Origin of the sequence: Rhizobium terricola (assembly GCF_012927355.1) — a bacterium.
GTDB lineage: Bacteria > Pseudomonadota > Alphaproteobacteria > Rhizobiales > Rhizobiaceae > Allorhizobium > Allorhizobium terricola.
The window spans coordinates 1,482,692-1,934,382 of the sequence record NZ_JABBGK010000001.1 but is presented as its reverse complement, the minus strand read 5'-3'; the positions used below and the strand labels follow the sequence as shown (position 1 = coordinate 1,934,382).

At 62.8% G+C, this 451,691-nt stretch carries 431 protein-coding genes, 9 tRNA genes, 8 pseudogenes and 1 riboswitch (2 of these 449 running past the window's edge); of the genes and pseudogenes, 254 read left to right on the top strand and 194 right to left on the bottom strand.

What is annotated here, in order from left to right:
• Positions 1–53 carry the 3' end of a diacylglycerol/lipid kinase family protein gene (locus tag HHL25_RS09270; protein ID WP_169589334.1) on the top strand. 868 nt of this gene lie to the left of the window's left edge, so only the last 53 of its 921 coding nucleotides appear in the window; its start codon lies off the left edge, out of view; the stop codon is at positions 51–53.
• A 10-nt stretch (positions 54–63) separates the two neighbouring features.
• On the opposite strand, the gene HHL25_RS09265 is transcribed toward HHL25_RS09270, so the two are convergent.
• A complete protein-coding gene (locus HHL25_RS09265) occupies positions 64–498 on the bottom strand; it encodes an RbsD/FucU family protein (RefSeq protein WP_169589332.1) in 435 nt (144 codons plus the stop codon).
• Positions 482–1,726, bottom strand: coding sequence for an ROK family transcriptional regulator (locus tag HHL25_RS09260; RefSeq protein WP_169589330.1), 1,245 nt, complete (start codon positions 1,724–1,726; stop codon positions 482–484). The genes HHL25_RS09265 and HHL25_RS09260 overlap by 17 nt, the downstream gene beginning before the upstream one ends.
• 237 nt (positions 1,727–1,963) lie before the next feature.
• Here HHL25_RS09260 and HHL25_RS09255 point away from each other — a divergent pair, with 237 nt between their 5' ends.
• The 4 genes from HHL25_RS09255 to HHL25_RS09240 all read left to right on the top strand — a co-directional run bounded on the left by HHL25_RS09255 (position 1,964) and on the right by HHL25_RS09240 (position 5,658).
• The gene (locus HHL25_RS09255) at positions 1,964–2,989 is read left to right on the top strand and encodes a sugar ABC transporter substrate-binding protein (protein WP_169589328.1); all 1,026 of its coding nucleotides are present in this window, start codon (positions 1,964–1,966) and stop codon (positions 2,987–2,989) included.
• Positions 2,990–3,155: 166 nt separating this feature from the next.
• Complete coding sequence (locus tag HHL25_RS09250) at positions 3,156–4,238, top strand: ABC transporter permease (protein ID WP_169589326.1); 1,083 nt, start codon at positions 3,156–3,158, stop codon at positions 4,236–4,238.
• Complete coding sequence (locus HHL25_RS09245) at positions 4,238–5,035, top strand: ATP-binding cassette domain-containing protein (RefSeq protein ID WP_169589324.1); 798 nt, start codon at positions 4,238–4,240, stop codon at positions 5,033–5,035. The genes HHL25_RS09250 and HHL25_RS09245 overlap by 1 nt, the downstream gene beginning before the upstream one ends.
• Positions 5,032–5,658 (top strand): nucleoside triphosphate hydrolase, encoded by a 627-nt coding sequence (locus HHL25_RS09240; RefSeq protein ID WP_169589322.1) that lies wholly within the window; start codon positions 5,032–5,034, stop codon positions 5,656–5,658. Before HHL25_RS09245 ends, HHL25_RS09240 begins: the two co-directional genes overlap by 4 nt.
• A 75-nt stretch (positions 5,659–5,733) precedes the next feature.
• On the opposite strand, the gene HHL25_RS09235 is transcribed toward HHL25_RS09240, so the two are convergent.
• On the bottom strand, positions 5,734–7,092 hold the full coding sequence (locus tag HHL25_RS09235) for a glutamine synthetase family protein (RefSeq protein ID WP_169589320.1): 1,359 nt from the start codon (positions 7,090–7,092) through the stop codon (positions 5,734–5,736).
• Positions 7,093–7,301: 209 nt separating this feature from the next.
• On the opposite strand from HHL25_RS09235, the gene HHL25_RS09230 reads away from it, so the two are divergent.
• A complete protein-coding gene (locus HHL25_RS09230) occupies positions 7,302–8,672 on the top strand; it encodes an aspartate aminotransferase family protein (protein ID WP_169589318.1) in 1,371 nt (456 codons plus the stop codon).
• A 273-nt stretch (positions 8,673–8,945) separates the two neighbouring features.
• Here the strand turns inward: HHL25_RS09230 and HHL25_RS09225 are convergent, their stop codons facing one another.
• From HHL25_RS09225 to HHL25_RS09215, 3 genes are all read right to left on the bottom strand, one after another.
• A complete protein-coding gene (locus tag HHL25_RS09225; RefSeq protein ID WP_169589316.1) occupies positions 8,946–9,722 on the bottom strand; it encodes an SDR family NAD(P)-dependent oxidoreductase in 777 nt (258 codons plus the stop codon).
• Positions 9,723–9,865: 143 nt separating this feature from the next.
• A complete protein-coding gene (locus tag HHL25_RS09220; protein ID WP_169589314.1) occupies positions 9,866–10,153 on the bottom strand; it encodes a DUF2218 domain-containing protein in 288 nt (95 codons plus the stop codon).
• 2 nt (positions 10,154–10,155) lie between these two features.
• Positions 10,156–10,608, bottom strand: coding sequence for a PadR family transcriptional regulator (locus tag HHL25_RS09215; protein ID WP_315853043.1), 453 nt, complete (start codon positions 10,606–10,608; stop codon positions 10,156–10,158).
• 298 nt (positions 10,609–10,906) lie between these two features.
• Here HHL25_RS09215 and HHL25_RS09210 point away from each other — a divergent pair, with 298 nt between their 5' ends.
• Positions 10,907–11,380, top strand: a complete 474-nt coding sequence (locus HHL25_RS09210; protein ID WP_169589310.1) for an OsmC family protein — start codon at positions 10,907–10,909, stop codon at positions 11,378–11,380.
• A 15-nt stretch (positions 11,381–11,395) separates the two neighbouring features.
• On the opposite strand, the gene HHL25_RS09205 is transcribed toward HHL25_RS09210, so the two are convergent.
• The 3 genes from HHL25_RS09205 to HHL25_RS09195 form a co-directional block, all read right to left on the bottom strand.
• On the bottom strand, positions 11,396–11,836 hold the full coding sequence (locus HHL25_RS09205; RefSeq protein WP_169589308.1) for a hypothetical protein: 441 nt from the start codon (positions 11,834–11,836) through the stop codon (positions 11,396–11,398).
• Between the two features lie 133 nt (positions 11,837–11,969).
• The gene (locus tag HHL25_RS09200) at positions 11,970–12,896 is read right to left on the bottom strand and encodes a glycosyltransferase family 39 protein (protein WP_169589306.1); all 927 of its coding nucleotides are present in this window, start codon (positions 12,894–12,896) and stop codon (positions 11,970–11,972) included.
• Position 12,897: 1 nt separating this feature from the next.
• Complete coding sequence (locus HHL25_RS09195; RefSeq protein ID WP_261345110.1) at positions 12,898–13,902, bottom strand: glycosyltransferase family 2 protein; 1,005 nt, start codon at positions 13,900–13,902, stop codon at positions 12,898–12,900.
• An 88-nt stretch (positions 13,903–13,990) separates the two neighbouring features.
• Here HHL25_RS09195 and HHL25_RS09190 point away from each other — a divergent pair, with 88 nt between their 5' ends.
• Positions 13,991–14,968, top strand: coding sequence for a lysylphosphatidylglycerol synthase domain-containing protein (locus HHL25_RS09190; protein ID WP_169589689.1), 978 nt, complete (start codon positions 13,991–13,993; stop codon positions 14,966–14,968).
• A gap of 21 nt (positions 14,969–14,989) precedes the next feature.
• Here the strand turns inward: HHL25_RS09190 and HHL25_RS09185 are convergent, their stop codons facing one another.
• The 3 genes from HHL25_RS09185 to HHL25_RS09175 form a co-directional block, all read right to left on the bottom strand.
• Complete coding sequence (locus HHL25_RS09185; protein ID WP_169589304.1) at positions 14,990–16,492, bottom strand: AMP nucleosidase; 1,503 nt, start codon at positions 16,490–16,492, stop codon at positions 14,990–14,992.
• 120 nt (positions 16,493–16,612) lie between these two features.
• Positions 16,613–16,789: a hypothetical protein gene (locus HHL25_RS09180; protein ID WP_169589302.1), complete on the bottom strand. Its 177-nt coding sequence runs from the start codon at positions 16,787–16,789 to the stop codon at positions 16,613–16,615.
• Between the two features lie 22 nt (positions 16,790–16,811).
• Positions 16,812–16,985: a hypothetical protein gene (locus HHL25_RS09175; RefSeq protein ID WP_169589300.1), complete on the bottom strand. Its 174-nt coding sequence runs from the start codon at positions 16,983–16,985 to the stop codon at positions 16,812–16,814.
• 226 nt (positions 16,986–17,211) lie between these two features.
• Here HHL25_RS09175 and HHL25_RS23700 point away from each other — a divergent pair, with 226 nt between their 5' ends.
• Both HHL25_RS23700 and HHL25_RS09165 read left to right on the top strand, forming a co-directional pair.
• Positions 17,212–17,754: an acyloxyacyl hydrolase gene (locus HHL25_RS23700; RefSeq protein ID WP_169589298.1), complete on the top strand. Its 543-nt coding sequence runs from the start codon at positions 17,212–17,214 to the stop codon at positions 17,752–17,754.
• Between the two features lie 141 nt (positions 17,755–17,895).
• Positions 17,896–18,588, top strand: a complete 693-nt coding sequence (locus tag HHL25_RS09165; RefSeq protein ID WP_169589296.1) for a glutathione S-transferase family protein — start codon at positions 17,896–17,898, stop codon at positions 18,586–18,588.
• A gap of 84 nt (positions 18,589–18,672) precedes the next feature.
• Here the strand turns inward: HHL25_RS09165 and HHL25_RS09160 are convergent, their stop codons facing one another.
• Positions 18,673–19,566: a LysR family transcriptional regulator gene (locus HHL25_RS09160; RefSeq protein ID WP_169589294.1), complete on the bottom strand. Its 894-nt coding sequence runs from the start codon at positions 19,564–19,566 to the stop codon at positions 18,673–18,675.
• A gap of 101 nt (positions 19,567–19,667) precedes the next feature.
• Here HHL25_RS09160 and HHL25_RS09155 point away from each other — a divergent pair, with 101 nt between their 5' ends.
• Both HHL25_RS09155 and HHL25_RS09150 read left to right on the top strand, forming a co-directional pair.
• Positions 19,668–20,408, top strand: a complete 741-nt coding sequence (locus tag HHL25_RS09155) for an SDR family oxidoreductase (protein WP_205927741.1) — start codon at positions 19,668–19,670, stop codon at positions 20,406–20,408.
• Between the two features lie 47 nt (positions 20,409–20,455).
• Positions 20,456–20,674: a tautomerase family protein gene (locus HHL25_RS09150; protein WP_169589290.1), complete on the top strand. Its 219-nt coding sequence runs from the start codon at positions 20,456–20,458 to the stop codon at positions 20,672–20,674.
• A gap of 88 nt (positions 20,675–20,762) precedes the next feature.
• Here HHL25_RS09150 and HHL25_RS09145 read toward each other — a convergent pair whose 3' ends face one another.
• Positions 20,763–21,104: a DUF2147 domain-containing protein gene (locus HHL25_RS09145; protein WP_169589288.1), complete on the bottom strand. Its 342-nt coding sequence runs from the start codon at positions 21,102–21,104 to the stop codon at positions 20,763–20,765.
• Positions 21,105–21,642: 538 nt separating this feature from the next.
• On the opposite strand from HHL25_RS09145, the gene HHL25_RS09140 reads away from it, so the two are divergent.
• On the top strand, positions 21,643–21,909 hold the full coding sequence (locus tag HHL25_RS09140) for an SEL1-like repeat protein (RefSeq protein ID WP_169589286.1): 267 nt from the start codon (positions 21,643–21,645) through the stop codon (positions 21,907–21,909).
• Between the two features lie 180 nt (positions 21,910–22,089).
• On the opposite strand, the gene HHL25_RS09135 is transcribed toward HHL25_RS09140, so the two are convergent.
• On the bottom strand, positions 22,090–23,199 hold the full coding sequence (locus HHL25_RS09135; RefSeq protein WP_169589284.1) for a pyridoxal phosphate-dependent aminotransferase: 1,110 nt from the start codon (positions 23,197–23,199) through the stop codon (positions 22,090–22,092).
• 120 nt (positions 23,200–23,319) lie between these two features.
• On the bottom strand, positions 23,320–23,703 hold the full coding sequence (locus HHL25_RS09130) for a PilZ domain-containing protein (RefSeq protein ID WP_169589282.1): 384 nt from the start codon (positions 23,701–23,703) through the stop codon (positions 23,320–23,322).
• A gap of 363 nt (positions 23,704–24,066) precedes the next feature.
• On the opposite strand from HHL25_RS09130, the gene HHL25_RS09125 reads away from it, so the two are divergent.
• Positions 24,067–24,519 (top strand): baeRF12 domain-containing protein, encoded by a 453-nt coding sequence (locus HHL25_RS09125; RefSeq protein ID WP_169589280.1) that lies wholly within the window; start codon positions 24,067–24,069, stop codon positions 24,517–24,519.
• A gap of 88 nt (positions 24,520–24,607) precedes the next feature.
• Here the strand turns inward: HHL25_RS09125 and HHL25_RS09120 are convergent, their stop codons facing one another.
• Entirely contained in the window at positions 24,608–24,955 is a 348-nt protein-coding gene (locus HHL25_RS09120; RefSeq protein WP_169589279.1) for a hypothetical protein, read from the bottom strand.
• A 322-nt stretch (positions 24,956–25,277) separates the two neighbouring features.
• Here HHL25_RS09120 and HHL25_RS09115 point away from each other — a divergent pair, with 322 nt between their 5' ends.
• Both HHL25_RS09115 and HHL25_RS09110 read left to right on the top strand, forming a co-directional pair.
• Positions 25,278–25,718 (top strand): glyoxalase superfamily protein, encoded by a 441-nt coding sequence (locus HHL25_RS09115; protein ID WP_169589277.1) that lies wholly within the window; start codon positions 25,278–25,280, stop codon positions 25,716–25,718.
• A 179-nt stretch (positions 25,719–25,897) separates the two neighbouring features.
• Positions 25,898–27,115, top strand: a complete 1,218-nt coding sequence (locus HHL25_RS09110; RefSeq protein ID WP_169589275.1) for an NAD(P)/FAD-dependent oxidoreductase — start codon at positions 25,898–25,900, stop codon at positions 27,113–27,115.
• Positions 27,116–27,341: 226 nt separating this feature from the next.
• Here HHL25_RS09110 and HHL25_RS09105 read toward each other — a convergent pair whose 3' ends face one another.
• Both HHL25_RS09105 and HHL25_RS09100 read right to left on the bottom strand, forming a co-directional pair.
• Positions 27,342–28,253 (bottom strand): tyrosine-type recombinase/integrase, encoded by a 912-nt coding sequence (locus HHL25_RS09105; protein WP_169589687.1) that lies wholly within the window; start codon positions 28,251–28,253, stop codon positions 27,342–27,344.
• 301 nt (positions 28,254–28,554) lie between these two features.
• Positions 28,555–29,550 (bottom strand): porin, encoded by a 996-nt coding sequence (locus HHL25_RS09100; RefSeq protein ID WP_169589273.1) that lies wholly within the window; start codon positions 29,548–29,550, stop codon positions 28,555–28,557.
• Between the two features lie 643 nt (positions 29,551–30,193).
• Here HHL25_RS09100 and HHL25_RS09095 point away from each other — a divergent pair.
• Positions 30,194–30,284: transfer RNA gene (locus HHL25_RS09095), tRNA-Ser, on the top strand.
• A 222-nt stretch (positions 30,285–30,506) separates the two neighbouring features.
• On the top strand, positions 30,507–31,520 hold the full coding sequence (locus tag HHL25_RS09090; RefSeq protein WP_169589271.1) for a porin: 1,014 nt from the start codon (positions 30,507–30,509) through the stop codon (positions 31,518–31,520).
• Positions 31,521–31,668: 148 nt separating this feature from the next.
• On the opposite strand, the gene HHL25_RS09085 is transcribed toward HHL25_RS09090, so the two are convergent.
• Together HHL25_RS09085 and HHL25_RS09080 are read right to left on the bottom strand one after the other, a co-directional pair.
• On the bottom strand, positions 31,669–32,556 hold the full coding sequence (locus HHL25_RS09085) for an alpha/beta fold hydrolase (protein WP_169589269.1): 888 nt from the start codon (positions 32,554–32,556) through the stop codon (positions 31,669–31,671).
• A gap of 64 nt (positions 32,557–32,620) precedes the next feature.
• Positions 32,621–34,690, bottom strand: a complete 2,070-nt coding sequence (locus tag HHL25_RS09080; protein WP_169589267.1) for a lytic transglycosylase domain-containing protein — start codon at positions 34,688–34,690, stop codon at positions 32,621–32,623.
• Between the two features lie 221 nt (positions 34,691–34,911).
• On the opposite strand from HHL25_RS09080, the gene dapA reads away from it, so the two are divergent.
• The 3 genes from dapA (at position 34,912) to HHL25_RS09065 (ending at position 36,839) form a co-directional block, all read left to right on the top strand.
• On the top strand, positions 34,912–35,796 hold the full coding sequence (dapA, locus tag HHL25_RS09075; RefSeq protein ID WP_169589265.1) for a 4-hydroxy-tetrahydrodipicolinate synthase: 885 nt from the start codon (positions 34,912–34,914) through the stop codon (positions 35,794–35,796).
• 142 nt (positions 35,797–35,938) lie between these two features.
• Positions 35,939–36,418 carry an SsrA-binding protein SmpB gene (smpB, locus tag HHL25_RS09070; RefSeq protein WP_169589263.1) on the top strand — a complete coding sequence of 160 codons (480 nt, stop codon included), beginning with the start codon at positions 35,939–35,941 and terminating at the stop codon, positions 36,416–36,418.
• 4 nt (positions 36,419–36,422) lie between these two features.
• Positions 36,423–36,839: a DUF3830 family protein gene (locus HHL25_RS09065; protein WP_390624504.1), complete on the top strand. Its 417-nt coding sequence runs from the start codon at positions 36,423–36,425 to the stop codon at positions 36,837–36,839.
• A gap of 81 nt (positions 36,840–36,920) precedes the next feature.
• Here HHL25_RS09065 and HHL25_RS09060 read toward each other — a convergent pair whose 3' ends face one another.
• Positions 36,921–38,435, bottom strand: a complete 1,515-nt coding sequence (locus HHL25_RS09060; RefSeq protein WP_169589261.1) for a globin-coupled sensor protein — start codon at positions 38,433–38,435, stop codon at positions 36,921–36,923.
• Positions 38,436–38,809: 374 nt separating this feature from the next.
• Positions 38,810–39,391, bottom strand: a complete 582-nt coding sequence (locus HHL25_RS09055) for a LabA-like NYN domain-containing protein (protein ID WP_169589259.1) — start codon at positions 39,389–39,391, stop codon at positions 38,810–38,812.
• A gap of 299 nt (positions 39,392–39,690) precedes the next feature.
• Between HHL25_RS09055 and rpoZ the strand changes: the two genes are divergently transcribed.
• The 9 genes from rpoZ to era all read left to right on the top strand — a co-directional run bounded on the left by rpoZ (position 39,691) and on the right by era (position 47,136).
• A complete protein-coding gene (gene rpoZ / locus HHL25_RS09050; RefSeq protein ID WP_169589257.1) occupies positions 39,691–40,092 on the top strand; it encodes a DNA-directed RNA polymerase subunit omega in 402 nt (133 codons plus the stop codon).
• Between the two features lie 94 nt (positions 40,093–40,186).
• A complete protein-coding gene (locus tag HHL25_RS09045; protein WP_169589255.1) occupies positions 40,187–42,409 on the top strand; it encodes a RelA/SpoT family protein in 2,223 nt (740 codons plus the stop codon).
• A gap of 97 nt (positions 42,410–42,506) precedes the next feature.
• Entirely contained in the window at positions 42,507–43,088 is a 582-nt protein-coding gene (locus HHL25_RS09040) for a hypothetical protein (protein WP_169589253.1), read from the top strand.
• A gap of 243 nt (positions 43,089–43,331) precedes the next feature.
• Positions 43,332–43,484: a DUF3563 family protein gene (locus tag HHL25_RS09035; RefSeq protein WP_169589251.1), complete on the top strand. Its 153-nt coding sequence runs from the start codon at positions 43,332–43,334 to the stop codon at positions 43,482–43,484.
• A 120-nt stretch (positions 43,485–43,604) separates the two neighbouring features.
• Entirely contained in the window at positions 43,605–44,186 is a 582-nt protein-coding gene (locus tag HHL25_RS09030) for a DUF2062 domain-containing protein (RefSeq protein ID WP_169589249.1), read from the top strand.
• Between the two features lie 30 nt (positions 44,187–44,216).
• Positions 44,217–44,621: a holo-ACP synthase gene (acpS, locus tag HHL25_RS09025; RefSeq protein ID WP_169589247.1), complete on the top strand. Its 405-nt coding sequence runs from the start codon at positions 44,217–44,219 to the stop codon at positions 44,619–44,621.
• A 98-nt stretch (positions 44,622–44,719) separates the two neighbouring features.
• On the top strand, positions 44,720–45,463 hold the full coding sequence (gene lepB, locus HHL25_RS09020; protein ID WP_169589245.1) for a signal peptidase I: 744 nt from the start codon (positions 44,720–44,722) through the stop codon (positions 45,461–45,463).
• On the top strand, positions 45,460–46,182 hold the full coding sequence (gene rnc / locus HHL25_RS09015; RefSeq protein WP_169589243.1) for a ribonuclease III: 723 nt from the start codon (positions 45,460–45,462) through the stop codon (positions 46,180–46,182). The genes lepB and rnc overlap by 4 nt, the downstream gene beginning before the upstream one ends.
• 9 nt (positions 46,183–46,191) lie before the next feature.
• Positions 46,192–47,136 (top strand): GTPase Era, encoded by a 945-nt coding sequence (gene era / locus HHL25_RS09010; RefSeq protein WP_169589241.1) that lies wholly within the window; start codon positions 46,192–46,194, stop codon positions 47,134–47,136.
• A gap of 6 nt (positions 47,137–47,142) precedes the next feature.
• On the opposite strand, the gene HHL25_RS09005 is transcribed toward era, so the two are convergent.
• Positions 47,143–48,243 carry an AbrB family transcriptional regulator gene (locus HHL25_RS09005; RefSeq protein WP_169589239.1) on the bottom strand — a complete coding sequence of 367 codons (1,101 nt, stop codon included), beginning with the start codon at positions 48,241–48,243 and terminating at the stop codon, positions 47,143–47,145.
• Positions 48,244–48,424: 181 nt separating this feature from the next.
• Between HHL25_RS09005 and recO the strand changes: the two genes are divergently transcribed.
• Positions 48,425–49,198, top strand: a complete 774-nt coding sequence (recO, locus tag HHL25_RS09000; RefSeq protein ID WP_169589237.1) for a DNA repair protein RecO — start codon at positions 48,425–48,427, stop codon at positions 49,196–49,198.
• On the opposite strand, the gene HHL25_RS08995 is transcribed toward recO, so the two are convergent.
• From HHL25_RS08995 to HHL25_RS08965, 7 genes and pseudogenes are all read right to left on the bottom strand, one after another.
• Positions 49,126–49,377, bottom strand: a complete 252-nt coding sequence (locus HHL25_RS08995) for a hypothetical protein (RefSeq protein WP_169589235.1) — start codon at positions 49,375–49,377, stop codon at positions 49,126–49,128. The two genes, recO and HHL25_RS08995, sit on opposite strands and share 73 nt — an antisense overlap.
• 402 nt (positions 49,378–49,779) lie before the next feature.
• Positions 49,780–51,000, bottom strand: coding sequence for an MFS transporter (locus tag HHL25_RS08990; RefSeq protein WP_169589233.1), 1,221 nt, complete (start codon positions 50,998–51,000; stop codon positions 49,780–49,782).
• 155 nt (positions 51,001–51,155) lie between these two features.
• Positions 51,156–51,263 (bottom strand): annotated as a pseudogene (locus HHL25_RS23740) (flagellin); the annotation flags it as partial.
• A gap of 473 nt (positions 51,264–51,736) precedes the next feature.
• Positions 51,737–52,588 (bottom strand): MOSC domain-containing protein, encoded by an 852-nt coding sequence (locus HHL25_RS08980; RefSeq protein WP_169589229.1) that lies wholly within the window; start codon positions 52,586–52,588, stop codon positions 51,737–51,739.
• Positions 52,589–52,596: 8 nt separating this feature from the next.
• Positions 52,597–53,250, bottom strand: coding sequence for an HD domain-containing protein (locus tag HHL25_RS08975; RefSeq protein WP_169589226.1), 654 nt, complete (start codon positions 53,248–53,250; stop codon positions 52,597–52,599).
• Between the two features lie 68 nt (positions 53,251–53,318).
• The gene (locus tag HHL25_RS08970; protein WP_169589224.1) at positions 53,319–56,111 is read right to left on the bottom strand and encodes a DUF2339 domain-containing protein; all 2,793 of its coding nucleotides are present in this window, start codon (positions 56,109–56,111) and stop codon (positions 53,319–53,321) included.
• Between the two features lie 70 nt (positions 56,112–56,181).
• Positions 56,182–56,349, bottom strand: coding sequence for a hypothetical protein (locus HHL25_RS08965; protein ID WP_169589222.1), 168 nt, complete (start codon positions 56,347–56,349; stop codon positions 56,182–56,184).
• On the opposite strand from HHL25_RS08965, the gene nadA reads away from it, so the two are divergent.
• From nadA to HHL25_RS08945, 4 genes are all read left to right on the top strand, one after another.
• A complete protein-coding gene (gene nadA, locus HHL25_RS08960; protein WP_169589220.1) occupies positions 56,341–57,423 on the top strand; it encodes a quinolinate synthase NadA in 1,083 nt (360 codons plus the stop codon). The two genes, HHL25_RS08965 and nadA, sit on opposite strands and share 9 nt — an antisense overlap.
• A 34-nt stretch (positions 57,424–57,457) precedes the next feature.
• Entirely contained in the window at positions 57,458–59,050 is a 1,593-nt protein-coding gene (locus HHL25_RS08955; protein ID WP_169589218.1) for an L-aspartate oxidase, read from the top strand.
• Positions 59,051–59,071: 21 nt separating this feature from the next.
• Positions 59,072–59,977: a carboxylating nicotinate-nucleotide diphosphorylase gene (gene nadC, locus HHL25_RS08950; RefSeq protein ID WP_169589216.1), complete on the top strand. Its 906-nt coding sequence runs from the start codon at positions 59,072–59,074 to the stop codon at positions 59,975–59,977.
• Positions 59,978–60,221: 244 nt separating this feature from the next.
• A complete protein-coding gene (locus HHL25_RS08945; protein WP_169589214.1) occupies positions 60,222–60,659 on the top strand; it encodes a hypothetical protein in 438 nt (145 codons plus the stop codon).
• Between the two features lie 93 nt (positions 60,660–60,752).
• On the opposite strand, the gene HHL25_RS08940 is transcribed toward HHL25_RS08945, so the two are convergent.
• From HHL25_RS08940 to HHL25_RS08905, 8 genes are all read right to left on the bottom strand, one after another.
• Positions 60,753–61,715, bottom strand: a complete 963-nt coding sequence (locus HHL25_RS08940; protein ID WP_169589212.1) for an NUDIX hydrolase — start codon at positions 61,713–61,715, stop codon at positions 60,753–60,755.
• A complete protein-coding gene (locus HHL25_RS08935) occupies positions 61,712–62,245 on the bottom strand; it encodes a tyrosine phosphatase family protein (protein WP_169589210.1) in 534 nt (177 codons plus the stop codon). Before HHL25_RS08935 ends, HHL25_RS08940 begins: the two co-directional genes overlap by 4 nt.
• Positions 62,242–62,829 (bottom strand): YfbR-like 5'-deoxynucleotidase, encoded by a 588-nt coding sequence (locus HHL25_RS08930; RefSeq protein ID WP_169589683.1) that lies wholly within the window; start codon positions 62,827–62,829, stop codon positions 62,242–62,244. Before HHL25_RS08930 ends, HHL25_RS08935 begins: the two co-directional genes overlap by 4 nt.
• Positions 62,830–62,874: 45 nt before the next feature.
• Complete coding sequence (ygfZ, locus tag HHL25_RS08925; RefSeq protein WP_169589208.1) at positions 62,875–63,714, bottom strand: CAF17-like 4Fe-4S cluster assembly/insertion protein YgfZ; 840 nt, start codon at positions 63,712–63,714, stop codon at positions 62,875–62,877.
• A gap of 112 nt (positions 63,715–63,826) precedes the next feature.
• The gene (locus HHL25_RS08920) at positions 63,827–64,600 is read right to left on the bottom strand and encodes a hypothetical protein (protein ID WP_246701715.1); all 774 of its coding nucleotides are present in this window, start codon (positions 64,598–64,600) and stop codon (positions 63,827–63,829) included.
• A gap of 20 nt (positions 64,601–64,620) precedes the next feature.
• The gene (locus HHL25_RS08915; RefSeq protein WP_169589206.1) at positions 64,621–64,878 is read right to left on the bottom strand and encodes a hypothetical protein; all 258 of its coding nucleotides are present in this window, start codon (positions 64,876–64,878) and stop codon (positions 64,621–64,623) included.
• A gap of 100 nt (positions 64,879–64,978) precedes the next feature.
• A complete protein-coding gene (locus HHL25_RS08910; RefSeq protein ID WP_169589205.1) occupies positions 64,979–65,410 on the bottom strand; it encodes a TIGR02301 family protein in 432 nt (143 codons plus the stop codon).
• A 65-nt stretch (positions 65,411–65,475) separates the two neighbouring features.
• Entirely contained in the window at positions 65,476–65,895 is a 420-nt protein-coding gene (locus HHL25_RS08905) for an NUDIX hydrolase (RefSeq protein WP_169589203.1), read from the bottom strand.
• A gap of 165 nt (positions 65,896–66,060) precedes the next feature.
• On the opposite strand from HHL25_RS08905, the gene HHL25_RS08900 reads away from it, so the two are divergent.
• Positions 66,061–66,825, top strand: coding sequence for an SOS response-associated peptidase (locus tag HHL25_RS08900; protein ID WP_169589201.1), 765 nt, complete (start codon positions 66,061–66,063; stop codon positions 66,823–66,825).
• Between the two features lie 7 nt (positions 66,826–66,832).
• On the opposite strand, the gene HHL25_RS23620 is transcribed toward HHL25_RS08900, so the two are convergent.
• The 3 genes from HHL25_RS23620 to HHL25_RS08890 all read right to left on the bottom strand — a co-directional run bounded on the left by HHL25_RS23620 (position 66,833) and on the right by HHL25_RS08890 (position 68,724).
• A complete protein-coding gene (locus tag HHL25_RS23620; RefSeq protein WP_261345109.1) occupies positions 66,833–66,967 on the bottom strand; it encodes a hypothetical protein in 135 nt (44 codons plus the stop codon).
• Between the two features lie 184 nt (positions 66,968–67,151).
• Positions 67,152–68,003, bottom strand: coding sequence for a CDP-alcohol phosphatidyltransferase family protein (locus tag HHL25_RS08895; RefSeq protein ID WP_169589199.1), 852 nt, complete (start codon positions 68,001–68,003; stop codon positions 67,152–67,154).
• Positions 68,004–68,025: 22 nt separating this feature from the next.
• Positions 68,026–68,724 (bottom strand): phosphatidylserine decarboxylase, encoded by a 699-nt coding sequence (locus tag HHL25_RS08890; protein WP_169589197.1) that lies wholly within the window; start codon positions 68,722–68,724, stop codon positions 68,026–68,028.
• A 225-nt stretch (positions 68,725–68,949) separates the two neighbouring features.
• Between HHL25_RS08890 and HHL25_RS08885 the strand changes: the two genes are divergently transcribed.
• Positions 68,950–70,251: a GGDEF domain-containing protein gene (locus tag HHL25_RS08885; protein ID WP_169589195.1), complete on the top strand. Its 1,302-nt coding sequence runs from the start codon at positions 68,950–68,952 to the stop codon at positions 70,249–70,251.
• A gap of 40 nt (positions 70,252–70,291) precedes the next feature.
• Here the strand turns inward: HHL25_RS08885 and HHL25_RS08880 are convergent, their stop codons facing one another.
• Positions 70,292–72,178, bottom strand: coding sequence for an ABCB family ABC transporter ATP-binding protein/permease (locus HHL25_RS08880; RefSeq protein ID WP_169589193.1), 1,887 nt, complete (start codon positions 72,176–72,178; stop codon positions 70,292–70,294).
• Between the two features lie 123 nt (positions 72,179–72,301).
• Complete coding sequence (locus HHL25_RS08875) at positions 72,302–74,308, bottom strand: LysM peptidoglycan-binding domain-containing protein (protein WP_169589190.1); 2,007 nt, start codon at positions 74,306–74,308, stop codon at positions 72,302–72,304.
• A 155-nt stretch (positions 74,309–74,463) separates the two neighbouring features.
• Between HHL25_RS08875 and HHL25_RS08870 the strand changes: the two genes are divergently transcribed.
• Positions 74,464–75,084: an LOG family protein gene (locus HHL25_RS08870; protein ID WP_169589188.1), complete on the top strand. Its 621-nt coding sequence runs from the start codon at positions 74,464–74,466 to the stop codon at positions 75,082–75,084.
• Between the two features lie 14 nt (positions 75,085–75,098).
• Here the strand turns inward: HHL25_RS08870 and rarD are convergent, their stop codons facing one another.
• Positions 75,099–76,010 (bottom strand): EamA family transporter RarD, encoded by a 912-nt coding sequence (gene rarD / locus HHL25_RS08865; protein WP_169589186.1) that lies wholly within the window; start codon positions 76,008–76,010, stop codon positions 75,099–75,101.
• Between the two features lie 151 nt (positions 76,011–76,161).
• Here rarD and HHL25_RS08860 point away from each other — a divergent pair, with 151 nt between their 5' ends.
• Complete coding sequence (locus HHL25_RS08860) at positions 76,162–77,043, top strand: protein-L-isoaspartate O-methyltransferase family protein (protein WP_169589184.1); 882 nt, start codon at positions 76,162–76,164, stop codon at positions 77,041–77,043.
• Positions 77,044–77,078: 35 nt separating this feature from the next.
• On the opposite strand, the gene cimA is transcribed toward HHL25_RS08860, so the two are convergent.
• From cimA to HHL25_RS08830, 6 genes are all read right to left on the bottom strand, one after another.
• Positions 77,079–78,695 carry a citramalate synthase gene (gene cimA / locus HHL25_RS08855; RefSeq protein WP_169589182.1) on the bottom strand — a complete coding sequence of 539 codons (1,617 nt, stop codon included), beginning with the start codon at positions 78,693–78,695 and terminating at the stop codon, positions 77,079–77,081.
• A 249-nt stretch (positions 78,696–78,944) separates the two neighbouring features.
• A complete protein-coding gene (gene pip, locus HHL25_RS08850; protein WP_169589179.1) occupies positions 78,945–79,904 on the bottom strand; it encodes a prolyl aminopeptidase in 960 nt (319 codons plus the stop codon).
• A 2-nt stretch (positions 79,905–79,906) separates the two neighbouring features.
• Positions 79,907–80,371, bottom strand: coding sequence for a GFA family protein (locus HHL25_RS08845; RefSeq protein ID WP_169589177.1), 465 nt, complete (start codon positions 80,369–80,371; stop codon positions 79,907–79,909).
• Between the two features lie 126 nt (positions 80,372–80,497).
• On the bottom strand, positions 80,498–80,983 hold the full coding sequence (locus tag HHL25_RS08840) for a GFA family protein (RefSeq protein ID WP_169589174.1): 486 nt from the start codon (positions 80,981–80,983) through the stop codon (positions 80,498–80,500).
• 42 nt (positions 80,984–81,025) lie between these two features.
• The gene (cysS, locus tag HHL25_RS08835) at positions 81,026–82,510 is read right to left on the bottom strand and encodes a cysteine--tRNA ligase (RefSeq protein ID WP_169589172.1); all 1,485 of its coding nucleotides are present in this window, start codon (positions 82,508–82,510) and stop codon (positions 81,026–81,028) included.
• A gap of 217 nt (positions 82,511–82,727) precedes the next feature.
• The gene (locus HHL25_RS08830; protein ID WP_169589170.1) at positions 82,728–83,132 is read right to left on the bottom strand and encodes a hypothetical protein; all 405 of its coding nucleotides are present in this window, start codon (positions 83,130–83,132) and stop codon (positions 82,728–82,730) included.
• A 296-nt stretch (positions 83,133–83,428) separates the two neighbouring features.
• Here HHL25_RS08830 and HHL25_RS08825 point away from each other — a divergent pair, with 296 nt between their 5' ends.
• Positions 83,429–84,685, top strand: coding sequence for a GGDEF domain-containing protein (locus tag HHL25_RS08825; RefSeq protein WP_169589168.1), 1,257 nt, complete (start codon positions 83,429–83,431; stop codon positions 84,683–84,685).
• Positions 84,686–84,777: 92 nt separating this feature from the next.
• A complete protein-coding gene (locus tag HHL25_RS08820) occupies positions 84,778–85,524 on the top strand; it encodes a glycoside hydrolase family 25 protein (RefSeq protein WP_390624503.1) in 747 nt (248 codons plus the stop codon).
• A 105-nt stretch (positions 85,525–85,629) separates the two neighbouring features.
• Here HHL25_RS08820 and HHL25_RS08815 read toward each other — a convergent pair whose 3' ends face one another.
• From HHL25_RS08815 to alr, 5 genes are all read right to left on the bottom strand, one after another.
• Positions 85,630–86,370 (bottom strand): SDR family NAD(P)-dependent oxidoreductase, encoded by a 741-nt coding sequence (locus tag HHL25_RS08815; protein ID WP_169589166.1) that lies wholly within the window; start codon positions 86,368–86,370, stop codon positions 85,630–85,632.
• A gap of 18 nt (positions 86,371–86,388) precedes the next feature.
• Positions 86,389–87,879 (bottom strand): amidophosphoribosyltransferase, encoded by a 1,491-nt coding sequence (gene purF, locus HHL25_RS08810; protein WP_169589164.1) that lies wholly within the window; start codon positions 87,877–87,879, stop codon positions 86,389–86,391.
• Between the two features lie 127 nt (positions 87,880–88,006).
• Positions 88,007–88,618 (bottom strand): CvpA family protein, encoded by a 612-nt coding sequence (locus HHL25_RS08805; RefSeq protein ID WP_169589162.1) that lies wholly within the window; start codon positions 88,616–88,618, stop codon positions 88,007–88,009.
• A gap of 91 nt (positions 88,619–88,709) precedes the next feature.
• Positions 88,710–90,113: a DNA repair protein RadA gene (gene radA / locus HHL25_RS08800; protein ID WP_169589160.1), complete on the bottom strand. Its 1,404-nt coding sequence runs from the start codon at positions 90,111–90,113 to the stop codon at positions 88,710–88,712.
• A gap of 100 nt (positions 90,114–90,213) precedes the next feature.
• Positions 90,214–91,377: an alanine racemase gene (gene alr / locus HHL25_RS08795; RefSeq protein WP_169589158.1), complete on the bottom strand. Its 1,164-nt coding sequence runs from the start codon at positions 91,375–91,377 to the stop codon at positions 90,214–90,216.
• Positions 91,378–91,473: 96 nt separating this feature from the next.
• On the opposite strand from alr, the gene HHL25_RS08790 reads away from it, so the two are divergent.
• The 3 genes from HHL25_RS08790 to HHL25_RS08780 all read left to right on the top strand — a co-directional run bounded on the left by HHL25_RS08790 (position 91,474) and on the right by HHL25_RS08780 (position 93,409).
• Positions 91,474–92,331 carry an AraC family transcriptional regulator gene (locus HHL25_RS08790; protein ID WP_169589156.1) on the top strand — a complete coding sequence of 286 codons (858 nt, stop codon included), beginning with the start codon at positions 91,474–91,476 and terminating at the stop codon, positions 92,329–92,331.
• Positions 92,332–92,405: 74 nt separating this feature from the next.
• Complete coding sequence (locus tag HHL25_RS08785; RefSeq protein WP_169589677.1) at positions 92,406–93,110, top strand: AzlC family ABC transporter permease; 705 nt, start codon at positions 92,406–92,408, stop codon at positions 93,108–93,110.
• Positions 93,107–93,409, top strand: a complete 303-nt coding sequence (locus tag HHL25_RS08780) for an AzlD family protein (RefSeq protein ID WP_169589154.1) — start codon at positions 93,107–93,109, stop codon at positions 93,407–93,409. Before HHL25_RS08785 ends, HHL25_RS08780 begins: the two co-directional genes overlap by 4 nt.
• Positions 93,410–93,415: 6 nt before the next feature.
• On the opposite strand, the gene HHL25_RS08775 is transcribed toward HHL25_RS08780, so the two are convergent.
• Positions 93,416–94,912 (bottom strand): replicative DNA helicase, encoded by a 1,497-nt coding sequence (locus HHL25_RS08775; protein WP_169589152.1) that lies wholly within the window; start codon positions 94,910–94,912, stop codon positions 93,416–93,418.
• Between the two features lie 396 nt (positions 94,913–95,308).
• Between HHL25_RS08775 and HHL25_RS08770 the strand changes: the two genes are divergently transcribed.
• On the top strand, positions 95,309–95,728 hold the full coding sequence (locus tag HHL25_RS08770; protein WP_246701714.1) for a MarR family winged helix-turn-helix transcriptional regulator: 420 nt from the start codon (positions 95,309–95,311) through the stop codon (positions 95,726–95,728).
• A 99-nt stretch (positions 95,729–95,827) separates the two neighbouring features.
• On the opposite strand, the gene rplI is transcribed toward HHL25_RS08770, so the two are convergent.
• The 6 genes from rplI to HHL25_RS08740 all read right to left on the bottom strand — a co-directional run bounded on the left by rplI (position 95,828) and on the right by HHL25_RS08740 (position 100,158).
• Positions 95,828–96,403, bottom strand: coding sequence for a 50S ribosomal protein L9 (rplI, locus tag HHL25_RS08765; protein ID WP_169589148.1), 576 nt, complete (start codon positions 96,401–96,403; stop codon positions 95,828–95,830).
• Between the two features lie 23 nt (positions 96,404–96,426).
• A complete protein-coding gene (locus tag HHL25_RS08760; RefSeq protein WP_169589146.1) occupies positions 96,427–97,398 on the bottom strand; it encodes a DUF2232 domain-containing protein in 972 nt (323 codons plus the stop codon).
• A 194-nt stretch (positions 97,399–97,592) separates the two neighbouring features.
• Positions 97,593–97,841 carry a 30S ribosomal protein S18 gene (gene rpsR, locus HHL25_RS08755; RefSeq protein WP_028736123.1) on the bottom strand — a complete coding sequence of 83 codons (249 nt, stop codon included), beginning with the start codon at positions 97,839–97,841 and terminating at the stop codon, positions 97,593–97,595.
• Positions 97,842–97,865: 24 nt separating this feature from the next.
• The gene (gene rpsF, locus HHL25_RS08750) at positions 97,866–98,321 is read right to left on the bottom strand and encodes a 30S ribosomal protein S6 (RefSeq protein WP_169589144.1); all 456 of its coding nucleotides are present in this window, start codon (positions 98,319–98,321) and stop codon (positions 97,866–97,868) included.
• Between the two features lie 272 nt (positions 98,322–98,593).
• Positions 98,594–99,106, bottom strand: a complete 513-nt coding sequence (locus tag HHL25_RS08745; protein ID WP_169589143.1) for a ClbS/DfsB family four-helix bundle protein — start codon at positions 99,104–99,106, stop codon at positions 98,594–98,596.
• Positions 99,107–99,114: 8 nt separating this feature from the next.
• A complete protein-coding gene (locus tag HHL25_RS08740) occupies positions 99,115–100,158 on the bottom strand; it encodes an aldo/keto reductase (RefSeq protein WP_169589142.1) in 1,044 nt (347 codons plus the stop codon).
• A gap of 206 nt (positions 100,159–100,364) precedes the next feature.
• Between HHL25_RS08740 and fabD the strand changes: the two genes are divergently transcribed.
• The 8 genes from fabD to HHL25_RS08700 all read left to right on the top strand — a co-directional run bounded on the left by fabD (position 100,365) and on the right by HHL25_RS08700 (position 109,190).
• Positions 100,365–101,309: an ACP S-malonyltransferase gene (gene fabD, locus HHL25_RS08735; RefSeq protein WP_169589140.1), complete on the top strand. Its 945-nt coding sequence runs from the start codon at positions 100,365–100,367 to the stop codon at positions 101,307–101,309.
• 34 nt (positions 101,310–101,343) lie between these two features.
• Positions 101,344–102,081 (top strand): 3-oxoacyl-[acyl-carrier-protein] reductase, encoded by a 738-nt coding sequence (gene fabG, locus HHL25_RS08730; RefSeq protein WP_169589137.1) that lies wholly within the window; start codon positions 101,344–101,346, stop codon positions 102,079–102,081.
• A gap of 281 nt (positions 102,082–102,362) precedes the next feature.
• The gene (locus HHL25_RS08725; protein ID WP_099059947.1) at positions 102,363–102,599 is read left to right on the top strand and encodes an acyl carrier protein; all 237 of its coding nucleotides are present in this window, start codon (positions 102,363–102,365) and stop codon (positions 102,597–102,599) included.
• Positions 102,600–102,717: 118 nt separating this feature from the next.
• The gene (gene fabF, locus HHL25_RS08720; protein WP_169589134.1) at positions 102,718–103,977 is read left to right on the top strand and encodes a beta-ketoacyl-ACP synthase II; all 1,260 of its coding nucleotides are present in this window, start codon (positions 102,718–102,720) and stop codon (positions 103,975–103,977) included.
• Positions 103,978–104,092: 115 nt separating this feature from the next.
• On the top strand, positions 104,093–105,310 hold the full coding sequence (mltG, locus tag HHL25_RS08715; RefSeq protein WP_169589132.1) for an endolytic transglycosylase MltG: 1,218 nt from the start codon (positions 104,093–104,095) through the stop codon (positions 105,308–105,310).
• A 21-nt stretch (positions 105,311–105,331) separates the two neighbouring features.
• A complete protein-coding gene (locus HHL25_RS08710) occupies positions 105,332–106,222 on the top strand; it encodes a YicC/YloC family endoribonuclease (RefSeq protein WP_169589130.1) in 891 nt (296 codons plus the stop codon).
• A gap of 4 nt (positions 106,223–106,226) precedes the next feature.
• Positions 106,227–106,874: a guanylate kinase gene (gmk, locus tag HHL25_RS08705; protein WP_169589127.1), complete on the top strand. Its 648-nt coding sequence runs from the start codon at positions 106,227–106,229 to the stop codon at positions 106,872–106,874.
• Positions 106,875–107,006: 132 nt separating this feature from the next.
• Positions 107,007–109,190, top strand: a complete 2,184-nt coding sequence (locus HHL25_RS08700; protein WP_169589125.1) for a methyl-accepting chemotaxis protein — start codon at positions 107,007–107,009, stop codon at positions 109,188–109,190.
• 10 nt (positions 109,191–109,200) lie between these two features.
• On the opposite strand, the gene rsmA is transcribed toward HHL25_RS08700, so the two are convergent.
• From rsmA to HHL25_RS08665, 7 genes are all read right to left on the bottom strand, one after another.
• A complete protein-coding gene (gene rsmA, locus HHL25_RS08695; RefSeq protein WP_169589104.1) occupies positions 109,201–110,028 on the bottom strand; it encodes a 16S rRNA (adenine(1518)-N(6)/adenine(1519)-N(6))-dimethyltransferase RsmA in 828 nt (275 codons plus the stop codon).
• Positions 110,028–111,053 carry a 4-hydroxythreonine-4-phosphate dehydrogenase PdxA gene (gene pdxA, locus HHL25_RS08690; protein ID WP_169589102.1) on the bottom strand — a complete coding sequence of 342 codons (1,026 nt, stop codon included), beginning with the start codon at positions 111,051–111,053 and terminating at the stop codon, positions 110,028–110,030. The genes rsmA and pdxA overlap by 1 nt, the downstream gene beginning before the upstream one ends.
• Before the next feature lie 10 nt (positions 111,054–111,063).
• On the bottom strand, positions 111,064–112,002 hold the full coding sequence (locus HHL25_RS08685; RefSeq protein ID WP_169589100.1) for a SurA N-terminal domain-containing protein: 939 nt from the start codon (positions 112,000–112,002) through the stop codon (positions 111,064–111,066).
• Between the two features lie 159 nt (positions 112,003–112,161).
• On the bottom strand, positions 112,162–114,507 hold the full coding sequence (locus HHL25_RS08680) for an LPS-assembly protein LptD (protein WP_390624502.1): 2,346 nt from the start codon (positions 114,505–114,507) through the stop codon (positions 112,162–112,164).
• On the bottom strand, positions 114,507–115,592 hold the full coding sequence (gene lptG / locus HHL25_RS08675; RefSeq protein WP_169589098.1) for an LPS export ABC transporter permease LptG: 1,086 nt from the start codon (positions 115,590–115,592) through the stop codon (positions 114,507–114,509). The genes HHL25_RS08680 and lptG overlap by 1 nt, the downstream gene beginning before the upstream one ends.
• The gene (locus HHL25_RS08670; protein ID WP_169589096.1) at positions 115,589–116,764 is read right to left on the bottom strand and encodes an LptF/LptG family permease; all 1,176 of its coding nucleotides are present in this window, start codon (positions 116,762–116,764) and stop codon (positions 115,589–115,591) included. The genes lptG and HHL25_RS08670 overlap by 4 nt, the downstream gene beginning before the upstream one ends.
• A 109-nt stretch (positions 116,765–116,873) precedes the next feature.
• Positions 116,874–117,650 carry a phosphatase PAP2 family protein gene (locus HHL25_RS08665; RefSeq protein ID WP_169589094.1) on the bottom strand — a complete coding sequence of 259 codons (777 nt, stop codon included), beginning with the start codon at positions 117,648–117,650 and terminating at the stop codon, positions 116,874–116,876.
• Positions 117,651–117,867: 217 nt separating this feature from the next.
• Here HHL25_RS08665 and HHL25_RS08660 point away from each other — a divergent pair, with 217 nt between their 5' ends.
• Positions 117,868–119,367, top strand: a complete 1,500-nt coding sequence (locus HHL25_RS08660) for a leucyl aminopeptidase (protein ID WP_169589092.1) — start codon at positions 117,868–117,870, stop codon at positions 119,365–119,367.
• Positions 119,368–119,387: 20 nt separating this feature from the next.
• Positions 119,388–119,837 (top strand): DNA polymerase III subunit chi, encoded by a 450-nt coding sequence (locus HHL25_RS08655; protein WP_169589090.1) that lies wholly within the window; start codon positions 119,388–119,390, stop codon positions 119,835–119,837.
• Positions 119,838–119,896: 59 nt separating this feature from the next.
• Here the strand turns inward: HHL25_RS08655 and HHL25_RS08650 are convergent, their stop codons facing one another.
• From HHL25_RS08650 to HHL25_RS08640, 3 genes are read right to left on the bottom strand one after another with little or no spacing between them, the layout of a single operon-like run.
• Positions 119,897–120,457: a TadE/TadG family type IV pilus assembly protein gene (locus tag HHL25_RS08650; RefSeq protein ID WP_169589088.1), complete on the bottom strand. Its 561-nt coding sequence runs from the start codon at positions 120,455–120,457 to the stop codon at positions 119,897–119,899.
• 38 nt (positions 120,458–120,495) lie between these two features.
• On the bottom strand, positions 120,496–121,005 hold the full coding sequence (locus HHL25_RS08645) for a TadE/TadG family type IV pilus assembly protein (RefSeq protein ID WP_169589086.1): 510 nt from the start codon (positions 121,003–121,005) through the stop codon (positions 120,496–120,498).
• A gap of 10 nt (positions 121,006–121,015) precedes the next feature.
• The gene (locus tag HHL25_RS08640; protein WP_169589084.1) at positions 121,016–122,353 is read right to left on the bottom strand and encodes a TadE/TadG family type IV pilus assembly protein; all 1,338 of its coding nucleotides are present in this window, start codon (positions 122,351–122,353) and stop codon (positions 121,016–121,018) included.
• Positions 122,354–122,607: 254 nt separating this feature from the next.
• Between HHL25_RS08640 and HHL25_RS08635 the strand changes: the two genes are divergently transcribed.
• Complete coding sequence (locus tag HHL25_RS08635) at positions 122,608–123,936, top strand: HdeD family acid-resistance protein (protein ID WP_169589082.1); 1,329 nt, start codon at positions 122,608–122,610, stop codon at positions 123,934–123,936.
• On the top strand, positions 123,933–125,087 hold the full coding sequence (locus tag HHL25_RS08630) for an MFS transporter (RefSeq protein WP_169589080.1): 1,155 nt from the start codon (positions 123,933–123,935) through the stop codon (positions 125,085–125,087). The genes HHL25_RS08635 and HHL25_RS08630 overlap by 4 nt, the downstream gene beginning before the upstream one ends.
• A gap of 28 nt (positions 125,088–125,115) precedes the next feature.
• On the opposite strand, the gene HHL25_RS08625 is transcribed toward HHL25_RS08630, so the two are convergent.
• Together HHL25_RS08625 and HHL25_RS08620 are read right to left on the bottom strand one after the other, a co-directional pair.
• A complete protein-coding gene (locus tag HHL25_RS08625; RefSeq protein WP_169589078.1) occupies positions 125,116–127,005 on the bottom strand; it encodes an ABC-F family ATP-binding cassette domain-containing protein in 1,890 nt (629 codons plus the stop codon).
• 117 nt (positions 127,006–127,122) lie between these two features.
• Positions 127,123–128,289 carry a GGDEF domain-containing protein gene (locus HHL25_RS08620; RefSeq protein ID WP_315853040.1) on the bottom strand — a complete coding sequence of 389 codons (1,167 nt, stop codon included), beginning with the start codon at positions 128,287–128,289 and terminating at the stop codon, positions 127,123–127,125.
• Between the two features lie 261 nt (positions 128,290–128,550).
• Between HHL25_RS08620 and HHL25_RS08615 the strand changes: the two genes are divergently transcribed.
• Complete coding sequence (locus tag HHL25_RS08615) at positions 128,551–128,850, top strand: hypothetical protein (protein WP_169589076.1); 300 nt, start codon at positions 128,551–128,553, stop codon at positions 128,848–128,850.
• A 1-nt stretch (position 128,851) separates the two neighbouring features.
• Positions 128,852–130,447 (top strand): methyl-accepting chemotaxis protein, encoded by a 1,596-nt coding sequence (locus HHL25_RS08610; RefSeq protein ID WP_246701713.1) that lies wholly within the window; start codon positions 128,852–128,854, stop codon positions 130,445–130,447.
• 82 nt (positions 130,448–130,529) lie between these two features.
• On the opposite strand, the pseudogene HHL25_RS08605 reads toward HHL25_RS08610, so the two are convergent.
• Positions 130,530–130,655: pseudogene (locus tag HHL25_RS08605) on the bottom strand (DinB family protein); the annotation flags it as partial.
• A gap of 234 nt (positions 130,656–130,889) precedes the next feature.
• A pseudogene (locus tag HHL25_RS23490) lies at positions 130,890–131,171 on the bottom strand (integrase); the annotation flags it as partial.
• A 224-nt stretch (positions 131,172–131,395) separates the two neighbouring features.
• On the opposite strand from HHL25_RS23490, the gene HHL25_RS08600 reads away from it, so the two are divergent.
• From HHL25_RS08600 to HHL25_RS08590, 3 genes are read left to right on the top strand one after another with little or no spacing between them, the layout of a single operon-like run.
• Positions 131,396–138,205, top strand: coding sequence for a two-partner secretion domain-containing protein (locus HHL25_RS08600; RefSeq protein WP_169589072.1), 6,810 nt, complete (start codon positions 131,396–131,398; stop codon positions 138,203–138,205).
• A gap of 14 nt (positions 138,206–138,219) precedes the next feature.
• Entirely contained in the window at positions 138,220–139,989 is a 1,770-nt protein-coding gene (locus HHL25_RS08595; RefSeq protein WP_169589070.1) for a ShlB/FhaC/HecB family hemolysin secretion/activation protein, read from the top strand.
• 37 nt (positions 139,990–140,026) lie between these two features.
• Positions 140,027–140,563, top strand: a complete 537-nt coding sequence (locus tag HHL25_RS08590; RefSeq protein WP_169589068.1) for an invasion associated locus B family protein — start codon at positions 140,027–140,029, stop codon at positions 140,561–140,563.
• A 10-nt stretch (positions 140,564–140,573) separates the two neighbouring features.
• Here HHL25_RS08590 and HHL25_RS08585 read toward each other — a convergent pair.
• A pseudogene (locus HHL25_RS08585) lies at positions 140,574–141,161 on the bottom strand (site-specific integrase); the annotation flags it as partial.
• On the opposite strand from HHL25_RS08585, the gene HHL25_RS08580 reads away from it, so the two are divergent.
• The gene (locus HHL25_RS08580) at positions 141,160–141,417 is read left to right on the top strand and encodes a hypothetical protein (RefSeq protein ID WP_246701712.1); all 258 of its coding nucleotides are present in this window, start codon (positions 141,160–141,162) and stop codon (positions 141,415–141,417) included. The pseudogene HHL25_RS08585 and the gene HHL25_RS08580 sit on opposite strands and share 2 nt — an antisense overlap.
• Positions 141,418–141,934: 517 nt before the next feature.
• Here HHL25_RS08580 and HHL25_RS08575 read toward each other — a convergent pair.
• The 6 genes and pseudogenes from HHL25_RS08575 to HHL25_RS23485 form a co-directional block, all read right to left on the bottom strand.
• Positions 141,935–142,423, bottom strand: a complete 489-nt coding sequence (locus tag HHL25_RS08575; protein WP_246701711.1) for a hypothetical protein — start codon at positions 142,421–142,423, stop codon at positions 141,935–141,937.
• A gap of 181 nt (positions 142,424–142,604) precedes the next feature.
• Positions 142,605–145,730 carry an autotransporter outer membrane beta-barrel domain-containing protein gene (locus HHL25_RS08570; protein ID WP_169589066.1) on the bottom strand — a complete coding sequence of 1,042 codons (3,126 nt, stop codon included), beginning with the start codon at positions 145,728–145,730 and terminating at the stop codon, positions 142,605–142,607.
• A gap of 626 nt (positions 145,731–146,356) precedes the next feature.
• Positions 146,357–148,159, bottom strand: a complete 1,803-nt coding sequence (locus tag HHL25_RS08565; RefSeq protein ID WP_169589064.1) for an NAD(P)/FAD-dependent oxidoreductase — start codon at positions 148,157–148,159, stop codon at positions 146,357–146,359.
• A gap of 119 nt (positions 148,160–148,278) precedes the next feature.
• The gene (locus tag HHL25_RS08560) at positions 148,279–149,352 is read right to left on the bottom strand and encodes a 2,3-butanediol dehydrogenase (RefSeq protein ID WP_169589062.1); all 1,074 of its coding nucleotides are present in this window, start codon (positions 149,350–149,352) and stop codon (positions 148,279–148,281) included.
• Between the two features lie 162 nt (positions 149,353–149,514).
• Positions 149,515–151,401 carry a sigma-54-dependent Fis family transcriptional regulator gene (locus tag HHL25_RS08555; RefSeq protein WP_169589060.1) on the bottom strand — a complete coding sequence of 629 codons (1,887 nt, stop codon included), beginning with the start codon at positions 151,399–151,401 and terminating at the stop codon, positions 149,515–149,517.
• 468 nt (positions 151,402–151,869) lie between these two features.
• Positions 151,870–152,091 (bottom strand): annotated as a pseudogene (locus HHL25_RS23485) (transposase); the annotation flags it as partial.
• Between HHL25_RS23485 and HHL25_RS23695 the strand changes: the two are divergent.
• The 7 genes from HHL25_RS23695 to HHL25_RS08520 are packed head-to-tail and all read left to right on the top strand — an operon-like array spanning position 151,981 to position 160,163.
• A complete protein-coding gene (locus HHL25_RS23695) occupies positions 151,981–152,331 on the top strand; it encodes a hypothetical protein (RefSeq protein ID WP_315853053.1) in 351 nt (116 codons plus the stop codon). The pseudogene HHL25_RS23485 and the gene HHL25_RS23695 overlap by 111 nt on opposite strands.
• Complete coding sequence (gene kdpF / locus HHL25_RS08545; RefSeq protein WP_205927738.1) at positions 152,328–152,429, top strand: K(+)-transporting ATPase subunit F; 102 nt, start codon at positions 152,328–152,330, stop codon at positions 152,427–152,429. The genes HHL25_RS23695 and kdpF overlap by 4 nt, the downstream gene beginning before the upstream one ends.
• Before the next feature lie 18 nt (positions 152,430–152,447).
• The gene (kdpA, locus tag HHL25_RS08540; protein ID WP_169589058.1) at positions 152,448–154,157 is read left to right on the top strand and encodes a potassium-transporting ATPase subunit KdpA; all 1,710 of its coding nucleotides are present in this window, start codon (positions 152,448–152,450) and stop codon (positions 154,155–154,157) included.
• Between the two features lie 11 nt (positions 154,158–154,168).
• A complete protein-coding gene (kdpB, locus tag HHL25_RS08535; protein WP_169589056.1) occupies positions 154,169–156,205 on the top strand; it encodes a potassium-transporting ATPase subunit KdpB in 2,037 nt (678 codons plus the stop codon).
• A gap of 3 nt (positions 156,206–156,208) precedes the next feature.
• On the top strand, positions 156,209–156,778 hold the full coding sequence (gene kdpC, locus HHL25_RS08530; protein ID WP_169589054.1) for a potassium-transporting ATPase subunit KdpC: 570 nt from the start codon (positions 156,209–156,211) through the stop codon (positions 156,776–156,778).
• Between the two features lie 8 nt (positions 156,779–156,786).
• Positions 156,787–159,477: a sensor histidine kinase gene (locus tag HHL25_RS08525; RefSeq protein WP_169589052.1), complete on the top strand. Its 2,691-nt coding sequence runs from the start codon at positions 156,787–156,789 to the stop codon at positions 159,475–159,477.
• Positions 159,474–160,163 carry a response regulator gene (locus HHL25_RS08520; RefSeq protein ID WP_169589050.1) on the top strand — a complete coding sequence of 230 codons (690 nt, stop codon included), beginning with the start codon at positions 159,474–159,476 and terminating at the stop codon, positions 160,161–160,163. Before HHL25_RS08525 ends, HHL25_RS08520 begins: the two co-directional genes overlap by 4 nt.
• A gap of 920 nt (positions 160,164–161,083) precedes the next feature.
• On the opposite strand, the gene HHL25_RS08515 is transcribed toward HHL25_RS08520, so the two are convergent.
• Positions 161,084–162,052, bottom strand: a complete 969-nt coding sequence (locus HHL25_RS08515; RefSeq protein ID WP_169589048.1) for an AraC family transcriptional regulator — start codon at positions 162,050–162,052, stop codon at positions 161,084–161,086.
• A 242-nt stretch (positions 162,053–162,294) separates the two neighbouring features.
• Here HHL25_RS08515 and capB point away from each other — a divergent pair, with 242 nt between their 5' ends.
• From capB to HHL25_RS23690, 4 genes and pseudogenes are all read left to right on the top strand, one after another.
• The gene (gene capB / locus HHL25_RS08510) at positions 162,295–164,055 is read left to right on the top strand and encodes a caprolactamase subunit beta (protein ID WP_169589046.1); all 1,761 of its coding nucleotides are present in this window, start codon (positions 162,295–162,297) and stop codon (positions 164,053–164,055) included.
• A 12-nt stretch (positions 164,056–164,067) separates the two neighbouring features.
• Positions 164,068–166,149, top strand: a complete 2,082-nt coding sequence (gene capA, locus HHL25_RS08505; RefSeq protein WP_169589044.1) for a caprolactamase subunit alpha — start codon at positions 164,068–164,070, stop codon at positions 166,147–166,149.
• Positions 166,150–166,204: 55 nt separating this feature from the next.
• Positions 166,205–167,560 (top strand): purine-cytosine permease family protein, encoded by a 1,356-nt coding sequence (locus HHL25_RS08500; protein ID WP_169589042.1) that lies wholly within the window; start codon positions 166,205–166,207, stop codon positions 167,558–167,560.
• 51 nt (positions 167,561–167,611) lie between these two features.
• A pseudogene (locus HHL25_RS23690) lies at positions 167,612–167,889 on the top strand (aromatic ring-hydroxylating dioxygenase subunit alpha); the annotation flags it as partial.
• Between the two features lie 180 nt (positions 167,890–168,069).
• Here HHL25_RS23690 and HHL25_RS08495 read toward each other — a convergent pair.
• Entirely contained in the window at positions 168,070–169,035 is a 966-nt protein-coding gene (locus HHL25_RS08495) for a LysR family transcriptional regulator (RefSeq protein WP_169589040.1), read from the bottom strand.
• A 180-nt stretch (positions 169,036–169,215) separates the two neighbouring features.
• On the opposite strand from HHL25_RS08495, the gene HHL25_RS08490 reads away from it, so the two are divergent.
• From HHL25_RS08490 to HHL25_RS23800, 7 genes and pseudogenes are all read left to right on the top strand, one after another.
• Entirely contained in the window at positions 169,216–170,079 is an 864-nt protein-coding gene (locus HHL25_RS08490) for a D-amino-acid transaminase (protein WP_169589039.1), read from the top strand.
• 49 nt (positions 170,080–170,128) lie between these two features.
• Entirely contained in the window at positions 170,129–170,974 is an 846-nt protein-coding gene (locus tag HHL25_RS08485; protein ID WP_169589037.1) for an ABC transporter substrate-binding protein, read from the top strand.
• 4 nt (positions 170,975–170,978) lie between these two features.
• Positions 170,979–172,094 carry an amino acid ABC transporter permease gene (locus HHL25_RS08480; RefSeq protein WP_169589035.1) on the top strand — a complete coding sequence of 372 codons (1,116 nt, stop codon included), beginning with the start codon at positions 170,979–170,981 and terminating at the stop codon, positions 172,092–172,094.
• 4 nt (positions 172,095–172,098) lie between these two features.
• Entirely contained in the window at positions 172,099–172,842 is a 744-nt protein-coding gene (locus HHL25_RS08475) for an amino acid ABC transporter ATP-binding protein (RefSeq protein WP_169589033.1), read from the top strand.
• 17 nt (positions 172,843–172,859) lie between these two features.
• Positions 172,860–173,897: a DmpA family aminopeptidase gene (locus tag HHL25_RS08470; RefSeq protein WP_169589031.1), complete on the top strand. Its 1,038-nt coding sequence runs from the start codon at positions 172,860–172,862 to the stop codon at positions 173,895–173,897.
• Positions 173,894–174,694, top strand: coding sequence for a M55 family metallopeptidase (locus HHL25_RS08465; protein ID WP_169589028.1), 801 nt, complete (start codon positions 173,894–173,896; stop codon positions 174,692–174,694). Before HHL25_RS08470 ends, HHL25_RS08465 begins: the two co-directional genes overlap by 4 nt.
• A gap of 711 nt (positions 174,695–175,405) precedes the next feature.
• Positions 175,406–175,525 (top strand): annotated as a pseudogene (locus tag HHL25_RS23800) (HPP family protein); the annotation flags it as partial.
• A 190-nt stretch (positions 175,526–175,715) separates the two neighbouring features.
• Here HHL25_RS23800 and HHL25_RS08460 read toward each other — a convergent pair.
• Positions 175,716–175,976 (bottom strand): hypothetical protein, encoded by a 261-nt coding sequence (locus tag HHL25_RS08460; RefSeq protein WP_169589026.1) that lies wholly within the window; start codon positions 175,974–175,976, stop codon positions 175,716–175,718.
• Between the two features lie 213 nt (positions 175,977–176,189).
• Here HHL25_RS08460 and HHL25_RS08455 point away from each other — a divergent pair, with 213 nt between their 5' ends.
• Positions 176,190–176,978 carry an IclR family transcriptional regulator gene (locus HHL25_RS08455; RefSeq protein ID WP_169589024.1) on the top strand — a complete coding sequence of 263 codons (789 nt, stop codon included), beginning with the start codon at positions 176,190–176,192 and terminating at the stop codon, positions 176,976–176,978.
• A gap of 183 nt (positions 176,979–177,161) precedes the next feature.
• Here the strand turns inward: HHL25_RS08455 and HHL25_RS08450 are convergent, their stop codons facing one another.
• Positions 177,162–178,559, bottom strand: coding sequence for an FAD-binding oxidoreductase (locus HHL25_RS08450; protein ID WP_169589022.1), 1,398 nt, complete (start codon positions 178,557–178,559; stop codon positions 177,162–177,164).
• Positions 178,560–178,772: 213 nt separating this feature from the next.
• Between HHL25_RS08450 and HHL25_RS08445 the strand changes: the two genes are divergently transcribed.
• The 6 genes from HHL25_RS08445 to HHL25_RS08420 all read left to right on the top strand — a co-directional run bounded on the left by HHL25_RS08445 (position 178,773) and on the right by HHL25_RS08420 (position 185,055).
• The gene (locus tag HHL25_RS08445; protein ID WP_169589020.1) at positions 178,773–179,780 is read left to right on the top strand and encodes a TRAP transporter substrate-binding protein; all 1,008 of its coding nucleotides are present in this window, start codon (positions 178,773–178,775) and stop codon (positions 179,778–179,780) included.
• A 125-nt stretch (positions 179,781–179,905) separates the two neighbouring features.
• Positions 179,906–180,388 (top strand): TRAP transporter small permease, encoded by a 483-nt coding sequence (locus tag HHL25_RS08440; protein ID WP_169589018.1) that lies wholly within the window; start codon positions 179,906–179,908, stop codon positions 180,386–180,388.
• Positions 180,385–181,668, top strand: a complete 1,284-nt coding sequence (locus HHL25_RS08435; RefSeq protein WP_169589016.1) for a TRAP transporter large permease — start codon at positions 180,385–180,387, stop codon at positions 181,666–181,668. The genes HHL25_RS08440 and HHL25_RS08435 overlap by 4 nt, the downstream gene beginning before the upstream one ends.
• A 17-nt stretch (positions 181,669–181,685) precedes the next feature.
• Positions 181,686–182,597, top strand: coding sequence for an acetaldehyde dehydrogenase (acetylating) (locus tag HHL25_RS08430; RefSeq protein WP_169589014.1), 912 nt, complete (start codon positions 181,686–181,688; stop codon positions 182,595–182,597).
• 10 nt (positions 182,598–182,607) lie between these two features.
• Positions 182,608–183,633 carry a 4-hydroxy-2-oxovalerate aldolase gene (gene dmpG / locus HHL25_RS08425; protein ID WP_169589013.1) on the top strand — a complete coding sequence of 342 codons (1,026 nt, stop codon included), beginning with the start codon at positions 182,608–182,610 and terminating at the stop codon, positions 183,631–183,633.
• Positions 183,634–183,798: 165 nt separating this feature from the next.
• Entirely contained in the window at positions 183,799–185,055 is a 1,257-nt protein-coding gene (locus tag HHL25_RS08420) for a putative Na+/H+ antiporter (RefSeq protein WP_169589012.1), read from the top strand.
• A gap of 479 nt (positions 185,056–185,534) precedes the next feature.
• Here the strand turns inward: HHL25_RS08420 and HHL25_RS08415 are convergent, their stop codons facing one another.
• The gene (locus HHL25_RS08415; protein WP_169589671.1) at positions 185,535–186,044 is read right to left on the bottom strand and encodes a DinB family protein; all 510 of its coding nucleotides are present in this window, start codon (positions 186,042–186,044) and stop codon (positions 185,535–185,537) included.
• A 166-nt stretch (positions 186,045–186,210) separates the two neighbouring features.
• Here HHL25_RS08415 and HHL25_RS08410 point away from each other — a divergent pair, with 166 nt between their 5' ends.
• Positions 186,211–186,894 (top strand): glutathione S-transferase family protein, encoded by a 684-nt coding sequence (locus HHL25_RS08410; protein ID WP_169589011.1) that lies wholly within the window; start codon positions 186,211–186,213, stop codon positions 186,892–186,894.
• A gap of 21 nt (positions 186,895–186,915) precedes the next feature.
• Here the strand turns inward: HHL25_RS08410 and HHL25_RS08405 are convergent, their stop codons facing one another.
• Entirely contained in the window at positions 186,916–187,464 is a 549-nt protein-coding gene (locus tag HHL25_RS08405; protein ID WP_169589010.1) for a YbhB/YbcL family Raf kinase inhibitor-like protein, read from the bottom strand.
• A 42-nt stretch (positions 187,465–187,506) separates the two neighbouring features.
• The gene (locus HHL25_RS08400; protein WP_169589009.1) at positions 187,507–188,367 is read right to left on the bottom strand and encodes an AraC family transcriptional regulator; all 861 of its coding nucleotides are present in this window, start codon (positions 188,365–188,367) and stop codon (positions 187,507–187,509) included.
• A 171-nt stretch (positions 188,368–188,538) separates the two neighbouring features.
• Here HHL25_RS08400 and ndk point away from each other — a divergent pair, with 171 nt between their 5' ends.
• On the top strand, positions 188,539–188,961 hold the full coding sequence (gene ndk / locus HHL25_RS08395) for a nucleoside-diphosphate kinase (protein ID WP_169589008.1): 423 nt from the start codon (positions 188,539–188,541) through the stop codon (positions 188,959–188,961).
• A gap of 73 nt (positions 188,962–189,034) precedes the next feature.
• Here ndk and HHL25_RS08390 read toward each other — a convergent pair whose 3' ends face one another.
• Both HHL25_RS08390 and HHL25_RS08385 read right to left on the bottom strand, forming a co-directional pair.
• The gene (locus HHL25_RS08390; protein ID WP_169589006.1) at positions 189,035–189,544 is read right to left on the bottom strand and encodes a hypothetical protein; all 510 of its coding nucleotides are present in this window, start codon (positions 189,542–189,544) and stop codon (positions 189,035–189,037) included.
• Positions 189,541–190,092, bottom strand: coding sequence for a CGNR zinc finger domain-containing protein (locus HHL25_RS08385; RefSeq protein ID WP_169589004.1), 552 nt, complete (start codon positions 190,090–190,092; stop codon positions 189,541–189,543). The genes HHL25_RS08390 and HHL25_RS08385 overlap by 4 nt, the downstream gene beginning before the upstream one ends.
• Positions 190,093–190,152: 60 nt before the next feature.
• Here HHL25_RS08385 and HHL25_RS08380 point away from each other — a divergent pair, with 60 nt between their 5' ends.
• Both HHL25_RS08380 and HHL25_RS08375 read left to right on the top strand, forming a co-directional pair.
• Entirely contained in the window at positions 190,153–191,046 is an 894-nt protein-coding gene (locus tag HHL25_RS08380) for a branched-chain amino acid ABC transporter permease (RefSeq protein ID WP_169589002.1), read from the top strand.
• 151 nt (positions 191,047–191,197) lie between these two features.
• The gene (locus HHL25_RS08375) at positions 191,198–191,947 is read left to right on the top strand and encodes a class I SAM-dependent methyltransferase (protein WP_169589000.1); all 750 of its coding nucleotides are present in this window, start codon (positions 191,198–191,200) and stop codon (positions 191,945–191,947) included.
• Positions 191,948–191,953: 6 nt separating this feature from the next.
• Here HHL25_RS08375 and HHL25_RS08370 read toward each other — a convergent pair whose 3' ends face one another.
• The 5 genes from HHL25_RS08370 to HHL25_RS08350 all read right to left on the bottom strand — a co-directional run bounded on the left by HHL25_RS08370 (position 191,954) and on the right by HHL25_RS08350 (position 196,249).
• On the bottom strand, positions 191,954–192,415 hold the full coding sequence (locus HHL25_RS08370; protein WP_169588998.1) for a molybdenum cofactor biosynthesis protein MoaE: 462 nt from the start codon (positions 192,413–192,415) through the stop codon (positions 191,954–191,956).
• Positions 192,416–192,502: 87 nt separating this feature from the next.
• Positions 192,503–192,757: a molybdopterin converting factor subunit 1 gene (gene moaD, locus HHL25_RS08365; RefSeq protein ID WP_169588996.1), complete on the bottom strand. Its 255-nt coding sequence runs from the start codon at positions 192,755–192,757 to the stop codon at positions 192,503–192,505.
• A gap of 1 nt (position 192,758) precedes the next feature.
• On the bottom strand, positions 192,759–193,340 hold the full coding sequence (gene pgsA, locus HHL25_RS08360) for a CDP-diacylglycerol--glycerol-3-phosphate 3-phosphatidyltransferase (RefSeq protein ID WP_169588994.1): 582 nt from the start codon (positions 193,338–193,340) through the stop codon (positions 192,759–192,761).
• 117 nt (positions 193,341–193,457) lie between these two features.
• Positions 193,458–195,485: an excinuclease ABC subunit UvrC gene (gene uvrC, locus HHL25_RS08355; RefSeq protein WP_169588992.1), complete on the bottom strand. Its 2,028-nt coding sequence runs from the start codon at positions 195,483–195,485 to the stop codon at positions 193,458–193,460.
• Positions 195,482–196,249 (bottom strand): SDR family oxidoreductase, encoded by a 768-nt coding sequence (locus HHL25_RS08350; RefSeq protein WP_169588990.1) that lies wholly within the window; start codon positions 196,247–196,249, stop codon positions 195,482–195,484. Before HHL25_RS08350 ends, uvrC begins: the two co-directional genes overlap by 4 nt.
• Positions 196,250–196,613: 364 nt before the next feature.
• On the opposite strand from HHL25_RS08350, the gene HHL25_RS08345 reads away from it, so the two are divergent.
• Positions 196,614–197,258, top strand: a complete 645-nt coding sequence (locus tag HHL25_RS08345) for an outer membrane protein (RefSeq protein ID WP_169588988.1) — start codon at positions 196,614–196,616, stop codon at positions 197,256–197,258.
• A 77-nt stretch (positions 197,259–197,335) separates the two neighbouring features.
• On the opposite strand, the gene HHL25_RS08340 is transcribed toward HHL25_RS08345, so the two are convergent.
• The 4 genes from HHL25_RS08340 to HHL25_RS08325 form a co-directional block, all read right to left on the bottom strand.
• On the bottom strand, positions 197,336–197,932 hold the full coding sequence (locus tag HHL25_RS08340) for a glutathione S-transferase (RefSeq protein ID WP_169588986.1): 597 nt from the start codon (positions 197,930–197,932) through the stop codon (positions 197,336–197,338).
• A 35-nt stretch (positions 197,933–197,967) separates the two neighbouring features.
• Positions 197,968–198,738, bottom strand: coding sequence for a ribonuclease T2 family protein (locus HHL25_RS08335; protein WP_169588983.1), 771 nt, complete (start codon positions 198,736–198,738; stop codon positions 197,968–197,970).
• A 15-nt stretch (positions 198,739–198,753) separates the two neighbouring features.
• Complete coding sequence (locus HHL25_RS08330; RefSeq protein WP_169588981.1) at positions 198,754–199,158, bottom strand: hypothetical protein; 405 nt, start codon at positions 199,156–199,158, stop codon at positions 198,754–198,756.
• Between the two features lie 102 nt (positions 199,159–199,260).
• Complete coding sequence (locus HHL25_RS08325; protein WP_169588980.1) at positions 199,261–200,112, bottom strand: 23S rRNA (adenine(2030)-N(6))-methyltransferase RlmJ; 852 nt, start codon at positions 200,110–200,112, stop codon at positions 199,261–199,263.
• A 57-nt stretch (positions 200,113–200,169) separates the two neighbouring features.
• Between HHL25_RS08325 and HHL25_RS08320 the strand changes: the two genes are divergently transcribed.
• Positions 200,170–202,302: a molybdopterin-containing oxidoreductase family protein gene (locus HHL25_RS08320; protein WP_169588979.1), complete on the top strand. Its 2,133-nt coding sequence runs from the start codon at positions 200,170–200,172 to the stop codon at positions 202,300–202,302.
• Positions 202,299–202,892: an NUDIX domain-containing protein gene (locus HHL25_RS08315; RefSeq protein ID WP_169588978.1), complete on the top strand. Its 594-nt coding sequence runs from the start codon at positions 202,299–202,301 to the stop codon at positions 202,890–202,892. The genes HHL25_RS08320 and HHL25_RS08315 overlap by 4 nt, the downstream gene beginning before the upstream one ends.
• A gap of 88 nt (positions 202,893–202,980) precedes the next feature.
• On the opposite strand, the gene HHL25_RS08310 is transcribed toward HHL25_RS08315, so the two are convergent.
• The 3 genes from HHL25_RS08310 to purM form a co-directional block, all read right to left on the bottom strand.
• Positions 202,981–203,928, bottom strand: a complete 948-nt coding sequence (locus HHL25_RS08310) for an omptin family outer membrane protease (protein ID WP_169588977.1) — start codon at positions 203,926–203,928, stop codon at positions 202,981–202,983.
• Between the two features lie 149 nt (positions 203,929–204,077).
• The gene (purN, locus tag HHL25_RS08305; protein ID WP_169588976.1) at positions 204,078–204,734 is read right to left on the bottom strand and encodes a phosphoribosylglycinamide formyltransferase; all 657 of its coding nucleotides are present in this window, start codon (positions 204,732–204,734) and stop codon (positions 204,078–204,080) included.
• On the bottom strand, positions 204,731–205,804 hold the full coding sequence (purM, locus tag HHL25_RS08300; RefSeq protein WP_169588975.1) for a phosphoribosylformylglycinamidine cyclo-ligase: 1,074 nt from the start codon (positions 205,802–205,804) through the stop codon (positions 204,731–204,733). The genes purN and purM overlap by 4 nt, the downstream gene beginning before the upstream one ends.
• Positions 205,805–206,036: 232 nt before the next feature.
• Between purM and HHL25_RS08295 the strand changes: the two genes are divergently transcribed.
• From HHL25_RS08295 to HHL25_RS08275, 5 genes are all read left to right on the top strand, one after another.
• Complete coding sequence (locus HHL25_RS08295; protein WP_169588974.1) at positions 206,037–207,161, top strand: AI-2E family transporter; 1,125 nt, start codon at positions 206,037–206,039, stop codon at positions 207,159–207,161.
• Positions 207,162–207,875 carry a DnaA regulatory inactivator HdaA gene (hdaA, locus tag HHL25_RS08290; protein WP_169588972.1) on the top strand — a complete coding sequence of 238 codons (714 nt, stop codon included), beginning with the start codon at positions 207,162–207,164 and terminating at the stop codon, positions 207,873–207,875. It begins immediately after the preceding gene.
• 63 nt (positions 207,876–207,938) lie between these two features.
• On the top strand, positions 207,939–210,131 hold the full coding sequence (locus HHL25_RS08285) for an RNA degradosome polyphosphate kinase (RefSeq protein WP_169588970.1): 2,193 nt from the start codon (positions 207,939–207,941) through the stop codon (positions 210,129–210,131).
• Positions 210,132–210,143: 12 nt separating this feature from the next.
• A complete protein-coding gene (gene ppx, locus HHL25_RS08280; protein ID WP_169588968.1) occupies positions 210,144–211,664 on the top strand; it encodes an exopolyphosphatase in 1,521 nt (506 codons plus the stop codon).
• A 187-nt stretch (positions 211,665–211,851) separates the two neighbouring features.
• Positions 211,852–212,157 (top strand): hypothetical protein, encoded by a 306-nt coding sequence (locus HHL25_RS08275; RefSeq protein ID WP_169588966.1) that lies wholly within the window; start codon positions 211,852–211,854, stop codon positions 212,155–212,157.
• A 43-nt stretch (positions 212,158–212,200) separates the two neighbouring features.
• On the opposite strand, the gene HHL25_RS08270 is transcribed toward HHL25_RS08275, so the two are convergent.
• The 9 genes from HHL25_RS08270 to HHL25_RS08230 all read right to left on the bottom strand — a co-directional run bounded on the left by HHL25_RS08270 (position 212,201) and on the right by HHL25_RS08230 (position 221,481).
• On the bottom strand, positions 212,201–213,556 hold the full coding sequence (locus HHL25_RS08270) for an esterase-like activity of phytase family protein (protein WP_169588964.1): 1,356 nt from the start codon (positions 213,554–213,556) through the stop codon (positions 212,201–212,203).
• A gap of 174 nt (positions 213,557–213,730) precedes the next feature.
• On the bottom strand, positions 213,731–214,723 hold the full coding sequence (locus HHL25_RS08265; RefSeq protein WP_169588962.1) for a small ribosomal subunit Rsm22 family protein: 993 nt from the start codon (positions 214,721–214,723) through the stop codon (positions 213,731–213,733).
• A gap of 10 nt (positions 214,724–214,733) precedes the next feature.
• Complete coding sequence (locus HHL25_RS08260; RefSeq protein WP_169588960.1) at positions 214,734–215,228, bottom strand: GNAT family N-acetyltransferase; 495 nt, start codon at positions 215,226–215,228, stop codon at positions 214,734–214,736.
• 4 nt (positions 215,229–215,232) lie between these two features.
• Positions 215,233–216,378, bottom strand: a complete 1,146-nt coding sequence (rnd, locus tag HHL25_RS08255) for a ribonuclease D (protein ID WP_169588958.1) — start codon at positions 216,376–216,378, stop codon at positions 215,233–215,235.
• A gap of 126 nt (positions 216,379–216,504) precedes the next feature.
• Positions 216,505–217,404, bottom strand: a complete 900-nt coding sequence (locus HHL25_RS08250; RefSeq protein ID WP_315853039.1) for an MBL fold metallo-hydrolase — start codon at positions 217,402–217,404, stop codon at positions 216,505–216,507.
• Positions 217,405–217,484: 80 nt separating this feature from the next.
• Positions 217,485–218,888 (bottom strand): multicopper oxidase family protein, encoded by a 1,404-nt coding sequence (locus HHL25_RS08245; protein ID WP_169588956.1) that lies wholly within the window; start codon positions 218,886–218,888, stop codon positions 217,485–217,487.
• 95 nt (positions 218,889–218,983) lie between these two features.
• Positions 218,984–220,216: an MFS transporter gene (locus tag HHL25_RS08240; protein ID WP_169588954.1), complete on the bottom strand. Its 1,233-nt coding sequence runs from the start codon at positions 220,214–220,216 to the stop codon at positions 218,984–218,986.
• A 195-nt stretch (positions 220,217–220,411) separates the two neighbouring features.
• Positions 220,412–220,867 carry a cupin domain-containing protein gene (locus HHL25_RS08235; protein ID WP_169588951.1) on the bottom strand — a complete coding sequence of 152 codons (456 nt, stop codon included), beginning with the start codon at positions 220,865–220,867 and terminating at the stop codon, positions 220,412–220,414.
• Positions 220,868–220,884: 17 nt separating this feature from the next.
• Positions 220,885–221,481 (bottom strand): TetR/AcrR family transcriptional regulator, encoded by a 597-nt coding sequence (locus HHL25_RS08230; RefSeq protein ID WP_246701710.1) that lies wholly within the window; start codon positions 221,479–221,481, stop codon positions 220,885–220,887.
• Positions 221,482–221,841: 360 nt separating this feature from the next.
• Between HHL25_RS08230 and aspS the strand changes: the two genes are divergently transcribed.
• Positions 221,842–223,632 carry an aspartate--tRNA ligase gene (aspS, locus tag HHL25_RS08225; protein WP_169588949.1) on the top strand — a complete coding sequence of 597 codons (1,791 nt, stop codon included), beginning with the start codon at positions 221,842–221,844 and terminating at the stop codon, positions 223,630–223,632.
• A gap of 129 nt (positions 223,633–223,761) precedes the next feature.
• On the opposite strand, the gene HHL25_RS08220 is transcribed toward aspS, so the two are convergent.
• Positions 223,762–224,958 carry a hypothetical protein gene (locus HHL25_RS08220; RefSeq protein ID WP_169588947.1) on the bottom strand — a complete coding sequence of 399 codons (1,197 nt, stop codon included), beginning with the start codon at positions 224,956–224,958 and terminating at the stop codon, positions 223,762–223,764.
• A gap of 209 nt (positions 224,959–225,167) precedes the next feature.
• Between HHL25_RS08220 and parC the strand changes: the two genes are divergently transcribed.
• A complete protein-coding gene (gene parC, locus HHL25_RS08215) occupies positions 225,168–227,444 on the top strand; it encodes a DNA topoisomerase IV subunit A (protein ID WP_169588945.1) in 2,277 nt (758 codons plus the stop codon).
• Between the two features lie 53 nt (positions 227,445–227,497).
• On the opposite strand, the gene HHL25_RS08210 is transcribed toward parC, so the two are convergent.
• The 5 genes from HHL25_RS08210 to hemB form a co-directional block, all read right to left on the bottom strand.
• Complete coding sequence (locus tag HHL25_RS08210; protein WP_169588943.1) at positions 227,498–228,640, bottom strand: cyclic nucleotide-binding domain-containing protein; 1,143 nt, start codon at positions 228,638–228,640, stop codon at positions 227,498–227,500.
• A 102-nt stretch (positions 228,641–228,742) separates the two neighbouring features.
• Entirely contained in the window at positions 228,743–229,618 is an 876-nt protein-coding gene (locus HHL25_RS08205; protein WP_169588941.1) for a DMT family transporter, read from the bottom strand.
• Entirely contained in the window at positions 229,608–230,393 is a 786-nt protein-coding gene (locus tag HHL25_RS08200) for an arginyltransferase (RefSeq protein ID WP_169588938.1), read from the bottom strand. Before HHL25_RS08200 ends, HHL25_RS08205 begins: the two co-directional genes overlap by 11 nt.
• A 154-nt stretch (positions 230,394–230,547) precedes the next feature.
• Positions 230,548–231,006, bottom strand: a complete 459-nt coding sequence (locus tag HHL25_RS08195; protein ID WP_169588936.1) for an RDD family protein — start codon at positions 231,004–231,006, stop codon at positions 230,548–230,550.
• 74 nt (positions 231,007–231,080) lie between these two features.
• Positions 231,081–232,097, bottom strand: a complete 1,017-nt coding sequence (hemB, locus tag HHL25_RS08190; RefSeq protein ID WP_169588934.1) for a porphobilinogen synthase — start codon at positions 232,095–232,097, stop codon at positions 231,081–231,083.
• A 132-nt stretch (positions 232,098–232,229) separates the two neighbouring features.
• Here hemB and HHL25_RS08185 point away from each other — a divergent pair, with 132 nt between their 5' ends.
• A complete protein-coding gene (locus HHL25_RS08185; RefSeq protein ID WP_169588931.1) occupies positions 232,230–232,667 on the top strand; it encodes a DUF6163 family protein in 438 nt (145 codons plus the stop codon).
• Positions 232,668–232,797: 130 nt separating this feature from the next.
• Entirely contained in the window at positions 232,798–233,307 is a 510-nt protein-coding gene (gene ldtR / locus HHL25_RS08180) for a transcriptional regulator LdtR (RefSeq protein WP_169588929.1), read from the top strand.
• 60 nt (positions 233,308–233,367) lie between these two features.
• Here ldtR and HHL25_RS08175 read toward each other — a convergent pair whose 3' ends face one another.
• On the bottom strand, positions 233,368–234,114 hold the full coding sequence (locus HHL25_RS08175) for a PhoP regulatory network YrbL family protein (RefSeq protein ID WP_261345114.1): 747 nt from the start codon (positions 234,112–234,114) through the stop codon (positions 233,368–233,370).
• Between the two features lie 243 nt (positions 234,115–234,357).
• On the opposite strand from HHL25_RS08175, the gene HHL25_RS08170 reads away from it, so the two are divergent.
• The 10 genes from HHL25_RS08170 (at position 234,358) to HHL25_RS08125 (ending at position 247,445) form a co-directional block, all read left to right on the top strand.
• Positions 234,358–235,686, top strand: coding sequence for a L,D-transpeptidase family protein (locus HHL25_RS08170; RefSeq protein ID WP_169588925.1), 1,329 nt, complete (start codon positions 234,358–234,360; stop codon positions 235,684–235,686).
• 230 nt (positions 235,687–235,916) lie between these two features.
• Complete coding sequence (locus HHL25_RS08165; RefSeq protein ID WP_169588923.1) at positions 235,917–237,275, top strand: aminotransferase class I/II-fold pyridoxal phosphate-dependent enzyme; 1,359 nt, start codon at positions 235,917–235,919, stop codon at positions 237,273–237,275.
• A gap of 147 nt (positions 237,276–237,422) precedes the next feature.
• Positions 237,423–239,477: a putative bifunctional diguanylate cyclase/phosphodiesterase gene (locus HHL25_RS08160; protein WP_169588921.1), complete on the top strand. Its 2,055-nt coding sequence runs from the start codon at positions 237,423–237,425 to the stop codon at positions 239,475–239,477.
• A 238-nt stretch (positions 239,478–239,715) separates the two neighbouring features.
• Complete coding sequence (gene glyA / locus HHL25_RS08155) at positions 239,716–241,005, top strand: serine hydroxymethyltransferase (protein ID WP_169588919.1); 1,290 nt, start codon at positions 239,716–239,718, stop codon at positions 241,003–241,005.
• A 9-nt stretch (positions 241,006–241,014) separates the two neighbouring features.
• Positions 241,015–241,488 (top strand): transcriptional regulator NrdR, encoded by a 474-nt coding sequence (gene nrdR / locus HHL25_RS08150; RefSeq protein ID WP_169588917.1) that lies wholly within the window; start codon positions 241,015–241,017, stop codon positions 241,486–241,488.
• Between the two features lie 3 nt (positions 241,489–241,491).
• Positions 241,492–242,580: a bifunctional diaminohydroxyphosphoribosylaminopyrimidine deaminase/5-amino-6-(5-phosphoribosylamino)uracil reductase RibD gene (ribD, locus tag HHL25_RS08145; RefSeq protein WP_169588915.1), complete on the top strand. Its 1,089-nt coding sequence runs from the start codon at positions 241,492–241,494 to the stop codon at positions 242,578–242,580.
• 386 nt (positions 242,581–242,966) lie between these two features.
• Positions 242,967–243,425 carry a 6,7-dimethyl-8-ribityllumazine synthase gene (gene ribH / locus HHL25_RS08140; RefSeq protein ID WP_169588913.1) on the top strand — a complete coding sequence of 153 codons (459 nt, stop codon included), beginning with the start codon at positions 242,967–242,969 and terminating at the stop codon, positions 243,423–243,425.
• A gap of 6 nt (positions 243,426–243,431) precedes the next feature.
• Positions 243,432–243,911 carry a transcription antitermination factor NusB gene (gene nusB / locus HHL25_RS08135; protein ID WP_169588911.1) on the top strand — a complete coding sequence of 160 codons (480 nt, stop codon included), beginning with the start codon at positions 243,432–243,434 and terminating at the stop codon, positions 243,909–243,911.
• Positions 243,912–243,927: 16 nt separating this feature from the next.
• Positions 243,928–245,157: an MFS transporter gene (locus HHL25_RS08130; protein WP_169588909.1), complete on the top strand. Its 1,230-nt coding sequence runs from the start codon at positions 243,928–243,930 to the stop codon at positions 245,155–245,157.
• 149 nt (positions 245,158–245,306) lie between these two features.
• A complete protein-coding gene (locus tag HHL25_RS08125) occupies positions 245,307–247,445 on the top strand; it encodes a sodium-translocating pyrophosphatase (RefSeq protein ID WP_169588907.1) in 2,139 nt (712 codons plus the stop codon).
• Positions 247,446–247,528: 83 nt separating this feature from the next.
• Here the strand turns inward: HHL25_RS08125 and HHL25_RS08120 are convergent, their stop codons facing one another.
• On the bottom strand, positions 247,529–248,026 hold the full coding sequence (locus tag HHL25_RS08120) for an outer membrane protein assembly factor BamE (protein ID WP_169588905.1): 498 nt from the start codon (positions 248,024–248,026) through the stop codon (positions 247,529–247,531).
• Positions 248,027–248,296: 270 nt separating this feature from the next.
• Here HHL25_RS08120 and HHL25_RS08115 point away from each other — a divergent pair, with 270 nt between their 5' ends.
• The 8 genes from HHL25_RS08115 to HHL25_RS08080 all read left to right on the top strand — a co-directional run bounded on the left by HHL25_RS08115 (position 248,297) and on the right by HHL25_RS08080 (position 254,058).
• The gene (locus tag HHL25_RS08115) at positions 248,297–248,842 is read left to right on the top strand and encodes a ubiquinol-cytochrome C chaperone family protein (protein WP_169588903.1); all 546 of its coding nucleotides are present in this window, start codon (positions 248,297–248,299) and stop codon (positions 248,840–248,842) included.
• 1 nt (position 248,843) lies between these two features.
• Entirely contained in the window at positions 248,844–249,407 is a 564-nt protein-coding gene (locus HHL25_RS08110) for a YceD family protein (RefSeq protein WP_169588901.1), read from the top strand.
• 99 nt (positions 249,408–249,506) lie between these two features.
• Positions 249,507–250,553 carry a phosphate acyltransferase PlsX gene (gene plsX / locus HHL25_RS08105; protein ID WP_169588899.1) on the top strand — a complete coding sequence of 349 codons (1,047 nt, stop codon included), beginning with the start codon at positions 249,507–249,509 and terminating at the stop codon, positions 250,551–250,553.
• Positions 250,554–250,575: 22 nt separating this feature from the next.
• Positions 250,576–251,547, top strand: coding sequence for a beta-ketoacyl-ACP synthase III (locus HHL25_RS08100; RefSeq protein WP_169588897.1), 972 nt, complete (start codon positions 250,576–250,578; stop codon positions 251,545–251,547).
• Between the two features lie 107 nt (positions 251,548–251,654).
• Positions 251,655–251,993 carry an integration host factor subunit alpha gene (locus tag HHL25_RS08095; protein ID WP_169588895.1) on the top strand — a complete coding sequence of 113 codons (339 nt, stop codon included), beginning with the start codon at positions 251,655–251,657 and terminating at the stop codon, positions 251,991–251,993.
• A gap of 127 nt (positions 251,994–252,120) precedes the next feature.
• Entirely contained in the window at positions 252,121–252,660 is a 540-nt protein-coding gene (locus HHL25_RS08090; RefSeq protein WP_169589666.1) for a MerR family transcriptional regulator, read from the top strand.
• Positions 252,661–252,752: 92 nt separating this feature from the next.
• Positions 252,753–252,829, top strand: a tRNA-Pro gene (locus HHL25_RS08085).
• Between the two features lie 212 nt (positions 252,830–253,041).
• Positions 253,042–254,058: an extracellular catalytic domain type 1 short-chain-length polyhydroxyalkanoate depolymerase gene (locus HHL25_RS08080; RefSeq protein WP_169588893.1), complete on the top strand. Its 1,017-nt coding sequence runs from the start codon at positions 253,042–253,044 to the stop codon at positions 254,056–254,058.
• 96 nt (positions 254,059–254,154) lie between these two features.
• Here the strand turns inward: HHL25_RS08080 and HHL25_RS08075 are convergent, their stop codons facing one another.
• The 5 genes from HHL25_RS08075 to HHL25_RS08055 all read right to left on the bottom strand — a co-directional run bounded on the left by HHL25_RS08075 (position 254,155) and on the right by HHL25_RS08055 (position 258,668).
• Entirely contained in the window at positions 254,155–254,304 is a 150-nt protein-coding gene (locus HHL25_RS08075) for a hypothetical protein (RefSeq protein ID WP_169588891.1), read from the bottom strand.
• 71 nt (positions 254,305–254,375) lie between these two features.
• The gene (locus tag HHL25_RS08070; RefSeq protein ID WP_169588889.1) at positions 254,376–254,672 is read right to left on the bottom strand and encodes a DNA-binding protein; all 297 of its coding nucleotides are present in this window, start codon (positions 254,670–254,672) and stop codon (positions 254,376–254,378) included.
• Positions 254,673–254,723: 51 nt separating this feature from the next.
• Positions 254,724–255,869, bottom strand: a complete 1,146-nt coding sequence (locus HHL25_RS08065; protein ID WP_169588887.1) for a glycosyltransferase family 4 protein — start codon at positions 255,867–255,869, stop codon at positions 254,724–254,726.
• A 4-nt stretch (positions 255,870–255,873) separates the two neighbouring features.
• Positions 255,874–257,121 carry an O-antigen ligase family protein gene (locus tag HHL25_RS08060; RefSeq protein WP_246701708.1) on the bottom strand — a complete coding sequence of 416 codons (1,248 nt, stop codon included), beginning with the start codon at positions 257,119–257,121 and terminating at the stop codon, positions 255,874–255,876.
• Positions 257,118–258,668, bottom strand: coding sequence for an undecaprenyl-phosphate glucose phosphotransferase (locus HHL25_RS08055; protein ID WP_169588886.1), 1,551 nt, complete (start codon positions 258,666–258,668; stop codon positions 257,118–257,120). Before HHL25_RS08055 ends, HHL25_RS08060 begins: the two co-directional genes overlap by 4 nt.
• Before the next feature lie 225 nt (positions 258,669–258,893).
• Here HHL25_RS08055 and ftsH point away from each other — a divergent pair, with 225 nt between their 5' ends.
• Complete coding sequence (gene ftsH, locus HHL25_RS08050; RefSeq protein ID WP_169588884.1) at positions 258,894–260,720, top strand: ATP-dependent zinc metalloprotease FtsH; 1,827 nt, start codon at positions 258,894–258,896, stop codon at positions 260,718–260,720.
• A gap of 15 nt (positions 260,721–260,735) precedes the next feature.
• Here the strand turns inward: ftsH and HHL25_RS08045 are convergent, their stop codons facing one another.
• A complete protein-coding gene (locus HHL25_RS08045) occupies positions 260,736–261,878 on the bottom strand; it encodes a glycosyltransferase family 4 protein (RefSeq protein ID WP_169588881.1) in 1,143 nt (380 codons plus the stop codon).
• Between the two features lie 3 nt (positions 261,879–261,881).
• The gene (locus HHL25_RS08040) at positions 261,882–262,457 is read right to left on the bottom strand and encodes a polysaccharide biosynthesis/export family protein (protein WP_169588878.1); all 576 of its coding nucleotides are present in this window, start codon (positions 262,455–262,457) and stop codon (positions 261,882–261,884) included.
• A 203-nt stretch (positions 262,458–262,660) separates the two neighbouring features.
• On the opposite strand from HHL25_RS08040, the gene HHL25_RS08035 reads away from it, so the two are divergent.
• Complete coding sequence (locus HHL25_RS08035) at positions 262,661–264,880, top strand: GumC family protein (RefSeq protein ID WP_169588876.1); 2,220 nt, start codon at positions 262,661–262,663, stop codon at positions 264,878–264,880.
• On the opposite strand, the gene HHL25_RS08030 is transcribed toward HHL25_RS08035, so the two are convergent.
• Both HHL25_RS08030 and HHL25_RS08025 read right to left on the bottom strand, forming a co-directional pair.
• A complete protein-coding gene (locus HHL25_RS08030) occupies positions 264,881–266,152 on the bottom strand; it encodes a GNAT family N-acetyltransferase (protein ID WP_315853038.1) in 1,272 nt (423 codons plus the stop codon).
• Between the two features lie 144 nt (positions 266,153–266,296).
• Positions 266,297–266,506 (bottom strand): DUF2842 domain-containing protein, encoded by a 210-nt coding sequence (locus tag HHL25_RS08025; RefSeq protein WP_169588874.1) that lies wholly within the window; start codon positions 266,504–266,506, stop codon positions 266,297–266,299.
• On the opposite strand from HHL25_RS08025, the gene HHL25_RS08020 reads away from it, so the two are divergent.
• Both HHL25_RS08020 and HHL25_RS08015 read left to right on the top strand, forming a co-directional pair.
• Positions 266,481–266,621, top strand: coding sequence for a hypothetical protein (locus HHL25_RS08020; RefSeq protein ID WP_169588871.1), 141 nt, complete (start codon positions 266,481–266,483; stop codon positions 266,619–266,621). The two genes, HHL25_RS08025 and HHL25_RS08020, sit on opposite strands and share 26 nt — an antisense overlap.
• A 3-nt stretch (positions 266,622–266,624) precedes the next feature.
• Positions 266,625–267,728 (top strand): COX15/CtaA family protein, encoded by a 1,104-nt coding sequence (locus tag HHL25_RS08015; RefSeq protein WP_169588869.1) that lies wholly within the window; start codon positions 266,625–266,627, stop codon positions 267,726–267,728.
• 9 nt (positions 267,729–267,737) lie between these two features.
• On the opposite strand, the gene HHL25_RS08010 is transcribed toward HHL25_RS08015, so the two are convergent.
• From HHL25_RS08010 to HHL25_RS07980, 7 genes are all read right to left on the bottom strand, one after another.
• Positions 267,738–268,565, bottom strand: a complete 828-nt coding sequence (locus HHL25_RS08010; RefSeq protein WP_169588868.1) for a DODA-type extradiol aromatic ring-opening family dioxygenase — start codon at positions 268,563–268,565, stop codon at positions 267,738–267,740.
• Between the two features lie 149 nt (positions 268,566–268,714).
• Positions 268,715–269,104: a VOC family protein gene (locus HHL25_RS08005; RefSeq protein ID WP_169588866.1), complete on the bottom strand. Its 390-nt coding sequence runs from the start codon at positions 269,102–269,104 to the stop codon at positions 268,715–268,717.
• 42 nt (positions 269,105–269,146) lie between these two features.
• Positions 269,147–270,079: an N-acetyl-gamma-glutamyl-phosphate reductase gene (gene argC / locus HHL25_RS08000; RefSeq protein WP_169588865.1), complete on the bottom strand. Its 933-nt coding sequence runs from the start codon at positions 270,077–270,079 to the stop codon at positions 269,147–269,149.
• 69 nt (positions 270,080–270,148) lie between these two features.
• Positions 270,149–271,102 (bottom strand): agmatinase, encoded by a 954-nt coding sequence (speB, locus tag HHL25_RS07995; protein WP_169588864.1) that lies wholly within the window; start codon positions 271,100–271,102, stop codon positions 270,149–270,151.
• A gap of 444 nt (positions 271,103–271,546) precedes the next feature.
• Positions 271,547–272,014 (bottom strand): 30S ribosomal protein S9, encoded by a 468-nt coding sequence (gene rpsI, locus HHL25_RS07990; RefSeq protein WP_169588863.1) that lies wholly within the window; start codon positions 272,012–272,014, stop codon positions 271,547–271,549.
• 2 nt (positions 272,015–272,016) lie between these two features.
• Positions 272,017–272,481, bottom strand: a complete 465-nt coding sequence (rplM, locus tag HHL25_RS07985) for a 50S ribosomal protein L13 (RefSeq protein ID WP_169588862.1) — start codon at positions 272,479–272,481, stop codon at positions 272,017–272,019.
• A gap of 294 nt (positions 272,482–272,775) precedes the next feature.
• The gene (locus HHL25_RS07980) at positions 272,776–273,201 is read right to left on the bottom strand and encodes a PaaI family thioesterase (RefSeq protein ID WP_169588861.1); all 426 of its coding nucleotides are present in this window, start codon (positions 273,199–273,201) and stop codon (positions 272,776–272,778) included.
• Between the two features lie 88 nt (positions 273,202–273,289).
• Here HHL25_RS07980 and HHL25_RS07975 point away from each other — a divergent pair, with 88 nt between their 5' ends.
• The 3 genes from HHL25_RS07975 (at position 273,290) to HHL25_RS07965 (ending at position 275,368) form a co-directional block, all read left to right on the top strand.
• Entirely contained in the window at positions 273,290–274,120 is an 831-nt protein-coding gene (locus tag HHL25_RS07975) for an enoyl-CoA hydratase (RefSeq protein ID WP_169588860.1), read from the top strand.
• 206 nt (positions 274,121–274,326) lie between these two features.
• Positions 274,327–274,758: a VOC family protein gene (locus HHL25_RS07970; RefSeq protein WP_169588859.1), complete on the top strand. Its 432-nt coding sequence runs from the start codon at positions 274,327–274,329 to the stop codon at positions 274,756–274,758.
• Between the two features lie 142 nt (positions 274,759–274,900).
• Positions 274,901–275,368: a CoA-binding protein gene (locus HHL25_RS07965; RefSeq protein WP_169588858.1), complete on the top strand. Its 468-nt coding sequence runs from the start codon at positions 274,901–274,903 to the stop codon at positions 275,366–275,368.
• Between the two features lie 20 nt (positions 275,369–275,388).
• Here HHL25_RS07965 and HHL25_RS07960 read toward each other — a convergent pair whose 3' ends face one another.
• Positions 275,389–275,718 (bottom strand): hypothetical protein, encoded by a 330-nt coding sequence (locus tag HHL25_RS07960; protein ID WP_169588857.1) that lies wholly within the window; start codon positions 275,716–275,718, stop codon positions 275,389–275,391.
• A 196-nt stretch (positions 275,719–275,914) separates the two neighbouring features.
• Here HHL25_RS07960 and HHL25_RS07955 point away from each other — a divergent pair, with 196 nt between their 5' ends.
• Positions 275,915–276,343 (top strand): CoA-binding protein, encoded by a 429-nt coding sequence (locus HHL25_RS07955; RefSeq protein WP_169589660.1) that lies wholly within the window; start codon positions 275,915–275,917, stop codon positions 276,341–276,343.
• Between the two features lie 21 nt (positions 276,344–276,364).
• Here the strand turns inward: HHL25_RS07955 and HHL25_RS07950 are convergent, their stop codons facing one another.
• Positions 276,365–276,793, bottom strand: coding sequence for a DUF6455 family protein (locus HHL25_RS07950; protein ID WP_169588856.1), 429 nt, complete (start codon positions 276,791–276,793; stop codon positions 276,365–276,367).
• A 168-nt stretch (positions 276,794–276,961) separates the two neighbouring features.
• Here HHL25_RS07950 and HHL25_RS07945 point away from each other — a divergent pair, with 168 nt between their 5' ends.
• From HHL25_RS07945 to HHL25_RS07935, 3 genes are all read left to right on the top strand, one after another.
• Positions 276,962–278,245, top strand: a complete 1,284-nt coding sequence (locus HHL25_RS07945; protein ID WP_169588855.1) for an O-acetylhomoserine aminocarboxypropyltransferase — start codon at positions 276,962–276,964, stop codon at positions 278,243–278,245.
• A 40-nt stretch (positions 278,246–278,285) separates the two neighbouring features.
• Positions 278,286–278,630 (top strand): cupin domain-containing protein, encoded by a 345-nt coding sequence (locus HHL25_RS07940; RefSeq protein ID WP_169588854.1) that lies wholly within the window; start codon positions 278,286–278,288, stop codon positions 278,628–278,630.
• A 134-nt stretch (positions 278,631–278,764) separates the two neighbouring features.
• Positions 278,765–279,004 carry a hypothetical protein gene (locus tag HHL25_RS07935; RefSeq protein WP_169588853.1) on the top strand — a complete coding sequence of 80 codons (240 nt, stop codon included), beginning with the start codon at positions 278,765–278,767 and terminating at the stop codon, positions 279,002–279,004.
• A gap of 33 nt (positions 279,005–279,037) precedes the next feature.
• On the opposite strand, the gene HHL25_RS07930 is transcribed toward HHL25_RS07935, so the two are convergent.
• Positions 279,038–279,508, bottom strand: a complete 471-nt coding sequence (locus tag HHL25_RS07930; protein WP_169588852.1) for a MarR family winged helix-turn-helix transcriptional regulator — start codon at positions 279,506–279,508, stop codon at positions 279,038–279,040.
• A gap of 156 nt (positions 279,509–279,664) precedes the next feature.
• Here HHL25_RS07930 and HHL25_RS07925 point away from each other — a divergent pair, with 156 nt between their 5' ends.
• From HHL25_RS07925 to HHL25_RS07915, 3 genes are all read left to right on the top strand, one after another.
• Positions 279,665–280,483: an SDR family NAD(P)-dependent oxidoreductase gene (locus tag HHL25_RS07925; RefSeq protein ID WP_169588850.1), complete on the top strand. Its 819-nt coding sequence runs from the start codon at positions 279,665–279,667 to the stop codon at positions 280,481–280,483.
• 29 nt (positions 280,484–280,512) lie between these two features.
• Positions 280,513–280,938, top strand: a complete 426-nt coding sequence (locus HHL25_RS07920; protein ID WP_246701706.1) for a MarR family winged helix-turn-helix transcriptional regulator — start codon at positions 280,513–280,515, stop codon at positions 280,936–280,938.
• Between the two features lie 66 nt (positions 280,939–281,004).
• Positions 281,005–282,300 carry an MFS transporter gene (locus HHL25_RS07915; RefSeq protein ID WP_169588848.1) on the top strand — a complete coding sequence of 432 codons (1,296 nt, stop codon included), beginning with the start codon at positions 281,005–281,007 and terminating at the stop codon, positions 282,298–282,300.
• A gap of 10 nt (positions 282,301–282,310) precedes the next feature.
• Here the strand turns inward: HHL25_RS07915 and HHL25_RS07910 are convergent, their stop codons facing one another.
• The gene (locus HHL25_RS07910) at positions 282,311–283,555 is read right to left on the bottom strand and encodes a cytochrome P450 (protein WP_169588846.1); all 1,245 of its coding nucleotides are present in this window, start codon (positions 283,553–283,555) and stop codon (positions 282,311–282,313) included.
• Between the two features lie 41 nt (positions 283,556–283,596).
• Positions 283,597–284,859: a GGDEF domain-containing protein gene (locus HHL25_RS23685; RefSeq protein WP_169588844.1), complete on the bottom strand. Its 1,263-nt coding sequence runs from the start codon at positions 284,857–284,859 to the stop codon at positions 283,597–283,599.
• Between the two features lie 347 nt (positions 284,860–285,206).
• Here HHL25_RS23685 and clpP point away from each other — a divergent pair, with 347 nt between their 5' ends.
• The 6 genes from clpP to HHL25_RS07875 all read left to right on the top strand — a co-directional run bounded on the left by clpP (position 285,207) and on the right by HHL25_RS07875 (position 294,365).
• A complete protein-coding gene (gene clpP / locus HHL25_RS07900) occupies positions 285,207–285,839 on the top strand; it encodes an ATP-dependent Clp endopeptidase proteolytic subunit ClpP (RefSeq protein ID WP_169588842.1) in 633 nt (210 codons plus the stop codon).
• Positions 285,840–286,135: 296 nt separating this feature from the next.
• Positions 286,136–287,413, top strand: coding sequence for an ATP-dependent Clp protease ATP-binding subunit ClpX (gene clpX / locus HHL25_RS07895; RefSeq protein WP_169588840.1), 1,278 nt, complete (start codon positions 286,136–286,138; stop codon positions 287,411–287,413).
• Between the two features lie 387 nt (positions 287,414–287,800).
• A complete protein-coding gene (lon, locus tag HHL25_RS07890) occupies positions 287,801–290,218 on the top strand; it encodes an endopeptidase La (protein ID WP_169588838.1) in 2,418 nt (805 codons plus the stop codon).
• Between the two features lie 205 nt (positions 290,219–290,423).
• A complete protein-coding gene (hupB, locus tag HHL25_RS07885) occupies positions 290,424–290,699 on the top strand; it encodes a DNA-binding protein HupB (RefSeq protein ID WP_099057464.1) in 276 nt (91 codons plus the stop codon).
• 140 nt (positions 290,700–290,839) lie between these two features.
• Positions 290,840–290,991, top strand: a riboswitch (FMN riboswitch).
• Between the two features lie 173 nt (positions 290,992–291,164).
• Positions 291,165–292,064 carry a DMT family transporter gene (locus HHL25_RS07880; protein WP_169588836.1) on the top strand — a complete coding sequence of 300 codons (900 nt, stop codon included), beginning with the start codon at positions 291,165–291,167 and terminating at the stop codon, positions 292,062–292,064.
• Positions 292,065–292,166: 102 nt separating this feature from the next.
• Positions 292,167–294,365: an esterase-like activity of phytase family protein gene (locus HHL25_RS07875; protein ID WP_169588834.1), complete on the top strand. Its 2,199-nt coding sequence runs from the start codon at positions 292,167–292,169 to the stop codon at positions 294,363–294,365.
• An 83-nt stretch (positions 294,366–294,448) separates the two neighbouring features.
• Here HHL25_RS07875 and HHL25_RS07870 read toward each other — a convergent pair whose 3' ends face one another.
• Positions 294,449–295,435, bottom strand: a complete 987-nt coding sequence (locus HHL25_RS07870) for an aldo/keto reductase (RefSeq protein ID WP_169588832.1) — start codon at positions 295,433–295,435, stop codon at positions 294,449–294,451.
• A gap of 189 nt (positions 295,436–295,624) precedes the next feature.
• On the opposite strand from HHL25_RS07870, the gene HHL25_RS07865 reads away from it, so the two are divergent.
• Both HHL25_RS07865 and HHL25_RS07860 read left to right on the top strand, forming a co-directional pair.
• Positions 295,625–296,737 carry a hypothetical protein gene (locus tag HHL25_RS07865; protein ID WP_169588830.1) on the top strand — a complete coding sequence of 371 codons (1,113 nt, stop codon included), beginning with the start codon at positions 295,625–295,627 and terminating at the stop codon, positions 296,735–296,737.
• A gap of 140 nt (positions 296,738–296,877) precedes the next feature.
• Entirely contained in the window at positions 296,878–298,209 is a 1,332-nt protein-coding gene (locus tag HHL25_RS07860) for an MFS transporter (protein ID WP_169588828.1), read from the top strand.
• Positions 298,210–298,244: 35 nt separating this feature from the next.
• Here HHL25_RS07860 and HHL25_RS07855 read toward each other — a convergent pair.
• A tRNA-Val gene (locus HHL25_RS07855) sits at positions 298,245–298,320 on the bottom strand.
• A gap of 337 nt (positions 298,321–298,657) precedes the next feature.
• Between HHL25_RS07855 and HHL25_RS07850 the strand changes: the two genes are divergently transcribed.
• The 26 genes from HHL25_RS07850 to dnaE all read left to right on the top strand — a co-directional run bounded on the left by HHL25_RS07850 (position 298,658) and on the right by dnaE (position 326,423).
• Positions 298,658–298,734 (top strand) — tRNA-Asp (locus HHL25_RS07850).
• Positions 298,735–298,814: 80 nt separating this feature from the next.
• Positions 298,815–298,891: transfer RNA gene (locus tag HHL25_RS07845), tRNA-Asp, on the top strand.
• A 237-nt stretch (positions 298,892–299,128) separates the two neighbouring features.
• Positions 299,129–299,494 carry an NADH-quinone oxidoreductase subunit A gene (locus HHL25_RS07840; RefSeq protein ID WP_169588826.1) on the top strand — a complete coding sequence of 122 codons (366 nt, stop codon included), beginning with the start codon at positions 299,129–299,131 and terminating at the stop codon, positions 299,492–299,494.
• A complete protein-coding gene (locus HHL25_RS07835; protein WP_169588824.1) occupies positions 299,485–300,066 on the top strand; it encodes a NuoB/complex I 20 kDa subunit family protein in 582 nt (193 codons plus the stop codon). The genes HHL25_RS07840 and HHL25_RS07835 overlap by 10 nt, the downstream gene beginning before the upstream one ends.
• A gap of 18 nt (positions 300,067–300,084) precedes the next feature.
• On the top strand, positions 300,085–300,687 hold the full coding sequence (locus HHL25_RS07830; RefSeq protein ID WP_169588822.1) for an NADH-quinone oxidoreductase subunit C: 603 nt from the start codon (positions 300,085–300,087) through the stop codon (positions 300,685–300,687).
• Positions 300,688–300,705: 18 nt separating this feature from the next.
• Positions 300,706–301,896: an NADH-quinone oxidoreductase subunit D gene (locus HHL25_RS07825; RefSeq protein WP_169588820.1), complete on the top strand. Its 1,191-nt coding sequence runs from the start codon at positions 300,706–300,708 to the stop codon at positions 301,894–301,896.
• The gene (locus HHL25_RS07820) at positions 301,896–302,147 is read left to right on the top strand and encodes a hypothetical protein (RefSeq protein WP_205927734.1); all 252 of its coding nucleotides are present in this window, start codon (positions 301,896–301,898) and stop codon (positions 302,145–302,147) included. Before HHL25_RS07825 ends, HHL25_RS07820 begins: the two co-directional genes overlap by 1 nt.
• A gap of 18 nt (positions 302,148–302,165) precedes the next feature.
• Positions 302,166–303,338: an NADH-quinone oxidoreductase subunit E gene (locus tag HHL25_RS07815; protein ID WP_169588818.1), complete on the top strand. Its 1,173-nt coding sequence runs from the start codon at positions 302,166–302,168 to the stop codon at positions 303,336–303,338.
• A gap of 11 nt (positions 303,339–303,349) precedes the next feature.
• Positions 303,350–304,654, top strand: a complete 1,305-nt coding sequence (gene nuoF / locus HHL25_RS07810) for an NADH-quinone oxidoreductase subunit NuoF (protein ID WP_169588816.1) — start codon at positions 303,350–303,352, stop codon at positions 304,652–304,654.
• A 13-nt stretch (positions 304,655–304,667) separates the two neighbouring features.
• Positions 304,668–305,384, top strand: coding sequence for a helix-hairpin-helix domain-containing protein (locus tag HHL25_RS07805; protein ID WP_246701705.1), 717 nt, complete (start codon positions 304,668–304,670; stop codon positions 305,382–305,384).
• A gap of 183 nt (positions 305,385–305,567) precedes the next feature.
• Positions 305,568–307,649, top strand: a complete 2,082-nt coding sequence (nuoG, locus tag HHL25_RS07800; RefSeq protein ID WP_169588813.1) for an NADH-quinone oxidoreductase subunit NuoG — start codon at positions 305,568–305,570, stop codon at positions 307,647–307,649.
• Between the two features lie 12 nt (positions 307,650–307,661).
• Entirely contained in the window at positions 307,662–308,705 is a 1,044-nt protein-coding gene (gene nuoH / locus HHL25_RS07795; RefSeq protein ID WP_169588811.1) for an NADH-quinone oxidoreductase subunit NuoH, read from the top strand.
• A gap of 39 nt (positions 308,706–308,744) precedes the next feature.
• Positions 308,745–309,236 (top strand): NADH-quinone oxidoreductase subunit NuoI, encoded by a 492-nt coding sequence (gene nuoI / locus HHL25_RS07790; protein WP_169588809.1) that lies wholly within the window; start codon positions 308,745–308,747, stop codon positions 309,234–309,236.
• Between the two features lie 153 nt (positions 309,237–309,389).
• On the top strand, positions 309,390–310,004 hold the full coding sequence (locus HHL25_RS07785; protein ID WP_169588807.1) for an NADH-quinone oxidoreductase subunit J: 615 nt from the start codon (positions 309,390–309,392) through the stop codon (positions 310,002–310,004).
• Between the two features lie 28 nt (positions 310,005–310,032).
• On the top strand, positions 310,033–310,341 hold the full coding sequence (gene nuoK / locus HHL25_RS07780; protein WP_169588805.1) for an NADH-quinone oxidoreductase subunit NuoK: 309 nt from the start codon (positions 310,033–310,035) through the stop codon (positions 310,339–310,341).
• A gap of 7 nt (positions 310,342–310,348) precedes the next feature.
• Positions 310,349–312,349, top strand: a complete 2,001-nt coding sequence (nuoL, locus tag HHL25_RS07775) for an NADH-quinone oxidoreductase subunit L (RefSeq protein ID WP_169588803.1) — start codon at positions 310,349–310,351, stop codon at positions 312,347–312,349.
• Positions 312,349–313,860 (top strand): NADH-quinone oxidoreductase subunit M, encoded by a 1,512-nt coding sequence (locus tag HHL25_RS07770; protein ID WP_169588801.1) that lies wholly within the window; start codon positions 312,349–312,351, stop codon positions 313,858–313,860. The genes nuoL and HHL25_RS07770 overlap by 1 nt, the downstream gene beginning before the upstream one ends.
• Before the next feature lie 18 nt (positions 313,861–313,878).
• Complete coding sequence (gene nuoN / locus HHL25_RS07765; RefSeq protein WP_169588799.1) at positions 313,879–315,324, top strand: NADH-quinone oxidoreductase subunit NuoN; 1,446 nt, start codon at positions 313,879–313,881, stop codon at positions 315,322–315,324.
• Entirely contained in the window at positions 315,321–316,088 is a 768-nt protein-coding gene (locus tag HHL25_RS07760; RefSeq protein ID WP_246701704.1) for a biotin--[acetyl-CoA-carboxylase] ligase, read from the top strand. The genes nuoN and HHL25_RS07760 overlap by 4 nt, the downstream gene beginning before the upstream one ends.
• 17 nt (positions 316,089–316,105) lie before the next feature.
• The gene (locus tag HHL25_RS07755) at positions 316,106–317,773 is read left to right on the top strand and encodes a ribonuclease J (RefSeq protein WP_169588795.1); all 1,668 of its coding nucleotides are present in this window, start codon (positions 316,106–316,108) and stop codon (positions 317,771–317,773) included.
• A 61-nt stretch (positions 317,774–317,834) separates the two neighbouring features.
• The gene (gene mce / locus HHL25_RS07750) at positions 317,835–318,239 is read left to right on the top strand and encodes a methylmalonyl-CoA epimerase (RefSeq protein ID WP_169588793.1); all 405 of its coding nucleotides are present in this window, start codon (positions 317,835–317,837) and stop codon (positions 318,237–318,239) included.
• 96 nt (positions 318,240–318,335) lie between these two features.
• Entirely contained in the window at positions 318,336–318,605 is a 270-nt protein-coding gene (locus HHL25_RS07745) for a DUF1467 family protein (RefSeq protein WP_169588791.1), read from the top strand.
• A 587-nt stretch (positions 318,606–319,192) separates the two neighbouring features.
• Positions 319,193–320,515, top strand: coding sequence for a proline--tRNA ligase (gene proS, locus HHL25_RS07740; protein ID WP_169588789.1), 1,323 nt, complete (start codon positions 319,193–319,195; stop codon positions 320,513–320,515).
• A gap of 21 nt (positions 320,516–320,536) precedes the next feature.
• Positions 320,537–321,844 (top strand): lipoprotein-releasing ABC transporter permease subunit, encoded by a 1,308-nt coding sequence (locus HHL25_RS07735; RefSeq protein ID WP_169588787.1) that lies wholly within the window; start codon positions 320,537–320,539, stop codon positions 321,842–321,844.
• A gap of 13 nt (positions 321,845–321,857) precedes the next feature.
• Positions 321,858–322,547 (top strand): ABC transporter ATP-binding protein, encoded by a 690-nt coding sequence (locus HHL25_RS07730; RefSeq protein WP_169588785.1) that lies wholly within the window; start codon positions 321,858–321,860, stop codon positions 322,545–322,547.
• Positions 322,548–322,928: 381 nt separating this feature from the next.
• Positions 322,929–326,423 carry a DNA polymerase III subunit alpha gene (gene dnaE, locus HHL25_RS07725; protein WP_169588783.1) on the top strand — a complete coding sequence of 1,165 codons (3,495 nt, stop codon included), beginning with the start codon at positions 322,929–322,931 and terminating at the stop codon, positions 326,421–326,423.
• A gap of 17 nt (positions 326,424–326,440) precedes the next feature.
• On the opposite strand, the gene HHL25_RS07720 is transcribed toward dnaE, so the two are convergent.
• A complete protein-coding gene (locus HHL25_RS07720; protein WP_169588781.1) occupies positions 326,441–327,688 on the bottom strand; it encodes a L,D-transpeptidase family protein in 1,248 nt (415 codons plus the stop codon).
• 149 nt (positions 327,689–327,837) lie between these two features.
• Between HHL25_RS07720 and HHL25_RS07715 the strand changes: the two genes are divergently transcribed.
• Entirely contained in the window at positions 327,838–329,562 is a 1,725-nt protein-coding gene (locus HHL25_RS07715; RefSeq protein ID WP_169588779.1) for a GNAT family N-acetyltransferase, read from the top strand.
• A 3-nt stretch (positions 329,563–329,565) separates the two neighbouring features.
• Here HHL25_RS07715 and HHL25_RS07710 read toward each other — a convergent pair whose 3' ends face one another.
• The 3 genes from HHL25_RS07710 to HHL25_RS07700 all read right to left on the bottom strand — a co-directional run bounded on the left by HHL25_RS07710 (position 329,566) and on the right by HHL25_RS07700 (position 331,895).
• Positions 329,566–330,849, bottom strand: a complete 1,284-nt coding sequence (locus tag HHL25_RS07710) for a DNA polymerase IV (RefSeq protein WP_169589654.1) — start codon at positions 330,847–330,849, stop codon at positions 329,566–329,568.
• A gap of 116 nt (positions 330,850–330,965) precedes the next feature.
• Entirely contained in the window at positions 330,966–331,601 is a 636-nt protein-coding gene (locus tag HHL25_RS07705; RefSeq protein WP_169588777.1) for a hypothetical protein, read from the bottom strand.
• The gene (locus tag HHL25_RS07700) at positions 331,602–331,895 is read right to left on the bottom strand and encodes a DUF3572 domain-containing protein (RefSeq protein ID WP_169588775.1); all 294 of its coding nucleotides are present in this window, start codon (positions 331,893–331,895) and stop codon (positions 331,602–331,604) included. It lies immediately after the preceding gene.
• Positions 331,896–332,031: 136 nt separating this feature from the next.
• Between HHL25_RS07700 and HHL25_RS07695 the strand changes: the two genes are divergently transcribed.
• Both HHL25_RS07695 and HHL25_RS07690 read left to right on the top strand, forming a co-directional pair.
• The gene (locus HHL25_RS07695; RefSeq protein WP_169588773.1) at positions 332,032–332,403 is read left to right on the top strand and encodes a response regulator; all 372 of its coding nucleotides are present in this window, start codon (positions 332,032–332,034) and stop codon (positions 332,401–332,403) included.
• Positions 332,404–332,416: 13 nt separating this feature from the next.
• Complete coding sequence (locus HHL25_RS07690; protein WP_169588771.1) at positions 332,417–333,790, top strand: PleD family two-component system response regulator; 1,374 nt, start codon at positions 332,417–332,419, stop codon at positions 333,788–333,790.
• An 858-nt stretch (positions 333,791–334,648) separates the two neighbouring features.
• On the opposite strand, the gene rpmG is transcribed toward HHL25_RS07690, so the two are convergent.
• The 6 genes from rpmG to topA all read right to left on the bottom strand — a co-directional run bounded on the left by rpmG (position 334,649) and on the right by topA (position 342,309).
• A complete protein-coding gene (gene rpmG, locus HHL25_RS07685; protein WP_169588769.1) occupies positions 334,649–334,816 on the bottom strand; it encodes a 50S ribosomal protein L33 in 168 nt (55 codons plus the stop codon).
• A gap of 90 nt (positions 334,817–334,906) precedes the next feature.
• Entirely contained in the window at positions 334,907–336,091 is a 1,185-nt protein-coding gene (locus HHL25_RS07680) for an MFS transporter (protein WP_169588767.1), read from the bottom strand.
• A 10-nt stretch (positions 336,092–336,101) separates the two neighbouring features.
• Positions 336,102–336,806: an NUDIX hydrolase gene (locus HHL25_RS07675; protein WP_169588765.1), complete on the bottom strand. Its 705-nt coding sequence runs from the start codon at positions 336,804–336,806 to the stop codon at positions 336,102–336,104.
• The gene (locus HHL25_RS07670; protein WP_169588763.1) at positions 336,803–337,255 is read right to left on the bottom strand and encodes a DUF983 domain-containing protein; all 453 of its coding nucleotides are present in this window, start codon (positions 337,253–337,255) and stop codon (positions 336,803–336,805) included. The genes HHL25_RS07675 and HHL25_RS07670 overlap by 4 nt, the downstream gene beginning before the upstream one ends.
• A 24-nt stretch (positions 337,256–337,279) precedes the next feature.
• On the bottom strand, positions 337,280–339,562 hold the full coding sequence (rnr, locus tag HHL25_RS07665; protein ID WP_315853037.1) for a ribonuclease R: 2,283 nt from the start codon (positions 339,560–339,562) through the stop codon (positions 337,280–337,282).
• 77 nt (positions 339,563–339,639) lie between these two features.
• Positions 339,640–342,309, bottom strand: coding sequence for a type I DNA topoisomerase (topA, locus tag HHL25_RS07660; protein ID WP_169588759.1), 2,670 nt, complete (start codon positions 342,307–342,309; stop codon positions 339,640–339,642).
• A 242-nt stretch (positions 342,310–342,551) separates the two neighbouring features.
• Here topA and HHL25_RS07655 point away from each other — a divergent pair, with 242 nt between their 5' ends.
• Positions 342,552–342,785, top strand: coding sequence for a hypothetical protein (locus HHL25_RS07655; protein WP_169588757.1), 234 nt, complete (start codon positions 342,552–342,554; stop codon positions 342,783–342,785).
• Here HHL25_RS07655 and dprA read toward each other — a convergent pair.
• Genes dprA through HHL25_RS07635 form a run of 4 tightly spaced genes read right to left on the bottom strand, consistent with a single transcriptional unit; the run spans position 342,738 to position 346,776 of the window.
• Positions 342,738–343,886, bottom strand: a complete 1,149-nt coding sequence (gene dprA / locus HHL25_RS07650) for a DNA-processing protein DprA (protein ID WP_169588755.1) — start codon at positions 343,884–343,886, stop codon at positions 342,738–342,740. The two genes, HHL25_RS07655 and dprA, sit on opposite strands and share 48 nt — an antisense overlap.
• A 5-nt stretch (positions 343,887–343,891) precedes the next feature.
• Entirely contained in the window at positions 343,892–344,509 is a 618-nt protein-coding gene (gene plsY / locus HHL25_RS07645; protein WP_169588753.1) for a glycerol-3-phosphate 1-O-acyltransferase PlsY, read from the bottom strand.
• Between the two features lie 21 nt (positions 344,510–344,530).
• Positions 344,531–345,823 carry a dihydroorotase gene (locus HHL25_RS07640; RefSeq protein ID WP_169588751.1) on the bottom strand — a complete coding sequence of 431 codons (1,293 nt, stop codon included), beginning with the start codon at positions 345,821–345,823 and terminating at the stop codon, positions 344,531–344,533.
• Positions 345,820–346,776, bottom strand: coding sequence for an aspartate carbamoyltransferase catalytic subunit (locus HHL25_RS07635; protein ID WP_169588749.1), 957 nt, complete (start codon positions 346,774–346,776; stop codon positions 345,820–345,822). Before HHL25_RS07635 ends, HHL25_RS07640 begins: the two co-directional genes overlap by 4 nt.
• Positions 346,777–346,898: 122 nt before the next feature.
• On the opposite strand from HHL25_RS07635, the gene HHL25_RS07630 reads away from it, so the two are divergent.
• Complete coding sequence (locus HHL25_RS07630) at positions 346,899–348,551, top strand: acyl-CoA dehydrogenase family protein (RefSeq protein ID WP_169588747.1); 1,653 nt, start codon at positions 346,899–346,901, stop codon at positions 348,549–348,551.
• On the opposite strand, the gene HHL25_RS07625 is transcribed toward HHL25_RS07630, so the two are convergent.
• Complete coding sequence (locus HHL25_RS07625) at positions 348,533–349,468, bottom strand: AEC family transporter (RefSeq protein ID WP_169588745.1); 936 nt, start codon at positions 349,466–349,468, stop codon at positions 348,533–348,535. The genes HHL25_RS07630 and HHL25_RS07625 overlap by 19 nt on opposite strands.
• A gap of 248 nt (positions 349,469–349,716) precedes the next feature.
• Between HHL25_RS07625 and HHL25_RS07620 the strand changes: the two genes are divergently transcribed.
• Positions 349,717–349,896, top strand: coding sequence for a hypothetical protein (locus HHL25_RS07620; RefSeq protein WP_390624500.1), 180 nt, complete (start codon positions 349,717–349,719; stop codon positions 349,894–349,896).
• On the top strand, positions 349,893–350,228 hold the full coding sequence (locus tag HHL25_RS07615; protein ID WP_169588740.1) for a DUF6105 family protein: 336 nt from the start codon (positions 349,893–349,895) through the stop codon (positions 350,226–350,228). Before HHL25_RS07620 ends, HHL25_RS07615 begins: the two co-directional genes overlap by 4 nt.
• Here the strand turns inward: HHL25_RS07615 and ruvX are convergent.
• Together ruvX and HHL25_RS07605 are read right to left on the bottom strand one after the other, a co-directional pair.
• Entirely contained in the window at positions 350,162–350,659 is a 498-nt protein-coding gene (ruvX, locus tag HHL25_RS07610) for a Holliday junction resolvase RuvX (protein ID WP_169588738.1), read from the bottom strand. The genes HHL25_RS07615 and ruvX overlap by 67 nt on opposite strands.
• Before the next feature lie 17 nt (positions 350,660–350,676).
• Positions 350,677–350,976, bottom strand: a complete 300-nt coding sequence (locus HHL25_RS07605; RefSeq protein ID WP_169588736.1) for an alkylphosphonate utilization protein — start codon at positions 350,974–350,976, stop codon at positions 350,677–350,679.
• 204 nt (positions 350,977–351,180) lie between these two features.
• Here HHL25_RS07605 and HHL25_RS07600 point away from each other — a divergent pair, with 204 nt between their 5' ends.
• The 3 genes from HHL25_RS07600 to gatA all read left to right on the top strand — a co-directional run bounded on the left by HHL25_RS07600 (position 351,181) and on the right by gatA (position 353,815).
• Positions 351,181–351,885 (top strand): metal-dependent hydrolase, encoded by a 705-nt coding sequence (locus HHL25_RS07600; RefSeq protein WP_169588734.1) that lies wholly within the window; start codon positions 351,181–351,183, stop codon positions 351,883–351,885.
• 69 nt (positions 351,886–351,954) lie between these two features.
• Positions 351,955–352,242, top strand: coding sequence for an Asp-tRNA(Asn)/Glu-tRNA(Gln) amidotransferase subunit GatC (gatC, locus tag HHL25_RS07595; RefSeq protein WP_169588732.1), 288 nt, complete (start codon positions 351,955–351,957; stop codon positions 352,240–352,242).
• A 91-nt stretch (positions 352,243–352,333) separates the two neighbouring features.
• On the top strand, positions 352,334–353,815 hold the full coding sequence (gene gatA / locus HHL25_RS07590; protein WP_169588730.1) for an Asp-tRNA(Asn)/Glu-tRNA(Gln) amidotransferase subunit GatA: 1,482 nt from the start codon (positions 352,334–352,336) through the stop codon (positions 353,813–353,815).
• 57 nt (positions 353,816–353,872) lie between these two features.
• On the opposite strand, the gene HHL25_RS07585 is transcribed toward gatA, so the two are convergent.
• Entirely contained in the window at positions 353,873–354,130 is a 258-nt protein-coding gene (locus tag HHL25_RS07585; protein ID WP_169588728.1) for a YjhX family toxin, read from the bottom strand.
• Between the two features lie 431 nt (positions 354,131–354,561).
• On the opposite strand from HHL25_RS07585, the gene HHL25_RS07580 reads away from it, so the two are divergent.
• Positions 354,562–355,071, top strand: coding sequence for a GNAT family N-acetyltransferase (locus HHL25_RS07580; protein WP_169588726.1), 510 nt, complete (start codon positions 354,562–354,564; stop codon positions 355,069–355,071).
• On the opposite strand, the gene HHL25_RS07575 is transcribed toward HHL25_RS07580, so the two are convergent.
• Positions 355,068–355,481 (bottom strand): DUF1294 domain-containing protein, encoded by a 414-nt coding sequence (locus HHL25_RS07575; RefSeq protein ID WP_246701703.1) that lies wholly within the window; start codon positions 355,479–355,481, stop codon positions 355,068–355,070. The genes HHL25_RS07580 and HHL25_RS07575 overlap by 4 nt on opposite strands.
• A 68-nt stretch (positions 355,482–355,549) precedes the next feature.
• Here HHL25_RS07575 and gatB point away from each other — a divergent pair, with 68 nt between their 5' ends.
• Positions 355,550–357,055 (top strand): Asp-tRNA(Asn)/Glu-tRNA(Gln) amidotransferase subunit GatB, encoded by a 1,506-nt coding sequence (gatB, locus tag HHL25_RS07570; RefSeq protein WP_169588724.1) that lies wholly within the window; start codon positions 355,550–355,552, stop codon positions 357,053–357,055.
• Between the two features lie 3 nt (positions 357,056–357,058).
• Positions 357,059–357,556 (top strand): GNAT family N-acetyltransferase, encoded by a 498-nt coding sequence (locus tag HHL25_RS07565; RefSeq protein ID WP_169588722.1) that lies wholly within the window; start codon positions 357,059–357,061, stop codon positions 357,554–357,556.
• A gap of 24 nt (positions 357,557–357,580) precedes the next feature.
• On the opposite strand, the gene HHL25_RS07560 is transcribed toward HHL25_RS07565, so the two are convergent.
• Entirely contained in the window at positions 357,581–358,018 is a 438-nt protein-coding gene (locus HHL25_RS07560) for a hypothetical protein (protein ID WP_169588720.1), read from the bottom strand.
• Positions 358,019–358,077: 59 nt separating this feature from the next.
• Here HHL25_RS07560 and HHL25_RS07555 point away from each other — a divergent pair, with 59 nt between their 5' ends.
• From HHL25_RS07555 to HHL25_RS07535, 5 genes are all read left to right on the top strand, one after another.
• Positions 358,078–358,545 carry a GNAT family N-acetyltransferase gene (locus HHL25_RS07555; RefSeq protein ID WP_169588718.1) on the top strand — a complete coding sequence of 156 codons (468 nt, stop codon included), beginning with the start codon at positions 358,078–358,080 and terminating at the stop codon, positions 358,543–358,545.
• 104 nt (positions 358,546–358,649) lie between these two features.
• The gene (locus HHL25_RS07550; protein ID WP_169588716.1) at positions 358,650–359,048 is read left to right on the top strand and encodes an NADH:ubiquinone oxidoreductase subunit NDUFA12; all 399 of its coding nucleotides are present in this window, start codon (positions 358,650–358,652) and stop codon (positions 359,046–359,048) included.
• An 85-nt stretch (positions 359,049–359,133) separates the two neighbouring features.
• Positions 359,134–359,973: a DUF2155 domain-containing protein gene (locus HHL25_RS23475; RefSeq protein WP_246701702.1), complete on the top strand. Its 840-nt coding sequence runs from the start codon at positions 359,134–359,136 to the stop codon at positions 359,971–359,973.
• A gap of 184 nt (positions 359,974–360,157) precedes the next feature.
• Complete coding sequence (locus HHL25_RS07540) at positions 360,158–360,397, top strand: hypothetical protein (protein ID WP_169588714.1); 240 nt, start codon at positions 360,158–360,160, stop codon at positions 360,395–360,397.
• Between the two features lie 482 nt (positions 360,398–360,879).
• Positions 360,880–361,359: a VOC family protein gene (locus HHL25_RS07535; RefSeq protein ID WP_169588712.1), complete on the top strand. Its 480-nt coding sequence runs from the start codon at positions 360,880–360,882 to the stop codon at positions 361,357–361,359.
• 55 nt (positions 361,360–361,414) lie between these two features.
• On the opposite strand, the pseudogene HHL25_RS07530 reads toward HHL25_RS07535, so the two are convergent.
• The 7 genes and pseudogenes from HHL25_RS07530 to HHL25_RS07500 all read right to left on the bottom strand — a co-directional run.
• Positions 361,415–361,891: pseudogene (locus HHL25_RS07530) on the bottom strand (TOPRIM nucleotidyl transferase/hydrolase domain-containing protein); the annotation flags it as partial.
• A 15-nt stretch (positions 361,892–361,906) separates the two neighbouring features.
• The gene (locus tag HHL25_RS07525; protein ID WP_169588708.1) at positions 361,907–363,268 is read right to left on the bottom strand and encodes an AAA family ATPase; all 1,362 of its coding nucleotides are present in this window, start codon (positions 363,266–363,268) and stop codon (positions 361,907–361,909) included.
• Positions 363,269–363,457: 189 nt separating this feature from the next.
• Positions 363,458–364,072, bottom strand: coding sequence for a leucyl/phenylalanyl-tRNA--protein transferase (gene aat, locus HHL25_RS07520; protein WP_169588706.1), 615 nt, complete (start codon positions 364,070–364,072; stop codon positions 363,458–363,460).
• A gap of 12 nt (positions 364,073–364,084) precedes the next feature.
• Positions 364,085–365,434, bottom strand: coding sequence for an acetyl-CoA carboxylase biotin carboxylase subunit (accC, locus tag HHL25_RS07515; RefSeq protein WP_169588704.1), 1,350 nt, complete (start codon positions 365,432–365,434; stop codon positions 364,085–364,087).
• Between the two features lie 4 nt (positions 365,435–365,438).
• Positions 365,439–365,906 (bottom strand): acetyl-CoA carboxylase biotin carboxyl carrier protein, encoded by a 468-nt coding sequence (gene accB / locus HHL25_RS07510; RefSeq protein ID WP_169588702.1) that lies wholly within the window; start codon positions 365,904–365,906, stop codon positions 365,439–365,441.
• A 22-nt stretch (positions 365,907–365,928) separates the two neighbouring features.
• On the bottom strand, positions 365,929–366,366 hold the full coding sequence (gene aroQ, locus HHL25_RS07505; RefSeq protein WP_169588700.1) for a type II 3-dehydroquinate dehydratase: 438 nt from the start codon (positions 366,364–366,366) through the stop codon (positions 365,929–365,931).
• 130 nt (positions 366,367–366,496) lie between these two features.
• Positions 366,497–367,258 carry a DsbA family protein gene (locus HHL25_RS07500; RefSeq protein ID WP_169588698.1) on the bottom strand — a complete coding sequence of 254 codons (762 nt, stop codon included), beginning with the start codon at positions 367,256–367,258 and terminating at the stop codon, positions 366,497–366,499.
• Between the two features lie 207 nt (positions 367,259–367,465).
• Between HHL25_RS07500 and HHL25_RS07495 the strand changes: the two genes are divergently transcribed.
• Positions 367,466–368,623 (top strand): pyridoxal phosphate-dependent aminotransferase, encoded by a 1,158-nt coding sequence (locus HHL25_RS07495; protein ID WP_169589650.1) that lies wholly within the window; start codon positions 367,466–367,468, stop codon positions 368,621–368,623.
• Positions 368,624–368,848: 225 nt separating this feature from the next.
• Here the strand turns inward: HHL25_RS07495 and HHL25_RS07490 are convergent, their stop codons facing one another.
• Positions 368,849–371,713 carry an Rne/Rng family ribonuclease gene (locus tag HHL25_RS07490; protein WP_169588696.1) on the bottom strand — a complete coding sequence of 955 codons (2,865 nt, stop codon included), beginning with the start codon at positions 371,711–371,713 and terminating at the stop codon, positions 368,849–368,851.
• Between the two features lie 682 nt (positions 371,714–372,395).
• Here HHL25_RS07490 and HHL25_RS07485 point away from each other — a divergent pair.
• The 3 genes from HHL25_RS07485 (at position 372,396) to prfB (ending at position 377,558) form a co-directional block, all read left to right on the top strand.
• Entirely contained in the window at positions 372,396–373,655 is a 1,260-nt protein-coding gene (locus HHL25_RS07485; RefSeq protein WP_169588694.1) for an N-acetylmuramoyl-L-alanine amidase, read from the top strand.
• A gap of 227 nt (positions 373,656–373,882) precedes the next feature.
• Positions 373,883–376,330, top strand: coding sequence for a penicillin-binding protein 1A (locus tag HHL25_RS07480; protein WP_169588692.1), 2,448 nt, complete (start codon positions 373,883–373,885; stop codon positions 376,328–376,330).
• A gap of 99 nt (positions 376,331–376,429) precedes the next feature.
• A protein-coding gene (prfB, locus tag HHL25_RS07475) for a peptide chain release factor 2 (protein WP_169588690.1) occupies positions 376,430–377,558 on the top strand; the annotation gives its coding sequence in 2 pieces (ribosomal slippage) (positions 376,430–376,498 and positions 376,500–377,558; 1,128 coding nt in all).
• A gap of 64 nt (positions 377,559–377,622) precedes the next feature.
• Here prfB and HHL25_RS07470 read toward each other — a convergent pair.
• On the bottom strand, positions 377,623–378,846 hold the full coding sequence (locus HHL25_RS07470) for a multidrug effflux MFS transporter (RefSeq protein WP_169588688.1): 1,224 nt from the start codon (positions 378,844–378,846) through the stop codon (positions 377,623–377,625).
• A gap of 165 nt (positions 378,847–379,011) precedes the next feature.
• Between HHL25_RS07470 and HHL25_RS07465 the strand changes: the two genes are divergently transcribed.
• Positions 379,012–379,665, top strand: a complete 654-nt coding sequence (locus HHL25_RS07465; protein ID WP_169588686.1) for a TetR/AcrR family transcriptional regulator — start codon at positions 379,012–379,014, stop codon at positions 379,663–379,665.
• Between the two features lie 25 nt (positions 379,666–379,690).
• On the opposite strand, the gene HHL25_RS07460 is transcribed toward HHL25_RS07465, so the two are convergent.
• Positions 379,691–380,206 carry a hypothetical protein gene (locus tag HHL25_RS07460; RefSeq protein ID WP_169588684.1) on the bottom strand — a complete coding sequence of 172 codons (516 nt, stop codon included), beginning with the start codon at positions 380,204–380,206 and terminating at the stop codon, positions 379,691–379,693.
• Between the two features lie 12 nt (positions 380,207–380,218).
• Positions 380,219–380,992 (bottom strand): NAD kinase, encoded by a 774-nt coding sequence (locus HHL25_RS07455; RefSeq protein ID WP_169588682.1) that lies wholly within the window; start codon positions 380,990–380,992, stop codon positions 380,219–380,221.
• 166 nt (positions 380,993–381,158) lie between these two features.
• On the opposite strand from HHL25_RS07455, the gene HHL25_RS07450 reads away from it, so the two are divergent.
• Positions 381,159–381,234: transfer RNA gene (locus tag HHL25_RS07450), tRNA-Thr, on the top strand.
• A gap of 131 nt (positions 381,235–381,365) precedes the next feature.
• Here the strand turns inward: HHL25_RS07450 and HHL25_RS07445 are convergent.
• A complete protein-coding gene (locus HHL25_RS07445) occupies positions 381,366–381,560 on the bottom strand; it encodes a hypothetical protein (protein WP_169588680.1) in 195 nt (64 codons plus the stop codon).
• A gap of 279 nt (positions 381,561–381,839) precedes the next feature.
• On the opposite strand from HHL25_RS07445, the gene HHL25_RS07440 reads away from it, so the two are divergent.
• Positions 381,840–382,823 carry an MliC family protein gene (locus HHL25_RS07440; RefSeq protein ID WP_169588678.1) on the top strand — a complete coding sequence of 328 codons (984 nt, stop codon included), beginning with the start codon at positions 381,840–381,842 and terminating at the stop codon, positions 382,821–382,823.
• A gap of 86 nt (positions 382,824–382,909) precedes the next feature.
• Positions 382,910–383,395, top strand: a complete 486-nt coding sequence (locus tag HHL25_RS07435; RefSeq protein ID WP_169588676.1) for a hypothetical protein — start codon at positions 382,910–382,912, stop codon at positions 383,393–383,395.
• A gap of 150 nt (positions 383,396–383,545) precedes the next feature.
• Here the strand turns inward: HHL25_RS07435 and rlmB are convergent, their stop codons facing one another.
• Complete coding sequence (gene rlmB / locus HHL25_RS07430; protein ID WP_169588674.1) at positions 383,546–384,430, bottom strand: 23S rRNA (guanosine(2251)-2'-O)-methyltransferase RlmB; 885 nt, start codon at positions 384,428–384,430, stop codon at positions 383,546–383,548.
• Positions 384,431–384,637: 207 nt separating this feature from the next.
• Here rlmB and HHL25_RS07425 point away from each other — a divergent pair.
• From HHL25_RS07425 to HHL25_RS07355, 15 genes are all read left to right on the top strand, one after another.
• Positions 384,638–384,722, top strand: a tRNA-Tyr gene (locus HHL25_RS07425).
• Between the two features lie 21 nt (positions 384,723–384,743).
• Positions 384,744–384,817: transfer RNA gene (locus HHL25_RS07420), tRNA-Gly, on the top strand.
• A 187-nt stretch (positions 384,818–385,004) separates the two neighbouring features.
• Positions 385,005–386,078, top strand: coding sequence for an NAD(P)-dependent alcohol dehydrogenase (locus HHL25_RS07415; RefSeq protein WP_169589648.1), 1,074 nt, complete (start codon positions 385,005–385,007; stop codon positions 386,076–386,078).
• Positions 386,079–386,285: 207 nt separating this feature from the next.
• Positions 386,286–387,461 carry an elongation factor Tu gene (tuf, locus tag HHL25_RS07410; RefSeq protein WP_169588649.1) on the top strand — a complete coding sequence of 392 codons (1,176 nt, stop codon included), beginning with the start codon at positions 386,286–386,288 and terminating at the stop codon, positions 387,459–387,461.
• 172 nt (positions 387,462–387,633) lie between these two features.
• Positions 387,634–388,527 carry an NAD-dependent epimerase/dehydratase family protein gene (locus tag HHL25_RS07405; protein WP_169588672.1) on the top strand — a complete coding sequence of 298 codons (894 nt, stop codon included), beginning with the start codon at positions 387,634–387,636 and terminating at the stop codon, positions 388,525–388,527.
• Positions 388,528–388,659: 132 nt separating this feature from the next.
• Positions 388,660–388,735: transfer RNA gene (locus tag HHL25_RS07400), tRNA-Trp, on the top strand.
• Between the two features lie 193 nt (positions 388,736–388,928).
• Entirely contained in the window at positions 388,929–389,129 is a 201-nt protein-coding gene (secE, locus tag HHL25_RS07395; RefSeq protein WP_169588670.1) for a preprotein translocase subunit SecE, read from the top strand.
• Positions 389,130–389,145: 16 nt separating this feature from the next.
• Positions 389,146–389,676, top strand: coding sequence for a transcription termination/antitermination protein NusG (gene nusG, locus HHL25_RS07390; protein WP_169588669.1), 531 nt, complete (start codon positions 389,146–389,148; stop codon positions 389,674–389,676).
• A gap of 149 nt (positions 389,677–389,825) precedes the next feature.
• Positions 389,826–390,257: a 50S ribosomal protein L11 gene (rplK, locus tag HHL25_RS07385; protein WP_076395897.1), complete on the top strand. Its 432-nt coding sequence runs from the start codon at positions 389,826–389,828 to the stop codon at positions 390,255–390,257.
• A 2-nt stretch (positions 390,258–390,259) separates the two neighbouring features.
• The gene (rplA, locus tag HHL25_RS07380; protein ID WP_169588667.1) at positions 390,260–390,955 is read left to right on the top strand and encodes a 50S ribosomal protein L1; all 696 of its coding nucleotides are present in this window, start codon (positions 390,260–390,262) and stop codon (positions 390,953–390,955) included.
• 341 nt (positions 390,956–391,296) lie between these two features.
• On the top strand, positions 391,297–391,815 hold the full coding sequence (gene rplJ, locus HHL25_RS07375; RefSeq protein ID WP_169588665.1) for a 50S ribosomal protein L10: 519 nt from the start codon (positions 391,297–391,299) through the stop codon (positions 391,813–391,815).
• Between the two features lie 69 nt (positions 391,816–391,884).
• A complete protein-coding gene (rplL, locus tag HHL25_RS07370) occupies positions 391,885–392,262 on the top strand; it encodes a 50S ribosomal protein L7/L12 (RefSeq protein ID WP_169588663.1) in 378 nt (125 codons plus the stop codon).
• A gap of 254 nt (positions 392,263–392,516) precedes the next feature.
• Complete coding sequence (rpoB, locus tag HHL25_RS07365; protein ID WP_169588661.1) at positions 392,517–396,653, top strand: DNA-directed RNA polymerase subunit beta; 4,137 nt, start codon at positions 392,517–392,519, stop codon at positions 396,651–396,653.
• A gap of 198 nt (positions 396,654–396,851) precedes the next feature.
• Positions 396,852–401,063, top strand: coding sequence for a DNA-directed RNA polymerase subunit beta' (gene rpoC, locus HHL25_RS07360; RefSeq protein ID WP_169588659.1), 4,212 nt, complete (start codon positions 396,852–396,854; stop codon positions 401,061–401,063).
• A gap of 183 nt (positions 401,064–401,246) precedes the next feature.
• Positions 401,247–402,302, top strand: a complete 1,056-nt coding sequence (locus HHL25_RS07355; protein WP_169588657.1) for a cytochrome-c peroxidase — start codon at positions 401,247–401,249, stop codon at positions 402,300–402,302.
• 90 nt (positions 402,303–402,392) lie between these two features.
• Here HHL25_RS07355 and HHL25_RS07350 read toward each other — a convergent pair whose 3' ends face one another.
• Positions 402,393–402,686 carry a transcriptional regulator gene (locus tag HHL25_RS07350; protein WP_169588655.1) on the bottom strand — a complete coding sequence of 98 codons (294 nt, stop codon included), beginning with the start codon at positions 402,684–402,686 and terminating at the stop codon, positions 402,393–402,395.
• 506 nt (positions 402,687–403,192) lie between these two features.
• Between HHL25_RS07350 and rpsL the strand changes: the two genes are divergently transcribed.
• From rpsL to rplQ, 31 genes are all read left to right on the top strand, one after another.
• Positions 403,193–403,564 carry a 30S ribosomal protein S12 gene (gene rpsL / locus HHL25_RS07345; RefSeq protein ID WP_003507760.1) on the top strand — a complete coding sequence of 124 codons (372 nt, stop codon included), beginning with the start codon at positions 403,193–403,195 and terminating at the stop codon, positions 403,562–403,564.
• Positions 403,565–403,645: 81 nt separating this feature from the next.
• The gene (rpsG, locus tag HHL25_RS07340; RefSeq protein WP_169588653.1) at positions 403,646–404,116 is read left to right on the top strand and encodes a 30S ribosomal protein S7; all 471 of its coding nucleotides are present in this window, start codon (positions 403,646–403,648) and stop codon (positions 404,114–404,116) included.
• Between the two features lie 34 nt (positions 404,117–404,150).
• Entirely contained in the window at positions 404,151–406,250 is a 2,100-nt protein-coding gene (fusA, locus tag HHL25_RS07335; protein ID WP_169588651.1) for an elongation factor G, read from the top strand.
• Between the two features lie 73 nt (positions 406,251–406,323).
• Positions 406,324–407,499, top strand: coding sequence for an elongation factor Tu (tuf, locus tag HHL25_RS07330; RefSeq protein ID WP_169588649.1), 1,176 nt, complete (start codon positions 406,324–406,326; stop codon positions 407,497–407,499).
• Between the two features lie 300 nt (positions 407,500–407,799).
• Positions 407,800–408,108 (top strand): 30S ribosomal protein S10, encoded by a 309-nt coding sequence (rpsJ, locus tag HHL25_RS07325; RefSeq protein WP_006728688.1) that lies wholly within the window; start codon positions 407,800–407,802, stop codon positions 408,106–408,108.
• 172 nt (positions 408,109–408,280) lie between these two features.
• Positions 408,281–408,922, top strand: coding sequence for a 50S ribosomal protein L3 (rplC, locus tag HHL25_RS07320; protein WP_169588647.1), 642 nt, complete (start codon positions 408,281–408,283; stop codon positions 408,920–408,922).
• A gap of 13 nt (positions 408,923–408,935) precedes the next feature.
• Positions 408,936–409,556 (top strand): 50S ribosomal protein L4, encoded by a 621-nt coding sequence (rplD, locus tag HHL25_RS07315; RefSeq protein WP_169588646.1) that lies wholly within the window; start codon positions 408,936–408,938, stop codon positions 409,554–409,556.
• The gene (locus HHL25_RS07310; protein WP_169588644.1) at positions 409,553–409,846 is read left to right on the top strand and encodes a 50S ribosomal protein L23; all 294 of its coding nucleotides are present in this window, start codon (positions 409,553–409,555) and stop codon (positions 409,844–409,846) included. The genes rplD and HHL25_RS07310 overlap by 4 nt, the downstream gene beginning before the upstream one ends.
• A 17-nt stretch (positions 409,847–409,863) precedes the next feature.
• Positions 409,864–410,700, top strand: a complete 837-nt coding sequence (rplB, locus tag HHL25_RS07305) for a 50S ribosomal protein L2 (RefSeq protein WP_169588642.1) — start codon at positions 409,864–409,866, stop codon at positions 410,698–410,700.
• 16 nt (positions 410,701–410,716) lie between these two features.
• Positions 410,717–410,995 (top strand): 30S ribosomal protein S19, encoded by a 279-nt coding sequence (gene rpsS / locus HHL25_RS07300; RefSeq protein WP_028735901.1) that lies wholly within the window; start codon positions 410,717–410,719, stop codon positions 410,993–410,995.
• 2 nt (positions 410,996–410,997) lie between these two features.
• Positions 410,998–411,387, top strand: coding sequence for a 50S ribosomal protein L22 (rplV, locus tag HHL25_RS07295; protein ID WP_113462302.1), 390 nt, complete (start codon positions 410,998–411,000; stop codon positions 411,385–411,387).
• Complete coding sequence (rpsC, locus tag HHL25_RS07290; protein ID WP_169588640.1) at positions 411,387–412,109, top strand: 30S ribosomal protein S3; 723 nt, start codon at positions 411,387–411,389, stop codon at positions 412,107–412,109. Before rplV ends, rpsC begins: the two co-directional genes overlap by 1 nt.
• Before the next feature lie 37 nt (positions 412,110–412,146).
• Positions 412,147–412,560: a 50S ribosomal protein L16 gene (gene rplP, locus HHL25_RS07285; protein WP_015915745.1), complete on the top strand. Its 414-nt coding sequence runs from the start codon at positions 412,147–412,149 to the stop codon at positions 412,558–412,560.
• 11 nt (positions 412,561–412,571) lie between these two features.
• A complete protein-coding gene (gene rpmC, locus HHL25_RS07280) occupies positions 412,572–412,772 on the top strand; it encodes a 50S ribosomal protein L29 (protein WP_028735898.1) in 201 nt (66 codons plus the stop codon).
• 13 nt (positions 412,773–412,785) lie between these two features.
• Positions 412,786–413,022: a 30S ribosomal protein S17 gene (rpsQ, locus tag HHL25_RS07275; protein ID WP_169588639.1), complete on the top strand. Its 237-nt coding sequence runs from the start codon at positions 412,786–412,788 to the stop codon at positions 413,020–413,022.
• Positions 413,023–413,257: 235 nt separating this feature from the next.
• Complete coding sequence (rplN, locus tag HHL25_RS07270) at positions 413,258–413,626, top strand: 50S ribosomal protein L14 (protein WP_018328276.1); 369 nt, start codon at positions 413,258–413,260, stop codon at positions 413,624–413,626.
• Positions 413,627–413,641: 15 nt separating this feature from the next.
• Complete coding sequence (gene rplX / locus HHL25_RS07265; RefSeq protein ID WP_169588637.1) at positions 413,642–413,950, top strand: 50S ribosomal protein L24; 309 nt, start codon at positions 413,642–413,644, stop codon at positions 413,948–413,950.
• Positions 413,943–414,500 (top strand): 50S ribosomal protein L5, encoded by a 558-nt coding sequence (rplE, locus tag HHL25_RS07260; protein WP_169588635.1) that lies wholly within the window; start codon positions 413,943–413,945, stop codon positions 414,498–414,500. The genes rplX and rplE overlap by 8 nt, the downstream gene beginning before the upstream one ends.
• Positions 414,501–414,533: 33 nt before the next feature.
• Complete coding sequence (gene rpsN / locus HHL25_RS07255; RefSeq protein WP_169588633.1) at positions 414,534–414,839, top strand: 30S ribosomal protein S14; 306 nt, start codon at positions 414,534–414,536, stop codon at positions 414,837–414,839.
• 12 nt (positions 414,840–414,851) lie between these two features.
• On the top strand, positions 414,852–415,250 hold the full coding sequence (rpsH, locus tag HHL25_RS07250) for a 30S ribosomal protein S8 (protein ID WP_169588631.1): 399 nt from the start codon (positions 414,852–414,854) through the stop codon (positions 415,248–415,250).
• A gap of 41 nt (positions 415,251–415,291) precedes the next feature.
• Positions 415,292–415,825: a 50S ribosomal protein L6 gene (gene rplF / locus HHL25_RS07245; protein WP_169588629.1), complete on the top strand. Its 534-nt coding sequence runs from the start codon at positions 415,292–415,294 to the stop codon at positions 415,823–415,825.
• Between the two features lie 12 nt (positions 415,826–415,837).
• Entirely contained in the window at positions 415,838–416,200 is a 363-nt protein-coding gene (gene rplR, locus HHL25_RS07240; protein WP_169588627.1) for a 50S ribosomal protein L18, read from the top strand.
• Positions 416,201–416,339: 139 nt separating this feature from the next.
• The gene (gene rpsE, locus HHL25_RS07235; protein ID WP_099057569.1) at positions 416,340–416,909 is read left to right on the top strand and encodes a 30S ribosomal protein S5; all 570 of its coding nucleotides are present in this window, start codon (positions 416,340–416,342) and stop codon (positions 416,907–416,909) included.
• Positions 416,910–416,923: 14 nt separating this feature from the next.
• Entirely contained in the window at positions 416,924–417,133 is a 210-nt protein-coding gene (rpmD, locus tag HHL25_RS07230; RefSeq protein ID WP_169588625.1) for a 50S ribosomal protein L30, read from the top strand.
• 16 nt (positions 417,134–417,149) lie between these two features.
• Positions 417,150–417,629, top strand: coding sequence for a 50S ribosomal protein L15 (gene rplO, locus HHL25_RS07225; protein WP_169588623.1), 480 nt, complete (start codon positions 417,150–417,152; stop codon positions 417,627–417,629).
• Between the two features lie 235 nt (positions 417,630–417,864).
• Complete coding sequence (secY, locus tag HHL25_RS07220) at positions 417,865–419,205, top strand: preprotein translocase subunit SecY (protein WP_169588621.1); 1,341 nt, start codon at positions 417,865–417,867, stop codon at positions 419,203–419,205.
• The gene (locus HHL25_RS07215) at positions 419,202–419,852 is read left to right on the top strand and encodes an adenylate kinase (protein WP_169588619.1); all 651 of its coding nucleotides are present in this window, start codon (positions 419,202–419,204) and stop codon (positions 419,850–419,852) included. Before secY ends, HHL25_RS07215 begins: the two co-directional genes overlap by 4 nt.
• A gap of 228 nt (positions 419,853–420,080) precedes the next feature.
• Positions 420,081–420,449, top strand: coding sequence for a 30S ribosomal protein S13 (rpsM, locus tag HHL25_RS07210; protein WP_169588617.1), 369 nt, complete (start codon positions 420,081–420,083; stop codon positions 420,447–420,449).
• 133 nt (positions 420,450–420,582) lie between these two features.
• Entirely contained in the window at positions 420,583–420,972 is a 390-nt protein-coding gene (rpsK, locus tag HHL25_RS07205; RefSeq protein ID WP_015915761.1) for a 30S ribosomal protein S11, read from the top strand.
• Between the two features lie 96 nt (positions 420,973–421,068).
• Entirely contained in the window at positions 421,069–422,079 is a 1,011-nt protein-coding gene (locus tag HHL25_RS07200) for a DNA-directed RNA polymerase subunit alpha (protein WP_028735883.1), read from the top strand.
• Between the two features lie 116 nt (positions 422,080–422,195).
• Positions 422,196–422,621, top strand: coding sequence for a 50S ribosomal protein L17 (gene rplQ, locus HHL25_RS07195; protein WP_169588615.1), 426 nt, complete (start codon positions 422,196–422,198; stop codon positions 422,619–422,621).
• A gap of 71 nt (positions 422,622–422,692) precedes the next feature.
• Here the strand turns inward: rplQ and HHL25_RS07190 are convergent, their stop codons facing one another.
• On the bottom strand, positions 422,693–423,091 hold the full coding sequence (locus HHL25_RS07190; RefSeq protein WP_169588613.1) for a ribosomal maturation YjgA family protein: 399 nt from the start codon (positions 423,089–423,091) through the stop codon (positions 422,693–422,695).
• Positions 423,092–423,167: 76 nt separating this feature from the next.
• Between HHL25_RS07190 and HHL25_RS07185 the strand changes: the two genes are divergently transcribed.
• On the top strand, positions 423,168–424,025 hold the full coding sequence (locus HHL25_RS07185) for a DUF817 domain-containing protein (RefSeq protein ID WP_246701701.1): 858 nt from the start codon (positions 423,168–423,170) through the stop codon (positions 424,023–424,025).
• Between the two features lie 25 nt (positions 424,026–424,050).
• Here the strand turns inward: HHL25_RS07185 and HHL25_RS07180 are convergent, their stop codons facing one another.
• From HHL25_RS07180 to HHL25_RS07170, 3 genes are read right to left on the bottom strand one after another with little or no spacing between them, the layout of a single operon-like run.
• Positions 424,051–425,316, bottom strand: coding sequence for an RNA polymerase sigma factor (locus HHL25_RS07180; protein WP_169588609.1), 1,266 nt, complete (start codon positions 425,314–425,316; stop codon positions 424,051–424,053).
• A gap of 49 nt (positions 425,317–425,365) precedes the next feature.
• Positions 425,366–425,788 (bottom strand): VOC family protein, encoded by a 423-nt coding sequence (locus HHL25_RS07175; protein ID WP_169588607.1) that lies wholly within the window; start codon positions 425,786–425,788, stop codon positions 425,366–425,368.
• A 16-nt stretch (positions 425,789–425,804) separates the two neighbouring features.
• Positions 425,805–426,242 (bottom strand): YciI family protein, encoded by a 438-nt coding sequence (locus tag HHL25_RS07170; RefSeq protein ID WP_169588605.1) that lies wholly within the window; start codon positions 426,240–426,242, stop codon positions 425,805–425,807.
• Between the two features lie 247 nt (positions 426,243–426,489).
• On the opposite strand from HHL25_RS07170, the gene lhpI reads away from it, so the two are divergent.
• Positions 426,490–428,229, top strand: a complete 1,740-nt coding sequence (lhpI, locus tag HHL25_RS07165; RefSeq protein ID WP_169588604.1) for a cis-3-hydroxy-L-proline dehydratase — start codon at positions 426,490–426,492, stop codon at positions 428,227–428,229.
• Here lhpI and msrQ read toward each other — a convergent pair.
• Together msrQ and msrP are read right to left on the bottom strand one after the other, a co-directional pair.
• A complete protein-coding gene (gene msrQ / locus HHL25_RS07160; protein WP_169588602.1) occupies positions 428,226–428,879 on the bottom strand; it encodes a protein-methionine-sulfoxide reductase heme-binding subunit MsrQ in 654 nt (217 codons plus the stop codon). The genes lhpI and msrQ overlap by 4 nt on opposite strands.
• Position 428,880: 1 nt before the next feature.
• A complete protein-coding gene (gene msrP / locus HHL25_RS07155; RefSeq protein WP_169588600.1) occupies positions 428,881–429,828 on the bottom strand; it encodes a protein-methionine-sulfoxide reductase catalytic subunit MsrP in 948 nt (315 codons plus the stop codon).
• Positions 429,829–430,075: 247 nt separating this feature from the next.
• Between msrP and HHL25_RS07150 the strand changes: the two genes are divergently transcribed.
• From HHL25_RS07150 to HHL25_RS07140, 3 genes are all read left to right on the top strand, one after another.
• Positions 430,076–430,279, top strand: coding sequence for a DUF1059 domain-containing protein (locus tag HHL25_RS07150; protein ID WP_169588598.1), 204 nt, complete (start codon positions 430,076–430,078; stop codon positions 430,277–430,279).
• 310 nt (positions 430,280–430,589) lie between these two features.
• On the top strand, positions 430,590–432,425 hold the full coding sequence (gene ilvD / locus HHL25_RS07145) for a dihydroxy-acid dehydratase (protein WP_169588596.1): 1,836 nt from the start codon (positions 430,590–430,592) through the stop codon (positions 432,423–432,425).
• Between the two features lie 224 nt (positions 432,426–432,649).
• Positions 432,650–433,003, top strand: a complete 354-nt coding sequence (locus HHL25_RS07140; protein WP_169588594.1) for a hypothetical protein — start codon at positions 432,650–432,652, stop codon at positions 433,001–433,003.
• 58 nt (positions 433,004–433,061) lie between these two features.
• Here the strand turns inward: HHL25_RS07140 and HHL25_RS07135 are convergent, their stop codons facing one another.
• Positions 433,062–433,427 (bottom strand): lysozyme inhibitor LprI family protein, encoded by a 366-nt coding sequence (locus tag HHL25_RS07135; RefSeq protein WP_390624499.1) that lies wholly within the window; start codon positions 433,425–433,427, stop codon positions 433,062–433,064.
• 167 nt (positions 433,428–433,594) lie between these two features.
• Between HHL25_RS07135 and HHL25_RS07130 the strand changes: the two genes are divergently transcribed.
• Both HHL25_RS07130 and HHL25_RS07125 read left to right on the top strand, forming a co-directional pair.
• Positions 433,595–434,998 (top strand): DegQ family serine endoprotease, encoded by a 1,404-nt coding sequence (locus HHL25_RS07130; protein ID WP_169588590.1) that lies wholly within the window; start codon positions 433,595–433,597, stop codon positions 434,996–434,998.
• Positions 434,995–436,305: a replication-associated recombination protein A gene (locus HHL25_RS07125; protein ID WP_169588588.1), complete on the top strand. Its 1,311-nt coding sequence runs from the start codon at positions 434,995–434,997 to the stop codon at positions 436,303–436,305. Before HHL25_RS07130 ends, HHL25_RS07125 begins: the two co-directional genes overlap by 4 nt.
• A gap of 106 nt (positions 436,306–436,411) precedes the next feature.
• On the opposite strand, the gene HHL25_RS07120 is transcribed toward HHL25_RS07125, so the two are convergent.
• Positions 436,412–436,723, bottom strand: a complete 312-nt coding sequence (locus HHL25_RS07120; RefSeq protein WP_169588586.1) for a DUF1883 domain-containing protein — start codon at positions 436,721–436,723, stop codon at positions 436,412–436,414.
• A gap of 168 nt (positions 436,724–436,891) precedes the next feature.
• Between HHL25_RS07120 and HHL25_RS07115 the strand changes: the two genes are divergently transcribed.
• The 3 genes from HHL25_RS07115 to HHL25_RS07105 all read left to right on the top strand — a co-directional run bounded on the left by HHL25_RS07115 (position 436,892) and on the right by HHL25_RS07105 (position 440,235).
• Positions 436,892–437,131, top strand: coding sequence for a hypothetical protein (locus HHL25_RS07115; protein ID WP_169588584.1), 240 nt, complete (start codon positions 436,892–436,894; stop codon positions 437,129–437,131).
• Positions 437,132–437,360: 229 nt separating this feature from the next.
• Positions 437,361–438,854, top strand: coding sequence for a diguanylate cyclase domain-containing protein (locus HHL25_RS07110; RefSeq protein ID WP_169588582.1), 1,494 nt, complete (start codon positions 437,361–437,363; stop codon positions 438,852–438,854).
• A complete protein-coding gene (locus HHL25_RS07105) occupies positions 438,844–440,235 on the top strand; it encodes a flavin monoamine oxidase family protein (RefSeq protein WP_169588580.1) in 1,392 nt (463 codons plus the stop codon). Before HHL25_RS07110 ends, HHL25_RS07105 begins: the two co-directional genes overlap by 11 nt.
• Before the next feature lie 98 nt (positions 440,236–440,333).
• Here HHL25_RS07105 and HHL25_RS07100 read toward each other — a convergent pair whose 3' ends face one another.
• From HHL25_RS07100 to HHL25_RS07080, 5 genes are all read right to left on the bottom strand, one after another.
• Complete coding sequence (locus HHL25_RS07100) at positions 440,334–441,122, bottom strand: NYN domain-containing protein (protein WP_169588578.1); 789 nt, start codon at positions 441,120–441,122, stop codon at positions 440,334–440,336.
• Between the two features lie 359 nt (positions 441,123–441,481).
• Complete coding sequence (locus tag HHL25_RS07095) at positions 441,482–445,297, bottom strand: vitamin B12-dependent ribonucleotide reductase (RefSeq protein WP_169588576.1); 3,816 nt, start codon at positions 445,295–445,297, stop codon at positions 441,482–441,484.
• A gap of 805 nt (positions 445,298–446,102) precedes the next feature.
• Entirely contained in the window at positions 446,103–446,600 is a 498-nt protein-coding gene (gpt, locus tag HHL25_RS07090) for a xanthine phosphoribosyltransferase (RefSeq protein ID WP_169588574.1), read from the bottom strand.
• Between the two features lie 216 nt (positions 446,601–446,816).
• A complete protein-coding gene (locus HHL25_RS07085) occupies positions 446,817–447,659 on the bottom strand; it encodes a universal stress protein (protein WP_169588572.1) in 843 nt (280 codons plus the stop codon).
• Between the two features lie 113 nt (positions 447,660–447,772).
• Positions 447,773–448,561, bottom strand: a complete 789-nt coding sequence (locus HHL25_RS07080) for a competence/damage-inducible protein A (RefSeq protein ID WP_169588570.1) — start codon at positions 448,559–448,561, stop codon at positions 447,773–447,775.
• Between the two features lie 236 nt (positions 448,562–448,797).
• Between HHL25_RS07080 and wrbA the strand changes: the two genes are divergently transcribed.
• Complete coding sequence (gene wrbA, locus HHL25_RS07075; RefSeq protein ID WP_169588568.1) at positions 448,798–449,394, top strand: NAD(P)H:quinone oxidoreductase type IV; 597 nt, start codon at positions 448,798–448,800, stop codon at positions 449,392–449,394.
• 144 nt (positions 449,395–449,538) lie between these two features.
• Positions 449,539–449,790, top strand: coding sequence for a PilZ domain-containing protein (locus HHL25_RS07070; protein ID WP_169588566.1), 252 nt, complete (start codon positions 449,539–449,541; stop codon positions 449,788–449,790).
• A 35-nt stretch (positions 449,791–449,825) separates the two neighbouring features.
• Here HHL25_RS07070 and HHL25_RS07065 read toward each other — a convergent pair whose 3' ends face one another.
• Both HHL25_RS07065 and HHL25_RS07060 read right to left on the bottom strand, forming a co-directional pair.
• A complete protein-coding gene (locus tag HHL25_RS07065) occupies positions 449,826–450,863 on the bottom strand; it encodes an ABC transporter ATP-binding protein (protein ID WP_169588564.1) in 1,038 nt (345 codons plus the stop codon).
• Positions 450,860–451,691, bottom strand: partial view of an ABC transporter permease gene (locus HHL25_RS07060; RefSeq protein WP_169588562.1) — the 3' portion only. 80 nt of this gene lie beyond the right edge of the window; only the last 832 of its 912 coding nucleotides appear in the window; the start codon falls outside the window, past its right edge; it ends in the stop codon at positions 450,860–450,862. Before HHL25_RS07060 ends, HHL25_RS07065 begins: the two co-directional genes overlap by 4 nt.

Genomic DNA, 451,691 nt, shown 5'->3' with positions numbered 1-451,691 from the left:
ATCCGCGAGAACTCAAGGTTCTCGTTCCGGCCGGCACGGTCGCCGCCGCCTGAACCGTGGCCCTCAGGCGACGGGGTAGATGACGCCCTTGCGGAGGATCATGTTGGCGTAGAGTTTCGGTTCGCTGGTCTGCACGACCGCATGGGCGCGCTTTACCCGCCCGTAGAAGTCCTCACCGACCAGAGGCACGACCTTGCGCTCCGGTTCATGGCGCGCGCAGCAGGCGATCATCTGCTGGTGGATCGGGTCGAGCCGCCCGGCATCCGCGCCGACGGTCGAGCGGAAGATAGCCTCCGGCACGAAATCGTCGATCGGCATGACGCTGAGGATAGCGTCGATCACCGCAACGATCCCGTGGCCGTCGAGCCGGATCAGCCGTCGCGCATGCTCCAGCGCCGGATAGTTGCCGTCGACGACGGCGATCTCGTCGCCATGGCCCATGGCGCGAAGCGCCGCGAGCAGGTCCGGGCTCAGAAGCGGATTAATTCCCTTCAGCATTGTCGATTTCCTTGAACAAGACGGTCTGGTCTATGAGGTAGCGGGCAAAGATCGGTAGGCTTGCGCCGCCGATGGCGCGGGCCTGCGCGCCGACCGCGCCCTCGATGATGTCGGGAAAGACGATACCCTGCAGGTCGAGCTTGCCGATCTCCTCGATCGTCGCAGCCACGAGGCGCGCGCGGACCCAGTCAGGAAATCCGCCGTCGATGATGGCGGCGGAAAAGTCGACGATCGAGCTTGCGGCGACAATGGCCTGGGCAAGCGCGCCGGCACAGTCTCGGATCCAGATCTCCAGCGGCTCGCCGAAGTCGATCCATTGCTCCGCTGCATACCAGAGCGGTTGCGGATCGATCCCGCGCTCGCGCAGCAGCCGTTCGAGCACAAAGATCGAGGCGATCTCGAGCAACTGCTTGGTCTCGCCGTGCTTGTTGCGAACGGGCAGGGGGCCAATTGCGCCGGCCGTACCGGTCCTGCCGACGAACACCGAGGAATTGAGGACAATGCCGCCGCCGATGAAGGAGCCGACATAGAAATAGACGAAGTCCGGGTAACGTTGCCCGACGCCGAACACAAGTTCTGCCCCGCAGGCGCTGGTGGCGTCGTTCTGCAGGTAGACGGGGTAGGAGAGCCGATTTGCGACCTCGGCCTGAAGGTCGAACCCGCGCCAGGCATCCATGGCGCCGTCCGGGGCGCCGACCTCGCGCGCCCAGTTCCACAATTCGAAGGGTGCCGCGATCCCGACACCGGCAATGGCGCCGCGCTGTTCCGTGCTCAGCTGGCCCTCCAGTTCCGCAATGCCGTCGACCAGGAAGTCGAGGATCTCCCGTGGATTGGGATAGCGATAGGTCAGGTGCCGGTTTAGCCGGATCGTGCCGACGAAATCCATCAGCACGAGATCCGCGCTGCGCCTGCCGATCTTGACCCCGAAGGAATAGACGGCGTCCGGATTGAGAGACATCGGCACCGAGGGCTGGCCGACCCTGCCGCGCAGAGGTTCACCGCGGATCAGCAGGCCGTCTTTTTCCAGCGCGCGCATGATGACGGAGACGGTCTGGGCCGAAAGGCCGGTGAGGCGGGCAATCTCCGCCTTGGAGACGCCGCTCTGGCGGCGCACGAGCGAAAGCACCAGGCGCTCGTTATACGCCCTGACCCTGATCTGGTTCGCACCGCCGGATGTCGCCGGCGGCAGCACGTCCGTCGTGCCGGCTGGATGATCCGACAAAGACATGGCTGCTCCTCCTCCGACGATACGTGAAAGTCCGTATACGTCGCCCCACGCAGAATGTCACAGCGAATTAATAATTCAACTGGATTTATTTATTGACAATGAGAAATCTCTGATGTTCTTAATGGGGTGTGGAGGAATGGCGCCTCGTTGAGGATGCCGACCCGGCGTGGGAGCGCTCGGGACCACGCTCGCGGTCCGGCACGAGCCGGATTGAACGTTATCTTCGGGAGGAAGCACATGAAGAAGTCTCTCTTTGCCGCATCGCTGGCAGCACTCGCAATCGGCACCGTTTTTTCGGCCCCGGCCAGCGCAGCCGACGTATCGGCCTGCCTGATCACCAAGACCGACACCAACCCCTTCTTCGTCAAGATGAAGGAAGGCGCGACCGCCAAGGCCGCCGAACTTGGCGTCACGCTGAAGTCCTATGCCGGCAAGATCGATGGCGACTCGGAAAGCCAGGTCGCCGCCATCGAGACCTGCATCGCTGACGGCGCGAAGGGTATCCTGCTCACCGCTTCCGACACCAAGGGCATCGTTCCGGCGGTCAAGAAGGCCCGTGACGCCGGCATTCTCGTCATCGCTCTCGACACCCCGCTCGAGCCGGTCGATTCCGCCGACATGACGTTTGCCACCGACAACCTGCTCGCCGGCAAGCTGATCGGCCAGTGGGCCGCCGCCACCCTCGGTGACAAGGCCAAGGACGCCAAGGTTGCCTTCCTCGACCTGACGCCGTCGCAGCCGACGGTCGACGTCCTGCGCGACCAGGGCTTCATGATCGGTTTCGGCATCGACCCCAAGGACCCGAACAAGATCGGCGACGAGGATGATGCCCGCATCGTCGGCCACGACGTGACCAACGGCAACGAGGAAGGCGGCCGCACCGCCATGGAAAACCTCCTGCAGAAGGATCCCTCGATCAACGTCGTCCACACCATCAACGAACCGGCTGCCGCCGGCGCCTATGAAGCGCTGAAGGCCGTTGGCAAGGAGAAGGACGTCCTGATCGTTTCCGTCGACGGCGGTTGCCCGGGCGTGCAGAACGTCATCGACGGCGTGATCGGCGCCACGTCGCAGCAGTATCCGCTGCTGATGGCATCGCTCGGCATCGAGGCGATCAAGAAGTTCGCCGACACCGGCGAGAAGCCGAAGGCCACCGAAGGCAAGGACTTCTTCGACACCGGCGTCGCCCTCGTCACCGACAAGCCGGCTGCCGGCGTCGAGTCGATCGACACCAAGGCCGGCAAGGACAAGTGCTGGGGTTGATCCGACCTTAAGCCCGTGATCGCGTCGCTATGCGGCCTCTGAGGAACGTCAGGTCCCTCAAGGTCGAGCGGTCGCGGGCATTTGCGACCGGCCTCTCAGGCGGAGGGCCGGTCGCTCCTTAACCGTCACGCAGAAACACGCGCGAATATCCAGGGAGGACGGAGCGATGCAGTCTGCAAATCCGATTTCGCAGCCGAGCCAGGAGTTCGAGAAGGTCCTCGTCGACAGTTCGACGCAGGTCGCTTCCTTCGATACCCATGACAAGACGCCCTTGCAGAAGTTCCAGCACTTCCTGCATTCGAGCCCGGCAGCGGTGCCGCTGATCGTGCTCGTGATGTCGGTCATCGTCTTCGGCAGCATTCTCGGCGGGAAGTTCTTCTCTGCCTTCACGCTCACCCTGATCCTCCAGCAGGTCGCGATCGTCGGCATCGTCGGCGCTGCCCAGACGCTGGTGATCCTGACGGCCGGCATCGACCTGTCGGTCGGCGCCATCATGGTCCTGTCCTCGGTGGTAATGGGCCAGTTCACCTTCCGCTACGGTCTTCCCCCGACAGTTGCCGTAATCTGCGGCCTCGCCGTCGGCGCGGCCTGCGGCTGGATCAACGGCCAGCTGGTCGCCCGCATGAAGCTGCCGCCCTTCATCGTCACGCTCGGCATGTGGCAGATCGTGCTCGCGTCGAACTTCCTCTATTCGGCCAACGAAACCATCCGCAGCCAGGACATTTCCGCCAATGCGCCGCTGCTGCAGCTCTTCGGCCAGAACCTTCGCATCGGCAGCGCCGTCTTCACTTACGGCGTCATTGCCATGGTGCTGCTCGTTGCGCTTCTCTGGTACGTGCTGAACCGCACCGCCTGGGGCCGCCATGTCTATGCGGTCGGCGACGACCCGGATGCGGCGGAACTTGCCGGCGTCAACGTCAAGCGCATGCTCGTCACCGTCTACACGCTGTCCGGCCTCATCTGCGCGCTTGCCGGCTGGGCGCTTATCGGTCGCATCGGCTCGGTATCGCCGACCGCCGGCCAGTTCGCCAACATCGAATCCATCACCGCCGTGGTGATCGGCGGTATCTCGCTCTTCGGCGGCCGTGGCTCCATCCTCGGCATGCTGTTCGGGGCGCTGATCGTCGGCGTCTTCTCGCTCGGCCTGCGCCTCATCGGCACCGATCCGCAATGGACCTACCTGCTGATCGGCGTCCTCATCATCACCGCAGTGGCAATCGACCAGTGGATCAGAAAGGTAGCAGGCTGATGGCTCAGGAACCCGTTCTCAACGCCCCCATTCTCACTGCCAGGGGTCTCGTCAAACGCTACGGTCGCGTCACCGCCCTCGACAATGCCGATTTCGACCTCTACCCGGGCGAAATCCTCGCCGTCATCGGCGACAACGGTGCCGGCAAGTCCTCGATGATCAAGGCGATCTCCGGCGCCATCACGCCGGACGAGGGGGAGATCCACCTCGAAGGGCAGCCGGTGCAGTTCCGCTCGCCGATCGAGGCCCGCAAGGCCGGCATCGAGACCGTCTACCAGAACCTCGCGCTCTCACCCGCGCTGTCGATCGCCGACAACATGTTTCTCGGCCGCGAACTCCGCAAGCCGGGCATTATGGGCAGCGTGTTCCGCAAGCTCGACCGCACCGCGATGGAGAAATTCTCCCGCGACAAGCTGTCCGAACTCGGCCTGATGACCATCCAGAACATCAACCAGGCGGTGGAAACGCTCTCGGGCGGCCAGCGCCAGGGTGTGGCTGTGGCCCGTGCCGCAGCCTTCGGCTCCAAGGTCATCATCCTCGACGAGCCGACGGCAGCGCTTGGCGTCAAGGAAAGCCGTCGCGTTCTGGAGCTGATCCAGGACGTGCGCCGCCGCGGCATTCCGATCGTCTTGATCAGCCACAACATGCCGCATGTCTTCGAGGTGGCCGACCGGATCCACATCCATCGTCTCGGACGACGCCTGTGCGTCATCAATCCGAAGGACTACACGATGTCGGACGCGGTCGCCTTCATGACCGGCGCCAAGGAAGCACCGGGTGAGGCGCTGGCGGCATGACCATGACGGCGAAGGAAATCGCCGAGACGATCCTCTGGCGCGCCGGCTCGGCGCGCCGTTTTCTCGTGGCGATCGCCGGCCCGCCGGGAGCCGGAAAATCGACGCTTGCCGACACGCTGCGGGATCTTCTGATTGCCGACGGCGAGACTGCGGTCGTCCTGCCGATGGACGGCTTCCACATGGACAACGGCATCCTCGAGGCGCGGGGGCTTCTGCCCCGCAAAGGAGCTCCGCAGACCTTCGACGTGCGTGGCTTCGCCGACATCCTGCGTGCGGTGAGGGTAGGGGAGGAAGAGGTGCTGGTGCCGGTCTTCGATCGGGATCGCGAGATCGCCATCGCCTCGGCCCGCCCGATTTCCCCGGCTGACCGCATCGTGCTGGTCGAGGGCAACTATCTGCTGTTGGACGAAGAGCCATGGTCGTCGCTCGCCCCGCTCTTCGACCTCACCATCTTCGTCGCGCCCTCCTTCGAGGAACTCGAACGCCGGCTGACCGCGCGCTGGGAGGGCTACAACCTCGACGCCGCCGGGATCGACTGGAAGCTCAACGGCAACGATCTGCCGAACGGCCGGCTGGTGCTGGAAAAGAGCCGAAAGGCCGACATCCGGATCGACGATTTCTGAGCGACGCGTTCGTTCCTTCTCCCCGTTCACGGGGAGAAGGTGCCCGAAGGGCGGATGAGGGGGCGACCCCTGCCGTCAGATCCGCGGCAGATAGGTCTGGTAGTCGAAACTCGACACGGTCCTGAGATAAGTGATCGCTTCCTTGCGCTTGGTGTCGCCATAGATCCGCTGGTACTCGGCGCCGAAGATGTCTGCGATGAAGGCCGACTTGCGCAAACGATCGACCGCGGTCAGGAAGTCGTAGGTCAGCATGTCGGGATTTTCCGGCGCGCTGTCGGGGGTGGTGACCGGACCCGGATCGAGATCCTCGTCGAGACCGAGCAGGATGCCGCCGAGAATGGCCGCGAGCAGAAGATGCGGGTTCGCATCCGCGCCGGCGACGCGGTGCTCGACGCGGGCGGCCGGGCCCTCGCTGTCCGGGATGCGCACGGCCGTGCCGCGGTTGCCGAAGCCCCAGTCGACCTTGTCCGGCGCGAACGAGCCCGGCTGGAAGCGCCGATAGGAATTGGCAAACGGCGCGAAGATCAGCTGTGCGTCCTGCATGGTCTTCAGCATGCCGGCCGTGATCGACTTCAGCTTGACCGGATCACCGCCCTTGGCGTCGAGAATGTTGTTGCCCTGGCGGTCGATGATGCTGGCGTGGACGTGGAGGCCGGAACCGGCATGGTCGGCATAGGGCTTGGCCATGCAGGTGGCCCTGAGGCCGTGGCGGCGGGCGGCGAAGTCGACCACGCGCTTCAGGTAGATACAGTCGTCTGCCGCCGCTATGGCGTTCGGCTTGTGCAGGAGGTTGACTTCGAACTGGCCGGGGCCGAATTCGGCAGTCGTTGCGTCCGCCGGCAGGCCCATCTCGTCGGCGAAACGCCGGACGGTGCCTAGGAAGTCTTCCATCGCCGCGGTTGCGCGCATGTCGTAGAGCTGGAAGCCCTCGACCTCGCCATTCATGACCAGCGACTTCGGCGGCATCGGCTTGCCGGTCTCGCGGAAGTCCGGTTCGACCACGTAGAACTCGAGCTCGGTCGCAACGACCGGCGTCAGGCCGCGTTCCTCGAAACGCTTCAGCACGTTGGCGAGGATGGCGCGCGGGCAGATATAGTGCGGGTTGCCGTCCAGCGTGTGCATGGTGGCGAGCACCTGCTTCGAGCCGGCAGGCCCCCAGGGCAGGGTGGTGAGCGAGGTTTTGTCGGCGACGCAGATGCCGTCCGGATCGCCGAGCGTCAGCGAGATTTTGGTGATGTCGTCGTTGTCGTCGCCCCAGATGTCGAGCGACTGGGTGGAGGCCGGCAGGCGCACCGTGTTCTTCCAGACCTTGTCCTCGGCCTTTATTGGGATCATCTTGCCGCGCAGGTCGCCGTTCATGCCGACGAGCAGGACTTCGATACGCGCGGAGGGGTCTGCAGCGCTAAAATTGGCGTCTTGGGACAATTCGGTCATGAAAAATGCTTCTCTTTGGCGATTTGAGGGGCAATTTGGCCGCAGGAAGTACGACTTCGACACCCTTGCCAAACGCTTTTTGGAAGGTCATGTTCGTAGCCGATAACGTTCCGCCTTTCAATCATGCAAGGGAAGCAGGACGCCGCGGACAGGCTTTTCGGCCTGTGCGTGCACCGGACTGCGGGTTTCTTGCGCAAGGATATATTGTCATGACGAAGACCGCCGCCGCCCTGTCCAATCTCGGTGCCATCGACGCCGCCCACCATTTCCACCCCTTCTCCGACATGAAGAAGCTGAATGCCGACGGCACGAAGATCATCAATCGGGCCGACGGCGTGCACATCTGGGATTCGAACGGCAAGCAGTATCTCGACGCGTTTGCGGGCCTGTGGTGCGTCAATGTCGGCTATGGCCGCCAGTCGATCGCGGATGCGGCTTATGCGCAGATGCAGGAACTGCCCTACTACAACACCTTCTTCGGCACGACGACCCCGCCGACCACGCTGCTCGCCCAGAAGATCGCCAGCCACACCGGCGGCAAGCTCAACCACGTCTTCTTCACCAATTCCGGTTCGGAAGCGTCCGACACCTGGTTCCGCATGGCGCGCGTCTACTGGAAGGCGCTCGGCCACGAGACCAAGACCCAGGTGATCGCCCGCCGCAACGCCTATCACGGCTCCACTGTCGCCGGCGCCTCGCTCGGTGGCATGAAGTGGATGCACGAACAGGGCAACCTGCCGATCCCCGGCATCCACCACATCGGCCAGCCCTACTGGTACGGCGAGGGCGGCGACCTGACCCCTGAAGCCTTCGGCCTGAAGGTTGCCCAGGAACTCGAGGCGAAGATCCTCGAACTCGGCGAGGAGAATGTCGCGGCCTTCGTTGCCGAGCCGATCCAGGGCGCCGGTGGCGTCATCGTTCCGCCCTCGACCTACTGGCCGGAAATCAAGCGCATCGCCGCCAAGTACAAGATCCTGCTGGTCGCCGACGAAGTCATCTGCGGCTTCGGTCGCCTCGGCACCTGGTTCGGCCATCAGTATTACGATTTCGAGCCGGATCTCGCACCGATCGCCAAGGGCCTTTCCTCCGGCTACCTGCCGATCGGCGGCGTTCTGATGTCCGAGCGCGTGGCCAAGGTCATGATCGAGGAACTCGGCGACTTCTATCACGGCTACACCTATTCCGGTCACCCGGTCGCAGCCGCCGCCGCCATCGAAAACCTACGGATCATCGAGGAGGAGGGGCTCGTCGAGCGTGTCCGTGACGACATCGGTCCTTACCTCGCCAAGGCGCTCGCCTCGCTCGCCGACCACGACCTGGTCGGCGAAGCCGTCAGCGTCGGCCTGATGGGCGCCGTGCAGATCGCCGCCGACAAGGCGACGCGCCGCCGCTTCGCCAAGCCGGACGAAGTCGGTACGCTGGTGCGCAACCAGTGCGTCGGAAACGGCGTCATCCTGCGCGCCACCGGCGACCGCATGCTCTTCTCGCCGCCGATGATCATCTCGCATGCCGAGGTCGACCAGGCCGTCGACACCCTGCGCAAGGGCCTCGACTGGCTGAAGGAAAATCACAAGGAATAGGCGGCCGGTCCATCAGCCTGAGCAAGCGTCCTTGCCCCTCACCCTGACACGACCGGGGGTCGAGCCGCTTGTCTCGACCCGTCCTTCGGACCCCCGCAAGCGGGGCGAGGGGACGCAGGATGTGCCGAAGGTGCAAATCGCAACGTTTGGGACAGGCGAAGATGGTGCGACTCGTCCCTTCTCCCCGTTTACGGGGAGAAGGTGCCGCCCTTCGACCGGCTCACGGGGCGGATGAGGGGCACGAAACTGGTCCTGTGAAAGTCTGTCGAGACCTCACGGCATCAACTGCCCGCCGTTGACGTCGATGGTCTGGCCGGTGATGTATCCCGACAGCATGTCGGAGGCGAGGAAGAGATAGGCGCCGACACAATCCTCGGGCGTGCCGGTGCGCTTGAGCGGCACACTGGCCGAAATCTGGTCGAGTTGGCCCGGCAAGGCATAGCGGTCCTGGAAGGGTGTCGTGATCACGCCCGGTGCCACGGCATTCACCCGGATGCCGTATTTTCCGAATTCGAGCGCCATGCCCTTGGTGACGGCCGCGACGAAGGCTTTCGACGAGCCGTAGAGCCCCGATCCGGCCGTACCGCCGGTGCGTGCGGCGACCGACGTCGTGTTGATGATGAAGCCCCCGCGCTCTTTCAGATGGGGAAGGGCGGCGCGACCGGCTGCGACCACGGACCGGCCGTTGACGTCCATGACCTTGTCGTAGTGTTCGTCCGTCATGTCCTCGTAGAGCACGCGGGCGATCATGCTCCCGGCATTGTTGACGAGGCCGTCGAGGCGTCCGAAGGTTGACGCGACCGTGTCGACGGCCACTTTGAGAGCGGTCGAGTCTGCCGCATCCGCCTGGACGGTCACGACCTTTCCCCCGGCTTCGGTGATCTCGCGCGCGATCGAGGCGGCGGCTTCGACCCCGGAATTGTAGTGAAGCCCGACAAGGGCGCCCTGCGCGGCAAAGGCGCGAGCGAGTGCAGCACCGATCCCGCTCGATGCGCCGGTAATCAGCACGGCCTTGCCGGCGAGATCGGGAATAATCAGGGTGTTCGCCATGCGTGTCCTCCTTCACTGCGGGCTGCACAATTGACGCCGATCGGGAGGACTTTTCAAGCGCCGATCAAGGGCGCCGAAATGAGGCCGCCGGCCCGAGATCTTTGCGGGCCGGCCAGCGTTGTTGTCTGCCTAGTCGCGCCGGGTCATGCAGCGTCCCACGCGAAAGGCAGCGGCGCCTCGCGGAAGGCAAAGCGGTCGAGATGGCTCGCAACCACGCCCTTCATCCGTTCCAGCACTTCGTCCGAGACCGCATCGATCTCCACGGTCAGCGCCTTGTTGTCGGCGCTCATCGTTGCCATCGCCTCGGCAAAGCGCACCGTGCCGGTGTGATCTCCGAGTTCCACCTCCAGCTTGTGGCTCCAGTGCTTGCAGAGCTGCTGCAGGTATTTCCATCCGTTTTCGGTCGGCACCACCGCGATCGTCTTCGCCATGGTCAGAGCCTCTCGATCCGGCTGGCAGCCTCGTCGATGATCCGGGCGACCTCCAGCTGCACGTCGCGGGTCACGCCGTCTGCGGAGAGCCGATCCTGAAGTGCAGCCTTGAGGTTCTGCATCGCACGGCGAACCGGTGCGGCGTCGGTGCGTTCGCTGACCTTGGCAAGAGCCGACAGGCGCGCCATCGCGGTTTCGACCTCCCCTGCGCGTTCAGCGAGGTGAGCGCGTCCGGCGTCGGTGATGGCGAGCAGCTTGCGCGGGCCTTCGCTCGTCTCTTCTTCTGCAAGCCCCATGTCGAGAAGCAGGGTCATGGTCGGATAGACGACGCCCGGGCTCGGCGCATAGGCACCGCCGGAGCGGTTCTCGATCTCGCGGATGAGGTCGTAACCGTGGCGAGGTTGTTCCTCGATCAGCTTGAGCAGCACGAGCCGCAGCTCGCCCGACTCAAACATTCGCCGGCGCTCGCCGCCGCGGCCACGTCCGCCTTCTGGGCGTCCGCCGAAGAAGCCGTGCCGCATAGCGTGCCAGTCTCGCCCGTGTTCATGGTGTCCGAAATGAAAGTGTCTCATGGATCGTCCTTTTTGATATGTTGAAACTGTATCTAAGATATATCGTAAAAATATCTCTTCAAGGGCTACCCCGATTTTTTGCCGCTGGGGTCGGAAGGTACCTTCTGTACGCTCCTGCCTTGGATGAATGCGGATCTTGGCCTATCGTCAGGCCCGAAGCAGCAGTGGGAGATTTCAAGGCATGTCCGGCAAGCAGCACGAATACGCGGTCACCGTCACCTGGACCGGCAATCGCGGCACAGGTACGTCCGGTTATCGGGAATACGACCGAGACCATGTGATATCGGCGAACGGCAAGTCGGATATTCAGGGATCATCCGATCCGGCTTTCCGCGGAGACGCCGCACGCTGGAACCCGGAGGAGCTTCTGGTCACCGCGCTTTCCGCCTGTCACAAGCTGTGGTACCTGCATTTCTGCGCCGTCTCAGGTGTGGTGGTGACCGCCTATGAGGACCATGCCGAAGGGCTGATGGTGATGGACGAGGAAGGCTCCGGCCGTTTCACCGACGTCGTTCTCAAGCCTCGTGTGACGATCAAGTCCGGCAGCGATCCGGCGGTCGCGGAGGAACTGCACGATGACGCCCACGAAAAGTGTTTCATCGCCAATTCGGTCAATTTTCCCGTCCGCTGCGAACCGGTGATCATCACCGGCTGAGCGGGCCATGCCCGCCTAGTTTGTCTTCGGATAGATGTAGCTGTAGGCGAAGTGATAGAGGTCGCCGTCACGCCCGAAGAGATAGGGCAGGGCGACGGTCCTGATCTCTTCGACCTTCAGCCCCCCGTGGGCGGAAAGCCAGTCTGCCATTGGGCCGGGAAGCGGAAGATCTGCGCCACCGCGGGCGCGCCATACCACGAGCAGCGGACGGTTGGCGTCGAGCGAAAGCGGTGTCTCGAACGCCTCGTAGCCGGGAATCATGACCGGCATGTCGGTGGCCTGCAGGCGGAGATTGCCGGCCATCTGCTGGTCACTGGCAAGGATCATCGCCGGCCGGTTCGCATCCGCCGAGAGGATTTTGCCGACGGCCTCCTGGTAGGGCACGTTGATCTTCTCGTAGTGGCCGGTCATTCCGTGGATCGGGATGCGGACGAGCAGGACGAGCGGGATCAGCACCAGCGCCGCAACGCCGATCGGCAGAAAGCGCGGCAGCGATCGATCCGTGGCAAGGCCTGCCGCCTCGAGCTTGAGGCAGAGATAGAGTGGCAGGACGAAATAGAGCGGCGTCAGCCAGCGGTCCTTGATGTTGCTAGCGCCCCCCGAAGACGACGAGCAGGATCAGCCCGAACAGCGAGATCAGCATGATGTTGCCGATCAGCCGGCTCCACGGGCTCGATGCACGCAACGCCTGCACGAGATCGCGTTTGTAGGCGACAAGAAAGAGGATCACCGTGATTGCCGCAAAGCCGATGATGGCCAGCACCAGGGAGCCGAGTCCAGCCGAGACCTGGCTAAGTCGGCTGACGCTTTCCTCGGAGGTCAGCTTGCCGATGGTGCGGCCGGTGGCGAGTTCGAAGTGCTCAAGGAACCAAAGGCCATGCGGCAGCGCCACGAGGCCTGCGACGGCGATTGTCACGAGGAGGCGCCAGTCGAACAGGCGGCGGCGGAACTCCGGCTCGATCAGCATGGCGATGAGGGCGGCCGTCGGAAGCAGGACGAAGTTGTACTTGGCGACGAAGCCGATCCCGATCGCAAGGCCCGTCAGCCCGTAGGTCACGATGCTCGGCGAACGGATCGCGCTGGTGAGCGCATAGAGGAAGAGGCAGGCGGCGAAGATGACGGCGACCGTGTGCGTCAGGTCGCGCTGGGGCTCGAAGCTCAGCTGCGGCATGGTGAGCAGACCGAGTGTCGCGACGATGGCGAGATCGCGGGAGCGCAGGACGCCGAAGGCTGTCAGTCCGAACAGCAGGTAGGAACAGAAGAGCAGGAGGTTCTTCAGGAGCGACAGCGACAGGAGCGTCGGGCCGAAGACCTGCTCCGCACCGTATTGCAGCCAGTTGTAGAACGGCGGCTGGCTGTCATAACCGAAGGCGAGCCACTGGGCGAGGAACAGCTGCTGTCCCTCGTCGAGCTCCAGCGAATGGGGCACGACGAGGCGGACGACGACGTTCACGGCGAAATAGGCGCCGAACAACGCGAAAAGCAGCCAGGGCCTCTGGCGCAGGGCTGCAACCACGTCATGCTTCCTTTTGATAGGTCTTCCGCACGATGTAGTTCTTCGCCGTGTCGTCGGAGCGCGTCAGCATTTCGGCGAGAATGCCGGTGGTGATCATCTGGATCGAGGTGAGGAACAGCATCACGCCGACCAGCAGCAGCGGCCGCGTGCCGATGTCTTCGCCGAGCCCGAACTTGACCCAGGCGAGATAAAGCAGGATCAGCGAGCTCACTGCCCCGATGAAAAGGCCGATGGTGCCGAAGAAATGGCCCGGGCGCTGGCGGAAGCGCATGAAGAAAAGGACCGAAAGCAGGTCGAGGAACACGCGGATCGTACGCGAGATGCCGTACTTGGACTCGCCGAACTGGCGAGCGTGATGGGTGACCACCACTTCGCCGATCCGCGAGCTCGGAACCACCGAGGCGACCCAGGCGGGAATGAAGCGGTGCATGCCGCCCAGAATGCGGACTTGCTTGATGACCGCCGAGCGGTAGAGCTTGAGGCCGCAGCCGTTGTCGTGGATCTTCACGCCGGTCGCCGAGCCGATCAGGTAGTTGGCGCACCAGGACGGGATCTTGCGCAGCACCAGCGCGTCCTGCCGGGCCTTGCGCCAGCCGCAGAGCAGATCAAGATCACGGGCATCGAGTTCGGCGACCATCGAAGGGATGTCGTAAGGGTCGTTCTGCAGGTCGCCGTCCAGCGTGGCGATCAGGCGACCGCGCGCCGCGTCGAAACCGGCCTGAAGGCCGGCGGCCTTGCCGAAATTGCGCTGGAACTCGATGATGCGCAGATCAAGCCCTTCGCGGCCGAGATATTCCCGTGCATAGGCGAGCGTCCGGTCCGTCGAGCCGTCGTCGATCAGGATCAGCTCCCAGCTCTTGTCGAAACCCTTCATCGCCTCGATCACCCGATCGATCATCGGCCGGAGGCTTTCCTCCTCGTTCATCACCGGAATGACGAGCGAGAGTTCGACCTCGTAGACGGCGGTGCCGTCCTGGGTGGGAGAAGAAAGGCGCTCGAAGGACAAGGGGGATACTCCGGAAATGGCTGGCTTTTGCTGTGCCGGTTGTTATAGGAACACCGCAGTGAGCGCAATTCGGAACTTCCACGGGGCCATGCAGACAGACGAGGAAAACCGCCGGCCTTCGGCCCTTGTGCGCCATCGCCTGTCCCTGATCGCCGCAGCCGCCATCCTGGCCTATGCCGCCTTTGTGCATTACCTGTGGGGCTGGGGCTCGATCGTCGCGGAATGGAAATCCATCGGCTACGGGACCGTCGCGCTGGCGATCGGCCTCCTGGTCGCGACCTATTTCGTCCGTGCCTGGCGGCTCTATGACTACTTCCCCCGCGAAACCTCGGGCCGGTTCATCGAGCTTTTTCATCTCGCGCAGGTCCACAATCTCCTCAACATCATGTTGCCCTTCCGCAGCGGCGAGACGAGCTTTCCGCTTCTGATGCGCTCCGAGTTTTCGGTGCCGCTGCTGCACGGCACGTCGGCGCTGCTGGTGATGCGACTGCTCGATCTACACGCCTTGCTGGCCGCCGGCGGTCTCGGGCTGGTCGTGGCGGCCGAACAGAAGATGCTCGCCGGTCTGCTCTGGCTTGCCTTCCTGCTGGCCCCGATCCCTGCCTTCCTCGTCAAGGAACCGCTGCTTCGCGCCTTGCGCCCGCGCCTGAAGGGAAAGCTCGCGCGTATCCTGGACGGGATCGTGGAAGGGCTTCCGGCCACGCTCGCAGCCCTGCTGCGGGCCTGGTTCGCGACCGTCTTGAACTGGGGCGTCAAGGTGCTGGTCTTTGCCTGGGCGCTGGGGCTGATGGGCGTCGGACCGCTGACGGCGACCTTCGGCGGCGCGATCGGCGGCGAGCTGTCGTCGGTCCTGCCGTTCCACGCGCCGGCCGGAGTCGGGACCTATTCGGCCGGCATCGTGGCCGGTGCGCTTTCCCTCGGGGCGTCGACCGCGCGGGACGCAATGGACGTCCTGGCGCGGGCCAGCATCAACATGCACCTGATGATCATGCTGTCCGCGCTGATCGGTACCGTGCTTTCGCTCGCGCTCAACGAACTGCGCCGCCTCCGCGCCGCAGTTCGTTGATGGACAGAGCGGCCCCCGCCCTTACTGGAAGGCAGTCTCGAAGAAGCTTCTGAGCTTGCGGGAATGCAGCTTTTCCTTCGGCATGGCGCCGAGCTTCTGAAGCGCCCGGATGCCGATCTGCAGATGCTGGCTGACCTGCGTCTTGTAGAAGGCCGTCGCCATGCCGGGCAGCTTCAGCTCGCCGTGCAGCGGCTTGTCGGAAACGCAAAGCAGCGTGCCGTAGGGCACCCGGAACCGGAAGCCATTGGCGGCGATCGTCGCCGATTCCATGTCTAGCGCGATGGCCCGCGACTGCGACAGCCGCTTGACCGGTCCGCGCTGGTCGCGGAGCTCCCAGTTGCGGTTGTCGATGGTCGCGACCGTCCCCGTTCGCATGATGCGCTTGAGTTCGAAGCCCTCGTAGCCGGTGATTTCCTCGACCGCATCCTCGAGCGCCAGCTGCACCTCGGCGAGCGCCGGGATCGGCACCCAGACCGGCAGGTCGTCGTCGAGCACGTGGTCCTCGCGCACATAGGCATGCGCCAGAACATAGTCGCCGAGCCGCTGGCTGTTCCTGAGGCCGGCGCAGTGGCCGAGCATCAGCCAGGCATGCGGGCGCAAGACCGCGATATGGTCGGTGATGGTCTTGGCGTTGGATGGGCCGACGCCGATATTGACCATGGTGATCCCGGCATGCCCCTTCATCTTCAGGTGATAGGCCGGCATCTGCGGAAGCCGGCCAAGGGCCACACCCTCGCTCGGCTCGCTCTGGCCGGGCAGCGTGACGAGGTTGCCCGGCTCGACGAATGCGGTGTAGCCGCCGCCGCCTTCCGCCATCAGCTTGCGGGCATAGGCGCAGAATTCGTCCATGTAGAACTGGTAGTTGGTGAAGAGGACGAAATTCTGGAAATGGTTCGCCCCGGTTGCCGTGTAGTGCGACAGGCGGGCGAGCGAGTAGTCGATACGCTGGGCGGTAAACGGAGCCAGCGGCTGTGGTTCGCCCGGCCGCGGATCGTATTCGCCATTGGCGATCTCGTCGTCGGTGACGGTCAGGTCCGGCGTGTCGAACAGGTCGCGCAACGGCATGTCGACGAGCCCGCTCGCGGCCGCCTCGACATGGGCGCCTTCGCCGAAGGCAAAATGCAGCGGGATCGGGGTCGTCGATTCCGACACGACCACCGGAACCTGGTGGTTGCGGATCAGCAGGTTGAGCTGTTCCTGCAGATAATGCCGGAAGAGATGCGGGCGCGTCACGGTGGTCGTGTAGACGCCCGGCGCCGTCACATGGCCGTAGGCGAGGCGCGTGTCGATATGGCCAAAGCTCGTCGTCTCGATGGCGACCTGCGGGTAGAAGGCGCGATAGCGGCCGGAGATCGGCGCGCCCTTGGCGAGGGCCGAAAATCCGTCAATCAGGAATCGGGTGTTGCGCTCGTAGAGGGCGGTCAGCGCTTCGACGGCCTCTGTCGCGTTCGTGAATGCCTGGGGCTCGAACGGTTCGGGGCTGATGAAGTTGATGGGGGAGTGAAAATGGATTCGCTTGCTCATGACGCATTATAGTGAAGACTCCTTGACAAGCAAACGACGGTGCAAGGCTCTCATTCACAGGAAAATCGTCGCTGCGCTGCGGCGAATACGGCGGCGGCCGGCGGTTCTGCCGCGCGGGCGTCAGCTCAACGACTGGCGCTGAAGGCTGACGAAAAGCACGAGGCCGGCTCCGTTCTTGGCGATCTTGATCTCTTCCGAGCGTGCGATGCCGACGGCGACCAGCGGGCCGAGAAAGAGGCTCGACACCAGCAGGCCGCGCAGGCAGAGGGCAGCGATATGGCGAGCGGTGGCGGGCATATCGAACTCCTTCGGCGGCGGTTCAAAGGGCTGCGACGCAGAGCGGATTGGCCGTTGCCGAGCAGACAGCCGTGCCGCCGACGAGCGCGCGTCGCGAGGTCCCATTGTTGGTGGCGGTCACCAGTTCGGCGACGAACAGCGCAAAGACAGCCATGGACAGTGTGAAGATGGTCATGCGTCTTGCGAGTTTTTCCATTGCTTCGATCCCTGCTCGTTCTGCGATGATGGCGTTATGAACGGGGTGGACTGAACCGAGCCTGAGAAGACGGTTCATCCGGGGTTCAGAATGTAGCCCAGGATTGCGGCGAGAATGGCCTCTCCACTCTGGACATGCTTTCGGCCGGCGGGATAAGCTCTGTTTGCGCTTTGGGCCCGAACGGGTCCGTATCGATGATGCATGACGTTGTGGATATGTGCGGCGGGTGATCGTCGCCGATGGGGGCGGCATGGACGGACGGCTTGCGGCATTGTTCTGGCTGATGAGCCTCCCGTCCGGTGAGGCGGACGGCAACCGCTTCGAAATGCATCGGCCCGACGAGGGAGACCGTCTCGCACTTTCCAGTGGCGTCATTATGCATCAGGAGGAGGCCAGAGGCTGGGAGACCCGGCTCACCTACATTTACGGTGACCAGCTCTTCGAACGGCTCCATCCGATGATTGACCTGTCTGTGACCAGCAGGGGCGGTGCCTGGATCGGCGTTGGGTTCTACCAGCAGATCGATTTCAGCATTGACGACCTGGATCTCTTTGCCGGTTTCTCGTTTGCCCCGGGCATCTACATGCAGGGAGACGAAGTCGAGCTCGGTCATCCGGTGGAGTTTCGCTCAGGCGTCGAACTGGGCTGGAAGGCGCCGAACGACTGGCAGTTCTCTCTTCTCTACGACCATCGCTCGAACGCTAGTCTGGGTGAAGACAATCCGGGCATGGAAACCATCCAGTTCCGGGTGTCCAAGCCGATCCGCTAGTAGTCGTCTCTCCACAGCAAACTTGCAGGTGCTGCGCTTGAATATTGCTTGGCAATATCCACTTTCTCTGGGCGTCGGTTTCCGGTGGCAGGTTCCGTGCCGCGTCCGATGTTGCTCAAAGCCTTGAAAAGGGAAATTTCGATGACCAAGCCGATCGAACTCTATTACTGGCCGACGCCGAACGGATGGAAGATCTCCATCATGCTCGAGGAACTCGGCATTCCTTATGAAGTGAAATACGTCAACATCGGCAAGGGCGAGCAGTTCGAGCCGGACTTCCTCAAGATTGCCCCGAACAACCGCATGCCGGCGATCATCGATCCCGACGGTCCGGACGGCAAGCCGATCTCCCTCTTCGAGTCCGGCGCCATCCTGCAATATCTCGGCCGCAAATACGGTAAGCTCTATCCTTCCGACGAGCGCGCGCGCGCCGAGGTCGATCAGTGGCTCTTCTGGCAGATGGGCGGTCTCGGACCGATGGCCGGCCAGGCCCATCACTTCCGCCAATATGCGCCGGAGAAGATCGAATACGGCATCAATCGCTACACCAACGAGGTCAATCGCCTCTACGGCGTGATGAACCGCCGTCTCGCCGACCGCGACTATCTGGCGGGCGAGTACTCGATCGCAGATATCGCCTGCATCGGCTGGATCGTACCGCACAAGAACCAGGGCCAGAACCTCGACGACTTCCCCAATCTCAAGGCCTGGTTCGAGCGCATGATGGCGCGCCCGGCCGTCGAACGCGGCATTGCCGTAGGTCAGGAAAAGCGCAGCAACATCGCCCAGGACGACGAGGCCAAGAAGGTCCTCTTCGGCCAGACGGCCCGGTAAGCCGTCCGGACATCCGACTGCAAAGAACATCAAGGCCCCGGGCGGATAGCTTCGGGGCCTTTGTCATGTCCGCTCGCGCCAAGATCACAGTTTTGCGCCCGCAAACACGTCCGCTGCCCAGTCCAGGAAGACCCTTACGCGCGACGCGAGCTGTCGGTTCTGAGGATAGAGCGCCGAGAGCGGCGTCGGCGGCGGCGGATACTGGGGCAGTATCTCGACCAGTGCTCCGGATTCGAAATCGGCCGCCAGACGATAGCGCGGGGCCTGGATGAGCCCGAACCCCAGTCTCGCCAGATCGGCCATGGTATCGGAATTGTTGACCGTCAGCCGGCTCGGCAGATGGACGAAACGGGTCTGTCCCTCGATAAGGAATTCCAGCGGCATGGCTTCGCCTGTTCGCGACGAGACGAATCCCACGCAGACATGGCCTTTCAGATCCTCGATCGATGACGGCATGCCATGCTTCTCGACATAGGCGGGACTGGCGCAGGTCACCTCCTGGATGGTGGCGAGCCGCCGCATGATCATGCCGCTATCCGTCAGGTCTCCGGCCCGGATCACGCAGTCGATGCCTTCGCGCACCAGATCGACCAGCCGGTCCCCCTGGCCGATATAGAGCTCCAGCAGGGGATACCGGTTGAGAAACTCCGGCAGCCGGGGCAGCAGGAAGGTTCGCGTCAGCAAGCCATGCGCATCGATGCGCAAAGTGCCTTGTGGCTGGGCGTTGCGAAACACGCTGTTGGCATCCTCCACCTCCGACAGGATCGACAGGCAGCGCTGGTAATAGGCCTGGCCGTCGAGCGTCGGCGTCACATGCCGCGTCGTGCGCTCCAGGAGCCGCGCCCCGACATCGGCTTCCAGAAGCTTGATCGCCTCGGTTGCCGTCGATCGCGCCAGGCCGACATCCGCCGCCGCGGCGGTGAAGCTGCGCCGTTCCACGACACGAACGAAAAGCTGCATGCGATCGAGACGGTCCATGATTTTGTTCACCACAGACGAATTCTGATGTCAATTCGCGTGTGATTGTTTCCGCTTGGCGACAGGCATATTTCTCCGGCACCAACCCAAGGAGAGATGTGATGACAGAAACACTCGAACGGACAGCCATCGTCACCGGCGCTTCCAAAGGCATCGGCGCCGCCATCGCCAAACGCCTTGCGTCGGATGGATTGGCGGTTGTCGTGAACTATTCGAGAGACGAGCAGCCCGCGCTCGACGTCGTGGCCGCGATCAAGGCGGATGGCGGGCGTGCCATCGCGGTCAAGGCCGATATCGGTGCCGCGTCCGGCGCGGCGGCTCTGTTCGATGCTGCCGAACAGGCCTTCGGCGGCGTCGATGTCCTCGTCAACAATGCCGGCATCATGGCGCTCGCACAGATCGCGACGGTAGAGGATGCGGATTTCGAGCGGCAGGTGGCCGTCAATCTCGGCGGCACGTTCCGGGGCATGCGCGAAGCCGCCCGGCGTCTGCGCGACGGCGGCCGGATCATCAACTTTTCCTCCAGCGTCGTCGGCTTCTACCAGCCGGCCTACGGCGTCTATGCCGCCACCAAGGCGGCGGTCGAAGCCTTGACCCATATCCTCGCCAAGGAGCTGGGTCCCCGCGAGATCACCGTCAATGCCGTGGCGCCCGGCCCGGTGGAAACGGAGCTTTTCATGGCCGGCAAGTCCGAGGAGATGTTGAAGACGATCATCGGCCTCAATCCGCGCAAGCGCCTCGGCCAGCCGGGTGACATCGCTTCGGTGGTGTCCTTCCTGGCCGGTCCCGACAGCGGCTGGGTCAGCGGCCAGATTATCCGCGCCAATGGCGGCGCCATCTGACCGGGCAATCCGCCGACAAGTTCAATCTCAACAACAGGAGAAGCAACATGCCATTCGTCAACATCAAGACGCCGGAAGGGGCGCTGTCCCTGGCGCAGAAGGAAGAGATCGTCCATCGCACCACCGATATGCTGGTCGAGTATTTTTCGGAAGCCGCGCGGCCCCATACCATGGTCCTGATCGAGGAGGTCAAGGACGGCGGTTATGCCCGCGCCGATGAGGTCTTCATCCTCCCGGACGCCTATCGGGCCAAAGCGGGGAGTTGAATCAAAAGCCCGGCCGATGGGAACATCGGCCGGGCTTGATTCCGTCTCTGGCCCGGCAATCGGCGCCGGACGCGACGACCTTGCCCTTTTACAGGCGCGACCAGGTCTGCGACTTGCACAGAACGGCCAGCACGCAGCCCTTCATCTTGAGCGAATTGCCCGAGACGCTGCCCGAGCCAGAATAGGTCTTGTCGGTTTCCGGATCGGTGATGTTGCCCTTGTAGTCGCCGCCGGTGCCGGCCATCTTTCCGATCTGCTTGCCGGCGTGCTTGCCGGTCTTCAGCGTCACGCAGAAGCTGCCGCCGCAGGGGGCGATCTGAGCGGTTGCACCGCTTGCCGTCTTCCAGTTGCCTTCGATCGGTTCGGCAGCCTGTACGGAAGCCGTCGAGAATGCCAGGGCGGCTGCCGCGGCGACGATGAACATGCGCATTGTGTAACTCTCCTCCCGAAATGAGCCCGTGTGCTGATGAACCGGTCCTCTAAAGCCGGCCTGCCCGTAACCCATAGTAGGCACTCGAGCGATCAGCACGGGGAAATTATCTTACGCGGACGTAAAGGTAAATAGCTGTTTTGGCCCAAGCCCAATCGAGCGAACGACCGGTTTTTCGGGCATTTCTAACTGGCACCAGAATCCCAAGTGTTTTTCGTGGTTATTGTTCGGTTTAAATCCAACCCTGAAACTTTCGTAAATTTTGAACGGAAATCCTTGAGTTGCAGGCATCTCGATGCTTAACGAAAACCCAAGTTTACCAAGCATTTGTACTTTGTTTTCGGCAAATTAATCATGCATTTTAAGCGCCTGTTGAAAGCGGTTTGGCATAGTGAACCCATCAAACGAGCAGGGAAAAACCCGCCGGACCGGAAGGATCGACAAGCGCCGCGACAGACGGCCGGGATCCGGAAGGAGCGCCCGAAAGGGAGCAAAACAGGGACAGTTTAAACCGTTAGGCTAGACAGGGACAAAACCGATGGCACGCTTTGAAATGCACAATTCCGAAATGGCCACGATGGGTGGCGAAACTCGCGCCGATGTCTTCTGCGACATGGGACTGATGTATGCGACGGGCCGTGGCTGCCCGGTCGACCTCGTCTCGGCGCACAAGTGGTTGAACATCGCCGCGATCAAGGGCTGCGAACGCGCTGCGGAACTGCGCGCCGACCTGGCCTCGACGATGAGCAAGACCGAGCTGGCCGAAGCACTCCGCTCCGCCCGCGAATGGATGACCATGCACTGAGGCTTGAAGCCTGGACGAATTCCCCCGGCGTCACGCCGGGGGCTCAAGACAACAACAACCTCTTGAAGAGGGGGAACGTGGCGGGGGACCTTTGGACGGGGACCGGGCCAACACATCCGAACCGCGACCGGCAGGGACAAGGCCGGCGCGGTTCTTTTATTTGTGCCTGGCCGCTTCGTTTCAGAGCGACTGGAGCACCGTCGGCAGCGCTTCCTCGAAGAGATCGAGATCGGCGGGCAGGCCGGTGGAAACGCGGATGCAGCGGTTGAGCGGCGCGACACCCGGCATGCGGATGAAGACGCCATGCTGCATCAACCCATCGACGATGGCGCGGGCATGGACGCCGTCGCGGCCGCAGTCGATCGCGACGAAATTGGTAGCGGAGGCGAGCGGCGCGAGGCCGTTGGCGGTCGCGATCGTCGAAATCCGGTCGCGTGCCGCGACGATCCGGGAAACCACGTCCTTGAGATAGGCCTGGTCGGCCAGTGCCGCGAGCGCTGCTTCCGTGGAAAGCCGGGGCATCCCAAAATGGTTGCGGATCTTGTCGAACGCGATCACCGTCTCCGGCGCGCCGAAGGCATAGCCGACGCGTGCCCCGGCAAGGCCATAGGCCTTGGAGAAGGTGCGGGTGCGAAGAACGTTCGGCAGGTCGATCAGCGCAGCGGTCGAAGGCGTGGACCCGGCCGGCGCCGTCTCGCAATAGGCTTCGTCCAGCACCAGGAGCGTCGTTTCCGGAAGGGCGCGGGCAAAGGCGACGACGCTGTCCGCGTCCCACCAGCTACCCATCGGGTTGTCGGGATTGGCGAGATAGACGAGCGGCGCGTTCTCGCGCCGGACGGCGGCGAGCAGGCCATCGAGATCTTCGCGGTCATTGATGTAAGGAGTTGTCACCAGGCGGCCGCCGAAGCCGCTGACGTGGAAATTGAAGGTCGGGTAGCCACCGAAAGAGGTGACGACCGGCATGCCCGGTTCGATCACCAGTCGCACGACGAGGCCAAGCAGGTCATCCACGCCTTCGCCGACGACCAGATTGGCCGGCGCGAGCCCGAGATGCGTCGCCAGGGCCGCCTTGAGCGCGAAGTTTTCCGGATCGTTGTACTTCCAGATCTCGCCCGCCGTCGCCCGGATCGCCGCCAGCACGGAAGGGGCCGGCCCGAATCCGCTTTCATTGGCGCCGATACGCGCACGCACGGGCAGGCCACGCTGGCGCTCGATGGCTTCGGGCCCGACGAAAGGCACGGTTGCGGGAAGGGCGCTGATCAGTGGCGTGAAGCGCGAAAAACCGGACATTGTTTTGCTGGAATCCTGGAAAGTTTCAAAAACGGCCCCACAATAGGTCCAATCGCGCCTCGTGCAAGAGTGCGCCGTTTCTGAATTTCCGGCTTTGCAGGCATTTCCTTCCAGCAGTTGTCAACGCATCGCGCGCGGACCTGGCTTCACCTTCTCACCCATCATGAAGTCGGCGCGCACGATGGAGTGCAGCACGTGTTCGGGAATGGGACAGATGAACTTCACGCCGACGCGGCTGCCGTTGCGATAGACCTCCGCACAACCGATGCGGTCCGCAAGGCCGATGACCTGCAGATAGTAGTGGGAGGAAAGGCCGATCGTCGTGGTGATCTCGAGAGCCGCGCCGCCCTGCGAGATGTCGACCACCTCGCAACTGCGCATGGTGATGCCGCTGAGGCCGGGGCTGACGGCCATGATACGAGCCGGGCGGCGGACGTAGAACCGTTCCCATTTGCGTTCGTACATTTCCGAACTCACTGCCGCCAGATGTGTCGCATCCTGCATGGCATTCCCCTTTGTTCGCCTGTCGGCGTTGTTTAAGGTGAAGCTGAAGCAAAACCCTTTTATTCAGGTCAATGCGGCCGTTAAACTTTTAGCCAGCGGCGCTTTTCCAGAGAAAAGGCGAAAACGCCGCGCGTCCGGTCCCGGCTGTCGCTCCGGGGTGAGCGGCTGGAGGCCGGGATGCGGCGGTGACGCCGGCGGGATCTCAGGCGGCATTGCGCGGCGGTGCGGCGAGGTGTTGGCCGGCGTGCTGCCTTCTGCCGCATGCCCGGCAGGCGCCACCCGGCTTGTCTCCTTGAATAGGCTCCCGCGCAGGCCTAGAATTGTAAATGGAGCTGGGAGCTCCGAACCAAAAGGAGAAAAGACATGACTCGCTTCGATATCGGTCGCAAATCCTGGGTAATCTTGAGCGATGGCGCCAAGGCGCTGTTCCTGCGTAACGAAGGCGATGCCGATCTCGTCAATCTGGCGGTCGTCGATCATATGTCCCAGCCCGACGAAGCGAGCCGTGACATCGGTTCCGACCGCCCCGGACGCGTGCACCAGTCGCAGGGCGACGGCCGCAGCGCCATGGAAGACACCGACTGGCATGTCCAGGCGGAGGCGGATTTCCTGAAGGGCGTGGCCGACAAGGTGACCCAGATGGTGAATGCCCATGAAATCAAGTCGATGATGCTGGTCGCCCCGCCGAAGGCTCTCGGCATCCTCAGGGCCGAACTGGCCTCGTTGCCCGATGGCGTGATCCATGCCGAGGTGGACAAGGATCTGGTCAAGTTGACGGTCCCTGAAATCGAGAAGCATCTGGCGGCACTTCACTGAACGGGGCGGTTGCCGCTCCGGCCGACGAGAAAAGGCCCCCGACGTTATGCCGGAGGCCTCTTCCAACGCGTGATTGCGATGATCAGTGTCAGAGTTCGAAGGAGAGCCTGACGACGTGGTGCAGGAACTCCGGATCGATCAGCATGTTGAAACCGACCGTCACCCGTTCAGCTTCGCGGCGGATCAGGGTGCAGCCGATCTCGTCCCGGATACCGAGGATCTCGAGGAAGAAGTTCGCCGGCACCGGAACATGCGGGCTGACCTCGACTTCCGCGCCATAGAGGGAAATGGTGCGGATCAGGCAGCGCAGGTTGTTCTTCGTGCTCAGGTGATGGCCGACGAAGATGATCTTGCCGGGCCGATCGATCGTGAACTTCTCGTAGATCTGATCCTGCGGTATGTTCTGTTTGACGTCCGGTAGAACCTGCAAGGGCATGACACCCTCCCCAAAATTGTTTTTTAGGGTCCCAATTTAGCGCAACTTCCCTGACGCTTCCTGAACGCCGTCGATAAATCTTGAGCGATCCGCGCGGATCGGTCGCGGACGCAACCGTTCGATCACGGGGGATGACCGGCCTTGACAGAACGGGCCTGTCTTTCCATATGTGCCTTCGGTTGAGGCGCCGGCCGCCCGCGGGGGTATCCCCTTGGTGAAGTCCTCTTGAAACATGGAATGAAACCCTTGTCTGCGCATGCGCGGTAAGGGCAATGCGGGCCCCCTTCGATATGCTTGCATGCCACGAGAGAAGAGGTTTGCCATGTCCATGGCCACATTGACTATTGATGAATTGAAATCCCAGGCCCGGCGTCTGCGTGACGCAATGGCCGGAAGCGGGACGCCTGTCACCCACAGCGCGGCCCTTGAACTCGTTGCGAAGAGCCACGGCCTGCGCGACTGGAACACGCTTTCGGCGCTGGCTGCCCGAAGCGACAATGCCGAAATCGCGCCTGTCGCCGTCGGCGCGGTCGTGACCGGCGAATATCTCGGCCAGCGGTTCCAGGGCAGGGTGCTTTCCCTGACGCGGCTGTCGCAGAGCAGCTACTACGAGATCACGCTTCACTTCGACGAACCGGTCGATGTGGTGACGTTCGACAGCTTCTCGGCCTTTCGCCAGCGCGTGAACGCCACCATCGACGGCAAGGGCGTTTCGCCCCGCCACACTTCCAACGGTCGGCCTCATCTGGTCCTCGACCTTTGAGGCCGGCCTGCGGCCCGGCCCTCCTTTCAGCGGGGAGGGGCGGGCCCTGGGGCGGCCGTGCAATCGCCGGTACGATTGCTTGACGGGCAGGGGCAGGCGCGCTACCCCTTTGGCCAATCTTTTCGCGCGGCCCATCCGGCTTGAAGCGCGGTTTCCCAGATCGATAATCGGAGCGTCACGTGGCAGGCAGACTGGTCATCATCGGTGCAGGGCAGGCGGCCTTTGCGCTGGCTGCGAAACTGCGGGGCCTCAAGGACATGAGGCCGATCACCATTCTCGGCGCCGAGGACTGCCTTCCTTATCAGCGCCCGCCGCTCTCGAAAAAATACCTGCTCGGCGAGATGAGTTTCGACCGCCTGCTGTTCCGCCCGGAAGCCTGGTACGCCGAGAATAGTGTCGAGATCCGTCTTTCGACGCCGGTCGAGGAGATCGACCGTGCCGCGAAAGAGGTTGTACTCTTCGACGGCAGCCGGCTCGGCTACGAGACCTTGGCGATCGCAACCGGCGCGACGCCACGCTGCCTGCCCGATGCAATTGGTGGCGGTCTTGAAGGTGTCTATACGGTGCGAAACAAGGCCGATGCGGATCGTCTCGCCACGGAAATGGCGCCGGGGCGCAGGCTGCTGATTGTCGGCGGCGGCTATATCGGCCTCGAGGCGGCAGCCGTTGCGCGTCATCTAGGCCTGGAAGTCACCGTCATCGAAATGGCGGATCGCATTCTTGCCCGCGTCGCGGCGAAGGAGACGGCCGATGCCATGCGCGAGATCCACGCCGCCCATGGCGTGGTCATCCGGGAGAAGACCGGGCTTGCAGCTCTGATCGGTGACAATGGTCGTGTCGTCGCCGCCGAACTCTGCGACGGAACGCGGATGGATGTCGACATCGTGATCGCCGGCATCGGCGTTGTTGCGAATGACGGGATTGCCGCCCGTGCCGGGATCGAGACGGCGAACGGAATTCTCGTCAATGCGATGGCCCGCACCTCCGATCCGGCGATCTTCGCCATGGGGGATTGCGCCGTATTCGAATGGAAGGGACAGAGGATCCGGCTGGAATCGGTGCAGAACGCCGTTGACCAGGCGGAAGCGGCCGCCGCCGTGATGGTCGGCGGCGACCAGCCTTACCGTCCGAAGCCGTGGTTCTGGTCCGACCAGTATGACGTGAAGCTGCAGATTGCCGGCTTCAACCTCGGTTATGACGAAACGGTCCTGCGTCCGGGCGGTCGGGAAAACAGCCTTTCCACCTGGTATTACAGCAAGGGCGAGTTCATCGCCGTCGATGCCATCAATGACGCAAAGGCTTATGTCACCGGAAAGAAGCTTCTGGAACTCGGCCGGAACGCGCCGCGGGACGTGATCGCCGACCCGGGGTCGGACCTGAAGGCGCTTCTGACATAAGCGCGGCTCCGAGCCGGGTTCCTACATTTCAACGTCTGTCAGGCTCGGAATGAACGGAAACTACCATTAGCCCATCGATAGAAAAGGCCACCGCTTCGGCCGAAGCGGTGGCCTTTTCCTTGGTCGACTCGTCCCGATTCCTGCCCGGATCAGGCTGGTCACGCGAGGTCACGAACCGATCACGAAAGTGTTAGCGCTAACAAATGCCGCCCAAAAAAAGGCGGCATCAGCGTGCGGAAGCGCGCTCCAGTACGGGTACGCACATATCGAGATCGTGTGAGGCAAGATGCGCGTAACGCATGGTCATCGAAAGCGTCTGGTGCCCGAGCCACATCTGCACGCGGCGAATGTCGATGCCGCCCTGGACGAGGCGCGAGGCGCAGGTATGGCGAAGCACATGCGGAACGACATCCTTGTCGTCGGCAAGCCCGATCGATTCCTTGGCAATGTGCCAGGCCTGGCGGAAACGCTGCTGGTCGATCTCGGTAAAGGGACCTGGATAGCGGCGGTCGGAGGCTGCGATTGCAGCTGCAGCCCGCTGCGTCAGCGGCACCGAGCGGCTGCGGCCCGACTTGGTGACCCAGAAGGTGACCCTGTGTGCGCTGACGTCGCCCCAGCGCATGTCGATGCCTTCGCTGAGGCGTGCGCCGGTGTCCACGAGGAACAGGCAGTAGCGATAATAGAGGTCGGAATGCGCGCGCATCTCGCTGAAAAGCGCGTTTTCCTCATCCTTGTCGAGAAAACGGATTCGCCCGGCCTTTTCCTTTTGCCGTTTGAATTCCGGTAAGCTGAACACGTCTCCCATCTTGTACGCCTTTCGCAGCAGTTTGCTTAAGGCCGCCATCTTTCGGTTGATGGTGGCGTTGCTGTTACCGCGCTTGCGCAATTTGCCAATCAATTCGTCGAGCATCTCCTGGGAAAAGGTGGAGAAGCTCGGAATATCCAGGAGGTCGTGCAGCTCGCCGATGAAATTGGTGACGTTGTATTTGTGGCTGCCGTTGAGCCAGAGAATGTCACCATATTTCTCGAAAAGCTGTCGAAGCGATGTTTCCCGTACCTCGGTGAACTTGTTTCCCGAATTGTACTGGTAGTGAACCGAATAAAGCGGGACGTCGGCGTTTGCGCCGAAGGTCTGCATCGTATCCGCTACAATCTGGTTCACGCGTATGCCTCGATATCGATCGGGCCGGCCTGTCCGTCCCGTCGCACTCCAAACTAGTTATGGATTATAAAAAATATAGACCATAAAGATGCGCAGCGTCGTAAAATGCATCATTCAGAATAAACAGATGCAAGCCGGCAACACTCCCATTAGGACGTTCCCAGCGCTCGAATGCACTTCGTAATGTTTCTTTCTCTCGCCAGATCAGCGGCTTAGCCAGCCTGGCAAGAGGTCCGACCCGAAGGCCGGACCTCCCGTTCATCCGATTTGGGTCGGATTAGAACGAGCGCTGCAGGCGGACGAATGCGTCCCACTGGCCGTCGACGCCGACTTCTTCCGAGTCGCCGTACTGGACGTCAGCCTTCAGAGCGAGGCCTTCAGCCAGAGCGTAGTCGAGGGTCAGGCCGACTTCCCAAGCGTCGACGCCGTCAACGTGGTCAACATCCCAGTAGTACTGGGCGCCGGGGGTCAGGGTCAGCTTGTCGGTCAGCTTGGCAGCGTACGAAGCAGCAACAGTCCACTGAGCAGCGTCGTAGTAGCTGTTGAAGCCGCTCGAGTAGATGCCGGCAACGCCGAGGGTGCCCGGGCCAACTTCAGCTTCGACGATCAGGCGAGCAGCGCCTTCTTCGCTTGCGAAGTCGTAGGAGCCGAGAAGAGCAGCCGTGACCGGACCGAAGGTGCCGGAGACGAGAGCTTCAACACCAACGCCGTCGTTCAGTTCGCCGAGCGAGTCGTTGAGCTCGTCGATGAACAGGCCGACCTTGAAGGCGTCGGAGCTGTACTCGTAACCAGCCGAGTTCAGGAGGTTCGAGCCGAGGTTGTCGACTTCGCCAGCCAGACCGGTATCCCAGTAGTTGTAGAGGTAACCGACCTTGAAGCCGCCGACGGTGATGTAGGCTTCGTCGAGGTAGAAGTCGGAGCCAACAGCGTTGTCTTCGTTGCCTTCAGCCTGGAAAGCGATGAAGGAGCCGATGGTGCCGAGTTCGGAGTCGTTCTTGGCCGAAACTTCGACGCGACCGCGGGTCCAAGCGTCCCAGACGTATTCGTCTGCTACGTCATCGTGTTCGATGTCGATCTGAGCGCGAACATAACCGCCGATCTTGAGGCAGGTTTCGGTGCCCGGGATGTAGAAGTAGCCGGTGCCGAAAGCGTCGCAAACGCGAACGTATTCCATCGGCTCGGGTTCAGCTGCAACGATAGCGTCGGCAGCCTGTGCGCCGGAAACCACTGCGAGAGCAGCGGCGGAGCCGAGAAGAAGGCTCTTGATGTTCATATTGACCTCCAGTCAAGTTTCGTATGGGTCTGGGTTCTTTGGCTGAAGGACAGCATTCCCTGCCCCATCCCCGTCGGTTTCAGAAGACGGACGATCCACCGCCTCGCTTCCGAGGTTGAAAATACAAGACGCGGTCCGTCATGCAATCACCAAACGGTCGAAAGGGAGGAAAGCCGTAACCCTTCCCATGGCTCTGTTGCTGAAAGGACACAAAGCGGCCACGGGACCGCCCCTTCCGTTTACCTATTGTTAAGAAAGGCCTTACGAAAAAGGGACTTAGCAGCCTGTTTCCGGGAATCGCCAAGCCCTGATCGAGGCTGCGAATCCTGATTTGGAACACATTCCAGGCCAATCTGCACCCGCATGGCGTCAGCGAAGAGGCAAAACAATCGCTTCGGTTGGCCCGTGGTTTGAGCGTTTGAGATGCGCTTTGGCTCGTTCGCTGAGCGAATCTGCGAAATCGGTGGCCACGATTCGACGCGATTCCGCCACGTCGGACCTGGCGAGGTAGCTGACAGCCAGGCTTGGAACTTGCTCCTTATATATAGGAGGGAGTTGGCGGGCAGAATCCTGTCACGGAAATTACATCGGCCGCCGAAAAGCCCTTGCATTCGGTCGGCCAAGCAAATAATCAGGCCGGACCGGAGAGGTGGCCGAGTGGTCGAAGGCGCTCCCCTGCTAAGGGAGTATACGTCAAAAGCGTATCGAGGGTTCGAATCCCTTCCTCTCCGCCACTCCCCTGAAAGATCCAGTTCATTTGTTCGATGTGCCGACGCAGCTCCTGCGCCTGGACCTCGTATGCCTCTATCCAGAGACAGCGCTGCGCGCTCAAAAGATCACCGACTTGATTTTTCTCACGCTGTCTTTTTGACGGACGCTCTCACTACGACATTGAAATAACGTGATTAATTCAAGGACGATTGACGATCCTCAGTTCAACTTGACTGGAGGTCAATATGAACATCAAGAGCCTTCTTCTCGGCTCCGCCGCTGCTCTCGCAGTGGTTTCCGGCGCACAGGCTGCCGACGCTATCGTTGCAGCTGAACCCGAGCCGATGGAATACGTTCGCGTTTGCGACGCTTTCGGCACCGGCTACTTCTACATCCCGGGCACCGAAACCTGCCTCAAGATCGGCGGCGAAGTTCGTGCAACCGTGTATTTCCAGGATGAAGCATACGACACCGCAGACGGTGAAGGTGACGACTGGGATTCCGAAGTTCGTACCCGTCTGACCGTATCCGCCAAGAACGACTCTGAACTCGGTACCATCGGTTCCTTCATCCAGTTCCAGTCGAACGACGCTGAATCGGGCTTCTATGCTCGTCAGGCCTACATCACTGTTGGCGGCTTCAAGGTTGGTCACGCTGCCACCTTCATCGACGACTTCGACGGCCCGGGTGAATCCGACCTGTTCTACACGACGACGCGTTTCCACACCGCTTCGTACACCTACTCGTCTGACGCCTTCACCGTCGGTCTCGGCGTTGACGACCTGAGCGGTTTCTACATCGACAACGAAGTTGGTATCGAAGCTACCGCTTCGGGCACCTTCGGCGCCGTTACTGCAACGGCATGGGCTGCCTACGACATCGAAGCTGAAGAAGTTGCCCTCGCCGGCGTTCTGGCTGCTGAAGTCGGCCCGGGCACTGCTTACCTGATGGGCGCTTACTCGTCGGGCAACAACGCTTACACCGAAACCGATGGCGTGGGTGTCGATACGGCTGAATGGGGCGTTGGCGCAGCTTACTCCTACAAGGCCACCGAAAAGCTGACCATCACTGGCCAGGCTCTGTACTACGGTGACGTCAACTTCGTTGACGACCTGGACGCTTGGGCTGCCGACGTTCTCGTCGAGTACCAGCTCGCAGAAGGCCTCAAGGCTTCGGCTGACGTCATGTACCTCGACAGCGACGCTGCTGGCGACGACGGCACCTGGGGCGGCTACATCCGCCTGACCCGTTCGTTCTAATAGGATCTCCGGATCTTATAGGGAAAGCCCGGCTGCAAAGCCGGGCTTTTTCCGTTTGGGCCATTGTTGGAAACGGCGACTGCCAAAGATCGGCGTCCGTCGTTCAGGACGCGTAACGAATGGAGCGGCGTCGGGCCGTCCGACTCGGTTATCTCACGCGGCGATCGAGGAAGCCGGCAAGGCGGGCCGGAATATCGCCGACATGCAGGATCGGGGCGTGACCCTGGCCCGGGACGGTCAAGGCCTCCATGTCCGGCGCCCGCTGCGTCATCTCTTTAAGCGTTTCGGCCGACAGAAGCCGCGAGGTCGCCCCGCGGACGGTCATCAGCGGAACCTGCTTCAGGGTCTCGAACAGCGGCCACAGATCCGGCACCGGCTGGCTGAGATCGAGGGCGCGGACCTGGTCGGCGATGGCCGGATCGAAGTCGGCGACAATCCTTCCGTCCCTTTCGCGATAGATCGCATCCGCCATGTCGCGCCAGTCCCCTTCGCCAAGCGCCGGGAAAGAAGGCCCGTGGATCTCTTTCAGGATCGTCGTGGCCTCCGAGACGTCATCAGGACGCCGGTCGCGGCCGAGATAGGCCTGGATCTGCCGCAGTCCTTCGAGCTCGATGACCGGGCCGATGTCGTTGAGGACCGCTCCGGCAATCCGGTCCGCGTGACTTGCGGCGAGAAGATGTAGGATCAGCCCGCCGCGCGAGGTTCCGATGAAGCCCGCGCGGTCGATCTGTAACGCATCGAGGACGGAGACGACGTCACCAGCCTCGACCGGCAGCGTATAGCGGCTCTTGTCCTCGTCCCAGTCGGAACGGCCGCGTCCGCGCGAATCGATGGTGATCACGCGCCGCGGACGGGTGGCTGCCGTCGAAAGAACAATCGCGAGTTGGTGGAAATCGCGCGAGTTTCGCGTGAGGCCGGGCAGGCAGACGACGGGGAGACCGCCAAGGCCGGCGCCGTAGATACGGGTATAGAGAGTGAGACCGTCTGCTGTAGCGACCCTTTGCTCCACAAAACCCTGGTCGTAGCCCGCCGTCATCCGATCCTCCCGCGATGGTCCGGATCAAGATGTAGCCCAGTTTCACCGATCCGCCAAAGGCGGTTCAGCGGCCGTAGCGCAGGTCGTGGACGATGTCGGCCTTCTGGCCGAGGCGGCTCTTGTAGATCTGGTAGTTTTCCATGACTCTCTGCACATAATTGCGGGTCTCGGGGAAGGGGATCCGCTCGATCCAGTCCACCACCTCGTCGATCGGCTTGCCGCGCGGATCGCCGTAACGCGCGATCCATTCCGGCGCGCGTTTCGGCCCTGCATTGTAGGCGACGAAGGTCAGGATATAGGAACCATCGAAGGCGTCGATCTGCTCGCCGAGATAATGGGCGCCGAGCGTGGCATTATAGCCGGCATCGCTGGTGAGCTTTTCCTTGGAGAAGGCGAGGCCATGACGGACCGCGACATTCTTGGCGGTGCCTGGCATCAACTGCAGGAGCCCGCGCGCATCGGCGGGTGAAACCGCGGCCGGGTTGAACGCACTTTCCTGTCGCGCGATCGCATAGGCGAGCGCCTTGCCGGAGCCCGCAATGTTGGCGCCTGCCGGAATGACGCCGATCGGGAAGGCGAGAGCCGGCACGTTGATGCCGCGCGCATAGGCCGTCTTGCCGATTTGCAGCGAAAGCTGATGATTGCCGTTGTTCTCGGCTTTTGCCGTGAGGAGCGCGAGTTCACCGGGATTGTCGAGCTGCTGGGCAAGGGCCCGGTAGAGGCTGTCGCCGCGCCAGCCATGCCCTGCGGCCTCATAGCGGGCAATCGCCTGGACGGCTTCGCGCGTGGCGAAACGCTCCCGCTCTTCCGCTGTCGGCTGGGGATAGGGAATGGCAAGCCTCTCGCCCTTGATCCGGGCCTGGGCGAGTTGACCGTAGAAAGTGCTCGGGAAGCGTGCTGCCTTGGCGAAATATTCCGCCGATTTCCCGTCTCCGGTCAGTTCGGACGACCGGCCGAGCCAGTACCAGGCCCGTGAAGCGGAAAGCGGCCGGTCGGAGACCTGCAGGATTTTGCGGAAATGCGCCGCCGCCGTCTCCCCGTCCTTGAGGCCGCGCAGCGCATACCATCCGGCGTGGAATTCCGCGTCGGCCACGTCGACGGCGTCCGTCGCGGTGTGGCGTGCCGCCAGCTGGTAGGCCGCCTTGAATTTGCCGTCGTCGGCAAGGCCACGCGCCACGATGCGCTGTTCGTTCCACCACTCGCCGGTATTGATGAGCTTTGCCGGATCGCGCGGCGCGTTGGCCAGAAGTTTTGCCGCGTCCTCATACTTGTCCTGCCGGCGCAACAGTTCGATGCGGGCGAAGAGATAAGCCGGGTCATTGTGCCAGCGCGGGTCCACCGCCTTCAGCAATGCGCCGGCCTTGGGAGATTTCGCCAGCACGGCCGTCCAGGCATTATAAAGAGACTGCGCCTCTCCGAGCGTCGAAAAGCGCTTTGCCTGAGTGGTGCGGCCGCGATAGAGCAGGTAGTCCATCCGCGCCTTGTGGTCGCCGACGCCGAGAATGCCGGAAAACTCCTTGAGGATGCGGCTTTCAAGCGCCGTGTCGAGCGCCTCGCCATGCCAGAACTTGCGGAGGACCTCGGCCGCATTCGCCTTGTCGCCGGATGCAAGATAGGCGCGCGCGAGGATGATGCCGCCTTCCGCGGTTTCCGGCAACGTCGTGCCGAAGGCCGACAGCACGTCGGCGGGCGCAGGGTTCTCGCGATAGAGGGCCCGTTCCGAATTGGCGCGAAAGGCCGAAAGCCCCGGCCAGCCCTTCAACTCGCGTTGCGCGTTGGCAATCTCTGCGGATGGAATGTCGGAAAGCCCGGACATGGCGATCGACCATGTCAGCATGTGCCGGTCGAGGCCTTCTGGAAGCTGGTTGCGAATGGTGATTGCCCGCGCCCCGTCCTTGTCCGACAGGGCGTCGAGCCCGGTCTTCAGCAGCGGATTGGCGATATTCATCCGGGCCGTGCGCGGAATGGCCCCCGTGACCTCCAGCGAGGGGGGCGACGCCGTCGCGGCGGAGGGGAGTGCGGGTTTCGGCGAGGGGATAGGCACGCCGGTGTTGCACACCGCATCGCCGGCCACGCCGAAGCCGGCGGCGACCATGGCACCGAAGACAGTTGCCAGAATATCCGATCTTCTCATTGGGTTACCCGCCGGAGAATGCGCATATGCTCCATTAGTCACCGGCCAGATTAACGAAATCTTACCCGGAAGGCAAAAATACGGCCTTTGATGCGGCCGAAAACTGACATAAAAGCCCGGCCAGTCGGCTTGTCGCGCTCCTGTCGGCAAAGTAATGTGCGCGCGTTGTAACCAAGGAATACGGCCGAAGCGTGGATGCCGGCCTTGAGGAGTTTTGTTGCATGTTCCAGGGATCGATTCCCGCACTCGTCACGCCCTTCACCGAAACCGGTGCAGTGGACGAGAAAGCCTTTGCCGCCCATGTGGAATGGCAGATCGCCGAGGGTTCGACGGGCCTCGTGCCGGTCGGCACCACGGGTGAATCGCCGACGCTTTCCCATGACGAGCACAAACGGGTCGTGGAACTCTGCATCGACGTCGCTGCCAAACGCGTTCCGGTGATCGCCGGCGCCGGCTCGAACAACACGAAGGAAGCGATCGAACTCGCCCAGCACGCCGAAAAGGTCGGTGCCGATGCGTTGCTCGTCGTCACGCCCTATTACAACAAGCCGACGCAGAAGGGCCTCTTCGCCCACTATGCGGCGATCGCCGAAGCCGTGAAGCTGCCGATCTTCATCTACAACATCCCGGGCCGCTCGGTCGTCGACATGACGCCGGAGACCATGGGATCGCTGGCGAAGGCTTACAAGAATATTGTCGGCGTCAAGGATGCGACCGGCAAGCTGGAACGCGTGTCCGACCAGCGCATCACCTGCGGCAAGGATTTCATCCAGCTCTCGGGCGAGGATGCGACCGCACTCGGCTTCAACGCCCATGGTGGTCTCGGCTGCATCTCTGTCACGGCCAATGCCGCACCGAAGCTCTGTGCCGAGTTCCAGGCGGCAACGCTCGCCGGCGACTACAAGAAGGCGCTCGAATACCAGGATCGCCTGATGCCGCTGCACAAGGCGATCTTCATGGAGCCCGGCCTCTGCGGCGTGAAATACGCCCTGTCGAAGCTTGGCCGCATGAGCCGCACGGTGCGCCTGCCGCTGCTTCCGACGCTCGAAGCCTCGACCGAGGCCGCAATCGACGCAGCGCTCAAGCATGCCAGCCTGATCGGCTGAACCTGATTGCCGGGGTGGGCTGCGGCCTTGTTCCGGCTTCTTCCCTTCCGGCGGTTGCTATACTACATAAGAGCGACAAGAGCCGGACGGATGCCCGCCGACCGGCAACAACAAGCATGTCGGGCGGAACGGAATTTCACCCATGGCACCCAGAGGCAGCCAGCGCACGGTCAACAAGGTTGTCGCGGAAAACCGCAAGGCCCGCTTCAACTACGAGATCATCGACACCTACGAGGCCGGTCTTCAGTTGACCGGCACCGAGGTCAAGTCGTTGCGTGAAGGCAAGGCGAACATCGCCGAATCCTACGCCTCCGACGAGGGTGACGAGATCTGGCTGATCAATTCCCATCTGCCGGAATATCTCCAGGCCAACCGCTTCAACCACGAGCCGCGCCGCCGTCGCAAGCTGCTGCTCAACAAGCGCGAGATCAGCAGGCTGCGCGCTGCCATCAATCGCGAAGGCATGACGCTCGTTCCGCTGAAGATCTATTTCAACGAGAAGGGCAGGGCCAAGCTCGAACTGGCGCTCGCCAAGGGCAAGAAGCTGCACGACAAGCGCGAGACGGAGAAGGAGCGCGACTGGAACCGCCAGAAGACCCGTCTTCTGAAGACCGGCGGTTGAGCGCATGGGCGACATGCTGAAGGTTGCTGTCGGCCCGTTCCAGTTCACGGCCCGTTTCGAAAGCGAAAAGGCGCCCGAAACCTGCCGGATCTTCAAGACCTTCCTGCCGTTCCGCAACCAGACGATTCATTCCCGCTGGAGCGGCGAGGCCGTGTGGGTTCCGCTCGGGGATTTTCAGTTCGGCGCGGGATTTGAGAACCACACCTGCCATCCGTCGCGCGGCGATATCCTGCTTTATCCCGGCGGCTACAGCGAGACGGAGCTTCTCTTTGCTTATGGCAGCTCGCATTTCGCCAGCAAGATGGGTGCGCTTGCGGGCAATCATGTCCTGACGATCGTCGAGGGACGGGACAATCTCGAAGCCATGGGCAAAATGGTGCTCTGGCAGGGCGCCCAGCCCATCAGCTTCGAGGCGCTTTAGGCGTTCCAGGCAATTGGCCAGTTGCATTTTTGAGACGTGTCAGCGCGGCCGACCTGGGCCGACCGCGCCGGATTCGGCGCCTTACGCGGCGTAGCGCTGGCGATATTCCTGCGACTGCCGTGGCATCGACATTTCCTTCGAGACCGTGAAGCGCGAGACCAGTCTCGTCAGATGATGAGAAACGTCGAGCAGCGTGTGGGTGGAGGCGTTGGTTTCCTCGACCATGGCGGCATTCTGCTGGGTCATCTGGTCCATGCTGTTGATGGCGGCGTTGATTTCGCTGATCCCGGCCGACTGCTCCTGCGACGAGGTGGTGATCGCCGCGATGTGGCCGTTGATCGCGTGGACCTGCTCGCCGATCGTCGTCAGTGCCTCGCCGGTCTTGTGAACCAGCGACACGCCGCGCGCGACGTCCTGCGAGGCGCGGTCGATCAACGTCTTGATCTCCTTGGCCGCCGCTGCCGAACGCTGGGCAAGTTCACGCACTTCCTGTGCCACGACCGCGAAGCCCCGGCCGCTTTCGCCGGCGCGCGCCGCCTCGACACCGGCATTGAGCGCCAGAAGATTGGTCTGGAACGAAATCTCGTCGATCACGCTGATGATGTGGGTGATCTTCCTCGAGGATGCCTCGATGTCGCCCATCGCTTCGACGGCCTGCTCCACGACCTTGCCGGATCGCACGGCTTCGTCGGCGGAAGCTGTCACGGCTTCCCGGGCTTCCTGGGTGCGCAGCGCAGTCTGCTTGGCGACGGTGGTGATCTGTTCGAGCGCTGCAGCCGTCTCCTCGAGGGCGGCCGCCTGCTGCTCCGTCCGCTTTGCCATCTCGTCAGTTGCCGATGTCAGCTCGCGCGAATTGGATGCGGTTCGCGACGCCTCGGTGTAGATCTCGGCAAAGGCCGAGCCTAGCGCATTGACCGCCTGGTTGAAGTTGGTGCGCAGATTGTCGAACTTGGGGGACAGTTCCCGGTCGATCGTTGCGGTCAGATCCCCGTTGCTCAAGCGGTCGAGCGCCGTATCAATTGCCGCGAGCGCAACTTCCTGCTCCTGTTCGAGCCTGTGGCGCTCTTCCTCGACCCGCGAGCGCTCTTCGGCCAGTGCATCCAGGTAGACCGAGATCGAATAGTCCATGTCCAGCATGGCGGCCTTCATGATCGTGGTCAGGTTCTCTGTGAGCCGCTTGGCCTTGCGACCCTGCATGAATCCGCGAAGCTCCTCGGCGATCACCCCCTCCATGATCCCTTCGAGCACCAGCGCATAGCCGCCGATATACCAGCGCGGTTCCAGGCCTAGCCGAGCGTGGGTACGGCCGATTGTCGAGACCGCCTCGACATACTGAGCGTCGAGCTTGCCCGAGCTGATCAGCGACCAATGCGCCTCCTGCTTCTGCTTGGCGTGTGCGATGTGCGCGTCGCTTGCAAAGAAGCGTGCGGTTTCCGGATGCGACTTGGCGCGTGCGTAAAATTCGTCGAGCGCAGGTCCGATCGTAGCCTTGATCTGCGGCTGCAGGCTGGCAAGGCGCTGACGCTCCTCGACGTCGAGGCCGAGAAAGCTAAGGCGATCTTTGAGGTGGGAAGCGGAGCTGTTGTTACCGGACATTTCTGAAGTGACCTATAAATATATGGGGGCTGAATGGCCGTGCAGATAGGTTGCCCCCGGAGGAGAGTAAACCGCGGTCGCGGCGCTCTTTGCGTTCGCGATTAACGAAGAATGAAGTGTTAGACGTAATTTGATGAAGAGAATGATAATAATCAAATATTGGACGGCGAAGCGACGCGGAAAGTCGACCGCGTCAGGCGCGGAAGGGTGCCTCGATTGAACCGGAAAATGAACGCTCCGCCGAAGAAAAGCGATAATCTTCAGATGGTTAGGTGTGCCGTGCGTCAGATCCCGCCTTGGCGCATTCCTGAGTCGCGCCGCGTATTCCCCCTCAAATATGAGGGGTTCGGGGCAATTCTCCTGTCCGCGGGCTATTACTCGCCCATATCGTTCGTGGCAACGGGCTCTACGACGCGCGGCGGACGTTCGCTCGGATCGCGGCCGATTTCGGCCTTGAGCGAGATGAGGTCGATGAAGTGGTCCGACTGGCGGCGCAGATCGTCGGCGATCATCGGCGGCTGGGTTGCCATCGTCGACACGACGGAGACCTTGCGGCCCTTGCGCTGCAGCGCTTCGACGAGCGTGGTGAAGTCGCCGTCGCCGGAGAAGATCACCAGGTGATCGACCGTCTCGGATTGCTCCATGGCATCGATGGCGAGCTCGATATCCATATTGCCCTTGACCTTGCGGCGGCCCATCGAGTCGGTGAACTCCTTGGCCGGTTTGGTGATGACCTTGTAGCCGTTATAGTCCAGCCAGTCGATCAGCGGGCGAATGGAGGAATATTCCTGGTCTTCGATCAGGGCGGTGTAGTAATACGCGCGAAGAAGGTATCCGCGCTTCTGAAAGGCCTTGAGAAGTTTGCGGTAATCGATGTCAAAGCCGAGGCTTTTGGAGGCGGCATAGAGGTTAGCGCCATCGATGAACAGTGCTATCTTTTCCCGGGGATCGAACATCGCGTAAATATCCTTTGTTCGGAATAGGAGTCAGTGGCAAAAGACAATCAAAACAAAACCTTGCCGTATTGCTCATGAATATTCCACTTAAATTATGAAATATTCATATACGGAATCATTTAGGGCAGGCGAAGCGATATTCCAAGCACGCATAAGTTGAATTAAGCGCTTTGAGACGGCATTTTTCGCGGCGTTCGCCCGTCAGCCCCCGGTTGAGGCTGACGAAAAACTTGAATTTGCCTTCCATTGATTGTATCGGGCTGCTAAATCCTTAAATTCCCCAGCGCAAAGGACAGGCAATGGCCCGTGTCACCGTTGAAGACTGCATCGACAAAGTAGATAACCGCTTCGAGCTCGTGCTGCTCGCCAGCCATCGTGCGCGCCAGATCTCGCAGGGTGCTCCGATCACGGTCGACCGCGACAAGGACAAGAACCCGGTCGTCGCCCTGCGCGAAATTGCCGACGAGACGCTCTCGCCGGACGATCTCAAGGAAGACCTCATCCACTCGCTGCAGAAGCACGTCGAAGTCGACGAGCCGGAGCAGGACGCCGGTTCGCTGATCGCCGCTTCCGCCGTATCGGCCAAGGGCGACGAAGAGGACGACCTGCCGGAAACCCTGACCTTCGACCAGATGTCCGAAGAAGACCTGCTGGCCGGCATCGAAGGCCTGGTTCCGCCGGAAAAGAGCGACGATTACTAATCGTCAAGTAATCGGGCTTTAAAGTTTCGGAAGTTCGGTCTCGTGCGCCAATCCGCGTTGATTGGCGCGCTTTTCGTTTATGGAGCAGCCTCGGATGATGCGGCAATACGAGCTCGTAGAGCGGGTTCAGAAATACAAGCCCGATGCCAACGAAGCTCTCCTGAACAAGGCATATGTCTATGCCATGCAGAAGCACGGCAAGCAGACACGCGCCAGCGGCGATCCCTATATCTCGCATCCGCTCGAAGTTGCCGCCATCCTCACCGAAATGCGCCTCGACGAGTCGACGATCGCGGTTGCCCTGCTGCACGACACGATCGAGGATACGACGGCGACCCGCGCCGAGATCGACGAGCTGTTCGGCGAGGATATCGGCCGCCTGGTCGAGGGCCTGACCAAGCTGAAGAAACTCGATCTCGTCTCGAAGAAGGCCAAGCAGGCGGAAAATCTCCGCAAGCTGCTGCTGGCGATCTCCGACGACGTCCGCGTTCTGCTCGTCAAGCTGGCCGACCGCCTGCACAACATGCGCACCCTCGAGCACATGCGCGACGACAAGCGCGCCCGCATCTCCGAGGAGACGATGGAAATCTATGCGCCGCTTGCCGGCCGCATGGGTATGCAGGACATGCGCGACGAGCTGGAGGACCTGTCCTTCCGCTATATCAATCCAGAAGCCTACGAGACGGTCACCCAGCGTCTCGCCGAACTCTCGCAGCGCAATGAGGGCCTGATCAAGAAGATCGAGGACGAACTGCGCGAACTGCTGGTCGCCAACGGCCTGCTCAACGCCTCGGTGAAGGGGCGCCAGAAGCAGCCCTATTCCGTCTTCCGCAAGATGCAGTCGAAGTCGCTGTCCTTCGAGCAGCTTTCCGACGTCTACGGCTTCCGCCTCATCGTCGACGACGTTCCGGCCTGCTATCGCGCGCTCGGCATCGTTCACACCCGCTGGCGCGTCGTGCCGGGCCGCTTCAAGGATTACATCTCGACCCCGAAGCAGAACGACTACCGTTCGATCCACACGACCATCGTCGGCCCGTCGCGCCAGCGTATCGAGCTGCAGATCCGCACCCGGCGCATGCACGAGATCGCCGAATACGGCATCGCGGCGCACGCCCTCTACAAGGACGGCGAGGGCGGTGGCGACGGCGAACTGCTGTCTCGTGAAAGCAATGCCTATTCGTGGCTGCGCCACACCATCGAGGCCTTGGCCGAGGGTGACAGCCCCGAGGAATTCCTCGAGCACACCAAGCTCGAACTGTTCCAGGATCAGGTCTTCTGCTTCACCCCCAAGGGCAAGCTGATCGCCCTGCCGCGCGGCGCGACCCCGATCGACTTCGCCTATGCGGTGCACACCAATATCGGCGACACCACGGTCGGCGCCAAGATCAACGGTTCGATCATGCCGCTCGTCACCCGCCTGTCGAACGGCGACGAGGTCGAGATCATCCGCTCAGGCGTGCAGGTGCCCCCTGCTGCCTGGGAGGAGATCGTAGTGACCGGCAAGGCGCGCGCCGCCATTCGCCGTGCGACCCGTATGGCGATCCGCAAGCAGTATGCCGGTCTCGGCCACCGTATTCTGGAACGCACCTTCGAGCGTGCCGGCAAGATCTTTTCGCGAGACACGCTGCGTCCGGTGCTGCACCGGCTCGGCCAGCGCGATGTGGAGGACGCGATCGCTGCCGTCGGCCGTGGCGAGATGTCGTCGATCGACGTGCTGCGCGCCGTCTACCCGGATTACCAGGACGAACGCGTGACGGTGAAGCCCTCGACCGACGAGGGCTGGTTCGCGATGAACAGCGCCAATGGCATGGTCTTCAAGATCCCCGGCAAACCGCGCGGCAAGGACGAAGGCGGGGCGGACGCCCAGGATCGGTTGCCGATCCGCGGTCTCGGAAACAATGCCGAGGTGCATTTCTCGCCGGCCGGTGCCGTGCCCGGCGACCGCATCGTCGGCATCATGGAAGACGGCAAGGGCATCACCATCTATCCGATCCAGGCCTCGACGCTCCAGAAGTTCGACGACGAGCCCGAACGCTGGATCGACGTGCGCTGGGATCTCGACGAGGCAAACAAGTCCCGCTTCATGGCTCGCATCCTGATCAATGCGATCAACGAGCCGGGAACCCTTGCGACCGTCGCCCAGACCGTCGCGCGCCTCGACATCAATATTCGCACGCTCTCCATGGTGCGCGTCGCTGCCGATTTCACCGAGATGGCGATTGACGTCGAGGTCTGGGACCTGCGCCAGCTGAACCAGTTGATTGTCGAGATGAAGGAGCTCGACTGCATCTCGACCGTCAAGCGCGTCTACGACTGAGCCAAGCCTGCGGCGTCTCTATCTCGGGGCGTCGTGGTCTTGATACCCGGTGAGGCCTCGTGCACTGTGTGGCGACGAGACGAGGGGATTTCTGACGATGCGGATGGGGCGTGGCCGACTGCTGCTCTTGTTGTGGGCAGGCTTGCTGCCTTGCGCGGTTCAGGCCGGCGAAGGGGAACAGAAATTCCTCTATGGCCGTGCGCTGAAGGTCGGCGAGCTTGGCTGGGCCTGTTTCACCCGTCACTACGACCAGCCGCATCTCGACGCTCATCCCCGTCAGAACGTGACGGCCATGACCGTGCTTGCCTATCGTCCCGACGGCGAAGGTTACGACGAGAGCATCGTCAATCTCGAATTCGGTTTTCGTGGCGTGAGCGATCCGGTTCAGTTGTCGGGCGGCTGTTGTCCCGAGCCCGACGGGCAGGGCGTTCTTTCCTGCGCGATCGAATGCGACGGCGGCGAGTTCACCTTGCGCCGCCGGGGCGACCGGTCCGTGCTGCTCGACATCACCCGCGACATCGAGATGTGCGAGGACGGTGACAGCCTGCCCGGGGGCGGGCTCGGCTCCGACGACAGGCGGTTCCGTCTCGACCGCACCGGCATAGAGGCTTGCCTGACCCTTATCTGGGACGAGGAGATCCGCGGAAAGCTCATCGAGGCGGCCAGGTCGGCGAACTAGAGCAATTCCAGGAAAAGTGTGAAGCGGTTTTCCGTCCGGAATTGCGTGGAAACAAAGAGAGAGCTTTTCCATGATCCGGACAAAGTTGGAACCGCTCAGGCGGTTAACACGGTTTCCCGATCGTTAAGCCTTCCTTAGCTCGCCATGCAGCGCTTGCATGCCAGTGCATCTTTATCTGAACTGGTAAATTGTGCGCCGCACAATTATCTTTGGCTCAAGTACAGAGACAAAGAGGATAGAGAAATGTTCAAGCCGCTTCGCAATATCGCCCGTGCCCTTCGCGTTCCCACCGCTGCCGAACGCGAGATGGCCTATCTCAACGGTGCCCGCGACATGGTCGACCTCGAATTCCGCCAGCGCGAAATCGAGCGCGGCATGTTCCGCAAGGGCTTCTGAGCCAGTTTGCCGAATGGATCGGGCGCGCTTTCCGCGCGCCTTTGAATGACGGACGGGGCATGGCAAATTGGCCGGCACCCGCTCTTGTCTGCATGGGGGATGATCCCCTACATGTGACCTATGTTGTTCAGCCGCCGCAGACCCGCCGGATTGCTTGAGAAGATGCGCGGCCTCGTCTGGCCGGCCAAGGGTTTTTCGCGACCTTTCCACTATTACCGGATGCGCATCCTGCGCCTCAGCGCGTCGCCGCATGCGGTTGCGGCCGGCATTGCTTCCGGCATGATGGCGGCGTGGACACCGTTTCTCGGGTTTCACATCGTCCTGTCTGTCGTTCTCGCCTGGATCGTCGCCGGCGACGTGATCGCCGCAGCCCTCGCGACCGCCTTTGCCAATCCGCTCACCTTTCCCTTCATCTGGGCCGCGACCTGGAAGATAGGCACCTGGATGCTGGGTGGCGACCTCGCCGCCGGCCATCATCATCTCGACCTGCATCATCTGCTCGGCAGCGTCGGCTGGGCCGATCTCTGGCGTCCGGTGATCGAGCCGATGCTGATCGGCGCGATCCCGCCGGCGCTCGTCAGCGGTCTGTTCGCCTATGGCCTGACCTTCCTTCTCGTGCGGCGCTATCGCGACCGGCGCCGCCTGCGCCTTGCCGAAGGCGCGCGGCTGCGCGCCGGTGCGGCCATCCATCCCGCCCCCTGACCAGACGATCCAACCAGACCGGAAAGCCCCATGATCCTTGGCATCGGCAGCGACCTCATCGACATCCGCCGCATCGAGCAGTCGCTCGAACGTCATGGCGAGCGCTTCACCCAGCGCTGTTTCACTGAGGTCGAGCGCCGCAAGGCGGATGGCCGCAAGAACCGCGCCGCGACCTATGCCAAGCGGTTTGCCGCCAAGGAAGCGATGGCCAAGGCGCTCGGAACCGGAATTGCCCAGGGCGTGTTCTGGCGGGATCTCGGCGTGGTCAATGCGCCGAGCGGCAAGCCCACCATGCAGCTGACCGGCGGCGCCGCCGAGTTTTTGAAGAAAATGCTGCCGCCCCGCCATGAAGCGGTCATTCATCTGACCATTACTGACGACTATCCCCTGGCGCAGGCCTTCGTGATCATCGAGGCCCGACCGGTGGAGGCCTGAACGGCCCACTTGCAAGGGGAATTCCGTGCCTCTGCCGTTGCCGCAGGGGCGCGAACCGACTAGACAGGGCAGGAATTGCCAGAAGAGGAAGTGAAAGCGTGGTCGAACAAGCCGAAAAGAAGCACAGTGCTCTGTGGGAGAACATCAAGGTCGTTATCCAGGCCTTGCTGCTGGCCATGGTGATCCGCACGGTGCTGTTCCAGCCCTTCACCATTCCGTCGGGCTCGATGATGCCGACCCTTCTCGTCGGCGACTACATCTTCGTCAACAAGTTCTCCTACGGTTACTCCAAGTATTCGCTGCCCTTCTCGCCGGACCTCTTCGAGGGCCGCATCTTCGGCAGCCAGCCCGAGCGCGGCGACATCGTCGTCTTCCGCTTCCCGCCGAACCCGAAGGTCGACTACATCAAGCGTCTCGTCGGCCTGCCGGGCGACCGCATCCAGGTCATCAACGGCGTGCTCAACATCAACGGCAAGCCGGTCCCGCGCGCCGAGGACGGCCGCTTCACCTCGGATTACAGCCTCGACCCGGGCACCGACGTGCCGGTCTTCCGCGAAACCATGGACAACGGCGTCAGCTACGACACACTCGACCAGGCGCTCGACACCCGAGGCGACAACACCCGCGAGTTCATCGTGCCGGAAGGCCATTACTTCATGATGGGCGACAACCGCGACAACTCGCTCGACAGCCGCTTCGACGTCGGCTTCGTGCCGGAGGAGAACCTGATCGGCCGCGCATCGGTGATCTTCTTCTCGCTCGGCAACGACACGTCTTTCCGCGAAATCTGGAAATGGCCGTCCAACATGCGTTGGGATCGCTTGTTCAAGGTGGTTGAATGAAGAGAACGAAAGGGCTCGGCGAAGAGGATCGGGCGCGGATCGAAGCCGCGATCGGTCATAGCTTTGCCGAGCGGGACCGGCTTGATCGCGCGCTCACCCATTCGAGCGCGACGCCGACGTCCAAGGGCAGCGACTACGAGCGCCTGGAGTTTCTCGGCGATCGCGTCCTCGGCCTGTGCGTCGCCGAACTGCTGTTCACCACCTTCCGCAAGGCCACCGAAGGCGAGCTTTCGGTCCGCTTCAACCAACTGGTCAGCGCGGAAACCTGCGCGGTAATCGCCGATGAACTGGAGCTGCATCGCTTCATCCGCACCGGCGCGGACGTGAAGAAGCTGACCGGCAAGGCCATGCTGAACGTCCGGGCGGATGTGGTGGAGAGCCTGATCGCCGCGATCTATCTGGATGCGGGGCTGGAGGCGGCACGTGGCTTCATCCTGAAGTTCTGGGGAGAGCGTGCGAGCCGCGCCGACGGCGCCCGGCGCGACGCCAAGACGGAATTGCAGGAATGGGCGCATGCGAAATACGCAAAGACCCCGGCCTACCGGATTGCCGAACGCTCCGGACCGGATCATGATCCCCGTTTCACGGTGATCGTCGAAATTCCCGGCATTGCGCCGGAAAGTGGAACCGATCGTTCCAAGCGCGCTGCCGAGCAGGTGGCCGCCACGAAAATTCTCGAACGCGAAGGCGTCTGGTCGAAGTCCCCGGACGCAGGCTGATTGGAAAAGATGAGCGAAACTGAAAACCCCTCCGTCGAAGGCGCCGCTGCCGGCGACAAGCCCACGCATTCCGGCTTCGTGGCCCTGATCGGACCGACCAATGCCGGTAAGTCGACGCTGCTCAACCGTCTCGTCGGTGCCAAGGTGTCGATCGTCAGCCACAAGGTGCAGACGACGCGCGCCATCGTGCGCGGCATTGCGATCCATGACAACGCGCAGATCGTCTTCATGGACACCCCCGGCATCTTCAAGCCCCGCCGCAGGCTCGACCGCGCAATGGTGACCTCGGCATGGGGCGGCGCCAAGGATGCCGACCTTATCCTGCTTCTGATCGACAGCGAGCGTGGCCTGCGCGGCGATGCCGAGGCGATCCTCGAAGGGCTGAAGGATGTGCACCAGCCGAAGATCCTCGTCTTGAACAAGATCGACCGCGTGCGTCCGGAAGACCTGCTGAAGCTCGCCGCCAAGGCGAACGAGGCGATTGCCTTCGAACAGACCTTCATGGTGTCGGCGACCACCGGCTCCGGCTGCGAAGACCTGATGGACTTCCTCGCAAAGCGCCTGCCCGAAGGCCCCTGGTACTACCCGGAAGACCAGATCTCCGATCTGCCGATGCGCCAGCTCGCCGCCGAGATCACCCGTGAAAAGCTCTTCCTGCGCCTGCACCAGGAGCTTCCCTATTCCTCGCATGTCGAGACCGAGAAGTGGGAAGAGCGAAAGGACGGCTCGGTGCGCATCGAGCAGGTCATCTATGTCGAGCGTGACAGCCAGAAGAAGATCGTGCTCGGCAAGAACGGGGATGCGATCAAGTCGATTTCGACCGCCTCGCGCAAGGAACTGTCCGAGATCCTCGAACAGCCGGTTCACCTCTTCCTCTTCGTCAAGGTCCGCGAGAACTGGGGCGACGACCCGGAACGTTTCCGCGAGATGGGGCTCGAGTTCCCGAGGAACTGAGCGCGCTCAGCGCTCTATGCGGCGGGCGACGAACTTCGAGATCGGCCCGCCGAGCAGCAGCACGAGGAAGAGCCTTGCGGTCTGCAGCGCCATGACGAAGGACAGGTCAACGGGCGACGACGCGGCGATGATCGCGACCGAATCGAGCCCGCCTGGGCTCGTCGCGAGATAGGCTGTCAGCGGATCGATCCCGAGCGTGATGGTGAGCAGCGCCGCGAGCCCGCCGCAAAACACGATCAGCACGACGATCGACGCGACGATCTGCGGCAGGGCGTGGGCTGCGTGCCTGAGGATGCGGCGCGTGAAGCTGAGGCCGATCTTCCAACCCAGAACCCCGTAGCCGACGGCCAGCAGCCATGGCGGCAGGTCGATCGTGATGTAACCCGCGGCGTGAAGGCCGGCGGTCGCGATCAGCGGCAGCAGCATGGTGCCGGCCGGCATCTTCAATCGCGCACCGACCATGCTGGCGATGAAGGAGACGGCGAGCGTCTTGGCGAGTTCGATCGGGTCGAATGCCGGGAACCACACGGTTTCGGGCACCGGTCCGCCGCTCGCATGAAAGAAGAAGGCCGCGACCAGCGACGCTGCCGTCGCCACGCAGACCACCCTGAGATACTGCATGAAGGCGACGAGCCTCACGTCTCCGCCATGCGCTTCGGCCATTAGCATCATGGCGGAGGCGGCACCCGCCGACGTGCCCCAGACGGCGGTTGTCCCAGGCAGGCTGCCGCTCCTTGCCATGAAATAGCCCATGATGCTGCTGGATGCGATGACCGCCAGCACGATCGACAGGAAGAGAGGCCAGTCGGCAGCGAAGGTCCGGACGATTTCCGCGTCGAGCGAACGGGCGATCACGCAGCCGATCAGCGAATGGGCCGCGACATATGGCAGTTTGTGAACGGAGAGCCGAGCACCGTTGGTGGCCACGACAATCGCCGCGACCATCGGGCCGAGCAGCAGCGAGCCCGGCAGGTGGATGAGCTGCAGGACCGCGGAAAACAAGGCCGAGATGACGAGAAGAATGAGCCAGCGCACCAGGAGCGGCAATCGGGTGAGCAAACCCGGATCGGGCGTCGGGTCCGGAGAGCCGGTGGTGATGACGGGCATGGGCGATAGGCTCTCGTACTGACAGGACGCAGGTGGGTTATGTCACGACTATACCGATTCGTGTGACGCAGGGTCGACGAGTTGTGAAACATCACATTTCGTATGCGTCCCATCGCCGGATGCGCTGGCGGTGCTTCAGTTCAGGCTGTGCCGAAAGGGGAAAATGCGATAGAACCGAACCATGCAATGGACCGATGAAGCGATATTCCTGGGGGCTCGCCGTCACGGCGAGACGAGCGTCATTGGCGAGGTGATGACACGCGATCGCGGGCGCCATCTCGGCATGATCCGTGGTGGTCGTTCGCGGACGATGCAGCCTGTGCTGCAGCCCGGAAACCGCGTGGAAGTCACGTGGCGGGCGCGGCTTGATGAACATCTCGGTGAGTTTCGCGTCGAGCCGGTCAGGTTGCGCGCCTCCCGATTGATGGAAAGCGCGACGGCGGTCTACGGTGTGCAGGCGCTCGCCGCCCTGCTGCGCCTACTGCCGGAGCGCGAGCCGCATCCGCATCTCTTCGAGGCGCTCGACGTCATCCTCGACCATCTGGATGAACCGGCTGCCGCCGGCGAACTGTTCATCCGCTTCGAACTGGCGGTGCTCAACGATCTCGGCTTCGGCCTGGATCTCGACCAGTGTGCGGCTACGGGCCGGCGCGAGGATCTGGCATTCGTGTCGCCGAAGACGGGAAGGGCGATTTCGAGGGACGCAGGCGCCCCTTGGGCCGATCGCATGCTGGCGCTTCCGGGGTTTCTTGGCGCAGGCGCGTCGAGCGCCGCCGACGAGGAGAGCCTGGCGGCCGCTTTCCGACTGACGGGCTTCTTCCTCAATCGTCACGTCTACGAGCCGCGCGGGCTCGAAGCCGGCGCGGCCCGGGAAGGCTTCTGTCAGGCGGCGTTGAAGACCCTGCGGGCAGCCGCACCGCCGGCGCCGTTGGCCGCGACGCGAAACATGCCCTGATCGTCTTCCGAGTTCTGCAGGTGCTGATGGATCGCGCGCTGCAGTTCGCCGACGCTGCGATAGGTGCCGCCATCCAGTTCGATGACCGGATACTTGACGGCGATGAACTTCAGCCTGTCGCCATCGGGAATGGTGATCCCGACGGGAATGCCGGCATATTCGATAACTTGCTTTTCCATAACGGTTTCCCCGCCCGCGCCAGTGCGCAGACTTAAATATGATGCGTCGATTGTTGAATTCAGTGCTTGCGCAGCGTCACATTCGACAGGTGCATTTTCGGCGATTGAGCGTCGCCACACCGAGGGGGGATTTATGCCAAGGGCGGACGGCATGATGGAAAACAATATTCATTTTCGCAGACCTCCTTTTTTGGCAAGGGCTTCCGTCGTGAAAGCCTCGTTGGTTTAATGCTTCGGTTTTCGACCGGGCAGGACAAAGGTAGGTGCCCGACATTCTCCCGTCAACAGGTATGGAAAGAAAAATAAAATAAAATTCTTTCATGCTCCTGAATGGGGCGGATTGCGGCAAAAATCGATCGCCGTTGCCGCAATCATTAAAAAAGCGATCCTGGAGCGTGCGCGTCAGGCAGCGGCCGGCAGGCCGCGTTCCACCGGTCGTTCGGCGATCGGCCAATGCACGACCGCGGCGAACAGGCCGAGTGCGACCCCGAGCCACCAGACGCTGTCATACGAACCGAAGCGGTCGTAGAGATAGCCGCCCATCCACACGCCGAGGAACGAGCCGATCTGGTGCGACAGGAAGACCAGCCCGCCAAGAAGGCCGAGATGGCGCGTTCCGAACATGATCGCCACCAGCGCATTGGTCGGCGGGACCGTCGACAGCCAGAGCAGGCCCATCACCGCCGCGAACAGGATGACCGACGTCGGCGTCTGCGGCAGAAGCAGGAAGGCCGTCACGGCGATCGAGCGGCCGATATAGATCAGGGCCAGGAAATACGGCTTCGAATAGCGCTGGCCGATCGCACCGGATGCAAGCGAGCCGATGATGTTGAAGAAACCGATCAGGGCCATTGCGATCACCGCATAGCGGGCCTCGATACCGATATCGCCGAGATAGGCCGGGAAATGCGCCGTGATGAACGCCACCTGGAAGCCGCAGACGAAGAAGCCGGTGGTCAGCAGTAGGTAGCTCTTGTGTCCGAGCGCCTCCCGCAAGGCTTCGCCGACCGATTGCTGGAACTGGTTCTGTGACTGGCTGCCCGAGCTCGCGTTGCCGCGCAAAGGGAAGGCGAGCAGGGGGACGATCAGCATCATGACGGACATCACGACCAGCCCGTCCGACCAGCCGACATTGCTGATGAGGGCCTGGCTGAGTGGCGCGAACAGGAACATGCCCGCCGAACCCGCCGCGGTGCCGATGCCGAACGCCATCGAGCGCTGCTCGGGCGTGACGTGCCGAGCGAAGGCCGAGAGGATGACGCTGAAGGAACCGGCGCCGATCGCCATGCCGACCAGGACGCCGCCGCCGATATGCAGCCAGATCGGGGCATTGGCATGGGCCATCAGCAGCAGCCCGATGGCATAGAGAATACCCGAGACGGTCAGGACGCGGCCGGTGCCGTACTTGTCGGCGAGTGCACCAAAGAACGGTTGGCTCATGCCCCAGAACAGGTTCTGCAGCGCCATGGCGAGACCAAAGGTCGAACGATCCCAGCCGGTATCGGCGAGCATCGGCAGCTGGAAGAAACCCATGGCGGACCGTGGCCCGAAGGTCAGCATTGCGATGAGCGAGCCGCTGGTAATCAGCAGCCAGGGCATGGGTGTGCGGGCAGTCGAGGCCATGAATCGTCTCCTTTAGGAGACTGAAAGATAGAGTGAGGCCGCGCCACAGCCAAACGCATTCTCGTGAAGCTTCGATCAACCAAATTGATTGAAGCCAAGTCATTGCGCAGCAAAATTGAATGATCGAGCCGCAGATCCGTCCGCCGCGCCGCCGTTTACTGGAACAGCCTCAGGATGGCGCGTGCGTCGGCATTGGCGATGGACAGCGACTGAATGCCGAGTTGCTGGCTTGCGAGCAAGGCCTTGAGACGAATGGAGGCCTCTCCGACTTCCGGCTCGAGACCTTCATAGGACAGGTGATCTTCTTCGATCGGCAGTTCGTCTTCGAGCGCATCGCTCCACGCCGTCCATGATTCGGGCCGGGTGCCCGGCAGGTCTATCGTCCATTGCTGGCCGGAGTTCTCGCGGGAGACGGGATCGGCAACGCGACGAGGCCCGGCTTCCGGATCGGAGCCGATCAGTCTCAACGTGTCAAAAATGCCGGCATAGTTGCTGACGGAGGGGAACGAAGTCATGGGGTCTGCCCTGGAACGCTTGGGAAAATCGCGAGCCGGGAGAAACCCGTCGCCCAGTCATGGCGCATCGTTTCGCTGACATAGGTCTAGCGATATTTAGTAAAACAAAAATTAAGACTGCAACAAATCGTCTGGTATTTATAGTTGTCTGTCGTAATCATTTCGGAAACGGTCTGCAACGGCGGTTTGCCCCGGCTGCCGTCCCGCGTGTCAATCCTGCTTCAGCCGCGTTTCTTGATCGCCCAGCCGTCCGGCCTTTTCTCCGTGATCCGCACCGTGTCGCCGATTTTGAGCACGCCTTCGCCGCGCGGAACGGCATTCCATCCGAACAGCGGACCGGGCACACGACGGTCGGCCGACATGCGGATGCGCCCCATGGCGGGCATCGGATTGGCACCCTCGCGGGAACCGGTTTGCTGGTGCTGGGTGGTCATGATGCAGCGCGCGCAGGGCTTGACCAGGTCGAAGGGAATCCCACCGATCTCGATGCTTGCCCAGCTGTCCTCGGCCCAGGCTTCGTCGCAGTCGACCACGATGTTCGGCCGGAAGCGTTCCATACCGACGGATCCTTCCCCGTGCGCGGCCATGTCGGCGTTGAGCGCCTTCAGCGAGCCGGTGGTGGTGACGAGCACCTGATAGCCGTCGGCAAAGCTGACGGGACTGTCCGGACCGGCCCATTCGGCGTTTGCCTTGCGGGATGCCGCGCCGTCGAAAAAGACCAGCTTGACCGGGCGGCCGAACCATTCGGACAGGCGCTCGTTGACGCTGTCTTCGGCGACCGCCGCGCTGACCACCGATTTCCACACCGCCACGTCGATGCGACGGTCGGGATGCGGCGGCGCGACCATCATGTCGCGGCCGTCGGAGAGTGTCAGCTGGAGGTGGGTCGCCTGGGGCAGTGCGGTCAGCCGTGCCAGTTCCGGCAATTCCCGCTGCGTGATGAAATGCCCCGACGGGTCGGTGAGCATCATGCGCCGGTCGCCGGAGATACCCAGCGCGTCGAGGCGGGCCGACGGTAAGGCGATGCCGCGGGCGCTCTTGAGTGGGTAGACGTGGAGTTCGGTGATATGCATGGCGGACCTCAGATCTCGTCGATGAACTGCGCCAGGACGGTCTTCAGCCTGTCATGGCGCTCGCGGGCAAGGAGGCTCCCTGCCTTGGTCTGGAAATTATCGGAAAGCTTGAAGAGCTTCGCCGCGAAGTGATCGATCGCAAACGCGCGATCGTCGATTTCCCGGGCTTGCGCCAGCGGGTCGGCGGGATCGTAGAGGGCCGATCCCATGCGGCCGGCGGTATAGAAGCAGCGCGCGGCGCCGACCATCCCGATCGCGTCGAGCCGGTCGGCATCCTGCAATATCTTCGCCTCGAGCGTTTCGGGCGTGATGTTGGCGGTGAAGCTGTGGGCCGTGATAGCATGTGCGACCGCCTCGACATCACTGGGCGGCCAGCCGCGGGCGGCGAGTACGGCACTCGCCTTTTCCGCAGCCAGTCGTGAAGCCTGCGAACGCAAGGGCGAGCTCTTCTCGACCGCGACGCAATCATGCAGCAGGACGGCTGCCGCGAGGATGCGCCCGTCGCCGCCTTCGCTGGCATGGATCCGCATGGCGTTGCGGAACACCCGATGGATATGGGCGAGATCGTGCGAGCCGTCATCGCCCTGGATGGCATGGGGAAGCAGGTCGCGGGCCAGGGCCTCGTGCGGTGCGAAGCTTGTTTCGTCGAGGCCGTTCGTCATGGCGGATCCGGATGCGGGAACTCAGGGAGCACCATCTAGGGGAGGCGCCCCCGTGATGGCAACCGCTGTCAGGCGTTTTCCTTCGGTGCGTTCCCTTCGTCGGGCGTCGGCTGTTCCACCTTTCGACCGGTCAGGATCTTCTGGTAGAACAGCCCGATGCCGATCAGCACGCCGCCGAGGCCGATGAAGGACAGGGCCCTCAGCACGCCTTCGAGATGGCTCATGTCGATCAGGAAGGCCTTGCCCACCGAGATCAGCACCAGCACCGCCGAAGAAAGCCTGAGGCTCTTCGCATCGAACCGCGAGCCCAGCACGAGCAGTCCGACGCCGATCGCCAACCACGCCACCGAATAGCTGTAGGTCTCTGCCTGCTCGAAACCCTTCCAGTCCGCGATGAACTCGCCATGCCAGAAGCGCCGGACCGACAGCGTCACCCAGGCGAAGCCGAGGATGGCGCCGCTCACCGCCAGCGCGCTGACATAGGGCAGGGGGCGCTTGTCGCGCGCATAATAGGCAAGGCCGGCATAGGCGAGGCCCGGCAGGAGATAGCCGATCGCCAGCAGGTTGATGAGTGGCCAGGAGCCGGTGCTCTCGCCGGTGAAATAGGGGTTGATACCGCCCAGATGAAGCAGCAGCACATTGGCCATCGAGACGACGCCCGCCACCATCGAGCCATAGCGGAAGACGGGGCTCGGCGACTTGAGGTCGAGTGTCATCAGGATGCCGGAAAGACCGGTCACCAGCAGGGTGTAGATCGACTGCTCGCCAAGCGTCGGCACGCTGTCGTCCAGCACGCCGTGATTCATCGCGTGGCGCACGAGGACGGCGACGGCCAGCAGCCCGAGAAGTGCGGCGAGCCCCTGCAGGGCGTTGCGCACCCGCACGCCCGGCCAGGCGCGCAGTTCGAAGGCCGACAGAAGGGCGAGGATCGCCGGAATGCCGTAACCGGGCAGCAGGGCGTTGAAGACCGGCGTGCGGCCAAGCTGGTCGGGGCCGACCAGGGTCGGATCGAGGGCGATGCGCACGAGCACCACCACCAGGGCGGCGACCATCATCCAGGGCAGGCCGCTCCAGCCCCGCAGGCGTGTCGCCATCAGATAGGCGAAGCCGATGAGGGCGGTCAGGATCGTGGTGGTGATCCCGTCGGTCAGCATGTGCAGGCTGAAGACGAGAGCGGCAAACGAGCCGGCGAGCAGCAGGTCGAGCCCGCGCCTCAGCGTGCCGGCCAGGCCGGCACGGGCGAAGAACTCGGTCGCCCCGATCAGCCCGAGCCCGACCGCAAGGCCGTAAAGCCCGTGCGTCCAGTCCCTGTCATAGATGCCGTACTGCACGAAGCTGATGGTTGCGGCCGTTGTCGGCAGGGCGGCCGCGATACCGGCCCACAGCGTCGACAGCGCCGGATCGGCTGTGCCGCGCCGGCGGATGAAGGCAGGGCCGCAAATGAGGAAGATGGCGCCGAGGCCGAGCGTAAGGGCGATCGACTGTCCGTCCGTTCCCGCAAGCGGCATGTCGCCCCCGAGGCCGGTATCGAAGTCCTGCAGGAGATCGGAGGTGAGGGCCGCGTAAAGTGTAAGAGCAAAGACCGCGCCGACGGCGGAGATCACGCTCGGCCATGCGGAACCTCGGCCGGCAGAGCCCGCCGCAGCCAGTGCCGCGATTACGGCGCTCGTGGCGAACAGCGGGTGTATGTCACCTGCCGGATCGGGCAGCAGCATCGCAAGGGCGGGCAGCAGCGCGGCGAGCGCGACCGAGAGCCACAGTTCCACCGGCGGACGGATGAAAGCGAGGCCGAGCGTGTCCCAGCTGAGACCGTCCCCCGGGATGTCCGTGTCGAATTCCCTTGCCGGCCAGACGATGAGCGCGCTGGCGATCATGGCAATCAGGGCGAGGGTGACCGGCACAAGGTCGGGGGATCCGCTCAGCAGGATATAGGCGAGCGCCCAGAGACCGAGCCCGCCATTGGCGAGCGCCGGCACGATGCGCCAGCGCCTCAGCCGCGATGCGGCAGCCGTTGCGACGAGGGAGAGGGTGAGAAAGCCGAACAGCGTCCACGGGCTCGGCGCCGTGCTCGACACCAGCGCGGGCGTCGCCAGCGAAGCGAGAAGTCCCAGCCCCGCCAGCGCCTGGCCGTGAAGAAGCGAAAGCCCCAGCGTCGCGAAGGCGACGAGCGCCAGCAGCAGGAAGGCCGGCGTCGGGCCGAAGAAACCGTAGATCCCGTGCGCTGCGTAGATCGCGCCGAAGAGCGACAGCGCGCCAGCCGCCGTCAGGATGCCGGGGATCATCGCATTGTCGTAAAGGGCCGCCGCCTGCGGCAGCGCCTTGCGCCGGATGATCTCCCCGCCGGCGAGAAGGAGCAGCCCGAAAAGAGCGGCCAGCGAAAGCCGCACGCCCGGTCCGAGCAACCCGCTCTCGATCGAGTAGCGCACCAGGAACAGCCCTCCGAGCGCAAGGGCAAGCCCGCCTGCCCAGACTGCCCAGCGGGCACCGAGATAGTCTTCCAGGCTTTCCTTCGACTTGGCCGGCCCGGGGTTCGTTGCAGTCTGCGCAGAGGGAGCGTCTTCCGCTGTCACTGCCTCAGCCGGTGCCTGCACCTCGGCCGCGACCGACGCCGCGGTCAATGCCGGAACCGCCTCGCTCTCGGGCTCGGCAATGGTGGACTGGGCCTCCGGGGTCCCGGCGTGTTCGATGAGCGCGTGGTCCGCCGGCGTTTCCGGCGTCGCCACACCCGCGCCGGCGGTCAGGCGTACGAACTCCTCGGACAGTCTGCCGAGATCCTTCTCCAGCGTGTCGATGCGCTTGAAGGCTGTCCTGTTGTTGACAAACAGGATCACGACCAGGATCAGCAGAAAGAGTTCGAGCATGGGATTCCCCGGCGTTTGCCATATGTCGGGCAACACTACCTTTTTTCCACGATCCGGGAAGAGAGCATGGTCACTGAATAGGCAGGTCGCCTTGACCTTGTGCGGAAACAGCCTTGCAATCTGTCACAAAACTTTCTAAATCAGCGTCACCGGCAGCTGCCGGTTTTCTTTGATCCTGTTTTTGCTCAAATTGAGCATAAGTAGGAAGCCAACTGGCGAGGACATCGGTATGGCACATCTCCCGGACCCCTCCATCACGACCACCGGCGCGCGCCTCGAGGCGTCCGCCGCCGAGCGTTTCGGCGTCCTCGAAAGACCCGACCTTTCCTTCACGCCGGCCGTTGCCAAGGAAACCGAGCATCTCTACCAGCGGGTGAAGGACTTCATTCCGGCCATCGAATGGCCGGTCTTCGCGCCCTACATCCACGCGATCAACCGGATCAAGAAGGAACGCGGCGCCGTCATCCTCGCCCACAACTACCAGACGCCGGAGATCTTCCACTGCGTCGCCGACATCAAGGGCGATTCACTCCAGCTCGCCCGCGATGCCACCCGGGTCGATGCCGAGATCATCGTCCAGTGCGGCGTGCATTTCATGGCCGAGACCTCGAAACTGCTCAACCCGAAGAAGACGGTGCTTATCCCCGACAGCCGGGCCGGTTGCTCGCTGTCGGAATCGATCACGGGCGCCGACGTCCGGGCCCTGAAGGCGCGTTATCCCGGCGTTCCGGTGGTGACCTATGTGAACACCTCGGCCGACGTGAAGGCGGAGACGGATATCTGCTGCACCTCGTCGAATGCGGTCGCGGTCGTCGACAGCCTCGAATCCGATACGGTCCTGTGCATCCCGGACGAGTTCCTGGCGCTCAACGTTGCGGCAAAGACAAAGAAGAAGATCCTCACCTGGCAGGGCCACTGCGAGGTGCACGAGCGCTTCACCGCCGAGGAACTCTTGGAATACAAGGCAAGCGATCCGTCGATCGAGATCGTCGCCCACCCCGAATGCCATCCGAGCGTGCTTGCAGTCTCCGACTATGCCGGCTCGACCTCCGGCATGATCGACTATGTCAAGACGAAGCGTCCCGGCCGCGTCCTGCTGGTGACCGAATGCTCGATGGCCTCGAACATCCAGGCCGAAGTTCCCGACGTCAACTTCGTCAAGCCGTGCAATCTCTGTCCGCACATGAAGCGCATCACGCTGCCGAAGATCCTCGACAGCCTGCTTTTCATGACGGACGAGGTCACCGTCGATCCGGCGATCGCCGGTCGCGCCCGCCTTGCCGTCGAGCGCATGATCAATCTGAAGAACTGACGAGACCCGGCTCCTGCCGGCGGAGAATGCCCGAATGGCCACGAATACCGAATCCATGCGCCCCCAATCCTGGCAGGGCATCGATGACATCGTCATCATCGGGGGAGGCCTGGCGGGCCTGTTCTGCGCCCTGAAGCTCAGCCCCCGTCCCGTGACCGTGCTTGCCGCGGCACCGATCGGCCATGGCGCGTCCTCGGCCTGGGCGCAGGGCGGCATTGCCGCCGCGATGAGCCCGGGCGACACCTTCGACAAGCATCTGGCCGACACGCTCGCCGCCGGTGCGGGCATCGTCGACGAGAAGATGGCCAGGCTGATGATTTCCGAGGGCCCGGATCGCATCCGCGACCTGCTCGCCTATGGCGTGCCGTTCGACCGCGACCTCGAAGGCCATCTTCTCCTGTCGCGCGAGGCCGCCCATTCCGAACGCCGCATCGTGCGCGTCAAGGGAGACCAGGCCGGCCGTGCGATCATGGAAGCCTTGATCGCGACCGTGCGCAAGACGCCGTCGATCCGCATCATGGAAGGTTATGTCGTCGAGGAACTGGTGACGGAGGGCAAGTTCATCTCCGGCGTCGTCGCCCGGCCGGATGCCGGCCAGTCGAAGACCCGCGTCGCCTTCCCGGCCCGGGCAGTGGTTCTCTGCTCCGGCGGTATCGGGCATCTCTACCAGGTCACCACCAATCCGGCCGAGGCGCGCGGCGCCGGCGTCGGCATGGCCGCCAAGGCAGGCGCGATGATCGCCGATCCCGAATTCGTCCAGTTTCACCCGACAGCGATCGACATCGGCCATGATCCGGCACCGCTTGCGACAGAGGCCCTGCGCGGCGACGGCGCGATCCTCGTCAACCGCGCCGGCCACCGTTTCATGACGGACCTGCATCCCGATGCCGAGCTTGCCCCGCGCGACATCGTCGCCCGTGGCGTCTTTGCCGAGGTGAAGGCTGGCCGCGGCGCCTTCCTCGATTGCACCCGGGCAGTCGGCGCCCATTTCCCCGACCTGTTCCCGACCGTTTACGCGTCCTGCAGGTCGGCCGGCATCGACCCGGTCCACGACCCGATCCCGGTCGTGCCGGCGGTGCACTATCACATGGGTGGCGTGCTGGTGGATGCGGACGGCAAGACCTCGATCGACGGGCTCTGGGCAGCGGGCGAGGTGACTTCGACGGGCGTACACGGCGCCAATCGTCTTGCCTCCAATTCGCTGCTCGAGGCGGTCGTGTTCGCCGCGCGCATTGCTGAAAGCATCAAGGGCATGCTGCCCGAGTCCACCCTTTATGAATGGCCGAAGAATGCCGGTGAGAACGACGACCTCGTCACGCTGGAAGACAGCCCCGACCTGACCCGGCTCCGGCGCGAGATGTCGGCCCATGCCGGCGTCATCCGCGATGCCGATGGACTGAAGGGACTGATCCGCCATATCGTCAAGCTTGAGCGTGGTACGAAGCGGGTGCGCCTCTCCACGATGGCGGCAACCGCGAAGCTTATCGCCACAGCGGCGCTGCTGCGCGAGGAGAGCCGCGGCGGCCACTATCGCTCCGATTGCCCGGAGCCGGTGGAGGCGTTCCGCCACCGCACCTACATGACGCTCAAGGATGCCGATCGCATCGCGGCCGAGATCGCCGGCTGACCCGAGACGGAGGAACCACCGATGACCGAACCATTCCGTCCCGTTCTGCTTCCGCTGATGGCCGAGGAACAGGTAAGGGCGTCCCTTCTCGAGGATCTCGGGCGGGCCGGCGACATCACCACCTATGCGACGATCGGGCCGGAAAAGCGGGCGCGCGCTGCGCTTAACAGCCGTGAGGACGGCGTGATCGCTGGCATCGAGCTGGCGCGCGCCGCTTTTCGCCTAGTCGATCCTTCGGTCGTCTTCGACGCCAGGGTCGGCGACGGTGATCGGGTGAGAGCGGGCGACGCGCTAATCCGCGTGGAGGGGCCGGCCCGTTCCATCCTCTCCGCCGAACGCGTCGCGCTCAATTACCTGATGCATCTCTCCGGCGTCGCGACCTACACGGCCCGCTTCGCCGCCGAGATCGCCCACACCCGTGCCCGCGTCACCTGCACCCGCAAGACCTTGCCGGGGCTCCGGGCTGTCGAGAAGTTCGCGGTACGCCTCGGCGGCGGGTCGAACCATCGCTTCGGCCTCGATGACGCAATCCTCATCAAGGACAACCACATCGCCGTAGCCGGTGGCGTGGCGGCCGCGATCGACGCTGCCCGTGCCTATGCCGGCCATCTGGTCAAGATCGAGGTGGAAGTCGACAATCTGGACCAGATGCGCGAGGCGCTCGCCGCGCGTCCCGATGCCATCCTGCTCGACAATATGGGACCGGACCTGCTGGCCGAAGCGGTCGGCATCAATCGTGCCCATCACGGGCTTTCGGAGGCGGATTATGTCGCCACCGCGGGCCGTGTCGTGCTCGAGGCATCCGGCAACGTCAATCTTCAGACGGTGCGGGCAATCGCCGAGACCGGCGTTGATTTCATCTCCACGTCGAAGATCACCATGGCCGCAACGACGCTCGATATCGGCCTGGATGTGGATATCGACTGACGAAAGTTAACTATTTCGTATCGGGTGTAACTGCCGATCTGCGTGTCGTCCGTCACAACGGGTGACGGAATTCCTATGTCTTTCAAAGTATTGGAATATGTTAGAAGATACGCAAGCTACTTATCGTAGATAATTATTGGTTTTTGACCGGTTTTCGAGAATCTCCTAGCCCGGAGAGACCCGTTGTTCATGGTATTGCGTACTGCGGATACAGACATTTGAGCCGATATTTGCGGAGGTTTGTATGACCAGTGTATCTTCGTCGCTCAGCGGCAACGCTTTGTATTCGACTTCGCTTGCCGGGCTGGACACCAACGGGGACGGTATCGTCTCCGCCGAGGAGCGGGCGGCCGCCGAACAGTCGGCGGCGCGCAAGCGCACGCAGGACCCGACCGTCGAGAACGAAAACGCGGCGAGCGGCGTTTCTGGCCAGATTGCCGGCGACATGATCGCCATGCTGCTTGCTCATGCCGGAGACGAAACCCAGTCCGAAGACCGGCCCCACGACGATGAGGTCGGACCTGTCGACCGCGTCGCCGCAGACAATGACGGCGACGACGACACCGTCAGCATTTTCGACGTGCTTGACGAAATGAGTCAGGTGATTGCCGCCTATTCCGCCTATGGAACTGCCGAAAGCGGTGACGCCGAGGTTGTCGAGAAGGCCGACATCACGCTTTGATCTGGCGCCGTCCGCAACCGGGCTGGTCGGCAAAGGCGTCCGCTGCGTCCCTTTTTTGCGCGCCGTGGCGATGCAACCGGCCAACGACTCGATTTAGCGACCGCCGACCTTCAGCCCGGGCGCCGGGCGCTCCTCGAGAATCTGGCGGCGGAAATGGAAGAGCGCCGCCGGCCGGCCACCGGTCGCGAGTGTTCCCCCGGTCGGCTCGACCAGTTCTGCACCCTCGACGAGCCGGCGGAAGTTCTGCTTGTGCAAGTGACGGCCGGAAATTGCCTCGACCGTGGTCTGCAGTTCGGTGAGGGTGAACTCCTCGGCCATCAGCTCGAACACCACCGGCCGATATTTGATCTTGCCGCGCAGTCGGGCAAGCGCGGTCGCCGCGATGCGCCGGTGATCGAAGCGCATGGCGATCCCGAGCGGCACCGAAACCCGCCGGCGGGCCGCCCGTCCGTCGATAACCGCTTCCTCCACCAATCCCGCCTCGTAAAGCAGTTCGTAGCGTTCGAGCACGCGCTCCTCGTCGAAGGGAAAATCGTCGAGGCCGAAGGCAAGCTTCAGCCGCGACCGCCGCGACGGACGCATCTCGGCCTTGTCCTCGGCCGGGTTTTCCTCGGCCCATTCGGCAAGCGCCGGAAGGATCACCTGGTCGATCACCGGCGGACGCCCATGACGCCAGTCCTCCCACGGCAGGTAGCTGTACCAGTCGCGCCAGTGCACCCCGGCTGCGTCGAGGCTTGCCTCGCCGGCAGCGTCCATCCGGGTCAGCGCCAGATAGCCGACCGAAACGACATGGGGACCCACGTCTCCCGCCATCTTGTAGCGGCCCCGGTCACCGAAAGTGTAGAGCTGCTCGATATAGCCCATGTGCAGCGCCGTGCGGGCCGTGACCGTGGTGCGCAACGACATTTCCATGGTGCGGTGACGAACCGGATCGAAGGGGCCGAAGGGCAGGCCGTCCATGCGGCTTGCAGGGTCATCGACCACCAGGATGCGCGGATTTCCGCCGGTGACGGAGACGATCGCGGCATTGAGGCCGATTTCGACCGACGTGCTCATGGCGCGCCGCCCGTTTCGGGCAAGGAGAGCGTGAAGGGCGCGTTGCCGTCGGCATCCGCGCCCCGTCCGATCCCCTTCACCGCCGCGACGAGGCGACCGCCGCGCGACAACAGGCTGTCGCCGATCTCGACGAGGCGGGAATTGGGCGTCGCATAGGGCGAGGCGGCGCGGAGCCTCTGCGCCAATGCCTCGTCGTCATCCTCGGGGGCGACGGCAAGACTGGCGATCAGGGCCGCTGCCGGCGACCGTGAGACGCCCATCCAGCAATGGATCAGCAAGGGGGCCGAACGATCCCAGCTACGGGCGAAATCGATGATTTCCAGGACGTGCCGCTCCTGCGGCGCGATCAGGTCGCCGGTTCCGGCAAAGGTGATGTCGTTGACGCCGAGCTTGAGATGGCGCCCGGCCGAAATCACCGCGGGACGATGAAAATCCTGCTTCTCGGCGATCAGGCTGATCATCTCCCGCGCCTTGTGGCGGACGGCGAGTTCGGCGATGCGCGAGAGTGGAGAAACGACGATCAGGCTCATGGCGCCACCTTCTTCCCATTGCCGCGCAGGCGCTCGATCGCTTCGAAACGCTCCGTGAACAGGGCCTGGGCCTGGAAGGCCGGCAGCGGTTCGATCGGTAGCATGTCCCGCGTGATCCCGCGCGGCTGGCCGAAGAACTTGCGGGCCTCGGCCTCGGAGAAGCCGGCAAGTTCGATCGCCTCGAAATAGGCCGAAACCTTGTCTGCCTTCTTGATCTGGTCTTTGAGCGTCCGCGTCGGGTGTGCCGGCAGGCCGAACCGCAGGTGGATCGCGGCCTCGAGCCGCCGTTCCACCAGTTTGTAGCCTCCGCCGACCACCGCCTTGAAAGGTGAGATCATGTCGCCGATCACGTATTCGGGGCCGTCGTGAAGCAGCGCCATCTGCAGTTCGTCGGGTGTCGCCTTCGGATTGTGGCGTTGGAAGATCGCTTCGACGATGATGCTGTGCTGGGCAACCGAAAAGGCGTGGTCGCCGAAGGTCTGGCCGTTCCAGCGCGCGACGCGGGCAAGGCCATGGGCGATATCCGAGATCTCGACGTCGAGCGGCGAGGGATCGAGCAGGTCGAGCCGGCGGCCGGACAGCATGCGCTGCCAGGCCCGGGCCGAAGGGATCGCCGCCTCGCTCACGCGTCAGCCCTCCTCGGTGGACGTGGCGGGAAAGGCAAGTCCCGACCATGCCGGAAGGGCGACACTGACCACGGTTTCACCGGCGAGGATCGGCGTGCCGTTTGCGAGCGCCTCTCCGACCCGGTCAATCCGCAGGATGGCGAGGGCCCGTGCGCCGGCAACGGTCCCGAGCGTGCCGACAGGTTTTCCCTCGGCCGTAAGCTCGGTGCCGGGGGAGGGCAGCGTTGTATCTGCACTCACCAGCACGATACGACGACGCGCCGTTCCCCGGTGCTGCATCCGGGAGACGACCTCCTGGCCGACATAGCACCCCTTCTTGAAGGATACGCCGCCCATCAGGTCGAAGAGGACGTCATGCGGGAAAGCGTCCTGGAGCGCGAAGTCCCGCCCGGATTCGGCAATGCCGGCAAGGACGCGCAGCGCATCATAGCCCTGGAGGTTGGCAGGCGCAGCTCCGCCCGGACGGCGGGTCACGCGGATCCCGGCGACGGCGAAGCGATGATCCACGAGGCCTTCCTCGTCGATATCCTCGCCCCAACCCACCGAGACACCGTGCTCTTCGCGCGCAGCAATGACGACCGCTGCCCGCAGCTTGTACATGCTGAGCCTCTTGATCAGTGCCTCGCTCTGCTCGCGGGCCGTATCGATCAGGAAGCCTTCGCTATCGCGCGAAATCAGGAAGTCTAAGAGGATCTTGCCCTGTGGTGTCAGCAACGCGCCGGGCCACGCCTCGCCCTGTGGCAGGCCGGCAATGTCGGTGGTCACGAGATTGTGCAGGAAATGCTCGGCATCGGCGCCGGAAACCTGGATCAGCGCGCGGTCGGGCAAGAGGGTAGAGGGCATTGTCGCTCCCATCCGGTTGGTCGTTGTCCGAGAGTTAGAACATCGCGCCACAAAAGGGAATCGATTCGATTGGTTGACCGCAATTGATTTGCGGAACGGAGGCTGTCGCGGCTCAGTCGCCGGCGGCAAAGAACTTCCATTGCCCATCCGGCGAAATGCCGAGACGGAAGAAGTTGTAGTTGCCGAGTTCCTCCATTTCCGCGAAGTCGCCGGCGGTGACGATGCGCAGCAGTTCGACCTTTTCCGGCGGTGTGAGAAGCGACAGCGGCTTTTCGGCGAAATAGGGCCAGACATAAGCCTCGTCCCGCGTGCCGGCGTCGACGCGCACGAAACCGGTCGACAGGATATCGATCAGGATGGCGAGGATCTCGACGCCGTCCGGGTCGCCGGACAACGACTTGAGCTTGGCGACCGGGTCGTCCTCGTCGGTGCCGAGCTGGATCTGGGTCTGGTTCGGGCCAGGGTTCATCAGGGCCCTCAGGCGCTCGATATCGCCGGAGGCGGCCGCCTCGATCATCAGTTCGCGCATGCGGCGCACCGGCTCGGGCGCCTTCGATATGTCGTAGATCACCTCCGGCGGCGGCTTCTGCGGCTCGGCGGTGTCGGCATCGGTCTGATCTTCGCCCGGTTTGTTGATCAGAGGATCGGGATCCGGAATACCGGTGAGACCGGGATCTGCGGCATCATCGTCCGATTTCTCGTCCTCGGTCGGCTCCGGTGCCGTCGAACTGTCAGGCTCTTCCGGCTGCTGCTGTCCGGGGATCTGTGGAATGTCGGAAAGCGCCCAGGCGGCCGGCGGACAGCCAGCCAACGACGTGACGATCGTTGCAACGGCGGAAAGGCCCACGAGGCTGTGATGCCACAAGGGCGCCGGCCTGCTCAGCATTGTCCTGCCTCTGGATCTCGTTACTGGAAACGCCGCTCGGGAGAAAACTCGCCGGCCAGCATGCGGCTGCGCAGCGATTCGAGGATGGCCTCGGCACCGTCTTCGCCATGAATCCGGATCGTTTCCCGCATGGCCAGCGCGAAGGCTGCATCCGCGATGATCTCCGGTTCAATCCCGTCCGCGATGCCGTCGGCCCAGGCTTCGTTCTGGTACTCCAGCGCAGCCTGCGTCTTCTCGTGTACGATCATCTCGTCGATCTCGTTGCGGCGCGGTTCCATCGTCATTCCTCAGAGCGTAAGTCCTTACTCACCTGTTAACAACATTATCAGCCTTTTGCCAAAACGACACGGCCTCAGACTAAAACAGGTGAATTATTCGTTAATTTCCAAAGCGGGCGGCAATTTCGACAGCCAGTGTTGCCCCTTCGTTACGGTAAAGCTGCTCGGCTGCGACCGCGGAGGCCGTGCAGGTCGTGTAAACGGAGGCAAAGGAACGGTAGCCGCGATTGTAGGCGGAGATCATCTGCGCCTTGCGCTTCGGCTCGGTGCCGGTTTCTGCGTCGATCAGCTGTTGCATGGCCTGGCGCCATTCCGGCTCGCCGTCCTTGTTGCACAGATTGCGCAGGTAGTGGACCGCGCCCATCACTTCGGAAAGGCGGGCGAGCTTGGCGTCGTAGGGAGCCGGTTTTTCCGTCGGCTCTGTCGCGACCGGCGGGACGTCCTGCACCTCCTGGGCAACGCTGGCCGAGGGGGCGAGGGGCAAGACAAGCGATGCGACGGCGAGGAGAACCCTGCCGGAAAGTCTGGTCATGCGCATCCCGTCTGCCCTGTTGCCGCTACCCGTGTCGCCATGGATGCCGAAGCACCTACCGATCATTAGCCCGCTTCGCCGATGCTGACCAGCCTTTCGACGCATGCCCGAACGCTCTCTGGTACCGGCAGGAGGGCGATCTCCTCCGGCAGGTACCAGCCGGCCTCCAGCGCGTCGTCATCGGCGACAGCCTCGGTTTCGGCTGAGGCTTCGACCCGGAAGACGGAAAGCAGGAAATGGCTTTCCGGCCGCCCGTCCTCCGGCAGGAGTTCGACGGTCTCGAACAGGCGTGGCTCGCGTCCCAAAAGTCCGGTTTCTTCGAAAAGCTCGCGGATCGCAGTCTCCTCCGGCGTTTCGCCGGGCTCGGCGCGCCCGCCCGGAAAGGCATAGAGATCGGCGGCCGGCGGATTGCGGCGTCTCACCAGTAGGAAGCGTCCTTCGCGTTCGACGATCGCCGAGGAGGCGAGGCGTGGGCGGGGCTGCATCGGGGACGGGTCTCCTGTCGATGGGTTTGGAAATGCGGGGGAGAGGCGGCACGCGAAGCACCGTCGGAGGTTCGACTATCACCAGTTTTGCAAGGCGTCGCAAGGCTTGTTCGTCCCCTTTGCCCCCGCCTTGACCCGTCCGGTCGCTGGTGCCATGGATTGACCATGTGCGGACGCTTCTCACTGACGGCGACACCTGAAGAGGTGCAGGAATTCCTCAATCTTCTGGATCTCGAGGGCTTTCCGGCGCGCTACAACATTGCCCCGACCCAGCCCATCCTCGTTGTGATCGCTTCCGATCGGCAGGATCCGGGAAGCAACCTGCCGCAGAGGAAGGCGCTCCTTGTGCGCTGGGGGCTGATCCCCGGCTGGGTCAAGGATCCCAAGGATTTTCCGCTGCTGATCAACGCCCGATCGGAAACGGCGATCGGCAAGGCTTCTTTTCGGGCAGCCATGCGTCATCGCCGCGTGCTGGTGCCGGCGTCGGGCTTCTATGAATGGCATCGGCCGCCCAAGGAAAGCGGAGAAAAGCCGCAGGCCTATTGGATCAAGCCGCGCACCGGCAAGATCCTCGCCTTTGCCGGCCTGATGGAAACCTGGTCGTCGGCAGACGGCTCGGAGGTGGATACCGGCGCGATCCTGACGGTCGGGGCCAATCGCACGATCGGCCGCATCCACGACCGCATGCCGGTGGTGATAAAGCCCGAGGATTTCGAGCGCTGGCTGGACTGTAAGTCCGGCGAGCCGCGTCATGTCGAGGATCTTCTGGTCCCGGCCGAGGAAGATTTCTTCGAGGCCGTGCCCGTGTCCGACCTCGTCAACAAGGTCGCGAATACCGGACCGGAGGTTCAGGCCCCGGTCGGGGAGAGCCTGGAGATTGCCAGGCCGGAAAAGAAGGCGTCCGGCAACGGCCAGATGAGCCTCTTTTGAAGGTCGCTCAGGCGACCTTGGCAGCGGGCTTTCGCTTCAACATCAATGCTGCGGCGATCACAGCCTTGAGGCCGAGCGGACGGTAATTCGCCGCCAGCTGCTCGTTCTTCGGCTTAGCCTCGGCGGGGGCCTTGGTGGTCATGTCATGCTCCTGAAGTGTTTCCGGTCGTTTCTTGTGATTTGTTTTTTTTGCTCTGTCTGAGCAGAACATGACAAAAGCGTGACGCTCACCATCACGCAAATCAAATTTGAAGAGAATCGACCATAATTTGCGAAATTTGGCCGATTTCGCTTCGAATCGGCCGTGGTTTTCGGCTCTTGGGAGCTCAGAGGCCCCGATCGATCTCAGAAAGCCCGCTTTCCGCACTTTCTTCGCCGATCGTCAGCGTGCCGTAGCGACGGTGCCAGGAGCGGGCGCCGAAGGGCAGCGACAGGAGATAGGCAAGCACCGTCAGCGACAGCACCTCCCAGGTGAAGCTCATCAGCAGTGCGACATAGAGCACGACGCTGAGAATCATCGGCAGGACGAGGTCGCGGCGGATGCGGCTCTTTCCGGACTTGCCGGACCAGACCGGAAGGCGGCTGACGAGCAGATAGGCGATCAGCACCGTGTAGGTGGCGCCGGCATAGGCGACGGGCGCGCTCGGCGGAACGCCGAGGAAGCCGAGATAGACCGGCAGGAGCACCAGCATGGCGCCGGCCGGCGCCGGCACGCCGACGAAGTATTCGGACTGCCACGGAACCTTGGTCTCGCGGTCTTCCATGACGTTGAAGCGTGCCAGGCGAAGGCCGGCCGCGATCGCATAGATCAGGGCGGCGATCCATCCGAAGGAGCGGGCCTGGTCGAGAATGAAGACGTAAAGCACGAGGGCAGGGGCGACGCCGAAATTGACGATGTCGGCGAGCGAATCCATCTGCGCGCCGAACTTCGATGTCGCCTTCATCATGCGGGCGATCCGCCCGTCGATGCCGTCGAGGAAGGCCGCCGCCAGCACCATGCCGACGGCAAGCTCATAGCGATTCTCGAAGGCGAGCCGCACGCCGGTCAGGCCGGCGCAGATCGCGAGCACCGTGATGAGGTTCGGAACGACCAGACGGAGCGGGATTTCGCGCAGGCGCGGTCCGCGCCCCTTGTCGTTCTCGTCGGTTTCACCGTTCTGCGGCTTCGGCCTCAGCATGATCGTTCTTCCTGTGCTGCGTTCAGCTGCGGCGGCTGACCACCGGGCCCTTCGAGGAGCCGAACTCGGCGATGACCGTCTCACCGGCAATGGCCGTCTGGCCCAGCGCGACGCGCGGTTCGGCGCCGACGGGCAGGAAGACGTCGAGGCGCGAGCCGAAGCGGATCAGGCCGAAGCGCTCACCAGCGGCCAGCGGGTCGCTGGGATTGGCCCAGCAGACGATGCGGCGGGCGACGAGGCCGGCGATCTGGACCACGCCGATTTCACCATGCGTCGTCTCGATGACGAGGCCGTTGCGTTCGTTTTCCTGGCTGGCCTTGTCGAGTTCGGCGTTGAGGAAGCGTCCTTCACGATAGACGATGTTGGTGATGCGGCCGCGCACCGGCGAGCGGTTCACATGGCAGTTGAAGACGTTCATGAAGATCGAGATGCGCAGCATCGGCTCGGAGCCGAGATGCAACTCCTCCGGCGGCACGGCCATCTGGATCGCGGAGACCCGCCCGTCCGCCGGGCTGACGATGAGGTCGTCGTCCTGCGGCGTCACGCGTTCCGGATCGCGGAAGAAATAGGCACACCAGAGCGTCAGGATCATGCCGATCCAGAACAGCGGTTCGAAGATCCAGCCGAGAATGATCGACGCCACGAAGAAGGCGGCGACGAAGGGATAGCCTTCCTTGTGCACCGGCACGATAGCCTTACGGATGCTTTCGAACAAATCCATGAAAACCTCGTTTCGTTGCTAGGGATCGACGTGGGTGACTACTCCGAAAGCGCGCCGGGGGCAATGCTTGCGACACGGAAAGCCGAAAGGCGCGGCAAAACGCGCCCGCCCCGGATAATCTCGTCAACCTGTGTCGGTGTCCACTTTCCGTCAATACTTTGATCCTAAAAATGCCGGGTACGATTTTGCAGGGCTCGGGCCGGGAGATGATCTCCAGCGCCCAACATGATGGATGAAGCTTTGTCCGGTGTCGAAACAAGTGCGCTGAAGCCCAGGCTTGTGCGGGAAGACGACGACGTCTTCTGGGTCGGTGGGGAAGCCCAGCCGATCCCGTCACTGTTGGCCGAAGCAGGTGTGCACGTCAATTTCACCGGCCTTGCCTTCAAGCGCCCCGCCGTCTGTTTCGTCCCCGTTTCCGCTGATCGCCTGGGCACCACCGTCCGGGAGCTTCGCCAGGCGCTTGGCGAGCATGTCTACCTCGTGATCGTCACCCCGGGGCTGAGCGCAGCCTGGATCGAGCGCGTCATCGGACTGGGTGCCGACGACGTCGTCGATGCAACCCTGCCGGAGGGCGTGACTGCTTGTGTCGCCCGCGCCCGGCGCGCGCTCGAGCGAGCCCGCGCTACGGCTGCGGAACGGGCTCACTTGTCGATCGAGCGCGACTACCTCCAGGCCTGCATCGACCACCTGCCGACACCGATCTTCTTCAAGAACGCCGATGGTGTCTATGTCGGCTGCAACCCTGCCTTTGCAGCCTTCATCGGCCGCCCCCTCGACGGCGTCGTCGGACGATCCGTCTTCGAGGTCGCGCCGCAATCGCTCGCGGCCCGTTACCAGGCGGCAGACGACGATCTTCTGGTCCGAGGCGGAACGCAGGTTTACGAAAGCGAAGTGCATCATTCCGGTGGCCGGCGCCGTCACGTCGTCTTCCACAAGGCGGCGATGCAGGGTGGCGACGGGAGTGTACGCGGGATCGCGGGGGCTATCCTCGACATTACCGAACGCAAGATGCTCGAGGCGCAGTTGATCGAAGCCGCCGAACGCGATCCGCTGACCAATGCCTACAACCGGCGCAAGTTCTTCGAACTCGCCCAGGCGATGACCGCCGAGGCAGCGGCCTTCGGGCGGCCCGTCTCGGTAGCCGTCATCGACGTCGATCAGTTCAAGCTGATCAACGACCGGCTCGGCCATGCCGAGGGTGACAACACCCTGCGCATGATTTCCGCTGTGCTGGAGGAGACGATCGGCGATGCCAATGTTGTCGCCCGCGCCGGCGGGGAGGAGTTCTACGCCTTCTTCCCGTATGTCACCGCCGTCGAAGTTGCGCCCGTGGTCGACCGGATGCGCATCGCCGTTCAGCGCAATTGCAGCCAGGCCGCGCTCTCCGACGTTGCCGGCACGATCAGCATCGGTCTCGCCGACTTCGATCCGCGGACCGAAAGCCTCGACGATGCCCTGAAGCGCGCCGACTACGCGCTCTACGTTGCCAAGGACAGCGGCCGGAACCGAGTCTGCATCGCCGACTGAACGCGCGGCATGCCGCGCATTTCGCCGTTGGCCGCCAGCGTCAGGTGGCGGGAGCCTTTCGCACGACAACGCCCAGTTCGTCGCTTTCTCGGACCTGTCGCAGATGTTCCTCTGCCTGCGTCGCCTCGCGCTGGCGGTTCCACATCGAGGCGTAGAGCCCGCCCTTGGCCAGCAGTTCGGAATGCGTGCCGCGCTCGCTGATCTCGCCGCCCTTGAGAACGATGATCTCGTCGGCGTCGACCACGGTCGAGAGGCGGTGCGCGATGACCAGCGTTGTGCGGTTCTTCGATACGACGTCGAGCGCTGCCTGGATTTCCTGTTCCGTGGTCGTGTCGAGTGCGGAAGTCGCCTCGTCAAGAATGAGGATCGGCGGTGCCTTGAGCACGGTGCGGGCAATCGCCACGCGCTGCTTTTCGCCGCCGGAGAGCTTGAGGCCGCGTTCGCCCACCTTGGTCTGGAACCCGTCGGGCAGCTCGGTGATAAAGCGGCCAATCTGCGCCACCTCGGCCGCCTGTTCGATTTCGGCATCGCTCGCGGCGGGGCGGCCGTAACGGATGTTGTAGGCGATGGTATCGTTGAACAGCACGGTGTCCTGCGGCACCATGCCGATCGCCGAGCGCAGGCTCTTCTGCGTCACGTTGCGGACATCCTGGCCGTCGATCGTGATCGAACCCTGCTGGATGTCGTAGAAGCGGTAGAGAAGGCGCGAAATCGTCGACTTGCCGGCCCCCGACGGACCGACCACCGCAACCGTCTTGCCGGCAGGGACCTCGAACGAGATCCCCTTGAGGATCGGACGCTGCGGGTCGTAGGAAAAGTGGACATCCTTGAAGGCGATGGCGCCCTGGCCGATTGCAAGCGTGACCGCATCCGGCTTGTCGAGAACCTCCGCCTCGACTTCCAGCAGCTCGAACATCTGCTCGATGTCGGTTAGTCCCTGGCGGATTTCGCGGTAGACGAAGCCGATGAAGTTGAGCGGGAAGGAGAGCTGCATCAGCATCGCGTTGACGAAGACGAAGTCACCGATCGTCTGCTCGCCGCGCTGCACCGCGAGTGCAGACATGACCATGACGACGGCGGTGCCGATACCGAAGATCACGCCCTGGCCGAAGTTCAGCCAGCCGAGCGAGGTCCACACCTCGGTCGCCGATTTCTCGTAACGTGCCATGGACTGGTCGAAGCGGCGGGCCTCCATCTCCTCGTTGCCGAAATACTTGACGGTCTCGAAGTTCAGGAGCGAGTCGATCGCCTTAGTGTTGGCGTCGGTATCACTGTCGTTCATCGCGCGGCGGATGCCGATGCGCCAGTCGCTGGCGCGGATGGTGAACCAGATATAGGCCCAGACCGTGAAGGCGGTAACGGCGAGGTAGGAGAAACCATAGCTCCACCAGAAGATGCCGGCCGTCAGCAGGAATTCGATCAGCGTCGGCACGGAGTTGAGGATCGTGAAGCGTACGATCGTCTCGATTCCCTTGGTGCCGCGCTCGATGATGCGCGAAAGGCCGCCGGTCTTGCGCTCCAGATGGAAGCGCAGCGACAGCTGGTGCATATGCACGAAGGTGCGGTAGGCGAGCTGGCGGACGGCATACTGGCCGACGCTGGCAAAAAGCGCGTCACGCAGCTGGTTGAGGCCGACCTGGGCGATGCGGGTGAAATTGTAGAGGATGACCAGTGCGACGGCGCCGAGCAGAAAGGCCGGCAGGAGGCCCGCCATGTCGAGCTTGCCGTTTAGCGCATCCGTCGCCCATTTGAAGAAATAGGGGACCAGGATCAGGATGAACTTGGACAGGATCAGGAAGACCGTGGCCCAGACCACGCGCATCTTCAGGTCGAGCCGGTCGCTTGGCCACATGTAGGGCCACAGGTTGGCGAGCGTGCCGAGCGGATTGCTGTCGTCCGCCGAGACTTTCTTCTTCTTGTCCGCCATGGTGCGCCCCACTTTCGCTCACGGTCCATAAAAAGCGGCGGCCCTGTTCGAGCCGCCGCCAATCGCCAGATAGGTTCTGGAACCTTGAATTGCAATGGGGACTTGCCCCATTGCACTCCTCTGTCAGTTCAGCTTTTCGCCATGCATGCGCTTGCGGTGAAGCTCTTCCGCATTCGGCAGCGCTTCGCTCGGCACTTCGAAGATCTGGCCGGGCTCGATCTTGTCCGGGTTGGCGATGGCCTTGGCATTGGCGAGGTAGATCGTCGTGTAGCGGACGCCCTGGCCGTAGACGCGGCGGGAGATCTGCCACAGCGTGTCGCCGCGGCGGATGATGACGCTGCTGGCGCTTTCCTTGAGCGGAGCCTGCTCGATGGTCTTCGGCTCCGCGCCGGCTGTGTCGGTTGAGGTTGCAGGGGCAGCCTCCGGGGCCGCAGCCGAGGGAGCCGCCGCATCCAGCGCAACGGCCGGGGCGGCAGGCGAAAGCACGGCGTCGATCAGCGCGGCAATCTTCGGCAGCGCTGCGCCGACGGCATCGATGTCCTTCGGCAGGGCCTGAAGCGCGGCAAGCGCCTCGCGTGCCTTGGCAGCGGTCGAGGTGACGAACTCTCCGACGGCAGGTGCTGTGGCTGCAGCCGGGCGGAAGTCCGCGATCGACGACAGGCCGATTTCGGTTGCCGAACGGGCGGCGGCAAGCTCTTCCAGGGCCGGCTTCTTGCCTTCGGCGTAGAGACCCTTGAGCAGGGCGAAGGCCTGACCGAGCGAGCCGCGAAGCTTTTCGAATGTCGCCTGGTCGACCGAAACCATGGCGCCGCCCTGGCCGGATGCGGTTGAGCTGTTCTGGGCGACGACGGAAACCTGTTCGCCTTCGGGGCGGTTGAACGGCACCGAAGCGCGAACAACGACCTGGCCGGCTGCATCGAGCAGTTCGGCGCGGATCACATGGGCGCCGACCGAAAGCGTGATTTTGCCCTCGACCACGAAGTTGCCGCTGGCATCGGCCGTTGCGTTGCCGACCAGCGTTTCATCGGCGAAGCCACGCACATTGCTGCCGACCGGTGCCTTGCCGGCGATGAAGATACGGTCGCCCTCGATTTCGACGGCGCTCACCTGGATTTCAGCATTGGTCGGAGCCGCGGCGGGCTGTTCGCCTGCCGGAGCCGTCGTTCCTGCCGTTTCCGGCGCCGTCGCAGCACCGGCTGCGTCCGACGCGGCCACGCGTTCCTGCTTGGTCTCGGAGTTGACGCTTTCCGGCAGGGTGATCAGGCGGCTCGCTTCGCCAGGCTTGGAGACCATGGCGAGCAGCTTGCCGTTGGGATCTGAGGGAACCGAGATGGTTGCCACTTCATCCGAGATCACGGTCTTGCCGTCCTTGTCGGTGGACTTCAGCTGAAGGCTGTGGTCGCCCGGTGCGAGCGGCTGGTCGAGCACGGCGGCGAAGTCGCCGCTCGGGTCGACGTCGAGCGAAGAAATGACCTTGTCGCCGGCGACGATTTCGAGCTTCGAGCCCGGGACGGCATTGCCCGCGATGACGGTGGAGCCGTCCGGTTCGACGCGCAGCACGTCGAAACGTGGCTTGGACGGGTCCTCGGCCGGAGCCGCCTCCGTCGCTGCCGGGGCGGCGGGAGTCGGTGCACCGGTCAGTGCGCTTTCGATGGCCGCAATCAGGCTTGCAGCCTTGGCCGGATCGTCGGGTAGGGACTGGATGAGGCTCAGTGCCTTGGCGGCGTCTTCACGCGCCTTGGTCATGGCGGCGCTGAGCGTCGCGTCGAGCCCGGCCGGAATGTCGAGGGCTGCCAGTGCGGAGATTGCCGTCTGTGCGACGGCCTTGGCGGCCGCGAAGGCCTCCGGCGCCGGCGTCTTGCCGTCGGCGAACAGGGCCTTCATCCCGGAGAGCGCGGTGGTGGCATCGGCCTTCAGGCGGTCCATCTTTTCGCTGGCCGTCTTCTTAGCCTCCTCGACGGCAGCTTCGGCCTTGGCGGCGGCATCCTTGGCCGTGTCCGCAGCCGTGGTGACGGCGTCCGATACTGTCTTCTTGTCCGCGGAAATGCGCGGCAACACGAAAAATACCATGAGCAGGGTCGCGACACCCAGCACGATCAAGGCCACCCAACCGGCGCGGTTTTTCATCATAGTCGGTCTCCGGGCGGAAAACCCGCCATATTCTTTAAAAATTGCTAGCTCTATCTGGCCGGTTTAACAAGCGTTCTCAATGTATTCGGGGATGCGGCAAACAAGATTCCGTCAAATTTGTTGACCTTGCCGCCGGCCCATAGTCATTTTCGGACATGACTGAAAAAACATCTTCGATTCGATCCGTCTGCGTTTACTGTGGCTCGCAGCCCGGACGCGACCCCGCATACATGGCCGCCGGCCGTGCTCTGGGGCGTTCCATCGCCGCAAACGGCATGCGTCTGGTCTATGGCGGCGGCACCAAGGGTATCATGGGTGCGGTGGCCAGCGGCGTGCTATCCAACGGCGGTCAGGTGACCGGGATCATCCCCGAATTCCTGATGGACATGGAGGCGACCCGCCATTCGCTCGGCCAGCTGAGCGAACTGATCGTCACGAAGGACATGCATGAGCGCAAGCATGCGATGTTCGAGCGGGCCGACGCCTTCGTCACTTTGCCGGGTGGCATCGGCACGCTGGAGGAGATCGTCGAGATCATGACCTGGGCCCAGCTTGGCCGGCACGGGAAGCCGATGGTTTTCGCCAACGTCAACGGCTTCTGGGACCCGATGCTCGAACTCGTGAAGCACATGCGCGATCAGGGTTTCATCCATACGGCCCACCTTGTGCAGCCGATGGTGATTGCCGAGATCGACGACATCGTGCCGGCGATCCTCGACAAGCTTGAAACCGCCGGCAACCTCGACGGTGCCGAAGAGGTCATTTCCAGGCTCTGAATTGCCTGGTTAACTCAGCGCTGGAAGCGGTTCCGGATCATCGGCCAGGAATAGACGGCAAGCCCTGCCCAGATGAAGACGAAGGCGATAAGCTTCGTCTGGCCGAACGGCTCGTGGAAGACGAATACCGCGGTGATGAAGACCATGGTCGGCGCGATATACTGCATCATCCCGATCGTCGACATGCGCAGCAGCTTCACCCCGTTGGCATAGACCATCAGAGGGATCGCGGTCGCAAAGCCGCTGAAGACGAGCAGCCCCATGTCGCTTGCGCCGGCGCCGTGGAAGAAGTGGCCGCTGCCGTTGAACTCGGTGTAGAGGATGTATAGCACAGCCGGAACCGACAGGATCAGCACTTCGAGGAAGAACCCCTGGTTGGGCCCGACCGGCAGCGTCTTGCGGAAGAAGGCATAAAAACCCCAGCTGAAGGCGAGCGCCAGAGAGATCCACGGAAGCCCGCCCGCATCCCATGTGAGGATGGCGACCGCGACCGCCGCGAGCGAGATCGCGATTTTCTGCGGCATCAGCAGCTGTTCCTTGAGAAGGATCGCGCCGATCAGCACCGAAATCAACGGGTTGATGTAGTAGCCGAGCGCACCCTGAAGGGCCTGACCGGAGGTGATGGCATAGACATAGACGAGCCAGTTGACGCTCACGAGGCTCGCCGTCACGAAGGCCATCACGAGCATCGACGGCGTGCGAAGCGCCTTCATCACGTCGTCGCCGCGCTTCAGGAACAGAAGGATCGCCGCCGAGATCGGCAGGGACCAGACTACACGATGGGCCACCACCTCGAGAGCCGGGATATGGGCGACGAGCTTGAGGTAGAGGGGCAGGAAGCCCCACATGAAGTAGGCGGCAAAGGCAAAGGCAAAGCCGCGCGGGGTGTCCTCGTTCTGCATAGCAGAAATGGTCTGGTCAGCCATGGTATTTCCACCCGGAATGTTATGGTTTTGTGCCGCCCGGTTACCTCAATGCGTGTGAATGGACAAATGCATTCCCGTGAACAGTGCCTGATTGCTTTTGATCCTTCTGAGCGGCACACTGGCACGCGGGGGCTTTTGCATGGAGTAGATCATGCAGGCCAGTGTCATCGGTGAGCAGCGAAACCTCTTTGCGGCACGCATGCTGGCAAAGGCGGGCGTGCCGTCCGGCGGCCGCCTGCTCGAGGCATTTTCACGGATCCGTCGGGAGGACTTCCTCGGTCCGCCGCCCTGGCTGATCGCCAGCCACGGCGGCTATCGCAACGCGCTTTCCAATGACGCCGAGTGCCTTTACGACGATGTGCTCGTGGCGCTTGATGCGACCCGCGGCATCAACAACGGCAGTCCCTCGTTGCATGCCCTCGGTATCCATGCCCTCGACCCGACGCCGGGCGAAACGGTCGTCCATCTCGGTGCCGGAACCGGCTACTATACCGCGATCCTCTCCGAACTGGTTGGCGCAAGGGGCCATGTGATTGCCGTCGAATACGATACGGCGCTCGCGGAGCGCGCCCGCCTGTGCCTTTCAGCCTTCGCCAATGTCGAAGTGGTCTGCGGCAACGGGCTGGAATGGCCGAGGAAGGACGCGGACGTCATCTACGTCAACTTCGCCGTCGACCGTCCGGCGGTTCCCTGGATAACGCACCTGAAGCCCGGTGGCCGGCTGCTCTTTCCGCTCGGCGTGCCTGTTTTCGAGGGAAAGCGCCCGGGGCCGGAATACACCGCCATGGCAGGCTATCTGCTGGTGCGCCGGCACACTGACGGCTATGCGGCCCGCTTCATCGAAAGCGTTTCCTTTATCTGGGGCGAGGGCGTGGTCTTGGCCGACTGGGCGAGCCATGCACGCCTGAGGGCGGCCTTCGCCGACAACTGGCGCGCCGTCCGCAGTCTGCGCTGGGGCGGAACACCGGCCGACGACGAATGGTATTCGGAGCCGGACTGGGGTCTGTCGATCCATCCGGCGGGCACGACATAGTCAAACTCCGCTGCCGCAGCCGGAACGCCCGCGCGTCACTCGGCGGCGATCTTGCCCGCCAGCTGCCGGTTCTTCATCAGCTTGTAGACGACCGAGTCCATCAGCGCCTGGAACGACGCGTCGATGATGTTTTCAGACACGCCGACCGTCCACCAGCGCACGCCGGTATTGTCGGTCGACTCGATCAGGACGCGCGTGATGGCTTCCGTGCCGCCGTTGAGGATACGCACCTTGAAGTCGACCAGTTCGAGATCGTCGATCTCGGTCTGATACTTGCCGAGGTCCTTGCGCAGCGCGAGGTCGAGGGCGTTGACCGGGCCGTCGCCCTCCGCCACCGACATGATGCGGGCGCCGTCGATCGAGAGCTTCACCACCGCCTCGGACACCGTCTTGAGGTGTCCGTTGGCATCGAAGCGGCGCTCGACCATGACGCGGAAGCCGTCGATCGCGAAGAAGTCGGGGACCGAACCCAGCGTGCGGCGGGCCAGAAGCTCGAAGCTCGCATCGGCGCCCTCGTAGGCGTAACCGGTCGCCTCGCGCTCCTTGACGATGGCGATCAGTTTGTCGAGCCGGGGATCCTGCTTGTCGACCTCGATGCCGCGCCGTTTCAGCGCATTGATGAAATTGGCCTTGCCGCCCTGGTCGGAGACCATGACCTTGCGGAAATTGCCGACGCTGTCGGGCACCACATGTTCGTAGGTCTTCGGGTCCTTGAGCAGTGCGGAGGCATGGATGCCGGCCTTGGTGGCGAAGGCCGACGCGCCGACATAGGGTGCCTGATGGTCGGGCGACCGGTTGAGCAGTTCGTCGAAGGCGTGCGACAGCCGTGTCAGCTCCACCAGCTTCTCCGTGTCGATCGAAGTCTCGAAACGGGCTGAGTAAGCCTCCTTCAGACAGAGCGTCGGGATGATGGTGACCAGATTGGCATTGCCGCAGCGCTCGCCGATGCCGTTGAGCGTGCCCTGGATCTGGCGCACGCCGGCTTCCACGGCGGCCAGCGAATTGGCCACCGCCTGCCCGGTGTCGTTGTGGGCGTGGATGCCGAGCGAGGAGCCTGGAACGCCTGCGGCGATCACGGCCTGGACGATGTCCCGGATCTCCGGCGGCTGGGTGCCGCCATTGGTGTCGCAGAGCACCACCCAGCGCGCGCCGGCCTCGTAGGCGGTTTTCGCGCAGGCGATGGCATATTCGGGATTGGCCTTGTAGCCGTCGAAGAAATGCTCGCAGTCGACCATCGGCAGCTTGCCGGCCGCGGCGACCGCCTCGACGCTCTCGCGTATGCTGTCGAGGTTTTCGTCGTTGGTGCAGCCGAGCGCGACCTTCACATGATAGTCCCAGGTCTTGGCGACCAGGCAGACCGCATCGCTTTCTGCCTGCAGGAGCTGGGAAAGTCCCGGATCGTTGGAGGCCGACACGCCCGCGCGCTTGGTCATGCCGAAGGCGACGAAGGCGGCGCGGCTGGTGCGCTTCTTGGCAAAGAAGGCCGTGTCCGTCGGGTTCGCCCCCGGATAGCCGCCCTCGACATAGTCGAGGCCGAACTCATCCAGCATGGCCGCAATCGCAATCTTGTCCTCGACCGAAAAATCGATGCCCGGCGTCTGCTGGCCGTCGCGGAGCGTCGTGTCGAAGAGGTAGATCTTTTCGCGTGTCATGTGTGTGCCTCCCCAGGCATTACCATATTCGTCTGTGCAAGCTCACCCCCCTCTGTCGCTTCGCGACATCTCCCCCTCAAGGGGGGAGATTGGCGGTCTCCGCCTGTGATCGCACGCCCGATAGTTCTCTCAAACCTCTCAGCAGACTGCGAGGCAGGATATGGCCGGGGCAGTGCCCCTCGCTGATCTCCCCCCTTGAGGGGGAGATGCCCGGCAGGGCAGAGGGGGGTGGCCAGATCCAGTGTCATCTCATTTCTTGCCCGCGAACCGGTCAGTCGCGCGGATCAGCTGGTCGAGGATGCCGGGCTCCAGATAGGCGTGTCCCGCCCCCTCGATGAGGTGGAAGTCGGCCTTCGGCCAGGCCTTGTGCAGCTGCCAGGCATACTTGGCCGGGCAGGGCATGTCGTAGCGGCCGTGGATGATGACGCCGGGAATGTCCTTGAGCTTCACCGCGTCGCGCAGCAACTGCCCTTCTTCCAGCCAGCCGGCATGGACGAAGAAATGGTTCTCGATGCGGGCAAAGGCGATCGCATAGTCGTCCTCGCCAAAATGGGCGGAATAGTCCGGGTTCGGCAGCAACGTGATCGTCTCGCCTTCCCAGGTGCTCCAGGCGATGGCGCATTCGAGCTGCTTCTTCCTGTCCGTGCCCGTCAGGTAGCGGCGATAGGCGGCCATCATTTCGTGGCGCTCTTCCGGCGGGATCGGCGCCTGGAAGCGCTCCCACTTGTCGGGGAACATCTCGGACACGCCGAACTGGTAGTACCAGTCGAGTTCAGCCCTGGTGAGGGTATAGATGCCGCGCAGAACGAGTTCTGACACATGTTCGGGATGGGTTTCCGCATAGGCAAGCGCCAGCGTCGAGCCCCACGAACCGCCGAAGACCAGCCACTTGTCGACGCCCATCAGGGCACGCAGCCGCTCGATGTCGGCGACAAGGTGCCAGGTGGTGTTGGCGTCCAGACCGGCATGCGGGGTGGATTTGCCGCAACCGCGCTGGTCGAAGAGGATCACGTCGTAGAGCGCCGGGTCGAACAGGCGGCGCTGCGTCGGGCTCGTACCGCCGCCGGGACCGCCATGCAGGAAGACGGCGGGCTTGGCGCCTTTGGTGCCGATGCGTTCCCAATAGATGGTGTGGCCGTCGCCGACATCGAGAAAGCCCGTCTCGAACGGCTCGATCTCCGGGTAGAATCCGCGCAATTCAGTGGTCATGATCAATCCTCTTCCGGCGGCCAGACCGCCGTATCATGGTCGGGATGCTGATTGGAAACGACCGAGGCGAAGAAGGCCTCCATCTCGGGTGACGTCGCTGGCGGCTTTTCGAACAGATGATCGATCCACGGCAGCCGCTGATCGTGATTGACCTGCACCTGCGGCTCGATAAGCTCTGGATGGTCGAAGGCGCCGATCGCCAGCTCGATATTCTCGCCGACATGATAGGTGAGCGGTGTCCCGCACTTGTTGCAGAAGCCGCGCTTGACCTTGGCCGACGAGCGAAACAGCGAAGGCTGGCCCCGTGTCCAGGTCAGATGCGCGTGGTCGGCCGTCACCAGGGCGCCGAAGAAGGAACCGAACGCCTTCTGGCACATCCGGCAGTGGCAGATCGACGGCCGGCCGAGCTTTTCCGCCCGGAACCGGACCGCGCCGCATTGGCAGCCGCCTGTGAAGATGCCTTCCATCTTGGTCCTCCTACCGCAGGGTCACGTAAGCCACGACGCCGATGGTGATCACGGCGACCAGAATGCCCTTGCCGATCAGGCCGTAGAGCAGCCACTTCGGCATCTGGGTGTTGGGGTTCTTGTCCGTCATGCCTTGTCCTCCTTCGGCCAGCTGCCGTCGGTGTCGTGGTCGGGATGCTGGTAGGAAACGATCTCGAGCACGAAGGGTGCCTCTGCGGCGTCCTCTTCCGTTCGATGACCGGGAAGCTCGTGCAGGTGATCGACGAAATCGATCTTGCCCTCGGTGCCGAACTGCACCGTCGGTGGCAGAAGCGACGGGTCGTCGAAGGCGCCCGCTGCCACCGCCACGCCGTCCGGCGCCTCATAGGTCAGCGGCGTGCCGCAATTGTCGCAGAAACCGCGCCAGGCAAAGTTGGACGATCGAAATCTCTTCGGCGCGCCGCGCGTCCATTCAAGCTGTGCCCCGCGGGTCGAGACGAGCGGCGCATAATAGGCGCCGAACGCCTTCTGGCACATGCGGCAATGGCAGATCGACGAGTCCTTCAGGACGCCCTCGACCCGGAACCGGACCGCGCCGCACTGGCAGCCGCCGGTGTAGATGGGATCGGTCATGTTGGGTCTCCCGTGGTATCGCCAATCGCCAGCGCCAGCATCCTACCGCTTGACCTCCCAGGTGGTGACCCGCTCACCGGTCTCCTTGTCCTTGCCGTCCTTGAGCTGGATGCCCTTGGCCGCCAGGTCGTCGCGGATCTTGTCGGCTTCGGCGAAGTTCTTCGCCTTCAGCATTTCGAGACGCATCGCGACAAGGGCCTCGACGGCAGCCGTGAGATCGTCGCTGAGTTCCGCCTTCTTCGGCTGTACGCCGAGAAGGGCGGCGCTGGCCGCAAACACCGCGAGCTTCGACGGATCGGCATTGGCGGCCTGGGCCAGTGCATGCACGCTCTGGATGGCGGCAACCGTGTTGAGATCGTCGCCGAGCGCCTCGATGACCGCAGCGTCGGGCGCGGCGTCACCGGCCTCGGCCACCGGCCACTTGGCGAGCAGCCGCTCCGCCTCTTCCAGCCGCTTCACCGAAAAGTCGATCGGTTCGCGGTAATGCGTCATCAACATGGCGAGACGCAGCACCTCGCCCGGCCACGTGCGGCCGCCGAGTTTCTCCGTCGCCAGGAGCTCGTTGATGGTGACGAAATTGCCCTCGGACTTCGACATCTTGCGGCCTTCGACCTGCAGGAAGCCGTTGTGCATCCAGACATTGGCCATGACGTCGGTGTCGAAGGCGCAGCAGGACTGGGCGATCTCGTTTTCGTGGTGCGGGAAGATCAAGTCTAGGCCCCCGCCGTGAATGTCGAACTGATGGGGACGCGCCTTTGCTTTCGGCGACAATCGGTCCTTGATCTCTTCCCAGAGATAGCGGTCCGACATGGCAGAGCATTCGATGTGCCAGCCGGGGCGACCGTAGATCGAGACCTGGCGGCCCTCGAAGGAGAATTCGGCCTTCCAGCCCGGCTCGGTGTCGGCCGACTGCTTCCACAGCACGAAGTCGGCCGGGTTCATCTTGTGGGATTCCACCGCGATGCGGGCGCCGGCCTGCTGGTCCTCGAGTTTGCGTTTCGACAGCATGCCGTAGTCGGCCATCGAGGCGGTCGAGAACAGCACCTCATGGCCCTCGGAGCCGCTGGCCACATAGGCATGGCCCTGATCGAGCAGGCGCTGGATGATCTCGATCATCTGGCCGATATTGTCCGTCGCCCGCGGTTCGACCGTCGGCTTCAGGCAGCCGAGCGCTGCCACATCCTGATGGAACTGGCTTTCCGTCTTTCCGGTCACGCCGCGGATCGCCTCGTTCAGCGTCATCGAGCCGTCGGCGATCTGGGCGCCGAAGTCGCGCAGCGCCCGGGCGTTGATCTTGTCGTCCACGTCGGTGATGTTGCGGACATAGGTGACCTTCTCCGCGCCGTAGACATGACGCAGAAGGCGGTAGAGCACGTCGAAGACGATGACGGGCCGGGCATTGCCGATATGGGCGAAATCGTAGACGGTCGGGCCGCAGACATACATGCGCACATGGTCCGGGTCGATCGGCTGGAAATCGACCTTCTCTCGTGTGAGCGTGTTGTAAAGCTTGAGGCCGCTGGCCATGTCAGTCTCCCAGAACGAATTCCGCCCGGCTGGACCGGGTCGTTTGTCATCTGGGGTTTTCAGGAGACGAAAACGGCCGGGCCAGCGCTGGGCGCTAGCGAATAATGATCCCGCAAATAATGCAGATGGTCGTCTTCATGGGCGCCGTTATGGCGCGCCCGTCCGAATTGGTCAAGGGGGCGGCTGAGCCGCCCCTCGTGCCCGAAGGCCCGGTCGATCAGGGGTAGACGTAGGTGTAGAGGGCGCACATTTCGTCATTGCTCGACGGCACGTCCTGCGTCTCGAATACGGCGACCATGGTGACGTCGTCGTCGGCCCAGCTGGCGAGATAGGTGACGGGCGAGGTACCGCAAAGACGGTTTCCGTTGAGCAGGACGGGGTTGCCGGGGCCCTTCACGCTGTAGACCGATGCCGGAACATCCTTGCCGTCGACGACGAAGTGGTCGCCGACCAGTTCGTCGAATTCGATTTTCTCGCCATTGGAGAAGACCATTTCGAAATCGTCGAAGCTGATGTCGCCGGTAATGGCGGTTGCGGTATTGCTGAGAGCGACCAGATCGTCGGCAAGAACGGGGCTCGCGGTCAGGAAAAGGGCGGCGGCAGCGTATTTCAGGGCGTTCATCGTCAGCTGGATCCTCTTGGCGGGGTGCGCGGACACTATCGCGGCGACGCGGCAAAAGGAACTGCTGCGCGCTGGCGCGGATCCGTCACAAGCACCGGATCACCGACTAATTTTGGGAGTGTCCGTTGCCCGGTTGCCGTAGGGCAAGGCCGGCTCAACCGCGGGCGGTGGACGGTCTAGACGGCGCACTTTCCGGAGGGAGTTTCTTCTCGACGCTCGGCGACGTGTAAGGGTTTCTCAACGGGCACGCCTGTAGTGTTCCACCACTCTCATTCTTTGCGGACCCTTTTCTCGTCATGGACCAGCTGCTGCATCTGCCGACGATCATGGTGATTCACGCGTTGTCCACGCTGATCTCCGCCGTCCTGATCGGTCATCGCTGGCGTCAAAGGCCACAAAGCCGTTTGCTTGGCGTGCTGACCTTCGCAGCCGGTATCGCCTTTCTCGGCACGGTGCTGCATGCGATGCGCGGTGTGATGCCCTTCTGGGTGTCGACCGGCCTCGGCCTCGGTGCGGCGACCGTAGCGCTCGGGCTCTATTGGCAGGCGATCGTCATTTTCGATGGCCGGCGACCGAACTATGCCCAAGCGCTGGCCGGCGCCGCGATCTGGTGGGGGCAATGCCTGACGCCGATCTTCCAGACATCCATCACGTTTCGAACGGTGACCCTTGCGCTGATCCTTGGGATCTACTCGGTCCTCAGTGGACGCGAGGTCGCGCGCGGTGGGCAGCGTGAGCCTCTTCCGTCGCGCCGGCTGGCCGCGCTTGTGCACTATGCCCGCGGCGGCGTGTGGTTCTTCGTTCTGTTCGCGACGCTGGTGTTCGAACCGGCCTATGGCGGCGCGTCGCAATTCGCCTCCTGGTTCGTGCTGGCGTCGCTCGTCCAGACCATGCTGATGATCCTGTCGATCATCACGCTCCTGATGCTTGCGCTGGAGCGCGACGAGCGCGAAAGCCGCCTCGTCTCCGAGCGGGACCCGCTCACCAATCTGCGCAACCGCCGCTCCTTCGTCGAACGCGCAGAGGCGGTGCTGGCGGGCGAGGGGCGTTCGGCCGCACTCCTTCTGTTCGACATCGACCATTTCAAGCAGATCAACGACACCAGTGGCCATGCGGCAGGAGACCAGGTGCTGACCGCCTTTGCGGCATCCCTCGATGCATCGATGAAGGAGGGCTGGCTGCTGGCGCGCATCGGCGGCGAGGAATTCGCCTGCCTGATTCCGGGCGTCGGCGGCGTCGAAGCGGTTGCGATTGCGGAGACCCTGCGCCGCAGGATCGAGGCGCTCGAGGTCGTGGTCGCGGATCGCAACGTTCCCGTGACGGTCAGCATCGGGGTCGCGACCACCGAAGACGTCTCCGCGAGCCTCGATCCGCTTCTGGCCGCCGCCGATGGTGCGCTCTATCGCGCCAAGGGAGACGGCAGGAACTGCGTCCGCACCATCGATCCGGTGGTCGCATTGAGACGCATGCTCGAGGGAAGTTTGGAACGCCCCCAGCCCCTCGGCGGGAAGAACACCGTTGCCAGGGGTGCAATGGGCAGCCGTCGACGCTGACGCAAGGCAGAGACGGGTCCGCGACTGCCGCGCTCTGCCGTCTTTAGGGCGCAAAGGCGCGTCAGACAGGATCTGTTTCAGGTGAGGTCAATGTGAATAGGGCAGCGAAAATCGGCATCGCCGGCATCGGACTTCTCGCGGCTGCCGCAGTCCTCTTTTTCGCCTATGATCGCGGCATGATCCGCTTCAACCATCCGTCTCTCGAAGACTATCCGATCCAGGGCATCGACGTCAGCCACCACCAGGGCGACATCGATTGGCAGCGATTGGCTGCCCAGCCGAAGGTGCGCTTCGCGATCATCAAGGCCACAGAAGGGGGCGACTTCCGGGATCGGAAGTTCGCGGAAAACTGGCGGCGCGCGGCGGAGGCCGGCATCGTCCGCGGCGCCTATCACTTCTTCACCTTCTGCCGGCCAGGCCGGGATCAGGCGCAGAATGTGCTGGCGACCGTTCCGAGAGAGCCGGGCACCTTGCCGGTCGCCGTCGACATCGAGTTCCACGGCAATTGCGACAAGGTGCCGACCGTGGAGGAACTGGCGAACGAGATCAACGCCTTCATGGATGAGCTGAAGACCGTCTTCCCGGAAAAACCGATCTTCTACGTCACGCAACCGTTCTACGAGCAGTATTTCAAAGGCCGCGAGGGGCTTTACCCGGACCACCATCTCTGGCTCCGCAGCATTGCGGAGGAGCCGGTCGAGGAGGCATGCCGGCCCTGGACGATCTGGCAGTTCGCCGACAACGGCATGCTGGACGGGATCGAGGGGCCTGTCGACCTCAATGTGCTCTGCCGGTCAGATACGGCCTTTTCCGATCTGTTTTCAATCGCGGTGCGATAGCGCCGGCATTGGGACGGTCGGGCCGGGGCGAGGGGCTTCTAGTTGCCGACGGCCTAAACCGTCGGCGCCTTCACGACGGGGCGTGCGACGCACCCGCACGCGGCCTCATTCCGGCATGCGGTAGTCGACGAGCTTGTTCTCACGCACGACGAAGAGCTTGCCGGTCTCGGTCAGGTCCGGTCCGCAGAGCGGCAGGAGCTTGGCGGCAACTTCGGAAGGATGCGGCACGGTGCTCGGATCCTCGCCCGGCACCGCCTGGGCGCGCATGGCGGTGCGGGTCGCGCCCGGATCGATCGACACGATGCGGAGCGGCAGGCGCTGGGTTTCGCCGGCCCAGGTGCGGGCAAGCGCCTCGACGGCGGCCTTGGAGACCGAGTAGACGCCCCAGAAGGGACGGCACTTGTGCGCGGCAGCAGAAGACAGGATCAGCGCGCGGCCCTGGTCCGACTTGACGAGCAGCGGCTCGACCGAGCGGATCAGGCGCCAGGTGGCGGTGACGTTGATCGTCATCACCTTTTCGAACACCTTCGCCTCGATATGGCCGATCGGCGAGATCACGCCGAGCACGCCGGCATTGGCGACGAGGATGTCGAGCTTGCCCCAGCGCTCGTTGATCGAGGCGCCAAGGGCGTCGATCGCGTTCATGTCCGCAAGATCGAAGGGAACGAGCGTTGCTGAGCCGCCGACGGCCTTGATCGCGTCATCGAGTTCCTCGAGGCCGCCGACCGTGCGGGCGCAGGCGATCACGTGGGCGCCCGCCTTGGCGAGTTCGAGTGCGGTGAAAAAGCCGATGCCGCGCGATGCGCCGGTGACGAGCGCGATACGGCCCTTCAGGTCAACTGTCATGATCTTCGTCCTTGGTGCTCAGCCGTTGTTGGCCAGCATGGAAACCTTGCGGCCGACCTTCTCGCCTTCCTTGTCGAGAAGGCGGGTCGGGTAGTCGCCGGTGAAATAGTGGTCGGTGAACTGCGGGGCGGCCGGGTCGCGCGGCTTGCCGCCGACCGCCTTGTAGAGGCCGTCGATCGACAGGAAGGCCAGCGAATCCGCGCCGATATACTTCGCCATCGCCTTTTCATCGACATACTGGTTGGCGAGCAGCTTGTCGCGGTCCGGGGTGTCGATGCCGTAGAAATCGGGATGGAAGATCATCGGCGAGGCGACGCGGATATGCACTTCCTTGGCGCCGGCGTCGCGGATCATCTGCACGATCTTCAGCGAGGTGGTGCCGCGCACGATCGAATCGTCGACGAGGACGACGCGCTTGCCCTCAATCATCGCCCGGTTGGCGGAATGCTTGAGCTTCACGCCGAAGGCACGGATCTGCTGGGTCGGTTCGATGAAGGTGCGGCCGACATAGTGGTTGCGGATGATGCCGTATTCGAACGGGATGCCGCTCGCCTGGGCATAGCCGAGTGCCGCTGGCGTGCCGCCGTCGGGCACCGGCACCACGACGTCGCCCTCGCAGGGGCACTCGTTGGCAAGGTTGATGCCCATGTTCTTGCGGGTGACGTAGACGCTACGGCCGCTGACGACCGAATCCGGCCGGGCGAAATAGACGTATTCGAACAGGCAGGGTCGTTCCGGCTGCGGCTTGGCCGGCTTGCGGGCCTCGATGCTGATCGAGCCGTCCGGCTGGACTTCGCAGATGATGACTTCGCCGTTCTCCACGTCACGCACGAACTTCGCGCCGATGATGTCGAGTGCACAGGTTTCCGAGCAGAAGATCGGCATGCCGTCGAGGTCGCCCATCACCAGCGGGCGGATGCCGATCGGGTCGCGAGCGGCGATCAGCTTGGTGCGCGTCATCGCGACCATGGCATAGCCGCCTTCCATCTGGCGGATGGCGTCGATGAAACGGTCGGTGGTCGAGGAGTGGCGCGAGCGTGCGATGAGGTGCAGCACCACTTCGGTGTCCGAGGTCGACTGACAGATGGCACCGGTGGCGATGATCTGGCGGCGCAGCGTCAGGCCGTTGGTGAAGTTGCCGTTGTGGGCAATGGCGATGCCGCCTTCCTCGAGTTCGGCGAACAGCGGCTGCACGTTGCGCAGCGCCACTTCACCGGTTGTCGAGTAGCGGGTATGGCCGATGGCCGAGGAACCCGGCAGCTTGGCGAGCGTCGCGGGATTGGTGTAGTGGTCGCCGACGAGCCCCATGTGCTTTTCGGTGTGGAACTGCCGCCCGTCGAAGGAAACGATGCCTGCGGCTTCCTGGCCGCGGTGCTGGAGCGCATGCAGGCCAAGCGCGGTCAGCGTCGCCGCATCGGGGTGACCCAGAATGCCGAACACCCCGCATTCCTCATGGAGCGTGTCGTCTTCGAGACTCCATTCGAAACCGGAAAAATCAGACTGAGACATGAAAGCAGGCCTTTGCTCGATCGGACAGATGTGCCGGGACGGCTTTAACACGGAAGCCGCCGGTCTGTCCTGATCCGGCGGCGTCCGCTCGTGAAGTTTGGGGGCGCGGCCGAAGGCCGCAGCCCGGTCAGTTGTTGGCGGCCGGGGCGTCCTCGGCCGGAGCCTGCTCCGCAGGCGCCTGGTCGGTCGGTGCTTCGGCGGCCGGTGCATCGGCTGCCGGCTCTTCCTTGCCGAGGATGCGGGCCCGGATCTGCGGTTCGATGTCTTCCGGCAGCACGGCCTCGAGCTTCATCACCAGCGTGTCGAGGAACGGCTTCGACTTGGCCTGATTGACCCAGTCCGGGCGATGCTTGGCGTCGATCAGCCAGTTCCAGAAGGCGACGGCGACGACGAGAAGCAGGATACCGCGAGCGGCCCCGAACAGGAAGCCGAGTGTCCGGTCGAGCGCGCCGATGCGGCTGTCGATGATGAAGTCGGCGATGCGGCTCGTGATGAATGAGATGACGATCAGCGCGATCAGGAAGATCGCCCCGGCCGAGCCGGCCATGGCGATGCGGTCGTCGCTCGTGTAGTTCTTCACGTAGGGGACAAGCATCGGATAGAGATAGTAGGCGGCGGCAACCGCGCCCGCCCAGCTTGCGATCGAAAGCACTTCGCGCGAAAACCCGCGCACCATGGCGAGCACGGCGGAAAACAGCACGACGCCGATGACAATACCGTCAAAAATCGTAATGGGCATAAATACCAACTCCAAGACTTGCCGGCCATCGCCCGCATGATTGTCACCGCGACCGCTGCCGCCCTGCGCCGGCCGGGTCCGCCGGACTGGGTCAGTCGCCGGCCTGTTCCGAGCGCGCCTTCAACCGGGAACCGGCGATCCGCGCCACGAGATCGGGCAGGCTTTCGACTTCATTCCACTTCCCCGTCGAGCCTTTCGGCAATTCCGACGAGGCGGCCGGCAGGACTGCGGAGGAAAAGCCGAGCTTCTCAGCCTCCTTCAGCCGTTGGGCCGTGTGTGCAACCGGACGGACGGCACCGGACAGGCTGACTTCGCCGAAATAGACGCAATCGGCAGGAAGGGCAAGACCGGCAAGCGACGAAACGAGGGCCGAGGCGATCGCCATGTCGGCTGCAGGCTCAGAGATGCGGTATCCGCCGGCGATATTCAAGTAGACGTCGTGTTGTCCGAGCCTCACCCCGCAATGCGCCTCGAGCACGGCGAGGATCATGGCGAGCCGGGAGGAGTCCCAGCCGACGACGGCCCGCCGAGGCGTGCCGAGTGTGGTCGGCGCGACCAGCGCCTGCACCTCGACCAGCACCGGACGAGTTCCTTCCATGCCGGCGAAGACGGCGGCCCCCGGTGCCTTCTCGTTGCGTTCGCCGAGAAAGAGTTCCGACGGATTGGCCACTTCCCTGAGGCCGCGGTCGGACATTTCGAACACGCCGATCTCGTCGGTCGGGCCGAAGCGGTTCTTGACGGTGCGGAGAATGCGGTAGTGATGCCCGCGGTCACCTTCGAAATAGAGAACGGCATCGACCATGTGCTCGACGACGCGCGGCCCGGCGATCTGGCCGTCCTTCGTAACGTGACCGACGAGAACCATGGTGGCGCCCGTCTGCTTGGCGAAGCGGATCATTGCCTGCACGCCGGTTCTGACCTGCGTCACGGTGCCGGGAGCGGATTCGGCCGTGTCGCTCCACAGCGTCTGGATCGAATCGATGATGACGAGGTCCGGGCGCTTGCCTTCGGAAATGGTGGCGAGAATGTCCTCGACATTCGTCTCGGCGGCGAGAAGCACATCGGTCTGGGCAGCATCGAGACGCTGCGCGCGAAGCCTGACCTGCGCCACCGCCTCTTCGCCGGACACGTAGATGACACGGTGCCCTTTGCGGGAAAGGGCGGCCGCGGCCTGCATCAGCAGCGTCGACTTGCCGATGCCCGGGTCGCCGCCGATCAGGACCGCCGAGCCGCGCACGAAGCCGCCGCCGGTCGCCCGGTCGAGCTCTCCCATGCCGGTCGCAATGCGCGGCGCTTCCTCGATCTCGCCCGAAAGCGAGGTGAGGGTGACCGGACGACCCTTCTTCGGCACCTTGCCAGGGCCGGAGCCGATCCCGCCCATCGGGTCTTCCTCGACGATGGTGTTCCACTCGCCGCAACCGTCGCATTTCCCCGCCCACCGTGTGTGCACGGTGCCGCAGTTCTGGCAGATGAATTGGGTCTTGGCCTTCGCCATCGTCACGCCTTCCCGGTTCCGGACGTTGCGGAACAAAAAGTGAATATCGATCTCTCAACTAGGAGAAAATGCGGGAATGCGCAAGTCGGCCGAAGTGCTTCTAGAGCGCTTCGACATAATGCCGTTCGTGGCGGAGCCCGAGCCCGGTCAGCAGCTCGTAGCCGATCGTTCCGGCTGCCCGGGCCACATCGTCCACGGGAAGGTTGTTGCCGAACAGTTCGACATAGTCGCCGGCCGCGATCGCGTTGCGCGGCAGGTCGGTCACGTCGAAGATCGTCAGGTCCATCGTGATCCGGCCGATCACCGGTATCCTGTGACCGGCGATGAAGCCGTAGCCGCCGGCGATCCCCGTATCGCGCAAGGGAACGCCCCGGCCGGAAAGCGAGCGCAGATAGCCGTCCGCATAACCGACCGAAGCGATCGCAAGCCGGCTGTCTCGGGTGAGCCGCGACACGGCCCCATAGCCCACCGCCTCATCGACCCTGGCGTCGCGAACCTGCAGGACGCGCGCTTCGGCGGTGGCGACGGGGCGCATCGGGTTCTTCATTCCGTTGACCGCCTCGCCGCCGTAAAGCGCGATGCCGGGCCGGGTCAGGTCGAAGTGGTATTCCGGACCGAGGAAGGTTCCGGCAGACGCCGAGAGGCTTGAATCAATGCCTTCGAAGGCGGTGCTAACCCTGCGGAATGATTCCAGTTGCAGCCTGTTCATCGGCGATGACGGGTCGTCGCCGCAGGCGAGGTGGCTGAGCACCAGCACGGGCGAGAAGCTTGCGGGCCGCGATACGTCGTCGGCGAGCGCGAGCGCATCGTCGAGCGGCAGGCCGAGACGATTGAAGCCGGTGTCCACCTGCAGCGCGCACGGATAGTCGCCGCGCTCGGCAAGGATCGACATCCAGAAGGTAAGTTGTTCTTCGGAGGCGATGACAGGAACGAGGTCGTTCTCGAAGAACATTTCTTCCATTCCGGGCCAGATGCCCGAGAGGACGAAGATCCGCGCTTCCGGCGCATAGGGCCTGAGCGTCGCGCCCTCCGAGGGCACGGCGACGAAGAAGTCGCGGGCACCGGCGCGATAGAGTGTCTGTCCGACGTCCTCGATCCCGAGGCCATAGGCATCCGCCTTGACGACCGCGGCAGTCCTTGCCTTGCCGGAGCGTCGGGCCATGTCGCGCCAGTTGTCGGCCAGCGCGCCGAGATCGATGGTCAGACGGAGCGGTGCTGCTAGGAATTCGGCGGAGGCGTCGGTGAGATCGAAGGCGGTAGACATCTGGGATTTGCGACCACGGCTTGGGGAAGAAGGGCTCAGGCCGACCCTAGCACTTTTCTTCAAGACTGGAATGCGAACGGCCTCTATAATCTCGCAATGCACAATGTTTCGCAGATGGATGCCGCCAGCGACATGCCGCTGACGCCGGTAGAGAGCACCCGCTTCTGGCGCGACGGGCGGTTCGGCGGCATGGAATGCCTGTCGGCGACCTTCCAGACCCATGCCTATGCGCCACATGCCCACGAGACCTTCTCGATCGGCGCCATCGAGAGCGGCAGCCAGATCGCCCGCATTCGCGGAGCGCGTGAAGAGACCGGGCCGGGCTGCCTCTATCTGATCAATCCCGAGGTTGTGCACGACGGCGCGCCGGGGCCGGACGGCTACCGCTACAGGATGATCTATCCGGGCGAAGCGCTTTATCGCGACGTGCTCGAGGATGTGACGGGCAAGCCCTGCCGCGGCACGCCGGCCTTCACGCGCGAACTGCCGCAGGATGCCGAACTGGCCCAGGCCTTTCACCGTGCCCACCGGGCGCTCGAAGACAATGTCGGCGCACTTGAGGCCGAAGAGGGCATGTACAGCGTGCTCGCCGCCCTCTTCATGCGCCATGGCAGCGAGGTGCGTGCACCCATCGAAACGCGGGAGCGCACCGCGGTGTGCCGCGCCAGGGACTACCTGTCGGAGAACTTCGCCCAGGATGTCGGGCTGGAAGAACTGGCCGCCATTGCGGGCCTGTCGCGCGCCCATCTGATCCGCGCCTTCCGCAAGGAGTTCCACATCACGCCGCATGCCTACCTGACGGATGTCCGTATCCGGCGGGCGCGGGCATTGCTCTGCCTTGGCCGAAGCCCGGCCGACGTCGCCTTTGCCTGCGGTTTCGCCGACCAGGCGCATTTCACCCGCCACTTCAAGGCTCGCGTCGGCATCACGCCGGGCCAGTTCCGCAAGAGCTGATCACTTTCGTTCAAGACCAGCTCCGGCCTTCCCCATAAAAGGCCCCGACGACGGCCATGGAGTGGGAAATGTTGATGCAGGCGGAACGGACGTACAGGCAGGACTTCGTTGCCGGCGTGAGGCGCATGGCGCCGCTGATCGTCGCCGTCGTCCCGGTCGGCATCGTCTTCGGCGCGGTCGCCGCGACGAAGGGGCTGTCGGCGCTGGAGATCACCCTGATGAGTGCGCTGGTCTTTGCCGGAGGTTCCCAGTTCGTCGCCATGGACATCTGGACCCATCCCGCGAGCTGGACGGCGGTCGGTTTCGCCGCCTTGCTGGTCAACCTGCGCCATGTGCTGATGGGAACCTCGATCGCCGGCAAGATGCCTGCCTTCGGCCGAACGCAGAAGATCCTCTCCTTGCTGTTTCTGGCGGACGAAATCTGGGCGATCGCCGAGTTCCGCGCCCGTGAGGCGCGGCTGACGCCGGCCTGGTATACCGGCATCGTCGTGCCGTTTTATCTCGCCTGGGTGGTTGCTACCCTGCTCGGCGCGGTCCTTGGCGGCTTCGTTGGCGATCCGGCGCTGATTGGGCTCGATTTTGCCTTTCCCGCGGTCTTCATCGTGCTGGTGACCGGCTTCTGGAAGGGACGGGAGACCGGGTTGGTATTGATTGCCAGCGCCCTCAGCGCGCTCGCGGTCCATCATCTGGTTTCCGGCGTCTGGTATATCGCCGCTGGTGCCGCAGGTGGCTTGCTGGTCGCCGCGATGAGCGGCCGCCGGACGGAGGCGGGCGAATGACCCTCGATCTGGCGACCCTTGCCGCGATCCTCGCAATGGCATCCATGACCATGCTTACCCGACTGGCCGGGCTGGCGGTGTTGAGATTTGCGACCCTGTCGACCAGCGCACGCCGCATCCTGGATGCGATCCCGCCCGCAGTCATGGCCGCCGTCGTGACACCGACGGCGCTCGCGACCGGTCCGGCCGAGAGTATCGCCTGCGCGGTGACGGCATTGGCGGCATTGCGCCTGCCCATGCTGGCCGCAGCAGCCGCGGGGGTCGCGACCGTCGCGGTCCTGCGGGCGGTAGGACTCTGAAGAGCCTTACGGTTCCTGATACTCGATGAAACTCGGATCGGCCAGGTCGGCGAAGCGGGTGAATTCCGACTGGAAGGCGAGCTTGACAGTGCCCGTCGGTCCGTGGCGCTGCTTGGCGATGATGACGTCTGCCGTGCCCTTGACCTTGTCCATGTGCGCTTCCCATTCGGTATATTTGGGATCGGCCGGATCGCGGGGTTCCATGTTCTTCACATAGTATTCTTCGCGGAACACGAAGAGCACCACGTCGGCGTCCTGTTCGATCGAGCCCGATTCACGAAGGTCGGAGAGCTGTGGGCGCTTGTCTTCGCGGCTTTCAACGCCACGCGACAGCTGGGAAAGCGCGATGATCGGAACGTTGAGTTCCTTGCCGAGCGCCTTGAGGCCGGTGGTGATCTGCGTGATTTCCTGTACGCGGTTCTCGCCCGCCTTGCCGTGGCCGGTCATCAGCTGGATGTAGTCGACCACCAGGCAGTCGAGGCCGCGCTGGCGCTTCAGGCGGCGGGCGCGCGCCGAAAGCTGCGCGATCGAGATACCACCGGTCTGGTCGATGAAGAGCGGCACTTTCTGCATCATCTGGCTGCAGGCGACGAGCTTTTCGAAATCGGCCTCGGTGATGTCACCGCGGCGGATCTTCGAGGACGACACCTCGGTCTGCTCGGAGATGATACGGGTGGCGAGCTGTTCGGACGACATTTCGAGCGAATAGAAGCCGACCACGCCGCCGTTCTTCGCCTTGAAGGATCCGTCGGGCATGACTTCCGGTTCGTAGGCCGCCGCGATGTTGTAGGCGATGTTGGTGGCGAGCGAGGTCTTGCCCATACCCGGACGACCGGCAAGCACGATCAAGTCGGAGCGCTGCAACCCGCCCATCTTGGCATCGAGAGACATGATCCCGGTGGAAATGCCGGAAAGGTGACCGTCGCGCTCGAAGGCGGCGCCTGCCATGTCGATCGCCAGCGCCACCGCGTCGTTGAACGACTGGAAGCCACCGTCGTAGCGGCCGTTTTCGGCAAGCGCGAAAAGACGGCGTTCCGTGTCCTCGATCTGCGCCTGCGGCGGCATGTCGAGCGGTGCGTCATAGGCGATGTTGACGATGTCCTCGCCGATGGTGATCAGCGACCGGCGCAGCGCCAGATCGTAGATCGCGCGGCCGTAGTCCTCGGCATTGATGATGGTGACCGCTTCGGACGCGAGGCGGGCGAGATACTGCGCCACCGTCAGGTCGCCGACCCTCTGCTCCGCCGGCAGGAAGGTCTTGATGGTGACCGGGTTCGCGGTCTTGCCCATGCGGATGATTTCCGCGGCCACCTCGAAGATCTTGCGGTGTAGCGGCTCGTACAGGTGATCCGGCTTCAGGAAGTCGGAGACGCGGTAGTAGGCGTCGTTGTTGACCAGGATTGCGCCCAGCAGAGCCTGTTCGGCCTCGATATTGTTCGGCGCTTCCCGGTAATGGGGCTCGGCCGGTTGGAGGGGAGCGATCTTGCGCGCAGCATCGTTCATTGCGGCTACCGTCTTCTTTTCGAATGGTCGTTCAACAAAAAAACCGGTTTGTATTCTGGCTCTCCGAGAGTCAACGACATCGCCGCAACACACGACCGCAATCGGCCGGCTTGCGGCGCGCGGACGGCTCACGGGCGGCTTGTCCCTAATATCCACAGGCCTCCGGCCAAACGCGTCGATTCCACCGATTTTCCTTGCGGAGGTTCGGCGAGGCGAATCGGTCAGACACCGCCTATCTCCGTGGCATGAAGGCGTGCCCTTTTTGCGGCAGGGATGGAGACGCTTGCCGCTGGCGTCTTGGACGGAAATTCGGTAGCCTGATAATGGTTATGAAGCGAATATATATAGGTCGACGTCATGTCCCGCTCAGAAACACAACGTTTGCTGATGTACGAAATGGCGGCCCTCAGCAGGAAGCTGAGAGCGCATTTCGATTCCGTCGTTCGCGAGAAGGGATTGACGCTGCCGCGTGCCCGCGTGCTGTTCGCGCTCGCGGAAAAGGAGGGCGCCACCCAGAGCGAATTGGCGGGCCTTCTCGACATCGAGACGCCGACGCTGGTGCGCCTGCTCGATTCCATGGCGCAAGCCGGCCTGATCGAGCGCCGTGCGGCCGAGGGCGATCGTCGTGTCCGCCGGATCTTCATGACCGGGGAGGGCCGCACCGCCTCGCTCGAGGTGCATGCCATCGCCGACGATTTTCGCAATGTGCTGATGACGGACATGGAACTCGCCGAACTGGAGACGGCGCTGGCCGTGACGCAGAAGCTCCTCGCAAACCTCCTTGCGATGAAGGGCGGCAGCGACCCTGAGGCCTGACGATCGTCCGCGGTTGCTGAAGTCGTATTCATTGTCCTGAAAACGAAAACGCCCGGATCGTGTGATCCGGGCGTTCCTTCATGCCGTTGCGGCTGAAGCTTATTCTTCGTCGCCGTCGCGGTCTGCCTCCGGATCGAAGAAGTCTTCCGGACGAAGAGCGTCTTCGTCGACGCCGTAGATGGCGTCAGCGGAGGTCAGGCTTTCGCCCTTGGCCTGGCGCTCGGCTTCTTCAGCCGAACGGGCGACGTTCAGCTCGATGGCGATTTCGACTTCGGAATGCAGGTGCAGCGTTACGCTGTGCAGGCCGATGGTCTTGATCGGGGTGTTGAGCTCGACCTGGTTGCGGCCGACGTTGAAGCCTTCAGCAGCGAGGATATCGGCAACGTCACGGGCTGCGACCGAACCGTAGAGCTGACCGGTTTCGCCAGCCGAACGGACAACCACGAAGCTCTTGCCGCCGAGAGCGTCGGCAACCTTCTGGGCTTCCGACTTACGCTCGAGGTTGCGGGCTTCGAGCGTTGAGCGCTCGGCTTCGAAACGGGCCTTGTTGGCAGCGTTGGCGCGCAGGGCCTTGCCGAGCGGCAGGAGGTAGTTGCGTGCGAAGCCGTCGCGAACCTTTACGGTTTCGCCCATCTGGCCGAGCTTGGAGATGCGTTCAAGAAGGATGACTTCCATTTCTCTGTTCCTTTCGATTGAGTTCAAGATTTCGGGTTGTCGGGGGTGGTCTTGCGGACCGGTGTCAGCGCCACGGTCCGCCGGGTGTCGGCAAGTCCGAGGACGAGGATGAAGAAGGCCGGCAGCACCATCGGCGCCGAGAGATAGGCCAGGACGAGAACCGGCAGGCGCCAGTCCTTGCCGCGGGTTCTCAGATGCAGCGAGGCAAAGCCGGCCATCAGGAAGCCCGCGCCGAAGGTTCCGCACAGCGTTGCGCCGATGAGCGCCGGCGTGCCGCCGACGAAGCAGGCGACGATGCCAGCGAGAAAGACGAAGACCGCATTGCGGTTCATGCGCAGCGAGGAGGGCAGGTCCTCGCGCGGGCGAAGCGCCCGGCCGGACGTGCTGACCACGCGCATGGCGATGTAGTAGGCGGCAAACAGCATCAGCACCCACATGCCGCCCTGGATGATCGGGGCGGTCAGGAGCATCAGGCGCTTGATCTGCTCGATGCTTGCCGGATCCATTGCCATCAGCGGATCTCGATCGTTGACCGAGGCAGCCAGCAGGTCGACCATCTGGCCGATCAGTTCCGGACCGTAGCCGATCATGATCCCGAGGAAGATCATCGCGAGGGTGACCAGGGCGCAGAGATGCAGCAGGATGTCCGACAGCGGATACCAGGCCATCAGGTCGTCGGGACCGCCGATTTCGGCAGCGGGCCGCGCCAGATTGGCGAGGTGGCTGAGCCAGCCAGCCGGCAGCAGCGTGAAGATCGCCATCGCAATGGCGAAGAGCGGCGAGACGGCGATGGCGCCGAGAAGGGCCGCAGTCAGAACCGCGGCGATTGCCGCGACATTGCCCCAGCCGAGGCCGACGATCAGGACGGGAAGCGCCGAAGCGGCGTAAAGGAAGGACGAAAAGGACGGCTGTGCGTTCGCGCCCAGCACCAGCAGGGCGGCGGTAATACCGGCGATCACGCCGATCAACAGCAATTGTCCATTCACCTGTGTCACGTTCGCTGTCCTGCTGGTTCAAGCAGTTAGGGGAAAAGCCGGATTCAGATCCTGAAGTCCGTCCCCAACATGGGATTTCACCTGAAGTCGTTGATGCTCCGCGTGAAGCAGCTCGCTTCCAGGCCTTGGTTCCGATCCGCGCCCAACGCGGAAGGGATGAAGCCCGCCGGTTGCCCGGCAGGCTTCGAAGTCAATTACGCTACGACGTACGGCAGCAGGCCGAGGAAGCGGGCGCGCTTGATGGCCTGGGCCAGTTCGCGCTGCTTCTTCTGGGAAACTGCGGTGATACGCGAAGGAACGATCTTGCCGCGCTCGGAAATGTAGCGCTGCAGGAGACGAACGTCCTTGTAGTCGATCTTCGGTGCGTTCGCGCCCGAGAAGGGGCAGGTCTTGCGACGACGATGGAACGGGCGGCGTGCCGGAGCAGAGGATGCATCAGCCATTGTGTTTTCTCCTTGTGCTCGAAATTACGCGCGGTCTTCGCGCGGACGACGCTCGAAGCCACCTTCACGGGGGCCACGGTCCGGACGCGGACCACGGTCGCCGAAGTCGCGGCGCGGACCACGGTCGTCGCCGTCACGACGCGGACGGTCGTCACGGTCGCGCTTCTGCATCATGGCAGACGGGCCTTCTTCGTGGGCTTCGACAGCGATGGTCATGTAACGAAGAACGTCTTCGTTGATGCGCATCTGGCGTTCCATTTCGTGGATCGCTGCACCCGGAGCTTCGATGTCCATGAGTGCGTAGTGAGCCTTGCGGTTCTTCTTGATGCGGTAGGTGAGGGACTTGAGGCCCCAGTTTTCTACGCGCCCGACCTTGCCGCCGTTAGCTTCGATGACACCCTTGTACTGTTCGACGAGGGCATCAACCTGCTGAGCGGACATATCCTGCCGGGCAAGGAATACATGTTCGTAAAGAGCCATGACAGCTTTGCCTTTCTTGCGGTTGTCGTCACCCGGGATCCGGCGCTAAGCCTCAACGACTGCTCCTGTTTGGGAAACCCAAGGCAAGAAAAGCTGTTGTATCGAGACGGTCGAGAGCGGAGACACGGGAGGCCGGAACCCTAGTGGTTCCTGCGGTCCCATCGCTGGAACCGGCCCTCCGTTCAGCCACCAGCCATGAGACCGGGTGTTGTGAACAGCGCGCTTATACGCATTTTTGCCGTGATGGCAAGGCTCGTTCGGCAAAAAGCCGCTCAGGATGCGGAACGCGTCTTCTTCCACTTGCGGATCCGTGCCCGCGCATTAGCATAGGGCGAAGCCGTATTGAACTGGATCATCCGCCCGAGCGTCCACTTTTCATACCACCCGCGCCCGTAGAGCGCGGCGTCGTCCAGGCTGGAAACCAGCGCCACGAGTTGCCCATGCGTGGCACGGAGCCGCTCGACGCGCGTCGGGAAGTCGAGGCCGGACTGGTCCCGATAGAATTTCTGGGCAAGCTGGCCGAGTTGGTTCCACTTGAAGCCGGTCTCGGGAAAGTCCGGCTCCAGGCCCTCGTCCCGCAGCCTGACCCATTTCAGCACCAGCTGGCCCCACCCGGTAAGATAGGCCAGAAGGTCGTTGACGCTCATGGCGGTTCCGCGCGCGTGTCCCTCCATGTCGGGAGATGTCGCGTCCTCGGGCCGGATGGACGCAAGCTCCGCCTCGAGTCTGGCAAAGGCAGTCGTCATCGCCTCCAGAAGTTCGGCCTTGCTTGTCGGAACCGCCATGGCCGGTCTCAGATCGGTGCCGGATAGACCCGGTGCACCTTGCTGATCTCCTTCAGGATCTCGTCGGTGAGCGTGACGTCGGCCGCGCCGATGTCGGTCTTCAGCTGTTCCATCGTCGTCGCACCGATGATGACGGAGGCGACGAAGGGCCGGGTCAGGCAGAAGGCGAGCGCGAGCTGAGCCGGATCGAGCCCGTGCTTTCGGGCCATGTCGACATAGGCCCGCACGGCCGGTTCCTGGAGCGGCTGCAGCCGTCCGCCGAGGTCGCCGTTGATCGAAGCGCGTGATCCGCCGGGCTTCGAGCCGTCGAGATACTTGCCGGTCAGGAGGCCTGCCGCGAGGGGAGAATAGGCGAGCAGCCCGACATCTTCATGATGGGAGAGTTCCGCCATGTCGAGGTCGAAGTGCCGGTAGAGAAGGTTGTATTCGTTCTGGACGGTGGCGACGCGTGGCAGGCCGCGCGCCTCGGCAAGCGCGATGAAGCGCTGCGTGCCCCAGGTCGTCTCGTTTGAGAGGCCGATGGCGCGGATCTTGCCGGCCTTGACGCAGGCGTCGAGGGCCTCGAGCTTCTCGTTCATGTCCGAAAGCGTGCGCTCGCGGTCCTGCTTGTAGGGATTGTAGGTCCATGCCTGGCGGAAATGGAAATGCCCGCGGTTCGGCCAGTGGATCTGATAGAGGTCGATATAGTCGGTCTGCAGGCGCTTGAGGCTCTGATCGACCGCGTCTCGGATGGCGGCACCCGTGATCGGTTTGCCCTCGCGGATATAGGGGCGCCCAGAGCCGGCAACCTTGGTGGCGAGCACGACGTCCTTGCGTCGGCCCGTTTTCGCGAACCAGTTGCCGATGATCGTTTCCGTCAGGGCATAGGTGTCGGCCGAGAGCGGCGTGGTCGGGTATAGTTCGGCCGTGTCGAAGAAGTTCACGCCCTTTTCGAGCGCATAGTCCATCTGCTCGAAGGCTTCCGCCTCGGTGTTTTGCGAGCCCCAGGTCATGGTGCCGAGGCAGATTTCGGATACGGAAATGCCCGTACGGCCCAGTTTATTGTACTTCATGGAAAAGGTCCCGGTATGGAAGGTCTTGGGGAGGGAAATGACGAGGCGAATTTAGGCGCCATTTGGCCGTTCGCAAGAGCAAACTGTCGGGGAAACTGTTGTTGGGCAAAGTCCCCGGCCGCTGCACGTGGTCTTGACTCACTGGAAAAACACGTCAATGGGAAAGGCAAAACGAGGGAAGACATCGTCCCGAGAAGGAATATCCCATGAGCATTGCATTCACATTTCCGGGCCAGGGCAGTCAGGCCGTCGGTATGGGCAAGGAACTGGCGGAAGCCTTTCCGGAAGCCCGCGCGGTCTTCGCCGAAGTCGACGAGGCGCTCGGCCAGAAGCTCTCCGCCACCATGTTCGAGGGACCCGAGGAGACCCTGACCCTCACCGCCAATGCACAGCCGGCATTGATGGCCGTGTCGATGGCCGTGATCCGCGTGCTTGAAGCCCGAGGGCTCGATCTGAAGTCGAAGGTCGCCTATGTCGCCGGCCATTCGCTCGGCGAATATTCCGCGCTCTGTGCTGCCGGTACCTTCTCGCTTGCCGATACCGCGCGCCTCCTGCGCATCCGCGGCAACGCCATGCAGGCGGCCGTTCCGGTCGGCGAAGGCGCCATGGCCGCGATCATCGGCCTCGAACACGGTGATGTCGAGGCCGTCTGCCGCGAGGCTTCGGCTGCCGGCGCCTGCCAGATCGCCAATGACAACGGCGGCGGCCAGCTGGTCATCTCGGGCGCCAAGGCCGCCGTCGAGAAGGCCGCGGCGCTTGCCACGGAGAAGGGTGCCAAGCGCGCCATCATGCTTCCGGTGTCCGCCCCCTTCCATTCGGCCCTGATGGGCCCGGCCGCCGACGCCATGCGCGAGGCGCTTGCCACTGTCGAGAAGAAGGACCCGGTCGTTCCGCTGATCGCCAACGTGCGGGCGGCCCCGGTCACCGACGCGAACGAGATCGCGGCCCTTCTGGTCGAGCAGGTGACCGGACAGGTCCGCTGGCGCGAGACCGTCGAATGGTTCGGCGCCAACGGCGCCACCACTCTTTATGAAATTGGCTCCGGCAAGGTGCTGACGGGGCTTGCCCGTCGCATCGACAAGAATGTCACCGGTATTGCCGTCAATTCTGCGGCCGACATCGACGCGGCGCTTGCCGCGCTCGCCGGCTGATCGTCTGGATGATCTGGAACAAGGAACGAGCAACATGTTTGACCTGACCGGCCGCAAGGCCCTTGTAACCGGCGCGACCGGCGGCATCGGCGAGGAAATCGCCCGCCAGCTTCATGCCCGCGGCGCCCTCGTCGGCCTGCACGGCACCCGCGTCGAGAAGCTCGAGGCGCTCGCCGCCGAACTCGGCGAACGCGTCAAGATCTTCCCGGCGAACCTTTCCGACCGCGACGAAGTCAAGGCACTCGGCGAGAAGGCCGAGGCCGAACTGGAAGGCGTCGACATCCTCGTCAACAACGCCGGCATCACCAAGGATGGCCTGTTCGTTCGCATGAGCGACGCCGACTGGGACGCGGTGCTCGAGGTCAACCTGACCGCCGTCTTCCGCCTGACCCGCGAACTGACCCATCCGATGATGCGCCGCCGCTTCGGCCGCATCATCAACATCACCTCCGTCGTCGGCGTTACCGGCAATCCGGGCCAGGCCAACTACTGCGCCTCGAAGGCTGGCATGATCGGCTTCTCGAAGTCGCTCGCCCAGGAGATTGCCAGCCGCAACGTGACGGTCAACTGCGTCGCCCCCGGCTTCATCGAGAGCGCCATGACCGGCAAGCTCAACGACAAGCAGAAGGAAGCGATCATGGGGGCGATCCCGATGAAGCGCATGGGCACCGGCGCGGAAGTCGCCTCCGCCGTCGTCTACCTCGCTTCGAACGAGGCCAGCTACATGACCGGACAGACCTTGCACGTCAACGGCGGCATGGCGATGATCTGATGCTTCTCCGCCCGCGGCGCCATGGCTTCTCAATTGCATGTTGACCACTGGGTGCGGGCGAATTTCTGGCTTTGCGGCGGGGCTAAACCGTGTTAAGCGGGCCATGACTGTGAACAGTCGTTCCGCCTTTCGAGGTGACAACTATGCGCTTGATTGCATGGTTTGTTCGCGAAGGGCGGGGCCGAACGGGTTTGCCGGTGCATGAAATTTGTGGCCGGCGGAATACAGGGTAGGGAAGTCATTACGACGGCCCTGAATTTAAGAAGGTCGAGGAAACCGACATGAGCGATATCGCAGAACGCGTGAAGAAAATTGTTGTTGATCATCTCGGCGTTGACGCTGAAAAGGTTGTTGAAGGCGCCAGCTTCATCGACGATCTTGGTGCGGATTCGCTCGACACGGTCGAACTGGTTATGGCCTTCGAAGAAGAGTTCGGCGTTGAAATTCCGGACGACGCTGCCGACTCGATCCTGACCGTCGGCGACGCCGTCAAGTTCATCGAAAAGGCCCAGTCCTGATCGATTTCAAGCATAGCGGGAGGGCGGTTTCTATCGCCCGTCTCGCAAAGGCCCGCGATCTGCGGGCCTTGCTGTTTTCAAATGACATCGGCTGCAAGAGTGGGGTGGATTACGGGCGATGAGACGTGTCGTTATCACCGGTACCGGCATGGTATCTCCGCTGGGGTGTGGGACTGAACTGACCTGGTCGAGACTTCTCGCCAGCGAAAGTGGCGCCCGCCTCGTTACCGAATTCGAGGTCGAAGACCTTCCGGCCAAGATTGCTTGCCGTATTCCGACCGGCGATGCCGAGGGCGCCTTCAATCCGGACGACTGGATGGAGCTCAAGGAGCAACGCAAGGTCGATCTCTTCATCATCTACGCGATCGCTGCCGCCGACATGGCGTTGAAGGATGCCGGCTGGGAGCCGCAGACCTATGACGACCAGTGCGCCACTGGCGTTCTGATCGGCTCCGGCATTGGTGGCATCGAGGGTATCGTCGAGGCGGGTCACATCCTGCGCGACAAGGGCCCGCGCCGCCTTTCGCCGTTCTTCATTCCCGGCCGCCTGATCAACCTCGCCTCGGGCCAGGTTTCGATCCGCCACAAGCTGCGCGGCCCCAACCATTCGGTCGTCACGGCCTGCTCGACCGGCGCGCATGCGATCGGCGATGCTGCACGCCTGATCGCGCTCGGCGATGCCGAGGTGATGGTCGCCGGCGGTACGGAATCGCCGATCAGCCGCATCTCGCTTGCGGGCTTTGCCGCCTGCAAGGCGCTTTCGACGGCCCGCAACGACGACCCGACGGCGGCATCGCGCCCCTACGACAGGGACCGTGACGGCTTCGTCATGGGCGAGGGCGCCGGCATCGTCGTTCTCGAGGAACTCGAGCATGCCAAGGCGCGCGGCGCCAAGATCTACGCGGAAGTGGTCGGCTACGGCCTTTCCGGCGACGCCTTCCACATCACCGCGCCGTCCGAAGACGGCGACGGCGCGTTCCGTTGCATGACGATGGCGCTGAAGCGCGCCGGCCTGACCGCCGGCGACATCGACTACATCAATGCGCACGGCACCTCGACCATGGCTGACACCATCGAGCTTGGCGCCGTTGAACGCCTGGTCGGCGAGCATGCCTCGAAGATCTCCATGTCCTCGACCAAGTCCGCAATCGGCCACCTTCTCGGTGCGGCTGGTGCCGTCGAGGCGATCTTCTCCGCGCTCGCCATCCGGGACAACATTGCACCGCCGACCCTCAACCTCGACAACCCCTCCGTCGAGACGGCGATCGATCTTGTGCCGCACAAGGCGCGCAAGCGCGAGATCAACGTTGCGCTGTCCAACTCCTTCGGATTTGGTGGCACCAACGCCTCACTGGTGCTGCGCCGCTACCAGGACTGACGGCCGCGAAGAGAACAGGCTTGGGCGGATGCCGCGTGCACAGCGCGGCATTCACCTGCTTTTTGCCGTATTGCTCGACCAGACAGCAGCGATACCGATTTGAAGAGGATTGCCGGTGACCGACAACAGCCAGAACAGCGGGAGTTCCTTCGGCCGGGATGCAGAAAGCGCCGCCAAGGGGCCGATCATCCCGAAGTCGCCGACCGAGGCGCTCCGTCCCGAACGGGTGCCCCAGCCACCGCGCCGTTCGCGCAAGGCCCGCAGCCAGCTCGTGATCTTCCTGAACTTCCTGATGACGATGGCGGTCGCGGTCTGCGTCGCGGCGGTCGCCGGCTTCTTCTACGTTATGTCGGTCTACCAGAACCCGGGCCCGCTCGCGACCAACACCAATTTCGTCGTGCGCAACGGGGCAGGTCTGTCCGAAATCGCCAGCGGCCTCGAGCGTAACGGCATTATCGCCGACGCCCGCATCTTCCGTCACGTGACCTCGACCTATCTCGAAGAGGGCGAGACGCTGAAGGCCGGCGAATACGAGATCAAGGCCGGCGCGACGATGAAGGAGATCATGGATCTCCTGAAGTCGGGTAAGTCGATCCTCTATGCTATCTCGTTTCCGGAAGGCCTGACCGTCAGGCAGATGTTCAAGAAGCTTGCCGAAGACACGGTTCTCGAGGGCGAACTGCCTGCCCAGCTGCCTGTGGAAGGGTCCCTGCGTCCCGACACCTACAAGTATTCGCGCGGCACGAAGCGCGCGGAGATCGTCAGCCAGATGGCGGCTGCCCAGCAGAAGCTGGTCGACCAGATCTGGGAGAAGCGCGATCCCGACCTGCCGCTGAAGACGAAGGAGGAATTCGTCGTCCTCGCTTCGATCGTCGAACGGGAAACCGGCAAGGACGACGAACGCGCCCATGTCGCTTCCGTCTTCATCAACCGCCTGACCAAGGGGATGCGGTTGCAGTCCGACCCGACCATCGTCTATGGCCTCTTCGGCGGCGACGGCAAGCCGGCCGACCGGCCGATCTACCAGTCGGACCTGAAGAAGGAAACGCCCTACAACACCTATGTGATCAAGGGACTTCCGCCGGGACCGATCGCCAATCCGGGCCGTGCCGCTCTCGAGGCGGTCGCACAACCCTGGAAGACGAAGGATCTCTATTTCGTCGCCGACGGCACGGGCGGCCATGTCTTCGCCGCGACGCTCGACGAGCACAACGCGAACGTCAAGCGTTGGCGCAAGATCGAGGCCGAACGCGGTGAGGACCCGGGTGCGGCGGTGGATGCGGCGCCCGAGGCCGATCCGGATGCGGCCACGACCAAGAAGAAAAAGAACTAGTCTCCAACCGAGGACAGGGCGATGGCACTGCAATCCATGACCGGTTTCGCCCGCAGCGAAGGCACCAGCGGCCGGCACCGCTGGGCCTGGGAACTGCGCTCGGTCAACGGCAAGGGCCTCGACATCCGGATCCGCCTGCCGCAGGGCATGGAGCACTTCGAGGCGGATGTCCGGCGCTCGCTCGGCCAATATGTCACCCGCGGCAATCTGCAGGTCGCGCTCACGGTCCAGACGAGCGAGAACCGCGTCGAGGCGGTATTGAACCGCGATGCGCTCGACGCCGTGCTGAAGCTGCGCGACGAATTGGGTGGCGATCTCGTCGATCCCGCTCCTCTGCGTCTCGATGCCCTGCTGTCGATCCGCGGCCTCGTCGAGTTCAAGGAAGCTGTCGACGACAGCGAGGCGGTCGCCCGGCGCGATGCAGATATCGTTTCCGGCCTGGAAACGGCCGTGCATGCATTGTGCGACATGCGCCGCATCGAAGGCGATGCGCTCTTCCGCCTGCTTTCGGATCAGATCACCCGCATCGAGGAACTGGCGCTGCAGGTCGAAGCCGATCCCTCCCGCCAGCCAGAAGAGATCGCCCGCAAGCTTGAAGGCCAGATCGCTGTTCTGCTCGAAGGTTCCGCCAAGCTCGATCGTGACAGGCTGCATGCCGAAGTTGCTTTGCTCGCCACCCGGGCCGATCTGCGCGAGGAAATCGATCGCCTGAAGGCGCATGTCGCCGCGGCGCGTGATCTTCTGACGCTTGGTGGCCCGATCGGCCGGAAACTCGATTTCATTGCGCAGGAATTCAATCGCGAATCGAATACCATCTGTTCGAAATCGAATGCCGTCGCCGTCACCTCGGCCGGCATCGAGCTCAAAGTGGTGATCGACCAGTTCCGCGAACAGGTCCAGAATTTGGAGTGAGCTGATGGCTGAGGGCAGGGGAAACAAGGTGGAGATCGCGCGTCGTGGGCTGATGCTGGTCATCTCGTCGCCGTCCGGCGCGGGCAAGTCGACCATCTCCCGCACGCTAATGACCAATGACGGTCAGATCGGCATGTCGGTCAGCGTTACCACGCGCCAGCGCCGCCAGAGCGAGATAGAAGGGGTGCACTACCACTTCGTCTCGCAACGTGAATTCGAGCGCATGCGGGATTCCGATTCCCTGCTGGAATGGGCCGAGGTCCACGGCAATTTCTACGGAACGCCGCGTGGGCCTGTCGAACTCGCCATGTCCGAGGGCCGCGACATGCTTTTCGATATCGATTGGCAGGGTGCGCAGCAGTTGCAGGAGAAGATGAAGGCCGATGTCGTGTCGATCTTCATCCTTCCGCCGACAATGGCCGAGCTGCAATCGCGCCTGCACCGGCGCGCCGAGGATACCGAGGAAGTCATCCAGACGCGGCTCGCCAATTCCCGTGCCGAGATCGCCCACTGGCGCGAATACGACTACGTGATCGTCAATGATGACCTGCAGTCCGCCTTCGACGCCGTGCAGTCGATCGTCAAGGCCGAGCGCCTTCGCCGTGACCGTCGTCACGGCATCTTCGATTTCGTGGAAACCTTGGTCAAGTAAGCCCCCGAAATGTAGGGGTATATTCAAGTGTCGGATAATATTTGTTTATCGCTATAGTATAATTTAACTAAAACTAAATCGAAGCGCATTCAAATCTCGCGGTCAGGTTGTCGGGCCGTAAGGAGATGTGCAATGCGGTTGATTGATGTTTCGGTGAAGTGGCGTTTGGCTGCTGCATTGGCGGTGCCGGTGGTGGCGATGGTTGTGCTTTCCGCACTGCAGGTCCGAGCGACGCTTGAGAACTATCAGGCTGCCAGGCATCTCGTCGATGTCGGCGACGACATGCGGATGATCGGCGACTTCGTTCATGCGCTGCAGGCCGAGCGCGGAATGACCGCCGGTTTCATCGGGTCGAAGGGGCAGCAGCGCAGTGAGGAGCTTGCCGCGGCACGCACCCACACCGATCCGCTCCGACACGGCATGTCCAGGGTGCATGCGGACATCGTGGCGGAGGCCGATCCGAACCTTACCCGGCATGCCGACGCAATAGCTGAAGAGATTGCCGGACTGGAGGATATGCGTGGCCGGGTCGACCGGCTGGAGGTCAACGGCGCGGAGGCCTTTGCCTTTTACACGGGGGCAATCGGCCACCTGATGAACATGTCCCGCGAGTTCTCCCTCGCCGCCACCTCCAAGGGGATCACCAGCAAGCTGGTGGCCTACAACCTGCTGATGAACGCCAAGGAGGTGGCGGGACAGGAGCGGGGTATGGGCAATGGTTTCCTCCTCGCCGGCAGCTTTGATCGCGAGCGCTACATGACGTTCCTGGGAATGTACGGTGCGCAGAATGCGCTGCTCGGCCAGTATCTCGAGCTGCTGCCGGAAGATCTGCGCAACCAGTTCAAGGGGTCGCTGGAAACGCCGGACGCAGCCCGAATGCAGGACTTCCGCACCAAAATGCTGGCGGGCGGTACGACACAGGATCTCACCGTGCTCGACGCCAAGGAGTGGTTTGCCGCCGCGACGGCACGTATCGAGCAGCTCAAGGAGGCGGAGAATCAGACGCTGGCCGGTATCATCGCCGACGCGCTCACCATCGCCAACGCGGAACAGCGTCAGTTGATCGTGGTTGTCGCGATCGGGGCCGGAGCCCTGCTGCTCGCCATCGTGCTCGCCGGTTCGATCGCCTTCACAGTTCTGCGGCCCCTGACCATGTTGACCGGTGCGGTCCAGAAGCTCGCCGACGGTGAGATCGACGTTCACCTCATCCACTCGGAGGGGAAGGACGAGATCGGCTCCATGGGGCAGGCCATTCGCCGCTGCATCGCCAACTCCCAGGAGGAGGCGGCGCGCAAGCATGCGGAGGAAATGCGGTCACTGGAAGCCAGGAACGCCCGGGAACAGCAGGCCGAACGCGAACGGGCCCAACGCGCCGCCGAGATCGCCTTTGCGGTCGAACAACTGGCCGTCGGGCTCGATGCGCTCGCGGCGGGGGATCTGGGCCATCGGGTCGAGAATCCTTTTTCTGCAGATCTCGATCGCCTGCGAACCAACTTCAACAGCTCGATGGACAGATTGCTTGCCGTAATGTCGACGATTGGGGTCAGCACGGGCACCATCCACAGCGGCGCGGTCGAACTGCAGCGGGCGGCGGACAACCTCGCACAGCGCACCGAGCGCCAGGCTGCGGCGCTGGAGGAGGCATCGGCCTCATTGGGCGAGGTGACGAACACCCTGGCGGTTTCGGCGAGGCGCGCAGAGGAAGTCGGTATGTTGGTCGGCCGAGCAACGGTCGATGCCAAGCGTTCGGAAGACGTCGTCGTGAATGCCGTTGATGCGATCAACCGGATCGAACAGTCGTCCGTGCAGATCAGCCAGATCATCGGTGTGATCGATCAGATTGCCTTCCAGACAAACCTGCTTGCCCTCAACGCGGGCGTGGAGGCCGCGCGGGCGGGCGAGGCGGGCAAGGGCTTTGCCGTGGTGGCGCAGGAAGTGCGGGAGTTGGCGCAGCGATCGGCAGATGCCGCGCGCGAGATCAAGCAGTTGATCGAGCGTTCGGCGCTGGAGGTCAAGGCCGGTGTCACCCTGGTCGGCGAAACCGGAAATGCACTGAGGGGCATCGAGGGGCATGTCTCGCTGATCAACGAGGAGGTCGCCGCCATCGTCCGTGCCGCGCATGAGCAGTCCGCGTCTCTCAGGGAAATCACGGCCGCGATCAATCAGATGGACCAGGTGACCCAGCAGAATGCGGCGATGGTCGAGGAAACCAATGCATCGACGCACGGATTGGCGACGGAAGCAGACCGCCTGAATGGCCAGGTGGGCCTGTTCAACCTCACCACGCGCGGTCAGAGGTCGGCGCGCGCGGCATGATGCTATAAGGTCAGAGATTGTTGGCCAACGCCACGAATTCGGCGACGGAGAGTGTCTCGGCCCGCCGTGCCGGATCGATGCCGGCCTTTGCGAGCAGTGCCTCGCCACCGAGCGGCTTGAGGCTTTGCCGAAGCATCTTGCGCCGCTGACCGAAGGCGGCAAGGGTTACGCGTTCGAGTTTGCCAACATCGCAGGGCAGAGGTTCCGCGCGCGGGATCAGGTGAACCACCGATGAGGTGACCTTCGGCGGTGGCGTAAACGCCTGCGGCGGCACGTCAAAGGCCATGTGCGCCTGCGTCCGCCAGCCGCAGAGGACGCCCAGGCGACCGTAGTGGTCGTCATCCTCGCGAGCGACGATGCGCAGGCCAACTTCCTTCTGGAACATCAGCGTCAGCGACTCCCAGAACGGAGGCCAGGTCTTCGGCAGAAGCCAGTTGATCAGCAACTGCGTGCCGACATTGTAGGGCAGGTTGGCGATGATCTTGACGGGACCTTCCGGTGCCATGGCCTCGAAATCGGTCTTCAGGGCATCGCCTTCGATCACCTCGAGCCGGCCGGGATAGTGATCGGCGATCTCCGCCAGCGCGGGCAGACAGCGGGCGTCCCGTTCGACGGCAATCACCTTCTTCGCGCCGAGCGACAGGATCGCCCTTGTCAGGCCGCCTGGGCCCGGGCCGACCTCGAACACGGTCACGCCCTCCAGCGGACCCGCCGTGCGGGCGATCTTCTGGGTGAGGTTCAGGTCGAGCAGGAAGTTCTGGCCGAGCGCCTTGCGCGCGTCGAGCCCATGGCGGGCAATCACATCGCGCAGCGGCGGTAGTCCGTCGATCGCGGCCATCAGGACTTCGCTTCGGTTTTCCGGCTGATCTCGTCGGCAAGCTTCAGCGCCGCCACGAGGCTGTCCGCCCGGGCGATTCCCTTGCCGGCGATGCCGAAGGCGGTGCCGTGATCCGGCGACGTGCGGATGAAGGGCAGGCCGAGCGTGACATTGACGGAATCGTCGAAGCCGAGCGCCTTGACCGGAATGAGGGCCTGATCGTGATACATGCAGACCGCAACGTCGTAGCGACGGCGCGCATCGTCATGGAACATCGTGTCCGCGGGCAGGGGGCCGAATGCGTCGATGCCCTCGTCACGGAGCTTCATGATGGCCGGATGGATGACATCCTCGTCCTCATGACCGATTGCGCCGGATTCACCGGCATGCGGGTTGAGGCCGGCCACGGCGAGCCGCGGATGGGCAAGGCCGAAGCGTGCCTTGAGATCGCCTGCGATGATTCGGCAGGTCTCGATGATCGCCTCTTCCGTGAGCGCCGCGGGCACATCCTTGATCGGGATGTGGATCGTCACCGGCACCGCCCGTACTTTCGGGCCGGCCAGCATCATCACCGGACGATAGGTTTCGCCGGTGTGACGTCGCGCGAGCTCGGCGAGAAACTCCGTATGGCCAGGGAAACCGAAACCCGCCTCGTAAAGCACCGACTTGGCGATCGGATTGGTGACCATCGCCCGCGCCTTTCCGGCAAAGCAAAGGTCGACCGCGGTCTCGATGGCGGCGATGGTGCCCTTGGCGTTCGCCACATGCGGTTCCCCTGCAACAACGTCGACGCCGAGGGAGACTGGCAGGACCGGCATCGCCGAGCCGAACGCAGAGACAGCACCTTCGGCATCGGTTTCCTTGAGTGGAACCTCGAGGTCGAGTTCGCGCGCCCGAACCTTCAGAACGGCCGGATCGCCGACGAAGATGAAGGGGGGCAGCTGAAGCTCCACCCGGTTTGACCAGGCGGTCAGCGCGATGTCTGGCCCGATACCCGCCGGGTCGCCCTGGCTGAGTGCAAGCGGAAGGTTATCGGAAAATGTCATTCGTTACGGCTCAATTGTAGATGATCTGGGCCTTGGAGCGCAGATCTTCGAGATACTTCGTGGCGTTCGGGTTGTCTTCCTTCTTGTCCTTGCCGAGATCCTCGGCGCGGAAGACGACCTCTGCCGCGACGTCGTCGGAGACCTCGCGCTCGTTGCAGATCGCGAGATATTCGACGCCACGCTCGGTGACGCGCGTTCCGGTGGTGCCGTTCTTCGCCTTTTCGATCAGCGGCTTCCAATCGGCCGGCAGTTCGGGCTCGAGAACGCGACCGAGATTGCGGATCGAGACGTCGAGATAGTTCTTCGCGAACTCCATCGCACCGTCGCAACCGGGGAAATCGGCGCGCGACCGTTCGGCTTCCGCCTTGCGCTTGCCGATACTGCCCTTCTTCGATGCGGGCACGACGAAAATGACCTGCTTGAGGAAGTATTCGGTCGTGACCGGCTTCTGCTTGTTTTCCAGGAGGCGCGTGACGAGCTCCTGGTTGGAGAGTTTGCCCTTCGAGCCGTAGCGGGCGTTGACCAGTCGCGGCCAGCTCATCGAGACGGCGATATAGGCCTTGAAGTGGTCGGCGCCGACACCGGCCTGTCCGAGGATGCCGGTCAACTGCTGAGGCGTCATCTTGTTGGAGGATGCAAAGCGCGCGAAGGCGGCATCGACATCGGCGGTGCTCACCGACATGCCGACGCGGGCGATCTCCTGGCGCTTCAGGACTTCGTCGACCAGCTCTTCTTTGGCGATCTTGGCAATGTTGCCCTTGCGGCGCTGCAGGCGGAGGAACGCGGTGCGGCGAGCAACGTCACCATTCGTGATCGCAGTCTTGTTCACGACGGCGACAACCTGGCTTGCGGCCTGAGCCACTGGGGCGACCGACAGGTCTCCTGCCACCAGCGCCAGCGCGACCGCACAGGCGAGCACCATCTGCTTTCCCTTGTTTGCAATGGCCATCGGTCTTCCTTTCCCGCGGGGCGCCGCACAACGGCACGCGCCCGCATACGCATAGTCGAGTAAAAGTATATCGTGCCGGACCCATTGCACAATTCCTGCGGCGAAACAATGACGCCGCAGCCATGTGCAGAAGATGCCTCGACCGCCCGGCTCAGGCCGTCAAAGCTGATCCGTGCCGAGATTGATGTCGCCAAGCGTGCGGAAGGTCAGGCGAGCCCCGATCGACCAGTCGCTCGCAGTCTCGTTTTCCGGGTCGAACTCGTCTGTATAGGCAAACGTGAAGACCATGCATTCGTCAGCATAGGATATACCGACGCTTCTGCTGTTGAGCGCGCTCTCATCGAGGTCCCAGGCAAGCGAGCCGAAGGCAGTCCAGTACTCGCTGACCTTGATCGAGCTTGACGTGCTGAGCTCGTCATTAGCTTCGGTGAACCCGTATTCGGGCTGGGCAGCGATCTGCGAATAGATGAGCGATGTCTGAAAGCGGTCGTTGGAATACGACATGCTTGCGTCGGTCCGCTGCAGATCCCAAGATTCTTCGTCAAGCCGAACATTGGTCGCCAAAGATATACCGTTCGGCAGGTCGATGCCGGCCATGCCGACATAATCCGAGACATCGGTTTCGAGGCCCGAATTCGCGCCCGCGTTGACGAGGTCGTCGGTCGCGAAGGAATTCAGACCGGCAAGGTGGTAGGACTGGCCGAAGATGCCGCGCAGGCCGATGCCGTTGTCGAAGCTGCCGGTGTAGCGGATGCCGACATTAGCGCGGGTGCCGCCTTCAACGCGGTCATATCCCGAGAACTTGTCGCGCTCGAACAGGTTTGTCGCATCGAAGACAAAGCTCTGGGCGTCTTCGTTCGGGAGCATGCCTGCCAGCTGTTCATCATTGCGCGCATAGATCTGCGCGATCGGTTCGACGATGTGGCTGCTGTTGGTCGTCGAGAACAGGATGGGATAGCGGGCTTCAAGCCCGGCCGTCATCATGTGGCGCGTCTCGAAGGACTCGGACGTATAGTCGCCCGCATAGCCGGTCGGCGAATCCATGTCGAGGCCGTAGGCGTCGCCGCGCGCAGCAAGGAGCGGCGTCAGCTGCAAGCCCCCTGGCACGCTGAAGGTTCTCTTCCATTCGAGTTCGCCGCTGAGGCGTGTCGAAGCGCCTTCAAGGCCACGATAACGGACGAGGTCGGTGACGCCGTCGCCATTCGTGTCGACATCCACGAAGTCGGACTTGAAGCGGGCCAGCGACGTGAAGTTCATATTGCCAGACAGCTGTCCGCCGGCGATCGGCTCGGGCGCATAATAGGCATAATCGACCGTAGGAATGACAGTCGGCTGTTTCTTCTCGGCGGTGTTTTCGGTGTCGGCGTCCTGAACGTCGAAATAGTAACCGCGCATGTCGAACGAGTTACGCTTGCCGCGACCGGTCAGGTAGACCTGATTGGTATGCGTGTCCTCGCCGAAGCCTTCCAGCTTGTAGGTCTTGGCGAAATTGTTGTCGCTCTGGAACATCACGTCCCAGCCGAACGACCAGCGCGGATTGATCTGGAAGGCTCCCTTCGAGCCGACCATTCCGCGCAGGTCGCGATTCGAGTCGCTCGTGCCTGCCGAGAACTTGTCGCTGTTCATCTGGTCGATGCCGGCGAAGTGCAGCGATGCCTGGCCCTTTTCGAAACGTTGACGGATTTCGGCCTCAATCAGCACGCCCTGACTGGTGAAGCCGGTCGCCTTCACCGTGGCGTCGCGCTGGTTCGAGATCGCGAAATAGTAGGGAACGGTAAGGCCGAAGCCGAGGTTCTCCGAGAACCGCATCTGCGGAAACAGGAAACCCGACTTCCGTTTCACCGTATGGTCCGGGACTTCAATGAACGGCAGCACGGCGAGCGTATGCCCGAAGAGCTCGAACCGGGCCTTCTCGAGGCGAACCGTATGCTTCTTGCCGTTCTGGATGACGCGTTCCGCCTTGACCTGCCAGAGCGGCGGACGGTCCGGATTGTCCGCGCAGGGCAGGCAGGCCGTGTAGACGCCCTTGTGGAGAATCATGTCAGTGTCGTTCACCCGTTCGCCGCTTTCCGCGGCAAGACGCGTGTTGTCGCTCGTCTCGATTCTCAGCGTCTTGACGAAGCCCTCGGCGAAATTGTCGGTGACGTCCAGCGTATCCGCATAGATACGGTTTCCAGTCGGCTCGACCAACTCGATGTTGCCCGATGCGGTCACGCGACCGGTTGCCTGGTCGTAGACGACCTGCTGGGCCACCATCTGGTAGCCGCCGTAATTGATCTGCACTGCGCCGGTCGCAGTGATGCGTTGCGAATCCTTGTCGTAGACAAGTTCGTTCGCTGCCAGAAGGAGCTTTGTTTCTGCGGGAAGATTGGGCTCGAGGGAACGCAACTGAGTGTCCTCCTGCGCGTGGACGACCACGGCTGAAGACATCAACGCACACACGGCGGCACCCGTCAGCAGGGCTATTGCTAGCCTTCTGATATTCTTGCGGTCACTTACCGCCACTAACCATCCTCCTGATGAAGCAGAATTGTCGCTCCCACCGCCAAAGCCACGACGACTGGGACCCAGGCCGCAACGAACGGAGGCACGACACCGCTGCTTCCGAATGCCTTAACAAGCACGGTTACTACATAAAGCACGAAGCCTGACAGGATTCCACCCAGAATCGCCGAACGCGATTGGTTGAACCTGCTGAATTTGAGCGAAACGGTTGCGGCGATCAACGTCATTGCGACCAGAAGGAAGGGTAGCGAAAGCAGTGAATGGAACTGCGTTTCGAGTGCCTTTGTCGATACGCCGAAGGATTTTGCCACTGCGATTTTTTCCGAAAGGTCATAAAAAGCAACGGTCTCCGGTTGTGCGAGGCGCTCCTGGACGAATTCCTGTTTCAGATTGGTACTGACTTTGGCTGTGGCGAGCCTTGTGGGTATTTCGCCGGGCCGCGTTTCCGTAACCTCGGTAAGCAACCAGTAACCATGTTCCAACTTTGCCGACTGGGCATCCTGTCTCAGAATGATGCGGCCGTCGCTGTCGAAATGAATGAGGGTCGCGTCGACGAGGAAGGTTCCGTCCTCGAGAACGGTCTGGGCACCGATCACCACGTCGGTATTGCCGCTGATCTGCCTGAGCCACGGCACGGCATTCGCGGATTTCGGGCTGTCGCTGTCGCGGGAACTCGCCTCGATGAACAGGGCCTGCCTCTGTCCCCAGGCCGCGAGTGGATTGACCAGGAGGGTGGTGGCGAGTCCGACCAGCAGGGCGCCGAAAAGGAAGGGCGTCATGAACTGCCAGACCGATATGCCGGCGGCGCGCGCCACGACCAGTTCCGACTTTCGGTTGAGTGCAATCAGCGTCGTCATCCCGACGAAAAGCGTGATGAAGGGGATCGTCTGCTGCAGGATGAGGGGCAGGCGAAGCGCCGTCAGCCAGAGAAGGCCCCAGACCGAAAAGAATCCGCGCCCGGCCAGCCGGCCGGAATTCTCGCTGAAGTCGATGAGGAAGATGATCGCGACCACCCCGGTCAGAAACCAGAGCATCGTCAGTGCATAGCGCCTGAAGAAGTAGCGGCCGAGCGTCGTAATCATCACGCCGAGCCCTTAGTGGAGGATCGGCGGTTTAGGAACGGTGCGGTCGCAATACTCCACAGTCGCGTGAAAACTGCATTGAGCCAGCGCGGCATCCGCAACGACTTGCCCCGATAGAGCAGGTAGGCGGCATATCCGCCGGTGGCGATCGGAACGGCATAGACCAGCGGCACGAAATTGGCCGACCCTTCGACCAGCTTCACGGTGTAGTTCGAGATCCAGTAGATGGCGAGCGACAGCGTCAGCGCCGTTGCCATGGGGTGCACGCGCGCCTCGCGATGCGAGCGCGCATTGCCGCAGAGAACGAGCGAAATCAGGGCGAACACGAGCGGCAACATCCAGTTGCTCATGCGGCGGTGCAGTTCACTGCGATAATCGCCGATCTTCCGGGCAACTTCGGGATCGCTAATGTCGGGATTGAGCAGGAAGGAGAGGTCGCGGTCGATGGCGTTGAGTCGCGCCTGCCCGCGCGTCTGGGACAGGTCCGAAAGGTCGAAGGAATAGGAATCGAAGCGCACCACCGAGACTTCGCCGGTCAGTGACTTCCGGTGCACTTCGCCGTCTTTCATGATCAGCGCCGTGCCGTTGGTGTCGACGGCGCCTTCGCGCGCATAGTAGATGAGCGAATAGGCCGGGTCGCGCGAATCGGCGACGAACAGGCCGCGCAGGATGCGGCCCGAAAGGCGCTCCGAGATCTGCACGTAAAGTCCGTCCTCGATCTTGCGGAAATTCTTCTCCTCGATGACGGTCGACAGGAGGTCCGCATAGGCCGCCGCGATCATCTGGCGTGCGCCAACCCGCAGCTTCGGCTCGGCGAAGTTCGCCATCAGGAAAGAGAACACGCTGAGCACGATTGCGAAGATGACGAGCGGGCGGTTGATGATGCTGCGCGGCGCACCGGCCGCGTCGATCACGGCCAGTTCCGAATCGTTGTTCATTGCCGTCAGCGTCTGAGTGATGCCGATCACCACCGCGAAAGGCAGCACGGCCGGAACGAGGGTCGGCAGGATGAGGGTCGCAAGCTTCATGAACGAACCGACCGATTGTCCGCTGTCCGTCACCAGGTTGATTCGCGCCAACACCTGCGTTGTCCAGATGATCGCCAGCACCGGCAGGAGCGCGGTGAGGAACATCTGGCCGACACGCCGCAGGATGTAGAGTTCGAGAAGCTTCATACGGTTCCCTGAAGACTGCGTTTCCGACGCATGTCCGAGAATAAGGACAGGCTCTCTCTACGACGCTTGAGGCAATTTGGCGACAGGCCGTGACGGGATTTCACCATCGTCAGAGGGTGTTTTTTCGGACACGCGCTATTTCGAACACGGCCAGCAGCGCCGCGAAGACGGCGGGTGATGAAAGCCAGCCGAGCACGACATCGGAAAGATAGTGACCGCCGAAGGACACGCGGAACGCCGGTGTCACCAGCGATACCGCGATCAAGGCGGGACCAAAGACCGGGCGCATCTTTTCCGACAGGAGGGGGATGAGGCAGATCAGCCATCCGGCACCCGCTGCCTCCCCGGAGATGAAGGAGCAGTTGTTCTCGCAGCCGCCCGCAAAGGACCCGGCGGGCATGAAGGGCAGTTCTCCGCCGAAGATGTCGGTCTGATGCGGCCGTGGCCGTCCGGAAAAGCTCTTGAGCAGGAGATTTACCACCACATAGGGGCCGATGAAGAGCGTGAGCAACGAAATTGCATAGTCGCGCACCTTCCGCGGCTGATAGGTCGCGCCATGGTGCTGCAAAGCCCGGACCAGGGCTATGATGACGACCACCGCTGCAAGGGAGGGCATATAGAAGAGCATCTGCCGCAGGAACACGAACAAAGTGTCGCGCTGATAGGGAAAGTCTCCACAGACGATGCCGTCCGCCGTTCCTTCCGCGCAAGCCGTCGCCTCGAAGAAGGCGGCGCTCATTGCAACATCGAGTGCAGGCAGGAAATGGAATGCGGCCAGCAGGAGCAGCCACACGGAAAGAAGCACGAGCGCCAGGATCACCGCCCGCCGGGCATCCCGGTCTCGATGGACCGCCTCGATGAGGGTGGTGTGTGTCTGCTTCGGCAAGGGCTTTCCCGTTTGCAAGTGTGGAATGCGTGGGCCCACCGGGCTGAGGGCGGCCGGAAACTACCCGCACATCGCTTGACCTGACAAGAGGCCCGCGATCACTGCCGCGTGAGGCGGGGATTGTCGAACCTATCGCCGTGGTTTTCCTTGCCTTCCGGTCGGAAAAGGACATGATCGCGGTCCATTCCTGTTATTTCCTTTGCCCTATGGAGTAGCCATGTCCAGCAAGATCGAAATCGCCTTTTCCAAGTCCCAGCGTATCACCGGCGGCCTCGCTGTGCTGCTGAAGACCGCAGAGGCCGAGGCGCCGTCTGGTGCTGCCGAAGCTGATCCGGCGGGCGTGTTTACCCGGGCGGCGAAGATCGGCGGTTTCACCGGCAAGTCCATGTCCACCCTCGACATCGTTGCTCCGCACGGCTCGGAAGCTGACCGCATCCTGGCAATCGGCCTCGGCAAGACGGCCGCCGTCTCCGGCCACGACTGGCTGAAGGCGGGCGGCAAGGCTGCCGCCGCGCTGAAGGGTGTGGAAAGGGCGACGATCTTCCTCGATGTCCAGGGTTTGGACGTGTCTCCGAAGGCGGCTGCGGATTTTGCGCTCGGCCTCTTGCTGCGCTCCTACAAGTTCGACACCTACAAGACCAAGAAGAATGGCGAGGACGACGACGCCAAATCAAACGACAAGGCCATAAAGGTCACGATCGTGACGGCCGAAGCCGCGGCAGCCAAGAAGGCCTTCGCCGATGCCGAGGCGGTGGCCGACGGTGTCATCCTCGCCCGCAATCTGGTCAACGAGCCGGCAAACGTGCTCGGGCCGGAAGAGTTCGCAGCGACCGCGAAAAAGCTCGAATCCCTTGGCGTCGAGGTCGATGTCCTGACGGAAAAGGAAATGAAGAAGCTCGGCATGGGCGCTCTTCTCGGCGTCGCCCAGGGCTCGGTTCGCCCCCCGCGCCTCGTCGTCATGCAGTGGAAGGGCGGCAAGGCCAAGGAGAAGCCGGTCGCCTTCGTCGGCAAGGGCGTCGTCTTCGATACCGGCGGCATCTCGATCAAGCCGGCCGCCGGCATGGAGGAGATGAAGGGCGACATGGGCGGAGCAGCCGCCGTGACCGGCCTGATGCATGCGCTGGCCGCCCGCAAGGCGAAGGCCAATGTCGTGGGTATCATCGGACTGGTGGAGAACATGCCGGACGGCAACGCCCAGCGTCCGGGTGACATCGTCACCTCGATGTCCGGCCAAACGATCGAGGTCATCAACACCGATGCCGAAGGCCGCCTCGTGCTGGCCGATGCGCTCTGGTACTGCAACGACCGTTTCAAGCCGGCTTTCATGGTCAATCTCGCGACGCTCACCGGGGCGATCCTGGTGGCGCTCGGCAATCTGCATGCCGGCCTCTTCGCGAACGACGATACGCTGGCCGACAAGCTGTTGGCGGCAGGGCTCGTCACCAATGAACGCCTGTGGCGGATGCCGATGGGCAAGGACTACGACAAGATGATCGACTCCAAGTTCGCCGACATGAAGAACTCGAGCGGCCGTCACGCGGGTTCGATCACCGCCGCACAGTTCCTCAAGCGTTTCGTCAAGGATACCCCGTGGGCTCATCTCGACATCGCCGGCACTGCGATGGATTCGCGCGCGGACGAGATCAACCAGTCCTGGGGATCGGGCTACGGCGTCCGGCTCCTCGATGAGCTGGTTCGCACCAACTACGAAGCGTGACGGCAGGCAGGGCAGGGACTTTGGCCGAGATCCTCTTTTATCATCTGACGGAATCGAAGCTTGAGGATGCCTTGCCTCCGCTCCTGGAAAAGAGCGTCGAACGTGGCTGGAGGGTGGTGGTGCAAACGCCCGAAACCAGCCGCCGCGACGCGCTCGACGCCCATCTGTGGACCTTCCGGGAAGAGAGCTTCCTGCCGCACGGCACCGATGCGTCGGAAGGGGCTGAGAGCCAGCCTGTTCTTCTGACCACCGGACCGGACAATCTGAACGGCGCGAGCGTCCGCTTCCTCGTCGACGGTGCCGAGCCGCCGGAAACACTGGACTACGATCGCGTCGTCTTCGTCTTCGATGGCCACGACCAGCCGCAGCTCGAAAGCGCACGCGGTCACTGGAAGACGTTGAAGGCGGCTGGACACAAGCTCACCTATTGGCAGCAGAACAACGAGGGCCGCTGGGAAAAGAAGGCCTGACCGACGCTGCTCCTCAGATGGCGAAGTCCGAAGCGCCGACCCTGCGCAGATGTGGCACCCTAGAGAAGTTCGACGGCGTTTCCGACGCGCGGTCGGGACAGCGCCGTGCTGCCGAGATGGTAACTTTCGAGCCCGGTGACCTTGGAAAGCAAGGACGTGAACACGGTGGTGAGGTTGTAGTCGACAACGGTCACGACCATCTGCACGCCGCTCTCCGCGATCGTCGCGGGAATGGCGACGGGCGAGGCCGCACCCTTGGCGAGCGCGGCGGTGTGGTAGCCATAGGACCACGCGACCGTTGCGGTGCCGGTCGAGCTCACATTGAGGACAGAGACCTGAACCTTGAGGGCCGTCGCGTCGAAGGGAGTGAGCATGCTTGATGTGCCCTCGACCAGTGTCTGGATCGATGACGCAGTCCAGGTCGGTTCCTGCGATGTGATATCGCTTGTCGTCGTGGCGATCTGATTGAGGCGACGGTTGACCATCAGGGCTTCACCGAGGTCGAGCGTTGCTGCGAAGAGCGCGATGATCAGCGGCAGAAGAAGTGCGAATTCCAGACCGGAGATGCCACTTCGGTCGGACATCAACTGACCGAGCAGAGAGAGTTTCCGGGTCGTCATTCTCCGCTGGCAGTCTGGAACGTGGGGATGATCGGACATCAGAAGGGCTCGTTTCGGAAGAGGGCGGCGGCGGCCAGCACGTAGCGTCCGTCCTGCAGCGTGTGGGCCTTGATCCCCGCGAAGGCGAGGGTGCTGTCCCAGGGCAGGTAGGCCTGTATCAGCACATAGTCCCCCGATCCGCCGGGGGAAAAACTCTCCTGAACGCTGAGCACGCCATTCTGCACGCCGGATTTGTAGCTGCGCGAAGAGAAATCGCTCATGACCTGCGTACTGACGAGCAGGGTATCGGAGCAGCCGAACGAGAAGGTCATGTTCTCGCAGACGCGCGCCTTGAATTTCTGCAGGTCCCAGCTGTTGGACGCTGCCGCCCCAGTCCTGACCTCGCGGGCCGTTCGTTGCAGGGCCGAATCGAGGCCGCTGTCGATGAAGAACATCAGCGATACTTCGAGGATGGCGAAGACAAGCATCAGAAAGGGCATCGCCAGCAGCGCGAACTCGATCGCGGCCGCGCCCTTTTCGTCGCGCAAAAGTCTCCGGTGAAGCCGCATGTCCGCTCTCCTAGTTGGTCAGCCGGACCTTGGCGACATATTGCTGGAAGAGCTTGGAAAGCCCGGCTTCGATCTCGGACGAGGAGTCCGCCTGGATGAACAGATCGCTGCTGGAAGCGCACTCTTCGAGCGCCACCGGGATGTATTCCTGCCGCGGCTTGCTCTTGTAGGCCGACTTGATCGTGCCTCCCCAGACCGACGCGAACACGCTGGTCGACATCTTCTCGCCGACAGTGACGTTGTAACCCCAGTCGTAGGTCATCGGCAGGTATTCGGTATAGAGGACGCCGAAGCTGGCATCGAGGTTCTTGACGTCGTCACACCAGAGCGGATTGAGCGGCGTCGTCGCCTTGCGCAGGCTGTCGACCGCAGTTGGGAAGCGGATGCCGCTCGACGTCTGGTGGACCCAGTTGCGCTCGGATTGCACCCCGTCCGTCAGCATCAGGACGAGCTTCAGCGGAGCGCTTGCCGTCCGGCCGTCGCCGGCCGTGCCGACCATCTTCTTGAGGGCCGTCAGGGAGTAGTCGAAATAGGTGGCCGCAGCCGATGTCGCGCTGTTCAGTCCGGCGGAGTTGTCACTCAGCTTCTTGCGCGCATCGGTGGTCGAGAAGGTCGGGGGGAGCACTTCCGTTGCCGTCTGGCCGACCGAATAGAGACCGATCTTGATGCGGTTGTGCGAGCTGTCATAGCGGTCGATCATGTCGAGCACTTCCTCGACCGCGTCGAGGGCAACATCGGTGCGCAGTTGTACGCCCATCGCCTTCGCCAGCGCGTAGTTGGTCGAGTAGGTCTTGCCTTTATAGGTGTGGGAGCCCTCGGACACGTGGCAAGCAAAGGCGCAGCCGGCGGTATTGAGCATCGCCGTCTGTCCGGCACTGGTCGCAGCCAGCATCATCGAGGCTGACTTGTCGAGCACGATATAGACGTTGAGGAAGGATTCCCCCGGTCCGGCGACGGTCGAACTGACGCTGACGTCGACCTGCTTGATGTCGGCGATCTTGAGGAGCGTGGTCGGCACCGCGACCCGCGCCATCGCACTGATCTTCTGGCCGCTGGTGTCGATATCGATATCATCGAGCAGGTAGCCGCTGTCGGTGAGGTCGGTCTGGGCCGCAAACCAGTCCTTCACACGCTTCTCGATGGCTGCGTCATTCAGCGTTCCGACGCTCCGCACCGCCGCCAGCAGCGCGGTGTCCAGGTCGGCCTGCATCTTGGTTCTGACGTTGTAGGCGCGGACATAGTCGAGGCTCATCCCCACCGCGGTGATCACCGGAACGAGCAGCAGGGCGAAGGTGATGGCGATGTTGCCGCCGCGATGGGCGAGAAGTTTCCGCAACTGACGTGTCATACGCAATACCGACTGTGAAGCGCTCGATGCGCGGAGAGATATATCGGGGCGGATGATAGTGCGGCGCCGTTACACTTGAGTTAATCGCCCGGTTGAAGCCGTTTCTGGACCGAAATGAGAAAGCGAGAGCCAGAGCTCATAGGCCAATTTTGGGCTTGATCGAGTTTGAAGTGTCCAAGGTAAAGCGCGGTTATTATTTGAGCCGCTAATCCCGTTGAACGAGCGGGCGTTTCTATATTTGCGACATCTTCAATATGATCAAATTGGCATTCTTGTTGATTGGGGGCAGGGCTTTCCGTGAGGATTGGTGGGAGCCCGCTGTAGCGGGCCTGCTGACCATTGCACTTGGCTTTGCTGTCATCGCCGACGTTTCTGACGGTTTGACCACGCTGACGACGCAGCTGTTTGGTCTGCTTTTCCTCATCCAGGGCTTCATGGCGCTTTTCGGAATGGCGTTTCGCACGACAAATGCCGGCCGCAATGCCGAGGGCGTGAAGGCGGGCGTGATGCTGGTGCTGGGTGCCATGATCCTCGACCCGTCCATGCGCAGCGAACCGATCCTCAATTGGCTCTTTGCTGCCGGCCTTGTCATCGACGGTCTGTCACGCCTTGCAACCGTCGCGCTCGTGCGGTTTCGCCGGTGGGGCCATGCCCTGATCGCCTGCAGTTTCGAAGTCTTGTTGGCCGTATTAATTGTGAGTGAGTGGCCGCTATCGTCGCGGCTCAACATTCCGCTCTGCGTCAGCCTGCTGCTGGTGCTGTCGGGCATCACGATGGTGCGCCTGGCATTTACGTTGAGGCGGCACAACGTGGAGGAGCCGCTCTACGCCCATCCGATGTTTTGCGTCCGCGGCTGGAACGACAATGTTCGCCATCTTCCCGACGATCCGGTCCGCACCAGTCGATATCGAACCATGCGTGTGCTCGTTTGGACACCAGCCGGTGCCGTCGAGATGCGACCGCGTCGACCGATCATCGATCGTTATCTTGCGGCCCTCGACAAGCATGGCGAGCTGTCCATCGGGCATGCGGCGATCGAGATGGGCCCGGACTTCTATCTTAGTCACTGGCCGGCGAACGAGATCGATCCGGGCGAATGCGAGGTCACCGCAGTTCTCTATGCCGGGGCTGACAACGACGTACCGGGCCTGTTCCAGCCGTCCTACGAGCACGAATGCAAGATCTGGACGCCGGCCGATGAGGAGATCGTGTTCAACCGCCTCGATCCGGCGCACCTCGAGGGCTTCATCCGCGGCTATTGCGAGCATTCCACCTACAATGTCACCAACCGGAACTGCTCGATCGCGGTTGCCGGCGCGCTCGAGGCCGGCCTCGAAGCAAGCCTGGAATGCCGCTCGCCCTGGCTCAGATTGTGCCGGCTCATGCTGACGCCGTCGCTGTGGGAGGCGGCCTATATCCGATCCCGCGCCGCCCATCTTTGCTGGACCCCGGGATTGGTGCTCGACTATGCGCGAGCCCTTCATCGCCTCGTCGAGCCCTCCCATGTTCCCTGGCCTCTGCGCCTGTTTCAGAGCCTGAGGCTTCGCGCCATCGGCGTGTTCGGCCGGGAGATCGCCCGATGAGCCCGATCTCCGAACCCGCGCAGGGCTCCTCCGATATCGTGTCGCGTGCCGCTGTCATCGCAACGGCGGCCATGTTCGGTCTGACCTACTCGCTGAGCGCTCCGCTGATCGCGATGGACATGGCGCGTCAGGGCGCCGGCGAGACGATGATCGGGGTGAACGCAGCGATGCATGCCGTCGGCGTGTTGATCACCGCGCTGTTTCTTCCCCGGCTCGTCGCCCATCTCGGCCCGCGCCGTCTCATCCTTGTGTCGCTGGTCGCTTCGGCCTGTGTGCTTGTGGCCTTCGGGTTGGTCCAGAATATCTGGCTTTGGTTCCCGCTGCGCCTGCTGCTCGGAATGGCCGCCGAAGCGCTGTTCGTCGTTTCCGAAACCTGGATCAACGCCCTGAGCACGGAGAACACCAGGGCAAGAGCGATGGCCGCCTATACGGCCGCCCTGGCCCTCGGCCTGGCGCTCGGGCCGCTCATCCTGTCGCTGGTCGGGGCCGGGGGGCTGCTGCCGTTCATGATCGGAGCCGTCATATCCCTTTGCGCGGCAGGGCTCGTTCTTGCTCCGGCGGTGCGCGCGCCGCCCTTCGAGAAGCCGAGTTCGGGCAATTCGTTGCGGTTTCTCGGGATCGCGCCCGTTGCGATCGGTGCGATCACCCTCAATGCGGCCGTCGAGTCCGCCGGTCTGTCCTTTCTGGCACTCTACGCGATAGGGCTGGGCTGGCAGGCGGAGGACGCGGCCCGGCTGATGTTCGTCATGATGTTCGGCGCGATCGTCCTTCAGCTTCCGATCGGCTGGCTGGGTGACATGGTCGACCGCGGCAAGCTGATCGTCGGCTGTGCGGTTCTTGCCTCCCTCGGTGCGGCGCTCTGGCCCTGGGTGCTCCATTCGGAGCTTGCCACCTACGCGCTGCTTTTCGTCTGGGGCGGCGTGTTTGTCGGGATCTATACCCTGACGCTGACGGTGGTCGGCAGCCGCTTTTCGGGCGGCGATCTCGTCGGCATCTATGCCCTGATGGGATTGACCTGGGGCGCGGGCGCACTGGTGGGGCCGCTTCTCGCGGGTTTCTCCATGCAGGCAGGCACGCATGGCCTTGCGGTCTTCGCGGCCGTTGCCTGCGGTCTCTTCGCAGTGACCGCCATTTTCCGCCGCGACGGCTGACAGGACGATTTGGGCACGAGGCGGGAGATTATCCCGCCATCGCCTCTTCGTATTCCGTGGAGAGTTCGAGCCACTGTTCCTCGGCGGCCGCGAGCTTTGCGGCTGCCTCGCCGCGCTGTTTTGCCTTGTCGGCGGCCTTCGCCGGCGACTTTTCGTAGAGCACCGGGTCTGCAAGTTCCGCATCAAGAGCCTGAATCAATGTCTCCAGTTTCTTGGTCAGGGACTCGATTTCATTGATCTTTTTCTTCAGCGGTGCGAGCGAGGCGCGCCGGTCGGCCGCCGCCTTCCGCTGGTCGGCCTTGTTGACCTGCTCCTGCGTGCTGTCGGCCTTGTCCTTCTCGTCCTTCTTCTTCCCGGACGACACGATGAGGCTGCGATACTCCTCCATGTCGCCGTCGAAGTTCGTGACCGTGCCGTTGTTGACGAGCCACAGCCGGTCGACCGTCGCCTCGATCAGGTGCCGGTCGTGGCTGATCAGGATGACCGCGCCGTCATAGTCGTTGAGCGCGGCGATCAGTGCCCGGCGGCTGTCAATGTCGAGATGGTTGGTCGGTTCGTCGAGGATCAGCAGGTTCGGCGCGTGGAAGGCGGCGAGCCCCATCAGCAGCCGCGCCTTCTCCCCGCCGGAAAGATCCTTGGCGGCAGTCGCCATCTTCTCGGTAGCAAGGCCCATCTGCGCGACACGGGCGCGAACCTTCGCTTCCGGTTCGAGCGGCATCAGGCGGCGCACATGGTCGACCGGTGTCTCGTTCGGGATCAGGTCGTCGAGCTGGTGCTGGGCGAAGAAGCCGACCGACAGGCTCGGCGGCTGCTTCATCTCGCCGCCCTGCAATTGAAGCCGTCCGGCAATCAGCTTGGCGAAGGTCGACTTGCCGTTGCCGTTCGAGCCGAGAAGCGCGATGCGGTCGTCGTTATCGATCCTGAGGTTGATGTTCTTGAGGATGGGCTTGCCCGGCTCGTAACCGACCGCGCCGCCATTGATGGCGACGATCGGCGATGCCGGCTGCTTTTCCGGCTTGGGGAAGCTGATCGGCTGGACATGGTCCTCGACCACCGCCGCGACAGTCCCCATGCGCTCCAGCGCCTTGACGCGGGACTGCGCCTGCTTGGCTTTCGAGGCCTTGGCCTTGAACCGGTCGATGAAGCTCTGCAGATGTTTGCGCGCCGCGTCGTTCTTGGCCTTGGCCTTCATCTGCAGCTCGTCGGCCTCGGCCTTCTGCCGCTCGAACTGGTCATAGCCACCGCGATAGAAGGTGAGCTTCTTCTGGTCGAGATGCACGATCGAGTTGACCGCATTGTTCAGCATGTCGCGGTCGTGGCTGATCACGATCACGGTGTGCGGATAGCGCCGGACATAGTCCTCCAGCCACATCGTGCCTTCCAGGTCGAGATAGTTGGTCGGCTCGTCGAGCAGCAGCAGGTCCGGTTCGGCAAACAGCACGGCTGCCAGTGCCACGCGCATGCGCCAGCCGCCGGAAAAGGACGATGCCGGGCGCAACTGCGCTTCATGGTCGAAGCCGAGACCGGAAAGGATGGTGGCAGCGCGCGCTTCCGCCGAATGGGCGCCGATGTCGGAAAGCCGCGTCTGGATCTCGGCGATCCGGTGCGGATCGCTCGCAGTCTCGGCCTCGGCGATGAGGGCGGCGCGTTCCTTGTCGGCAGCCAGAACGATCTCGATCAACGGCTGCTCGGTGCCGGGGGCTTCCTGCGCGACCTGGCCGATGCGGGCGTTCTTCGGGATGGAGATCGATCCCGACTCAGGCGACAGATCGCCGGTGATGATCCTGAACAGGGTCGATTTGCCCGCGCCGTTGCGACCCACGAGGCCGGCCTTGGTGCCGGAAGGCAGAGACACGGTTGCGTGGTCGATCAGCAGGCGCCCGGCAATGCGGGCCGTAATGTCGTTGATGGTAATCATGGCCTTGGCTTTTCGCCGAACTGGCGGGCAAAGGCAAGCGGGGTGGGTAGGCTCCGGCGGGTGTGTCGCCAGAGCAGGTGGTCAGGTTGCTCAGGCGCAACAGCGGGAGGGGTTGCGTCAGGCCACGTGGCGCCCGATGTGGCGGCCGTGCCGTTCGAGCGGATACCCGCAGATCGGCTGGCGCGGATTGGCGCGCGCGCCATTGAGCGCGGCTTCCGCATGGGCAAAAAGCTGCATCGGCTGATCCGCGTCGTTGCAGAGGGCAAAGCCGATGGACAGGCCGAGCCCGCCATGGGTCGAGCCGTGCTCGGTCGCGAAGACGAGATTGTTCTCCACGGCCGCATGCAGGCGTTCGGCGATGGTGAAGGCGTCCTCGCTCGAAACCCCGCTCAAGAGGAAGGCGAAGTCGTCACCGTCGACGCGGGCGACGAAATCATGCTTCTTGATCGTCTTGCGGAAGATCGTCGCCAACCGCTGCAGGAGACGGTTGCCCGCGTCTTCGCCGAACTGGTGGTTGATAGAGCGAAAATCATCGATGTCGACGATCAGAAGGGCGCAATCCGCAGGGGGCACATCCTGATTGTAGAGCGCATCGAGCCGGTTCATGAACGCGATGCGGTTCGGCAGGCCGGTCAGTCGGTCCTTCTCGGTGGCGGTTCGCGCGGCTTCGACCGCACGGCTCGCGCCCTCGATCTGCTGAAGACCGGCCTTGAGCTTGAGCCCGAGTTCCGTCTCGGCATGGAGAAGGTCGCCGGTCGCCGCGTTGAGGAAGTCGAGTTCGGCGATGAGTTCCGCGATGCCGCGGTTTTCGTCCTCGCGGATCGAGCCGAGGATCGTTTCGAGCGCCCGTGCGAAGGTCTGCTTGTGCAGGACGCCGAGGGACACCTGCTCCGCGATCTTCTCGAGCACGCTCGAGGTCTCCGACTGGAGCTTTTCTTCGGCAAGCCCGCAATGGCTGACGAGGCGATGCTTGAGGCCGATCTGGTCAAGGTCATGCTGGCTCGGCCGCTGGCCGAGCGACGCGAAGTCGCGGGCAAGCCCCGGGTGGCGGCCGCTCAGGGCCTCGTGCACCAGCTCGTAGTTGCGCGGCAGCCCGCCGATCATGTGCTTGGCCATGTAGCCGGCCACTTTCTGCAGCAGGTCATGTCCTGCCGCAGCGCGCTGCGCTGCGTGGTGCTGCTGTGCTGCGCTCGCATCGTTCTGCATGGCAATTCCCTCATCCTGCGCCGGATTGGTCCGGTCTGTTTTCGGATGCCCGATCAGGGCCTTGCGGGCGAATGTCACCGGCATTTCTCAGAAATCGGTTAAATCCGCCGGTCGATGTCGAGGCAGGGTTAACGGTCGTTGAATGCCGGGTCCGGGCGTTTCCCGCCTGGCGTTCATTCCTTTGGACACTCAACCGCTTCTATCCAATTTAATGAAATCTTAGTTAGCGCCCGCTAGTCTGATCTTGCAGCGCGACATCTGGGGACTGGAGGGTTCCTTCGTCGCGAAGTGACGCCACTGAATGAGGAGCGGTGGGCGGAAGCACAAGGAGCAGCGACTATGGCTATCCAGAAGTCGATCGTCCTGGCCAATTTCGCATTTTTTCTGCTGCTCGTCGTAGCGGTCTGGGTGCGTCCGGCCGGGCCTTTCGTCCTGGTCGTGACGGACCCGCAAGCAGATGCGAGCGGGAACATGCAGGTGATCGGAGAAGCGGGCGGTCGTCTCGTCTGGTCCGGACGGTATGCATGGGTTTCGGTTGCCTATTCCGATGCAAATGATTTTGCCGGCCGGCTCATGCGCGCTGGCGCTCTTCTTGTCTTGAACCATGATTTGGCAGTTGGCTGCCTCGAAGGAAATTGACATGAATGCTCTGAACGCTCTGCGCCATAAGGCTTCGACGGGGATCGTCGCGCTCCTGTGGCTGAACCTTGCATTGATCGCGCTCCGCAACGGATTGCGGGCCGACGGCTTTGATGTCTTCGCCCTCGTCGCCTCGCTTCTGATCGTCGGGTCCGCGACCGCGACCTGGATGAAGGATCGCACCGGCCCCACCACTCGTGTCGTCACGTCCATGGCCCATGCCGCGACGGTTGCGATTCTGGTCTACAGCTTTGCCGGCTCGCCGCTGCAGATCGACATCCACATGTACTTCTTCGCCTCTCTGGCGATCTGTGCGGTCTGGATCGACTGGCGCGCCATCGTCGGTTACGCGGCGCTGGTCGCCGTTCACCACATCCTGCTCTTCTTCGTCATGCCTGTCGCGATCTTTCCGGGCGACTCGGATTTCTCCCGCGTCGTGCTGCACGCCGTCGTCCTGATCCTGCAGAGCGGCGTCCTGATCGCACTCACCCACTCGGTCGTCAGCGCCTTCATGGCGTCGGAAACCGCAGTCGAGACCGCGACGAGTGCGGAGCGCAAGGCCACCACCATGGCCGAACAGGCCCGCCAGGCCGACCGTCATGCCGAAGAGATGCGGGCGATGCGCGAAGAGGAAAAGGCACGCGAAGCCGAAGCCGTCCGTTTCGTGGTCGACAAGCTCGACGAGGCGCTGACCCAGCTTGCGGCGGGCAATGTCTCTCACCGTATCTCCGACACCTTCGCCGGTGAACTGGACAAGCTGCGTGTTTCCTTCAACACCTCTGTCGAGGGGCTTGAATCGGTCATCGGCCAGGTCAGCCACGTCGTTCGCATCATCCGCGACGGCACCGGCCAGATCAGCCATGCCAACCATGACCTTTCCTCGCGCACCGAGCGTCAAGCCGCTTCGATCGAGGAAACCGCAAGCGCGCTCAGCAATGTGACCGACACCGTCAAGCAGACGGCCAGCGTCGCCGACCATGTCGGCCGCATGGTCGAACACGCCCGCACCGGTGCCGAGCGTTCGGGTTCGATCGTCACCAACGCCGTCGAGGCGATGAGCAAGATCGAGACCTCCTCGCGCGAGATCGGCAACATCATCTCGGTCATCGACGAGATCGCTTTCCAGACCAACCTCTTGGCACTCAATGCAGGCGTCGAAGCCGCTCGCGCCGGTGACGCCGGCAAGGGTTTTGCCGTCGTCGCCCAGGAAGTCCGTGAACTCGCCCAGCGGTCGGCAAACGCGGCGAAGGAGATCAAGGCCCTGATCAACACGTCGAGCGAACAGGTGCGCAACGGCGTCTCGCTCGTCGACGAGACCGGCAAGGCCCTGCACGCGATCGCCAACGAGGTCAACTCGATCAGTCAGGAAGTCGAAAAGATCGTCCGCAGCGCACGCGAACAGTCGACGGGTCTCACCGAAATCGACTCGGCCATCGGCCATATCGACCGCAATACCCAGCAGAATGCGGCAATGGTCGAGGAATCGTCTGCCGCCATCCAGTCGCTCGCCAACGAGGCATCCTCGCTGGAGCAGCTGATGGTCCGCTTCCAGATCTCAGCCGGCGACAACCACGCAAGGCGCCAGCGCGCCGCCTGACCGGCAACCCGGATTGCAGAGACAAGAAGTCGGCGGAGCGATCCGCCGGCTTCTTCGCATTGAAGGGTATCGTGGCGGCGGCCTAAAGCCATTCCTGCCCCTGCTGACGCAGGAAGAAGAGGAGATCGAGCGCCAGCGACGTCCTGCCAAGTGCCGTCAGTGTCATGTGGCACTGGCCGCGGTGGTGGGGCTGGTGGTTGACGTGATGCTGCTCTGCCAAGTCATGGGGCGAATTGGTCTATCGGAAACCCCTGATATGCGCAGGATGGCAGTGAATCGCATCAAGTTGCGTGCCATGCGTGTCTCGTTGCGTTAGAGCGAGACACGCGGCTCGCTGGCCGGTGTGCCTTTTCTAGGCGCGGTTCGCGCCGTGGGTTCCCTCAGGCGTTCAAGTCCGAGCGTGAAATTTGGCAACGACGTCAAACCCGGCCTTAGTTCTTGGATTTGCCGTCTCGGTTAGATAGTCGGAGCGAAGACCGTGGGCCGAGAACTCCCTTGGGTCGAGGCCTGCCAGCTCTGCTCTCAGCTTCACGATGTCGTTTACGGCCTTCGGATCCGGCACCCGAAGCAAGACAATGCCCGACCGATCGATGGCTCGAAACACACTGCCCGTTTCGATCTTCGCTGCCGTCAGCCACGCGATCAGCGCGTCAACGGACCGGCCCGTGAAATGGACCGACTCGCCGCTTTCGGCACTGCTGGTTTTGGTTCGGCCGAGATGGATGGGAGCGAGGGCTGCGTCAGAACGCCGGCACAAGTATTGCAAAAGTTGTTGAGCCCTGACGTTCAGCGCAATCTGCGTCAAACCTGCCCAGATATCGCCCTTGACAGGAAAGGGGGCGCTTCATAATCGTCGCTCAAGCCATTTCCTCGGTAGTGCGTTGTTTGTTTTGCGCTATTTGGATTTTACACTTGATTTGAGCCATTCAGGGAGAATGCATTGTGGGCATGGGGATGCGTTGCCGGGGGCTTCGGCATTATACGGCGGTTCTCCTCGCCACTGTTTCGCTTCCGCTTCCCGCCTTTTCGCAGCAGGTCCTGCCGACGGGCGGTAGTTTCTCCGCAGGCTCCGGCGATATCCAGACGGCCCCGACCGGCCTCCTGATCAACCAGACCAGCGCCACCGGCATTGTCGAATGGCAGGATTTCTCGATCGGTTCGGGCGCATCAGTGCATTTCGACAACGGCGCGGGCGCGACGCTCAATCGCGTGACGGGCAATCTCGGCTCGCAGATCGACGGATCGCTGACGGCGACGGGATCGCTCTATCTCGTCAACCGCGCCGGCATCGTCGTCGGCAAGGATGGCGTCATCTCGACCGGCGGCGATTTCTTCGCCTCCACCCATGACGTCACCGACCAGCAATTCCTCGCCGGCGGCGAGATGACCTTTGCCGGCAGCTCGAAAGCCGCCGTCGTCAATCTCGGCACCATCAGCTCGGCCTCCGGCAATGTGGCGCTGATTGCCCGCGCGGTCGACAATTCCGGCAGCATCACCGCGGAAAACGGCACCGTCGGCCTGCTCGCCGGCTACGAGATCCTGGCCAAGGACACCGCCGATGCGGACGGCCTCTTTGCCGTCGTGGTCGGCGGTTCGGACACCGAGGCCAGCAATTCCGGCGCGATCGCCGCGGCAAACGCCGAGCTGCGCGCCAATGGCGGCAATGTCTATGCGCTCGCCGGCAATACCGGCGGGGTCGTCAAGGCGACCGGCGTCACCAGCAAGGACGGCCGCATCTTCTTGACCGCAGGCGAGGGCGGCAAGGTGGAAGTCACCGGCAAGCTCAGCGCCACCCGTCCGCAAACCGAATCGACAAGCCTGCCGACCCGCGTTCCGATTCCGCAGGCGCGACCGGACAGCGGCGGCGACATTCGCATTTCCGGCAGCGAGGTCAGGGTCAACGGGGCAATCGAGGCAACCGGCACCACTGGTTCTGGCGGTACCGTCGTCGTCACCGGCGACAGGATCGCGCTCGGCTCGGCAGCAACGGTCGATGCCTCCGGCGCGACCGGCGGCATCGTGCTGATCGGTGGCGATTACCAGGGTGGCACCAATGCCGCGACGAAATTTCTCGCAGAAGATGTGGCGACGGCCGACAAGGTGGCGGTCGCCGCAGGTGCCGCGATCCGCGTCGACGGCACCGACGGTGCAGGCGGACGAGCGGTCGTATGGTCGGACGATACGACGGTTTTCGACGGCACGATTACCGCGACCGGCGCAGGTGCGGCCGCCGGCGGTATTGTCGAGACCTCGGGACATAACCTGCTGCTGGGCGACAACGTCGCCATTTCCACCCGCTCCGAGCGGGGAGCCACCGGCACCTGGCTGATCGACCCCTATAGCGTGACCATTTCGTCGTCGGGTAGCAGCAATGTCCAGGCCTTTGTTGGGGGCGACCCGTGGAACGTAGCGCCCACTGGCAGCGGGGCGAACATCAACAACGGCACACTCAGTGCCTACCTCAATAACAGCAACGTTGCGATCACCACCAATGGCGCGGGATCGGAAGCCGGCAACATCACCGTCAACGCTGCTGTGTCGTGGAACGCCGCGACCACCTTGTCGTTGCTCGCGGATTCCAGCACGGGCGGCATCTTCATCAACGCCGCCATCACGGGAGCGAATTCCGCCAGCGGGCTGGTGCTCAGCGCCGGCTCCGGCGGTATCAGTCAGGCGGCGGCCATCAGTGCCGGCACACTGACCGCCACGACTGCCAATGGCGGTTCGGTGGCGCTGACGAACAGCGGCAACCTGGTGGGCTCGCTCGGAACATCGAGCGTTGACGGTTCCTTCTCCCTGACGAACGGCCAGGCCCTCACCGTCAGCGGCAACGTCACCACCAATGGTCCGCTGTCCTTGGCCACGACCTCCGGCAACCTTACCGTCAACGGCTTGCTCACCGACGGCAACGCGAATTCGAGCCTGACCCTGACGGCGGCCGGCAATCTCTTGATCGGCAAAGATATCAGCCGGACAGGAAGCGGCGCGGCCGTCAACCTCAATTACGGTGGCAGCTACAGCCTCATCAACGGCGCGCGGATCTCGCTGCCCAGCAGCAGCGCGACGCTGACGATCAATAGCCAGGCCTATACCCTGATCCACGATCTGGCGTCGCTGCAGGCGATCGGCAGCTCGGGCTATTATGCGCTGGCTGGTGATATCGATGCGTCGGCGACATCTGGCTGGAACAGCAACACGGGCTTCAACCCCATAAGCGGCTTCACCGGTACGTTTTCCGGTCTCGGCCATGTCATCGACAGCCTGACCATCAACCGGTCATCAGTCACCCGGCAAGGGCTGTTCGGCGATACCAACGGTGCGACCCTGCGGGACGTTACACTGTCCAATATCTCTGTCACTGGCTCGGCTCGTGTCGGCGGCCTGGTAGGCGAGGCGAATAACTCGGTCTTCGATAATATTCACGTCACGGGCAGCATCAACGGGTATCAGGAAGCCGGTGGCATCGCGGGTTGGTTCGTGGATTCCACTCTGTCCAATTCCTCCTCTGCCGCATCCGTTAGGGTTTCGGCCAATAGTGCCGGTGGCCTTGTGGGCCACGCCTTATACACGGTCACCATATCCGACTCTTACGCCACCGGATCGGTTACAGCAGCCGTGCGCGCCGGTGGCCTCGTCGGTGATCTCGTGGGAGGACCGCTCGCCCTCAACAACGTCTACGCCAGCGGCAAAGTCACTGCGACGACTATAGCCGGCGGCCTCATCGGCGCTGACAGTTCCTCCTCCATCAGCCTGACGAATGCCTATTGGGATGGGAACTCGACCGGCCAATCGGCTACCATTGGCTTGGCGTTCCTGAGTTTGATTACCGGCACGGCCATCGACGTCTCCAGCGCCCCGCGCAGCCAATCCACCTATTCCGGCTTCGACTTCACCGATACCTGGGTGATGGTCGACGGCGACACGCGGCCGATGCTGCGCAGCGAATACTCGACCGTGATCTACACCCCAGCGGCGCTACAACTCATGTCGCTCGATCTGTCCGCCAGCTACAAGCTCGGCGCGGATATCGACCTCACGGGGGCATTCACCGCGGTCGGCGGATATTATGGCGGCTTGTGGGGTTCGTCGGGCTTCGTTTCCATCGGTAGCACCGCTTCGAACTTCACCGGCAGCTTCAACGGCCAGGGACATACGATCACCGGCCTGACGATCAACCGGGCAGGCACCAATTACGTCGGCTTGTTCGGCTTGACGAGCGGCGCCACGATCAGCAACGTCGCGCTCTCGGGCGGCAGCATCACCGGCAATGACGACGTCGGCGCGCTCATCGGCTACATGATCGGCGGTTCCGTCTCGTCGGCATCGGCGAGCGCGACGGTTTCGGGCGTGAGCACCGGAGAGGCCAATACCGGCGGCCTCATCGGGGTGGTCGACGGCGGCACGGTCAGCAATTCCTGGGCGAGCGGCAATGTCACCGGCGCCGGCTATCAGATCGGGGGACTGGTTGGTTATCTGACCAATGGCGGCAGTATCACCCGGTCCTATGCCACCGGCAATGTCACCGGCACCGGAGGTTATGGCTATATCGGCGGACTGGTCGGTGCCAACGGCTATAGCGGCATTGGCGGAACGATTTCCCAGTCCTACGCTACCGGTACGGTTACCGGCAGTGGAGGCCCGATCGGCGGCTTTGTCGGACATAACAATGGAACGATCACCGACTCCTACGCCATGGGCCGCGTGAACGGTCTGGGCACGGCGACCAATGTCGGCGGTTTCGTCGGCGTGAACTTCACCAGCGGCACCATTTCCAACGCCTATTCGACCGGCTATGTCACCGGCGCTGCCCAAGTCGGCGGTTTCGCCGGCTACAACAACAACCTCGCATCGGCAATCACCAACGCCTACTGGAACGTTCAGACCAGCGGACAGTCGGTCGGCATCGCCGGCGGTTCCGGCAGCGCCACGGCACGCACGACGGCACAGCTCCAGGGCAGCGTTCCGGCCGGCTTCTCATCGTCGATCTGGGGAACCGGGACGAACCTCTATTCCTATTTCCTCTGGCAGCATTCCATAACGCCGACGGCCGTTTCGGGCACGGCTTATAGCGACGCCGGCACGACCGTGCTGGCGGGCGCCAACGTGACGGCCGTGTCCGGTGGCAGCGCGATGGGCAGCGCCGCCACCGGCGCCAACGGCTATTATTACGTCCTGCTCGCGCCGGGCACCTCGCCCGCTTCGGCCGGCGTGCTGACCTACCTTGACGGCGGATCGACACAAGGCGCTGCCTTCTCGGACATCGCCGGCACCAACGGCGTCCAGAACATCTCCATCTATGGCACGGCGGCGCACCTGATCACCGGCAAGGCATCGCTTTCGGCAACCCGGACAGCCTATCTGGCAACGCTCGGCAGCTACAGCGACACCGATCTCGGCTTTCTTTCCTCGTCCTCCTTTGCTTCGCTCACGACGACGAGCGGTCATGGCGTCTACCTGAACGCCTCCGGCAACTACACGCTCGATACCAATCTCGGTTCGGCGGGCGTTCTATCGCTCGACAGCGGCGGTAGCGTCGGCGTCAGCGGCACTGTCGGGCTGACGGCCGGGGGCAATCTCACCGTCGCGGACGCCGTTTCCTGGTCGGACGCGTCCAGCCTGACGCTCACCACGAGTTCCGGCGGCAACATCACGCTTGGTGGCGCCGTCACCGCCGCCAACGGCACGCTCGCCATCTCCGCAGCCGGCACCGCGACAAGCTCGAGCGCCATCGATCTTGGCCTCTTCTCGCTCACCGGCGGCACATGGAGACAGGTCGCCGCCACACTTGCTGCCTTCGACGCCACCGATTTCCGCCTTGGCAGCGGCGCCACCTTCCTGCGCGCCACCGGCGGCGACGGTTCGGCGGCGACGCCCTACCAGATCGCTGACGTTTACGGCCTGCAGGGCATGGGCTCGGCCAGCCTGCTTTCGGATGACTTCGTGCTTGCGGCGGATATCGACGCCAGCGGCACGGCAAGCTGGAACTCGGGTGCGGGTTTTGTTGCCATCGGTGACTTTGCGACCGGCTTTGCCGGCAGCCTCGACGGCGCCGGCCACAGCATAAGCGGCCTGCTCGTCAACCGGCCGGCCGGCCTTGGCGGGCTGTTCGGCCGTATCGACGGCACGGTCTCCGACCTGACCCTGGCGGGCTCCGTCACGGGCTCCACAGTCGGCCTGCTGGCGGGCTACAACTTCGGCACGGTCAGCAATGTCTCGGTATCGGGCACAGCCTCAGCCGGCAACAGCCATTATGTCGGCGGCCTGATCGGCCTCAATGCCGGCACGATCACCGGCAGCCACGCGGCCGTGACGGTCACGGCGGGCGACTATGCCTATGCGGGCGGCCTCGTGGCGTACAACACCGCCGCCACATCCGGCAGCGTCGTCACCAGCACCGGTACGATCACCGGCAGCTCGGCCACCGGCACCGTCGACGTCGGCGCGAACAGTGCTGCAGGCGGCCTCGCCGGCGCGAGCGCCACCGTCATCTCGGCGAGCTATGCCACAGGCGCCGTGACCGGCGGCACCAATAGCCATGTGGGCGGCCTTGTCGGCGACAACACCGTGAACAGTTCAGCCGGCACCACCGGCTCCATCGCCACCTCGTTCGCCACCGGCGCGGTGACCGCAGGCGGCGGCGCCACCGCAACGGCGGGCGGGCTCGTCGGCGCCAATGCCGGCGACATAGCCGACGCCTACGCAACCGGCAATGTAACCGGCGGCAATGTTTCCGGCGGTCTGGTCGGGACCAACAGCGGCACGGTGGCAAACACCTACGCGACCGGCACGGTTCCGTCTTCGGCGGCATATTACGGCGGCCTGATCGGCAGCAATTCCGGCACGGCCACGGCCAGTTTCTGGAACACGACGACCTCCGGCACCAGCCTCGGCGTCGGCAACGGTTCGCCGATCGGCGTCACCGGCCGCACCACCGCGCAGCTCGCCTCGCTCTCGACCTTAACCGCCGCCGGCTGGACCATCGACGGCGATGGCGGCACGGGCACGACCTGGCGGATCTACGACGGCCAGACAGGACCGCTGCTGCGCAGCTTCATGACCGCGCTGACGGTGACCGGCGGCAGCAGCACCAAGGTCTATGACGCCTCGAACTCAAGCGCCAATGTCGGTACGCTGACCTACGGTACGCCGGGTTATGACAGCTCGCTGATATCCGGAACCGCCGGCTATACCAGCAGCAGCGCCAATGTCGGTGGCTATTCGGGCAGTTCCCTTGCCCTAAGCGGGCTCTATTCCGGCCAGTTCGGCTATGACATCACCTTCGTTTCGGGCTCGCTGACGATCACGCAGCGCGCCCTGACGGTCACCGCCGACAACCAGTCCATGACCGCGGGCACTGCCGTTCCGGCGCTGACCTACACCGTCGGCGGCCTCGGCCTTGTCGGTGGCGACAGCCTGACGGGCGCGCTCTCGACGTCCGCCTCGTCCACCTCCGTCTCAGGCAGCTATGCCATCACGCAAGGCACGCTTGCGGCATCCGCCAACTATGCGCTGACCTATACGGGTGGCACGCTGACGGTCACGGCTGGCTCCACGGTGACGACGCCGACGGCCTTCCCCCCATCGACCGTCTTCGAATTGCCCTCAGGGATCACGCTCGAGCAACCCGGTGGCGGCACCATCGCAAGCGAAGAGCAGAGCTCGTGCCCGGCAGGCGCGGTGATGGGCGCCGAATGCGCGGCCGTCCCCCACCCGGCCAACCGGTCGCTCGGCCAGTACATCATCATCGGATCGCTCTAATGAATACGTGTCGATTGACCATTCTCGAACGTATGCGCACGAGCGTTTTCGACGGGCCTGCAACACTTGCGATCCTGATGACGCTTGCCGCCGCCGGCCAGGCCTCCGCACAGTCTGCCGTCGAGCGCAACCCGCCGCCGGCCGTGACCGGCAAGGCTCCCACGATCACGCTTCCCGAGGAGGCCGCGGTCGAGGCCGACAAACGTCCGCTCGGCGCCGAGCTTGCCGCCATTCGCCTGATCGGCGCGAAAGAGGAACCGAGCGCCGGCCGCGCCGCCGGTGTCGTCGTCGGCGATATCGGTCCGGGCCGCGACCTCGAGCCTGAGCTTTCCGGCGTTCTCAAGCCCTTCATCGGAAAGCCGCTGTCGCTGTCGCTGATTGCCGATGCGCAGGCCGCCATTGCCGGTGTCTATCGCCGCGCCGGCTATCCCTTCGTGTCGGTCACCATTCCGCCGCAGGAAATCACCGGCGGCGTGCTCAATCTCCGGGTCATGGAATTCGGCTTCGGCACGGTGACCGCGCGCGGCATCGAGGGCGAACGCGCGCGTTCCCTCGCAGCTCAGGTCAACGCTCCGGCCGGCGGTCGCATTGCGTCTGCCGGCGTCAACGAGGACCTTGCCTGGCTGAACCGCTCGCCCTTCCGTCGGGTGCAGGGCCTGTTTTCTCCGGGTTCGGAAGTCGGCCGTTCCGACCTTGCGCTGGAGGTGACCCGGGGCAAGCCGTGGCAGGTCTATGCCGGCTATTCCAACACCGGTGCCACATCCGGCGACCGCGACCGCTTCAATATCGGCGCGGGCTTCGCGATCCCAGGCATCGACGGGGCCTTCGGTTCCTACCAGCTGACTGCTTCGCGGGATCTCTTCGAAGATCTTGGCGGCATCTTCCCCGGTCACGACGACCACCGGGCGCGCTATGTCAGCCATTCCGGTACCTTCGTCGTGCCGATCGAGGGCAGGCAGGCGATCGATTTCAGCCCGGCCTTCATCGCCACGCGGCAGGAAAACGATCTCTTCACCTTCGACACCTCGATCGTCGAACTGCCGCTCTATTATCGCAGTGCGCTCTCCAACATCCTGCCGGGCATCTATGGCGGCGAGGTCTATGCCGGCATCGAATACAAGCACCTGTCGCGCGATACCTTCTTCGCGGATATCCCCGTCGGCAATGCCAATGCGGAACTGTTCCAGTTCGGCCTCGGCATCGCCAGGTCGTTCACCGACGATTTCGGCTCCACCCGGCTCGACCTGCATGTAAAGGCCAATCCCGGCGGCATCTTCTCCGACAATTCGGACAGCGCCTGGGACAGCTTTTCGAACGGCGCGGTGACCGATGCCTCCTACGCCTATCTCGGCGGCAGCCTTTCCCGGCAGACCGAGCTCGGCCACGATTTCCAGCTCGACAGCGACGTGCTGTTCCAGCTCGCGGGGCAGGCGCTGCCCGATACCGAGCGGCTGGCACTCGGCGGTCTCGACGGCGTGCGCGGCTACGATCTCGGTGACGCGGTCGCCGATACCGGCGTCATCATCCGCAACGAGCTGCGCTCTCCCGTCGTTTCGCCGACCGGCCAGGACCGGCTGTCGCCGTTTGCCTTCCTCGACCTCGGCTTCGGCCGCGACAAGGCGGCGGAGGAGGGGCTTTTGCTCGCCAGCACCGGCGCCGGCATTGACTACGATATCGCCAGCAATTTCAGCCTGAACATGACCGCGGCCATCGCGCTCGTCGACGAGGGTGGCCGCGAAGCGGGCGACATGGATTTCAAGATCAGGCTTTCCGCGCGCTACTGACGCGCCACCTGCAATCGCCAAAGGAAGAGTACCAAGCATGCACAAGTTCACCACCGCGGCCCTGTCCCTGCTGCCGCTGCTTACCGCAGCCCCCGTCTTCGCGCAGGATGCAGCCCCGGCGACATTGCCCGGCGGCGCGAGCTCCCTGCAGGAGACCTATCAGGACTGGCGCGTCACCTGCGGCGTCGTTCAGAACGGCAAGATCTGCTCCATGGCGCAGGTCCAGCAGCAGCAGGACGGCCAGCGCGTTCTTGCCATCGAGCTGCAGCCGGCCAAGGATGGCGGCGTGGCCGGCGTTCTGGCGTTGCCCTTCGGCCTCAAGCTCGATGCCGGCGCCACGCTGAAGATCGACAGCAATCCGCCGCTCCCGGCGCTGACATTCTCCACCTGCCTGCCGACCGGCTGCATCCTGCCCGTGACGTTTACCACCGAGAACGTCGCCGCTCTTTCGGCCGCCGCCGCCCTCAACGTCACCGCCACCTCGATCCAGCCCAACCAGCCGGTCAACCTTGCCATTTCCCTGAAGGGCTTCAAGGCCGCTCTCGACCGCCTGACCGAGCTTTCAAAGAGCTGATAGCGCCCGGTCAGTCCAGGAGGCGGGCTGCCCGGCCGACCCGCCGGTTTGCGGGGTTGTAGTAGCTCGACGCCTGTTGCACCGAACGATGCCGTGACTGTTCCATGGCCTCGGGCAGCGGGATGCCGCGATTGGCGGCTTCGGTGAGGTAGCCGGATCTCAGGCCATGGGCGGAATAGTCGGCCGGATCGAGCCCCGCCAGTTTGGCGCGGCTCTTGACGATATCGTTGATAGCCTTGGGATCGAGCGGTCTGCGGGAAACATTGCCCCAACGATCGATCGCTCGAAACACACTGCCCGCTTCGATCTTCGCCGCCGTCAGCCACGCGTTCAGCGCGTCAACGGGCCGGCCCGTCAGATAGACCCGCTCGCCGCTTTCGGCACTGCTGGTCTTGGTCCGGCCGAGATGGATTGAGAGCGAGGGGAGCGCAGGACCGTCCTCGATCCGGACGGGATCTTCCGGCTGCAACTGTTCTTTCCTCAGGTCCGCGATTTCGCTGCGCCGCCGTCCGCCGGAGGCGAAGGCCACCATCAGGATCGCCCGGTCCCTGACATCACGCAGGTCTTCGGTCCTGCAGGTCGCAAGGAGGCTTGCCATGAAAATTGGCGGTCGCGATGTGCTCGACACGATCCAGCTGAAGCATTGGACGACACTGGTGCCCGAAACCCGATCTTCCCAGCGCATCCCTGTTCGCGACCTTGCCCAAATGGCGGAGAGGATTGTGAGCGAGGCTGACAGCCTTGTTGCAGAGTTGGCTGCCGAGGGGGTCAGGCATCCTGTCCTGAGTGCAATTTGCAAGGTTATCTCAAGTCGGGCCGGTTCGCTGCAGAAGGTCACGGAGCAGGTGTCTTGAGCAGCTGAATGGTCTCGAGCATCCAATGCCCTGTCCCTTGAACAAGGGGCCGCGGGTTCGAATCCCGTCAGGACGTGATGCTCACCTGCCGCCAATCTCCGTTCGAAACCGCAATCGAGATCGACAATGGTGGCTCTGCACTTTCAAAACGGTCGTTCACGCAGACCGGAAATTTCCCCCAAAGCAGCCTTGCACGTGTTTGGGCTCAATGTCGTGGGTGGGTGGTTAGCAGCCGGTCAGCTTCAGTGTCTCAACGGGCAAAAGGCGACGTTGCGTGTGCCAGCCAAGCCGCGATGCGCTAGGTTCCCGAGAATAACGATGGAGGGCTAGTGCGTCACCGTTGGTCAAGATCAACATGGCTCTTGTAGACGGCACCTTCCCGATATCTCATCGGAAGTTCGGCCGCGGGCAGATCGTGCGCCTCGAACGGTTTCCCGCTGGACCAGGGGAGCGCGTTCAACGCTACGCCGAACCCCGTGCTTAAAAGCCACGGCGTGAGCTTCGCAAGGGGCTTCTTCTACGCGATTGCAAGAACGCCGAGAGGCAACTTCACGACCATGAATAGGATGAAGACGAATGGCGCGACGAAGAGGCTCAGCACCATCGGAATCGCCGTTTCCAACATGGGATCTCCGCCGTATCGCAAGCGAAGTTGTGGGTTCCGTGTGGCCGCAAGCGGAATCAGTTCTTCCATGAAGCGAACATAGTCGGCGGACCGATCGACGTGCGTTTCTCCGAGCAAATCGAGTGAGGAGATTTCCCTTGACACGAAGAGCGTCCTTAGACGCGCGCTGTAGACCGGAAAGCCAGTGGTGCCGACCCCACTCGTGACGTGGAGGTGCAGGAATCGAAGCGACGTCCACGGGACGAGGCCGACGGACCGCCCCCGCGTCACCGAGAGGCCTCGGTCCTTGATGACGTAGGCCATCTCGACCTTTTGCGGGGTATCGCGATACCTAGGGATCTTCGTGGTGAAGCGGTAGTTGGGAAGGTCGTCCGTCTGCAATCGCGCCCTCCACTACGGTCCGCTGGTCGAAATGCTGCCTATCCCGCGATAGGATTCGGTATCCGATTTACGGGCAACTTGTTCTGCTGAGAATGACCGCTTGCGGCGGATCAGAGATCGGCCGTTGCCTTCGCCTTCGGTCCCGGCCAGCAGCTCATTGCCGACCGGGATTTTTCTTGTCTTAAAACTTCACGCGAAACTGGGCATTGAGGCCATTTTCGCTGGCGTTCTTGCCGAACTGGCCGGCATAGCCGATGCCAATCGTGGCGCTGTCGTCGAGCTTGAGGTCGAGGCCGGCTTCGACGAGGGCTGCGTTGCGGTCGAGCGGCGTGCTGGAGACCGTAAAGGCGTCGCCGGTCGCAAAGCGTGCGGTCGAGGTTGGGCTGACGTCGCCGAAGGCATGCAGCCAGCCGAGCGTGCCGCGGGCAATCGCGATGACGCCGCCCAGATCGAAATCATGCGAGGCGCGCATGCCGAGCGTCGTATAGGCCGTGTCCATCGTCGAGCCGTCGACGGTGAGCGCCGAAAGGCCTCCGGTTTCCGTGAAGCCGTCGGTCTTCAGGTGGCTATAGGCGAGCGCCGCAAAGGGCTCGAGCGCGGTTTCGCCGAGATCCACCCGGTAGCCCAATTCACCGAAGGCGTTGAAGCCCGCTGCATCGTAAGCGCCATCCAGCGTTTCGCCGAGCGCTGCGACGGAACGGCTGGTATCGACATCATACCAGGTGTAGCTCAGGCCCGAGCGGAAGGAGATACGGCCGATCTCGGTGCCGGCATAGGCGCCCAGGTGATAGTTGCTGCTGTCGCCGGTGCTCTCGTCGGTGTTGAAGTCGCTGTCGCTGTGCCCGGCGGACAGGCCGACCCGCCAGTGCTCGGAAACCATGCCGTCCGCACCGAGAAGGAAACCGCCGATCGAGCTGTCGGTGCCGGAGGCGCCGTCGATGCCCTCCCCGGTCGCGCGGGAGCCGAAACCCGAACCCCACACGGCAAAGCGATCGGGATCGGCGACGCGCGCGGTCTTCTTCGTTTCGTAGGCGGCGAAGGGGCCGTTCGGGTCGGCTGGCTTCTCCTCGGCATAGCCGAGGGCCGGCACGCCGGAGGCGCGGCCCGGGCCGGCGCTTTCGAACGCCGAACGTATGCGGTTGTTGATGGCGGTATTGAACGCGGCAGATCCCTGAGACATCGCTGCCTGCTGGCCTGCATAGCTGGCGCCCGACATCTGGTCATAAGCCTCACGCGCCTCGTCGGCGGTCATCACCAGCAGGGTGTTGTAGAGGGAAAGCGAATCCCCCGTCTGATCGAGCGTGTCGAGTGCGCCGGCGACCGCATGCTGGTTCGCGCTATTGGCGGCGCTGGTGAAGACACCGCCACCCGACGAGTTCGCGGCCACGGTCAGATAGGCATTGTCGTCATGATAGGTCGTCGACAGTTCAAGGAAGGCCGAGCTGGCCAGGCTGCCGCTGATCGCGTTGGCGAAGGTCCCCGTCAGATCCGTGGCGGCCGACACGATCGTATAGGTCTGACCCATCCTGTAGCTCGTTGCCGAATCGAGAGACGACACGGAGAGGGTGGCACCGGCGAGGGTCGCGGTCCCCGTCACGTCGACCAGGTCGGACGATCCGCCGGCGAGATTGACGGCATAGGTCGATCCTGCGGAAAAGGTCAGGTCGCCATCGACGCTGAGCGTGCCGATCTGCCCCGAAAGGCCGGGCGTGATGGTGCCACCGGAGGCGACCGTCGTTGTCCCGACCGTGCCGGTGCCGCCGAGCGTGCCGTCATCATTGACGCTGAGCGAACCGCCGAGCGCACGGGTGACCAGCACCGTGCCGCCATGGATGGTGGTTGCTCCGCCGAAACCGGAGCTGTCGGCCGAAAGCGTCGTGGTCCCGGAATAGAAATCGATGTCGCCGATACCGGACAGGGCGGCGCCGAAGTTATAGCCCGTGTCGGTATGGTTGAAGACGAGAGCGCCGTCGCCGGCGCCGAAGGAGACGGACCCGGCTCCGAGCGTGCCGGCGGCAACGGCCGTTTCTCCCGCCGCGGCCCCGATGTTGACCGTGCCCGTCGATCCCGACAATTGCCCGATCTGCAGGATTCCGGACCCGTTGCCCACCCTCATGGTGCCGCCTTCGGCAACGGTCAACGTGCCGGTGCTGCCGCTGGCATAACCAACGGAAACGGTTCCAGTCGAGGAAACAGATCCACCCTCTGTCACCAGCATCGTGCCGTCGCCATTCCAGCCGATGTTCAGTTCACCAGCGGAGAGCGATGATCCGGTGCCACGGATTTCGGCATAACCCGAACTGCCGCTGAAATTGCCGAGATACGTCTTGCTCGTGCCGGTCGTGGAGACCGAACCGCCGTCGAGCACATAGAGGGATGCGTCGCCGCTCAGACCGACATAGAGCCGGTCCGAAGTCAGGCGCGAGCCGTCCCCGGTCACGGTCAGCGTGCTCGTGCTGGGACCGCCATTGGCGATGATGACATCCGTCCGGATCGTCGCGGAGCCGCCATCGGCAATGGTCATGGTGCCATTGCCGTTCCAGCCGTCGACCAGAAGATCGGCGGTGAGAGTGGAGCCGGTCCCGCTGATGTTGAGTTCGCCGACGCTGCCGGCGGTCCAGCCCAGATAGGCCCTGCTGGTGCCGGTCACGGTATAGGACCCGCCGTTCAGAATGTTGAGAATGCCGGTGCCGTTTTCACCCATGTAGAGACGATCGGACCTGACCGAGGAACCTGCCCCCGTAATCGTCAGGGTGCCCGTCGTGTAGCCGTTCTTTCCGAGCGTGACGTCCTGCTGGATGGTCGCGGTGGCACGGTTGGAAAAGGTCGCCGTACCATTGCCGGTCCAGCCGATATTGAGGTCGTAAGCCGTCAGCCTCGTGTTGGCATCCGAGAGGGTGAGCGTACCGGTGGAATTGCCGAAATAGCCGACATAGACCTTCTTGTCGGCGCCGGTGGCGGTCAGCAAGGCGCCATTGGTCAGCGTGACCGCGCCGGTGCCTGAAAGACCGATGTAATAGCGGTTGGCCGTGAGACGGCCGCCGTTGACGATCAGCGTGCCGTCGCTGCCGGCCTGGCTGCCGACAATGATATCGACATCGGTTGTCAGCGAGCCGCTGCCCGTGACGGTGAGGGTCGCGGTGCCGGTGTCGCCGATGATGTAATTGCCGAGCGTGTCCGCCGTGTCTGCGTTGTTGATGACCGCGGAGCCGCTGTCGTAGACGGTATCAGCCGCGAAAACCGGGCTTGTGGCGACAAAGGGAATGCACAGAGCGGTTGAGGCCAAAAAGACGTTCTTCAGATGCATGTATGCAATTCCATATTTCGCCCGCGAATCAGCGGATAAAGACTTTGTTAAACAAATCAGGTCTGTAGCATTTCGAAGGCGTCGACGAGCGCCTGTGTGGGACCATTTTTGGGTCTTTCTCTTCAGGTCGCGGAATCGTCGTCAACACAGGGTTCTGCTCGCCGCAGAAAACTCCGCGGAACACGGCCAAGGCCGGAGGTTCGAGCAGGATCTGCGGTGGCCGGGCGTCAGGAGTTCGGGGATAGGTCCGGAGTGCGCGCTATGCTGCCTTCGCCTGTCTGGAGGCGCCAGCTCCCCCTGAGGATCGACCGGATCTGGAACGAGGGGACGGCGTTCCGTTCAATGATCCGATTTTGAAGGCCCGACACTTCCTGCTCGTCGCGTGCGCGCGCGTGGAGCCGGACACGAAGGCGCAAAATAGCGCATTTTTCGGAATTTGGTTGTGCAGTTTGTGTAATTGTTTCAAGGCGAACAGGATCGTTCGCGGCTCCGTTGTGCGCATTCCAAAAAGCAGATGGCTGGTATTCCAAGCGGTTTTGGCACGGCGATGCCGTTGAAGATCGCTTCACAATAGGCCGCCGATGAAGCAAAAAGGGCGCCGTCTTGGCCGGCGCCCTTGATGAGGGTCAAGACAGGTGGTGCGACTTGGTCAGGCCGTAGACAGGTGTGTCGATGCCGACCTGGCGGGCTTTCAACTGAAGCGACAGATATTGCGAATAGTGGCGCGACTGGTGCAGGTTGCCGCCGTGGAACCACAGCGCTTCCTGCTGCGTCGGTTTCCACATGTTGCGCTGCTCGCCTTCCCAGGGACCGGGGTCCTTGGTCGTATTGGAGCCGAGGCCCCAGCATTTTCCGACCTTGTCGGCCACTTCGCGTGAGATGAGATCGGCCGCCCAGCCGTTCATCGAGCCGTAGCCGGTGGCGTAGACCACGAGGTCGGCGGGCAGTTCCGTGCCGTCCTTGAGCACCACGGCGTTCTCCGTTAGGTGGGACACGTCGACGCCGGACTTCAGCTTGATCGAGCCGTCGATGACCAGATCGCAGGCACCGACATCGATGTAATAGCCCGATCCACGGCGCAGATACTTCATGAAGAGACCGGAATCGTCGTCGCCGAAATCGAGCATGAAGCCGGCCTTTTCGAGTGCGGCATAGAAGTCCGCGTCCTTTTCTCGGATCTTGTCGTAAATCGGGATCTGGAACTCATGCATGATCCTGTAGGGCAGGGAGGCGAAGATGAGATCGGCCTTGCGCGTCGTCATGCCGCCCTGGACCGCCCGCTCGGAATAGAGATCGCCGAGGCCGATCTCCATCAGCGAGTCGGACTTGACGATATGGGTGGACGAGCGCTGCAGCATGGTGACATCGGCGCCGGCCTCCCAGAGTGCTGCGCAGATATCGTGGGCGGAGTTGTTGGAGCCGATGACGACAACCTTTTTGCCGGCATAGGCATCCGGGCCGGGATGCTGCGAGGAATGCTGCTGCTCGCCCTTGAAGATGTCCTGGCCTTCGAACTTCGGAACATTGGCCTTGCCGGACATGCCCGTCGCCAGCACCAGTTGCTTCGGCTTGAGCACCACTTCCTTGCCGTCCCGCTCGACGATGACCGTCCATTCGCCGGTCGCTTCGTCATACTGCGCCGACTTGGCCGTGGTGGAGCCCCAGTAGTTCAGCTCCATGACCCTGGTGTACATTTCCAGCCAGTCGCCCACCTTGTCCTTGGGCGTGAAGACCGGCCAGTTCTCCGGGAAAGGGATGTAGGGCAGGTGATCGTACCAGACGGGATCGTGCAGGCAGAGCGACTTGTAGCGTTTGCGCCAGCTGTCGCCGGGCCGTTCGTTCTTCTCGATGATGATCGTCGGCACGCCGAGCTGGCGAAGGCGCGCGCCGAGCGCGATGCCGCCCTGACCGCCGCCGATGATGACGACCTCGGGCTGGACCGAATAGCCGAGTTCGGCGGCCTCGATCTCGCGCTTTTCCTTCCAGGTCTTGCGATCCCGGTCATGCCCGTGTTCGGCCCCCATCGGACGGCGAAAACCCTTGGGCTCCTCATGGCCCTTCAGCTCCGTCATGGTGGTGAGCAGGGTCCAGATCAGGCCGTCCTTGATGCGGATATGGCCATAGCCGCGGGCGACGCCGGTCTCGAATTCGAACCAGCCGTCGGTGACGCCGCCGGCCTCGGAAGCCGCCTCTTTCGTGTCCTGTGTGAAGTTCGAGGGCTTGGCGGCGGCAAGCTGGCTGGTCAGCATGTCGCGGATCTGCTCATGGCCTTCGAGCGTCTTCAGGTTCCAGGTGAATGTCACCAGGTCGCGCCAGTAGCAATCGGCCTGAAACAGGTTGACGGCGGCGTCGATGTCGCCGCTTTCCAGCGCCTGCCCGAGCTTTGAAAGCATCGTGTCGATCTTGGTTCCGGGGCTGATATCAAGCATTTTTTCTCCTCCATGGATGCTTGGGGGTGGTCATGGAACGTCCGGATGGGGCGTTCCGGAAAGCGTCAAAGCCTCCGCCGGCCGGGCTCCTCTCCCGGAACAGGCGTCGGCAGAGATGCTTATTTCGAAAGATCGATCAGGATCTTCAGATGGGTTCCGGCCGGATCGAGCAGGACGTCGAAGCCCTCCTTCACCGCCGTGCCGAGCGTGATGCGCTTGGTGACGATTTTGGTCGCCGGCAGCAGGCCCGAGGCGATCAGGCGGATCACGCGTGGCCAGTAATGCGTCGGATAGGCCCAGGAGCCCTTGACCTCGAGGTCGCGGAACGTGACCTGGAACCAGTCAATCGGGTTTTCGTGCGGGTGCAATCCGGTCTGGACGACCACGCCCTGTTTGCGTACTGCATCGACGCAGGCCTTGAGCGCATGTTCGTTGCCCACGCATTCGATCGCCACGTCGCAGCCGACCTGTCCCTCTGTCTGCGCGCGAACGACATCGCCGACATTGTCGCGCTTCGGGTTGATCGTGATGACGTCGGGCAGCACGCTTCTGGCCAGCTCCAGCCGGGCATCGTTGAGATCGGAGACGAAGAGCTGGGCGGCGCCGGCCGCGCGGGCGGCGAGCAGGGTCAGCATGCCGATCGGCCCGGCGCCGGTGACGAGAACGCTGTTGCCGGCGGTCACGCCGCCGCGGTCGCAGGCATAGACGGCAACCGCCGTCGGTTCGACCAGAGCGGCCTCCTCGTCGGTCATCTCGTCCGGGATCTTCTGGACATTGTACTCGTTGACCATGGCGGCTTCCGCCATGCCGCCGCCATCCCAGCTCAGTCCCACCAGCGCCAGCTGCGTGCTCAGATGGAAAAGACCGCGATCGGCGAAGTAGTCGCCGGAGCGCGGCATGACGAGCGGCTGGATCGAGACGCGGTCGCCGACGGCGACAGACGTCACGCCTTCGCCAACGGCCTCGACGACGCCGCCGAATTCATGGCCGAGGACCTGCGGGCCACAGGCTCCGGTGAAGGGATGCGGCTCCTTGGGAATGAAGATCGGGCCGTAGCTGTATTCGTGAAGATCCGTTCCGCAGATGCCGACGAAGCGGTTGCGCACGAGAACCTGTCCCGGCCCCGGTTGCTTCGGCTCGGAGATGTCGTCGAGCCGCAAGTCCTTGGCTGCGTGAAATCTGAGTGCGCGCATGTTTCCTCCATTGGCTGCCTTTGACAGCAGGAGAGGAGCAATGCCCATGCCAGTGGCGCACGTCGGGCGAAGGACTGAAATGCTTCGGCTTTTGGCGCCGGCACCGCCGTTACATGCCACAGCTGTGGCGCAACGGGTGTGGCAAATGCCACAGTGGGGTGCCTAATGCCGGCGGTCTATGCCGAGCCGTCTGATGCGGCGATGCAAGGTCGTGCGATCGATGCCGAGCCGGCGCGCGGCTTCGGATACGTTGCCCTTGCAGGCCGTAAGCACTGCCCTCACGTCGGCTTGATGGCTGTCGTCGCGGAGGATCGACGGCATGCCCGACAACTGGTCCGGCAGGTCCGCCACCTCGACCAGACCGTCGTCACACAGCGCTGCGGCAAAGGCGATCGCATTGTCCAGCTCGCGGATATTGCCCGGCCAGGGATAATTGAGGACCAGCAGTCTGGCGGCGCTCGAGAGCCTGAGAGGCCGGCCCTCCGTGCCATGCTTTTCGAGCAGCCGTTCGATGAGCCAGGGCAGGTCCTCGCGCTCGCAAAGCGGCGGAAGCGAAAGCACCGCGGCATTCAGCCGATAATACAGGTCTTCGCGGAACGTGCCGGCCGCGACCATGTCGTTAAGCGACCGATGCGACGCCGAAAGCACGCGGAAATCGACCCTGCGCGGAACCGAACCGCCCACGGGCAGGACTTCTCCCTCGGCCAGAACACGGAGCAACCGGCTTTGCGCGGCGTAGGGCATATCGCCGATTTCGTCGAGGAACAGGGTTCCGCCCTGCGCCTCCTCCACCAGCCCTTTGCGTCCCTTGGCGAGCGCGCCGGTAAAGGCTCCGGGCGCATGGCCAAACAACTCGCTCTCGATCAGTTGTTCGGGGATCGCTGCGCAATTGACCGCAACGAAGCGGCCGGAAAGCCCGCTCACGGTGTGGACGATGCGGGCCAGATATTCCTTGCCGGTCCCGGTCTCGCCCTGGATGAGGATCGGCAAGCGGCTCGGTGCGAGTTTCGTCACCTTGCGCCGCAGTTCGTCGACGGCCGGAACGTTGCCACCCAGACTGCTCATTGCCGCCGGTTGGCGGGACGCACGTGCAACCGGCACGCTCACCGTGCGCTGCTGCGGCTCGATGGCATGGGCAAACAGGGTCGACCCGTCGCGCACGGCGATCCGCCGGTCCTGCGGCAGGCTGGCGCGGGTAAGCGATGCGAGTTCGTCGAGCCCCGCTTCAAAAAAGTCGGTGACCGGTTGTGCGATCAGAAGCTCGGTCCTGCGCCAGTCGAGCCCGCGCGAGGCCGCAAGAAGCCGCGCGCCGCCATGGGTCATGCCGGTGATGCGGCCCGTGCCATCGACGGAAATCGCCGCTTCCGGATCGACGTCGAGGAATTCCGGGGCGCCGGCAAAACGCAGCACCAGATCGTGGCGGCTGTTGGCCATGAGGTTGGCGAGCTCGATGCGCCGCACCGTGGAAGAGACGAGATGGCGCGCCATGTTCTGGCTCGCCTTCAGGATCGGCGAACTCAGGAGCGAAATGTCCAGCACGGCGGCGAGAGCCCCTTGCGTGTCGTAGATCGGCGCGGCGGTGCAGGAGAGCGGCGTATGGGTGATGTCGAAATGGTCGGTCTGGTGGATGGTCAGCGCCTCACCGGTGGCGATGCAGGCGCCGACGGCGCAGGTGCCGGCGCGGGGCTCGGCCCATTCGGAGCCGAGATAGAGGCCTGCCTTGCGCAGGTTGTTGTTGAAGGAGGGATCGCCGAGGAATTCGACGGTGACGCCCTGACGGTCGGAGAGCAGCAGCACATAGTTCTGCTCGGCAACCTGGCGGTAGAGCCGCTCCAGACCGGAGCGGGCGATGTGCACGAGGTCTTCCGCCTGCTGGCGATGTTCGCGCAGCCGCGTCTGCGAGACGATGACCGCCTCGCGCGCCTTTGCCGGATCGAGCTGGTAGGTGTCGAGGCAACGCCGCCAGGATTCCACGACGATGGCGTCGCGACCGGTGTTGTTTCCTTGGCCGACCCGCTCGATCTCCTTTACGTGATCCGCAAAACCCATCAAATCACCGGCTCTTGTGGCCGCCTCCCGTGATATTGCAGGAGATCATAGCCGCAATTGCGCGGGCTGCCTAATCCTTCGGGGGATTTCGACCTTCATCCGGGAACACAGGCCGAGCGCAAGACGGAAGGAGCGAGTGCCGCGGGGGCTATTCACTTGCTTGTCCGGAAAGATGCCTCCAAATTCCGCCGGCGCGGTCACAAGAACGCCCGGCCGGAGGCGGTCGGTCCCGCCTCCCTCTGCGGGGCGCTATGCTGATGCTCCTGCGGTTACTCTTTTTGCCGGTCCTAGGCTTGTCGAGAATTGCCGCTTTCCCGCGCTGCGGTCGGCGCTATACTGAAAGCTCCGATGCTCTTCATTGTCTGCCCGGATCTCGCGCAGGTGTGGTTTTGATCCGGCCCGACTGTGAAGGGGCGTCGCCCCTCGCGCAGACAAGGGGCCGTCTCTTGAGGCTCCGTGGAAGCTTGTGCGCCCACCTGTGACGCGAGCCAGTTCTCGCTTGAGCCGTCCGATCTCCTCGGTCTCATCGCTGCACTTGCCGTTCGATGTGTGGAACTTCTTCTTCCACTCGTCTAGCGAATGCTGGCTGACACCGAGCCGTTGCGAAACCTCCGCGACCGGATAGCCTCGCTCGGTGATCTGACGCACCGCGTCGCGTTTGAACTCTTCCGTGAAATTGCCTTTGCCCATGTAGGCCTACTTGCCTCAGTCTTAGGAAAGAAGGCGTCCACAAATCTAGGGGCTATTCAGTCCTTATCTTTTCCTTATGTCTGCCTTCGCTCTTCCCCATCGAAGCCTGACCCGAAGCGCCTTTATCCTGTCTGTGTATCAACAGGAGAAACGGACATGTCCGACCTCATCTTCCTCGCGCTCGGCGCCGGCACGCTTTTCGTGCTCGCGCTCTATGCCCGCGCGCTCGACCGGCTGTGACGGAGGCGAGAATGCTTGAACCGCTCTTTGGCCTCGTCGTCGCGATCGCGCTCGGCGTTTATCTCGTGGTCACGCTTCTGCGGCCCGAACGCTTCTGATTTTCGAGGAGTAATCCCATGACCATTGTCGGGTGGCTGCAAATCAGCCTCCTCTTTCTCGCCGTGCTCGTCGCCATCAAGCCGCTTGGGCTTTACATGGCACGGGTCTTTTCCGGTGAGCGCACCATTCTTTCCCCCGTACTCGCGCCCGTGGAAAAGGGCCTTTATCGGCTCTCTGGCATCCGCGAGGACAAGGAGCAGGGCTGGCTCGCCTACACGCTCGCCATGCTCGCCTTCTCGATCGCCGGCTTCCTTGCCCTCTACGCGATCCTCAGGCTTCAGGCCTATCTGCCGCTTAACCCGCAGGGCTTTGCCGGCATGGCTCCCGATCTCGCCTTCAACACGGCGGTCTCCTTCGTGACCAATACCAACTGGCAGAACTATGGCGGTGAAACCACGCTCAGCCATTTCTCCCAGATGGCGGGGCTCACGGTGCAGAACTTCCTGTCCGCGGCAACCGGCATGGCGCTCGCCATCGCCTTCACCCGGGCGCTTGCCCGCTCAAGGGTCTCGACGCTCGGCAACTTCTGGGTAGACATGACCCGCGCCACGCTCTACGTGCTCCTGCCGATCGCCTTTGTCGTGGCCCTTGCCTTCGTCGCCATGGGTCTGCCCCAGACGCTCGACGGATCGGTGACGGCCACCACGCTCGAAGGCGCCAACCAGGTGATTTCGCTCGGGCCCGTCGCCTCCCAGGAAGCGATCAAGCAGCTCGGCACCAACGGTGGCGGTTTCTTCAACGTCAATGCCGCCCATCCCTTCGAAAATCCGACGGCCTGGTCCAACTATCTCAACATCTTCGCCATGCTGTCGATCTCGGCGGCGCTGGTCTATTCCTTCGGCCAGATGGTCGGAAACCGCCGCCAGGGCTGGGCGCTGATCTCCGCGATGACCGTCCTGCTGATCGCCGGCGTCGCGATCACCTATTGGGCCGAAGCCCAGGGCAATCCGATCCTGACCGCGCTCGGCGTCGATCCTGCGCTCGGCAACATGGAGGGCAAGGAAGTCCGCTTCGGCCAGGCCATGACGGCACTCTATGCGGCCGTTACCACCGGCCTGTCGGATGGCGGCGTCAACGGCATGCATGGCTCGTTCACCGGGCTCGGCGGTCTCGTTCCGATGTTCCTCATGCAGCTCGGCGAAGTTCTGCCTGGCGGCGTCGGCTCCGGCCTTTACGGAATGCTCGTCTTCGCACTGCTCTCCGTCTTCGTTGCCGGTCTGATGGTCGGCCGCACGCCGGAATTCCTCGGCAAGAAGATCGAGGGCCGCGAAATGAAGTTCGCCATGCTGGCGGTCCTCATCCTGCCGCTCGTCATCCTCGGCTTCACCGCGGTCTCGGCAATCCTGCCCTTCGCCGTGGCAAGCGTCGGCACCGCCGGTCCGCATGGCCTGTCGGAAATCCTCTATGCCTACACCTCGTCCGCCGGCAACAACGGCTCCGCCTTCGGCGGGCTCACCGGCAACACGCCTTGGTACAACACGACGCTCGGCCTCGCGATGCTGCTCGGCCGCTTCGCCTATGTCGTGCCGGTCATGGCGATTGCCGGATCGCTCGCCGCCAAGGTCAAGGCACCGGCCTCCGCCGGCACCTTCCCCACAGACGGGCCTCTGTTCGTCGGGCTGCTGATCGGCATCATCCTCATTCTCGGCGGGCTGCAATTCTTCCCGGCACTCGCCCTCGGCCCCATCGTCGAACATTTCGCGATGCTCGCCGGCCAGACCTTCTGAAGGAAACCTCCATGTCAAAAGACCGCAAGACCCCTGGTCTTCTCGACCCCGGCATCCTCTTCCCGGCGATGCGCGATGCCGTGCTGAAGCTTGATCCCCGGCAATTGCTGCGCAATCCGGTGATCTTCGTGACGGAAGTCGTCGCTGCCGTCGTGACGCTGATCTTCCTGCGCGACCTGACGAGCGGAGGAGCCGGCGCCGGCTTCTCCGGCCAGATCGCCGCCTGGCTGTGGTTCACCGTTCTCTTCGCCACCTTCGCCGAAGCCGTGGCGGAGGGCCGCGGGCGCGCCCAGGCCGACAGCCTGAAGAAGACCAAGTCCGAACTCGTCGCCCGCAAACTCGGTGGCAACGGCAGAACCGAAACGATCCCGGCCTCCAGCCTCAAGGTCGGCGACGTCGTGCTCGTCGCCGCCGGGGAACTCATCCCCGGTGACGGCGAGGTGATCGAAGGCGTCGCCTCGGTCAACGAAAGCGCGATCACCGGCGAGTCCGCCCCCGTGATCCGCGAGTCCGGCGGCGACCGTTCGGCCGTCACCGGCGGCACCCAGGTTCTCTCCGACGAGATCAAGATCAAGATCACGGTGGCCCCGGGTTCCTCCTTCGTCGATCGCATGATCGCGCTCATCGAAGGCGCCCAGCGCCAGAAGACGCCGAACGAGATCGCGTTGTCGATCCTGCTTTCCGGCCTGACGCTGATCTTCCTCTTCGTCTGCGTGGCGATCTGGGGGCTTGCGGGCTATTCCGGCACCGTCATCTCGGTCACCGTTCTTGCCGCGTTGCTCGTCACCCTCATTCCGACGACGATCGGCGGTCTTCTCTCGGCAATCGGCATTGCCGGCATGGACCGCCTGGTGCGCTTCAACGTGATCGCGACGTCGGGCCGTGCCGTCGAGGCCGCCGGCGACGTCGACACGCTACTGCTCGACAAGACCGGCACGATCACCTACGGCAACCGCATGGCAAGCGATTTCCTGCCCGTCCCCGGTGTAAGTGCCGCAGAACTGGCGGGGGCTGCCCTTCTCGCCAGTCTTTCCGACGAGACCCCGGAAGGCCGCTCGATCGTGGCCCTTGCCACCGGGGAACACGGCATCGCCACCCCTGAAGCCCGCGCCGACGCCTTCGTCGCCTTCACCGCCGAAACCCGCCTCTCCGGGGTCGATCTCGGCACCCGCCGCCTGCGCAAGGGCGCAGTCGACGCCGTCCTGAAGTTCGCCGGCCTCACCGACGAGGACGCCCCGGCCGAATTCCGCCGTGCCGTTGACATGGTGGCCCGCAGCGGCGGCACCCCTCTTGCCGTTACCGACGGCGACCGGCTGCTCGGCGTGATCCATCTGAAGGACGTGGTGAAACCCGGTATCAAGGAACGGTTCGCGGCACTGCGCGCCATGGGCATCCGCACCGTCATGGTGACGGGCGACAATCCGGTCACGGCGGCGGCGATCGCCTCGGAGGCCGGCGTGGACGACTATCTCGCCCAGGCGACTCCGGAGGACAAACTTGCCTACATCCGCCGCGAACAGCAGGGCGGCCGGCTGATCGCCATGTGCGGCGACGGCACCAATGACGCACCGGCGCTTGCCCAGGCCGATGTCGGCGTCGCCATGCAGACCGGAACCCAGGCCGCCCGCGAGGCCGCGAACATGGTCGACCTCGATTCGAGCCCGACCAAGCTGATCGAGATCGTCGAGATCGGCAAGCAGCTCCTGATGACCCGCGGATCGCTGACCACCTTCTCGATTGCCAACGACGTGGCGAAATACTTCGCGATCATCCCGGCTCTGTTCGTCGCCACCTATCCGGCGCTCGGTGCCCTGAACGTGATGGGGCTTTCCTCGCCGCAATCCGCCATCCTCTCGGCGGTCATCTTCAACGCGCTGATCATCGTCGCGCTGATCCCGCTCGCGCTCAGAGGTGTCGCCTACCGCCCCTCGGGTGCTGCCTCGCTCCTGCGCCGCAATCTCCTGGTCTACGGCCTCGGCGGCATTCTTCTCCCCTTCGCCGGCATCAAGGTCATCGACCTTGCGGTCAGCGCCCTTCATCTGGTGTGACCCATGCTAAACCATCTTCGCCCCGCAATCACCCTGGTCGTCGCGATGACCGCGCTCACAGGCCTCGCCTTTCCGCTCGCGGTCACCGGCATCGCCCAGTCGGCCCTGCCATCGCAAGCCAACGGCAGCCTGATCGAGAAGGACGGCGTCGTTATCGGCTCCGCCCTGATCGGCCAGAACTTCACCTCCGACCGCTATTTCTGGCCGCGTCCGTCCGCGACTGGTCCCGATCCCTACAACGCCGCCGCCTCGTCCGGCTCGAACCTCGGCACGACCTCCGTCAAATTGCGCGACCGCGTGGCGTCGGATGCCGAGCGCCTTTCGGCCACCGGGATCGCTGCGCCGCTGCCCGGTGATGCGGCGACGACCTCCGGGTCGGGGGTCGATCCGCATATCTCTCCGGAATTTGCGCGCGCACAGCTTGCCCGCGTGGCAAAAGCGCGTTCCATTACGGAGCAGACGCTGGCGGATCTCGTCACCCAACATGTCGAGACGCGATTTCTCGGTGTCGTGGGCGAACCGCGCGTCAACGTATTGCTGCTCAACCGGGCACTCGACGACCTGAAGACGTGAGGGACTGAATGGCGGACGACAACCGCGATCACAGCCGCCGGCCGGATCCGGATGCACTGCTTGCCCTGGCGGACAAGGACCGCCGGGGCAAGTTGACCGTTTTTCTCGGCGCCGCCCCCGGGGTCGGGAAAACCTATTCCATGCTGTCCCGTGCCCAGCGCCTCAAGGCCGATGGGCTGGATGTCGTCGTCGGGCTGGTGGAAACGCACGGGCGCGGTGAGACCGCCTCATTGCTCAGCGGTCTCGAAGTTCTCCCCCGTCTGCGTGTCGCCCATCGCGGGCGCATGCTGGAGGAGTTCGATATCGACGCAGCGCTCGCCCGCAAGCCGAGGATCGTCATCGTTGACGAGCTTGCTCATTCCAATCCCGACGGAAGCCGCCATCCCAAGCGATACCAGGACATCGAGGAACTGATCGCCGCCGGTATCGACGTCTGGACGGCGCTCAACATCCAGCACCTAGAAAGCCTGGCCGATCTCGTGGCGCAGATCACCGGCGTGATGGTTCGCGAACGCGTTCCGGATCTCGTCCTGAAACGCGCCGACGAAGTGCTGCTGGTCGACCTGCCGCCGTCGGAATTGATCGAGCGCCTGAAGGAAGGCAAGGTTTACCTGCCCGAAAGCGCCAGCCGAGCGGTCGACCGCTTCTTCCGTGTCGGCAACCTGACCGCTCTTCGTGAACTTGCTTTGCGCCGCACCGCCGACCGCGTCGACGACCAGATGGTCGACTACCTGAAGCAGAACGCGATCGACGGGCCGTGGGCAACGGGCGAACGGCTGATCGTCTGCATCGGCTCCGACGCCCTGTCCGAGAAGGTCCTGCGCGTCGCAAGCCGCCTTGCTTCCGGGCTGAACGCGCCCTGGATCGTCGTTTCCGTCGAGCGCTCCGACCGGGAGGTCGTCTCGACCGAGCATCTGCGTAAGGTGGAAACCCTCTTCCGCCTCGCCGAACAACTCGGCGCGGAGACGCGTCACATCATCGGCAACGACTTCGTCGACGAGATCCTGAAGCTCGCCCGCCGTGAACACGCGACGCAGATCGTCATCGGCTCGCCCCGGCGACATGGGATAGAACGTTTTTCGTCCCGTTCGCTGCCGCAGATGCTGTCGCGCAAGGCCGCCGGCATCGGTGTCCACCTGGTGACCCCGGAAAAGGGTGCCGTTTCGGTCGCAGCCCCGAAAGCGCCAGCCTTGAACCTGGCCATGGTGCAGCGGTCGTCGATCATCGCCATCGGGTTCGTGGCCGTCATCACCGCGGTCGGCAAGGCGATCGACCTGTTCATCGACCTGCCGAACATCTCGATCCTCTTTCTGCTGGCCGTGCTCGGCGCATCGGTCGCCGGCGGTTACCTGTCGGCCTTTCTGGCCGCGGCCCTGTCCACGCTCGCCTACAATTTCTTCTTCATCGAACCGCTGCACACCTTCACCATCGCCGCCCCGCACGAGGTCTTCGCGCTGTTCGTCTTTCTCGCCGTCGCCGTCGTCGCCGGTGGTTTCGCCTCGCGGATCCGCGAGCAGGCAGGTGTCGCACGGGTCCGCGCGACCGCGCTGCAGTCGCTCTACGATTTCTCCCGCAAGCTCGCAGGCACCGCGCAAACCGAAGATGCCATCTGGCTGGCCGTCTCGCATTTGCAGACGAGCCTCAGGCGCAAGATCGTCTTGCTCCTTGCCCGCAATGGAGAACTGGGCGTCGCCGCAGCCTGGCCGCCGGATACCGATCTCGACGTCACCGACCTTGCGGCCGCGCGCTGGACACACGAGAAGCGCGAGGCGGCGGGTCGCGGCACCGGGACGCTCCCCAACAGTCGCTTCGAGTTTCGCCCCCTGCTCGGGCCGCACGGCATTGTCGGCGTCTGCGGCATCGAGCATTCGACCGAGAGACTGGACCTCAACGAAGAGCGCTCGCTCGCGGCAATCCTCGACCAGACCGCGATCGCGCTCGACCGCGCCCGCCTTGCGGAAGAGACCGTGGCCCAGGCCGCCCGGCTCGAGGGCGAGCGCTATCGCGAGGCATTGCTGTCGTCGATCTCCCACGATCTTCGCACACCGCTCGCCACCATCACCGGCGCCGTGACCAGCCTTCGCCAGCTCGGCCCCCGCATGACCGCCGAAAACCGCGACGACCTCCTGCAGTCGATCGAGGAGGAAAGCGGCCGGATGAGCCGCTTCGTCGCCAACCTGCTCGACATGACCCGGATCGAGGCCGGCACCCTGAAGCCGAAGCGCGACTGGATCGACGTGACCGACGTCGTGCAGTCCGCCGTCGACCGGACCCGCAAATATGCGCCCGGTCGTGTGATCGAAACCGGCATCGCCACCGACCTGCCGCTGATCGAGGGGGACGGCGTGCTGCTGGGCCAGGTGCTGTTCAACCTGCTCGACAATGCGGTGAAATATGGCGGCGAGGATGCGATCAGCGTCTACGCCCGCCGTGACGGAGGGGATGTGCTGATCTCGGTCACCGACCTCGGCAAGGGCATTCCGACGGAGGATCTGGACCGCGTCTTCGAAAAATTCTATCGCAGGGGCAAGCCCGACGGACGCTCGCCCGGGACGGGTCTCGGCCTCTCCATCGCCCGGGGTTTCGTCGAGGCGATGGGCGGCCGGATCCATGCCGAAAGCCCGGCCGTGAAAAAGAGAGGCACGCGCATCGTGATGCGCTTCCCGGCAGCCGACAGATCGAGGACGGAACCCAGATGACTTTGCCCCGCATCCTCGTCGTGGATGACGAACCCCAGATCCAGCGCTTCCTGAAGCCGTCGCTGACGGCGGCCGGATACGAGGTGATCGAGGCCCTGACCGGAGCGGAGGCGCTGAAGGCTGTTGCGACCCGGGCACCGGATCTCGTCATCCTCGATCTCGGCCTGCCCGACATGGACGGCAAGGAGGTCATCGCCGGCCTGCGCGGCTGGAGCGACATCCCGATCGTCATCCTGTCCGCGCGCGACCGGGAAAGCGAAAAGATCGCCGCGCTCGATCTGGGCGCCGACGACTATGTCGAAAAACCCTTCGGCATCGGCGAACTGACGGCCCGCATCCGCACGGCACTTCGCCATCGCGGACGGAGCGAGGCCATTCCCTCCGTCATCGAGGTCGACGGCCTTACCATCGACCCGATCAGGCGGCTGGTGACGCGCGGCGACGAGACGGTGCACCTGACACCGAAGGAATACGACCTGCTGCTGCATCTCGCCCGCCATGCCGGCCGCGTCGTGACCCATCGGGCCTTGCTGGGATCCGTCTGGGGACCGGCCCACGGCGACGACCTGCACTACCTGCGTGTCTTCATCGGCCAGCTCCGCCAGAAGATCGAACGTGATCCAACGCAGCCGCGCATTGTGCGAACGGAACCGGGAGTCGGATATCGGATGGCAGATCAGGAGTGAAATTGAACTTCAACGACCTGTGTCGGGTGGTACTCCGAAGGCATATCGATATCCCCGATTGGCGATGGCTCTCTTCATCCGTGTTCTCAAAGTAAAAGACCCGCTTTCGATTTGCTGAAGCCGGTGAGCGAGGCATCGGTTAAGTCCGCAGTATGCCTTCCTCCATTGGCCAATGGTGACCCGCGGAGAACTTCAGTTCGAGATCACGACTGACGTGAGGGCGAGTTTCTGCTTGGGCATGCCAAGATCGAAAACACCGGTAGGATACCTTGGTGTCGACATGGAAGACGCGTCAGAGCTTGCGGAGCGCACTGAGATTTGACGCAGTACGGCCGGCGGTGTCGGGCACCGTTATTGCTACTTGAATAGAAATCTCCGCTTCGAAGGTCCACTCGATAGGAGCGGACTGTCCGCCTCCGGCCCCATGCCGGTCATTCGCGCTGGGCTAACTGGTTGCTCCAGGCGATTCGTTTGCTTGCGGTTACGCGAAGAATCGAATCGGTCGCCGGTTCAATTCACTTCAAGGCGAGACGATATGTGCAGATCCAGGCCAGCGAAACCACTTGGCCCCATCACGTTCTTGACGTCAGATGAGGCATCACCACGGCGGCATCGACCAATAGCGGTCAAATCAAGCGGGCTTATTCTTTGGGGGGATGGAAGTGGCCAAAGCGGGTTTCGGCCGAAGCTCTTGATATCGCACCTTATCAGCTGGGCCGCATGGCCTGCCGCGCCTGCTGGAACTCTGGGAGAACACTGATGGGCCACTGTCTGAGCGGCTCTACCAGTTCGAGGAGAGAACCGTCCAAAGGGGTGATGCCATATTCAAAGGTAACAGGCACGGTCGGATAGGCCCTGCGGTGATGAGGCCGTTTGGCCTGCCGCTGATGGTTGAAGCACCTCAGTGCGTTTGGAGCTGTTCATCTCGTCCCGCCTGCAGATCCACGAGCCTTCTCCCGGAACTCCCCTGGCGGAACGCCGAAATGGGCTTTGAAAACCCGGGAGAACTGTGTCTGGTCGCCGAAGCCCCAGCGGTAGGCGATCTCCGCTGCGGTTTGGTTGTTGTTCGGGTCGGCGAGCGCTTCGCGGCAGGCGGTCAGCCGCTGGTCGCGAATCCAGTCTCTTACCGTCTGATCGGTGTCTCTGAACAACTCATGCAGATAACGGGTGGAGATGCCGCAGGCTTGTGCGATGCGCTCGGGCCGAAGACCGAACTCGTGAAGGTTGGTGCGGATATAAGCCTCAATACGAGCGAGATGGGCGGCGCGAACGGTCGAGTTGCCTGAAGTGAGCACGCGTTCGTCGGCTTTGACCGCCAGCACGAGCAGATCGACCAATTGGCGGCCGACCGTCGACCTTGCCTCCTGCGTCATCCCGTCGAAACGGGCGGGCAGAAGTTGCAGCATGTCGTTGAAGAGGCCGCCTGCACCATTGTTTGCCTCGAACTGCAACGTGCAGAAGCGGTCCGGCGCTCGCAACCGGCCGGTCAACGCGTCCGCGTCGACCTTCAGCACCCACATGTCGGCCGGTTCGGCGTGGCTGAACTGGTAAGGCTCGCTGCTGCGCTCCAGAATGAAGCCGCCGGGTCTGCATTTGACCTCCCGACCGCACTGGGAAAAGAACACCTCCGCCCTTGCCGGCACCGTCACGAGGAACTCCTCCTCCCGCGCGCCGCGGAAATGGTGCGGCAGGCGCAGATATTGAAGCGCATCGCAAGTGAGGCGGGAGATCGACACGTCGCCGAACCGCCAGGTGGTCAGGTCGCCGGAAAACCGGTCGGCATCGCGGAAGCGAAGGTCGAGCGGAAAATAGGCCGAGGCGATGGCCTCGTGCCAGTGGCGGCTGCGGTCGGGCGGGCGCGTCGCGCTCGTGGTGATGCTCGTCTTCATGCGGGCTCGTCCTCTTGGGATCGAAGGTACGCACAGGATTTCTGCCAGGCAATGAAAATGGCAGCTTATGCGTCGGCGCGCAAATCGTTGTTCCCTGCCTGCAAAGACGGAGGCGGAAAACTCTGCCTAGATTGAAGCCGGCTTCAACGGTGCGACAGATACCGGCTGCCAGGGAACAGACATATCAGCTAGACGACCGGTTTCCAGGCCGTCGGTTCTCGCCCTCAACCAGCGTGAACACGATGCTTCATACCCAGACTTCAAAAGTAGACCCGATCACGCTCTCGGTCGTGCGGGGCATGCTCGAGACGACCCAGCGCGAAATGACGCTTGCGCTTGAAAAGACGGCGCGCTCGTCGGTCTTCAACCTGGCGCACGACTATTCGACGGCGCTCTTCAACGCCCGGCCCGAGATGATCCTGCAAGGCCAGGACATCCCGATCCATCTCGGCTCGCTCATCCCCGCGATGAAAGCGGTTGCGGCCTTCTTCGGCGACGACATTCATGAAGGCGACCTCTTCCTTCACAACGACCCCGCCTTCGGCGGCAGCCATGCCATCGACACCTGCATGTACAAACCGGTCTTCTACAAGGGCGAACTGGTCTACTGGACCGTCTGCAAGGGACATCTGACCGATATCGGCGGGCCGGTGCCGGCCGGGTACAACCCGAACGCCACGGAAATCTACGCCGAGTGCCTGCGCATCCCGCCGGTCAAGATCTGGGACCGCGGCAAGCCGCGCCATGACGTACTCAACATGATCCTCACCAACATGCGTGCCCGGCGCGACCAGGAGGGTGACTTTCGTGCGCTCATCGGCGCCTGCCAGGTGGGCGAGCGCAACCTCATAGCCATGCTCGACAAGTACGGCAAGGCCGAGGTGGATGCCTGCGTCGACACGCTGCTCGACATGGCCGACCGCCACATGCGCGCGCTGATCGCCACGGTGCCGGACGGCACCTATGAAGGCTCCGCCATCCTGGAGGATGCCGGGCACGGTTTCGGCGACTTCGAGATCAAGGCGACGGTGACGATCACCGGCGACAGCTGCCATATCGCGATCGATAGCCCGCCGCAGGTGCCCTATTTCATCAACTCCTATGAAGGCAATTCCCATTCCGGCGTCTATCTCGGCCTGATGATGTTCGCGGCCCTGCCGCCACCCTACAACGAAGGGCTCTATCGCTGCGTCAGCCTCGACTTCGGGCCGAAGGGCACGCTCTGCAACGCGCAGGAGCCGGCCCCGCACATGAACTGCACGACGACGCCCATGGAAACCCTGACGGACGCCGTGCGCCTGGCCTTCGAAAAGGCGATGCCCTCCAAGGTCTCGGCCTCCTGGGGCCATGCCAACGGCCTCAACATCGCCGGCCGTGACGCACGCAACAACGAGGAGTTCGTGACCATGGTGCTCGCCACCATCATCTCCGGTGGCGGGGCGACGCCCAAGCAGGATGGTTGGCACGCGGTTGGCCCGGAATGCTGCTTCGGGGCGCTCACATCGGGCGATGTCGAGCTGCTCGAATATTCCTATCCCATCGTCATCCACCGCTATGCGCTGATGACCGACTCGGGCGGCGCCGGCAAGTTCCGCGGTGGCTCGGGCACGGCCTGGGAGGTCGAGCCGCTCAATGGTGACATCCTGTGCATCGGCTTCGGCGAGGGCCGGCGCATCCCGGCCATGGGCGCGGCCGGAGCCAAGTCTGCGATGGTCGACACCAAGGTCGGCCGTGTCGAACTGCGCCGCGACGGCAAGGTCGAGGTCGAGCGCAAGAACATCATAGAGACCATCAGGCCGGGCCAGACGATCACCAACCTCAATCCGGGCGGCGGCGGCTACGGCAATCCGTTCGAACGGCCGGTCGAGAAGGTGGTCTGGGACGTGCGCAACGGCCTCGTCTCCATCGAAGGTGCCCGTCTCGACTATGGCGTCGTGATCGCGAACCCGCAGACCCTCGAGGTCGACACGGCCGCAACCGAACGGCTCAGAGCCACCGCGTAAGGAAAACCAGACATGACCATGCATTCGTACCGCCTCGGCATCGATGCCGGCGGCACCTTTACCGACTTCGTCATCGCCGATCGCGCGACGGGGGAAGTCAAGCTCTTCAAGGCGCTCTCCACGCCCTCCGATCCCACGAAGGCCATCGAGAACGGACTGGGGCTGATCGCCGCCGACCTAGGCAAGCCGATCGAGGACATCATCGCGAACTGCGACCTCTGCATCAACGGAACCACGGTCGGCCTCAACGCCCTCATCACGCATCGCGGTGGCAAGACGGGCCTGATCTGCACGGCGGGGCACGAGGATTCCATTGAGATCCGCAACGGTCACAAGGAGGACGGCTTCCGCTACGATCCGGAATATCCGGCGGCGACCATGCTGGTGCCGCGCTACCTCAGGCGCGGCGTGCGCGAGCGCGTTCTGTCGGACGGTTCGGTGCGCACCCCGCTCCATGAGGAGGATGTGCGCGAGGCCTGCAGGCTCTTCCTCAGGGAAGGCGTCGAGACCGTCGCCATCTCTTTCGTCTGGTCGGTGCTCGATCCGAGCCACGAGCGGCGCGCGGCCGAGATCGTGCGCGAGATGATGCCGGAGGCCATTCTCACGGTCGGCGGCGAACTCTACCCGCAGGTGCGCGAATATACCCGCACCTCCACCGCGGTGACGAACGCCTATCTCGCCCCTGTCATGCGCCGCTACGTGATGGCGGTCGACGCCTATTTCCGCAAACTCGGCGCTAAGCAGCCGGTGCGCTACTTCCAGTCGAACGGTGGGCTTGCCGTGGGCCAGGTCATGACCGACCGCTCGGTCTACGCCATCAATTCCGGTCCGGCGTCGGCGCCGCAGGCGGGCCTTTATGCCGGCGCGCCCTTCGACCACACGAACGTCATCACCGTCGATATGGGCGGCACGTCCTTCGACATCACGCTCACCCGGAACGGACAGACCAACCTCAACAAGAACATCGACTTCCTGCGCTACCGCATCGGCGTGCCGATGATCCAGGTCGAGACGCTGGGCGCAGGCGGCGGCTCGATCGGCTGGATCGATCCGCTCGGCCTCCTGCAGGTCGGCCCGCAGTCCGCCGGTTCCGAGCCGGGTCCCGCCTGCTACGGACGCGGCGGTACCGAGCCGACGACGTCGGATGCGAACCTCGTTCTCGGTTACCTCAACCCCGAGGGTCTCCTCGGCGGCAAGCTGCCGCTCGACATCGAGAAGGCGCGCGCGGCGGTGGCGAGGGTCGCAGGACCGCTCGGCATCTCCGTGGAGCAGGCGGCCTACGGCATGTTCGCCATCGTCAACAACTCGATGGTCAACGGCATCCGCCGCGTTTCGGTCGAGCGAGGCTACGATCCGCGCGATTTCGTGCTGGTGGGGGCAGGGGGCGCAACAGCAGCGCATATCACGGCGCTGGCGCGGGAGATGGGCATCGACACCATTATCCTGCCCAAGCTCGCTTCAGGCCTTTGCGCCTTCGGCCAGATCATCTCCGACGTGAAGTACAACTATATGGCGCCCGCGCCCGTGCGCCTCGACAATGCAGCGGCCTATGAGCGCATCGACAGCCTGTTCAAGGAGATCGAAGCGAAGGGCGTTGCCCATCTGGAGGCGGACGGCTTTGCCCCTGATGTCATCGACATCAAGCGCTCGATTGACATGCGCTATGTCGGCCAGGTGCACGAGTGCACGGTGGACATTGGAACCTTCCCGATCGACGAGGCCACGATCGAGAAGGTCAAGGATGCCTTCCATGCCCGCCACGAGGAGCTCTACACCTATGCCGAGCGCCACAGCGCGGTCGAGGTGGTGAACCTGGAATCCACCATCTACGGCCGTATCGAGAAGGTCCGCCCGCCGAAGCTCTTGGCAGGTGCCGACGCTCGTGAGGCGCTGAAGGGCCATCGCGACGCGATCTTCGACCAGTCGGGCAAGCCGGTCTCAACGCCGATCTACGACGGCGCGAAGCTCGGCGCGGGCGCCCGCATCACGGGGCCGGCCGTCATCGAGGAGGTGACGACGACCATCGTCATCGAGCCCGGCTGGACGAGCGTTCTGCATGAAAGCGGCAGTTATCTGCTGACACGGGAAGACTGACGGTTTTGCCCCGCATTCGGGCGGGGCGGCCACCTGCAACGAAGAGGGGACAACAATGGCAGGCAACCTATCGGCCGTGGAGGCCGAGACTTCTGACTTTTCCAACGTGGCGGTGCCGCCACAGGCGCGCATGCCCCGTGGGGCGTTGACGATGGCGTGGTGGGCGGTGTGCAGCGCCGTCTTCTACATCGTGGTCGGAGCGGCGATGGCGCTCAATTTCGGTACGCGCAATGCCATTATCGGCATGGTGCTCTCGGTGGTCGTCTACGGCCTCGTCAATGCGGTGCTCAGCCGCTTCGCCATCCGCACCGGGCTTTCCGTCGCCCTGTTCTCGCGCGTGCTGTTCGGTAATGTCGGGGCAGGGCTGGCGACCCTCATCTTCTGCGCCACGGCGATCTACTACGCCGTCTTTGAGGGCTCGGTGATCGCCGTCGGCATCACCACGATCCTGCCGTCGATCTCATATCCGTTCGCGGCGCTGATCGTGGTTCTCTACAGCGTGCCGCTGATCTTCGGCAGCATCCAGACCTGGCTCGACAAGTTCAACGGCGTCTTGTTGCCGTTCTACATCCTCGGCCTCGTCGTCGCGGTCTTCCTCGCCGTCGGCGAATATGGCTACAGCGACAAGTGGCTGAACCTCGGGCCGGAAGGCGGCGCTCCGGCCGGTGGCTGGTGGTCGTGCTTCGTCTACTACATGGGCGTCTGGGTGCTGATGATGTTCACCTTCGACTATGCCCGCTTCGGCCGCGAGGAGGATGCGGGCTATCACGCCTGGTTCAACTTCGGCATGCCCTTCTATGCCATGGCCTTCCTGGTGAGCGGCCTCTTCGGCATGTTCATGATCGGCACGGTGCCGGACCTCGGCGCCCTCTCGGAGGTCAGCGTGCTGCTGGCGCTGCTGAAGCTCATGGGGATCTGGGGGCTGCTGTTCGTCTGGGTTACGCAGACCCGCATCAACACTGCCAATTACTATCTCGCCGCGGTCAATATGGAAGCGCTCGTGCAGCTCTTCGGTAGACTGCCCTTCGGGCGGATCGGCTGGGCAATGGCGGTCGGCGCGATCGTCTATGTGCTGATGCTCGCGGATGTCTTCGCTTATCTGCTGTCGGCGCTCGCCTATCAGGGCATCTTCGTCGTTGCTTGGGTGGCGGTCGCCATGGCGCACATCCTGATCGACCGGTATAGCGTTCTGGTGGGCGGTGCCATCGAGTACCGCGCCAGCCATGTGCCGGCCTTCAACCCCCTTGGCATCGGCGCCTGGTTCGTCGCCGCGGCCATTGGCATCTCGCTCCATGTCTGGGGCGGCGCCTTTGCGGAGTTCTCAGCACCGGCAACCGCCGTCATCGCCTTCTGCATCTATGCTGCGGGCCTGACGCAGGCGCGCCGCTCCTGGTTTTTGGCGGCCGGCTGATCACGCGGCCCGTGCCCCGCAGAGGGGCACGGGCCAGGTTCACGACTCGTCCTCGGCCACACGCCTCATATGGGCCAGGACCCTGACAAGAGCTGCAAGAGCTTGAAGTCGGTCAGCGTCAAGTCGATCGGCGGGCTGATCTATGTCTGTCTTTCCGACAATCCCCTGTCGATGTTTTCCATCTCAAGCAGGCGACGACGCCCCGTCTGGCGCTCTATAACACTACCAATGCCAAGATTGCCCATCAGGTCGATGAGATCGAAGAGGGTAGCTGGAAGCTGATAATCGAGAACAACCGGGGGTGCTGCCCCTGTTGTGCCAACCATCCCGTCTATTGAGATTGACTGGCCTCCTGCAAGACTGTTCGCGCGGCGATCAAACGGCTTCTCGTCGTCATTTTAGTGAATCTGTGTCTTCCGATTTCTTAAGGCTGTACGGCGGACGGTCGCCGGGCAGTTTTGGAATGGACTGCAACGAGCCTCGCGCCAAACCGCACTTGCGATTGCACCTCATCCGGTGCTGATCGCGGTGGGCATGGTCGTCTCCGTTCGCAGCAGGGTCTCGGTGCACTTCCAGACGTTCTCCACCAGCTTGCTCTGGCTGCCAAGGTGGCGGTAGAGGCGGATTTCGAGGTCGAGTGCCCATTCGGGATTGGTCGAGGCTTCGACGAGGAGGCCGGACTGAAGTTCGCCCTGGATCAGGCTGAGCGGCAGCCAGCAGAGGCCCGCGCCGGTGAGCGCCACCGTCTTCAAGCCGGCGCTGATGGCGTTCTCGTGCACCTGGCGGCGGAGAAGCGGTGGCCGCTCGGCAAAGAGACGGCCGAGTGCCACGCCGAAGAATGAGCTGAACCCGTAGCTCAGATAGGGAAGGGTGATGCCGTCGCGCACTGCGGTGTCGAGAAGGTCTTTGCCGGGCACCCAGCGCTCGCGTTGCAGCTTCACTTGGGGAGCGGCCACCGGAACCAGGCGATCACGACCGATCGAAAGGTGGTCGAAGCGCTCCCGGTCGAGATGGAAGGGCACGCGCGGATGGGCATAGGTGAGGAAAAAGTCTGCCTCGCCATCGACCAGCGACGCCAGATTGGCCTCGATACCGCCGCGGTCGGGAATGAGGCTGATGCGGATATCCGGCATCTGCTGTTCCAGCCGCTGGAGCCATGCCGGCACGAAAGTGACGGTGAGGGTGTGAAGGGCGGCAAAACGCGCCATGCCTGACTCCGAGGTCGGCCGCAGCGCTTCCTGCGCCGCATAAAGGGCGCGTATCGTGTCCTGCGCCAGCGGCAGGAAACTGCGCCCGGCCGGCGTCAACTCTGCCGGCATCGTTCCCCGGTTGATGAGCGCAGCGCCGAGCCAGACTTCCAGTTGCTTGATTCGCCGGCTGAAGGCCGGTTGCGTGACGTTCCTGAGTTCCGCCGAACGCGAGAAGCTGGAGGTTTCGGCGAGCGTCACGAAATCCTCAAGCCATTTCAATTCCATCTTTTCAACACTCCGGTTTTATCCGGGAGATTTTTGGCCCCGGATTTAGCAACTAAGGTTTTGATTTTTCGCAATTATGCATTTTTTGCATGATCTTCTGTTTAAACCGAATTGGTCAAGTCCGCCCGCGCCCCTCACAGTCGCCGCCAACAACAGATTTGCCGGACCGGAGTGAAGGAAATGGGCAGGATTGTGTATTGCGCGGGTCAGTTCGTCCCGGAGGAAAAGGCACATGTCGGCCTGTTCGACCGGGGCTTCCTCTTCGGCGACGGCGTCTACGAAGTGACCGCGGTGATCGGCGGCCGGCTGATCGACAACGACCTCCACCTTGCCCGCTTCAAGCGATCGCTGGCGGAACTGGCGATCCCGCTGCCGGCCTCGCTCGAGGCGATCGAGGAGGTGCAGCAGACGCTGATCGCGCGCAACGGTCTTGTCGAGGGCACGGTCTACCTGCAGGCGACGCGGGGAGAGGCGGACCGCGATTTTCTTTATCCGGAAGGGCTTGTGCCGACATTCGTCGCCTTTACCCAGGCGCGCCAGCTCGTCGCCACCAAGGCGCAGAAGGAGGGGATCGCGGTTGCCCTTGCTCCCGACCCGCGCTGGGCGCGCCGTGACATCAAGACGGTGATGCTTCTCGGTCAGGTTCTGGCAAAGCGAGAGGCCAAGGCTTCAGGCTTTGCCGATGTCTGGCTTACCCAGGAAGGCCAGATCACCGAAGGTGCATCCTCCACCGCCTACATCGTCACCTCCGACGGCAAGATCCTGACGCGCGGCAATTCTCCGGTGATTCTGCCGGGCTGCACGCGCCAGGCGCTCCTGAAGCTGTGCGAGCGCCACGGCCTGATGATCGAGGAACGCTCGTTCAGCCCCGCGGAGGCCGAAGCTGCCGCCGAAGCCTTCCAGACATCGGCCTCCAGTCTTGTCACGCCGGTCGTTCGTATCGGCGAAACCGTCATCGGCAACGGCAAGCCGGGACTTCTCACCCGCGCGTTGCAGTCCTACTACCTCGAAGCCGCAGGAGTCATCGAAGCCACGTCTCACTAGAAGCCAAACGACAAAAAGCAGAAGCAAAATCAACAGAGGAATGAACGAAATGATCCATCAATCCAAACTTCTCGGCCTGGCGCTCGGAACCGTCATGCTCTTCTCCGCTCCGGCGCTTGCCAGCGAAGGCTATGGCGATTGCAAGCTCTTCGGCAAGCAGGGCACCGAGAAGGCCGAGACGGCCGTTCCTGGCCAGTTCACCGTCATCGTCAACCTGCCGGCTGTCGGCGAGTTCAATGGCGACACGCCGGAAACGATCACCACCGGTCGCGAATTTTGTATGGCGGTCAACATCGCCTACCGGCTCGGCATCGACAAGGTTGTTCTGAAGAATGCTTCCTTCGATTCCATCGTCGCCGGCCAGAACAAGGACTTCGACATCGCGCTTGCGCTGATTTCCGTCACCGAGCCGCGCAAGAAGGTCGTCGACTTTTCCACGCCCTATGCCAGCGGCGCCTTCGGCCTTGCCACGCGTGCGGATTCCACGCTCGACGAGGCTAGCATCAAGACGGCCAAGCTCGGTACCCAGGCTGGCACGATCATGGTCCAGTGGGCGCAGGAAAGCCTGCCCGAGACGTCGCTCTCCGTCTTTGACGATACCGGGGCCATGTTTACCGCGCTCGCAGCCGGCAATGTCGATGTCGTCATGACCGACATCTCCGTCATTCTCGGCCAGGTCGCCAATTCCGGTGGCAAGTTGAAGGTGGTGGGCCAGTATCCGAGCGGGCGTGACACCGCCGGCATCTATCCCAAGGGTTATGCCCAGAAGCCGGTGATCGACAAGATTATCGCCGACATGGCCGCCGACGGCACGCTGAAGTCGCTGGAGAGCGAGTATCTCGCACCGGCCTGGGGCGGCGTAACCCCCGCCGACGTTCCGGTCTGGAAAAACTGAGCCGATGACGAAGTCTCTCCTGTCTGAGACCGGCAGCGAGACCGGGCATGCCACGCGGCGTGCCCGGAGCGCTGCGCGGACCCATCGCACCCGGTCCGCCCTTGCCGTCGCGGCCGCATTTGCGACCTTTGTCCTCGTTGCGGTTTCGGCTCAGCACCTGGGAAGCTTCGCGGTATCGCAGGGCGTTTCGACGATCGCAGCCTCCGTGCCCGGTTTGCTGGCCTCGGCCGCTGCTGCTTTCGTGCTTCTGACTGCCGCGCGTGCCTTTGCCAGATCGCTCAGGGCCTCGAAAAGTACGGATCTTCACGTCGCCCGTGCCCTCGGCGACGAAGCCTCGCTCGGATCATGGAGGGCCCTGTCGTGGACGGGCGCGCTGCTGATCCTCACGGCGCTTGCCTCGTTCATGGCCGTCAACAACGCTGCCGTCAGCCGGACCTTCTTCGATCTGGCCCTCATCCAGAGTTCTGCCTGGAAGGTGATCCAGGCCTTCGGCACCAATCTCACCATCTTTGCCGTTTCGGCGGTGCTGATCCTGATCTGGTCTCTGCTGATCGCCATCGCGCGAACCCTGCCGGGTCCGGCCGGGCGCCCCTTGCGCTTCCTTGCCATCGCCTATGGTGACCTGTTCCGTGGGCTTCCGGCGATCATCACCATTTATCTGATCGGCTTCGGCCTGCCGCTCACCGATCTGCCTTTCATCTCCGATCTGTCCTCGACTTCCTATGCGATCATCGCGCTGACGCTCACCTACGGCGCCTATACGTCCGAGGTCTATCGCGCCGGCATCGAAGGCGTTCACCACAGCCAGATCGCGGCTGCCCGCTCGCTCGGACTCAGCCACGCCAAGACCATGCGTTATGTCGTCGTGCCGCTGGCTGTGCGGAACATCGTGCCGCCGCTGATGAACAACTGCATCAGCCTGCAGAAGGACACGGCGCTGGTGGCGATCATCGGCACGATCGACGCCTTTAACCAGTCTAAGATCATCGCAGCGAACAACTTCAACCTGTCGGCCGTGACGACCGTTGCGATCCTCTTCATCGTTATCACCATTCCGCAGGCCCGCCTGGTCGACAAGCTGATCGACCGCGACCGCCGCCGCATGCGGGCAGGGGGCTGAAACCATGGCAATTCTGGAAATCGATCACATCACCAAGCGCTACGGTACACTTGAGGTCATCTCGGACCTGTCGCTGAGCGTGGACGAGCACGAGGTGATCTGCCTGATCGGCCCCTCCGGCTGCGGCAAGTCTACGCTCCTGCGCTGCATCAACCGGCTCGAGGAGATCGCGTCGGGTGAGATCCGCATCCATGGCGACCGCATCACCGGGCCCGGTGTCGATCTCGACCGGCTGCGGCGCGACATTGGTATCGTGTTTCAGGGCTATAATCTCTTCCCTCACATGACGGTGCTGGAAAACACCATGCTGGCGCCGACCAAGGTGCTGGGCATGCCGAAGCGCGAGGCAGAGGAAAAGGCGATGGCTTTCCTTGAGCGGATCGGGCTTAGCCACAAGGCCGGGGATTATCCGGACCGGTTGTCCGGCGGGCAGCAGCAGCGGGTGGCGATCGTTCGGGCGCTGATGATGAACCCGATGGTGCTTCTTCTCGATGAAATCACCTCGGCGCTCGATCCGGAACTGGTGTCGGAGGTGCTCGATATCGTAAGAGACCTTGCGCAAGGCGGCATGACCATGCTGCTGGCGACACATGAGATGGGCTTTGCGCGCGAGGTGGCCAATCGCGTCTGCTTCCTGCAGGCCGGCAAGGTCTATGAGCAGGGGCCACCGGCCCAGATCTTCGGCGATCCGCAAGGCGAGCGCACACAGGCTTTCCTGCGCAGCCTCAAGAAGGCCGGGCGGTTGTAAGTAAAGGAGTACGGCGGATGGTGACAGCGCGTGAGCTGGGACTATGGGCGGATGGCAAGAACAGCCTCAACCCCGGAAAACACAATGCGATTACCGACGTGCCGGGCGTACGCGTCGGGCATCGCACGCTCTCGGGCGACGGGTTGGCGACCGGGGTGACGGCAGTGATCCCGCATGCCGGGGATCTCTTCCGTGAGAAGGTGCGGGCCGCTGCCGAAGTGATCAACGGTTTCGGCAAGTCGGCAGGCCTGGTGCAGGTCGCCGAACTCGGCACCATCGAAACGCCGATCCTGCTGACCAACACATTTGGTGTTGCCGCCTGCAGCGAAGCTCTGATCCGCCGGGCGATTGCCGACAATCCGGCCATCGGTCGGGAAACCTCCACGGTCAATCCGGTCGTCTGCGAATGCAATGACGGCCAGATCAACGATATCCAGGCACTGTCCGTTCAGCCTGAAGACGCACTCGCGGCTCTTTCCGTGGCGCATGACGGCCCCGTTGAGCAGGGGGCGATCGGGGCCGGGCGGGGCATGACGGCGTTCGGCTTCAAGGCTGGCATCGGCAGCGCGTCCCGGCTCATGCATGTGGCCGCGCGGGACTTCACGCTCGGGACGCTGGTGCTCGCCAACTTCGGTCGGGCAGGCGATCTCGTGCTACCGGACGGGCGGCGTCCCGATCCGCGGCAGGTAAGCCGGGAGGAGAAGGGGTCCGTCATCGTTGTCCTGGCGACCGACCTGCCGCTCTCCGATCGGCAATTGCAGCGCGTCGCCCGGCGCGCCGGTGCCGGTCTGGCCCGGCTTGGCGCCTTCTGGGGGCACGGTTCGGGCGACATCGTCCTCGCCTTCACCACCGCCGATACGGTCGCCCATGACGGTCCGGCCTTGCGCTCGATCACGGCGATCGACGACAATCTGATCGATCTGCCCTTTAGGGCAGCGGCAGAGGCGACTCAGGAGGCGGTGCTGAACGCGCTCTGTGCCGCACCGACAGAGATCGGACGCACGGGAAAACGCTATCCGTCGCTGGCGGATTGGGCGAGGGAGAACGCATCGTGAAGGTATTTCTGTCAGCCGACATCGAAGGAACGGCTGGTATCGCCGATTGGGACGAGGCCGAGCGCACCCACGCCGATTATGCCGATTTCCGCCGCCTGATGACCAATGAGGTTCTGGCCGCCTGCGAGGGCGCACGGTCGGCCGGGGCGTCCGAGGTCGTGATCAAGGACGCGCATGACAGCGGCCGCAACATCATCGTCGAACGCCTGCCCGACTATGTGCGCATCATGCGCGGTTGGTCCGGTCACCCGGACGGGATGATGTTCGGCCTCGGTCCGGAATTCGCGGCCGCGCTCTATACCGGCTACCACGCCAAGGCCGGATCGGAGGCCAATCCCCTGGCGCATACGACGACGCTGCGCATTTCACGGCTTCTGCTGAATGGCGAGGTTGCCTCCGAGTTCACTGTCAACGCCCTCGTTGCGCGGCGCCATGGGGTGCCTTCAGTGTTCCTGTCTGGTGATACAGAAATCTGCGCCGACGCCCGCCGTCTCGTCCCGGGCATCGCCACGGTGGAGACCCTGGAGGGCTTCGGCCGGGCGGCGCTGTCGATCGCGCCCAGCCGCGCCTGCGAGGCGATCCGCGAAGGGGTCGCCGCCGCATTGTCGTCACTTCCCTCGGGAGCCGTTGCGCCGCCCCAGGGGGCCTTCGAGGTGATGATCGAGTTCACCAATCCGACCGATGCCTGGCGCGCATCGTGGTATCCGGGCGCCGAGATTTCCGGCCCGAGAACCGTCGCCTACCGTTCGGCGGATTTCTTCGAGATCCAGCGGGCGTTGCGGTTTCTCACCGCCTGAGCAAGGGCAGACGCCTTTGGTGCCGAGCTCATGACCTGGGAAATGGCTAAACAGCCGGTTGGCGTTCTTGGTCAGCCGGTCGGACCCTCCGGCATCGGCGTCAATCCCCAAAGGTTTCCGACCCGGACGGCCTCTGCGGCCTTTGCGGAACAGGATCTGGCGAGAGGCGGGATATTCGTCGGCCCGCACAGCGGTAGCCTGAGCTGCGCGCTGGTGTTGAGCGCGCACACGCAATGGCATCGGCTTTGCCGGCCTCGTATCGGTGGGTGCGCAAACCGATAACAAGATCGTCGAAATCCGCCTGGCCCCCCCCGGTGACCCACAGATCACTCGAGACAGGCCGTTCATCGAATCGCCTCCTCATGCGGACACGTTGCGCGACTTGGCAATCGAGGTGTCTGAGTGCCCGGTAACCATCTTCAGCCGAGGCGTTACAAGCAGACGATTGCGTCGATCTCAACGAGTGCCCTTGGGCAGGGCGGCAGCCTTGAACGTGGTCCGTGCCGATATGTAGAAGCAGAGTTTCGCGATGTACTCGCGTCTCATCAGTCCTGCGTTCTTCGACGACCGGAGCGACGCTTGCGCCGTTGAGCGCGTCGGCAAACTCCTCCTCAATGATCTAGACGGCGCGGGGTGGTTCGTGCTGCGTCTTCTCCGGGAGATGTTCGAGGCTCGACTTTATGAACCATCGATAAGCGAAAGGGGCGGACAGTCGACGATGACGGTCGCGTCAGTGGCATCATCTCGCAGACCGATCTACTCGCGACACTCGCACAAAGCCTCTCCAATTCAGCCGCCGGCATCATGACCGGCGAAGGGCAGGGGACCTGAGTGCAGGTTTGCGTCGAAAGAGCTGCGGGAAAATCGATGGGTGCGAGAGCATAGATGCAGCACCAACAGAGCGAAGGCAAAAGGTGTAGAGGATCTTGGTCGGGCGATGGCCGTTAGCCTGCGCACAGGATAGGTTTGGCCGCTGTCATTCGAGCGTTCAACTCTTTGCAGGGGTGTTTCAATGATAATATTATGAAGACAGATCGCTTTGCAGTCTGGAACGCCCATCGCAATTGCGGTTCTGTTCCGTGTTGGCCACGTTCAAGCCCCGAAAGCGCGACGCCGAACAGGCGGATGCCCCTGTGGCACGGCAAGGGCGGCGCAAGCAGAAGGTCCAGCGTTCGCCGGGCGCGGTCATCACGGGGAAAGGCGCTGGAGCGGCTTTGCCGCGGCTGATCTGGTTGACGTCCGCAAATTTGACCTTCAGGGTGATGGTCTCCGCGACGATCACGCTTGTCTCGCAATATCCCCACATCTTTTGGGATGAGCGCCCCGAGTCCTACGCTGACTCAGCGGATCGCATAGAAGTCATTTGCGAATGTGTCTTCGGTACCAACCGACTTGCGGACCCTGTTCGATTTGACCGACGATCGCCGACCTGACGAGTTCCTCTGGAACCTTTCCTCGTCGCCGTTTAGAAGGGTGAGGATTCGAGGGGCTTAAGATGGCGGAAAAGATCGATGTGTTTGACGAGGAGAAGGAGCAGAAGGCTCCCCGCAGCCAAACCCTGCTGCGCGGGCTCGATATTCTCGATGCGGTGGCCGACAAGCCCCGCACGATCCAGGAAATCGCCGCCATCACCGGACTGACCTACAGTACCGTACATCGTATCGTCTCGGTGCTTCTGGAGCGACGCTTCCTCAAGGCGGACAACGCGCGGGAGTTCGGGCTCGGGCCGCGCCTTATCGAGCTCGGCTTTTCCGCCTATTCCCGGATCGATCTGGTTCAGGTGGCGCGGCCGTTCCTGGAGGAGTTGTCGCGGCTCACGCGCGATACCGTCCACCTTGCACAGCGCGAGGGCTTGGAAGTGGCCTATCTCGACAAGTTGCGCGGCTCGCGCCCTGTCGAGATCAGTTCGCGCATCGGTGGCCGAAAACCGGTGATTTCGACCGGTGTCGGCAAGGCGCTGATGCTGGATCAGCCGGAAACGGTCCTGTGCGAGCTATACAGGCGCGATCATCAGCTTTTGCCCGGAAACATGACGGAGGCAGACTGGCTCGTGCAGATGTCGAACTACCGGTCCGGTGGCTACGCCTACGATCTCGGCGAGGACCAGCCGTCGATTCGCTGTGTCGCCGCTCCTTTGCGTGATGCGACCGGCCGGGTGGTCGCCGCGATCTCCGTCTCCTCCACGCTCGAATTCATGCCGCCGTCCCGCATGCGAGACCTGGTACCCGAGGTCCAGCGTGTGGCGCGTGCCATTTCTTCCGAACTTGGTGCGCGAACAGGCTGAGGCCGACCTATAGTTGCATGTCATGCGCCCTCTAGCCCAGAGTTTCATGAAAACAAAAGGTTAGGAGACGAAGACGATGCTGTCTTCGCCGGTGACCGGGGCAATTCCTGCCGAAAACAACTCCTGTCCGGACAAGATTGCGCCCCGGTATCAGCCGCAGCGAAATTGTCTGGCGGTCTTGGTTCAGAGCACCTTGCCGGGGTTGAGAATACCCTTCGGATCGAGGCTTGCCTTCATCTGTCGCAGCATGGCGAGTTCGTTTTCCGAGCGGCTGTAGGCGAGCCACGGCTTCTTGTGCAGGCCGATACCGTGCTCGGCCGAGACGGAGCCGCCATAGGTGCGAATGATCTCGTAGACCGTTTTCTCGATACGGTGGCCGGTCGGGTCGATCTCCGAAATCGGGCCGGCTACGAGGTGGATATTGCTGTCGCCGGCATGGCCGAAGAAGATCACCTGCAGGGCAGGGAAGGCCGCCGCCAGCGCGGCGCGGATTTCTTCCACGCAGTCTCCTATGCGCGAGAGCGGAACCGAAACATCGAAATTGATGGTGGGCGCGCGGCGGGACAGGATCTCGGCGATGCCGTCGCGCAAAGACCAGAAGGTCTCCACCTCGCGCTGCGACTGGGCAACCGCAGCATCTGATATCAGCCCGGCCTCGAATGCGGATTCGAGCATGCCTTCGAAGACCGGTCGGTCGCCGTCCGGATCGGCACCCTGCATCTCGACCAGCGCATAGATGGGATGATCCCGCGTAACCGGCGCCCGTTGTCCTGTCTCGGCCAGAACCGCCTGATAGTAATCGTTCCACATCAATTCGAATGCGGTGGTGCGGCCTGAAAGCGTGCGCTGGGCATGACGGAGAAGGCCTGCCGCCGCCTGGAAATCGGGCACGGCCACCAGCGCCGCATTCGCCCCGCCCACGCCCGGATGCAGTTTCAGTACCGCCCCGGTGATGACGCCGAGCGTGCCTTCCGAACCGATGAAGAGATGCTTCAGGTCAAGCGCCGCATTGTTCTTCGGCATGCGGTTCATCATGGAGAGGATCGTGCCGTCCGCCAGCACGACCTCGAGGCCGAGGACGAGATCGCGCGTCATGCCGTAGCGGATGACGCGGTTGCCGCCGGCATTGGTGGCGATATTGCCGCCGATCTGGCAGGAACCGCGCGCGCCGAGATCGAGAGGAAAGAAGAAGCCTGCCTCATGTGCCGCTTCCTGGATTCGCTGGAGAACACAGCCGGCGCCGACCACCATCAGACCGGAGCCCGTGTCGATTTCCTCGATGCTGTCGAGACCGGCCAGCGACAGTAGAACCGCGCCCTCGCTTGGCACAGCACCACCGGCAAGACCCGACCGACCGCCCTGTGGCACGACGGGCGTCGAGAACTCGTGACAGAGCTTCAGCACAGCGGCAACAGCCGCGGTATCGCGCGGCGTCGCCAGCGCCAAGGGCACGCCGCCCTGCTCGTCGCTCCAGTCGCGAAGTGCCGCTTCCGGTACGTCTCCGCCGACTTTCAGGTTGCTAGCGCCGACGGCCTTCTGAAGGGCGGCAATGAGTGCTGCTTTCGGGTTTTCGGATTGCATCGTGTCCTCCCAGTCCGCTTTTCGCGATTTACTGGCGAAAATTCTCACATATTGCAAACTGATTTTACTATTTGACAAAAAAATCTGTGTCTGTTTATTTCGTGGCGCTGGGGAGGAGCGGAGGCATTGGCCTTGCGTCCAGCTTCACTTTTGAAGTGCCCGGCTGAAAAACCGGAAACCGATCGGGTTTTCCGCACCATTGGGAGGACAGACATGTCACTTATGAATGCCGCGCAGGTTCTGCGCGCAGGTTTTGTTGCCGCCTTTACCGTGGCCGTTTCGTATGGCACCGCCGCACAGGCCGAGCCTGAAATCGTCTTCCGCGCCGCCCACGCCTCGGCGCCGAGCTCGACGGGCCATAAGGCCTTTGAATTCCTCGACAAGGAACTGCGCGAAAAGTCCGGCGGCCGCATCGGCCTCGAGATCTTCCCGAACTCGCAGCTTGGCGGCGAACGGGAACTGACCGAAAACATCCAGTTCGGAAATGTCGATCTGACCTTCGTCTCCTCGGCTCCGGTCGCCTCGTTCGCCCCGCAGTTCTTCGCCTTCGACGTTCCCTTCCTGTTCAAGAACCGTGAGCAGGCTTACAAGGTGCTGGACGGCGAAGTCGGCCAGGAGATCCTGAAGTCGCTCGACGACAAGGGCATGGTTGGCCTCGCCTATTGGGAGAATGGTTTCCGCCAGCTGACCAACAACAAGAAGGAAATCCGTTCCCCGGATGACCTCGCTGGCCTGAAGATGCGCACCATGGAAAACGAGGTGCATATCGCGGCATGGCGCGCCGAAGGCGCAAACCCCGCTCCGCTCGCCTTCAACGAGTTGTTCACCGCGCTCCAGCAGGGCACCTTCGATGCGCAGGAAGGTCCGATCAATCTCTTCTACGACATGAAGTTCAACGAGGTGCAGAAATACATCTCGAAGACCAACCATATCTACTCGCCGTGGCCGCTGCTCGCCAATCCGGACAAGCTCGCCAGCCTGAGCGCCGAGGATCGCGCGATCTTCGACCAGGCCGTCAAGGATGCCACCGCCTACCAGCGCGGCCTCGCCAAAGAAGCCGACGACAAGGCTGAAGCAGCCATGACCGAGGTCAAGTTCACGACTCTGACCCCGGAAGAACTGAAGGCCTTCTCTGATAAGGCCGCCCCGATCGTCGAACTGGTGAAGCAGAAGGCCGGCGCCGACTTGGTGGACCGCCTGCTGGCTGCGGCAGCGCAGTAAAGCGCCCGGAAATGAAATGCCCGGCGAGCAATGATCGCCGGGCAATCCCATTCGAACAACAGCACTGACCGTCAATGCGTCAGGCAGCGCCCGGGGCCGGTCCCCGCGTGGCGCGGGAGAGACTCATGCTCAAACTCATCGATGAGCATTTCGAGGAGGCGATCGTCGTAGCCCTGATGGCTCTGATGTCGATCCTGATCGGAGTGCAGATCTTCATGCGCTACGTGATGGGCGCTTCGCTTTCCTGGTCGGAAGAGCTGTCACGCTACTTCTTCATCTGGGCGACCTATGTCGGCGTCGCCTATGCAGTTCGCAAGGACGCCCATATCCGCGTCACCATGGGCACCGATCTCCTGTCGCGCACCGGCCAGATCTATGTCCGGGTACTGACGCATCTGGTCTTCGGCGCCTTTGCGCTGTTCGTCATGTATCAGGGCTGGTTTATGGTCGAGAAGACCTTCCGCTTTGGCCAGAAGTCCGCCTCCCTCGGCATTCCGATGGGCATCATCTATCTGGCGCCCTTCACCGGTTTCCTGCTGGTGGTCCTTCGTCTGCTGCAGGCCGTAGTGCTCGACCTGCGCAGCTCCCGGGAAGGAGCGACCCAATGATCTCGCTCATTCTCTTCGGTCTCCTCGCTGTCCTCCTGCTGTTTTCCGTTCCGATCGCCATCTCGCTGGGTATCGCCTCGACGCTGGCGCTTATCGTGTCGGGGAAGGTTTCCGGCTCCTATGTTCCTCAGGGTCTCGTGACCTCGATTGACAGCTTTCCGCTGATGGCCGTCCCGTTCTTCATTCTCGCCGGCGATCTCATGGGGCAGGGCGGCTTGTCGCAGCGTCTCATCAATGTCGGGCGCATGTTCTTCGGCCGCTACACGGGCGGCATGGCCATCATCGCGGTCGTCACCTGCATCTTCTTCGCTGCAATTTCCGGTTCCGGCCCGGCGACGGTTGCCGCCGTGGGCACCATCCTGCTGCCAGCCATGGCCAAGGACGGCTACAAGCCGGGTTTCTCCTCCGGCCTCATTTCCTGCTCGGGTTCGCTCGGCGTCATCATCCCGCCGTCGATCCCGATGGTCATCTACGCCACTTCCGCCAATGTCTCGGTTTCCAAGATGTTCATGGGCGGCGTGGTGCCCGGCCTGCTGATCGGCTTCGCCCTCATCGCCTATGCCTGGTGGCAGTCAAGGCGCGATGGCCAGAAGCCGGGCGACTACCGCCCTTCGGGCCGCGAGATGCTGGCCGTCCTCAATGATGCCAAGTGGGCGCTCATGGTGCCGGTCATCATTCTCGGGGGCATCTATGGCGGCATCTTCACCCCCACGGAAGCTGCAGCCGTCGGCGTGATCTACGGCTTCGTGGTCGGCACCTTCGTCTACAAGGAACTGAGCCTCAAGGATCTCTACAAGATCTTCGCCGGCTCCGGCCTGACCTCGGCCACCATCATGTTGATCGTCGGCACTGCCACCATCTTCGGCCGTGCGCTCGCCATCGAAGGCGTGCCGGTGATGCTGGCAAACGCCATCACTTCGGCGGTGGATCAGGCATGGCTGCTGCTGCTCGCCATTAACGTGATCCTGCTGATCGTCGGTACCTTCATGGAGACCATTGCCGCGATCATCATCCTGACCCCAATCCTGCTTCCGCTGGTGACGGCTCTCGGGGTGAGCGCGGAACATTTCGGCATCGTCATGATCGTCAATCTGGCGATCGGCATGGTGACCCCGCCCGTCGGCGTCAACCTGTTCGTCGCCTCGCGCGTCTCCGGCCTCTCGCTCGAGACGGTGGTGAAGGGCGCGATCACGCCGATGATCGTGATGATCGCCGTGCTGATGGTCATTACCTACGTGCCCGCACTTTCGCTGGCGCTGCCGGCCCTCTTCGGAATGTAATGTAAAGGATACGCAAGATGAGCAAGAAACTCAGGGCGATCATCATCGGGCCGGGCAATATCGGCACCGACCTTTTGATGAAGATGCAACGCTCGCAATGGGTGGAGCCGGTCTGGATGGTCGGCATCGACCCGGCTTCGGAAGGCCTGAAGCGAGCGGCCGAATTGGGCATCAAGACCTGTGCGACCGGTGTTGACGGCGTGCTGGATCACGTCATCGCCGACGACATCCGCGTCGCCTTCGATGCAACGTCCGCCTATGCCCATGCGGAAAACTCCCGCAAGCTCAACGAGCTTGGCGTCATCATGGTGGATCTGACACCCGCGGCAATCGGCCCCTTCTGTATTCCGCCGGTTAACCTCGCCGATCATGCCAAGCGTCTTGAGATGAACGTCAACATGGTCACCTGCGGTGGCCAGGCTACCATTCCGATGGTGGCTGCGGTCTCCCGCGTGCAGCCGGTGGAATATGGCGAGATCATCGCGGCCGTTTCCTCCCGTTCGGTCGGTCCGGGCACCCGCAAGAACATCGACGAGTTCACCCGCACCACGGCGCATGCCATCGAGAAGGCCGGCGGCGCAAAGCGCGGCAAGGCGATCATCATTGTCAATCCGGCAGAACCGCCGCTCCTCATGCGCGACACCGTGCATGTGCTCACCGAAGGTGAACCCGACCAGGCCGCAATCATCGAAAGCGTGAAGGCCATGGCCGCTGAAGTGCAGAAGTACGTGCCCGGCTACAAGGTGGTGAACGGCCCGGTCTTCGACGGCAAGCGCGTGTCGATCTACCTCGAGGTCGAAGGTCTTGGTGACTTCCTGCCGAAATATGCCGGCAACCTCGACATCATGACGGCGGCAGCCCTGCGCACCGCCGAACTTTTCGCGGAAGAAGCCGGCAACGGCGTCTTCACCCTGCCGGCACGCGGCTGAGGAGATTGAAATGAGCATCGAAGGACGCAAGATCACCCTTCACGAAATGAGCCTGCGCGACGGCATGCATGCCAAGCGCCACCAGATCTCCATCGAGCAGATGGTCGAGATCGCCAAGGCCGCCGACGAGGCTGGCATGCCCTGGATCGAGGTGACCCATGGCGACGGGCTGGGCGGCGCTTCCGTGAACTACGGCTTCTCGGCGGCAACCGACGAGGAATACCTCTCGGCCGTCATCCCGCACATGAAGAAGGCCAAGGTTTCGGCGCTTCTCCTGCCCGGCATCGGCACCGTGGACACCCTGAAGCGCGCCATGGATTGCGGCATCTCCGGCGTGCGCGTCGCGACCCACTGCACCGAGGCCGATTGCGCCGAACAGCACATCACCTACGCCGCCAAGACCGGCCTCGATACCGTCGGCTTCCTGATGATGTCGCATCGTGCCGGCCCCGAAAAGCTGGTCGAGCAGGCACTTCTGATGGAAAGCTATGGCGCGAACTGCGTCTATTGCACGGACTCGGCCGGCCACATGCTGCCCGATGACGTAACCGCTCGCATTACCGCCATTCGCGCAGCGCTCAAGCCGGAGACGGAACTCGGCTTCCACGGTCACCACAACCTCGGCATGGGCATCGCCAACTCGGTAGCAGCCGTGGCCGCGGGCGCAAACCGCATCGACGGCGCGATCGCAGGCCTTGGCGCCGGCGCCGGCAATGCCGCGACCGAACTGCTGGTCGCGGTGTTCGAGCGTATGGGCGCCATCACCGGCGTCGACCTCTTCAAGATCATGGACGCCGCCGAGGATCTGGTCGTGCCGATGATGGACCGTCCGATCCGCGTCGACCGCGGCTCGCTGGTTCTCGGCTATGCCGGCGTCTACTCGTCGTTCCTGCTGTTCGCCGAGCGCGCCGAGAAGCGTTACGGCGTTCCTGCCCGCGATCTGCTCCTGGAACTCGGCCGCCGCGGCATGGTCGGCGGTCAGGAAGACATGATCGAGGACCTGGCGCTGACGATGTCGCGCGCTGCAAAGGCCTGACCCCCGGGCCATCTGGATAAACCCGGATATCACACTTCGCAGCGGTGATGCCGTTGCGAAGTGTCGATCGAGGAATTAAGCGTTCCGTCTGCCGCATCCGCCGGCAATGCAAGAAGGCTCGAGAATATCGAGGGGCTTTCGACCTCAGGGAAATGGAGCTGGATATTGAACCCGACCACGATCCAGTTGATCGCTGCAGCGTTGTTTGCGGTCGCGATCCTGCACACATTCTCGGTCAAGCTGTTCGAAAGGCTGGCCCATAGCGATCCCCGGCATGGGGGTGTCTGGCACCTCCTGGCCGAGGTCGAGGTCGTCTTTGGCTTCTGGGCGATGGTGATGATGCTCTTCATGTTCGCCATCGATGGTTCTGAAACCGCCACCCACTATCTCGACGGGCGAAACTTCGCCGAACCCATGTTCGTCTTCGCCATCATGGTGATCGCAGCGACGCGGCCAGTGCTGCAGTTCAGCCAGGCGGTGGTCAAGGCCATCGCCTCGATCTTGCCGGTGCGCCCGCAGATCGCCTCCTTCTTCACCGTGCTGTTCGTCGTGCCGCTTCTCGGCTCCTTCATCACCGAGCCGGCCGCGATGACCGTCGGCGCGATGATCCTTTCCGCCGGCACGTTTTCGCGCGGCATCTCGCCTCGGCTGAAATATGCGGCCCTTGCCGTCCTTTTCGTCAACGTTTCGATCGGCGGCACGCTGACGCCCTTTGCCGCTCCGCCGATCCTGATGGTCGCCGGCAAATGGAACTGGGACATGCCGTTCATGCTGGAAACCTTCGGTTGGCGTTCGGCGCTAGCGACGGCGTTCAATGCCGGACTTCTCGCCTTCCTTTTCCGCAAGGAGCTTGCGGCCCTGCCGTCCGGCTCGGAAACGGTGGCCAACCGGGTGCCGGTGCCGCTGATCGCGGTGCATCTCGCCTTCCTCGCGCTGGTGGTGGCCTTCTCCCATCATCCGGCGGTGTTCCTCGCGCTCTTCCTGTTTTTCCTCGGCGTCACCCAGGCATACCGTGCCCATCAGGACCGTCTGATGCTGCGTGAGGGACTGCTCGTCGCGTTTTTTCTCGCCGGGCTGGTGGTGCTTGGTGGACAGCAGCAATGGTGGCTGCAGCCGCTGTTGATGAGCATGAATTCCGACGCGATCTATTTCGGTGCGACGGCGCTGACTGCAGTCACCGACAATGCGGCGCTTACCTATCTTGGCTCGCTGGTGGAGGGGCTGACGGATGAGTTCAAGTACGCGCTTGTTGCCGGTGCTGTAACTGGTGGAGGTTTGACCGTTATCGCGAATGCACCCAACCCTGCCGGACTTTCGATCCTGAAAAATCACTTCGAGGACGACACGGTCAACCCGTTCGGCCTGCTGGCAGCCGCGACACCGCCAACGCTGATGGCCATTGTCGTCTTCTGGCTTCTCTGAAACGGGATGCCGTCTGCATTGCATTGGTATTGAAAATCGGGGTGCCCGTCTAAGAACCGCCGGAGCGAGCGCAAGACTGGATAAGAGTTGGGGCAAGGTCCCCCGGTAGAGGGAAGCCATCAAAATCATCACGAGAATTGCTCTTGCCGCTGTCTTGGCGGTCTGCGTGCCCGCTTCGGCATTTGCCCACGGAGGTGGTCGCCGCATGAGCTCACCGCCCAGGTAGTGCTGCCACATGGACAACAGCGCGGGGTGAGTTCACTGCCACTGATCGGCTACCCTCCCATAGTCTTTCTGGGACACTGGTAGTGCGCGCGCCCTATACATGCCATTGCATTTTCATAGCGGCAGGCAAGACAACGCCCGAGTTTTTGCAGACTTTCGAGGCGCTATTCAACCTTAGGAAAGCCGTTGATGTTCTCGACAGGCTGGTTTTGTTTTGCCGTGTAGCGTTACAAGACTGCGCCAGTGGCGAGTAGCTAGAGCCAAACTTTGCCAGCGGTGCGAAGGAAATAGATCATATCAAGGCTTATACTTGGCTTACCCAAAGCCGTTAGGCCCATGTGCGCCTGGCCGCGGTGGTGGGTCTGGTGGTTGAAGAAATGGGAAAGTGCCGGCGAAAGCCGGTGGCTTATTGGAACGGGATTACTCACCGGAACATAGGAAAACGTCGCGTTCAGCTTCTCGTCGGTCAGCGTGTCGATCCAGCCGGCGATCCGCTCGTCTTCCGCGGCGCGGGCGGTGGCAAGATCCGCCAGGGTGTCGTAGGGCCGGACGTTGAGTGCGGAGTAGGTCGGGCCTTCGCCGGTGAACCGCCGCATCCAGATCCGGTCGGCGACGAGGATGTGGCTCATCGTCCCGAACAGCGAACCGAAGAAGCCGCCCGCGTCGCGGTGCAGTTCGTCCTCGTCGAGTTGGCCGGCCGCTTCGTAGAGCAGGCTGTTGGCCCAACGGTTATAGGCGGCGAACATCTGGAAATGCGGACGCATCATGTTGTCTCCGAAAAGGGGGCTGCCGGCATGCTAGCCGGAAATATGGCAAGTGGGGGTGATATCACCCATGAAATTTCCTGATTTGATTGTTGCCAAATTCTCGCCTCGAATGCACGCGCTTCAGGCTGCCGTCGGCGGCGGCCGTCTTCACGAGGAATGATCGATGCCCAGAACACTTTACAGCCTTTGCGGTGCGGACAGCGCACGCCCGTTTTCGCCCCATTGCTGGAAGGCCGTCATGTCACTGCGCCACAAGGGGCTCGATTTCTCCGAAGTTCCGCTGCCCTTCACCGAGATCCCGAAGGTCGAAAATGGCGCAACCAGGCTCGTGCCGCTGCTGCGTGACGGCGAGCATAGGGTCGCCGACAGTTTTGCGATTGCTCTCTACCTCGAAGAGACCTATCCGGATCGCCCGTCGCTCTTCCGCGGCGAGGGCGGCAAGGCCCTTTCGCGCTTTGTCGAGGGGTACTCGCAGATGGTCCTCCATACGGCGATCACCCGCATTGCGCTTCTCGACATCCACGGCATGCTGGCACCGGCCGACCAGGCTTATTTCCGCACCAACCGCGAAGGACGGTTCGGCAAGCCGCTCGAGGAAGTGGCACCGGATCGTGCGGCCGAGATCGCGGCCTTTCCCGCCAAGCTCGAGCCCTTGCGGCACATGCTGAAATTCCAGCCCTTCATCGGTGGCGACAGCCCGCTTTTTGCCGACTACATCCCGTTCGGTGCGCTTCAATGGCTGCGCATCACCACCGGATCGGTACATCTTGCCGAGGACGATCCGGCGCGCCTCTGGTTCGAACGCTGCCTCGACCTCTATGAGGGGCGGGCCAGGGCGGTCGCCTGAGAAACGCCGGACCGGGTCGGCTTAGCGGCCGTAGGTGACGGTGATCGACGCCTTGGCGAGCGCGTTTGCGTTCGTCATGAAACCGATGAGAGCGCCGCTTGCGTTCTGGTCGAGTTCCAGCTTGTCGACCGACAGCGCCGTGACGGTGAAGACGTAGCGGTGGGACTGGCCCGGGGGCGGGCAGGCGCCGAGATAGCTGGCGAAGCCGGCATCGGCCCGGCTCTGAACCGCTCCTTTCGGCGCGCCGCTGTCGGGCGTGATGCCCGCCGCAAGTCCGGCGGTGTCTGCCGGGATGTTGAACATCACCCAATGCCAGAAGCCGGAACCGGTCGGCGCATCGGGATCATAGGCGCTGACGGCGAAGCTCCTGGTGCCGGCCGGCGCATTCTGCCACGTAAGCGCCGGCGACACGTTCTTGCCTGCGCAGCCGAACGCGTTGGCGACCTGTGCCTCGCCGAGCCTGCCGCCGTCGGTGATGTCGGGGCTTGCAAGCGTGAAGTCGGCCGCGAACACAGGGACGCTGCAGAGTGTGGTCAGTCCCGCGACCGCAATGAAGGTTTTGAATGACATGCTGGGCTCCTTTCGATCTGGAGCCCGAGACTAGTCCCAGGATCACTCCGCCGCGGCTCTGGGACGCTCGAAGTCTGCTCCGGAGCGCTCATCCCCCGGGACGCGGATATCGCGGGGCGAGAGGCCGAACCGGGCCCGGAACCTGGCCGCGAACTTCGAGGCGGATTCATAACCGACATCGAGGGCGATCCGGTTGATCGGCAGTTCCGTCGCCTGCAGCAGCCCGAGGGCTGCGCTCATCCGCACATCCGCTATGATGTCGGTGAGGTTCGTTCCGAGGAGCGCAAGCTTGCGCCGCAGCGTCGGCTCGCTCATGCCGACCGCATGGGCAACCTTGCCTGCCGGCCAGTCTGCTGCGAGATCGGTGCGCACCAGTTCCCGGATGCGCAGTGCGAGGCTCTCGCGGCTGTCGGGCAGAAGGCCGATGCCGACCGCCTGCAGCCGGATGACCAGTTCGCCGAGAACATGGCGATGCACTGAGGTGTCCGTCTTCGCCCCTTGCGCGATCGTCTGGCCCGCGCGGTCGAGTGCGCCCAGCAGCCCCTGATCCGGTTCGAGCAAGGTCGGCTCGCCGGTCGGCTTGAGGCTCGGATCGGCATAAAGCGCCACGAGCCCCGACGCGAGCGCATAGGCGTCGGAATGATAGGCGCCGGTTTCGCCGGTTCCGTTGATCACCGTGCATTCCAGGCCCTGCGGCAGGAAGATCGCCTCGCCGGGGCGTGCCGTCACTTCTGCCTGCTCAGTCAGGACCCGCTTCCATCCATGGCGAACAAGGATGATGGCCGGCTGGTCGATCAGAAACTGCCGGAACTGGCCCGTTGATGCCTGCAGGATCGAGCAATGAACGGCGAGCTCGGGCAATGCGCGCAAGGAGCGCTGCGCACTCTCGGAAAACCTCTGCATGGACTGCTCCCGTTGGCTGGCCTGTCGTAATTGCCGTCGTTCGGCCGGCATTGCCGCCGGATGGCGGCGAATAGTATGACGCTGGCGTGAAATTCGTCCACACCCCTTGTTTTCAGGGCTTGAGGCGGGTAGAAACCGCCCACTTTCCCATAAGACAAAAGGACTACACCGATGGCGATTGAACGCACCTTTTCGATGATCAAGCCGGACGCAACGAAGCGCAACCTGACGGGCGCCATCACCAAGGTTTTCGAGGACAACGGCCTGCGCGTCGTCGCCTCCAAGCGCGTCTGGATGAGCAAGCGCGAAGCTGAAGGCTTCTACGCCGTTCACAAGGAACGTCCCTTCTTCGGCGAACTGGTTGAAGGAATGACCTCGGGCCCGACCATCGTTCAGGTCCTCGAAGGCGAAAACGCCATCCTCAAGAACCGCGAGATCATGGGCGCCACCAACCCGGCCCAGGCCGCCGAAGGCACGATCCGCAAGCAGTTCGCCCTGTCGATCGGCGAGAACTCGGTTCACGGTTCGGACGCCCCGGAAACCGCTGCCCAGGAAATCAAGTACTGGTTCGCGGACACCGAAATCGTCGGCTGAATCAGGCTTTGAGCGGGGCCTCTCAAGGCCTTGCGAATATTGAAAGAACCGGGGTCGAGAGGCCCCGGTTTTTTCATTTCGGGCAGGCGGTGTCCTGAGCGTAATCGACGCTGCCATCGACTTTGAAAACCTCCGGGTTCTTGGTGTAGACCGGCCCGATCACCAGCGGTTTCGTCGGTAGGATGGATTGGTCGAGGCTTGAGACGACGGTCGTGTCGATAGCCTGCAACTGCCGTCCGCCGCCGTCGACGATCCGGATCGACACCGCGTAAGGGTGGTCCTTGCGCACGCAGCGCATCGGCGGACTTTCGAGCGTGACCTTCTTCCAGAAGGGGAAGATCCTCGACTTCGTCACATGGGGTGCGCCGCCCGCCGGATTCTCGAACGTCGTCTCCACATAGCTGTCGTCAGGCAGCGTGCCGTTACGTGCCAGCGTGATCACGGCCGTTGCCTGGGCCACGCGGTAGTTGAAGATGAACACCTTGCCGGAGACGACCAGCGGCTTTTCCGCATCCTCGCGCTGACAGCCCGAAAGCACCAGGAGAACAAGGACGAGCGACAGCATGTTCCGGCCCTTCGTCATTGCGTGCCCTCCTTGCGGCTGCGCTGATAGTGGCGGTGCGCCTTCATGCGGTTGCCGCACACCGCCATGTCGCACCAGGTGCGGCTCCGGTTACGGCTCTTGTCGAGAAACAGCCATCCGCAATTGCCGCAGATCTTCAGGCGATCCTCCTCCGGCATCGAGATGAGCCGGAGGGCGGAATGGGCGACGGCCGCCTCCAGTGCGGTTTCCGATCCTGCAGCCCGCAGCATGGCGGCGGTCGCATCGAGCAGGTCGGCGAGGCTAGTTCGGTCATCCAGTCCGGCCACCTTGGCGCGAAAATGCCGGTCGATCGCTTCGCGCAGGCGGATGAAACCCTCGGTGTTCTCCTCGGTGACAGGTTCCAGTCGGCCGAAGAGCGCCCGTTCGGCGGAGAACGCCTCGGCCGCGGCGGGAAACGCCCGCAGTTGTTCGCGCTCGGAGAAACGGTCGATGCGTCGCGTATCGTCGAAGCGCAGGATCACGCTGTTGGCGACATCGAGCGCAAGCGCGCCCCCGGCGAAACGATGGGGTGTCCATGAAAAGGTCATGATGAAATTATAACTGGCAAAACGGTTTTTACCAGTTATAAAATGCGCGCGGAGGCGATGATGATCTATCTTGCGCAGCAACTCGTGAATGCCGTGCCGATCGCCGCGCTTTATGGGGCGCTGGCCTTCGGCTATGCGCTGATCTTCGGCATGACGCGCCGCCCCGATATCACCTACGGCGCGCTCTTCGCCTTTTCCGGTCAGGTCTTCCTGCTGTTTGCCCAGTTCGCCTGGGATCGCCTGCTTCTCATCCTGCCGGCGGCGCTCGCACTCGCGGCCGCCCTGTCCCTGCTTTACACGCTGGTGACCGCAGCCGGCATCGCGCGATACGTGATGCGGCCCTTGCACAGGCATTCGCCCAACGCGGTCATCGTCGCGTCGCTCGCCCTGCTGATCCTGCTCTCCGAGACCATGCGCCTGGCCATGGACAGCCGCGAACTCTGGTTGTCGCCCTTCCTCAACGCCCGGATCATCTTCCTTCGGCAGGGCGCTTTCGAGGTGGGGCTGACCGTGATCCAGATCGGCAATGCGGCAATCATGGCCTGCCTCGTCGTCATCGGCCATCTTCTGCTGGAGAGCACACGGGCCGGGCGAGTGTGGCGTGCTGTGGCCGACGATCCGGATGCGGCCCGGCTCACGGGCATCGACTCCGATGCCGTGTTCACCTTGTCCTACCTCTCGGCCGCACTCGTCGCGACGGTGTGCGGCGTGCTCGCCACCTCCTACTACGGCACGATGGATTTTTCGTCCGGCATGATGTTCGGCCTGAAGGTCGTACTGGTCGCCGCAATCGGCGGCTATGCGGTGCCGCTGCGATCGGCTCTGGGGGCCGCGTGCTACGGGGCCGCGGAAACCTTCTGGAGCTCCTATCTTCCCCTGGTCTGGCGCGACGTCGCGCTCTTCTCGGTACTGATCCTGCTGGCCGTCCTCTTCCGCCGCGAGGCTCGGATCTGAGGTCAGACGCCGGATTGTAGGCAGGCGTGGCGCATTCCCGTGGAGAGTGGAGGGGGATGCGATTGACGGCGGCAGTGCCGCGCGCTTTATGTCGGAGAAGAACCGGTCGAGCCGGTCCGTGACCAGACACCATCAAAGCGCAACGGACGCCATGAACAGCATTCGCCGGCAGTTGTTTCCCTGGCTGAAGGTGGCCCTGTCGCAAGGGTTGGTCCTAGCGCTCGTGCTCTATCTTCGGCCATATCTTCCCGTTGCCGGGCCGCTTCTGCTGGTTGCCCAGGGCCTTGCCGCGGCGCTGCTGGGCAGGCTTCTCGGCCTGTCGGCCTTCTGGATCCCGATCCAGATCCTTCTTCCGCTCGCCGTCGCCTTCAACGCCGTCGTCCCGGCCTGGGCCTATCTCGCGGCCTTCGCGGTCTGTGCGCTGATCTACTGGAACAGCGCCTCCGAACAGGTGCCGCTCTATCTCACCAACCGCAAGACCTGGCGTTCCTTGAGCGGGATCGTCGCCGACCACGGCGCAAAGTCCTTCGTCGACCTCGGCAGCGGCATGGGTGGAGTCGTGACCTTCCTGGCCCGCACCCATCCGAAGCTGCGTGTCCGGGGCGTCGAAACCGCGCCTCTCGTCTACCTGGCTTCCAAGCTGAGGTTGAGATTTCAGAATCTACCGAACGCCGAATTCGTCTATCGCAACATATGGGACGAGAACCTTTCGGCTCACGACGTCGTCTACTGCTTCCTGTCGCCGGTGCCGATGCCGAAGATGTTCGCCAAGGCCAAGGCCGAGATGCGACCGGGCACGCTCTTCGTCAGCAACAGTTTCGCGGTACCGGACCAGCCGCCCTATGCGATGGTCGACGTCAACGACGGCCGCAAGACGCGGCTTTACATCTATCGAATGTAGCCGGGCTCAGTCCATCCAGCGGTCGCGCGCGCGGTCGTCGGCATCCTTGGCCGAGACCCAGTCGCCGCTGGAGCCATCCTTTCGGTGCTCCTTCTTCCAGAAGGGTGCCGAGGTCTTCAGGTAGTCCATCATGAAGTTGGCGCCGTCAAAGGCCGCCTGACGATGAGGTGCCGTGGCGATGACCAGCACGATCTGCTCGCCCGGCGCTATTTTGCCGTGGCGGTGGATGGCGGTCAGGCCAAGGAGGCCGAAACGGGAGATGGCGGTCTCGCCGATACGGCGGATCTCGGCTTCCGCCATGCCGGGATAGTGCTCGAGTTCAAGGGCGGAGAGTGAGCCCGCCTCGTCGCGGCAAAGGCCGACGAAAGAGACCACGGCACCGACATCGGCGCGCCCTTCGGTCAGTGTCCGGCTTTCTCCGGAAAGGTCGAAATCCTCTGACTGGACGCGAACGGTGAGCGGGGTCATCTCTGAAATCCTCCGGTCTTGTCGCGTCGCAGTGCAACCGGCGTGCTACCACGAACCGGAACAGACGGGCTTTCCGGCCGCATCCGTTCAGCCGCCCGTCATCGGCGGGAAAAGGCCGATCTCGCGGGCGCCTGCAATCGGCTCGTCATGCTCGACATGTTCCTGGTTGATCGCAACCCGGATCGCCTTCGGAAACTGCAGCGCGTTCTCGTATTCCTCGCCCAGTGTGGCGAGATGGGCGATCAGGTCGCCCGCAGTCTTCACCTCCGGCGGAAGCTCAAGTTCTTCCTCGCCCTTGCCGATCCGCTCGCGCACCCAGGCGAAATAGACGAGCTTCACCATCTCAGTCCACCATGTGCTTCAGGCCGGCGCGGAAGTAGTCATAGCCGGTGTAGATGGTCAGGAGGGCGGCGATCCACAACAGCGAGATGCCGATTTCGGTGGTGTAGGGCAGCACCTTGTCACCGGCAGGCCCCGCCAACAGGAAGGCGAGTGCAAACATCTGCGCGGTCGTCTTCCACTTGGCGATGCGGGTGACCGGAACGGGAACCTTGAGGGCGGCGAGATATTCACGCAGGCCCGAGACGAGGATCTCGCGGCACAGGATGGTGATCGCGGCCCACAGCGACCAGCCGGCAATCGTCCCGTCGGCGGCCATCAGCAGCAGCACGGAGGCGACCAGCAGCTTGTCGGCGATCGGGTCGAGCATCTTGCCGATATTGGACGTCTGGTTCCAGATACGGGCGAGATAGCCGTCGAGATAGTCGGTGATCGAGGCGATGATGAACAGCCACAAACCGGTCCAGCGGGCAAAATCCGAGCTCTCGAGCTTCCCCTCGATAAAGAAGCACACGACGATCAGCGGCACGGCGACGATGCGGGCATAGGTGAGGAGATTGGGAATGTTGTAAGCGCGCGAAGCCATGATGCCCTGTCTGTCAAATGATTTGGACTGTAGATGACGGTTTCCCGTCGCGACCGTCAACACAACTTTTCTTAATTGTCTTTAAGGTTTCCCGCCGGGAAGTCGCCCTTCCTTACGTCAATCTGCGGCGTTTTCGTGAAAGTGGTTGTAAATCAGCTTGGCGACCGCCTCGGATATGCCTTCGACCGCGGTCAGGTCGGAAACTGCGGCCCGCGAGACGGCCTTCGCCGTGCCGAAATGCTGGAGGAGCGCACGCTTGCGCGTCGGCCCGATGCCGGAGATCTCGTCGAGCGGGTTCTTGACCATCTCCTTCTTGCGGCGTGCGCGATGCGAACCGATGGCGAAGCGATGGGCCTCGTCGCGCAGGCGCTGGATGAAGTAGAGCACCGGATCGCGCGGCGGCAGGGTGAAATCCGGCTTGCCGAGCGCGAAGAACCGCTCGCGCCCGGCGTCGCGGTCGACGCCCTTGGCGACACCGATGGCGCTCACGCAGTCGGAAATCCCGAGTTCGTCGAGAATGGCCCTGACGGCCGTCATCTGCCCCTGGCCACCGTCGATCAGGATGACATCGGGCCAGGCCGGAAAGGCCGCTTCGGCCGAATCGTCGGGCGCGACGCTGCGGTCAGGCTTGCCTTCCTCCTTGAGGAGACGCGAGAACCGCCGCGTCATCACCTCGCGCATCATGCCGAAGTCGTCCCCGGGGGTGATGTCGGTCGAGCGGATGTTGAACTTGCGGTACTGACCCTTGACGAAGCCTTCGGGTCCCGCGACCACCATGCCGCCGACGGCGTTGGTGCCCATGATGTGCGAGTTGTCGTAGATCTCGATGCGCCGCGGCACATAGCCAAGACCGAAGGTTTCGGCGAAACCCTGCAGCAGCCGGGACTGCGAGGCCGTTTCGGCCAGCTTGCGCCCATGGGCCTCGCGCGCGTTGCCGGCCACGTGGTCGACCACGTCCTTCTTGTCGCCGCGCTGGGGCACCAGGATCTGCACCTTGTAGCCGGCCCGTTCGGTCAGCGCCGTTGCAAGCAGGTCCTGTTCCTCGATCGTTTCGGAAAGCAGGATCTGCCGCGGGCAGGGCTTGTCGTCGTAGAATTGCGCCAGGAAGGCATTGAGTACCTCGGCGCTGGTCATCTGTGGGTCGGCCTTGGGGAAATAGGCCTGGTTGCCCCAGTTCTGCCCGGCGCGGAAGAAGAAGACCTGGATGCAGGTCAGGCCGCCCTCGTGATGGATGGCGAAGACGTCCGCCTCCTCGACGCTGGCCGGATTGATCCCCTGGTGGCTCTGCACGTGGCTGAGGGCCGCGAGGCGGTCGCGATAGACGGCGGCGCGCTCGAAATCGAGATCTTCGGCAGCCTCGTTCATCGCCGACGCGATCGCCGCCTTGACGTTCTGGCTCTTGCCCGAGAGGAAGTCCTTGGCCTCCCGTACGAGTTCGGCGTAGCCGCTGTCAGGGATTTCATGCGTGCACGGCGCGGAACAGCGCTTGATCTGGAACAGCAGGCAGGGCCGGGTTCGGCTTTCGAAGACGCTGTCGGTGCAGGTCCTGAGCAGGAAGGCGCGCTGCAGCGAGTTGATCGTCCGGCCGACCGCCGTCGCCGAGGCGAAGGGGCCGAAATACTCGCCCTTCCGGCTGCGGGCGCCCCGGTGCTTGTAGATCGCCGGTGCCCGGCTGTCGCCGGTGATGAGGATGTAGGGAAAGCTCTTGTCGTCGCGCAGCAGAACGTTAAAGCGCGGCCGCAAGCGCTTGATCAGATTCGCTTCGAGCAGCAGCGCCTCGACCTCGGTGCGGGTCGTGACGAATTCCATGTTGGCCGTCTCGCGCACCATGCGCGTCAGGCGATTGGAATGCAGGCGTCCCTGGGCATAGTTGCTCACGCGCTTCTTCAGGCTGCGCGCCTTGCCGACATAAAGCACGTCGCCGGCCGCATTCAGCATGCGATAGACGCCGGGACTGTTGGGCAGCTGCTTGACGAATTCGCCGATCAGGTCGGCGCCAGTCAGGCCGGTCTCGTTGAGGTTCGTGACGCTCCAGTCGACCGCCGCAGCAGGGCGCGGAGAATCGCCTTCGGAAACGACGTCCTCGTCGTCTTCCTCTGTGCCGTCATAGAGAATGCCGCCGTCCGGCAGCTTTCCTCCCGTCATTCATTGATCTCCATTGCGCCCGGCGCGCGCCAGGCGAGATGCTGTCCGCCGTCGAGTGCAATCATTTGGCCGGTGATCGACGGCGTGTCAAAAAGAAAGCGGATCGTCTGCCCGAATTCCCGAAGTTCCGGGCCGCGCTCCATGGGCAATGCGTCGATCTGGGCCTGGAAGTCCGCCTCCGTCTGGCGCGCGCTGCGAAGCGTCGGTCCCGGACCGATGCCGTTGACGCGGACCCGCGGTGCGAAGGCCTGGGCCATTGTATAGGTCGCGGCATGAAGGGTGGCCTTCGACAGTCCATAGGAGAAGAAGCGCGGCGAGGGGTTGAGCACCCTCTGGTCGATGATGTTAACGATCAGCCCGTTGCTGTCGGCCGGCAGCTGCCGCAACAGCTCCGCCGAGAGGATCGCCGGCGCCCGGACATGGAGGTCGAAATGCCGGTCGAACGTCTCCGCTTCGAAGGTCTCCGCGCTGTCCTCGATGAAGGCCGATGCGCTGTTGACGAGCAGGTCGACCGGACCGAGCGCCGCGTTCGCCCTCGCCATCAGCGAGGCCGTGGCCTGGCCATCCCTGAGATCGGCCTGAAGCGCGACGGCCCGCCCGCCTTCATTGCGGATCGAGGCCGCAAACGCTTCCGCCTCGTCGATCGAATGGTTTGCGTGCACTGCAATGGCAAAACCGTGACGAGACAGATCCTCGGCGATCGCACGGCCAAGTCTTTTGGCAGAGCCGGTCACGAGAGCGGTCCTAAGTATGCTTCCTGTCATGGGTGTCAGCCTGATCTCTTGTTGCGTCGCTGCGCATATATGGCTTGAAACCTTGCTGTGAATAGCCGCTTCAAAATTCTTTTCTCAGGTTAATGCGGTGAAAGTCTTCGCTTAACTTAAGTTTAACTTTCAAGAAGCTGAGTAAAAAGCACTAGCCTCCATGATATGGTTAATTGTTTATTTGTTGCCTTTAAGCAACATCCAAATTTCGTCATCGCTGTGCCACAATGAATTCACAATTCGGCTCTTTCATTTCCTCAATTGGAAACCATGTTAGCCCTCGGAACGGGCAGGGATTTACATCAATCGTTCGAGCCGCCGTTGGTTAGATTTAAGAGCGGCTCTGAACTGAAAGGAGACAAGTATGCGTACCCTCACTATGATTCTTCTGGCTTCCGCTACGAGCCTGATGGCTCTCCAGGCTGCACAGGCTGCCGACGCTGTCGACCAGATTCCGGAGGCTCCGGCTGCAACCGAAACCTATGCAGCACCGGCAGGCAACTGGTCCGGCGCATATGTTGGTGGTGCGGTGACCTATGACTTCGGCCGCTTCACCGGCAGCGACGACCGCGATGCGAAGGCACTCGGCGGCTCGGTCTACGGTGGCTACAACATGCAGAACGGCCAGATCGTTTACGGTGCTGAAGCCGACCTCGGCTACAACGGCGAAGACGGCAATGCCGGCGCCGGTTACACTGGTACCCAGGGCGTCAATGGTTCTATCCGTGGCCGCGTCGGCTACGACATGAACCCCTTCCTGATCTACGGTACGGCCGGTGTTGCTGCCGCCAACCACAAGCTGGAAAGCGCAACCGACAACGACGAGCGCCTTGCCGCTGGTTACACCGTCGGTGCGGGTGTTGAAGCCATGGTGACCGACAACATCACCGCTCGCGTCGAATACCGCTACAGCGACTACCAGAAGCGCGACTTCGACCTCGACGGCGCGACCGTCACGAAGGGCTTCGACGACCACAGCGTCAAGGTCGGTATGGGCGTCAAGTTCTGATCCTTCCTGGATCGGTACCACGAAAAAGCCGGGCGAGAGCCCGGCTTTTTTGTTGTCTTTAACGTCGCGCCTCCTGTTCAGGCGCGCGGCTTCATCTCGTGATACGGCTCGAAGCGTTCGGCAAACTTGCTCGGCCAGGCGGCAAGCCGCGTGCGTCCGTTTTCCCATTCCCCGGGGAAGCGCAGCATCAGGTAGCCGATGAGGGCGCCGAGGGAAAAATGTCCGCCGTGGAGCGCCTTGCCGAACTTGGGCATGTTCGCGTTCAGATGATCAAGGCCGCGGACGACCTTGCTCCACTGCCGGTCGATCGAGGGCTGGCTGATCAGTTCCGGCGGGCGGAAGCGCCGCTCATAGACGATCTCGAGCAGGCAGTCGGCAATGCCGTCGCAGAGCGCTTCCAGCACTTCCGCCTCTGTACGCTTGGATTTCTTCTTCGGATAGAGCGGCTTGTCGGCGATCCGGTCGAAATAATGCATGATCGTCCGGCTGTCGAAGATCGCCTGCCCCTCTTCGGTGACCAGCGTCGGGATCTTGCCGAGCGGGTTCGCGTCGATCAGCGCGGCCGGGTCGTCCCGGGTGTTGACGTTGATTTCCTCGATCTCGATGCCGAGGTGGCGTGCCGCCATTCGGACCTTGGAGGAATAGGGGGAGGAGGGCGCGCAAAGGAGCTTCATCGGCATGTCCTGGCTGAGGTTGGTGTGGGGGGAACCTATCGTGTCTCGGGGATAGGTGGAATGGATATCGATCGCTGGCGGCAGCCGTTCCCTTCGATTTCCGGGCAGGTGCGGAAGGCAAGGTCGCGGGTCAGGCAGATTTGCACTTCCTCGAGCTTGCCCCCTTCGCAGGTCACCGCCATGCCGCGCCCCGTGAGACCGGGATTGGCCGCGGTGAACTGCTGCTCGAGCGCCTCGGGCGCGACCCGGGTTTCCTTTCGCGCCGATTTCAGCGAGGCCGGCAGCGCGATGCGTTCGAAGGCTGCCCTGGTTACGGAAAAATAGTCCTGCTGGCTGAGGCTGGAACAGGTGCCATGCTTGCGCCATTCATGGCCGATCAGCCCCATGGAGGGCATGATGTCGAACATCTGCCGGCCAAGGCTTTGTGAAACACGCTCCGGCTCGTCCGTCGGACATTCCTCGGGATAGCCGCGCTCGTATTGCGGCCAGAGGCCATGCACGATCATTCCGTGACGCCGCGATGGGCCGCATTGGTCCCGGTTGCCCGCACCGTCCGGCGACTGGCAGAAGGTCGGCGACCATGACAGGGCCAGGACATAGAAATCGAAGCCGGTGCCCTGCGGGATCGCCTGGATGGGCTTCGGTGTTTCCGGGCTGGAGGCGGGCCGTGGTGCAGCCGGTTTTGCCGCTTCCGTCACCTTGGGCGACGGAGCGCCTTCTTGCTCCGTGCGGTCGGTCAGGAACTGGTAGGCCAGCGCGCCCGCCACGACGAGGAAAAGGGCGATGAACCCCAGATAGCGTTGCATGATGAGGAATCGCGTTCAGCGCAGGGATTTGCAGTGTGCGCCGTAGACGTGCCACGGATCGAGGCCGCTGGTGCAGAACTCGACGGAATGCCCGACGCCGGCAAAGCCCCAGGTGCCCTCGACCAGGAACCAGAGCTGACGCCGGGCGCCGTCGCTGGTCGTGACCGTCGAATGGCAGTAGCGGCGCTCCACCCGGTGGGTCTCGTCGGTCAGCTCCAGCCGGTTCTCGGTGATCGGTCCGAATTCCGCGATCGAAAGATCCGTCTGCAGGTAGCTGCGCATGTTCGGGGCGAAGCGGCCGTTGACGGCTGCAGCGGCCTGTTCGCAGGACGGCGTCGCCGCGCTTGCCTCGGCCGCGAGCATCAGGGGCAGGATTGCGGTGAGCGAAAGCGCGGTGCTGATGATCGATCTGGCGAACATGGAGGCTCTCCCTTTTGTCGCCAGAATGTTGTCAAAGCCCGTCGAGGTCAAGGGATCAGATAGCCGCCGCGGTGGTCTGCCGGGCTTCGTGAGAACCTGGATTCACTCCTCGCCGCGCAACCAGAAACAGCGGTGCGAGGCATAGCGGTCCTGGGCCATCACCCGCTTCAGTTCCGGCAGGATGGCGTGCAGCTCGTCCTTCAGCGTGAACGGCGGATTGACGATAATGAGCCCGGTGCCGGAAAGGCCGGTCTGATCGCGGTCGCTCTTCACCGAAAGCTCGGCGCAGAGCATCTTCGGGATCTCGAGTGCCTTCAGCGCCTCGTGGAAGGCGGCGATCGGCGCGCCCTTCTTGATCGGGTACCAGAGGCAGTAGACGCCGGAAGAAAAGCGCCGATAGGCCTTCGCCAGCCCGTCGGCCAGCCGCTCGTATTCGCCGTCCAGTTCGAACGGTGGATCGACCAGCACGATACCGCGCTTCTCCTTCGGGGGAAGATGGGCGCCGAGCGCCAGCCAACCATCGAGCTCTGTCACGCGAACCTGAAAGTCGCCCTCGAACAGGCGGGCGAGCCGGCGGCAGTCGTCGGGATGCAACTCCATCGCCGACAGGCGGTCCTGCGGACGGAACAGCATACGGGCGAGCTTTGGCGAGCCGGGATAGAGGGTGATGTCACCCTCCGGATTGAGGCTGCGGACGGCGTCGAGATAAGGCGCCAGGATGCTGGCGGCCGGCTCCGGCAATTCCGCCTCGAGGAGTTTGCCGATGCCGTCCCGCCATTCGCCCGTCTTCTGCGCCTCTTCCGACGAAAGGTCGTAGAGCCCGATCCCCGCATGGGTGTCGAGCAGGCGGAAAGCCTTGTCCTTCTGCTGCAGATAGACGATCAGCCGGGCCAGAACCGCATGCTTCAGCACGTCTGCGAAATTGCCCGCATGGTAGATGTGGCGATAGTTCATCTGTCGTCCTGATGGGTTCGATGATTTGTCGGAATGGGGCTTTTGAGCCGTCAGCCCATGCAATATACAAACGTCATGAATATCGCGAGCCCTATCCGGACCACCGGTCATACGGTCTGTCCGCACGACTGTCCATCCGCCTGCGCACTGAACGTCGATCTCGGCCCCGACGGGCGTATCGGCAGGGTGCGCGGCTCGGCCGACAACACCTATACGGCCGGCGTCATCTGCGCCAAGGTCGCCCGTTATGCCGAGCGTCTCTATCATCCCGACCGCCTGGTGACACCGAAGCGCCGCAAGGGTGCAAAGGGCGAAGGCGTCTGGCAGGAAATTTCCTGGGACGACGCGCTGGACGAAATCGCCGACGCTTTCGTCAAGGCCGAGGCCCGCCACGGATCCGAGGCGATCTGGCCCTATTTCTACGCCGGCACGATGGGGCAGGTGCAGCGCGATTCCATCGAGCGCCTGCGCCACGCCAAGCGCTATTCGGGTTTCTTCGGTTCGATCTGCACCAACATGGCCTGGACCGGCTATGTGCTCGGTACCGGTGCGCTACGCGGGCCCGATCCGCGCGAGATCGCCAAGGCGGATTGTGTGGTGATCTGGGGCACCAATGCGGTCGCGACCCAGGTCAACGTGATGACCCACGCGATGAAGGCCCGCAAAGAAAGGGGCGCGAAGATCGTCGTGGTGGACATCTACGACAACCCGACGATGAAGCAGGCCGATATGGGCCTGATCGTCCGGCCGGGCACCGATGCGGCGCTCGCCTGCGCGGTCATGCACATCGCCTTCCGTGACGGTTATGCCGACCGCGCCTACATGGAAAAATATGCCGACGATCCGACCGGTCTCGAAGCGCATCTGAAGTCGCGCACGCCGGAATGGGCCGCCGGGATCACCGGCCTGACCGTCGAGGAGATCGAAGCCTTCGCCCGCCTGATCGGCACGACCAAGAAGACCTTCTTCCGCCTCGGCTACGGTTTTGCTCGCCAGCGCAACGGTTCCGTCGCCATGCATGCGGCGCTCTCCATCGCAACCGTGCTGGGCTCCTGGCAGTACGAAGGTGGCGGGGCATTCCACAACAATGGCGACATCTTCCGCCTCAACAAGTCGGAACTGATGGGCACCGCCTATGCCGATCCGGACATCCGCATGCTCGACCAGTCGCAGATCGGCCGTGTGCTGACCGGCGATGCAGAAGCGTTGCGTCATCGGGGTCCGGTGACGGCCCTGCTAATCCAGAACACCAACCCCGTCAATGTCGCGCCCGAGCAGCGGCTCGTGAAGCAGGGCTTCCTGCGGGGCGACCTGTTCGTCGCCGTGCACGAGCATTTCATGACCGAGACGGCCGACGTCGCCGATATCGTCATGCCGGCCACCATGTTCGTCGAGCATGACGACGTCTACCGGGGCGGCGGCCACAGCCACATCCTGCTCGGACCGAAGATCGTCGAGCCGCCGGAAACCGTTCGCACCAACCTCTTCGTCATCGAGGAACTGGCCAAGCGGCTCGGCGTCGCCGATCGCCCAGGCTTCGGCCTCTCCGAATACGAGCACATCGATCACATGCTGAAGGCCAGCGGCTGGGCGGGATACGACACGCTGAAGGAAGAGCGCTGGTTCGACTGTCAGCCGGAATTCAGGGCTGCCCATTATCTCGACGGGTTCGGCCATGCGGACGGAAAATTCCGTTTCCGCCCGGACTGGGAGAACGGCAGGGCGCCGAACAAGCCGCCGGCGTCCGTCGGCAACCTCGGACCCGTCGCGGCCCTTCCGGTGTTCCCTGACCAGGTGGACTTGATCGAGGTTGCGGATGCCGAACATCCGTTCCGGCTTGCGACCTCTCCCGCCCGCAATTTCCTGAACTCCACCTTTGCCGAGACGACGACGTCGCGCGAGAAGGAGGGGCGACCGCAGGTGATGGTCAATCCGGCCGACGCCGCACGCCTTTCGATCGCCGACGGCGACGTCGTCCGCATCGGCAACGGGCGCGGAACGCTGCGTATCCATGCGAGCGTTACCGAGGCGGTGAAGCCGGGCGTGCTGGTGGCGGAAGGCCTGTGGCCCAACAAGGCGCATCTCGACGGCGAGGGCATCAACGTGCTGACCGGGGCCGATGCCACGGCCCCGCATGGCGGCGCGGCCTTCCACGACAACAAGGTCTGGCTGGAAAAGGCCGTCGGATGAGCCGCTTCGATCGCGTCAGGATCGCCATCCGCAAGGATGAGCTTCTGTGGAAGGGCTGGAGCGAGTTCCGCCGCATCGTCTTCGACTATATCCGCCCGGACGATACCGCGGTCGAACTGCAGTGGGAGGTCTTCGACCGCGGCGAGGCCGTGGTCGTTCTTCTCTATGACCCGGATCGCGACATGGTGGTGTTGGTTCGCCAGTTCCGCATCCCCGTTCACCTGATGGGGGACAAGCCCTTCCTGCTCGAGGCGGCGGCGGGTTCGATGGAACATGGAGAGGATCCCGTCGCGACCGTCTGCCGCGAGGCGATGGAGGAGACCGGGTATCGGGCGGCGTCACCGCGCTTCCTGTTCAGTGCCTATATGTCGCCGGGCGCGGTCACCGAGAAGGTCCATTTCTATGTCTCGCGCGTCTCGGCCGCCGACAAGGTTGCCGAGGGCGGCGGCCTTGCCGAGGAGAACGAGGACATCGAGATCACCGAATTGTCCCTGGACGAGGCGCTCGCCATGATCGGGACGGGCGGCATCATCGACGCCAAGACCATCATGCTGCTGCAATGGGCCGCGCTCAATCGCGGGCAGTTGTAGTCTTTGAAAAGAAGAATGGCCGCGAACGCGCAAAGGAACGTCCGCGGCCGGCAGGCAGCTTGCGCTGCCCGCGGGGGGCTCGGAAACCCTAGAACGTGCCCTTGAGGCCGAACGAGATCGACATCGCCTGATAGGATGCACCAGCCGAGTCGGATTCGTAGGAATCGGCCGTCGCGCCCGTCGTGTCGACGATCTTCATGTCACCGCGACGGTGGAAGACCTGTTCGAACGAGCCGGCGAGGTAAAGCGAGGCCGAGGGAGTGATCTTGTAGTCGGCGCTGACATTGGCGGCGAGCATCGGGGCGACGCCCATGCTGTCGTAGTAACGAAGGTCGCGCTTCCAGTGGTCGTCGATGTCGTCGATGCCGAAGCTCAGGCCACCCTGCAGGCCGCCGCTGAGCGTCAGAGCGCCGATCATGTGTTCGCCGTTGACGGCAAGGAAGCCGACGGGGATCTTCTGCTGGTAGCTGATGCCCGGATCGCCGTCCGGCCAGCTGCCGACATCATCCCGAAAATGGCCGGTGGTGCTGTAGATGTAGGAACCACCGACGGCGTCCCACTTGACATCGGTGTAGCGGAAACCGGGACCGACGCTGAAATTCGTGGTGTCGTTGGAATAGACCTCGCGATCGATCTCGATCGAGCCGCTGAAATAATGTGCGAGCTCGGTATCGGGATGGATCGAGCGATCGGTCCAGTCGCTGTTGCTGTAATCCATCCAGTCGTAGTCGACCATGTGGCCGTCACCGCCGGTGCCGATGTTGACGGCCGCCTTGATCTTCCAGTTCTTGTCGAGTTGCGCATCGGCGCCGAGCGTGTAGAGAACCATGCCCTTGGTTTCCCAGTTAAGCTCGCTGACCTTGTGGGAACCGTCATAGACGAACTCGTCGGCCTTGATGTTGGCAAGCCCGATGCCGCCGTAAAGCGAGAAGGCGCCGTCGGGCGAGGTGAAGATGGTGTCCTCAGCAGACGCGAGCGTCGGCAGACAGAAGGCGACGCCGGCCGCAAGAGCGATGCGGGCAAATGATTTGGTCATGAAAATGTCTCCATGCGTGATGGCTGCGATCGCCGCCACCCTATGGATCTGACCAACTCGATCAATCGCCTGGAGCGTCCACTTCTGAGTCTTGTGGTGTCCAATAAAGGGCCCAAATTTTGCCGCTGCGTTTCAGCGGCAAGGCCTCGTCAGAGCGAAACGAGCTTCGCTTGCGGATCGCCGACGTAGGCCTTGCGCTCGACACGGCCGTCGGCGCCCATGCCCACGGCTCCCTCGGCCAGCAGCCGCAGCGCCTGCGGATAGGTGCGATGTTCCACGGTCAGCACACGGGCAGCAAGGCTGTCGGCGGTATCGCCGGGCACGATCGGCACGACGGACTGGGCGACGATCGGACCTTCATCCATGCCTTCCGTGACGAAATGCACGGTGCAGCCCGCGATCATCATGCCGGCATCGATGGCACGCTGATGGGTGTGGAGGCCGGGAAAGAGCGGTAGGAGCGAAGGGTGGATGTTGAGGATCCGGCCTTCGTGGCGCTTGATGAATTCGCCGGAGAGCAGGCGCATGTAGCCCGCAAGGCAGATGATGTCCGGAGACAGCGCATTGAGCGCGTCGAGGATTGCCGCCTCGTGCTCGGCCTTGCCGGTGTAGGACCGGCGTTCGAACACATGGGTCGCAATGCCGCGTTCGGCGGCCCTGGCAAGTCCGCCGGCCGTCGCCTTGTCGGAGATGACGGCGACGATTTCCGCCGGAAAGCCGGGTGAGGCGCAGGCATCCGCCAGCGCCACCATGTTCGAGCCGCCGCCGGAAATGAAGACGACGACGCGGTTACGGGCCGTCGTCATAGGGCGAGCGTGCCTTCGTAGCGGGTTCCGGCTTCACCTTCGGCGCGGGCGATCATCCGGCCGAGCGTCACCACCTTTTCGCCTTCGGCGGCAAGAACCTCGGCAACCCGGGCGGCATCCTTCTCGGCGACGACGACGATCATGCCGACGCCGCAGTTGAACGTCCGCAGCATCTCGTTCTGGGCGACGCCGCCGACCCGTGCCAGCCAGGAGAAGACCGGCGGCACGCTGATTGCGGCAAGGTCGATCGAAGCGGCAAGGTGCTTCGGCAGCACGCGCGGAATGTTTTCCGGGAAGCCGCCGCCGGTGATGTGGGCAAGCGCCTTGAGGGCGCCGGTCTCGCGGATCGCCTTGAGGAGCGGCTTCACATAGATGCGGGTCGGTTCGAGCAGCGCGGCGCCGAGCGTCTTCGTCGTGTCGAAGGGAGCGGCTGCGTCCCAGGTCAGGCCGGAAAGGCCGACGATCTTGCGTACCAGCGAGAAACCGTTGGAATGGACACCCGACGATGCAAGCCCGAGGATCACGTCGCCTTCGGCGATGTCGCCGGCCGGCAGGAGCTTGCCGCGCTCGGCCGCGCCGACGGCGAAGCCCGCGAGGTCATAGTCGCCACCGGAATACATGCCCGGCATCTCGGCGGTTTCGCCGCCGATCAGCGCACAGCCGGCCTCGCGGCAGCCGGCCGCAATCCCGCCGACGATCGCCGCGCCCTGGTCGGGGTCGAGCTTGCCCGTGGCAAAATAGTCGAGGAAGAACAGCGGCTCGGCCCCCTGGACCACGAGGTCGTTGACGCACATGGCGACGAGGTCGATGCCGACCGTGTCGTGCAGGCCGGCGTCGATGGCGATCTTGAGCTTGGTGCCGACGCCGTCATTGGCTGCGACGAGAACCGGATCGGTGAAGCCCGCGGCCTTCAGGTCGAACAGGCCGCCGAAGCCGCCGATCTCGCCGTCGGCGCCAGGACGGCGGGTGGACCGTACATGAGGCTTGATCTTCTCGACCAGGAGATTGCCCGCATCGATGTCGACGCCCGCGTCGCTGTAGGTCAAACCGTTGCGTTCAGACTGGCTCATCTCGTGCCTCCGATGGGTGTCGATATTTGCGGGTGGCAATTGCATGAAGAGCCCTCGGATGCAAGTCGGCAGGCTCAGATCACGCGGTTTTCCGGCACTTTTGCCCTCTTCATTCGTGGCACCTTCGGATCGCGTGCGCTTGACCTTCGCTTTCGGCCTGACCTATCTCCTGTTTCCTGTTAGTAGTGCGGCGCAGAAAAGCGGTGACCGTATCGGAAGGGAAGGGCGGACCATGGTTCAGCACATCAGCGGCAGCGGGTTGAAGCGTCAGGCAATGTTCTGGCTCGCAGCACTCGCCGTCTTCGTCGTCTTCCTGATGATGTTCCGGACGATCCTCCTGCCGTTCATCGCCGGCATGGCGCTCGCCTACTTCCTCGATCCGGTTGCCGACCGCCTGGAACGTCTTGGGCTGTCGCGCCTGATGGCGACCGTGGTGATCCTCGTCACCTTCATCATCGTCTTCGTGCTCTCGCTGATGATCATCATCCCGGTTCTGGCGAGCCAGCTCAACGAGTTCATCCAGCATGTGCCGGGCTATGTCTCGCAGTTGCAGACCTTCATCGCCACCTCGAACGCCGCGTGGCTGCCGGAATGGCTGAACAGCCAGATGGACACGATCAAGGCGAACTTCTCCAAGTATCTGTCCGAGGGCGTGGGCTTCATCGGAACCCTGCTCGAGCAGATCTGGAACTCCGGCAAGGCACTTCTCGACATCGCCTCGCTGCTCGTCGTCACGCCGGTCGTCGCCTTCTACCTGTTGCTGGACTGGGACCGCATGATTGCCAAGGTGGATGGCTGGGTGCCGCGCAATCACGTCGCAACGGTGCGCGAGATCGCCACCGAACTCGACCGCACCATTGCCGGCTTCGTGCGCGGACAGGGCTCGCTCTGCCTCTTCCTCGGTATCTACTACGCCATCGGCCTTTCGCTGATCGGCCTCAACTTCGGCCTGCTGATCGGCTTCCTGACCGGCATGCTGAGCTTCATCCCCTATGTCGGCTCGACCGTCGGCCTGGTGCTGGCCAGCGGGGTCGCGCTCGTGCAGTTCTGGCCGGACTATGTCCACCTGATCATCGTCGTGGTGTTCTTCTTCTCCGGACAGTTCATCGAGGGCAACATCCTGCAGCCCAAGCTGGTGGGAAAGAGCGTCGGGCTGCACCCCGTCTGGCTGATGTTCGCCCTCTTTGCCTTCGGCGCTCTCTTCGGCTTTGTCGGCGTTCTGGTCGCCGTGCCGGCTGCGGCTTCGGTCGGCGTTCTTGTCCGTTTCGCTCTGTCGCGGTATCTTGAGAGCGATTTGTATTACGGGCAGTCGACCATCATCGAGGTGAAGCCCGATCCCGGTGTTTCAGAGAAGTGAATGCGTGAGATGAAGAAGGTCGCGACGCGGCGAAGGACGGCCGAGCAACTGCCGCTCGCCTTCGACCACGGCACGGCGAGTGGCCGTGAGGACCTGCTGGTATCCGATCGCCTTGCCGCGGCGGTCGCGCTGATCGACAGCTGGCCGCAATGGCCGTCCCCCGTCGTGATCCTCACCGGCCCGGCGGGATCCGGCAAATCGCATCTGGCCGAAATCTGGCGCGAGCAGTCCGGCGCGTCGGTCATCGCGCCCGTCGCAGGCGGCTCCGCCGCGGAGGTCGCCTCCGCCGGTCCGGTGCTGTTTGAGGATGCCGACAGCGCCGGCTTCGATGAGGTCGAGCTTTTCCATGTCATCAACAGCGTCCGCGAACACGGCACCAGCCTGTTGATGACGTCGCGCACCTGGCCTCTGTCCTGGCCGGTCGTGCTTCCCGATTTGAAGTCGCGGCTGAAGGCGGCCACCATGGTCGAGATTGGCAGCCCCGACGAGGCGCTGCTGTCGCAGGTGATCGTCAAGCTCTTCGCCGACCGCCAGCTTAATATTGACGACAAGATCGTCGGCTATATCGTTCAGCGCATGGAGCGGTCCTGCTCCGCGGCGCAGGAGGTGGTCGAGCGGATCGACCGGCTTGCGCTGTCGCGACGCACGAAGATCACGCGGGCGCTCGCGGCCGAAGTTCTGGGCGAACTCTACGAGGCCGAAGACCTCGGGTAGTTGTCACAGGATTGTCGTCAAACTGTTATATTTGCGGCCGCTACGGCAATTGAGGGATGGACAATGGATTCTGTGGTGACCGAGACGACGACCTCCGACCTCGTGGAGGGCATGGCACCGGAAGACCTGTCCTCTAGCCCGCTGCGCTTCATCAACCGCGAATTCTCGTGGTTGCAGTTCAACCGACGCGTCCTCGAAGAAACGCTGAACACCGCCCATCCGCTTCTGGAGCGCGTGCGGTTCCTGTCGATCTCGGCCACCAACCTCGACGAGTTCTTCATGGTGCGCGTCGCCGGCCTCGAAGGCCAGGTCCGCCAGGGCATCACCATCAAGAGCCCGGACGGCAAGGCCCCGCACGAGCAGCTCGACGACATCCTCAAGGAAATCGACAACCTGCAGATGGAGCAGCAGGCTTCGCTTGCCGTTCTCCAGCAGTATCTCGCCAAGGAAGACATCCTGATCGTCCGTCCGGCGGCGCTCTCCGCCGAAGACAGGACCTGGCTCGCATCGGAATTCGAGGAAGCGATCTTCCCGGTGCTGACGCCGCTCTCGATCGATCCGGCCCATCCGTTCCCCTTCATTCCGAACCTCGGTTTCTCCATGGGCCTGCAGCTCGAGAGCAAGCGCACCCAGGAGCCGATGACGGCGCTTTTGCGCCTGCCGACGACGCTCGATCGCTTCATCCGGCTGCCCGACGACAAGACGACGCTCCGTTACATCACGCTGGAAGACATGGTCGGTATGTTCATCGACCGGCTCTATCCGGGCTACGAGGTCAGGGGCTTCGGCACCTTCCGCATCATTCGCGACAGCGATATCGAAGTCGAGGAGGAGGCCGAAGACCTGGTGCGCTTCTTCGAGACGGCGCTCAAGCGCCGGCGTCGCGGCTCGGTGATCCGCATCGAGGTTGATTCTGAAATGCCGGTCGCCCTTCGCCAGTTCGTGGTGCACGAACTCGGCGTGCCGGAAAACCGCGTTGCCGTGCTGCCGGGCCTGCTGGCACTCAACACCATTTCCGAGATCGCCAAGGCGCCGCGCGACGACCTGCGTTTCGAGCCCTACAATGCCCGTTTCCCGGAGCGCGTGCGCGAGCATGCGGGTGACTGCCTGGCCGCGATCCGCGAAAAGGACATGGTGGTTCACCATCCCTATGAGAGCTTCGACGTCGTCGTCCAGTTCCTGCTGCAGGCAGCGCGCGACCCGGATGTCCTTGCCATCAAGCAGACGCTTTACCGCACCTCGAACGACAGCCCGATCGTCCGTGCCCTGATCGACGCCGCCGATGCCGGCAAGTCGGTGACCGCACTGGTGGAACTCAAGGCCCGCTTCGACGAGGAGGCCAACATCCGCTGGGCGCGCGACCTGGAGCGCGCCGGCGTGCAGGTCGTGTTCGGCTTCATCGAACTCAAGACCCACGCCAAGATGTCGATGGTGGTGCGCCGCGAGGACGGCAAGCTCAGGACCTACTGCCACCTTGGCACGGGCAACTACCACCCGATCACCGCGAAGATCTACACCGACCTGTCCTTCTTCACCTGCAATCCGAAGATCGCCCATGACATGGCGAACATCTTCAACTTCATCACCGGCTACGGCGAGCCGGAAGAAAGCATGAAGCTCGCGGTATCGCCCTATACGCTTCGTCCGCGCATCCTGCGTCACATCGAGGAGGAGATCTGCCACGCCAAGGCCGGCAAGCCCGCCGCGATCTGGATGAAGATGAACTCGCTGGTCGATCCGGAGATCATCGACGCGCTCTATCGGGCAAGCCAGGCCGGCGTCGAGGTCGATCTCGTCGTGCGCGGCATCTGCTGCCTGCGCCCGCGCGTTCCCGGCCTCTCCGACAACATTCGCGTCAAGTCGATCGTCGGGCGCTTCCTCGAGCACAGCCGCATCTTCTGCTTCGGCAACGGCTTCGGCCTGCCGTCGGAAAAGGCGCTGGTCTACATTGGTTCCGCCGACATGATGCCGCGCAATCTCGACCGCCGGGTCGAGACGCTCGTGCCGCTCGTCAACCCCACCGTCCATGAGCAGGTTCTTTCACAGATCATGCTGGGCAACTTGATTGACAACCAGCAGAGCTACGAGATATTGCCCGACGGAACGTCGCGGCGCATGGATGTGCGGCCCGGCGAGGAACCTTTTAACGCGCAGCACTATTTCATGACCAATCCGAGCCTTTCGGGTCGGGGAGAATCGCTGAAAGAAAGCGCGCCGAAACTGATTGCCGGCATCATTTCCGGCAGGAAACAATAAAACTGGTACTTCATGACAAGATCTGAAGCGCAGGGGCGGTTGCCTGGCATAGCCCCTGTCTCCGTTGTCGACATCGGTTCCAACTCGATCCGACTGGTCATCTATGAAGGCTTGTCGAGAGCGCCGACGGTGCTGTTCAACGAGAAGGTCCTTTGCGGTCTGGGCAAGGGACTGGCCACCACCGGTCGCATGGACGATGAAGGTGTGGCCCGTGCGCTCGCCTCGCTGAAGCGGTTCGGCGCGCTGTCGCGCCAGGCCCGGGCGACCGCCATGTATGTGCTCGCGACCGCTGCGGCCCGTGAAGCGCAGAACGGCCCGGATTTCATCCGTGCGGCCGAAGAGATCCTCGGAACCCATATCGAGGTCCTGACCGGCGAGCAGGAAGCGCTCTATTCCGCGCTCGGCATCGTCAGCGGATTCCACGATCCGGACGGCATCGCCGGTGACCTCGGCGGCGGCTCGCTCGAACTGATCGACATCAAGGGGCGCGAACTCGGTACCGGCATCACCATGCCGCTCGGCGGACTGCGCCTCTCCGAGACGGCGGGCGGCTCCTTGCCCAAGGCACGAACGATCGCCCGCAAGCTGTTGAAATCGGCCACCCTGCTGGAAAAGGGTCGGGGACGGATCTTCTACGCCGTGGGCGGGACCTGGCGAAACATCGCCAAGCTCCACATGGAGATGCGCAAGTATCCGCTGCACATGATGCAGGGTTACGACCTTTCCTATGATGAGATCGCCACCTTCCTCGACGAGATCATCGCGGGTGCAAACAGTCGGGATACGGCCTGGTCGTCGATCTCGAAGAGCCGCCGGGCGCTGATCCCCTTCGGTGCGATCGCCATGCGCGAAACCATCGAGGTGATGAAGCCGGCAAGCGTCTCCTTCTCCGCGCAAGGCGTGCGCGAGGGTTATCTCTATTCGCTGCTGTCCGAAGAGGATCGGAACCTCGATCCCCTGCTGACTGCGGCGGACGAACTGGCGATCCTGCGCGCCCGATCGCCCGAGCATGCCCGCGAACTGGCGGAGTGGACGGGCCGCATGATGCCCTACTTCGACGTCGTGGAAACGGAGGAGGAGGCCCGCTATCGCCAGGCTGCCTGCCTGCTCGCCGACATCAGCTGGCGCGCCCATCCGGACTATCGCGGCCTCCAGGCGCTGAACATCATTGCGCATTCGTCCTTCGTCGGCATCACCCATCCGGGCCGTGCCTTCATCGCGCTCGCCAACTATTACCGCTTTGAAGGCCTGAACGACGACGGCCAGACCGGGCCGCTCGCGACGATCGCCACACCACGGCTGCTGGAACGGGCCAAACTTCTCGGCGGCCTGCTGCGGGTCGTCTATCTGTTCTCGGCGTCGATGCCGGGCATCGTGCACAACCTGACCTTCCGCAAGGCGAACCGTGCCGATCTCGACCTGGAGTTTGTCGTGCCCTCGGCCTATCGCGATTTCGGCGGCGAGCGTCTGGACGGTCGCCTGCAGCAGCTCGCGCGACTGACCGGCAAGCGGCTCGCCTTCAGGTTCGAGTAATTCCGTACGGCGCCGAACAATGTCGCGTGGCCGCGAGGGCCGCGGGCGCGATCTGTCGCATTGTAACGAATGGCGCAGTGTTCCGTTAACGCAATGTTTTTGTTCCGGAAATAGGTCCAATTGCGGTCGTTGTATTCGCGTCCGTCAGTCGTAGTTTGCCGCCATTCAATGGAACGAGGCAAATTTCATGACGAGCATCACGATCACAAACAATTCGAACAACGCCGCGAACTACGCAGTCTTCCAGAAGTCTGGCCAGCAGGGCAACGCCGCCAACACTGCCTGGAAGGTGACCACGCCGGTCGGATCCGACAAGTTTTCCTGGAACGTGGACTACAGCAGTCCCGACCTGCTGGGCAAATCGTCTCAAACGGGTTCCGCTGCGAAGAGCGGCGTCTCGCCGGTCGACTACTCCGTTGACTATTCGGTGTATGACCAAACCGGCAAGGCGCAGTCGGTGGGCAACACTTCGACGACCGTGCTCTATCTTTGATGACGAGAGGCCGGCGGCACGAATGCCGCCGGCCTTCGGTCTTTTACTTGGCGGCGAGGAATTCACCCACTTCGAGCAGGACGAATTCGTTGTCGTCCGCCTTGTCGAGTGAGCGGCCGGCCGAGAACGGCAGGTTGTTGTCGTTGCCGACGACGATGTGCGTGGAGTCGATCACGTCGACATCCTCGATGGTGACGAAGGGCATGTCGTAATAGCCTTCGCCGCCGCCCTGGCGCTTCTTGTTGTCCGGATCGGCGATCTTCATGAGATCGATATAGCCGATCTTGCGCGCGGCCTTGCCGGCGTTGTCGTCGGTCATCTCGATCTTATAGATGCGCTTGTGCTTGGCCGGAACGGCGAAGCAGTCGGCAGCCGGTGCCTTGGGATCCGCACAAGCCTTGTCGGCCGTGCCGGCGCCGTTGTCGCGTTCGATGACGAGGGCGGTGGTGGCGTCGATCATGTTGAAGTCGCCGATCGCCTCGCCGCCTTCGGACAGCGGGTAGAGCCAGGAACGGCCCGTCCAGGCCTTCGAGGCGACGTCGAGCTCGATGATCCGCAGCGCCGTCAGGCCGTCGGCCTTCTCGATCGAGCCGTCTTCCAGATAGAGCGGACCTTCCAGCAGGCCGTAGAGCTTCGAGCCGTCCTTCGACATGGCGAGACCTTCATAGCCGCCCGAACGCTTCAGGTTGAATACCGGCATCTTGGCGGTCGGATTGGCCGGAACGACGAGCGTTGCATTGTCCGGCGACTTCACCTCGGTCTCGCCTGCCTTGGTAGCGATCACGTCGGTCAGCTTGCCGTCCTTGCTGAACTTCAACAGATAGGGGCCGAACTCCTCGCCCACCCAGAAGCCGTCGGCAACCGGCTGGATCGATTCGACGTCGAAATCGGCGCCGGTGAGGTAACGCTGTTCGGCACCTTCCATGACGATCGGGAAGGGCGCCTTTTTGTCAGGATCGGACAGGAACACGGTTTCCAGGTGCTCGACCTTGCCGGCATCCCAGTCGAACTTGATGTGATGCAGCATCAGCATGGAATCGGACGAGTTGATCTTCGAGCCGAAGCCGTTGTCGGACAGGCTCCAGAACGTGCCGTCCTCCATGGTCTTGATGCCGGAAAAGCCCTGCATGGCCTGGCCGTCGAACGGCATGGAAAGCCCCGTCGGGCGAACGCCGTCCTTGCCGGGTACGGTGCCGAGGCCTTCGGCGCGCTTGCGATCGGCGGTGGTGAACTTGCCGGAGGTCTTCAGGTGTGCCGGAGCATCGGCCGGGGCGGCGATGATCGTGTTGGCCGGCAGGATCGCATGGTTGACGAGCTTGGCCGGGAAGGCGGTCTCGTCGGCGAAAACGGGGGCGGCGATGAGGAAAAGGGATACGGATGCAAAGAGCTGTTTTTTCATGGCGTCACCATTCGTGAGACGGTTTCAGACGCCGCATGGTTAGGGACCGCCCGTGTCAGGGCGATCTAAGTTCGATGAAGTTTCGGTGACTGTCCAAAAGCCCGGATCAGGGTCAGCCAGTGGCTTGGCGTCATGCCGGGGTTCGTCCGGACATTGTTGCCTGCGTCGCTGAGCCTATTCGTCGTTGTGGCCGCTGCCCGCAGCTGGATCGAACGCATCGCCCCAGTCCGCCCGGCGGGCGGCCTTGAACACCGCGCCGTCGCGACGGCTTACCGTCATCTCCGCAGCACTGCCGTCGGCCTTGCAGAGCTTCAGCCGGCCAACGCCGCCCGACACGCGCGGGGGCGCGAGCACCCGGGCGACCGGAGGTGTGGCGGGCTGGCGCGAGGCGGCGATGAAGAAGTATTTCTCATCCTCCCACGGCACCTCCGCTCCCTTGGAGAGCCTGTGCACGCGCGAGCGGGCGACGCGCCGGGAAAAGTGGCACCAGTCCGGCGCCTCGATGGGACAGTCCCGCGCATGGGGGCAGGGGGCGACGATGTTGGCGCCGGCATCGACCAGGGTCTGGCGCGCGGTGAGAATTCTCCGCCAGCCGGCCGGCGTGCCGGGCTCGACAATGACGATCGTATGGGCGGTCAGCTCCCAGAGCCGCCTCGTCACCGTGGGAATGGCCGTCTCGGCGATCTCGTCGAGCACATAGGCGAGCGTCACGAGGTCTGACGCTTCAAGTGTCGGGATCGTTCCGGTGATGTCGCCGGCGAGCCAGGTGGTGGAAACGGTCGAGGCCTTTGCCAGCGCCTCTCCGACCGACCGGATCGCCGGGCTCGCCTCGATGAGCCGGGCCGTTTCAAGATCCGGCCAGCTGTCCGTCGCTGCCCAGAACACCGTGCCGGGACCGGCGCCGAAATCGAGCAGGCTCTTCGGGGAGAAATCCGGGGCGGCCTCCTCGACCATGCCGAAGGCGGCCCGCACGGCCGCATAGGTCGCCGGCAGGCGGGTGGCGAGATAGGCCTTGGCGGCGAGTTCCCCGTCGAGGTGGAACCTGCCGTCGCGGACCTCGCGGCGATAGCGGTCGGAAAGCTTTTCACTGGCGCGGGCCAGACGCTCGATCGGCTCGTGCGCCAGCATCTGTTCGACGGCGGCCTTGAGCGGGGCGGGGAGTTCCATTGAACAGGCCTTAAGTGCGCGCAGCCCATTCGGGGCGCAGCATTGACATCATGACGAGATCGGCGCGCTGCCCGTCGGGCATGACCGCGGCTTCGCGCAGAACGCCTTCATCCTTGAATCCCGCCTTGCGGTAGACCTTCCAGGCGCGGGCATTGTCCTTCACGACATCGAGCCAGAGCCGATGAACAGGTGTCGTCGAGAAGGTATGGTCGACCACGGCGTCCAGCATCCGGGAACCGTGCCCACGCTCCGGGACCGCGACCGCAATACGTTTGATGCAAATGTTACCGTCGCGATTGTCGAGACCGCTCAGGATCGTGAAGCCGATCGGCGTGCCGGCTTCGTCTTCACCGATGAAGTAGTTGATCGCCGGATCATTCAATTGCTGCACGTGCTGATCGGCATCCAACCTGCCGATGAAATAGTCGTAGCCCGGCAGTCGCTCGACCATCATGATATAGCCGATGTCGCCTGGGGTCGCCCGCCGAAGCGTCACGACGGCCACAGGATCAGAATTCCACTGCTTCGACGCGCCTGTCGACGAAGCGCAGGCCGACGCCGCCGGAAATCAGCTTCAGTGCGACATCGCCGAACAGCTCCCGCCGCCAGCCGTGCATGGCCGGAACGTCGGCCTTCTCACCCTCGGCCGCGATCTTTTCCAGATCCTCGGTGTTGGCGATCACCTTGGAAGCGACGCCGTGTTTTTCCGAGGTCAGGCGCAGCAGCACCTTGAGAAGCTCGACGGCGGCCTGGGCGCCTTCCGGGGCATGGGTGTGGCGGTGCACATGCGGCATGTCGGATTTTGGCAGCGCCAGCGCGGCATTGACATGTTCGAGGATGGCCGCGCCCGATGCCGAACGTTCCCAACCCTTCGGGATCGTGCGGAGCCGGGCGAGCGCGTCGATGTCCTTCGGCTGCTGCTGGGCGATCTCGTAGATTGCATCGTCCTTCAGGACGCGCGAGCGCGGAACGTTGCGATTGCGGGCCTCACGTTCGCGCCAGGCGGCGACATACTGCATGACGGCCAGTTCCTGCGGCTTGCGGAGCCGCATCTTCAGCCGCTGCCAGGCATCGTCCGGATGGAGATCATAGGTCTCGCGCGATTCGAGGATCGCCATTTCCTCGGTCAGCCAGTCCGCCCGTCCTTCGCGTTCGAGCTGCGCCTTCAGCGACAGGTAGACGTCGCGCAGATGCGTGACGTCGGCCAGCGCATAGTCGAGCTGCTTGTCGGAAAGCGGCCTTCGGCTCCAGTCGGTGAAGCGCGAGGTCTTGTCGATGTGGACGTTCTTCACCTTCTGCACGAGTTGGTCGTAGGAGACGCTGTCCCCGAAGCCGCACACCATGGCAGCGACCTGCGTGTCGAAGATCGGATGCGGGATCAGGTTGCCGAGGTGGAAGATGATTTCGATGTCCTGCCGCGCGGCATGGAAGACCTTGATCACCGAGCTGTCCGCCATCAGTGCGAAGAAGGGGGCAAGATCGAGGCCCTTCGCCAGCGGGTCGACGATGACTTCGACATCCGGGCTCGCCATCTGGATCAGGCATAGCTCCGGCCAGAACGTCGTCTCCCGCAGGAATTCCGTATCGATGGTGATGAAATCCGATTTGGCCAGCTGGATGCAGGCTTCTTCTAACGCGGCTGTTGTCTCGATCATCTGGGCTCGGTCATGGAAAATAGTTGATCAACCTTAGTTCTCCTTTCGACCGGCGATGTCAATACGACCGGACGATTGGTCCCCGACCGCAAGCGCGGGCGGGAGTATTTTGGTGATCGTCCGCGCTCAGATACCAGAGGCGGCGGCCCGTGCACCCAGCACCGCTGCAACATTGGCGCGGTGGACTCTCTCGTACGATTCGAAATAGACGATCCGGCCGGACGCGATGTCGTCGGCCACGAAATCGCGGAGAGCGACATCCTCGGTCACACCGGCTTCGGCGAGCGCCTGAAGCCGTTCGAGATAGGTCCGGTTGGCCTCGATCAGGCTCGGTTCGTAGCCGCCTGCCGCGATGCGCTCCATCGCGCCGTGATTCGGCAGGATCCGACGGATCGGCAGGCCGGCCATCCGCCCGAGTTCGACGATGTGGGTCGGGATGTGTTCGGGTTCGGAGATATAGGTCACCGTGTCTTCGAGCGTGTCGCCGGCGAGCAGCACACCCTCGTCCGGCAGCAGGAGCACCGTTCCGTCGGCGCTGTGGATGTCGAATTGCAGCAGCTCCACGACGCGGTCGCCGAGCGGAAGCGTCAATTGTCCTTCGAACAGTCGGTTGGGCATGACGACCGGATTGATCGGCGGGGTCTTGTTGGCGAGCGTCTTCACATTCTCGATCAGCGTCTTCGCCGTCAGTCTGTTTGCAATGATCTCGCAATCGGCGAAGACCGCGTTCCCGGCGATGTGGTCGGTGTGCCAGTGGCTCAGCACCACCTGGATCGAGGTTACACCGAGCCCCTCGAGATGGCTGCGGATCGCCTGGGCATGGTCGAAGGAAATGTGCGTGTCGTAGAGGATCGCCCGCTCGCCGGCCACGAGCGCATAGGAGGCGACGCCGAGCGAATAGGCGCCGTCATCGAGCCAGTTCGGTTCCTCAGAGTGCAGGCGTTTGCCGGCGATCCGCCCGTCATAATAGGCAAAGAGACCCGGATACGGCTCGAGGATCGTCATGGTGGCGGCAAGGCTGGACACGGCGCGCTATTCCTTCGCAGCGGTTTGAGGTGGCCGCGCATGAGGCTTGACGCCGGACCCGCTGTCAATCTCCGAACCGCTCAGGCCACCCGCATATAGCCGGTCATGCCCGTCTTCTGGTGCTCGATGATGTGGCAGTGGAACACCCAGTCACCCGGATTGTCGGCGACCACCGCCAACTGCACCTTTTCGTCCGGCAGGATCAGGTAGGTGTCGGAGACGAGTGGCAGAACCTTGCGCGTCGACGAGGAGATGACGTGGAAATTCATGCCGTGCAGGTGGATCGGATGGGCATGCGGCGTGACGTTTTCGAGGTTCAGGAGATAGGTCCGCCCGAGCTTCATTTCCGCAAGCGGCGCCAGCGGATCGGGGCCGTCGCCGGGATAGGCCACCTTGTTGATCGCCCAGAAGGAATAGCCGAGCGTGCCGCAGATCGACTCGCGGGCGGCTTCCTCGGCCGTGGCGCTGAGCACCAGCGGAACGGGAATGGCGGAGGAAAGGTCGGGCTCCGGCTGGGGATTGGCGGCAAGCGGCTTCGTGTCGCCGAGTTCGCGCTTCAGCGATGTGCCAACGCTGCGCAGGCTGGCGACCGTTTTCGGCGTCGAGGGCCGGATGTCCTCTAGCGCGACGATTGCCCCTTCGCTGTCGGGCATGCGGATCACGAGGTCGATGCGTTGCCCGGGCGACACCACGGCCATGTCGAGCGGCATGGTCACCGGCACCGGCTGTCCGTCGATCGCGATGATCAGCGCTTCGGCGCCGGTAAGCTTCAGATTGTAGATGCGCGTCACGTCGGCGACGAGGATGCGGACGCGTACGAGGCCGCCGGACGGCGCGTCATAAGTCGGCGAAGGCTGCCAGTTGGCGGTACGTACCGTGCCGAAGGTGCCGCTCTTGGCCGCATCGCGGGCCTTGAACTGCTCGATGAACTGGCTGTCGCCGCCGAGCCGCCAGTCGCGCAGGTTGAGCGCGATCTCGGCATCGAAGACGGGGTCGGCGGGATCCTCGACGATCAGCATTCCGGCAAGGCCCCGGCCTATCTGGGTCAGCGTGTTGCAGTGGGGATGATACCAGAAGGTCCCGGCGTCGGGCGGCGTGAAGGCATAGTCGAAGCTGTCGCCCGGATAGACGTAGGGCTGGGTGGTGAACGGCACCCCGTCCATGGCGTTCTCGATCCTGAGGCCGTGCCAGTGGACGGTGGTCGGTTCATCAAGGTGATTGACGAAACGGGCAGCGAAATTCTCGCCGCGCCGTGTACGCAGCACCGGCGGCATGGGGTCGTTGCCCGCTGCGGCGCCCGTATAGGTCATCACGTTGCGGGTCTTGCCGCGGCCGTCGAGGGAGGCCTCGATAATCCTCGCCTCGAGCGGCATCGGTTCCGCAGCGGCGAGGGCGGTGAGGCGCGGCGCAAGCATCATCCCGGCGCCATAAGCGCCCGCGACGGCGGAAGCCTTCAGCAGATTTCGGCGAGTGAGAATGGCCATCGAAGCCCCCGGGGTGGTGAATGATCGGCCCTGTTTAAAGTTGACTTTCGCTTTCAGCAATACGGCTTATGTGGCCAAACTGCCGCAGGGGTCGCTCAGTCCTTCTCCGACGGCGGCGCGGCGAGCTTGTTGAAAAAGGTCGATGTGCGCAACAGGTTGCGGAACCGCATGCTACGCTCGGCTGTCGGCACGCCCTCGCGCACCATCATACGGCTGAGCGTGTAGACCATGAACCCCATGAGCACGACCACCATGTAGATGAACAGCGCGCGCGGGCCGAACATGTCGAGCATGAAGGACGCAAAAAGCGGGCCTATGACGGCGCCGAGCGACCAGAAGAACAGGCTTCCCGCCGAGACGAGAGCATGCTGGCCGGGGGCCGCGTGGTCGTTTGCATGCGCCGAGCAGAGCGAATAGAGCGGCATGGCGAAGGCGCCGAAGAAGAAGATGCCGACGAAGTTGAGGAGCGCGTTCGTCCCCGCGACGAAGGTCAGGAACAGCCCTGCCGCAAACGCCCCGAAGGTGGCGATCAGGATGATCAGTCGGCGGTCCAGCTTGTCGGAATAGTGCCCGAGCGGATATTGCAGCACCACGCCGGCGAAGATGCCCACGCTCATGAAGGTGGCGATTGAGGTCACCGACATGCCGATGCCGTCGGCATAGATCGGCCCGAGCGAACGGAAGCTGGAATTGGTGAGGCCGACGACGATGCAGCCGACGGTGGCGAGCGGTGAAACCTTCCACAGCACCCGGACGTCGAAGCGGACATGCTCCGGCGGTTCTGGACTGGAGCGGTCGGCAAAGGAGATCGGTACCAGCGACAGGGTGAGCGCCATGGATATGATGGTAAACAGCTCGAACCCGCCGATGCCGACGGCCGGGATCATGTATTGCGCCAGCGTGACGGCGCCAAGGTCGACAAAGCGATAGAGCGACAGCGTGCGCGCACGCGTCGCATTGGTCACCCGCGCGTTCAGCCAGCTCTCGACGACGGCGAACAGGCCGGCGAAACACAGGCCCTGGACCAGTCGCATGGCGAACCAGCTGGACGGGTGGATGAACAGCACCATGCAGATCGAGGCTGCCGATGCGATCGCCGCGAGCGCCGAGAACGTCCGGATATGGCCGACCGCGCGGATGACGCGGGTGATGTAGATGCAGCCGATGGCAAAGCCGATATTGTAGCCGGTGCCGATCACGCCGATCATCGACGTGGAAAAGCCTTCCTGAAGCGCCCTGAGCGAGATGAAGGTCCCCTGCAGGCCGTTGCCGCCGATAAGGATTCCGGCGGTGATGAGAAGGGGGATGAGCGGACGGATCGTCGACATTTACGGATCTTCTGTACTGTCCGGCGCCCGAATCGTTCGGGGCTGCTTTCGATCCGAATTCTTAGAGGAGCTTTTCAGCCAAGGACAGCACCGATCGCGGTGCAAGTCATTTCGATTTCGACGAATGCCGGTAGACGTAAAGCCCAGCGGCGTCGCCCCTTGCTCTGACGCAAGAGGCGATATCCGCTCGGATGATCAGCCGAGCATGGAAATGCCGTGGCGCGCGCAGGCGCGTTGCACTTCCTCTATCTCAGCGGCGCTTGGGGGCCCCTGTTCCGGTGCCTCGGTCCGGCCGAGGTCCTTGAAGAACTGCTTCATGCTGGTGTCGACGACGACGAGCATTTCCGCCGGGCCGTCCCCGCTGTTCATGTAGTTGTGCGCCTCGCCCGAACCGATCGTGACGACGGTACCGGGGCCGGCGACGATCTGCCGAGGCGGCATCGTGTCGAACAGGCCGAAGGTGATCTCGCCGTCGAGGACGCGGAATATTTCTGCGGATTCATGCATGTGCGGAGGCGTCCCGGAGCCGGGCGGCACCATGACTTCGAGAACGGAAAGGTCTCGGCCATCGACATCGCCCATGAAGCGGACCTTGTCACGGACGACCCAGAGCGTCTCGGCATTTTCGGAGGTTACAAAGCTGGCTGACATTTCAAGACTCCACGAGGTTAGGATTTGGCTCTGGTGATGACTGCATCGACAAGCGTTTCGATGGCCCAGGACGCGGCCTCTCCGGCCGTTTCACCGTCCATTTCTGCGTAATCCTTCAGTGTTTCCCAGGCGCCCGCGCTGTAAAGCAGGTGCGCGAGTGCCTCGATCTTCTCCGCTTCCTTGGCCGGGACCTGCGCCAGCTTCTCTGCAAGGCAGGAACGGAAGGCCTCGCGGCGGGCAGGGACGGCACGCAGGCGCATGGCCTGCCCGGCCGGCGTATGCAGGCTGGCTCGCATGAGCCCGGCATTGCGGTCGAAAGCGGGAAAGGCGGTTCTTGGGCCTGAGACCAGTTCATCGAAGGACGAGGGGCGAGGCTGTGCCGCCAACTGCTCGTTGACGAAATCCCAGAGCGCGTCGAGCAGGGCCTCCTTGTTGGAGAAGTGGCGGAACACGGTGCGACGCTCGACGCCCGCGGCCGCAGCGATCTCGTCCACCGAGAAGTCGCCGAATGGATTATGGCTGAGAAGTTCCGTCGCCGCCGACAGTATCTTCTCCCGGGTTTCGTGCGCTTGCGCCTCGCGGAGCGGGCTGCGGTATTTGCGTGTCGATGACAAGGTCGCGTCCTGTCGAGTTGTTCGGTGATTTGATGTCACTGGTCGTAACATCAAATAATTCGGGATGTCAATTGATGTCATTATTGGTGGCGTGAATTTTCTTCGCCTGCCATGCGGCAGGGTATTCGGACGTGCCGGATGCGTCGGGCTCGCCGCGTGGCGGTGCATGGACTGCGCTGCGAATGCGCGCGCCATTCCGGCATGACCGGTCTGCCGATACCTTTTGCCCGGCGATGTTCGGGGTGCTGCCGGCTCCAGCCTTGACAAACCGGGTGTGTCATGCGTTTGTCCGCGCGATTTAAAGTCCGAGAATCCGTGCCCTTGCCGGATCACTCCCCGAAGAAAATGCAGGATAAAACCATGCACCGTTACCGCAGCCACACCTGTGCCGCTCTCCGCAAGTCCGACGTCGGATCCACCGTCCGGCTCTCCGGCTGGGTCCATCGCGTTCGCGACCACGGCGGCGTCCTCTTCATCGACCTGCGCGACCATTACGGCGTCACCCAGGTTGTCGCCGATCCGGACAGCCCGGCCTTCAAGCTGGCCGAAACCGTCCGCGGCGAATGGGTCATCCGCATCGACGGCCTCGTCAAGGCCCGTACCGAAGACACCGTCAACAAGAACATGCCGACCGGCGAGATCGAACTCTACGCCCAGGAAATCGAAGTCCTGTCGGCCGCCAAGGAACTGCCGCTGCCGGTCTTCGGCGAGCCGGACTACCCGGAAGACGTTCGCCTCAAGTACCGCTTCCTCGACCTGCGCCGCGACACGCTGCACAAGAACATCGTCAAGCGCACGCAGATCATCTCCGACATGCGCCGCCGCATGGGCGATGCCGGCTTTGCCGAATACACCACCCCGATCCTGACGGCTTCGTCGCCGGAAGGTGCGCGCGACTTCCTCGTGCCGAGCCGTATCCACGAAGGCAAGTTCTTCGCGCTGCCCCAGGCGCCGCAGCAGTACAAGCAGCTGCTGATGGTCGCCGGCTTCGACCGCTATTTCCAGATCGCTCCGTGCTTCCGTGACGAAGACCCGCGCGCCGACCGCCTGCCGGGCGAGTTCTACCAGCTCGACCTCGAGATGAGCTTCGTGACCCAGGAAGACATCTGGGAAACCGTCGAACCGGTCATGACCCAGGTGTTCGAGCAGTTCGCCGAAGGCAAGCCGGTCACCAAGCAGTGGCCGCGTATTCCTTACGACGTCGCGATCCGCAAGTATGGCTCCGACAAGCCGGACCTGCGCAACCCGATCGAGATGCAGTCCGTGACCGAGCATTTCGCCGGTTCCGGCTTCAAGGTCTTCGCCAACATGATCGCGTCCAACCCGAAGGTTGAAGTCTGGGCGATCCCGGCCAAGACCGGCGGTTCGCGCGCCTTCTGCGACCGCATGAACGCCTGGGCGCAGTCGACCGGCCAGCCGGGCCTCGGCTACATCTTCTGGCGCCAGGAAGGTGCCGTCCTCGAAGGCGCCGGCCCGCTCGCCAAGAACATCGGCGAGGAGCGCACCGAGGCGATCCGCACCCAGCTTGGCCTCGACGAAGGCGATGCCTGCTTCTTCGTCGCCGGCGAGCCGTCCAAGTTCTACAAGTTTGCCGGTGAAGCCCGCACCCGCGCCGGCGAGGAACTGAACCTCGTCGACCGTGACCGCTTCGAACTGTGCTGGATCGTCGACTTCCCGTTCTACGAATGGAGCGAGGAAGAAAAGAAGATCGACTTCGCCCACAACCCCTTCTCCATGCCGCAGGGTGGTCTGGAAGCGCTGGAAAGCCAGGATCCGCTGTCGCTCAAGGCCTATCAGTATGACGCCGTCTGCAACGGCTTCGAGATCGCCTCGGGTTCGATCCGTAACCAGTCGCCGGAACTGATGGTCAAGGCCTTCGAGAAGGTGGGCCTGAGCCAGGCCGACGTGGAAGAGCGCTTCGGCGGTCTCTACCGCGCCTTCCAGTATGGCGCGCCTCCGCACGGCGGCTGCGCCTTCGGTATCGACCGCGTGGTCATGCTGCTCGTCGGCGCCAAGAACCTGCGCGAGATCTCGCTGTTCCCGATGAACCAGCAGGCCCAGGACTTGCTGATGAACGCCCCGTCGCCGGCAACGCCGACGCAGCTGCGCGAACTGGCGCTGCGCGTCGTGCCGCAGCCGAAGAAGGACTGATCGTCTCTCGACGGACCGGACAAAGGAAAAGCCCCGGAAGCGACAGCTTTCCGGGGCTTTTTTCATGCGTCGAAGGAATTCCGGCGGTCGTCCCGCCACTCGCTGGAGCGGCGGGGCCGATGTGCCGGATTATTCCTCGTTGGCGGTGACCTTGACGCCGAGCAGCGACGGAACGGTCTCCGGAGCGCCCATCGCAGCACCCATGATCATCGGGAAGGGGACTTCCTTTTCCGGTTCTGCGGCGACGATCAGGTTGCCGGGCTTGTCGATGAAGGTGTTGACCGCGGTCGAGACTTCGTTCTGCAGCGCGCCGAGTTTTGCCTGGGCGAGCAGGATCGGAACCATGCCCTTGACCATTTCGGCCATCTGCTCGCCGGACGTGCCCTGCTGCTTGCCGGCGAAGTCGAGGCCGCGCTTGGTGATGCCGGCGTCGTCGAAGCGGATATGGGCGCTGGTGAACGACATCTGCTGCATCAGGCCGAACATCGCGATGCCGGCGGCCTGCTGGGCCTGTTCGTTCTTGGGATCGGCCTGCATCGTGCGGGCGGTTTCCTGCAGCTGCTTGACGAGGTCCATCGTGTAGCCGGAGAGCGCGAAGGAGAGCGACAGGCTGCCGACATTGGCGAAGTCGAAGGTGTAATCCTCGACCTCGAGGGCGCCGGAAGCCGGTTCCCAGCTGCCGGAAAGCGTGATTTCGCCGTCGAGCTGCTGCAGGCCGAGCGCTTCGATGGTTTCCTTGCTCTTCGGATCATCCGTGACCGTGAGGTCTGCCTTGATGCCGGAGATGGACGCCTCGAAGGAGAGCGAGGATTCGTCGTCCGCCAGCTCCATCGTGGCGCTCGCCTCGGAGACAGAGAAGATCGGCTTGCCGTCCGCAATCACGCTGAGCGGGCCGCTATGGGCCTCCTCATAGAGCATCATCGAGGCAAGGCCCTGGGCGGCCGTGCTGCCCGGCACGGTGACGCCGGCAAGGTAGAGGTCCTTCACCGAGAAGCTGCCCTTGTCCTCGGTTACGTTGATTTCGGGAAACTCGATGCGGTCGACGTGATAGGCGCCGCCATCCTCTTCCGTCACGTCCTGAAGGGTCAGGTCACCGAGCTTGATCGACTTTTCGTCCGGTCCGGTCGCCGTGAAGGTGGTTCCCTTGAGAAGGACGTCGTTGCCGTTGACCTCTACTGCCTCGGCTTTCAGCACGCCGCTGCCGGCTGCATAGGCGGCATTGATCTTGGCGAGCAGGTCCTGACCGTCGAGCGCCCAGGCCGGGCCGGACAGCGCTACGAAGGCGGCTCCGGCCATCAGGAGCCTGGTGGTGCGGGATGTGGTCATCAAACGGTCCTTTCGTGAATTGGTTGAATGCTTGGATCAGCCACGCGAGAGATGTCCTTTATATGGTCACCGGTAAAAACTTCCACCGCTTTCATCGCTACCGAACTGCGAGGAGGGTGACCCCGTGACGCATGTCACAGCTCCGGTAATCCACAAGCAGAATGCCGGGTTTCCTTGCCGTTCGCGGCCTTCTCGTCTAGTCAGGAGCTATGGGGAAAACGATCATTCCGCCCGGCGAGGGCGGCGACAACATTGTGCCTGTAGACCTGAAGGCGGCGCTCGAGGAGCGCTACCTCGCCTATGCTCTGTCCACGATCATGCACCGGGCGCTGCCCGACGTGCGCGACGGACTGAAGCCGGTGCATCGCCGCATCATCCACGCCATGAGCGAAATGGGCATCCGGCCCAATTCGGCCTTCAAGAAGTGCGCCCGTATCGTCGGTGACGTCATCGGTAAGTTCCACCCGCATGGCGACCAGTCGGTTTATGATGCGCTGGTTCGCCTCGCCCAGGATTTCTCGCAGCGCTATCCGATCGTCGACGGCCAGGGCAATTTCGGCAATATCGACGGCGACAGCGCGGCTGCCTATCGTTACACCGAAGCGCGCATGACCGATGTCGCGGCGCTGCTGCTCGAAGGCATCGAGCAGGATGCCGTCGATTTCCGCCCGACATACAACGAGGAAGACGACGAACCGGTGGTCATGCCGGGCGCCTTCCCGAATCTGCTGGCCAACGGTTCGTCCGGAATCGCCGTCGGCATGGCGACCTCGATCCCGCCGCACAACGCCCATGAGCTTTGCGACGCGGCCCTCTATCTGATTAAGAACCCCGGGGCGCCCGTAGAGGAACTCTTGGCCGACCCGGCTAATCCGCAGCGCGGGGGCATCGAGGGCCCGGATTTCCCGACCGGCGGCATCATCGTCGAGAGCCGCGCGTCGATGCTCGAGACCTACCGCACCGGCCGCGGCGGTTTTCGCGTGCGGGCGAAATGGGAGACCGAGGATCTCGGCCGCGGTGGCTACCAGATCGTCGTCACCCAGATCCCCTACCAGGTCCAGAAGTCGCGCCTCATCGAGAAGATCGCCGAGCTGCTGATCGCTCGCAAGCTGCCGCTGCTTGAGGATGTCCGCGACGAGTCCGCCGAGGACGTGCGCGTCGTACTGGTGCCGAAGAGCCGCACCGTCGATCCGACCATTTTGATGGAATCGCTGTTCAAGCTGACCGAGCTCGAGAGCCGCATTCCGCTCAATATGAACGTGCTGTCGCAAGGCAAGGTGCCGAAGGTGATGGCACTGAACGAAGTGCTGACGGAGTGGCTGGAACACCGCAAGGATGTCCTGGTCCGCCGCTCGCGCTTCCGGCTCGCCGCGATCGACCGCCGTCTCGAAATCCTCGGCGGCCTGCTGATCGCCTATCTCAACCTCGACGAGGTGATCCGCATCATCCGCGAGGAGGACGAGCCGAAACCGGTGATGATCGCCCGCTGGGACCTCACCGACGTCCAGGCCGAAGCCATCCTCAACATGCGGCTGCGCAACCTGCGCAAGCTCGAAGAGTTCGAGATCCGCAAGGAGCACGAGGAGCTTTCCGCCGAGAAGGCCGAGATCGAGTCGCTGCTCGCTTCCGATGAGAAGCAGTGGCAGACGGTTTCCTGGGAGATCGGCGAGGTCAAGAAGAAGTATGCCAAGGCGACCGAGCTCGGCCGCCGCCGCACGCAGTTCGCCAATGCGCCGGAAGCCGATATCGAGGCGATCCAGCAGGCGATGATCGAGAAGGAACCGATCACCGTCGTCATCTCGGAAAAGGGCTGGATCCGCGCACTAAAGGGCCACATTTCCGACACCGCCGGTCTGACCTTCAAGGAGGGCGATGCCCTGCGCGTCGCTTTCCCGGCCCAGACGACGGACAAGATCCTGCTGGTGACGACGGGTGGCAAGGTCTACACGCTCGGCGGCGACAAGCTGCCTGGCGGCCGCGGCCACGGCGAACCGCTGCGCATCATGGTCGACATGGAGAACGATCAGGATGTCCTGACCGCCTTCGTCCACGACCCGGCCCGCAAGCTGCTGATCGCCTCGACGGCCGGCAACGGCTTCGTCGTTGCCGAAAGCGAGATCGTCGCCAATACCCGCAAGGGCAAGCAGGTCATGAATGTCGGCATGCCCGACGAGACGAAGCTGGTCGTCCCGGTCTCTGGTGACCATGTCGCCGTCGTCGGCGAGAACCGCAAGCTGCTGGTCTTCCCGCTCGCCCAGGTGCCGGAGATGAGCCGCGGCAAGGGTGTACGCCTGCAGCGCTACAAGGACGGCGGCATTTCCGACATCAAGTGCTTCGCCATTGCCGAGGGACTGAACTGGGAAGACAGCGCCGGCCGGGTCTTCACCAAGACCAAGGACGAACTCATCGAATGGCAGGGCGATCGGGCGACTGCCGGTCGCGCCGTGCCCAAGGGTTTCCCGCGCAGCGGCAAGTTCTCCGGCTAGATTAATCGATAGATAGGCTTCAGAACGCCGGCCGCAGGTCGGCGTTCTGCGTTTCAGCCCGACTTCCAGATAGCCCACAGCCCCATGAGAGTTGCCGCATTGCCGAGAATGAAATGCGAGATGATCGGCCCGGCAAGGCTGCGGTACTTGAGGAAGAGCCAGCCCCAGACGATGCCGGTCACCAGCGCCACGACCGCGAGCGAGGCGCTGTAGTGCAGATGCAGCGTCGAGAAAACCAGGGATGAAATGGCGATCGCCGCGATCGGCCGGGACCGCCCGGGCATCAGGCTGGCGATCGAGGTCAGGAAGACGCCGCGGCAGATCCACTCCTGCAGGGCAGACACCAGAATGTAGGTATAGGTGTCGAGCGTCATCAGTCGAAAATCGAAAAGCGGCGTGCCTTCGAGCACCGGATAGAGCTCCGTGCGAAAATAGGCCATGGCCGCCAGCGCCGGGATACTGATCGCGATGCCGGCCGCGAACGAGGGCAGCAGGTTGGTCGTTCGAATGCCCATGTCGTGCCGGTCGAGGCCGCAACGCTTGGTGAGCCCCCAGAGGATGAAAGCGCCCCAGAGTTCCATGACGCGCGCCGTCCAGAAGACCATCGCCTCCTGGTGGGCGGCGCGGAGACCGCCGAGGATGAGCCCGTTGACCAGCGCATAGCAGTTCACCATCAAGACGATGGTGACGAACATGAAGGCCAGCGCATGGTAACGCCGGTCGGCATCTTCCAGGGCGGAAAACTGCTGCTTCAGCTTGGCGTGGCTCGCCGACAGCTGCGCGTAGATCTTGCGGAAGAACAGCGTCTCGAGCTCCGGCCGGTCGTCGAGAAACTGCGCGTAGTCCATCCGGTCGATGACCCAGCCGCGGACGGGGCCGATGGCACGGGCAGACGCACCGCGCGGTTCGTCGCCGATCAGGTCGAGCTCGCCGACCAGCGATCCCGGGCCGGCGATCGAGATCGTCTCGTCGGTTTCGATGTCATAGAGTTCGACCTCACCTTCGGCGACCAGGAGCGCGAAGTCACCGAATTCGCCCTGGGTGAAGACGGTATCATTGGCCCGATAGGTGATCGGGTCGACGTGCCGGCGGAATTCGGCGAGATAGTCCGGGCACAGCCGGAGCGTCGTATGCTTGAGCAGCATCTCCGAAAAGTCGTTGACCTCAACGACGGTTTCCGAACGCAGATAGGTCATGAAGGCTGGGTCCCGGCGCTGGTCGATGCGAATGGTCGCGTGACAATAGCCGGGAAGGCGATCTTGGCGAGGCGCCCCAAGCGTCCAAGTTTGGGCCGATCGTCACCCTTGCGGGCGCGAGCGCATGCCGGCGAGGGAATGAAAGAACAGGGCGAGAAGAATGATCGCGCCGCCGATCAATGTCGCGCTGCCCGGCATTTCCGTGAAGATGAGCCAGATCCACACCGGAGCGAGGATCGTCTCCAGGAGGTAGAACATGCCCACCTCGGCCGCCGGCAGGTAGCGCGGCGCGGTTGCGAGCAGCCAGAAGGCAAGCGGCATCATCACCGCGCCGTCGAGGATCGCCCAGACCGGCGCCTCCATGGCAAGCAGGCCCTCGTTCCAGCCGAACAGCAGACTGAAAGCCCCCGGGATCGCGGCGGCGAGCAGCGGCACGAAACCCATCGGCTGCCGCGACGCGCGTCCGACGGTGAGTGCTGCGGCGATCAGCGCTGCCGCCACCGCCGCGAGCAGGTCGCCGAACAGGTGCCCGGCGGAAATGCCGCTTCCGACGATGAGGCCAACGCCGAGCAGCATGACGCCCATGGTGATCAGCGTCGAGCGGCTCGGCTTTTCGTTGAGGAAGAGCCAGGAAAGGATCGCCGCGATCATCGGCGAAAACGCCACGATGAACACCACGTTGGCCGATGTCGTGTGATAGACGGCCGCGACGAAGGCCATCGTGCTCAGGCCGTAGAACAGCCCGCCAAGCAGCGAGGCGCGCGTCAGGCGGAAGGCCTGCCATTGGCCTGTCATGAACCGGATCACTGTGATCGCGACCAACGCGACGAGCACGATTGCCACGCTTCTCAGTCCGAGAACCGGCCAGAGGCCGCCATCGGCCAGTCGGACCAGAGGAATGTCGAAGGAGAGGAAGAGACCGCCTGCCGCGGCAATCAGAAGACCGGTCCGACGACCGGCACGAGTATCAGGATTCATCGTTTGCTTGCCCGGTGACGTCCGCACCGGGCTCGTAGCGTTCCCATCCTTGGTTGGTCAAGTGCTCCTGGGGCAGGAAGCGCGTCTTGTAGTCCATCTTGTGCGAGCCGCGCACCCAGTAGCCGAGATAGACATGGGGCAGGCCGAGCGACCTTGCGCGGTTGACGTGGTCGAGCACCATCATCGTCCCGAGCGAGCGCTTCGACAGTGCCGGGTTGAAGAAGGAATAGACCATCGACAGGCCGTCGCTCATCTGGTCGGAAAGCGCGACGGCGATCAGTTCGCCCTTCGGCTGAAGGCTGAGGCCGTCACCGGGACTGCGCAGGCGATATTCGATGATGCGGGTCTGCACATGCGTATCCTCGACCATGATCGCATAGTCGAGCGCCGACATGTCCGACATGCCGCCGCTCTGATGGCGGTGGTCGAGATAGCCGCGGAACAGCGAGAACTGTTCGGTCGAAGGCTGCGCCGGGAAGACGGTCGACACGACGTCGCTGTTAATTGCCTGGATGCGCTTGAAGGAACGGCCTGGAACAAACTCGTCGACGATGATCCGAACGGAAATGCACGCCCGGCACGCCTCGCAGGCGGGACGGTAGGCGATGTTCTGCGACCGTCGGAAGCCGCCCTGGGTCAGGAGGTCGTTCATTTCCGTGGCGCGCGGCCCCACGAGGTGGGTGAAGACCTTCCGTTCCATTTCTCCCGGCAGGTAGGGGCACGGCGCGGGCGCCGTCAGATAGAATTGCGGGGAAGGTGACGTCTGGGTGTTCATTGCGCTCCGGTCGTTAGCCTGCCGCCACGAATATAATGAATAGCATGGCGCAAGATTGGAAAACGTCAACTCTTAGCGAAATGCGATCGATCTCTGGCCCCGGAATTTGCCGAAAACCGGGCGCCAGAGCGCCCGGTCTGCATTTCGACAATTTTTAAGCGGTGCGAACCGTCGCGGTTCCGAGCAGCAGATCGTGAACGAGTCGCGAGCGCTCGATGAAAAGGCCGGCGAGCAGGATCAGCGGCGTCAGGATCGAATTGAGGATCCAGAACAGCGCGAGATGAGCGATGGCGGTCACAAAATCGATGCGTCGACCATCGAGCCGGACCATCGCGATCCCCATCGCCCGCATGCCGGGCGTCGCCTGCGACGGGCCGGAGAGCGACAGGCCGAAATAGAGGCCGGCGACGATGAAGAACAGGATGGGATAAAGCAGGAACCCCAACCCGAGCGTCAGGACACCGATGAAGAAGACGAGCACGGCCGCCGGTACCCAAAGTGCTGCGACGATCAGATAGTCGATAAGGAACGCGAAGACGCGCCGAGACAGCACGCCGCTATAGGCGCGCCAGTCTTCAGGGGCCGCGTAGATCGGGTTCGGGTCGAGGGTCATGGTTTGCTCCCGCAAATGTTTCGAAACATGGATATGGGAAGCACCCGGCGAAAAACAATCCGCCGGGATGAGCCTCAGCCCTGCCTGGAGAGATATTTCGCCACGTCCATCGCGAAATAGGTGAGGATGCCGTCGCAGCCGGCGCGCTTGAAGCACAGCAGGGTCTCCAGCATCGCGCGCTCGCCGTCGATCCAGCCATTGGCGGCGGCAGCCTTGATCTGCGCATACTCGCCGGACACCTGATAGGCGAAGACCGGCAGGCCGAAGGCCTCTTTCATTCTCCAGCAGATGTCGAGATAGGGCAGGCCCGGCTTGACCATCAGCATGTCGGCGCCTTCTTCGACGTCGAGGGCGGCGTCCCGGATCGCCTCGGTGCCGTTGGCGGGATCGATGTAGTAGCTCTTCTTGTCGCCCTTCAGCAGTCCGCCGGTCGAGATCGCTTCGCGATAGGGGCCGTAGTAGCAGGAGGCGAACTTGGTCGCGTAGGACATGATGCCGACCGACTGGTGGCCGGCGGCGTCGAGCCCGCGGCGGATCGCACCGATCCGGCCGTCCATCATGTCGGACGGCGCAATGATGTCCGAACCCGCATCGGCCTGGAGGACCGCTGCCCGCACGATCTGGTCGACGGTCTCGTCGTTGGCGATTTCGCTGCCGCGCAGGATGCCGTCATGGCCGTGGCTGGTGAAGGGGTCGAGCGCGACGTCGGTGATGATGCCGATGTTCGGCACGGCCTTCTTGATGGCGGCCGTCGTGCGGTTGATCAGGTTGTTGGCTTCGAGGATCTGAGATCCCGTCTCGTCACGCAGGTTCATTTCGACATTGGGGAAGGTGGCGAGCGCCGGAATGCCGAGATCGGCCGCGGCCTTGGCCGCTTCGACGGCCTTGTCGACCGTCATGCGGTTGACGCCAGGCATCGCGGCGATCGGCTCGACGATGTTCTCGCCAGGGATGACGAAGATCGGCCAGATGAGGTCGTCGACGGTCAGCCGGTTCTCCTGCACCATGCGGCGCGTCCAGTCGGCCTTGCGGTTGCGGCGCATCCGGCGGTGACCGGTGATGTCGTCGACCAGATGTGTCTTGTCCTGCATGGCGAATTCCTCGTTTGCGTCTTTTGAGTTTTGGCTGGATAGCACTTAAGCCAGCCTTTGCCAAAGCGGAAGCGCGCGCTTCGTCGCGGCTGCGGCTGGCGAAAGGGGGCTGCTTGCGCTTATCCTCCGCGCATGGAACCTGATTCTCAAAGCGCACCGAAACGCAGCCTGACGGAAACGCTGTTCGTGATCTTCCTGCGGATGGTGGCGGTGGCGTGCCTCTGGTTCGCACTCCAATACTGGGGCATGCTGGTCGGCTACTCGGCGAGCGGTTCCGGCCGTTTCGATCTGATCGCGCTGCCATGGAAGGTCGTCGGCACGAGCCTTGCGGTTCTCTTTCCGATCGCGGCCCTCGGCCTTTGGCTCTGTGTATCCTGGGGGCCGGTCATCTGGGCGCTCGGGGCAGGGACCCAGGTGCTCATGTACGGGCTCTGGTCCCCCACTTTCGGCCATAACTCTCTTGCCGTCACGATGCATGCGGTGGTGGCTGCGGTCTACATCGTCTTCCGGTTCGCCCTGTGGCTCGAAATGCGCCACAAGGGGGAAGAGATAAGGGTTGATTTACCCTGATGGGATCTGGCCGCTTGGTAAGCTCCTGTTAAGGCTGCGTTTTAAATAGAATTTTATATGCATTGGATATGGTCCTCACCAAGGCGGGAGAAAACAACAGCCGCCACCCAAAACAGTGAGGCAGACCGACATGAACACGAAACTGAAGCCGCAGCCGGCATCGATCGATCCCCAGGAAGAAGCGATCCGCAACCTCTACCTGGAATCCCTGCACCTCGTTGAACGTCTCCACCGCCGTCTTCTGGACGTCATCAAGGACGAGTTCGACCGCCAGGGTCGCAGCGACGTCAACGCCATCCAGGCACTCCTGCTTTTCAACATCGGCAATTCCGAGCTGACCGCCGGTGAACTGCGCTCGCGCGGTTACTATCTCGGCTCGAACGTGTCTTACAACGTCAAGAAGCTCGTCGACCTCGGCTTCATCAACCACCAGCGCTCGCGCATCGACCGTCGTTCGGTCCGCATCAGCCTGACGGAAGCCGGTCAGGACGTCGCCGAGACCGTCGCCAAGCTCTACGAGCGTCACATCGGCTCGATCCAGAAGGTCGGCGGCATCGGTTCGGACGAGTTCACCCAGATGAACAAGCTCCTGCAGCGTCTCGACCGCTTCTGGAACGACACCATCAGCTACAAGCTCTAATCCACGAGAGCTGAAGCGCCGCTGCACTTCCTCCAGTCATGCAGCGGCCGCGCGGAGCCTTCATCGCCCCTCGGCGCTTGGACCTCTGACCAATTCGGACCGGGACGCGTCAGCGCGTCGTGCGGTCCATTGGCGTTGAAGCGCCGGATAGTGATCAAAGATTTCCTGGAAGATCTGGTCCCGGGCCTTGCTCAGGCGCCGTCCGTTCAGGCGCACGCTCAGCGACCGCAGCGGGATCATGTTCTTCTCGCCAATGCCGTCGATAACGACGAATTCCGGACGCCCCGAACGCACCTCGCTGTAGAGGAACTGCCGCATATGCATGTCGGAAAGCACGACATGCATCGCGATGCAGGCCTCGAAGAACCGCTCGAGCGCCTCCAGGTGCTTGAGCTCGACTGCTCCTGTCTGGAACAGCTTTTCGAGGGTGGGGGCCAATTCCCCGTCCGCATTGATGATCTTCTCGGTCACGAGAGCCAGACCGGCCGTGGTTGGCTGGAGGCCACAAGGCACTGCCAAGGGCGGGGCGCCACAGACGTCTTCGTTCCAGCGGCGGCTCAGAATGAGATATTGCGTGAGTTCGCGCCTGAAGCCGCGATAGACGCCGAGCGGGTTCTTGCGTTTGATGAAGCTCTCGCCCTTGAGGCGGCCTTCGCCATGGGTTCGCTCGGGATCGACGATCTTCAACACTACATCCGGCATGTCCGGATGCGTATAGACACGTTTTAGTGATCCGGCGGTTTCGAACTGGCACTCGTTAATGTCGAGTCTGCGCCCGAATCTGTGTCGAAAATCTTTGGAAGCCATAGTATTTCTGTGTCGTGAATGAAAATAACGACATGATGTATGACAGAGATGTGACAACACAGGCAAGAGGCCGAGCCACGAATTGGCCATATTGATATGGGACCGGCCATGCATGCAAAAAGCTGCATGCATGCTGTGGTCGAGGGTGCTAGCTCACCACGGCGCGGGCGGAAATCGTCCATTTGTTAACCATACCGCCGTAAGGAAGGTATGTGTCGTTCAATTTGGAAAACGGTAGGAAAAATGTCGAAAAAGTCTGGAAACGTTGCCTTGTCCCGTCGAGCCCTGCTGCGGGGCGTCGGAGCAGCCGGTGTCGCTGCCGTAGCCGGTCAGGCAGTCGCCCAGACGGCGATCGATGAAGTGATCACCGCTCCGCGGCGCGGCAACTGGGACGACCAGTTCGACGCGCAGGCTTCGCGGACGACCGTCGCAGTCGTGTCCAACACGCCGATGCTGAGCCCTACCAATCTCTTCAACATCCAGCAGGCGATCGCCGACTATCAGGCGATTGTCGCGAATGGTGGCTGGCCGCAGGTCAATCCTACGGTGAAGCTCAAGCTCGGGGCCGTCGATCCGTCGGTTCAGCAGCTGCGCCAGCGCCTGATGATCACCGGCGATCTCGATCGCTCGGCCGGCATGTCGAATGCTTTCGACACCTATGTCGATGGTGCAGTCAAGCGTTTCCAGGCACGTCATGGCTTGCCCGAAGACGGTGTGCTCGGAGAATTCACCATCAAGGCGCTCAACGTGTCGGCCGATACCCGTCTGATGCAGCTGAACGTGAACATGCAGCGTTTCCAGGAGATGATGGGCAAGCAGCTGGAGAACCGCTACATCGTGGTCAATATCCCTGCCGCCTATGTCGAAGCCGTCGAGGGCGACCGCGTGGCGCTGCGCAACACTGCGATCGTCGGCCGGATCAGCCGTCCGTCCCCGACGCTCGATTCCAAGGTCAGCGACGTCATCTTGAACCCTTACTGGACCTCGCCGCGCTCGATCGTCGAAAAGGACATCGTCCCGATGATGCGGAAGGATCCGACTTATCTGACCCGCAACAGCATCCGCCTGATTGACGGCAATGGCCAGGAAGTGGCTCCGGAGACCATCGACTGGTTCGCACCCAAGGCACCGAACCTGATGTTCCGCCAGGATCCGGGCAAGATCAACGCGATGTCCTCGACGAAGATCAACTTCCCGAGCCCGGACGGCGTCTACATGCACGACACCCCGACGCAGGGTCTGTTCAACAAGCTGATGCGCTTCGAGTCTTCCGGTTGCGTCCGTGTCCAGAACGTCCGCGATCTGGTCGTCTGGCTGCTGAAGAACACCCCCGGCTGGAGCCGTCAGGAAATCGAGCGCGTCATCGCGACCCGCGTCAATACGCCGATTCCGCTGACCGACGAGATTGGCGTCCACTGGGTTTACATCTCTGCATGGTCCGCCAAGGACAAGGTCGTGCAGTTCCGTGACGACATTTACGAACTGGACGGCAATGCACAGCTGGCGCTTCAGACGAACATCGGTGTCGAACAGGTCGGTGGTTCTGTCGACGACGACATCTTGCCGCAATAACCTCACGCGATTGCGATCCGGAGTTGCAAGGGGCCGCGCCATGGGTGCGGCCTTTTCCATTTTTAGTTTCAATGGCTTGGCAATTGGCAATTGTATTGCATTGTGATTGGAACCGTTAAGAATTTCACGCATCTGCACTGTCAGCTTTGAGGATTGCGGCCATTTTCCCATAAAAATACAGTCCACCCATGCGCCGATCGACAATAGCGCGCGGGGAAGAGATGGACGCGATGAAGCCAGAAGAGGAATTGCCTTTTGCCACTTTGACGGGCAGCCTCAAGGATTTCCGGGCTCCGGCAGATCGCGAACTTCTGCGCCGCGCCGAAGGCTTCTTTGCCTGGCAGGATCGGCGACGTCAGCACGGGCTTTGGCCCTATGCACGCTCGACGGAGAGCGCACCGTCGACAAGTTGCCAGGTGCGCAACGATGACGGCCAGATCTTCCAGGGGACCAACTTCGCATCGCAGGACTATCTGAGCCTGTCCTCCCATCCGCGGATCAAGGAGGCGGCGATCGCGGCCGTCGAGCGATACGGCGTACACAGTGCCGGCTCGGCCGCACTGCTCGGAAACACGGCGAACTCTCTGGCGCTGGAACGAGCGCTTTCGCAATTTCTGGATGACAGGGAGATCGTGCTCTATCCGACCGGCTGGTCGGCGGGATTTGCCGCCGTTCAGGGTTTCGTGCGTTCCCATGACCATGTGGTGATGGATGTTCTTGCCCATTCCTGCCTGCAGGAGGGCGCGCGTGCCGCGACCGGGAGCGTCCATCATTTCGCCCATCTGAGCACCGACGCGCTCCGTCGCCGCTTGCAGCGCATCCGAGAAAAGGATGCGCGCGGCGGAATTCTCGTCGTGACCGAAAGCCTGTTCTCCATGCATTCCGACGTGCCGGACTTCGCGGCCGTCCGCGCCGCTTGCGATGACCATGGCGCGACGCTGCTGATCGACTGCGCGCATGATTTCGGCTGCATGGGGCCTGACGGTCGCGGCAATCTGGCCGCCGCCGGCCTTCTCGATGCCGCCGACATCCTGATCGGCAGCTTCTCCAAGAGCTTTGCGTCGAACGGTGGCTTCATCGCGGTGAAATCGCGGGCAGGGGCGGAGTACCTCAAATACTACAGCGCCACGCAGACCTTCTCGAATGCGTTGTCTCCCGCACAGGCGGCGGTGGTCCTGACGGCGCTCGACATTGTCCGCTCGGACGAGGGGACCATTCTCCGCAACCGCTTGATGGCCAACATCCTCCACCTTCGCCACGCCGTGGAGCGCACCGGGCTTCATGCGCTTGGCTCGCCGTCGCCGATCGTTCCGGTCTTCGTCGGTGGCGAGGCGTTGGGCAGGCTGATTGCGCGACGGTTGCCCGGGAGCGGCGGTCTCGCCAACCTGGTTGAATATCCGGCGGTGCCGAAATCGGAATCGCGCTTCCGCTTCCAGGTGATGGCGGGCCACACCGCCGATGACGTCGAGCGCATGATCGCCGCCCTGGATGAGGCCGTGAAGGCGGGACGCGCGGATCTGGAACGTCTCGGCCTGTCGGCCGCGGCGCCCGCGGTCGGGACCGGGGCAGAGGAGCTCGATCCGGCATGAACGCCCCTTCCGCATTTCCGGCTTCTCGTCCTCCGGTCGCATCCGCTTTAGCGCTAAGCATCCGCAATGATGTGCGGATCGCGATTCACCTGGCCGAAATGATTGTGTCGTATACTAGCCGATACGTTGTATTGGAAAGGCGGAGATATGACCCTCGCAAACCGGCTTGATGCAGCCATTGATTGGCTGACGCCGGCGCATCTGAGAAAGGATGTGCACACGCGCAAGCGTGTCCGCATGTTCCTGATCAGTCATATGTTCGGGCCGATCACCGGTTCGCCGATCCCGATCAGTCTCTGGCTGATCGACCCGGCGCCCTGGCCGCAGGTGCCGGTGCTTGCGGCGTCGATTTTCGGGTTCTGGCTCTTTCTCGGCCTCATCAAGCTCTTTCCGCATGCCTATGCGGTGCTTGCCCACCTTTCGATCCTCAACCTGAACTTCGCAATCCTGTGGGGATCCTACCACTACGGCGGTGCCAGCTCGCCCTTCCTGATGTGGTACGTGCTGATGCCCATGCTCGCCTTCTTCTACATGGGGGCGACCGTGCTTTCGCGAATTGCAGTGATCACTCAGCTTCTGGCCGGCCTGTCGCTCTTTCTCGCGGCCTATGTCCTGTCCGGGGAAACCTTTCCTGACAACGTTCCTCTGACGAACATGGTCTATGCCGGCATGGCCTCGGCCTTCAGCGCAACCGTCTATGCCTTCTTCATGGCGAGCTACTACGCATCAGCCGTCGATAGCCGGTCCGAATTGATCCGTGAGGTCGCCCGGCACGAGCGCACGCTGGGCGAGCTCACACACGCACAGGCCGACATGGAGCGCGCCAACATCGCGCTGGAAAAGGCGAAAAATCTTGCCGAGGCACGCAATGCGGAACTGGAGGCGACCAGGGCGACACTCGAGTTCAACGCGCTCCATGATGCACTGACCGGTCTGCCCAATCGGCGCTCGCTCGATCTTGTGCTGGCACATCATGCAAAGAGATGCGCTGGGGACGGCGTTGGTATCGCGCTCCTTCATGTCGACCTCGACCGGTTCAAACAGATCAACGACACGATGGGTCATGTCGCTGGCGATGAGATGCTGATCCATGTGGCCAGGCTGATCCGCGCCGCCACCCGCCCTGACGACTTCATCGCCCGCGTCGGCGGCGATGAGTTCATCATCGTCCGCCAGGTGTCGGACGACGACACGCGTCATCTGTCCGAGCTGGCCAACGCGCTGATCGAACGAATTTGCCAGCCGGTGCCGTATCAGGGGCATCTCTGCCGCGTCGGTGCAAGTGTCGGGATTGCCGTCGCCATGGGCGACGAGGTCGATCCGAAGAGCCTGCTCGTCAACTCGGACATCGCGCTCTATCGGGTGAAGCAGCGCATGAAGGGCACCGCCGAATTCTTCTCCGAGGAGATCCAGCGCGAGATCGTCGATGCGAAGCAGACCGCCGACGATATCCTGCGCGGCATCGAGCAGAAGGAATTCATCAGCTACTACCAGCCGCAATTCTGCGCCCGGACCCACGAGATCGTCGGGGTGGAAGCGCTGGTGCGCTGGAAGCATCCGGTGCGAGGCGTTTTGGCTCCGACCCACTTCCTCGGCATAGCCGAGGACATCAACGTCCTCGACGTCATCGACCGGCTCATCCTCGAAAGTGCCACGAGGCATTTCGACCGCTGGGCGGATCTCGGTTTTGTCATCCCGAAGGTCGCGGTAAACGTCTCGGCGCGCCGTCTCAACGACCGCGGCCTGATCGAGAGCCTGAAGGCGGTCGGCATCAGGCCCGGGACCGTTGCCTTCGAACTCGTCGAATCCGTTTTCCTGGACGAGACCGACGAGACGCTCTCCTCCAACATCGAGCAGATCAAGGCGCTCGGCATCGAGATCGAGATCGATGATTTCGGCACGGGTCACGCATCGATCGTCAGCCTGCTCAGGCTGAGCCCGCAGCGCCTCAAGATCGACCGGCAGTTCGTCGCCCCGATCCTCGTCTCTCCGGAGAAGCGCCACCTGGTGTCTTCGATCATCGAGATGGGCAAGTCGCTGGGCATCGAGGTCGTCGCCGAGGGTGTCGAAACCATGGAGCAAGCACTGGTTCTGCGGGAACTCGGTTGTGACGTCCTTCAGGGGTACGCCTTTGCCAAGCCGATGCCGCTTGACGAGCTCGAGGATTTTCTGCGCGACCGCCAGCTGCGCAAGGCCTCGTGAGGGCAGGGGCGCCCTTCTTCGTCCCCCACTGATAATTGCACCATGCACCACGCGCGCGTACATCGCCGTGAGGCCGCCGAACGCGTCGGCCCCGGAGGATCTCGGCCTCCGGCGCCATGAAAACTCACTCGGATCGCTCGGGATCGCTCTTTGATGCGCAAATGTCGCGTCCCGTATTGCCCTTGCCCAAAGTGAGCGTTAAGACCCCTTGGCATCAACCCGTCAGGAGCCTGCAGTCATGTCGAACACCGATGCCTTCTTTTCCCGTACGCTTGCCGACACCGATCCGGAAATCTTCGGCGCGATCGAGAAGGAACTGGGTCGCCAACGTCACGAAATCGAGCTGATCGCCTCGGAAAACATCGTCTCCCGCGCCGTTCTCGAGGCACAGGGTTCGATCATGACGAACAAGTATGCCGAAGGCTATCCGGGCAAGCGCTACTACGGCGGCTGCCAGTTCGTCGACATCGCCGAAGAGCTCGCCATCGAACGCGCCAAGAAGCTGTTCGGCGTCAACTTTGCCAACGTCCAGCCGAACTCCGGTTCGCAGATGAACCAGGCCGTGTTCCTCGCGCTGCTGCAGCCGGGCGACACGTTCATGGGCCTCGACCTCAACTCGGGTGGTCACCTGACCCACGGTTCGCCGGTCAACATGTCCGGCAAGTGGTTCAACGTCGTCTCCTACGGCGTTCGCGAAGGCGACAACCTGCTCGACATGGACGAAGTCGCCAAGAAGGCGCGCGAAAACAAGCCGAAGCTGATCATCGCCGGTGGTACCGCATACTCCCGCATCTGGGACTGGAAGCGCTTCCGCGAGATTGCTGACGAAGTCGGCGCCTATCTGATGGTCGACATGGCCCACATCGCCGGTCTCGTCGCCGGTGGCCAGCATCCGTCGCCGTTCCCGCATTGCCACGTTGCCACCACCACGACCCACAAGTCGCTGCGTGGCCCGCGCGGTGGCATGATCCTCACCAACGACGAGGATATTGCGAAGAAGATCAACTCTGCCGTCTTCCCGGGCCTCCAGGGCGGCCCGCTGATGCACGTCATTGCCGCCAAGGCCGTGGCCTTCGGCGAAGCGCTGAAGCCGGAGTTCAAGGACTACGCAGCCCAGATCGTCAAGAATGCCAAGGCTCTCGCCGAGACGCTCAAGGCCGGTGGCCTCGACATCGTTTCGGGCGGCACCGACAACCACCTGATGCTCGTCGACCTGCGCAAGAAGAACGCGACCGGCAAGCGTGCGGAAGCCGCTCTCGGACGCGCTTACGTCACCTGCAACAAGAACGGCATCCCGTTCGACCCCGAAAAGCCCTTCGTCACCTCGGGCGTCCGCCTCGGCACGCCGGCCGGCACGACCCGTGGCTTCAAGGAAGCCGAGTTCAAGGAAATCGGTAACCTGATCGTCGAGGTTCTGGATGGTCTCAAGGTCGCCAATTCCGACGAGGGCAACGCTGCCGTCGAGGCTGCGGTTCGCGAGAAGGTGGTCAAGCTCACCGACCGCTTCCCGATGTACCCCTACCTGTAAGGAGAGCGCATGCGCTGCCCGTTCTGCGGTTCGGACGACACCCAGGTCAAGGATTCCCGCCCGGCGGAGGATAACACCTCCATCCGCCGGCGCCGGATATGCCCGGACTGCGGTGGCCGTTTCACGACCTTCGAACGCGTGCAGTTGCGTGAACTGATGGTCATCAAGAAGACCGGGCGGAAGGTGCCTTTCGCCCGGGACAAGCTGGTTCGTTCGTTCCAGATTGCCCTGCGCAAGCGCCCGGTGGACAACGAACGGATCGAGCGTGCCGTGTCGGGCATCGTGCGGCGCCTGGAAAGTTCCGGCGAGACGGAGATCTCCTCCGAAGAGATCGGCCTGCAGGTGCTGGAGGCTCTGAAGAGCCTCGATGACGTGGGCTTCGTCCGCTACGCGTCCGTCTATCGCGATTTCTCGCACGCCGAGGACTTCGAAAACCTCATCAAGGAGATCAGCGCCAAGATCTCCCGCGACAGCGGCGAGTAGTCCTTGGCCTCGGCGCCGGACGATGCGCGTTTTATGGCGGCGGCGATCCGCCTGTCTCTCTGGAATCTCGGCCGAACCTCGACCAACCCCTCGGTCGGTTGCCTGATCGTCAAGGACGGCGTGATCGTCGGACGAGGGGTGACCGCTCCCGGTGGACGGCCGCATGCCGAACCGCAGGCGCTGGCCGATGCGGGAGAGCACGCACGCGGCGCGACCGCCTACGTCACCCTCGAACCCTGTTCCCATCACGGCAAGACGCCGCCTTGCGCCAATGCGCTGATTGCGGCCGGTGTCGCCCGTGTCGTGGTGTCCGTCACCGACCCGGACACCCGTGTCTCGGGCCGCGGACTGCGGATGCTGGAGGAGGCCGGAATCTCGGTCACCACAGGAGTGCTTGAGGAAGAGGGGCGCCGGGCACTTGCCGGGTATCTCACCCGCCAGACGAAGGCGCGCCCGCAAGTGATTCTGAAGCTTGCCGTTTCAACGGATGGCATGATCGGCCGGCAGGGTGCCGGCCAGGTTGCGATCACCGGTCCCGTGGCACGTGGTCAGGTTCAGGTACTCCGCTCCCAAACCGATGCTATCCTCGTCGGCATCGGTACGGCGCTGGCCGACGATCCGCTGTTGAACGTTCGTCTGGAGGGTCTGGAAGCCTATTCCCCGATCCGCATCGTGCTTGATCGCAGACTTGAGTTGCTGCTGGATTCCAAGCTCGTGTCGAGTGCCTCGACGGTGCCGGTCATCGTCGTTGGCGACGGGCAGCCGCGCCCCGGTTATGCCGACCGAAAGGCGTCCCTTCAGGCGAAGGGCGTCGAGGTGCTCGAGGTCGACCGCCCCGAAGCATTGCTTTCCGCGCTCGCCGATCGCGGGATCTCCTCGGTACTGGTCGAAGGTGGTGCCCGGGTCGCCGCTGAATGGCTTTCCGCCGATCTCGTCGATGAGATCCATCTCTACGAAGGGAGCGGAACGGTCGGGGAGGGCGGCATCCCCTCGCCAGTCACGCCCGGCACCGTGCCGCCCGGATTCCGCAAGATCCGTTCGGCTGTTTTGGGAGGCGATCGCCTCTGCGTCTTCGAACGAGACGGTCCCTGATGACGCATCCGCGGCCCGTTTGTGGGCACGCGGACCTTCCGGCCAACCTAGCGCCAGAACAGCATGATGAGAATGATGAGCGGGATCGGAACCCCGAGCAGCCAGAGCAAAATACCGCGACCCATGATGTACCTCCTGACGACCGTTCGGCCGTGCTCCTTGTTGTGTGATCTGCGCCCCGGAACGTGACGCTCCTGCTAACAACAGGCGGTCAGGCCTTTTGTTCCCGGGGTCGGGTTTGCGGCGGCGCGGCGGCAAATTAGAACGTCGACACATGTCATTCTCCGCATCCGCCCGAAAAACACTTGCCAAGGCCGGTGCGCCGTGATTTGACCGCCCTCTGTCCGGCACTGCGCCGAAATCTCTTGAAAACCGGGGTCGAGATCATGGCTAAGAAGAAATCTGCACCGCATCTCCTCATCGTCGAAGCACGGTTTTACGATGACCTGTCCGACGCTCTGCTCGAAGGCGCCAAGGCCGCTCTCGACGAAGCCGGCGCGACCTACGACATCGCAACCGTTGCGGGCGCACTCGAAATTCCGCCGGCCATCTCCATGGCTCTCGACGCGGCCGACGAGGAAGGTGTCCAGTATGACGGCTTCGTCGCACTCGGTATGGTCATTCGCGGCGAGACCTATCACTTTGATATCGTCTCGAACGAATCCTCGCGTGCATTGATGGATCTCGCCGTCTCCGAGTCGCTACCGATCGGCAACGGCATTCTGACGGTCGAAAACGAGGCGCAGGCGTGGGCTCGCGCCCGCCGCTCCGAACTGGACAAGGGCGGCTTTGCCGCCCGCGCGGCGCTGACGATGATCGCGCTCAAGAAGAAACTGGGTAACTGAACGAATATGTCGACGGAAGAAAACCAGCCGGTAAAGACCGCGAACCAGCGGGGTGCGGCGCGCCTCGCCGCGGTTCAGGCGCTGTATCAGATGGATATCGGCGGCACCGGCGTGCTTGAAGTGGTTAGTGAATACGAAGCTCATCGCCTCGGCCAGGAGCTCGACGGCGACACCTACCTGAAGGCCGACGCCTCGTGGTTCCGCTCCATCGTGGCTGGCGTCGTGCGCGACCAGAAGGTGATCGACCCGATGATCGCCAAGGCCTTGCAGGACGACTGGGCGCTGTCGCGCATCGATTCCACCGTGCGTGCGATCCTGCGCGCCGGCACCTTCGAACTGCTGGAGCGCAAGGACGTGCCCGTTCCGGTGATCGTCACGGAATATGTCGAGATCGCCCGCGCCTTCTTCGAGGACGAGGAGCCCAAGCTCGTCAACGCCGTCCTCGACCGCATCGCCAAGCAGGTCCGCGGCCCCGCCAAGAAGTAACAGCAAGGATCACGACATGGGTGCGGCAGACACGCAAGGTTTGGACGGCCAGCTGCGTTCGGCCAAGCGCAACGTGTATATTCTCACCGCTGCCCAGGCGATTCTCGGTTCGGCCGGCCCCTTGAGTTTCGCCGTCGGGGGCCTTGCCGGCTTCCAGCTGCTCGGCGCTGACAAATCGCTGGCGACGGCGCCTCTGACCGGCTTCAACATTGGCGTCGCGATCGGCGCGGTCGTCGTTGCCGCGGCGTCCCGTTTCCTTGGTCGGCGTGAAAGCTTCATGGTCGGCGCGCTGATGGGAGCAATCGGCGGCACCGTTGCGGCCCTTGCGCTCTTCCGTTCCGACTTCTGGCTCTTCGCCTTCGGCCTGCTGTTGATCGGCCTGTCCGGCGGGTTCACCCAGAAGATCCGTTTTGCCGCGGCCGATGCGTCACCGAGCTTCTTCAAGGGCAGGGCGATCTCCTGGATCCTCGCCGGCGGCATCGTGTCGGCGATCGTCGGGCCGCAGCTTGCCATCTGGCTGAAGGACTGGATGGAGCCGGTGACCTTTGCCGGTGCCTTCATGGGCATGGTGCCGCTCATGCTGCTGGCAATCGGCGTACTCGCCTTCCTCAAGCTTCCCGATGCCGCGTCGAAGGCTGGCCCCGGTGCCGAGCCGCCGCGTCCGCTGCGCGAGATCGTCATAACCCAGCGCTTCCTGACGGGGATGATCTGCGGCATCAGCACCTACGCACTGATGACCTTCATGATGACCGGGGCCCCGCTCGCCATGGTCGTCGGCTGCGGCTTTTCGTCGGACCTCGCCACCCTCGGCATCCAGTGGCACGTCATAGCCATGTTCGCTCCGAGCTTCTTCACCGGCATGCTGATCTCCCGATTCGGCACGGAGAAGGTGGTGATCGCCGGATTGCTGATCCTGATGGTCTGCGCCGTCGTCGCGCATATGGGCGTCGAATTGTGGAACTTCTGGCTCGCGCTGGTGCTTCTCGGCATCGGCTGGAACTTCGGCTTCATCGGCGCGACGGCCATCGTCGCCTCCAGCTACCGGCCGCAGGAGGCCGACAAGGTTCAGGGCTTCCACGACATCGTCCTCTTCGGAACCGTGGCTCTTTCGTCCTTTTCGTCGGGCAAGGTTTTCTCGGCCTTCGGCTGGTCGATCATGAACCTGGTGATCTGGCCGGTCACCATCCTGTGCCTGGTTCTGGTGCTTCTCCAGCTGCGCGCCGCTGCCCGCAAAGACACAGCCTGAGCGGTCATCCCTGCGACACCGGCAGGGCTTGACGTTAATGAATCTGCAACGCAATCTCGCCGCAGTCTGGAGACCTCTGGAGGAGGGGCCGGACCGGACGTCACCGCCCGCGAGGAGTGAGGCGCGGGCAATACGGGAGGGTATTGCGAATGACAGTGCTTTTAGGCGTTATATTTTGCGGCTTGCTTTCGGTGGTCTATGCGATCTGGGCGACACGCTCGGTTCTTGCCGCCGACCAGGGCAATGCCCGCATGCAGGAAATTGCCGGCTATATCCGTGAAGGGGCGCAGGCCTATCTCGCCCGTCAATACCTCACCATCGCGGTGGTCGGTGTCGTTGTCTTCATTGCCGCCTGGATCCTTCTTTCCGCAACCGCCGCGATCGGCTTCCTGATCGGCGCCGTTCTTTCCGGTGCAGCCGGCTTTATCGGCATGCATGTCTCCGTGCGCGCCAATGTCCGCACCGCTCAGGCCTCGTCGCAGAGCCTTGCCGCCGGTCTCGACATCGCCTTCAAGTCCGGTGCGATCACCGGCATGCTGGTGGCGGGTCTCGCCCTGCTCGGCGTCTCCATCTACTTCTACATTCTGACCGTGGTGCTCGGCCATGAGAGCGGTTCGCGCGAGGTGATCGACTCGCTCGTCGCGCTCGGCTTCGGCGCTTCGCTGATCTCGATCTTCGCCCGCCTCGGCGGTGGCATCTTCACCAAGGGTGCGGACGTCGGCGGCGACCTCGTCGGCAAGGTCGAGGCCGGTATTCCGGAAGACGATCCGCGCAACCCGGCGACGATCGCCGACAACGTCGGTGACAATGTCGGCGACTGCGCCGGCATGGCTGCCGACCTGTTCGAGACCTATGCCGTCTCCGTGGTCGCCACCATGGTTCTCGCCGCGATCTTCTTCGCCGCGACTCCGTCGATCGAAATCGCCATGATCTATCCGCTCGCGATCTGCGGCGCCTGCATCATCACCTCGATCATCGGCACCTTCTTCGTCAAGCTCGGCACCAACGGCTCGATCATGGGCGCCCTCTACAAGGGCCTGATCGTGACCGGCGCATTGTCGATAGTCGGTCTCGGTGCGGCGACCTCGCTCACCATCGGCTGGGGCTCGATCGGCACGGTTGCCGGTATGGACATTACCGGCTGGAACCTGTTCATCTGCGGCGTTCTCGGCCTCGTGGTCACGGCGCTGATCGTTGTCATCACCGAATACTACACCGGGACCAACAAGCGTCCGGTCAACTCGATTGCCCAGGCGTCGGTGACCGGTCACGGCACCAATGTCATCCAGGGGCTCGCCGTATCGCTCGAATCGACGGCGCTTCCGGCGATCGTCATCGTCGGCGGCATCATCGCGACCTATCAGCTGGCCGGCCTGTTCGGCACGGCGATCGCGGTGACCACCATGCTCGGCCTTGCCGGCATGATCGTCGCCCTCGACGCCTTCGGTCCGGTGACGGACAACGCCGGCGGCATCGCCGAGATGTCCCACCTGCCGCCGGAAGTCCGCAAGTCGACCGACGCTCTCGATGCGGTCGGCAACACGACCAAGGCCGTGACGAAGGGCTATGCGATCGGTTCGGCGGGCCTCGGTGCCCTCGTGCTCTTCGCCGCCTACTCGAACGACCTGCAGTACTTTGCCGCCAACAGCGACAAGTATCCTTACTTCGCCGACATGGGTGACATCTCCTTCAGCCTCGCCAACCCTTATGTGGTGGCCGGCCTGATCTTCGGTGGCCTGATCCCCTATCTGTTCGGGGGCATCGCCATGACCGCCGTCGGTCGCGCCGCAGGCTCGATCGTGGAGGAGGTCCGTCGCCAGTTCAAGGAAAAGCCGGGCATCATGCAGGGCACCGAGCGTCCGGATTACGGCCGTGCGGTCGACATGCTGACCAAGGCGGCGATCCGCGAGATGATCGTGCCGTCGCTGCTGCCGGTTCTGGCGCCGCTCGTCGTTTATTTCGGCGTGCTGCTGATTTCCGGCTCCAAGGCCTCGGCCTTTGCCGCGCTCGGCGCATCCCTGCTCGGGGTCATCGTCAACGGCCTCTTCGTCGCGATCTCCATGACCTCCGGCGGGGGTGCCTGGGACAATGCGAAGAAGAGCTTCGAGGACGGCTTCGTCGACAAGGACGGCGTCAAGCACCTGAAGGGTTCCGATGCCCACAAGGCCTCGGTGACCGGCGATACCGTCGGCGACCCTTACAAGGACACCGCCGGCCCGGCCGTCAACCCCGCGATCAAGATCACCAACATCGTCGCCCTTCTGCTGCTCGCCATTCTGGCTGGCTGATCGGCAGCCGGGAGACATACCGACAAAAAGAAACCGCGGAAGGAGACTTCCGCGGTTTTTTGATGCCCGGATGGCGGATAACGTTACATGCCGCCGAAGATGTTCTTGACGGAGTTTGCTGCGCCGCCGCCGCCCGCGAGGATCTGCTGCAGGAAGGTGAGGTCCTTGCCGCCCGTCGGCGTGGTGCGCGAGATCATGTCGAAGACCTTGCCGTCCTTCAGCGTGTAGTTGGCGCGCTGCGAGACGATGCCATCCTTGTCGAAATAGATCGCCAGGACCTGCTGGTCCACCAGGCGCTGCTTCATGAAGGCGACGGAACGGGTGCGCTTCTGCGAGATGTAATAGAAGACTTCACCGTCGAACGTTGCCGTGGTCGACGGCGTGCCGAGCGAAAGCAGGACCTGCTCGCGGCTCGATCCGACCGGAACCAGCGCCAGCGCGTCCTGGTCGACGACATATCCGTTATGGAAGACTTCGGAGGTGGTGCAACCGGCAAGGCCACCGACCGTGAGGGCGAGCGCGAGGGCAGTGCAGCCGAGAACTTTCCTGTCCGATCTGAAATACCGCATTTCCAACCACACGTCTCCAATGTCTCTACACAAAGGCCGCCCGGAGGGGCGACCGAAAAACCTGTTGCTATACCATTGTGGCCTTTCCGGGGACGAAGCATCCGCTGTGGCAGCCCTATCGGGTCGAAACAACGGGCTGCCCGGATATGGCCGCGAGGATCGGGCCAGTTGGCAGAAACGGCATTGCAATTCACGTCTGCTTCGGTAAACCAGCTTTCGCAATCATGCAACACGACCCGAGGCAGGCGAGCCCGTTCCCTCGGCTCTTTTTGGTGAAATGGGATGGTATTCGGCTTCTTCCGGCAAAAAAAGCATAACCGGATCATCGTCGAGCGCCAGTATGCGGCACTCACCTCGACAGCCAGGACGCCGGTCTTCTATGCCGAACTTGGCGTGCCCGACACGGTGATGGGCCGTTTCGAGATGCTCTCGCTCGTCCTGATTCTGTTCTTTCGTCGCACACGGCAGTCCGCGCGCGGCGGGCAGGAGATTGCCCAGGAGATCGTCGACGCCTTCTTCGAGGATGTCGATCATTCCATCCGTGAACTCGGCATCGGCGACCAGGGCGTGCCGAAACGGATGAAGAAGCTGGCCGGCATGTTCTATGGCCGGCTCGAATCCTATGCCGATGCGCTGGACAAAGATGATCGCGGCCTGTTGGCGGCGGCCCTGCGGCGCAATATATATCCGGAAACAGGCGAGGGCGCGCCGGATCTGACGCACCTTGCCGATTGGATGATGGACGCCGAGCGCCAGCTCCGCACCGTCGATGAAGAGGTCATCGAGACCGGCTCCGTTCGGCTCGATGTACCTGGAGGTTCGCTCTGACATGAGTTCGCGCAGGAAGGATGCCGCCGACGCGGCGTTTTCTTACAAGGTCAAGGTCGGCCATATCTCGGCCAATCCCGTTCAGGTCCATGTCGAGGCCGACGCAAGGGAATGCGCGGCGCTTGCAGCGCTGTGGCGTATCGAGGCGGTGAACCGGCTCGCTGCCGACCTGCAGATCAACCGCTGGAAGAAGGACGGTATCCGTATCAAGGGACATGTGACCGGCGAGATCGTCCAGGCCTGTGTCGTCACCCTCGAACCCGTGGTGTCGGTGATCGAGCAGGACATCGATCAGATCTTCGTACCGGAAGGATCCAAGCTGGCGCGCATCGTCACCGACGAGGCCGGCGAGATGGTTCTCGACCCCGATGGTCCCGATCTGCCGGAGAGCTTCGTCGGCGACACGATCGATGCCGGAGCGCTTGTCGCGGAATTTGCTGCACTCGCAATCGATCCCTATCCGAAGAAGCCGGGCGTCGAGTTTGCCGGCCATGTCGAGAGCGAAGCGAAGGATGATCGCAAACCGTCGCCGTTTGCTGTGCTGAAGGACTGGAAAAAGGACTGAGCACGCCCGGAGCCACGGTGAAATGGGTTGTGCGGCACGGCAAAACCGGTATTTTGGCCAAAATTTCGCCCGGCAGCGAAAAAGAAGGATCAGGTGTAAGTGATCAGAATTTCTCTTGACGTCATGGGAGGCGACTTCGGTCCCGAGGTCGTCATTCCCGGTGCTGCCAAGGCGCTGGAACGCCATCCCGACATCGAGTTCGTCTTGTTCGGCCAGCAGGAGCGCTGTCTCCCGCTGATCGCCCAATACCCGAAACTCAAGGAAAAATCGGTCTTCCATCACTGCGAAGTCGCGGTCGGCATGGACGAGAAGCCGAGCCAGGCGCTGCGCCGCGGCCGTTACATCTCCAGCATGTGGCGCTCGATCGAGGCGGTGAAGACCGGTCAGGCCGACGTCGTCGTTTCGGCTGGCAATACTGGTGCCCTGATGGCTATGGCCAAGTTCTGCCTGCGCACCATGGCGACCATCGAACGCCCCGCGATCGCCGCGATCTGGCCGACGCTTTCGGGCGAAAGCATCGTTCTGGACGTGGGTGCGACAATTGGCGCAGATGCCCAGCAGCTTCTCGATTTCGCCCTGATGGGCGGTGCCATGGCGCGCGCTCTCTTCGAAGTCGAGCGCCCGCTGGTTGGCCTGCTCAATGTCGGCGTCGAGGAAATCAAGGGCCAGGAAGAAGTCAAGGAAGCCGGTCGCCTGATCCGTGAGGCTGGCCTCGACACCATTGACTATTATGGTTTCGTCGAGGGCGATGATCTCGGCAAGGGAACGGTCGACGTCGTCGTCACCGAAGGCTTTACCGGAAATATCGCCCTGAAGACCGCCGAAGGCACCGCACGCCAGATCGCCGAATATCTGAAGGCCGCGATGTCGCGCACACTGCTGGCCAAGCTCGGCTACCTGCTTGCCAAGGGCGCCTTCGACCGCCTTCGCGAGAAGATGGACCCGCGCAAGGTCAATGGCGGTGTGTTCCTCGGCCTGAACGGCATCGTCATCAAGAGCCACGGAGGCACCGATGCCGAGGGCTTTGCGGCTGCGATCGACGTCGGCTACGACATGGCCCGCAACGGGCTCACGCAGAAAATCGAAAACGATCTAAAAAAATATCATGCACGGCATCCGTCTTCGGCGGGTCCGGAAGCGGCATGAATCGACGGGGTAGGAAGACACAATGATCCGTTCTGTTGTTCGCGGTTTCGGGGCGGCGCTCCCGAAGCGGGTGATGACCAATCGCGACCTGGAAGACCTGGTGGAAACCTCGGACGAATGGATCGTGCAGCGCACGGGCATCCGTCAGCGCCACATCGCGGGCGAAGGTGAAACAACCGCCTCGCTCGGCGCCGAAGCCGCGCAAAAGGCGCTCGATAATGCCGGACTGACGATTGCCGATATCGATCTGATCATCTGTGCCACCTCGACGCCGGACAACACCTTTCCGGCCACCGCCGTCAACATCCAGAACCGTCTCGGCATGCATCACGGTTTCGCCTTCGACGTCCAGGCGGTCTGCTCCGGCTTCGTCTACGCAATGTCGACGGCCGATCTGCACATTCGTGGCGGCATGGTGAAGCGCGTGCTGGTGATCGGCGCGGAAACCTTTTCCCGCATTCTCGACTGGACCGATCGCACGACCTGCGTGCTCTTCGGCGACGGCGCCGGCGCACTCGTCCTGGAGGCATCGGAAGGCGAGGGCACCAATGCCGACCGCGGCGTGCTGACCTCGCAACTGCGCTCCGACGGCGTCCACCGGGAAAAGCTCTATGTCGACGGCGGTCCCTCGACCACCGGCACGGTCGGCCATTTGCGCATGGAGGGCCGCGAGGTCTTCAAGCATGCCGTCGGCATGATCACCGACGTTATCGAAGCTGCCTTTGACGCAACCGGGACGACCGCCGGCGATATCGACTGGCTGGTGCCGCATCAGGCGAACCGCCGCATTATCGACGGTTCCGCAAAGAAGCTCGGCATTCCGCTCGAAAAGGTCGTGGTCACTGTCGATCTGCATGGCAACACCTCGGCGGCCTCCATTCCGCTCGCACTTTCGGTTGCCGCCGGTGACGGACGGATCAAGAAGGGCGATCTGGTGATGCTCGAAGCCATGGGCGGCGGCTTCACCTGGGGTGCCGTCCTTGTGCGCTGGTAGTGGCCGGCGCGAAATAAAGGATTTTTAACAAGCGCTTGACCGTCACGCGCAAGGGCAATACTCTCTGGCGAATTCAACAAGATCATTGATTTAAGCGGACGAGAACCATGGCCGGCAAGACAGTGACGCGAGCAGATTTGGCGGAATCGGTATTTCGCAAGGTCGGGCTATCGCGGACCGAATCAGCCGAGCTGGTCGAGACGGTGATCGATGAGATCTGCAACGCCATCGTCCGCGGCGAGACCGTCAAGCTGTCGTCCTTCGCGACGTTCCAGGTGCGTAGCAAGAACGAACGTATCGGCCGCAATCCGAAGACCGGCGAGGAAGTGCCGATCTCCCCGCGGCGCGTGATGACCTTCAAGGCATCGAACGTGCTGAAGCAGCGGATCCTCCGGTCGCACCTGCAGCGCAAGGCGAAGCAGAAGCCGCAGAACCCGGCCAGCTGACGCCGAAAAGCGTGGAGTGCTGCGGCGAGCTTGTCGCGGCGCTTGAAAGTTCCAGCGCAAATCGTTGAAATGGCCGGCGAGTCGCGGCGACCGTGCCGCTTACCCCATGAGGAGCGGCAAGATGCAGTTGGACAAGAGCCCTGATGCCTTTCGCACCATCAGCGAGGTCGCCGACGATCTCGACCTGCCGCAGCACGTCCTGCGCTTCTGGGAGACCCGCTTTCCGCAGATCAAGCCGCTGAAGCGTGGCGGCGGCCGCCGCTATTACCGCCCCGACGACGTCGAGTTGCTGAAGGGCATTCGTCACCTGCTCTATGATCAGGGCTACACCATCAAGGGCGTGCAGAAGCTCCTGAAAACCAACGGCAACAAGTTCGTCATGGCGATCGCCAGCGGCGATCTCGCCACCATGGAGGCGCTGGTCGCGGCGGGGGCCGCCAAGGGCGACGATCCGAAACTCGGCCCGCCCGAGGAGGATCAGATCGTCGGTCGTCCCAAGGCCAAGGTCAGCGGGCGATTCTTCGGCTTCGGTGGCGGCAGCGACGACGACATGCCGGAAATATCGGTCGGCAAGGGCTCGGCGGTCGGCAAGGAGGACAGGGCGCTCCTGCAGGAAGCCCTCTTCGATCTCCTCGAATGCAAGCGCCTGCTCGATCAGGTTCGGTGACGAGACGCGGCTTGTCCGCAATTTCTCCGCTTTTCCCCCTTGCGTGTGCGTGACCTTGCCATTAAGGAGAACGTGCTTTGCAAGAAGCAGGTCGGGGCGTAGCGCAGCCCGGTAGCGCACTTGACTGGGGGTCAAGGGGTCGTCGGTTCAAATCCGGCCGCCCCGACCATTAAAATCTTGATATCCCAGCAAAATTCAAAAAACAGACAGACATGAAATACTGCCCCCGCGGGGCAGTTTCTTGTGTTTTCGTGCCTTCTTGCCCTATAAATGCTGCATCGCAGCACTATATGGAGACTTGGTCGTCGGTGGGAAGCCGGAGCGCATGGCGGCCGATGTTGCGGGAGCGAGACTTCGATTTGCAGAAGGAATGCTTTTTCCATGCGCCTCAAGATCCCCATGCCGCTGTCCTATGTGTTGCGTCGACAGAAGGCACTTCAGAAGAAGATATTGAAGGCGGCGTCCGCGGTGCCGCGCCTTGAGCCCGTGCGACAGCGGCGCACCCGTCCGTCCAGTACGCGTCTCCTAGAGATCACGGGCTTCGGCACCAATCCCGGCCACCTGCGGATGCTGGAATACGTTCCGCCGAAGCTGAAGCCGGGAGCGCCACTCGTCGTCGTTCTCCATGGCTGCCTTCAGACGGCCGCCGATTTCGACAAGGGCAGTGGCTGGAGCGGTCTCGCGCGCGACCAGGGCTTCGTTCTGCTCTATCCGGAACAGCGCCAGTCGAACAATCCCAACCTGTGCTTCAACTGGTTCAGGCCGAGCGCGGTGGCCCGTGATCGCGGCGAGCTGATGTCGATCCGCCAAATGATCGACAATGCCTGCGAGCGCCACGGCGTCGATCGGCGACGCATCTTCGTTCAGGGTCTATCTGCCGGAGGTGCTATGGCGTCTGCCCTGCTGGCAACCTATCCGGAGCTCTTCGCCGCAGGCCAGATCGTCGGTGGCCTGCCCTTTGGCGCAGCGCGCGATGCGATGACCGCGCTCTCGGTCATGAACTCCGGCGTCAGCCGTTCCGGCCGCGAATGGGGCGACCTCGTGCGCACGGTGACGCCGGAGATCGAAAGCCGTCCGCTGGTGTCGATCTGGCACGGGACGGCGGATCGCGTCGTCTCCGTGGCCAATGCCCGTGCCAGTCTTTCCCAATGGCTCGATCTCTACGGGCTGGAGGAGGGGGAGGGCAGGCTTTCGACCGCCGAGGGTCATCCGGTGAAGACCTGGTACGACGCATCAGGCCGGCCGCTGATCGAATTCTGTCTGATTGATGGAATGGCTCACGGCCTTCCGGTCCTGCCGCGAAAGTCACCCGGAGCACAGGAGGCGATGCCCTTCATGCTGGAAGGCGGTTTCGGCGCGCCACAGCATATGGCGCGCACCTTCATGGCCTCGATCTGATTTCCGGTCACCCTTAACGATGACATGAAGAGCCCGGCTTCGAGCCGGGCAATGCACTTGTGATGTCCCGGGGAGTTCGCCGGTCCCGCCAGCCTGTCAGTTCTCCTGGATCGACACCCCGTCGCGGCCGATGCTCAGTTCGACGCCCTGGGGTTTCGTCTCCTCGCGATAGACATAGGCGCCGAGGCCGATGACGACGACGGCAAGAGCGCCGATGACGAGATAGAGACCGTTGTTCCGATTCATGAAGTGCTCCTGTCTGTTGGACAGGCGGATAAATCGGTGCGGCCGAATTTGTTCCCTGGTCGGCGTGCGATTCAATCGTCGTTGGCGGCGTTCAGGTTTTCAGGGCGAAGCCCTTCATCGATGTCGTGGCGTTCCGCCAGCCGGACACCCATCCCGCCGGGAGGACAATCGCCGTCCGCGATGAAGGCGATCCCCGCCTTTTCGAGGCTGGCACGAAGCGCGAGCATGGCGCTCTGGTCGAGGCTCGCCGCACTTTCCTCTTCGACCTGGATGATCACGAAGGCGGACACGCCTGAGAGCGCCGAAACCTGGTCGACGCTCAGTCCGAGAAGCGCCCGCGCGGCGCGGATCTGTGCCGGTGTGATCATGAGTGGAAATATGGAGGAAGCGCGTGAAAAATCAATCGGGTCCCTGACTGTTCAGGATGCCAGCGCCTCGCGGTAGACGGCAAGCGTCTGCTCCACCATGGCGTCGAAGCCATAGCGGCCTTGCCGCTCGCGCGCCGCGGCGGTGAAACGGCCCCGTGTCGCGTCGTCCGAGAGTGCCCGCATGGCGGACGCGATCGGGGCGGGATCGTCGCTGTTCGGCACGAGAAGGCCGTTCACACCGCTGTCCAATACGTTTGACGCGCCGCCGACATCGGTGAGAACGAGGGGCAGGCCGGCAGCGGCAGCCTCCAGCATCACATAGGACATCGCCTCGTAGCGGCTCGTCATCACCAGCACGTCGAGCGCCTGCAAAGCCGCGGCTCCGGGCACGTCGGCGTCGATCACGACCCGATCGACCAGCCCTGTTGTTGAGATCTGCTGGCGGACCACATCTTCCAGTTCGCCGCTTCCAATGATCAACAGTCGTGCTTGAGGCACGTCGGCGGCGATTGCCGAAAATGCCGAAATCAGCCTTTCCGGGGCTTTCTGGGCGGAGAGCCGGCCGATGAAGCCGAAGACGAGGGCATCGTCGGCGAGGCCGAAGCGGGATCTGATTTCTGCGCGGCGCCCGGACGGAATGTCCCTGACACCGTTCACCACCAGCCGCAGGACGTCGTGCGGGATGCCGAGCGAAAGCGCATGGTCGTATTCGTTCTGCGAGACGGCGATCACAAAGTCGGAGAAGAAGCGGCCGAGCAGGGTTTCGATCTGACCGAAGACGAAGCGGCCCTTGGACGAGAGACTGGGATCCATCGTCCGGAAGGCATGGGGCGTATAGATGCGCGGCACATGGGGGCCGGGCAGGCGAAGCCGCGTCAGGGCGCCGGCCTTGGAGCTGTGGCCGTGGATGATGTCGAAAGGTCCTTCGCTCCGGATGATGCGGTGGAGTGCGCGCCAGCCCTCGAAATCCTTCGGTCCGACGGCCCGCAACATCGGCAGGGCGATGACCTTTTGAAGATCGAGCGCCATCAGTTCGCGCACGAAGCGGGCCTCTGCGCGAACGGGCGAATAGACCGCCGTGACGGCCTGGCCGCGGGCGGCAAGGCCGGCGCAGAGATCGACGAAATGCCGACCGGAGCCGCCACCGCTCGGTTCGAGCACTTCGAGAATGCGCAAGGGCTTGTCGTTCGCGTGCATGGGATCAGATGACCGATCCACCACGTCGCGAGGCGCGCTGGTGCCGCCATTCGAGCGCACAGCAACCCCAGACGATGCCGAGCAGAACGTAGAAGTGACGCCAGTGATCAGTATCGATGACGTTGCCGATACCAACATGACCGATGATGACGATCCAGGCGATCATCAGATGCGGCTGCCAGGGGCGGTCGCGCAGCAGCAAGCGAAAGCCCATGGCCAGCGTACAGACCATCATCGAGACATAGGAGACGAAGCCGAGCCAGCCATAGGTCGTCAGCGACTTCAGCCAGATATTGTGCTCGTCCTCCGGAAAGATCTCGCTGAACACCATCGGGCCGATGCCGAGCGGGCGTTCCATCGACATCAGGAAACCGATGCGATGACGGGCAAATCGACCGAGATGGCCGCCGTCATACTCCTTCACCAGCGTCGTGCGGTCGAGGAAGAGGTTGCGCACCTGCTCGAACTGCAGGGCGACGACCAGCGCGACGACGAGCACGAGCACCGCGGTCAGCGAGAGGAAGAGGATCTTCAGCCGGAAGGCGCCCGTGCGCTCCTTGAGCAGCAGGATGAAGACCAGCGCCACCGCGGAAAACAGGAAGAGCGCCCAGGCGGCGCGGGAGAACGACAGGAAGACGCCGAGCGCGATGATCAGCAGGCCGGCGACCTTCAACGGCGCCTGGAGGAGCTTGCCGGTCAGAAGGCCGTGCATCAGGTAGAGGGCCGGCGCGATCAGGAACGGGCCGAACACGTTCGGATCCTGGAAGGCGCCCTTGGCGCGGTCGTAAAGGGTGAAGGCTTCCGCACCCGGGAAGGCGTGGAAATAACCGAGGATGCCGAGAAGCGCGGTGATGATCGCGGCTGCCACCCAGGCCTTGAAAATCAGCTCGAGGCGCTGGTGCCGGTCTTCGATGATGGCCGCGTAGAAGACGGAGGTGAGCGCCAGGAAGGTAGAGACCGCGAGATACATCGGCCCGCCGCCAAGGTCCTTCATCACCGTCAGCGACAGGATGCCGCCGACATTGAAGACGAGGAGAAATGCGAGAAGCGGTGCGACGGCGCGCGAAATCCTGAGACCCAGCAAGAACCACAGGGCGATCTGCGTTACCATCAGCAGTTCATAAGGGGCCGGCTCCGAGATGACGAAACCCGACAGGAAGACGCCGCAGGCGACCATGCCGGAGCCGAGCAGCGTCCAGGCCGCAAGCTGCGGCCGAAATACCGGCGGCGCATGGAGGTCGACCGTGCTCAATAGGCATTTTCCGTGTTGAGCAGCCGGAACGGCGTGAGGAAGAGGATCTTCAGGTCGAACAGCAGTGACCAGTTCTCGATGTAGAAGAGGTCGTAGGCCGTGCGGAACTTGATCTTGTCGTCGTTGTCGACTTCGCCGCGCCAGCCGTTGATCTGCGCCCAGCCCGTGACGCCGGGCTTGACGCGGTGGCGTGCGAAATAACCTTCGACGACCTCCGCATAGAGCCGGTCGTGGGTCTGCGCCATGACGGCATGGGGGCGGGGGCCGACCAGCGAGAGATCGCCCCTGAGGACGTTGAAGATCTGCGGCAGTTCGTCGATCGAGGTTTTCCGGATGAAGCGGCCGACGGGGGTGACGCGCGGATCGCCCCTGGTGACCGCAAGCCGCGCGGTCGGATCGCTCATCTCCGTATACATCGAACGGAACTTCAGGACGTTGATCACCTCGTTGTTGAAGCCATGCCGCTTCTGGATGAAGAAGACCGGTCCCTTGGACGTGGTCTTCACGGCGATCGCGGTGGCAATGAAGACCGGCCAGAGCAGAACGAGAGCGACGAGGCTGAAGAAGATGTCGAAGCCGCGCTTGGCGACCGAATCCCAGTCGCGGATCGGCTTGTCGAGAATATCGAGCATCGGCACGGCGCCGACATGGGAATAGGAGCGCGGGCGGAAACGCAGGCTGTTGGAGTGCGCCGCGAGCCGGATGTCGACCGGGAGTACCCAGAGCATGCGCAGCAACTGGAGGATACGCGCCTCGGCACTGAGCGGCAGGGCGATGATCAGCATGTCGATATGGGTGAGGCGAGCGAACTCGACCAGTTCGGCGATGGTGCCGAGCTTCGGATAGCCGGCAACCACGTCCGGCGACCGGGTGGAGCCGCGATCGTCGAAGATGCCGCAGATGCGGATGTCGTTTTCCGGCTGCTGCTCGAGCGCGCGGATCAGATCCTTGGCAGGTTTGCCGCCGCCGACGACCACGGCGCGCCGCTCCATGATGCCGTTGCGGGCCCAGCGGCGAATGCCGAAGCCGACGAGACTGCGTTCGATGAAGAGGAAGGCGATGCCTGCGCCATACCAGTAGACGAGCCAGTCCCGGAAACCGAAACCGCCGTCACGGAACAGGAAGAGGGCAAGCGCGATCATCGCCGTCGCCACCGTCCAGCTGGTCGCGATACGTCCCATCGAGCGCAGCGGTGTACGCAGTACCGAGACCTGGTAGCCGTCGGCGATCTGAAGCAGCAGCACCGCGAAGCCAGACCCGAGAAGCCCGATCACGAGGTCGGTCAGGAAGCGCGACGAAGGATCGTCCGCGAGCAGATAGTGCACGGCAAGCCCGATCGCAAAAAGGCTGAGAAATTCGAGTAGCCGCAACTGGCCGGTGATGATCGAAGGGGAGTAATTCTCTTCGCGAAACTGCGCGGCGATCTGTTTCGCCAGCGGATTGATGTCCGTCTCGTCGCCAGGCGGCGGGGAAACCGCAGCGGTTTCGGAAACCTTCCTGCGCAAGGCGTCGATATCGAACTGTTCCGGCTTTTCCATCTGGTTCATCGCAATATCCCGCTTTTTCACGCGCGAGCATAAACGGGAGTTGCTAAGAAACGCTTGAGAGCCGGCTGAGAACGTCCCGCGGATCGGCCAGTTTTGGGTCAGATCGGCACACGTGCGCCGCACTCACCGGTTGCCTGCGGTTTGACACGGATCACCGAAGCGTGACACGGATCGTGTCATGAGGTGGCCTGGCCGATGGCCGGCACCGCAACAGGACGCTCGCTCATGGAAAAGAAACACGTCTTCAATCTCAGCTACTTCCTCTTCGCCTTCGCGCTCCTGATGGCGTTCCAGGCCTGGATCGGCTACCGCGACTATGCCCAGCTCAGCTATAGCGAGATGATGCGCCTGGTCGACGAGGGCCGGATCGTGTCCGTGACGCTGACCGAGAGCCGTGTCGAGGGTGAGTTCAGGGAGCCGGTCGACGGGCGCAAGTATTTCGTCGCCAACCGGGTCGATCCGGCCTTCGCCGCACTCTTCGAAAAGGCCGGCGTGAAGATCACCGGCGCCACCGAGAACAACTGGCTGACCACGCTCCTGTCCTGGATCCTCCCGGTGATGGTCTTCTTCGCGCTCTGGTCGTTCTTCTTCCGCGGCATTGCCGAGAAGCAGGGCATGGGTGGGTTGATCAACATCGGCAAATCGCGCGCCAAGATCTATCTCGAACGCAAGACCGGCGTGACCTTCGACGACGTTGCCGGCATCGACGAAGCGGAAGCAGAGCTTCAGGAGATCGTCTCCTTCCTGAAGGACAAGGATCGCTATGGGCGCCTTGGCGCCCGCATTCCGAAGGGCATCCTGCTGGTCGGGCCGCCGGGTACCGGCAAGACGCTGATGGCACGGGCCGTCGCGGGCGAGGCGGGCGTGCCCTTCTTCTCGATTTCCGGCTCCGAATTCGTCGAGATGTTCGTCGGCGTCGGCGCCGCCCGGGTCCGCGACCTCTTCGAGCAGGCCCGCCAGGCCGCCCCTTGCATCATCTTCATCGACGAACTCGACGCGCTCGGGCGCGCCCGCAACTCATTCGGTGGTTTCGGCGGCAATGACGAGAAGGAGCAGACGCTGAACCAGCTGCTCGCCGAACTCGACGGCTTCGACCCGCGCGTCGGCATCGTTCTGCTCGCCGCCACCAATCGGCCGGAGATCCTTGATCCGGCCCTGATGCGCGCCGGGCGGTTCGACCGCCAGGTCGTCATCGACCGGCCCGATCGCAAGGGCAGGGCGGCGATCCTCGAGGTGCACATGAAGAGCGTCACCATCGAGCCGGGCGTCAGCGTAGACGAGATCGCCGGCCTGACGCCCGGCTTCACCGGTGCCGACCTCGCCAACCTGATCAACGAGGCCGCGATCCTTGCCACCCGTCGGGGAGCGGAGAAAGTCGGAATGGCGGACTTCGTCGCAGCGGTCGAGCGCATCATCGCCGGGGCGGAGCGCCGCAGCCGCATTCTCAATACCGAGGAGCGCCGCCGGGTCGCCTATCACGAGATGGGCCACGCGCTGGTCGCGGCCGGCCTGCCGACCGCCGATCCGGTCCAGAAGGTCTCGATCATCCCGCGCTCGATCGGTGCGCTCGGCTACACGCTGCAAAGACCGACCGAGGACCGGTTCCTGATCACCGCGGGTGAACTGAAGGACCGCATGGTCGTGCTGCTGGCCGGACGGGCCGCCGAGGACATCGTCTTCGGTGAAATCTCGACCGGTGCCGCCGATGATCTCGCCAAGGTTACGGACATCGCCCGGGAAATCGTAACCCGGTTCGGCATGGATCCGTCCGTCGGACAGGCGGTGCTGGAGCCGCAGCGCCAGCAATGGCTGGATGACGGACAGATGCGGATGCGGGCGAAGGACTATTCCGAGGCCACTGCACGGGAGGTCGACCTTGCCGTGCGCCGGATGATTGACGAGGCCTATGAACGGGCAAAGGTTGCGTTACAGGGGCGGATCGGCGAGCTTGAAACCGGCGCAAAGCTTCTGCTGGAGCGCGAAACCCTGACGCCGGACGACTACGCCCCGCTGAAGCGCCTGGCTGAGAAAGCGGCCGTGGTCGAAGCCTGAGGCGGTGAACGGCCGTCAGATCGCCGCGAGCCGCTCCTCGTAGAGGGCGGCGATCTGCCGTGCCATCGCCGAGGCCGAGAATTTCGCCTGAAAGGCGACGGGATCGGGCATGGTTGCACCGTGCCACCCCGGCGTCGTCACCGCCTTGGCCATGACACGCGCGAGATCGGTCGGATCGCCCGGTTCCACCAAGGCTCCACTGTCGGCGCCGAGCACCTCCGGAATGCCGCCGACCCGGGTCGCAATCAGTGCCTTTCCGGCTGCAAGTGCCTCGAGCACGATATAGGGCATGGCTTCCGCACGTGACGGCACGACGACGATGTTCGACATCGAAAAGGCGTCCTTGACCGGCATGGCGGGCAGAAGGCCGATCCGGCGGCCGAGGCCGCTCTGCGTGATCTTGTCCCTGTACTTGTCGCGGTCGGGACCGTCGCCGACGATCAGCGCGCTCAAGGGATGGCCGACCAGGCGCTCGGTCTGGGCGAAGGCCTCGATGAAGACGTCTGGCCCCTTGAGGTCCCGGAGCATGCCGGCATAGATGAAATGGACGGCGTCGGAGCGGGCCGGGATTTGGGCGAAATCGCTATCGCTGATGCCGTTGTAGACCGTGCGGTGGGTGCAACGCGGCACCCCGACCTTGTTGATATAGGTGTTCTTCTCGAAATCGCAGACGAACAGGATGGCGTCTGTCATCCGTTCGAAGGCCCGTTCGAGCGCAAAGACGCCGCGCCCGGAGAGCGACGACGGATCGAAGTGCAGGCTGCCCCCGTGGGGCGAATAGAAGCGGGCGACGCGATACTTTCTTACCCGCAGGGCTGAGCCGATGATGCGGACCACTGCGCCACCCTTGGCGCCGTGACCGTGCAGAACGTCCGGCTTCAAACTCTTGATTTCATGAAAACTCTTGTAGAGCGCCGCGGCGTCGGAGAACCCGATCGCGCGTTGGATGGGCATCCGATGGAGGCCGAGTGACAGATAGGGCCTGATCTGTTCGAACAGCTTGTCCTCGTGTCCGCTGCCCGTCGTGCTGTCGCAAAGGATCCCGACCTCGTGGCCGGCACGGCTGTGCTGCTCGGCGAGATCGCGCACATGCCGGAAGATCCCTCCGACAGGCGACCGGAAACAGTGGAGGATGCGCAACGGCTTTCCGTTCGGCATGGATCAAAACAGCCGCTCGCGAACATAGATCGTGTCGCCGGCGAGGATCGGGTCCGTGATCGGTACGCGGCCGGTCAGGATGTTTCCGTTGATCTTGCGGGTGACGTCGACGTCGCGCTGGTTGGCGCGGGTCGAGAAACCGCCGGAGACCGCGATGGCATTGAGTACGGTCATGCCCGGTACATAGGCATATTGGCCCGGCTGTCCGACTTCGCCCATCACGAAGATCGAGCGATAGCGGTCGATCTCGATGGTGACGTCCGGATCGCGCAGGAAGCCCTGGCGCAGCTTTTGAGCGAGCACGCCTTCGAGCTGCGACACGGTCGCGCCGCGGGCTGCCACCTGGCCGACGAGCGGGAAGGCGATGTATCCGGCCTGGTCGACTGTGTAGGTGTTGGTCAGGCTGGCCTGTTCGAAGACCGTGACGCGCAGCCTGTCGCCACTATCGAGGCGGTAGGGCTGGATGGTCGCTTCATGGAAGACCTTCGGCGCCGGCTTGTAGGTCGCGCAGCCGCCAAGCACGGCCGCGGCCAGCGCGACAACGAGCAGCATCATTCCCCTGGTGCCAGCCGATAACATGCGCTTCTGCGCTCCCGATGAAAGAATTCGATATCGACGTTATCATTCGGTTAGGGTTAACGGCTGGTAAAGGCCGGCCGCGTCCTGTCGCCGTGATCGCAATTTACTCGCGACGAACCCCCACCATTCGCAATCTTGGCAAGTTAACGCTTGGGTTACCATGATCCTTTACATTCTCGCGAGAAATGTACCGGGAGTTAGGCATGTCGAGCGTAGGCAACGGTCATCAGGACGTAGATATCGATCTCGCACAGCTCTTTCGGGCCGTGTGGCAGCGCAAGGCGCGCATATTGGCCGTGACGGCGCTTGCCGGCGGCCTGGCCTTTGCCGGCGCGAGCATCATCGCCCCCAGTTTCAGCAGCGAAACGCGGATCCTGATCGAGCCGCGCGAGCCGAGCTTCACCGCCCAGGCGAATGCGCCGGTGACCGCCGATGCCATGCCGGACGAATTGAACATCGTCAGCCAGGTGCAGCTCCTGCAGTCGGTCGACCTCATCAAGCAGGTCGCCCGCGACATGAAGCTCTATGAGCTCGAGGAGTTCGATCCCGACACCAACCCTTCGGCCGTCTCCGATCTGCTTGTCATGCTGGGCCTCAAGAAGAACCCGCTCGATCTGGCGCCGGAAGACCGCGTGCTCAAGGCGTTCCAGGAAAAGCTGCAGGTCTATCAGGTCGAGAAGTCGCGTGTCATCGGCATCCAGTTCACCTCGAAGGACCCGAAACTCGCGGCCGCCATCCCCAATGCGATCGCCGATGTCTACCGCTCGCTGCAGAGCGGCGCGAAACTCGACAGCAATTCGGAAGCCGCCCGCTGGCTGGAGCCCGAGATTGCCAATCTGCGCGAGAAGGTGAGGGAGGCCGAGAAGAAGGTCGCCGAGTATCGCGCTTCCGCCGACCTGATGCCGGTCAGCGAGACCACCAATTTCTCCTCGCAGCAGTTGAGCGACATTTCCGCCGAACTCGCCCGCGTCCGGGGAGAGCGTGCGAATGCCGAGGCCAAGGCCGAGAACGTTCGGGCCGCGCTGAAGGCCGGCAAGTCGACGGAGACACTCGAATCCGTCACCGGCTCCGAAATCATCCAGCGTCTGAAGACGACCGAATCCGAAATCCGCGGCAAGATCGCCGATCTCTCGACCTCGCTGCTCGAAGGCCATCCGCAGATGAAGGCGCTCCGTGCGCAGCTCGCGGGTATCCGTGACCAGATCACCACCGAATCCGCCAAGGTCGCCGCGAGCCTCGAAAACGAGGCGGCCGTTTCCCGTTCGCGCGAAACCCAGCTGATCCAGCAGCTCAACACCGTGAAGGCCGACAGCGCACGTGCCGGTGCCGACGAGGTCGACCTGAAGGCGCTCGAACGCGAGGCCACGGCCCAGCGCCAGCTGCTCGAAACCTATCTTGCCCGCTATCGGGAAGCGACCACGCGCCTCGAAAAGGATGCAAGCCCGGCCGACGCCCGCGTCATCTCGAAGGCCGTCGAGCCGCGCGAGGCAAGCTTCCCCAAGGTGTTGCCGATCACCATCGTGGCTGCCCTTGCCGCACTGGTGCTGAGCGCCGTGATCGTCATGATCGTCGAACTGTTCAGTGGCCGGGCGCTTCGCCCCGTTGGCGGCTCGGTGGTGTTGCCGTCGGCGCCCGTCGAGCCGCAGGCCGCAGAGGTCATCGAAGTCGCGGCCGTTGCAGCCGCACCACAGGCAAAGCCGGCAGTCGCGCGCAACGACATTCCTGCGAGCCTCCTGTCGGTCCAGCCGGACGAGGAGCTGGCGGTCGCCATGGAGCAGACGCTGGATCTCGCCCCGGAGGACGAAGAAGCAGAGGACGTCGCCACCGGTGACGAATTCTCGATCGAGTCGGTTGCCGACTATCTCGTCGAGTCCGGTGCACGCATTGCCTTTGCCATCTCCCCCTCCGGCGACGATGGTTCGACGGCAACCGTGATGCTGGCGCGTCACCTCGACGAGATCGGCCGCAAGGTGGTGGTGATCGACATGACCGGCTCTGCCTGCCCGACCTGGCTGATGGCGGCCCGCAAGGACCTGCCGGGCATCACCGATCTTCTCTGCGGTGTCGCACCCTTCTCCGAGACGATCCATCCGGACCGCCTGTCGGGCGCCGATATCGTGCCGCAGGGCAATTCAGACGTGCGCCAGGCGATGCGCGGTGCCGATCGCCTGTCGATGATCGCCGATGCACTTGCCGACGCCTATGACCTGGTGCTCGTGGAGTGCGGTCCGGCCAATGCCGAGGGCGTCTCGCGGTTGAGCCGCAACGGCGCCCACGAAATCATCCTCTCCGCGCCGAAGCCCGACGAGCAGGAACTCGTCGAGATCATGGCCGCCTTTGAAAAGGTCGGTTATGCGGATCTGGTCCTGATGACCGGAGAAACACCGGCCGCGCGCAAGACGGGCCGGCGTGACGCTGCCTGATCAGTCTTCTGGGCCGGTCGAGCGGGCCGGAGCACTGTCGGCGTGAGCTCTCATCCGCTGGATGACCGAATAGAGCTGCGGATTGCCCTTGATCACGGCTTTGGCGCGCGTCACGCCGCGTTGCGCGATCGAGGCGATCCGTCCTGCGGCGCTGATCGGCAGCAGGATGTCATGCTGGATCGTTTCGACGGTGCACCAGCGCCGCTTGTAGTCCTGGTCGCCCAGACCGAAGTCGAAGAGCGCTGCACCTTCTTCGCAGCAGCGTTCGATCATCAGCCAGAACAGCAGTTCACCCGGGCTTGCCTCTGCGACGAGGCTTTCATCGATCGAGCCGAACTGGCAGATGACGTGGTCACCCTTGCGCGACAGTCCGGCAATCGCGGCGATCTTGCCTTCATGCGCACCCTTGAGGCGAATGGCATGCAGCTCGAGCGGCGTGTCGGCGCTGCCGCGGTCCACTTCGAGCAGCATGCGGAAGAACGCCTGCGTCTCCGGTGACTGGAAGACGTTCGGGATGCCGTGCGCCTTGAAGCGGATCGCCTTCTGGTCGAAGAAGGTGGCAAGCAGCGCTTGTTTCTCAGCTCCGGTGCGGGCGATGAAGTGGTCGAAGCCGCCTTCCGCCTCGATCTTGCGGCACTGGCTGCGGTACTTCTTGCGCCGTCGCTTGCCGTTCAGCTGGGCGATGGTCTGCTCGAAATCGGCGGTCAGCGGCAGCTGGAAGGCGTGGTTCTGGTTCTCGATCGCCGGCAGGCCCACGAGCGGATGCCGCGCGCCACGCCAGTCCAACGGAATATTGGTCAGGTTGACGAGGTCCGCCTTCCCGGCGAGAAGCCGGGTGAGGGCACGGACGATCACGGTTCCGTCTTCGGTTGTCGCGTGATCGCGAAATTCCGTCGAGAACAGCCCCGTGTTGATGTTGTTGAACCGGCCGCCGATGAACTGGGCGCTGCGCACCATCCCGTGCCTGACGAGCTCGAGCGGCAGGATGAACACCGTCCGGCCGTTCTGGCACCCCTGCACGATGGCAAGCGTGTTATCGTGGGTCTTCGCCCATGCGCTGCACCAGTCATAGGATTGATGCAAAGAGTTGAGGTTGTCCGCCTCGAGACGGCGCCAGTCGGATTCGAGCGGTTCCAGCCGGTCATGAAGCTTGAGTTCGATTTCGCCGCCTATGGACGGGGCGGCCGTCGCGGGGGCGGAAAGCGCGACGAGGCCGGCCGGCGCGACAGTCGCACGCTCGACACTGTGGATATCGACCTTGGATATCTGCACGCCCGCTCTCCATCGGATGAAGTGATCGTCCGACCATAGCGATGGGGAGGGGAAGAATCGGTTAGCGTCGACGCTGCCTTCGGCTTTTCCGCGTGACGCGGTTATCGCCCGGTTAATGCATCTCCGATCTGGAGCACTGGGGGCTCACTTCTTGATAGGCCCGGCCATCCACTTGATGATCAGCATGGCCGGCAGGATCCACAGCAGTCCGGACAGCAGGAAGTAGAGAAGGTGGACCCACCAGGGCGAGGCGCCGAGAAAGGCGGAGGCAATGCTGGTCGCGAGAATCGAGTATAGGATCACGATGAACAGGATAAGGATGGTGCCGATGAATTTGCGCAACCTGACGGGCATCGTCTATCTTCCTTTTCCGCGCGTGATGGGGGCGGGGCGCGACCGCTTGCCGCAAACGGCCGGGGTTGTTTTGCACGGGCAAGTCATGCAAATCAACCGCCTGAATGAGGATTGACGAATGACAAGTGCAATGATCGCCGACGAAAATACCCTGCGCCAGAGGATCGGGAGGCAGGAGGCCAATCGTCGCGCGATCCGGATCTGGCTCGGCGTCGTTCTCGCGACGCTCTTCTGTCTGGTGCTGGTCGGCGGCGCGACGCGGCTCACCGATTCGGGGCTTTCGATTACGGAGTGGAAGCCGATCCACGGCGCCATTCCGCCGCTGACCGCCGCGGAATGGGAAGAAGAGTTCGCCCTCTATCAGCGCATCCCGGAGTATGAGCAGGTCAACAAGGGTATGACCGTCGAGGAGTTCAAGAAGATCTTCTGGTGGGAATGGGGCCACCGCCTGCTTGCCCGCAGCATCGGCCTCGTCTTTGCACTTCCGCTTCTCTACTTCTGGATTTCCGGCCGCATCGAGCGCCGTCTCCGGCTGCCGCTGGTCGGGCTCCTGGCGCTGGGTGGATTCCAGGGTTTCATCGGCTGGTGGATGGTGTCCTCCGGCCTCGCAGAGCGTGTCGATGTCAGCCAGTACCGGTTGGCGACCCACCTCGTCACCGCCTGTCTGATCTTCGCGGGATGCACGTGGATCATGCGGGCGCTCGCCCCCCACAGCGACGACCCGGAGCCGTCGCATGGTGCGAGACGGTTCGCGGCCGCGCTCGCTTTCCTGACCTTGTTGCAGATCTATCTCGGTGCGCTGGTCGCCGGCCTCGACGCGGGCCTTGCCTACAACACCTGGCCGCTGATGGACGGTGCGCTGGTGCCGGGCGACCTGTTCGTCCAGAGCCCGGCCTGGCTGAACCTGTTCGAGAATGCCAAGACGGTGCAGTTCGTCCACCGGCTCGGCGCCTATTTGCTGTTCGCCGCCGCTTTCGTGCACATGATCCAGTGCCTGCGCCAGGCGCCGTCGACCACGCATGCCCGCCGCAGCGTCCTGCTCTTCGTCCTCGTCACCATACAGGCGGCGCTCGGCGTCACCACGCTGCTGCTGCAGGTTCCCCTGCACGCCGCGCTCGCCCATCAGGGCGGAGCGCTGGTCGTGCTCGGTTTCGCGGTCGCCCACTGGCGCGGTTTCATCGGGGCCTATCCGCCCGAGGTGATGATCGCGGAACGGACGTAAAGCCGGTCGTCAGCCGAAGCGGTAGCCCGAATAGGGCTTTCCGCGGAATTCGCCGCGAAAGACATGCTGCCCGGCGTCGCTGCCGGCGGCACCTGCCGCGACGAACAATGGGACCAGATGATCGTGGTCCGGAACGTGGCAGGCGCGGGCGTCGGGGTTTTGTTTCCAGGTCGCCAGCCTTGCCGCTCTCTCGTCAACATCGGCGATCGCCACGGCATCGCTCAGCCAGTCGTCGAAGCGGACGGCCTGTTGCTTGTGTTCCGGCGTGTCGTGGAAGAACATCCGCATGTTGTGGTAGCTCATCCCGGAGGCGACGATGAGGATGCCTTCGTCACGCAGCGGTTCCAGTGCCTTGCCGATCGCCACATGGCTTTCGACGTCCAGCGTGTTCTTCATCGACATCATGACGAGCGGAACGTCGGCATCCGGATAGGCGACCATCATCGGAATGAAGACGCCGTGGTCGAAGCCACGCTTGTCGTCCTCCGCCGCCGGAATGCCGGCGGCTTCCAGCAGTTGACGGGCGCGATGCGCGACCTCAGGTGCACCGGCTGCGGGGTAACGGATCTGGTAGGTCTCCGGCGGAAAGCCGGAATAGTCGTAGAGCATGCCGGGATGCGCCGCCGTGCTCAAGGTCGGCTTTGCCTCGTGCTCCCAGTGTCCCGAAATCATCAGGATTGCCTTCGGTCGACGACCGACGGCACTGTCCAGGCTCTTTAGGAAATCCGAGAGGTCGGCCCACGGAACCTTGCCGTCCGGACCGGCCGGGAACTGCATGAACGGCCAGGGACCGCCGCCGTGCGGAATGAAATAGACCGGAAAACGTTCGTTGTTCATGGTGCGCCTCATCTGCTTGTTCAACAGATATAGCAATCACACTGCAAGCTGACGATCCGCCGTTCAGGCAACGAATCGTTCGACATTGTTGAACGGAGGACGGGCCGTCGTGATTTCCCAATGAACAATACGTCGATGCTTCGCCGGGTTCACTCCGGCGTGTGGCAGACGGCCTCGATGTTATGCCCATCCGGGTCGAGCACGAAGGCGGCGTAATAGTTCGGATGGTAGTGAGGGCGAAGGCCCGGGCCGCCATTGTCGGCGCCACCGGCCGCGATCGCTGCTGTATAGAAGGCGTCGACCGCTGCCCGATCGGGGGCGGTGAAGGCTATGTGTACCTGACCCTTGCTGCGGTCGCCGGAACCGATCCAGAAGGATGGCTTGCCGGCAACGCCGTAGCCGGCCCCTTCGTAGGCGCCGCCCGTTTCCTCGCTGGTGACCGTCATCACGCAGGCCGCGCCGATCGACGGCATGACCGCATCATAGAAGGCCTTCGACGTGCGATAGTCGGCAACCGACAGACCGATATGGTCGAGCATCCGAGACTCCTTGTCGTCGTTTTCAGATGCCCGCTGGCACTTTTACGCCGAGAGCATCAGGTCCATGTTCTGCACGGCCGCACCGGAAGCACCCTTGCCGAGATTGTCGAGTACTGCCACGAGATTGACATGCGGTCCGCCTTCGGTGCCGAACACGTAGAGCTTCATCGTGTCCTGGCCCACCAGTTCTTCGGCGTCGACGCGCGCAAGCTTGGCGCTGACGTCGAGCGGGACAACGGTGACGATGTCCTGGCCCGCATAATGGGCGACGAGCGCCTGGTGGATGCTCTCGATCGTGGTACCCGCCTTGAGGTCGTCAAGGAAGAGCGGTAGCTGCACGATCATGCCCTGGGCGAAGCGTCCGACCGACGGCGAAAAGAGCGGCGCCCGGTCGAGCAGCCCATGGGTTTTCATCTCGGGAACGTGCTTGTGCTTCAGCGTCAGCCCGTAGAGGAAGTTGTTGGCGCCGATGGCTTCTGGATGGTTCTCGTCCTCCATCTGCGCAATCAGCTGCTTGCCGCCGCCGGTATAGCCGGAAACCGCATTGACGGTCACCGGATAGCCGTCCGGCAGGATGCCGGCGGCGCGTAGCGGCCGGATCAGGCCGATCGCCCCGGTCGGATAGCAGCCCGGATTGGCGACGAACCGGGCCGAGCGGATCTTGTCGCCCTGTGCCTTGTCCATCTCGGCAAAGCCGTAGGCCCAGTCTGGCGCGACGCGGAATGCGGTGGAGGTGTCGATGATCCGGATATTGTTGTTTCCGGCCACCATCTTCACCGCTTCCTTCGACGCGTCGTCGGGCAGGCACAGGATGGCGATGTCTGCGCTGTTCAGCAGATCCTCGCGCAACGCCGCATTGCGCCGTTCCGCCTCCGGGATCGACAGCAGCTCGACGTCGCGGCGGCCGGCCATGCGGGTGCGGATCTGCAGTCCCGTGGTGCCATGTTCGCCGTCGATGAAGATCTTCGCTGTCATTTTGTCCTCTCCTGTCAGGAGCTTGGGTGGTTTTCCGGAATCGGTTCGTGAATGCGGTGATTCAAAGTCTCAGCCGCGAAGCGCCCGGCGCTCCGCGTGGAGGCCCAGCATATACATCGCCACCGTTGCCCCGGCAATGGCGGTGATGTCCGCATGGTCGTAGGCCGGGGCGACCTCGACCACGTCGGCTCCACGGATGTCGAGCTTGCGGAGGTTGGCGAGTACGGAGAGGATCTTGGCGCTCGACGGACCGCCGGCCACCGGCGTACCCGTGCCGGGGGCATAGGCCGGGTCGAGGCAGTCGATGTCGAAGGTGAGATAGGCGGGGCGATCGCCGACATGGTCGAGGATCAGCTCAGCCAGTTCACCGGACTTCAGCTCCTCCACCTCGTGGCCGTAGACGATGCGGATACCGCAGTCGTCCGGCGCATGGGTACGAATACCGACCTGGATCGAGTGGACGGGATCGATCAGGCCTTCGCGCACGGCGCGCCCGACGAAGGAGCCGTGGTCGATGCGCTTGCCGTCGTCGAACCAGGTGTCCTGATGCGCGTCGAACTGTACTAGTGCCAGCGGCCCGTGCTTGGCGACATGCGCCTTGAGCAGCGGCCAGGTGACGAAATGGTCGCCGCCGAGCGTCAGCAGGAAGCCGGTGCCGGCAAGGATCTTCGCGGCCTCCTTTTCGATCGTGTCCGGTGTCTGCCAGTGGTTGCCGTAGTCGAGCAGGCAGTCTCCGTAGTCGATGACGGCCATGTCGGCGAAGAGGTCGCGTTCGAAGGGATATTGCGGGTCGTTGTCGAAGATCGCGGAGGCGCGGCGGATCGCCTGCGGCCCGAAGCGCGCGCCGGGGCGATTGGACGTGGCGGCGTCGAAGGGAATGCCCCAGACCACGGCATCGGTTCCCTCGAGCGACTTGGTGTAGCGGCGACGCATGAAGGAGAGGACCCCGGCATAGGTCGGGTCGGTCGCGGCGGACTTGAGTTCGGTTGCGGTGAAGGCGTGGTCGATGGTCTTCTCGGCCATGGATGTCTCTCTTTGCGCCGCTTTACGCGGCTCTTGCGTTTTCGGCCGGATATTACGGGCGAGCGCGGCAATTGCCAGAGAATTCTGAGTGAGAGACTTTCGCGAAAGCCGGCGGCTCGACGCAAAGAAGGCGCGGACCTCTTCAGTCCTGCGCCTTCCTCCTTGCCCACCCCCGTGGCCCGAGACCGTGTCTCTGAAGCGGAGCGCAAAAGGCCGGCAATCGTGCTCGCCCGGCTTCACGTATCAGAGAGTTGAGGCAATCTTGGCGCGGGGCGAGACTTCCTGCACGGACTTTATTTGGATTGCCGCCGCGCCGGCGCGTGACACTTGGCGACAGTGGGAAATCTGCATCACCTACGACGCGAGAAGGCGCCAAGCCTCGAAAAGAAACGCAAAAGGCGGAGCCGAAGCCCCGCCTTTTCGAAAGATCGTGTCCGGAAGCGATTAACGCTTCGAGAACTGGAACGAACGACGGGCCTTCGCCTTGCCGTACTTCTTACGTTCAACGACACGGCTGTCGCGGGTCAGGAAGCCGCCCTTCTTCAGGATCGAGCGCAGGCCCGGTTCGAAGTAGGTGAGGGCCTTGGAGAGGCCGTGGCGAACAGCGCCGGCCTGACCGGAGAGACCACCGCCGGTAACGGTCGCAACGATGTCGAACTGGCCGGTGCGGGCAGCTGCCACGATCGGCTGCTGCAGGATCATCTGCAGAACCGGACGGGCGAAGTATGCAGAGAAGTCACGGCCGTTGACGGTGATCTTGCCGGAGCCCGGCTTGACCCATACGCGGGCGACGGCGTTCTTGCGCTTGCCGGTCGCATAGGAGCGGCCTTGGGCGTCGACCTTGCGGACGTGAACCGGAGCAGCAGCTTCCTGGCCGGTGCCGAGATCCTTCAGGGAAGAGAGGTCAGCCATTATCAGGCGCTCCTTACGTTCTTGCTGTTCAGCGAAGCCACGTCGAGGGCGACCGGCTGCTGTGCTTCATGGGGATGGTTCGAGCCGGCGTATACGCGCAGGTTCTTCATCTGGCGACGGCCGAGCGGACCGCGCGGGATCATGCGCTCGACGGCCTTCTCGAGAACGCGCTCCGGGAAGCGGCCTTCGATGATGGCGCGTGCGGTGCGCTCCTTGATGCCGCCCGGATAGCCGGTGTGCCAGTAGTACTTCTTGTCGGAGTACTTCTTGCCGGTCAGAACGACCTTCTCGGCATTGATGACGATGACGTTGTCGCCGTCGTCAACGTGGGGGGTGTAGGTGGCCTTGTGCTTGCCACGCAGGCGCATGGCGATGAGGGAGGCGAGGCGACCGACAACGAGCCCTTCGGCATCGATGATGATCCACTTCTTCTCCACCTCTGCAGGCTTCTGAACGAAGGTAGACATGGGTGACACTTTCCGTTTTGGACCCGGCTTGCCGAAGCGCGACGGGCGTTTCTTGTTGCTTTGTTTCGTGCTTCTGAGCGCACAAAATAGAAAGCGGTCCCGAAGGGCCGCAAACTGGGCGTTGTATAAGCTGGCCGTCTTGTCGGGTCAAGAGATGCGGTTTTTGTCGACTTCGGAAATCGCCATTAAAAAACAATGTGTTATCTATGTGGTATTATTTTACCCCATACCGCTTTGTGCCAAATGCCGGTTTCGGGCAGTTGTTTTCCGCGCTGAACGCCGTTCCGGGGCGTCTCAACGCGGCGGGATCGAATAGGTGGCCGTCGCCTGGGCGATGGGCTCCTCGCTTCCCGCCTGGAGGAGAAGTGCGTCGATCACGGCGAGCCGCTTGCCGAGCTTCAGGATGCGGCATTCACAACGGATGAGCTGCGGCTTGGGCAGGCGCAGGAAATTGATGTTGAGGTTCGTCGTGACCGCGAGCGCGACGGGTCCGATATGGGCGAGAACCGCCGCATAGGCCGCGACATCTGCAAGGGCGAACATGGCCGGCCCCGACACCGTGCCGCCGGGCCGCAGATGCCGTTCCGACGGGTCGAAGGTCATGGTCACGCGGCCGGCGGCGACTTCGCTCACATGAAAGACACGGCCGTCGGTATGAATCTGCGGGAAATCCGTCTCGAGAAAGGCATTGATCTCGTCGGCGGTCATGATCGGTTGCATGCGGGCGGTCTCTCGGGGCGGGGTCTTTCAATCGCTGCCGTTTTTATGGCAGGCTTTGACCCGAGTGCAAATGGAAAGGGAGGCCGTGATGGCGGAAGTTGTGTCTTTCAAAAGGGATGGCGAGGGACCGGCAGCCGGCCTCGTTCTCTCTTCACGCGCGGGAGGCGTCCTGCGCCTGACGCTCAACAATCCCCCTGCCAATGTGCTGTCGATCGCCATGATGGAGGCGCTTCATGCCGCGCTTTCGCAGGCAGGAGACGATCCAAGTGTTCGGGTCGTGGTGATCGCGGCGACCGGACAGCTGTTTTCTGCCGGCCACGACCTGAAGGAAATCACCGCTCACCGCGCGGACGCCGATCGAGGCCGCGCCTTCTTCGAAAAGACCATGCGGCTTTGCGCCGACCTGATGCTGAAGATCACCCATCTGCCGAAACCGGTGATCGCCGAAATCGACGGGCTGGCGACCGCCGCCGGATGCCAGCTGGTTGCGTCGTGTGATCTGGCGATCTGCACCGACACTGCGACCTTCTGCACGCCCGGCGTGAACATCGGCCTCTTCTGTTCGACGCCGATGGTGGCGGTCAGCCGTGCCGCCCATCGCAAGCAGGCGATGGAAATGCTTCTGACGGGAGAGACGATCGACGCCTCGACCGCCAAGGATTTCGGCCTCGTCAACCGCATCGTACCGAAGCAGTATCTGACTCAGGTGGTCGACAAATATGCCTCCGTCATCGCGTCCAAGTCGCCGCTGACGCTGAAGATCGGCAAGGAGGCGTTCTATCGCCAGTTGGAAATGCCGCTGGAAGCCGCCTATGACTATACCGCCCAGGTGATGGTCGAGAACATGCTGGCGAAGGATGCCGCCGAAGGCATCGGCGCCTTTCTCGACAAGCGCCATCCCGAATGGACGGGCGAGTGAACGAGTGGGGAGGCCCGTTTTTGGGGTGGAAACGCCGGACGCAAGGTTCGGTGGTGCGCTATCTGTTGTCTATAACAATGATTGTGGCGCCACCGATCGCAACCATGAGGCGATACTAATATTGACATGAACAAAGATCGAATTTAGAGAGAACAAAATGTGTCTTGTGCCATTCGCCTATAAGGTCAGCTACGAGGATTGACAGCATGTCGCTTGATCGACGCATTTCCCTGATCACGCTCGGCGTTGCCGATGTGGCCGTCAGCACCGCCTTTTACGAGCGGCTGGGTTGGAAGAGATCGACAGCGTCGCAGGACGCTGTCACCTTTATTCAGCTCAAGGGAACGGTCCTTGCGCTTTTCGGGCGCGAGGCCCTCGCGGAGGACGCAGGCGTCGATGCCGGCAAGCCCGGCTTCTCCGGTGTGACGCTGGCCCACAACGTGTCGAGCCCGGCCGGGGTTGATGCGGTGGTGAAATTCGCCGTCTCCTGCGGCGCGACTCTGGTCAAGGCACCGGAAAAGGTCTTCTGGGGTGGCTATTCCGGTTATTTCGCCGATCCGGATGGCCATCTCTGGGAGGTTGCCCACAATCCGTTCTTCCCGCTCGATGAACACGGGCATGTCGTCCTCCCGGACTGACGGTTCCCCGAAGGAGAAGCTGGAAGGATCGCATTTTCACGGTCTCCCTCATCTTCAATTAAGGTGCTGCTCATATTCTGGGTTCGGGACAGTGAAAGGACGGGATTTCTGCCAGATCCGGCGAAGCCGGGAGGAGGAGTCCATGCAGCATGTTTCCTATACCGATGCCTATCTCGCTGGCATCCTTGCATCCGCGCACACCATAGCCGTCGTCGGCGCCTCGACGCGGGACAACCGCCCGAGCCATTGGGTCACCGGCTTTCTGCTCGGAAAGGGATATCGCGTGTTTCCCGTCAATCCCGAGCATGCGGGCGAGAAGATCCTCGGGCAGACCGTTTACGCCCGTCTTGCCGACATTCCGGAGCCCATCGACCTGGTCGATGTCTTTCGTCGCTCCGATTGCTTCGCGGGCGTCGTGGAAGAGGTCCTGAGGCTGCCTGATTTGCCGCAGGCGATCTGGGGGCAGCTCGGTGTCCGGGATGACGTCGCCGCCGCTCGCGCCGAAGCGGCCGGTATCAAGGTGGTGATGGATCGTTCTCTCGTGACCGAATACCCGCTCGTCTACGAGATCGCCCACCGGCGAACCCCGGGTCCTCTCAGCGCCGCCTGACACTCAGGCATTTCGCGGATTCAGAAACGGATCCACGGGCGGCGGATCAGGAACCTGTCATCCGGCAGCGGCTGGCAGCTCAGGACAGGACAGCGCGGGTTGTCGCGCGTCGGAACATAGGTGCGCCCCGCATACTGGTGCGGGTCGCACTGGTTGTTGTCGCGCACATAGCGATCATAGAGCGTCAGGCCGGCAACCCGTTTCGACGGGTAGCGCAAGATGACCGCGCGCTGACTGAGCACTGCGGCCCGAGCCGCCTCGCAGGTCATAGAGGGCGAGTTGTAGCGTGAGATTGCCAGGGCCGGGGAGGCGGCCAGCAGCGAAACGGCGATCAGTGCAAGCGTCTTCATGGGGTCCTCCTGTTTCGAAACATGTCGGATCTGTCTCCGTCTTCCATACAAGATAGGGCATAGTCGCGCCGCCGCTAAGCCTCGTGCCCCGTTCAAGCTGATGCTTGCGCTTGCGGGGCTGCCCTTTCGCACCACATAGAGGTGTGGGTGAAGCATTCCGCTTTCCGTATCGCACGCGAACGAGGACACAATGACCATCGACCACGACCGCTACGATGATGCCTATATCGCCAGCCTTCTCGGCAAGGTGAGGACGATTGCGCTTGTCGGCGCCTCGCCCAATCCCGCGCGCCCGAGTTTCGGTGTCATGCGGTTCCTGCTGTCGAAGGGCTTTCACGTCATCCCGGTCAATCCCGGACAGGCGGGCAAGGAAATACTCGGCCAGAAAACGTATGGAACACTCGCCGAGGTTCCGGAACCGGTCGACATGGTCGACGTGTTCCGTGCCTCCGAATTTCTCAAGACGGTGGTCGCGGAAACGGTTGCGCTTTCGCCGCGGCCGAAGGTGATCTGGGGGCAGCTTTCGGTGCGTGACGATGAAGCCGCGCGCGAGGCCGAGGCCGCGGGCATCGCCGTCGTCATGAATCGTTGCCCGGCGATCGAAATGCCACGCCTCGGCCTTTAGCCTCCGCGGCCCATCGACGTTTCAGCCGGCCAGGAAGTCCGGGCTTGCCCGCAATGCGTTAAGATCCTGGGAATTCGCGCAGTATTGCGCGAAGTTCGCCGCAGCGTTGCCATTGGCGAGATCCCGCCTGCATTCGCCTTTCGAAGCGCAATGCGCACAGTTGATCTGCATGTCGCGGAACTGGGCGCGCAGCCGCATTTCGACTTCCGCAGGGTCGATGTTGAGCGCCCGCATCATCTCAAGCATCTCGTCGGCGGCATGCGGGCCGGCCTTCGCCAGCTCTACCAGTTGGTCGGGCGAGATGCCGCAATCATGGGCGATGCTCTGGATGGTAAAATCGTCCAGCGAGGCGATCATGTCCGCCTCCGCGCTGTTTTCCCATCCCTTGGCGAACCAGCCGATGACGCGCGACAGAACGGTGCGGGTCGGATCGTTGACGACAGTGTTCATGGACAGCCTCCGGTTTGTAACGTGAGGATGCGGACGAGGTGTGCCGGTTGCATTGATTTCGATCAATAAATCTTACGACGACGTGTCGCCGCAGACGAAAATTTCCGGGCTGACAATGGCCCGGCAGTCGCTATGATCGCGCCGACAAAAAACAAGTGGAGGCGAGAAATGTCCAAGAATAACCCGGGTTTCGCAACGCTGGCAGTTCATGCCGGAGCCCAGCCCGATCCCGCAACCGGCGCGCGCGTGACGCCGATCTACCAGACCACGGCCTATGTCTTTAACGACGCCGACCATGCGGCGGCGCTGTTCGGCTTGAAGCAGTTCGGAAACATCTACACCCGCATCATGAACCCGACGCAAGCCGTGCTCGAGGAGCGCGTTGCGGCCCTTGAGGGCGGCACGGCGGCGCTTGCGGTCGCCTCCGGCCACGCTGCGCAGATGCTGATCTTCCACACGCTGATGCAGCCCGGCGACAATTTCGTCGCCGCCAAGAAACTTTACGGCGGCTCCATCAACCAGTTCGGTCACGCCTTTAAGAACTTCGGCTGGCAGGTTCGCTGGGCCGATCCCGCCGACACGGCGAGCTTCGCATCGCAGATCGACGAGCGGACGAGGGCGATCTACATCGAGAGCCTCGCTAATCCGGGCGGCACCTTCGTTGACATCGAAGCGATTGCCGAGGTGGCCAAGGCGCATGGCCTTCCGCTCATCGTCGACAACACGATGGCGAGCCCCTACCTGCTGCGGCCGCTCGAACACGGTGCGGACATCGTCGTGCATTCCGCGACGAAATTCCTGGGCGGCCACGGCAATTCGATGGGCGGCGTGATCGTTGACGGCGGTACCTTCGACTGGTCGGCATCCGGCAAGTTCCCGATGCTCTCCGAGCCGCGGCCGGAATATTCCGGCGTCGTGCTGCATCAGGCTTTCGGCAACTTCGCCTTCGCGATCGCCTGCCGCGTGCTCGGCCTGCGCGATCTCGGTCCGGCAATCGCCCCGATGAACGCCTTCCTGATCCTCACCGGCATCGAGACGCTGCCGCTTCGCATGCAGCGCCATTGCGACAACGCGCTCAAGGTGGCCACTTGGCTGAAACAGCATCCGAAGGTCGCCTGGGTCAACTATGCGGGCCTCGACAGCGACCCGAACCATGCCCTGCAGAAGCGCTATTCCCCGAAGGGTGCGGGCGCGGTCTTCACGTTCGGCGTGAAGGGCGGTTATGCGGCCGGCAAGGCGCTGGTGGAGGGTCTTCAGCTCTTCTCGCATCTCGCCAATATCGGTGACACACGTTCGCTCGTCATCCATCCGGCCTCGACGACGCATGCCCAGCTCACCGAGGCGCAGCAGATCGCGGCCGGTGCCGGTCCGGATGTCGTCCGTCTGTCGGTCGGCATCGAGGACGCAGACGACATCATCGGTGACCTCGAGCAGTCGCTGTCGAAGGTCTGACATGGAGAAGCCGCGGCCAGGACCGCGGCGAGGGGGCCAAATGTCCAATGTTCTGAAATTCGACCCCTCCACGGTTCTGCCGGAGGAGGGGGAGCCGGCTGCGGACCGCCTGATTTCCGGCAGTCCGCGTTTCACCACCTGGAACTTCGAGGAGGCGCCGGGTGGTGTCTATGCCGGCATCTGGCAGTCGACGCCCGGCAAGTGGCGGATATCCTACGACGAGTGGGAATATTTCCACATGCTCGAGGGCCATTCGATCGTTACCGAGGATGGCGGCGAGCCGATCCATCTTCGGGCCGGCGATCGTCTGGTCCTCAGACCCGGCTTCAAGGGAACATGGGAAGTCGTTGAAACGACTCGCAAGGATTATGTGATCCGGCTCTAGCTGCAGAACTTTGGCGCGCGCATCTTTCCACGCGCGCCATCCGGCTCAGAGGCGGGTCGTGATTGCCTGATGCCGTTGGTTTTATGGCCTACCGGCTTCCATTTCAGCGTTACATTTTTCAGAGGGATAGTTTCATGAGGATTCTTGGCATTTTCGCGCTCTGCCTGGTCGCCTTATTCACCGTTTTCGGTTGGCGCTGGTACCAATATGTGACCAATGACCAGGAGCTCTATGATGAGATGGGCATCGAACTGAACAGCCGCATGCCGGAGCCCTTGCGCAAATGGGGATGCGACAGGCTCTATCAGACCTTTGGCAATGCATTTCCCCCGATGGGCTGCGAAAGCGAAGCCGATCCGAAGCAGTGGATGTAGGTCCAGGCATCTCCTGTTGCAGGTTGGGGCCTGTCAATCCTTCTTGCCGAGGAGAAATGCCTCGGCAAAGTCCTTCGAGGCGATGAAGGAGAGGGTGCGCCGCAATTCCTCTGAGCGCTCCTTGCCGAAGGCGGCGTCGAACCGCGCCTGGGCAATCTTCCATCGTTGCGTCATTTCCCGCTGCTTCGCCTTGCCCGCGGCGGTGAGGCGAACCCTCTTTGCCCGGCGGTCCTTTTCGTCCGGCACAAGTTCGACCAGTCCGTCGCGAACAAGGGGTTTCAGGGTGTGGCCGAGCGCGGAGAGATCCATCACCATGGCCTCGGCGAGAACCTTCTGCGTCGGTTCGCCCGCATGGCCGATCTGGGACAGCAGGGAAAACTGCGTACCGCGCAGCCCGCTATCGCCCAGCACGTCGTCGTAGAGCTGTCCGAGTTGCCGCGCCGCGCGCCGCACTGCGCTGCTGCTGCAATGCTGCCAGATGCCGTCATCCTCAATGTCGCTCATGGTGTCCTCTTCGATCGCAACGCCATCCCAACTCGTCTGAACTAGCCCAAATCTGCGGCTCTGCGTGAAAAAAATCGGCAGGGGGGCTTGCAAGCCGAGAGGCATGGTACAAATATAGTGGCATATGCCAGTAAATGCCAACCTAAGGAAAAGCCTATGTCCACCACCCTTGGAACTGCCCTTGTCACCGGTGCCTCGTCCGGCATCGGCGCCACCTATGCCGACCGACTCGCCCGCCGGGGTCATGACCTTGTTCTGGTCGCCCGCGACACAGACAGGCTGGCCCTTCTCGCTGCCCGCCTGAGTGAAGCCTATGGCGTAAAGGCCGACGTCCTGACGGCCGATCTTACGCAGCGTCCCGAGGTGTTGAAGGTCGCCGAACGCCTTCGCGCTGATCCGGCGATTTCTCTTTTCGTCAACAATGCGGGTATCGGGCCGAAGGGGCCGCTCAAGCAGGAAAACGATCTCGACTATCTGGATCGCATGGTCGAACTGAACGTTCTCGCCGCAAACAGGCTTGCGACGGTCGCCGCTCAGGCCTTTGTCGGGCGCGGCGCTGGGGCGATCATCAACACGGCATCGGTCGTGGCGCTCGCGCCGCAGTTCTTCAACGGCACCTACACCGCGAGCAAGGCGTTCGTCCTGGCGCTTACCGAGTCGCTCGCACAGGAACTGCAGGGCACGGGTGTCCGCCTGCAGGCCGTCCTCCCCGGATTGACCCGCACGGAGATCTTCGATCGGGTCGGCGGTTCCTTCGATCACATCGATCCGGCCAAGGTCATGGAGGTTGGTGATCTCGTCGATGCGGCACTCGCCGGCTTCGATCGCGGCGAGCTTGTCACGATCCCGTCGCTCGAGGATCATGGCCTCTACGAAGCCTACGTGTCCGCCCGCAACGCCATGGGGCCGTATCTGACGCTCAGCCGTCCTGCGTCGCGTTATGCTTCGGCCTCGAAAGCGAAAGTCGACGCCTGACGCTTCCGTCGGGCGGTGTTGCTTTCTTCATGGTGCGGGTATATACCCGCACCATGAAGAAACATGTCTGCCACTGCATCGCGCTCAGAAAGGTATCCCGGAAGGTGACGGCGATCTACGATGCCGCCCTCGAGCCTTTCGGCATTTCGGTCAACCAGTTCAGCGAGTTGCGCCGCATTCGCGCCATGCAGCCGGTTTCGTTGAGCGATCTGGCCATCGCGCTCGACCTTGATCGGTCGACGGTTGGGCGCAACACACGCGTCCTGGAGCGGTTGGGGTACGTTGAAACGGTCGAGACCGATGACCGACGCGAAAGTGCTTTCAGTCTGACCCCCGCGGCTCTTTCGGTGCTCGCCGAGGCAGCGCCTGCCTGGGATGCGGTTCAGGCCCGTTTCGAAGAGAGGTTCGATCCCGTGGTGCTTGACCAGCTGTTGGAAAGCCTCGAGACGCTCTGACGATTCATTTCGTCTCTTTTTTGATTTGAAGCGGGTATCTACCCGCAAATTGGAGGGTACCCGCTCATGATCTCGACAAGACTGGCCGCATTTCTCGCGGCACGGGGTATCCATTATGGCTGGGTGGTGGTGGCGATCACCTTCCTGACGATGCTGGCGACGGCCGGAGCCATGGGCTCCGCTGGCGTTCTGATCGGCCCGCTCGGAAAGGAATTCGGCTGGACGACCGAGGAAATCTCGACAGCAATGGCGATCCGGCTCGCCTTGTTCGGCCTGCTGGGGCCGTTCGCCGCCGCATTCCTTAACTACTTCGGTATCCGCTCCGTTGTCGCCGTCGCCGTCAGCCTGATCAGCGGTGGCATATTCCTTTCCTTCTTCATGGCCGAGCTCTGGCACCTGATCGCCCTTTGGGGGATCGTGGTCGGCATCGGCACCGGAATGACCGCGCTCGTGCTCGGAGCGACGGTTGCCACGCGCTGGTTCGTCGCCCGCCGCGGGCTGGTTGTCGGGTTGATGACGGTCAGCAATGCTACCGGCCAGCTGATCTTCCTGCCGCTGCTGGCCAGCCTGACCGAGAATTTCGGCTGGCGCTTCGCCCTGTCGGTGACCGTCGGTGTGCTGGCGATCGCCTTTGCCGGCATGCTGCTCTTCATGCGCAACTATCCGGCCGATCTGGGGCTCGCCCCCTATGGAAGCCGGGAGCTCCAACCCGCCCCGCAGCGCACGAACGGCTTTGCCGCCATGCTGGTCGCACCGCTTCTGGTGTTGAAGGATGCGGTCGGCAAGCCCGTCTTCTGGATCCTGTTCTTCACCTTCTTCGTCTGTGGTCTCAGCACCAACGGTCTGATCCAGACCCACTGGATCTCGCTCTGTGGCGATTTCGGCATCGTCCCGGTGGCCGCGGCCGGGATGCTGGCGATGATCGGCATCTTCGACTTCATCGGAACTCTCGGCGCCGGATGGCTCTCCGACCGCTATGACAACCGCTGGCTTCTGTTCTGGTTTTATGGCCTGCGCGGGCTGTCGCTGATCTTCCTATCCGTGTCCGGCTTCGATTACGTCACCCTGTCCGTATTCGCCGTCTTCTACGGTCTGGATTGGGTCGCGACCGTGCCGCCGACGGTCAGGCTGACCGTCGACAATTTCGGGCGCGACAGGGCCAATATCGTCTTTGGCTGGGTGTTTGCCGCCCACCAGCTGGGAGCCGCGACGGCGACCTTCGGGGCGGGATTCATCCGCACCGATTTCGAAACCTTCCTGCCTGCCGTCTATATCGCCGGCTTCATGTGCCTGCTGGCCGCCGGCTCGGTGCTTCTGGTTCGTCGCGGGGCGGGGGGAGCGCCTGTGGCGCAGCCCGCCTGACCCCGTTCCGTCACCAGACGAGGTCGAGCCGCTCCAGACCGTGGAAATGATAGACGTCCTTGACCTTGGGCTGCGCGGCGATCCTCAATCCGGGCAGGCGCCTGAACAACAGCGGCAGCACGATATTGAGCTCCAGTCTCGCCAGCGGTGCGCCGATGCAGAAGTGGATCCCCGCGCCGAAGGAAAGGTTGGGCGCTTCGTTGCGCTCCGGCCGGAAGGTGAGGGGATCATCGAACTTGGTCGGGTCGAGATTGGCGGCCGCAAGAATCATGCTGACCTTGTCGCCGCGCGCAAAGCGGATCCCGTCGATTTCCGCCGGCTCAAGGCAATAGCGCTGGAAGATGTGGACGGGCGCGCAGATGCGCAGCGTTTCTTCGACCGTTCTCTCGGTTGCCGCCTCGTCGCGGAACATTTCGGATGTCGAAAGTCCGCTCTCCAGGATGATCCGGACCGAATTGCCGATCTGGTGCACGGTCGCCTCGTGGCCGGCATTGAGCAGCACGATCGTGGTCGAGATCAGCTCGTCCTCGGTCAGGAACTGGCCTTTGTGCTCCGTGTGGATCATGTGAGTCAGCAGATCGTCCCGCGGATTGGCGCGCCGTTCGGCGATCATGCCCCGGACATAATCCGCGAATTCCCTGGCCGAGCGGTCGGCGGCTTCCTCGTCCGCCCGGCTGCGCTTGAACATGTACATCCCGACATAGTCGTGGGACCATTTGAGCAGCTGCGGTCCCATTTCTTCCGGAATGCCGATCATCCGGGCAATCATCGTGACGGGGATGATGTCGGCGAAGGTGGACAGCAATTCGGTGCGGCCGTCCTTTTCGAAACCGTCGATCAGCCGGTTCGCCAGCTCCTCGATCTCCGGCTTCATCTTCTCCACGTGTCGCGACACGAAGGCGCGGTTCACCAGCGTCCGGAGGCGAGTATGCTCCGGCGGTTCCAGCTCCAGCAGCGAATGGGCCTCCGCGGCATCGAAATGGCGGGTATGGGCGGCCGGTTCCGGCATGCCGAGTTCTTCGCGCGTGGCGATATGCAGGATCTGGCGGCCGAAGCGCCGGTCGCGCAGCAGGCCGTTGACGTGGTCGTAGCCGGTGAAGAACCACTGCTTCTGCTGCTCCCAGTAGAAGGTGGGGCACTCCGCATGCAGCGCTGCATAAACCCTATTCGGGTCGGAATAGAAGGACGGATCGCGGCCGTCGAGGCTGACGCGGCGCGAAGCGCGGTCGATGGTGAGGAAGGTAAGTGTGCTCATGCCCCGTCTCTAGCGAATTCCACGTCCGCCGGAAAGGGCGTTCAGGGCTTCGAGCGGCCGGTCTGCAACGTTGCCTTCGTTGCCAGCTTGCGCAATGCGGCGACCTGGCGGTCCGCCTGCTCGTCGAGCGCTTCCGGTCCCTGGGCGGGAACGGTGAGCACCTTCTCGCCGATGAGCACGGCACTTCGGTTGCGCCCGCGCGCCTTGGCCTTGTAGAGCGCCCGATCCGCGCCGCTCATCAGCTTGTCCAGATCCGCCTCGGCTGCCGCAGCGGTGGCGATGCCGATGCTTACGGTGACACTGATCGAAAGTTCGCCGGCCGCGATCTTCGCTGCGGCCAGCGCCATGCGGATGGTTTCGGCCAGGAATGCCGCTTCCCGCATGTCCGCCATCCGCGCCACGATCATGAATTCCTCGCCCCCCGTGCGGCCGAAGATGCTGGCTTTCGGCGTGAGCTTGCGGCAGATCTCGCAAAACGCGACGAGCACTGCGTCGCCTGCCTGGTGTCCGTGCGTGTCGTTGATGCGCTTGAAATGATCGAGGTCGAACAGCAGCAGCGCAATGTCCGTGGCAGAACCGGGGGGCGGGGTGGCGGCCTGCTTGAAGGCTTCGGTCAGACCCCGGCGGTTGAGGGCGCCGGTCAGCGGGTCCGTCCGAATGAGGTGCTGAAGCCGCGCCTCGGAGCGATCCATGACGATCTTGGCGCCGATCAGGATGGCGGACAGGAAGCCGAACAGGTTGATGATCGCAACAAGGGTTGCAAACGGTGCGCCCTGGATCGTGGAGGGCAGCGCCACAGCACTGGACAGCGCGGCGAACAGGTCGGTGGCCGCCTGAACGGACCATATCCCGACCAGCAGCCGGCGATAGCGTTTCCTGGCGATGTCGAACTGGGCGGCCACCACCGCGAGCAGCATGTGGCCGCAGGCGGCGCCGACATTGTAGAGGGCGATCCTGTAGGCGATATCCTCGCGGACGGCCGGCACCAGCACGCCGGCGACCCACAGCAGCATCGGGATCGCCGCCCAGCCTGCAAGCGGTTGCCTGGCAAGGTCGAGGAGACCGCCGATCCAGAAGAAGAAAGCGAGCAGGGCAACCGCATTGGCGATCTCGATCGAGACTAGATCCGGCACTGCGCCACGGAATCCGACCAGGGCGATCCCTGTGCCCTGGCACAGGAAACCGACAGCCCACAGGGCAAAATGGCGCTGGCTCCGGTCGTGGATCCAGACGGCCGCCAGCAGCACGGCGAGCGTCGCGGCTTCCATCGCCCACAGGAGCAGTGCGGTCTTTATGTCGAGCACGATTGAGGCCTTGCCTGCGTTCCTTCGGTATTGTCGCAAGATGCGACAGTCTTTTTAACGAGAGATTACCGAATTGTGGCCATTCGCAGGCTCGCGCAAGCTTGGGGGTATTTATTAGCAATTGGTTTACCAAGTGCTTCGCAATAGCTGTGTCTGCGGTGTCCGCCGGCATGGCGATGAAAGAAGGGAGCGTTTATGCGTCTTCCTGAGTACCCGGGGCATTAAGGATAACCGAGCCGCAAGTCTTGAATGTCAGGGTGCGGACACTCTATGTAGGGATTGACAGGTTTTTGTTTGATTCCCGCCGCGCATCGAGTGTTTGGGGATGAGGTTGATAAAGGACGGACATGAGAAATCCAGTTGATACCGCCATGGCACTGGTGCCGATGGTCGTGGAGCAGACGAACCGCGGCGAGCGCTCCTATGACATCTTTTCCCGCCTCCTGAAGGAGCGCATCATCTTCCTGACCGGTCCGGTCGAAGACACCATGGCTTCGCTGGTCTGCGCCCAGCTCCTCTTCCTTGAAGCGGAAAACCCGAAGAAAGAGATTGCCCTCTACATCAATTCGCCGGGTGGTGTGGTCACCGCCGGCATGGCGATCTATGATACGATGCAGTTCATTCGTCCGGCCGTTTCGACGCTCTGCGTCGGCCAGGCTGCATCGATGGGTTCGCTGCTGCTGGCCGCCGGCGAAAAGGGCATGCGTTTCGCAACCCCGAACGCCCGCATCATGGTTCACCAGCCGTCCGGCGGTTTCCAGGGTCAGGCATCGGACATCGAGCGTCACGCACGCGACATCATCAAGATGAAGCGCCGCCTGAACGAAGTTTATGTAAAGCACACCGGCCGCACGCTCGAAGAGGTCGAACAGACCCTCGATCGCGACCACTTCATGGAAGCCGGTGAAGCCAAGGACTGGGGTCTGATCGACAAGATCCTGACCTCGCGCGTAGAGATGGAAGGCGCGCCCGCCGCCTGAGTTTGATCCCTGCGACCACAGTCGGTTCCGAGGTCTGAACCGCTTGTGATTATCGTAGGGGTTTAATCTGGTGGGGAAAGCGCTATTAGTACTATTAAGGCTATGTTGTGCTTTTATGACGTAGCCTGACGATTTGAAGGGGTTTTCGTTGCCGCCGATCCTGAAACTGGATTGAATGGATCGGCAAGTACCTCCAAATCGGGTGAGGTTCCGGCCGCGCGTTGCGGCCGGCGCCGGGCGGTGAGAGTGACCGTCCTCCGTTAGTCGGAGGTGCGGCGTGCTGGAAGGATAAAGACATGAGCAAGGTCAGCGGTAGCAACGGCGGTGACTCGAAGAATACCCTTTATTGTTCCTTCTGCGGCAAGAGCCAGCACGAGGTCCGCAAGCTGATTGCCGGACCGACGGTGTTCATCTGCGATGAATGCGTCGAATTGTGCATGGACATCATCCGCGAGGAGAACAAGAGCTCGATGGTGAAGTCCCGAGACGGCGTTCCCACGCCCCAGGACATCATCAAGATCCTCGACGAATACGTGATCGGCCAGAAGCAGGCCAAGAAGATCCTCTCGGTCGCGGTCCATAACCACTACAAGCGCCTGTCGCACGCCTCCAAGGGCGGTGACGTAGAGCTTGCCAAGTCGAACATCCTGCTGGTCGGCCCCACCGGCTGCGGCAAGACCTACCTGGCTCAGACGCTCGCACGCATCATCGACGTGCCCTTCACCATGGCCGATGCGACGACGCTGACCGAAGCCGGCTATGTCGGCGAGGACGTCGAAAACATCATCCTGAAGCTGCTCCAGGCTGCCGACTACAACGTCGAACGTGCCCAGCGCGGCATCGTCTACATCGACGAAGTCGACAAGATCAGCCGCAAGTCTGACAACCCGTCCATCACCCGCGACGTTTCGGGTGAGGGCGTCCAGCAGGCGCTGCTCAAGATCATGGAAGGCACCGTCGCTTCGGTTCCGCCGCAGGGCGGCCGCAAGCACCCGCAGCAGGAGTTCCTGCAGGTCGACACGACGAACATCCTGTTCATCTGCGGCGGCGCCTTCGCCGGCCTCGACAAGATCATCTCAGCCCGTGGCGAGAAGACCTCGATCGGTTTTGGCGCAAGCGTTGCTGCTCCGGATGACCGCCGCGTCGGCGCCGTCCTGCGCGACCTTGAGCCGGAAGATCTGGTGAAGTTCGGTCTCATCCCGGAATTCATCGGTCGTCTGCCGGTTCTGGCGACGCTCGAGGACCTCGACGAGGATGCGCTGATCCAGATCCTGTCGGAACCGAAGAACGCGCTCGTCAAGCAGTACCAGCGCCTGTTCGAGATGGAAGATGTCGAGCTGACCTTCCACGAGGACGCGCTGCGCGAGATCGCCCGCAAGGCGATCGTCCGCAAGACCGGCGCGCGCGGCCTGCGTTCGATCATGGAGAAGATCCTGCTCGACACCATGTTCGAACTGCCGGAACTCGAAGGCGTTCGCGAGGTTGTCATCTCCGAGGACGTCGCCCGCGAATCTTCGCGTCCGCTCTACATCTATGCCGACCGCCAGGAAGAGAAGGCCAACGCTTCCGCCTGATCCGGTTGACCCATTGATCTGAAAAGCCCGCCCTTGGCGGGCTTTTTTCGTCTTGGGTGGATAAATGATCGGGAAGAACAGTGATTTTGCCGTTCGCCAGTTTTCGCGGGGGACGGCTTAGTCTACAAAGATACAGGTGCTTCGCTGCAGCCTGTCATTCGCCTGCGGGCAGGGCAGTTTCGTATCGGGTTCGTCGCGCAAGCCCGCGTGTAGCTTTGAGTAGCCGACTGTAGCGTGGCTGTCATATTTGCCGGCGGTCGCTGTTTTGACAGGCTTGAATTCATTGTCGCGCAACTCCACTTGTTGGAGGAGCAAGAGATGTGCCAGTTACCTTCGGGGACTGGCACCAGGTCCCGGTCCCCGCCGGGACGTCGGAAAGGAACTGAAATGTCGAAAACGTCTGCAGCAAATGAAGGGAATATCTACCCGGTATTGCCTCTGCGCGACATCGTGGTGTTTCCACACATGATCGTGCCTCTGTTCGTCGGGCGCGAGAAATCCATCCGCGCTCTCGAAGAGGTGATGGGTTCCGACAAGCAGATCATGCTGGCAACCCAGATCAATGCCGGAGACGATGATCCGTCGCCGGACGCCATCTACGAAGTCGGCACCGTCGCCAATGTCCTTCAGCTGCTGAAGCTTCCGGACGGCACGGTGAAGGTCCTCATCGAGGGCCGCGCCCGCGCCAAGATCGGCGCCTACACGAGCCGCGAAGAGTTCTACGAAGCCACCGCCCAGATCCTCGCCGAGCCGGCGGAAGATCCGGTCGAGATCGAGGCGCTGTCGCGCTCGGTGGTCTCGGAGTTCGAGAACTACGTCAAGCTGAACAAGAAGATCTCCCCCGAGGTCGTCGGTGCCGCGAGCCAGATCGAGGATTACTCGAAGCTCGCCGACACGGTCGCATCGCACCTCTCCATCAAGATCACCGAGAAGCAGGAAATGCTGGAGACGGTGAGCGTGAAGACGCGCCTCGAAAAGGCGCTCGGTTTCATGGAAGGCGAGATCTCGGTTCTTCAGGTGGAAAAGCGCATCCGCTCGCGTGTCAAACGCCAGATGGAGAAGACCCAGCGCGAATACTACCTCAACGAACAGATGAAGGCGATCCAGAAGGAGCTCGGCGATGGCGAAGACGGCCGTGACGAGATGGCCGAACTGGAAGAACGCATCGCCAAGACCAAGCTGTCCAAGGAAGCCAAGGAAAAGGCCGACGCGGAACTGAAGAAGCTTCGCCACATGAGTCCCATGTCGGCCGAGGCAACGGTTGTCCGCAACTACCTCGACTGGCTGCTTGGCCTGCCCTGGGGCAAGAAGTCGAAGGTCAAGGTCGACCTCAATGCGGCGGAAAAGATCCTCGACGAGGATCATTTCGGTCTCGACAAGGTCAAGGAGCGCATCGTCGAGTATCTCGCCGTTCAGGCACGCGCCACGAAGCTCAAGGGCCCGATCCTTTGCCTCGTCGGCCCTCCGGGCGTCGGCAAGACCTCACTCGCCAAGTCGATCGCCAAGGCGACCGGTCGCGAATACATCCGTATGGCGCTGGGCGGCGTGCGTGACGAGGCCGAGATCCGCGGTCACCGCCGTACCTATATCGGCTCGATGCCCGGCAAGGTCATCCAGTCGATGAAGAAGGCGAAGAAGTCCAACCCGCTCTTCCTTCTCGACGAGATCGACAAGCTGGGCCAGGACTATCGCGGCGATCCGTCGTCGGCACTCCTCGAGGTGCTGGATCCGGAACAGAACTCGACCTTCATGGACCACTACCTGGAAGTCGAGTACGACCTGTCGAACGTGATGTTCATCACCACGGCGAACACGCTCAACATCCCGGGCCCGCTTATGGACCGTATGGAGATCATCCGGATCGCCGGCTACACCGAGGACGAGAAGCTGGAAATCGCCAAGCGGCACCTGTTGCCGAAGGCGATCAAGGAACATGCCCTGCGGCCCGAGGAGTTCTCGGTCGCCGACAGCGCGATCGTCGCCATCATTCAGCAGTATACCCGCGAAGCCGGTGTGCGTAGCTTCGAGCGTGAGCTGATGAAGCTCGCCCGCAAGGCCGTCACCGAGATCATCAAGGGCAAGGCCAAGTCGATCGCGGTCACCGCCGAGAACATCCACGACTATCTCGGCGTCCCGCGTTACCGTCACGGCGAAGCCGAGGGCGAGGATCAGGTCGGCATCGTCACGGGTCTCGCCTGGACCGAGGTCGGTGGCGAGCTGCTGACGATCGAAGGCGTGATGATGCCGGGCAAGGGCCGGATGACCGTCACGGGCAACCTGAAGGATGTGATGAAGGAGTCGATTTCGGCTGCCGCGTCCTATGTCCGCTCGCGGGCCGTGGACTTCGGCATCGAGCCGCCGCGCTTCGACAAGTCCGACATCCACGTGCACGTTCCGGAAGGGGCAACCCCGAAGGACGGTCCGTCGGCCGGCGTTGCCATGGCAACCGCCATCGTCTCGATCATGACCGGCATCCCGGTCAACAAGGACGTGGCAATGACGGGCGAAATCACGCTGCGTGGCCGCGTCCTGCCGATCGGCGGTCTCAAGGAGAAGCTGCTCGCAGCCCTTCGCGGCGGCATCAAGAAGGTTCTGATCCCGGAAGAGAATGCCAAGGATCTGGCTGACATTCCGGACAACGTGAAGAACAATCTCGAGATCGTTCCCGTCTCCCGCATGGGTGAGGTCATCCGCCACGCTCTCGTGCGCGTGCCTGAACCGATTGAATGGGACGGAACGGTTGAAACTCCGGCCATCGGCACCGTCGAAGGTGCGGAGGAAACCGGGTCGGCGATCGCCCATTGAGGCCTTTTTGCCTCACTCTTGCCAAATTGGCACATTGACGACGAAAAGGCTGGCAAAAAAGCCAGCCTTTTTTGTGCAAAGAGCCGGAAAAGGCTTGTTTTCCGGGCGATTGCGGTGCTTTTCAGTTGCCTAGGGCAGATGCTTACGTATTCTCCGCCCGACTTATCCATTGAGTCGTTTCATACCAATCAGAAAGGGTGGAAACATGAACAAGAACGAACTCGTATCCGCGGTTGCCGAAAAGGCCGGCCTCACCAAGGCCGATGCAGCTTCCGCCGTTGACGCCGTTTTCGAAACGGTTCAGGCCGAGCTGAAGAACGGCGGCGACGTTCGCCTCGCTGGCTTTGGTGCTTTCACGGTTGCTCGCCGCGAAGCTTCCAAGGGCCGTAACCCGTCGACCGGCGCTGAAGTCGACATCCCGGCTCGCAACGTTCCGAAGTTCACGGCCGGCAAGGGCCTGAAGGACGCTGTAAACAGCTGATCGGTCTAGCCCGCTCGCTCTTCGTAGGGCGAGCCGGGCACACCGAATGATAAAGCCCGGCTTCGTGCCGGGCTTTTTTCGTGCGTCGGCTTGCCTCGTTCGGAAGCTTGCCGTATCGAAAAACCGCCGGTTCGTCCGGCATTCGTTCTCAGGGCGGGGTGAAAGTCCCCACCGGCGGTAGGGGAGATCTCTCCCGAGCCCGCGAGCGCCTTTCGGCAACGCGCCGGAAGGGTCAGCAGATCCGGTTAGAATCCGGAGCCGACGGTCATAGTCCGGATGAAAGAGAATGAGGCAGTTGATCGCGGTGCCGTGCGATCGTGCGTCATGCACGATGCGTGGTTGCGATCGATGACGGTTGCCGGTCGAAATGCCGGCTCCGCTTGCGAAACGGTGCGCCCTGGCGGATCCGTGACGCGCTTCCTCATGCGTCCTGATTTGTGTTGGTCCTTTTGAAGGAATGAAGACATGAATCAGAGCTCCTTGTCGCTCTCCCGCTCCCGCGCTGTCGCCGGGGCTTCCTACATGATCCTGGCCGGCATCGCCTTTGCGCTGCTCAACGTCGCCACCCAGTGGCTCGCCATGACCCTGGCCTTTCCGCCGGCCGCCACCGCGTTCTGGCAATATGCCTTCGCCCTCGTGCTTTCCGCGCCGCTGCTCTTCAGGCTGGGGTGGAAATCGATGCGCACGCGCTTTGCCGGGCGTCATCTGCTGCGCGTCATCCTCGCGGCCCTCGGCGTCCAGACCTGGGTCGCAGGTCTCGCTTCGGTGCCGATCTGGCAGGCGATCGCGCTCGTGATGACCTCTCCCTTCTTCATCATTATCGGGGCGCGCCTGTTTCTCGGCGAGACGGTCGGCCGCGCCCGCTGGGCTGCGACCTTCACCGGCTTTGCCGGCGCCATGATTATCCTGCAGCCCTGGGCCGATAGTTTCTCGCCGGCCGCCCTGCTGCCGGTGCTTTCGGCGTTGCTCTGGGGTGGATCGTCGCTTCTGATGAAGAACCTGACGGCCTTCGAGCCGCCGGAAACCATCACGGTCTGGCTTCTGGTGCTGCTGACACCGATCAATGCCGGCCTTGCCCTGGCGTCCGGCTTTGTCGTTCCGTCCGGGCTTGCGCTCGCGCTGTTGCTGGCGGCGGGTCTCCTGACCGTGGTCGGCCAGTATCTGCTGACGCTCGCCTACAATGCGGCGGACGCCGCCTATGTGCAGCCCTTCGATGACCTGAAGTTGCCGCTCAACGTGCTCGCCGGCTGGCTGGTCTTCGGTTATGCGCCGGCCGGCTATCTCTGGCTCGGCGCCCTGCTGATCCTCGGGGCATCGCTTTTCCTGATGACGGCCGAACTGCGCAGGGAGCGACAGGTCCGGTAATCAAAAGAGGGCACCGACAATCCCTTCCGTTGTCATCCGCCTGTCATCGGCATGACGCAAAAGCCTCCTGTTCCTTATCGAATGGAAACAGGAGGTTTTCCCATGACCTATGGCTTTACGCGCGCGGCCCTGACGGCCGCCCTTCTCGCCTCCGTCGCCGCACCGGCCGGCGCCGAGCAGGTTTTCAACCGCATCTCGTCCTTCCCCGTCGCCGCAAACCTGCCGGCTGACAAGGACAAGCTCTCGACCACGTCCGCAGAAATCGTCACGGCAAGTGAAGACGGCAATACGCTGGTCTATTCCGACAGCCCGTTCGGTGCGATCGGCTTCGTCGACATCTCCGACGCCAAGGCGCCGAAGGCCGGTGGCGCGCTGATGATGGATGGCGAACCGACCTCCGTCACCGTCGTCGGTGGCAAGGTTCTGGTCGCCGTCAACACCTCAGAGAGCAAGCAGAAGCCGTCGGGCAAGCTTGCCATCGTCGATCTCGCATCCAAGGCGATAGACGCCACCTGCGATCTGGGCGGCCAGCCTGATTCCGTCGCGGTTTCTGCCGACAAGAGCTTTGCCGCGATCGCCATCGAAAACGAACGCGACGAGGATGTCGACGAGGGCAAGATTCCTCAGATGCCGGCCGGCGATCTCGCGATCGTGTCGTTGAAGGACGGCGTCGCCGATTGCGCCTCGGTCAAGCATGTCGACCTGACCGGTATCTCCGAAGTGGCACCCGAAGATCCGGAACCGGAATTCGTCTCGATCAACAGCCTCGGCGAGATCGCCGTCACGCTGCAGGAAAACAACCACATTGCCATCATCGACGGCAAGACCGGCGCGGTGAAGACGCATTTTTCGGCCGGCGCCATCGATCTGGCCGGCATCGACGCCAAGTCGGATGGCGCACTGAAGTTTACCGGCAAGAAGGAAGGCGTCCTGCGCGAGCCCGACGCCCTGAAGTGGCTTGATGACAACCGCTTCGTCGTCGCCAACGAAGGCGATTATGAAGGCGGTTCGCGCAGCTTCACCATATTCGACAAGACCGGCAAGGTTCTCTTCGAATCCGGCCCGTCGCTCGAGCTCGAGATTGCCCGCATCGGCCATTTCCCCGACAAGCGCGCGAAGTCCAAGGGCGTCGAGCTCGAAGGTCTCGAAGCCGCGACCTTCGGCGACCAGAAGTACTTCTTCGTGCTCTCGGAGCGCGCCTCCATTGCCGCCGTCTACAAGGATACCGGTGCCGAGCCCGAACTCGTGCAGCTGCTGCCCTCCGGCGTATCGCCAGAAGGTGCCGTCGCCATTCCCGGCCGCAACCTCTTCGCGACCGCCAATGAAGTCGACCTCGGCGAAGACGGCGGCCCTCGCTCGCACGTCATGATCTACGAGCGCGGCGAAGGCGAAGCGAGCTATCCCATGGTGCGCTCGGAGACCGTCGACGGTGCTCCGATCGGCTGGGGCGCGCTGTCCGGCCTGGTCGGCGACGCCGAAAAGGCAGGTACGCTCTACGCCGTCAACGACAGCTTCTACGCCATGCAGCCGACCATCTTCACGCTCGACGCGACGCAGAAGCCGGCCGTCATCTCCGCTGCCTTGCCGGTCACCCGCGCCGGCCAGCCGGCACAGAAGCTCGACATCGAAGGCATCACGCTCGACGGCAAGGGCGGCTACTGGCTCGCCTCCGAAGGTGATCCGGCCAAGCTCGTTGGTCACGGTATCTACAATGTCGACGCCAAGGGTGAGATCAAGGCGGAGATCGGCTTCCCCGTCGAACTCCTCTCCGGCCAGACCCGCTTCGGCCTGGAAGGCATCACCTCCGTCGGCGAAGGCGACGACCTGACGCTCTGGATGGCCGTCCAGCGCGAATGGGCCGATGACGAAAAGGGCACCGTGAAGCTGCTCTCCTACAAGCCGAAGTCGAAGGAATGGGGTGCTGTGCGCTATCCGCTCGACAAGGCCGAGGATGGCTGGGTCGGTCTCTCTGAAATCACCGCCCATGGCGACCACGTCTACATCGTCGAACGTGACAACCAGGTCGGCAATGCCGCCAAGATCAAGAAGCTCTACCGCGTCGCGATCGCCGACCTGAAGCCGGCGGCCCTCGGTGGCGAACTGCCGCTCGTCAAGAAGGAAGAAGCCCACGACTTCCTGCCAGACCTGAAGGCTGCCACCAACGGCTACGTCGTCGACAAGCTCGAAGGTTTCGCCTTCGACGCGGAAGGCAAGGCCTTTGCCGTCACCGACAACGACGGCGTTGACGACTCTTCCGGCGAGACCCTGTTCTTCCAGGTCGACCTTAAGGGTACCAACTGATCAAGATCGTCCTCCCAAGACGATTGGAGGCCGGGTGAGCAATCACCCGGCCTCCTCTGCTTTTTAGATCCATATGGCAGCCGTTACCAGCGCTGGTGCACATGCGGGGCGATCAGGCGGTCGTAGACGGATCGGGCGGCGGCCATCACATCGGCCGGAAGGGCGGGCAGGTCGGATGCTGCCGCATTGGCCTTGGCCTGGGCGGCATTACGCGCGCCGGGAATGACGACCGTGACGGCATCGTGCATCAGGATCCAGCGCAATGCGAAGGCGGCCATTGTCGCGTCGGCCGGGACCAACTCCCGCACCGCCTCGACGGCCTCCAGGCCGGTCTCCAGCGGCACGCCCGCAAAGGTCTCCCCGACATCGAAGGCCTCGCCATGACGATTGAAGTTTCGGTGATCTTCGGCCGCAAACTGCGTGGCTGTGGTGATCTTGCCGGACAACAGGCCGCTGGCCAGCGGCACGCGGGCGATGATCGCGACATTGCGCCGCTTGGCCTCCGCAAAGAACAGCCCAGCCGGCCGCTGGCGAAACATGTTGAAGATGATCTGCACGCTGACGACGCCGGGATACTCGATCGCTTTCAACGCCTCCTCCACCTTTTCGACGCTGACACCGTAATGGGCGATCTTGCCGGCCCGCCTGATCTCCTCAAGCCCTTCGAACACCTCCGGCCGATAGTAGACCTCCGTCGGCGGGCAGTGCAGTTGCACGAGGTCGAGACGCTCGACGCCAAGGTTCGCGAGCGACCGGTCGATGAAGGCTTCGAGATTGGCCCGGGTATAGCCGTCGGCGACATGGGGGTTGAGCCGTCGGCCGGCCTTCGTGGCGACCATAGGCCGCTTGCCGCCGCGGGCCTTCAGCACATCGGCGATGATCCGCTCGGAACGACCGTCGCCATAGACGTCGGCCGTGTCGATGAAGGTCACGCCGGCATCGAGCGCGGCGTTGAGTGCGGCACGGCCGTCGGCCTCGGGCACCTCGCCCCAGGAGCCGCCGATCTGCCAGGCGCCGAAGCCGATGTCGCTGACGGTGAATTCAGTTCTTCCGAAAGAGTGCTGTCGCATCACCAATCTCTCCTCGTTCGTGGCGTTCTGCATCGTTGCAGTTATCAAGCGCTGTCTCTCCGGACAAGGGCAGGCCCCGCAGCCGTTTGCCGGTTGCGCTGTGGTCTCAACGACCGTCGCCGCAAATTCACCGTGAAACGGGATTAGCGAAAGAGACTGCGCCTGTTGCCCGCACTCCCGGATGAAGATGTGAGACTGCTTGCTGCCGCATTGAAGATTGTGCGTTTCGTCTCGCTGCTGGCGCTTGGGCTCGCGGTGTGGAATGCCGCGGCTGTTGTGCATCGTACCGGCCTGATGCTGGGGATTATCGATCCGGCCGCACTTGCCGAATACCGGCTCTATGCCGCCTCAAGCGCCTCCTTTGTCTCGGAGATCGAAAGGGCCATCGCCGACGGCGACCATGACACGGCCGTCGCGCTTTACGATCTTGCCTTGCGCCACGGGCACGCGTTGCCTGCGGATCTGCGGGAACGGGCCGAGGGCACCTGGTTCGGCCGTGCCTTGGTGACCGGCAGCGGCGTGGCGAAAGGCCTCGTCTTCGGCTCGCTGGACAGCGGCGCCGAAATCGCCGGTTCCGTGACGAGCGACCTGATCGGCGTCGGAGATGTGCGCGATTTCTCCATGCAGGGGCTGAGCTATGTCAAGGGGGAAGGCTATGATCCGGTTTTGCTCGGTCTCTCGGCCGTCGGCATCGGCCTCACCGTCTCCACGTTTGGCACTGCCGGCGCATCGGCCCTCCCGGATACCGGGCTTTCGGTTCTGAAGAATGCCTACCGTGCCGGGCGCATTTCCCGCCCACTGCGGACCTATCTGGCGAAAAATGCGTCTGGGCTGGTCAATACGCGCATTCTCAAGGCCGAGCTCGCCGCAGCGGTTGATGACGGTGCCCTCGGTCTGTCGCGGCTGAAGACGGTTGCCGCTCGCTCGGTCGACGCCAGGCTTGCGGCCTCGCTCGCGGATGATGCGGCTGTCCTCGGCGCGATCCGCGCCAGGGGCGGCATGCGCAGCGCCCTTGCGGCCCTTTCGATTGCCGATGGGCCGAAGGACTTGCGCAAGCTGCAGCGGGTGGCCGCCCATTTCGGGGATGGAACATTTGCCGCGATGAAATTTCTGGGGCGAGGGATGCTCGAGGTCGGCACCGCCCTCTATGCCATCGCGAGCGCCATTGCGGGCGCGCTGCTGGCCGCCCTGCTTTTCGTTGGGCGTCTGGTGATTCGGATGACTGTCCGCCTGTTCTCGCGGTCGGCGCGGCATGACCCGTCCCGTCGCCCCGTCTTGCGTGCCGCCTTGCGAATCATCTGACGCGTGGCTTTCGGGGAGTGCTCGGCGAGCGAATGTTCGAATTGCCGGGCAACAGGACGCGTCGGCAAGATCCGTTCCGCTCCTTCTGCCGTAGATGCTCAAGACGCGCCCGCTCAACGGGCCGCCGGAGCAGACATCGCATGACCATCTTGCCCCCTGAGACCCGGCAGGCGACGCCTGTCTTTTTCTTCTATGCCCTGCCGGCGCTGCCGCTCGCCGCGATCGCGCTGCCGCTTTATATCATCGTCCCGAGCTTCTATGCGGCAAGCTTTGCGCTGCCGCTCGAGGCCATCGGTGCGGTGCTCCTGGCGATCCGCCTGATCGACGCCGTGACCGACCCCGTCTTCGGCTGGCTGGCCGACCGCGTGTCTTCGCCGATCGGGCGCAGGCGCGGCTTCTTCCTCGCCTCGCTGCCCCTGACGGCGCTTGCGGCCTTCATGCTGTTCTGGCCCCCGGCCGATGCCGGCCTTGCCCATCTGGCGATCGGGGGAGTAGCGCTTTCGATCGGGACCACCTGGACGATCCTGCCCTACACCGCCTGGGGCGCCGAACTGTCCGGGGAGTATCACGAGCGCGTGCGGGTCTCCGCCTGGCGGGAGGGCACGACCCTGGTCGGCTCGCTTCTGGCGATCTCGCTGCCCTTTGCCGGCGGGCTTGAGTCTGCCGATGGTTTGCACGGCCTCGCATGGATCGCCGTTCTCGTCGTCACGCTTCTGCCGCTCACCGGCATCCTGGCCGCCTGGCGGGTGCCGGAACCGGTCGATCGGTCGGTGCGCCGCCTCACTTTGCGCGAAAGCCTCTCGCATCTGACGGCGAATCGACCCTTCCTGCGGCTGGGCGCCGCCTTCCTGCTCAACAGCTTCGCCAACGCCGTCCCCGCGTCGCTGTTCATCTATTTCGTCACCGAGCGGCTTGCCGCACCCGGATACGAGGGACCGCTGCTGTTTGCCTATTTCCTGGCTGCAATCCTCGGTGTTCCGGTCGCGGTCTGGGCATCCTCCCGCTGGGGGAAGCACCGCGCCTGGTCGGTCTCTATGGTGCTCGCCTGCTTCGTCTTTTCCGGTGCCGGCTTTCTCGGGGAAGGGCACGTCGGTCTCTTCGCGACGATCTGCGTTGTCACTGGCCTTCTCCTCGGATTCGACCTCGCCCTTCCGCCGGCGATCCAGGCCGACGTCATCGACCACGACACGGTCCGCTCCGGCGAGCAGCGGTCGGGGCTCTACTTTGCTGCCTGGAGCTTCATCACTAAGCTGTCGCTGGCGCTCTCGGCCGGGGTGGTCTTTCCGATTCTGGGGTTTGCCGGCTTCTCGACGACGGCCGGGCAGGTGCAGGATGCCGTAGCACTCGACACGCTCGGTGTCCTCTACGCGTGGCTGCCGATTCTGCCGAAACTGGCTGCAATCGCACTGATGTGGCGCTTTTCGCTGGACCGCGCCGAACAGCAAAGGCTGCGGGGCGAGCTTGCTCGATGAGCAAAACGGGCGTCAGGACTGTCAGGGAGAAAAAATGGTGGGCGATGAGAGACTCGAACTCCCGACATCCTCGGTGTAAACGAGGCGCTCTACCAACTGAGCTAATCGCCCTTCCGCTAGTCGGGTCGAGCCCGCTGCGTCGGTGGCCGTGATCTATGCGGATCGGGAAAAATCCGCAAGAGTGTTTGTGAAGATTTTTTGATTTTTTTGCCGCTCTCCGTTCGTGCTCATGCGCGAAGTCCAGTCTTTCCGGGCTTTTTCGAACTCTTCCGGAAATTGCTTTTCCACTGCCCGCCGAAGAAGGGGCGGGCGGCGGCGAACAAATTTCGATCCGTCACGGAATTGTCTTCGAACGCGCTTGACACCAATAAACGAACCCCTTAGTTAGCCGCTCATCGAACGGCCCAGTGTCGCTCGGGTGGGGCTTCGGCTCCTGAATGAGAAATGCGCGGGTGTAGCTCAGTCGGTTAGAGTGCCGGCCTGTCACGCCGGAGGTCGCGGGTTCGAGCCCCGTCACTCGCGCCATTCTCGAACAAACGGACCGGTCGGGCATTTGCCGCAAGGCGAATCGATCGGGTAGGGTCATCAAAGTGATCCATCTATGCGCGGGTGTAGCTCAGTCGGTTAGAGTGCCGGCCTGTCACGCCGGAGGTCGCGGGTTCGAGCCCCGTCACTCGCGCCATTTCCTTCCCCTGAATTTGATGTTTTGTTGCGCCGCAAGGTTATAATTAACCGAATTGGCGAGACACGGTTTTTACCGGCTGGTAAAGTCCTCGCGGTATCGGGTGAAAAGCCCTCGGTCGGTCTTGCGCAAGCGGGCAGGCTGCGCTAACCACGGCTCGTTGCAACACTCTTTTCGGCTTGTTGGCCTTGTGCCCGAAATGCCTCCCGGCATTCGATACAAGCAGGGATGGACATGATGACTGAACTGCTCAGTTCCTACGTTCCGATCGCTATCTTCATCGGTATTGCCCTTGTTATCGGCCTGGCGCTGCTGATCGCGCCGTTTGCCGTCGCCTTCAAGGCGCCCGACTCGGAAAAGCTCTCGGCTTACGAATGCGGCTTCAATGCTTTCGACGATGCGCGCATGAAATTCGACATCCGCTTCTACCTGGTGTCGATCCTCTTCATCATCTTCGACCTCGAAGTGGCGTTCCTTTTCCCCTGGGCGGTTTCGTTCGGTGAACTCGGCTGGTTCGGTTTCTGGTCCATGATGGTGTTCCTCGGTGTGTTGACCGTCGGCTTTATCTACGAATGGAAGAAGGGGGCGCTCGAATGGGAGTGATCCAGTCCAACACGACGCTCGTCGCGCCGCAGGCCAAGGGCATCATCGATCCGAACACCGGCAAGCCGGTCGGTGCCGATGACGCCTTCTTCGGCGAGATCAACAACGAGCTCGCCGACAAGGGCTTTCTGGTCACGTCGACCGACGAGCTGATCAACTGGGCCCGCACCGGCTCGCTGATGTGGATGACCTTCGGTCTCGCCTGCTGCGCCGTCGAAATGATGCAGCTGTCGATGCCGCGCTACGACGTCGAGCGCTTCGGTTTCGCGCCGCGCGCCTCGCCGCGCCAGTCGGACGTGATGATCGTCGCCGGCACGCTGACCAACAAGATGGCTCCCGCGCTCCGCAAGGTCTACGACCAGATGCCGGAGCCGCGTTACGTCATCTCGATGGGCTCCTGCGCCAATGGCGGTGGCTACTATCACTATTCCTATTCGGTCGTGCGTGGTTGTGACCGCGTCGTGCCGGTCGACATCTACGTGCCGGGCTGTCCGCCCACGGCAGAGGCGCTGCTCTACGGCGTGCTTCTGCTGCAGAAGAAGATCCGCCGCACCGGTACCATCGAGCGGTAAGGCGAAGGGACGAGACAAATGAGTGAAGCCCTAAACGAGCTTGCATCCTACCTCTCCGAGGTGCGCGGTGCGCTCATCGCCTCCTCCGAGCTGCGCTACGGCGAGCTGAACGTGACGGTGAAGGCGGAGAACCTGATCGCGCTCCTGACCTTCCTGCGCGACGACGTGCAGTGCGGGTTCGTCAACCTGATCGACATCTGCGGCGTCGACTATCCGAAGCGGGCCGACCGTTTCGACGTGGTCTATCACCTGCAGTCGCCGCGCCAGAATCTCCGCATCCGCATCAAGGTCGCGACCGCCGAGGACAAGCCGGTTCCGTCCGCCTGTCCCGTCTTCCCGGGCGCCGACTGGTTCGAGCGCGAGACCTGGGACATGTACGGCATCCTGTTCACCGATCACCCGGATCTGCGCCGCATCCTCACCGACTACGGTTTCGAGGGGCATCCGCTGCGCAAGGACTTTCCGACGACCGGTTTCGTCGAGGTTCGTTACGACGACAATGCCAAGCGCGTTGTCTACGAGCCGGTCGAGCTCAAGCAGGAGTTCCGGAATTTCGACTTCCTCTCGCCCTGGGAAGGCACGGACTACGTGCTGCCCGGCGACGAGAAGGCAGCCAAGTAAGGCGGAAGGTTTGTTGCCATGACTGAACATAACGTCCGCAATTTCAACATCAACTTCGGCCCGCAGCATCCGGCGGCGCACGGTGTTCTGCGTCTCGTTCTCGAGCTCGACGGTGAAATCGTCGAGCGCGTCGATCCGCATATCGGCCTCTTGCACCGCGGTACCGAGAAGCTGATCGAGACCAAGACCTACCTGCAGGCGCTTCCTTACTTCGACCGGCTCGACTACGTCGCGCCGATGAACCAGGAGCACGCCTACTCGCTGGCGGTCGAAAAGCTGCTCGGCGTCGAGATCCCGATCCGCGGCCAGCTTATCCGCGTTCTCTATTCGGAAATCGGCCGTATCCTGTCGCACCTCCTGAACGTCACGACGCAGGCCATGGACGTCGGCGCGCTGACCCCGCCGCTCTGGGGCTTCGAGGAGCGCGAAAAGCTGATGGTGTTCTACGAGCGCGCCTGTGGCGCCCGTATGCACTCGGCCTATTTCCGTCCGGGTGGCGTTCACCAGGATCTGCCGCACGAACTCGTCGAGGACATCGGCAAGTGGTGCGATCCCTTCCTGAAGACGCTCGACGACATCGACGACCTTCTGACCGGCAACCGCATCTTCAAGCAGCGCAACGTCGATATCGGCGTCGTCAGTCTGGATGACTGCTGGGCCTGGGGCTTCTCGGGTGTGATGGTTCGCGGTTCGGGCGCTGCCTGGGATCTGCGTCGTTCGCAGCCCTACGAGTGCTACTCCGATCTCGACTTCGACATCATGGTGGGCAAGAACGGCGATTGCTACGACCGCTACCTGATCCGCATGTTCGAAATGCGCCAGTCGGTGAAGATCATGAAGCAGTGCGTCAACCGCCTGCTCGGCGAGGCGAAGGTCGGCCCGATTTCGTCCCTCGACGGCAAGATCGTGCCGCCGAAGCGTGGCGAGATGAAGCGGTCGATGGAAGCGCTCATCCATCACTTCAAGCTCTACACCGAGGGCTATCACGTGCCGGAAGGCGAGGTCTATGCCGCCGTGGAAGCCCCGAAGGGCGAGTTCGGCGTCTATCTCGTGTCGGACGGCACCAACAAGCCCTACCGCTGCAAGATCCGCGCTCCGGGTTATGCCCACCTGCAGGCGATGGACTTTATCTGCCGCGGCCACCAGCTGGCCGACGTTTCGGCGATCCTCGGTTCGCTCGACATCGTGTTCGGTGAGGTTGACCGCTGATGATCCGCACGCTGCTGACGATCGCCGCCATGCTCTTCGCCGCCAACGTGCAGGCGCAGAGCACAGCGCTGTCGTCGAGCGGCAACAGCAGCTCCTCCGTTTCGATGGCGGAGCTCATCCAGCAGGGCTACGAGATCAAGACGGCCGTATCCAACGGCTCCAAGCTGATCGTGTTCATGCAGAAAGACAATTCGGCCTATGCCTGCGAATTCGCCTCGCTGACGAATTCGCGGTGTGGATCCATAAACTGAGACAAGGCGTGAGGAAGAATGTCCGTTCGTCGACTAGCCGAAGATCAATTCCAGCCGGCAGGCTTCTCGTTCAACGAGCAGAACGCCGTTTGGGCTGAGGCAACCATTGCCAAGTATCCTGAGGGTCGCCAGCAGTCGGCGGTCATTCCGCTTCTCATGCGGGCACAGGAACAGGACGGCTGGGTGACGCGAGCGGCGATCGAATTCGTCGCCGAAAAGCTCTCCATGCCGTATATCCGCGTGCTGGAAGTGGCGACCTTCTACACCCAGTTCCAGCTGAAGCCGGTCGGCACGCGCGCCCATGTGCAGGTTTGCGGCACCACCCCTTGCATGCTGCGCGGCGCCGAGGACCTGATCAAGGTCTGCAAGTCGAAGATCCATGCCGAGCCCTTCGAGCTCAACGCCGACGGCACGCTGTCGTGGGAAGAAGTCGAGTGTCAGGGCGCCTGCGTCAACGCACCGATGGTCATGATCTTCAAGGATAGCTACGAAGACCTGACGCCGACGCAGCTTGAACACATCATCGACCGTTTCGAAGCCGGTCGCGGCAGCGACATCACGCCCGGCCCGCAGGTTGACCGCGTCTATTCGGCGCCCGCCGGTGGACTGACCTCGTTGACCGAAGCTGACGCAAAGCCGGCCGCGAAGGCCAAGGCCGTACCTGCAGAAGCCGTATCCGTGCCGCCGGCCAATGCCGCCAAGCCGGTGACCGCCGCCGAAGAGACCAATGCTGCGCTCAAGACCCCGGCCGACGGCAAGTCCGCGACCCCGGGTGGCGAGGCGGTCAAGCCGGCTCGCAAGAGCGCCAAGCCTGCAAGCGACGAAATGAAGGCCGTGGTTTCCGAAACGGCCGCCGCAGATGCCGCCGGCAAGGCGCCGAAGGCCGCAGCCGCCGCCCAGCCGTCGCTCGACGACAAGAATCGTCCGGCAGCCGTCGAGAAGCCGGCAACGCCGGACGACCTCAAGATGATCTCCGGCGTTGGCCCGAAGATCGAGGGCATCCTGAACGGTCTCGGCATCTACACTTTCGCCCAGGTCGCCGGCTGGAAGAAGGCCGAACGCGAATGGGTGGACGGCTACCTGAAATTCGCCGGCCGCATCGAGCGCGACGACTGGGTCAAGCAGGCCAAGGCCCTCGCCAAGGGCGGCGAGGCCGAATACATCAAGGTCTTCGGCAAGAAGCCGCGGTAAGAGGTTAGGATATGTTGAAGGATCAGGATCGCATCTTTACCAATATCTACGGCCTCAAGGACAAGTCCCTGAAGGGCGCGATGGCTCGCGGCCACTGGGACGGCACCAAGCAGTTGCTTGAAAAGGGCCGTGACTGGATCATCAACGAGGTCAAGGCCTCGGGCCTGCGCGGCCGTGGCGGCGCCGGCTTCCCGACCGGCCTCAAGTGGTCCTTCATGCCGAAGGAGAGCGACGGCCGGCCGCATTACCTCGTGGTCAATGCCGACGAGTCCGAGCCCGGCACCTGCAAGGACCGTGACATCATGCGTCACGATCCGCACACGCTGATCGAAGGCTGCGTGATCGCCTCCTTCGCCATGGCTGCCCATCATGCGTTCATCTACGTGCGTGGCGAATTCATGCGCGAGCGTGAGGCGCTGCAGGCGGCGATCGACGAATGCTATGAGTACGGCCTGCTCGGCAAGAACAACAAGCTCGGCTACGACATCGACATCGTCGTGCATCACGGCGCCGGCGCCTATATCTGCGGCGAAGAGACAGCACTTCTCGAAAGCCTGGAAGGCAAGAAGGGCCAGCCGCGCCTGAAGCCTCCGTTCCCGGCCAACATGGGTCTCTACGGCTGCCCGACCACGGTCAACAACGTGGAATCGATCGCCGTCACCCCGACCATCCTGCGCCGTGGCGCCGGCTGGTATTCGAGCTTCGGTCGCCCGAACAATGCCGGCACCAAGCTCTATTCGATCTCCGGTCACGTCAACAAGCCGTGCACCGTCGAGGAATCGATGTCGATCCCGTTCCACGAACTGATCGAAAAGCACTGCGGCGGCATCCGCGGCGGCTGGGACAACCTGCTCGCCGTCATTCCGGGCGGCTCCTCGGTGCCTTGCGTTCCGGGTGCCCAGATGAAGGACGCCATCATGGACTATGACGGCCTGCGCGAGTTGGGCTCCGGCCTTGGCACCGCCGCCGTCATCGTCATGGACAAGTCGACCGACATCGTGAAGGCGATCTGGCGTCTCTCGGCCTTCTACAAGCATGAGAGCTGCGGCCAGTGCACGCCGTGCCGCGAAGGCACGGGCTGGATGATGCGGGTGATGGAGCGCATGGTGAAGGGCAATGCCCAGAAGCGCGAGATCGACATGCTGTTCCAGGTCACCAAGCAGGTCGAAGGCCACACCATCTGTGCGCTCGGCGACGCGGCTGCGTGGCCGATCCAGGGCCTGATCAAGCATTTCCGTCCGGAAATGGAAGCCCGTATCGACCAGTACACGCGCAATGCCATGGCGCATGGCGTGGTGCTGGAAGCGGCCGAGTAAGGAGCGGACCGGCATGGCCAGGGCGTCGGACAAGACGGGGGGAGGGCAGCCGGCAGAGCCGGTTGATCTGTCTCATGTCGCCGACGTTTTGAAGGACATGCCCAACGTGCCGCTGCATCCGCTGATGGCCCATCCGGCCGCGGCATTTGCGGCGGCAACGGCGATCGGCTTCGGAATGGCGACGCACATGACGAGCGTCATCCTCGGTTCCCTGCAAGGGGCGATCGAGGCGAGCGGAAAGCTGGCGCGCCGGCTCGAGGAAGAGCAGGCTGCCGTAGCCGGAAACGGTGCGACGGGCGAGTCGGCGGAGCCCGCCGCGGCAGTGCCGGTGACGGCTGAAAAGCCGCGCAAGGCGGCGGCACCGCGGAAGGTGGCGCCAAAGGCTGTGAAGGCAGCGCCGGTGGTGGCGAAGCCAGCGGCTGAAAAGACGAAGAAGGCCTCAGCGAAAGCTGATGTGCCTGCAAAGTCGGCGCCGGCGCCGGCGAAGGAAGCCAAGGCGGCAAAGCCGGCGCGGGCGACAAGCAAGGTGGACGATCTGAAGAAGATCGAAGGCATCGGCCCGAAGCTCGAACAGGTGCTGAACGGCAGGGGCATTCGGCGCTTCGCCGATCTGGCCGCTCTCGATGCCACGGCGCTTGCCGCGCTCGACGAGGCTATCGGGCTTGGCGGTCGGGCGATCCGGGATGACTGGGCCGGTCAGGCGCGGGCACTGGCGAGCGCAAGGAAATAGACGCCGCACGTCCCTTCGGATGATGCGGCCGATGGAAATGACGAATGTCCAGCTTCGCGGGGCGCGGGGTACGGACGAGGGAATAATCGGTGGGGACGTGCCAATCGCAGGATTGGGCGGTTCCGCCTGCCGGGGCGAAATCTCCGGTGCAATGCGCAGTATGCGTGAGGCAGGAAGGCGAATATGGCAAAGCTGAAAGTCGACGGTAAAGAGATCGAAGTCCCGGATCATTTCACGCTGTTGCAGGCGTGCGAGGAAGCCGGCGCCGAAGTCCCGCGCTTTTGTTTCCATGAACGGCTGTCGGTCGCCGGCAATTGCCGTATGTGCCTCGTCGAGGTGAAGGGCGGACCGCCGAAGCCGGCTGCATCCTGCGCCATGGGCGTTCGCGACATTCGCGGCGGACCGAACGGCGAACTGCCGGAAGTCTTCACCAACACGCCGATGGTCAAGAAGGCCCGCGAAGGCGTGATGGAATTCCTGCTGATCAACCATCCGCTGGATTGCCCGATCTGCGACCAGGGTGGCGAATGCGACCTGCAGGACCAGGCCATGGCCTTTGGTATCGATAGCTCGCGCTACACCGAGAACAAGCGCGCCGTCGAGGACAAGTATATCGGCCCGCTGGTCAAGACGGTGATGAACCGCTGCATTCACTGCACGCGCTGCGTCCGCTTCACCACTGAAGTCGCCGGCATCGCCGAACTCGGCCTGATCGGCCGCGGCGAGGATGCCGAGATCACCACCTATCTCGAGCAGGCCATGACCTCCGAGCTTCAGGGCAACGTCGTCGACCTCTGCCCGGTCGGCGCGCTGACCTCGAAGCCCTTCGCCTTCACGGCCCGTCCTTGGGAACTGAACAAGACCGAATCGATCGACGTCATGGACGCCCTCGGTTCGGCGATCCGCGTCGATACCCGCGGCCGCGAAGTCATGCGCGTGATGCCGCGCGTCAACGAGCAGATCAACGAAGAGTGGATCTCCGACAAGAGCCGCTTCATCTGGGATGGCCTGAAGACCCAGCGTCTCGATCGTCCTTACGTCCGTCGCGACGGCCGCCTGCAGCCCGCGACCTGGGCCGAGGCCTTCGGCGCGATCAAGACAGCCGTGTCGGCGACCTCTGGTGCCAAGATCGGCGCGATTGCCGGCGACCTTGCATCCGTCGAGGAAATGTACGCGCTGAAGTCGCTGCTGGCCTCGCTCGGCTCGGCCAACCTCGACTGTCGCCAGGATGGGGCGGCACTTGATCCGTCGTTCGGTCGCGCAAGCTACCTTTTCAACGCCACCATCGAAGGCATCGAAGCCGCCGATGCGATCCTCATCGTCGGCGCCAACCCGCGCTACGAAGCCGCTGTTCTCAACGCCCGCATCCGCAAGCGTTGGCGCCGTGGCGGCCTGCCGATTGGCGTGATCGGTGAGGGCGGCGAACTTCGCTATCCTTATGAATATCTCGGTGCCGGCACCGAAACGCTGGCCGAACTGGTTTCCGGCAAGAACGGCTTCGTCGAGAAGCTGAATGCCGCCAAGAACCCGCTGATCATCATCGGTCAGGGCGCCCTGATCGGCGCTGATGGTGCAGCCGTGCTGGCGAACGCCGCCAAGCTCGCCAATGCCGTCGGTGCAATTTCCGAAGAGTGGAACGGCTTCTCCGTCCTGCACACCGCCGCGTCGCGCGTCGGTGGCCTCGATCTCGGCTTCGTCCCGGGCGAGGGCGGTGTCGCAGCAGCCGAAATGCTGACCGCCATGGACGTTCTCTTCCTCCTCGGCGCAGACGAACTCGACTTCGCCGGCAAGTCCGCGAAGTTCACCGTCTACATCGGCAGCCATGGCGACAACGGTGCACACCATGCCGACGTCATCCTGCCGGCTGCGACCTACACCGAGAAGTCGGGCACCTGGGTCAACACCGAAGGCCGCGTCCAGATGGGCAACCGTGCAGGCTTTGCACCGGGCGATGCCCGCGAAGACTGGGCGATCATCCGCGCACTCTCCGACGTACTCGGCAAGAAGCTGCCCTTTGATTCGCTGGGCGCTTTGCGGGCCAAGCTCTACGCCGATCATCCGCATTTCGCGGCGATCGACGAAATCGCTCCGGGCACGGGTGCCGAAATTGCGGCAGTTGCGAAAAAAGCCGGGAAGATGGGCAAATCCGCATTTGCGTCGCCGGTCAAAGACTTCTATTTGACGAACCCGATCGCACGCGCTTCGGCCGTCATGGCCGAGTGCTCGGCATTGGCCCGCAACAATTTCAAGGCTGCGGCAGAGTAAGGGCAGGGGATCATGGATAGTTTCGTTTCCACTTATGTTTGGCCGGCGGCCATCATGATCGGCCAGTCGCTTCTGCTGCTGGTCGCCCTGCTGCTGTTCATCGCCTACATCCTTCTGGCCGACCGCAAGATCTGGGCGGCCGTCCAGATGCGCCGCGGTCCGAACGTCGTCGGTCCCTGGGGTCTGTTCCAGTCCTTCGCCGACCTTCTGAAGTTCGTGTTCAAGGAGCCGGTCATCCCGGCCGGCGCCAACAAGGGCGTCTTCCTGCTTGCTCCGCTCGTCGCCGTGACGCTGGCGCTCGCCACCTGGGCCGTCGTGCCGCTCGCCGACGGCTGGGTGATCGCCAACATCAACGTCGGCATTCTCTACGTCTTCGCGATCTCCTCGCTCGAAGTCTACGGCATCATCATGGGCGGCTGGGCTTCGAACTCGAAGTATCCCTTCCTCGGTGCGCTCCGTTCGGCGGCGCAGATGGTGTCCTACGAAGTCTCGATCGGTTTCGTCATCGTCACCGTTCTGCTCTGCGTCGGCTCGCTGAACCTCACCGACATCGTCTATGCGCAGAAGGACGGCATCGGCACGATGCTCGGCATGCCGAGCTCGTTCCTCGACTGGCACTGGCTGGCGCTCTTCCCGATGTTCGTGATCTTCTTCATCTCGGCACTCGCGGAAACCAACCGTCCGCCCTTCGACCTGCCGGAAGCGGAATCCGAACTGGTCGCCGGCTTCATGGTCGAATACGGCTCCACCCCGTACATGATGTTCATGCTCGGCGAATACGCCGCCATCGTCCTGATGTGCTCGCTGACCACCATCCTGTTCCTTGGTGGCTGGCTGCCGCCGGTCGACATCGCGATCTTCAACTGGGTCCCGGGTATCATCTGGTTCGTGCTCAAGGCATCGCTGGTGTTCTTCATGTTCGCCATGGTGAAGGCCTTCGTGCCGCGCTACCGCTACGACCAGCTGATGCGCCTCGGCTGGAAGGTCTTCCTTCCGCTGTCGCTCGCCATGGTCGTCATCGTTGCATTCGTGCTGAAGTTCATGGGATGGGCGTGATCATGGCCACCCGTTTCCTCGGCAAATTTGGAGGTTGAGATGGCTGGTCTTTCCCAGGCTGTCAGTTCCCTGTTCCTGAAAGAGTTCGTCGGCGCCTTCTTCCTGTCGATGCGCTACTTCTTCGCTCCCAAGGCGACGATCAACTATCCGTTCGAAAAAGGCCCGGTCAGCCCGCGCTTCCGTGGCGAGCATGCGCTTCGCCGCTATCCGAACGGCGAAGAGCGTTGCATCGCCTGCAAGCTGTGCGAGGCGATCTGTCCTGCCCAGGCGATCACCATCGAGGCCGGCCCGCGCCGCAACGACGGTACCCGCCGCACGGTTCGCTACGACATCGACATGGTGAAGTGCATCTATTGCGGCTTCTGCCAGGAAGCCTGCCCGGTCGATGCCATCGTGGAAGGTCCGAACTTCGAGTTCGCCACCGAGACCCGCGAAGAGCTCTATTTCGACAAGGCCCGGCTGCTCGACAACGGCGACCGCTGGGAACGTGAAATCGCGCGCAACATCGCGCTGGATGCACCGTACCGCTGATAAGCGGCGTGACGAGGCCATGGCGAAGGGCAGGACGCTTCTCCGCCGCGGCAGAATTTTAAACGGGGCGTATCGACCGGTGGGGATGCCGGTCGTTCGTCATCGGACAAAGGGCAGGGGCCCTTGTCCGGGGGAAGATGAAAAGGCACCAACATGGGTCTTCAGGCTCTCTTTTTCTATCTCTTCGCCTTTGTCGCGGTAGCGTCGGCGTTCATGGTCATTTCCGCACGGAACCCGGTCCATTCGGTCCTGTTCCTGATCCTCACCTTCGTGAACGCTTCGGGTCTGTTCCTGCTGGTCGGCGCGGAGTTCCTGGCGATGATCCTGCTGGTGGTCTATGTCGGCGCGGTCGCGGTTCTCTTCCTCTTCGTCGTGATGATGCTCGACATCGACTTCGCCGAGCTGCGCTCGGGCGCGTTGAAGTATGCCCCGATCGGCTCGCTGATCGGCATCGTCGTCGCAGCCGAGCTGATGATCGTCATCGGCGGCAGCGCGCTTTCGCCGGAAGCTGCGAACGCGATCACCATGCCGATCCCGGCGCTGACCGAACGCACCAACACGGCGGCCCTCGGTGACGTGCTCTATACGAACTATGTCTATTTCTTCCAGATCGCCGGCCTGGTGCTTCTGGTGGCCATGATCGGCGCCATCGTGCTGACGCTCCGCCACCGCGAGAACATCAAGCGGCAGGATATTTCTACACAGGTCGCCCGCAATCCCGAGACCGCCGTCAAGGTGGTCAAGGTCAAGCCGGGCCAGGGCATCTGAGGCAGCTGAGAGGTCAAGGAACAAGAATATGGAAATCGGTCTTTCCCACTACCTGACGGTCAGCGCGCTTCTCTTCACGCTCGGCGTCTTCGGTATCTTCCTGAACCGCAAGAACGTCATCATCATCCTGATGTCGGTCGAGCTCATCCTGCTCGCCGTCAATGTCAACATGGTGGCCTTCTCGCACTTTCTCGGCGACATGGTCGGCCAGGTCTTCGCCCTTTTCATCCTGACCGTGGCGGCTGCCGAAGCGGCGATCGGTCTGGCAATTCTCGTCGTCTTCTATCGTAATCGCGGCTCGATCGCCGTCGAAGACATCAATGTGATGAAGGGCTGATACGGTTATGCTGCTCTACAAGGCTATCGTCTTTCTTCCCCTGATCGGTTCGATCATCGCAGGCCTGTTCGGCCGCCAGATCGGCGCCAAGGCTTCCGAATACGTCACCACCGGTCTGATGGTCATCGTGGCGGTCCTGTCCTGGATCGTCTTCTTCAACGTGGCGCTCGCCCACGGCGAAGGCCATGAAGTCATCAAGGTCTCCGTGCTGCGCTGGATCCAGTCCGGCGGCATCGACGTCGAATGGTCGCTGCGCATCGATACACTGACCGCCGTCATGCTGGTCGTCGTCAACACGGTTTCGACGCTCGTCCATGTCTACTCGATCGGCTACATGCACCACGATCCGCATCGGCCGCGCTTCTTCTCCTATCTGTCGCTGTTCACCTTCGCCATGCTGATGCTGGTGACGTCCGACAATCTGCTGCAGATGTTCTTCGGCTGGGAAGGCGTGGGCCTCGCGTCCTATCTGCTGATCGGTTTCTGGTTCAAGAAGCCCTCGGCGAGCGCTGCTGCCATGAAGGCCTTCATCGTCAACCGCGTCGGCGACTTCGGCTTCATTCTCGGCATCTCGGGCGTCTTCGTTCTGTTCGGCTCGATCAACTTCGAGACCATCTTCGCCGCGGCACAGACCTATCTGCCGCACGAGGGTGCCGAAAGCACCGAAGCGGTCATCAACCTCTTCGGCATGAATCTCGACAAGGCCCATGCGATCACGGCCGTCTGCCTGCTGCTCTTCATGGGCGCCATGGGTAAGTCGGCCCAGTTCCTGCTGCACACCTGGCTGCCGGACGCCATGGAAGGCCCGACCCCGGTGTCTGCGCTCATTCATGCCGCAACCATGGTCACCGCCGGCGTCTTCCTCGTCGCCCGCATGTCGCCGCTGTTCGAGCTGTCGCCGGACGCGCTGACCGTCGTCACGCTGATCGGCGCGATCACCGCCTTCTTCGCCGCGACCGTCGGTCTCGTGCAGAACGACATCAAGCGCGTCATCGCCTATTCGACCTGCTCGCAGCTCGGCTACATGTTCGTGGCGCTGGGGGTAGGGGCCTATGGCGGCGCCGTCTTCCACCTGTTCACGCACGCCTTCTTCAAGGCGCTCCTGTTCCTTTGCGCCGGTTCGGTCATCCACGCCGTCGATGGCGAGCAGGACATGCGTTACATGGGCGGCCTTCGTCCGCACATCAAGGTGACCTTCTGGATGATGATCCTCGGTACGCTCGCCATCACGGGCGTCGGCATCCCGGGAACGATGCTCGGCTTTGCCGGCTTCTTCTCCAAGGACGTGATCATCGAGTCCGCCTATGCCTCGCATTCGGCAGTCTCCGGCTTCGCCTTCACGCTCCTGGTCATCGCCGCGCTGTTCACCAGCTTCTACTCGTGGCGCCTGATCTTCATGACCTTCTTCGGCAAGCCCCGCGCTTCCGCGGACGTCATGCACCATGTGCATGAATCGCCGATGGTCATGCTGTTCCCGCTCATCCTCCTCGCGGTCGGTGCGGTCTTTGCCGGCGTCGTCTTCGAAGGCTACTTCTTTGGCCACGAATATGCCGAGTTCTGGAAGGGCGCGCTCTTCACCGCCGAGCACAACGAGATCCTCGAAGAGTTCCACCACGTCCCGCTGTGGGTGAAGTGGAGCCCGTTCGTGGCGATGGTCGCCGGTCTGCTCACCGCTTGGTACATGTACATCAAGTCGCCCTCGACGCCGAAGGTCCTCGCCGAGCAGCACCGCGTTCTCTACCAGTTCCTGCTCAACAAGTGGTACTTCGACGAGCTCTACGACTTCCTGTTCGTGCGCTCCGCCAAGGCCCTTGGCCGCTTCTTCTGGAAGAAGGGTGACATCGGTGTCATCGACGCCTACGGCCCGAACGGCGTCGCCGCCGGCGTCGCTGGTCTGACCCAGAAGGTCGTCCGCCTGCAGTCGGGTTACCTCTACCACTATGCCTTTGCGATGCTGATCGGTGTCGCAGCCCTCGTTACCTGGATGATGCTCGGGAGTTCCTTCTGATGACCGATTGGCCCATTCTTTCAACGGTCACCTTCCTGCCGCTGGTCGGCGTGCTGCTGCTGCTCCTGACGCGGCAGGACACGGAACTTGGCCGCCGCAACATCCGCAGCGTGGCGCTGCTGACGACGGTATTCACCTTCGTCGTCTCGCTGTTCGTCTGGATCGGCTTCGACAATTCGAATGCCGGTTTCCAGATGGTCGAGAAGCATGAATGGCTCGGCACCGGGATTGCCTATCACCTCGGCGTCGACGGCATCTCCATGCTGTTCGTCATCCTGACCACGCTTCTGATGCCCTTCTGCATTCTCGCCAGCTGGGTCTCGGTCGAGAAGCGTCTGAAGGAATACATGATCGCGTTCCTGATCCTGGAAACGCTGATGATCGGCGTCTTCGTGTCGCTCGACATCGTTCTCTTCTACGTCTTCTTCGAAGCCGGCCTCATCCCGATGTTCATCATCATCGGTGTCTGGGGCGGCAAGGATCGCGTCTACGCTTCCTACAAGTTCTTCCTCTACACGCTGCTCGGCTCGGTCCTGATGCTGCTCGCCATCATGGCGATGTACTGGAACGCCGGCACGACCGACATCACCCAGCTGCTCGGCCACAAGTTCCCGGCCGAAATGCAGACCTGGCTGTGGCTCGCCTTCTTCGCCTCCTTCGCCGTGAAGATGCCGATGTGGCCCGTGCACACCTGGCTGCCGGACGCGCACGTGCAGGCACCGACCGCCGGCTCGATGATCCTTGCCGGCATCCTGCTGAAGCTCGGCGGCTACGGTCTTCTGCGCTTCTCGGTGCCGATGTTCCCGCTCGCCTCCGACTACTTCGCGCCGCTGGTCTTCACGCTCTCCGTCATCGCGATCGTCTACACCTCGCTGGTGGCGATGATGCAGGAGGACATGAAGAAGGTCATCGCCTACTCGTCGGTTGCCCACATGGGTTATGTGACCATGGGTACGTTTGCCGCCAATACGCAGGGCGTGCAGGGTGCGATCTTCCAGATGATCAGCCACGGCTTCGTTTCCGCCGCGCTCTTCTTCTGCGTCGGCGTCATCTATGACCGCCTCCACACCCGCGAGATCGCGGCCTATGGCGGCCTGGCCAACAACATGCCGAAATATGCGGTTGCCTTTATGGTCTTCACCATGGCGAACGTCGGCCTTCCGGGCACCTCCGGCTTCATCGGCGAATTCCTGACCCTGATCGGCGTCTTCCGTGCCAACACCTGGGTTGCACTCTTCGCCGCCACCGGTGTGATCTTCTCGGCCGGCTACTCGCTCTGGCTCTATCGCCGGGTGGTCTTCGGTGCACTCGAGAAGGAAAGCGTGAAAGCGATGCTCGATCTGTCGGGCCGCGAAAAGCTCATCCTTTACCCGCTGATTGCGCTGACCATCTTCTTCGGCGTCTATCCGGCTCCGATCTTCGACGCGACGGCCGCATCGGTCGACCTTCTCGTCAACAACTACGACGCAGCACTGCAGGCAGCGCAATCCGTTGCGCTCACCGCGAACTGACGACAGGATCCCTTGGACATGACCGCTGAAACTCTCCTCGCAAGTCTGCATCTGGTCACGCCGGAACTGATCCTCGCGGTCGGCGCTCTGGCGTTGCTGATGATCGGCGTCTTCGCTGGCGAACGCTCGGCGAGCACCGTGATGGGCCTGGCAGTCGCATTGCTGATCATCTCGGGTGGCTGGCTCCTGGCCTTCCCGGCGGAAGGTACCGCCTTCGGTGGTGCCTATCTCTCCGATGGCTTTGCCCGTTTCATGAAGATCCTGGCGCTGGTCGGTTCGATCACCGCCATGATCATGGCCGTCGGCCATGCCCGCCGCGACCAGCTCGACAAGTTCGAGTTTCCGGTCCTGCTGGTTCTCGCCACCCTCGGCATCATGCTGATGATCTCGGCCAACAACCTGATCTCGCTCTACCTGTCGCTGGAACTGCAGTCGCTCGCCCTCTACGTGGTCGCCGCGATCAACCGCGACAGCCTGCGTTCGACGGAAGCGGGCCTCAAGTACTTCGTGCTTGGCGCTCTCTCGTCGGGCATGCTGCTTTACGGCATGTCGCTGGTCTACGGTTTCACCGGCAATATCGGCTTCCAGGAAATCGCCGCCGTGCTGACCGCCGGCAAGCCGGGCCTGGGCCTGATCTTCGGTCTGGTCTTCATCCTCGCGGGCCTGGCCTTCAAGATCTCCGCCGTTCCGTTCCACATGTGGACGCCGGACGTCTATGAAGGTGCGCCGACCCCGGTCACCGCCTTCCTGGCTGCCGCTCCGAAGATCGGCGCCATGGCGATCCTCGTCCGCATCGTCGTCGACGCCTTCATGCCGGTCTTCGCCGAATGGCAGCAGATCATCGTGTTCATCTCGATCGCCTCGATGCTGCTCGGTTCCTTTGCCGCGATCGGCCAGCGCAACATCAAGCGACTGATGGCCTATTCGTCGATCGGTCACATGGGCTACGCGCTCGTCGGCCTCGCCGCCGGCACGGAAACCGGCGTCAGCGGCGTCATCACCTATATGCTGATCTACCTGATCATGACGCTCGGCACCTTCGCCTGCATCATGGCGATGAAGCAGAAGGAAGGCGGCAATGTCGAGAATATCGACGATCTCGCCGGCCTCTCCACCACGAAGCCATTCATGGCGCTCGTTCTGACCGCGCTGATGTTCTCGCTGGCCGGCATTCCGCCGCTCGCAGGCTTCTTCGGAAAGTACTTCGTCTTCGTCGCCGCCATCGAGGCCAAGCTCTACGCGCTTGCCATCATCGGTGTGCTCGCATCGGTCGTCGGCGCCTTCTACTACCTGCGTGTCGTGAAGGTCATGTGGTTCGACGACGCCAAGGGTGAGTTCTCGCGGATTGCCGGCGAGCTTCGTCTCGTCTTCGGCCTCTCCGGGCTGTTCGTCATCGGCTACGTACTCGTCGGCGGCCCGCTCGGCGCTGCCGCCGAGGCCGCTGCCAAGACGCTCTTTAATTGAGCCTCCGCGACGGACATCGCCGCTTGTCGTTCGACGACTTCCGGCACGAAGCCCTCGGCGCCGTGGCGTCGACCAACTCGGAATGCCTCGCCCGCGCTCGCGCGGGCGATCGCGGTTTTCTCTGGATCACCGCGGACAGCCAGACCGGCGGCCGCGGCCGCCGTGGCCGCAGCTGGGCCTCCGAGCCTGGCAATCTCTATGCCTCGCTTCTGTTGATCGATCCTGCGCCGATGGAGCGCTTGCCTTCGCTGCCGCTCGCGGTCGCGCTGGCGGTCCATTCGGCCGTTCGTGCCGTCCTGCCACTCGATGCCCCGCCGCTCGAGGTCAAGTGGCCGAACGACATCCTGATCGGGCGCCGGAAGACCTGCGGCATTCTGCTGGAGGGCGAACGCCTGCCGGACGGTCGACAGGCCCTGGTGATCGGCATCGGCATCAACATCAAGGTGAAGCCCGACGAGACGGCCTATCCGGTTACCAGCCTCGCGGACCATGGTGCCGCCGTATCGCCGCAGGAACTCTTCAGCCACCTCTTCGCCGCGATGGCCGACATTCTGGCGATCTGGGACCAGGGCAGGGGTGTCACGAAGGTTGCGGAGCTCTGGCGCCGGGTCGCCTGTGGCATCGGCGAAAAAATCACGGTGAACCTGCCGGACCGGTCGATTTCCGGTTACTTTTCCGGAATCGATGATAAAGGCATGCTGATACTCGACCGTGGCGAAGACGGCCGCATGGCGATCGCGGCAGGCGACGTCTTCTTCGGGTGAACTGGATCAGGGACAGAATGGCAAACAACGAAGAACTGGTGTTCGTGCCGCTGGGCGGCGTCGGCGAAATCGGTATGAACCTCGCGCTCTACGGCTATGGTGCGCCGTCGAACCGCGAATGGATCATGGTCGATTGCGGCGTGACCTTTCCGGGGCCGGAACTGCCGGGCGTCGATCTCGTGCTTGCCGATATCAGCTTCATCGCCGCGCGCAAGAACAAGCTCAAGGCGATCATCATCACCCATGCGCACGAAGACCACTATGGCGGCCTGAACGACACCTGGCCGGGCCTCAACGTGCCCGTCTACGCATCCGGCTTCACGGCGGGCATGCTGGAGGCCAAGCGCGACTACGAAGGCTCGCGCGCGGAGATCCCGATCACGCCGTTCAAAGCCGGCGATCGCATCAATGTCGGCCCGTTCTCCATCGAGGCCGTTGGAGTCAACCATTCGATCCCCGAGCCGATGTCGCTCGTCATCCGCACACCGCTCGGCAACGTCATCCACACCGGCGACTGGAAGATCGACCACGATCCCTCGCTGGGACCGTTGACCGACGAGGCCCGGTTCCGTGCGATCGGTGAGGAGGGTGTTCTCGCCGTTCTCTGCGACAGCACGAACGCGATGCGTGATGGCGTGTCTCCCTCCGAGGAGCAAGTTTCTGAAGGGCTGCGCAAGATCATCGAGGCGGCCGAGGGCCGCGTTGCGATCACGACCTTTTCGTCGAATGTCGGGCGTATCCGCTCGATCGCGCAGGCAGCCGAGGCGGCCGGCCGCGAGGTCCTGCTGCTCGGCAGTTCGCTGAAGCGCGTCGTCGCTGTTGCCGACGATCTCGGGCTGATGGAAGGCCTGAAGCCCTTCATCGCCGAGGACGAATTCGGCTTCATTCCGCGCGACAAGGTCGTCGTGATCCTGACCGGCAGCCAGGGTGAACCGCGCGCGGCGCTGGCGAAAATCGCCCGCGACGAGATGCGCAATGTCGCGCTGACTGCCGGCGACACCGTGGTGTTCTCCTCGCGAACCATCCCGGGCAACGAGAAGGCGATCCTCGACATCAAGAACGGTCTCGTCGAGCAGGGCATCCACATCGTCACCGACAGTGAGGCGCTTGTGCACGTCTCCGGTCATCCGCGGCGCAATGAACTGCTGCAGATGTACGAGTGGACCAAGCCGAAGGTTCTGGTGCCTGTCCACGGAGAGGCCGCGCATCTGATCGCCCAGGGGGAACTCGCATTGCAGGCCGGCATCGAGACCGTGCCGCGCGTGCGCAACGGCGACATGCTGCGTCTGGCACCCGGTCCGGCCGAGGTAATCGATCAGGTTCCGCATGGCCGCGTCTACAAGGACGGAAAGCTGGTCGGGGATCTCGACGAGATGGGCATTTCGAACCGCCGGAAGCTGTCTTATGTCGGCCATGTCGCGGTCAATGTCCTGCTCGACAGCCGCTACGAATTTGCTGGCGATCCCGAGCTCGTGCCGTTCGGCTTGCCTGAGTTCGACGACGAGGGCGAAAGCATGGAGGACACGCTCTATGACGCCGTCCTGGGGGCAGTGGAGAGTATTCCGCGTGCGCGCCGCAAAGATCTGGAGATGCTGCGCGAAAGCATCCGGCGCGCCGTTCGCGGCACCGCAAATGATGCCTGGGGCAAGAAGCCCGTGGTCACCGTCTTCGTGACCAAAGTCTGAGTGACGGGGGCGCGGAAGCTGGTATAGCTTCGGCGCCGTTTCGTCATCGAGGAGTAAGTTCATGCTTGGACGCGTCAATCACGTCGCCATCGCCGTTCCGGATCTGGCGGCCGCAACCGCCTCTTACCGCGACACACTCGGCGCCAGCGTGTCGGCTACACAGGCCCTGCCGGAACACGGCGTGACCGTGGTCTTCGTTGAACTGCCGAACACCAAGATCGAACTGCTTGAACCGCTCGGCGCCGATTCTCCGATCGCCGCATTCCTGGCCAAGAACCCCGGCGGCGGCATGCACCATATCTGCTACGAGGTTGAGGATATCCTTGCCGCGCGCGACCAGCTGGCAAGCGGCGGCGCGCGGGTGCTCGGCGGCGGTGAGCCGAAGATCGGCGCCCATGGAAAGCCGGTGCTCTTCCTTCACCCCAAGGATTTCTACGGCACCCTCATCGAGCTCGAGCAAGTCTGAGGTCTGACGCCGAATTGCACTCCGGCCGTTCCCGACCTATAAGTCGGCCGTTCCCGGTGCCAGGTGGCGCCGGTCAGCCAGCGAGGCCCGCACGCGATGCCCATTCTGTCCGCCTTTGCCATCTATTTCGTCATCTGGTGGATCACGCTTTTCGCCGTCCTGCCGATTGGCATGAAGACGCAGGCTGAAGCAAATGAAGTGGTGCCGGGCAGTGTCGAAAGTGCGCCGGCCCGTTTCCGGGGCGGCCGGGTCGTTCTGGTGACGACACTGGTCTCCGGACTGATTTTTTCCGGCTGGTATGTCGCATCCACGTACTTTGGCATCGGGCTCGACAGCCTGCCCAACGTGGTCCCCAAATTCGACTGATTCCCGACAGCGGGAGAGAGTGAGAGGCGCGGGCTCATACCCCGCGCCTTTGTGATTCAGAATGTGAGGGAAGTGACCTAAGACTCAGATCTTCAACGAGGATCGCGGAGTACTTCCTGCCGGCACAGCGGCTGGCTGCGACAAGGCAAAAAAAAACAAGGTCCGAAGACCTTGTTTCAATTATCGCGTGATCCTTCACCATTTAAGGGGCTGCGAACTAGCGCGCCTAAGATCTGATCCTCCCAAGACTTGACCGCGAAAATGGCAAGAAATTGAACTCCTTGCCTCTTTTATGGGCTCACGCTAGCCCAATCTGTGCGCTTTGTCACCCCATATTTTGCATATTTGCTACAGTCACCAGAAAAAATCCAAAAATACCCAAATGTCGCACTTGTGATGACGCAAACCTGCATTTTGCCTTGCTGAAAGTTGCGTCGGGCGGAAGGAAGTGGGCTTGTGGGCTGTCTCGAAGGCTCTCTGCGGGCGGGTTTTCTTCGGGTTGGGAAACCGCTATGTACGCTTCGAGAAACACCCGTGTCATGGCTGATTCCGCCTTCTGCGGAATCCTAAACTGTCTGGAACCTGTTATGCGTCTTTCGCGCTATTTCATGCCGATCCTCAAGGAAAACCCGAAGGAAGCGGAAATCGTCTCCCACCGCCTGATGCTGCGGACGGGCATGATCCGTCAGCAGAGCCAGGGGATCTATTCCTGGCTCCCGCTCGGCAAGCGCGTTCTCGACAAGGTCAACAAGATCATTCGTGAGGAACAGAACCGCTCCGGCGCGATCGAGCTCCTGATGCCGACGCTGCAGTCGGCCGATCTCTGGCAGGAGAGTGGCCGCTACGACGACTACGGCAAGGAAATGCTGCGCATCAAGGACCGCCAGGACCGCCCGATGCTCTACGGTCCGACCAACGAAGAGATGATCACCGACATCTTCCGTTCCTATGTGAAGTCTTACAAGGATCTGCCGCTCAATCTCTACCACATCCAGCTGAAGTTCCGTGACGAGATCCGTCCGCGCTTCGGCACCATGCGCTCGCGCGAGTTCCTCATGAAGGATGCCTATTCCTTCGACCTGACCCGCGAGGATGCCATCCACTCCTACAACAAGATGTTCGTCGCCTATCTGCGCACCTTCGACCGGCTCGGCCTGCGCGCCATCCCGATGCGTGCGGATACCGGCCCGATCGGCGGCAATCACAGCCACGAGTTCATCATCCTCGCCGACACCGGCGAGTCGGAAGTCTTCTGCCACAAGAGCTTCGTCGATTTCGACATTCCTTCCGTCGACACGGATTTCGATGACGTCGCCGGCCTGCAGTCGATCTTCGACAAGTGGACCTCGGTTTATGCCGCAACCTCGGAAATGCATGACGAGGCGGCCTTCGGCACGATCGCCGAAGGCGACCGCCTGTCCGCTCGCGGCATCGAGGTTGGTCACATCTTTTACTTCGGAACGAAGTATTCCGAGCCGATGGGCGCCAAGGTCCAGGGTCCGGACGGCAAGGAACATGTTGTCCACATGGGGTCCTACGGCATTGGCCCGACGCGCCTTGTTCCCGCCATCATCGAAGCCTCGCATGACGAGAACGGAATCATCTGGCCGGCTTCTGTCGCGCCCTTCGACGCCGTCGTGATCAACATGAAGGCTGGCGACGCGGCTTGCGACGCGGCCTGCGAGAAGATCTACGCGGCGCTCACGAAGGCCGGCAAGGATACGCTCTACGACGACACGGACGACCGTGCCGGCACGAAGTTCGCGACCGCCGACCTGATCGGCGTTCCGGCCCAGGTGATTGCCGGTCCCCGGTCGGTCGCCAACGGGGAAATCGAATTGAAGGACCGCAAGACCGGTGCCCGCGAGACGATGACCATCGAGGCTGCCATCAACAAGCTGGTCGGGTAACTTCCCGAGCGAGGAGACGTAATGACGAGTGCAGCCTCCGCCAACGAGACGGCCGGGGCCGGAAACGGCAGCGCCGCCCGGCCTTTCTCCGCCTTCGAGCGCATGGTCGCCTGGCGCTATCTGCGCGCCCGGCGCAAGGAGGCCTTCATCTCGGTGATCGCCGGCTTTTCCTTCGTCGGCATCATGCTCGGTGTGGCGACGCTCATCATCGTGATGGCGGTGATGAACGGTTTCCGCACCGAGCTCATCAGCCGCATCCTCGGCATCAACGGCCACATGATCGTCCAGCCGGTCGACGGCCCGCTGGAGAACTATGCCGAGCTCGCCACCAAGTTCGCAGCCGTTCCCGGCGTGACCATGGCCCTGCCGCTGGTCGAGGGACAGACCTTGGCCTCAGGTCGCGCCGGCGCCGGCACGGGTGCTCTGGTGCGCGGCATTCGTCCCGAGGACGTGACCAAGCTCAAGACCGTCTCCACCAATATCCGTGCGGGCGATCTCGTCGGCTTCGCCGCGGGGCAGGGCGTGCTGGTCGGTTCGCGCATGGCGGCGGATCTCGGCATCACCGCCGGCGACACGATTACGCTGGTGTCCCCGGAGGGCGACGTGACGCCGCTCGGTGTCAATCCGCGCGTCAAGGCCTATCCGGTTTCCGGCATCTTCGAGATCGGCATGTCGGAATATGATTCCTCGATCATCTACATGCCGCTCGAGGAAGCCCAGCTCTATTTCAATGCCGAGGGCATCGTGCAGTCGATCGAGCTGTTTGTCTCCAACCCGGATGACGTCGACGCGCTGCGCCCGCAGATCGAACAGGCTGCCGGCCGGCAGATCTTCATCACCGACTGGCGCCAGCGCAACCAGACCTTCTTCTCGGCGCTTCAGGTCGAGCGCAACGTGATGTTCATGATCCTGACGCTGATCGTCCTCGTCGCGGCGCTCAACATCATTTCCGGCCTGATCATGCTGGTGAAGGACAAGTCGAGCGACATCGCGATCCTGCGCACCATGGGCGCGAGCGCCAATGCCATCATGCGCATCTTCTTCATGACCGGGGCGGCGATCGGCACGGCTGGAACGCTTGCGGGCGTGGCGCTCGGCGTCCTCGTCTGTCTCAACATCGAGTCGATCCGCCAGTTCTTCAGCTGGGTTTCCGGAACCGTTCTTTTCGATCCCGAGCTCTACTTCCTCAGCCAGCTGCCCGCCGACATGAACGTGGGCGAGACGGTATCCGTCGTCGTCATGGCTCTCAGCCTCTCCTTCCTGGCGACGATTTTCCCGGCTTGGCGCGCCTCGCGCCTCGACCCGGTCCAGGCCCTGCGCTACGAATAAGGATACCGGTTTGATGGCCTCCGACACTGTACTTTCACTCACGGGTATCGACCGCCACTATGGCCAGGGCGAGACCCTGCTCAGCATCCTCAAGGGCGCCGATTTCAGCCTGAGAAGCGGCGAGACGGTCGCGCTCGTGGCCCCCTCGGGCACCGGCAAGTCGACCCTTTTGCACGTCGCCGGCCTGCTCGAACATCCCGATGCGGGCGAGGTGACCATCGGCGGCGTCGCCTGCCAGGGGCTCTCCGACGAAAAGCGCACCGCGATCCGCCGCCACTCGATCGGCTTCGTCTACCAGTTTCACCACCTGTTGCCGGAGTTCTCGGCGCTGGAAAACATCATGATGCCGCAGCTGATCGCCGGCCTGTCGCGCGCCGAGGCCCGCGAACGCGCGGCCCAGCTGCTCGACTACATGCGCATCGGCCACCGCGGCGACCATCGTCCGGCCGAGCTCTCCGGTGGCGAGCAGCAGCGCGTCGCGATCGCCCGCGCCGTTGCCAATGCGCCGCTCGTCCTGCTCGCCGATGAGCCGACCGGCAACCTCGACCCCGAGACGGCATCCTACGTCTTCTCCGCGCTCGAAGCCCTGGTGCGCCAGTCGGGTCTCGCCGCGATGATCGCCACCCACAATCACGAGCTTGCGCGGCGCATGGATCGTTGTGTGACGCTGGTCGACGGCCGCGTCGTCGACTACACCGCCTGATCGCATCGTTAGGCTATCGGAGCCACCGGCTTCGCTGGATCGCTACACATCAACGGCCGCACCTTGCCGGATTCATGCTCCGGCGAGGTGCGGCCTTTTTTTGGTTGACAGCGGAACGCAAAGAGAACAAAATACAAACATAACGAGCCAGGAGAGAGACATGACCGAAATTCTTCGTGACGTCGCCGCATTCGCCTCGATTTCCATGTTTGTTGCCAGCCTGTCGGTGATCATGCTCGCCCTGTGACCGGCGCCGTCGGGCACCGCGCGCAAAGTTCGCGCAAAGTTGTAGAGAGCGCATGATCTCGGCAAAGAATTCTGGACTTCATCGTGCGCTCGGCCGAAAATCGCGGCCGATTCAAAATGTGCCGGGGAAGCTTCATGGGCGAGACTGCAATTGACGGGAACGATCCGGTGAAGACCGGTGCTGGCCCGGGTTTCGTTCACCTGAGACTGCATTCGGCCTATTCGTTGCTTGAAGGCGCGCTGCCGCTCAAGAAGGTTCTCGGCAAGGCCGTTGCCGACAACCAGCCTGCAATCGCCATCACCGATACCAACAACCTGTTCGTGGCGCTGGAGTTCTCGCAGAAGGCCTTGGGCGACGGTCTGCAGCCGATCATCGGCTGCCAGCTTTCCATCGACATGGAGGATGGCAGCGTCGAAAAGCGGCCAGGCCAGCCGGGCGGCTATCCGGCGATCATCCTGCTCGCGGCCGATGCCGGGGGCTATGAACGTCTGGTGGATCTGGTCAGCCGGGCCTATCTCGGCGGGGACTCGACACAGGCCGTGCATATCGGCATGTCGTGGCTCGAGGAGATCGGCACGGCGGGACTGATCTGCCTGACCGGGGCGGCGAAGGGCCCTGTCGATTCCGCAATGAAGGAGGGCCACCGCGCCCAGGCCGAAGCCCGTCTGCTCGAGCTCAAGCGTCTGTTTGGCGACCGGCTGTATGTCGAGTTGCAGCGCCACGGCGAATACGACAAATCTCATGAACGCCGCATGGTCGGGCTTGCCTACGACCATGACGTTCCGCTGGTCGCGACCAACGAGGCCTTCTTTCCGTCGCGTGGCGACTATGAAGCCCATGACGCGCTGATGGCGGTGGCGCACAACGCGATCGTTTCCGACGACAGCCGGTTCCGCCTGACGCCGGATCACTATCTGAAGAGCCGGGAAGAGATGCAGGCGCTGTTCGCCGATCTGCCGGAAGCGCTCGCCAACACCGTCGAGATCGCCCAGCGCTGCGCCTTCGTGCTCGACACCCGCAAGCCGATCCTGCCGCGCTTCACCGGCGGCGTCGAGGATCCGGAGGAGGCAGAGCGCGCCGAGGCCCTGGAACTGCGCCGTCAGGCGGTCGAGGGTCTGGACGGACGTATCGCCGCGCTCGGCATGGCGGCCGGCTTCACCGAACAGGACTACCGCGAGCGTCTCGAGTTCGAGCTTTCGATCATCGAGCGCATGAAGTTTCCGGGTTACTTCCTGATCGTTTCGGACTTCATCAAATGGGCCAAGCAGCATGACATCCCGGTTGGCCCCGGTCGCGGCTCGGGTGCGGGTTCGCTCGTCGCCTATGCGCTGACCATCACCGACGTCGATCCTTTGCGCTTTTCGCTGCTCTTCGAACGCTTCCTCAATCCGGAACGCGTGTCGATGCCCGACTTCGACATCGACTTCTGCCAGGATCGCCGCGAAGAGGTGATCCGCTACGTTCAGCGCAAGTATGGCCGCGAGCAGGTGGCACAGATCATCACTTTCGGTTCGCTGCAGGCGCGTGCGGCCCTTCGCGACGTCGGCCGCGTGCTCGAAATGCCCTACGGCCAGGTCGACAAGATCTGCAAGCTGGTGCCGAACAATCCGGCCAATCCGACGCCCTTGTCGAAGGCGATCGAGGAAGAGCCCAAGCTGCAGGAAGCAGCCGAAGAGGAGCCGGTCGTCGCCCGTCTTCTCGACATCGCCCAGAAGATCGAGGGGCTCTATCGCCATGCTTCGACTCACGCGGCCGGCATCGTGATCGGTGACCGCCCGCTGTCGAAGCTGGTGCCGATGTATCGCGATCCGCGTTCCGACATGCCGGTCACCCAGTTCAACATGAAATGGGTCGAGCAGGCAGGGCTCGTGAAATTCGACTTCCTCGGCCTGAAGACGCTGACCGTGTTGAAGACCGCGGTCGATTTCGTCAAGGAACAGAGGGGCATCGATGTCGATCTGGCAGCCATCCCGCTCGACGACCAGCTGACCTACGAGATGCTGTCGCGCGGCGAAACGGTCGGCGTGTTCCAGGTGGAAAGCGCCGGCATGCGCAAGGCGCTGATCGGGATGCGGCCGGACTGCATCGAGGACATCATCGCGCTGGTGGCCCTCTACCGTCCGGGCCCGATGGAGAACATCCCCGTTTACAATGCCCGCAAGCACGGCGAGGAGGAGATCGAGTCGATCCACCCGAAGATCGACTATCTTCTCAAGGAAACGCAGGGCGTTATCGTCTACCAGGAGCAGGTCATGCAGATCGCTCAGGTGCTCTCGGGCTATTCGCTCGGCGAGGCCGACCTTCTGCGCCGCGCCATGGGTAAGAAGATCAAGGAGGAGATGGACAAGCAGCGCGCCCGCTTCGTCGACGGCGCCGTCGAGAACGGCGTGTCGAAGAACCAGGCCGATGTGATCTTCGACCTGCTTGCCAAGTTCGCGAACTACGGCTTCAACAAGTCGCATGCTGCGGCCTACGCCATCGTTTCCTACCAGACCGCCTATATGAAGGCGCATTATCCGACCGAGTTCCTCGCCGCCTCCATGACGCTCGACATGGCGAACACGGAAAAGCTCAACGACTTCCGCCAGGACGCCGGCCGCCTCGGCATCGAGGTCGTTCCGCCGTCGGTGCAGACCTCGTTCCGGCATTTCCAGACCGGTCCGAACCGGATCTATTACGCGCTGGCCGCCATCAAGGGCGTCGGCGATTCCGCCGTTCAGCACATCGTCGAGGTCCGCGGCGACACGCCGTTCGAATCGATCGAGGATTTCTGCCTCAGGATCGACCCCAAGCAGGTCAACCGGCGCGTCTTCGAAAGCCTGATCTGTGCCGGCGCATTCGATTGCTTCGGTCGCGATCGTGCCGAGCTGGTCGCCGGCCTTGATCGGGTGCTGGGTTATGCCCAGCGCGCGCAGGAAAACGCGGTCAGCGGCCAGTCCGACATGTTCGGCGCCGGCGGTGCCACGGGGCCCGAGCGAATTTCGTTCGCTCCCTATACCGCCTGGCTGCCGTCCGAAAAGCTGATGCGCGAGTTTCAGGTCCTCGGCTTCTACCTGACGGCCCATCCGCTCGATTCCTACCGTTCGCTGCTGGAGAAGATGCGCGTCCAGAACTTCGCGGATTTTTCCCAGGCGGTGCGCCAGGGTGCAACGGCGGGCCGGCTTGCGGGAACGGTGATTTCGCGCCAGGAGCGCAAGACCCGCACCGGCAACAAGATGGGCATCGTGACGTTTTCGGACGCGTCCGGCCAGTTCGAGGCCATCCTCTTTTCGGAAGGCCTCAACCAGTATCGCGACCTTCTGGAATCCGGCAAGTCGCTGGTCATCACCGTCGCTGCGGAAGAGCGGCCGGAAGGCATCGGCCTCAGGATCCAGACGGCGCAGTCGCTCGAGGAAAAGTCCGTCCAGATGCAGAAGGCGTTGCGCGTCTATGTGCGCGACAGCGGTCCGCTGAAGACGGTTGCCGCCCATCTCAACACGCGCGGTGACGGTCTCGTGTCATTCATCGTCATCAAGGATGACGGGCAGCGGGAGATCGAGGTCGAACTCACCGAGAAATACCGCATTTCCCCGGAAATTGCCGCCGCCATGCGTTCGGCGCCCGGCGTCATCGACGTCGAGCTGGTCTGACCGGCTGACCGAAGGCCTCAGGCCTTCGGCGCGCGATGGGTGATGGTGATGAAGTCGGTGCCGGGACCCGTTTCCGGGCCGATGCCGTTGTCCGAAATCGTGATCGACGTGCCTTCGCTCATCATCGTCTCGATGCGATGGCGGATCTCGTCGGGAATGGTGATGCGGTCGAGCGCCGCTGCAGCGGTGAAGACGGCGGTGTCGTCGGCCGCCTGGGTGATGCCGAGCCGCTTCATCGTGGAATTCGTCAAATGGTTTTCGAGCGTGACGGCGCGCCATTCGGCCTTGTGGCCGAAGCGGTCGACATCGGTCGCCTCGATGAAATGGGTACCCAGCGCCTTCTCCGGATCGGCAATGCCGACCGGCGCTTCGAACAGCGGCTTGAAGTTCTGGCGCACCATGATCTGGCCGAGCGGCGGAACGCCCTTGCCGCTGCTCTTGTAGAGCTCGGTCAGGAAGTCGGCACCGACCAGCGCGCCCTTGGTGGAAAGACCCTTCCAGCGCTTGAAGCCGTTGATCGCCGCGACCGTCATCTTGCCGGCATGGCCGTCCGGTACGCCGGCATCGAATCCGAGTTCGCCGAGCAGCGTCTGCACGTCGATCATGGTTTCGCGCTCGCCGCGGCGGGTGATCAGGATGCGCAGCGGCGGTGCCTCCTCGAGTACGACCTTGGCCGTCGCACCCGCCTTCGGCAAGACGTCGGCCATCGCCACCTCGACGGGTTTCAGCGACGCGTCGATCGTGCTCGGCCGCAGTTCGGCATCGGACAGCAACTGGCCATCCGGCGTCGGCGCGCGCGGGGTGAAGAGCGCTTCGTGGGTCAACCAGGCGGGAACAGCCGGGTGATCGGTGATGATGACATGCGCGCCGCGTTCCGTCAGCTTGAACAGCTCCTTGGCGAAGGCCGCCGGAAGGCGCACGCAGCCGTGGGAGGCGGGATAGTTCGGCACGCTGCCGGATTCATGCAAGGCGACGCCCGACCATGTGATGCGCTGCATCCAGGGCATCGGCGCGTTCGAATAGAGATTGGACTCGTGATACTTGCGCTTTTCAAGGATCGAAAACACCCCCGACGGGGTCGTGTGGCCGGGCTTGCCGGTGGAGACGTTCGAGGTCGCCACGACCTTGTCGCCGTCATAGACCACCAGTGACTGTTCGGTTTTCGAGACGAAGATCTGCAGGTTGCCGCCGCTTCCGGCGCTCGCCGGTGTTGAAAGGATGGTCGCGGACAACAGGCCAAGGGTGGCGGCCAGGGACTTCATCATGGGGCTTGATCCTATACGCAATACGAACGCGGCCAAAATATAGGTCGAAGTTTAATGAAGCTTTGCCGTGTGGCCCGACCTGGTTCACGAGATTGTGTAAATCGCTTCTTTGTGAGAGCCTGATGCGTCGAGTGCCGGGGGAGGCCGCGATGCATGTCGATGCTCTATCTTCATTGGTTGAACTGGACGCTCTGAAGCAGAACTGGAACGAAGTCTTCGCCGCCGATCCAGACGGACACTATTTCCTGTCCTGGCATTGGCTGAGGCGCTGGTTGGAAAAGGCCGGCCCCTGGCGTGTTCTGGCTGCTCGCAGCGGTGACGCGAGCGAAGGTTATGTGGCTTTCCTGCCGATTCAACTGCGGACGGAGTTTGACGAGACGAGGGGGCTCTTCAATACGATCGGGCTCGCGGGAGCGCATTTCTCTGCCTATTGCGGCATGCTGGCCTTGCCCGCTCACGCCGACGAGGCGGTGGATGCGTTCTCCACCCATCTCAAGGGGTTTGCCTGGCGTCACCTGGCCCTCGACGACATCGTCATGCCCAGGGAGCGGTTGCAGCGCCTCTTTTCCGCCTTTCCGGCCGAGACCTTCCGCCATGCCAAGATAAAGCGGGCCGAGCACATCACGGATGCCGGCGAGGACATCGATCACGACACCTATGTTTACGTCCCCTTGCCCGGTGACTACGAGGCGCTGCTGAACGAACGACTAGGTTCCCGGACCCGCTATCACGCGCGAAGAGCGATGCGGGAATTGCAGATGCCGGAGCGCGAACTCTTCATCTCCCTTCCGACCACCGAGACCCTGGCCAGGGATATCGACATTCTCTGCTCCCTGTGGTGGGGGCAGTGGGGGCCGCAGCGCCCGGCCTACGGCCGTTTCATCATCGAGAACACGCGTCACATGCTGCCCGCCTGCTTCGCGGATGGCAGTCTTCATATGCCGATCCTTTGGCACAGGGGGAAGGCAATTGCCGCCTTCGTTCTGTTCCTTGATCCCTCCCACCGGACCGTCGTCGCCTTCCTGAGCGGTCGCGACATGACCGCGGACAGGTCCGTCAGTCCCGGTCTGATCCTCCACTGCCACAGCCTCCGCTGGGCGATCGAGAATGGCTATGAGATCTACGATCTCGGCACGGGCGACTACAGTTACAAGGATGCCTTCGGGGCGGAGCATCGCCAGGTCGAGCGCTTCCGTATTTCGACCCATTCCGGGCAGAACCTCGGTGGGAGGCTTGATCCGCGAACGCTCGATGCTGCCTTTTCGAAGGCCGCGGTTTTCGACCGTGCCGGCCGAATGGACGCCGCCGCCCTCTGCTGTCGGCAGATCCTGGCGACCGACCCGGCCTATCAGCCGGCCCTGGAGCTTGGTCAGAGGTTGGAGCAATCCCTGCGGCAGCGTGTGGACGGTCTGGTCGCAGCCGCGCTCTCCCACCTGCGCTCAGGCGCGCTCGCCGCCGCGGAAGCCGATTTGCGGGACGCGCTCGACTTTGATCCGCACTGCCTGCCGGCCTTGCTCAGCCTCGCCGCGCTGCTGATGCAGAAGAACGCGCCGGATGACGCAGCCGCCTTGCTTGGCCGCGCGCTCGCGGTGGCTCCGTCCTCGGCTGCGGTTCACCTCCAGCACGGCAACGTACTCATCATGCAATCGAGGCTGGACGAGGCTCTGCAGAGTTACGACAAGGCAATCGCCCTGGACGGAACGAATGCCGTTGCCTTCAGCAACCGCGGCACTCTGTTGCGCAAGCTCCGGCGCCTGGACGAGGCGGAGGAGAGCTATCGGCAAGCGCTTGCGCTCGATCCCGCCAACGAGCAGGCGGCGCGCAATCTCGGTCGGCTCCAAAGCGAGGCGGGCGGGGCGCTGGACGGCGCCTGACGCTCATTTGTCCCGGCCGAAGGTGTAACCGGTCTGGACGCTCCCCTTGCCGAACTTTTCCCGCAGCTTGTCCATCGCGGCTTCCGCGGCCGCCCGCCGTTGCGATTGTTCGTCCACCAGGTCCGGCGGATCGGCGAGGGCCTCGTCCTGCAGGTCGCTCACACCGATCCCGATCAGGCGAAAGCGGGTTCCGTCCGTTTCCCTTTCCAGAAGGCCAAGCCCGGTCCGGAAGATCTTGTCGGCGAGCTGGGTCGGATCATCGAGCCGGCGGTTACGGGTTCGCCCCTTGAAGTCGGCGGTCTTCAGCTTCAACACGACCGTCTGGCCGGCAATGCCGGAGCGCTTCAAGCGCCAGGCGACCTTTTCCGATAGGGCTCGCAGATGCGGAACAAGCTCTTCATGGGAGGAGATGTCGTCGAAGAAGGTCGTTTCGGCCGAAACGGACTTGGCCGCCTCGTTGAGATGGACCTCGCGGTCGTCGATGCCGCGCGACAGCCGGAAGAGACGCTGTCCCATGGAGCCGTAGCGCCGCATCAGGTCGCCTTCCTCCATCGTCTGCAACTGGCCCACCGTTCGGATCCCGTCGCGCTCCAGCGTGGCTGCAAACGCCTTGCCGACGCCCCAGATCGTGGTGACTGGGCGCGGCGCGAGGAAGTCGAGCGCCTCGGCCTCGCCGATGACCGAGAAGCCGCGCGGCTTCTGCAGGTCGGACGCCACCTTCGCCAGGAACTTGCAGTAGGATAGCCCGACGGAGACGGTGATACCCACTTCCTGTTCGACGCGTCTGGCGAAGCGGGCGAGCACCCGGGCGGCCGGGTCGTGATGCAGGCGTTCCGTGCCCTTGAGCTCGAGAAAGGCCTCGTCGATCGACAGGGGCTGCACGAGAGGGGTCAGTTCCTCCATCATGGCGCGCACCTGCCGGCCGACGCGCGCGTATTTCTCCATGTCGGGACGGATGACGATCGCCTGCGGACAGGCCTCCAGCGCCTTGAACATCGGCATGGCGGAGCGCACCCCGTGGATGCGGGCAATGTAGCAGGCGGTCGACACGACCCCGCGCTTGCCGCCGCCGATGATCACCGGCTTGTCAACCAGATCAGGATTGTCGCGCTTCTCGACGGCGGCATAGAAGGCATCGCAGTCGATATGGGCGAGCGTCAGCTGGTTGAGTTCCGGATGATAGACGAGGCGAGGGCTGCCGCACGCGACGCAACGCCGCCGCTCGTCCGGCTGCGCCTTCAGGCAGTCTCGGCAGAAGCCCGGAGATTGAGTGTTATCCGTCGTCATCTGGGGAACAAAGGTTGAACGTCTGGACATTAGGCGCTAGCCTGCGGACTGGCAAGCGAAACGATGGCCGGTGCTTGCGGTCCCGAGATCTTGCTGGATGGGAGGCGTGCCGCCGGTCAGCCCGCAAGGTGCGCGGAAATGAGCCCCAGTGCCTCCGGCCAGTCGCGCGCCCGCCGGACATGGTCGCCTGCAGGAGGTGCCAATTGATGGATATCGATCGGCGGAGGAAGGTGGACGAGTAGGCATTGCGGCACGTGTTCGCCGACCGAATGGAGGTTGTGGACCATGTCGTCGATGAAGGCGACGGGCAGGGCCCTCTCACCGTGCAGGTGCCGGACAAGCGGACCTTTGGCCTCCTTCGCCGCAATGAGCGGATAAGTGAACCCGAAGCGGTCGAGAAGGCGACGGCGCGCCGCGAAGTGTTGCGGCGGCATGGCCGTGAGGAAGATCAGGTCGGCGGTCTCGGAAAGCGCACGCAGAGCGCCGGTCGCGTCGGAAAAGGGCGATTGCCATTGTTCCTGTTCCGCGAAGAAGCCCTCGAGCAGCGCGCTGACGGCATCGGCCTCAACCCGTGTGTCGTCGCTTTCTCCGACGATATTTCCATGCAGGCGGAAGGAGCGGGGAAGCAACCTGAGCCCGCGACTGGCGAGAAAGGCGCGAAACGGCGTGACGAATTCGAGGACCACATCGTCGACGTCGCACACGACCAGCGGGCGTTTCGTCAGCCGGATGTTCTCAAGGGACTCGGACACTCAGTACTCGCCGGATCCGAGCGACGGCCCGGTGTAATGGTGCGACGCGGAGACGACGGTCTCCGGCTTGATGCCGGTTGATTCACAGAAGGCCATCAGGCTCGGCTCGTGGGCCATCAGGAAGTCGAGCATGCCCGCCAGGAAGCTAGGGTCGCCGACCGCTTGCCGCAACTGGTCCGGGCGCGTGCCGGAAAGTGCAAGGAATCGGCCGAGCATGTCCGGTTCGTTGGCCAGCCAGCCGAGCACGGCGACGGCGGTTTCCTCGGCTTCGGCTGGTATGCTGTTTTTGTTCATGAGCCTTTCCGCAATTTCCAACAGAGTTACCTATTTCTCAACCAAATGACCTTAGCATGACATCGCGCGCAATGTGCAGACTGCCTTTGTCGTACAGACTTTTACTGGCGCCAGGCGGGATTGAGGGACAGGGTGAATGCCGAAGAAGGTAATGATTGTCGAAGACAACGAGCTCAACATGAAGCTCTTCCGCGATCTTATCGAAGCATCCGGCTACGAGACGATTCAGACCCGCAACGGTCTGGAGGCGCTTGATCTTGCCCGCAAGCATCACCCCGATCTTATCCTCATGGACATCCAACTGCCCGAAGTCTCGGGCCTCGACGTGACGCGCTGGCTGAAGGCAGATCCCGAACTTCATGTCATCCCGGTCATCGCGGTGACGGCCTTTGCGATGAAGGGCGACGAGGAACGCATCCGGCAGGGTGGCTGTGAGGCCTATGTGTCGAAGCCGATCTCGGTGCCGAAGTTCATCGAGACCATCAAGACCTATCTCGGCGACGCGTGAGGGAACGGCAAAGATGACCGCGAGAATCCTAGTCGTCGACGACATCCCGGCCAACGTCAAACTCCTCGAAGCGCGGTTGCTCGCCGAATATTTCGAAGTGCTGACAGCCGACAATGGGCGTGATGCGCTTGATATCTGCGACCGCACCCAGGTCGACGTCATCCTGCTCGACATCATGATGCCCGGCATGGACGGTTTCGAAGTCTGCGAGCGCCTGAAGGCCAACCCGCGCACCGCCCACATACCGGTGGTCATGGTCACCGCACTCGATCAGCCGTCCGACCGCGTCCGTGGCCTCAAGGCCGGCGCGGACGATTTTCTCACCAAGCCCGTCAACGATCTGCAGCTCATTTCGCGCGTGAAGAGCCTCGTGCGCCTGAAGACGCTGAGCGACGAACTGCGCATCCGCGCCGACACTGCACAGCAGATCGGCATCGACGACAGCCTGCGCCTGAGTGACGGGCGCCTGGAAGAGGCCGGTCAGGTCCTGCTTGTCGACAGCCGCGGCAGCTCGCAGGAGCGCATCATCAAGACGCTGAAGCCGATCGCCGTGGTCAATGCCATGTCCGATCCGCAGGCCGCGGTCTTCGAGGCGGTCGAAAACCCCTTCGATCTCGTGATCGTTAACGGCAATCTCGATGATTACGACCCGCTGCGCCTCTGCTCGCAGCTGCGTTCGCTCGAGCGGACGCGTTTCGTGCCGATCCTCCTCATTACCGAACACGGCGACGACCAGATGATCGTCCGCGCCCTCGACCTCGGCGTGAATGACTATATCGTCCGTCCGCTCGATCCGAATGAACTGGTGGCCCGCACGCTGACCCAGATCCGCCGCAAGCGTTTCAACGATCGCCTGCGCAACAGCGTGACCCAGACCATTGAGCTGGCCGTCACCGACGGGTTGACGGGCCTGCACAACCGCCGCTATCTCGATAGCCATCTCAAGATGTTGTTCACCCGTGCCCAGGCGCGGGGACGGCCGCTTTCCGTCTGCATCACCGATATCGACCGCTTCAAACACGTAAACGACACCTTCGGCCACGACGCGGGCGACGAGGTGTTGAAGGAGTTTGCGATGCGCGTCCGCTCGACGGTGCGCGGCGCGGATCTCGCCTGCCGCTATGGTGGCGAGGAATTCGTTCTGGTCATGCCGGATACTCCGGCGCAGGCAGCGGCGGTCATCGCCGAGCGCCTGCGCAGCATCATCGAGACCAAGCCCTTCCAATTGCGCGGGGCGGGCCAGATGCTCGACGTCACGGCGTCGATGGGTATTGCGACTGTCGGCGGTGGCGTCGAGACCCCGGAACAGCTGTTGAAGCAGGCCGATCTGGCGCTCTACGAGGCCAAGCGCTCCGGCCGCAACCGCGTCGTGGCCGCTGCTGCCTGACGCTTTCTTCGCCAGACCTGCGGCATTTTGCGCCATCGGCGGACTTGATGACGAATTTCTTTTGTCAAGAGGCCTGAATCGGGGATTGCGCGATCCGCCGCCTTTGATGAAAATACCGATATATAAGCGTCTCTTTATACGCTTCCGCGCGAGATCCGGCGCCATGTCGGCTGGATGAAGAAGAACAGGCGTAGTCTGATTCGGCGGATTTCAGCCGCTTTTCGATTTCTTGTGCGATTTTATAAGTCTAAATCACAAAATAACGCTCGAATCGCGTCGATCGCTGTCGACTTTTACCGATAAATATTAGAATTCAATTATATTGATTGGTATGCACGGTGACCAATTGTGATGAGAATGCTTATTTTTTGGGTGATGGACTTTGGTCTCGCTGAGTTTTACTTGAAAGTATTCGGAAGGCGAGCTTGAGTAACGCTCACTCTAGTCTAGGGGCGACTTCTCGATCTTAACCATAGCCACAAGCAAAATGTGGAAGGGTTAAGAAACTGTTGATTTTCATCTGAAGTTGAGCGAAGTTGACACCAACGAAAGAGATGCCTCGAAAAGAGGCTGATCGATACCCCATGATGCTCAGGTCCGCCGCATCTCCTGGGTCGTGGGGTCGGTCGGTTGATACGCAAAATAAAAACGGTTCCTCGTGCCGTCTTTGCGTGTCGACCGACCCCCTATTGAAAAGGGCACCGCAGCCAGACCGGCGCGGTGCCCTTTTTCTTTGCTGTGCATTGCCAGGCCGTTGGAAGCGCGTGGGAGGGGGGAGACCGCCGTCGCGATGGGCCAAAAAGAAAAGGCGCGTTGCCGGGGCAACGCGCCTGAACGTACGGATAACCGATCAAGAAATTACTTGATCTTGGTTTCCTTGAATTCGACGTGCTTCTTGACGACCGGATCGTACTTCGTCTTGGTCATCTTTTCCGTCATCGTGCGGCTGTTCTTCGTCGTAACGTAGAAGGTACCCGTGTCGGCTGTCGACAGCAGCTTGATCTTGATTGTTGTAGCCTTGGCCATGGTCGTCCTGCCTCTAATAAACGAAGCCGTGGACGACCGAACGAAGCCCACGGCAAATCTGGCGCGAAACTACAAATCGCGCCCGAAAAGTCAAGTCCGTTTGCCCCTAAAAAGCAGCCTTCCCACGGAAAGGGCCACATAGAGGCCGAAGAAACCGGCGATCGCCCAGGCAAAACCGTGGTTTCCGGAGATGTCGATGGCCGCGCCGATCACCTGCGGGCCGGCGACGGTACCGACCGCGTAGCAGAAGACGAAGGCGGCATTGGCGGCGGCAAGGTCGGATCCGGTCAGCCGGGAGCCGAGATGGCTGAGGCCGACCGTATAGAGGCCGGACACGCTGCCGCCCCAGAACAGCAGCACGACCGCCATCAGCAGCCAGTTCCCGGAAAGCCAGGGCAGGGCGAGCGAACCGGCAAGGCCGATGACCGCCATGGCGGAGAGCAGCAGCCTGCGGTCCTTCAGGTGGTCGGACAGCATTCCGAGCGGGATCTGGAAGATCATGTTGCCGATGCCCATCACCGTCAGCAAGAGCGCGGCCTGCGATTCGCCGAAGCCGATTCGCGTCGCGTAGATCGGAAAGAGTGAAAGCCCGCCCACTTCGACGGCCCCGAAGATGAACACGGCGGCCGTCGCCGTCGGGACGAGGAAGATGTAGCGCAGGAAATGATTGCTCGGCTTCTCGTCGAGTGCCGGGCTTTCGCCCCGCGCGACATAGATAGGGATCGCCGCGGCAAGGATTGCCACTGCACCGACGGCGAACGGCAGAATGCCGTCGCTGCCGAGCAGGGAGAAGAGCAGGGGCCCCGAGGCGAAGCCGACCGACAGCACGGTGGCATAGATGCCGAGAACGAGCCCCCGACGCTTTGGCGGGGCGGCGGCGTTGATCCAGAATTCGGAGAGGATGAAGAGCGTCGTGGTCGCGCCGTGGAAGGCGATGCGAAGCGGAAACCACATCCAGAACTGTTCGGCATAATAGAAGCCGATCGAACTCACCGCTGCGATGACGACGGCCCAGAGCATCGTCGGCGCCACGCCCCAGTCATGGGCGAGCTTGGTGGTAATCGGCGCCGCAGCCATGGCCGCGATCCCGGCCATCGCCGAATTGAGACCGATCAGCGTCGAGGAAATGCCGCGCTTTTCGAGAATGATGCTGAGCAGCGGCAGGCCGAGGCCGATTGCGATACCGACCGCCGTGATCGCCGCAATCGCGGCGACGAGGGAGGGCCAGTGTATCTCCTCGCGGTGACCGTTGGCGCCGCATTCCGGCTGTGACATCAGACTGACCTCAAATCGTTTCGCGGAGAAACTTACCGCGGCGGGAAAAATAGAAAGGTCCGTCGCTTCCGAAGGGCAGGGATGGATCGTTTCTCATCTGTGCTTTCACGTCCTCGAGGATCGTCCGCGTGATTGGCGGCATGTTCAGACTGGAAAGGTCGTTCATGTCAAGCCAACGAAGGTCGTGGAGCTCGGACGAATCGCTGAATCCGGTGGGATCCATCGTGGTTTCGTCCGTGAAGGTCAGGAAGAAGCGGGTATCGAAGCGCCGGACATTGCCGGGCGGCGTGATGGCGCGTGCGACATAGCGCAGGCTGCCGAGATCGGCCACCAGTCGCGGATTGCCGTCGCGCGCATTCTCCATGCTTCCCAGCAGCAGGCCGGTTTCCTCGACCAGTTCGCGCACGGCCGCGAGCGCCAGACCCCGGCTGCGATTCATTGCCGATGCGCTGTCGTCGCCCCCGCTCAGCCGGGCGAGTACGAGCGGATCGAGATCCCGAAGGAACGCGCCCCGGCTATCCTCGCGATCGCGCCGGCCGCCGGGAAAGACGTAGAGATTGGGCATGAAGGCATGGGCGCTCCCGCGCTTGCCCATCAGGACGCGCGGTGCACCGTTCGTACGGTCCACGAGAAGGAGCGAGGCGGCATCCCGCGGCCGCAATTTCACCGGCGCCTGAGACGCCGCATCCTGCCGGTTGAACGGATGCTCGCTCATGGCTTGTTTGCCGGACCGAAGTCCTCGGTTTCGTCCGTCACTCCGCCAAAACCGTGCATCCTGAGCGCCCATTGCAGGCCGATGACGCCGCCCTTGATCGGCTGGATGGTGGCGAGTGCCGTGATGACGCCGAGCGGCGCCCAGATTGCCAGGTGGATCCATTCCGAGGCCGGAAAGATGAGGTCTGTCATCATGAAGCCGCCGAGCAACACATGGCCGAGCACCATGATCACCAGATAGGGCGGAAGGTCGTCGGCGCGATGGTGGAACATCTCCTCGCCGCAGGCGGCGCAGGCGTCCACCGGCTTCAGATAGGCCCGAAACAGCTTGCCGCTGCCGCAGGCCGGACAGCGGTTGAGCAGGCCGCGCGTGATCGAGCGGCCGAGAGGCCGTTCGGCCTGAGCCTCGTCGCCGAAGCGGACGGCTTCCTGTTGCTGGCTGGCAGACATTCCTTCACTCCCCATGGTCATCAATCAGCGATGCGGGCGCTTCGGCCGGGTGCCCGGCTTCTTCGACGCGCCGCGCCGGCTCGACTTGTGGAACGAGCGCACGGCTACCGGCATCGGTCGCCCTTCGCTCAGCATCTCGAAACGTAGTGCGCCGGCGAGCGGCACGGCCTCGACGAGCTTTACCTGCACAGAATCGCCCAGCCGGTAACCGAGACCGGTGCGTTCACCCGAGAGTGCCTGGTGCGCCTCGTCGTAGATGTAGTAGTCCCGCCCGATCGTCGAAACCGGCACGAAGCCGTCCGCGCCGAACTGCGGCAGCGCGATGAACAGGCCGGCCTTGGTGACGCCTGAGACCTGGCCGTCGAACTCCTCGCCGACGCGGCCGGCAAGATGGTGGGCGATCAGCCGGTTGATGGTGTCGCGCTCGGCCGCCATGGCGCGCCGTTCGAAGGTCGAGATCTCGGCTGCGATGTCGTCGAGTGCCGCCTCTTCGTCCGGCGTGATGCCGCCGTCGCCGAGGCCGAGCGATCCCACCAGCGCGCGATGCACGATCAGGTCGGCATAGCGGCGGATCGGCGAGGTGAAATGGGCATATTTCAGCAGGTTGAGGCCGAAATGCCCTATGTTTTCAGGGCTGTAGATCGCCTGGCTCTGCGACCGCAGGACCATCTCGTTGACCATGGTCTGGTGCGGCGTGTCGAGCGCCTTGGCAAGGATGCCGTTGAACGAGTTGGACCGCAGATTGCCCTTGGCCAGCGACAGGCCGATAGTACCGAGGAACTCGCGCAGCGCTTCCTGCTTGGAAAGCGCCGGCGCGTCGTGAACACGATAGACCAGCGGCTGCCGCTTCTTCTCGAGCGTCTCGGCGGCGGCCACGTTGGCCTGGATCATCATCTCCTCGATCAGCTTGTGGGCGTCGAGGCGTTCCGGCACATGAACCCGGTCCACCGTGCCGTCCGGCTTCAGGATGATCTTGCGCTCGGGCATGTCGAGTTCGAGCGGCTGGCGCCGTTCGCGACCGCGCTTCAGGACGGCATAGGCATGCCAGAGCGGCTTGAGGATCGGTTCGAGCAGCGGTCCGGCCTTGTCGTCCGGCTTGCCGTCGATCGCCGCCTGGGCCTGCTGGTAGGAGAGCTTGGCCGCACTCTTCATCATGATGCGGTGGAAGGTGTGGCCGGCCTTGCGGCCTTCCTTGGAGAAGACCATGCGAACCGCAAGCGCCGGGCGGTCGACGCCCTCACGCAGCGAGCAGAGGTCGTTCGAGATCCGCTCCGGCAGCATCGGCACGACGCGGTCGGGGAAGTAGACCGAATTGCCGCGCTTCAGCGCCTCGCGGTCGAGGGCGGACTTCGGGCGGACATACCAGGACACGTCGGCGATCGCGACGGTGACGATCACGCCATCGGGGTTGTCCGGCGACATGTCCGGTTCGGCATAGACCGCATCGTCGTGGTCCTTGGCGTCATGCGGGTCGATGGTGATCAGGGGAACGTCGCGCCAGTCCTCGCGATGCGACATCGTCGCGGCCTTCGCTTCATCGGCCTCGGAAAGCACCGAATGCGGAAAGATGTGCGGAATGCCATGGGCATGGATGGCGATCATCGAGATCGCCTTTTCGGAGGCGACCGAACCGATCACGGAAAGCACTCTGGCCCGCGTCAGCCCGAAGCGGCCGGAGCGCAGGACCTCGACCTCGACCAGATCGCCGTCCTTGGCGTCGCCGAGATCGCTGCCGTCGATCTGCATCTCCTCGCCGCGTCGTTCGATCGGCATCAGGCGGCCGCCACCGGTACCCGGCATTTCGCGATAGACACCGAGAAGCGCATTGCGGTGCTTGTCGATGACCTTGATGATGCGCGCGGTATAGGCGGGGCCTGCGCGGTCCTTGGACGCAAAGATCTTGGCGAGCACGCGGTCGCCCAGTCCGCCGACGGGCGCCTTGCCCTTGGCGCGGTCGGCACTCGACTGGCGGATTGCCACCGCCGGCGCCACGCCCAGCTCCTCGTTCCACTCTGCCGGCCGGCCGATGAGCTCGCCGTCCTTGTCGCGGGTGGTGATATCGAGAACCGTAACCGGCGGCAGGGCGCCCGGGCGCTTCAGCGACTTGCGGTCCTTCTGGACCAGTCCGTCGTCCTCAAGGGAACGAAGCACATCCTTGAGTTCGACCCGCGCTTCGCCCTTCAGCCCGAAGGCCTTGGCGATTTCGCGCTTGGATGCCCGGTCCGGATTGTCGGCGATGAACTGCAGGAGCACGTCGCGCGGCGGGATGGCGCCGTGGATGATGGTCTGTTTGTCGCCATTCGCCACCGCACTCTCCGCGCGCCGGCTCCTGCGGTTGCCGGAGGCGGGGTGAGGAGAACGGTCACGCGGGGTCTTGCTCAAATCTAGCTCTTCTTCGTCTTCGGTGCCGCCTTTGCCTTCGGCTTGGCAGCGGCTTTCTTCTTCGGCTTGGCGTCTTCGGTGCCTTCGGCCTTGGCCTTGGCCGTCTTCGCGGGCGCCTTCTTCGCCTTGGTCGTCTTGCCGCCGCTCTTGCCCGCCTTCTCGGCGATCATCGCCAGCGCTTCCTCAAGCGTCACCGACTGCGGATCCTTGCCCTTGGGCAGGGTGGCATTGACTTTGGCCCAGTTAATATAGGGACCATATTTGCCATCGCGAACAGTAATCGCACCGCCATCGGGATGTTCCCCGATTTCCTTGAGTGCGGCTGCTGCCGTTCGACCGCGTCCGCCCGGTCCCTTGCTCTGCTTTTCTGCAAGCACGGTGACCGCACGGTTGAGCCCGATCGAGAATACGTCCTCGATGCTTTCCAGGTTGGCATAGGTGCCGTCGTGCAGGACAAAGGGGCCGTATCGGCCAAGGCCTGCAGAGATCATTTTGCCGGTCTCGGGATGCTGGCCGACATCGCGCGGCAGAGAAAGCAGCGCCAGTGCCTTTTCGTAGTCGATCGTTGCCGGCGTCCAGCCCTTGGGCAGCGACGAACGCTTGGCGTCCTTGCCGTCACCGCGCTGCACATAGGGTCCGAAACGGCCGCTGCGCAGCGTGATCTCTTCGCCCGTCGCCGGATCCTTGCCGAGCGCCTTAGGCTCGTTGGTTCCGGATGCCTCCGCTTCGCCGCCGTTCTCCGATGAGAGCTGGCGGGTGTAGTTGCATTCCGGGTAGTTGGAGCAGCCGACGAAGGCGCCGTACTTCCCGAGTTTCAGCGACAGCTGGCCGGTGCCGCAAACCTGGCAGATGCGCGGGTCCGAGCCGTCTTCACGCTTCGGGAAGACGAGCGGAGCGAGCGCCTCGTTGAGCGCATCGAGCACGTTGGTGACGCGCAGTTCCTTTGTCACTTCGATCTGCGCGAAGAAGTCGTTCCAGAAGTCGCGGAGCACGTCCTTCCACTTGAGCTCGCCGGCCGAGATCTGGTCGAGTTTTTCCTCGAGGTCGGCGGTGAAGTCGTACTCGACATACTTCGTGAAGAAGTTCTCGAGGAATGCCGTGACGAGACGGCCCTTGGAATGGGGGATGAGCTTGCGCTTCTCCGTGGTGATGTATTCGCGGTCGGACAACGTCTTCAGCGTCGCCGCATAGGTCGAGGGGCGGCCGATGCCGAGCTCTTCCATCTTCTTGATCAGCGAGGCTTCCGAATAGCGCGGCGGCGGCTCGGTGAAATGCTGGCTGGCATTGATCTTCTGCTTCGCGAGGCTTTCGCGCGCATTGATCTCGGGCAGGCGGCCATCCTCGTCGTCGCCGTCCTCGCTCGGTTCGCCGTCTTCCTTCTGATCGGTATAGGCGGCGATGAAACCGTCGAAGCGGATGACCGAACCGACGGCGCGCAGGCCGGCCTTTTCGCCTTCGTTGTCGGCCAGGATCTCGACGGTGGTCCGCTCGATTTCCGCGGATGCCATCTGGCTGGCGATCCCGCGCTTCCAGATGAGGTCATAGAGGCGCATCTGGTCGGCGTCGAGGAACCGGCGAACCTTGTCCGGCGAGCGGTTGAAATCGGTCGGGCGGATCGCTTCGTGGGCTTCCTGGGCGTTCTTCGCCTTGGTTGAATAGAAGCGCGGCTTTTCCGGCACATAGCGTGGGCCGAACTGGTCGGCGACGGCTGCACGGGCGCCGTCGACCGCTTCGGGTGCCATCTGCACGCCGTCGGTACGCATATAGGTAATGAGACCGACGGTTTCGCCGCCGATGTCGATGCCCTCATAGAGCTTCTGCGCGATCTGCATCGTCCGCGAGGCGGAGAAGCCGAGCTTCGAGGAAGCGGCCTGCTGCAGGGTCGAGGTGGTGAAAGGCGGTCCCGGATTGCGCTTGACCGGCTTTGCCTCGACGCTGTCGACGGCATAGCGGGCGCCTTCCAGAAGAGACTTGATACCATTGGCCTGATCGGCATTGGTCACCGAGTTGCGCTGGATGCGCTTGCCGAGATGCGAGACGAGCCTGGCTTCGAACTCGTCGCCACGCGGTGTCTTGAGGAGCGCGGAAATGTTCCAGTATTCCTCGGCGACGAAACGCTCGATCTCGGTTTCGCGGTCGCAGACCAGCCGAAGCGCAACCGACTGCACGCGACCCGCCGAGCGCGCGCCGGGAAGCTTGCGCCAGAGAACCGGCGACAGGTTGAAGCCGACGAGGTAGTCGAGTGCGCGGCGCGCGAGATAGGCGTCGACCAGCGAGCCATCGATGTCGCGCGGATCGGCCATCGCGTCGAGCACGGCCTTCTTGGTGATCGCGTTGAAGACGACGCGCTTGACCGGCTTGTCGCCGATTACCTTCTTCTTTTTCAGAAGATCGAGCACGTGCCAGGAAATCGCCTCGCCCTCGCGATCGGGGTCGGTTGCGAGAAAGACGCGGTCGGACGCTTTTACGGCATCGGAAATGTCTTTCATGCGCTTCTGTGACGCGCCGTCGACCTCCCACAGCATCTCGAAATCCTGGTCGGGAAGAACCGAGCCATCCTTGGCGGGCAGGTCGCGCACGTGCCCGAAGGACGCAAGCACCTTGTAGCCGGGCCCAAGATACTTGTTGATCGTCTTGGCCTTGGCCGGAGATTCTACGACTACGACATCCATTGCGCTTCTCTGTACTTCGGAAAGGCTTTCAGTTCCGGTCATTTACAGCATGACCGCGAAAACCGGTTCCCCGACATGGACAGGGATTCGGTCGCGGTCAAGAGGGGGGCTCGATTTTCTGAGGCGTGCAACGATATGCAACCTAGTGTAGATATGCCCGTTATTGCAATTTAAGATAATTGGTTTTATCGTTCCCGGTGTCAGTGTTCGACCGCGCTGGGCGGTCTTTTCGGATTGAAAACATGGTCTCAAAATCGGCAGGTGGCGATATCGGCGAAGCACGCACCCGCGAGAAGATCGCCTATGTCCGGCAGATGCTGGCCGAGCTCAGGGCTGTCGCGGAAAGCGAAGGCGCCGAGATGCTCTGCTACCTCATCGAGATGGCCTATGTCGAGGCCGGGGACTTGCAGAGCGGTCGTCGTGCTCTTTCAATCCATCATCCCAATGGAAACAAGCCCTCCCGGATGCCGGTGTAGGCGGCCAGCGATATCGAGTTCCAGAAGGACGAGATAGACCGCCTGGGCTGGCAGCCCTGTGTGCCGGATGATGTCGTCGACCTCGACAGGCGTCGGTCCCAGAGCGTCGGTGATGCGCGCCCTGTCGCCGTCGCTCGGCGGCAGGATCATCGACCGGTCGTCCTCTCCGGGCTCATCCGCTTCATGGCCCGAAAACAGATCGATCTCGGAGAGCGGCGCAAGGGCCTGCAGCACGTCGTCGGGGCGGGTGGTGACCGTCGCGCCGTCCTTTAAGAGGCCATTGGTTCCCTCGCAGCGCGGATCGAGGGGCGAGCCCGGAACGGCAAAGACCTGCCGCCCGAAGTCCGCTGCGAGGCGCGCCGTGATGAGCGAACCCGAACGTGCCGCCGCCTCCACCACGACGACGCCCAGCGCGACGCCGGCGATCAGTCTGTTGCGGCGGGGAAAATCGCGGGCGCGTGCGTCCCAGCCGAACGGCATTTCGGAAATGGCGAGCCCGCGGCCGTCCCAGATCTCGCGTAGAAGGTCGAGGTTTTCGGGAGGGTAGGGTCGGTCGAGGCCGCCGGCGAGTGCGGCGATCGTTCCGGTATCGAGGCTTGCCCGGTGGGCGGCGGTATCGATGCCGCGCGCGAGACCCGAGACGATGGCATAGCCGGCGCGGCCGATGTCACGGGCCATCAGGGCGGCAAACTTCGCACCACTGATCGAGGCGTTGCGAGCACCGACCACGCCGACGCTCGGAACAGTCGCGATGGCGAGATTGCCCCTTGCAGCGATCAGCGGCGGGGCACCGTCGATCTGGCGCAGTGCCGGCGGGTAGTCGGGTTCGCCGATCCCCACGAAGCGGGCGCCGAAGCGCGTGGCCGTTTCCAGCTCCGCCTCCGCTTCCGCCTGCGTGGCGATCCGTATGGCGCGGGTCGAGCCGCCACGCCGGGAAAGCTCCGGGAGCATGGCAAGAGCCGTTTCCGCAGAGCCGAAATGATTGATGAGGTCGCGGAACGTGGCAGGTCCGACGTTGTCACTGCGGATCAGTCTCAACCAGCTGATCCTTTGTCGGTCCGTCAGCGCAATCCCTGTTCGTCCTGCGCTGGCTGCCGACATGCGACCTATCCCTTTTGTCCGATCTTGCTCTCGGTTCCCGCAATCAGTCTTTCGATGTTGGCCTTGTGGCGCCAATAGGTGATCGCGGTCATCACGATGGTCACGATCGCCGCCTCATGGCTGCCGGTGAACCACAATACAACCGGAACGACAAGCGTTGCAACCAGGGCGGAGAGCGAGGAATAGCGCGACAGGAAGGCGACCGAAAGCCATGCTGCCGCGAACACCAGCACCATCAGGGGCGCGACGCCAAGCAGCGTACCGATATAGGTTGCGACACCCTTGCCGCCCTTGAAGCCGAGCCAGATCGGGAAAAGGTGGCCGATGAAGGCAGCAAAGCCGGCGAGCAGTCCGGCATTGGCGCCGAAGACGGCCTGCGCGATCACGGCGGCGATCGTCGCCTTCAGCGCATCGAGCAGGAGGGTCGCGGCGGCGAGCTTCTTGTTGCCGGTTCTCAGAACATTGGTCGCGCCGATATTGCCCGAGCCGATCGAGCGCAGGTCGCCGAGGCCCGCCATTCGGGTGAGAACGAGGCCGAACGGGATCGAGCCCAGGAGATAACCGAGGCTGAGAACGGCGATGACCGCCGGCCAGCCGATTGCGAGAAAGTTGACGCTTGGCACGGTATCCCCCTGATGGCCCGGTTACACGAGATGCACACACTTGCCGGCGACATAGGTCGCCACGACCCGGCCGGAGAAGCGCGCGTCCTCGAACGGCGTGTTCTTCGAGCGCGACAGCAACTGCTCCTTGGCGACGAGCCAGGGTTCGTCGATGTCGACCAATGCTATGTCGGCACGGGCGCCCGGCTTCAGCGTGCCGGCGTCGAGGCCGAAGACTTCCGCCGGGCGGGTCGACATCGCGTCGATCAGGCGCATCAGCGGAACCTGGCCGGCGTGATGCAGGCGCAACGCCGCCGAAAGCATGGTCTCCAGTCCGATTGCCCCGTCGGCAGCTTCGCCGAAGGGCAGACGCTTGGTGTCGACGTCCTGCGGATCGTGCGACGAGACGACGATGTCGATCTTGCCGTCGGCAAGCGCCTGGACCATAGCCATCCGGTCGTCTTCGGAGCGCAACGGCGGATAGAGCTTGAAGAAGGTGCGGTATTCGCCGATGTCGTTTTCGTTGAGGGCGAGGTGGTTGATCGAGATCGCGCAGGTCACCTTGGTGCCTCGCTTGCGCGCCACCTCGATCGCCTCGACCGATTCCGGGACGGAAATCTGGGCGGCATGGTATTTGGCCTTGGTGAGGCCCGCGATCCTGAGGTCGCGCTCCAGCGGAATGATCTCCGTCTCCTTCGGCACGCCCGAAAGGCCGAGCCAGCTGGCGAGCAGACCTTCGTTCATCACGCCGTTGGCGGCGAGGTATCTTTCGCGGGTCTCGAGCGCGATGACGGCGCCGAATTCGCGCGAATAGGTCATGGCCCGGCGGAGCACCTGCGTGTCGTGAAGCCCATGGCGGCCGTTCGTGAAGGCGACCGCTCCGGCTTCCTGCAGCAGGCCCATCTCGGTCATCTCGTTGCTGTCCAGCCCCTTGGTGAGGGCCGCAGCCGGATAGACGTTGACGACGGCCTTGTCGCGGGCGGTCTTCTTGACGAATTCGACAAGCGCGATGTCGTCGATCACCGGATCGGTTTCCGGCATCATGATGAAGGACGTCACGCCGCCGGCGGCGGCCGCACGACTGGCCGACGCGATCGTCTCGCGATGCTCGGCGCCCGGTTCGCCGACGAACACGCGCGCGTCCACGAGACCAGGAATGGCGGTGAGCCCGCTGCAGTCACGGACTTCCGCACCGGCCGGTTCGCCCTGGTTGCGGGCATCTGCGCCGGCTGCAAGGATCCGGCCGTCCTCGCCGACGATGATCGTGCCGACTTCGTCCAGCTTGCGCGACGGATCGACGATGCGGACATTCTTCAAGACGAGCGGCCTGGTCATGCGCCCATTCCTTCGCTGCGGGGACCCTGGTTCTGCGAGACGAGCAGCGCCTCCATCACGGCCATGCGCACCGCAACCCCCATTTCCACCTGCTGTTCGATCACGCTTTGCGGCCCGTCGGCAACTTCCGAGGCGATCTCGACGCCGCGGTTCATCGGGCCCGGATGCATCACGAGTGCATCCTCCTTGGCAGCCTTCAGCTTCTCGGCGTCGAGGCCGTAGAAGTGGAAATATTCCCGCACCGAAGGCACGAAGGCGCCCGACATGCGCTCGCGCTGCAGGCGCAGCATCATCACGACGTCGGCGTCCTTCAGTCCTTCCTTCATGTCATGGAAGACTTCCACGCCCATGTCGGCGATGCCCGAGGGCAGGAGGGTTGCCGGCGCGACGACCCGGACGCGGGCGCCCATGGCATTGAGGAGGAGAATGTTCGAGCGGGCGACGCGCGAGTGAAGCACATCCCCGCAGATTGCCACGATGATGCGCGACAGCTTGCCTTTGGCGCGCCGTATTGTCAGCGCATCGAGCAGCGCCTGCGTCGGATGTTCGTGCTGGCCGTCGCCGGCATTGACGACCGAGCAGGCGACCTTCTGGGCGAGAAGGGCTGCCGCGCCAGCCGAGGAGTGGCGGACCACCAGCACGTCGGGGCGCATGGCGTTCAGCGTCATTGCGGTGTCGATGAGGGTCTCGCCCTTCTTCACCGAAGAATTGCCCACCGACATGTTCATCACGTCGGCGCCGAGCCGTTTTCCGGCGAGCTCGAACGAGGACTGCGTCCGGGTCGAGGCTTCGAAGAAGAGGTTGATCTGGGTGAGGCCGCGAAGCGTGGAGGTCTTTTTCTCGCGCTGGCGGCTGATTTTGACGGCTTCGTCTGCCTTGTCGAGCAGGTAGGTAATGTCCTGTTCGGTAAGGCCCTTGATGCCGATGAGATGGCGATGGGGAAAGAAGACCATGGACGTCCTCCGCAGATGTCACGCGGTCTATAAAGAAGGCCACGCCGGGGGGCAAGCATATGCTATGTGGATAGCGGCGCGGTCCCCATGTTAAATCAATCAATTTCGTCTAGAAGATCGGCATGAGCTCTATGAACCGGACTGAAGAAAAACTCGCGGAACTGAACCAGCCAAAACCCTGGTCCGGTATCAATGCCTATCGTTCCGACCCCCTGATCGTCGATCTGACGGCCGGACTTTCGCGCGCCCTGCGCGAGGAATACGACGTCATCGGCAAGTACGTGACCTCCCACGAGGCGCAGGAACTGGCGCGCATGGCCAACCAGAGCCCGCCGCAGCTTCGCACCCATGGCGTGCGCGGCGAGAGGCTCGACGTCGTCGAGTTCCATCCTGCCTGGCACGCCCTGATGCGTCGGTCGATGTCGGTCGGCTTGCATTCCTCCGTCTGGGAGAACCAGCCGGATGCCCGTGGTCACGAACACCTGGCCCGAGCCGTGCGCTTCTTCCTGACCGCCCAGCTCGAATGCGGCCATCTCTGCCCGCTGACCATGACGAGTGCCTCGGTGGCCGCCCTGGTCGCCTCGCCGCAGGTGCAGAAGGAGTGGGTTCCGAAGATCCTCGCCCGCAAATACGACTCCTCCAACAAGCCCGCCATGCAGAAGACGGCCGTCACCATCGGCATGGGCATGACGGAGAAGCAGGGCGGGACCGACGTGCGCGCCAACACCACCGCCGGCGAGCGGGTCGGCGAGGGCATCTATCGCCTGTCCGGTCACAAGTGGTTCATGTCCGCGCCGATGAGCGATGCCTTCGTCATGCTCGCCCAGACCAAGGACGGCATGGGCTGTTTCCTCGTTCCGCGGCTGCTCGAGGACAGTTCGGCCAATGGACTGCAGTTCCAGCGCCTGAAGGACAAGATCGGCAATCGCTCGAACGCGTCTTCCGAAGTCGAGTTCTCCGATGCCTTCGGTTTCCTCCTCGGCACGCCGGGTGACGGGATCCGCACCATCCTCGACATGGTGACGCTGACGCGCCTCGATTGCGCGCTCGCATCCGCCGGCATCATGCGCGCGTCTATGGCCGAAGCCGTGCACCACGTGCGCGGCCGCTCCGTCTTCGGCAAGAAGCTGATCGACCAGCCGATCATGACGCGGGTGCTTGCCGACATGGCGCTCGACGTGGCTGCGGCCACGGCGCTTGCCTTCAAGCTTGCCGACTCGTTCGACCGCGCCCGCGAGAACGCCGTCGACGCCGCCTATGCGCGGGTGATGACGCCGGTGGTCAAATACTGGATCTGCAAGATCGCGCCGGCCCTCATCTACGAGGCCATGGAGAGCATCGGCGGCAGCGGCTACATCGAGGAGCGGCCGATCGCGCGTCACTACCGCGAGGCCCCGGTCAACGCGATCTGGGAAGGCTCCGGCAATGTCATGGCGCTTGACGTTCTGCGGGTGCTCAGTCGCGGCAAGGACCTGTTCGAGACCATTTTCGCCGGCCTTGAGCGGGATCTGGGCGCCTCCGGCAAGAAGACCGTCGAGGTCCTGCGCGTCGCAACCGCTCTTGCCGAGCGGGACGAGGGAGCTGCCCGCCTGTTGATCGAGCAACTCGCACTCGCGGCGGCTGCCGCCGAGCTCTACAAGCTCGGTGCCGGCAAGATCGCCGACGCCTTCCTCGAATCACGTCTCGCGGGCGGCTGGCGTCACACCTATGGTGTGCTCGACGCCCGGTTCGACGCCCGCTACGTGCTCGACCTGCTCTATCCCGCGGCGAGCTGACTGGCGAAGTAGAGGACCAGCGGAATGGTGAACACTGCGGCGACCGTCTGGACGGTCGCCGTTGCCGCATAGAGCGGTGCGTCTCCGCCCATCTGCTTGGCAAGGATATAGCCGTTCATAGCCGTCGGCACGGCCGCGCTGAGGATCAGCATAACCAGCGCCTCTCCCTCGACGCCGAAGAAAAGGGCCGTGCCCGCCATCACCAGCGGAAAGACCAGCAGCTTGAGCGCCGAGCCGAGCAGCACGTTCGGCTGCGGTCTCAGCGCGTCCATCACTCTCAGGCCTGCGCCGACCATGATCAGTCCGAGGCCGAGCGACGAATTGGCGACCAGTTCGACTGCGGTCATGACTGGTTCGTAGACCGGGATCCTGAAAAGATTGACCAGCACGCCGAAGGCCGATCCGAGGATGATCGGGTTGGAGACGATCTTCAGGGCGAAATCACGAAGGCTTCGGCCGTTGCCCGAAAACCAGATCATCACGGCGACATTGATGACGTTGAGCGGAATGATGATCACCGCCATCACCACCGCAACCACGGTCAATCCGACCGGGCCGGAGAGCTTCTCGGCGATGGCCAGTGCCATGAAGCCGTTCCAGCGCGTCGCGGTCTGGAAGATCGAGGTGAAGGCCGGCCCCTCGATCCCGAACCGGTTGAGGGGGCGCCAGAGCGCAAGCACCAGGGCGGACATGATCCCGACGGCGGCAAGCGCGCTCGCACTGACATCTCCGGTATCCATGGCGGCGAAATCGGCCTTGGCGAGCGTTTCGAAGAGCAGGGCAGGGAAGAGGACATAGAATCCGAACTGCTCGAGCCCGTCCCAGAGGCTGTCATTGATGAGCGGCCAGCGCTTGAGGAGCGCACCTAGCAGCACCAGCAGGAAGATCGGCAGGACGCTTTCGAAGATCACGAGCATGCTTTGGCTTTCCGCTGCCGATTGGGGACCGGGAACGTACCTAGCAGTTCGCCATGCGCGTACGCAAACCCGCGCCCGCCACCGATCGAGAAGAGTTGAACGGGGATCGTGGCCCCCGAGACTTGCAGGTTATCCCCAACGCCCGTTAACCTTAACAAAGGGTTTACGTTGCGAGCCTCGGGTTAACAGGCCAGTCTTTCTTCAAGACAAGGAAGGCGGGCAGGCGGATCGCAATGGGAACCGGATTGGTGAGAGTGACGTTGACCGTCGTCATGGTTGCTTTTTTTGCCGGCCTCGCATTGGACATCGCGGTCCCGACGGTCGTGCTCGGCGCCATGGCGGTGTCGAACTGGCTGGTCCAGTCCTGGCCCGAATCGCTTTCGGGCGGCTGGTCCTTGTCACGGCGATGGAAGGGAACACCCGCGTGAAAGTCTTTTTGGTCCTGTGGGCACTTCCGATCCTGCTGCTTGGCAGCTGGTACAGTCTTTCCTACTACGACATGAATTTCGGCATCTTCATGCTGACCCGGCAGGCACATGACCTGGTGTTTGCCGTCTACGGCCACGCGCTCGGCCTGCCGCCGGAGACCATTCCGCCGCTGGTGGCGCGCGCCATCGTGGTCGACAGCGCCATCGTCTTCTCGATTATTGCATTTCGTCGTCGCAGGAAGATAGCTGCCTGGTGGGCGGCCCGTCAGTCGGCGTCCGATCCCCGCGCGGCCGTTTTGCCGAGCATCGACAGCCTGTCCAAGGCGCCCTGAAGGATGAAGCTCGCCGCGGCGGAATCGATCCGCTCGCTGCGCTTGGCCCGCGATACGTCCATCTCCAGCAAAGCCCGTTCGGCCGCGACCGTCGACAGCCTTTCGTCCCAGAAGATGAAGGGAATGTCGGTCTTTTCCGACATCGAGCGCACGAAGGCTCGGGTGGCCTGGACACGGGGTCCGGCAGACCCGTCCATGTTCATCGGCAGCCCGATGACGAAGGCAGCGACGTTTTCCTTGGCGGCGAAGGCCAGCAGGACCTCTGCATCCTGAGTGAACTTCACCCGCTTGATGACGGTGCGCGGCGTGGCGAAGCGCCGCCCGAGGTCGGACATGGCGAGCCCGATGGTCTTGGTTCCGAGATCGAGCCCGGCAATCGCCTGTCGGGGCTGCAGCATGTCCGCGAGTTCTTCGATGGTGAGCGTGGTCATGCTGCTGCCCCGGCCAATCAGCGTTTGCGCACGAATTCGGTCCGGAGCACCAGTCCCTTGACCGTGTCGTGCCGGCAATCGATTTCCTCAGGATCCTCCGTCAGGCGGATCGACTTGATCACGGTTCCCTGCTTGAGGGTGGTGTTCGTGCCCTTGACCTTGAGGTCCTTGATCAGCGTTACGGAATCGCCGTCGGCCAGAACGTTGCCGGCGGCATCCTTGGCGACCGGCTTGCTGTTGGCCGCTGCTGCCATTTCGGAGGCCGGGCGCCATTCGCCGGTCACTTCGTCATATACATAATCGTCGTCGTCGGCCATTCTGGTCTCCTGTCGTAAAGGGTTGAGGTTCGGCCGGACGACCGGAGCGGTGAGGGCGGCCTTGCCAACCCGAAGGCTGGTAGCCGCGGCTTATCCTACACGTGGGCGGCGTGCAACAAGACGTGCCGGACGTTTGATGAGAACCCGGTTGCCGTCGACCGGGCATGGCATATATTCCGGGCAAAGCATCGAAGGGAGAACATCATGAAGATAACGTGGCTCGGCCATTCCGCATTTCGTGTCGACACGGCCAAGGCCAGCATCCTCATCGATCCGTTCTTCACCGGCAACCCCGGTTTTGTCGGTCTTGACCCCAAGGATGCGACGGCCGGCATCACCCACATCCTGCTGACCCACGGTCACGGCGACCACGTCGGAGACACGCTGCAGATCGCCAACGAGACGGGCGCCACGGTTGTCGCCAATTTCGATCTCTGCATGTGGCTGGCTCACAAGGGATTGAAGAATTTCTCACCCGGCAACACCGGGGGCACGATCGGTTTTGAAGGGTTCAGCGCGACCTTCACCAACGCTCTTCACTCGTCTGCCCATATCAGCGAGGATGGGGTTTCCCATTCGCTCGGCAGCGCCAACGGCCTGATGATGCATTTCGAAGGCGATGCCTCTCTGCTTCACATGGGCGACACCGACATCTTCTCCGATATGAAGCTGATCAACGAACTGCATCAGCCCGACATCGGCATCGTCCCGATCGGTGATCGTTTCACCATGGGCGGTGCCGTGGCCGCGCTCGCCTGCCAGCGCTTCTTCGATTTCAAGACGGCGATTCCTTGCCACTACGGCTCGTTTCCGATCATCGACCAGACCCCGGAGAAATTCGTCCTCGGTATGGAAGGCACCCGTACGCGGGTGGCTACGCCGGCGGCCGGTCATAGCGTCGACCTCTGACAAATCCCCCGTTGCGCCAGAGCTTTGCGGCCATTATAGCGGAGGAAACTAAAGACCTGGAGAATACCGATGTCCGTTGATCTCAAGACCGTCAAGCGCGTCGCGCATCTGGCTCGCATTGCCTTGAACGAGGAAGAAGCCCAGCGGATGATGGGTGAGCTCAACGGTATCCTCGGTTTCGTCGAGCAGCTTTCCGAGGTGGACGTCTCCGGTGTCGAGCCGATGACGTCCGTCACCCCGATGGCGATGAAGAAGCGCCAGGATGTCGTCAATGACGGCAACAAGGCCGACGACATCGTCGCCAATGCGCCGGAAACCGACCGCAACTTCTTCCTGGTGCCGAAGGTGGTTGAATAACCGGGGAGAGCGCCCGCCGCCTCCCGTCGCCGCCGATCCCGCTATCCGGGCGCTTCAAGCCGAGCGCCGCATTCTGAAGTGAACCGACCTCATGAGCGAACTGACCAGCCTCACCATTGCCGAAGCCCGCGCCAAACTGGCCGCGAAGGAGATCAAGGCCGTCGAACTGACCGATGCCTATATCCAGGCGATCGAGGCCGCCAATGACGTGATCAACGCCTATGTGACCGTGACGCCGGAAAAGGCCCGCGAGATGGCGAAGGCTTCCGATGCCCGCTATGCCGAAGGCAAGGCCGGCGCGCTCGAAGGCATCCCGCTCGGCATCAAGGACCTGTTTGCCACCCGCGACGTTCACACCCAGGCCTGCTCGGACATCCTGAACCGCTTCAAGCCGAAATACGAATCGACCGTCACGCAGAACCTCTGGGATGACGGCGCCGTGATGCTCGGCAAGCTCAACATGGACGAGTTCGCCATGGGCTCGTCCAACGAGACGTCCCATTACGGACCGGTCGTTAATCCTTGGAAGGCCAAGGGCTCCGACGAGAAGCTGGTGCCGGGTGGCTCGTCCGGCGGTTCGGCCGCTGCCGTGGCCGCCCATCTCTGCGCCGGCGCGACCGCGACCGACACGGGTGGATCGATCCGCCAGCCGGCAGCGTTTACCGGCACCGTCGGCATCAAGCCGACCTATGGCCGTTGCTCGCGCTGGGGCACGATCGCCTTCGCCTCCTCGCTCGATCAGGCCGGCCCGATCGCCCGCGACGTTCGCGATGCCGCAATCCTCCTGAAGTCGATGGCAAGCGTCGACGCGAAGGACACGACCTCCGTCGACCTGCCGGTTCCGGACTATGAGGCGGCGCTGGGCCAGTCGTTGAAGGGCATGAAGATCGGTATCCCGAAGGAATACCGCGTCGATGGCATGCCGGGCGAGATCGAGACGCTGTGGAGCCAGGGCATCTCCTGGCTGAAGGATGCCGGCGCCGAGATCGTCGACATCTCGCTCCCGCACACCAAGTATGCGCTCCCGGCTTACTACATCGTCGCGCCCGCCGAGGCCTCGTCGAACCTGGCCCGCTACGACGGCGTGCGCTACGGCCTGCGCGTCGACGGCAAGGACATTGCCGACATGTATGAGAAGACCCGCGCCGCCGGCTTCGGCACCGAGGTCAAGCGCCGCATCATGATCGGTACCTATGTGCTCTCGGCCGGCTACTATGACGCTTATTACCTGCAGGCCCAGAAGGTCCGCACGCTGATCAAGCGTGATTTCGAACTGGCCTTCCACGCCGGCGTCGATGCGATCCTGACCCCGGCAACTCCGTCTTCCGCCTTTGCCATCGGCGACAAGGAACTGGCTGCCGATCCGGTCAAGATGTACCTCAACGACATCTTCACGGTGACGGTCAACATGGCCGGCCTGCCCGGTCTGTCGGTTCCCGCCGGCCTCGACTCGAAGGGCCTGCCGCTCGGCCTGCAGCTGATCGGCAAGCCGTTCGAAGAGGAAACCCTCTTCAAGACCGCCCACGTCATCGAACAGGCCGCCGGCAAGTTCACCCCGGCGAAGTGGTGGTAATCCGCGCGCTATCGAAATGCAAAAAAGCGGCGCCCAGGGGCGCCGCTTTCGTTTCCGCTACCTGTTGTCCGGCTGTGACCGGACCAGCACCAAGCCACGTTCTGTGATGCGGTAGGGTTTGCCGCCTTGTGACCTGATGGCCTTTTTCTGTTTCAGCTTGCGGAAGGCGATCACGTCGAGGCCGGTGAACATCCAGCCTTCGCGGGTGAAGAGCTGGATCTTCTCTATTCTGTGGTTTTCGTCGCGGGTGATTTCGATGCGCCCGCCCTGGGCGAGCAGGTGGAGGATGCGCTGTTCGGCGCGAGAGATGTCCATGATTGTCGATCCGGATAGCGCTCTTGAAGAGCGCATGAAAAACCGTTTCCGGCGCCGTGCGGCGTCGGGGCTATGCGTTTTTCACTGGCCCGTGCGCGCGGATCGGAATTGATCGCGGGCAGGGGCCCTTACCGGGTCTCGGACGAACCGAACATCCACACTCCATTGGTTGCATACTCAACATGGGCGCGCCGCCTGTCTTCGTCAACCACCTGAGCCGCGGCGGGACGTCTTGTCGCGGTGCCGTGGTGATTCGGTCACAAGGCCTTCTCGCCGGACGAGAATGGTTCCGCATGTTCGAGGAGTATCCGGGACGATGCGCCAAGGCATTGATGTGTATGCATAATATGCGCTGGAAGACTATCGTTCGGGTTCAAGACTGGAAAATGGCTTCCTCGGATGGTCTACTGCGATCGAAGGATGGACCGCCGATGATCACCATACGCAATGCGCGCCGCGACGAGGCGGACCTGTTGGCCGAGATCGGCCTTCGGGCCTGGGAAAAGGCGATGGTCCTCGTCGGCGAGACCAAGTCGATGGTCGAAAGCGCCCGCAGCGCCTTCGTCAACTTCACCCACAGTGAGTGGCTGACGATTTCGGTGATCGACAAGAACGGCCAGCCGGCCGGCTGGGCGGCGCGGGAACATCTTGACGAGAACATCACTGATTTCTGGATCGATCCTGATTTTCAGCGGCAGGGTCTGGGGACCGCGCTACTCGCCGAGATCGAGAAAGAAATCGTCCATCAGGGATTTACCAGGGCGAGCCTTCAGACACACGCGATGAATGTCGAGGCAGTCGGCTTTTTCGAGAAGCATGGCTACGCGGTCCACTGGCTGACCACGGCCTACAATCCCAAGCTCGACCGCGACATCCAGTCGGTCGGCCTGTCGAAACAGCTCGCCGCGCCTGCCGTCCCGGCCTATGGCCAGGAGTTCTAGAAGCCGCGGAAAATCGTGAGGGTCGAGCGGATGGCCGCGAGCGCCGGGCCTGGAGCGAGAACCGCCACGCCGATGATGACCGTTTGCAGAATGAAGAGTACCGGCAGCGCTACCCGGAATGGCGGCTTGCGCGTCTTGTGGCGCATGAGGCGCTGGCAGAGGAAGGCGCCCGCGCCTCCGCCGAAGAAGGCAAGGCCAAGAAGCGTGTCTTCCCGGATCCGCCAATCACCGTTTTGTGCTGCCAGCTTGTCCCAGGCGTATACGCAGAAGACCACGACGTTGTAGAGCGCGAGGATAGCAAGGAGGGTTAGGCTCGTTTCGCTTGGCATCGAGCCATGATGGCCGATCCGGATTAACGCTTGGCAAAGTCCGCCGCACCTGTCCCGCGATCGCTCGTCCAGGCCCGACAAGCCTTGCGCCTCCGCACCATTTGCTCTACCTCAACCGATACGAAAACAACGCATGACACGAGCAGCCGATGACCCTTGTTGACACCCGCACGCCCGATCCGAAACGCCTCATCCCGGGAGCAACCGGCGACTGGGAAATCGTTATCGGCATGGAAGTCCACGCCCAGGTGATGAGCCAGTCGAAGCTCTTCTCCGGCGCTTCGACGACCTTCGGGAATGCGCCGAACGCCAACGTCTCGCTCGTCGATGCCGCCATGCCCGGCATGCTGCCCGTGATCAACGAGGAATGCGTGGCGCAGGCCGTGCGCACCGGCCTCGGCCTCAAGGCCCAGATCAACAAGCGCTCGATCTTCGATCGCAAGAACTATTTCTATCCGGACCTGCCGCAGGGCTACCAGATCTCGCAGTTCAAGGACCCGATCGTCGGCGAAGGCAAGATCATCATCTCGCTCGGACCGGACCGCCAGGGCAATTTCGAGGACATCGAGATCGGCATCGAGCGTCTGCATCTCGAACAGGATGCCGGCAAATCGATGCATGACCAGCATCCGACCATGTCCTACGTGGATCTCAACCGCTCCGGCGTCGCCCTGATGGAGATCGTGTCGAAGCCCGACATGCGCTCCTCCGACGAAGCCAAGGCCTACATGACCAAGCTGCGCTCGATCGTGCGCTATCTCGGCACCTGCGACGGCAACATGGACGAGGGCTCGATGCGCGCCGACGTCAACGTCTCCGTGCGCAAGCCAGGCGGCGAGTTCGGCACGCGCTGCGAGATCAAGAACGTCAACTCGATCCGCTTCATCGGCCAGGCGATCGAATACGAGGCCCGTCGCCAGATCGCTATTCTGGAAGACGGCGGCTCTATCGACCAGGAAACCCGCCTGTTCGACCCGAACAAGGGCGAGACCCGTTCGATGCGCTCGAAGGAAGACGCGCACGACTACCGCTATTTTCCCGATCCGGACCTGCTGCCGCTCGAATTCGACGATGCCTTCATCGAGAACCTGAAGAAGGACCTGCCGGAACTGCCGGACGACAAGAAGGCCCGTTTCGTCCGCGAGCTAGGCCTGTCGGTCTACGACGCCTCCGTGCTCGTCTCGGAAAAGGCGATCGCCGACTATTTCGAAGCCGTGGCCGAAGGCCGCGACGGCAAGACGGCCGCCAACTGGGTCATCAACGACCTCCTGGGTGCCTTGAACAAAGCCGGCAAAGCCATTGAAGAGACTCCGGTTTCGCCCGCCCAGCTCGGCGGCATCATCGACCTGATCAAGGCCGAGACCATCTCCGGCAAGATCGCCAAGGACCTCTTCGAGATCGTCTGGAACGAAGGCGGCGATCCAGCCGAAATCGTCGAAGCGCGCGGCATGAAGCAGGTCACCGACACCGGCGCCATCGAAAAGGCCGTTGACGAGATCATCGCCGCCAACCCCGACCAGGTCGCCAAGGTGCTGGCCAAGCCGACGCTTGCCGGCTGGTTCGTCGGCCAGGTGATGAAGGCGACCGGCGGCAAGGCCAACCCGCAGGCCGTGCAGGCCCTCGTCAAGGCCAAGCTCGGCATCGTCGAGGAGTAGGCCTTGTTCTTCGTCCGCACCGCCAGCCTCAAGGATGCGGAAGCGCTCCGCACCCTGCTGTCGGACGCCTTTCACGCCACCTATGATGCGTTCTACGGTGAGCAGAAGGTGCGCGAGCTGGTCGACGCCTGGCACTCGATCCCGGCCCTGAAGGCCCGAATCGAGAAGAAGGGCGGCGAATTCCTGGTGGCCGATGACGGCCGCCGGCTCGGCGGCATGGCCTACGCGGCCATGTCCTCGAAATTGGCGAAGACGGCTTTCCTGCACCAGCTCTACGTCCATCCCTCATGCCTGCGCATGGGGATCGGCCGCGATCTCTTCGCCGAGCTCGAGAGCTGTTTTCCAGACGCCGAGATCATGCGGCTGGAAGTGGAGCCGAGGAATGCCGCCGCGATCGCCTTCTATGAGGCGCACGGCTTCGCCGAGGTCGACCGCACGACGAGCTGCGGCGGGCCTGACAGCGGCCTGCCGGCGATCGTCATGGAAAAACGCCTCGGCTGACAGCCTGCAGGTGTTTCGGCCCGATCAGTTGTCCATCGGTACTTCTTCCGACGTCCCGTCCTCGTCATAGGTCAGAACCGCCGTGCATTCGATAAGGTCCGGCCGCTTGACGTTGTCGCAGGCGACCTTGGCGGCGGCGAGTGCCAGTTCCTTGCTTTCCCAGCCGCACAGATACTCGTGCCAGTGCGGTCCCTCGGACGACTGCATGAAGACGTCGACGCTGAAGCGTGCCGGGAAGCAATAGGCCTGCTCCAGACAGTCTTCCGCCGTGCCACCACCGTCGATGCACTGTTTCTTGGCGCAGTCGAAGGCGCTGGCCGCGTCCTTGCCCGTGCACACCCCGCTCGACATTTCCGGCGCCTGGACGAAGGCGATGCCCTGTCGCCCGCCTTCCTCGGCGAAGGCCGTGGCCGCGACCATGGTCAGAGCAAAAATAGTGGTGCAAAACCGTCCGAGTGTCATACTGAGCGCCTCCCTCTGTTCCTAACGTCCGGACCGATTAACGCCGGGAAGGATGAAGCATGCAAGCGGGAACGATCGCGATCAGGCGAGCTACCGAAAATGATCTGGACGCCATCGTCGCAATCCTTGCCTCCGACGATGTCGGCGGCCACGGCGACACGACGGACGAGGCCGCGCGTGCCGACTATCTCGCCGCCTTCCGGACGCTCCAGCAGACGCCGCGGGAAACGCTCTACGTGGCCGAACGCGACGGCGAGGTCGTCGGCACCTTCCAGACCCTGTTGACCACCACGCTGTCGGGCCGCGGATCGACGGCGATGATCGTCGAGGCCGTGCATACGAGGTCCGATTGCCGGGGGCAGGGGATCGGCGCGGCGATGATCCGCCATTGCGTCGCAGAGGCCGAACGGCAGGGATTGCGCCTTGTCCAGCTGACCTCGAACGCGCGGCGCACCGACGCGCACCGCTTCTATGAGCGGCTCGGTTTTATCCGCAGCCATTTCGGCTTCAAGTACAAGCTGAAATGAGTGCCGCAACGCGGCGAATCACTGGACAACCGGCCGGGGAGGCGGCATAAGCGGAGAAAGATGACAAGCCGACTGCCGCAACCGGCACGGACCAAGGACGAGACATGAAGCAGCTTCTGTTGGAACTTTTCACCTGGTGGAACGGTCAGACCATGGGCACGCGGTTCTTCACCTGGCGCAAGGGCACGAAGGTCGGCGAAGACCAGTTCGGCAACATCTATTACGAAGGCGGCAAGACCACCTTCGGCCTGCCGCGCCGCTGGGTCATCTACAAGGGTTATGCGGACGCTTCCTCCATCCCGGCCGGCTGGCACGGCTGGATGCACTACCGCACCGACGTTCCGCCGTCGAAGGAAGACTACAAGGCCGCCGAATGGCAGAAGGGGCATCGCGCCAACCCGACCGGCACGGCCGCTGCCTACCGCCCCCAGGGTTCGATCGCCGCAACCGGCGAGCGTCCGCGCGTGACCGGCGACTACGACGCCTGGACCCCCGGCAACTGACACCCGATTTGGCCACATTTCGGTTCTAGGGCCTCTGTGTGGCGCCCGAGCTGCGAGCGGCGCCCACGGATTTGAAGGCTGGAGAATGGCAGACATGAAGCGTTTCGGGCGTGGCTCAACCCTTGCTGTGCTGGGCATGGCGGCCTTGTCCGTTTCCGCCGCGACGCTTGCCGGCATGGGAACCGCCCGGGCCGAGCGGATTTCCAATCCGGTCGCCGAATTTGCCGGCATCGACAAGATCACCGGCCGCATCACCTCCTTCGACGTCTATATCGACGAGACCGTGCAGTTCGGCGCCCTTCAGGTGACGCCGAAGGTCTGCTATTCGCGCGACGAGACCGAAGCGCAGAAGATCGACGGCTTCGTCGAGGTCGACGAAATCACCCTCGACCGCAAGATCCGCCGCATCTTCTCCGGCTGGATGTTCGCCGACAGCCCGGCGCTCAACGCCGTCGAACACGCGATCTATGACGTCTGGCTGACCGGCTGCAAGGAGAAGTCCGACGTGCCGGCGCCGCCCGGCGTGAAGGCCGCCCATGCGGCGCCCGAACCGACCAAGGCGGCAGCAGCCCCGGCGCCGGCAACCGATGGCACGGCCCAGCCGTCCGTCGATCCGGGCGCAGCCGCACCGGCAGACGCGGCACCCGCAGAGGGCCTGGCAGGGGAAGCCGCACCCGGCGTCGTGCCGCCCCTCGACGCGCCGCAGGAAATCCCGCAGGACGTGCCCGGCAACGCCTTGCCGCCGACCGATTTCCCGCAGGACGGCTTGCCCCAGGACGGCTTGCCCCAAAACGGCTTCCCTGAGGACGGCCAGCCGGTGCCCGAGGGGCAGTTGCTGCCGCCGGCTGATGTCGGAACGCCGCCCGGTGCCGGAGCCCCGCCGCCCGGTGCCGGAGCCCCGCCGCCCGGTGTCGGGCTTTACTGAGCCCGCACAGACCCTCACGTTTCACAAGTTAGACCTGGCCCTCCACGGCGCCCGTCTTCCGGCAGCTGAGCGGAAAGCGGCTTGAATGGCCATGTCCGCAACCCGGTTTGACGTCACGGTGCAATGCCGCGCTTGACAATGTCCTTGAATGAGAACAATTAGGGAACATACAGGAGTCTCGATTATGTCCCTTTCTGAAAAATTCATCGTCATGCCGTTCAAGAAGAACCGCGGAAACGTGGTGCCCGGCGAGATGCGCCAGGCCTCCAATGCGGTGTCTGCCGAAAAGATCGCCACCGCCATGTCGGCCCGCCATATCGGCGTCGCGGCCTATTCGGTGCAGGTGGACGAGGAGAGCGGCGACATGACGAGCCCGCGCCTGCTGGTCCAGTTCGGCGAAACGGCCGACCTGACGGCGGCGTAAGGCTCCCAAAGACTCCTCCCAAACCCTCCCCACAAGGGGGAGGGCTATCCGATATGGTACACCCCCCTCTGTCACTACGTGACATCTCCCCCTCAAGGGGGGAGAGCGTGGCGCCGCGTTTGCCGCTCTGTTCAGCACACGCCAGAGGCGGACGACAGGCCGGCGGCTCAGCCGGTCTCCCCCCTTGTGGGGGAGATGGCCGGCAGGCCAGAGGGGGTGCCCCGCGCCGCGGCCTCTCGTCCCCTCCCAAACCCTCCCCACAAGGGGGAGGGCTTAACCCGGCCAAACCCTCGTCGCCCGCGCCGCGATCCCACCCGGCTCCTTCGCGAGAGACGCCGCCCCACGTGTTCTCCCCCCTTGTGGGGGAGATGGCCGGCAGGCCAGAGGGGGGCTTCACTCCGATCGCGACCATCCACTCCCCTTGACGCAACCGTCTTTCAGGCGTGCAATGCAGGGATGTCCGGAGCCGGGGAGGAGAAACCATGGCCATTCCGAAGAACACCATCTGCCTGTGGTACGAGAAGGATGCCGAGGCCGCCGCCCGTTTCTACGCGGAAACCTTTCCCGACAGCCAGGTGAAGGCCGTCCACCGGGCGCCGAGCGACTATCCCTCCGGCAAGGCGGGCGATGTGCTGACCGTCGAATTCACCGTCGCCGGCATCCCCTGCCTCGGCCTCAACGGCGGCCCGGCCTTCCGGCAGTCGGAAGCCTTCTCCTTCCAGATCGCGACGGACGACCAGGAAGAGACCGACCGCTACTGGAACGCCATCGTCGGAAACGGCGGGCAGGAAAGCGCCTGCGGCTGGTGCAAGGACCGCTGGGGCCTCTCTTGGCAGATCACCCCGCGCACCCTGACCGAAGCCATGGCGGCGGGCGGCGATGAGGCGAAACGGGCGTTTGAAGCAATGATGGAGATGGGCAAGATCGACGTCGCGAAGATCGATGCGGCGAGAAGGGGGTGAGGGCGGAAGGCAAGTGATCTCTCTGCAGCCTAATATCACTTGGTAGTTGACCGAGCTATTCAGTAGCTATGGTGTCTATGATCGACTTCACTTCACTGCTCCTGCTGGAAGTCTCGTCGGAGAGAAAAGACGTAAGACGGTTTTGACAGAATTCGATCACGTGACTGAGGTCTTTTTCAGTGCCGAGGTAGATCTCAAGATTGCCTTCGCTGAGGATAAAGATTCGATCTTTCCTCAAATTAATCAGGTGCTGTTCCCAGTCTGGATTGGACCGCTTAAATTCTGAGATTTGTGCGGTTGTTTTAAGCTTTGTGCTTTTGCTTTCACGATAGTGCAAATTTACGATGTAGTCGAAGTCGGCAATTGCGTATACCCGCAGGCCGAAGCTTGTGAACAAGCTTCGCCATTTTTGAAGTTGCCCCTTTCCTCCCACGTGAAGAACCGAAATTTCTTGTTCGAGACTGAGGTGCCTCTCTTGAAGAAGTGCTCTGAAAAAATAGCGATCCGTCTCTCCTTCTACCAGGATCACCTTTTTCGAAAAGAATGCTTAGGTCGAGCGCGAGTTGTCGAGAATACGTATGAGGCTCTTCTGATCTGAAGATAGTGTTGGCGAGTATATTGAGGTGTGACCGTTCGCATCGAGGGCGAAGCGGCGCACGGAGTTTATCGTGCTGGAGTTTATGAGCGACTCAGAGTGTGTGACCAGGATGTACTGGCAGTATTGGGTACGGTTCAATTCGCGAAGAACCTGAAGATACTCATGTTGAAACTGGTAATGCAGATGGATTTCGGGTTCATCAATGATGACGACGCCGCCTTTCAATTCACCCCTTCCGTATGCCTCGAGCACCAGATGTATGATCGCCTTTTGACCCGCACTTAAGCTATTGATGTCGCCGATCGGCTTATTGCGGCGCGTGTCATGAAACTCAAAACGGTATTGCCAGGTCCGCTGGTCGATAAGTTTGATTTGGCAGCGAAGATTCACAATCCGTAATCGTTCATTCACTGATCGTATAAACGGAAGGTCATTAGCTTCTAGCTCACACTGTGCGAGGTCTTTAGCCTGTGAAGTCAGTTCAAAGTGCCTTTCGGCAACTTGCAATCGGACTAGAGCGAAGACAGATGGCTCGTTGTTGTCAGTGGCATTAAGGCTCTTGTTGAAATCCTGATTCCGGATTTCTTGGATCTGCTGAGAGGCGGGGGCGTGGCTGAGCGAGATCGAGGGCTGAAATGCGTGATAGTTGCGATAGCTGCTGATCAGGGTAAAGCTCTCGTAAAGTGGCGGTATCTTCTCTCCAACTGTTAGGGTGTTGTAGAGAGCGATGGCCTCCCTAAAGAAATGGTAATCACTTAGATAAGTGAAGCCAAAATCCTTATCGCCATTCTGCAATTGAACAGAGAAACTATTCGCCCTTTTGTCGACGACAACGTCAATGACGTAGCTATCGCGCTCTTTCCCATCCGTATTTGGTTGGTAATTCGAGTACGATCCTAGCGTCTGGTTCAGATCCCAAAAATGGTTTCGGATGTTAGATATATTCTGTCGGTCAATGTTGTCGAGCTGTACAGATATGCGAATGCGCTGTTCTTGATCTTCGCTATCCCAGTTTGGATCCAGTCTGAAGCCGCTCAAATCGTTGTTGTCTACGGGCTGAAGTATTTGCTTTCTATCGCTTGAATTAAGCGATGCTTGGCGTCCGAATAGCTCGCGATTAAAGCGAAAATGTCGATAAATTACCCTCCGAAAAAGGAAATTTATAACCTCAAGGGCTGTCGATTTTCCCGAGCCATTTTCGCCAATGATAATGTTTAAGCCATCATCAAAAGCAATTCTGTCCGCTTGACCTACGTCGCGGCGATAAGAAAAACTGAGAATATTTGATATCTGAATATATTCTATTCGCACGGCCTTCCCCTGCCACCCGAAACAGCATAGCTACCCCTTTCATTTCACTCAAGCAGTGGCTGATGGGTGATCTGTGAAGGCGGCCCCATTGTTTTTTCCGCGGCACGAGAATCCGCTGCGGAAGCCATGTTCCGAACGTTTGGGAACACTTGTCCCTCGATTGGACTCCAAACGGTCCACTCTTCCCACTCAAAACTCCACCGTCTCGCTCTCCATCGCCTTATCCAGCAACACCCCATACGCCTCCTTCGGAACATCAACCGCCCCGAACGTCTTCAGGTGTTCCGTGGTGAACTGCGTGTCGAGCAGGGTAAAGCCGCGCTCCTTCAGTCGCTCCACCAGATGCACGAGGCAGATTTTCGAGGCGTCGGTGCGGCGGGAGAACATGCTTTCGCCGAAGAAGGCCGAGCCGAGCGAGACGCCGTAGAGGCCGCCGACCAGTTCGTCGCCCTCCCATGCCTCGACCGAATGGGCGTGGCCGAGGCGGTGCAGGGCGCCGTAGAGGTCCCGGATGGTCAGGTTGATCCAGGTGCTCGGCCGGTTGTCGACCTCTTCCGCGCACTTCTCGACGACGCGGTCGAAGGCGGTGTCGAAGCGGATGTCGAAGGGTTTCTTGCGGATCGTCTTCAGGAGGCTTTTGGAGACGTGGAACTCGTCGAGCGGGATGATCCCGCGCATCTCCGGCTCGACCCAGAAGATCTCCGGGTCGTCTGCGGCATCCGCCATCGGGAAGAGCCCGATGGAATAGGCGCGCAGCAGGAGTTCCGGCGTTAAGCTCTGATCCCTGCTGCGGCGCCCTGCCATTCCTAAGTCACCTCAGGCGGAGGTCCTGGCCAGATAGTCTTCCAGCCAGTGGATGTCGTAGTCGCCGTTCGCGATGTCCTGGTTGGCGACCAGGTCCTGGAACAGCGGCAGCGTCGTCTTGATGCCGTCCACGACGAACTCGTCCAGCACGCGGCGGAGCCGCATCATGCATTCGACGCGTGTGCGTCCATGCACGATCAGCTTGCCGATCAGGCTGTCGTAATAGGGCGGGATCTTGTAGCCGGCATAGGCGCCGCTGTCGACGCGAACGCCAAGGCCGCCGGGTGCGTGGAAATGCGTGATCGTGCCGGGCGAGGGAACGAAGGTGCGCGGATCCTCGGCGTTGATGCGGCATTCGATGGCATGACCGGAAAAGACGATCTCGTCCTGGGTGACCGAAAGGCCGGCGCCCGAGGCGACGCGGATCTGTTCGTGCACCAGGTCGATGCCGGTGATCGCTTCGGTGATCGGGTGCTCGACCTGCAGGCGGGTGTTCATTTCGATGAAATAGAACTCGCCGTTTTCGTAGAGGAACTCGATCGTGCCGGCGCCCCGGTACTTCATCTTCTTCATCGCGTCGGCGCAGATCTGGCCGATCTTCATGCGCTGGTCGACGTTGAGGGCAGGGGAATTGGCTTCTTCCCAGACCTTCTGGTGGCGACGCTGCAGCGAGCAGTCGCGTTCGCCGAGATGGATCGCGTTGCCGGCACCGTCGCCGACGACCTGCACCTCGATGTGGCGCGGCTTGCCGAGATATTTTTCCATGTAGACGGCGGCGTTGCCGAAGGCGGCTGCGGCTTCCGTCCGCGCTGTATTGAACGCCTCATCGAGGTCGTCCTCGGTCTTGGCGACCTTCATGCCGCGACCGCCGCCGCCGGCGGTGGCCTTGATGAGGACCGGGAAGCCGATGGCGCGCGCGGTTTCCAGCACGTTCTCCGCCGTCACTTCGCCGTCCGAGCCCGGAACGACCGGAATGCCGAGTTCGACGGCGGTCTGCTTCGCGGTGATCTTGTCGCCCATCAGGCGGATATGCTCGGCGGTCGGCCCGATGAAGGTGATGCCGTGGGCATCCAGGATATCGGCGAACTTGGCGTTCTCCGACAGGAAGCCGTAGCCCGGGTGAACGGCGTCGGCACCGGTGATCTCGCAGGCCGCGACGATCTGGTGGATGTTGAGATAGCTGTCGCGCGACGGCGGCGGGCCGATGCACACGCTTTCGTCGGCGAGGCGCACATGCATGGCGTCCGCGTCGGCAGTCGAATGCACCGCGACGGTCGCGATGCCGAGTTCCTTGCAGGCGCGCAGGACGCGGAGGGCGATTTCGCCGCGGTTTGCGATGAGGATCTTCGAAATCGAGCTCATCGGCTTACTCGACGACCACCAGCGGTTCGCCGTACTCGACGGGGCGACCATCCTCGATGAGGATCTCGACCACCTTGCCCGAACGCGGCGCCGGGATCTGGTTCATGGTCTTCATGGCTTCGATGATGAGCAGCGTCTGGCCTTCCTTGACGATCGAGCCGACTTCGACGAACGGACGCGAACCCGGAGCCGGAGCAAGGTATGCGGTACCGACCATCGGGGCGGTGACGGCATTGGCGAGGTTGCGGGCGGGCTCGGCGGCTGCGACCGGGGCGGCTGCCGCGGCCACGGCGGGTGCTGCGACCTGGTAGGCCGGCATCTGCGGCATCGCCATCATCTGCGGCGCGGCGCGCGACACGCGAATGCGCATGTCGTCCTGTTCGACTTCGATCTCGCTGAGATCCGTCTCGTTGAGGATGTTTGCCAGATCACGGATCAGAGCCTGATCGATTCCCGATTTCTTGTCAGCCATGGAAAGGGGTCCTGTATTCTTGTTATTGCGTGATGTTCTTCAGCGCGTGAAGCGCCAGGATGTAGCTGTGCGGGCCGAAACCGCAGATCACGCCCTTAGCGGCAGGCGCGATCATGGACGTGTGGCGGAATTCTTCCCGGGCATGGACGTTGGAGATATGCACCTCCACGACCGGAACGCCGATCGCCCGGATGGCGTCGTGCAATGCGATCGAGGTATGCGTATAGGCACCGGCATTGATCGCCACGCCCACCGCCTTTTCGCCAGCCTCGTGCAGCCAGTCGACCAGCATGCCTTCGTGGTTGGTTTGGCGGAAATCGACGGTAAACCCGAGTTCAAGGCCTGCGGCGATGCAGTCGGCCTCGATGTCGGCGAGCGTCTTGCCCCCGTAGATCCCTGGCTCCCGTTTGCCGAGCGCGTTGAGATTGGGGCCGTTCAGAACGAAAATTGTTTTGCTCATCTGCGGTTCCGTCGACTTTCAACCGCCTCCTATAGACCGCTGGGGCCGCAAGGGAAAGCCCCTAGCGGCCCGACGGTGATTCGATCCCCCGAAAATGAGGGCTATTTCGGACAGGGGCAGGAAACCGAGGTCAGCAGGCCGTCTGGCCGCAGCTGCGGACGTTGGCCACCTTCTCTTCGATCGCATCGGAGCCGATGGCGCCGAACACGGCTTCATCGCCGACGATGTAGGAGGGGGTTCCGGTGATGCCGAGGCTGGTTGCCAGCTGATAGGCTTCCTTGACGGACTCGTCATTCGGGCTTTCGGCCATCTTGGCGCGGATCGCCTCTTCGGTGACGCCGAGCGAGGCCGCCACTTCAAGCGCGCTCTCTTCACCGGCGCGGCCCTCGCTGCCGAGCAGGGCGCGGTGGAAGTCGCCGTATTTTTCCGGAGCGATCTTGCGGAACGCGTCGGAGACCTTGTGGGCCGCCTGCGATTCCGGTCCGAGGATCGGGAATTCCTTGAGCACGAAGCGGACATTCTTGTCCTTCGCCAGGATCGCGTCCATGTCGGAAAGCGCGCGCTTGCAGTAGCCGCAATTGTAGTCGAAGAACTCGACGACGGTCACGTCACCCTTGGGATTGCCGAGCGTGATGTCGTGCGAGGAGGCAAACAGCGCGTCCTTGTTTTCCTTCACGGCGGCCGAAGCCTGTTCGAGACGGGCGGCCTGCTGCTTCTTTTCGAGGGCGTCCTGCACCTCGAGCATGACTTCCGGATTGGCGATCAGGTATTCCTTGATGAAATCGCCGATCTCCTTCTTCTGCGCGTCGTCCAGGGCGCCTGCGCTCGTGGGCAGCACCACCGGCATCAGCACCAGGGCGGTTGCTGCAAGTTTCTTGAAACTGAAGGCCATGTCATTCCTCTCATGGGCATTCCGCCACCGCGGATCTCGGCCGGATGATCCTCGCCATCCCAGCCCGTTGATTTGCTGTAGCGTATCGGCAGCGCGCGGCAAGTGAAATCGGAAAAAAGGGCTGCGCCTGAACGCTCTCGCCATTGTGAACAACGCAATAATACGGCAATTGTCGGGCGCCCTTGACGAGACCGGAGCGAGGTTTTGGTGGTTTCCCTTTCCAGACGCAGTGCAGTTGAACCCTTCCATGCCATGGACCTTCTGGCCGAGGCGACCCGGCGCAGAAATGCCGGCGCGCCGGTCATTTCGATGGCCGTCGGCCAACCCGGTCATCCGGCGCCGCAGGCAGCCCTGGCTGCGGCGCGCGAGGCGCTCGCCCATGGCCGCATCGGCTATACCGATGCGCTTGGCCTGTCCGAGCTGAGGAGCAAGCTGGCCGACTACTATCGCCGGCGACACGGTGTCGCGGTCGATCCCGCCCGGATCGTCGTCACCACGGGCTCGTCTGCCGGCTTCAACCTTGCCTTCCTCGCACTCTTCGATCCGGGTGATGCGGTGGCAATCGCGCGGCCCGGTTATCCGGCCTATCGCGCCATTCTCTCGGCGCTCGGGCTGACCGTCGTCGAAGTGCCGGTGAACGAGGAGACGCAATTCACCCTGACGCCCGAAAGCCTCGAAGCGGCGCAGTCGAACGCCGGCGTGCGTCTGAAGGGCGTTCTGCTCGCGAGCCCGGCCAACCCGACCGGCACCGTTACCGGCCGCGGGCAGCTGAAGGCGGTCTATGACTATTGCCAGGGGCAGGGGATCACGCTGATCTCCGACGAGATCTATCACGGGCTCACCTATGCGGGCGAAGAGGCGACTGCGCTCGAGATTGGCAACGAGGCGGTCATCATCAACTCGTTCTCGAAATACTATTGCATGACCGGCTGGCGCATCGGCTGGATGGTGGTACCGGACCACATCGTCCGGCCGCTCGAATGCCTGGCGCAGAGCCTCTACATCTCCGCCCCGGAACTGTCGCAGATCGCCGCGATCGCGGCCCTCGATGCGGAAGAGGAGCTGGAGCACTACAAGGCGAGCTGCCGGCGCAACCGCGACTTCCTGATGACGCGGTTGCCCGAGCTGGGCCTGCCGTTGCTGTCGCCGATGGATGGCGCCTTCTACGCCTATGTAGATGTCGGCCGGTTCACCAATGACAGCATGGCCTTTGCCCGGCGGATGCTGGCCGAGATTGATGTCGCGGCAACGCCCGGCATGGATTTCGATCCGGTCGAGGGGAACCGGGCGCTGCGCATCTCCTATGCGGGCACCTATGCCGAGATGGTCGAGGCAACCGACCGGATGGCGCGCTGGTTGCCTTGAGAAAAACGATTCCGGATCAACGCCCTGGCGGCGTTTCCGGAATCAAATTGACAGGGCCTTGAATCGAAATGTGAACGCTGGCCGCTTCGTATGCCGGGCGTTCGATCCGGACTGCATTTGCAGTCGCCTATGGTCCGCCTGCCGCCTTTGCCCACGACCCGCAACAACGAAAAAAGGCCGCGTTCGACGCGGCCTTTGATCATGTTCGGCTTGAGGCGCGACGTCTCAGAAGAAGCCGCGCTTCTGCCACCAGCCACCCTTCTTCGGCTTCGGCGGCTCTTCGTCTCCCTCGGCCGCGGTCTTGACCGAGGTCACGACCGGTTCGGACGAAGACACGTTCGACTGCCGATTGGCGCGGGCCGGCTTTGCCTCTTCCACGGCTTCCGCCTCGGCAGCAGCCTCTTCCTTTTCTGCTGCGGGGGGCTCCGCGACCGGTTCTGCGACCGGCTCTGCAGCCGGCGCTTCGGCCTTGGCTTCGGGCTCGGCCGAGATCACCGGCTCTTCGACCGGCGATGCGACAACCTTGGCCTTGCGGCTTCGGCGCGGCTTCGGCGCGACGATTTCCTCGCCCGCTTCGATGACCGCCTGAGCCGTGGGTTCTTCGGCGGCCGCCTGTTCCGCGATCTCCTCGATCAGAGCGGCTTCGGTGTCGCTGTCGTCCTCCGACTCATCCTCTCCGGATGCCTCTACACCGGCTTCGCCGCCTTCCTCGCCCGGACGGTTGCGACGGCCGCCACGCTTGCCGCGACGACGGCGCTTGCGCTTCTGGCTATCATCGCCCGCCGCTTCGGCTGCATCTTCGCGAGCTTCCTCTCCGGCCTCGATGGCGGTGTCTTCGTCGCCCTCGTCGCCTTCATCCTCGTCGCCGTCACCGTCGGCGCCGCCCTGTGTACCATTACCGCCCTGGCCGTTCTTGTTGCGGCGGCGGCGACGACGCTTGCGCTTGCGGCCGCCCTGTTCCTCGCCATTTGCGGCAGCAGGTTGGGCCGACGGTGCGGCTGCGATGATTTCCTCGTCTTCTTCCTCTTCCTCCGGCTCGGGAACGAAATCGTCCTCTTCGATCGCCGGAAGCATCTGCATCAGGCTTTCGATCTTGACCGGATTGGCAACCGCTTCGCCGCGGTCAATGCCGAAATGCTGCGAACCGACCGAGCTGTCGCTGTCGATGACGATCGACACGCCGAAGCGGTGCTCGTAGTCGACGATGGTGCCGCGCTTCTGGTTGAGGAGGTAGAGCGCCGTTTCCGGCGTGGTGCGCACGGTGATGTCATGCGTCGTGCTCTTCAGCAGGAATTCCTCGATGCCGCGCAGGACGTGCAGCGCGACCGAAGACTGCGAACGGATGAGACCCGTTCCGCCGCAATGCGGGCAGAGCTGGGTGGTCGATTCGAGAACCGATGCGCGGATGCGCTGGCGCGACATTTCAAGCAGGCCGAAATGCGAGATGCGGCCGACCTGGATGCGGGCGCGGTCGTTCTTCAGGCAATCCTTGAGCTTCTTCTCGACCGCGCGGTTGTTGCGCTTCTCTTCCATGTCGATGAAGTCGATCACCACGAGGCCGGCAAGGTCGCGCAGGCGGAGCTGACGCGCTACTTCTTCCGCAGCCTCGAGGTTGGTCTGGAGTGCCGTATCCTCGATCGAGTATTCGCGGGTCGAACGACCGGAGTTGACGTCGATCGAAACCAGAGCTTCGGTCTGGTTGATGATGATGTAGCCGCCCGACTTCAGCGTCACCTGCGGCTGCAGCATGCGGTCGAGCTGACCTTCGATGCCGGAGCGCGAGAAGATCGGATGAAGATCGCGATAGGGCTGAACCACTTTGGCGTGGCTCGGCATCAGCATCTTCATGAAGTCCTTCGCTTCGCGATAGCCTTCTTCGCCCGAAACGATGATCTCGCTGATGTCCTTGTTGTAAAGGTCGCGGATCGAGCGCTTGATGAGCGAGCCTTCCTCATAGACGAGGCAGGGCGCGGTCGAGTTGAGCGTCAGCGTGCGGACGTTCTCCCAGAGGCGCATCAGGTATTCGAAGTCGCGCTTGATCTCGACCTTGGTGCGGTTTGCACCGGCGGTACGAAGAATCACGCCCATGCCCTGCGGCACTTCGAGGCCGCGCGCGATTTCCTTGAGGCGCTTGCGGTCGGTCGGCTGGGTGATCTTGCGGGAAATGCCGCCGCCACGGGCGGTGTTCGGCATCAGGACCGAGTAACGGCCGGCGAGCGACAGGTAGGTGGTGAGGGCAGCACCCTTGTTGCCGCGCTCTTCCTTCGCGACCTGGACCAGGAGGATCTGGCGGCGCTTGATGACTTCCTGGATGCGGTACTGCTTGCGCGGCTTGCGCACGACGCGGTCCGGAACCTCTTCCATGGCGTCTTCGGCGCCGACGGATTCGATCTCTTCCTTCTCGCCGTCGCCATCGTCGTCGTCATCGTCGAAATCGTCGTCGCGGCCGCGGCGGCCGTCGGTGTCTTCCGAGATCTCGTCGTCGGTCTCGAAAAGTGCGGCCATGTCGTTGCGGCCGTCATCGTCACCAGCGTCGCTCGCCTCGGCGGGCTGTTCTTCCGCCTCGGCTGCGGCCTTCTTGGCGCGCGGCTTGCGGACGCGCTTCGGCTTTGCCTTGGGGGCTTCTTCCTCGGCGGCGACTTCTTCCGCAACTGCTTCAGCCGGAGCCTCCGCTACGACTTCTGCTTCGGTCTCGACGATGGTTTCCGTTGCCGGAACGATGCCCGTATCGGGCTGCTCCTGGGTCGCGAGATCGACGACCGGAGCTGCGTCTTCCAGGTCTCCATCGTCCTCACGGCGATGTTCCTCGGCTTCCGCGCTCAGCAGTGCCTGACGGTCGGCATAGGGGATCTGGTAGTAGTCCGGGTGGATTTCGGCAAAGGCCAGGAAGCCGTGGCGGTTGCCGCCGTAGTCGACGAACGCGGCTTGAAGCGAGGGTTCGACCCGCGTGACCTTCGCCAGATAGATGTTGCCGCGGATCTGCTTCTTGTGTTGGGACTCGAAGTCGAATTCTTCTATGCGGTTACCGCGTACGACGACAACGCGCGTCTCTTCTTCGTGAGACGCGTCGATCAGCATTTTGTCTGCCATTTAAGATGTGCTCCTCGGCGCCGCCTGGAAGCTGTCCACTCGCTCGCTGTACTTTGGTGCGGGTGAGGCTTGAGGGGCTGGGCGCCGGATATAGATGTTCTCGCCCGGCGGGGTGCGCTGGCAGCAATTGAACGGCCGTCGGGATCCTCGAAGAGCCCGACCCGCCAAGAGTGTTCAATACCAACTGCAACGACATCAAAGACCGAACGAAAACGACAATGACATAGGCCCCTTGGGACCCGATGAGTGCTCGTCAGAGCATGTGGTGGACATCCACCAGTTACGTTTGCCGGCCGGGCCGGCGTGTTAAACAAGTTTCAGGATAAAAATACGGAGACGGCGGATGAGTGTCCGACAAGCTAGGCGCCAAGTCCTTGAAGAGGTTGGCAGCCGCGGCGGTCATTCTATCCCGTTGGCACTTTTAACCCTCCCGTGCCTTGTATGTTTTCTCTGTGACAATAGCAAGGGGAAACGAAATTATGCCATAATATCGATTGATTAGCCTGTTTCGGTGACAATTCGCGATTCTCGGTCTTTTTCGGCACTTGTGCCGTTTTGATACACTTCGATCGGGAAATTTGCCGTGGATTTTGGCTCGGGGGGACTGATTTCATACGAGATTGATGGGATCGGCACGCTAAGAGGCGATGGCAGAAATTCTGTTACGGGGAAGCGCATCCATATGAAATGGTCTCGTCCGAGACGCTTTGCAGTCCAGACGCGTGCATTTGCGCGAATCGTCGCCGTCGTGCTGCCGGTGGTTGCCGCCTTCGCTTTCCCGGGCGGCGTGAAGGCCGCATCCTCCGATCCGATCGCGGCATATGCGGCGCGCATCGTCGGCGATCGCGCCCGCACGCGCATTGTCATGGAATTCGACCGCAAACCCGAGATCGAAGTGCGCTATATCGCCAAGCCCGATCGCATCGTGGTCGACCTGCCATCGACCGTCTTCACCTTTCCCGATGCCGATTTGCAGGCGAGGGGCCTTTTCCGCGACATCCGCTACGGCTCGATGGACGTCGATTCCGCTCGGCTCGTGCTCACGGCAGAACGGCCGGCGCGGCTGGTCGGCAGCGAGGTGATGGCGAACGAGGACGGCAAGGGCTATCGCCTCGTGCTCGACGCGGAAATGGTCACGGCGCAGGATTTCGAAAAGCTTGTGGCGAGTCAGGCCTGGAACGGCGGCGAGCAGACGACGGCGGCAACCCGCGGCGACCGTGTCGGTGGATCCGAGCAGGCAAGCCCGGGGGCTTTCGTCATCGCCATCGATGCCGGGCACGGCGGTATCGATGCCGGCGCGGCTGGTGCAGCCACCAAAACGGCGGAAAAGGAAATCACGCTGGCCTTTGCCAAGGCACTCAAGGAGCGCCTGAAGCCGGAGGCCGGCATCGAGGCCTTTCTGGTCCGCGAGGGAGACGAGTTTCTTTCCCTTTCCGAGCGCGTCACCATCGCCCGCCAGCGCGGTGCGAACCTGCTGATCTCCTTCCATGCCGACACGCTGGGGCAGAACAACATCCGCGGCGCCACCGTCTACACGATTTCGGACAAGGCCTCGGACCGGATGGCCGCCGATCTCGCCGAACGCGAAAATCATTCCGATGCCGTTGGCGGGGTCAATCAGTCAACCGAGCCGGCAGAAGTCTCCGACATCCTGCTCGACCTGACCCGGCGCGAGACCCAGGCCTTCTCGATCTCGCTCGCCGATGCCGTTGTGAAGTCCTTCGAGGGGCAGGTGGCCTTGATCAACAATCCCCATCGCTACGCCGGTTTCCGCGTCCTGCAGGCCCATGACGTGCCGTCGATCCTGCTCGAAATCGGCTTCCTGTCCAACAAGGACGACGAGAAGCTGTTGCTCGATCCGGCCTGGCGGGCGAAGATCGCCGATCTGCTGGTTGCTGCAATAAAGCGTTACCGCGTGCCACTGGTGGCGAACGGGGGCTGAAATCGCGATTGATCCTCGCTGAATGTTGCGGGCATAACAGGACAGTGGCCCTATTTTCCTCACAATCGGGCCGTTACTCCGAACGAGGCGGATTGCTTTCGAATCCTGCGGGAATGATTGCTGGCCGCTTGCGTCTTGCCAAGGGGCCAATGACGTGCATAACGCCTCGCTATGTGCGATGTTCGCCCATTGCGCGCTGAACCGAAAGCATTGCCGGTAGCTCGAACATGATCAGACTGATTGGTTATCTCTTCGGACTCGCGTCCGTCCTCGCCCTCATCGTCGCGGGCGTCGTCGCCGTTTATCTGAACGGGGTCTCCAGAGATCTGCCGGACTACGCTGTCCTCTCGAGCTACGCGCCGCCCGTCACCACGCGCATTCACGCCGGCAACGGCGCGCTGATGACCGAGTATGCACGTGAACGGCGCCTGTTCCTGCCGATCCAGGCCATTCCCGATCGCGTCAAGGCCGCATTCCTCTCGGCGGAAGACAAGAACTTCTACAATCACCCGGGGGTCGACATCTACGGCCTCGGCCGCGCCATCCTCGTCAACCTGCAGAATTTCGGGTCCGGCCGCCGCCCGGTCGGGGCTTCGACGATCACGCAGCAGGTCGCCAAGAACTTCCTGTTGTCCGCTGACCAGACGATCGACCGCAAGGTCAAGGAAGCGATCCTGTCGTTCCGCATCGAGCAGACCTATTCGAAGGACAAGATCCTCGAACTCTATCTGAACGAGATCTTCTTCGGCATGAATGCCTACGGCATCGCCGGGGCTGCGCTCACCTATTTCGACAAATCGGTGACCGAGCTCACAATCGCCGAGACCGCCTATCTCGCGGCTCTGCCGAAGGGGCCGTCGAACTATCATCCCTTCCGGCACACGGAAGCGGCCGTCGAACGACGCAACTGGGTTGTCGACCGGATGGTCGAGAACGGCTTCGTCACCAAGGCCGACGGCGAAGAAGCCAAGAAGCAGCCGCTCGGTGTTACCGGTCGTCGGTCCGGGGCCAACGTCTTCGCTTCCGATTACTTCTCCGAGGAAGTGCGTCGCCAGATCATCGAGAAATACGGTGACAAGGCGCTCTACGAGGGGGGGCTCTCCGTTCGTACCTCGCTCGACCCGAAGATGCAGATCTTCGCCCGTAAGGCGCTGCAGGACGGTCTCGTCACCTATGACCAGCGTCGCGGCTACCGCGGCCCGGTCGCCAACATCGCCGTTTCGGGCGACTGGGGTGCCGAACTCGCCAAGGTCAAGGGCCTGAGCGACGTACCGGAATGGAAGCTCGCCGTCGTGCTTGCGGTCTCCTCGTCGCGTGTCGATATCGGTCTGCAGCCCGCCACGGAGGCAGGCGGCAAGGTGGTCGCCGAGCGCGAGACCGGTCGCGTCATGGCCGACGACATGGATTGGGCCTACCGCTCGGCCAATGGCGACCGTAAGACGGCAAAGTCGCCGGAAGGCGTTTTCACTGCCGGCGACGTCATCTATGTCGAGCCGAAGGGTGAGGGCGGTTACAAGCTGCGCCAGCCGCCGAAGGTGCAGGGTGGCCTGGTGGCCATGGACCCGCATACCGGCCGCGTGCTCGCCATGGTCGGCGGTTTCTCTTACGCACAGTCGGAGTTCAACCGCGCCACGCAGGCCATGCGCCAGCCCGGTTCGTCCTTCAAGCCGTTTGTCTATGCCGCAGCGCTCGACAACGGCTATACACCGGCATCGGTTATCATGGACGCCCCGATCGAGTTCGTCGCCGGCGGTCAGGTCTGGCGGCCGCAGAACTATGGCGGCGGCTCGGCCGGCCCGTCGACACTGCGTCTCGGTATCGAGAAGTCGCGTAACCTGATGACGGTCCGCCTCGCCAACGACATGGGCATGAACCTGGTGGCTGAATATGCCGAACGCTTCGGCATCTATGACAAGATGAATCCGGTGCTGTCGATGTCGCTTGGTTCAGGGGAAACAACGGTGTTGCGCATGGTTTCTGCCTATGCGGTTCTGGCGAACGGCGGCAAGCAGATCAAGCCGACTCTCATCGACCGCATCCAGGACCGTTATGGCAAGACCATTTTCCGTCATGAGGAGCGTACCTGCGACGGCTGCAACGCCAATGCCTGGGAAGGTCAGGAGGAGCCCGCCGTCGTCGACAACCGCGAGCAGGTTCTCGATCCGATGACCGCCTACCAGATCACCTCGATGATGGAGGGCGTGGTCCTGCGCGGTACCGCTGCCGGCAAGATCAAGCTTGATCGCCCGGTCGCCGGCAAGACCGGTACGACCAATGACGAGAAGGATGCCTGGTTCGTCGGCTACACGCCCGACCTCGTCGCCGGCCTCTATATCGGCTACGACAACCCGACCCCGCTCGGCCGCGGCGCGACCGGCGGCTCGATGTCCGCGCCGATCTTCAACGAGTTCATGCAGGAGGCCGTTGCCGGCACGCCGCCCGGCAAGTTCCACCTGCCGGAGGGCATGAGCCTGATCCCCGTCAACCGCAAGACCGGCATGTACGCCGCCGAAGGCGATCCCGACACGATCACCGAAGCCTTCAAGCCTGGCACCGGCCCCGCCGACACCTTCTCCGTCATCGGTATGGAAGGCTATGCTGCGCCGGAAGAGATCCTTCGGGAATCGCCGCAGGCCAACCAGGCCGTGACATCCGGTGCCGGCGGCCTGTTCTGACCCTATCGATCCGTTTGAGCATGCGGCCGCCCCTTTACAGAAGGGACGGCCGCAACTAATTGACGGGCGAGTTTTTCATCCAAGGTGAAAGCGAGCGAAATGCGCAGTGAAATCGAGAATGTTGTCGACGAAATCAAGCAGGCCATAAGCCTGCTGAGGAGGCATCTTTGACTGGGACCAGGCGATAAGACGACTGGACTGGTTGAACAACAAGGCAGAGGATCCCAACCTCTGGAATGACGCCCAGGAAGCCCAGAAGCTGATGCGCGAGCGCCAGCAGCTGGACGAAAGCATCAACGGCGTGAAGCGCCTCGAACAGCAGATGAAGGACAGCATCGAGCTGATCGAGATGGGCGAGGACGAAGGCGATGAGCAGATCGTCAAGGAAGCCGAGGATGCGCTGAAGGCGCTGAAGGCGGAATCCGGGCGTCTGCAGGTCGAGGCCATGCTCTCGGGCGAGGCCGACGGCAACGACACCTATCTCGAAGTCCATTCCGGCGCCGGCGGCACCGAGTCCCAGGACTGGGCCAACATGCTTCTGCGCATGTATATCCGCTGGGCGGAAAAGCAGGGCTTCAAGGTCGAGGTGATGGAAGTGCACGACGGCGAAGAGGCCGGCATCAAGTCCGCGACGATCCACGTCAAGGGCCACAATGCCTATGGCTGGCTGAAGACCGAATCGGGCGTCCATCGCCTGGTCCGCATCTCGCCCTACGATTCGAACGCGCGCCGCCACACCTCGTTCTCCTCGGTTTGGGTCTATCCGGTCGTCGATGACTCGATCCAGATCGACATCAACGAAGGCGACTGCCGTATCGATACCTATCGCTCGTCGGGCGCCGGTGGCCAGCACGTCAACACGACCGACTCGGCGGTGCGTATCACGCACATCCCGACCGGCATCGTCGTTGCCTGCCAGCAGGAGCGCTCGCAGCACAAGAACCGCGCCAAGGCTTGGGAAATGCTGCGTGCCCGCATGTACGAGGCCGAACTGAAGAAGCGGGAAGAGGCGGCCAATGCCGAAGCGGCGTCGAAGACCGACATCGGCTGGGGTCACCAGATCCGTTCCTACGTTCTGCAGCCTTACCAGCTGGTCAAGGACCTGCGGACCGGCGTGGAAAGCACCGATCCGGACAACGTCCTCAACGGCGGCCTCAACGAATTCATGGAAGCGGCCCTGGCGCACCGGATCAGCGGCAAGGCCGACGCGGTCGCCGACCTCGACTGATCTCCGGACGATCGAGTGCAGTCAGGAAAACAAACGGCGGGACTTGGGTCCCGCCGTTTTTCGTTCATGCACGTTCGTCGGCGGGTTCGGTCGAAAACGCGCCGGTCGTTTCGGGGCGCAGGGTCATGATCGCGATGAACAGCACCGCGATCGCACAGGCCGCGATAGTGCCGATCATCGGTAACGCCGTCCCGTCGAAAAACAGGCTGGCAATGCCGATCACGCTCGAGGCGGTGACGAACTGCAGCGTGCCCATGAGGGCCGAGGCCGTCCCCGCGATCCGGCCGTGTCCCTCGAGTGCCAGAACCGCAGAGGTCGGGATGACCATGCCAAGGAAACCGTAGGACACGAAGAGGAGTGCCGACATCAACGGCAGGCTGCCGAGGCCGAGTTCGAAGAGGACGAACAGCGCGGTCGCGGCGAGCGCGAACCCGCCGACGGCGAAGCGGATCAGCCTTCTAAGGCCAAAGCGTCGTGACAGGCGCCCGTTCATCTGCGATGCGCCGATGAAGGAGATCGCGTTGAGCGAGAACACGACGCTGTAGAACCCGGGCGTGAGGCCATAATGCTCGATCAGCACGAAGGAAGAGTTCGCCACGTAGATCATGTAGCTCGACATGCCGAAAGACGCGATGAGCACGAGGCCGAGATAGTAGGGATCGCGCAGCAGTGTCCGGTAGGATTTCAGCGCGCCGACGAGGCTGCTCTGGCTGCGGGCCTCGGCGGTGCGGGTTTCCGGCAGCAGCAGCGCGGCGAGAACCACGCCGAGAGCGGCAGCGACGACCATCACGCCGAAGATGGCGCGCCAGCTGCCGACCGTCGTCACCATGCTGCCGGCGAGCGGTGCAAGGATCGGGGAGACGCTGAAGACCAGCATCAGCCGCGACATCAGCTGCGCGGCTGCGACACCGGTAAAGAGGTCACGCACGATCGCCCGGCATAGCACGGTGCCGGCGCAGGCGCCGACGCCCTGCAGGGCACGGAAGCCGATCAGCCACTCGATCGACGGCGAGAGCGCGCAGCCTATGCCACCGACCGCAAAAAGCGTGAGACCGAAATAAAGTGGCTTCTTGCGGCCGATCATGTCGGACACTGGGCCGTAGACCAGTTGCGACAGCGCCATGGCGACGAAGAAGGAGACGAGGCTCGCCTGAACGGCGCCGCTGTCGGCGTTGAGCCCCGCGCCGATTTCCGGCAGGGACGGCAGATACATATCGATGGCGAAAAGACCAATAGCGGTCATCAGGCCGAGGACGATGGGCAGGGAGGCCCTGGAATTCTGTTGCATGAAGAAAACCTTTGCGTCACCGCAAAACGATGCTGCGGGGGGAGGTGAACCGAAAAGGAAAGGGCTTGCTAACCGGGCACGGCGGGGCCGAACCCATGATGTGAATGTAATGTCAAAAATATTGGACACGATTGTCCAATTAGTCAAGCCCCTCTATGGTGAGCCATGGATCACACCACGCAGATACCGATTCCCGCGTCCGCGGCCTCATCCGGCGCCCGCACCAAGCGCGACGCCATCATCGACGCCGCCGCCGCGATTTTTTCCGAGAGCGGCTATTCGGGCGCGAGCATCGACGCGATCGCAGCGCGTGCCGAGGTGTCGCGCCAGACGGTCTACAACCAGATCGGCGACAAGGAGAAAGTCTTCAAGGCGGTCGTGGCCGATGTCACGCAACGCTCGAGCGCGGCCTTCTTCGCCGTGCTCGAGACGTTTCCGGACGCGCCGAAGGATCTGGAAGTAGATCTCGTCGCCTTTGCCGTCCGCCTTTTGCGGGTTGCGGTCTGCGAACCGAGCGGGCGTTGGCTGCTGCGGCTGCTCTCGCTCGAAGGTACGCGCCATCCGGAGCTTTTTGCCACTTGGCGCGAGTACGGGCCGGGCCGCAAGCATCCTGCCATGGCCGCCCGTTTCGCCTTGCTTGCCCATGGCGGCTATCTCGATGTAGAGGATCCGTCGCTTGCCGCTCGCCAGTTCATGGCGCTCGTGATGTCGGACGTGCGCTCAGACCTGCAACTCGGTATTCCGATCCCGGAGAGCGAACTGGACGGGCTGGCGCGTAATGCCGTTCGCACCTTCCTGAAGGCCTTCAGCAAGCGTTGAAGCCGACGCGGCCGGTTTAGGCGAATCAGTTCGTCTCGCGCTCGACTCGGATCTCGCCGAATTCGTCGATCAGCACTGTCCAGCCCTCCGGCTCGACCTGCTCGGGCGAGGTCTTCAGGTAGACGGTCGCGAAGAACCCGGCCTGCCGGCTGACGCCGGTCGAATCTTCCGGGCGGATGTCGGTGACATAGGGCTTGATCGCCGAAAACTCCTCGAGCTCGACGCTTTCGATGAGCTGTGGTCCGCCTTCCGTGCTGAGGATCTGCTGCAGATAGACCTTGGCGGTGCGGTCGGGCTGCCGGATGGAAACGAGCTTGTAATAGCCGCGCTGGCTTTCCGCAGCGCTCGTGGCCGGCGCCGGGGCCGGTGTTTCACCGGAGGCCTTGGGCGCGGTCTCGACGTCGGCGTCACCTTCCCAGAAGCCGCCGCTGATGACGAAGGTCGCCGTCACTGGCAACTGGTCGATCTCATCGGCCCGGACGGCCGTCGAGGTGAGAAACAGGGCGAGGAGGCCTGCACCGGCGATAAGCTGCGGGATCATGCCTTGTCTCCCTCAGTTTGAAAACTGTTCGGCGAGGATTCGATCCGACCAGGAGCGGTCGGGATCGGATAGAATGCGGGCCGTCGTGTCCTCCGACTGCGCGATCTTCACCTGGAGCACAGACTTGACCTCCGTGTGGTCGGCGACCGCGTTGACAGGCCGCTTCTCCGCCTCGAGCACGATAATATCGACGCACACCTTGTTGGGCAGCAGCGCGCCGCGCCAGCGGCGCGGCCGGAACGGACTGACGGGGGTCAGCGCCAGAAGTGGGGCCTCGAGCGGCAGGATGGGCCCGTGGGCGGAGAGGTTGTAGGCCGTCGAGCCGACGGGCGTCGCCACCATCAGGCCATCGCAGATCAACTCGTCGAGCCGCACCTTCCCGTCGATGATCACCCGGAGTTTTGCCGCCTGGTAGGACTGGCGCAGCAGTGAGACTTCGTTGATGGCGAGTGCGATCGAAATCGAACCGTCCGCATTGGAGGTCGTCATCCGCAATGGATGAAAATCGTTCTCGTCAGCGGCGGCGATTCGTTCATGCAGGTTTTCGACGGAAAAGTCGTTCATCAGGAAGCCGACCGACCCTCGGTTCATGCCGTAGACCAGCTTGCCGGAATTCATCGTGTCATGCAGCGTCTGCAGCATGAAACCGTCACCGCCAAGGGCCACGATCACGTCGGCCTCCGTCGGTGCGACATTGCCGTAGCGCGCCACGAGTTCTTCACGGGAAGCCTGGGCTTCCTCGGCATTGGAGGCGATGAAGGAGAGCGAGCGGAACGAACGCGACATGGACAGCCCTTTTTGGTCGCGACTGTGGTACATGATAAAGGGCGTGAGCGACAAGGCGTTTGACGGGCCGAAGGAGAACACGGTCGCCATGCTCTCCACAGCCAAACTGACGACTGCCAGATTTTTCTTTACCCGGCGCGCAAATCTGCTTAATGACGGCGACAATGCCCTTGTAGCTCAGTTGGTAGAGCACCTGATTTGTAATCAGGGGGTCGCGGGTTCGAACCCTGCCGGGGGCACCATCTCTCTCTCAAGTAGATAGATCCGTTGCCTTTAATACGGCATTCTTCTGCCGGAGCCGCGCCCGCTCGCGGCTTTGGAGTATGACAAATTATACATTTTTTCGGGTGCCGGATGGCGGCGCGCCCTTTCCTCAGGCGTAGCCGATCAGGTCCGGCTGGACTTTGCGACCGGCGCCGTAGTCGCGGGCATAGGCGCCGCGGCGAACGTCCTGGCGGGAGGCCGCGCGCAGGTCGACCAGCGGGATGGTGAAGGCACCGTCGGCAAAGGTGCCGGTATCGGGAGTCTCGACGGTGTTTTCCCGGATGGACGTCAGCAGCGTGAACATGGTCTTTCCTCCCAGTGGCCGTGGAGAACGGCGGAGCGATCGTTTGAGTTCCCAACCCTATCAAGCGATCCGTTGACCGATCGTTAACCACGATCGCGACGGGGATATGGCAGCCGGTCCATTTTCGGGTGCATTGGCCCGAATGCCGGCAAACACGTTCGCACGGGATCTCTCCCTATGCGGCATCCAGAACCGGTTGTGCGGTCGGCGAGGCCTCCTCTTTCCAGCGGTCGCGCCCTCTGGCATCGTGTCGCCGAAACCAGTTCGGGAGAGATGTTCATGGCCTGCATTCGGCAATCTGCGTTCACCCTCTTGCTGGCGGCGTCCGGGCTCTGCCTCACGACTGCGGGGGCAGGGGCGACCGAGGTGCAGTATCGTTGCGAGGACGGCAGCTTTCTTTCGGTCGAGTATACGGACAGTTCCGCCGAGGTCCGGTTGGGTGACGGAACGGAGCTGTCCTTGCCCGAGCAGCCCGCGGCCTCGGGCTTCTGGTACTCCTCCGGTCGCCACGAATTGCGCGGCAAGGGAGACGAGGTGCGGTTCGCCATCGGGCGTCGCATGCCGGTCGTCTGCAGTGCCGAATCGACAACCGGCCGGCTCTTCGATGTGCCGCGCGCGGAAAGCCTCGCTATCGCAGCGGGCGACACCGGCTTCGACATGCCGGGCCGGCTGCGCTGCCGGCACTATGCAGATTTCGCCTTGAAGGAACTCGACCTCGGCGAAAAGGGGGCGGCCGCCCTGTTCATCGCGCCCGCCTCTGCCGCCTGCAGGCTCGGCGAGCCGGGCGACCGGCAGATCGAGGACGATACGGCCGGCTATCTCTGGGGCGCCAAGGGGCCTTACGTCTTCTTCAAGGGCGCTGACGGCTGGAACGGAGGCTTGCCCTTCGTCGTCTATGATGCCCAAACCGGCAAGCGCCTGTTCGACGACGTGATGGCGGGCGACGACATCGAAGCCGCGGAGGTCAGCGATACCGGGGCGGTGTTGCAGTATCGCCGGGTCTATGCGGCGGAGTGCTCGCTGCTGGCCTCGCCGGAGAGCTGCAGTACAGAGATCAGAAAGGCGCTCGATCTGGCGGCCGACCGGGCGATGCCGGATTGCCTGCCGGCCTACCAGCCTTTGATCGATACCGATCCCGCATCCTCTGCCACGATAAAGGCCTGGCCGAACGTGATCGAGTATCCGGTGTCGCGCAAGGTGGCCGCGGGTGGGACGAAGCTGTCGGCGCGCCCGGGTGACATTGCCTGTCGCGCGCCGGAGTAATTTGACGTTTGGCAAGATGTTGCAATTTACAGGTGTAGGAATTCGGCGTCTAATGAAGCTGCGGCCATCAAGGACGGAGCCTTGCCATGATCCTCGGAATGACGCCTTTCACCCTTTTTCATGTTGTCTTGAGCCTGATCGGCATCGCCGCGGGCTTCGTCGTGCTCTCCGGCTGGTTGCGGTCCGACCGCAGGTCCGGCTGGACGGCCCTCTTCCTGCTTTCCACCTTCGCCACGGTGATCACCGGCTTCCTATTCCCGTTCAGCGGCTTCACACCCGCAATCGGGGTGGGGATCATCGCCACGGTTCTTCTCGTCCTGGCGATCGCGGCGCTCTATCGCTACCAGTTGGCCGGCCGGTGGCGGGCGGTTTATGTGGTCTGCGCGGCGGCCTCGCTCTATCTCAACGTCTTCGTGCTGGTGGTGCAGGCCTTCGCCAAGGTTCCGGCGCTGAATGCGCTCGCCCCAACCGGTGCCGAGCCGCCCTTTGCCATCGCGCAGGGCCTCGTGTTGCTGGCCTTCTGCGCTTTCGGCTATCTCGCGGTCAATCGCTTCCACCCGACCACGGTCTAGCACGGGCACTAGGACGCGAGCGCACCTGGCGCGTTTCGTGAAGAAACGCGCACAAGGATTCGGAATGATTCGACAGTTTGGAAGTCCGCTTCCCATGCCGGCCTCGGCATTGAGGGCCGGCATGGCCGATTGGCTTGCGCCGGGGCCGGCTCAGGCGCCGGATTTCGCCAGGTATTGCCGAGAGGCGTAGAGCGCGATCGCCGCGGCATTCGAGACATTCAGCGACTTGATCGCGCCGGGCATGTCGAGACGCGCCAGCGCGTTGACGGTTTCCCGGGTCTTCTGCCTGAGCCCCTTGCCTTCGGAGCCGAGCACAAGGGCGATCTTGTCGCCGGACAGCGTGCCTTCGAGCGGCGCCGGCCCTTCCGAATCGAGGCCGACCGAATGGAAGCCGAGCTTGTGCAGCTCGTTCAGCGCATCGGCCAGATTGGTAATCTGGATATAGGGGATGAGTTCGAGCGCACCTGATGCCGATTTGGCCATGACGCCGGATTCGGTCGGGCTGTGGCGCATGGTGGTGATGACTGCACCGGCGCCGAAGGCAACCGCGGTCCGCATGATGGCCCCGACATTGTGCGGGTCGGTCACCTGGTCGAGCACCAGCAGAAGCGGACTGTCCTTGAGGGCCTCCAGTCGCCGAACGGGGAGTGGGCGCGTCTCCAGCATGACGCCCTGATGGATCGCGTCCGGGCCGAGCTGCTTGTCGAGATCCTGGGGTGTCACGATTTCCACAGGAAAACCGAGCGCCGCCACGGGGCCGATCTCCAGCCGCACCAGCGCGTTCTGCGTGACGCTGAGCTTGATCGGCTTGCGTTCCGGGTTTTCAAGGGCGGCGCGCACCGTGTGCAGGCCGTAAAGCTGGACCTCGTCCGGCGCGAGCTGCGGCGGTGTCCAGTCGGTCTCTTTCCTGCGTCCCTTGCGGACATCGGGCGTCGGGATTTCGCCGCGTTCGCGCTTGGCGTCGCGCACCTGGCGGCGCAGCGTCGCATAGTGGCTGTCACGGGCGGATTTGTCTGTCTTCGGATCTTTTGCCATGCGGTCTTATAACCGTGCGGCCCCTTCCGCGATAGACCTGCTGCGCCGCAAGGCTTTTTCCAGGGGGCGAAAATTTTTCCGAATTTTTCCTTCGTCATCGTGTTGACATGAGAGGGAAGGGCCGTCATATACCCGCCGCAGATCGCGGGGCCAACGCCACCGCAATCTCGACTGAAAAGCTTGGTCGCTTGATCCGGACGAAAAACTGGAGAGATGCCCGAGTGGTTAAAGGGGACGGACTGTAAATCCGTTGGCTTCGCCTACGTTGGTTCAAATCCAACTCTCTCCACCATTCGTCCTCGGATCGATTACCGCGGGTATAGCTCAATGGTAGAGCAGCAGCCTTCCAAGCTGAATACGCGGGTTCGATTCCCGCTACCCGCTCCAGGCCATCCTTTCCAACCGTTCCTCTGAATGTATTCAACGCCTTGCCATCGGCAGCGCTCGGTGTTGGCCGGTCCCCCTGTCGCTACCGCTGTCGCAGCGTCTGCATTCCAGGGCGGTCGTATTCACGCTTTCATATAAATGCACTAGCCTGCGTCACGTCCATCACATGCTTGGAGGAACGACCATGGTGCAGAAAATGAAAGCCGCGATTTTTGTCGAAAAGGGGCGCATCGTTCTCGATGAGAAACCGATCCCCGATGTCGGTCCGCTCGATGCGCTGATCCGCATCACCACGACCACCATCTGCGGAACCGATGTCCACATCCTGAAGGGCGAGTATCCGGTCGAGAAAGGCCTGACCATCGGCCACGAACCGGTCGGCATCATCGAGAAGCTGGGCTCGGCCGTCGAGGGTTATGCGGAAGGCCAGCGCGTGATCGCCGGAGCGATCACGCCCTCCGGCCATAGTTATGCCTGCCTCTGCGGCTGCGGTTCGCAGGACGGCGCCGGTACGAAGCACGGCTTCAAGGCCATGGGTGGCTGGAAGTTCGGCAACACCATCGACGGCTGCCAGGCCGAATACGTCCTGGTCAAGGATGCGATGGCCAATCTCAGCCCGATCCCGGATCACCTGACCGACGATCAGGTGCTGATGTGCCCCGATATCATGTCGACGGGATTTTCCGGCGCGGAGAGCGGCGGCGTGCGGATCGGTGACACGGTGGTTGTCTTCGCCCTCGGGCCGATCGGCCTCTGCGCGGTGGCGGGCGCCAAGCTGATGGGTGCTACGACGATCATCGGTGTCGACACGCTCGCCTCGCGCATGGAGGTTGCCAGGAAGCTCGGGGCCGATCATGTGATCGACTTCAAGGCTGGTGATCCGGTGGAGCAGATCATGGCGCTGACGGACGGCCGTGGCGTCGATGTCGCCATCGAGGCGCTCGGTACGCAGGCAACCTTCCGTTCGGCACTCCAGTCGTTGCGCCCGGGCGGCACGCTGTCGAGCCTCGGCGTCTATTCCAGTGATCTGACGATACCGCTCGGCGCGTTCTCGGCCGGTCTCGGCGACAACAAGATCGTGACGACGCTTTGCCCCGGCGGCAAGGAACGCATGCGCCGCCTCATGGAAGTCTGCGCATCCGGTCGCGTCGATCTCAAGCCGCTCGTCACCCATCGTTTCAGGCTGGACGATATCGAAGAAGCCTACGAGCTCTTCGCCAATCAGCGCGACGGCGTGCTGAAAGTGGCGATCCAGCCGTAAGTCAAGCGAGGCAATCGATCTGCCGGGCACCACCCCCGGCGTCTGGCAGATCCGTCTTTGCGCCGGCCGGCAGGGCAGGGCGCGGCCTCGTTCCGGCCGTTGGGGCCGAAAGCAATTAGGTCTTGCGCAATCCACGCGAAAGCCTTAAACGGCGGGACCAAACCGGTTCGCCGGGTCAACCTTTTTTCGATCATAGGAAGCATTCAAATGGCAAAGAGTAAGTTTGAGCGCAACAAGCCGCACGTTAACATTGGCACGATCGGCCACGTTGACCATGGCAAGACGTCTCTGACGGCAGCGATCACCAAGTTCTTCGGTGAGTTCAAGGCCTATGACCAGATCGACGCGGCTCCGGAAGAAAAGGCCCGTGGTATCACCATCTCGACGGCCCACGTTGAGTATGAGACGGCCAACCGTCACTACGCGCACGTCGACTGCCCCGGCCACGCCGACTACGTCAAGAACATGATCACCGGTGCCGCCCAGATGGACGGCGCGATCCTGGTTTGCTCGGCTGCCGACGGCCCGATGCCGCAGACCCGCGAGCACATCCTGCTCGCCCGTCAGGTTGGCGTTCCGGCTCTGGTCGTGTTCCTCAACAAGGTCGACCAGGTTGACGACGCCGAACTGCTCGAGCTCGTTGAAATGGAAGTTCGCGAACTTCTGTCGTCCTACGACTTCCCGGGCGACGACGTTCCGGTCATCAAGGGTTCGGCTCTGGCCGCTCTCAACGACTCGGACAAGAAGATCGGTGAAGACGCCGTACGTGAGCTGATGGCCGCTGTTGACGCCTACATCCCGACGCCTGAGCGTCCGATCGACCAGCCGTTCCTGATGCCGATCGAAGACGTGTTCTCGATCTCGGGCCGTGGTACGGTTGTGACGGGCCGCGTCGAGCGCGGTATCGTCAAGGTTGGTGAAGAAGTGGAAATCGTCGGCATCCGTGCAACGACGAAGACGACGGTCACCGGCGTTGAAATGTTCCGCAAGCTGCTCGACCAGGGCCAGGCCGGCGACAACATCGGCGCTCTGATCCGCGGCGTTGCCCGTGACGGCGTTGAGCGTGGCCAGATTCTGTGCAAGCCGGGTTCGGTCAAGCCGCACAAGAAGTTCAACGCTGAAGCCTACATCCTGACGAAGGAAGAAGGCGGCCGTCATACGCCGTTCTTCACCAACTACCGTCCGCAGTTCTACTTCCGCACCACCGACGTGACGGGCATCGTCACGCTTCCGGAAGGCACGGAAATGGTTATGCCGGGCGACAACGTCACGGTTGTTGTCGAGCTGATCGTTCCGATCGCGATGGAAGAAAAGCTGCGCTTCGCTATCCGCGAAGGCGGCCGTACCGTCGGCGCCGGCATCGTCGCCTCGATCATCGAGTAATAATCGATCCCCATGGATTGACGAGAACCCCGCTGGAAACAGCGGGGTTTTTTGCATTTTTGTCGGGGTGGAGGCAGATTTCTCCTTGAGACCTGGAAACGGGCAGTTGGCTTGCTAACCATGGGAGCGTGTGGCGGCGCACTGGCTCGCCGCACGTCAGATAGGAGGAGTGATGACAAAACGTATTCTGTTCACCGGTGGGTCTGGCAAGGCTGGCCGTCACGTGGTCGCCTGGTTGGTCAATGCCGGCTATCAGGTCCACAACCTGGATCTGGTTCCCCTCGATCATCCCGGCGTGACGAACCTGACTGTCGACATCACCGATGCCGGCCAGGTGTTCAACGCTCTGTCCATGCATACGGATTTTAACGATCTGGAGCATGGAGGGGGCGTGCAGCCCTTTGATGCGGTCGTTCATTTCGCAGCCGTTCCCCGCATCCTCATCCGGCCGGACAACGTCACCTTCCAGGCGAACGTGATGGGGACCTACAATGTCATCGAGGCCGCCGTGAAGCTCGGAATCCGCAAGGTGGTGATCGCCTCCAGCGAGACGACCTACGGCATCTGTTTCGCGGAGGGGCCTCGCAATCCGCACTATCTGCCGTTCGACGAAGAATACGACGTTGATCCGATGGACAGTTACGGCCTGTCCAAGGTGGTGAACGAGAAAACGGCCCGCGCGTTCTCCGAGCGCACCGGCGCCGACATCTATGCGTTGCGAATCGGCAATGTCATCGAGCCGCACGAATATGATCGCTTCGCCGACTTCGTGGCGCGCCCGGAAACGCGGTTGCGCAATGCCTGGTGCTACATCGATGCCCGCGACCTTGGCCAGATCGTGCATCTCTGCCTGCAGACCTCGGGGCTCGGCTATCAGGTCTTCAACGCGACGAACGACACTGTTACGGCCAATCTTTCGTCGGCCGAACTGGCGGCGCGATTCTTCCCCGGCGTGCCCCTGAAGCGGGCGCTCGAGGGTGATGAAGGCTTGATCTCCAATCGCAAGTTACGCGAGGTGCTCGGTTTCGCCGAGGAGCATAACTGGCGGAAATATGTGGATCTTTGAGAGGAGTGCCTGCCGTGCGGGGGTGCCCCGCAGAGGCCTCAAAGAAAATTCCGGACTTTGCGTGAATGTGCTTGTCATTCACGCGCAAACTTAATAATAACGCGCTCGTCCTTGCCCTCGGGCAAGGCGGATAGGGGTATAGCTCAGTTGGTAGAGCGGCGGTCTCCAAAACCGCAGGTCGGGGGTTCGAGCCCCTCTGCCCCTGCCAAGCCCGGCATGACGGCGCAGCTTTTGCGACGATCGCCTGAAGGGCGAGCCGGCTTGTGGAATGCGAAAAGTTGCACGAAGATGGATTCCCCCTTGTGAAATGGGGAATCGGTCTTTATGTAGGGTTCAAACAGACACGCGGTGCGTGGGGCTGACATAGTCGGCTTTACGCGCCGTAAATGCGTGGGCATTAAATGGCATCCAAGGCAAATCCATTCGCGTTTCTGCAGCAAGTGCGCTCCGAGACGTCCAAGGTCACATGGCCGTCCCGCCGCGAGACGATGATCTCGACCGCGATGGTGCTGTTCATGGTCTTCTTTGCCGCGCTGTTTTTCTTTGCGGCTGATCAGTTGATCAGCTGGGCTATCAGCTTCGTGCTGAGCCTCGGCAATTAATCAGGCGGAGACGAACATGGCTGCACGTTGGTATATCGTCCACGCTTATTCAAATTTTGAAAAGAAGGTCGCCGAAGACATCGAGAACAAGGCTCGTCAGAAGGGCCTTACTCATCTCTTCGAAAAGATCCTCGTTCCGACCGAGAAGGTCGTAGAGGTTCGTCGCGGCCGCAAGGTTGACAGCGAGCGCAAGTTCTTCCCCGGCTACGTGCTGGTGCGGGCGAACCTGACCGATGAAGCCTATCACCTGATCAAGAATACCCCGAAGGTCACGGGCTTCCTTGGTTCCGACAGCAAGCCGGTTCCGATCCCGGATTTCGAAGCTGAGCGCATTCTGGGCCAGGTCCAGGAAGGTGTCGAGCGTCCGAAGTCGTCCGTATCCTTCGAAATCGGCGAGCAGGTTCGCGTTTCCGATGGCCCGTTCGCTTCGTTCAATGGCGTCGTACAGGACGTCGACGAGGAGCGTTCGCGCCTCAAGGTCGAGGTCTCGATCTTCGGTCGCGCGACCCCGGTCGAACTGGAATACGGTCAGGTCGAAAAGGTCTGATCGGGCAAGGGGAGGCAACTCCCCGACCCGCGTGGGAGGATGGCAGCCTATTAAGCCGGGCTGTGCAGACGCACCACGCAACCGCAGCCGCCGGCCGAGGCCGGCATGTATGGATCGGTTAACCGATCTCAGTAGAAAGGCAGAGAGTAATGGCTAAGAAAGTTGCAGGCCAGCTCAAGCTCCAGGTCAAGGCAGGATCGGCTAACCCGTCCCCGCCGATCGGCCCGGCCCTTGGTCAGCGTGGCATTAACATCATGGAATTCTGCAAGGCGTTCAATGCCGCCACGCAGGAAATGGAAAAGGGTATGCCGATCCCGGTCGTCATCACCTACTACCAGGACAAGTCCTTCACCTTCGCAATGAAGCAGCCGCCGGTTACCTACTGGCTGAAGAAGGAAGCGAAGATCACCTCTGGCTCGAAGACTCCGGGCAAGGGTGCGAAGGTTGGCACCATCACCAAGGCACAGGTCCGCGCGATCGCCGAAGGCAAGATGAAGGACCTCAACGCCGCCGACATCGAAGGTGCAATGCTGATGGTTGAGGGCTCTGCCCGCTCCATGGGCCTGGAAGTGGTGGCTTGATCATGGCTAAGCTCGCAAAGCGCATTCAGAAGATCCGCGAAGGCATCGACCCGACCAAGCTGGTCGCGCTGCCGGAAGCTATCGCTCTCGTCAAGGAACGTGCCGTCGCCAAGTTCGACGAAACCGTTGAAATTGCGATGAACCTCGGCGTTGATCCGCGTCATGCCGACCAGATGGTCCGTGGCGTTGTCAACCTGCCGAACGGCACCGGCCGTGACGTTCGCGTTGCCGTCTTCGCTCGTGGCGCCAAGGCTGATGAAGCCAAGGCTGCCGGCGCCGACATCGTTGGTGCAGAAGAGCTCGTCGAAATCGTCCAGGGCGGCAAGATCGACTTCGATCGTTGCATCGCGACCCCGGACATGATGCCGCTCGTCGGTCGTCTCGGTAAGGTTCTCGGCCCGCGTGGCATGATGCCGAACCCGAAGGTCGGTACCGTCACCATGGACGTCGCTGGCGCCGTCAAGGCTTCCAAGGGCGGTGCCGTCGAGTTCCGCGTCGAGAAGGCTGGTATCATCCATGCCGGTATCGGCAAGGCTTCCTTCGACGCCAAGGCTCTCGAAGAAAACATCAAGGCTTTCGCTGACGCCGTCGTCAAGGCAAAGCCGGCTGGTGCGAAGGGCAACTACGTCAAGCGCGTAGCCATCTCCTCGACCATGGGCCCGGGCGTCAAGGTCGATCCGTCGACCGTTTCGGCCTGATAGAATTTCTCCGGAGCTTCGTCTCCGGATGACCAAGAATTTCCGGCTCTTCGGAGCCGGAAATTTCCGGGGAAACCCGGAACTCCTGTCCGAGATTGCAGGTGGCCTTCGGGCCTTAATTAATGACCTGCATGAGACGGGTAAGACCCGATTTTTTAAACGTCTGATGACGTCTTGAAGTTCGGTTCGAGCCTTATTCGCCTTGTGCCTGGCTTTTCTGCCAGTGCGAGGGGACAGGATCCTCAAGCGTCGCTTGGGATCTGACGAGTTTGGATCCCTTGAGGCAAAGGCAAACCCGGTGGGGCCTGCAGGATTGCGGTCCCATCAACTGGAGACAGACAGTGGAAAGAGCGGAAAAACGCGAATTCGTCACGGAGCTGAACGAAGTCTTCAAGGCTTCCGGTTCGGTTGTCGTGGCCCACTATGCTGGTGTCACCGTTGCGCAGATGAACGACTTCCGTTCGAAGATGCGCGCGGCTGGCGGCACCGTCAAAGTCGCGAAGAACCGTCTGGCCAAGATCGCTCTTCAGGGCACGGAGTCGGAAGGGATGAGCAATCTCTTCAAGGGCCAGACGCTGATTGCATACAGCGAAGACCCGATTACGGCTCCGAAAGTCGTCATGGATTTCGCCAAGACCAACGACAAGATCGTTGTTCTCGGTGGCGCCATGGGAACAACCACGCTCACCGCCGATGCAGTCAAGTCGCTTGCGACCCTGCCGTCGCTGGACGAGCTGCGTGCGAAGCTGCTGGGCATGATCCAGACTCCGGCTACCCGCATCGCAGGTGTGGTTCAGGCACCGGCAGCTCAGCTTGCTCGCGTGTTTGCGGCCTATGCCAAGAAGGACGAAGCCGCTTAAGGCGGTTTTTCGCTGTTCATACACTAACCCGTTCGTTTCGAACCGAACATCTACTAAGGAACTAAGACAATGGCTGATCTCGCAAAGATCGTTGAAGACCTCTCCTCGCTGACCGTCCTGGAAGCCGCTGAGCTCTCCAAGCTGCTCGAAGAAAAGTGGGGCGTTTCCGCAGCTGCTCCGGTAGCTGTTGCCGCTGCTGGCGGCGCTGCTGCTCCGGCTGCTGCTGAAGAAGAAAAGACCGAGTTCGACGTTATCCTCGTTGACGCTGGCGCCAACAAGATCAACGTCATCAAGGAAGTCCGCGCCATCACCGGCCTCGGCCTCAAGGAAGCCAAGGACCTCGTCGAAGGCGCTCCGAAGGCTGTCAAGGAAGCCGTTTCCAAGGGCGAAGCTGCTGACCTCAAGAAGAAGCTTGAAGAAGCCGGCGCTAAGGTCGACGTCAAGTAATACCGGAATAGCGTTTGGGAGGTGGCATTCGCCGCCTCCCATCCGTCGTTTCTCTGGAACAAATTACCCAAAAGCCAGTAAAACGGCTTTTGGGTAATGGGTTCTCAAGAGGATGGTCTTGAACCGAGGTGCCCGGCAATCCGGCCGGCCGCGTCGGAACGAGACGAGATTGAACGACCCATTTATTGACGGAGCCGACTGGCCAGCGGTTTCCGTCTGTTGCAGGCCCGGATGCAAATTGACAAGGAGCGACGATGGCTCAGACCCTTTCGTTTAACGGTCGCAGGCGCGTACGCAAGTTTTTTGGTAAGATCCCCGAAGTCGCGGAAATGCCGAACCTCATCGAGGTTCAGAAGGCGTCCTACGACCAGTTCCTCATGGTTGACGAGCCTGTCGGCGGCCGTCCCGATGAGGGGCTTCAAGCCGTTTTCAAGTCCGTCTTCCCGATCACCGATTTCTCCGGCGCATCGATGCTGGAATTCGTGTCCTACGAATTCGAGCCGCCGAAGTTCGACGTCGACGAGTGCCGTCAGCGCGACCTGACCTACGCAGCGCCGCTCAAGGTGACGCTGCGCCTCATCGTGTTCGATATTGACGAGGATACTGGCGCCCGTTCGATCAAGGACATCAAGGAACAGTCGGTTTACATGGGCGACATGCCGCTCATGACCAACAACGGTACCTTCATCGTCAACGGTACCGAACGCGTCATCGTGTCCCAGATGCACCGCTCTCCGGGCGTGTTCTTCGACCACGACAAGGGCAAGAGCCATTCCTCCGGCAAGCTGCTCTTTGCGGCCCGCGTCATTCCGTATCGCGGTTCCTGGCTCGACATCGAATTCGACGCCAAGGACATCGTCCACGCCCGTATCGACCGTCGTCGCAAGATCCCGGTCACGTCGCTGCTGATGGCCCTCGGCATGGACGGCGAGGAAATCCTCTCGACCTTCTACACCAAGTCGACCTACGTCCGTGACGGCAAGGGCTGGCGCATTCCCTTCGTTCCGGAAACGCTGAAGGGCGCCAAGACCATCTCCGACATGATCGACGCCGATACCGGCGAAGTGGTTGTCGAAGGCGGCAAGAAGCTCACCCCGCGCCTGCTGCGCCAGCTCTCCGAAAAGGGCCTCAAGGCTCTCAAGGCGTCCGACGAAGACCTGTACGGCAACTACCTCGCCGAAGACATGGTCAACATGGCGACCGGTGAGATCTACCTGGAAGCCGGCGACGAGATCGACGAGAAGACCCTTCCGCAGATCCTCGATTCCGGCTTCGACGAAATCCCGGTTCTCGGCATCGACCACATCAATGTCGGCGCCTATATCCGCAACACGCTTGCTGCGGACAAGAACGAGAACCGTCAGGACGCCCTGTTCGACATCTACCGCGTCATGCGTCCGGGCGAACCGCCGACCATGGAATCCGCGGAAGCCATGTTCAACTCGCTGTTCTTCGACGCCGAGCGCTACGACCTGTCGGCCGTCGGTCGCGTCAAGATGAACATGCGTCTCGACTTGCAGGTCGACGACACGGTCCGCATCCTGCGCAAGGACGACATCCTGGCCGTGGTCAAGATGCTCGTCGAACTGCGCGACGGTAAGGGCGAAATCGACGACATCGACAACCTCGGTAACCGTCGTGTCCGCTCGGTCGGCGAACTGATGGAAAATCAGTACCGTCTCGGCCTGCTCCGCATGGAGCGTGCGATCAAGGAACGCATGTCGTCGATCGAGATCGACACCGTCATGCCGCAGGACCTGATCAACGCCAAGCCGGCCGCAGCAGCTGTTCGCGAATTCTTCGGCTCCTCGCAGCTGTCGCAGTTCATGGACCAGGTGAACCCGCTTTCGGAAATCACCCACAAGCGTCGTCTTTCGGCTCTTGGCCCGGGTGGTCTGACCCGCGAGCGCGCCGGCTTCGAAGTCCGCGACGTTCACCCGACCCACTACGGCCGTATTTGCCCGATCGAAACGCCGGAAGGCCCGAACATCGGTCTGATCAACTCGCTCGCGACCTTCGCCCGCGTCAACAAGTACGGCTTCATTGAATCGCCGTACCGCAAGATCGTCGACGGCAAGGTTACGACCGACGTGGTCTATCTGTCGGCCATGGAAGAAGCGAAGTACTACGTCGCGCAGGCCAACTCCGAACTCACTGCCGACGGCCAGTTCGTCGAAGAGTTCGTCGTTTGCCGTCATGCCGGCGAAGTCATGCTGTCGCCGCGCGACACCATCAACCTGATGGACGTTTCGCCGAAGCAGCTCGTTTCGGTCGCAGCCGCGCTCATCCCGTTCCTGGAAAACGACGACGCCAACCGCGCTCTCATGGGCTCGAACATGCAGCGTCAGGCCGTGCCGCTGGTCCGCGCCGAAGCGCCGTTCGTCGGTACCGGCATGGAACCGATCGTTGCCCGTGACTCCGGCGCTGCCATCGCTGCCCGTCGTGGCGGTGTGGTCGACCAGGTCGATGCGACGCGTATCGTTATCCGTGCGACCGAAGATCTCGAAGCCGGCAAGTCCGGCGTCGACATCTACCGTCTGCAGAAGTTCCAGCGTTCGAACCAGAACACCTGCGTCAACCAGCGCCCGCTGGTCACCGTCGGTGACGTTCTGAACAAGGGCGACATCATCGCGGACGGTCCGTCGACCGACCTCGGCGATCTGGCTCTCGGCCGCAACGCGCTCGTCGCGTTCATGCCGTGGAACGGCTACAACTACGAAGACTCGATCCTGATGTCGGAACGCATCGTCGCTGACGACGTGTTCACCTCCATCCACATCGAAGAATTCGAAGTGATGGCCCGCGACACCAAGCTTGGTCCGGAAGAAATCACGCGCGACATTCCGAACGTTTCGGAAGAAGCGCTGAAGAACCTCGACGAAGCCGGTATCGTCTACATCGGCGCCGAAGTTCAACCGGGCGACATCCTGGTCGGCAAGATCACCCCGAAGGGCGAAAGCCCGATGACGCCGGAAGAAAAGCTCCTGCGCGCCATCTTCGGTGAAAAGGCCTCCGACGTTCGCGACACCTCGATGCGCATGCCTCCGGGCACCTTCGGCACCATCGTCGAAGTCCGCGTCTTCAACCGTCACGGCGTCGAGAAGGACGAACGTGCGATGGCTATCGAGCGCGAGGAAATCGAGCGCTTGGCCAAGGACCGCGACGACGAACAGGCGATCCTCGACCGTAACGTCTACGGCCGCCTGCTCGACATGCTGCGTGGTCAGGTTTCGGTCGCCGGTCCGAAGGGCTTCAAGAAGGGCGTCGAGCTGTCGAACGCCGTCGTGTCCGAGTATCCGCGTTCGCAGTGGTGGATGTTCGCCGTCGAGGACGAGAAGGTCCAGGGCGAGATCGAAGCCCTGCGTGGCCAGTACGACGAATCCAAGTCGCGCCTTGAACAGCGCTTCATGGACAAGGTCGAGAAGGTCCAGCGCGGCGACGAAATGCCTCCGGGCGTCATGAAGATGGTCAAGGTCTTCGTCGCTGTGAAGCGCAAGATCCAGCCGGGCGACAAGATGGCCGGCCGTCACGGCAACAAGGGTGTCGTCTCGCGCATCGTTCCGGTCGAGGACATGCCGTTCCTCGAAGACGGTACGCATGTCGACATCTGCCTGAACCCGCTGGGCGTGCCGTCGCGCATGAACGTCGGCCAGATCCTCGAGACCCATCTGGCCTGGGCTTGCGCCGGCATGGGCAAGAAGATCGGCGAGATGCTCGAAGACTATCGCAAGACGATGGACATCACCGAGTTGCGCAACGAACTCACCGAGATCTATGCGAGTGAATCGCATGACGAGGTGAAGCGCTTCGACGACGAATCCCTCGTCCGCCTGGCCGAAGAGGCCAAGCGCGGCGTGTCGATCGCGACCCCGGTCTTCGACGGTGCACACGAGCCTGACGTTGCAGCCATGCTGACCAAGGCCGGCCTGCATTCGTCCGGTCAGTCGGTCCTCTACGATGGCCGTACCGGCGAGCCGTTCGACCGCAAGGTGACCGTGGGCTACATGTACATGATCAAGCTCAACCACCTGGTCGACGACAAGATCCACGCTCGTTCGATCGGTCCGTACTCGCTCGTCACCCAGCAGCCGCTCGGTGGTAAGGCGCAGTTCGGCGGTCAGCGCTTCGGGGAAATGGAAGTCTGGGCGCTCGAAGCCTACGGCGCCGCCTACACCCTGCAGGAAATGCTGACGGTGAAGTCGGACGACGTGGCAGGCCGTACCAAGGTCTACGAGGCGATCGTCCGCGGCGACGACACCTTCGAGGCCGGCATTCCGGAGAGCTTCAACGTTCTCGTCAAGGAAATGCGGTCGCTGGGTCTCAGTGTCGAGCTCGAGAACTCCAAGGTCGACGGCACAGCCGAGGGATCTCTGCCCGACGCGGCGGAATAAAGGTTTGACAAGGGCGTGCGCTGCCGGAAGGCCGCGCACGCCATTCCCTCCATGTCCAGGGCTGAAGGTCCTGGGCAGGTGAGGGGAGTTTCGCCGCAATTTGCGGTTATTGTCATTTCAGGGTTCGGTTCGGCATCCCGGGAATTTGCCGGCACCGTGACCCGTTTGAGGGCTCTTCGCCCCATCAAGGAGACAGGCATGAACCAAGAGGTCATGAACCTTTTCAACCCGCAGGTGCCGGCACAGCACTTCGATTCCATCCGGATCTCGATCGCGAGCCCGGAGAAGATCCTCTCGTGGTCGTATGGCGAGATCAAGAAGCCGGAAACCATCAACTATCGCACGTTCAAGCCGGAACGCGACGGTCTGTTCTGCGCGCGCATCTTCGGGCCCATCAAGGACTATGAGTGCCTGTGCGGCAAGTACAAGCGCATGAAGTACAAGGGCATCATCTGCGAAAAGTGCGGCGTCGAAGTCACGCTGTCGCGCGTTCGCCGCGAGCGCATGGGCCACATCGAGCTCGCAGCCCCGGTTGCCCACATCTGGTTCCTGAAGTCGCTTCCCTCGCGCATCTCGACGCTCCTCGACATGACGCTGAAGGATGTCGAGCGCGTTCTCTACTTCGAGAACTACATCGTGACGGAGCCGGGTCTCACCGCGCTCAAGGAAAACCAGCTTCTTTCCGAAGAAGAATACATGCTGGCCGTGGATGAATATGGCGAAGACCAGTTCACCGCGATGATCGGCGCCGAAGCGATCTACGAGATGCTCGCTTCGATGAACCTCGAGAAGATCGCCGGCGATCTTCGTGCTGAACTGGCCGAGACCACCTCGGACCTGAAGCAGAAGAAGCTGATGAAGCGCCTGAAGATCGTCGAGAACTTCATGGAGTCCGGCAATCGTCCGGAATGGATGATCATGAAGGTCGTTCCGGTGATCCCGCCGGACCTGCGTCCGCTCGTTCCGCTCGACGGCGGCCGTTTCGCGACGTCTGACCTCAACGATCTCTATCGCCGCGTCATCAACCGTAACAACCGTCTGAAGCGTCTGATCGAACTGCGCGCTCCGGGCATCATCATCCGAAACGAAAAGCGCATGCTGCAGGAATCTGTGGACGCGCTCTTCGACAACGGCCGCCGTGGCCGCGTCATCACCGGCGCCAACAAGCGTCCGCTGAAGTCGCTGTCCGACATGCTCAAGGGCAAGCAGGGCCGCTTCCGTCAGAACCTGCTCGGCAAGCGCGTCGACTATTCCGGCCGTTCGGTCATCGTGACCGGTCCGGAACTCAAGCTGCACCAGTGCGGCCTGCCGAAGAAGATGGCGCTCGAACTGTTCAAGCCGTTCATCTACGCCCGTCTTGATGCCAAGGGTTACTCCTCGACCGTCAAGCAGGCCAAGAAGCTGGTCGAGAAGGAAAAGCCGGAAGTCTGGGATATCCTCGACGAGGTCATCCGCGAGCATCCGGTTCTCCTGAACCGCGCTCCGACGCTGCACCGCCTGGGCATCCAGGCCTTCGAACCGACCCTGGTCGAAGGCAAGGCGATCCAGTTGCACCCGCTCGTCTGCACGGCCTTCAACGCCGACTTCGACGGCGACCAGATGGCCGTTCACGTGCCGCTGTCGCTCGAAGCCCAGCTCGAAGCTCGCGTTCTGATGATGTCGACGAACAACATCCTGCATCCGGCCAACGGTGCACCGATCATCGTTCCGTCGCAGGACATGGTTCTCGGCCTCTACTACCTCTCGATCCAGAACCAGAACGAGCCGGGCGAAGGCATGGCCTTCTCGGACATGGGCGAGCTGCAGCACGCGCTTGAAAACAAGGTCGTCACGCTGCATGCGAAGATCAAGGGTCGTTTCAAGACCGTGGATGCCGAAGGCAACCCGGTTTCGAAGATCTATGAGACCACGCCTGGCCGCATGATCATCGGCGAACTCCTGCCGAAGAACGTCAACGTGCCGTTCGAGACCTGCAACCAGGAAATGACCAAGAAGAACATCTCCAAGATGATCGACACGGTCTACCGTCATTGCGGCCAGAAGGACACGGTCATCTTCTGCGACCGCATCATGCAGCTCGGCTTCGCCCATGCCTGCCGCGCCGGCATCTCGTTCGGCAAGGACGACATGGTCATCCCGGACAGCAAGGTGAAGATCGTTGGCGACACCGAAGCGCTGGTCAAGGAATACGAGCAGCAGTACAACGACGGCCTGATCACTCAGGGCGAGAAGTACAACAAGGTCGTTGATGCCTGGGGCAAGGCCACCGAAAAGGTCGCCGAAGAGATGATGGCCCGCATTAAGGCCGTCGAATTCGACGACAACGGTCGCCAGAAGCCGATGAACTCGATCTACATGATGTCGCACTCCGGCGCCCGTGGTTCGCCGAACCAGATGCGTCAGCTGGGCGGCATGCGCGGCCTCATGGCCAAGCCGTCGGGCGAAATCATCGAAACCCCGATCATCTCGAACTTCAAGGAAGGTCTGACCGTTAACGAGTACTTCAACTCGACCCACGGCGCCCGTAAGGGCCTTGCAGACACCGCTCTGAAGACCGCGAACTCGGGTTACCTGACCCGCCGTCTCGTCGACGTTGCACAGGACTGCATCGTCAACTCGACCGATTGCGGCACCGACAAGGGCCTCACCATGACGGCGATCGTTGACGCCGGCCAGGTCGTGGCTTCGCTCGGCGCCCGTATCCTCGGCCGTACCGCGCTCGACGACATCGACAACCCGGTCACCGGCGAGAACATCGTCAAGGCCGGCAAGCTGATCGATGAAGCCGACGTGGCCGTGATCGAGAAGGCCGGCATCCAGTCCGTCCGCATCCGTTCGGCACTGACCTGCGAAATCCAGACGGGCGTCTGCTCGGTCTGCTACGGCCGCGACCTCGCGCGCGGTACACCGGTCAACATGGGCGAAGCGGTCGGCGTCATCGCCGCCCAGTCGATTGGCGAGCCGGGCACCCAGCTCACCATGCGTACCTTCCACCTTGGCGGTACGGCAAACGTGGTCGACCAGTCGTTCCTGGAAGCGTCGTATGAAGGTACGATCCAGATCAAGAACCGCAACATCCTGCGCAACTCCGATGGCAACCTGGTTGCCATGGGCCGCAACATGGCGATCACCATTCTCGATGAGCGTGGTGTCGAGCGTTCGTCGCAGCGCGTTGCCTACGGTTCGAAGGTCTTCGTGGACGACGGTGACAAGGTCAAGCGCGGCCAGCGTCTCGCCGAGTGGGACCCCTATACCCGTCCGATGATGACGGAAGTCGAGGGCATCGTGCACTTCGAGGACGTCGTCGACGGCCTTTCGGTTCTCGAAGCGACCGACGAGTCGACCGGTATCACCAAGCGTCAGGTTATCGACTGGCGTTCGACCCCGCGTGGTTCGGACCTCAAGCCGGCAATCGTCATCAAGGACGCAGCCGGAAACGTGCTGAAGCTGTCGCGTGGCGGCGATGCCCGCTTCCAGCTGTCGGTCGACGCGATCCTGTCGGTCGAGCCGGGCACGAAGGTCTCCCAGGGTGACGTTCTCGCGCGTTCGCCGCTCGAAAGCGCCAAGACCAAGGACATCACCGGTGGTCTGCCGCGCGTTGCCGAACTGTTCGAAGCGCGTCGTCCGAAGGATCACGCCATCATCGCCGAGATCGATGGTACGATCCGTCTGGGTCGCGACTACAAGAACAAGCGTCGCGTCATCATCGAGCCGGCGGAAGACGGTGTCGAGCCGGTCGAGTACCTGATCCAGAAGGGCAAGCCCTTCCATCTTCAGGACGGCGACTACATCGAAAAGGGTGACTACATCCTCGACGGTAACCCGGCTCCGCACGACATCCTGGCGATCAAGGGCGTGGAGGCACTTGCTTCCTACCTCGTCAACGAAATCCAGGAAGTCTACCGACTGCAGGGCGTTGTGATCAACGACAAGCACATCGAGGTGATCGTTCGCCAGATGCTGCAGAAGGTCGAGATCACCGAGTCCGGCGACAGCCAGTACATCGTCGGCGACAGTGTCGACCGTATCGAACTGGATGAAGTCAACGATCGCCTGATCGAGGAAGGCAAGAAGCCGGCTTACGGCGACCCGGTCCTCCTCGGTATCACCAAGGCGTCGCTGCAGACCCCGTCGTTCATCTCGGCCGCATCCTTCCAGGAAACCACCAAGGTTCTCACGGAAGCTGCGATCGCCGGCAAGACCGACACGCTGCAGGGCCTGAAGGAAAACGTCATCGTCGGCCGCCTCATCCCGGCCGGTACCGGCGGTACCATGACGCAGATCCGCCGTATCGCGACCTCGCGCGACGACCTCATCCTCGAGGAACGCCGCAAGGGTACGGGCGCCGATGTCGCCACTCCGATGCTCCAGGATCTGGCTTCGGCCGAAGGTGTTCCGGCCGCCGAATAAGGCCGGTTTTCCGCGGTGCGATTATGTCGCACCATGGATTTGACGATCAGCAGGCGCCCGGGCTTCCCGGGCGCCTTTTTCGTTTGCACCCTCCATTTGGCGCGCCTATTCATTGATCCAGGACAAGGCTGCACATTAAAATCATTCTAAACTAGCTTCCGTTCACAAAGAACGGAGGCTAATATGAAAAAGCTACTGACATCCGCCGCAGTCCTGATGCTCGCCACCACGGCCTTTGCCGCCGATCCGGCACCGGCGGACCTGCGAGCGAATGCGCTTGAAATATTCAAGGCACTTCCCTCGACCACGCCTGCTGTGGCCAACAATCCGATCACTCCCGACAAGATCGCACTCGGCAAGGCGTTGTTCTTCGATCCCCGGATCTCCGCCTCGGGGGTCTTCTCCTGCAACTCCTGCCACAACCTCGCGACCGGCGGTGACGACAATCTCGAAACTTCGATCGGTCACGGCTGGCAGAAGGGACCGCGCAATGCCCCGACCGCGCTCAATGCGGTCTTCAACGTGGCGCAGTTCTGGGACGGTCGTGCCGAGGACCTGAAGGCCCAGGCCAAGGGCCCGGTACAGGCCGGCGTAGAAATGGCGAACACGCCTGTGCAGGTTGTCGCGACGCTGAAGTCGATGCCGCAATATGTCGAGTGGTTCAAGGCCGCCTTCCCGGCTGAGGAAGATCCGGTGACCTTCGACAACTTTGCCAAGGCGATCGAGGCCTTCGAGGCGACGCTCGTCACCCCGGCTCCCTTCGACGCCTTCCTCAATGGCGACGATGCGGCCATGACGGCCGAACAGCAGAAGGGGCTGGCTCTCTTCATCGACAAGGGATGCTCGTCGTGTCATGCCGGGATCAATGTCGGTGGCGAGGGCTACTTCCCCTTCGGTCTCATCGAGAAACCCGGCGCCGATGTCCTGCCGGAGAACGACAAGGGGCGTTTTGCTGTGACCAACACGGCCGACGATTCCTACGTGTTCCGCGCAGCACCGCTGCGGAATGTGGCGCTGACGGCTCCCTACTTCCACTCCGGCAAGGTCTGGAACCTGAAGCAGGCGGTAGCCGTCATGGGGACGGCTCAGCTCGGCGAGGAACTGAAGGATGAAGAGGTTGATCTGATCGTGGCCTTCCTCGACTCGCTGACGGGCAAGATGCCGGAGGCGAGCTATCCGGTCCTCCCGGCCGAAACCGACGCCACCCCGCGTCCGAGTGGCGAGGTCATTCCCAAGTAAGGAATACCCGCTGACGGCACTGAACGAGAAGGGCCGCCCGGTTTGCCGGGCGGCCCTTCGAATGTTGCCGATGTAGCCTGATCAACAGGATCAGTTGAAGCGGATGATCGCCACTTCGCCTTCGAGCGCGCCCTGGAAGGCCGAGGCGTGCGGCTCTTCGTCCGGGGCTTCGGTGACCATGCCGATCTGATCGAGGTCGGCCTCAAGGAAGCCTTCCTCCGAAAGCGCGTTGAGCGCCAAGCGCACAGCGGAATCGTCATCCGGTGCGGTGAGCAGGATATGAAGATCGATGCCTTCGCCGCCCTCGACCTCATAGGCCTTGGCGATGATGATGAAGACCATCGGGTCGTCGCGGTTGTTGTCGTTGTCTGGGCTGGAAATCATGGCTTGGTCTTCTTCTGGCGTTGGTCGATTCCCGGCGGAGGCGAATCGAGCAGAGAGGGGGAGGGCGGTTGACAGCCTCCCTCAGCGATATCTAGAAGTTTTGCCGGAAAAACCCAAACCAAATCGTCGCCACCCTTCACGATTCACCGCTGGCGCATCGCAAATGCCCGCAGCCACAGGGCCTGCGGCCACAAATTTGCGATATAGACTTGACGGAACGGGGCGAAAACAGTAGTACCCCGGCCATCGGAGCCTATGTGAGGCTAGGCTTTTCGGAACGTCTCGTTCTGGAGTTCGCCTCAAACAGGGTTCTTTTCGCACGTTGAAGACACGAATGCTGCACGCAAGACGCACTCGAACGTGCGTCCTCTGCCTTTTGTGGTCCATCCGCGAAAAGCGGATCGGGCCACATTTTGCGCATGAGAAATTCGTGCGTTCGTCGCCGGAAACGGTTTAACCAGGGTCCGAAAGGGCCTTAGAGACAAGAATTTGCAAGGGATGGGTATATGCCTACCGTAAACCAGCTGATCCGCAAGCCGCGTCAGGCACAGGTAAAGCGCAATAAGGTTCCTGCTCTGCAGGAAAACCCGCAGAAGCGCGGCGTTTGCACCCGCGTTTATACGACGACCCCGAAGAAGCCGAACTCGGCTCTGCGTAAGGTCGCTAAGATTCGCCTGACCAACGGCTTTGAAGTCATCGGCTACATCCCGGGCGAAGGTCACAACCTGCAGGAACACTCCGTCGTCATGATCCGTGGCGGCCGTGTAAAGGACTTGCCGGGTGTGCGTTACCACATCATCCGCGGCGTTCTCGATACCCAGGGTGTCAAGAACCGTAAGCAGCGCCGTTCGAAGTACGGTGCAAAGCGTCCGAAATAATTCGGCACTTCATTTTTATTCCGGCGCTGCGCGAGGTTCTCCGCGTGGTAAAGCGTCCTAACTGTTGAGAGACAAACCAGTATGTCCCGTCGCCATAGTGCAGAAAAGCGTGAGATCAATCCGGACCCGAAGTTCGGCGATCTCGTCGTCACCAAGTTCATGAACGCCATTATGCTTCACGGCAAGAAGTCGGTCGCTGAAAGCATCGTCTACGGTGCCTTCGATGCGGTTCATGGCAAGATGAAGCAGGAGCCGATCACGGTCTTCCATCAGGCGCTCGAAAACATCGCGCCGCATGTCGAAGTCCGTTCGCGCCGCGTCGGTGGTGCCACCTACCAGGTCCCGGTCGATGTTCGTCCGGAGCGCCGTCAGGCACTCGCCATCCGCTGGCTGATCGCCGCTGCACGCAAGCGCAACGAGACCACCATGATCGACCGCCTCTGCGGCGAACTCATGGATGCTGCGAACAATCGCGGCTCCGCTGTCAAGAAGCGTGAAGACACGCACAAGATGGCCGACGCAAACCGCGCCTTCTCGCATTACCGCTGGTAATCTGAACCGATCGAATATTGAAAGGCAGTCCATCATGGCTCGCGAATATAAAATCGAAGACTACCGCAACTTCGGTATCATGGCGCACATCGACGCCGGCAAGACCACGACGACCGAACGTATCCTCTACTACACCGGTAAGTCTCATAAGATCGGCGAAGTCCATGACGGCGCTGCTACCATGGACTGGATGGAGCAGGAGCAGGAACGCGGCATCACCATCACCTCTGCTGCCACGACCACCTTCTGGAAGGGTCGTGACGGCAAGATGCGCCGCTTCAACATCATCGACACCCCCGGCCACGTTGACTTCACCATTGAAGTCGAGCGTTCGCTGCGCGTTCTCGACGGTGCAGTTGCTCTCCTGGACGCCAACGCCGGCGTTGAGCCGCAGACCGAAACCGTCTGGCGTCAGGCTGAAAAGTACAACGTCCCGCGGATGATCTTCTGCAACAAGATGGACAAGACCGGTGCTGACTTCTACCGCTCGGTAGAAATGATCAAGACCCGTCTTGGTGCCACCGCAGTTGTCATGCAGCTCCCGATCGGCGCTGAGTCCGAGTTCAAGGGCGTTGTCGACCTGATCGAGATGAACGCTCTGGTATGGCGCGACGAGTCGCTCGGCGCCGCCTGGGACGTTGTCGAGATCCCGGACGACCTGAAGGACAAGGCCGAAGAATATCGCGAAAAGCTGATCGAGACCGTTGTCGAGATCGACGAAGCCGCGATGGAAGCTTATCTCGAAGGCGTAATGCCGGACAACGACAAGATCCGCGAACTCGTTCGTCGCGGCACCATCGACGTCAAGTTCCACCCGATGTTCTGCGGCACCGCCTTCAAGAACAAGGGCGTTCAGCCGCTTCTCGATGCCGTTGTCGACTATCTGCCGTCGCCGCTCGACATCCCGGCCATCAAGGGTATCGACTTCAAGACGGAAGCCGAAATCGAGCGTCACGCTGACGATGCCGAGCCGCTTGCCATGCTCGCGTTCAAGATCATGAACGACCCCTTCGTCGGTTCGCTCACCTTCGCACGCATCTACTCGGGCAAGCTCGAAAAGGGCGTGTCGGTTCTGAACACGGTCAAGGACAAGCGCGAGCGCGTCGGCCGCATGCTACAGATGCACTCCAACAGCCGCGAAGACATCGAAGAAGCCTTTGCAGGCGACATCGTTGCTCTCGCCGGCCTCAAGGAAACCACCACGGGCGATACGCTCTGCGATCCGCTGAAGCCGGTTATCCTTGAGCGCATGGAATTCCCGGAGCCGGTCATCCAGATCGCGATCGAACCGAAGTCCAAGGGCGACCAGGAAAAGATGGGCCTCGCGCTCAATCGCCTCGCTGCTGAAGACCCGTCGTTCCGCGTCAAGACCGACCAGGAGTCCGGCCAGACCATCATCGCCGGCATGGGCGAGCTTCACCTGGACATCCTCGTTGACCGTATGCGTCGCGAGTTCAAGGTTGAAGCCAACGTCGGTGCTCCGCAGGTTGCCTACCGCGAAACCATCACCAAGGCACACGAAGAAGACTACACGCACAAGAAGCAGTCCGGTGGTACCGGTCAGTTCGCGCGCGTCAAGATCGTCTTCGAACCGAACCCGGAAGGCGACGACTTCAAGTTCGAATCCAAGATCGTCGGCGGTGCTGTTCCGAAGGAATACATCCCGGGCGTTCAGAAGGGTATCGAAAGCGTTCTGTCGTCGGGTCCGCTCGCCGGCTTCCCGATGCTGGGCGTCAAGGCAACCCTGGTCGACGGTGCATTCCACGACGTCGACTCGTCGGTTCTCGCCTTCGAAATCGCCTCCCGCGCTTGCTTCCGTGAAGCAGCGAAGAAGGCCGGCGCTCAGCTCCTCGAGCCGATGATGAAGGTCGAAGTTGTGACGCCGGAAGACTACGTCGGCGACGTCATCGGCGATCTGAACTCGCGTCGTGGCCAGATCCAGGGCCAGGAACAGCGCGGCATCGCGATCGTGATCAACGCTCACGTCCCGCTGGCAAACATGTTCAAGTACGTCGACAACCTGCGCTCCATGTCGCAGGGCCGTGCACAGTATTCGATGACCTTCGATCACTACGCACCGGTTCCGTCGAACGTCGCGACTGAAATCCAGGCAAAGTATTCCGGTCAGAAGTGACCGGAATACGCTAAGACCTTAAAGAACAACGGAATTTTTCCCTTCGAGGGAATTAAGAAACGGAGAGCCGAAAATGGCAAAGAGTAAGTTTGAGCGCAACAAGCCGCACGTTAACATTGGCACGATCGGCCACGTTGACCATGGCAAGACGTCTCTGACGGCAGCGATCACCAAGTTCTTCGGTGAGTTCAAGGCCTATGACCAGATCGACGCGGCTCCGGAAGAAAAGGCCCGTGGTATCACCATCTCGACGGCGCACGTTGAGTACGAGACGGCCAACCGTCACTACGCGCACGTCGACTGCCCCGGCCACGCCGACTACGTCAAGAACATGATCACCGGTGCCGCTCAGATGGACGGCGCGATCCTGGTTTGCTCGGCTGCCGACGGCCCGATGCCGCAGACCCGCGAGCACATCCTGCTCGCCCGTCAGGTTGGCGTTCCGGCTCTGGTCGTGTTCCTCAACAAGGTCGACCAGGTTGACGACGCCGAGCTTCTCGAGCTCGTTGAAATGGAAGTTCGCGAACTTCTGTCGTCCTACGACTTCCCGGGCGACGACGTTCCGGTCATCAAGGGTTCGGCTCTGGCCGCTCTCAACGACTCGGACAAGAAGATCGGTGAAGATGCCGTACGTGAGCTGATGGCCGCTGTTGACGCCTACATCCCGACGCCTGAGCGTCCGATCGACCAGCCGTTCCTGATGCCGATCGAAGACGTGTTCTCGATCTCGGGCCGTGGTACGGTTGTGACGGGCCGCGTCGAGCGCGGTATCGTCAAGGTTGGTGAAGAAGTCGAGATTGTCGGCATTCGTGCGACGACGAAGACGACGGTTACCGGCGTTGAAATGTTCCGCAAGCTGCTCGACCAGGGCCAGGCCGGCGACAACATCGGCGCTCTGATCCGCGGCGTTGCCCGTGACGGCGTCGAGCGTGGCCAGATCCTGTGCAAGCCGGGTTCGGTCAAGCCGCACAAGAAGTTCAACGCTGAAGCCTACATCCTGACGAAGGAAGAAGGCGGCCGTCATACGCCGTTCTTCACCAACTACCGTCCGCAGTTCTACTTCCGCACCACCGACGTGACGGGCATCGTCACGCTTCCGGAAGGCACGGAAATGGTTATGCCGGGCGACAACGTCACGGTTGTTGTCGAACTGATCGTTCCGATCGCGATGGAAGAAAAGCTGCGCTTCGCTATCCGCGAAGGCGGCCGTACCGTCGGCGCCGGCATCGTCGCCTCGATCATCGAGTAATTGAAATACGGAGCGGCGTAAAAACGCCGCTCCGTTTCTTCAGTATTCGATTGACGAATCTCCGCTGGCATTGTATGTGCCGGCCACGAAAGAAAACGGACGATGTCGTCGTCGTCCGTTTTTCGCTGCGTTGAGTCGATCTCCTGTAGATCGAGACCTGGCAGGTTTCTGTGAATAGCAAGTGACAGGGGCGCCTTCACGGTGTCCTTGTGATTTTTGATAATCCGGGGCCGACCAGTAATTGGTAATTCACTGTCTCTGCGTATGCGGGACGCAAGAAAACAAACAAGGACAAGTCGAATGAACGGCCAGAATATCCGCATCCGCCTCAAGGCGTTTGATCACCGGGTTCTCGATGCCTCCACGCGGGAGATCGTCTCTACCGCTAAGCGCACCGGTGCAAGCGTTCGCGGCCCGGTACCGCTCCCGACGCGCATTGAAAAGTTCACTGTTAACCGCTCGCCCCACGTCGACAAGAAGAGCCGTGAACAGTTCGAGATGCGTACTCATAAGCGTCTTCTCGACATCGTTGATCCGACCCCGCAGACCGTTGATGCTCTGATGAAGCTCGACCTGGCTGCCGGCGTAGACGTCGAGATCAAGCTCTAAGAAGGAATTCCGGCGAGAGCCGAAATAACAAGGAAGGTACGTGGCAAGACCTGCCAACGACTTCTCGAAACGGGAAACCTGAAGGTTCGGAAGGGCCGGAGCGGAATCCTTAAACAAAGAGCCAAGGTCAGGATCGAAAGGCCCTGATGCTGCTCTCAAGAGGAATGAACCAATGCGTTCAGGTGTGATTGCACAGAAAGTGGGAATGACCCGCGTCTATAACGACGCCGGCGAACATGTCCCGGTAACAGTTCTGCGGTTGGATAACGTCCAGGTCGTTGCCCAGCGTACCGTCGAAAAGAACGGCTATGTAGCTCTGCAGCTCGGCGCCGGCCAGTCCAAGGTCAAGAACACGACCAAGGGTCTGCGCGGCCATTTTGCTGCTGCCAGCGTTGAGCCGAAGGCGAAGCTCGTCGAGTTCCGCGTCTCTGAAGACAACCTCATCGACGTTGGCGCCAAGCTGACGGCGAGCCACTTCGAAGCTGGCCAGCTGGTCGACGTGACCGGCACCACCATCGGTAAGGGTTTCGCCGGCGCTATGAAGCGTCACAACTTCGGTGGTCTGCGCGCCACCCACGGCGTGTCCGTGTCGCACCGTTCGCACGGTTCGACCGGTAACAACCAGGATCCGGGTAAGGTCTGGAAGGGCAAGCGCATGGCTGGTCACATGGGCCAGACTCGCGTCACCACCCAGAACCTCGAAGTGGTATCCACCGACGAAGAGCGTGGCCTGATCCTCGTGAAGGGCGCCGTTCCCGGTTCCAAGGGTTCCTGGATCATCGTCCGCGACGCCGTCAAGTCGGCTGCGAAGTAAGGGAGCCAAGCACATGGAATTGAACGTCAAGACCCTCGAGGGCAAAGACGCCGGCAAGGTATCCCTGTCGGACGCGATCTTCGGTCTCGATCCGCGCGAGGACATTCTCGCCCGCATGATCCGCTACCAGCTGGCAAACAAGCGCCAGGGCACGCACAAGTCCAAGACCCGTGCGGAAGTCTCCCGCACCGGTGCGAAGATGTACAAGCAGAAGGGTACGGGTCGCGCTCGTCACCATTCGGCTCGCGCTCCGCAGTTCCGCGGCGGTGGCAAGGCTCATGGCCCGGTTGTTCGCAGCCACGCCCACGACCTGCCGAAGAAGGTTCGCGCTCTGGCTCTGCGTCACGCGCTCTCGGCCAAGCTGAAGTCGGAAGACCTGATCATCGTCGATCAGCTGGTCGCCGCTGAAGCAAAGACCAAGGCACTCGTCGGCAGCTTCGCCTCGCTGGGCCTCACCAACGCTCTGGTCATCGGCGGCGCCGAGATCGACAGCAACTTCAAGCTCGCGGCCGCAAACATCCCGAACATCGATGTTCTGCCGGTTCAGGGCATCAACGTTTACGACATTCTGCGTCGCGGCAAGCTCGTGCTTTCCAAGGCTGCGGTTGAAGCTCTGGAGGAGCGGTTCAAATGACTGATCTTCGTCACTACGACGTGATCGTATCTCCTTCGATCACGGAAAAGTCGACCCTGGTATCCGAACAGAACCAGGTTGTCTTCAACGTCGCCAAGGGTGCAAGCAAGCCGCAAATCAAGGCTGCTGTCGAAGCCCTCTTCGGCGTCAAGGTCACCGCCGTCAATACGCTCGTCCGCAAGGGCAAGACCAAGCGTTTCCGCGGTTTCATCGGCAAGCAGAAGGACGTCAAGAAGGCTGTCGTGACGCTCGCCGAAGGTCAGTCCATCGACGTGTCGACGGGCGTCTGAGGTAGGGAATAAGAACAATGGCATTGAAAAGCTATAATCCGACGACCCCGAGCCAGCGTCAGCTGGTCATCGTCGACCGTTCGGGCCTGTGGAAGGGCAAGCCGGTCAAGGCGCTGACGGAAGGTCTGTCCAAGAGCGGCGGCCGTAACAACCTCGGTCGCATCACCGCCCGCTTCATCGGCGGCGGTCACAAGCGTACCTACCGTCTCGTTGACTTCAAGCGTCGCAAGTTCGAAGTCGAAGGCACCGTCGAGCGCCTGGAATACGACCCGAACCGCACCGCGTTCATCGCGCTGGTGAGCTATGCCGACGGCGAGCAGGCTTATATCCTGGCGCCGCAGCGTCTCGCCGCCGGTGACAAGGTCATCGCCTCCGAGAAGGCTGTCGACGTAAAGCCCGGCAACACTATGCCGCTGCAGTACATCCCGGTCGGCTCGATCGTGCACAACGTTGAAATGAAGCCGGGCAAGGGCGGTCAGATCGCTCGCTCCGCCGGCACCTACGTTCAGCTCGTCGGCCGCGATGCCGGCATGGCTATCCTGCGCCTGAACTCCGGCGAACAGCGTCTCGTTCCGGGCTCCTGCCTGGCAACGATCGGCGCCGTATCCAACCCGGACCACGGCAACATCAACGACGGCAAGGCCGGTCGTACCCGCTGGCGTGGCAAGACCCCGCATAACCGCGGTGTCGTCATGAACCCGGTCGACCACCCGCACGGCGGTGGTGAAGGCCGCACGTCCGGTGGTCGTCACCCGGTTTCCCCGTGGGGCAAGCCGACCAAGGGCAAGCGGACCCGCTCGAACAAGTCGACCGACAAGTTCATCATGCGCTCCCGCCACCTGAAGAAGAAGTAAGAGAGGTTAGTCAGAAATGGCTCGTTCAGTATGGAAAGGCCCGTTTGTTGACGGCTATCTTCTCAAGAAGGCTGAGAAGGTTCGCGAGGGCGGTCGTAGCGAAGTGATCAAGATCTGGAGCCGTCGCTCCACGATCCTGCCGCAGTTCGTCGGTCTCACCTTCGGCGTCTACAACGGCAGCAAGCATGTTCCGGTCAGCGTCAACGAAGACATGGTCGGTCACAAGTTCGGTGAATTCTCTCCGACCCGGACCTATTACGGTCACGGTGCGGACAAGAAGGCGAAGAGGAAGTAACAATGGGCAAGGCAAAAGCCGAACGTCGGCTGAAGGACAACGAGGCGCAAGCTGTTGCGCGCACGATCCGCGTCAGCCCGCAGAAGCTCAACCTGGTTGCCGCGCTGATCCGCGGCAAGAAGGTCGAGCGCGCGCTCGCCGACTTGGAATTCTCCCGCAAGCGTATTGCCGGCACGGTTCGCAAGACCCTGGAATCGGCGATCGCAAACGCCGAGAACAACCATGATCTCGACGTCGACCAGCTGATCGTGGCGGAAGCCTATGTCGGCAAGTCGATCACCATGAAGCGTTTCCACGCTCGTGGCCGCGGCCGCGCATCGCGCATCGAAAAGCCGTTCTCGCACCTCACCATCGTGGTGCGCGAAGTCGAAGCCAAAGGGGAGGCCGCATAATGGGTCAGAAAATCAATCCGATCGGTTTCCGCCTCGGCATTAACCGTACCTGGGACAGCCGTTGGTTCGCCGACAACGCCGAATACGGCAAGCTGCTCCATGAGGATCTCAAGATCCGCGCCTATCTGATGGAAGAATTGAAGCAGGCCGGTATCGCCAAGGTGGTCATCGAGCGTCCGCACAAGAAGTGCCGCGTCACGATCCACTCGGCTCGTCCGGGCCTGATCATCGGCAAGAAGGGCGCAGACATCGAGAAGCTTCGCAAGAAGCTCTCGGAGATGACCAACTCCGAGACGCACCTCAACATCGTTGAAGTGCGCAAGCCGGAAGTCGACGCAACGCTCGTTGCCCAGTCGATCGCCCAGCAGCTCGAGCGTCGTATTGCTTTCCGTCGCGCCATGAAGCGCGCCGTACAGTCGGCCATGCGTCTGGGTGCCGAAGGCATCAAGATCACCTGCGCCGGCCGTCTTGGCGGAGCGGAAATCGCACGTACCGAATGGTACCGCGAAGGCCGCGTGCCGCTTCACACCCTGCGTGCAGACATCGACTACGGTACGGCTGAAGCCGAAACTGCATACGGCATCTGCGGCGTGAAGGTCTGGATCTTCAAGGGCGAAATCCTTGAGCACGATCCGATGGCCTCTGAACGCCGCGCGCTGGAAGGCGATGCGCAGGGTCCGGCAAGCCGTGAACGTGGCGACCGTCGCCGCGAGAACGCTTGATTAGCGCTGGCGAAAGATAAGTTCGGAGAATAAGAAAATGTTGCAGCCAAAGCGTACTAAGTACCGCAAGCAGTTCAAGGGCCGCATCAAGGGTGTTGCCAAGGGCGGTTTCGACCTGGCATTTGGCGAGTTCGGTCTCAAGGCTCTTGAGCCGAACCGCGTCAACGCCCGCGAGATTGAAGCTGCTCGTCGTGCGATCACCCGCTACATGAAGCGCGCCGGCCGTGTATGGATCCGGGTTTTCCCCGATGTTCCGGTCACTGCCAAGCCGACCGAAGTGCGTATGGGTAAGGGCAAGGGCTCGGTTGAATACTGGGCCTGCAAGGTAAAGCCCGGCCGTATGATGTTCGAGATCGATGGTGTATCCGAGGAAATCGCGCGCGAAGCGCTCCGCCTCGGTTCGGCCAAGCTCTCGGTCAAGACGCGCTTCGTTCAGCGCATTGCAGAGTAAGGATCAAGCCCATGAAAGCCGCAGACGTTCGCGCCATGAGCGCCGATCAGTTGAATGACGAGCTTGCCAAGCTGAAGAAGGAGCAGTTCAACCTGCGCTTCCAGAAGGCGACTGGCCAGCTTGAAAAGTCTTCGCGTATCCAGGAAGTCCGTCGTGACATCGCACGCGTGAAAACCATTGCCCGCCAGAAGGCGGCAGAAGCCAAGGCCTAAGGACCAGAAAAATATGCCTAAACGCATTCTGCAGGGCGTCGTTGTCAGCGACAAGAACGAAAAGACCGTCGTGGTTCGCGTCGAGCGTCGATTCGCTCACCCGCTGCTTCAGAAGACCGTTCGCCGGTCCAAGAAGTACAAGGCCCACGACGAGAACAACCAGTACAAGGTAGGTGACGTAGTTTCCATCGAGGAATGCGCACCGATCTCGAAGGACAAGCGCTGGACGGTTATCGCCGCCCACGCTTAATTTACAGAGTTTTGCGCCTGGCCCTTGCGTCAGGCGCAGAAATCTGTATGAAGCACACCATTGGCGCAGGAACGCTCCGGCAACGGGCGTTCTTTTGCTTTGAGCGCACGGAAGGTCCTTAACAAGGAAACCACCCTGGCAAGATCCTACCCGCGCGACATTCGAAATTTTCATAAGCCGGAATAGGGGGCGTTCGCGCCCAACCGTTCGGGTTACAACAAGAAGGCGACCTGACATGATTCAGATGCAGACTAACCTCGACGTGGCGGATAATTCCGGCGCACGTCGTGTCATGTGCATCAAGGTGCTGGGCGGCTCCAAGCGCAAGTACGCTTCGGTCGGCGACATTATCGTCGTCTCGATCAAGGAAGCTATCCCGCGCGGCCGCGTGAAGAAGGGTGACGTGATGAAGGCGGTTGTCGTGCGTACCGCCAAGGACATCCGTCGTCCGGACGGCAGCGTCATCCGCTTCGATAACAACGCAGCTGTTCTTATCGACAACAAGAAAGAGCCGATCGGCACCCGTATCTTCGGACCGGTTCCGCGCGAACTTCGCGCCAAGAACCACATGAAGATCATCTCGCTGGCTCCGGAAGTACTGTAAGAGGAGCGACAAGCGATGCAAAAGATTCGTAAAGGCGACAAGGTCGTCGTACTCGCTGGCAAGGACAAGGGTCGCTCGGGCGAAGTCCTCCAGGTTCTGCCGAAGGAAGACCGCGCCGTTGTTCGCGGTATCAACGTCGTGAAGCGCCACCAGCGCCAGACGCAGACGCAGGAAGCCGGCATCATCAACAAGGAAGCATCCGTGCACCTGTCGAACCTTGCCGTCATGGACAAGGACGGCAAGCCGACCCGCGTCGGTTTCTCCGTCGTCGACGGCAAGAAGGTACGTGTGGCCAAGCGTTCGGGAGATGTGATCGATGGCTGAGGCAAAGTATGAGCCGCGGCTCAAGACCGAGTATGTGAACCGGATCCGCAAGGCCCTCCAGGAGCAGTTCAACTTCTCCAACGAGATGCAGATCCCGAAGCTCGAAAAGATCGTCATCAACATGGGCGTCGGCGAAGCTACCGCTGATTCGAAGAAGCCCACCGTTGCTGCTGCCGACCTCGCAGCGATCGCCGGCCAGAAGCCGGTCATCACGCGCGCTCGCAATTCGATTGCAGGCTTCAAGGTTCGCGAAGGCATGCCGATCGGCGCGAAGGTCACCCTGCGCGGCGCCCGTATGTACGAATTCCTGGACCGCCTGATCAACATCGCGCTTCCGCGCGTTCGCGACTTCCGCGGCCTGAACCCGAAGTCCTTCGATGGCCGTGGCAACTTCGCCATGGGCATCAAGGAACACATTGTGTTCCCTGAGATCAACTACGACAAGGTTGATCAGATGTGGGGCATGGACATCATCGTTTGCACGACGGCAAACTCGGACGACGAAGCTCGGGCTCTTTTGAAAGAGTTCAACTTCCCGTTCCGTCAGTAACCGTAACGACGAGCGTAGAAGAGGAACTTCGATATGGCGAAAACAAGCGCAGTCGAGAAGAACAAGCGCCGCCGCAAGACCGTCGCCAACCAGGCCACCAAGCGTGCTGCCCTCAAGGCGATCATCATGAACCAGGCGCTTCCGATCGAAGACCGGTTCAAGGCAACCCTGAAGCTGGCAGACCTGCCGCGTGATGGCTCCAAGACCCGTATTCGCAACCGTTGCGAAGTCACCGGTCGCCCGCGTGCATTCTACCGCAAGCTCAAGATGTCGCGTATCGCGCTTCGCGAGCTGGGCAACCTCGGCAAGGTGCCGGGTATTGTCAAGTCGAGCTGGTAAGGAGACGGGCAAATGACGATGACTGATCCGTTGGGCGATATGCTCACCCGTATCCGCAATGGCGCCGCACGCCGCAAGAACTCGGTTTCCACGCCGGCTTCCAAGCTTCGTGCACGCGTTCTCGATGTCCTTCAGGCTGAAGGCTACATCCGCGGTTACTCCGAAGTCCAGTATGACAACGGCAAGGCCGAACTGCAGATCGAACTGAAGTACTACGAAGGTGCTTCGGTCATCCGCGAAATCGGCCGCGTCTCCAAGCCGGGCCGCCGAGTTTATGTCTCGGTCAAGTCCATTCCGCAGGTCGCGAACGGCCTCGGCATCACCATCCTTTCGACTCCGAAGGGCGTGATGGCCGACCACCAGGCTCGCGAACAGAACGTAGGCGGCGAGGTTCTCTGCTCGGTCTTCTAAGACTGAGCAGTGATCTCCTAGCGAACAGACAGGATTGAAACATGTCTCGTATCGGTAAAAAGCCCGTTCAGGTTCCTGCAGGGATCACGGCCACCGTTGACGGCCAGAAGGTGACTGCAAAGGGCCCCAAGGGCGAACTTTTCTTCGTCGCGAATGACGAAATTTCCGTGAAGCTGGAAGACAACGCTGTTGTTGTTCTGCCGGTCAACGACTCCAAGGATGCTCGTTCGAAGTGGGGCATGTCCCGCACGATGATCGAAAACATCTTCAAGGGCGTCAAGGACGGTTACGAGCGCAAGCTCGAGATCAACGGCGTCGGTTACCGCGCGTCGCTGCAGGGCAAGAACCTGCAGCTGGCACTCGGCTTCAGCCACGACGTTGTCTACGAACCGCCGGTCGGTATCACGATCGTCGTTCCGAAGCCGACGGAAATCATCGTCTCCGGCATCAACAAGCAGCAGGTCGGTCAGGTCGCTGCTGAGATCCGCGAATATCGCGGCCCCGAGCCCTACAAGGGCAAGGGTGTCAAGTATGCCGAAGAGCGGATTGTCCGCAAAGAAGGCAAGAAGAAGTAAGGAACGCGCGAAATGGCAAGCAGAAAAGAAGCACTTGTTCGTCGTGCCAATCGCGTACGGCGTCAGATCAAGGCGGTGGCCAACGGCCGTCCGCGTCTGTCGGTACATCGCACGTCGAAGAACATCTACGCTCAGATCATCGACGACGTCGCTGGCAAGACCGTTGCAGCTGCCTCGACTCTCGAGGCAGACCTCAAGGGCGGGCTGAAGACCGGCGCCGATGTTGCAGCAGCTGCTGCTGTCGGCAAGCTCGTCGCCGAGCGTGCCGCCAAGGCTGGCGTCAAGGAAGTTGTCTTCGACCGTGGCGCCTTCATCTATCACGGCCGCATCAAGGCCCTGGCAGAAGCAGCCCGCGAAGGTGGTCTGAACTTCTAATAAATTCCGCCCGGACCTTGCGGTCCGGGCGGATTTCCGGCATTAGCCGGTCCCCGGATTCCGCCACCGCCCGGAAAGGGCAGGGCGGAGTTTTTCGTAATCTGCCGATTGCACCCGGAAAAGAAAAAGGAAAAGGACAATGGCACAGGAAAAGCGTGGTTCGCGCGAAGACCGCCAGAACCGTGAAGAGCGCGACAGCGAATTTGTCGACAAGCTGGTCGCGATCAATCGCGTCGCCAAGGTGGTGAAGGGCGGCCGTCGTTTCGGCTTTGCAGCCCTCGTCGTCGTCGGCGACCAGAAGGGCCGGGTCGGTTTCGGCCACGGCAAGGCACGCGAAGTGCCGGAAGCTATCCGCAAGGCAACCGAAGCTGCCAAGCGCGAACTGATTTTCGTACCGCTGCGTGACGGCCGTACGCTGCACCACGACGTCAACGGTCGCCACGGCGCCGGCAAGGTTCTGCTGCGCTCGGCCAAGGCCGGTACCGGCATCATCGCAGGCGGCCCGATGCGCGCCGTCTTCGAAACGCTCGGCATGCACGACGTTGTCGCCAAGTCGACCGGCTCTTCGAACCCGTACAACATGGTTCGCGCCACGTTCGACGCCCTGAAGCACCAGGTTCACCCGAAGGACATCGCAGCTCAGCGCGGCATCAAGTATGCAACGCTTCAGGCTCGCCGTGCCGCTTCCGGCAATGCCTCGGAAGAATAAGAGGAGTCTGACCCATGGCTAAGGCTACGAAGAAGACTGAAGCAAAGACGATCACGGTCGAGCAGATCGGTTCGCCCATTCGCCGTCCGGAAGTGCAGCGCAAGACGCTCATCGGTCTGGGCCTCAACAAGATGCACCGGGTCCGCACCTTGGAGGACACTCCTTCGGTTCGCGGCATGATCCGTGCTGTCCAGCATCTCGTTCGCGTCGTCGACGAGAAGTGAGACGGGGGAAATCATCATGAAACTGAATGAAATCAAGGACAACGAAGGCGCCTCCAAGGACCGTATCCGCGTTGGTCGCGGTATCGGCTCCGGGAAGGGCAAGACCGGTGGCCGCGGCGTCAAGGGTCAGAAGGCTCGTTCGGGCGTTGCGATCAACGGCTTCGAAGGCGGCCAGATGCCGATCTATCGTCGTCTGCCGAAACGCGGCTTCAACAACATCTTCGCTTCCGAATACGTGACCGTTTCGCTCGGCCGTATCCAGACCGCGATCGATGCCAAGAAGCTCGACCCGAAGGCAACGATCGATGCTGCTGCCCTCAAGGCTGCCGGCGTCATCCGTCGCGCCAAGGACGGCGTACGCGTTCTCTCGGGCGGCGAACTGACCGCCAAGGTGACCATCGAGGTTGCCGGCGCGTCGAAGACCGCCGTCGAGAAGATCGAAAAGGCCGGCGGCTCGATCAAGCTGCTCGCCGCCGCTGCTGAAGCTGCCGAATAAGTCTTCAATCGGATCGCCCGGGGTGTTTACTCCGGGCGATCTTGCTCCCATATGTGAGCCTCACGATCCTAGGACGGAGTGACGTCGTTTCGTCTTCCGGGAGATTCTGGAAAACAAGGGTGAGGCATGCGGTTGCAGCGCAATCTCCTCCACGCCCGGTTTTCTTAAAAACATTGGACGATAGCCTCCGGTTTCGGCGTTCCGTGCCGCCGGATTTGGTTTTGCGGAGAATTTCATGGCTTCTGCAGCGGAACAATTGGCCTCGAACCTCAACTTCTCGACTTTCGCCAAGGCGGAAGATCTGAAGAAGCGACTGTGGTTCACGCTGGCCGCCTTGCTTGTCTATCGCTTGGGCACCCACATTCCGCTGCCCGGCCTCAACCCCGAAGCCTATGCGGCGGCCTTCCAGGGCCAGGCCGGCGGCATTCTGGGCCTCTTCAACATGTTCTCGGGCGGCGCCGTTCAGCGTATGGCGATCTTCGCCCTCGGCATCATGCCCTACATCTCTGCGTCGATCATCGTGCAGCTGATGACCTCGGTCGTGCCGGCGCTCGAAAACCTGAAGAAGGAAGGCGAGCAGGGCCGCAAGATCATCAACCAGTACACCCGCTACGGCACGGTGCTTCTCGGCACGCTGCAGGCCTATGGCATTGCCGTCGGCCTCGAAAGCGGGCAGGGGATGGTCGGCGACCCCGGCGTGTTCTTCCGTATCTCGACGGTCGTAACGCTGCTCGGCGGTACCATGTTCCTGATGTGGCTCGGCGAACAGATCACCTCGCGCGGTATCGGTAACGGTATTTCGCTCATCATCTTCGCCGGTATTGCCGCCGGTCTTCCGACCGCTCTTGCCCATACCCTCGACCTCGGTCGAACCGGCGCCCTGTCGACCGTACTGATTCTGACGGTCATCGTCGTCGCCATTGGCGTGATAGCGCTGATCGTCTTCGTCGAGCGCGCCCAGCGTCGCCTGCTGATCCAGTATCCGAAGCGTCAGGTCGGCAATCGCATGTTCCAGGGCGACACTTCGCACCTGCCGCTGAAGCTCAACACCTCGGGTGTCATCCCGGCGATCTTCGCCTCGTCGCTGCTGCTGCTTCCGGCAACGGCTGCGGGCTTTGCCGGCACCTCGACGCTGCCCTCCTGGGCCACGACGATCGTGTCGACGCTCGGCCACGGCCAGCCGCTCTACATGGTGCTCTACGCCGCCCTGATCGCCTTCTTTGCTTTCTTCTATACGGCCATCGTCTTCAATCCGAAGGACACGGCCGACAATCTGAAGAAGCATGGCGGCTTCATCCCGGGTATCCGCCCCGGTGAGCGCACCGCCGAATACATCGATTACGTGCTGACCCGCATCACCGTGATCGGTGCGATCTATCTCGTCTTCGTCTGTATCCTCCCCGAGATCCTGGTTGCCGAGACAGGCGTACCATTATCCCTTGGTGGTACTTCTCTTTTGATTGTTGTCAGCGTTACCCTCGATACTGTAGCACAGATCCAAGGTCACCTGATTGCCCAGCAATATGAGGGGCTGATCAAGAAGTCCAAGTTGCGTGGAGGAAAGAGGGGACGATGAGACTTATCCTTTTGGGTCCGCCGGGAGCGGGTAAGGGGACGCAGGCCCAGAGAATTGTCGAGAAGCATGGCATTCCGCAATTGTCGACCGGTGACATGCTGCGCGCCGCCGTCAGCGCCGGGACCGATGTGGGCAAGCGCGCCAAGGCGGTGATGGATGCCGGCAACCTGGTATCCGACGACATCGTCAATGCCATCGTTTCCGAGCGCATTGACCAGCCGGACTGTGCGAACGGCTTCATCCTCGACGGTTATCCGCGGACGCTCGTCCAGGCCGATTCGGTCGAGGCGATGCTGGCGGGCAAGGGGATGCAGCTCGACGTGGTTATCGAGCTCCAGGTCAATGATTCGGTCCTCGTCGATCGCGTCTCCGGTCGTTATACCTGCGCCAAGTGCGGCTCGGGCTATCATGACCGGCTGCAGAAGCCCAAGGTCGAGGGCGTCTGCGACAAGTGCGGCTCGACGGAGTTCAAGCGTCGCCCGGACGACAACGCCGAGACGATGACCACGCGTCTCCAGGATTACTACAAGAAGACGTCGCCGCTGATCGGCTACTACTATGCCAAGGGCAAGTTGAAGTCGGTGGATGGTATGGCCGAGATCGATGCGGTCACGGCGGAAATAGAAGGGATCCTCGCCAAGCTCTGACTTGGCGGGTCCGCAAGAATCTTCGTGGGACCGGTTGCTTTCGGCAGCTGATTCCGCTAAATAGCGCGCCAACTCGCGACATTGAAGCGATCGGCGCGTTCTTCCACCTTGGAAGACCGGGTTCGATCGTTTTGACTTGTTGAGAACCCGATTTGTAATTGCGGCCCATTCGGGCCGTGTAACGAGACACCACTTGCCGGATGGCAACTGGAAGCAAGGAGAATAGGCGTGGCACGTATCGCTGGCGTCAACATCCCGACGGCAAAGCGCGTTGTTATCGCGCTGACCTACATTCACGGGATCGGCCCGAAGTTCGCACGGGAAATCATGGAGAAGGTCGGTCTTCCGGCCGAGAAGCGCGTTCACCAGTTGACCGACGCTGAAGTCCTGGCAATCCGCGAAACCATCGACCGCGATTACCAGGTCGAAGGTGACCTGCGTCGCGAAACCTCGATGAACATCAAGCGTCTGATGGACCTTGGCTGCTACCGTGGCCTGCGCCACCGTCGTGGTCTGCCGGTTCGCGGTCAGCGCACCCACACCAACGCCCGCACCCGCAAGGGTCCGGCGAAGGCGATCGCTGGTAAGAAGAAGTAATTTCCGGTTTTTCCGGAATGGGAGGCTGGCGCGTCAGTGCCGGCCTTCTTTGAGTTTGGTAAGGGGCTGTTCTGGCCCTTTCCGGTGTAGCCGCTGGAACTACGGCGGTGTTTAGATCAACGAAAGGGAAGTCATGGCCAAGGAAGCCACCCGCGTACGCCGTCGCGAACGCAAAAATATCTCGTCGGGTGTTGCCCACGTCAACTCGACGTTCAACAACACCATGATCACCATCACCGACGCACAGGGCAACGCGATTGCCTGGTCGTCCGCTGGTGCCAAGGGTTTCAAGGGTTCGCGTAAGTCGACCCCGTTCGCCGCCCAGATCGCTGCTGAAGACTGCGCCAAGAAGGCTCAGGAACACGGCATGAAGTCGCTCGAAGTCGAAGTTTGCGGTCCGGGTTCCGGCCGTGAATCGGCTCTGCGCGCTCTGCAGGCTGCGGGCTTCATGATCACCTCGATCCGCGATGTGACCCCGATCCCGCACAATGGTTGCCGCCCGCGCAAGAAGCGTCGCGTCTGATCATCTTTCATCCCGTCGACGAGCGCCTTGTGCGCTCCTCTCGATGTTAGCTCGGTCGTCACGATTGGATGGTGACGACGAACGAAAGGTAAAATCATGATTCAGAAGAACTGGCAGGAACTGATCAAGCCGAACAAGGTCGAGTTCACCTCGTCCGGCCGCACCAAGGCGACCCTCGTCGCCGAGCCGCTGGAACGCGGCTTCGGCCTGACGCTCGGCAACGCGCTGCGTCGCGTTCTGTTGTCGTCGCTGCGTGGCGGTGCCGTCACGGCCGTCCAGATCGACGGCGTGCTGCATGAGTTCTCGTCGATCCCGGGCGTCCGGGAAGACGTGACCGACATCGTGCTCAACATCAAGGAAATCGCCATCAAGATGGACGGCGATGATCCGAAGCGCATGGTCGTGCGCAAGCAGGGTCCGGGCGTCGTGACCGCCGGTGACATTCAGACGGTTGGCGATATCGAAATCCTCAACCCGAACCATGTGATCTGCACCCTCGACGAGGGCGCCGAGATCCGCATGGAATTCACCGTCGCCAACGGCAAGGGATATGTGCCGGCCGATCGTAACCGCGCTGAAGATGCTCCGATCGGTCTAATCCCGGTCGACAGCCTCTACTCGCCGGTCAAGAAGGTGTCCTACAAGGTGGAAAACACCCGCGAAGGACAGGTTCTCGACTACGACAAGCTGACCATGACCATCGAGACCGACGGTTCGATCACCGGTGAAGATGCTGTCGCTTTCGCGGCCCGCATTCTCCAGGACCAGCTCGGCGTCTTCGTCAATTTCGACGAACCGCAGAAGGAAGTCGAAGAGGAAGCCGTCACCGAACTCGCGTTCAACCCGGCCCTCCTCAAGAAGGTCGACGAGCTCGAGCTTTCGGTCCGTTCGGCCAACTGCCTGAAGAACGACAACATCGTCTATATCGGCGACCTCATTCAGAAGACCGAAGCAGAAATGCTCCGCACTCCGAACTTTGGCCGCAAGTCGCTGAACGAAATCAAGGAAGTTCTCGCTTCCATGGGCCTGCACCTCGGTATGGAAGTACCGGCATGGCCGCCCGAGAACATCGAAGATCTCGCGAAGCGTTACGAAGACCAGTATTAATAACAGTGAAGGCAGCCTCTAAGCCTGCCTTTCCCCGTCAAACTGCGGGCGAATGCCCGTATGTGTCAGGAAACGGCAGCCTCTGAGACAGAGCCTGCACTTAAAGGAGAATAGCAATGCGCCACCAGAAAGCCGGCCGCAAGCTGAACCGTACCGCCAGCCACCGTAAGGCGATGTTCGCCAACATGGCTGCTTCGCTCATCCTGCATGAGCAGATCGTCACCACCCTGCCGAAGGCGAAGGAAATTCGCCCGATCGTTGAAAAGCTCGTAACGCTCGGCAAGCGCGGCGACCTGCATGCTCGCCGCCAGGCGATCTCGCAGATCCGCGACGTTGCCGTCGTCGCCAAGCTGTTCGACGCCATCGCTTCGCGCTACGCCACCCGCAACGGCGGCTACCTGCGCATCATGAAGGCCGGCTTCCGCCAGGGCGACAACGCTGCCATGGCCGTCATCGAATTCGTCGAGCGCGACGTCGATGCCAAGGGCGCAGCCGACAAGGCTCGCGTTGCCGCTGAAGCAGAAGCTGCCGAAGCCGCCTGAGTTTTTTCCCGCACGGGAAGGACTTGACGAAAAGGCCGGGTGAGCGATCACCCGGCCTTTTCGCGTCGTGGCTATCGGTGACGGCGACCGGCGATTGCTGCGGCGACCGCTATCCCGACGATGTAGGCGACGATGTTCCAGACGGAAAAGATGCGGCCGAGCAGCAGGGCCCCCGCGAGCGTTAGGCGGAATGCATCCAGCCAGGGCGTGTGGTAGAGCCTGAACAACTCGACCGCAATCGCAATGATGAGCGAAAGCAGGATCCCCAATCGCGGTCGGGCGGGCAAGGCCACCGTAACCAGCAGATATACCATGGCGCCCCAGAGCAGCGATCCGCCATACTTGACGACGACATAGGGCAGGCCCGCTTCATAGCCGGCAAGGCGCAATGTCGTGCCGGTGGCGATGACCAGTGCGGCGGCGGCAAGCGGCTTCAGGCGGTTTGACGATCTTGCCTTCAATTTGTCCATAGGCTGCTTCTAGCTTGAGTGGACGGACACGCAAGTGCAGACGAGGGGATCTATCAGCCAGATGACGACTTTACCCATGCGAAGACTGTTGCGGCTCGAGGACCTCGATCGCATTCTGATGGATCCGCCACCTGCTCCTGAACTTTCCGGTTTCCGACGCTTCATCGCGGAGTTCTTGCTTTTTGGCACCAAGGAGGCGCGTGCCTGCCTTTTTGCCGGCCTGTTCTTCGTGTCGATCTTCGTGACGCCACGGGACGGGCTGCTCGGCATTCCGCGCTACGATCTCCTCTCGGCCATCGCCCTTGCCATTCAGATCTGGATGGTCTGGGCAAAGCTGGAAACACTGGACGAACTCAAGGCGATCTGCCTCTTCCATCTCGTCGGCTTCGCGCTGGAGGTGTTCAAGACTTCCGGCGCCATCCAGTCCTGGTCATATCCGGATTTCGCCTACACGAAGGTGCTCGGCGTGCCGCTCTTCTCGGGTTTCATGTACGCGGCCGTCGGCAGCTATATCATCCAGGCCTGGCGGCTCCTGCATGTCCGGATCCGCCATCACCCTCCTTACTGGATGGCGGCCATGGTCGCCCTCGCGATCTACCTGAATTTCTTCACTCATCATTTCATCGGCGACTATCGCTGGTACATCGCCGCCCTTGCGATCGGCCTTTATGCGCGCGCCACCGTCATCTACCGGCCTTTCGATCGCGACAGGAAGATGCCGATGATCCTGTCCTTCATCCTGATCGGCTTCTTCATCTGGCTGGCGGAAAACATCTCCACCTTTTTTGCGGTCTGGCACTATCCCAACCAGCTTGGGGCCTGGTCGACGGTGCATCTCGGCAAATGGAGTTCGTGGACGCTCCTGGTGATCATGACCTTCACCATCGTTGCCTCGCTGAAGCATATCCGCGAGAAGATCCACATTCCGCAATAGCAGGCCCGCCTGCGCCAGCCCGAGGTCAGAACGCCGCGCACTGTTCGGCGCGTCGCATCAGGAAGGCCCGCTCCCCGGCATTGCCGGATAGCGCTGCCGCCCGCTCGTAGCTTGCTTTCGCCTCCGCCCACCGCCCGGCCCTGAACAGGAAGTCGGCGCGTGCCGCGGCCAGCGACGCATAGCCCGCGAGTGCAGGTTCTTGTTCCAGATCCGCGACCAGAGCGAGCCCCTTCTCCGGGCCGAAGGCCATTGCATGTGCGACTGCGCGATTGAGCGCAACAACGGGCGAGGGCGTGACATCAAGCAGCCTGTCATAGAGCCCGGCGATGCGGTGCCAGTCGGTATCCTCGTAGCGCATTGCCCGGGCGTGGCATGCCGCAAGCGCCGCCTGCAGGGCGTAGCTGCCTCCGGCGCCGTTGAGACGTTCCACCCGGTCCAGTCCATCCAGCCCGCGGCGAATCAGCAAATGGTCCCATCGCGCCCGGTTCTGCTCGGCAAGGGTCAACGGAACGCCATCCGCTCCGACCCGTGCCGGAAGGCGCGAGGCCTGGATTTCCATGAGCGCAAGCAATGCGTGAACTTCCGGCTCGTCCGGCTGAAGCCCGACCAGGATGCGCCCCAGTCTCAACGCCTCCGCGCAGAGTTGCGGGCGGATCAGGTCCGCGCCTGTGCTGGCGGCATAGCCCTCGTTGAAGATCAGATAGATCACCTCGAGAACGGAGGCGAGGCGGGCGGGCAGTTCCTCGGCCTGCGGCACCACATAGGGGAGCCCCGCCGATCCGAGCGCCTTCTTGGCCCTGACGATGCGCTGGGCAATCGTCGTTTCGCTCGACAGGAAGGCCCGCGCGATCTCCTGTGTCGTCAGTCCGCCGATCAGCTTGAGTGTCAGTGCCACGCGCTGGTCGAGCGAAAGCAGGGGATGGCAGGCCGTGAAAATTAGACTCAGGCGCTCGTCACCGATGTCGTCGTCCATGGCCGCCTCGATTTCGGCAGCCGGGTCGTGGGAGTCAGGTCCCAATTCGGCGCCGATTTCTGCGTTCTTGCGGGCGATCATCCGCTGGCGTCGGAAGCCGTCGAACGCGCGCCGCCGCGCGGTCGCCATCAACCAGGCTGCGGGCTTGTCCGGTATGCCGCGCTTCGGCCATTCGGCAAGGGCTGCGACAAGGGCATCCTGGGCCAGTTCCTCGGCCAGGCCCACGTCGCGAACCAGCCGTGCGAGCGCGGCGATCAGCCGGGCGCGTTCCATCCGGAACACCGTTTCCGTTGTCGTGTGGGCCTCGTCGGTCTGCATGGGCCGGAATTATGGAGACCGGCCCATGCCAGTCAATCCGGATTGTAGGTCATGCGGGCGGCGCGTCGCCCCCGGCTGCGGCCGGATCCATCCAGAAGATCTCCCAGACATGGCCGTCCGGGTCCTCCACGGAGCGGCTGAACATGAAGCCGTGATCCTGAGGTGGGTTCGGATCGGCGCGCCCGCCGCTCAAGACCGTCGCTTCCAGAACGCGGTCGACCTCGGCCCGCTCCGCAACCGTCAGGGCCAGCAGCGTCTGGCTCGTCGCCCGGGCATCCGCGATCGGCCGGCTGGTGAAGGTGCGGTAGAAGTCGTGGGTCAGGATCATCACGCCGATCGTGTCGGAGAGCATCATGCAGGCGGCGTTCTCGTTGGAAAACTGCGGGTTGCGGGTCGCCCCGAGCGCCTCGTAGAACCGGGTCGAGGCGCCAAGGTCGGAGACCGGCAGGTTGATGAAGATCATCTTGCTCATGATGTGCCTTGCTCCCTCAGCTCTTCTCTGTCTGCTGCTTGGCCAGCGTGTCGGCATTGCGGTGATGCAGATCGATCGTCTCCTGCGTCAATGTCTCCGCAAAGTCCTCGATCGTGTAGAACTGGCGGATTTCGATTTCGCTCGGGCCCGGCATCGGGTTCGGGCAGCGTTTCACCCATTCCACGGCCTCGTCCATGTCACGGACCTCCCAGACCCAGTATCCGGCCACGAGTTCACGCGTTTCCGCGAAGGGTCCGTCGATGACCCGGCGGCTGTCGCCGTCGAAGGCGATCCGCTTGCCGAACTTGCTGGGCTTCAACCCGTCGCCGGACAGAAGGATCCCGGCCTGGACCAGCTCCTCGTTGAACTTGCCCATTGCTTCGCCGAGCTCGTTGGAGGGCAGGATGCCGGCTTCGCTGTCTTCCGTCGCCTTTACCATCACCATGACACGCATTGCTTTTCTCCCTGGTTTCCGATCCGCGCTCCCTGGCGCATGATCCTATGACGAACGGCCGTGACCGGATTCGACATGCCTTCAAAGTCTTTCTTCAGGAAACTGTTCCCCCGGCGCATGACATCCGATGCCGACCGTTGAGACAAGGGGCTCTGCTTGATTTGCCCCGCCGGCGTGGTAGTCGAGGTGAATGCCTTGAGCTCGGTATCGGAAGCTTGAGGCCGGAATTCTGGAGGACGAGAAGCGTATGTCTACCGAAATCGAACGGGCGCCATTTGCCTCCACCGCACGCATGCTGATCGAGGGCGTGGCCGAGGGGCCTCTTCTCTGGTCCGATACGGCCCTGAGCTTCTGGGGCGGTGTGGATCCGGACACCGGCATTGTCATCGACCAGGCACATCCGCTGCACGGCAAGTGTCTGAAGGGGGCGATCCTTACCATTCCCGGCGGCCGCGGCTCCTGCACCGGCAGCGCCGTGCTGATGCAGCTTATCCTCGCCGGCACGGCGCCGGCCGGCATGGTGTTCTGTCAGAGCGAGGAAATCCTGACCCTCGGGGTCATCGTTGCCGAGGAGATGTACGCCCGTTCCCTGCCTATCGCGGTGATCACGCCGTCGGCATTCGCCGACCTTGAGGGAGTGGCGCGCCTTCACATCGGAAACGGTCTGGTCCATGAACCCGGCGCCACGTCGCCTGCCATCCCGGTGCGGCCGGCGAAGCATTCGTCCTCCGTTGCCTTGACTGCGTCCGATCTCGCGCTCCTGTCGGAAGAAGCCCCGAAGGCTACCCGCACGGCCATGCGGGTCGTCCGCCGCATGGCGGACCTCCTGGGTGCGGAAAAGCTGATCGACGTCGCCCAGGTCCATGTCGACGGCTGCATCTACACCGGGCCCGCAAGTCTCGATTTCGCCGAAAAACTCGCCGACTGGGGCGGCAGGGTCGTCGTGCCGACATCGCTCAATGCGATTTCCGTCGATCAGGCCCACTGGCGCGAGCAGGGCACCGATCCAGTTCTCTCCACCGCGGCCGGGGCGCTCGCCGACGCCTATGTGCGCATGGGCGCGCGGCCGACCTTCACCTGTGCGCCCTACCAGCTCGACAGCGCGCCCGCCCCGGGCGAGGACATCGCCTGGGCCGAATCCAACGCCGTCGTCTATGCCAACAGCGTGCTGGGCGCCCGCACGATGAAATATCCGGACTTTCTCGATATCTGCATCGCACTGACCGGCCGTGCGCCCCATGCCGGCTGTCATCTGACGGAAAACCGCAAGGCCCGCGTGGTCGTCGACGTGGAGAAGATGGATGGCCGCGACGACAGCTTCTGGCCTCTGCTCGGCTACCGGATCGGCACGCTTGCGCCCAACGCCATCCCGGTCGTTACCGGCTTGGAGGATGCTCGCCCGTCCGCCGACGACCTGAAGGCCTTCGGTGCAGCCTTCGCCACCACGTCCGCAGCGCCGATGTTCCACATCGTTGGTGTGACGCCCGAAGCGGCGTCGCTGGCCGAGGCAACCGGAGGCGCGGATCTGCCGACGGTCGGAGTCACACGCCGTGACCTCGCCAATGACTGGCATCACTTCAATCCGACGACGGGCGACCCGATCGATCTCGTCGCGTTCGGAAATCCGCACTTCTCCTTCGACGAATGCAACGCACTCGCCGATCTTCTCGCCGGGCGGAAAAGGAACCGGGACGTGACCGTGACGATCACCGTCAGCCGCGCCACCCACGCCAAGGTCATCGAGGCGGGCATTGCCGGCGAACTCGAAGCGTTCGGGGCGACCTTCGTCCGCGACGCCTGCTGGTGCACGGTTATGCAGCCCATCGTCCCGCCGAAGGCCCGGACCATACTGACCAATTCCGGAAAATACGCTCACTACGGCCCCGGATTGAGCGGAAAGCAGGTCCGCTTCGCCAGCCTCGCCGATTGCGCTGCCGCCGCCATGACGGGCAAGGCGCCTGGCGGCTTGCCGCTGTGGTTGGTCTAGACGCTCGGACGCGCGCTGCCTCCGGCCGGAGCATTGCGCCGTCCGCGCTTCCATTCCGTCACCTTCGGCCGCACCAGGCGGTAGGCGAGAAGCACGGTCACGACGGCGATGTAGAAGGCGGGTTCGGCCGTCACAGCCTTGAGCGACAGGGCATAGTGAAGGACGGCGACGGCTGCGATGGCATAGACCAGCTTGTGCAGCCGGTTCCAGTTCTGTCCAAGGCGCCGGATCGACCACCGGTTGGACGTCGCTGCGAGCGGGATCAGCATCAGCAATCCGGCCATGCCCAGCATGATATAGGGCCGCTTGGCGATGTCGCCGAGGATCGACGAGATAATGAGCCCGCGATCCAGCGTCAGATAGACGGTGAAGTGGGCGAGCACATAGTAGAAGGCCAGGAGCCCAAGTGCGCGCCTGTAGCTAATTAGGTTAATACCTAAAAGATCGCGAAGCGGCGTGACGGCGAGCCCGAGACAAAGGAAGCGCAAGGCCCAGAGGCCGAGCAGGTGCTCGAAAGCCCGGACCGGATCGGCTCCAAGACCTCCGAAAATGCCGAGATAAAAGGCGTAAAGACCCGGCAGCAGTCCGACCGCATAGAGCGTCCAGACGGATGCGGGCTTGAGGCGCGCGGGCAGGGCAAGACCGGCCATCTCAGAAAGACTTCGCAAGGTCCATGCCGGCATAGAGGCTCGCGACCTCGTCGGCATAACCGTTGAAGGGAAGTGTTGCGATCCGCGCGCCGCCGAACAGACCCTCGGCCTCGCCGATGCGCCGTTCGCTCGCCTGGCTCCAGCGCGGATGGTCCACGGCCGGGTTCACATTGGCGTAGAACCCGTATTCGCTCGGGGCCGCGATGTTCCACGAGCAGGGCGGTTCTTTCTCGGTGAGCGTGATCCGGACGATCGACTTGATGCCCTTGAAGCCGTATTTCCACGGTACGACGAGGCGAAGCGGCGCGCCGTTCTGGTTGGGCAGCGTCTCCCCATAGAGCCCGGTTGCGAGGATCGTCAGCGGATGACGCGCCTCGTCGAGCCGAAGCCCGTCCACATAGGGCCAGGGCAGGGGCTGGAAGAGCCCGCTCTGGCCGGGCATTTCCTCCGGCCGCACCACGGTTTCAAAGGCAACATATTTGGCGCTGCCGAGCGGTTCGACCCGGTCGAGAAGGGCCGACAACGGGAAGCCGATCCACGGGATCACCATAGACCAGGCTTCGACGCAACGCATCCGGTAGACGCGCTCCTCCATGGCGAAGTCCTTGAGGATCGTCTCGATGTCGATGATCTGCGGCTTCGCGACCAGGCCGCCGACCTCGACGGACCAGGGCCGGGTCGTGAAGGAACCGGAATTGGCAACCGGGTCGGACTTGCCGGTGCCGAATTCGTAGAAGTTGTTATAGGTGGTCGCGTCTTCCTTGGTCGTCGGTTTTTCCGTCAGCACGTAGCGGCTGGGCGATGCGGAAAGCGCGGCGGCAAACGCTTTCGGCGCCGCCGCGAACGCCAGTCCGCCGACCGCTGCGCCGATCAGGCTCCGTCGGTTAATGTAGAGCGACTGCGGCGTGATTTCGCTCGAGGCGATGCGGGGCGGACGATAACGGGACATGGCGATGCTCTTTCGCTGTGGTTCAGGTCTCTGACCCTATTACGTAAGGGAAGAGAGCAGAGTTTCACGCCTGCGAAAAGAAACTTTCGACCACGATTTCGTGTAGTCGCCCGCACACTGGGGCGCACCCGCCGCGGGACGCTCCGATCGGGCCTGACCGGCTTTGTCGTTTGTCGCCGCCCGGCAAGGGGAGTAGAATGTCTGTGGGCTGGGTTTCTCGAAGGCAAGGCTTGTCAGGGAGGACAAAATGGGCCGCAAGTTTATCGACTGCCGGGAATTCCCGAGCGAAATGAAGTGCACCGTAGCCATTTCCGCCGACAGCATGGACGAACTCGTCAACGCTGCTGTCGTGCATGCCGTGTCGGTTCACGGCGAGCATGACACGCCGGCATTCCGGGCGGAGATCCGCAAGGCCGTGCACGAGATGGAAGCTCCGCGCAACGTCGCCTGACCTGCGCGGAATTCGAGGCCTTCCCCGGTCGGGGAAGGCGCGGCCCCCGCCTCTGGCGAGGCGAGGGCGTCACGGGCCTTGAGCGGTCGGAGGCCCGGTTCGACCCGTCGGACCGGCGGGTAGGTGAGCTGCGGCTGGCATCCCGGCCTGCCAGCTGTTATCCTCGGGCGTACCGAATTGCCGGTTGCCGATAGTGACAGCCCGAGCCTGATCCTTTACGAAAGATCGCAAAAGCGGGCATGTCCAGGGCCTTTGACCGGGCATGCCGACGGGTCATTCCGCGCGACAGAACAAATCCGAGGTAACACCGATGCCAGCCTATCGTTCGAGAACCACCACCCACGGCCGCAACATGGCGGGTGCGCGCGGCCTTTGGCGCGCCACCGGCATGAAGGATTCGGATTTCGGCAAGCCGATCATCGCCGTGGTCAACTCGTTCACCCAGTTCGTTCCGGGCCATGTGCACCTGAAGGATCTCGGCCAGCTGGTCGCCCGCGAGATCGAGGCATCCGGCGGCGTCGCCAAGGAATTCAACACGATCGCCGTCGACGACGGCATCGCCATGGGCCATGACGGCATGCTCTATTCGCTGCCGTCACGCGAACTGATCGCCGACAGCGTCGAATACATGGTCAACGCGCACTGCGCCGACGCCATGGTCTGCATCTCCAACTGCGACAAGATCACCCCCGGCATGCTGATGGCCTCGCTGCGCCTCAACATCCCGACGATCTTCGTCTCGGGCGGCCCGATGGAGGCCGGCAAGGTCGTCATGCACGGCAAAAAGGTCGCGCTTGACCTGGTCGATGCCATGGTTGCCGCCGCCGACGACAAGATCTCCGACGAGGACGTCGCCACCATCGAGCGCTCGGCCTGTCCGACCTGCGGCTCGTGCTCCGGCATGTTCACCGCCAATTCGATGAACTGCCTGACCGAGGCGCTCGGCCTGTCGCTGCCGGGCAACGGCTCGACGCTTGCCACCCATGCCGACCGCAAGGAACTCTTCCTCGAGGCCGGCCGCAGCATCGTCGGCCTCGCCCGCCGCTACTACGAGCAGGACGACGCGACCGCACTGCCGCGCACCATCGCCTCCAAGGGCGCCTTCGAGAATGCCATGGCGCTCGACATCGCCATGGGCGGCTCGACCAACACCGTCCTGCACATCCTCGCCGCCGCCCACGAGGCCGAGGTCGACTTCACCATGGACGACATCGACCGCCTGTCGCGCAAGGTTCCGTGCCTGTCCAAGGTCGCCCCGGCCAAGGCCGACGTGCACATGGAGGATGTCCACCGGGCCGGGGGCATCATGTCCATTCTCGGCGAACTGAACCGCGCCGGCCTGCTCAATGCCGATCTGCCGACCGTTCACGCCAGGACCCTTGGCGAAGGACTGGCCAAGTGGGACATTTCCGTCTCGGAGGACCCGGCAGCCCTCAAGCTGTTCAGCGCCGCCCCGGGCGGCATCCCGACCCAGGTCGCCTTCAGTCAGGCGGCTCGCTGGGAAGAGCTCGACCTCGACCGCGAAAACGGCGTCATCCGCGATGCCCAGCATCCCTTCTCCAAGGATGGCGGTCTGGCCGTCCTCAAGGGCAATCTGGCGCTCGACGGCTGCATCGTGAAGACCGCCGGCGTCGACGAGTCGATCCTGAAGTTCACCGGTCCGGCCAAGGTCTATGAAAGCCAGGATGCGGCCGTGAAGGCCATCCTGTCCAACGAGGTCGTCGCCGGTGACGTCGTCGTCATCCGCTACGAAGGCCCGAAGGGCGGCCCGGGCATGCAGGAAATGCTCTATCCGACCAGCTATCTGAAGTCGAAGGGCCTCGGCAAGGTCTGCGCGCTGATCACCGACGGCCGCTTCTCCGGCGGCACGTCGGGCCTGTCCATCGGTCACGCCTCGCCGGAAGCGGCGAACGGCGGCACGATCGGCCTGGTGCGCGAAGGCGACACGATCGAGATCGACATCCCCAACCGCACGATCAACCTGGCCGTTGCCGATGATGAACTGGCCCGCCGCCGCGCCGAGCAGGACGCCTTCGGCTGGAAGCCGGCGAGCCCGCGCAAGCGCAACGTCACCACCGCGCTCAAAGCCTATGCCGCCTTCGCCAGCTCGGCCGACCGCGGCGCGGTGCGCATCCTGCCGGAGTGAATCCGGCTCGCGCTGCGGCATTTGAACTGATGTTGGGAATGAAGGCGCCGGAGACTAGTCTCCGGCGCCTTTCTTTTTCGTTGTCGCAGTGTAAGGCCGGACGGCCCCTTGATGCCCGAACGATCGGTCCCGGCTCATATTGCCCACGAACAGATCTGCGCTATCGTGCCCCGCTCAGGCATCGTCGGCCGGCGATGCCTCAATTTTCAAAAAGGTATGTTTCAATGATGATTGCTGAACTCGTCCTATCCTTCGTGCTGTTCATCGGCGCGCTTCTTCATGCTTACGGATCTTTCCTCACCTTTGCCTGGGGAAGTCCCGAGCTCGTCTGGTCTCTCGGCTCAAGCGGCTTTGCCGTCCTTCTTGCGCTGCTTTGCGGCTTGCGGGCGCGCCGGCAATCGGATCGGGCCTTGTCCGCGCTCGCTGCCATCGGCTGCGCCGGGTGGATCGCCATCGTCCTTTCCTTTGGTGTTTCCATCGGCAATCCGGCGGATCCGCGGGTGCTCTACCATGTTGTGGTTACGTTGCTTCTGTTCGCATTCGCAATGCGCGGCTTTAGAGCGGGCGCCAAGTCTTGAAAGATACGGAAGTTGAGGAGTGTATTTAGCTGAATAGCGAAATAACTAGCTATCGAAATCACTGAGGCTTTTCGATCGTGTCGTAGACGCGGTTGATTTGCGTGATGCGGTCCTCATAGGCCCTTTCCAGGCAATCGACGTCTGCGCCACAGTTCTGGCGCTGTCTCAGCCAGGCGGACTGCTGGTCCTGCAGTTCGCCGCGGTTTCCCATCGGCAGCAGGCTGGAGATCAGCTCGAACGTCGTGACCATCTTGACGTCCAGGTCGTTGAGGTCGCGGTTTTCACAGATCGCCATCTCGTCCGCAGCCAACCCCTGCCTGTTGCAGTCGAAACTCGCGGCCGAGGCTGTGGTCGAAAACGCAAGAATGGGGACGGCGATCAACAGCGCGGCGACGGTGAGGCTAAGACGGCTGGTTCCTGACATCGGCATTGGCTCCTGCTTCGATTACCCTGTGGTTCGCCAACGTCTTCGCCTTGGAAAAGTTCAAATCGCCACTAACTTTGGTGACGCGCCGTCCGGTGCGGCCTCAGCGCGCTTTCCTTTTCCGCGCCGGGCGGTAAAACGTCCTATCTTTCAGGCAGGAGAATTCCATGCAGGGTTTTGTTCGTGGTGTCGCAATCTCGGCGCTGGCACTTGTGATGTGCGCTCCTTTGTCCGTGCGCGCCGAGGAACTCCGCGTTCCACAAACGGCAACCGAGATGCAGCTTTCCTTCGCACCGCTGGTCAGGCAGACCCATGGCGCGGTCGTGAACGTCTATGCCGAACGCCTGGTCCAGCGGCGGGCTTCCCCCTTTGCCGGCGACCCCTTCTTCGAACACTTCTTCGGCCAGCAGATGCCGAACCGGACCGAGAAGCAGTCCTCGCTCGGGTCCGGCGTCATCGTCGGCGCCAACGGCATGGTGGTGACCAACAACCACGTCATCGACGGGGCTGACGACATCAAGGTGGCGCTCTCCGACGGCCGCGAATTTCCGGTGAAGGTGGTTTTGAAGGATGATCGCTTGGACCTCGCGGTCCTCAAGATCGATGCGAAGGAAGAGCTTCCGGCCCTCGCGATCGGCGATTCCGACCGTCTTGAGGTCGGCGATCTCGTGCTTGCCATCGGCAATCCCTTCGGTGTCGGCCAGACGGTGACGAGCGGTATCGTTTCGGGTCTTGCCCGCAACAGCATCAACGAAGGCGATTTCGGCTTCTTCATCCAGACCGACGCGGCGATCAACCCCGGTAACTCGGGTGGCGCGCTGATGAACATGAAGGGTGAACTGATCGGCATCAACACCGCCATCTTTTCCAAGGGCGGCGGTTCGAACGGCGTCGGCTTCGCCATTCCCGCCAATCTCGTAAAGGTCTTCCTGAATGCTGCCGAGGGCGGTGCCGCGAGCTTCGAGCGCCCCTATGTGGGCGCGACATTCGATCCGGTGACCTCCGATGTTGCCGAGGCGCTGGGTCTCGACACCGTGCGCGGCGCACTGGTCGTCAGGGTTCTGGACGACGGCCCCGCTGCCAAGGCAGGTCTGAAGGCGGGCCAGGTCGTCATCGCGGTCGACGGCATGCCGGTCGAGCATCCCGACGCTCTCGGCTATCGCCTCACCACGGCGGGTCTCGGCAAGCCGGTCACGCTCACGGTTCGCGAGGATGGCAAGGAGAAGGAAATCTCGATGACCCTCTCGGGAGCGCCGGAGACCACACCGCGCGACGAGCGGCTCATCGAGGGACGCAGCCCCTTTGCCGGCGCCAAGGTCGCCAATCTCTCGCCGAAGCTTGCCTATGAATTGAAGATGCCCTCCGAAGTCATTGGCGTGGTGATCACCGACGTCGTCGGGGGATCTCCGGCGGCCCGGCTCGGTTTCGAGCCCCATGACATCATCGTTTCCGTGAACGGTGTCGCAGTCACCAGCACGGCCGGCATGGCCGAGGTCGCGGGCTCCGATCCTGGCTTCTGGCGGGTCGAGATCGAACGCGACGGCCAGCGCATCCGGCAGATCTTCCGATGAGCGATCTCTTCGCCCCGCATGTGCCGAAGGATGTGGAGGCCCGCCGGCCGCTGGCCGACCGGCTTCGGCCGAAATCTCTGGCTGAGGTCACCGGCCAGGAGCATTTGACCGGGGAGGACGGCGTGCTCGCCCGTATGATCGCCTCCGGTTCGTTGGGGTCGATGATCTTCTGGGGACCGCCAGGCACGGGCAAGACCACGGTGGCGCGCCTGCTGTCCGGCGAGGCGGGGCTTGCCTTCGAGCAGATCTCGGCGATCTTTTCCGGCGTGGCCGACCTCAAGAAGGTGTTCGAGGCGGCCCGCATGCGCCGCATGGAGGGGCGTCAGACGCTGCTCTTCGTTGACGAGATCCATCGCTTCAACCGCGCCCAGCAGGACAGCTTTCTGCCCGTCATGGAGGACGGCACCGTCATCCTCGTCGGTGCTACGACGGAAAACCCGTCCTTCGAACTCAACGCCGCACTTCTGTCGCGCGCCCGCGTCCTGACGTTCAAATCCCATGACGAGGCGAGCATCGAGACGCTGCTCAAACGCGCCGAGGCAGCCGAAGGTCGGCCGCTGCCATTGGACGAGAATGCCCGTGCAAGCTTGATTCGCATGGCCGACGGCGACGGTCGAGCCTCCCTGACGCTGGCCGAGGAGGTCTGGCGTGCTGCCCGTCCGGGCGAGGTCTTCGACACCGAGGGCCTTGCTCGCATCGTCCAGCGCCGTGCCCCTGTCTACGACAAGGGCCAGGACGGCCATTACAATCTGATCTCCGCCCTGCACAAGTCGGTGCGCGGCTCCGATCCCGATGCCGCACTCTATTATCTCTGCCGCATGTTCGACGCGGGCGAGGATCCGCTGTTCATCGGCCGGCGTCTGGTGCGCATGGCGGTCGAGGATATCGGACTTGCCGATCCTCAGGCGCTGGTCGTCTGCAATGCCGCCAAGGATGCCTACGATTATCTTGGCTCGCCCGAGGGGGAACTGGCGCTCGCACAGGCCTGCGTCTATCTCGCCACCGCACCGAAGTCGAACGGCGTCTACACGGCCTTCAAGTCGGCGATGCGGGCGGCGAAGGAGCACGGTTCGCTGCTGCCGCCCAAGCATATTCTGAACGCCCCGACCAAGCTTATGAAGGCCGAGGGCTACAACGAAGGCTATCGTTACGACCACGACGAGCCGGACGCCTTTTCAGGCCAGGACTATTTTCCGGAGAAGATGGGGCGCAAGACCTTCTACGATCCGCCGGAACGCGGGTTCGAGCGGGAGATCCGCAAGCGGCTGGACTGGTGGGCGAAGCTGAGGCGCGAGCGCAACAGCTAGAGCAATTCCAGCAAAGGTGTGAAGCGGTTTTGCGTTCGGGATGGCGTTGAAGCAACGACATCGAGCATTGAAGGCGCTCCATTTTCGCCGGCAATGCTCTAGGGGGTCAGGACGCCTTCTGCTGCTTGGCCGGTGCCGGTGCAGAGAGCATCTTCACCGACGAATCCGCCAGCCCGTGATGCCCTTCCATGTCGACGATCAGATGCCAGTGGCCCGGTTCCGGAATGACGAGCTTGACCGGCGACTTCTTGGCAACCCCACCGACATACTTGAAGTCGAGCGCTTCCTTGAAACGCTGGAAATTGCCGGCATTCATCAGCCGCACATTGTTCACGGCGGACAACGTCACTTCGATGATCGCTCCGGCACGCTGTTCCTTCATGTCGTAATGGGTAAAGCGGAAGGTCGGTTTAGACATCCGGCTGCTCGTCCTGTCAGTTAAATTCAATATCGCTCATATACACTAAGTGGGTTAAAGAAAGGTTGGGGCGCACCTGCCGGATCTTGATGAATGCGGACCTTTTTCGGAACAAACCGCCGATCGCGGCGTTCGACCGTAAGCGATCCACCGCAAGGAGCATCTTCCATGAAGACCGACACCTTTATCACCATATGCGTAGCGATGATGGTCAACGCCGTCATCTTCGGTATCGGCGCGATCACCGTTCTTTCGGTCCCGATGCTTAACGAGAACGCCAAGTACCTGTTGCCCGCCGTCGTGGTGCTGGCCTTTGCGATTGCGCCCTTCATCGCCTGGCAAATCGCACCGCGCCTCAGGCTGCGCTACTGGCGCGAACGCGGCAAGCTTGGCCCCGTAGAAGCCTGACGAAATCCGGCTCTTTCGGCAAGGAAGGCTATGAAGGCCTTCCACCGTTTCCCTCCTGATCCCCGAACCCCGGCTCCTCCAGCGGGGTTCTTTTTTTGCCCGCATCTCGCCAACTTCACCATTCGTCAAGCATGACTGCAGGTTGCAGTCGTTTGGGCCACCCCATTTAAGGCGGTCTTAAAGACCCGCCGTCACACTTTCTGCGACCAAGGGGATGGTGGGTGAGATCATGGCCGCAGATGAAATGGTCGGCATTCGGGGAAATGTGTCGCCGCGACGGTTGTCGCGGCTCGTCCTGGCCTTTGCCGCGACGCTGATAACCCTGTCGGGATTGTCGCTGCTCTATGTCGGCAGCATCGCCTCCGACGAGGCAGACCAGCAGGCTGCCGTCACCGAACTCAAGCTTTTCGAGAATGCGCTGAAGGACCGCCAGAGCCTGCTGGCCCGCGACCAACTGAGCATGGCGCGCTGGGACCGCTCGGTCAAATACGTCGTCCTCAAGTTCCGCGAGGCCTTTGTCGAGGACGAGTTCGTGTCTTCGCTGTGGTATGACTTCGGTCAGGACCGCACCTTCCTCGTCGATCCGGGAGGCCAGATCGTCATGACCGGTCAGGAGGACCGTGTCGACTTCACCCGCCGCACGCCTGACCCTGAGGGCGACATTGCCGCCATCGCCCGCAAGGCGGTCGAGCGCCACAACGCCAACCGCGTCGCGGTGCAGGGTGGCTTCAGCCAGAAACAGGTGACCAGCATCGATGTCGCGAAGATCGCCGAATTCGCTTTTGCAGAAATCGACGGCGAACCTATGATCGTTAGCGCGATGGCGATCGTGCCGGACGACGAGGAAGTGGTGCTGCCGGAAGGGGCGCCCTACATCGTCATTTCCGCCAAGCCGATCGATATCGAATTGGTGCGCGACCTCAACTCCCAGCTCGACTTCGCCGATGTGGCCTTCGGCCCGGATGCCGGTGGCAAGGTGCCGCTGCGCTCGGCGTCCGGCCGGGTGATCGGCAGCTTCGACTGGACCGGGGCGCATCCCGGCTCGCACATCTGGGCGGTGGTCGTGCCGGTGGCGTTGTTCCTGTCCTGCCTGCTCGCGCTTGCCAGCTTGTTCATCGTTCGCCATATCCGGTCGCTCTCGCTGCAGCTTGAGGAAAGCGAGCAGCGCAACCGCGAGATTGCCCTCCACGATCCCCTGAGCGGCCTTGCCAACCGACGGAGTTTTTCCGAGGCGCTGGAACATGCTGCCGGCAAGGCGGCCGCCTCGCGCTTCGCGGTGATCGCCGGCGACCTCGACCGCTTCAAGGCGATCAACGACACCTGGGGCCACGCCGCCGGTGATCTCGTCATCAAGACGGTCGCCAGCCGTCTTGCCGAGACGGTCGGCGATGACGGGCTGGTCGGCCGCATCGGCGGCGACGAATTCGTCATTCTGGTCAACGGTTTCAGCGACCGCGCAAGGCTATCCTTGCTGGCAAGCCGGCTGATGAGCGCGGTCGGTGCCCCGATCACGCTCGACAATGGGGTGACCACCGATGTCGGCATCAGCCTCGGCATTGCGGTTGTTCCCGACGATGCGACCGGCGCCAATGCGATCATGGCGACCGCCGACCGCGCGCTCTATGCCTCGAAGGAGGGCGGGCGGGGCAGGGCGCTGTTCGCCGCCGATCAGTCGTCCGGCGCGGCACGATCCGCAAGCTCCGGGGCGAGCCATGCGGCCTGAGCTTTCCCGCCGCCGCCTCCTGGCCTTGTCGGCCGGGACCGCAGGCGCGTTTCTCGGCGGCCCGCGCCTCGATCCGGCCGTGGCCGCCTCCAAGCCCGCAGCAGCCACTGCGACCCCGCCGCGCGTCATCATCGTCGGTGCAGGCATCGCCGGTCTCGCAGCCGCCCGCATGCTGACTGACCGCGGGATCGCCGTGGTGGTCATCGAGGCACGCGAGCGGATCGGCGGCCGCATCGACACCGATGAGAGTCTCGGCACGCCTGTCGAACGCGGAGCGGCCTGGGTGCATGGCTTCAACGGCAATCCGGTTGCAACCCGCGTCCGCGACGCGGGCCTTACCACCTTCTTCAGCGACTACGACGACTACCAGGTCTGGTTGCCCGGCGGCGAACGCCCGGAGGACTGGGAGATCGAGGACGTCTTCGATGCCTTCGAGACCATCGTCGACAAGGCCGCCGACGAGGCGGACGAGGATGCCGACATCTCGATGTTCGACGCCATCGACCAGCTCGATCCCGGCGCGCTCAAGGATCCGCTCTCCGGCTGGATGCTGTCGAGCGAAATCGAGGATGACGCCGGTGCACCGCTGTCGGAGATTTCGGCCGCCCATTACGGTGAGGACAGCGTCTACGAAGGCCCGGATGCTCTGCTGCCCGAAGGTTATGCCGGCGTGCTGAAGGCTCTCGCTAAGGGGCTCGATATTCGCCTCGGCGAACCGGTTCGCCGCATTGCCCATGGCGGCGGCGGGGTGACGGTCGAGACGTCGAAGGGATCGCATTCGGGCGCCTATGTCATCTCGACGCTGCCGCTCGGCGTGATGAAGGCCGGCAATGTGCTCTTCGATCCGCCGCTGCCGAAGGCGCAGGCGGATGCGGTCGCCGCGATCGGCTTCGGCACGGTGACGCGCGTCTCGATGCGCTTCGACGCCTGCTTCTGGCCGGATGACGTCGAATTCCTGAGTTATGCCGCCCGCGAGCGCGGCCGGTGGCCGACCATGGTCAGCTTGAAACCGGTCAATGATGCCGATGTCCTGACGCTGGTCGCAACCGGCGACTATGCCGTCAAGGCCGACGGGATGACGAAGGCCGACCTCGAGGCCGACATTGCCACCGTCCTTTCCGAGATGTTCAGCAAGGCGGCGCGGCCCGCAACCGGTCTCGTCGCCTCGCAATGGTCGCGCGACCCCTTCGCGCTCGGCGCCTATTCCTTCCCCGCGGTCGGCGCCAAGCCCGCCGATTTCGATTGCCTCGCAGATCCCGTCGGCGAACGGCTGTTTCTCGCCGGCGAACACACCGGCTTCGAGTTTCACGGCACGGTGCACGGCGCCTATCTCAGCGGCGAACGCGCCGCCGGCCAGGTGTTGAAGGTGATCGGCGGCTGATGGTGCGGATCCTCGGCTCAAGGCCGAGGATGACGATGACGGAGTGTGGGGCGCCGTGGGTGACGAGGGATACAGTGCTGGCAGTTCGTGATGGTCTCTCACTTGGAGTTGACAACGGGAGCCTTCTTGAGGCGAACGAGAATGACTTTGGGATTGTCCGGCGCTCGCTCGACGTCGACGATGCCTGATGATTTCACAAGGTCGCTTAATCTGGGGAAGCCATAGTTTCGCGCATCGAAATCGGGGGCCTGTTTCGCCAGATGACCGCCCACCTGGGCCAGATTGGCCCGACCGTCTTCATCTGCAGTTGCGACAATCGCTTTGATCAACATGTTTCTGGCTGCTTTGTTCAAGCCCGCCTTTTTAGGCGGCGCTTGGATGGTCGTGGGCTTGGCAACAATCGGACTCGTCGTGGGGGGCGCGAGCTCAATGACCTCCTCATCCTGGGCGTTGAGCACGTCGAAATAGACGAACTTGTCACAGGCAGTGATAAAGGGGCGCGGCGTCTTTCGTTCGCCGAACCCATAGACAGTGACGCCTTGTTCCCGGATTCGTGCGGCTAACCGCGCAAAATCACTGTCACTGGAGACAATGCAGAAGCCCGAAAACCGGCCGGTATACAACAAGTCCATCGCGTCGATGATCATGGCGCCGTCGGTCGCGTTCTTTCCTTTCGTATAGGCAAACTGTTGAATTGGCTGGATCGAATGCTCAAGCAGGCACTCCTTCCAGCCCCGAAGGTTCGGCCCCGTCCAGTCGCCGTAGATGCGTTTCACGCTCGCCGTTCCGTAGTTCGCGATCTCGGCTATTAGGCCGACGACGATCTTCGGTGAAACGTTGTCACCATCGATCAGCAGCGCCAGTGTTCCTGAAACTTCCGTTGCCATCTGTCTCCCCTCCCATGCTCGGAAAGCTAGACGTTTCTCAGGTCATTGCAACCGCGGCTCTGGTCTCGAAGAGCAGTTGACGCTTGCTTAAGAGAGGGCAGCGGATTGATGGCTTCATATGAAGGGTCGTCATCCTCGGGCCTGACCTGAGGATCCACCATCAAGCCCACATCTGGCACGCCGGACGTTCAGGTCATGCCAACGGATCCGGTCGATGAAACGTGGACCGGGAAGCCACGTCGGCCAGCCACGGGGCGCCGCATGACACGGCGATATGGACAGAAAGCGAAGAGGCGAGCCATTGCTGGCTCGCCTCCACAAAGCTGGTATCAAGATGCTCTTCGAGCATCATCAATTCATCAAGAGCACCCGCTCGTCGCACCACACGTGTCGCACTTCTCGCAGGTACCATTCCGAACCATCGTGAAGTTCTGGCACTCGGAGCACATGTTGCCGGTGTACCCCTGCGCGATCGAGCGCATGCGGCGTTCGGCCTCGACCTTCTTGGCTTCCGTCTTGGCGGCGGCGGCGTCGGCTGCGGCCTTGTCGGAGAAGAGGGCGGTTGCGGCCTGGTCGGTTTCGCTGGCGAGTGCCTCGTCGGCGATCTCTTCGGCAAGTTCAGCAGCGCGTTCCTCGTAGTCGCGCTTGAAGGCGACGATTTCCGAGGTCGCAATCGCGGTGGTCACCTCGAGCTTGCGGGCGGCTGAACCGGCAAAGGCCGTGACGCTACCGCCGGACGAAGCCTTGGCGGGGGCGGCTGTTGCCGCACCCTTCGGCTCGGCGAGCGAGCGGTCGACATTGCCGCCGGAAACCAGCGTCGGCTTGTAGCCGCGGGTCCAGCCGGTCGAGATCAGGTTGGTCTTGCCTTCCTGGATACCCTTGCCGAGCGCCGTGTTGGAGAAGTCCGACGTGTCGACATGCGCGAGGTCGTGACGGCCGAGATAGGAGACGGCCAGTTCGCGGAACACGTAGTCGAGGATCGACGTGGCGTTCTTGATCGCGTCATTGCCCTGAACCATGCCGGCCGGCTCGAACTTGGTGAAGGTGAAGGCCTCCACATATTCCTCGAGCGGTACGCCGTACTGCAGGCCGAGCGAGATCGCGATGGCGAAGTTGTTCATCATCGCACGGAAGGCAGCGCCTTCCTTGTGCATGTCGATGAAGATCTCGCCGAGGCGGCCGTCGCCGAATTCGCCGGTGCGCAGATAGACCTTGTGACCGCCGACGGTGGCCTTCTGGGTGTAACCCTGACGGCGGTTCGGCAGCTTCTCGCGGTCGCGCACCACCTTCTCGATGATCCGCTCGACGATCTTTTCCGTGACGGTGACCGCCTGGGCGGCAACCGGCTGCTGGATCAGGTCTTCGATGGCGTCCTCGTCGGCTTCATCCTCGATCAGCGAGGCGTTGAGCGGCTGGGAGAGCTTGGAGCCGTCGCGATAGAGCGCGTTGGCCTTGAGCGCCAGCTTCCAGGACAGCATGTAGGCCGCGCCGCAATCCTCGACGGTTGCCTCGTTCGGCATGTTGATCGTCTTGGAGATGGCGCCGGAGATGAACGGCTGGGCGGCCGCCATCATGCGGATGTGGCTTTCGACCGACAGGTAACGCTTGCCGATCTTGCCGCACGGGTTTGCGCAATCGAAGACCGGCAGGTGTTCGGCCTTGAGGAAGGGGGCGCCTTCGAGCGTCATCGCACCGCAGACATGGATGTTGGCGGCTTCGATGTCCTTCTTCGAGAAACCGAGATGCTCGAGCAGGTTGAACGACATGTCGGCGAGCTGCTCGTCGGAGACCTTGAGGGTTTCCTTCAGGAAGTCGGCGCCGAGCGTCCACTGGTTGAACACGAACTTGATGTCGAAGGCGGCCTTCAGCGCGCCGTTGACGGCTTCGATCTTCTCGTCGGTGAAGCCCTTGGCCTTCAGCGTCGAGGGGTTGACGCCCGGCGCCTGGTTCAGGTTGCCGTGGCCGACGGCATAGGCGTCGATCTCGGCGATCTGGCTTTCCGAATAGCCGAGCGTGCGCAGCGCTTCCGGAACGGCAGCGTTGATGATCTTGAAGTAGCCGCCGCCGGCGAGCTTCTTGAACTTCACGAGAGCGAAGTCGGGCTCGATGCCGGTGGTGTCGCAGTCCATGACGAGGCCGATCGTGCCGGTCGGCGCGATGACCGAGACCTGCGCGTTGCGGTAGCCGTGCTTCTCGCCGAGCTCGAGCGCCTTGTCCCAGGCGGCGGTCGCATGGGCGATCAGCGCCGGATCGGTGCAGTCCGAATGGATGAGCGCGACCGGATCGACCGACAGGCCTTCATAGCCGGCGGTCTGGCCGTGAGCGGCGCGGCGATGGTTGCGGATGACCCGCAGCATGTTGTCGCGGTTCGGTGCATAGCCCGGGAACGGGCCGAGTTCCGAAGCGATCTCGGCAGAGGTCGCATAGGAGACGCCCGTCATGATGGCGGTCAGCGCACCACCGATGGCACGGCCTTCGGCGGAGTCGTAGGGAATGCCGGACGACATCAGCAGGCCGCCGATATTGGCGTAGCCGAGGCCGAGCGTGCGGTATTCATAGGACAGTTCGGCAATCTGGCGCGACGGGAACTGGGCCATCATCACCGAGATTTCGAGGACCACGGTCCACAGGCGGACGGCATGCTCGTAGTCGCCGATGTTGATCTTCTTGGTTGCCGCATCCTTGAACTGCAGGAGGTTGAGCGAAGCAAGGTTGCAGGCCGTGTCGTCGAGGAACATGTATTCCGAGCACGGGTTCGACGCGCGGATCGAGCCGGCGGCCGGGCAGGTGTGCCAGTCGTTCATCGTCGTGTTGAAGTGCAGGCCCGGATCGGCCGATGCCCAGGCGGCATAGGAGATCTGTTCCCAGAGCGCGCGGGCCTTCAGCGTCTTCATGACCTTGCCGTCCTTGCGGGCGGTCAGGTGCCAGTCACCGTCATTCTCGACGGCGCGCAGGAAATCGTCCTTGAGCGAGACGGAGTTGTTGGAATTCTGGCCCGAAACGGTGAGATAGGCTTCCGAATCCCAGTCGGTGTCGTAAGTCTTGAACTCGAGGTCCTTGTAGCCCTGCTGGGCGAACTGGATGACGCGCTTGACGTAGTTTTCCGGAACCTGATCCTTCTTGGCGGCGCGGATCTCGCGCTTCAGTGCCGGGTTCTGGTTCGGGTCGAAGCAGGCGTCGTTGTCGGCCGTGCAGTTGACGCAGGCCTTCATGATCGCCTTGAGGTGACGGGCGACGATCTTCGAGCCGGTGACGAGCGCTGCGACCTTCTGCTCTTCCTTGACCTTCCAGTTGATGTATTCCTCGATATCCGGATGGTCGATATCGACCACCACCATCTTGGCGGCGCGGCGCGTCGTGCCGCCCGACTTGATCGCGCCGGCGGCGCGGTCGCCGATCTTGAGGAAGCTCATCAGGCCGGACGAGCGGCCGCCGCCGGACAGCTTTTCGCCTTCGCCGCGCAGATAGGAGAAGTTCGAGCCGGTGCCGGAGCCGTACTTGAAGAGGCGGGCTTCGCGAACCCACAGGTCCATGATGCCGCCTTCGTTGACGAGGTCGTCGCCGACGGACTGGATGAAGCAGGCATGTGGCTGCGGATGCTCATAGGCCGACTTCGACTTGACGAGCTTGCCGGTGAAGGGGTCGACATAGAAGTGGCCCTGGCCGGGACCGTCGATGCCATAGGCCCAGTGCAGGCCGGTGTTGAACCACTGCGGCGAGTTCGGGGCGACCCGCTGCGTGGCCAGCATGTAGGCGAGTTCGTCACGGAAGGTCAGCGCATCTTCTTCCGAGGTGAAATACTTGCCCTTCCAGCCCCAGTAGGTCCAGGTGCCGGCGAGACGGTCGAAGACCTGACGGGCGTCGGTTTCCGAGCCGAAGCGCTCGTTTTCCGGAAGTGCGGCCAGCGCCTTTTCGTCGGGCACGGAGCGCCACAGGAAAGACGGTACGTCGTTTTCCTCGACCTTCTTGAGGACCTTCGGTACGCCGGCCTTGCGGAAATACTTCTGCGCCAGGATGTCGGCCGCGACCTGGCTGAACTGGGCCGGCACGTCGATGTCGGCGAGCCGGAAGACGATCGAACCATCGGGGTTCTTGATCTCGCTCACCGCCTTGCGGAATTCGATCTCCGCATATGGCGATTGGCCCGGCTTGGTGAAACGTCTTTCAATGCGCATCGTCGTCCCTCGTATCTCAAGCGCCAATCGGCGCAAAAAGCCCCGTCCCGCCACACGTGTCTAAGCGCGCAGCCGGCCATCTGTCTCGTCCGTCGGGTGATTCATCCGGAGATGATGACCCTGTATCTTGTGCTGATTATGGCTGCAAGCCTACAATATATAGTATTAACACTTTGTTGCCGCCAGTCCCCACATCTTGTTTCGGCAGCCTTGAACCGCGCAAAAATGCCGCCGGGCTTAAGGCTGATCATGGCCCGGACCCGTGCATACGCCTCGCGATTTTCAGGAGTGAACCGGCCTCGTTATGTCCGGTTCAGTCGCCGCCGCAACATAAGGAAGCATTAACTTTGAAAGGCCTGATTCCGTCAAGGGGTGGGTTATGACGAATTTATTAATACAAGATCTTGTGGTTGCCGGCTGTGGAAAACGGGGAAAGGACCGATGTCGATGTAATCGCTCGACTTTTCGTTTCCGGCCGCATCATGGGCGGCGGTCGCGCCCCGCAACTAGACGTCTCTCATGGACGAAAGGGCACCGGCGGCGACCTCGGCGATGGCCCGGTTCTCCAGCGTTTTAACCATATCTAGAGCGACCGAATCGCCCGACGTCTAATTCCGGTGGATAAGGCCGGTTCACGAAGAGGTCTTGCACTGTCACAAAATGTGTCGGGTGGCAGGCTTTGCTCTCCCTTCGCGGACCGAACAAATTTTCGCGACGGAAACGAAAAAAGGCGCGGGGGGCTCCGCGCCTTCTCTTGGTCGGATGTTCAGGGCGGCGACCTTTGCTACCCGTCGATACCTTGCCTCTAGCCCTTGTGGCCCTTGGCGATCGGTTCCTGGTAGGTGAAGCCCATGTCCCAGGGGAAGTAGATCCAGGTGTCCTGCGAGACCTCGGTGACGAAGGTGTCGATCGTCGGCACGCCGGAGGGCTTTGCATAGACGCAGGCGAAATGGGACTTCGGCAGCATCTCGCGGACTTCCAGCGCGGTCTTGCCGGTGTCGGTGAGGTCGTCCACCACGAGAACGCCGGCGCCGCCATCCGCCAGCAGGTCGGGGGAAATGCCCTTGAGGAGCTGCGTCTCGCCCTGGTTGACATAGTCGTGGCGGGTGGCGATGCAGACCGTGTCGATCAGGCGGATGTTCAATTCTCGCGAGATGATCGCCGCCGGCACGAGGCCGCCGCGGGTGATGCAGACAATGGCACGGAACGACTGGTTGAGGCCGGCGAGCCGCCAGGCGAGCGCACGGGCGTCACGGTGGAACTGATCCCAGGAAACGGGGAAGGCTTTATCTGGCAGGGACATCGATCTGGGGCTCCGCGAAGGCAAGGGGTTTGTCTGGTGGCCGGTCGGCCGAAAACGTCGGGACCCGTCGCTCGTGCCGGCGCGTCAGCGTTGGGGCGAAGGCCAAACGCTAAGCGCGCGGACGAGGCCGCGCGCATGCTGCCCACAAGGGCTTGGGTCCAGTCCGCTGCTATTAGCGGCATTCAGGGGGCCAAGGCAAGGCCCGGCCCCTTGCGCTCAGCGCGACAAGAGCGTGAGTGCGGTCATCGACTCGAGGACGGTGCGGGTCACGCCGCCGAACAGCATTTCCCACCAGCGCTTGTGGCCGTAGGCGCCCATGACGAGAAGATCGATCGAACTGTCGGACAGGCGGTTCTCGATGGCCGCCGAGGCGGGCAGGTGATCCGACTCCTGACGCACCACCGTGATGTTGACGCCGTGGCGGGCAAGGGTCGCCGCGATCTCGGCGCCGGCCATGGCAGCCGACTGGCTGCGGTTTTCCGGCGGATCGACCGAGAAGACCTCGACCGACTCGGCGGCCATCAGGAAGGGCAGGGCGTCGAAAGTGGCGCGCGCTGCCTCGCGCGAGCCGTTCCAGGCAATCAGCACGCGCTTGATCGGCTTCGGCTGCTTCAGGATGTAGGGCACGAGGAGGACCGGGCGGCCGCTTTCGAAAAGGAAGGTCTCGAGGTCGGAGCGACTTTCCGAAAGCACGCTGTTCTCACCCTGAGCGGCGACGACCAGATCGACGCAACGCGCGCTGTCGACGAGCGAGGAGGCGCTATAGCCGGCGGAGGAGACGAAGCTGCGCCATTCAAACGACGTGCCGTTGCGTTCGGCGCGTTCGCGGAAGACCTTTTCGACATCGAGCGTCTCGGCATGCGCCATGTCCTGAAGCGCCTGGACGGTCGACGGATCCGGGATTTCCATCGGTGCCACGAGCGGCACGGTTGCCAGCGCCTCGGCATGCAGCCCGATCACGTGGGATTTGAAATGTTCGGCGAGCGAAATGGAAAAATCAGTGATTTGCTGCGCATTCTTGGTGGTGTCCAGAACGGCAAGAAGTGTTTTGTAGCCCATGATAATTCTCCTCGAGCGGTGACTGAGGCATCCCGCATAAGCAATTAATGGCGCCAATCCTTGGGCCGTTCCTTGACTTCGGTCAATAGCGGTGGCGGCCCGTGATGGCGGCCTCAGGCAAGTTCGCCGGTGTCGAGATCCCTCGGCCGGTTGCCGTCGCGCTCTGCCTCGAGCGCCGAAATCATGGCCTCGACGTCGGCGGCGGCCGCCGCCAGGACGGCTTCGTCACGGGCCCTGACGATCAGCTCCGTCGAGAAGCGCTTGCCGTCGAACTGCGGGTAGGAGCCGATCGAGGTTTCGGGATGATTCTTCTGGATGGCGCCGAGTAGGGTGCCGATGTCGCCTTCGCCGAACGGGCAGGCGATCGACCGGGACAGCATCCGCGTTCCCGCAGGCAGCGTCGAGACGACGTGGTCGAGCATCGCCTGGAACACCTGCGGGACGCCCGCCATCACATGCACGTTGCCGATGACGAAGCCCGGTGCCGTCGAGACCGGGTTGGGAATGTGGCGGGCGCCTTCGGGCATGCGCGCCATGCGCTGGCGCGCCTCGGTGAATTCCATGTTGCGGCGCTCGTACATCGCCCCGAGAAGCTTCATCGCCTCCGCGTCGTGGCGACACGGCACGCCGAAGGCCTTCGAGACCGCATCCGCCGTGATGTCGTCATGGGTCGGGCCGATCCCGCCGGAGGTGAAGACGTAGGTGTATCGGGCCCGGAGCGCGTCGAGGGCCTCGACGATCGATTCTTCCTCGTCCGCGACGATGCGGACTTCCTTGAGGTCGATGCCGGCAAGGGTCAGCACGTCGGCGAGGTGGCCGATGTTCTTGTCTTTGGTGCGGCCGGAGAGCAGTTCGTCGCCGATGGCGAGCATGGCGGCGGTCTTGAGGCTGGCGTCAGTCATGAGCGTATCCCGATCGTTTCGCTGATGAGTTCTAGCGCGTCTCCGGGGCTTGGCAAGGGCTCCGCTGCAGCCTGCCTTTCGTTCACAAAATATGACGCGAATTCGATTGTTCCGTATCCAATAGGTGAACAGTCCGTCGCCGCCGCGACGGCTGGTACTCGATCGGCAGTGAGCTACATCTTGGTCATCAGATTCATCGACGGCGCTCGCCGCGCCCTTGGAACGGAGACAAGAAAATGGCTAAGGTACTGGTTCTCTACTATTCTTCCTACGGCCACATCGAAACCATGGCCTATGCAGTCGCCGAAGGCGCGAAGTCGGCCGGCGCCGAAGTGACCGTCAAGCGCGTTCCGGAACTGGTTCCGGAAGATGTCGCCAAGGCTTCGCACTTCAAGGTCGACCAGAAGGCCGAGATCGCCACGCCCGCCGAACTTGACCAGTACGATGCCATCATCGTCGGCGCCGGCACCCGCTTCGGCACCGTCGCCTCGCAGATGCGCAATTTCTGGGACCAGACCGGTGGCCTGTGGTTCAATGGCAAGCTGGTCGGCAAGGTGGGCTCGGTCTTCACCTCGTCGGCAACCCAGCATGGCGGGCAGGAATCGACGATCCTGAGCTTCATCCCGACCTTCCTGCACCACGGCATGGCCGTCGTCGGCCTGCCCTATGCTTTCCAGGGTCAGATGGGCGTCGAAGCCGTCAAGGGCGGCTCGCCCTACGGCGCCTCGACGATCACCGACGGCGACGGCTCGCGCCAGCCTTCGGAAGTCGAACTGGAAGCCGCTCGCTACCAGGGCGCCCACGTCGCCAAGATCGCTGCCAAGCTCGCCTGAGCCTGAGGTAGAATGCAAGTCGGGAAAGCCGGGGATCTGATCCCCGGCTTTCTTGTGTTGACGGGCAAGAAAACACCCGCGCCGTGAAACGAAAAATTAGCAAATAAGAAAATAACCTCTGAGCGAAATGCAGAGGTGAATGGCATGGAAGAAAGAAGAGCAAGTCCGAGGCTGCGCGCGTTGAAGGCGGCCCGAATCGTGTTGCCGGGTGGCTTTTCCACATTCGACTGCACGGTCAGGAACCTTTCTTCCGCTGGCGCCAAGATCGTGCTGGAAACGACGATCGGCGTCCCGAACGATTTCACCCTCAATTTTGAGGACGGCAGTACCCACGCCTGCGACGTCAAGTGGCGCACGCCCAAGGAACTGGGCGTCGCCTTCAAGATCGCCAGCTGAACGACGGCAGAAACCGCTGCTCCAGACGAACAGTCTCAGGCCTCGAAGACGTGCACATCCTCCGGCGTCAGTGCGACATGCACGGTATCGCCGACCCGGATGTCGGCGACCTCGCGGGCCGGCCAATCCGCCCTCAAATGCACGATCTCGCCCTCCCGCTGCAGCTGAAGATAGAAGCGCGTGGTCTGTCCCTGGAACATCCGGCTTTCCACATAGGCGGGTTCGCCGTGTTCCGCACCGACCCGACGGACGTCCTCGGGCCGCACGAACAGTGCGGCAGTGGTCGCTGCCGGCACGGTCTCGAGCGTCAGCGCCTTGCCGAGGCGGACGCCCCCCTCGACGACCGGCAGCCTCAAGGCATTGCGATTGCCGATGAAGGAAGCGCTGAAGGCCGTGAGCGGTTGCTCGTAGAGCACTTCGGGCGTCGCGAGTTGCTCGATCCTGCCATCCTGCATCACCACCACGCGATCGGCCACCGCCAGCGCCTCGGCCTGGTCGTGGGTGACGATCAGCGCCGTGGTCCTGACCTTCTGCTGGATGCGCCTAAGTTCGTCGCGCAGGTTGTCGCGGACGACGGCATCGAGCGCCGAGAGCGGTTCGTCGAGCAGCAAAACCTGGGGCGAGGGAGCAAGCGCGCGCGCAAGCGCGGTCCGCTGCTGCTGGCCGCCCGAAAGCTCGTTGGGGTGGCGGTCGGCGAGTGCGGTGAGCTTGACGAGATCGAGCAGTTCCTCGACCCGCGCGGCGATCTCCCGGGGGGCGCGGCCACGCACCTTCAGCGGAAAGCCGACATTTTCCGCAACCGTCATGTTGGGGAAGAGGGCGTAGCTCTGGAACACCATTCCGATCGGGCGCTCCTGTGGCGGCAGGCGGGTCACATCCTCGCCGCCGAAGCGGATGGCGCCGGAATCTGGCACGATGAGGCCCGCCAGACACCGCAGCAAGGTGGTCTTGCCGCAGCCGGAAGAACCGAGGATGGCAATCATCTCGCCGGAATGCACGTCGAGAGACAGGCTGTCGAGCGCCCGCTTCGGGCCGTAGGTCTTGCTGACCTCGTGGATGGTGATGGTGCTCATGGTCTTGTCTTCCTGTCGGTGGACACGCCGGGCGAAACGGCCCTGCCGCCGTCGCGCGACACATAGGCGACGGCGGCCGTCAGCACGAGCGTGATGGCGAAGCTGATCATGGTGATCACCGCCAGAATGTTGAAATTGGCATCGGCGCTCTTCAGCATGTTCAGCATGTAGAGTTCGAGAGTCTCGAAGCGGCTTCCGACCAGGATCTGCACGAGCGCCAGCTCGCCGAAACTCACCCCGAAGGCCAGGATCGCGCCGCTGACGATGCCGGCGCTGACATTCGGCAGGATGACATGGCGCAGCGTCTGAAAGAGGCCGGCCCCGCAGGTTCGTGCCGTCTCGGTCAGCGCAACGACATTGGTCGCGGTCATCGAGGCATCGATCGACCAGTAGGCGAAGGAGAAGGCAACCGACACCTGCGCGATGAGCAGAAGGCCGGCCGTCCCCTGCAGCCACGGCGCGAACTCGCCGGTCACCTTGAGCAGGCCGAAGCCGATCACGACATAGGGCAGCGAGAAGGGGATGCCGGCAAGCAGACTGAGCACGGCGCGGATGCGTGGATTGCGGACATGCTGCCAGTAGACGGCCGGTGTCACCAGCGCGACGGTGAGCACGGCGACGGCGACCGCCAGCAGGAAGGTGCGCAAGAGAACCGCGACGAAGCGCGGATCGCGCGCGGCTTCAAGCCAATGGGCAAGCGTGTAACCGTCCGGCAGGATCGAGGTCGTCCAGCGGGTGGCGATGCTGTAGAGAATAACCGCGACGATCGGGATCGCCACGAACAGCAGATAGGTCGTGAGAATGAGCGCCGAGGGCCAGCGGGCGGCA

Coding starts and splice junctions, on each gene's coding strand:
- rpsH (WP_169588631.1), top strand. CDS start 414,852: ATGACGATGACTGATCCGTTGGGCGATATGCTCACCCGTATCCGCAAT.
- HHL25_RS07840 (WP_169588826.1), top strand. CDS start 299,129: ATGACTGAACTGCTCAGTTCCTACGTTCCGATCGCTATCTTCATCGGT.
- HHL25_RS08025 (WP_169588874.1), bottom strand. CDS start 266,506: ATGCCCGTCAGGTTGCGCAAATTCATCGGCACCATCCTTATCCTGTTC.
- nuoN (WP_169588799.1), top strand. CDS start 313,879: ATGACCGCTGAAACTCTCCTCGCAAGTCTGCATCTGGTCACGCCGGAA.
- HHL25_RS08270 (WP_169588964.1), bottom strand. CDS start 213,556: ATGAAAAAACAGCTCTTTGCATCCGTATCCCTTTTCCTCATCGCCGCC.
- HHL25_RS07920 (WP_246701706.1), top strand. CDS start 280,513: ATGGTGCGGGTATATACCCGCACCATGAAGAAACATGTCTGCCACTGC.
- nuoI (WP_169588809.1), top strand. CDS start 308,745: ATGGCTGGTCTTTCCCAGGCTGTCAGTTCCCTGTTCCTGAAAGAGTTC.
- HHL25_RS07825 (WP_169588820.1), top strand. CDS start 300,706: ATGACTGAACATAACGTCCGCAATTTCAACATCAACTTCGGCCCGCAG.
- HHL25_RS08165 (WP_169588923.1), top strand. CDS start 235,917: ATGAAGCCAGAAGAGGAATTGCCTTTTGCCACTTTGACGGGCAGCCTC.
- HHL25_RS08480 (WP_169589035.1), top strand. CDS start 170,979: ATGACGAAGTCTCTCCTGTCTGAGACCGGCAGCGAGACCGGGCATGCC.
- rplO (WP_169588623.1), top strand. CDS start 417,150: ATGAAACTGAATGAAATCAAGGACAACGAAGGCGCCTCCAAGGACCGT.
- HHL25_RS08400 (WP_169589009.1), bottom strand. CDS start 188,367: ATGCAGAGGTTTTCCGAGAGTGCGCAGCGCTCCTTGCGCGCATTGCCC.
- HHL25_RS08075 (WP_169588891.1), bottom strand. CDS start 254,304: ATGAATCGGAACAACGGTCTCTATCTCGTCATCGGCGCTCTTGCCGTC.
- HHL25_RS07465 (WP_169588686.1), top strand. CDS start 379,012: ATGGATCACACCACGCAGATACCGATTCCCGCGTCCGCGGCCTCATCC.
- dnaE (WP_169588783.1), top strand. CDS start 322,929: ATGGGCGAGACTGCAATTGACGGGAACGATCCGGTGAAGACCGGTGCT.
- HHL25_RS09185 (WP_169589304.1), bottom strand. CDS start 16,492: ATGAGCAAGCGAATCCATTTTCACTCCCCCATCAACTTCATCAGCCCC.
- ldtR (WP_169588929.1), top strand. CDS start 232,798: ATGAACACGAAACTGAAGCCGCAGCCGGCATCGATCGATCCCCAGGAA.
- HHL25_RS08905 (WP_169589203.1), bottom strand. CDS start 65,895: ATGCAGCCCCGCCCACGCCTCGCCTCCTCGGCGATCGTCGAACGCGAA.
- HHL25_RS08045 (WP_169588881.1), bottom strand. CDS start 261,878: ATGCCGAACGGAAAGCCGTTGCGCATCCTCCACTGTTTCCGGTCGCCT.
- HHL25_RS23620 (WP_261345109.1), bottom strand. CDS start 66,967: ATGACCACCAAGGCCCCCGCCGAGGCTAAGCCGAAGAACGAGCAGCTG.
- purF (WP_169589164.1), bottom strand. CDS start 87,879: ATGTCTCAGTCTGATTTTTCCGGTTTCGAATGGAGTCTCGAAGACGAC.
- HHL25_RS09105 (WP_169589687.1), bottom strand. CDS start 28,253: ATGCAGACCTTCGGCGCAAACGCCGACGTCCCGCTTTATTCGGTTCAC.
- HHL25_RS07215 (WP_169588619.1), top strand. CDS start 419,202: ATGAGACTTATCCTTTTGGGTCCGCCGGGAGCGGGTAAGGGGACGCAG.
- HHL25_RS08870 (WP_169589188.1), top strand. CDS start 74,464: ATGACTGAAAAAACATCTTCGATTCGATCCGTCTGCGTTTACTGTGGC.
- HHL25_RS07555 (WP_169588718.1), top strand. CDS start 358,078: ATGCAAGCGGGAACGATCGCGATCAGGCGAGCTACCGAAAATGATCTG.
- rarD (WP_169589186.1), bottom strand. CDS start 76,010: ATGGCTGACCAGACCATTTCTGCTATGCAGAACGAGGACACCCCGCGC.
- HHL25_RS09120 (WP_169589279.1), bottom strand. CDS start 24,955: ATGCCCTTGCAGGTTCTACCGGACGTCAAACAGAACATACCGCAGGAT.
- HHL25_RS07460 (WP_169588684.1), bottom strand. CDS start 380,206: ATGATCCCGCAGCTTATCGCCGGTGCAGGCCTCCTCGCCCTGTTTCTC.
- secY (WP_169588621.1), top strand. CDS start 417,865: ATGGCTTCTGCAGCGGAACAATTGGCCTCGAACCTCAACTTCTCGACT.
- HHL25_RS08445 (WP_169589020.1), top strand. CDS start 178,773: ATGTCACTTATGAATGCCGCGCAGGTTCTGCGCGCAGGTTTTGTTGCC.
- HHL25_RS08435 (WP_169589016.1), top strand. CDS start 180,385: ATGATCTCGCTCATTCTCTTCGGTCTCCTCGCTGTCCTCCTGCTGTTT.
- HHL25_RS08485 (WP_169589037.1), top strand. CDS start 170,129: ATGATCCATCAATCCAAACTTCTCGGCCTGGCGCTCGGAACCGTCATG.
- rplX (WP_169588637.1), top strand. CDS start 413,642: ATGCAAAAGATTCGTAAAGGCGACAAGGTCGTCGTACTCGCTGGCAAG.
- HHL25_RS08405 (WP_169589010.1), bottom strand. CDS start 187,464: ATGTCATTCAAAACCTTCATTGCGGTCGCGGGACTGACCACACTCTGC.
- HHL25_RS07190 (WP_169588613.1), bottom strand. CDS start 423,091: ATGGACAAATTGAAGGCAAGATCGTCAAACCGCCTGAAGCCGCTTGCC.
- HHL25_RS08815 (WP_169589166.1), bottom strand. CDS start 86,370: ATGACAGTTGACCTGAAGGGCCGTATCGCGCTCGTCACCGGCGCATCG.
- rplM (WP_169588862.1), bottom strand. CDS start 272,481: ATGTCTACCTTCGTTCAGAAGCCTGCAGAGGTGGAGAAGAAGTGGATC.
- HHL25_RS08130 (WP_169588909.1), top strand. CDS start 243,928: ATGGGTGCGGCAGACACGCAAGGTTTGGACGGCCAGCTGCGTTCGGCC.
- HHL25_RS07710 (WP_169589654.1), bottom strand. CDS start 330,849: ATGACGACGGATAACACTCAATCTCCGGGCTTCTGCCGAGACTGCCTG.
- rpsC (WP_169588640.1), top strand. CDS start 411,387: ATGGGTCAGAAAATCAATCCGATCGGTTTCCGCCTCGGCATTAACCGT.
- nuoF (WP_169588816.1), top strand. CDS start 303,350: ATGTTGAAGGATCAGGATCGCATCTTTACCAATATCTACGGCCTCAAG.
- HHL25_RS08935 (WP_169589210.1), bottom strand. CDS start 62,245: ATGAGCCTGATCGTCGTTTCTCCACTCTCGCGCATCGCCGAACTCGCC.
- pgsA (WP_169588994.1), bottom strand. CDS start 193,340: ATGGCTTCGCGCGCTTACAACATTCCCAATCTCCTCACCTATGCCCGC.
- rplI (WP_169589148.1), bottom strand. CDS start 96,403: ATGGAAGTCATCCTTCTTGAACGCATCTCCAAGCTCGGCCAGATGGGC.
- HHL25_RS08115 (WP_169588903.1), top strand. CDS start 248,297: ATGGTATTCGGCTTCTTCCGGCAAAAAAAGCATAACCGGATCATCGTC.
- clpX (WP_169588840.1), top strand. CDS start 286,136: ATGAGCAAGGTCAGCGGTAGCAACGGCGGTGACTCGAAGAATACCCTT.
- HHL25_RS07080 (WP_169588570.1), bottom strand. CDS start 448,561: ATGACTGACGCCAGCCTCAAGACCGCCGCCATGCTCGCCATCGGCGAC.
- radA (WP_169589160.1), bottom strand. CDS start 90,113: ATGGCGAAGGCCAAGACCCAATTCATCTGCCAGAACTGCGGCACCGTG.
- HHL25_RS07930 (WP_169588852.1), bottom strand. CDS start 279,508: ATGAGCGACATTGAGGATGACGGCATCTGGCAGCATTGCAGCAGCAGC.
- HHL25_RS08315 (WP_169588978.1), top strand. CDS start 202,299: ATGAGCCGCTTCGATCGCGTCAGGATCGCCATCCGCAAGGATGAGCTT.
- gatB (WP_169588724.1), top strand. CDS start 355,550: ATGACCCTTGTTGACACCCGCACGCCCGATCCGAAACGCCTCATCCCG.
- fabG (WP_169589137.1), top strand. CDS start 101,344: ATGTTTGACCTGACCGGCCGCAAGGCCCTTGTAACCGGCGCGACCGGC.
- HHL25_RS08455 (WP_169589024.1), top strand. CDS start 176,190: ATGGCGGAAAAGATCGATGTGTTTGACGAGGAGAAGGAGCAGAAGGCT.
- rplR (WP_169588627.1), top strand. CDS start 415,838: ATGGCAAGCAGAAAAGAAGCACTTGTTCGTCGTGCCAATCGCGTACGG.
- rpsE (WP_099057569.1), top strand. CDS start 416,340: ATGGCACAGGAAAAGCGTGGTTCGCGCGAAGACCGCCAGAACCGTGAA.
- rlmB (WP_169588674.1), bottom strand. CDS start 384,430: ATGGCAAAAGATCCGAAGACAGACAAATCCGCCCGTGACAGCCACTAT.
- glyA (WP_169588919.1), top strand. CDS start 239,716: ATGTCGAACACCGATGCCTTCTTTTCCCGTACGCTTGCCGACACCGAT.
- HHL25_RS07180 (WP_169588609.1), bottom strand. CDS start 425,316: ATGCAGACCGACGAGGCCCACACGACAACGGAAACGGTGTTCCGGATG.
- kdpC (WP_169589054.1), top strand. CDS start 156,209: ATGCTAAACCATCTTCGCCCCGCAATCACCCTGGTCGTCGCGATGACC.
- HHL25_RS07770 (WP_169588801.1), top strand. CDS start 312,349: ATGACCGATTGGCCCATTCTTTCAACGGTCACCTTCCTGCCGCTGGTC.
- HHL25_RS08555 (WP_169589060.1), bottom strand. CDS start 151,401: ATGGGTTTTGCGGATCACGTAAAGGAGATCGAGCGGGTCGGCCAAGGA.
- HHL25_RS08390 (WP_169589006.1), bottom strand. CDS start 189,544: ATGACGAAGGGCCGGAACATGCTGTCGCTCGTCCTTGTTCTCCTGGTG.
- HHL25_RS07815 (WP_169588818.1), top strand. CDS start 302,166: ATGTCCGTTCGTCGACTAGCCGAAGATCAATTCCAGCCGGCAGGCTTC.
- HHL25_RS08235 (WP_169588951.1), bottom strand. CDS start 220,867: ATGTCAGCCAGCTTTGTAACCTCCGAAAATGCCGAGACGCTCTGGGTC.
- rplE (WP_169588635.1), top strand. CDS start 413,943: ATGGCTGAGGCAAAGTATGAGCCGCGGCTCAAGACCGAGTATGTGAAC.
- rplV (WP_113462302.1), top strand. CDS start 410,998: ATGGGCAAGGCAAAAGCCGAACGTCGGCTGAAGGACAACGAGGCGCAA.
- HHL25_RS08095 (WP_169588895.1), top strand. CDS start 251,655: ATGGCCGGCAAGACAGTGACGCGAGCAGATTTGGCGGAATCGGTATTT.
- topA (WP_169588759.1), bottom strand. CDS start 342,309: ATGGATGTCGTAGTCGTAGAATCTCCGGCCAAGGCCAAGACGATCAAC.
- HHL25_RS08245 (WP_169588956.1), bottom strand. CDS start 218,888: ATGGCCATTCTCACTCGCCGAAATCTGCTGAAGGCTTCCGCCGTCGCG.
- HHL25_RS08160 (WP_169588921.1), top strand. CDS start 237,423: ATGACCCTCGCAAACCGGCTTGATGCAGCCATTGATTGGCTGACGCCG.
- smpB (WP_169589263.1), top strand. CDS start 35,939: ATGGCACCCAGAGGCAGCCAGCGCACGGTCAACAAGGTTGTCGCGGAA.
- HHL25_RS07310 (WP_169588644.1), top strand. CDS start 409,553: ATGACTGATCTTCGTCACTACGACGTGATCGTATCTCCTTCGATCACG.
- accC (WP_169588704.1), bottom strand. CDS start 365,434: ATGAGCTCGATTTCGAAGATCCTCATCGCAAACCGCGGCGAAATCGCC.
- HHL25_RS09215 (WP_315853043.1), bottom strand. CDS start 10,608: ATGTTTGAGTCGGGCGAGCTGCGGCTCGTGCTGCTCAAGCTGATCGAG.
- HHL25_RS08630 (WP_169589080.1), top strand. CDS start 123,933: ATGAGCCCGATCTCCGAACCCGCGCAGGGCTCCTCCGATATCGTGTCG.
- HHL25_RS08375 (WP_169589000.1), top strand. CDS start 191,198: ATGAACAGCATTCGCCGGCAGTTGTTTCCCTGGCTGAAGGTGGCCCTG.
- HHL25_RS07730 (WP_169588785.1), top strand. CDS start 321,858: ATGGCCTCCGACACTGTACTTTCACTCACGGGTATCGACCGCCACTAT.
- rpsR (WP_028736123.1), bottom strand. CDS start 97,841: ATGGCTGATGCATCCTCTGCTCCGGCACGCCGCCCGTTCCATCGTCGT.
- HHL25_RS08310 (WP_169588977.1), bottom strand. CDS start 203,928: ATGACCAAATCATTTGCCCGCATCGCTCTTGCGGCCGGCGTCGCCTTC.
- gatA (WP_169588730.1), top strand. CDS start 352,334: ATGAGCGAACTGACCAGCCTCACCATTGCCGAAGCCCGCGCCAAACTG.
- secE (WP_169588670.1), top strand. CDS start 388,929: ATGGCATCCAAGGCAAATCCATTCGCGTTTCTGCAGCAAGTGCGCTCC.
- HHL25_RS08385 (WP_169589004.1), bottom strand. CDS start 190,092: ATGACCTTTTCATGGACACCCCATCGTTTCGCCGGGGGCGCGCTTGCG.
- lhpI (WP_169588604.1), top strand. CDS start 426,490: ATGTCTACCGAAATCGAACGGGCGCCATTTGCCTCCACCGCACGCATG.
- HHL25_RS08910 (WP_169589205.1), bottom strand. CDS start 65,410: ATGACCAGACTTTCCGGCAGGGTTCTCCTCGCCGTCGCATCGCTTGTC.
- HHL25_RS07130 (WP_169588590.1), top strand. CDS start 433,595: ATGCAGGGTTTTGTTCGTGGTGTCGCAATCTCGGCGCTGGCACTTGTG.
- HHL25_RS07480 (WP_169588692.1), top strand. CDS start 373,883: ATGATCAGACTGATTGGTTATCTCTTCGGACTCGCGTCCGTCCTCGCC.
- HHL25_RS08470 (WP_169589031.1), top strand. CDS start 172,860: ATGGTGACAGCGCGTGAGCTGGGACTATGGGCGGATGGCAAGAACAGC.
- pdxA (WP_169589102.1), bottom strand. CDS start 111,053: ATGACATTTTCCGATAACCTTCCGCTTGCACTCAGCCAGGGCGACCCG.
- hupB (WP_099057464.1), top strand. CDS start 290,424: ATGAACAAGAACGAACTCGTATCCGCGGTTGCCGAAAAGGCCGGCCTC.
- HHL25_RS09210 (WP_169589310.1), top strand. CDS start 10,907: ATGTCCGGCAAGCAGCACGAATACGCGGTCACCGTCACCTGGACCGGC.
- HHL25_RS08070 (WP_169588889.1), bottom strand. CDS start 254,672: ATGATCACACCGGCACAGATCCGCGCCGCGCGGGCGCTTCTCGGACTG.
- HHL25_RS08350 (WP_169588990.1), bottom strand. CDS start 196,249: ATGACAGGAAGCATACTTAGGACCGCTCTCGTGACCGGCTCTGCCAAA.
- HHL25_RS08610 (WP_246701713.1), top strand. CDS start 128,852: ATGAATGCTCTGAACGCTCTGCGCCATAAGGCTTCGACGGGGATCGTC.
- nuoG (WP_169588813.1), top strand. CDS start 305,568: ATGGCAAAGCTGAAAGTCGACGGTAAAGAGATCGAAGTCCCGGATCAT.
- recO (WP_169589237.1), top strand. CDS start 48,425: ATGCAATGGACCGATGAAGCGATATTCCTGGGGGCTCGCCGTCACGGC.
- HHL25_RS08775 (WP_169589152.1), bottom strand. CDS start 94,912: ATGAACGATGCTGCGCGCAAGATCGCTCCCCTCCAACCGGCCGAGCCC.
- HHL25_RS07445 (WP_169588680.1), bottom strand. CDS start 381,560: ATGTTCACGCTGCTGACGTCCATCCGGGAAAACACCGTCGAGACTCCC.
- HHL25_RS08565 (WP_169589064.1), bottom strand. CDS start 148,159: ATGCTTGATATCAGCCCCGGAACCAAGATCGACACGATGCTTTCAAAG.
- HHL25_RS07935 (WP_169588853.1), top strand. CDS start 278,765: ATGAGGATTCTTGGCATTTTCGCGCTCTGCCTGGTCGCCTTATTCACC.
- nuoK (WP_169588805.1), top strand. CDS start 310,033: ATGGAAATCGGTCTTTCCCACTACCTGACGGTCAGCGCGCTTCTCTTC.
- gmk (WP_169589127.1), top strand. CDS start 106,227: ATGGCTGAGGGCAGGGGAAACAAGGTGGAGATCGCGCGTCGTGGGCTG.
- HHL25_RS07960 (WP_169588857.1), bottom strand. CDS start 275,718: ATGAAGACGCTTGCACTGATCGCCGTTTCGCTGCTGGCCGCCTCCCCG.
- HHL25_RS09165 (WP_169589296.1), top strand. CDS start 17,896: ATGACCAAGCCGATCGAACTCTATTACTGGCCGACGCCGAACGGATGG.
- HHL25_RS08380 (WP_169589002.1), top strand. CDS start 190,153: ATGATCTATCTTGCGCAGCAACTCGTGAATGCCGTGCCGATCGCCGCG.
- acpS (WP_169589247.1), top strand. CDS start 44,217: ATGATCCTTGGCATCGGCAGCGACCTCATCGACATCCGCCGCATCGAG.
- HHL25_RS08645 (WP_169589086.1), bottom strand. CDS start 121,005: ATGCGGCTTCACCGGAGACTTTTGCGCGACGAAAAGGGCGCGGCCGCG.
- ilvD (WP_169588596.1), top strand. CDS start 430,590: ATGCCAGCCTATCGTTCGAGAACCACCACCCACGGCCGCAACATGGCG.
- moaD (WP_169588996.1), bottom strand. CDS start 192,757: ATGGTGAAGCTCGTCTATTTCGCCTGGGTGCGCGAGCGGATCGGCAAG.
- HHL25_RS07860 (WP_169588828.1), top strand. CDS start 296,878: ATGACCATCTTGCCCCCTGAGACCCGGCAGGCGACGCCTGTCTTTTTC.
- HHL25_RS08330 (WP_169588981.1), bottom strand. CDS start 199,158: ATGTTCGCCAGATCGATCATCAGCACCGCGCTTTCGCTCACCGCAATC.
- HHL25_RS08005 (WP_169588866.1), bottom strand. CDS start 269,104: ATGCTCGACCATATCGGTCTGTCGGTTGCCGACTATCGCACGTCGAAG.
- HHL25_RS07455 (WP_169588682.1), bottom strand. CDS start 380,992: ATGTCGCGTTCGTTCCGCTCGCTCTCCTTCATCGCCTCCAATGCCGAG.
- HHL25_RS08805 (WP_169589162.1), bottom strand. CDS start 88,618: ATGCCCATTACGATTTTTGACGGTATTGTCATCGGCGTCGTGCTGTTT.
- HHL25_RS07070 (WP_169588566.1), top strand. CDS start 449,539: ATGGAAGAAAGAAGAGCAAGTCCGAGGCTGCGCGCGTTGAAGGCGGCC.
- HHL25_RS09245 (WP_169589324.1), top strand. CDS start 4,238: ATGGCTCAGGAACCCGTTCTCAACGCCCCCATTCTCACTGCCAGGGGT.
- HHL25_RS08685 (WP_169589100.1), bottom strand. CDS start 112,002: ATGGCCATTGCAAACAAGGGAAAGCAGATGGTGCTCGCCTGTGCGGTC.
- HHL25_RS09115 (WP_169589277.1), top strand. CDS start 25,278: ATGTCCATGGCCACATTGACTATTGATGAATTGAAATCCCAGGCCCGG.
- HHL25_RS08560 (WP_169589062.1), bottom strand. CDS start 149,352: ATGCGCGCACTCAGATTTCACGCAGCCAAGGACTTGCGGCTCGACGAC.
- HHL25_RS07785 (WP_169588807.1), top strand. CDS start 309,390: ATGGGTCTTCAGGCTCTCTTTTTCTATCTCTTCGCCTTTGTCGCGGTA.
- HHL25_RS09220 (WP_169589314.1), bottom strand. CDS start 10,153: ATGGCGAAGACGATCGCGGTGGTGCCGACCGAAAACGGATGGAAATAC.
- HHL25_RS07980 (WP_169588861.1), bottom strand. CDS start 273,201: ATGCAACCGATCATGACCGCCGACGAGATCAATGCCTTTCTCGAGACG.
- HHL25_RS08515 (WP_169589048.1), bottom strand. CDS start 162,052: ATGAAGACGAGCATCACCACGAGCGCGACGCGCCCGCCCGACCGCAGC.
- HHL25_RS07120 (WP_169588586.1), bottom strand. CDS start 436,723: ATGTCTAAACCGACCTTCCGCTTTACCCATTACGACATGAAGGAACAG.
- ppx (WP_169588968.1), top strand. CDS start 210,144: ATGACAAGATCTGAAGCGCAGGGGCGGTTGCCTGGCATAGCCCCTGTC.
- cimA (WP_169589182.1), bottom strand. CDS start 78,695: ATGACACGCGAAAAGATCTACCTCTTCGACACGACGCTCCGCGACGGC.
- hdaA (WP_169588972.1), top strand. CDS start 207,162: ATGCGTGAGATGAAGAAGGTCGCGACGCGGCGAAGGACGGCCGAGCAA.
- nuoH (WP_169588811.1), top strand. CDS start 307,662: ATGGATAGTTTCGTTTCCACTTATGTTTGGCCGGCGGCCATCATGATC.
- HHL25_RS09260 (WP_169589330.1), bottom strand. CDS start 1,726: ATGTCTTTGTCGGATCATCCAGCCGGCACGACGGACGTGCTGCCGCCG.
- HHL25_RS07925 (WP_169588850.1), top strand. CDS start 279,665: ATGTCCACCACCCTTGGAACTGCCCTTGTCACCGGTGCCTCGTCCGGC.
- HHL25_RS09035 (WP_169589251.1), top strand. CDS start 43,332: ATGTTCAAGCCGCTTCGCAATATCGCCCGTGCCCTTCGCGTTCCCACC.
- nadC (WP_169589216.1), top strand. CDS start 59,072: ATGACCGAACCATTCCGTCCCGTTCTGCTTCCGCTGATGGCCGAGGAA.
- HHL25_RS07095 (WP_169588576.1), bottom strand. CDS start 445,297: ATGCGCATTGAAAGACGTTTCACCAAGCCGGGCCAATCGCCATATGCG.
- HHL25_RS08615 (WP_169589076.1), top strand. CDS start 128,551: ATGGCTATCCAGAAGTCGATCGTCCTGGCCAATTTCGCATTTTTTCTG.
- rpoZ (WP_169589257.1), top strand. CDS start 39,691: ATGGCCCGTGTCACCGTTGAAGACTGCATCGACAAAGTAGATAACCGC.
- HHL25_RS07355 (WP_169588657.1), top strand. CDS start 401,247: ATGAAAAAGCTACTGACATCCGCCGCAGTCCTGATGCTCGCCACCACG.
- HHL25_RS08065 (WP_169588887.1), bottom strand. CDS start 255,869: ATGCACGCGAACGACAAGCCCTTGCGCATTCTCGAAGTGCTCGAACCG.
- HHL25_RS08980 (WP_169589229.1), bottom strand. CDS start 52,588: ATGCATATCACCGAACTCCACGTCTACCCACTCAAGAGCGCCCGCGGC.
- HHL25_RS08885 (WP_169589195.1), top strand. CDS start 68,950: ATGATGGATGAAGCTTTGTCCGGTGTCGAAACAAGTGCGCTGAAGCCC.
- HHL25_RS09030 (WP_169589249.1), top strand. CDS start 43,605: ATGTTGTTCAGCCGCCGCAGACCCGCCGGATTGCTTGAGAAGATGCGC.
- speB (WP_169588864.1), bottom strand. CDS start 271,102: ATGGCCGAGAAGACCATCGACCACGCCTTCACCGCAACCGAACTCAAG.
- HHL25_RS07115 (WP_169588584.1), top strand. CDS start 436,892: ATGAAGACCGACACCTTTATCACCATATGCGTAGCGATGATGGTCAAC.
- accB (WP_169588702.1), bottom strand. CDS start 365,906: ATGGCTGACAAGAAATCGGGAATCGATCAGGCTCTGATCCGTGATCTG.
- HHL25_RS07640 (WP_169588751.1), bottom strand. CDS start 345,823: ATGACCAGGCCGCTCGTCTTGAAGAATGTCCGCATCGTCGATCCGTCG.
- HHL25_RS07695 (WP_169588773.1), top strand. CDS start 332,032: ATGCCGAAGAAGGTAATGATTGTCGAAGACAACGAGCTCAACATGAAG.
- HHL25_RS07870 (WP_169588832.1), bottom strand. CDS start 295,435: ATGCGACAGCACTCTTTCGGAAGAACTGAATTCACCGTCAGCGACATC.
- HHL25_RS07670 (WP_169588763.1), bottom strand. CDS start 337,255: ATGTCTGCCAGCCAGCAACAGGAAGCCGTCCGCTTCGGCGACGAGGCT.
- HHL25_RS07585 (WP_169588728.1), bottom strand. CDS start 354,130: ATGGACATCTCTCGCGCCGAACAGCGCATCCTCCACCTGCTCGCCCAG.
- HHL25_RS08295 (WP_169588974.1), top strand. CDS start 206,037: ATGGTTCAGCACATCAGCGGCAGCGGGTTGAAGCGTCAGGCAATGTTC.
- HHL25_RS08520 (WP_169589050.1), top strand. CDS start 159,474: ATGACTTTGCCCCGCATCCTCGTCGTGGATGACGAACCCCAGATCCAG.
- HHL25_RS09040 (WP_169589253.1), top strand. CDS start 42,507: ATGCGGATGGGGCGTGGCCGACTGCTGCTCTTGTTGTGGGCAGGCTTG.
- HHL25_RS07875 (WP_169588834.1), top strand. CDS start 292,167: ATGACCTATGGCTTTACGCGCGCGGCCCTGACGGCCGCCCTTCTCGCC.
- HHL25_RS08915 (WP_169589206.1), bottom strand. CDS start 64,878: ATGGAACCGCGCCGCAACGAGATCGACGAGATGATCGTACACGAGAAG.
- HHL25_RS08205 (WP_169588941.1), bottom strand. CDS start 229,618: ATGAATCCTGATACTCGTGCCGGTCGTCGGACCGGTCTTCTGATTGCC.
- msrQ (WP_169588602.1), bottom strand. CDS start 428,879: ATGGCCGGTCTTGCCCTGCCCGCGCGCCTCAAGCCCGCATCCGTCTGG.
- rplB (WP_169588642.1), top strand. CDS start 409,864: ATGGCATTGAAAAGCTATAATCCGACGACCCCGAGCCAGCGTCAGCTG.
- HHL25_RS08015 (WP_169588869.1), top strand. CDS start 266,625: ATGACAAGTGCAATGATCGCCGACGAAAATACCCTGCGCCAGAGGATC.
- rpoC (WP_169588659.1), top strand. CDS start 396,852: ATGAACCAAGAGGTCATGAACCTTTTCAACCCGCAGGTGCCGGCACAG.
- HHL25_RS07945 (WP_169588855.1), top strand. CDS start 276,962: ATGTCCAAGAATAACCCGGGTTTCGCAACGCTGGCAGTTCATGCCGGA.
- HHL25_RS08430 (WP_169589014.1), top strand. CDS start 181,686: ATGAGCAAGAAACTCAGGGCGATCATCATCGGGCCGGGCAATATCGGC.
- HHL25_RS08570 (WP_169589066.1), bottom strand. CDS start 145,730: ATGCATCTGAAGAACGTCTTTTTGGCCTCAACCGCTCTGTGCATTCCC.
- dprA (WP_169588755.1), bottom strand. CDS start 343,886: ATGTCGGCAGCCAGCGCAGGACGAACAGGGATTGCGCTGACGGACCGA.
- HHL25_RS07440 (WP_169588678.1), top strand. CDS start 381,840: ATGGCCTGCATTCGGCAATCTGCGTTCACCCTCTTGCTGGCGGCGTCC.
- rpmD (WP_169588625.1), top strand. CDS start 416,924: ATGGCTAAGGCTACGAAGAAGACTGAAGCAAAGACGATCACGGTCGAG.
- HHL25_RS08920 (WP_246701715.1), bottom strand. CDS start 64,600: ATGCTGAGCAGGCCGGCGCCCTTGTGGCATCACAGCCTCGTGGGCCTT.
- HHL25_RS08600 (WP_169589072.1), top strand. CDS start 131,396: ATGGGGATGCGTTGCCGGGGGCTTCGGCATTATACGGCGGTTCTCCTC.
- HHL25_RS08650 (WP_169589088.1), bottom strand. CDS start 120,457: ATGACGACCCGGAAACTCTCTCTGCTCGGTCAGTTGATGTCCGACCGA.
- aat (WP_169588706.1), bottom strand. CDS start 364,072: ATGGCAGGGCGCCGCAGCAGGGATCAGAGCTTAACGCCGGAACTCCTG.
- HHL25_RS07560 (WP_169588720.1), bottom strand. CDS start 358,018: ATGACACTCGGACGGTTTTGCACCACTATTTTTGCTCTGACCATGGTC.
- HHL25_RS08990 (WP_169589233.1), bottom strand. CDS start 51,000: ATGGCCTCGACTGCCCGCACACCCATGCCCTGGCTGCTGATTACCAGC.
- capA (WP_169589044.1), top strand. CDS start 164,068: ATGACCATGCATTCGTACCGCCTCGGCATCGATGCCGGCGGCACCTTT.
- ribH (WP_169588913.1), top strand. CDS start 242,967: ATGGCTAAGAAGAAATCTGCACCGCATCTCCTCATCGTCGAAGCACGG.
- HHL25_RS07625 (WP_169588745.1), bottom strand. CDS start 349,468: ATGCTCGTGATCTTCGAAAGCGTCCTGCCGATCTTCCTGCTGGTGCTG.
- HHL25_RS08900 (WP_169589201.1), top strand. CDS start 66,061: ATGTGCGGACGCTTCTCACTGACGGCGACACCTGAAGAGGTGCAGGAA.
- HHL25_RS07915 (WP_169588848.1), top strand. CDS start 281,005: ATGATCTCGACAAGACTGGCCGCATTTCTCGCGGCACGGGGTATCCAT.
- HHL25_RS08240 (WP_169588954.1), bottom strand. CDS start 220,216: ATGTCGACGATCCGTCCGCTCATCCCCCTTCTCATCACCGCCGGAATC.
- rplC (WP_169588647.1), top strand. CDS start 408,281: ATGCGTTCAGGTGTGATTGCACAGAAAGTGGGAATGACCCGCGTCTAT.
- HHL25_RS09055 (WP_169589259.1), bottom strand. CDS start 39,391: ATGTTCGATCCCCGGGAAAAGATAGCACTGTTCATCGATGGCGCTAAC.
- HHL25_RS09265 (WP_169589332.1), bottom strand. CDS start 498: ATGCTGAAGGGAATTAATCCGCTTCTGAGCCCGGACCTGCTCGCGGCG.
- HHL25_RS07405 (WP_169588672.1), top strand. CDS start 387,634: ATGACAAAACGTATTCTGTTCACCGGTGGGTCTGGCAAGGCTGGCCGT.
- nadA (WP_169589220.1), top strand. CDS start 56,341: ATGGCACATCTCCCGGACCCCTCCATCACGACCACCGGCGCGCGCCTC.
- HHL25_RS07965 (WP_169588858.1), top strand. CDS start 274,901: ATGCAGCATGTTTCCTATACCGATGCCTATCTCGCTGGCATCCTTGCA.
- HHL25_RS08320 (WP_169588979.1), top strand. CDS start 200,170: ATGCAATATACAAACGTCATGAATATCGCGAGCCCTATCCGGACCACC.
- HHL25_RS08325 (WP_169588980.1), bottom strand. CDS start 200,112: ATGAACTATCGCCACATCTACCATGCGGGCAATTTCGCAGACGTGCTG.
- HHL25_RS08195 (WP_169588936.1), bottom strand. CDS start 231,006: ATGACCCTCGACCCGAACCCGATCTACGCGGCCCCTGAAGACTGGCGC.
- nuoL (WP_169588803.1), top strand. CDS start 310,349: ATGCTGCTCTACAAGGCTATCGTCTTTCTTCCCCTGATCGGTTCGATC.
- HHL25_RS07105 (WP_169588580.1), top strand. CDS start 438,844: ATGCGGCCTGAGCTTTCCCGCCGCCGCCTCCTGGCCTTGTCGGCCGGG.
- HHL25_RS07715 (WP_169588779.1), top strand. CDS start 327,838: ATGCATGTCGATGCTCTATCTTCATTGGTTGAACTGGACGCTCTGAAG.
- wrbA (WP_169588568.1), top strand. CDS start 448,798: ATGGCTAAGGTACTGGTTCTCTACTATTCTTCCTACGGCCACATCGAA.
- argC (WP_169588865.1), bottom strand. CDS start 270,079: ATGACAGCGAAGATCTTCATCGACGGCGAACATGGCACCACGGGACTG.
- HHL25_RS08450 (WP_169589022.1), bottom strand. CDS start 178,559: ATGCAATCCGAAAACCCGAAAGCAGCACTCATTGCCGCCCTTCAGAAG.
- HHL25_RS08745 (WP_169589143.1), bottom strand. CDS start 99,106: ATGGCGGTTCCGACAAGCAAGGCCGAACTTCTGGAGGCGATGACGACT.
- HHL25_RS09155 (WP_205927741.1), top strand. CDS start 19,668: ATGACAGAAACACTCGAACGGACAGCCATCGTCACCGGCGCTTCCAAA.
- HHL25_RS08170 (WP_169588925.1), top strand. CDS start 234,358: ATGTCGAAAAAGTCTGGAAACGTTGCCTTGTCCCGTCGAGCCCTGCTG.
- HHL25_RS08875 (WP_169589190.1), bottom strand. CDS start 74,308: ATGATGAAAAACCGCGCCGGTTGGGTGGCCTTGATCGTGCTGGGTGTC.
- HHL25_RS08970 (WP_169589224.1), bottom strand. CDS start 56,111: ATGCTCGAACTCTTTCTGCTGATCCTGGTCGTGATCCTGTTTGTCAAC.
- HHL25_RS07580 (WP_169588726.1), top strand. CDS start 354,562: ATGATCACCATACGCAATGCGCGCCGCGACGAGGCGGACCTGTTGGCC.
- HHL25_RS09240 (WP_169589322.1), top strand. CDS start 5,032: ATGACCATGACGGCGAAGGAAATCGCCGAGACGATCCTCTGGCGCGCC.
- HHL25_RS08725 (WP_099059947.1), top strand. CDS start 102,363: ATGAGCGATATCGCAGAACGCGTGAAGAAAATTGTTGTTGATCATCTC.
- HHL25_RS09060 (WP_169589261.1), bottom strand. CDS start 38,435: ATGTCCGGTAACAACAGCTCCGCTTCCCACCTCAAAGATCGCCTTAGC.
- HHL25_RS08740 (WP_169589142.1), bottom strand. CDS start 100,158: ATGAAGTACAATAAACTGGGCCGTACGGGCATTTCCGTATCCGAAATC.
- HHL25_RS09100 (WP_169589273.1), bottom strand. CDS start 29,550: ATGAACATCAAGAGCCTTCTTCTCGGCTCCGCCGCTGCTCTCGCAGTG.
- kdpB (WP_169589056.1), top strand. CDS start 154,169: ATGTCAAAAGACCGCAAGACCCCTGGTCTTCTCGACCCCGGCATCCTC.
- rplN (WP_018328276.1), top strand. CDS start 413,258: ATGATTCAGATGCAGACTAACCTCGACGTGGCGGATAATTCCGGCGCA.
- HHL25_RS08110 (WP_169588901.1), top strand. CDS start 248,844: ATGAGTTCGCGCAGGAAGGATGCCGCCGACGCGGCGTTTTCTTACAAG.
- HHL25_RS07135 (WP_390624499.1), bottom strand. CDS start 433,427: ATGTCAGGAACCAGCCGTCTTAGCCTCACCGTCGCCGCGCTGTTGATC.
- HHL25_RS08010 (WP_169588868.1), bottom strand. CDS start 268,565: ATGAACAACGAACGTTTTCCGGTCTATTTCATTCCGCACGGCGGCGGT.
- HHL25_RS09125 (WP_169589280.1), top strand. CDS start 24,067: ATGACTCGCTTCGATATCGGTCGCAAATCCTGGGTAATCTTGAGCGAT.
- HHL25_RS23475 (WP_246701702.1), top strand. CDS start 359,134: ATGGCAGACATGAAGCGTTTCGGGCGTGGCTCAACCCTTGCTGTGCTG.
- aroQ (WP_169588700.1), bottom strand. CDS start 366,366: ATGAGCAAAACAATTTTCGTTCTGAACGGCCCCAATCTCAACGCGCTC.
- HHL25_RS08940 (WP_169589212.1), bottom strand. CDS start 61,715: ATGAGCACGTCGGTCGAAATCGGCCTCAATGCCGCGATCGTCTCCGTC.
- rpsG (WP_169588653.1), top strand. CDS start 403,646: ATGTCCCGTCGCCATAGTGCAGAAAAGCGTGAGATCAATCCGGACCCG.
- HHL25_RS07690 (WP_169588771.1), top strand. CDS start 332,417: ATGACCGCGAGAATCCTAGTCGTCGACGACATCCCGGCCAACGTCAAA.
- HHL25_RS07110 (WP_169588582.1), top strand. CDS start 437,361: ATGGCCGCAGATGAAATGGTCGGCATTCGGGGAAATGTGTCGCCGCGA.
- HHL25_RS07150 (WP_169588598.1), top strand. CDS start 430,076: ATGGGCCGCAAGTTTATCGACTGCCGGGAATTCCCGAGCGAAATGAAG.
- HHL25_RS08625 (WP_169589078.1), bottom strand. CDS start 127,005: ATGATTACCATCAACGACATTACGGCCCGCATTGCCGGGCGCCTGCTG.
- HHL25_RS08670 (WP_169589096.1), bottom strand. CDS start 116,764: ATGAAGCTTCTCGAACTCTACATCCTGCGGCGTGTCGGCCAGATGTTC.
- HHL25_RS08525 (WP_169589052.1), top strand. CDS start 156,787: ATGGCGGACGACAACCGCGATCACAGCCGCCGGCCGGATCCGGATGCA.
- HHL25_RS07065 (WP_169588564.1), bottom strand. CDS start 450,863: ATGAGCACCATCACCATCCACGAGGTCAGCAAGACCTACGGCCCGAAG.
- aspS (WP_169588949.1), top strand. CDS start 221,842: ATGCACCGTTACCGCAGCCACACCTGTGCCGCTCTCCGCAAGTCCGAC.
- HHL25_RS07500 (WP_169588698.1), bottom strand. CDS start 367,258: ATGGCCTTCAGTTTCAAGAAACTTGCAGCAACCGCCCTGGTGCTGATG.
- purM (WP_169588975.1), bottom strand. CDS start 205,804: ATGAGCCAGTCTGAACGCAACGGTTTGACCTACAGCGACGCGGGCGTC.
- HHL25_RS08580 (WP_246701712.1), top strand. CDS start 141,160: ATGAAAATTGGCGGTCGCGATGTGCTCGACACGATCCAGCTGAAGCAT.
- mce (WP_169588793.1), top strand. CDS start 317,835: ATGCTTGGACGCGTCAATCACGTCGCCATCGCCGTTCCGGATCTGGCG.
- HHL25_RS09145 (WP_169589288.1), bottom strand. CDS start 21,104: ATGCGCATGTTCATCGTCGCCGCGGCAGCCGCCCTGGCATTCTCGACG.
- HHL25_RS08590 (WP_169589068.1), top strand. CDS start 140,027: ATGCACAAGTTCACCACCGCGGCCCTGTCCCTGCTGCCGCTGCTTACC.
- HHL25_RS07720 (WP_169588781.1), bottom strand. CDS start 327,688: ATGATGAAGTCCCTGGCCGCCACCCTTGGCCTGTTGTCCGCGACCATC.
- HHL25_RS08635 (WP_169589082.1), top strand. CDS start 122,608: ATGATCAAATTGGCATTCTTGTTGATTGGGGGCAGGGCTTTCCGTGAG.
- HHL25_RS08035 (WP_169588876.1), top strand. CDS start 262,661: ATGTCGAGCGTAGGCAACGGTCATCAGGACGTAGATATCGATCTCGCA.
- purN (WP_169588976.1), bottom strand. CDS start 204,734: ATGACGACGGCCCGTAACCGCGTCGTCGTCTTCATTTCCGGCGGCGGC.
- rplD (WP_169588646.1), top strand. CDS start 408,936: ATGGAATTGAACGTCAAGACCCTCGAGGGCAAAGACGCCGGCAAGGTA.
- HHL25_RS07170 (WP_169588605.1), bottom strand. CDS start 426,242: ATGCGTGTCATGGTGATGGTAAAGGCGACGGAAGACAGCGAAGCCGGC.
- HHL25_RS07700 (WP_169588775.1), bottom strand. CDS start 331,895: ATGAACAAAAACAGCATACCAGCCGAAGCCGAGGAAACCGCCGTCGCC.
- HHL25_RS09175 (WP_169589300.1), bottom strand. CDS start 16,985: ATGGAAAAACTCGCAAGACGCATGACCATCTTCACACTGTCCATGGCT.
- HHL25_RS08100 (WP_169588897.1), top strand. CDS start 250,576: ATGATCCGTTCTGTTGTTCGCGGTTTCGGGGCGGCGCTCCCGAAGCGG.
- rpsF (WP_169589144.1), bottom strand. CDS start 98,321: ATGGCTCTTTACGAACATGTATTCCTTGCCCGGCAGGATATGTCCGCT.
- HHL25_RS08945 (WP_169589214.1), top strand. CDS start 60,222: ATGACCAGTGTATCTTCGTCGCTCAGCGGCAACGCTTTGTATTCGACT.
- rplK (WP_076395897.1), top strand. CDS start 389,826: ATGGCTAAGAAAGTTGCAGGCCAGCTCAAGCTCCAGGTCAAGGCAGGA.
- HHL25_RS07655 (WP_169588757.1), top strand. CDS start 342,552: ATGGTCTCAAAATCGGCAGGTGGCGATATCGGCGAAGCACGCACCCGC.
- fusA (WP_169588651.1), top strand. CDS start 404,151: ATGGCTCGCGAATATAAAATCGAAGACTACCGCAACTTCGGTATCATG.
- HHL25_RS07820 (WP_205927734.1), top strand. CDS start 301,896: ATGATCCGCACGCTGCTGACGATCGCCGCCATGCTCTTCGCCGCCAAC.
- HHL25_RS23695 (WP_315853053.1), top strand. CDS start 151,981: ATGCTGGCTGACACCGAGCCGTTGCGAAACCTCCGCGACCGGATAGCC.
- HHL25_RS08175 (WP_261345114.1), bottom strand. CDS start 234,114: ATGGCTTCCAAAGATTTTCGACACAGATTCGGGCGCAGACTCGACATT.
- HHL25_RS07200 (WP_028735883.1), top strand. CDS start 421,069: ATGATTCAGAAGAACTGGCAGGAACTGATCAAGCCGAACAAGGTCGAG.
- HHL25_RS07350 (WP_169588655.1), bottom strand. CDS start 402,686: ATGATTTCCAGCCCAGACAACGACAACAACCGCGACGACCCGATGGTC.
- HHL25_RS07140 (WP_169588594.1), top strand. CDS start 432,650: ATGATGATTGCTGAACTCGTCCTATCCTTCGTGCTGTTCATCGGCGCG.
- HHL25_RS07485 (WP_169588694.1), top strand. CDS start 372,396: ATGAAATGGTCTCGTCCGAGACGCTTTGCAGTCCAGACGCGTGCATTT.
- HHL25_RS08825 (WP_169589168.1), top strand. CDS start 83,429: ATGGACCAGCTGCTGCATCTGCCGACGATCATGGTGATTCACGCGTTG.
- HHL25_RS07970 (WP_169588859.1), top strand. CDS start 274,327: ATGTCGCTTGATCGACGCATTTCCCTGATCACGCTCGGCGTTGCCGAT.
- parC (WP_169588945.1), top strand. CDS start 225,168: ATGGGGAAAACGATCATTCCGCCCGGCGAGGGCGGCGACAACATTGTG.
- HHL25_RS08370 (WP_169588998.1), bottom strand. CDS start 192,415: ATGACCCCGCTCACCGTTCGCGTCCAGTCAGAGGATTTCGACCTTTCC.
- HHL25_RS08880 (WP_169589193.1), bottom strand. CDS start 72,178: ATGGCGGACAAGAAGAAGAAAGTCTCGGCGGACGACAGCAATCCGCTC.
- rpsI (WP_169588863.1), bottom strand. CDS start 272,014: ATGGCTGACCTCTCTTCCCTGAAGGATCTCGGCACCGGCCAGGAAGCT.
- HHL25_RS08490 (WP_169589039.1), top strand. CDS start 169,216: ATGGGCAGGATTGTGTATTGCGCGGGTCAGTTCGTCCCGGAGGAAAAG.
- HHL25_RS09090 (WP_169589271.1), top strand. CDS start 30,507: ATGAACATCAAGAGCCTTCTTCTCGGCTCCGCCGCTGCTCTCGCAGTG.
- HHL25_RS09080 (WP_169589267.1), bottom strand. CDS start 34,690: ATGAGAAGATCGGATATTCTGGCAACTGTCTTCGGTGCCATGGTCGCC.
- HHL25_RS07470 (WP_169588688.1), bottom strand. CDS start 378,846: ATGCAACAGAATTCCAGGGCCTCCCTGCCCATCGTCCTCGGCCTGATG.
- HHL25_RS09085 (WP_169589269.1), bottom strand. CDS start 32,556: ATGACGGCGGGCTACGACCAGGGTTTTGTGGAGCAAAGGGTCGCTACA.
- rplQ (WP_169588615.1), top strand. CDS start 422,196: ATGCGCCACCAGAAAGCCGGCCGCAAGCTGAACCGTACCGCCAGCCAC.
- HHL25_RS08660 (WP_169589092.1), top strand. CDS start 117,868: ATGTCCAGCAAGATCGAAATCGCCTTTTCCAAGTCCCAGCGTATCACC.
- ygfZ (WP_169589208.1), bottom strand. CDS start 63,714: ATGCCCTCTACCCTCTTGCCCGACCGCGCGCTGATCCAGGTTTCCGGC.
- HHL25_RS09235 (WP_169589320.1), bottom strand. CDS start 7,092: ATGACCGAATTGTCCCAAGACGCCAATTTTAGCGCTGCAGACCCCTCC.
- HHL25_RS07680 (WP_169588767.1), bottom strand. CDS start 336,091: ATGTCACAGCCGGAATGCGGCGCCAACGGTCACCGCGAGGAGATACAC.
- HHL25_RS08335 (WP_169588983.1), bottom strand. CDS start 198,738: ATGCAACGCTATCTGGGGTTCATCGCCCTTTTCCTCGTCGTGGCGGGC.
- rpsN (WP_169588633.1), top strand. CDS start 414,534: ATGGCGAAAACAAGCGCAGTCGAGAAGAACAAGCGCCGCCGCAAGACC.
- ruvX (WP_169588738.1), bottom strand. CDS start 350,659: ATGACCACGCTCACCATCGAAGAACTCGCGGACATGCTGCAGCCCCGA.
- HHL25_RS08930 (WP_169589683.1), bottom strand. CDS start 62,829: ATGCTGTCCGGCCGCCGGCTCGACCTGCTCGATCCCTCGCCGCTCGAC.
- HHL25_RS09230 (WP_169589318.1), top strand. CDS start 7,302: ATGACGAAGACCGCCGCCGCCCTGTCCAATCTCGGTGCCATCGACGCC.
- HHL25_RS08265 (WP_169588962.1), bottom strand. CDS start 214,723: ATGGAACTCCCCGCCCCGCTCAAGGCCGCCGTCGAACAGATGCTGGCG.
- HHL25_RS09045 (WP_169589255.1), top strand. CDS start 40,187: ATGATGCGGCAATACGAGCTCGTAGAGCGGGTTCAGAAATACAAGCCC.
- HHL25_RS07975 (WP_169588860.1), top strand. CDS start 273,290: ATGGCGGAAGTTGTGTCTTTCAAAAGGGATGGCGAGGGACCGGCAGCC.
- HHL25_RS07950 (WP_169588856.1), bottom strand. CDS start 276,793: ATGAACACTGTCGTCAACGATCCGACCCGCACCGTTCTGTCGCGCGTC.
- HHL25_RS08020 (WP_169588871.1), top strand. CDS start 266,481: ATGAATTTGCGCAACCTGACGGGCATCGTCTATCTTCCTTTTCCGCGC.
- gpt (WP_169588574.1), bottom strand. CDS start 446,600: ATGTCCCTGCCAGATAAAGCCTTCCCCGTTTCCTGGGATCAGTTCCAC.
- HHL25_RS08860 (WP_169589184.1), top strand. CDS start 76,162: ATGCAGGCCAGTGTCATCGGTGAGCAGCGAAACCTCTTTGCGGCACGC.
- rplL (WP_169588663.1), top strand. CDS start 391,885: ATGGCTGATCTCGCAAAGATCGTTGAAGACCTCTCCTCGCTGACCGTC.
- HHL25_RS08410 (WP_169589011.1), top strand. CDS start 186,211: ATGCCCAGAACACTTTACAGCCTTTGCGGTGCGGACAGCGCACGCCCG.
- clpP (WP_169588842.1), top strand. CDS start 285,207: ATGAGAAATCCAGTTGATACCGCCATGGCACTGGTGCCGATGGTCGTG.
- HHL25_RS07550 (WP_169588716.1), top strand. CDS start 358,650: ATGAAGCAGCTTCTGTTGGAACTTTTCACCTGGTGGAACGGTCAGACC.
- HHL25_RS07100 (WP_169588578.1), bottom strand. CDS start 441,122: ATGGCAACGGAAGTTTCAGGAACACTGGCGCTGCTGATCGATGGTGAC.
- rpmG (WP_169588769.1), bottom strand. CDS start 334,816: ATGGCCAAGGCTACAACAATCAAGATCAAGCTGCTGTCGACAGCCGAC.
- lon (WP_169588838.1), top strand. CDS start 287,801: ATGTCGAAAACGTCTGCAGCAAATGAAGGGAATATCTACCCGGTATTG.
- HHL25_RS08785 (WP_169589677.1), top strand. CDS start 92,406: ATGCAGGCGGAACGGACGTACAGGCAGGACTTCGTTGCCGGCGTGAGG.
- proS (WP_169588789.1), top strand. CDS start 319,193: ATGCGTCTTTCGCGCTATTTCATGCCGATCCTCAAGGAAAACCCGAAG.
- rplP (WP_015915745.1), top strand. CDS start 412,147: ATGTTGCAGCCAAAGCGTACTAAGTACCGCAAGCAGTTCAAGGGCCGC.
- HHL25_RS09190 (WP_169589689.1), top strand. CDS start 13,991: ATGCAGACAGACGAGGAAAACCGCCGGCCTTCGGCCCTTGTGCGCCAT.
- alr (WP_169589158.1), bottom strand. CDS start 91,377: ATGTCTACCGCCTTCGATCTCACCGACGCCTCCGCCGAATTCCTAGCA.
- rplF (WP_169588629.1), top strand. CDS start 415,292: ATGTCTCGTATCGGTAAAAAGCCCGTTCAGGTTCCTGCAGGGATCACG.
- HHL25_RS07735 (WP_169588787.1), top strand. CDS start 320,537: ATGACGAGTGCAGCCTCCGCCAACGAGACGGCCGGGGCCGGAAACGGC.
- HHL25_RS08770 (WP_246701714.1), top strand. CDS start 95,309: ATGGCGGCCCTCAGCAGGAAGCTGAGAGCGCATTTCGATTCCGTCGTT.
- rpsQ (WP_169588639.1), top strand. CDS start 412,786: ATGCCTAAACGCATTCTGCAGGGCGTCGTTGTCAGCGACAAGAACGAA.
- HHL25_RS08055 (WP_169588886.1), bottom strand. CDS start 258,668: ATGAACCAGATGGAAAAGCCGGAACAGTTCGATATCGACGCCTTGCGC.
- HHL25_RS07635 (WP_169588749.1), bottom strand. CDS start 346,776: ATGGTCTTCTTTCCCCATCGCCATCTCATCGGCATCAAGGGCCTTACC.
- HHL25_RS08845 (WP_169589177.1), bottom strand. CDS start 80,371: ATGGAAGGCATCTTCACAGGCGGCTGCCAATGCGGCGCGGTCCGGTTC.
- HHL25_RS08780 (WP_169589154.1), top strand. CDS start 93,107: ATGACCCTCGATCTGGCGACCCTTGCCGCGATCCTCGCAATGGCATCC.
- HHL25_RS09250 (WP_169589326.1), top strand. CDS start 3,156: ATGCAGTCTGCAAATCCGATTTCGCAGCCGAGCCAGGAGTTCGAGAAG.
- HHL25_RS08040 (WP_169588878.1), bottom strand. CDS start 262,457: ATGTTATCGGCTGGCACCAGGGGAATGATGCTGCTCGTTGTCGCGCTG.
- rpsS (WP_028735901.1), top strand. CDS start 410,717: ATGGCTCGTTCAGTATGGAAAGGCCCGTTTGTTGACGGCTATCTTCTC.
- HHL25_RS07490 (WP_169588696.1), bottom strand. CDS start 371,713: ATGGCAGACAAAATGCTGATCGACGCGTCTCACGAAGAAGAGACGCGC.
- HHL25_RS08340 (WP_169588986.1), bottom strand. CDS start 197,932: ATGAAGCTCCTTTGCGCGCCCTCCTCCCCCTATTCCTCCAAGGTCCGA.
- ndk (WP_169589008.1), top strand. CDS start 188,539: ATGGCGATTGAACGCACCTTTTCGATGATCAAGCCGGACGCAACGAAG.
- HHL25_RS08440 (WP_169589018.1), top strand. CDS start 179,906: ATGCTCAAACTCATCGATGAGCATTTCGAGGAGGCGATCGTCGTAGCC.
- HHL25_RS09140 (WP_169589286.1), top strand. CDS start 21,643: ATGGCACGCTTTGAAATGCACAATTCCGAAATGGCCACGATGGGTGGC.
- HHL25_RS07600 (WP_169588734.1), top strand. CDS start 351,181: ATGAAGATAACGTGGCTCGGCCATTCCGCATTTCGTGTCGACACGGCC.
- HHL25_RS07175 (WP_169588607.1), bottom strand. CDS start 425,788: ATGAGCAAGATGATCTTCATCAACCTGCCGGTCTCCGACCTTGGCGCC.
- fabF (WP_169589134.1), top strand. CDS start 102,718: ATGAGACGTGTCGTTATCACCGGTACCGGCATGGTATCTCCGCTGGGG.
- dapA (WP_169589265.1), top strand. CDS start 34,912: ATGTTCCAGGGATCGATTCCCGCACTCGTCACGCCCTTCACCGAAACC.
- HHL25_RS09255 (WP_169589328.1), top strand. CDS start 1,964: ATGAAGAAGTCTCTCTTTGCCGCATCGCTGGCAGCACTCGCAATCGGC.
- HHL25_RS09005 (WP_169589239.1), bottom strand. CDS start 48,243: ATGCCCGTCATCACCACCGGCTCTCCGGACCCGACGCCCGATCCGGGT.
- HHL25_RS07630 (WP_169588747.1), top strand. CDS start 346,899: ATGAGCTCTATGAACCGGACTGAAGAAAAACTCGCGGAACTGAACCAG.
- HHL25_RS09160 (WP_169589294.1), bottom strand. CDS start 19,566: ATGGACCGTCTCGATCGCATGCAGCTTTTCGTTCGTGTCGTGGAACGG.
- HHL25_RS08840 (WP_169589174.1), bottom strand. CDS start 80,983: ATGACCGATCCCATCTACACCGGCGGCTGCCAGTGCGGCGCGGTCCGG.
- nrdR (WP_169588917.1), top strand. CDS start 241,015: ATGCGCTGCCCGTTCTGCGGTTCGGACGACACCCAGGTCAAGGATTCC.
- HHL25_RS07675 (WP_169588765.1), bottom strand. CDS start 336,806: ATGAGCGAGCATCCGTTCAACCGGCAGGATGCGGCGTCTCAGGCGCCG.
- HHL25_RS08955 (WP_169589218.1), top strand. CDS start 57,458: ATGGCCACGAATACCGAATCCATGCGCCCCCAATCCTGGCAGGGCATC.
- HHL25_RS07540 (WP_169588714.1), top strand. CDS start 360,158: ATGTCCCTTTCTGAAAAATTCATCGTCATGCCGTTCAAGAAGAACCGC.
- HHL25_RS07605 (WP_169588736.1), bottom strand. CDS start 350,976: ATGGCCGACGACGACGATTATGTATATGACGAAGTGACCGGCGAATGG.
- nusG (WP_169588669.1), top strand. CDS start 389,146: ATGGCTGCACGTTGGTATATCGTCCACGCTTATTCAAATTTTGAAAAG.
- HHL25_RS07125 (WP_169588588.1), top strand. CDS start 434,995: ATGAGCGATCTCTTCGCCCCGCATGTGCCGAAGGATGTGGAGGCCCGC.
- HHL25_RS08210 (WP_169588943.1), bottom strand. CDS start 228,640: ATGACCTATCTGCGTTCGGAAACCGTCGTTGAGGTCAACGACTTTTCG.
- kdpA (WP_169589058.1), top strand. CDS start 152,448: ATGACCATTGTCGGGTGGCTGCAAATCAGCCTCCTCTTTCTCGCCGTG.
- rpsK (WP_015915761.1), top strand. CDS start 420,583: ATGGCCAAGGAAGCCACCCGCGTACGCCGTCGCGAACGCAAAAATATC.
- ftsH (WP_169588884.1), top strand. CDS start 258,894: ATGGAAAAGAAACACGTCTTCAATCTCAGCTACTTCCTCTTCGCCTTC.
- uvrC (WP_169588992.1), bottom strand. CDS start 195,485: ATGACGGGAGGAAAGCTGCCGGACGGCGGCATTCTCTATGACGGCACA.
- HHL25_RS09150 (WP_169589290.1), top strand. CDS start 20,456: ATGCCATTCGTCAACATCAAGACGCCGGAAGGGGCGCTGTCCCTGGCG.
- pip (WP_169589179.1), bottom strand. CDS start 79,904: ATGACCACTGAATTGCGCGGATTCTACCCGGAGATCGAGCCGTTCGAG.
- dmpG (WP_169589013.1), top strand. CDS start 182,608: ATGAGCATCGAAGGACGCAAGATCACCCTTCACGAAATGAGCCTGCGC.
- HHL25_RS08125 (WP_169588907.1), top strand. CDS start 245,307: ATGACAGTGCTTTTAGGCGTTATATTTTGCGGCTTGCTTTCGGTGGTC.
- HHL25_RS08640 (WP_169589084.1), bottom strand. CDS start 122,353: ATGACACGTCAGTTGCGGAAACTTCTCGCCCATCGCGGCGGCAACATC.
- HHL25_RS09130 (WP_169589282.1), bottom strand. CDS start 23,703: ATGCAGGATGCGACACATCTGGCGGCAGTGAGTTCGGAAATGTACGAA.
- rpsJ (WP_006728688.1), top strand. CDS start 407,800: ATGAACGGCCAGAATATCCGCATCCGCCTCAAGGCGTTTGATCACCGG.
- HHL25_RS09065 (WP_390624504.1), top strand. CDS start 36,423: ATGGGCGACATGCTGAAGGTTGCTGTCGGCCCGTTCCAGTTCACGGCC.
- HHL25_RS08830 (WP_169589170.1), bottom strand. CDS start 83,132: ATGAACGCCCTGAAATACGCTGCCGCCGCCCTTTTCCTGACCGCGAGC.
- HHL25_RS08975 (WP_169589226.1), bottom strand. CDS start 53,250: ATGACGAACGGCCTCGACGAAACAAGCTTCGCACCGCACGAGGCCCTG.
- HHL25_RS07805 (WP_246701705.1), top strand. CDS start 304,668: ATGGCCAGGGCGTCGGACAAGACGGGGGGAGGGCAGCCGGCAGAGCCG.
- rpsL (WP_003507760.1), top strand. CDS start 403,193: ATGCCTACCGTAAACCAGCTGATCCGCAAGCCGCGTCAGGCACAGGTA.
- HHL25_RS07085 (WP_169588572.1), bottom strand. CDS start 447,659: ATGGGCTACAAAACACTTCTTGCCGTTCTGGACACCACCAAGAATGCG.
- HHL25_RS08965 (WP_169589222.1), bottom strand. CDS start 56,349: ATGTGCCATACCGATGTCCTCGCCAGTTGGCTTCCTACTTATGCTCAA.
- HHL25_RS07910 (WP_169588846.1), bottom strand. CDS start 283,555: ATGAGCACACTTACCTTCCTCACCATCGACCGCGCTTCGCGCCGCGTC.
- HHL25_RS08275 (WP_169588966.1), top strand. CDS start 211,852: ATGACGAGCATCACGATCACAAACAATTCGAACAACGCCGCGAACTAC.
- HHL25_RS08285 (WP_169588970.1), top strand. CDS start 207,939: ATGGATTCTGTGGTGACCGAGACGACGACCTCCGACCTCGTGGAGGGC.
- msrP (WP_169588600.1), bottom strand. CDS start 429,828: ATGTCCCGTTATCGTCCGCCCCGCATCGCCTCGAGCGAAATCACGCCG.
- tuf (WP_169588649.1), top strand. CDS start 406,324: ATGGCAAAGAGTAAGTTTGAGCGCAACAAGCCGCACGTTAACATTGGC.
- HHL25_RS08495 (WP_169589040.1), bottom strand. CDS start 169,035: ATGGAATTGAAATGGCTTGAGGATTTCGTGACGCTCGCCGAAACCTCC.
- HHL25_RS08415 (WP_169589671.1), bottom strand. CDS start 186,044: ATGCGTCCGCATTTCCAGATGTTCGCCGCCTATAACCGTTGGGCCAAC.
- nusB (WP_169588911.1), top strand. CDS start 243,432: ATGTCGACGGAAGAAAACCAGCCGGTAAAGACCGCGAACCAGCGGGGT.
- HHL25_RS09135 (WP_169589284.1), bottom strand. CDS start 23,199: ATGTCCGGTTTTTCGCGCTTCACGCCACTGATCAGCGCCCTTCCCGCA.
- HHL25_RS08200 (WP_169588938.1), bottom strand. CDS start 230,393: ATGAACACCCAGACGTCACCTTCCCCGCAATTCTATCTGACGGCGCCC.
- HHL25_RS07830 (WP_169588822.1), top strand. CDS start 300,085: ATGAGTGAAGCCCTAAACGAGCTTGCATCCTACCTCTCCGAGGTGCGC.
- rpoB (WP_169588661.1), top strand. CDS start 392,517: ATGGCTCAGACCCTTTCGTTTAACGGTCGCAGGCGCGTACGCAAGTTT.
- HHL25_RS07940 (WP_169588854.1), top strand. CDS start 278,286: ATGTCCAATGTTCTGAAATTCGACCCCTCCACGGTTCTGCCGGAGGAG.
- HHL25_RS07435 (WP_169588676.1), top strand. CDS start 382,910: ATGATCCTCGGAATGACGCCTTTCACCCTTTTTCATGTTGTCTTGAGC.
- HHL25_RS07835 (WP_169588824.1), top strand. CDS start 299,485: ATGGGAGTGATCCAGTCCAACACGACGCTCGTCGCGCCGCAGGCCAAG.
- rplA (WP_169588667.1), top strand. CDS start 390,260: ATGGCTAAGCTCGCAAAGCGCATTCAGAAGATCCGCGAAGGCATCGAC.
- rpmC (WP_028735898.1), top strand. CDS start 412,572: ATGAAAGCCGCAGACGTTCGCGCCATGAGCGCCGATCAGTTGAATGAC.
- HHL25_RS08995 (WP_169589235.1), bottom strand. CDS start 49,377: ATGGAAAAGCAAGTTATCGAATATGCCGGCATTCCCGTCGGGATCACC.
- era (WP_169589241.1), top strand. CDS start 46,192: ATGAGCGAAACTGAAAACCCCTCCGTCGAAGGCGCCGCTGCCGGCGAC.
- HHL25_RS08185 (WP_169588931.1), top strand. CDS start 232,230: ATGGAACCTGATTCTCAAAGCGCACCGAAACGCAGCCTGACGGAAACG.
- HHL25_RS07755 (WP_169588795.1), top strand. CDS start 316,106: ATGGCAAACAACGAAGAACTGGTGTTCGTGCCGCTGGGCGGCGTCGGC.
- tuf (WP_169588649.1), top strand. CDS start 386,286: ATGGCAAAGAGTAAGTTTGAGCGCAACAAGCCGCACGTTAACATTGGC.
- capB (WP_169589046.1), top strand. CDS start 162,295: ATGCTTCATACCCAGACTTCAAAAGTAGACCCGATCACGCTCTCGGTC.
- HHL25_RS08080 (WP_169588893.1), top strand. CDS start 253,042: ATGCGCCTCAAGATCCCCATGCCGCTGTCCTATGTGTTGCGTCGACAG.
- HHL25_RS08700 (WP_169589125.1), top strand. CDS start 107,007: ATGCGGTTGATTGATGTTTCGGTGAAGTGGCGTTTGGCTGCTGCATTG.
- HHL25_RS09225 (WP_169589316.1), bottom strand. CDS start 9,722: ATGGCGAACACCCTGATTATTCCCGATCTCGCCGGCAAGGCCGTGCTG.
- HHL25_RS09180 (WP_169589302.1), bottom strand. CDS start 16,789: ATGCCCGCCACCGCTCGCCATATCGCTGCCCTCTGCCTGCGCGGCCTG.
- HHL25_RS08895 (WP_169589199.1), bottom strand. CDS start 68,003: ATGCTGAGGCCGAAGCCGCAGAACGGTGAAACCGACGAGAACGACAAG.
- fabD (WP_169589140.1), top strand. CDS start 100,365: ATGAGCATTGCATTCACATTTCCGGGCCAGGGCAGTCAGGCCGTCGGT.
- HHL25_RS08790 (WP_169589156.1), top strand. CDS start 91,474: ATGCACAATGTTTCGCAGATGGATGCCGCCAGCGACATGCCGCTGACG.
- HHL25_RS08500 (WP_169589042.1), top strand. CDS start 166,205: ATGGCAGGCAACCTATCGGCCGTGGAGGCCGAGACTTCTGACTTTTCC.
- hemB (WP_169588934.1), bottom strand. CDS start 232,097: ATGCAGGACAAGACACATCTGGTCGACGACATCACCGGTCACCGCCGG.
- HHL25_RS08220 (WP_169588947.1), bottom strand. CDS start 224,958: ATGACCACATCCCGCACCACCAGGCTCCTGATGGCCGGAGCCGCCTTC.
- HHL25_RS08710 (WP_169589130.1), top strand. CDS start 105,332: ATGGCACTGCAATCCATGACCGGTTTCGCCCGCAGCGAAGGCACCAGC.
- HHL25_RS08890 (WP_169589197.1), bottom strand. CDS start 68,724: ATGGATTTGTTCGAAAGCATCCGTAAGGCTATCGTGCCGGTGCACAAG.
- HHL25_RS07535 (WP_169588712.1), top strand. CDS start 360,880: ATGGCCATTCCGAAGAACACCATCTGCCTGTGGTACGAGAAGGATGCC.
- HHL25_RS08345 (WP_169588988.1), top strand. CDS start 196,614: ATGCGTACCCTCACTATGATTCTTCTGGCTTCCGCTACGAGCCTGATG.
- HHL25_RS07185 (WP_246701701.1), top strand. CDS start 423,168: ATGCGAAGACTGTTGCGGCTCGAGGACCTCGATCGCATTCTGATGGAT.
- gatC (WP_169588732.1), top strand. CDS start 351,955: ATGTCCGTTGATCTCAAGACCGTCAAGCGCGTCGCGCATCTGGCTCGC.
- HHL25_RS07745 (WP_169588791.1), top strand. CDS start 318,336: ATGCCCATTCTGTCCGCCTTTGCCATCTATTTCGTCATCTGGTGGATC.
- rsmA (WP_169589104.1), bottom strand. CDS start 110,028: ATGGCCGCGATCGACGGACTACCGCCGCTGCGCGATGTGATTGCCCGC.
- rnc (WP_169589243.1), top strand. CDS start 45,460: ATGAAGAGAACGAAAGGGCTCGGCGAAGAGGATCGGGCGCGGATCGAA.
- HHL25_RS07880 (WP_169588836.1), top strand. CDS start 291,165: ATGAATCAGAGCTCCTTGTCGCTCTCCCGCTCCCGCGCTGTCGCCGGG.
- cysS (WP_169589172.1), bottom strand. CDS start 82,510: ATGGCCAGCGGCCTCAAGCTTTACAACACGCTCACACGAGAGAAGGTC.
- rnd (WP_169588958.1), bottom strand. CDS start 216,378: ATGATCGAGACAACAGCCGCGTTAGAAGAAGCCTGCATCCAGCTGGCC.
- HHL25_RS08475 (WP_169589033.1), top strand. CDS start 172,099: ATGGCAATTCTGGAAATCGATCACATCACCAAGCGCTACGGTACACTT.